Annotated in this window: 404 protein-coding genes, 2 tRNA genes, 4 pseudogenes and 1 riboswitch (2 of these 411 cut by a window edge); of the genes and pseudogenes, 151 read left to right on the top strand and 259 right to left on the bottom strand. The window is 67.3% G+C overall.

Annotated elements, in window-relative coordinates; translation table 11 throughout:
• A protein-coding gene (locus tag WS46_RS06990; RefSeq protein WP_059689916.1) for an isoaspartyl peptidase/L-asparaginase family protein crosses the window boundary here: on the bottom strand, positions 1-239 show its start. Its footprint begins 748 nt before the window's first position; the window shows 239 of its 987 coding nt (coding positions 1-239); it begins with the start codon at positions 237-239; its stop codon lies beyond the left edge, outside the window.
• Positions 236-1,192: a MurR/RpiR family transcriptional regulator gene (locus tag WS46_RS06985; RefSeq protein WP_059689915.1), complete on the bottom strand. Its 957-nt coding sequence runs from the start codon at positions 1,190-1,192 to the stop codon at positions 236-238. Before WS46_RS06985 ends, WS46_RS06990 begins: the two co-directional genes overlap by 4 nt.
• A 450-nt stretch (positions 1,193-1,642) precedes the next feature.
• On the opposite strand from WS46_RS06985, the gene WS46_RS06980 reads away from it, so the two are divergent.
• The 5 genes from WS46_RS06980 to WS46_RS06960 all read left to right on the top strand — a co-directional run bounded on the left by WS46_RS06980 (position 1,643) and on the right by WS46_RS06960 (position 9,346).
• A complete protein-coding gene (locus WS46_RS06980; RefSeq protein WP_059525059.1) occupies positions 1,643-2,914 on the top strand; it encodes an MFS transporter in 1,272 nt (423 codons plus the stop codon).
• 27 nt (positions 2,915-2,941) lie between these two features.
• On the top strand, positions 2,942-5,362 hold the full coding sequence (locus tag WS46_RS06975; RefSeq protein ID WP_059689914.1) for a glycoside hydrolase family 31 protein: 2,421 nt from the start codon (positions 2,942-2,944) through the stop codon (positions 5,360-5,362).
• 121 nt (positions 5,363-5,483) lie between these two features.
• Positions 5,484-6,671, top strand: coding sequence for a porin (locus tag WS46_RS06970; protein ID WP_059689913.1), 1,188 nt, complete (start codon positions 5,484-5,486; stop codon positions 6,669-6,671).
• A gap of 283 nt (positions 6,672-6,954) precedes the next feature.
• Positions 6,955-8,976 carry a BCCT family transporter gene (locus tag WS46_RS06965; protein ID WP_059525053.1) on the top strand — a complete coding sequence of 674 codons (2,022 nt, stop codon included), beginning with the start codon at positions 6,955-6,957 and terminating at the stop codon, positions 8,974-8,976.
• Positions 8,977-9,034: 58 nt separating this feature from the next.
• Positions 9,035-9,346: a hypothetical protein gene (locus tag WS46_RS06960; RefSeq protein WP_059689912.1), complete on the top strand. Its 312-nt coding sequence runs from the start codon at positions 9,035-9,037 to the stop codon at positions 9,344-9,346.
• A gap of 90 nt (positions 9,347-9,436) precedes the next feature.
• Here WS46_RS06960 and WS46_RS06955 read toward each other — a convergent pair whose 3' ends face one another.
• On the bottom strand, positions 9,437-10,285 hold the full coding sequence (locus tag WS46_RS06955) for a class I SAM-dependent methyltransferase (RefSeq protein ID WP_059689911.1): 849 nt from the start codon (positions 10,283-10,285) through the stop codon (positions 9,437-9,439).
• Positions 10,286-10,467: 182 nt separating this feature from the next.
• On the opposite strand from WS46_RS06955, the gene WS46_RS06950 reads away from it, so the two are divergent.
• The 3 genes from WS46_RS06950 (at position 10,468) to WS46_RS06940 (ending at position 13,804) form a co-directional block, all read left to right on the top strand.
• Positions 10,468-11,931: a metallophosphoesterase gene (locus WS46_RS06950; RefSeq protein ID WP_059689910.1), complete on the top strand. Its 1,464-nt coding sequence runs from the start codon at positions 10,468-10,470 to the stop codon at positions 11,929-11,931.
• 170 nt (positions 11,932-12,101) lie between these two features.
• The gene (locus WS46_RS06945; RefSeq protein ID WP_059690206.1) at positions 12,102-13,430 is read left to right on the top strand and encodes a cytochrome-c peroxidase; all 1,329 of its coding nucleotides are present in this window, start codon (positions 12,102-12,104) and stop codon (positions 13,428-13,430) included.
• A gap of 98 nt (positions 13,431-13,528) precedes the next feature.
• The gene (locus WS46_RS06940) at positions 13,529-13,804 is read left to right on the top strand and encodes a hypothetical protein (RefSeq protein ID WP_059525043.1); all 276 of its coding nucleotides are present in this window, start codon (positions 13,529-13,531) and stop codon (positions 13,802-13,804) included.
• Positions 13,805-13,999: 195 nt separating this feature from the next.
• Here the strand turns inward: WS46_RS06940 and WS46_RS06935 are convergent, their stop codons facing one another.
• The 8 genes from WS46_RS06935 to gtdA form a co-directional block, all read right to left on the bottom strand.
• The gene (locus tag WS46_RS06935; protein ID WP_059689909.1) at positions 14,000-14,422 is read right to left on the bottom strand and encodes a DUF6691 family protein; all 423 of its coding nucleotides are present in this window, start codon (positions 14,420-14,422) and stop codon (positions 14,000-14,002) included.
• A 1-nt stretch (position 14,423) separates the two neighbouring features.
• Complete coding sequence (locus tag WS46_RS06930; RefSeq protein ID WP_059689908.1) at positions 14,424-14,858, bottom strand: YeeE/YedE family protein; 435 nt, start codon at positions 14,856-14,858, stop codon at positions 14,424-14,426.
• Positions 14,848-15,198 (bottom strand): helix-turn-helix transcriptional regulator, encoded by a 351-nt coding sequence (locus WS46_RS06925; protein WP_059525037.1) that lies wholly within the window; start codon positions 15,196-15,198, stop codon positions 14,848-14,850. The genes WS46_RS06930 and WS46_RS06925 overlap by 11 nt, the downstream gene beginning before the upstream one ends.
• Before the next feature lie 119 nt (positions 15,199-15,317).
• Complete coding sequence (locus tag WS46_RS06920; protein WP_059689907.1) at positions 15,318-16,679, bottom strand: aromatic acid/H+ symport family MFS transporter; 1,362 nt, start codon at positions 16,677-16,679, stop codon at positions 15,318-15,320.
• A gap of 76 nt (positions 16,680-16,755) precedes the next feature.
• The gene (locus WS46_RS06915; RefSeq protein ID WP_059689906.1) at positions 16,756-17,964 is read right to left on the bottom strand and encodes a 3-hydroxybenzoate 6-monooxygenase; all 1,209 of its coding nucleotides are present in this window, start codon (positions 17,962-17,964) and stop codon (positions 16,756-16,758) included.
• Between the two features lie 19 nt (positions 17,965-17,983).
• Entirely contained in the window at positions 17,984-18,625 is a 642-nt protein-coding gene (gene maiA / locus WS46_RS06910) for a maleylacetoacetate isomerase (RefSeq protein WP_059689905.1), read from the bottom strand.
• Between the two features lie 34 nt (positions 18,626-18,659).
• Positions 18,660-19,358 carry a fumarylacetoacetate hydrolase family protein gene (locus tag WS46_RS06905; protein ID WP_059689904.1) on the bottom strand — a complete coding sequence of 233 codons (699 nt, stop codon included), beginning with the start codon at positions 19,356-19,358 and terminating at the stop codon, positions 18,660-18,662.
• 99 nt (positions 19,359-19,457) lie between these two features.
• Entirely contained in the window at positions 19,458-20,504 is a 1,047-nt protein-coding gene (gene gtdA / locus WS46_RS06900) for a gentisate 1,2-dioxygenase (RefSeq protein ID WP_059689903.1), read from the bottom strand.
• 164 nt (positions 20,505-20,668) lie between these two features.
• Here gtdA and WS46_RS06895 point away from each other — a divergent pair, with 164 nt between their 5' ends.
• The gene (locus WS46_RS06895; RefSeq protein ID WP_059689902.1) at positions 20,669-21,613 is read left to right on the top strand and encodes a LysR substrate-binding domain-containing protein; all 945 of its coding nucleotides are present in this window, start codon (positions 20,669-20,671) and stop codon (positions 21,611-21,613) included.
• 46 nt (positions 21,614-21,659) lie between these two features.
• On the opposite strand, the gene WS46_RS06890 is transcribed toward WS46_RS06895, so the two are convergent.
• From WS46_RS06890 to WS46_RS06875, 4 genes are read right to left on the bottom strand one after another with little or no spacing between them, the layout of a single operon-like run.
• Entirely contained in the window at positions 21,660-22,928 is a 1,269-nt protein-coding gene (locus WS46_RS06890) for an FAD/NAD(P)-binding oxidoreductase (protein ID WP_059689901.1), read from the bottom strand.
• Positions 22,925-23,158, bottom strand: coding sequence for a 2Fe-2S iron-sulfur cluster-binding protein (locus WS46_RS06885; RefSeq protein ID WP_059689900.1), 234 nt, complete (start codon positions 23,156-23,158; stop codon positions 22,925-22,927). The genes WS46_RS06890 and WS46_RS06885 overlap by 4 nt, the downstream gene beginning before the upstream one ends.
• On the bottom strand, positions 23,155-24,282 hold the full coding sequence (locus WS46_RS06880; protein ID WP_059689899.1) for an FAD-binding oxidoreductase: 1,128 nt from the start codon (positions 24,280-24,282) through the stop codon (positions 23,155-23,157). The genes WS46_RS06885 and WS46_RS06880 overlap by 4 nt, the downstream gene beginning before the upstream one ends.
• Positions 24,279-25,211: a 4-hydroxyproline epimerase gene (locus WS46_RS06875; RefSeq protein WP_059689898.1), complete on the bottom strand. Its 933-nt coding sequence runs from the start codon at positions 25,209-25,211 to the stop codon at positions 24,279-24,281. The genes WS46_RS06880 and WS46_RS06875 overlap by 4 nt, the downstream gene beginning before the upstream one ends.
• 605 nt (positions 25,212-25,816) lie before the next feature.
• Between WS46_RS06875 and WS46_RS06865 the strand changes: the two genes are divergently transcribed.
• The 4 genes from WS46_RS06865 (at position 25,817) to ilvD (ending at position 32,247) form a co-directional block, all read left to right on the top strand.
• Complete coding sequence (locus WS46_RS06865) at positions 25,817-27,442, top strand: APC family permease (RefSeq protein ID WP_059689897.1); 1,626 nt, start codon at positions 25,817-25,819, stop codon at positions 27,440-27,442.
• A 71-nt stretch (positions 27,443-27,513) separates the two neighbouring features.
• The gene (locus tag WS46_RS06860) at positions 27,514-29,106 is read left to right on the top strand and encodes an aldehyde dehydrogenase (NADP(+)) (RefSeq protein WP_059689896.1); all 1,593 of its coding nucleotides are present in this window, start codon (positions 27,514-27,516) and stop codon (positions 29,104-29,106) included.
• Complete coding sequence (locus WS46_RS06855) at positions 29,099-30,121, top strand: Ldh family oxidoreductase (protein ID WP_059690205.1); 1,023 nt, start codon at positions 29,099-29,101, stop codon at positions 30,119-30,121. The genes WS46_RS06860 and WS46_RS06855 overlap by 8 nt, the downstream gene beginning before the upstream one ends.
• Positions 30,122-30,387: 266 nt before the next feature.
• Positions 30,388-32,247, top strand: a complete 1,860-nt coding sequence (gene ilvD / locus WS46_RS06850; RefSeq protein ID WP_059689895.1) for a dihydroxy-acid dehydratase — start codon at positions 30,388-30,390, stop codon at positions 32,245-32,247.
• A 116-nt stretch (positions 32,248-32,363) separates the two neighbouring features.
• Here ilvD and WS46_RS06845 read toward each other — a convergent pair whose 3' ends face one another.
• A complete protein-coding gene (locus tag WS46_RS06845; RefSeq protein ID WP_059689894.1) occupies positions 32,364-33,185 on the bottom strand; it encodes an SH3 domain-containing protein in 822 nt (273 codons plus the stop codon).
• A 33-nt stretch (positions 33,186-33,218) separates the two neighbouring features.
• Positions 33,219-33,644 (bottom strand): hypothetical protein, encoded by a 426-nt coding sequence (locus WS46_RS06840; protein ID WP_059689893.1) that lies wholly within the window; start codon positions 33,642-33,644, stop codon positions 33,219-33,221.
• Positions 33,645-33,953: 309 nt separating this feature from the next.
• On the opposite strand from WS46_RS06840, the gene WS46_RS06835 reads away from it, so the two are divergent.
• Together WS46_RS06835 and WS46_RS06830 are read left to right on the top strand one after the other, a co-directional pair.
• Positions 33,954-35,504 (top strand): sigma-70 family RNA polymerase sigma factor, encoded by a 1,551-nt coding sequence (locus tag WS46_RS06835; RefSeq protein ID WP_059689892.1) that lies wholly within the window; start codon positions 33,954-33,956, stop codon positions 35,502-35,504.
• Positions 35,505-35,690: 186 nt separating this feature from the next.
• Positions 35,691-36,569, top strand: a complete 879-nt coding sequence (locus WS46_RS06830) for a helix-hairpin-helix domain-containing protein (RefSeq protein WP_059689891.1) — start codon at positions 35,691-35,693, stop codon at positions 36,567-36,569.
• An 87-nt stretch (positions 36,570-36,656) separates the two neighbouring features.
• Here WS46_RS06830 and WS46_RS06825 read toward each other — a convergent pair whose 3' ends face one another.
• The 3 genes and pseudogenes from WS46_RS06825 to WS46_RS06815 all read right to left on the bottom strand — a co-directional run bounded on the left by WS46_RS06825 (position 36,657) and on the right by WS46_RS06815 (position 38,848).
• Positions 36,657-37,082: a helix-turn-helix domain-containing protein gene (locus tag WS46_RS06825; RefSeq protein WP_059689890.1), complete on the bottom strand. Its 426-nt coding sequence runs from the start codon at positions 37,080-37,082 to the stop codon at positions 36,657-36,659.
• 111 nt (positions 37,083-37,193) lie between these two features.
• Positions 37,194-37,337: pseudogene (locus WS46_RS06820) on the bottom strand (MarR family transcriptional regulator); the annotation flags it as partial.
• The gene (locus WS46_RS06815; RefSeq protein WP_059689889.1) at positions 37,334-38,848 is read right to left on the bottom strand and encodes an acetyl-CoA hydrolase/transferase family protein; all 1,515 of its coding nucleotides are present in this window, start codon (positions 38,846-38,848) and stop codon (positions 37,334-37,336) included. The pseudogene WS46_RS06820 and the gene WS46_RS06815, both read right to left, overlap by 4 nt.
• Before the next feature lie 644 nt (positions 38,849-39,492).
• Here WS46_RS06815 and WS46_RS06810 point away from each other — a divergent pair.
• From WS46_RS06810 to WS46_RS06780, 7 genes are read left to right on the top strand one after another with little or no spacing between them, the layout of a single operon-like run.
• On the top strand, positions 39,493-40,173 hold the full coding sequence (locus WS46_RS06810) for a CDP-alcohol phosphatidyltransferase family protein (protein WP_059524997.1): 681 nt from the start codon (positions 39,493-39,495) through the stop codon (positions 40,171-40,173).
• Positions 40,170-40,979 (top strand): 2OG-Fe(II) oxygenase, encoded by an 810-nt coding sequence (locus WS46_RS06805; protein WP_059689888.1) that lies wholly within the window; start codon positions 40,170-40,172, stop codon positions 40,977-40,979. Before WS46_RS06810 ends, WS46_RS06805 begins: the two co-directional genes overlap by 4 nt.
• Positions 40,976-41,977, top strand: a complete 1,002-nt coding sequence (locus tag WS46_RS06800; protein WP_059524993.1) for a TIGR00374 family protein — start codon at positions 40,976-40,978, stop codon at positions 41,975-41,977. Before WS46_RS06805 ends, WS46_RS06800 begins: the two co-directional genes overlap by 4 nt.
• Before the next feature lie 36 nt (positions 41,978-42,013).
• Positions 42,014-42,781, top strand: a complete 768-nt coding sequence (locus WS46_RS06795; RefSeq protein ID WP_059689887.1) for an NTP transferase domain-containing protein — start codon at positions 42,014-42,016, stop codon at positions 42,779-42,781.
• Positions 42,778-44,466, top strand: a complete 1,689-nt coding sequence (aepX, locus tag WS46_RS06790) for a phosphoenolpyruvate mutase (RefSeq protein WP_059524989.1) — start codon at positions 42,778-42,780, stop codon at positions 44,464-44,466. The genes WS46_RS06795 and aepX overlap by 4 nt, the downstream gene beginning before the upstream one ends.
• Positions 44,463-45,644, top strand: a complete 1,182-nt coding sequence (aepY, locus tag WS46_RS06785; RefSeq protein WP_059689886.1) for a phosphonopyruvate decarboxylase — start codon at positions 44,463-44,465, stop codon at positions 45,642-45,644. Before aepX ends, aepY begins: the two co-directional genes overlap by 4 nt.
• Positions 45,644-46,708, top strand: coding sequence for a 2-aminoethylphosphonate aminotransferase (locus WS46_RS06780; RefSeq protein ID WP_059689885.1), 1,065 nt, complete (start codon positions 45,644-45,646; stop codon positions 46,706-46,708). The genes aepY and WS46_RS06780 overlap by 1 nt, the downstream gene beginning before the upstream one ends.
• 121 nt (positions 46,709-46,829) lie before the next feature.
• Here the strand turns inward: WS46_RS06780 and WS46_RS06775 are convergent, their stop codons facing one another.
• Together WS46_RS06775 and WS46_RS06770 are read right to left on the bottom strand one after the other, a co-directional pair.
• Positions 46,830-48,422 (bottom strand): EAL domain-containing protein, encoded by a 1,593-nt coding sequence (locus WS46_RS06775; protein ID WP_059689884.1) that lies wholly within the window; start codon positions 48,420-48,422, stop codon positions 46,830-46,832.
• A gap of 396 nt (positions 48,423-48,818) precedes the next feature.
• Entirely contained in the window at positions 48,819-49,970 is a 1,152-nt protein-coding gene (locus WS46_RS06770) for an acyltransferase (protein ID WP_059689883.1), read from the bottom strand.
• Positions 49,971-50,005: 35 nt separating this feature from the next.
• Here WS46_RS06770 and WS46_RS35105 point away from each other — a divergent pair, with 35 nt between their 5' ends.
• Entirely contained in the window at positions 50,006-50,173 is a 168-nt protein-coding gene (locus WS46_RS35105; RefSeq protein WP_156443087.1) for a hypothetical protein, read from the top strand.
• A gap of 152 nt (positions 50,174-50,325) precedes the next feature.
• Entirely contained in the window at positions 50,326-51,258 is a 933-nt protein-coding gene (pip, locus tag WS46_RS06765; RefSeq protein ID WP_059689882.1) for a prolyl aminopeptidase, read from the top strand.
• A gap of 58 nt (positions 51,259-51,316) precedes the next feature.
• On the opposite strand, the gene WS46_RS06760 is transcribed toward pip, so the two are convergent.
• The 7 genes from WS46_RS06760 to WS46_RS06730 all read right to left on the bottom strand — a co-directional run bounded on the left by WS46_RS06760 (position 51,317) and on the right by WS46_RS06730 (position 62,567).
• Entirely contained in the window at positions 51,317-51,589 is a 273-nt protein-coding gene (locus tag WS46_RS06760) for a hypothetical protein (RefSeq protein ID WP_059525674.1), read from the bottom strand.
• A 189-nt stretch (positions 51,590-51,778) separates the two neighbouring features.
• Positions 51,779-52,837, bottom strand: coding sequence for a transglutaminase family protein (locus WS46_RS06755; RefSeq protein WP_059689881.1), 1,059 nt, complete (start codon positions 52,835-52,837; stop codon positions 51,779-51,781).
• Positions 52,831-55,437 carry a circularly permuted type 2 ATP-grasp protein gene (locus tag WS46_RS06750; protein ID WP_059690204.1) on the bottom strand — a complete coding sequence of 869 codons (2,607 nt, stop codon included), beginning with the start codon at positions 55,435-55,437 and terminating at the stop codon, positions 52,831-52,833. Before WS46_RS06750 ends, WS46_RS06755 begins: the two co-directional genes overlap by 7 nt.
• Before the next feature lie 203 nt (positions 55,438-55,640).
• The gene (locus WS46_RS06745) at positions 55,641-59,069 is read right to left on the bottom strand and encodes a DUF2126 domain-containing protein (protein WP_059689880.1); all 3,429 of its coding nucleotides are present in this window, start codon (positions 59,067-59,069) and stop codon (positions 55,641-55,643) included.
• Positions 59,070-59,162: 93 nt separating this feature from the next.
• Positions 59,163-60,137: a transglutaminase family protein gene (locus tag WS46_RS06740; RefSeq protein ID WP_059689879.1), complete on the bottom strand. Its 975-nt coding sequence runs from the start codon at positions 60,135-60,137 to the stop codon at positions 59,163-59,165.
• Positions 60,138-60,145: 8 nt separating this feature from the next.
• Entirely contained in the window at positions 60,146-61,087 is a 942-nt protein-coding gene (locus tag WS46_RS06735) for an alpha-E domain-containing protein (RefSeq protein WP_059524971.1), read from the bottom strand.
• 64 nt (positions 61,088-61,151) lie between these two features.
• Positions 61,152-62,567 carry a circularly permuted type 2 ATP-grasp protein gene (locus WS46_RS06730; RefSeq protein WP_059450610.1) on the bottom strand — a complete coding sequence of 472 codons (1,416 nt, stop codon included), beginning with the start codon at positions 62,565-62,567 and terminating at the stop codon, positions 61,152-61,154.
• Between the two features lie 797 nt (positions 62,568-63,364).
• Between WS46_RS06730 and WS46_RS06725 the strand changes: the two genes are divergently transcribed.
• A complete protein-coding gene (locus WS46_RS06725) occupies positions 63,365-64,360 on the top strand; it encodes a LysR substrate-binding domain-containing protein (RefSeq protein WP_059689878.1) in 996 nt (331 codons plus the stop codon).
• A 16-nt stretch (positions 64,361-64,376) separates the two neighbouring features.
• On the opposite strand, the gene WS46_RS35100 is transcribed toward WS46_RS06725, so the two are convergent.
• Positions 64,377-64,604, bottom strand: coding sequence for a hypothetical protein (locus WS46_RS35100; RefSeq protein ID WP_156443085.1), 228 nt, complete (start codon positions 64,602-64,604; stop codon positions 64,377-64,379).
• A 405-nt stretch (positions 64,605-65,009) separates the two neighbouring features.
• Here WS46_RS35100 and WS46_RS06720 point away from each other — a divergent pair, with 405 nt between their 5' ends.
• The 9 genes from WS46_RS06720 (at position 65,010) to WS46_RS06680 (ending at position 77,251) form a co-directional block, all read left to right on the top strand.
• Positions 65,010-65,432 carry a hypothetical protein gene (locus WS46_RS06720; RefSeq protein WP_059525671.1) on the top strand — a complete coding sequence of 141 codons (423 nt, stop codon included), beginning with the start codon at positions 65,010-65,012 and terminating at the stop codon, positions 65,430-65,432.
• A 75-nt stretch (positions 65,433-65,507) separates the two neighbouring features.
• On the top strand, positions 65,508-66,266 hold the full coding sequence (locus WS46_RS06715) for a hypothetical protein (RefSeq protein ID WP_059689877.1): 759 nt from the start codon (positions 65,508-65,510) through the stop codon (positions 66,264-66,266).
• Between the two features lie 103 nt (positions 66,267-66,369).
• Positions 66,370-69,165 (top strand): poly-beta-1,6 N-acetyl-D-glucosamine export porin PgaA, encoded by a 2,796-nt coding sequence (gene pgaA / locus WS46_RS06710; protein WP_059689876.1) that lies wholly within the window; start codon positions 66,370-66,372, stop codon positions 69,163-69,165.
• A gap of 15 nt (positions 69,166-69,180) precedes the next feature.
• Positions 69,181-71,274: a poly-beta-1,6-N-acetyl-D-glucosamine N-deacetylase PgaB gene (pgaB, locus tag WS46_RS06705; RefSeq protein ID WP_059524962.1), complete on the top strand. Its 2,094-nt coding sequence runs from the start codon at positions 69,181-69,183 to the stop codon at positions 71,272-71,274.
• Positions 71,271-72,542, top strand: coding sequence for a poly-beta-1,6-N-acetyl-D-glucosamine synthase (pgaC, locus tag WS46_RS06700; protein ID WP_059689875.1), 1,272 nt, complete (start codon positions 71,271-71,273; stop codon positions 72,540-72,542). Before pgaB ends, pgaC begins: the two co-directional genes overlap by 4 nt.
• On the top strand, positions 72,520-73,008 hold the full coding sequence (locus WS46_RS06695) for a hypothetical protein (RefSeq protein WP_059524958.1): 489 nt from the start codon (positions 72,520-72,522) through the stop codon (positions 73,006-73,008). Before pgaC ends, WS46_RS06695 begins: the two co-directional genes overlap by 23 nt.
• Positions 73,009-73,126: 118 nt before the next feature.
• A complete protein-coding gene (gene glmS, locus WS46_RS06690; protein ID WP_059524957.1) occupies positions 73,127-74,950 on the top strand; it encodes a glutamine--fructose-6-phosphate transaminase (isomerizing) in 1,824 nt (607 codons plus the stop codon).
• Positions 74,950-76,248 carry a hypothetical protein gene (locus WS46_RS06685; protein ID WP_082725282.1) on the top strand — a complete coding sequence of 433 codons (1,299 nt, stop codon included), beginning with the start codon at positions 74,950-74,952 and terminating at the stop codon, positions 76,246-76,248. Before glmS (WS46_RS06690) ends, WS46_RS06685 begins: the two co-directional genes overlap by 1 nt.
• Before the next feature lie 166 nt (positions 76,249-76,414).
• Complete coding sequence (locus WS46_RS06680; RefSeq protein WP_059689874.1) at positions 76,415-77,251, top strand: cytochrome c; 837 nt, start codon at positions 76,415-76,417, stop codon at positions 77,249-77,251.
• A gap of 21 nt (positions 77,252-77,272) precedes the next feature.
• On the opposite strand, the gene WS46_RS06675 is transcribed toward WS46_RS06680, so the two are convergent.
• From WS46_RS06675 to WS46_RS06665, 3 genes are read right to left on the bottom strand one after another with little or no spacing between them, the layout of a single operon-like run.
• The gene (locus WS46_RS06675) at positions 77,273-78,529 is read right to left on the bottom strand and encodes a Zn-dependent hydrolase (RefSeq protein WP_059689873.1); all 1,257 of its coding nucleotides are present in this window, start codon (positions 78,527-78,529) and stop codon (positions 77,273-77,275) included.
• Positions 78,522-79,061 carry an L-2-amino-thiazoline-4-carboxylic acid hydrolase gene (locus WS46_RS06670; protein ID WP_059690202.1) on the bottom strand — a complete coding sequence of 180 codons (540 nt, stop codon included), beginning with the start codon at positions 79,059-79,061 and terminating at the stop codon, positions 78,522-78,524. The genes WS46_RS06675 and WS46_RS06670 overlap by 8 nt, the downstream gene beginning before the upstream one ends.
• A gap of 17 nt (positions 79,062-79,078) precedes the next feature.
• Entirely contained in the window at positions 79,079-80,245 is a 1,167-nt protein-coding gene (locus WS46_RS06665; protein WP_059689872.1) for a branched-chain amino acid ABC transporter substrate-binding protein, read from the bottom strand.
• 177 nt (positions 80,246-80,422) lie between these two features.
• Between WS46_RS06665 and WS46_RS06660 the strand changes: the two genes are divergently transcribed.
• Positions 80,423-81,316, top strand: coding sequence for a LysR substrate-binding domain-containing protein (locus tag WS46_RS06660; RefSeq protein ID WP_059689871.1), 894 nt, complete (start codon positions 80,423-80,425; stop codon positions 81,314-81,316).
• A 21-nt stretch (positions 81,317-81,337) separates the two neighbouring features.
• Here WS46_RS06660 and WS46_RS06655 read toward each other — a convergent pair whose 3' ends face one another.
• The 3 genes from WS46_RS06655 to WS46_RS06645 are packed head-to-tail and all read right to left on the bottom strand — an operon-like array spanning position 81,338 to position 84,317.
• Positions 81,338-82,039: an aspartate/glutamate racemase family protein gene (locus WS46_RS06655; RefSeq protein WP_059689870.1), complete on the bottom strand. Its 702-nt coding sequence runs from the start codon at positions 82,037-82,039 to the stop codon at positions 81,338-81,340.
• A 15-nt stretch (positions 82,040-82,054) separates the two neighbouring features.
• A complete protein-coding gene (locus tag WS46_RS06650) occupies positions 82,055-83,359 on the bottom strand; it encodes a dicarboxylate/amino acid:cation symporter (RefSeq protein ID WP_059689869.1) in 1,305 nt (434 codons plus the stop codon).
• Between the two features lies 1 nt (position 83,360).
• Entirely contained in the window at positions 83,361-84,317 is a 957-nt protein-coding gene (locus tag WS46_RS06645; RefSeq protein WP_059689868.1) for an ABC transporter substrate-binding protein, read from the bottom strand.
• Positions 84,318-84,638: 321 nt separating this feature from the next.
• Between WS46_RS06645 and ahpC the strand changes: the two genes are divergently transcribed.
• Both ahpC and ahpF read left to right on the top strand, forming a co-directional pair.
• Positions 84,639-85,202: an alkyl hydroperoxide reductase subunit C gene (ahpC, locus tag WS46_RS06640; protein ID WP_059689867.1), complete on the top strand. Its 564-nt coding sequence runs from the start codon at positions 84,639-84,641 to the stop codon at positions 85,200-85,202.
• Between the two features lie 125 nt (positions 85,203-85,327).
• Positions 85,328-86,926 (top strand): alkyl hydroperoxide reductase subunit F, encoded by a 1,599-nt coding sequence (ahpF, locus tag WS46_RS06635; protein WP_059689866.1) that lies wholly within the window; start codon positions 85,328-85,330, stop codon positions 86,924-86,926.
• Positions 86,927-87,040: 114 nt separating this feature from the next.
• Here the strand turns inward: ahpF and WS46_RS06630 are convergent, their stop codons facing one another.
• The 8 genes from WS46_RS06630 to WS46_RS06595 all read right to left on the bottom strand — a co-directional run bounded on the left by WS46_RS06630 (position 87,041) and on the right by WS46_RS06595 (position 97,315).
• Complete coding sequence (locus tag WS46_RS06630; RefSeq protein ID WP_059689865.1) at positions 87,041-87,853, bottom strand: hypothetical protein; 813 nt, start codon at positions 87,851-87,853, stop codon at positions 87,041-87,043.
• Between the two features lie 329 nt (positions 87,854-88,182).
• The gene (locus WS46_RS06625) at positions 88,183-88,737 is read right to left on the bottom strand and encodes a carboxymuconolactone decarboxylase family protein (protein ID WP_059689864.1); all 555 of its coding nucleotides are present in this window, start codon (positions 88,735-88,737) and stop codon (positions 88,183-88,185) included.
• Between the two features lie 25 nt (positions 88,738-88,762).
• A complete protein-coding gene (locus tag WS46_RS06620; RefSeq protein WP_059689863.1) occupies positions 88,763-90,097 on the bottom strand; it encodes an aspartate aminotransferase family protein in 1,335 nt (444 codons plus the stop codon).
• A 15-nt stretch (positions 90,098-90,112) separates the two neighbouring features.
• Positions 90,113-91,162, bottom strand: coding sequence for a C45 family peptidase (locus tag WS46_RS06615; protein WP_059689862.1), 1,050 nt, complete (start codon positions 91,160-91,162; stop codon positions 90,113-90,115).
• A gap of 20 nt (positions 91,163-91,182) precedes the next feature.
• A complete protein-coding gene (gene glnQ, locus WS46_RS06610; RefSeq protein WP_059524930.1) occupies positions 91,183-91,911 on the bottom strand; it encodes a glutamine ABC transporter ATP-binding protein GlnQ in 729 nt (242 codons plus the stop codon).
• Entirely contained in the window at positions 91,908-92,615 is a 708-nt protein-coding gene (glnP, locus tag WS46_RS06605) for a glutamine ABC transporter permease GlnP (protein WP_175912039.1), read from the bottom strand. Before glnP ends, glnQ begins: the two co-directional genes overlap by 4 nt.
• A gap of 15 nt (positions 92,616-92,630) precedes the next feature.
• The gene (gene glnH / locus WS46_RS06600) at positions 92,631-93,383 is read right to left on the bottom strand and encodes a glutamine ABC transporter substrate-binding protein GlnH (protein WP_059689861.1); all 753 of its coding nucleotides are present in this window, start codon (positions 93,381-93,383) and stop codon (positions 92,631-92,633) included.
• 389 nt (positions 93,384-93,772) lie between these two features.
• Positions 93,773-97,315 carry an ABC transporter ATP-binding protein gene (locus tag WS46_RS06595; RefSeq protein ID WP_059689855.1) on the bottom strand — a complete coding sequence of 1,181 codons (3,543 nt, stop codon included), beginning with the start codon at positions 97,313-97,315 and terminating at the stop codon, positions 93,773-93,775.
• A 120-nt stretch (positions 97,316-97,435) separates the two neighbouring features.
• On the opposite strand from WS46_RS06595, the gene WS46_RS06590 reads away from it, so the two are divergent.
• On the top strand, positions 97,436-98,389 hold the full coding sequence (locus WS46_RS06590; protein WP_059689854.1) for a LysR family transcriptional regulator: 954 nt from the start codon (positions 97,436-97,438) through the stop codon (positions 98,387-98,389).
• Between the two features lie 48 nt (positions 98,390-98,437).
• Here WS46_RS06590 and WS46_RS06585 read toward each other — a convergent pair whose 3' ends face one another.
• Complete coding sequence (locus WS46_RS06585; RefSeq protein WP_059524922.1) at positions 98,438-98,809, bottom strand: MAPEG family protein; 372 nt, start codon at positions 98,807-98,809, stop codon at positions 98,438-98,440.
• Between the two features lie 303 nt (positions 98,810-99,112).
• On the opposite strand from WS46_RS06585, the gene alr reads away from it, so the two are divergent.
• Complete coding sequence (alr, locus tag WS46_RS06580) at positions 99,113-100,234, top strand: alanine racemase (protein WP_059689852.1); 1,122 nt, start codon at positions 99,113-99,115, stop codon at positions 100,232-100,234.
• An 88-nt stretch (positions 100,235-100,322) separates the two neighbouring features.
• On the opposite strand, the gene WS46_RS06575 is transcribed toward alr, so the two are convergent.
• The 6 genes from WS46_RS06575 to WS46_RS06550 all read right to left on the bottom strand — a co-directional run bounded on the left by WS46_RS06575 (position 100,323) and on the right by WS46_RS06550 (position 106,462).
• Positions 100,323-101,117 carry an enoyl-CoA hydratase gene (locus tag WS46_RS06575; protein WP_059690201.1) on the bottom strand — a complete coding sequence of 265 codons (795 nt, stop codon included), beginning with the start codon at positions 101,115-101,117 and terminating at the stop codon, positions 100,323-100,325.
• Positions 101,118-101,359: 242 nt separating this feature from the next.
• Positions 101,360-101,725 (bottom strand): response regulator, encoded by a 366-nt coding sequence (locus tag WS46_RS06570; protein WP_006765703.1) that lies wholly within the window; start codon positions 101,723-101,725, stop codon positions 101,360-101,362.
• A 36-nt stretch (positions 101,726-101,761) separates the two neighbouring features.
• Entirely contained in the window at positions 101,762-102,721 is a 960-nt protein-coding gene (locus WS46_RS06565; protein ID WP_059524919.1) for a chemotaxis protein CheX, read from the bottom strand.
• 26 nt (positions 102,722-102,747) lie between these two features.
• Positions 102,748-103,332, bottom strand: coding sequence for a hypothetical protein (locus tag WS46_RS06560; protein WP_059689850.1), 585 nt, complete (start codon positions 103,330-103,332; stop codon positions 102,748-102,750).
• Entirely contained in the window at positions 103,329-104,069 is a 741-nt protein-coding gene (locus WS46_RS06555; RefSeq protein ID WP_082725281.1) for a methyl-accepting chemotaxis protein, read from the bottom strand. The genes WS46_RS06560 and WS46_RS06555 overlap by 4 nt, the downstream gene beginning before the upstream one ends.
• Before the next feature lie 2 nt (positions 104,070-104,071).
• Positions 104,072-106,462 carry an ATP-binding protein gene (locus WS46_RS06550; protein WP_059689848.1) on the bottom strand — a complete coding sequence of 797 codons (2,391 nt, stop codon included), beginning with the start codon at positions 106,460-106,462 and terminating at the stop codon, positions 104,072-104,074.
• Positions 106,463-106,558: 96 nt separating this feature from the next.
• Here WS46_RS06550 and WS46_RS33525 point away from each other — a divergent pair, with 96 nt between their 5' ends.
• Both WS46_RS33525 and WS46_RS06545 read left to right on the top strand, forming a co-directional pair.
• A complete protein-coding gene (locus WS46_RS33525) occupies positions 106,559-106,954 on the top strand; it encodes a hypothetical protein (protein WP_179949130.1) in 396 nt (131 codons plus the stop codon).
• On the top strand, positions 106,951-107,640 hold the full coding sequence (locus tag WS46_RS06545; protein WP_059689846.1) for an alpha/beta hydrolase: 690 nt from the start codon (positions 106,951-106,953) through the stop codon (positions 107,638-107,640). Before WS46_RS33525 ends, WS46_RS06545 begins: the two co-directional genes overlap by 4 nt.
• Before the next feature lie 33 nt (positions 107,641-107,673).
• On the opposite strand, the gene WS46_RS06540 is transcribed toward WS46_RS06545, so the two are convergent.
• Both WS46_RS06540 and aspA read right to left on the bottom strand, forming a co-directional pair.
• Positions 107,674-109,173 carry an amino acid permease gene (locus tag WS46_RS06540; RefSeq protein WP_059524912.1) on the bottom strand — a complete coding sequence of 500 codons (1,500 nt, stop codon included), beginning with the start codon at positions 109,171-109,173 and terminating at the stop codon, positions 107,674-107,676.
• A gap of 103 nt (positions 109,174-109,276) precedes the next feature.
• On the bottom strand, positions 109,277-110,683 hold the full coding sequence (gene aspA, locus WS46_RS06535) for an aspartate ammonia-lyase (RefSeq protein ID WP_059524910.1): 1,407 nt from the start codon (positions 110,681-110,683) through the stop codon (positions 109,277-109,279).
• A gap of 154 nt (positions 110,684-110,837) precedes the next feature.
• Between aspA and WS46_RS06530 the strand changes: the two genes are divergently transcribed.
• Positions 110,838-111,812: a LysR family transcriptional regulator gene (locus WS46_RS06530; protein ID WP_059689844.1), complete on the top strand. Its 975-nt coding sequence runs from the start codon at positions 110,838-110,840 to the stop codon at positions 111,810-111,812.
• An 81-nt stretch (positions 111,813-111,893) separates the two neighbouring features.
• Here WS46_RS06530 and WS46_RS06525 read toward each other — a convergent pair whose 3' ends face one another.
• From WS46_RS06525 to WS46_RS06510, 4 genes are all read right to left on the bottom strand, one after another.
• The gene (locus WS46_RS06525; RefSeq protein WP_059689843.1) at positions 111,894-112,958 is read right to left on the bottom strand and encodes an asparaginase; all 1,065 of its coding nucleotides are present in this window, start codon (positions 112,956-112,958) and stop codon (positions 111,894-111,896) included.
• Positions 112,959-113,215: 257 nt separating this feature from the next.
• A complete protein-coding gene (locus tag WS46_RS06520) occupies positions 113,216-114,238 on the bottom strand; it encodes a DUF2891 domain-containing protein (RefSeq protein ID WP_059689841.1) in 1,023 nt (340 codons plus the stop codon).
• Positions 114,239-114,248: 10 nt separating this feature from the next.
• Positions 114,249-115,199, bottom strand: a complete 951-nt coding sequence (locus WS46_RS06515; protein WP_059689839.1) for a DUF979 domain-containing protein — start codon at positions 115,197-115,199, stop codon at positions 114,249-114,251.
• Entirely contained in the window at positions 115,196-115,885 is a 690-nt protein-coding gene (locus WS46_RS06510; protein WP_059689837.1) for a DUF969 domain-containing protein, read from the bottom strand. Before WS46_RS06510 ends, WS46_RS06515 begins: the two co-directional genes overlap by 4 nt.
• 345 nt (positions 115,886-116,230) lie before the next feature.
• On the opposite strand from WS46_RS06510, the gene WS46_RS06505 reads away from it, so the two are divergent.
• The 3 genes from WS46_RS06505 (at position 116,231) to WS46_RS06495 (ending at position 119,018) form a co-directional block, all read left to right on the top strand.
• Positions 116,231-116,455, top strand: coding sequence for a hypothetical protein (locus WS46_RS06505; protein WP_039357299.1), 225 nt, complete (start codon positions 116,231-116,233; stop codon positions 116,453-116,455).
• 393 nt (positions 116,456-116,848) lie between these two features.
• Positions 116,849-117,853 (top strand): chemotaxis response regulator protein-glutamate methylesterase, encoded by a 1,005-nt coding sequence (locus WS46_RS06500; protein WP_059689834.1) that lies wholly within the window; start codon positions 116,849-116,851, stop codon positions 117,851-117,853.
• A 55-nt stretch (positions 117,854-117,908) separates the two neighbouring features.
• The gene (locus WS46_RS06495) at positions 117,909-119,018 is read left to right on the top strand and encodes a diguanylate cyclase domain-containing protein (RefSeq protein WP_059689832.1); all 1,110 of its coding nucleotides are present in this window, start codon (positions 117,909-117,911) and stop codon (positions 119,016-119,018) included.
• 4 nt (positions 119,019-119,022) lie between these two features.
• Here WS46_RS06495 and WS46_RS06490 read toward each other — a convergent pair whose 3' ends face one another.
• The gene (locus WS46_RS06490) at positions 119,023-121,275 is read right to left on the bottom strand and encodes a bifunctional diguanylate cyclase/phosphodiesterase (RefSeq protein ID WP_059689830.1); all 2,253 of its coding nucleotides are present in this window, start codon (positions 121,273-121,275) and stop codon (positions 119,023-119,025) included.
• Positions 121,276-121,732: 457 nt separating this feature from the next.
• Between WS46_RS06490 and WS46_RS06485 the strand changes: the two genes are divergently transcribed.
• The gene (locus WS46_RS06485; protein ID WP_059689827.1) at positions 121,733-122,455 is read left to right on the top strand and encodes a haloacid dehalogenase type II; all 723 of its coding nucleotides are present in this window, start codon (positions 121,733-121,735) and stop codon (positions 122,453-122,455) included.
• Between the two features lie 123 nt (positions 122,456-122,578).
• On the opposite strand, the gene WS46_RS06480 is transcribed toward WS46_RS06485, so the two are convergent.
• Positions 122,579-123,532, bottom strand: coding sequence for a LysR family transcriptional regulator (locus WS46_RS06480; RefSeq protein ID WP_059524887.1), 954 nt, complete (start codon positions 123,530-123,532; stop codon positions 122,579-122,581).
• 156 nt (positions 123,533-123,688) lie between these two features.
• On the opposite strand from WS46_RS06480, the gene WS46_RS06475 reads away from it, so the two are divergent.
• The 3 genes from WS46_RS06475 (at position 123,689) to mmsB (ending at position 127,759) form a co-directional block, all read left to right on the top strand.
• Positions 123,689-125,008 carry an MFS transporter gene (locus tag WS46_RS06475; RefSeq protein ID WP_059689826.1) on the top strand — a complete coding sequence of 440 codons (1,320 nt, stop codon included), beginning with the start codon at positions 123,689-123,691 and terminating at the stop codon, positions 125,006-125,008.
• A 122-nt stretch (positions 125,009-125,130) separates the two neighbouring features.
• Positions 125,131-126,657: a CoA-acylating methylmalonate-semialdehyde dehydrogenase gene (locus tag WS46_RS06470; protein WP_059524883.1), complete on the top strand. Its 1,527-nt coding sequence runs from the start codon at positions 125,131-125,133 to the stop codon at positions 126,655-126,657.
• Positions 126,658-126,868: 211 nt separating this feature from the next.
• The gene (gene mmsB / locus WS46_RS06465) at positions 126,869-127,759 is read left to right on the top strand and encodes a 3-hydroxyisobutyrate dehydrogenase (RefSeq protein ID WP_059689824.1); all 891 of its coding nucleotides are present in this window, start codon (positions 126,869-126,871) and stop codon (positions 127,757-127,759) included.
• 89 nt (positions 127,760-127,848) lie between these two features.
• On the opposite strand, the gene WS46_RS06460 is transcribed toward mmsB, so the two are convergent.
• Complete coding sequence (locus tag WS46_RS06460; RefSeq protein ID WP_059524879.1) at positions 127,849-128,181, bottom strand: hypothetical protein; 333 nt, start codon at positions 128,179-128,181, stop codon at positions 127,849-127,851.
• A 350-nt stretch (positions 128,182-128,531) separates the two neighbouring features.
• On the opposite strand from WS46_RS06460, the gene WS46_RS06455 reads away from it, so the two are divergent.
• Positions 128,532-129,296: a DUF4397 domain-containing protein gene (locus tag WS46_RS06455; RefSeq protein WP_059524878.1), complete on the top strand. Its 765-nt coding sequence runs from the start codon at positions 128,532-128,534 to the stop codon at positions 129,294-129,296.
• Between the two features lie 51 nt (positions 129,297-129,347).
• On the opposite strand, the gene WS46_RS06450 is transcribed toward WS46_RS06455, so the two are convergent.
• Together WS46_RS06450 and WS46_RS06445 are read right to left on the bottom strand one after the other, a co-directional pair.
• Complete coding sequence (locus tag WS46_RS06450; RefSeq protein ID WP_059689821.1) at positions 129,348-129,896, bottom strand: DUF3005 domain-containing protein; 549 nt, start codon at positions 129,894-129,896, stop codon at positions 129,348-129,350.
• A gap of 194 nt (positions 129,897-130,090) precedes the next feature.
• Positions 130,091-130,345, bottom strand: coding sequence for a hypothetical protein (locus tag WS46_RS06445; protein WP_059524876.1), 255 nt, complete (start codon positions 130,343-130,345; stop codon positions 130,091-130,093).
• 236 nt (positions 130,346-130,581) lie between these two features.
• Here WS46_RS06445 and WS46_RS06440 point away from each other — a divergent pair, with 236 nt between their 5' ends.
• From WS46_RS06440 to WS46_RS06430, 3 genes are read left to right on the top strand one after another with little or no spacing between them, the layout of a single operon-like run.
• The gene (locus tag WS46_RS06440) at positions 130,582-132,114 is read left to right on the top strand and encodes an NCS1 family nucleobase:cation symporter-1 (RefSeq protein WP_082721904.1); all 1,533 of its coding nucleotides are present in this window, start codon (positions 130,582-130,584) and stop codon (positions 132,112-132,114) included.
• A gap of 22 nt (positions 132,115-132,136) precedes the next feature.
• The gene (locus WS46_RS06435) at positions 132,137-132,865 is read left to right on the top strand and encodes an aspartate/glutamate racemase family protein (protein ID WP_059689818.1); all 729 of its coding nucleotides are present in this window, start codon (positions 132,137-132,139) and stop codon (positions 132,863-132,865) included.
• A gap of 24 nt (positions 132,866-132,889) precedes the next feature.
• Positions 132,890-134,068 carry a LysR family transcriptional regulator gene (locus tag WS46_RS06430; RefSeq protein WP_059524872.1) on the top strand — a complete coding sequence of 393 codons (1,179 nt, stop codon included), beginning with the start codon at positions 132,890-132,892 and terminating at the stop codon, positions 134,066-134,068.
• A gap of 63 nt (positions 134,069-134,131) precedes the next feature.
• On the opposite strand, the gene WS46_RS06425 is transcribed toward WS46_RS06430, so the two are convergent.
• A complete protein-coding gene (locus WS46_RS06425; protein ID WP_059689816.1) occupies positions 134,132-135,700 on the bottom strand; it encodes an MFS transporter in 1,569 nt (522 codons plus the stop codon).
• Between the two features lie 101 nt (positions 135,701-135,801).
• Here WS46_RS06425 and WS46_RS06420 point away from each other — a divergent pair, with 101 nt between their 5' ends.
• Both WS46_RS06420 and WS46_RS06415 read left to right on the top strand, forming a co-directional pair.
• A complete protein-coding gene (locus tag WS46_RS06420; protein ID WP_059524865.1) occupies positions 135,802-136,680 on the top strand; it encodes a LysR family transcriptional regulator in 879 nt (292 codons plus the stop codon).
• 211 nt (positions 136,681-136,891) lie between these two features.
• Positions 136,892-137,881: an ABC transporter substrate-binding protein gene (locus tag WS46_RS06415; protein WP_059690199.1), complete on the top strand. Its 990-nt coding sequence runs from the start codon at positions 136,892-136,894 to the stop codon at positions 137,879-137,881.
• A gap of 16 nt (positions 137,882-137,897) precedes the next feature.
• Here WS46_RS06415 and WS46_RS35095 read toward each other — a convergent pair whose 3' ends face one another.
• Positions 137,898-138,038 carry a hypothetical protein gene (locus WS46_RS35095; protein ID WP_156443084.1) on the bottom strand — a complete coding sequence of 47 codons (141 nt, stop codon included), beginning with the start codon at positions 138,036-138,038 and terminating at the stop codon, positions 137,898-137,900.
• 265 nt (positions 138,039-138,303) lie between these two features.
• On the opposite strand from WS46_RS35095, the gene WS46_RS06410 reads away from it, so the two are divergent.
• Both WS46_RS06410 and WS46_RS06405 read left to right on the top strand, forming a co-directional pair.
• Positions 138,304-139,380, top strand: coding sequence for a glycosyltransferase family 2 protein (locus tag WS46_RS06410; RefSeq protein WP_059524863.1), 1,077 nt, complete (start codon positions 138,304-138,306; stop codon positions 139,378-139,380).
• A 16-nt stretch (positions 139,381-139,396) separates the two neighbouring features.
• On the top strand, positions 139,397-140,659 hold the full coding sequence (locus tag WS46_RS06405) for a glycosyltransferase family 87 protein (RefSeq protein WP_059689814.1): 1,263 nt from the start codon (positions 139,397-139,399) through the stop codon (positions 140,657-140,659).
• Here WS46_RS06405 and WS46_RS06400 read toward each other — a convergent pair.
• From WS46_RS06400 to WS46_RS06345, 12 genes are all read right to left on the bottom strand, one after another.
• A complete protein-coding gene (locus tag WS46_RS06400) occupies positions 140,623-141,663 on the bottom strand; it encodes a TadG family pilus assembly protein (RefSeq protein WP_059689812.1) in 1,041 nt (346 codons plus the stop codon). The genes WS46_RS06405 and WS46_RS06400 overlap by 37 nt on opposite strands.
• Positions 141,656-142,084, bottom strand: coding sequence for a TadE/TadG family type IV pilus assembly protein (locus WS46_RS06395; RefSeq protein ID WP_059689811.1), 429 nt, complete (start codon positions 142,082-142,084; stop codon positions 141,656-141,658). Before WS46_RS06395 ends, WS46_RS06400 begins: the two co-directional genes overlap by 8 nt.
• A complete protein-coding gene (locus tag WS46_RS06390; protein WP_059524856.1) occupies positions 142,081-142,938 on the bottom strand; it encodes a lipopolysaccharide assembly protein LapB in 858 nt (285 codons plus the stop codon). Before WS46_RS06390 ends, WS46_RS06395 begins: the two co-directional genes overlap by 4 nt.
• Complete coding sequence (locus WS46_RS06385) at positions 142,935-143,879, bottom strand: type II secretion system F family protein (protein WP_059689809.1); 945 nt, start codon at positions 143,877-143,879, stop codon at positions 142,935-142,937. Before WS46_RS06385 ends, WS46_RS06390 begins: the two co-directional genes overlap by 4 nt.
• Positions 143,876-144,853, bottom strand: coding sequence for a type II secretion system F family protein (locus WS46_RS06380; protein WP_059689807.1), 978 nt, complete (start codon positions 144,851-144,853; stop codon positions 143,876-143,878). The genes WS46_RS06385 and WS46_RS06380 overlap by 4 nt, the downstream gene beginning before the upstream one ends.
• Positions 144,850-146,295 carry a CpaF family protein gene (locus WS46_RS06375; RefSeq protein ID WP_373558355.1) on the bottom strand — a complete coding sequence of 482 codons (1,446 nt, stop codon included), beginning with the start codon at positions 146,293-146,295 and terminating at the stop codon, positions 144,850-144,852. Before WS46_RS06375 ends, WS46_RS06380 begins: the two co-directional genes overlap by 4 nt.
• Positions 146,277-147,500: an AAA family ATPase gene (locus tag WS46_RS06370; RefSeq protein ID WP_059690198.1), complete on the bottom strand. Its 1,224-nt coding sequence runs from the start codon at positions 147,498-147,500 to the stop codon at positions 146,277-146,279. Before WS46_RS06370 ends, WS46_RS06375 begins: the two co-directional genes overlap by 19 nt.
• A gap of 22 nt (positions 147,501-147,522) precedes the next feature.
• Entirely contained in the window at positions 147,523-147,906 is a 384-nt protein-coding gene (locus tag WS46_RS06365) for a CpaD family pilus assembly lipoprotein (RefSeq protein WP_059524851.1), read from the bottom strand.
• A 12-nt stretch (positions 147,907-147,918) separates the two neighbouring features.
• Positions 147,919-149,301, bottom strand: coding sequence for a type II and III secretion system protein family protein (locus WS46_RS06360; protein ID WP_059689805.1), 1,383 nt, complete (start codon positions 149,299-149,301; stop codon positions 147,919-147,921).
• Positions 149,302-149,355: 54 nt separating this feature from the next.
• Entirely contained in the window at positions 149,356-150,396 is a 1,041-nt protein-coding gene (cpaB, locus tag WS46_RS06355) for a Flp pilus assembly protein CpaB (protein WP_059689803.1), read from the bottom strand.
• Between the two features lie 19 nt (positions 150,397-150,415).
• Positions 150,416-150,895 carry a prepilin peptidase gene (locus tag WS46_RS06350; RefSeq protein ID WP_059689800.1) on the bottom strand — a complete coding sequence of 160 codons (480 nt, stop codon included), beginning with the start codon at positions 150,893-150,895 and terminating at the stop codon, positions 150,416-150,418.
• Between the two features lie 88 nt (positions 150,896-150,983).
• Positions 150,984-151,166, bottom strand: coding sequence for a Flp family type IVb pilin (locus WS46_RS06345; protein ID WP_044843866.1), 183 nt, complete (start codon positions 151,164-151,166; stop codon positions 150,984-150,986).
• A gap of 761 nt (positions 151,167-151,927) precedes the next feature.
• On the opposite strand from WS46_RS06345, the gene WS46_RS06340 reads away from it, so the two are divergent.
• The 6 genes from WS46_RS06340 to WS46_RS06315 all read left to right on the top strand — a co-directional run bounded on the left by WS46_RS06340 (position 151,928) and on the right by WS46_RS06315 (position 157,853).
• Positions 151,928-153,010 (top strand): ABC transporter substrate-binding protein, encoded by a 1,083-nt coding sequence (locus tag WS46_RS06340; protein ID WP_059689798.1) that lies wholly within the window; start codon positions 151,928-151,930, stop codon positions 153,008-153,010.
• A 15-nt stretch (positions 153,011-153,025) separates the two neighbouring features.
• Positions 153,026-153,865: an ABC transporter permease gene (locus WS46_RS06335; RefSeq protein WP_059689795.1), complete on the top strand. Its 840-nt coding sequence runs from the start codon at positions 153,026-153,028 to the stop codon at positions 153,863-153,865.
• 22 nt (positions 153,866-153,887) lie between these two features.
• Positions 153,888-154,712, top strand: coding sequence for an ABC transporter permease (locus tag WS46_RS06330; protein WP_059690196.1), 825 nt, complete (start codon positions 153,888-153,890; stop codon positions 154,710-154,712).
• Between the two features lie 35 nt (positions 154,713-154,747).
• Positions 154,748-155,605 carry an ABC transporter ATP-binding protein gene (locus WS46_RS06325; RefSeq protein ID WP_059689792.1) on the top strand — a complete coding sequence of 286 codons (858 nt, stop codon included), beginning with the start codon at positions 154,748-154,750 and terminating at the stop codon, positions 155,603-155,605.
• Between the two features lie 163 nt (positions 155,606-155,768).
• A complete protein-coding gene (locus WS46_RS06320; protein WP_059524839.1) occupies positions 155,769-156,725 on the top strand; it encodes a TauD/TfdA family dioxygenase in 957 nt (318 codons plus the stop codon).
• Positions 156,726-156,905: 180 nt separating this feature from the next.
• Entirely contained in the window at positions 156,906-157,853 is a 948-nt protein-coding gene (locus WS46_RS06315) for a TauD/TfdA family dioxygenase (RefSeq protein ID WP_059689790.1), read from the top strand.
• Between the two features lie 43 nt (positions 157,854-157,896).
• Here the strand turns inward: WS46_RS06315 and WS46_RS06310 are convergent, their stop codons facing one another.
• Positions 157,897-159,558 (bottom strand): ABC transporter substrate-binding protein, encoded by a 1,662-nt coding sequence (locus tag WS46_RS06310; protein ID WP_082725264.1) that lies wholly within the window; start codon positions 159,556-159,558, stop codon positions 157,897-157,899.
• A 359-nt stretch (positions 159,559-159,917) separates the two neighbouring features.
• Between WS46_RS06310 and WS46_RS06305 the strand changes: the two genes are divergently transcribed.
• Both WS46_RS06305 and WS46_RS06300 read left to right on the top strand, forming a co-directional pair.
• The gene (locus WS46_RS06305) at positions 159,918-160,325 is read left to right on the top strand and encodes a DUF427 domain-containing protein (protein WP_059689788.1); all 408 of its coding nucleotides are present in this window, start codon (positions 159,918-159,920) and stop codon (positions 160,323-160,325) included.
• A 209-nt stretch (positions 160,326-160,534) separates the two neighbouring features.
• Positions 160,535-161,527, top strand: a complete 993-nt coding sequence (locus tag WS46_RS06300) for a sulfonate ABC transporter substrate-binding protein (RefSeq protein WP_059689786.1) — start codon at positions 160,535-160,537, stop codon at positions 161,525-161,527.
• 20 nt (positions 161,528-161,547) lie between these two features.
• On the opposite strand, the gene WS46_RS06295 is transcribed toward WS46_RS06300, so the two are convergent.
• The 4 genes from WS46_RS06295 to WS46_RS06280 all read right to left on the bottom strand — a co-directional run bounded on the left by WS46_RS06295 (position 161,548) and on the right by WS46_RS06280 (position 164,671).
• On the bottom strand, positions 161,548-162,132 hold the full coding sequence (locus WS46_RS06295; protein ID WP_059689784.1) for a putative glycolipid-binding domain-containing protein: 585 nt from the start codon (positions 162,130-162,132) through the stop codon (positions 161,548-161,550).
• 157 nt (positions 162,133-162,289) lie between these two features.
• Positions 162,290-163,447 (bottom strand): iron-containing alcohol dehydrogenase, encoded by a 1,158-nt coding sequence (locus WS46_RS06290; protein ID WP_059689782.1) that lies wholly within the window; start codon positions 163,445-163,447, stop codon positions 162,290-162,292.
• Positions 163,444-163,779, bottom strand: coding sequence for a putative quinol monooxygenase (locus tag WS46_RS06285; protein ID WP_059690194.1), 336 nt, complete (start codon positions 163,777-163,779; stop codon positions 163,444-163,446). The genes WS46_RS06290 and WS46_RS06285 overlap by 4 nt, the downstream gene beginning before the upstream one ends.
• Before the next feature lie 175 nt (positions 163,780-163,954).
• Complete coding sequence (locus tag WS46_RS06280) at positions 163,955-164,671, bottom strand: SDR family oxidoreductase (RefSeq protein ID WP_059689779.1); 717 nt, start codon at positions 164,669-164,671, stop codon at positions 163,955-163,957.
• Between the two features lie 133 nt (positions 164,672-164,804).
• Here WS46_RS06280 and WS46_RS06275 point away from each other — a divergent pair, with 133 nt between their 5' ends.
• The 4 genes from WS46_RS06275 (at position 164,805) to WS46_RS06260 (ending at position 168,135) form a co-directional block, all read left to right on the top strand.
• On the top strand, positions 164,805-165,800 hold the full coding sequence (locus WS46_RS06275; RefSeq protein WP_059690193.1) for a LysR family transcriptional regulator: 996 nt from the start codon (positions 164,805-164,807) through the stop codon (positions 165,798-165,800).
• A gap of 36 nt (positions 165,801-165,836) precedes the next feature.
• Positions 165,837-167,225: a nucleobase:cation symporter-2 family protein gene (locus WS46_RS06270; protein ID WP_059689777.1), complete on the top strand. Its 1,389-nt coding sequence runs from the start codon at positions 165,837-165,839 to the stop codon at positions 167,223-167,225.
• 98 nt (positions 167,226-167,323) lie between these two features.
• Positions 167,324-167,746 carry an NUDIX hydrolase gene (locus WS46_RS06265; protein ID WP_059689774.1) on the top strand — a complete coding sequence of 141 codons (423 nt, stop codon included), beginning with the start codon at positions 167,324-167,326 and terminating at the stop codon, positions 167,744-167,746.
• Positions 167,747-167,832: 86 nt separating this feature from the next.
• Entirely contained in the window at positions 167,833-168,135 is a 303-nt protein-coding gene (locus tag WS46_RS06260) for a hypothetical protein (protein WP_059689772.1), read from the top strand.
• A 50-nt stretch (positions 168,136-168,185) separates the two neighbouring features.
• Here the strand turns inward: WS46_RS06260 and WS46_RS06255 are convergent, their stop codons facing one another.
• Positions 168,186-168,398 (bottom strand): hypothetical protein, encoded by a 213-nt coding sequence (locus WS46_RS06255; protein WP_059524815.1) that lies wholly within the window; start codon positions 168,396-168,398, stop codon positions 168,186-168,188.
• Positions 168,399-168,762: 364 nt separating this feature from the next.
• On the opposite strand from WS46_RS06255, the gene WS46_RS06250 reads away from it, so the two are divergent.
• Positions 168,763-169,923, top strand: coding sequence for a DUF4382 domain-containing protein (locus WS46_RS06250; RefSeq protein WP_059689769.1), 1,161 nt, complete (start codon positions 168,763-168,765; stop codon positions 169,921-169,923).
• A 524-nt stretch (positions 169,924-170,447) separates the two neighbouring features.
• Here WS46_RS06250 and WS46_RS06245 read toward each other — a convergent pair.
• Positions 170,448-171,026, bottom strand: coding sequence for a DUF4337 domain-containing protein (locus tag WS46_RS06245; protein WP_059524805.1), 579 nt, complete (start codon positions 171,024-171,026; stop codon positions 170,448-170,450).
• Positions 171,027-171,494: 468 nt separating this feature from the next.
• Between WS46_RS06245 and WS46_RS33515 the strand changes: the two are divergent.
• A pseudogene (locus WS46_RS33515) lies at positions 171,495-171,680 on the top strand (transposase domain-containing protein); the annotation flags it as partial.
• Between the two features lie 68 nt (positions 171,681-171,748).
• Here WS46_RS33515 and WS46_RS36850 read toward each other — a convergent pair.
• Entirely contained in the window at positions 171,749-172,048 is a 300-nt protein-coding gene (locus WS46_RS36850) for a DUF3955 domain-containing protein (RefSeq protein WP_082725263.1), read from the bottom strand.
• Between the two features lie 436 nt (positions 172,049-172,484).
• Between WS46_RS36850 and WS46_RS06240 the strand changes: the two genes are divergently transcribed.
• Positions 172,485-172,907 carry a lysozyme inhibitor LprI family protein gene (locus tag WS46_RS06240; RefSeq protein WP_059689766.1) on the top strand — a complete coding sequence of 141 codons (423 nt, stop codon included), beginning with the start codon at positions 172,485-172,487 and terminating at the stop codon, positions 172,905-172,907.
• A 207-nt stretch (positions 172,908-173,114) separates the two neighbouring features.
• On the opposite strand, the gene WS46_RS06235 is transcribed toward WS46_RS06240, so the two are convergent.
• From WS46_RS06235 to WS46_RS06225, 3 genes and pseudogenes are all read right to left on the bottom strand, one after another.
• Positions 173,115-173,597 (bottom strand): transposase, encoded by a 483-nt coding sequence (locus tag WS46_RS06235; protein ID WP_059690192.1) that lies wholly within the window; start codon positions 173,595-173,597, stop codon positions 173,115-173,117.
• Positions 173,598-173,666: 69 nt separating this feature from the next.
• Positions 173,667-174,266: pseudogene (locus tag WS46_RS06230) on the bottom strand (helix-turn-helix domain-containing protein); the annotation flags it as partial.
• A 392-nt stretch (positions 174,267-174,658) separates the two neighbouring features.
• The gene (locus WS46_RS06225; protein WP_373558356.1) at positions 174,659-176,179 is read right to left on the bottom strand and encodes a catalase; all 1,521 of its coding nucleotides are present in this window, start codon (positions 176,177-176,179) and stop codon (positions 174,659-174,661) included.
• Between the two features lie 365 nt (positions 176,180-176,544).
• Here WS46_RS06225 and WS46_RS35085 point away from each other — a divergent pair, with 365 nt between their 5' ends.
• The 4 genes from WS46_RS35085 (at position 176,545) to WS46_RS06215 (ending at position 180,064) form a co-directional block, all read left to right on the top strand.
• Positions 176,545-176,802 (top strand): hypothetical protein, encoded by a 258-nt coding sequence (locus WS46_RS35085; RefSeq protein WP_156443083.1) that lies wholly within the window; start codon positions 176,545-176,547, stop codon positions 176,800-176,802.
• A gap of 119 nt (positions 176,803-176,921) precedes the next feature.
• The gene (locus WS46_RS35080) at positions 176,922-177,836 is read left to right on the top strand and encodes a hypothetical protein (protein WP_156443082.1); all 915 of its coding nucleotides are present in this window, start codon (positions 176,922-176,924) and stop codon (positions 177,834-177,836) included.
• 229 nt (positions 177,837-178,065) lie between these two features.
• A complete protein-coding gene (locus tag WS46_RS35075) occupies positions 178,066-178,347 on the top strand; it encodes a hypothetical protein (RefSeq protein WP_156443081.1) in 282 nt (93 codons plus the stop codon).
• A 307-nt stretch (positions 178,348-178,654) separates the two neighbouring features.
• On the top strand, positions 178,655-180,064 hold the full coding sequence (locus WS46_RS06215) for an amino acid permease (protein WP_059689759.1): 1,410 nt from the start codon (positions 178,655-178,657) through the stop codon (positions 180,062-180,064).
• 127 nt (positions 180,065-180,191) lie between these two features.
• On the opposite strand, the gene WS46_RS06210 is transcribed toward WS46_RS06215, so the two are convergent.
• From WS46_RS06210 to fdnG, 21 genes and pseudogenes are all read right to left on the bottom strand, one after another.
• The gene (locus tag WS46_RS06210; RefSeq protein WP_059689757.1) at positions 180,192-180,581 is read right to left on the bottom strand and encodes a hypothetical protein; all 390 of its coding nucleotides are present in this window, start codon (positions 180,579-180,581) and stop codon (positions 180,192-180,194) included.
• Between the two features lie 176 nt (positions 180,582-180,757).
• Positions 180,758-181,510, bottom strand: coding sequence for a carbonic anhydrase (locus WS46_RS06205; protein WP_059689755.1), 753 nt, complete (start codon positions 181,508-181,510; stop codon positions 180,758-180,760).
• Positions 181,511-181,635: 125 nt separating this feature from the next.
• Positions 181,636-181,875: a hypothetical protein gene (locus WS46_RS35070; protein WP_156443080.1), complete on the bottom strand. Its 240-nt coding sequence runs from the start codon at positions 181,873-181,875 to the stop codon at positions 181,636-181,638.
• Positions 181,876-181,907: 32 nt separating this feature from the next.
• On the bottom strand, positions 181,908-182,501 hold the full coding sequence (locus tag WS46_RS06200; protein WP_059689752.1) for an SCO family protein: 594 nt from the start codon (positions 182,499-182,501) through the stop codon (positions 181,908-181,910).
• A gap of 1 nt (position 182,502) precedes the next feature.
• Complete coding sequence (locus tag WS46_RS06195) at positions 182,503-182,988, bottom strand: hypothetical protein (protein ID WP_059689750.1); 486 nt, start codon at positions 182,986-182,988, stop codon at positions 182,503-182,505.
• 5 nt (positions 182,989-182,993) lie between these two features.
• Positions 182,994-185,393, bottom strand: a complete 2,400-nt coding sequence (locus WS46_RS06190; protein ID WP_059689748.1) for an RICIN domain-containing protein — start codon at positions 185,391-185,393, stop codon at positions 182,994-182,996.
• A gap of 384 nt (positions 185,394-185,777) precedes the next feature.
• Positions 185,778-187,607: a HAMP domain-containing sensor histidine kinase gene (locus tag WS46_RS06185; RefSeq protein WP_179949129.1), complete on the bottom strand. Its 1,830-nt coding sequence runs from the start codon at positions 187,605-187,607 to the stop codon at positions 185,778-185,780.
• A 332-nt stretch (positions 187,608-187,939) separates the two neighbouring features.
• On the bottom strand, positions 187,940-188,275 hold the full coding sequence (locus WS46_RS06180) for an H-NS family nucleoid-associated regulatory protein (protein WP_059689743.1): 336 nt from the start codon (positions 188,273-188,275) through the stop codon (positions 187,940-187,942).
• On the bottom strand, positions 188,250-189,818 hold the full coding sequence (locus WS46_RS06175; protein WP_059689741.1) for a glycosyltransferase family 9 protein: 1,569 nt from the start codon (positions 189,816-189,818) through the stop codon (positions 188,250-188,252). The genes WS46_RS06180 and WS46_RS06175 overlap by 26 nt, the downstream gene beginning before the upstream one ends.
• A 1-nt stretch (position 189,819) precedes the next feature.
• Positions 189,820-190,533 (bottom strand): OmpA family protein, encoded by a 714-nt coding sequence (locus WS46_RS06170; protein WP_059689739.1) that lies wholly within the window; start codon positions 190,531-190,533, stop codon positions 189,820-189,822.
• 71 nt (positions 190,534-190,604) lie between these two features.
• Positions 190,605-193,040: pseudogene (locus tag WS46_RS35065) on the bottom strand (YadA-like family protein); the annotation flags it as partial.
• A gap of 262 nt (positions 193,041-193,302) precedes the next feature.
• The gene (locus WS46_RS06160) at positions 193,303-194,001 is read right to left on the bottom strand and encodes a response regulator transcription factor (RefSeq protein WP_059689734.1); all 699 of its coding nucleotides are present in this window, start codon (positions 193,999-194,001) and stop codon (positions 193,303-193,305) included.
• 503 nt (positions 194,002-194,504) lie between these two features.
• On the bottom strand, positions 194,505-195,062 hold the full coding sequence (locus WS46_RS06155) for a response regulator transcription factor (RefSeq protein WP_257129936.1): 558 nt from the start codon (positions 195,060-195,062) through the stop codon (positions 194,505-194,507).
• Positions 195,063-195,560: 498 nt separating this feature from the next.
• The gene (locus WS46_RS06150) at positions 195,561-196,520 is read right to left on the bottom strand and encodes a LysR family transcriptional regulator (RefSeq protein WP_059689729.1); all 960 of its coding nucleotides are present in this window, start codon (positions 196,518-196,520) and stop codon (positions 195,561-195,563) included.
• A gap of 354 nt (positions 196,521-196,874) precedes the next feature.
• Positions 196,875-196,970 (bottom strand) — tRNA-Sec (locus WS46_RS06145).
• A gap of 30 nt (positions 196,971-197,000) precedes the next feature.
• Complete coding sequence (gene selB / locus WS46_RS06140; protein ID WP_059689726.1) at positions 197,001-198,926, bottom strand: selenocysteine-specific translation elongation factor; 1,926 nt, start codon at positions 198,924-198,926, stop codon at positions 197,001-197,003.
• Positions 198,923-200,362: an L-seryl-tRNA(Sec) selenium transferase gene (gene selA / locus WS46_RS06135; protein ID WP_059689724.1), complete on the bottom strand. Its 1,440-nt coding sequence runs from the start codon at positions 200,360-200,362 to the stop codon at positions 198,923-198,925. Before selA ends, selB begins: the two co-directional genes overlap by 4 nt.
• Positions 200,363-200,419: 57 nt before the next feature.
• Positions 200,420-201,355, bottom strand: a complete 936-nt coding sequence (gene fdhE / locus WS46_RS06130; protein WP_179949127.1) for a formate dehydrogenase accessory protein FdhE — start codon at positions 201,353-201,355, stop codon at positions 200,420-200,422.
• Between the two features lie 109 nt (positions 201,356-201,464).
• Positions 201,465-202,091, bottom strand: coding sequence for a formate dehydrogenase subunit gamma (locus tag WS46_RS06125; RefSeq protein WP_059524797.1), 627 nt, complete (start codon positions 202,089-202,091; stop codon positions 201,465-201,467).
• On the bottom strand, positions 202,088-203,002 hold the full coding sequence (gene fdxH / locus WS46_RS06120) for a formate dehydrogenase subunit beta (RefSeq protein ID WP_059524795.1): 915 nt from the start codon (positions 203,000-203,002) through the stop codon (positions 202,088-202,090). Before fdxH ends, WS46_RS06125 begins: the two co-directional genes overlap by 4 nt.
• Positions 203,003-203,012: 10 nt before the next feature.
• Positions 203,013-206,084 carry a formate dehydrogenase-N subunit alpha gene (gene fdnG / locus WS46_RS06115; RefSeq protein ID WP_156437126.1) on the bottom strand — a complete coding sequence of 1,024 codons (3,072 nt, stop codon included), beginning with the start codon at positions 206,082-206,084 and terminating at the stop codon, positions 203,013-203,015.
• Positions 206,085-206,225: 141 nt separating this feature from the next.
• Between fdnG and WS46_RS06105 the strand changes: the two genes are divergently transcribed.
• The 3 genes from WS46_RS06105 to WS46_RS06095 all read left to right on the top strand — a co-directional run bounded on the left by WS46_RS06105 (position 206,226) and on the right by WS46_RS06095 (position 209,672).
• A complete protein-coding gene (locus WS46_RS06105) occupies positions 206,226-207,146 on the top strand; it encodes a YihY/virulence factor BrkB family protein (protein WP_059524789.1) in 921 nt (306 codons plus the stop codon).
• Between the two features lie 427 nt (positions 207,147-207,573).
• Positions 207,574-208,731 carry a porin gene (locus WS46_RS06100; RefSeq protein ID WP_059689719.1) on the top strand — a complete coding sequence of 386 codons (1,158 nt, stop codon included), beginning with the start codon at positions 207,574-207,576 and terminating at the stop codon, positions 208,729-208,731.
• Positions 208,732-209,198: 467 nt separating this feature from the next.
• Complete coding sequence (locus WS46_RS06095) at positions 209,199-209,672, top strand: VOC family protein (protein ID WP_059689716.1); 474 nt, start codon at positions 209,199-209,201, stop codon at positions 209,670-209,672.
• Between the two features lie 137 nt (positions 209,673-209,809).
• Here the strand turns inward: WS46_RS06095 and WS46_RS06090 are convergent, their stop codons facing one another.
• Positions 209,810-210,610 carry an AadA family aminoglycoside 3''-O-nucleotidyltransferase gene (locus WS46_RS06090; RefSeq protein ID WP_059690191.1) on the bottom strand — a complete coding sequence of 267 codons (801 nt, stop codon included), beginning with the start codon at positions 210,608-210,610 and terminating at the stop codon, positions 209,810-209,812.
• 259 nt (positions 210,611-210,869) lie between these two features.
• A complete protein-coding gene (locus WS46_RS06085) occupies positions 210,870-211,319 on the bottom strand; it encodes an HU family DNA-binding protein (protein WP_011548077.1) in 450 nt (149 codons plus the stop codon).
• A 268-nt stretch (positions 211,320-211,587) separates the two neighbouring features.
• Here WS46_RS06085 and WS46_RS06080 point away from each other — a divergent pair, with 268 nt between their 5' ends.
• Positions 211,588-212,706, top strand: a complete 1,119-nt coding sequence (locus WS46_RS06080) for an acyltransferase (RefSeq protein WP_059689715.1) — start codon at positions 211,588-211,590, stop codon at positions 212,704-212,706.
• Positions 212,707-213,024: 318 nt separating this feature from the next.
• On the opposite strand, the gene galU is transcribed toward WS46_RS06080, so the two are convergent.
• Positions 213,025-213,912: a UTP--glucose-1-phosphate uridylyltransferase GalU gene (galU, locus tag WS46_RS06075; RefSeq protein ID WP_034179975.1), complete on the bottom strand. Its 888-nt coding sequence runs from the start codon at positions 213,910-213,912 to the stop codon at positions 213,025-213,027.
• A gap of 228 nt (positions 213,913-214,140) precedes the next feature.
• Positions 214,141-214,284, bottom strand: a complete 144-nt coding sequence (locus WS46_RS35950; RefSeq protein WP_006479318.1) for a hypothetical protein — start codon at positions 214,282-214,284, stop codon at positions 214,141-214,143.
• Positions 214,285-214,497: 213 nt separating this feature from the next.
• On the opposite strand from WS46_RS35950, the gene WS46_RS06065 reads away from it, so the two are divergent.
• Positions 214,498-215,673: an acyltransferase gene (locus WS46_RS06065; protein ID WP_059524779.1), complete on the top strand. Its 1,176-nt coding sequence runs from the start codon at positions 214,498-214,500 to the stop codon at positions 215,671-215,673.
• 207 nt (positions 215,674-215,880) lie between these two features.
• Here the strand turns inward: WS46_RS06065 and WS46_RS06060 are convergent, their stop codons facing one another.
• From WS46_RS06060 to WS46_RS06050, 3 genes are read right to left on the bottom strand one after another with little or no spacing between them, the layout of a single operon-like run.
• Positions 215,881-218,346: a glycosyltransferase family 4 protein gene (locus tag WS46_RS06060; protein ID WP_059689713.1), complete on the bottom strand. Its 2,466-nt coding sequence runs from the start codon at positions 218,344-218,346 to the stop codon at positions 215,881-215,883.
• Entirely contained in the window at positions 218,343-219,809 is a 1,467-nt protein-coding gene (locus tag WS46_RS06055) for a flippase (RefSeq protein WP_059689711.1), read from the bottom strand. Before WS46_RS06055 ends, WS46_RS06060 begins: the two co-directional genes overlap by 4 nt.
• Before the next feature lie 43 nt (positions 219,810-219,852).
• Positions 219,853-222,045, bottom strand: a complete 2,193-nt coding sequence (locus tag WS46_RS06050; RefSeq protein WP_059689709.1) for a hypothetical protein — start codon at positions 222,043-222,045, stop codon at positions 219,853-219,855.
• Between the two features lie 492 nt (positions 222,046-222,537).
• Between WS46_RS06050 and WS46_RS06045 the strand changes: the two genes are divergently transcribed.
• From WS46_RS06045 to WS46_RS06035, 3 genes are read left to right on the top strand one after another with little or no spacing between them, the layout of a single operon-like run.
• Positions 222,538-223,602 (top strand): acyltransferase, encoded by a 1,065-nt coding sequence (locus tag WS46_RS06045; RefSeq protein WP_059689707.1) that lies wholly within the window; start codon positions 222,538-222,540, stop codon positions 223,600-223,602.
• A 35-nt stretch (positions 223,603-223,637) separates the two neighbouring features.
• Positions 223,638-224,684 carry a GDP-mannose 4,6-dehydratase gene (gene gmd, locus WS46_RS06040; RefSeq protein ID WP_059524769.1) on the top strand — a complete coding sequence of 349 codons (1,047 nt, stop codon included), beginning with the start codon at positions 223,638-223,640 and terminating at the stop codon, positions 224,682-224,684.
• Positions 224,671-225,645, top strand: a complete 975-nt coding sequence (locus WS46_RS06035; RefSeq protein WP_059689705.1) for an NAD-dependent epimerase/dehydratase family protein — start codon at positions 224,671-224,673, stop codon at positions 225,643-225,645. Before gmd ends, WS46_RS06035 begins: the two co-directional genes overlap by 14 nt.
• 97 nt (positions 225,646-225,742) lie before the next feature.
• On the opposite strand, the gene WS46_RS06030 is transcribed toward WS46_RS06035, so the two are convergent.
• From WS46_RS06030 to leuC, 18 genes are all read right to left on the bottom strand, one after another.
• Positions 225,743-226,933: an O-succinylhomoserine sulfhydrylase gene (locus WS46_RS06030; protein WP_059690190.1), complete on the bottom strand. Its 1,191-nt coding sequence runs from the start codon at positions 226,931-226,933 to the stop codon at positions 225,743-225,745.
• A gap of 258 nt (positions 226,934-227,191) precedes the next feature.
• Positions 227,192-228,724: an amidophosphoribosyltransferase gene (gene purF / locus WS46_RS06025; RefSeq protein ID WP_059524765.1), complete on the bottom strand. Its 1,533-nt coding sequence runs from the start codon at positions 228,722-228,724 to the stop codon at positions 227,192-227,194.
• A 51-nt stretch (positions 228,725-228,775) separates the two neighbouring features.
• Positions 228,776-229,270: a CvpA family protein gene (locus tag WS46_RS06020; RefSeq protein ID WP_059524763.1), complete on the bottom strand. Its 495-nt coding sequence runs from the start codon at positions 229,268-229,270 to the stop codon at positions 228,776-228,778.
• 6 nt (positions 229,271-229,276) lie between these two features.
• Positions 229,277-230,113: an SPOR domain-containing protein gene (locus WS46_RS06015; protein WP_059689703.1), complete on the bottom strand. Its 837-nt coding sequence runs from the start codon at positions 230,111-230,113 to the stop codon at positions 229,277-229,279.
• 29 nt (positions 230,114-230,142) lie between these two features.
• Positions 230,143-231,453 carry a bifunctional tetrahydrofolate synthase/dihydrofolate synthase gene (gene folC, locus WS46_RS06010; protein WP_059689702.1) on the bottom strand — a complete coding sequence of 437 codons (1,311 nt, stop codon included), beginning with the start codon at positions 231,451-231,453 and terminating at the stop codon, positions 230,143-230,145.
• A 100-nt stretch (positions 231,454-231,553) separates the two neighbouring features.
• Positions 231,554-232,426 (bottom strand): acetyl-CoA carboxylase, carboxyltransferase subunit beta, encoded by an 873-nt coding sequence (accD, locus tag WS46_RS06005; protein WP_044843820.1) that lies wholly within the window; start codon positions 232,424-232,426, stop codon positions 231,554-231,556.
• A 64-nt stretch (positions 232,427-232,490) separates the two neighbouring features.
• Positions 232,491-233,309, bottom strand: a complete 819-nt coding sequence (gene trpA, locus WS46_RS06000; RefSeq protein WP_059524757.1) for a tryptophan synthase subunit alpha — start codon at positions 233,307-233,309, stop codon at positions 232,491-232,493.
• 41 nt (positions 233,310-233,350) lie between these two features.
• Positions 233,351-234,202, bottom strand: coding sequence for a site-specific DNA-methyltransferase (locus WS46_RS05995; protein ID WP_059524755.1), 852 nt, complete (start codon positions 234,200-234,202; stop codon positions 233,351-233,353).
• Positions 234,203-234,211: 9 nt separating this feature from the next.
• Positions 234,212-235,405, bottom strand: a complete 1,194-nt coding sequence (trpB, locus tag WS46_RS05990; RefSeq protein ID WP_059524753.1) for a tryptophan synthase subunit beta — start codon at positions 235,403-235,405, stop codon at positions 234,212-234,214.
• A 55-nt stretch (positions 235,406-235,460) separates the two neighbouring features.
• Positions 235,461-236,162, bottom strand: a complete 702-nt coding sequence (locus WS46_RS05985; RefSeq protein WP_059689700.1) for a phosphoribosylanthranilate isomerase — start codon at positions 236,160-236,162, stop codon at positions 235,461-235,463.
• A complete protein-coding gene (truA, locus tag WS46_RS05980) occupies positions 236,159-236,971 on the bottom strand; it encodes a tRNA pseudouridine(38-40) synthase TruA (RefSeq protein ID WP_059466417.1) in 813 nt (270 codons plus the stop codon). Before truA ends, WS46_RS05985 begins: the two co-directional genes overlap by 4 nt.
• Positions 236,971-238,998: a FimV/HubP family polar landmark protein gene (locus tag WS46_RS05975; protein WP_059689697.1), complete on the bottom strand. Its 2,028-nt coding sequence runs from the start codon at positions 238,996-238,998 to the stop codon at positions 236,971-236,973. Before WS46_RS05975 ends, truA begins: the two co-directional genes overlap by 1 nt.
• 509 nt (positions 238,999-239,507) lie before the next feature.
• Positions 239,508-240,629 carry an aspartate-semialdehyde dehydrogenase gene (asd, locus tag WS46_RS05970; protein ID WP_059466419.1) on the bottom strand — a complete coding sequence of 374 codons (1,122 nt, stop codon included), beginning with the start codon at positions 240,627-240,629 and terminating at the stop codon, positions 239,508-239,510.
• Between the two features lie 82 nt (positions 240,630-240,711).
• Positions 240,712-240,831: a hypothetical protein gene (locus WS46_RS36365; protein WP_039319027.1), complete on the bottom strand. Its 120-nt coding sequence runs from the start codon at positions 240,829-240,831 to the stop codon at positions 240,712-240,714.
• A gap of 118 nt (positions 240,832-240,949) precedes the next feature.
• Complete coding sequence (gene leuB, locus WS46_RS05960; protein WP_059524744.1) at positions 240,950-242,017, bottom strand: 3-isopropylmalate dehydrogenase; 1,068 nt, start codon at positions 242,015-242,017, stop codon at positions 240,950-240,952.
• 75 nt (positions 242,018-242,092) lie between these two features.
• Positions 242,093-242,743 carry a 3-isopropylmalate dehydratase small subunit gene (leuD, locus tag WS46_RS05955; protein WP_059524742.1) on the bottom strand — a complete coding sequence of 217 codons (651 nt, stop codon included), beginning with the start codon at positions 242,741-242,743 and terminating at the stop codon, positions 242,093-242,095.
• Positions 242,744-242,808: 65 nt separating this feature from the next.
• The gene (locus WS46_RS05950; RefSeq protein WP_059450800.1) at positions 242,809-242,955 is read right to left on the bottom strand and encodes an entericidin A/B family lipoprotein; all 147 of its coding nucleotides are present in this window, start codon (positions 242,953-242,955) and stop codon (positions 242,809-242,811) included.
• 3 nt (positions 242,956-242,958) lie between these two features.
• Positions 242,959-244,368 (bottom strand): 3-isopropylmalate dehydratase large subunit, encoded by a 1,410-nt coding sequence (gene leuC / locus WS46_RS05945; protein ID WP_057923944.1) that lies wholly within the window; start codon positions 244,366-244,368, stop codon positions 242,959-242,961.
• Between the two features lie 274 nt (positions 244,369-244,642).
• Between leuC and WS46_RS05940 the strand changes: the two genes are divergently transcribed.
• Together WS46_RS05940 and WS46_RS05935 are read left to right on the top strand one after the other, a co-directional pair.
• Positions 244,643-244,975 (top strand): cupin domain-containing protein, encoded by a 333-nt coding sequence (locus WS46_RS05940; RefSeq protein WP_059689694.1) that lies wholly within the window; start codon positions 244,643-244,645, stop codon positions 244,973-244,975.
• 127 nt (positions 244,976-245,102) lie between these two features.
• On the top strand, positions 245,103-245,828 hold the full coding sequence (locus WS46_RS05935; protein ID WP_059690189.1) for a glutathione S-transferase: 726 nt from the start codon (positions 245,103-245,105) through the stop codon (positions 245,826-245,828).
• A gap of 14 nt (positions 245,829-245,842) precedes the next feature.
• Here WS46_RS05935 and WS46_RS05930 read toward each other — a convergent pair whose 3' ends face one another.
• The 5 genes from WS46_RS05930 to WS46_RS05910 all read right to left on the bottom strand — a co-directional run bounded on the left by WS46_RS05930 (position 245,843) and on the right by WS46_RS05910 (position 251,332).
• Positions 245,843-247,540, bottom strand: a complete 1,698-nt coding sequence (locus tag WS46_RS05930; RefSeq protein WP_059524738.1) for an NAD(P)/FAD-dependent oxidoreductase — start codon at positions 247,538-247,540, stop codon at positions 245,843-245,845.
• A 39-nt stretch (positions 247,541-247,579) separates the two neighbouring features.
• Positions 247,580-248,062 (bottom strand): aromatic-ring-hydroxylating dioxygenase subunit beta, encoded by a 483-nt coding sequence (locus WS46_RS05925; protein WP_059524736.1) that lies wholly within the window; start codon positions 248,060-248,062, stop codon positions 247,580-247,582.
• The gene (locus WS46_RS05920) at positions 248,040-249,386 is read right to left on the bottom strand and encodes an aromatic ring-hydroxylating dioxygenase subunit alpha (protein WP_059689691.1); all 1,347 of its coding nucleotides are present in this window, start codon (positions 249,384-249,386) and stop codon (positions 248,040-248,042) included. Before WS46_RS05920 ends, WS46_RS05925 begins: the two co-directional genes overlap by 23 nt.
• Before the next feature lie 156 nt (positions 249,387-249,542).
• On the bottom strand, positions 249,543-249,941 hold the full coding sequence (locus WS46_RS05915) for a hypothetical protein (RefSeq protein WP_059689689.1): 399 nt from the start codon (positions 249,939-249,941) through the stop codon (positions 249,543-249,545).
• A gap of 8 nt (positions 249,942-249,949) precedes the next feature.
• Positions 249,950-251,332 carry an MFS transporter gene (locus tag WS46_RS05910; protein WP_059689686.1) on the bottom strand — a complete coding sequence of 461 codons (1,383 nt, stop codon included), beginning with the start codon at positions 251,330-251,332 and terminating at the stop codon, positions 249,950-249,952.
• Positions 251,333-251,470: 138 nt separating this feature from the next.
• Between WS46_RS05910 and WS46_RS05905 the strand changes: the two genes are divergently transcribed.
• The gene (locus WS46_RS05905; RefSeq protein ID WP_059689684.1) at positions 251,471-252,376 is read left to right on the top strand and encodes a LysR family transcriptional regulator; all 906 of its coding nucleotides are present in this window, start codon (positions 251,471-251,473) and stop codon (positions 252,374-252,376) included.
• Positions 252,377-252,408: 32 nt separating this feature from the next.
• Here WS46_RS05905 and iaaH read toward each other — a convergent pair whose 3' ends face one another.
• The 6 genes from iaaH to WS46_RS05875 form a co-directional block, all read right to left on the bottom strand.
• Complete coding sequence (gene iaaH / locus WS46_RS05900) at positions 252,409-253,830, bottom strand: indoleacetamide hydrolase (RefSeq protein WP_059689682.1); 1,422 nt, start codon at positions 253,828-253,830, stop codon at positions 252,409-252,411.
• A 107-nt stretch (positions 253,831-253,937) separates the two neighbouring features.
• Complete coding sequence (locus WS46_RS05895; RefSeq protein ID WP_059689679.1) at positions 253,938-255,470, bottom strand: amino acid permease; 1,533 nt, start codon at positions 255,468-255,470, stop codon at positions 253,938-253,940.
• A 139-nt stretch (positions 255,471-255,609) separates the two neighbouring features.
• A complete protein-coding gene (locus tag WS46_RS05890) occupies positions 255,610-256,074 on the bottom strand; it encodes an Lrp/AsnC family transcriptional regulator (RefSeq protein WP_059524722.1) in 465 nt (154 codons plus the stop codon).
• A 101-nt stretch (positions 256,075-256,175) separates the two neighbouring features.
• Entirely contained in the window at positions 256,176-256,934 is a 759-nt protein-coding gene (locus WS46_RS05885; protein WP_059690188.1) for a dimethylarginine dimethylaminohydrolase family protein, read from the bottom strand.
• Between the two features lie 231 nt (positions 256,935-257,165).
• Positions 257,166-258,419, bottom strand: a complete 1,254-nt coding sequence (locus WS46_RS05880) for a DUF1479 domain-containing protein (RefSeq protein WP_059689675.1) — start codon at positions 258,417-258,419, stop codon at positions 257,166-257,168.
• A gap of 112 nt (positions 258,420-258,531) precedes the next feature.
• A complete protein-coding gene (locus WS46_RS05875) occupies positions 258,532-258,921 on the bottom strand; it encodes a VOC family protein (protein ID WP_059689672.1) in 390 nt (129 codons plus the stop codon).
• 71 nt (positions 258,922-258,992) lie between these two features.
• On the opposite strand from WS46_RS05875, the gene WS46_RS05870 reads away from it, so the two are divergent.
• Positions 258,993-259,961 carry an AraC family transcriptional regulator gene (locus WS46_RS05870; protein ID WP_059525641.1) on the top strand — a complete coding sequence of 323 codons (969 nt, stop codon included), beginning with the start codon at positions 258,993-258,995 and terminating at the stop codon, positions 259,959-259,961.
• Between the two features lie 90 nt (positions 259,962-260,051).
• Here the strand turns inward: WS46_RS05870 and gltA are convergent, their stop codons facing one another.
• The 7 genes from gltA to WS46_RS05835 form a co-directional block, all read right to left on the bottom strand.
• Entirely contained in the window at positions 260,052-261,353 is a 1,302-nt protein-coding gene (gene gltA / locus WS46_RS05865; RefSeq protein ID WP_011881720.1) for a citrate synthase, read from the bottom strand.
• A 53-nt stretch (positions 261,354-261,406) separates the two neighbouring features.
• Positions 261,407-261,679, bottom strand: coding sequence for a succinate dehydrogenase assembly factor 2 (locus WS46_RS05860; RefSeq protein ID WP_059450790.1), 273 nt, complete (start codon positions 261,677-261,679; stop codon positions 261,407-261,409).
• A gap of 8 nt (positions 261,680-261,687) precedes the next feature.
• Positions 261,688-262,389: a succinate dehydrogenase iron-sulfur subunit gene (locus tag WS46_RS05855; RefSeq protein WP_059524716.1), complete on the bottom strand. Its 702-nt coding sequence runs from the start codon at positions 262,387-262,389 to the stop codon at positions 261,688-261,690.
• Between the two features lie 21 nt (positions 262,390-262,410).
• Positions 262,411-264,186 carry a succinate dehydrogenase flavoprotein subunit gene (gene sdhA / locus WS46_RS05850; protein ID WP_059524714.1) on the bottom strand — a complete coding sequence of 592 codons (1,776 nt, stop codon included), beginning with the start codon at positions 264,184-264,186 and terminating at the stop codon, positions 262,411-262,413.
• A 3-nt stretch (positions 264,187-264,189) separates the two neighbouring features.
• Complete coding sequence (sdhD, locus tag WS46_RS05845) at positions 264,190-264,558, bottom strand: succinate dehydrogenase, hydrophobic membrane anchor protein (RefSeq protein WP_006399546.1); 369 nt, start codon at positions 264,556-264,558, stop codon at positions 264,190-264,192.
• A 4-nt stretch (positions 264,559-264,562) separates the two neighbouring features.
• A complete protein-coding gene (gene sdhC / locus WS46_RS05840; RefSeq protein ID WP_059601793.1) occupies positions 264,563-264,979 on the bottom strand; it encodes a succinate dehydrogenase, cytochrome b556 subunit in 417 nt (138 codons plus the stop codon).
• Positions 264,980-265,149: 170 nt separating this feature from the next.
• Positions 265,150-265,974 carry a GntR family transcriptional regulator gene (locus WS46_RS05835; protein WP_082721900.1) on the bottom strand — a complete coding sequence of 275 codons (825 nt, stop codon included), beginning with the start codon at positions 265,972-265,974 and terminating at the stop codon, positions 265,150-265,152.
• Positions 265,975-266,261: 287 nt separating this feature from the next.
• On the opposite strand from WS46_RS05835, the gene WS46_RS05830 reads away from it, so the two are divergent.
• The 5 genes from WS46_RS05830 (at position 266,262) to acnA (ending at position 273,417) form a co-directional block, all read left to right on the top strand.
• Positions 266,262-267,248, top strand: a complete 987-nt coding sequence (locus tag WS46_RS05830; RefSeq protein WP_044843799.1) for a malate dehydrogenase — start codon at positions 266,262-266,264, stop codon at positions 267,246-267,248.
• A gap of 184 nt (positions 267,249-267,432) precedes the next feature.
• Positions 267,433-268,437 (top strand): CoA ester lyase, encoded by a 1,005-nt coding sequence (locus WS46_RS05825; RefSeq protein WP_059689669.1) that lies wholly within the window; start codon positions 267,433-267,435, stop codon positions 268,435-268,437.
• 223 nt (positions 268,438-268,660) lie between these two features.
• Positions 268,661-269,170 carry a hypothetical protein gene (locus tag WS46_RS05820; protein WP_059524708.1) on the top strand — a complete coding sequence of 170 codons (510 nt, stop codon included), beginning with the start codon at positions 268,661-268,663 and terminating at the stop codon, positions 269,168-269,170.
• Between the two features lie 32 nt (positions 269,171-269,202).
• Positions 269,203-270,654 carry a bifunctional 2-methylcitrate dehydratase/aconitate hydratase gene (locus WS46_RS05815; protein WP_059689668.1) on the top strand — a complete coding sequence of 484 codons (1,452 nt, stop codon included), beginning with the start codon at positions 269,203-269,205 and terminating at the stop codon, positions 270,652-270,654.
• Between the two features lie 45 nt (positions 270,655-270,699).
• Positions 270,700-273,417: an aconitate hydratase AcnA gene (gene acnA / locus WS46_RS05810; RefSeq protein WP_059524704.1), complete on the top strand. Its 2,718-nt coding sequence runs from the start codon at positions 270,700-270,702 to the stop codon at positions 273,415-273,417.
• Between the two features lie 120 nt (positions 273,418-273,537).
• Here acnA and WS46_RS05805 read toward each other — a convergent pair whose 3' ends face one another.
• The 3 genes from WS46_RS05805 to WS46_RS05795 are packed head-to-tail and all read right to left on the bottom strand — an operon-like array spanning position 273,538 to position 274,714.
• A complete protein-coding gene (locus tag WS46_RS05805) occupies positions 273,538-273,966 on the bottom strand; it encodes a DUF1801 domain-containing protein (protein ID WP_059689666.1) in 429 nt (142 codons plus the stop codon).
• Positions 273,963-274,394, bottom strand: a complete 432-nt coding sequence (locus tag WS46_RS05800) for an SRPBCC domain-containing protein (RefSeq protein ID WP_059689664.1) — start codon at positions 274,392-274,394, stop codon at positions 273,963-273,965. Before WS46_RS05800 ends, WS46_RS05805 begins: the two co-directional genes overlap by 4 nt.
• Positions 274,391-274,714, bottom strand: coding sequence for a helix-turn-helix transcriptional regulator (locus WS46_RS05795; protein ID WP_059524698.1), 324 nt, complete (start codon positions 274,712-274,714; stop codon positions 274,391-274,393). The genes WS46_RS05800 and WS46_RS05795 overlap by 4 nt, the downstream gene beginning before the upstream one ends.
• 700 nt (positions 274,715-275,414) lie before the next feature.
• On the opposite strand from WS46_RS05795, the gene WS46_RS05790 reads away from it, so the two are divergent.
• Positions 275,415-277,154, top strand: a complete 1,740-nt coding sequence (locus WS46_RS05790) for a protease pro-enzyme activation domain-containing protein (protein ID WP_059689662.1) — start codon at positions 275,415-275,417, stop codon at positions 277,152-277,154.
• Between the two features lie 82 nt (positions 277,155-277,236).
• Here WS46_RS05790 and WS46_RS05785 read toward each other — a convergent pair whose 3' ends face one another.
• The 5 genes from WS46_RS05785 to WS46_RS05765 all read right to left on the bottom strand — a co-directional run bounded on the left by WS46_RS05785 (position 277,237) and on the right by WS46_RS05765 (position 283,355).
• A complete protein-coding gene (locus WS46_RS05785; protein ID WP_063888579.1) occupies positions 277,237-278,664 on the bottom strand; it encodes an MFS transporter in 1,428 nt (475 codons plus the stop codon).
• Positions 278,665-278,905: 241 nt separating this feature from the next.
• Positions 278,906-279,742 carry an ABC transporter permease gene (locus WS46_RS05780; RefSeq protein WP_059525632.1) on the bottom strand — a complete coding sequence of 279 codons (837 nt, stop codon included), beginning with the start codon at positions 279,740-279,742 and terminating at the stop codon, positions 278,906-278,908.
• A gap of 37 nt (positions 279,743-279,779) precedes the next feature.
• Positions 279,780-281,036, bottom strand: a complete 1,257-nt coding sequence (locus tag WS46_RS05775; protein ID WP_059525635.1) for an ABC transporter permease — start codon at positions 281,034-281,036, stop codon at positions 279,780-279,782.
• Positions 281,037-281,138: 102 nt separating this feature from the next.
• On the bottom strand, positions 281,139-282,185 hold the full coding sequence (locus tag WS46_RS05770; protein ID WP_059689660.1) for an ABC transporter substrate-binding protein: 1,047 nt from the start codon (positions 282,183-282,185) through the stop codon (positions 281,139-281,141).
• A gap of 78 nt (positions 282,186-282,263) precedes the next feature.
• Positions 282,264-283,355, bottom strand: coding sequence for an ABC transporter ATP-binding protein (locus WS46_RS05765; protein WP_059524691.1), 1,092 nt, complete (start codon positions 283,353-283,355; stop codon positions 282,264-282,266).
• A gap of 107 nt (positions 283,356-283,462) precedes the next feature.
• Between WS46_RS05765 and WS46_RS05760 the strand changes: the two genes are divergently transcribed.
• Positions 283,463-284,986: a PLP-dependent aminotransferase family protein gene (locus WS46_RS05760; protein ID WP_059524690.1), complete on the top strand. Its 1,524-nt coding sequence runs from the start codon at positions 283,463-283,465 to the stop codon at positions 284,984-284,986.
• Between the two features lie 9 nt (positions 284,987-284,995).
• Here the strand turns inward: WS46_RS05760 and WS46_RS05755 are convergent, their stop codons facing one another.
• The 5 genes from WS46_RS05755 to WS46_RS05735 all read right to left on the bottom strand — a co-directional run bounded on the left by WS46_RS05755 (position 284,996) and on the right by WS46_RS05735 (position 290,642).
• On the bottom strand, positions 284,996-286,030 hold the full coding sequence (locus tag WS46_RS05755; protein ID WP_059689658.1) for a lipase secretion chaperone: 1,035 nt from the start codon (positions 286,028-286,030) through the stop codon (positions 284,996-284,998).
• A 3-nt stretch (positions 286,031-286,033) separates the two neighbouring features.
• Positions 286,034-287,128, bottom strand: a complete 1,095-nt coding sequence (locus WS46_RS05750; RefSeq protein WP_059689656.1) for a triacylglycerol lipase — start codon at positions 287,126-287,128, stop codon at positions 286,034-286,036.
• A gap of 236 nt (positions 287,129-287,364) precedes the next feature.
• The gene (locus tag WS46_RS05745) at positions 287,365-289,497 is read right to left on the bottom strand and encodes a TonB-dependent copper receptor (protein WP_059689654.1); all 2,133 of its coding nucleotides are present in this window, start codon (positions 289,495-289,497) and stop codon (positions 287,365-287,367) included.
• A gap of 83 nt (positions 289,498-289,580) precedes the next feature.
• Complete coding sequence (locus WS46_RS05740) at positions 289,581-289,949, bottom strand: DUF2946 domain-containing protein (RefSeq protein WP_059689652.1); 369 nt, start codon at positions 289,947-289,949, stop codon at positions 289,581-289,583.
• A gap of 156 nt (positions 289,950-290,105) precedes the next feature.
• Positions 290,106-290,642 (bottom strand): cytochrome b, encoded by a 537-nt coding sequence (locus WS46_RS05735; RefSeq protein WP_059689650.1) that lies wholly within the window; start codon positions 290,640-290,642, stop codon positions 290,106-290,108.
• Positions 290,643-290,876: 234 nt separating this feature from the next.
• Between WS46_RS05735 and WS46_RS05730 the strand changes: the two genes are divergently transcribed.
• Positions 290,877-291,515 (top strand): Pr6Pr family membrane protein, encoded by a 639-nt coding sequence (locus tag WS46_RS05730; protein WP_059525630.1) that lies wholly within the window; start codon positions 290,877-290,879, stop codon positions 291,513-291,515.
• A gap of 48 nt (positions 291,516-291,563) precedes the next feature.
• Here WS46_RS05730 and WS46_RS05725 read toward each other — a convergent pair whose 3' ends face one another.
• Positions 291,564-292,298: a peptidoglycan DD-metalloendopeptidase family protein gene (locus WS46_RS05725; RefSeq protein WP_059524678.1), complete on the bottom strand. Its 735-nt coding sequence runs from the start codon at positions 292,296-292,298 to the stop codon at positions 291,564-291,566.
• Between the two features lie 427 nt (positions 292,299-292,725).
• Between WS46_RS05725 and WS46_RS05720 the strand changes: the two genes are divergently transcribed.
• Entirely contained in the window at positions 292,726-293,046 is a 321-nt protein-coding gene (locus WS46_RS05720) for a hypothetical protein (RefSeq protein ID WP_006760526.1), read from the top strand.
• Between the two features lie 115 nt (positions 293,047-293,161).
• Here the strand turns inward: WS46_RS05720 and WS46_RS05715 are convergent, their stop codons facing one another.
• From WS46_RS05715 to WS46_RS05700, 4 genes are all read right to left on the bottom strand, one after another.
• On the bottom strand, positions 293,162-293,506 hold the full coding sequence (locus tag WS46_RS05715) for a DUF4148 domain-containing protein (protein WP_059689648.1): 345 nt from the start codon (positions 293,504-293,506) through the stop codon (positions 293,162-293,164).
• Positions 293,507-293,706: 200 nt separating this feature from the next.
• Entirely contained in the window at positions 293,707-295,119 is a 1,413-nt protein-coding gene (gene gndA, locus WS46_RS05710) for an NADP-dependent phosphogluconate dehydrogenase (RefSeq protein WP_059689646.1), read from the bottom strand.
• Positions 295,120-295,216: 97 nt separating this feature from the next.
• Positions 295,217-295,858, bottom strand: coding sequence for a DUF938 domain-containing protein (locus WS46_RS05705; protein WP_059689644.1), 642 nt, complete (start codon positions 295,856-295,858; stop codon positions 295,217-295,219).
• Complete coding sequence (locus tag WS46_RS05700; protein WP_059689642.1) at positions 295,855-296,751, bottom strand: NAD-dependent protein deacetylase; 897 nt, start codon at positions 296,749-296,751, stop codon at positions 295,855-295,857. Before WS46_RS05700 ends, WS46_RS05705 begins: the two co-directional genes overlap by 4 nt.
• 1,147 nt (positions 296,752-297,898) lie before the next feature.
• Between WS46_RS05700 and WS46_RS05695 the strand changes: the two genes are divergently transcribed.
• Together WS46_RS05695 and WS46_RS05690 are read left to right on the top strand one after the other, a co-directional pair.
• Positions 297,899-298,858: an LLM class oxidoreductase gene (locus WS46_RS05695; protein WP_059690187.1), complete on the top strand. Its 960-nt coding sequence runs from the start codon at positions 297,899-297,901 to the stop codon at positions 298,856-298,858.
• A gap of 287 nt (positions 298,859-299,145) precedes the next feature.
• A complete protein-coding gene (locus WS46_RS05690; protein ID WP_059689639.1) occupies positions 299,146-301,593 on the top strand; it encodes a mechanosensitive ion channel family protein in 2,448 nt (815 codons plus the stop codon).
• 369 nt (positions 301,594-301,962) lie between these two features.
• Here WS46_RS05690 and WS46_RS35060 read toward each other — a convergent pair whose 3' ends face one another.
• Positions 301,963-302,124 carry a hypothetical protein gene (locus WS46_RS35060; RefSeq protein ID WP_156437121.1) on the bottom strand — a complete coding sequence of 54 codons (162 nt, stop codon included), beginning with the start codon at positions 302,122-302,124 and terminating at the stop codon, positions 301,963-301,965.
• Between the two features lie 327 nt (positions 302,125-302,451).
• On the opposite strand from WS46_RS35060, the gene WS46_RS05685 reads away from it, so the two are divergent.
• The gene (locus WS46_RS05685; RefSeq protein ID WP_059689636.1) at positions 302,452-304,287 is read left to right on the top strand and encodes a protease pro-enzyme activation domain-containing protein; all 1,836 of its coding nucleotides are present in this window, start codon (positions 302,452-302,454) and stop codon (positions 304,285-304,287) included.
• 142 nt (positions 304,288-304,429) lie between these two features.
• On the opposite strand, the gene WS46_RS05680 is transcribed toward WS46_RS05685, so the two are convergent.
• The 7 genes from WS46_RS05680 to WS46_RS05650 form a co-directional block, all read right to left on the bottom strand.
• Positions 304,430-305,980: a phospholipase D family protein gene (locus tag WS46_RS05680; RefSeq protein ID WP_059689634.1), complete on the bottom strand. Its 1,551-nt coding sequence runs from the start codon at positions 305,978-305,980 to the stop codon at positions 304,430-304,432.
• A gap of 312 nt (positions 305,981-306,292) precedes the next feature.
• Positions 306,293-306,371: transfer RNA gene (locus tag WS46_RS05675), tRNA-Ile, on the bottom strand.
• 138 nt (positions 306,372-306,509) lie between these two features.
• Complete coding sequence (gene rpoD, locus WS46_RS05670; RefSeq protein WP_082721897.1) at positions 306,510-308,927, bottom strand: RNA polymerase sigma factor RpoD; 2,418 nt, start codon at positions 308,925-308,927, stop codon at positions 306,510-306,512.
• An 88-nt stretch (positions 308,928-309,015) separates the two neighbouring features.
• Positions 309,016-310,893, bottom strand: a complete 1,878-nt coding sequence (dnaG, locus tag WS46_RS05665; RefSeq protein ID WP_059689632.1) for a DNA primase — start codon at positions 310,891-310,893, stop codon at positions 309,016-309,018.
• A gap of 72 nt (positions 310,894-310,965) precedes the next feature.
• Complete coding sequence (locus WS46_RS05660) at positions 310,966-311,412, bottom strand: GatB/YqeY domain-containing protein (RefSeq protein ID WP_059524656.1); 447 nt, start codon at positions 311,410-311,412, stop codon at positions 310,966-310,968.
• A gap of 185 nt (positions 311,413-311,597) precedes the next feature.
• Positions 311,598-311,810, bottom strand: a complete 213-nt coding sequence (rpsU, locus tag WS46_RS05655) for a 30S ribosomal protein S21 (RefSeq protein WP_006479415.1) — start codon at positions 311,808-311,810, stop codon at positions 311,598-311,600.
• 106 nt (positions 311,811-311,916) lie between these two features.
• On the bottom strand, positions 311,917-313,137 hold the full coding sequence (locus WS46_RS05650) for an NAD(P)/FAD-dependent oxidoreductase (protein ID WP_059689630.1): 1,221 nt from the start codon (positions 313,135-313,137) through the stop codon (positions 311,917-311,919).
• 130 nt (positions 313,138-313,267) lie between these two features.
• Here WS46_RS05650 and tsaD point away from each other — a divergent pair, with 130 nt between their 5' ends.
• Positions 313,268-314,308: a tRNA (adenosine(37)-N6)-threonylcarbamoyltransferase complex transferase subunit TsaD gene (gene tsaD, locus WS46_RS05645; RefSeq protein ID WP_059531475.1), complete on the top strand. Its 1,041-nt coding sequence runs from the start codon at positions 313,268-313,270 to the stop codon at positions 314,306-314,308.
• Between the two features lie 92 nt (positions 314,309-314,400).
• Here tsaD and folE2 read toward each other — a convergent pair whose 3' ends face one another.
• The 4 genes from folE2 to WS46_RS05625 form a co-directional block, all read right to left on the bottom strand.
• Positions 314,401-315,210 (bottom strand): GTP cyclohydrolase FolE2, encoded by an 810-nt coding sequence (gene folE2 / locus WS46_RS05640; protein WP_059690186.1) that lies wholly within the window; start codon positions 315,208-315,210, stop codon positions 314,401-314,403.
• Between the two features lie 154 nt (positions 315,211-315,364).
• Positions 315,365-317,269 carry a 1-deoxy-D-xylulose-5-phosphate synthase gene (gene dxs / locus WS46_RS05635; protein ID WP_059531480.1) on the bottom strand — a complete coding sequence of 635 codons (1,905 nt, stop codon included), beginning with the start codon at positions 317,267-317,269 and terminating at the stop codon, positions 315,365-315,367.
• A gap of 80 nt (positions 317,270-317,349) precedes the next feature.
• Entirely contained in the window at positions 317,350-318,234 is an 885-nt protein-coding gene (locus tag WS46_RS05630) for a polyprenyl synthetase family protein (protein WP_059531483.1), read from the bottom strand.
• Positions 318,231-318,524, bottom strand: coding sequence for an exodeoxyribonuclease VII small subunit (locus WS46_RS05625; RefSeq protein WP_006479428.1), 294 nt, complete (start codon positions 318,522-318,524; stop codon positions 318,231-318,233). The genes WS46_RS05630 and WS46_RS05625 overlap by 4 nt, the downstream gene beginning before the upstream one ends.
• A 271-nt stretch (positions 318,525-318,795) precedes the next feature.
• Between WS46_RS05625 and WS46_RS05620 the strand changes: the two genes are divergently transcribed.
• Complete coding sequence (locus WS46_RS05620) at positions 318,796-319,902, top strand: aromatic ring-hydroxylating dioxygenase subunit alpha (protein ID WP_059689628.1); 1,107 nt, start codon at positions 318,796-318,798, stop codon at positions 319,900-319,902.
• A gap of 115 nt (positions 319,903-320,017) precedes the next feature.
• Positions 320,018-320,887 (top strand): sulfurtransferase, encoded by an 870-nt coding sequence (locus WS46_RS05615; protein WP_059689625.1) that lies wholly within the window; start codon positions 320,018-320,020, stop codon positions 320,885-320,887.
• 52 nt (positions 320,888-320,939) lie between these two features.
• Here the strand turns inward: WS46_RS05615 and WS46_RS05610 are convergent, their stop codons facing one another.
• From WS46_RS05610 to polA, 3 genes are all read right to left on the bottom strand, one after another.
• On the bottom strand, positions 320,940-321,815 hold the full coding sequence (locus tag WS46_RS05610; protein ID WP_059689622.1) for a dienelactone hydrolase family protein: 876 nt from the start codon (positions 321,813-321,815) through the stop codon (positions 320,940-320,942).
• Positions 321,816-322,157: 342 nt separating this feature from the next.
• Positions 322,158-323,492 carry an NAD(P)/FAD-dependent oxidoreductase gene (locus WS46_RS05605; protein WP_059531493.1) on the bottom strand — a complete coding sequence of 445 codons (1,335 nt, stop codon included), beginning with the start codon at positions 323,490-323,492 and terminating at the stop codon, positions 322,158-322,160.
• Positions 323,493-323,771: 279 nt separating this feature from the next.
• The gene (polA, locus tag WS46_RS05600; protein WP_059689619.1) at positions 323,772-326,525 is read right to left on the bottom strand and encodes a DNA polymerase I; all 2,754 of its coding nucleotides are present in this window, start codon (positions 326,523-326,525) and stop codon (positions 323,772-323,774) included.
• 1 nt (position 326,526) lies between these two features.
• Here polA and WS46_RS05595 point away from each other — a divergent pair, with 1 nt between their 5' ends.
• Together WS46_RS05595 and WS46_RS05590 are read left to right on the top strand one after the other, a co-directional pair.
• Positions 326,527-327,285: a TIGR00730 family Rossman fold protein gene (locus WS46_RS05595; RefSeq protein ID WP_059531499.1), complete on the top strand. Its 759-nt coding sequence runs from the start codon at positions 326,527-326,529 to the stop codon at positions 327,283-327,285.
• A 389-nt stretch (positions 327,286-327,674) separates the two neighbouring features.
• On the top strand, positions 327,675-327,965 hold the full coding sequence (locus WS46_RS05590) for a hypothetical protein (RefSeq protein WP_059531502.1): 291 nt from the start codon (positions 327,675-327,677) through the stop codon (positions 327,963-327,965).
• 119 nt (positions 327,966-328,084) lie between these two features.
• Here the strand turns inward: WS46_RS05590 and WS46_RS05585 are convergent, their stop codons facing one another.
• Positions 328,085-329,611 (bottom strand): AMP nucleosidase, encoded by a 1,527-nt coding sequence (locus WS46_RS05585; protein WP_059690185.1) that lies wholly within the window; start codon positions 329,609-329,611, stop codon positions 328,085-328,087.
• 140 nt (positions 329,612-329,751) lie between these two features.
• Here WS46_RS05585 and WS46_RS05580 point away from each other — a divergent pair, with 140 nt between their 5' ends.
• From WS46_RS05580 to WS46_RS05560, 5 genes are all read left to right on the top strand, one after another.
• A complete protein-coding gene (locus tag WS46_RS05580; RefSeq protein ID WP_059689617.1) occupies positions 329,752-330,141 on the top strand; it encodes a hypothetical protein in 390 nt (129 codons plus the stop codon).
• Between the two features lie 107 nt (positions 330,142-330,248).
• Positions 330,249-331,247, top strand: coding sequence for a homoserine kinase (locus tag WS46_RS05575; RefSeq protein WP_059531505.1), 999 nt, complete (start codon positions 330,249-330,251; stop codon positions 331,245-331,247).
• Positions 331,238-332,047, top strand: a complete 810-nt coding sequence (locus tag WS46_RS05570) for a BPSS1780 family membrane protein (protein ID WP_059689614.1) — start codon at positions 331,238-331,240, stop codon at positions 332,045-332,047. Before WS46_RS05575 ends, WS46_RS05570 begins: the two co-directional genes overlap by 10 nt.
• 150 nt (positions 332,048-332,197) lie before the next feature.
• Complete coding sequence (locus WS46_RS05565) at positions 332,198-332,650, top strand: MarR family winged helix-turn-helix transcriptional regulator (protein ID WP_059531509.1); 453 nt, start codon at positions 332,198-332,200, stop codon at positions 332,648-332,650.
• Positions 332,651-332,806: 156 nt separating this feature from the next.
• Positions 332,807-333,226, top strand: coding sequence for an organic hydroperoxide resistance protein (locus tag WS46_RS05560; protein ID WP_031399791.1), 420 nt, complete (start codon positions 332,807-332,809; stop codon positions 333,224-333,226).
• Positions 333,227-333,344: 118 nt separating this feature from the next.
• Here WS46_RS05560 and WS46_RS33475 read toward each other — a convergent pair whose 3' ends face one another.
• A complete protein-coding gene (locus WS46_RS33475) occupies positions 333,345-333,521 on the bottom strand; it encodes a DUF3563 family protein (protein WP_006753395.1) in 177 nt (58 codons plus the stop codon).
• Positions 333,522-333,602: 81 nt separating this feature from the next.
• On the bottom strand, positions 333,603-334,712 hold the full coding sequence (locus tag WS46_RS05555; RefSeq protein WP_059689613.1) for a PHB depolymerase family esterase: 1,110 nt from the start codon (positions 334,710-334,712) through the stop codon (positions 333,603-333,605).
• 249 nt (positions 334,713-334,961) lie between these two features.
• On the opposite strand from WS46_RS05555, the gene WS46_RS05550 reads away from it, so the two are divergent.
• From WS46_RS05550 to WS46_RS05535, 4 genes are all read left to right on the top strand, one after another.
• On the top strand, positions 334,962-335,660 hold the full coding sequence (locus WS46_RS05550) for a phosphatase PAP2 family protein (protein WP_059531515.1): 699 nt from the start codon (positions 334,962-334,964) through the stop codon (positions 335,658-335,660).
• Between the two features lie 140 nt (positions 335,661-335,800).
• Positions 335,801-336,598, top strand: a complete 798-nt coding sequence (gene modA, locus WS46_RS05545; protein WP_059689611.1) for a molybdate ABC transporter substrate-binding protein — start codon at positions 335,801-335,803, stop codon at positions 336,596-336,598.
• Between the two features lie 10 nt (positions 336,599-336,608).
• A complete protein-coding gene (gene modB, locus WS46_RS05540) occupies positions 336,609-337,286 on the top strand; it encodes a molybdate ABC transporter permease subunit (protein ID WP_059532377.1) in 678 nt (225 codons plus the stop codon).
• A 106-nt stretch (positions 337,287-337,392) separates the two neighbouring features.
• Complete coding sequence (locus WS46_RS05535) at positions 337,393-338,094, top strand: sulfate/molybdate ABC transporter ATP-binding protein (protein ID WP_059689609.1); 702 nt, start codon at positions 337,393-337,395, stop codon at positions 338,092-338,094.
• A 173-nt stretch (positions 338,095-338,267) separates the two neighbouring features.
• On the opposite strand, the gene WS46_RS05530 is transcribed toward WS46_RS05535, so the two are convergent.
• The 3 genes from WS46_RS05530 to WS46_RS05520 all read right to left on the bottom strand — a co-directional run bounded on the left by WS46_RS05530 (position 338,268) and on the right by WS46_RS05520 (position 341,313).
• Positions 338,268-339,113 (bottom strand): TOBE domain-containing protein, encoded by an 846-nt coding sequence (locus WS46_RS05530; protein WP_059689607.1) that lies wholly within the window; start codon positions 339,111-339,113, stop codon positions 338,268-338,270.
• 48 nt (positions 339,114-339,161) lie between these two features.
• A complete protein-coding gene (locus WS46_RS05525; RefSeq protein ID WP_059689605.1) occupies positions 339,162-340,790 on the bottom strand; it encodes a CHAD domain-containing protein in 1,629 nt (542 codons plus the stop codon).
• A 139-nt stretch (positions 340,791-340,929) separates the two neighbouring features.
• A complete protein-coding gene (locus tag WS46_RS05520; protein ID WP_059689604.1) occupies positions 340,930-341,313 on the bottom strand; it encodes a tautomerase family protein in 384 nt (127 codons plus the stop codon).
• Between the two features lie 108 nt (positions 341,314-341,421).
• Here WS46_RS05520 and WS46_RS05515 point away from each other — a divergent pair, with 108 nt between their 5' ends.
• From WS46_RS05515 to WS46_RS05495, 5 genes are all read left to right on the top strand, one after another.
• Entirely contained in the window at positions 341,422-342,279 is an 858-nt protein-coding gene (locus tag WS46_RS05515; protein ID WP_059689601.1) for a LysR family transcriptional regulator, read from the top strand.
• A gap of 41 nt (positions 342,280-342,320) precedes the next feature.
• Positions 342,321-343,244 carry a DMT family transporter gene (locus WS46_RS05510; RefSeq protein WP_059689599.1) on the top strand — a complete coding sequence of 308 codons (924 nt, stop codon included), beginning with the start codon at positions 342,321-342,323 and terminating at the stop codon, positions 343,242-343,244.
• A 66-nt stretch (positions 343,245-343,310) separates the two neighbouring features.
• Entirely contained in the window at positions 343,311-344,090 is a 780-nt protein-coding gene (locus tag WS46_RS05505) for a sensor histidine kinase KdpD (protein ID WP_059689597.1), read from the top strand.
• Positions 344,091-344,165: 75 nt separating this feature from the next.
• Positions 344,166-345,506 carry a hemolysin family protein gene (locus WS46_RS05500; RefSeq protein WP_059689595.1) on the top strand — a complete coding sequence of 447 codons (1,341 nt, stop codon included), beginning with the start codon at positions 344,166-344,168 and terminating at the stop codon, positions 345,504-345,506.
• Between the two features lie 28 nt (positions 345,507-345,534).
• The gene (locus WS46_RS05495; RefSeq protein ID WP_059689593.1) at positions 345,535-346,119 is read left to right on the top strand and encodes a thiamine phosphate synthase; all 585 of its coding nucleotides are present in this window, start codon (positions 345,535-345,537) and stop codon (positions 346,117-346,119) included.
• 37 nt (positions 346,120-346,156) lie between these two features.
• Here WS46_RS05495 and WS46_RS05490 read toward each other — a convergent pair whose 3' ends face one another.
• Positions 346,157-347,806, bottom strand: coding sequence for a DUF3459 domain-containing protein (locus WS46_RS05490; RefSeq protein ID WP_059690184.1), 1,650 nt, complete (start codon positions 347,804-347,806; stop codon positions 346,157-346,159).
• Between the two features lie 303 nt (positions 347,807-348,109).
• Between WS46_RS05490 and WS46_RS05485 the strand changes: the two genes are divergently transcribed.
• Positions 348,110-348,820, top strand: coding sequence for a class I SAM-dependent methyltransferase (locus tag WS46_RS05485; protein WP_059689592.1), 711 nt, complete (start codon positions 348,110-348,112; stop codon positions 348,818-348,820).
• 54 nt (positions 348,821-348,874) lie between these two features.
• On the opposite strand, the gene WS46_RS05480 is transcribed toward WS46_RS05485, so the two are convergent.
• Positions 348,875-349,528, bottom strand: coding sequence for a DUF1345 domain-containing protein (locus tag WS46_RS05480; RefSeq protein ID WP_059531549.1), 654 nt, complete (start codon positions 349,526-349,528; stop codon positions 348,875-348,877).
• A 136-nt stretch (positions 349,529-349,664) separates the two neighbouring features.
• On the opposite strand from WS46_RS05480, the gene WS46_RS05475 reads away from it, so the two are divergent.
• Positions 349,665-350,390, top strand: a complete 726-nt coding sequence (locus tag WS46_RS05475) for a metallophosphoesterase (RefSeq protein WP_059531552.1) — start codon at positions 349,665-349,667, stop codon at positions 350,388-350,390.
• Between the two features lie 88 nt (positions 350,391-350,478).
• Here WS46_RS05475 and WS46_RS05470 read toward each other — a convergent pair whose 3' ends face one another.
• Together WS46_RS05470 and WS46_RS05465 are read right to left on the bottom strand one after the other, a co-directional pair.
• Positions 350,479-351,177 (bottom strand): RES family NAD+ phosphorylase, encoded by a 699-nt coding sequence (locus tag WS46_RS05470; protein WP_059689544.1) that lies wholly within the window; start codon positions 351,175-351,177, stop codon positions 350,479-350,481.
• Positions 351,178-351,179: 2 nt separating this feature from the next.
• The gene (locus WS46_RS05465) at positions 351,180-351,599 is read right to left on the bottom strand and encodes an MbcA/ParS/Xre antitoxin family protein (protein WP_059531557.1); all 420 of its coding nucleotides are present in this window, start codon (positions 351,597-351,599) and stop codon (positions 351,180-351,182) included.
• Positions 351,600-351,832: 233 nt separating this feature from the next.
• Here WS46_RS05465 and WS46_RS05460 point away from each other — a divergent pair, with 233 nt between their 5' ends.
• Positions 351,833-352,615, top strand: coding sequence for an ABC transporter substrate-binding protein (locus tag WS46_RS05460; protein ID WP_059689542.1), 783 nt, complete (start codon positions 351,833-351,835; stop codon positions 352,613-352,615).
• A gap of 978 nt (positions 352,616-353,593) precedes the next feature.
• Here the strand turns inward: WS46_RS05460 and WS46_RS05455 are convergent.
• Both WS46_RS05455 and WS46_RS05450 read right to left on the bottom strand, forming a co-directional pair.
• On the bottom strand, positions 353,594-355,066 hold the full coding sequence (locus WS46_RS05455) for a sigma-54 dependent transcriptional regulator (protein WP_059531561.1): 1,473 nt from the start codon (positions 355,064-355,066) through the stop codon (positions 353,594-353,596).
• Between the two features lie 438 nt (positions 355,067-355,504).
• Positions 355,505-356,422, bottom strand: coding sequence for a metal-dependent hydrolase (locus WS46_RS05450; RefSeq protein ID WP_059690183.1), 918 nt, complete (start codon positions 356,420-356,422; stop codon positions 355,505-355,507).
• A 582-nt stretch (positions 356,423-357,004) separates the two neighbouring features.
• Here WS46_RS05450 and WS46_RS05445 point away from each other — a divergent pair.
• Positions 357,005-357,346, top strand: a complete 342-nt coding sequence (locus WS46_RS05445) for an FKBP-type peptidyl-prolyl cis-trans isomerase (RefSeq protein WP_059531564.1) — start codon at positions 357,005-357,007, stop codon at positions 357,344-357,346.
• A gap of 26 nt (positions 357,347-357,372) precedes the next feature.
• Complete coding sequence (locus tag WS46_RS05440; protein ID WP_059531567.1) at positions 357,373-358,140, top strand: AraC family transcriptional regulator; 768 nt, start codon at positions 357,373-357,375, stop codon at positions 358,138-358,140.
• Between the two features lie 4 nt (positions 358,141-358,144).
• On the opposite strand, the gene WS46_RS05435 is transcribed toward WS46_RS05440, so the two are convergent.
• Positions 358,145-358,615 (bottom strand): helix-turn-helix domain-containing protein, encoded by a 471-nt coding sequence (locus WS46_RS05435; protein ID WP_059532386.1) that lies wholly within the window; start codon positions 358,613-358,615, stop codon positions 358,145-358,147.
• Positions 358,616-358,771: 156 nt separating this feature from the next.
• On the opposite strand from WS46_RS05435, the gene WS46_RS05430 reads away from it, so the two are divergent.
• Complete coding sequence (locus WS46_RS05430; protein ID WP_059689540.1) at positions 358,772-360,004, top strand: MFS transporter; 1,233 nt, start codon at positions 358,772-358,774, stop codon at positions 360,002-360,004.
• Positions 360,005-360,149: 145 nt separating this feature from the next.
• On the opposite strand, the gene WS46_RS05425 is transcribed toward WS46_RS05430, so the two are convergent.
• From WS46_RS05425 to WS46_RS05380, 10 genes are all read right to left on the bottom strand, one after another.
• Positions 360,150-361,316, bottom strand: a complete 1,167-nt coding sequence (locus WS46_RS05425; protein ID WP_059689537.1) for a glycosyltransferase family 4 protein — start codon at positions 361,314-361,316, stop codon at positions 360,150-360,152.
• A complete protein-coding gene (locus tag WS46_RS05420; RefSeq protein ID WP_059689535.1) occupies positions 361,316-362,500 on the bottom strand; it encodes a glycosyltransferase family 4 protein in 1,185 nt (394 codons plus the stop codon). Before WS46_RS05420 ends, WS46_RS05425 begins: the two co-directional genes overlap by 1 nt.
• On the bottom strand, positions 362,497-363,963 hold the full coding sequence (locus WS46_RS05415) for an O-antigen ligase (RefSeq protein WP_059531583.1): 1,467 nt from the start codon (positions 363,961-363,963) through the stop codon (positions 362,497-362,499). The genes WS46_RS05420 and WS46_RS05415 overlap by 4 nt, the downstream gene beginning before the upstream one ends.
• A 10-nt stretch (positions 363,964-363,973) precedes the next feature.
• Positions 363,974-365,110, bottom strand: coding sequence for a glycosyltransferase family 4 protein (locus WS46_RS05410; protein ID WP_059689532.1), 1,137 nt, complete (start codon positions 365,108-365,110; stop codon positions 363,974-363,976).
• Positions 365,111-365,237: 127 nt separating this feature from the next.
• On the bottom strand, positions 365,238-366,197 hold the full coding sequence (locus WS46_RS05405; RefSeq protein WP_059689530.1) for a glycosyltransferase family 2 protein: 960 nt from the start codon (positions 366,195-366,197) through the stop codon (positions 365,238-365,240).
• 62 nt (positions 366,198-366,259) lie between these two features.
• Positions 366,260-368,485, bottom strand: coding sequence for a polysaccharide biosynthesis tyrosine autokinase (locus WS46_RS05400; RefSeq protein WP_059531592.1), 2,226 nt, complete (start codon positions 368,483-368,485; stop codon positions 366,260-366,262).
• 50 nt (positions 368,486-368,535) lie between these two features.
• A complete protein-coding gene (locus WS46_RS05395; RefSeq protein ID WP_059531595.1) occupies positions 368,536-369,714 on the bottom strand; it encodes a polysaccharide biosynthesis/export family protein in 1,179 nt (392 codons plus the stop codon).
• Positions 369,708-370,151, bottom strand: coding sequence for a low molecular weight protein-tyrosine-phosphatase (locus tag WS46_RS05390; RefSeq protein ID WP_059531598.1), 444 nt, complete (start codon positions 370,149-370,151; stop codon positions 369,708-369,710). The genes WS46_RS05395 and WS46_RS05390 overlap by 7 nt, the downstream gene beginning before the upstream one ends.
• A gap of 40 nt (positions 370,152-370,191) precedes the next feature.
• Positions 370,192-371,607 carry a UDP-glucose/GDP-mannose dehydrogenase family protein gene (locus WS46_RS05385; protein WP_059531601.1) on the bottom strand — a complete coding sequence of 472 codons (1,416 nt, stop codon included), beginning with the start codon at positions 371,605-371,607 and terminating at the stop codon, positions 370,192-370,194.
• 71 nt (positions 371,608-371,678) lie between these two features.
• On the bottom strand, positions 371,679-373,052 hold the full coding sequence (locus tag WS46_RS05380; protein WP_059532388.1) for an undecaprenyl-phosphate glucose phosphotransferase: 1,374 nt from the start codon (positions 373,050-373,052) through the stop codon (positions 371,679-371,681).
• 427 nt (positions 373,053-373,479) lie between these two features.
• On the opposite strand from WS46_RS05380, the gene WS46_RS05375 reads away from it, so the two are divergent.
• A complete protein-coding gene (locus WS46_RS05375; protein WP_059689528.1) occupies positions 373,480-375,006 on the top strand; it encodes a mannose-1-phosphate guanylyltransferase/mannose-6-phosphate isomerase in 1,527 nt (508 codons plus the stop codon).
• Positions 375,007-375,126: 120 nt separating this feature from the next.
• Here WS46_RS05375 and WS46_RS05370 read toward each other — a convergent pair whose 3' ends face one another.
• The 8 genes from WS46_RS05370 to WS46_RS05335 all read right to left on the bottom strand — a co-directional run bounded on the left by WS46_RS05370 (position 375,127) and on the right by WS46_RS05335 (position 382,207).
• Positions 375,127-376,068, bottom strand: a complete 942-nt coding sequence (locus WS46_RS05370; RefSeq protein ID WP_059689526.1) for a transposase — start codon at positions 376,066-376,068, stop codon at positions 375,127-375,129.
• A gap of 723 nt (positions 376,069-376,791) precedes the next feature.
• Positions 376,792-377,373 (bottom strand): DUF3501 family protein, encoded by a 582-nt coding sequence (locus WS46_RS05365; RefSeq protein WP_059689524.1) that lies wholly within the window; start codon positions 377,371-377,373, stop codon positions 376,792-376,794.
• A gap of 44 nt (positions 377,374-377,417) precedes the next feature.
• Positions 377,418-378,755 (bottom strand): heterodisulfide reductase-related iron-sulfur binding cluster, encoded by a 1,338-nt coding sequence (locus WS46_RS05360; RefSeq protein ID WP_059690182.1) that lies wholly within the window; start codon positions 378,753-378,755, stop codon positions 377,418-377,420.
• A 123-nt stretch (positions 378,756-378,878) separates the two neighbouring features.
• A complete protein-coding gene (locus tag WS46_RS05355; RefSeq protein ID WP_059466550.1) occupies positions 378,879-379,301 on the bottom strand; it encodes a rubrerythrin family protein in 423 nt (140 codons plus the stop codon).
• Between the two features lie 290 nt (positions 379,302-379,591).
• Positions 379,592-380,860: an RNA polymerase sigma factor gene (locus WS46_RS05350; protein WP_059689522.1), complete on the bottom strand. Its 1,269-nt coding sequence runs from the start codon at positions 380,858-380,860 to the stop codon at positions 379,592-379,594.
• The gene (locus WS46_RS05345) at positions 380,857-381,273 is read right to left on the bottom strand and encodes a VOC family protein (RefSeq protein WP_059531616.1); all 417 of its coding nucleotides are present in this window, start codon (positions 381,271-381,273) and stop codon (positions 380,857-380,859) included. Before WS46_RS05345 ends, WS46_RS05350 begins: the two co-directional genes overlap by 4 nt.
• A 35-nt stretch (positions 381,274-381,308) precedes the next feature.
• Positions 381,309-381,728 (bottom strand): YciI family protein, encoded by a 420-nt coding sequence (locus WS46_RS05340; protein WP_059689520.1) that lies wholly within the window; start codon positions 381,726-381,728, stop codon positions 381,309-381,311.
• A gap of 125 nt (positions 381,729-381,853) precedes the next feature.
• On the bottom strand, positions 381,854-382,207 hold the full coding sequence (locus WS46_RS05335) for a YciI family protein (protein ID WP_059689518.1): 354 nt from the start codon (positions 382,205-382,207) through the stop codon (positions 381,854-381,856).
• 788 nt (positions 382,208-382,995) lie between these two features.
• Here WS46_RS05335 and WS46_RS05330 point away from each other — a divergent pair.
• From WS46_RS05330 to WS46_RS05320, 3 genes are all read left to right on the top strand, one after another.
• Complete coding sequence (locus WS46_RS05330; protein WP_059531622.1) at positions 382,996-383,382, top strand: YqjD family protein; 387 nt, start codon at positions 382,996-382,998, stop codon at positions 383,380-383,382.
• A gap of 64 nt (positions 383,383-383,446) precedes the next feature.
• Entirely contained in the window at positions 383,447-384,031 is a 585-nt protein-coding gene (locus tag WS46_RS05325) for a YSC84-related protein (protein ID WP_059531625.1), read from the top strand.
• Between the two features lie 231 nt (positions 384,032-384,262).
• Positions 384,263-385,315 (top strand): AI-2E family transporter, encoded by a 1,053-nt coding sequence (locus tag WS46_RS05320; protein WP_059531628.1) that lies wholly within the window; start codon positions 384,263-384,265, stop codon positions 385,313-385,315.
• Between the two features lie 9 nt (positions 385,316-385,324).
• Here the strand turns inward: WS46_RS05320 and WS46_RS05315 are convergent, their stop codons facing one another.
• From WS46_RS05315 to WS46_RS05285, 6 genes are all read right to left on the bottom strand, one after another.
• Positions 385,325-385,828 carry a thioesterase gene (locus tag WS46_RS05315; protein ID WP_156443076.1) on the bottom strand — a complete coding sequence of 168 codons (504 nt, stop codon included), beginning with the start codon at positions 385,826-385,828 and terminating at the stop codon, positions 385,325-385,327.
• A gap of 166 nt (positions 385,829-385,994) precedes the next feature.
• Positions 385,995-387,011, bottom strand: coding sequence for an NADP-dependent oxidoreductase (locus WS46_RS05310; protein WP_059689517.1), 1,017 nt, complete (start codon positions 387,009-387,011; stop codon positions 385,995-385,997).
• A gap of 34 nt (positions 387,012-387,045) precedes the next feature.
• The gene (locus WS46_RS05305) at positions 387,046-387,834 is read right to left on the bottom strand and encodes an SDR family oxidoreductase (protein WP_059689516.1); all 789 of its coding nucleotides are present in this window, start codon (positions 387,832-387,834) and stop codon (positions 387,046-387,048) included.
• 422 nt (positions 387,835-388,256) lie between these two features.
• Complete coding sequence (locus tag WS46_RS05295; RefSeq protein WP_059689514.1) at positions 388,257-388,847, bottom strand: phosphatase PAP2 family protein; 591 nt, start codon at positions 388,845-388,847, stop codon at positions 388,257-388,259.
• A gap of 79 nt (positions 388,848-388,926) precedes the next feature.
• Entirely contained in the window at positions 388,927-390,243 is a 1,317-nt protein-coding gene (locus WS46_RS05290; protein ID WP_059689513.1) for an Nramp family divalent metal transporter, read from the bottom strand.
• The gene (locus WS46_RS05285; RefSeq protein WP_059689512.1) at positions 390,192-391,253 is read right to left on the bottom strand and encodes a helix-turn-helix domain-containing protein; all 1,062 of its coding nucleotides are present in this window, start codon (positions 391,251-391,253) and stop codon (positions 390,192-390,194) included. The genes WS46_RS05290 and WS46_RS05285 overlap by 52 nt, the downstream gene beginning before the upstream one ends.
• Before the next feature lie 467 nt (positions 391,254-391,720).
• On the opposite strand from WS46_RS05285, the gene WS46_RS05280 reads away from it, so the two are divergent.
• Both WS46_RS05280 and WS46_RS05275 read left to right on the top strand, forming a co-directional pair.
• On the top strand, positions 391,721-392,641 hold the full coding sequence (locus WS46_RS05280) for a LysR family transcriptional regulator (protein ID WP_059689511.1): 921 nt from the start codon (positions 391,721-391,723) through the stop codon (positions 392,639-392,641).
• A 118-nt stretch (positions 392,642-392,759) separates the two neighbouring features.
• On the top strand, positions 392,760-393,161 hold the full coding sequence (locus WS46_RS05275) for an OsmC family protein (RefSeq protein WP_059466564.1): 402 nt from the start codon (positions 392,760-392,762) through the stop codon (positions 393,159-393,161).
• Positions 393,162-393,261: 100 nt separating this feature from the next.
• Here the strand turns inward: WS46_RS05275 and WS46_RS05270 are convergent, their stop codons facing one another.
• Positions 393,262-394,143 (bottom strand): Dyp-type peroxidase, encoded by an 882-nt coding sequence (locus WS46_RS05270; RefSeq protein ID WP_059531647.1) that lies wholly within the window; start codon positions 394,141-394,143, stop codon positions 393,262-393,264.
• A gap of 486 nt (positions 394,144-394,629) precedes the next feature.
• Here WS46_RS05270 and WS46_RS05265 point away from each other — a divergent pair, with 486 nt between their 5' ends.
• On the top strand, positions 394,630-396,492 hold the full coding sequence (locus WS46_RS05265; protein WP_059689510.1) for an ABC transporter ATP-binding protein: 1,863 nt from the start codon (positions 394,630-394,632) through the stop codon (positions 396,490-396,492).
• A 115-nt stretch (positions 396,493-396,607) separates the two neighbouring features.
• Positions 396,608-397,321 (top strand): riboflavin synthase, encoded by a 714-nt coding sequence (locus WS46_RS05260; RefSeq protein WP_059531652.1) that lies wholly within the window; start codon positions 396,608-396,610, stop codon positions 397,319-397,321.
• An 88-nt stretch (positions 397,322-397,409) separates the two neighbouring features.
• Here WS46_RS05260 and WS46_RS05255 read toward each other — a convergent pair whose 3' ends face one another.
• From WS46_RS05255 to WS46_RS05205, 12 genes are all read right to left on the bottom strand, one after another.
• Positions 397,410-398,651, bottom strand: coding sequence for a voltage-gated chloride channel family protein (locus WS46_RS05255; RefSeq protein ID WP_059689509.1), 1,242 nt, complete (start codon positions 398,649-398,651; stop codon positions 397,410-397,412).
• A gap of 79 nt (positions 398,652-398,730) precedes the next feature.
• Positions 398,731-398,833, bottom strand: a riboswitch (Fluoride riboswitch).
• A gap of 57 nt (positions 398,834-398,890) precedes the next feature.
• Positions 398,891-399,910 (bottom strand): chemotaxis response regulator protein-glutamate methylesterase, encoded by a 1,020-nt coding sequence (locus WS46_RS05250; protein ID WP_059689508.1) that lies wholly within the window; start codon positions 399,908-399,910, stop codon positions 398,891-398,893.
• Complete coding sequence (locus tag WS46_RS05245; RefSeq protein WP_059689507.1) at positions 399,907-402,228, bottom strand: hybrid sensor histidine kinase/response regulator; 2,322 nt, start codon at positions 402,226-402,228, stop codon at positions 399,907-399,909. Before WS46_RS05245 ends, WS46_RS05250 begins: the two co-directional genes overlap by 4 nt.
• Positions 402,225-402,929, bottom strand: coding sequence for a chemotaxis protein CheW (locus tag WS46_RS05240; protein WP_059689506.1), 705 nt, complete (start codon positions 402,927-402,929; stop codon positions 402,225-402,227). The genes WS46_RS05245 and WS46_RS05240 overlap by 4 nt, the downstream gene beginning before the upstream one ends.
• 45 nt (positions 402,930-402,974) lie before the next feature.
• On the bottom strand, positions 402,975-404,399 hold the full coding sequence (locus tag WS46_RS05235) for a protein-glutamate O-methyltransferase CheR (RefSeq protein WP_059689505.1): 1,425 nt from the start codon (positions 404,397-404,399) through the stop codon (positions 402,975-402,977).
• Positions 404,396-404,908 (bottom strand): chemotaxis protein CheW, encoded by a 513-nt coding sequence (locus tag WS46_RS05230; RefSeq protein ID WP_059689504.1) that lies wholly within the window; start codon positions 404,906-404,908, stop codon positions 404,396-404,398. The genes WS46_RS05235 and WS46_RS05230 overlap by 4 nt, the downstream gene beginning before the upstream one ends.
• Positions 404,905-406,581, bottom strand: coding sequence for a methyl-accepting chemotaxis protein (locus WS46_RS05225; RefSeq protein ID WP_059689503.1), 1,677 nt, complete (start codon positions 406,579-406,581; stop codon positions 404,905-404,907). The genes WS46_RS05230 and WS46_RS05225 overlap by 4 nt, the downstream gene beginning before the upstream one ends.
• A gap of 123 nt (positions 406,582-406,704) precedes the next feature.
• Positions 406,705-407,838: a hybrid sensor histidine kinase/response regulator gene (locus WS46_RS05220; protein ID WP_059689502.1), complete on the bottom strand. Its 1,134-nt coding sequence runs from the start codon at positions 407,836-407,838 to the stop codon at positions 406,705-406,707.
• Between the two features lie 256 nt (positions 407,839-408,094).
• Positions 408,095-408,310, bottom strand: coding sequence for a hypothetical protein (locus WS46_RS35050; RefSeq protein WP_156443075.1), 216 nt, complete (start codon positions 408,308-408,310; stop codon positions 408,095-408,097).
• Between the two features lie 33 nt (positions 408,311-408,343).
• The gene (locus tag WS46_RS05215; RefSeq protein ID WP_059531680.1) at positions 408,344-409,927 is read right to left on the bottom strand and encodes a Na+/H+ antiporter; all 1,584 of its coding nucleotides are present in this window, start codon (positions 409,925-409,927) and stop codon (positions 408,344-408,346) included.
• A 248-nt stretch (positions 409,928-410,175) separates the two neighbouring features.
• The gene (locus tag WS46_RS05210; RefSeq protein WP_059689501.1) at positions 410,176-411,609 is read right to left on the bottom strand and encodes an aldehyde dehydrogenase family protein; all 1,434 of its coding nucleotides are present in this window, start codon (positions 411,607-411,609) and stop codon (positions 410,176-410,178) included.
• Between the two features lie 28 nt (positions 411,610-411,637).
• A complete protein-coding gene (locus WS46_RS05205; RefSeq protein WP_059689500.1) occupies positions 411,638-413,278 on the bottom strand; it encodes an acetolactate synthase large subunit in 1,641 nt (546 codons plus the stop codon).
• Between the two features lie 377 nt (positions 413,279-413,655).
• Here WS46_RS05205 and WS46_RS05200 point away from each other — a divergent pair, with 377 nt between their 5' ends.
• Together WS46_RS05200 and WS46_RS05195 are read left to right on the top strand one after the other, a co-directional pair.
• On the top strand, positions 413,656-413,973 hold the full coding sequence (locus WS46_RS05200) for a type II toxin-antitoxin system RelE/ParE family toxin (protein WP_107938181.1): 318 nt from the start codon (positions 413,656-413,658) through the stop codon (positions 413,971-413,973).
• 3 nt (positions 413,974-413,976) lie between these two features.
• Positions 413,977-414,276 (top strand): addiction module antidote protein, encoded by a 300-nt coding sequence (locus WS46_RS05195; protein ID WP_006750245.1) that lies wholly within the window; start codon positions 413,977-413,979, stop codon positions 414,274-414,276.
• Between the two features lie 48 nt (positions 414,277-414,324).
• Here WS46_RS05195 and WS46_RS05190 read toward each other — a convergent pair whose 3' ends face one another.
• From WS46_RS05190 to andAc, 5 genes are all read right to left on the bottom strand, one after another.
• The gene (locus WS46_RS05190; protein ID WP_059689499.1) at positions 414,325-415,611 is read right to left on the bottom strand and encodes a DUF445 domain-containing protein; all 1,287 of its coding nucleotides are present in this window, start codon (positions 415,609-415,611) and stop codon (positions 414,325-414,327) included.
• A gap of 164 nt (positions 415,612-415,775) precedes the next feature.
• On the bottom strand, positions 415,776-416,996 hold the full coding sequence (gene andAa, locus WS46_RS05185; RefSeq protein WP_059689498.1) for an anthranilate 1,2-dioxygenase system ferredoxin--NAD(+) reductase: 1,221 nt from the start codon (positions 416,994-416,996) through the stop codon (positions 415,776-415,778).
• Positions 416,986-417,312 carry an anthranilate 1,2-dioxygenase ferredoxin subunit AndAb gene (gene andAb, locus WS46_RS05180; protein ID WP_039344765.1) on the bottom strand — a complete coding sequence of 109 codons (327 nt, stop codon included), beginning with the start codon at positions 417,310-417,312 and terminating at the stop codon, positions 416,986-416,988. Before andAb ends, andAa begins: the two co-directional genes overlap by 11 nt.
• A gap of 16 nt (positions 417,313-417,328) precedes the next feature.
• Positions 417,329-417,814 carry an anthranilate 1,2-dioxygenase small subunit AndAd gene (gene andAd / locus WS46_RS05175; protein WP_059531699.1) on the bottom strand — a complete coding sequence of 162 codons (486 nt, stop codon included), beginning with the start codon at positions 417,812-417,814 and terminating at the stop codon, positions 417,329-417,331.
• Between the two features lie 17 nt (positions 417,815-417,831).
• The gene (andAc, locus tag WS46_RS05170) at positions 417,832-419,103 is read right to left on the bottom strand and encodes an anthranilate 1,2-dioxygenase large subunit AndAc (protein ID WP_059448779.1); all 1,272 of its coding nucleotides are present in this window, start codon (positions 419,101-419,103) and stop codon (positions 417,832-417,834) included.
• A gap of 212 nt (positions 419,104-419,315) precedes the next feature.
• Here andAc and andR point away from each other — a divergent pair, with 212 nt between their 5' ends.
• On the top strand, positions 419,316-420,272 hold the full coding sequence (gene andR / locus WS46_RS05165) for an anthranilate 1,2-dioxygenase regulatory protein AndR (protein WP_059531702.1): 957 nt from the start codon (positions 419,316-419,318) through the stop codon (positions 420,270-420,272).
• A gap of 175 nt (positions 420,273-420,447) precedes the next feature.
• Here andR and WS46_RS05160 read toward each other — a convergent pair whose 3' ends face one another.
• Positions 420,448-421,338: a LysR family transcriptional regulator gene (locus WS46_RS05160; protein ID WP_059531705.1), complete on the bottom strand. Its 891-nt coding sequence runs from the start codon at positions 421,336-421,338 to the stop codon at positions 420,448-420,450.
• Between the two features lie 91 nt (positions 421,339-421,429).
• Between WS46_RS05160 and WS46_RS05155 the strand changes: the two genes are divergently transcribed.
• Genes WS46_RS05155 through catC form a run of 3 tightly spaced genes read left to right on the top strand, consistent with a single transcriptional unit; the run spans position 421,430 to position 423,833 of the window.
• A complete protein-coding gene (locus tag WS46_RS05155; protein WP_059689497.1) occupies positions 421,430-422,563 on the top strand; it encodes a muconate/chloromuconate family cycloisomerase in 1,134 nt (377 codons plus the stop codon).
• Between the two features lie 36 nt (positions 422,564-422,599).
• Positions 422,600-423,502: a catechol 1,2-dioxygenase gene (gene catA, locus WS46_RS05150; protein ID WP_059531711.1), complete on the top strand. Its 903-nt coding sequence runs from the start codon at positions 422,600-422,602 to the stop codon at positions 423,500-423,502.
• A 40-nt stretch (positions 423,503-423,542) separates the two neighbouring features.
• Positions 423,543-423,833 carry a muconolactone Delta-isomerase gene (gene catC, locus WS46_RS05145; RefSeq protein ID WP_050017398.1) on the top strand — a complete coding sequence of 97 codons (291 nt, stop codon included), beginning with the start codon at positions 423,543-423,545 and terminating at the stop codon, positions 423,831-423,833.
• Between the two features lie 139 nt (positions 423,834-423,972).
• On the opposite strand, the gene WS46_RS05140 is transcribed toward catC, so the two are convergent.
• Positions 423,973-424,758, bottom strand: coding sequence for an NAD(P)H-dependent oxidoreductase (locus tag WS46_RS05140; RefSeq protein WP_059531714.1), 786 nt, complete (start codon positions 424,756-424,758; stop codon positions 423,973-423,975).
• A gap of 86 nt (positions 424,759-424,844) precedes the next feature.
• Here WS46_RS05140 and WS46_RS05135 point away from each other — a divergent pair, with 86 nt between their 5' ends.
• Complete coding sequence (locus tag WS46_RS05135) at positions 424,845-425,738, top strand: LysR family transcriptional regulator (protein ID WP_059531717.1); 894 nt, start codon at positions 424,845-424,847, stop codon at positions 425,736-425,738.
• A gap of 186 nt (positions 425,739-425,924) precedes the next feature.
• Complete coding sequence (locus WS46_RS05130; protein ID WP_059531720.1) at positions 425,925-426,329, top strand: DUF2471 family protein; 405 nt, start codon at positions 425,925-425,927, stop codon at positions 426,327-426,329.
• Between the two features lie 125 nt (positions 426,330-426,454).
• Here the strand turns inward: WS46_RS05130 and WS46_RS05125 are convergent, their stop codons facing one another.
• Complete coding sequence (locus tag WS46_RS05125; RefSeq protein WP_059689496.1) at positions 426,455-428,488, bottom strand: NADPH-dependent 2,4-dienoyl-CoA reductase; 2,034 nt, start codon at positions 428,486-428,488, stop codon at positions 426,455-426,457.
• A 76-nt stretch (positions 428,489-428,564) separates the two neighbouring features.
• Between WS46_RS05125 and WS46_RS05120 the strand changes: the two genes are divergently transcribed.
• Positions 428,565-429,647 carry an AraC family transcriptional regulator gene (locus WS46_RS05120; RefSeq protein WP_059531726.1) on the top strand — a complete coding sequence of 361 codons (1,083 nt, stop codon included), beginning with the start codon at positions 428,565-428,567 and terminating at the stop codon, positions 429,645-429,647.
• A gap of 124 nt (positions 429,648-429,771) precedes the next feature.
• Here the strand turns inward: WS46_RS05120 and WS46_RS05115 are convergent, their stop codons facing one another.
• From WS46_RS05115 to WS46_RS05105, 3 genes are all read right to left on the bottom strand, one after another.
• Complete coding sequence (locus WS46_RS05115) at positions 429,772-430,221, bottom strand: aconitase X swivel domain-containing protein (RefSeq protein WP_059689495.1); 450 nt, start codon at positions 430,219-430,221, stop codon at positions 429,772-429,774.
• Positions 430,214-431,461, bottom strand: coding sequence for an aconitase X (locus WS46_RS05110; RefSeq protein WP_059689494.1), 1,248 nt, complete (start codon positions 431,459-431,461; stop codon positions 430,214-430,216). The genes WS46_RS05115 and WS46_RS05110 overlap by 8 nt, the downstream gene beginning before the upstream one ends.
• Before the next feature lie 67 nt (positions 431,462-431,528).
• A complete protein-coding gene (locus WS46_RS05105; RefSeq protein ID WP_059689493.1) occupies positions 431,529-431,957 on the bottom strand; it encodes a MarR family winged helix-turn-helix transcriptional regulator in 429 nt (142 codons plus the stop codon).
• Positions 431,958-432,067: 110 nt separating this feature from the next.
• Between WS46_RS05105 and WS46_RS05100 the strand changes: the two genes are divergently transcribed.
• From WS46_RS05100 to WS46_RS05080, 5 genes are all read left to right on the top strand, one after another.
• Positions 432,068-432,988 (top strand): LysR family transcriptional regulator, encoded by a 921-nt coding sequence (locus tag WS46_RS05100; RefSeq protein WP_059531738.1) that lies wholly within the window; start codon positions 432,068-432,070, stop codon positions 432,986-432,988.
• A gap of 107 nt (positions 432,989-433,095) precedes the next feature.
• Entirely contained in the window at positions 433,096-433,527 is a 432-nt protein-coding gene (locus WS46_RS05095; RefSeq protein WP_059531741.1) for a MarR family winged helix-turn-helix transcriptional regulator, read from the top strand.
• A 64-nt stretch (positions 433,528-433,591) separates the two neighbouring features.
• A complete protein-coding gene (locus WS46_RS05090; RefSeq protein ID WP_059689492.1) occupies positions 433,592-434,683 on the top strand; it encodes an HlyD family secretion protein in 1,092 nt (363 codons plus the stop codon).
• 13 nt (positions 434,684-434,696) lie between these two features.
• Positions 434,697-436,271, top strand: a complete 1,575-nt coding sequence (locus WS46_RS05085; protein ID WP_059689491.1) for a DHA2 family efflux MFS transporter permease subunit — start codon at positions 434,697-434,699, stop codon at positions 436,269-436,271.
• A 16-nt stretch (positions 436,272-436,287) separates the two neighbouring features.
• Positions 436,288-437,730, top strand: a complete 1,443-nt coding sequence (locus WS46_RS05080) for an efflux transporter outer membrane subunit (protein ID WP_059689490.1) — start codon at positions 436,288-436,290, stop codon at positions 437,728-437,730.
• Between the two features lie 63 nt (positions 437,731-437,793).
• Here WS46_RS05080 and WS46_RS05075 read toward each other — a convergent pair whose 3' ends face one another.
• The 5 genes from WS46_RS05075 to WS46_RS33455 form a co-directional block, all read right to left on the bottom strand.
• On the bottom strand, positions 437,794-438,204 hold the full coding sequence (locus WS46_RS05075; protein ID WP_059532397.1) for a TIGR02594 family protein: 411 nt from the start codon (positions 438,202-438,204) through the stop codon (positions 437,794-437,796).
• Between the two features lie 391 nt (positions 438,205-438,595).
• Positions 438,596-441,043: a heavy metal translocating P-type ATPase gene (locus tag WS46_RS05070; RefSeq protein WP_059689489.1), complete on the bottom strand. Its 2,448-nt coding sequence runs from the start codon at positions 441,041-441,043 to the stop codon at positions 438,596-438,598.
• A 219-nt stretch (positions 441,044-441,262) separates the two neighbouring features.
• Positions 441,263-441,529: a DUF5676 family membrane protein gene (locus tag WS46_RS05065; protein WP_059689488.1), complete on the bottom strand. Its 267-nt coding sequence runs from the start codon at positions 441,527-441,529 to the stop codon at positions 441,263-441,265.
• Positions 441,530-441,601: 72 nt separating this feature from the next.
• Positions 441,602-442,258, bottom strand: coding sequence for an isoprenylcysteine carboxylmethyltransferase family protein (locus WS46_RS05060; RefSeq protein WP_059689487.1), 657 nt, complete (start codon positions 442,256-442,258; stop codon positions 441,602-441,604).
• Complete coding sequence (locus WS46_RS33455; protein WP_082721894.1) at positions 442,242-442,496, bottom strand: DUF2933 domain-containing protein; 255 nt, start codon at positions 442,494-442,496, stop codon at positions 442,242-442,244. The genes WS46_RS05060 and WS46_RS33455 overlap by 17 nt, the downstream gene beginning before the upstream one ends.
• 487 nt (positions 442,497-442,983) lie before the next feature.
• Here WS46_RS33455 and WS46_RS05055 point away from each other — a divergent pair, with 487 nt between their 5' ends.
• The 3 genes from WS46_RS05055 to WS46_RS05045 are packed head-to-tail and all read left to right on the top strand — an operon-like array spanning position 442,984 to position 444,997.
• Complete coding sequence (locus WS46_RS05055; RefSeq protein WP_059689486.1) at positions 442,984-443,646, top strand: LemA family protein; 663 nt, start codon at positions 442,984-442,986, stop codon at positions 443,644-443,646.
• A 17-nt stretch (positions 443,647-443,663) separates the two neighbouring features.
• Positions 443,664-444,497 carry a YgcG family protein gene (locus tag WS46_RS05050; RefSeq protein WP_082725261.1) on the top strand — a complete coding sequence of 278 codons (834 nt, stop codon included), beginning with the start codon at positions 443,664-443,666 and terminating at the stop codon, positions 444,495-444,497.
• 2 nt (positions 444,498-444,499) lie between these two features.
• Positions 444,500-444,997, top strand: coding sequence for a TPM domain-containing protein (locus WS46_RS05045; RefSeq protein ID WP_059689484.1), 498 nt, complete (start codon positions 444,500-444,502; stop codon positions 444,995-444,997).
• A 158-nt stretch (positions 444,998-445,155) separates the two neighbouring features.
• Here WS46_RS05045 and glmS (WS46_RS05040) read toward each other — a convergent pair whose 3' ends face one another.
• From glmS (WS46_RS05040) to WS46_RS05010, 7 genes are all read right to left on the bottom strand, one after another.
• A complete protein-coding gene (gene glmS, locus WS46_RS05040) occupies positions 445,156-446,973 on the bottom strand; it encodes a glutamine--fructose-6-phosphate transaminase (isomerizing) (protein WP_059531768.1) in 1,818 nt (605 codons plus the stop codon).
• A 47-nt stretch (positions 446,974-447,020) separates the two neighbouring features.
• Positions 447,021-448,109: a hypothetical protein gene (locus WS46_RS05035; RefSeq protein ID WP_059689483.1), complete on the bottom strand. Its 1,089-nt coding sequence runs from the start codon at positions 448,107-448,109 to the stop codon at positions 447,021-447,023.
• 92 nt (positions 448,110-448,201) lie between these two features.
• Positions 448,202-450,355 (bottom strand): hypothetical protein, encoded by a 2,154-nt coding sequence (locus tag WS46_RS05030; RefSeq protein ID WP_059689482.1) that lies wholly within the window; start codon positions 450,353-450,355, stop codon positions 448,202-448,204.
• 297 nt (positions 450,356-450,652) lie between these two features.
• The gene (locus tag WS46_RS05025) at positions 450,653-451,423 is read right to left on the bottom strand and encodes a hypothetical protein (protein WP_059689481.1); all 771 of its coding nucleotides are present in this window, start codon (positions 451,421-451,423) and stop codon (positions 450,653-450,655) included.
• A gap of 14 nt (positions 451,424-451,437) precedes the next feature.
• Positions 451,438-452,451 (bottom strand): YaiO family outer membrane beta-barrel protein, encoded by a 1,014-nt coding sequence (locus WS46_RS05020; RefSeq protein WP_059689480.1) that lies wholly within the window; start codon positions 452,449-452,451, stop codon positions 451,438-451,440.
• Positions 452,452-452,462: 11 nt separating this feature from the next.
• Entirely contained in the window at positions 452,463-453,458 is a 996-nt protein-coding gene (locus WS46_RS05015; protein ID WP_059689479.1) for a polymer-forming cytoskeletal protein, read from the bottom strand.
• A 3-nt stretch (positions 453,459-453,461) separates the two neighbouring features.
• On the bottom strand, positions 453,462-454,997 hold the full coding sequence (locus WS46_RS05010) for a glycosyltransferase family 2 protein (RefSeq protein WP_059690180.1): 1,536 nt from the start codon (positions 454,995-454,997) through the stop codon (positions 453,462-453,464).
• 1,243 nt (positions 454,998-456,240) lie between these two features.
• On the opposite strand from WS46_RS05010, the gene wecB reads away from it, so the two are divergent.
• On the top strand, positions 456,241-457,458 hold the full coding sequence (wecB, locus tag WS46_RS05005; protein WP_059531786.1) for a non-hydrolyzing UDP-N-acetylglucosamine 2-epimerase: 1,218 nt from the start codon (positions 456,241-456,243) through the stop codon (positions 457,456-457,458).
• Positions 457,459-457,496: 38 nt separating this feature from the next.
• Here wecB and WS46_RS05000 read toward each other — a convergent pair whose 3' ends face one another.
• Positions 457,497-458,285 carry a hypothetical protein gene (locus WS46_RS05000; RefSeq protein ID WP_059689478.1) on the bottom strand — a complete coding sequence of 263 codons (789 nt, stop codon included), beginning with the start codon at positions 458,283-458,285 and terminating at the stop codon, positions 457,497-457,499.
• A 101-nt stretch (positions 458,286-458,386) separates the two neighbouring features.
• On the bottom strand, positions 458,387-458,466 hold the final stretch of the coding sequence (locus tag WS46_RS04995) for a methyl-accepting chemotaxis protein (protein WP_059689477.1). It continues 1,783 nt past the right edge of the window; 80 of the gene's 1,863 nt are visible here — the last part of the coding sequence; the start codon falls outside the window, past its right edge; it ends in the stop codon at positions 458,387-458,389.

Here is a 458,466-nt window from a genome sequence, read left to right as displayed (position 1 = left end):
TTGCCTTCGGCCGTATAGACGGCGCCGCGCCCCGCGTTGAACAGCGGACAGTCTTCGAGCAGCCGCACCGCGACGGTGACGGCGTCGAGCGCGCTGCCGCCATCGGCGAGCACGTGTTGCGCAGCTTGCAGGATCGCGGTGAGTTCGGCGCGGTATTGGCGTTCGGTGTCGGTGTCCATCGCATCGCGCAGGATCGTGCCTGCACCGCCGTGAATCGCGACGATCGCGGGTGAAGTCATGATTTTTTCGGACCGGAGGAAGAAGGGTTGGCGGCCGGCAGCGCCGCTTGCGGGTGGATCAGCCACGGCAACAGGAATTCGGTCATTTCGGCGGCAGACTTCGCGGAGCGGTGCGTGCGCAGCGCGACCGCGTCGATCAGCGCCTCGATCATCGTCAGCACGGCCGCTTCCGACGTGGCCGCGAAACGCCGTTCGGCCTTGACGTACAGATTCAGCGACGCGATCGGCGCAAGCGGCGAGCCTGGCCCGTCGGAGATGCCGAGCACGCGCGCGCCGCGCGCGGCCGCGCGGCGCGCCAGCTCGATCGTGTCCTTGACGTAGCGCGGAAACGCGAGCGCGATCACGAGATCGCGCGAGTCGGCCGTGTACAGGCGCCGCGCCGCATGCGACGGGCCGCCGAGCAGCGCGAGCGACTGCACGTTGTCGTGACACACCGACAATCCGTGTTCCATCAGCCCGGTCAGAAAGGCGCTCGAACCGGCGCCGAGGATCAGCACGCGCCGTGCGCCGACGATCGCCTCGACGGCCGCCTCGACGTCGGCCGCATCCAGTTGCGCACGCGTGTTCTCGATGTTCGCGACGGCCTGATCGAACACCGCGTCGATCCACGCGGCGCCGCGCACGCCCTGCTCGTGCTCCTGTTCCTGCTCCTGCGCGGAACGCAGCCGCTCGACAGGGCCGAGCGTGGCCTCGAAGCCGCGCACGAGCGCCGCGCGCATCGCCGGATAGCCGTCGAAGCCAAGCGCCTTCGCGAAGCGGTTCGCGGTGGCGATCGACGCATTCACGGCCTGCGCCAGCTCGTCGATCCGCATCGTCGCCGCGCGAAACGGATTCGCGAGCACGAATTCGCCCATCCGGCGGTGGATCGGCGTCATTCGCGGCATGGCCGAGGCGATGCGCTCCGCGATCGCGGATTCGTCGTGACTGGCATCGTGCGGAACGAGAGGCGTCATGCGAATGGTTTTGCAAGGTGGATGAAAATCAATTTACACAATCTGCCGACAGGAAAAAAATAAATTTTCATCAGGGTTGTCACGCCCCCGGCCGGGCCCGCCTGATGCAGTCGGTCGAGCGACGGCCGCTCGGCCTCGTCGAGCAGACATCCGGCGCCACTCGTCGCGCAATGCACCGGGGGCCCTGTCCGCGGACATATCGGGAATACCCCGAGGATGTTCGTTCGAATGCAGATTCACGTTGACCGGATTCGAATTCGAACATAGGATGCTCGAAAATGATCAGTCGTCCGATAACATTGACCTTCAACAGCAGCGAAATGTTCGATTGAACGCGGTGATTCCGATAAAAATCAGGTGAATCGGTCGCCCTTCAAGATCGGACATCGTACAAACATGACCCGCAAAAGACGCCCCCGCCGGGCGACTTGCATGGCTCAGGAGACAGCAGTGAAAACAGTCAAGGCGTTGCGCTGGTGGATCATCGTGCTGGTATGTCTCGGCACGATCCTCAACTACCTCGCACGAAATTCCCTCGCGGTGCTCGCACCGGAACTGAAGCAGGTGTTCGCGATCTCGACGCAGCAGTATTCGTATATCGTCGGGGCGTTCCAGATCGGCTACACGATCATGCAGCCGGTATGCGGGTTCATCGTCGACCTGATCGGCCTGCGGCTCGGATTCGCGCTGTTCGCGATGCTGTGGTCGGTGGTCGGCGTCGCGCACGGCTTCGCGTCGGGCTGGCTGTCGCTCGGCATCCTGCGCGGCTTGCTCGGGCTGTTCGAGGCCGCCGCGATCCCGTCGGGGATGAAGGCCGTCGCCGAATGGTTTCCCGATCGCGAGAAATCCGTCGCGGTCGGCTACTTCAACGCGGGCACGTCGCTCGGCGCCGCGATCGCGCCGCCGCTCGTCGTGTTCCTGTCGATGCGCTTCGGCTGGCAATCCGCGTTCATGGTCACCGGTGCGCTCGGCTTCGTGTGGGCCGCGCTCTGGTACACGCAGTACCGGTCGCCGTCCGATCATCCGCGCATCACGTCGCAGGAGCGCACGCTGATCCGCGACGGCCAGGCCACGATGCCGGCCGCGTCGAAGCGCCGGATTCGCGACGTCGTCACCGCGCGGCGCTTCTGGGCGATCGCGCTGCCGCGCTTCTTCGCGGAACCCGCATGGCAGACCTTCAGCTTCTGGATTCCGCTGTACCTCGCCACCGAACGCCACATGCCGCTCACGCAGATCGCCGTGTTCGCGTGGATGCCGTTTCTCGCGGCCGACGCCGGCGGCATCGCGGGCGGCTACCTGTCGCCCTACCTCGCGAACCGGTTCAAACTGCCGCTCGTGTGGTCCCGCGTCGCCGGCGTCGCGCTCGGCGCGGTGCTGATGCTGGGGCCGGCGATGATCGGGCTCGTGTCGTCGCCGTACACGGCCATCGGCCTGTTCTGCGTCGGCGGCTTCGCGCACCAGATGATCTCCGCGCTCGTCAACACGCTGTCGGCCGACGTGTTCGATCCCGAGGAAGTCGGCACCGCCAGCGGCTTCGCGGGCATGGCCGCGTGGATCGGCGGGCTCGGCTTCTCGCTGCTGGTCGGCGCGCTCGCCGACAAGATCGGCTACGCACCGCTGTTCGCGTGCCTCGGCCTGTTCGACATCATCGGCGTGACGCTGCTCGCGGTGCTGATCCGCGGGCAGTCGAAGCAGGAACGCCTGCTCGCGCAGCACGCCTGACCTCCGTCTTCACCAGGAATCGCCTTCATGACTTCGCTTCTTCATCCGCCCGTGTTCCGCGTCGCCGACCGGCAGGCGAACCGCGTGCTGCTCGCGTCCGACGCGGGCGCGACCCTCGAGATCTTCGTGCTCGAGGATGACATCGTGCGCGTGCGCGTGCTGCCCGACGCGACGGCGCGCACCCCGCGCACCTGGACGATCGCACCGGGCCTCGACGACGTGCCGCTCGACGGGCGCGACCGCCTCGACCTGAGCGGCTTCGCGCTGCCGGCCTACGACTTCGTCGAAGACGACGGCAGCGTGCGCATCGAAACCGCGCAGATCCGCCTCGACGTGAAACTGCATGGCGGCCATTGCACGTGGTCGATGCGCGGCGCGGACGACGCGTGGCGCGTCGTGCTCGCCGACCGCGCGACGCAGGCGTACAACTTCGGCTGGTGGGACGATCGCGCCTATCACTACGTCGCACGCGAGCGCGGCGACAAGGTGTTCGGTCTCGGCGAGCGCGCGGGCGACCTCGACCGCACCGGCGCGCGCTTCGAGATGCGCAACATCGACGCGATGGGTTACAGCGCGAAGCACACGGACCCGCTCTACAAGCACATTCCGTTCTACGTCACGTGGTCGCCCGGCGCGTGCCAGGGCTTCGGGCTGTTCTACGACACGCTGTCGGATTGCGCGTTCGACATGGGCCGCGAACTCGACAACTACCACGGGCTCTACCGCTACTTCGTCGCCGAGCACGGCGATCTCGACTACTACTTCATCGCGTCGCCCGACACGCCGCTCGCGGCTGCCCGGCGCTTCACGTGGCTCACCGGACGCCCGGCGCGCACGCCGAAATGGGGGCTCGGCTATTCGGGCTCGACGATGAGCTACACCGACGCACCGGACGCGCAGCGGCAGATGAACCAGTTCGTCGAGCAGTGCGAATCACACGATATCCTGTGCGACTCGTTCCACCTGTCGTCGGGCTATACGTCGATCGGCGCGAAGCGCTACGTGTTCAACTGGAACCGCGAGAAGTTTCCCGACGCGAAGGGTTTCGTGAAGCACTACCGCGACCACGGCATCCGCCTGTGCGCGAACATCAAGCCGTGCCTGCTGCGCGACCACCCGGCGTTCGACGACGCCGCGCGGCGCGGGCTGCTGATCCGCTCGGCATCCGGCGAGCCGGCATGGGTGCAGTTCTGGGACGAGGTCGGCGCGTATCTCGACTTCACGCAACCGGACGCGTACCGCTGGTGGCGCGAGCAGGTCACGTCGGCGCTGCTCGACTACGGAATCGAGTCGACGTGGAACGACAACAACGAATACGAGATCTGGTCGCCCGACGCGATCGCGCACGGCTTCGGCCAGCCGTTTCCCGCGCGCGAGGCGAAGGTGCTGCAGACGATGCTGATGATGCGCGCGTCGCGCGAAGCCCAGCGCGCGCATGCGCCGGCGCAGCGGCCGTTCCTCGTGTCGCGCTCCGGCGGCGCCGGCATGCAGCGTTACGTGCAGACCTGGTCCGGCGACAACTACACGTCGTGGGAAACGCTGCGCTACAACCTCAAGATGGGCCTCGGGCTCGCGTTGTCGGGCGTGTCGAACATCGGTCACGACATCGGCGGCTTCTCCGGCCCCGCGCCGTCGCCCGAGCTGCTGCTGCGCTGGGTGCAGTTCGGCATCTTCATGCCGCGCTTCAGCATCCATTCGTGGAACGACGACGGCACCGTCAACGAACCGTGGATGTATCCGGAAATCACCACGCGGATCGCGTCGCTGATCAAGCAGCGCTACCGGCTGCTGCCTTACCTCTATCACCTGCTGTGGCTGTCGACCACGCGCTACGAGCCCGTGCTGCGGCCGACCTTCGGCGATTTCCCCGGCGACCCGCGCTGCTACGACGAATGCGACGACATGATGCTCGGCGACGCGCTGCTGGTCGCGCCGGTCGTCGAGCCGGGCCGCACGGAGCGCACGGTCTACCTGCCGTCGAGCGCGCGCTGGGTGTGCTGCGCGAGCGCGCAGTCGTTCGACGGCGGCGCGAACGTGACGCTGCCCGCGCCGCTCGACACGCCGGTGATGTTGTTGCGTGAAGGCCGCGTGCTGCCGCTGAACGTCGCCGAGCAACGGTTCGGCGCACGCGCGGACACGCGCGGCTTCCTCGTCGCGCCGCGCATCGAGGACGGCGTTGCGTACGGCGAATGCGTCGAGGACGACGGCGAAACGGAAGCGTGGCGCGACGGCGAATACGGTCTGTGGCGCATCGAGACCGGACGCACGGCGTCGGGCGAACTCGGCGTGTCGGTCCGCTGGGATGGCCGCATGAACCGCCCCGCCGAGCGCGTGGAGATCCTGCTGCCGGCATTGCTGCAAGGTGCGCTTGCCGTGCGCGGTGCGCGCGTCGAACGCGATGCGCGGGATGGCGCATGGCGTCGCGTCGTCGTGGCACTCGACGACTGACCGCGCAAGCGCGGGAAAACGCCGAACCCTCGGATCGGGCGGGCCGCGCACACGGCCCGCCCTCCACCAAAGAGGAGGCCGATCAGCCTCCCGCCCCCTTGAAGAGACTTGGAGATCGTCAATGAAAGCATCGCATCACTACTCTGCAATCCTGATTTTATCGGCCGCGTCGCTCGGCGCTTCCGCCGCCCATGCGCAGAGCAGCGTGACGCTGTACGGCGTGGTCGACGATTCGCTCGCGTACGTGAACAACCAGCAAGGCCACTCGAACGTGTACATGCGCGACGGCAACCTGTATGCGTCGAAGTTCGGGCTGCGCGGCGACGAGGATCTCGGCGGCGGCACGCACGCGATCTTCGACCTGCAATCCGGTTTCAACCTGAACACCGGTGCGCAGGCCGCCGCCGGCACGATCTTCAATCGCCAGGCGTTTGTCGGGCTGCGCAACGATCATTACGGCACGATGACGGCCGGCCGCCAGTACACGCCGTACTTCCTGCTGGTCGGCCCGTACGCGGCAAGCAGTTGGCTGACCGGCGCAACGGGCGCGCATCCGGGCGACATCGACGGGCTCGACACGACGATCCGCGTCAACAACTCCGTCACCTATACGTCGCCGACCTTGTCCGGGCTGACCGCGAGCGCGATGTATGCGTTCGGCGGCATCGCCGGCGCGACCGGCAAGGGCAACACGTTCAGCGCCGCGCTGCGCTATGCGAACGGGCCGGTCGGCATCGCGGCCGGTTACCTGCGCATCAACAGCTCGGGTTCGTCGGCGGGCTTCCTGAATCCTGCGACCGCCGCGTCGGGCAGCTTCGCGGTGTCCGTGCTGAACCAGGGCTACCTGACCGCGAAGGCCGTCGAGCAGGTCGCGGCGGCCGGCAACTACACGCTCGGCAACCTGACGATGGGCCTCAACTACTCGAACGTGAAGTATCTGCCCGGCAACGGCTCCGCGTTCACGGACACGGCCGTGTTCAACACCTACGGCGCGCTCGCCGCGTATCGCTTCACGCCGACGTTTTCGGTGGCCGGCGCGTTCGCGTACACGCTCGCGTCGAAGGCGAACGGCGTGTCGGACGCGGCCCGTTACCAGCAGTATTCGCTGAAGGAGTCGTACAGCCTGTCGAAGCGCACGACGCTGTATGCGCTGCAGGCGTACACGCATTCGAGCGGACGGACGCTCGGCGCGCTGGGTGCCGGCCATATCGTCGACGCGGCGCCGATCGTCGGCGATTCGCAGCAGCTCACGCCGTCGACGACGCACGGCCAGTTCGTCGGCATGGCCGGGATCGCCGTGACGTTCTGAACCCGTACGGCCGCGCCTCCGTTGCTTGCGCCCCGGACGATCCGGCATCGTCCGGGGCGCCGGTTTGACGTTCGTGATCCACCTCTTTCGCACGCAACGCGCAGCGTGCGGGTTTTCGCGATCGCCCCGATACCTTACAATTCGTCAGGTTTTCCCTGCTGCATATCCCTTCTTGCAGTCCTGACACCGCGGTACACTCGACGCACGCCGTATCAGGGTCCGACGCGCGACACGCGCGCCGGGCGGCGTCGCGCCTCGTTGCGCCCACAACTGGATGCCAGCCATGCCAGATTCCCGTTCCTCGCCCCGCACGACATTCAAGCCGCAGGTCGTGCTGCCCGCGCTCGCGGTCATCGGTGCACTGCTCGTCGTGTGCGCGCTGCACCCGACCGAAGCAGGCGCGCTCTTCTCCTCCGGCCAGCAATGGGTCGTCGCGCGCTTCGACTGGTTCTACGTGCTCGCCGTCACCACGTTCCTCGTGTTTCTCGTGCTGATCGCGGCGAGCGACTTCGGCAACATCCGGCTCGGCCCCGACGACGCCGAGCCCGAGTTCAGCTTCCTGTCGTGGACGGCCATGCTGTTCGCTGCGGGCATGGGCATCGGCCTCATGTACTTCGGCGTCGGCGAGCCGATGCAGCACTTCCTGAAGCCGCCGACCGTGGACCCCGGCACGCCGGCCGCCGCGCGCGAGGCGATGCTGATGACCTTCTTCCACTGGGGCTTCCATGCGTGGGCGATCTACGGGCTGATGGGGCTCGTGCTCGCATACTTCGGATTCCGCTACAACCTGCCGCTGACGCTGCGCTCCGGGCTGTATCCGGTGCTGCGCGAGCGCGTGAACGGCTGGATCGGCCACACGGTCGACGCGTTCGCGCTGGTCGGCACGGTCGCGGGCATCGCGACGACACTCGGCTACGGCGTGATGCAGTTGAGCGCGGGCCTGCATACGGTCGCCGGCTGGGATACGAGCGGCAACGCGTTCCGCATCGGGCTCGTCGTGATCGTCGTGATCCTGGCCGGCGCATCGGCCGCGAGCGGTCTCGACAAGGGCGTGCGGCGGCTGTCCGAGCTGAACCTGCTGCTGGCGTTCCTGTTGCTCGCGTTCGTGGTCGTCGCGGGCCCGACGTCGTTCCTGCTGCGCGCGCTCGGCGACAACATCGGCCAATACCTGTCGAATCTCGTCGACCTGTCGTTCCGCACCTATGCGTACGCGCCACCGCGCGAGGAAGGCTGGTTCGGCGGCTGGACGATCCTCTACTGGGCATGGTGGGTGTCGTGGTCGCCGTTTGTCGGCATGTTCATCGCGCGCATCTCGCGCGGCCGCACGATCCGCCAGTTCGTGATCGGCGTGTTGCTCGTGCCGACCGCATTCAACCTCGTGTGGATGACCGTGTTCGGCAACAGCGCGATCTGGCTCGACACGCACGGCGCGGCCGGCGCGCTCGCGCAGACGGCCGGCAGTGTCGATGCGTTGCTGTTCCGCTTCTTCGATTTCCTGCCGCTTCCGCAGTTGCTGTCGATCGTCGCGATCGTGCTGATCGCGGTGTTCTTCGTCACGTCCGCCGATTCCGGCGCATTCGTGATCGACCAGATCGCGACGCGCGGCGCCGCGCATTCGCCGGTCTGGCAGCGGCTGTTCTGGGCTGCGCTGCTGGGTGTGACGGCGGCCGTGCTGCTGGTCGCGGGCGGGCTCGGCGCGCTGCAGGCGATGACGTTGATCGCCGCATTGCCGGTCGCCTTGATCATGCTCGCGCTGTGTTACGGGCTGTGGCGCGGGCTCGCGGCCGATCGTGCGCACTATTCGCAGGACGTCGCGCCCGCGACGAGCTTCTGGACCGGCCAGCACTGGCGCCATCGGCTGACGCATATCCTGCGGCAGACGACCGAGTCCGACGCGCGCCAGTTCGTCGCGGAAACCGTCGAGCCCGCGCTGCGCAAAGTCGCCGACGAACTGCGCTCGGGCGGCGTCGACGCACACGTGCAGCGCGACAGCGACGATGCGGTGCGGCTGACCGTGCCGACCGCGGAACACCGCGATTTCGTCTACGGCGCGCGCGTGACGGCGAAATCCGCGGCGGCCTTCCTGGTACGCGAAGCGGCCGAGCCGGAAGCCGAGCGTCCACACGTGTACGGCATCGTCACGTTCTTCGAGGACGGCCGGCTCGGCTACGACGTCGAATATCTGCGCGGCGACGAACTGATCGCCGATGTCCTGCGTCAATACGAACGCTACGTCTCGCTCGCGGCCGACCAGCGTACGCATCTGCTGAGCCGCGCGCCGGGACACGCAACGGAGGCCGAATGAACCCGACCGCTGCGCTCCTCTCGTCGAGCCGACGCGCGGCGCCCGACGGAGCCGTGCCATGAGCGGCCTCCTGAACGATCGCACCGGCGACTTCATCGCGCTCGCGACGCTCGTGGTGCTTTACCTCGGCGGCGTCGGCCTTGCGCTTTGGCGGATCCGCACCGCCGCCGCGCGCGGCAAGGCTTACTGGATCGTCTGCATCGCGCTGCTCGCCGGCGGCGCGATCGCGATCACCGCCAACCTGTCGCCCATGCCGAACAGCGGCGAGATGCCGCCCGGTTTCGCACTCGGCGTCGAGGCGGTGCTGCTGGGGCTCGCGCTCGTGGCGGCAGGCTGCGCGTGGCTGATGTTGCGGGCGAGGCGCGACTGATACCCGCCTTTTGCACGGCGCCGCAGCCCTGTCACGCATGAACGGCAGCACACATGCCGAACAACGGGCTGCCGCCGTTTTCCTGATGCATCATGCGGACGGCGCCCGCGCGGTGACGAGCCAGCACGCCGCGTCGAAGCGCACGTCTTCGCCCTCCACGTAGCGCTCGAACGCAGGGCGAACCGTATCGATCACGCGCCGGCGCGTCGCGTCGTCCACCTGACGAAGCGCGAGCCCGACCGGTCCGAGTCGCGCGATGTAGTCGTCCAGCGCGGACGCCGGCAACGCGCACGCGATATCGATCGGCTCGATCGCGATGTCGGCCCAGCCGCTGTCCGACAAGACCGACGCGATCCGTTGCCGGTCGCCGAACGCGAATTGTCCCGGTGCCCCCGGCTGCCGCGCCGGCAGGGCCGGCAGTAATGGCGCCGCGACACGCTCGGCCGTCGTCATGAACGGATTGTCGGCGGCGCCGCGCCATGCGACGAATCGCAAACGCGCGTTCGGGCGCGCCGCGTGCCGCAGGTTCGCGAAGGCCTGCACCGGATCGTCGAAGAACATCACGCCGAAGCGCGACACGATCAGGTCGAACTTTCCCGGCACGAACGCATGCGTCTGCGCATCGGCATGCACGAAGTCGGCGTCAACGCCCTCGCGTTCGGCGCGCGCCCGTGCGGCGGCAAGCATCTGCGCCGAAATATCCAGGCCCGTACAGCGCGCGTGCGCGCCAAGGCGCCGCGCGATCGCGAGCGTCACCGCGCCGGTGCCGCAGCCGACGTCGAGCACGCTGCTCGCGGACGCCGCCACCGCCCCATCCTCGAGCAATGCCTCGAACGGCTCGAACATCCGGTCGAGCGAGCGCTGCGCGTCGACCCATGCCAGCCCCGACGGGCCGTTCCACAGCGCAGACTGCGCTTCGTTTGTCCGGTTTCCTTCCATCGTCGATTCTCCTTTTGTCCGCATCGTTGACCGTGATCCGGACTATGCTGCTTCAAGCCGGCTTGAGGTCAAGCCCGCGAACGCGGCACGACTCGCGCGCCGTGTCGGCCGTCGCACCCCTGGCCTTCACATTTCTTACATTCGCGTTCCGTATCGTTGACGGCTTTCCTACGGTGCCTCCCATGCGACGACTCCTCTCCCGCGCGCTGTTCGTGCGCTGCGCTCCGCTTGTTGCCCTCGCGGCGCTGTCCGCGTGTTCGAATCACATCGATACGCCCGCCGACCCGGCCAGTGCCGCGATCAACGTTCAGGCGGCGTGGGTCGAGATCGGCGATGCGAACCAGGCGATCGCGCGCGTGGTCACGAACTATAGCCCTGCGTCCGCGAGCGATCCGCTTTGTCCGCAGTTGTCCGTCGACGGCAAGCTGTCGCGCATGACGCTGCGCGCCGGTGCCGCGACCGTCGCGCAACGGCCGACGGCGAGCGCCCCGGCCGACTCGAAACCGTCGAGCTTCCCGGTGTCGGTCTGCGAAGCGACGCTGCCGGCCGATGCCCAGACGGCGAGCGTCGCGGGCCGCGCGCTGCCGCTGCCGAGGGCGCAGCCGCAGCGCATCGCGATCATTGCCGACACCGGCTGCCGGATGAAGAAGGCCGACAACGCATGGCAGGCGTGCAACGACGCGACGGTCTGGCCGTTCGACACGATCGCGGCGAGCGTCGCGAAGCTGTCGCCGGACCTCGTGCTGCACGTCGGCGACTATCACTACCGCGAAAACGCGTGCCCGCCCGACATCGCCGGCTGCAAGGACAGCCCGTGGGGCTACGGCTGGGATGCGTGGCAGGCCGATCTGTTCCGCCCGGCCGCGCCGCTGTTCGCGAAGGCGCCGTGGGTCGTCGTGCGCGGCAACCACGAGGAATGCGCGCGGGCCGGCCAGGGCTGGTACCGCTTCCTCGATCCGCACCCGTATTCGGCGGCCCGTTCGTGCGACGATCCGGCCAACGACGACGACGCGAACTACTCGGACCCCTACGCGGTGTCGCTCGGCGGCGGCACGCAAGTGATCGTGTTCGACACCGCGAAGGTCGGCCGCAATCCGCTGAAGACGACCGACGCGCAGTTCCGCATCTACCAGAAGCAGTTCCAGACGGTCGCGGCGCTCGCGTCGAAAGCCGGCATGTCGACGACGATCTTCACGAACCACCATCCGATCCTCGCGTTCGCGCCGATCGCCGGCAGCACGCCCGCGCCGGGCAACCTCGCGCTGCAGTCGGTGATGGCGAGCCTGAACGCGCAGGCGTACTACCCGCCCGGCATCCACGTCGCGCTGCACGGGCACGTGCACGACTTCCAGGCGATCAACTTCTCGTCCGGGCATCCGGCGACGATCGTGTCCGGGAATGGCGGCGACAACCTCGACGTCGCGCTGCCCGATCCGTTCCCGGCCGGCCTGACGCCCGCGCCGGGCGCCGTGATCGAGCGGCTGTCACACAACAACAGCTTCGGTTTCCTGATCATGGAGCGACGCGCGGCGCCGGCGACGGGCTGGGTGTTCCATGCATATTCGGCGGCAGGCAAGCTGCTCGCGTCGTGCGACCAGTCGGGCAACACGCTCGCATGCGACAAGACGGGGTTCATCGCGCCGTGAGTGACGCAGTTCGATCGAGTGACGATTTGATGGATTCGACGGGCCGCCGGCGACGGATGGCCGGCTCGCGGAGGCGGACGGTTTCGTCGGTGACCGCTGTCGAGCGTCGGGTTTCCGGTTGGGTTCCGGCCGCCGGCTGCGGACGGACGGTACGCGTACTTGCCGCCGCCCTGCTCGCCGGCACGGCGTTCGCGGCCCATGCCGCGCCGTCCGAGACGATGCTGCTCCCCGGCGCGCCGCCGTCGCGCGTCGTCGGCACGATCGGCAACGGCACGCCGCAGGTGACCGACAAGGTCGACGCGGCGGCCGCCCGTTTCGCGCCGGACCCGACGCTCGTCGCGCTGGGCCGCCGGATCTTCTTCGATCCGCGACTGTCCGAGCCGCGCGGCATGTCGTGCGCGGGCTGCCACGATCCGGGGCGCGCGTTCGCGCCGACATTGTCCGCCGCTTCGCTCGCGGGGCCGGGCGTGCCGGAAGGCAGCCGCCACGGGCGTTTCAGCCTGCGCAACGCGCCGTCGCTGCTCTACGTGCGCTACGTGCCGCGCCGCCACTTCTATCAGGACGACGACGCCCCCGCGCCGTCGCCGTTCGGCGGCCTCTTCAGCGACGGCCGCGCGGACACGCTCGCCGAACAGATCCGCGGGCCGCTGTTCGATCCGAACGAGATGAATAACCGATCGCCGGCCGCGCTGCTACGCAAGGTCGACCGCACCGAACTGGCGGACGATCTCGCCGCGCGCTTCGGCGCATCGGTGCGGCGCGACCCCGAGCAACTGGTGCGCGCGCTGGGCTCGGCCGTCGAGGCCTATCTGCAGAGCGACGACATGGCGCCGTTCACGTCGCGCTTCGACGCGTATCTGCGCACGCGCAAGCCGCTCGCGCCGGCCGAGATGCACGGCCTGACGCTGTTCCGCAATCCCGACAAGGGCAACTGCATGAGTTGCCATACGCTGTCGGAGACGTCGAGCCGGCCGGAGCGCTCGCTCTTCACCGATTTCGGCTACGACGCGATCGCGGTGCCGCGCAACCGCGCGCTGCCCGCGAACCGCGATCCGCGCCATTTCGACAACGGCCTGTGCGACACGGCCACACGGCTGCGCTGGCCCGAGCCGACGCAATGGTGCGGCTACCTGCGCACGCCGGGGCTGCGCAACGTCGCGGTCAAGCAGACGTTCATGCACAACGGCGTGTTCACGACGCTGCGCGACGCGGTCGCGTTCTACAACACGCGCTCGACCGACCCCGGCCACTGGTATCACGGCGCCAGGACCTTCGACGACGTGCCGGCCGCGTATCGCGGCAACATCAACGTCAATTCAACGCCGATGAACCGCCGGCCGGGCACGCCGCCCGCGCTGACCGACGCGGAAATCGACGACATCGTCGCGTTCCTCGGCACGCTGACCGACGCGCGCTACGCGAATCTCGTCCCGCCCGCCGCGCCTGACGCCCGGATGACCGGATCGCCGGGCGCCCGCCCACCTGCGCCGGTGCGCTGAACCCTGGCCGAACGGCCAGGCGCATGCGCGCCCGCTTGCGGCCGCCTCATATACTGGTTATATTTACAGTACTGTATTTATGAACAGTGAGGTGCGCGATGGAACATCTGGTCCGTATCGTCAACGACACCGATCGCCAAGTGCTGGCATGGCTGCGTGCGCAGGTCGGCGACGCCCGCGTCGAGCGCGCGGCGCGCCAGCTCGGGCATACACGCAAGCCCTTCCCGTCGGCGGTATGCCGGTATCTGGGCATGAGCGCGCCGGCCACGCTGCGCCGGGCCGAGCGGCCGCGTGCCGCACGCGACTTCTCGGTCGGCGATCGCTACCTGTCGCTGATCCGTCAGCATCTCGCCGCGCATGCGGTCAGCCGATGAAATCGCCGAAATCGTATCGTCGGCGCATCGCCGCGCGGCGGCCGTCCGGGGTGAACGCGGCGTGCCGGCCGGAAAATGGCGCGCGATCGCATCGATCGTCACATCGCGCTGCACGCGCAGTTGCTCGCGAAACCGGTGCAGGTGGCGATCGAACGCGCCCGAGCCGACAACTTCGGCCGCAGCAACGTCACCCAGCTACCGCCCCGTCCGCGCGCGCTCGATCCACTCGAACAACGCCATCCCGATCAGCATCGCGACGACGAACGCGATGCCCTTGGCCGACCCGAGTCCGATCGACACGATCGCCGGCCCCGGGCAGAACCCGGCAAGCCCCCAGCCGATGCCGAACACGGCGCTCCCTGCGACGAGGCGCACGGTAATCGTCCGCACGGCCGGCCACTGGATCGGCAGGCCGAGCAACGACCGCGTCCGACGCTTCGCCCAGGCGAACGCGAACACGGCAACGCCGATCGCGCCGGCCATCACGAACGCGAGCGACGGGTCCCAGCGGCCTGCCAGGTCGAGAAAGCCGAGCACCTTCTGCGGGTTGGCCATCCCCGACACGATGAGGCCGGCGCCGAACAGCAGCCCCGCAAGAAACGCGAATCCTGCCTGCATGTCAGCCTCCGATCACGTGCCGTCGCACGAATACGGTCGCAAAACCCGCGACCATGAACACCGTCGTCGCGACGATCGATCGCGCCGCACCGCGCGACAGCCCGCAAACGCCGTGACCGCTCGTGCATCCGCCCGCATAGCGCGTTCCGATCCCGACCAGCAGGCCGGCCACCAGCAACTCGCCCCAGCCCGCATCGACCTGCGGTGCCGCGGCGACACCGGCGATACGCATCATCAGCGGCGCGGCAATCAGCCCGGCGACGAATGCGGCGCGCCAGTCGCGCTCGGCGGCACCGGCCGTGAACAAGCCGCCGACGATGCCGCTGATCCCGGCGATCCGCCCGTTGAACGCAACAAGCCACGCGGCCGCCAGCCCGATCAGCACACCGCCTGCCAGCGACAGCCACGGCGTGAAATGAAGCACATCAAGCTGCATGGCGGGTCCCCTTTGCGGCCGTGCCGCAGAACTGTTCGTACAGCACGCCCATCACCGCGATCACGGCCGGGCTGTCGAGCGAATAGTGGATGTTCTTGCCTTCACGGCGCGTTCGGACCAATGCGTTGTCCCGCAACACGCCGAGCTGCTGCGACAGCGTCGGCTGGCGGATATCCAGCCGTGCCTCGAGATCGCTCACGCAGCGTTCGCCCTGCGACAGCTCGCAGAGCAGCAGCAACCGGTCGGGATTGGACAGCACCTTGAGCAGCGCGCATGCCGATTCGGCGGCGGCGCGCATCTGGTCGGGCTCGGGCAGCCCGGTGGAAGGGTCGGCGTTCATGAGGGGGACGATAAACGATTAAGGAATCTACATTATATATATTCATATAATGCAGATTCCTGCTTTCGTTCGGTGCCGTCGGAAGGCGGCTCCATCGGCAATGGTCGCCCCTGCCTCCGCTACGCCTGCTCGCCGGCAATCGCCTCGGCCGCCACCGCGCGCTTCGCGCCGGCCCGCACCGCGCCAAGCACCAGCACCGCGCCCCCTGCAATTACGCACGGCGCCGCGACGAATGCGAACGCGGTCGACAACGGCAGTCCCATCGCGAGCATCGCGCCGCCCGCCATCGAGCCGACGACGGACCCGCCGCGGCCGATCCCGTTCGCCCAGCTCACGCCCGTGGTTCGGCATTCGGTCGGATAGAACGCGGCCGACAGCGCGTTCGCGCCGACCTGCGAGCCGGACACGCAGAAGCCGGCCGCGAACACGGCCAGTGCCGCGCCCGCCGGCGACGCGGCCAGCACCCCGATCGCCGCGACGAACACGCCCGCCGCCGCATAGCTGCACGCGAGCACGCGATGCGGATCGAACCGGTCCATCAGCCAGCCGAGCACGATCGCGCCGAGCGTGCCGCCGACCTGGAACATCGCGGTCACGCGCGCGGCCGTCTGCAGCGTCGCGCCGGTCGTGCGCAACAACGTCGGCAGCCAGCTCGACAGCAGGTAGATGACGAGCAGGCTCATGAAGAACGTCAGCCACAGCAGCAGCGTGCCGCGCAGCAGGTCGGCAGCGAACAGGCGGCCGAGCGGCGACCCGGCCGGCTTGCCGCGCGGCGCGACGAACGACGCGTGCGCGAAATCCGGGTCCGGTGCGATGCGCGCGAGCATCGCCGCGATCCGCTCGCGCGATGCGCCGGTGTTGACGAGGTAGCGCACCGATTCCGGCAGTCGCCACGCCAGCACCGGCAGGAGCAGCAGCGGCGCGGCACCGCCGACGACGAGCACCGCGCGCCAGCCGTCGCGTTCGATCAGCGACGCGGCCGCGAGCCCGCCGAGCGCCGAGCCGATCGTGAAGCCGCAGAACATCGTCGTGACGAGCAGCGAGCGCCGCCGCGCGGGGCAATACTCGGACGTCAGCGTGATCGCGTTCGGCATCGCGCCGCCGAGCCCGAGGCCCGTCACGAAGCGCCACGCGATCAGTTCGGTCAAGCCGCCCGCAGTCGCCGACGCCGCACTCGCGATGCCGAAGCACGCGACACAGGCGAGCAGCAAGCGCTTGCGGCCGAACCGGTCGCCGAACGGCCCGAACACGAGCGCGCCGGCCATCAGCCCGGCGAGCCCCGCGCCGAAGACCGGCGCGAGCTGCGCGGGCGACAGCCCCCATTCCGCGCGAATGACGGGAGCGATGAATCCGATCGATGCCGTGTCGAAACCGTCGATCGCGACGATCAGGAAGCACAGCACGACGATCGCGGCCTGAAACGGCGCAACGCGATGCCGGTCGATCCATGCGCTGACGTCGATGGACAGCGTATCGGCCATGATGATGTCTCCTCCATGAAGGCGGTCGCGCGCGATGTCGTTGGAACGCGCGCCGCCGGATCCGGGCTGAAGCGCGTCAGGCGACGGTCTTCAGGCAATCCTCCGCGCGCCAGCCGTGCAGCCAGTCGAGCGCGTCGTAGAACTGCGCCCGCGTGCGTCCGACCCACAGCGCGTTGCGCACCTGCCGCTCGACGCCCTTCGCGTGATAGATCCGCCCCATCTCGCGCGCCGAATACAGCACGCGCGCGGTGCGCGGAATCCGCACGCGTTCGTACAGCGCGAACGCAGCCTCGAAGTCACCGTCGGTCCGCGCGACGGCCGCGCCGAGCGTCACCGCATCCTCGAGCGCCTGGCACGCGCCCTGCGCGAGGTATTGCGTCATCGGATGGGCGGCGTCGCCGAGCACCGTCGCGCGGCCCGCGCTCCAGCGCTCGACCGGGTCGCGATCGGCGGTCGCCCAGCGCTTCCACGACGTCGGCCGGTCGAGCATCTGTTTCGGCAGCGGATGGATGCCGTCGAAGTACGACAGCACTTCCTCCTTGCTGCCGTCGCGCACGCCCCAGGTTTCCTGCTCGCGGCTGTGAAACGTGACGACGAGGTTGTATTGCCGTCCGCCGCGCAGCGGATAGTGGACGAGATGGCAATGCGGGCCGGCCCACACGACCGGCGCATTGATCTGCAGGTTCTTCGGCATGTTGTCGACGTCGACGACCGCGCGGTACACGACGTGCCCCGTCACGCGATGCGCATCGCCGATCAGCGCCTGCCGGATCGCCGACTTCACGCCGTCGCAGCCGATTACCGCGTCCGCGCGATAACGTTCGCCATGCTGATCGATCACGGTCACGCCGTTGCCGTCCTGCTCGAACCCGCACACTTGCGTGCTGGTCCGGAATTCGATCAGCGGATGATCCTTGACCGCCTCGTAGATCGACAGATGGATGTCCGCGCGATGGATCACCGCATACGGGTTGCCGAAGCGTTCGCGATATGCGGCGCCCGTATCGATGCACGCGACTTCCCGCGCATCGACCGCATCCATCAGCTGCAGCCGGTCGGTGAACACCGCGCGGCCGCGCGCGGCCTCGCCGACGCCCAGCGCGTCGAGCGCATTGAACGCGTTCGCGGCGAGCTGGATGCCCGCGCCGATCTCGCCGATTTGCGCGGCCTGTTCGAGCAGCTTCACGCGAATGCCCTGGCGCGCGAGCGCCAGCGCCGTCGCGAGCCCGCCGATGCCGCCGCCGATCACGAGTACGCGTCGGCCTGTATTGTTTGTCTCGCCCATGTCCGTCTCCTCCATCGTGTTACGCGACGTAGTCCGGTTGCCGCTGCGGCTGCGCCGCCTCGAACGCCGGCTCGCGTCGCGCGTGTTCATGAACCGCGAGGCTGCGCGGATATGCGCTCAGGTCGCAATCCATCCGCAGCGCGTTCGCGACCTGCGGCACGAGGCACACGTCGGCGAGCGTCGGCGCCTCGCCGAAACACCACGGGCCCGCGTCCGCGCGCGCGAGCAGGCGCTCGACGCCGGCCATGCCTTCCGCGATCCAGTGCCGGTACCACGCACTCTTCTGCTGCGGCGTGACCCGCAGTTCGCTGTCGAGGTAGCGCAGCACGCGCAGGTTGTTGACCGGATGGATGTCGCACGCGATCAGCGTCGCGAGTTCCAGCACGCGTGCGCGCTGCCGCGGTTCCAGCGGAATCAGCCGCGGCGCCGGATGAATCTGGTCGAGGTAATCGATGATCGCGAGCGACTGGCCGAGACGGAAATCGCCATCGACCAGCGCCGGCACCGACGCCGACGGATTCACCCGCGCGACGTAGCCGGCCTCGCGGTGTTCGCCCGTGCGGATGTTCACGGGCAGCGTGTCGAACGGCAGCCCTTTCAGCGCGAGCGCGATGCGTACCCGATAGGATGTCGAACTGTTGAAGAAGCTATGCAGTTGCACGATGTGACCTTTCGAGGAAATCGAGGAACGCGCGTCAGACCACGCGCACGGCCAGTTCGCCGAGACGCTCGACGCCGACCTTCATCACGTCGCCCTTGACCACCGCGCCGACACCTTCCGGCGTGCCGGTGAAGATCACGTCGCCGGGTTCGAGGCGGAAGTACTTCGACAGGTCGGCCACCGTTTCCGCGACCGACCAGATCAGGTGCGACACGTCGCTCTTCTGCTTCGTCGCGCCGTTGACGGTCAGCCACAGGCCGGCCTGCTCGACATGACCGACCTCGCTCGCCGGATGCACGGGGCCGATCGGCGCGGAACGGTCGAACGCCTTGCCGATTTCCCACGGCCGGCCCATCTCGCGCATCTTCATCTGCAAGTCGCGGCGCGTCATGTCGAGTCCGACGGCATAACCCCACACGTGCTCGAGCGCGCGCTCGAGCGGAATGTCGGAACCGCCCTTGCCGATCACCGCGACGAGTTCGGCTTCGTAGTGATAGTTCTGCGTCTGCGACGGATACGCCAGATCGAGCGTTTCGCTGTAGGCGACCGGCACGATCGAGTCGGCCGGCTTGCAGAAGAAGAACGGCGGTTCGCGATCGGGATCGAAGCCCATCTCGCGCGCATGGGCCGCGTAGTTGCGGCCGACGCAGTACACGCGACGAACCGCGAAGCGGGCGTCGCTGCCGGCGACGGGGAGCGCCACCGGCGCTTCGGGCGGGAAAACGTAAGTCATGAACGGCTCCAGCGTAGGCATGAAGGAAGGAACGCGCGCCGCGTCGGCGGCGCACTGGACGAATCGGGGAAATCGGGAAAATCGGGCCAACCGGCGGCGTCAGTCGCGCGCTTCGCGCAGCAGGTTCAGCGCGGACAGCACCGGCCGGTCGGAATAGCTGAACAGCACGCTGTCGGACGACGCCGACAGCCGGACCGGCGCCCACGACGGCGCGACGAAGATGTCATGCGGCTCGAATGCGAACGCGTCGCCGCCGATGTGCGCGGTGCCGCTGCCTTCGACGACGCAGTAGATCGTCGCGTCGGTGCTGCGATACGTGCGGCCGTCGAAGCCGGCCGGCAGGAACTGCATGAAGGTGGCGATCGTCGGCATCGGCCAGCCACCCGTCGCGGGATTCACGTAGCGCAGCTTCACGCCGTCCCACGCGTCGAGCTCGCCGTTGCGGTACAGCGCGTCGAGCGCCTCGCGGGTGCGTTCGTATGGATAGCTGAACACCGGCGACGTCGGATCGCTCGCGCGATGGCGCACCGGTACCATGTTGTGGCCGAAGCGCGCGAAGCTGTCGCCTTCCGCGCGGCTGACGGGCTGCTCGGCTTCCGGATAGTTCTCCGCGAAGCCCGCGTCGAGGTACCCGACGAGCGGGATGTCGAGCCCGTCGAGCCACACGACCGGCTCGCCGCCGTCTTCCGCCGACGGGTTGCCATGGTCGTGCCACGCCCACGACGGCGTGATGATGAAGTCGCCCGGATGCATCGTCGCGCGCTCGCCGTTCACCGCGGTCCACGCACCCTTGCCCTCGACGATGAAGCGCAATGCCGACTGCGTATGCCGATGGCTCGGCGCGATCTCGCCGGGCAGGATCAGTTGCAGGCCCGCGTACAGGCTCGGCGTCATGCTCGACTTGCCGGGCAGCCCCGGGTTCTCCAGCACCAGCACGCGGCGCACGGCTTCTTCCGCGCTGATCACGCCGCCGGCCTGCATCACCAGGTCGCGCACCTGCGCGTACTTCCAGATCGCGGCCTGCGCGGCCGGCTGCGGCGCTTTCGGCACGAGGTTGTGCAGCGACTCCCACAACGGCGCGAGGCGCTGTTCGGCGATCCGTGCGTAGTAGTCGGCGCGCGACGTGTCCGGGTGTCGGCTGGTCATGATGTCTCCTTGGGGCGGCCGATCGCGGTCGGCGCTGTGTCGGGTCGGGGACCGCGTGCTTCAGTCCGTTAGCGCATTTATATTCGACGCAGACATACCCGGTAAAATGGCGAAATCATCTAATCCATATTATTTCGGATATACCTTCCGACACGGAGCACGCGATGGACTGGACCTACCGGCTGCGATTGCGGCACCTCCAGGTGCTGCTGAGCCTGGCCAGCACAGGCAACCTGAGCCAGTCGGCGACGGCGCTGGCGACCACCCAGCCCGCGCTGTCGAAGTGGCTGAAGGAACTGGAAGAGGATGTCGGGCTGCCGCTGTTCGAGCGGCACGCGCGCGGCCTGCGGCCGACGGCCTACGGCGATGCGCTGATCGAGCACGCGCGCCGTGTGGAGGCGCAGCTCGACGTCGCTCGCGACGACATGGCCGCGCTGCGCGAAGGCGGCAGCGGCCTGGTCACGATCGGCACGTCGGGCGTCGCGGCGGCCGATACCGTGCCGCTCGCCGTGTCGCAGTTGCTGAAGCGGATGCCGCGCGCACAGGTGCGACTCACCGAGAGCACGATGAATCAGCTGATGCCGCAACTCGCGCGCGGCGAACTCGACATCGTCGTCGGCCGCTCGGGCTCCGCGTCTGTCGATCCGCACCTGCATGCCGAAGCGCTGTACGTCGATCCGGTGGTGTTCGTCGCGCGGCCCGATCATCCGCTCGTCGGCGCTGCCTCCGTCGGCTGGGACGAGGTGCTGGCCCACTCGTGGATCGTCTGGCCGTCAGGCACACCCGTGCACAATGCGCTGCAGGTCGCGTTGACGGCCGCCGGCCGCGTGCAGCCGCCGCATTGCGTCGAATCGAATTCGTCGATCCTGAACCTCACGCTGCTGAACAACACCGATCTGCTGGGCGTCGCCTCGCATCGTGCCGCGCGGCGCTTCGAGCAATTGAACGCGATCCGCATCCTGCCGATGCGGCTCGAGGGCCAGGGCGCGGTGTCGATGTACTGGCATCCGGACAGCGCGAATCGCGCGGCCGTGGCCGCCGCGATCGAGTGCCTGCGTGCCTGTGCGGCGCCGCAGGTGGGCGGATGGGAGAAAGTGAAGACGGAATGAACGGCAAGGCGGCCCGCTGCGAACCGGGCCGCCTCGCCCTGGCGCGTCAGGCGCCGTCGCAGGACGCCGTGTCGTCCAGCATCAGCGTGCCGACCCGCGCGGGCACGAGCGGCGTGCGCGGCGCCGGCGGCGTCCAGCCGAACAGCACCTGCGCGGCCGCACCGCACACGCGGCCCTGGCATGCCCCCATCCCGCAGCGCGTCTGCAGCTTCGCGGCCGTCCAGCCGGGCGCCGGCGCGACCGCGTCGAAGCGCACATCCTCACAACGGCACAGCAGCGTATCGGGCCGCGCGAGCCGGCGGATCGGCTCGCGGATCGCGAAGCGTTCGCGCACCGCGTCCGCGAATGCCTGCCAGCGCGCGCGCTGCGCAATCAGCCCGGCCAGCGGCGCCGTCTGCCCGGTGGCCGCGCAGCCGGCAATCTCGCCTTCGACCATCGCCAGTTCGCTGCCGCCGACACCCGTGCACTCGCCCGCCGCGAAACAGCCGTCGCGGCTCGTGCGCTGGTGCGCGTCGACCACGACCGCGCCGTTCTCGATCCGGCAGCCGAGATGGCTCGGCAGCACGGTGTTCGGCACGAGGCCGAAGCCGCATGCGAGCCGGTCGCAGTCGACCTCGAATTCACGCTCGCCCTGCCGGATCCGCACGCGTTCGAGCCGCTTGTCGCCGAACGCTTCGACGACGTGTGCGCCGGGCCGATAAGCCGCTGTGACGAGTTTCGCGGCCTGCGCGAGTTTCGACGGCCAGCGCCACAGCCCCGCGCCGAAACCGGCAACATCGCTCCACGCGGCCTGTTCGAGCACGTGCGACACTTGCGCGCCGGCCTGCCGGGCCGTCGCCGCGCTCGCGAGCAGCAGCGGGCCGCTGCCGGCGATCACGGTGCGCTGCCCGCGCACGTCGAGACCATACTTGATCAGCGCCTGCAGACCGCCCGCGCCGGTGACGCCCGGCAGCGTCCAGCCGGGAAACGGCAGCAGCAGCTCGCGCGCGCCGCAGCACACGATCAGCGTGCGGAATTCCAGCAGGAACCCGCGCTCGTCGTCCTCCAGCAGCAACGTGCCCGGCTGCGTCTCGGCGACGATGCGCGTGGCCGCCAGATGCGTGACGTTCGGCCGACGCAGCACGGCAAGGCGTTCCGCCGCGGCCGGCACCGGCGTCGCGGCCGCCGCCTGGCGCCAGATCTGCCCGCCCGCGCGCGGGTTGTCGTCGACGATCGCGATCGTCGCGCCGCTTCGTGCGGCGGCCCGCGCGGCCGACAATCCGGCCGGGCCCGCGCCGACGATGGCGACGTCGACGCTCAGTCGTTCCTGTTTCATCGCGTGCGCTCCACCCGCATCCCCTCGCGGCACAGCGTCTGGCAAGCCAGACGACGGCGGCCGTCGATCGTCATCCTGCACTCCTGGCAGATGCCCATACCGCAAAACGGCGCGCGCGCCGCACCCGTGCACGACACGCGCGTCGTGTCGTCGCCGCTCGCCGCGACGGCGGCCGCGACGGTCGCGCCGTCGGCCACCGTCAGCGCGCGGCCGTCCAGATGAATGATCATGTCAGCGCTCCGGCTACGGGGGACGTCGTCAGAAAACGTCCCGGCAAATACGGTTCGATGTCGATGGGCGGCCGTTCGCCGGTCATCAGCGCGGCGACGAGCCGCGCACTGCCCGGCGCGGTCGTCACGCCGAGCCCTTCGTGCCCGACCGCGAGCCATACGCCCGGCCGCGCCGGATGCTCGCCGAGCAGCGGCAGACCGTCGGGGCTCGCGGAACGGAAGCCCGTCCATGCGCGAATTCCGTTCAGGTCGGCCAGATCCGGCAGGTAGCCGGCCGCGCGGCGCAGCATGCGCGCGAGGACCGGCGGCTCGACGCGCGCGTCCTCGGTGTCGAACTGGCGCGACGAGCCGATCAGCAGCTGGCCGGTGGGCCGCGGCTGCACGTTGAACGCGACCGACGTGCCGTCGCTCGCGTGCGCGCTCGCCGCATAGCCGAGCTCGACGAGCTGGTGCGACACCTGGCCCGGGTAACGATCGGTGATCAGCAGGTGGCCCTTCTTCGGGCGCAATGGCAATTCAGGCAACAGCGTGCGCGCGGCGACGCCGTTCGCGACGACCACGCGCTCCGCACGCAGCGTGTCGCCGCTCGCGAGCGTCACGCTCGGACCGTCGACCGCCACCGCGCGATCGCGCCGCAACGTGATGCCCGGCGCGCGCTGCAACAGCCAGCTCGCGGCGACGGGCGCATAGAGAATCGCGTCGCCGGGGATCTTCAGCGCGCCGCCGAGGCCCGCGCGCAGCATCGGCTCCAGCCGCGCGAGCGTCGCCGCGTCGATCAGCTCGCCCGCCACGCCGTGCGCGGCGAGCGTCGCCTGCTTGGTGCGCGCGAGGTCCATTTCGTGCGCGTCGGCCGCGAGCCACAGCGTGCCGCAGTTGCGGTACGCGCAGCCGTCCGGCATCTCGCCGGCGAGCGCGCGCCACAATTCGATCGAGTAATGGCTCAGCGCGAGCTCCGCCGCGTTGTCGTCCATCGCGACGAGGTGCCCCATGCCGGCGCCGGTCGCGCCGCCGCTCGCGTCGTCGACGACGAGCACGCGCAGCCCGCGCTGCGCGAGTTCATGCGCGCACGCCGCGCCGACGATGCCGGCGCCGATCACGACGACGTCGGTCCGGGTCTCGCTCACGACACGATGCCCCAGCCGAACGGGTCGTCTTCCTCGATCAGCAGCGTCGCTTCCGCGCTCAGGTGCGCGCTGCCGCGAATCGTCGGCACGATGCCGCCGTCGGCCTGCGCGTAGCTCGCCTGGAACACGCTGCCGATCACGCTCGCCTGACGCCACACGACGCCCGGTTCGAGCTTGCCGTCGGCCGCGAGGCACGCGAGCTTCGCGCTCGTGCCGGTGCCGCACGGGGACCGGTCGTACGCATGGCCCGGGCACAGCACGAAGCTGCGACTGTCGTGCTCGGGATCGTCCGCGAACAGTTCGATATGGTCGATCTCGCCGCCGTTCGCGCCGGTGATGCCCGCGCGTTCGAGCCCGGCACGCACCGCGGACGCATAGGCGGTCAGCGCCGCCACGTTGTCGCCGGCCACGCGCTGGCCGTGATCGCTGATCAGGAAGAACCAGTTGCCGCCCCACGCGATGTCGCCCTTGACGGGGCCGTAACCGGGCACATCGACGTCGACGGCCTTCGCATGGCGGTACGCGAGCACGTTGCGCACGCTGACCGACAGGTCGTCGTGCAGCGTCGCCTCGACGGTGCCGACCGGCGTTTCGATCCGGTGCACGCCCGGCTCGATGCGGCCCATGTGATGCAGCGTGCGCACCACGCCGATCGTGCCATGGCCGCACATGCCGAGGTAACCGCTGTTGTTGAAGAAGATCACGCCGGCCGCCGCCTCCGGCGACACGGGTTCGCACAGCAGCGCGCCGACCAGCACGTCGCTGCCGCGCGGCTCGAGAATGCACGCGGTGCGATAGCGATCGTGCTCGCGCGCGAGCACGTCGCGGCGCTCGGCCATCGTGCCGTTGCCGAGCGAGGGAAAACCGGACACGACGAGCCGCGTGGGTTCGCCGCCCGTGTGCGAATCGATGATCTGGATGCGCTTCATCATGAGCCGTTCGAAGTGGGGAAAGGAGCATAGCTTCCTCCGTCGCGCGTCCGTCCGCTTGTGGCTTTTCGATGAGGACGGCGACGAAATCGGCATAGTGCGGAACGCGTTTCGCGGCCCTTGCGGCCACTGTGCCGATTTCGTCATTTTGCTCCGCGATACGGCTCAAGCGTGATGGGTGTTTGCACGGCGATACTGGTTGCACGTCGACGCGCCTGTCGTCGACCGATACGAAGCAGGAGATTGCAGTGAGCCGAAACGCCATCCAGCGGACCGGAGTTTTCCCCGCCCTCAGCCACCGGTTCGTACCGGACGCTTCCATCGCTTTCGACGCCGCGCACCGCGCCGAACGGAACCGCGCGAACCGCTGACCGGTTTCCCCCCGGCGGTGCGGCGGCCTCCCCCCGTCGCATCGCCACTTCCGTGTCCGGCATGGCCGGCACGGGCCCGTTCACCGCGGCGCCTGCCCGCGCCGCACTCGAGCGGGCCCCGGCCCTCGCGGTCGTTCGAACCGGTCGCACGCCGGCCGGCAGGTGTTGCGCCGCTGCTCCGTCGGAGCGCGGCGCAGGCCGCACCTGCCCCGATATTTCCCAGGAGACAAACCCATGCCAGGTCAAGGCAACACACACCCGTCCGTCCCGCTTTCCCGTTCCGTGCCCGCCGACGGCGGTCACGGCAAGTTCAAGAAGCAGCTGTCGCTGACCGACCTGACGTTCATCGGCCTCGGTGCGATCTTCGGTTCGGGGTGGCTGTTCGCCGCGAGTCACGTGTCGACGATCGCCGGCCCGGCCGGCATCTTCTCGTGGCTGCTCGGCGGCTTCGCGGTGCTGCTGCTCGGCATCGTCTACTGCGAGCTCGGCGCCGCGCTGCCGCGCGCGGGCGGCGTGGTCCGCTACCCGGTGTTCTCGCACGGCCCGTTGCTCGGCTACCTGATGGGCTTCATCACGCTGATCGCGTTCTCGAGCCTGATCGCGATCGAAGTGGTCGCCGCGCGCCAGTACGCGGCCGCATGGTTTCCCGGTCTCACCAAGGCCGGATCGAGCGACCCGACGACGATCGGCTGGCTCGTGCAGGCCGCGCTGCTGTGCTTCTTCTTTTACCTGAACTATTCGAGCGTGAAGACGTTCGCGAAGGCGAACAACATCATCAGCATCTTCAAGTTCATCGTGCCGCTGTCGGTGATCGCGGTGCTGTTCACGTTCTTCAAGCCCGCCAACCTCACCGCGCACGGTTTCGCGCCGTTCGGCATGCCGGGCATCGAGATGGCCGTGTCGGCCGGCGGCATCATCTTCGCGTACCTCGGCCTCACGCCGATCGTGTCGGTCGCGAGCGAAGTGCGCAATCCGCAGCGCACGATCCCGATCGCGCTGATCCTGTCGATCCTGCTGTCCACGCTGATTTACGTGCTGCTGCAGCTCGCGTTCATCGGCAGCATCCCGACCGACATGCTGGCCGCCGGCTGGCACGACGTCAGCAAGGCCTTCTCGCTGCCGTACCGCGACATCGCGCTCGCGCTCGGCGTGGGCTGGCTCGCGGTGATGGTGGTCGCCGACGCGATGATCTCGCCGAGCGGCTGCGGCAACATCTACATGAACGCGACGCCGCGCGTCGTCTACGGCTGGGCGAAGACGGGCACGTTCTTCAAGGTGTTCACGCGCGTCGACGAGGCATCGGGCATCCCGCGCGCGGGCCTGTGGCTCACGTTCGGCCTCGCGATCTTCTGGACCATGCCGTTCCCGTCGTGGGAAGCGCTGATCAACATCGTGTCGGCCGCGCTGGTGCTGAGCTATGCGGTCGCGCCCGTGTCGGTCGCCGCGCTGCGCCGCACCGCGCCCGACCTGCCGCGGCCGTTCCGCGCGGTGGCGTTCGGCATCACCGGCCCCGCGTCGTTCGTGATCGCCGCGCTGATCGTCTACTGGTCGGGCTGGGGCACGGTGTCCTGGCTGCTCGGCCTGCAGATCGTCATGTTCGTGATCTATCTCGCGTGCCGCCGCTGGGTGCCGACCGCGCACCTGAGCCTCGCCGAGCAGGTGCGTTCGTCCGCGTGGCTGATCGCGTTCTACTCGGCCATGATCGTGCTGTCCTACTTCGGCGGCTTCGGCGGCACGGGCCAGCTCGCGCATCCGTACGACACGGTCGTCGTCGCGGCCGTCGCGCTCGTCATCTACTACTGGGGCGCCAATACCGGCATCCGCTCCGACAAGCTGCAGCTCGACGACGACGAAGACTGACGCACCCGCTTTCCCCTTTTCACTCCGGCCGGGCGCACCACGCCCGGCCCCGCATTTTCCGAGGAAAACCCATGCAACTCACAGGTCAGCTCCTGATCGGCCAGTCGGCCATCGCCGGACAGAACGGCACCCTTCACGCGATCGCCGCCGCGACCGGCGAACCGCTCGAACCCGCATTCGGCGGCGCGAGCCTGCACGACCTGGAGACGGCCTGCGCGCTCGCCGACGAAGCCTTCGACACGTATCGCGAGACGAGCCCCGAGCAACGTGCGGCGTTTCTCGATGCGATCGGCCGCAACATCCTGGCGCTCGGCGACGACCTGATCGAGCGCTGCGTCACCGAAACGGGCCTGCCGCGCGCACGCATCGAAGGCGAACGCGGCCGCACGGTCGGCCAGCTCGCGCTGTTCGCGTCGCTCGTGCGCGACGGCGGTTACGTCGATGCGCGCATCGATCCGGCCCGCCCGGACCGCAAGCCGCTGCCGCGCGTCGACCTGCGCCTGCGCAACGTCGCGATCGGGCCGGTCGCCGTATTCGGCGCGTCGAACTTCCCGCTCGCGTTCTCGGTCGCGGGCGGCGATACCGCGTCGGCACTCGCCGCCGGCTGCCCGGTGATCGTCAAGGCGCACTCCGCGCATCCGGGCACGTCCGAGCTCGTCGGCCGCGCGATCCAGCAGGCCGTGCGCGAGTGCGGGCTGCCGGCCGGCGTGTTCTCGCTGCTGTTCGACGCGTCGCGCGAAATCGGCCAGGCGCTCGTCGCCGATCCGCGCATCAAGGCCGTCGGCTTCACCGGCTCGCGCCGCGGCGGCGTCGCGCTGATGAACATCGCGGCCGCGCGCCACGAGCCGATTCCGGTCTATGCGGAAATGAGCTCGATCAACCCGGTGCTGCTGTTCCCGGCCGCGCTCGACGCGCGCCACGACGCGATCGCGCCGCAGTTCGTCGCATCGCTCGCCCTCGGCGCCGGCCAGTTCTGCACCAACCCGGGCCTCGTGCTCGCCGTCGACGGCCCCGCGCTGCGCGCGTTCGAAGCCGCGGCGGCCACCGCCGTGCAGGCGACCGCCGCGCAGACGATGCTGACGCCGCACATCCACGCGAGCTATGCGCAAGGCGTGGCCACCCTGCGCGCGCACGACGCGGTCGAACTGCTGGCGCAAGGCGTGGAAGGCGGTCGCTTCCAGGCGCGCGCGGCGCTGTTCGCGACCTCGGCGGATGCATTCATCGCCCATCCCGAACTGCGTGACGAAGTGTTCGGTCCGGCATCGCTGATCGTGCGCTGCCCGGATGCCGACACGCTGCACCGCGTGCTGAAGTCGCTCGAAGGCCAATTGACGATCGCCGCGCATCTTGCCGACGGCGACGCCGCGCTGTTCGCCGCGCTGCGCCCGACGCTCGAGCGCAAGGCCGGCCGTATTCTCGTCAACGGCTTCGGCACGGGCGTCGAGGTCGGTCATGCGATGGTGCACGGCGGTCCGTTCCCGGCCACGTCCGACACGCGCACGACGTCGGTCGGCGCACGCGCGATCGAGCGTTTCCTGCGCCCCGTGTCGTACCAGGACGTGCCGGACGCGCTGCTGCCCGACGCCATCCGCAACAGCAACCCGCTGAATGTGCCGCAACGCATCGACGGCGTGCCGGCGTCCCGGGAAGCGCGCGATGTCTGAGCCGCTCGCCGAAGTCGTCCTGTCGCTCGATGAGGTCCATGCGCTCGCGCTGCGGGTGCTGACGCACCACGGGCTGTCCGATGCGCACGCGCGGGCGATCGCGGGTGTGATCACGCAGGGCCAGCGCGACGAGTGCCACTCGCACGGCGTGTATCGGCTGCTCGTGTGCGTGCGCTCGCTGAAGAAGGGCAAGGTCGACCCGCAAGCCGTGCCGACGCTGCGCCGGCTGTCGTCGTCGATCGTCGCGGTCGACGCCCATCGCGGCTTCTCGCTGCTGAGCTTCGAGACCGGCCTGCCGGTGCTCGTCGAGATGGCGAAGCAGCACGGGATCGCCGCGATGGCGATCAACCACTGCTACCACTTTTCGGCGCTGTGGCCCGAGGTCGAGGCGATCGCCGCCGAAGGGCTGGTCGGCATCGCGATGAACCCGAGCCACAGCTGGGTCGCGCCGGAAGGCGGCCGCGAGCCGGTGTTCGGCACGAACCCGATCGCGTTCGCGTGGCCGCGCCCGGACGGCGTGCCGTTCGTGTTCGATTTCGCGACGAGCGCGATCGCGCGCGGCGACATCGAGCTGCACGCGAAACAGGGCAAGGCGATCCCGCCGCACTGGGCGATCGACGCCGACGGCCAGCCGACCACCGATCCGAAGGCCGCGCTGCAGGGCGCGATGCGCACGTTCGGCGGGCACAAGGGCTCGGCGCTCGCGGCGATGGTCGAACTGCTCGGCGGCGCGCTGATCGGCGACATGACGAGCCAGGAGTCGATGGACTTCGACGAAGGTGTCGGCGCGACGCCGTGCCACGGCGAGCTCGTGATCGCATTCGACCCGAAGGTGTTCCTCGGCGACGATCTCGACGCGGGCCTCGCGCGCGCCGAGCGGATGTTCGCGTCGATCACCGGGCAAGGCGCGCGGCTGCCGTCGCAGCGGCGCTTCGACGCCCGCGCGCGCAGCATCGCGCACGGCGTGCGGATTCCGAAGGCGCTGTACGACGAAATCCTGACGCTGCTCGACTGACGCGCGATCGCCAGGCGCGGCTTCATCGCCGGCAGGACGGGCGATGAAGCCGCCGTCCGGTTCGACCGGCGTGTCCCGCGCCCGCATCCAGGCGTCCAATCCGGCGCCCGCTCGCCCGCGCCCGCGGGCGGCCGCATGCCCGGCGGCTGTGGGATAATCGACGGGTTTGCCCAGGGCGCAGCTCAAGAGGTTGTTCGCACGGGCGCGCGAGAGGCCTCCATTCCCGTGCCTCCACCCTTTTTCGCGATAATTCTTCAGCCATCACCATGCCCACATACCGTTCCAAAACCTCCACCGCCGGCCGCAACATGGCAGGTGCGCGCTCGCTGTGGCGCGCCACCGGCATGAAAGACGACGATTTCTCGAAGCCGATCATCGCGGTCGTCAACTCGTTCACGCAGTTCGTGCCCGGGCACGTGCACCTGAAGGATCTCGGCCAGCTCGTCGCGCGCGAGATCGAGGCCGCCGGCGGCGTCGCGAAGGAATTCAACACGATCGCGGTCGACGACGGCATCGCGATGGGCCATGACGGCATGCTCTATTCGCTGCCGAGCCGCGACATCATCGCCGACTCGGTGGAGTACATGGTGAACGCGCACTGCGCGGACGCGATGGTGTGCATCTCGAACTGCGACAAGATCACGCCGGGGATGCTGATGGCCGCGATGCGCCTCAACATTCCGGTGATCTTCGTGTCGGGCGGCCCGATGGAAGCCGGCAAGACGCGCCTCGCGAACCCGCTCACCAAGACCGTCGAACTGAAGAAGCTCGACCTCGTCGACGCGATGGTGATCGCGGCCGACCAGTCGTATTCGGATGCCGACGTCGCCGAAGTCGAGCGCTCGGCCTGCCCGACCTGCGGTTCGTGCTCGGGCATGTTCACCGCGAACTCGATGAACTGCCTGACCGAGGCGCTCGGCCTGTCGCTGCCCGGCAACGGCACGGTCGTCGCGACGCACGCGGATCGCGAGCAGCTGTTCAAGCGCGCCGGCCGCCGCATCGTCGAGCTGACCCGCCAGCACTACGAGCAGGACGACATGCGCGTGCTGCCGCGCTCGGTCGGCTTCAAGGCGTTCGAGAACGCGATGACGCTCGACATCGCGATGGGCGGTTCGACCAACACGATCCTGCACCTGCTGGCGATCGCGCAGGAAGCCGGCATCGACTTCACGATGAAGGACATCGATCGCCTGTCGCGCATCGTGCCGCAGCTGTGCAAGGTCGCGCCGAACACGAACAAGTACCACATCGAGGACGTGCACCGCGCGGGCGGCATCATGGCGATCCTCGGCGAGCTCGACCGCGCCGGCAAGCTGCACACCGACGTGCCGACCGTGCACGCGCCGACGCTGAAGGATGCGCTCGACCAGTGGGACATCGTCCGCACGGACGACGAAGCGGTCCGCACGTTCTACCTGGCCGGCCCGGCCGGGATCCCGACGCAGGTCGCGTTCAGCCAGGACACGCGCTGGCCGAGCCTCGACCTCGACCGCGCCGAAGGCTGCATCCGCTCGTACGAGCATGCATTCTCGAAGGAAGGCGGCCTGGCCGTGCTGACCGGCAACATCGCGCTCGACGGCTGCGTGGTGAAGACGGCCGGCGTCGACGAAAGCATCCTCGTGTTCGAGGGTTCGGCGCACGTGACCGAATCGCAGGACGAAGCGGTCGAGAACATCCTGAACGACAAGGTCAAGGCCGGCGACGTGGTGATCGTGCGCTACGAAGGCCCGAAGGGCGGCCCCGGCATGCAGGAAATGCTGTACCCGACGAGCTACATCAAGTCGAAGGGCCTCGGCAAGGCATGCGCGCTGCTGACGGACGGCCGCTTCTCGGGCGGCACGTCGGGCCTGTCGATCGGTCACTGCTCGCCGGAAGCGGCAGCGGGCGGCGCAATCGGCCTCGTGCGCGACGGCGACCGGATCCGCATCGACATCCCGAATCGCACGATCGACGTGCTGGTGTCGGATGAGGAACTCGCGCGTCGCCGCGAAGAGCAGAACGCGAAGGGCTGGAAGCCGGCGCAACCGCGCCCGCGCAAGGTGTCCGCGGCGCTGAAGGCCTATGCGAAGCTGGTGATGTCGGCCGACAAGGGCGCCGTGCGCGACCTGTCGCTGCTCGACGACTGACACCGGGCGACGGGCCGCGCGAACGGCCCGCCTGCGTGATTCGGAAGCCGCTCCTCGGAGCGGCTTTTTTTCGTCCGGCGCCGGCCCGAAGCCGCGGCACCGGCGCCGTCAGCCGATCAATGACGGAACTCGTCGGTGCCCCATCCGCCTCCACCGCCGCCGTGGTTCCCACCACCGCGGTTCCCGCCGGTGTTTCCACCGCCTTGCGGCCGTGCGCCGTAACCGCCGCCGCCCTGATACGTCGGCGGCGCCATCATCCGGGCCGCGCCACCGCTCGGTGCGGGCGGCTGCGCCGGCGGCTGCGGCTGCGGCTGCGGCTGCGGCTGACGGGCGCCGGGCATCGGCGCAGGCGCGGGTGCGGCCTGTTGTGGCGCCGGCGCGCGGTTCGGGCCGTTCCAGCCACCGCGCGTCGCCGACGGCCGTGCATCATGCCGCTCGGGCGCCCCACCGCCCGGCGCGCGCTGATTCGGGCCGCCCGGCTGCGGGTGTCCGTAAGCGGGCGGCATCCCGCCGGGGCCGATGCGCGGCTCGGCACGACGCTCCCAGCGGTCGCGATCGTGAAACCACGGCCTATGGCGGTAGTAGCGGTCCCAGTACGCGCCGATCGCGAAGCCGGTCACCGGCACGCCGATGATCGCGCCGTATTCGAGCAACGGCACGTAATTGCCTTGATACGGATAGTCGAGCTGCTCCGCGTCGATCCAGCCGCGCACGCCCGGCAGCGCGACGTCGCACCACGAGTAGTCGCTCAGGCAGCCGAACACGTCCAGCGCGGTGCCGGGCGGAACCTGCGCGACGACCGGATAATCGGGCGCCGGCCCCGCATAGATTTCGGCCGGCGAGTTCGTGTAGGCGCTGCTTTGCGCGTCGGCGATGCCCGGCACCGCGGCAATGCCGAACAGGACGACGCACAAACTTCGGATGATCGTGTTGCTCATGATGCTCTCCCGCGCGGTGCCACCGCGCGTCGGTCAGTGTCGATGCCCCCCGCCCCCATGCCCGCCGCCCCAGTGACCGCCGCCCCATGGACGGTGCCAGTATCCGCCCCGGTAGCCGCCGCCCCAATGCCCCCAGAAACCGAGGCCGATCGTGACGGGCGGCCCATACCAGCCCGGGTAGTACGCGGGATAGTAGGCAGGGTAAGGCACATAGGCCGGCGCGACATATACCGGGGCCGGTACGTAAGCGTAATCGTCTGCCGGCGGCGGCACCGCGGGCGTCGACGGCGCGACCGGTGCGGCGGTTGCCGGTGCCACCGGGATCTCTCGCTGCGACACCGTGGCAGGCACGGGTGCGTAATACGGCGCATAGCCGTATGGGCCGGTGTAATAACAGCCGCTCAGCGCGAACATGGCCAGCGCCATGACGGCAGGCCGCGCGGCGGGAATCGGGTTCATTCGAGGCTCCGCAGGGAATCGGTGCGTCGCCGCGTGGCGCGCGCCTGACTCTAGCTTACGTCCCCCGCATATTTCTGCGGGTTTGATCCGTTACTTTTTGTTTCGCGGCAACAAGAACGGGGCGCGACCGCGCGGGCATGCCGCATGCGCGCGCGTCAGCCACGCCGGCGTTGAAGTTGGCGCAAATGCCCTCAAGTTGAATATCGAATCAGGCTGGCCGGCGCGGACGGGTGTTCGCGGCCCCCGGGGGCCTGAAACCCGCGGACTTCGGCCCGCCCAGACAGGAGCGCGGCTCGCGCCGCCATCGACATGACTACGCCACGCCCCACGCTTCGGGCGGACACGCCCCTCGATCCGATCATCCAGCTGCTGGCGCTCGCCGGCGAACAGGGTTATCTGACGCACGCCGACCTCGTCGACGCGCTGCCGCCGGAAAGCGACAGCCCCGACGCGCTGGACGTCGTGCGCGCCGCGCTCGCGGACATCGGCATCGCCGTGCTCGACGAGCCCGTCGCGCCGGCGCCGTTCACGGGCGCGGCACCGGTCGACGTCGATCGCGACGCCCTCGACGAGGGCCGCGCGCTGCTTGGCGATCTCGCGCGCGGCACCGGCGCATCGACCGATCCGCTCGCCCTCTACATGCGGCGCATCCATGCGGTGCCGCTGCTCAAGCGCGAGGACGAAATCGTGCTTGCCCGCGAGATCGAAACGGGCCGCCATCAGATCCTGCACGCGCTCGCCGGCTGTCCGGCGGCCGTCGAGGCGCTGCTCGCGCGCCATGCCGCAACGCGTGCAACCGCCGCGGCCACCGACGAAGGCGACGACGGCGATGACGCACCGGCGCCTGCGCGCTACGACACGCTTCAAGGCGCGGTTGCGGCCGTGCGCGACGCATTGCACGCGCAGGGCTGCCGCTCGGCCGAGTATCGCGACGCGCGCAACCGCCTGGCCGCGCTGCTCGGTTCGCTCGCATGGGTTGCACCGGCCGTCGACGAAGCGAGCCGCGTCGTGCGCGCGCTCGCCACTTCCCCGGTCGAAGCCGGAGCGGACGCCACCGCGGGCGCCGATGCCGCGTGCTTCGATCCGGTCGCGCGGCGCGCGCTCGGCGCCGCGCTGAGCGACGGCCAGCAAAAAGTGCGCGACGGTACGCGCGCGATGCTCGAGGCGAACCTGCGCCTCGTGCTGTCGATCGCGCGCAAGTACATGAACCGCGGTGTCGACCTGCCCGATCTCGTGCAGGACGGCTGCCTCGGCCTGATGCGCGCGATCGAGAAGTTCGAATACCGGCGCGGCTTCAAGTTCTCGACCTACGCGACCTGGTGGATCCGGCAGGCGGTCGCGCGCGCGGTGGCCGACCGCTCGCGCACGATCCGCGTGCCCGTGCACGTCGGCGACCAGTACCAGCGCGTGCAGCGCCATGCGCTGCGCTTTCGCCAGCGCACGGGCCGCCGCGCGACGCCGGCCGAACTCGCGGCCGAGACCGGGCTCGCCGAGGACAAGCTGCGCGCCGTGCTCGCGCTGCCTGCCGAGCCGCTGTCGCTCGACACGCCGCTGCCCGACGCGGATACCGGCCTCGTCGACCTGCTCGAGGACCAGGCATCGGCGAGCCCGTTCGAGCGTCTGGCCGACACGCGCATGCGCGAATGCGTGACGTCGCTGCTGCGCTCGGTCACGCCGGCCGAGGCCGACGTGCTGCGCCGGCGGTTCGGCCTCGGCGGCGCCGAGCCCGACACCTACGATGCGATCGCGCAGGACGCAGGAATGTCGCGCGAACGCGTGCGGCAGATCGAGAAGCGCGCGCTCGCCACGCTGCGCATGGCCGCGGAGGCCGAGGGCGCGCAGTCGTTCCTCGACGCGTAACGGGTCGCGCGCTCGTGCTGCACGCCGGCACGAACGCGCGCGGGACCGGTCCCGCCCGTGCAACGTTTGCCGTTGACGCACATCAATTTTTGCTCGTCGCTTGCCGTGACAATGTGCTGAAATAAGAGGTGGGCCGGGGCGTTGCGCGCCGTGTCCATTCCGTTTGCACATCTCCGGGCTCCGCACATGCAAACGACCATCGGCCAAACACACGAGGAAAACCGGCAGATCGCGGCCTGCCTGCGCGAGGCCGCGCAGTTGCTTGCCGACCAGGGCGCGAATCCTTATCGGGTTGCCGCCTACCGGGCATCGGCCGATACGATCGAGTCGCTCGAAGACGGTATCCGCAAGCGGTTCGACGCGGGCGGCGTCGATGCGCTCGACGCACTGCCGGAAGTCGGCACCGGCGTCGCAGAGGCGATCGCCGAACTGCTGGTGACCGGACGCTGGCGGCTGCTCGACCGGCTGCGCGGCGACGCGGAGCGCGCGTCCGCATTCGAAGCCGTGCCGGGCATCGGCCACGCGCTCGCGCTGCGGATTCACGACCAATTGCACATCGATACGCTCGAGGATCTCGAACGCGCGGCCCGTAGCGGCCAGCTCGAAGCGATTCCGGGCGTCGGCCCGCGGCGCGCGGCCGGCATCCGCGCGGCGCTCGACGACGTGCTGAGCCGGCGCCGGCGCTGGCAAGGCCACGCGCGCGACGCCAGCCTCGGCACCGAGCCGCCCGTCGAACTGCTGCTGTACATCGACCGCCTGTACCGCAACAAGGCCGCCGCCGGCATCCTGCCCACGCTCGTGTCGCGCCGGCTGAACGCTGACGTGAGCATTCAGCCGCCCGTGATGCACATGACGAAAGGCGGCTGGCATTTCACCGCGCTGTGCCCGTATCCCGTGCGCCCGCAAGAGTCGGGGCGCACCGCGGACTGGGTCGCGCTCTACTTCTATGATGCGTTGCAATGCGAGAACCAGCGGACCGTCGTCACCGAAACGCTCGGGTCGCTCGTCGGCAAGCGCATCGTGCGCGGACGCGAGATGGAATGCCGCGTGTATTACGCGGGATGAGGCGCTCGGCACGCCAGCCGTGGCGGTACGGCCGCCTCGTGACGCGCTCGAGCGGCCACGCTCCGGCAAACCGGACCGCCTGACCGCTTACGCGCCTTCCGTCTTCGTGCGGCGCGCCGGATGCCGATGCGCCGCGATGCGCAGCAGCTTGCGGAACGACGGACACTCGAGATGACTCGGCGCCGGGCAGACGGCCGCGTGCCGCAACGCGTCGCGCACCGCGCCGAGACGGCGGATCGTACGGTCGAGCTCGTCGGCCTTGTCGTCGAGCTTCGCGCGATCGATCGCGGGCCGGCCGTCCGCGCCGAACATCGCGAGGATGTCGTCCAGCGAAAAGCCGGCCTCACGGCCGAGCGCGATCAGCGCAAGACGCTCCAGCACCGACTCGTCGTACTGGCGCCGCAGCCCGTGACGGCCGTTCGCCACGATCAATCCCTTTTCCTCGTAGTAGCGCAGCGTCGACGCGGGCAGGCCCGAGCGGCGCGCGACTTCGGCGATGTCCAGACGGCTCATGCTCGATCTCAAGTGAACTTGAAGTCGCAAGATAGCCGCTCGACTCCTTCGATACAAGCCTGGACCGCCATGAACCGCCGGCGCCGGGTCGTCGGGCGCCGCGCACCGCGTTCATTCGCCGCCGCTGTCGATCAGGTTGTGGCGCACGCGCCCGAGCAGACGCACGAGCGTGTCGCGCTCGTCGCGCGTGAAACCGCGCAACCCGTCGTCGGTGACCGTGTCGCCCACCTCCAGCATCTGCGGAAAGATGGTCAGGCCTTCATCGTCCCGGTGCGCACGTAGCGCTCGTGCCACGACAGCGCCTCTGCGAGCAGGTGCGGCGTGTGCTTGCCGAAGCTCTCGCGCGACGCGCGCTCGAAGTAGTCGTCGAGCATCGGCCGGTAGTCGGGATGCGCGCAGGTCGCGATGATCTTGCGCGCACGCTGCTTCGGCGACAGGCCGCGCAGGTCGGCGAGCCCCTGCTCGGTGACGACCACCGCGACGTCGTGCTCGGTATGGTCGACGTGGCTCGCCATCGGCACGATCCGCGAGATCGCGCCGCCCTTCGCGGTGCTGGCCGACATGAAGCACGACAGGTAGCCGTTGCGCGCGAAGTCGCCCGAGCCGCCGATGCCGTTCTGGATCTTCGTGCCCATCACGTGCGTCGAGTTCACGTTGCCGTAGATGTCGGCCTCGATCATCCCGTTCATCGCGATGCAGCCGAGGCGGCGCACGAGTTCCGGGTGGTTGCTGATCTCCTGCGGACGCAGCAGGATCTTTTCGCGGAAAATCGCGATCTCGTCGGCGAAACGCTGCACGGCGGCCGGGCTCAGCGACAGCGCCGTGGCCGACGCGAAGCTCAGCGTGCCGTCGTCGAGCAGGTCGAGCATGCCGTCCTGGATCACTTCGGTGTAAGCAGTCAGGTTCGAGAAGCCGGCCGAGCTCAGTTCCGCGAGCACCGCGTTCGTGATGTTGCCGACGCCCGACTGCAGCGGCAGCAGGTTTTCCGGCAGGCGGCCGCGCTTCACTTCATGGCGCAGGAAGTCGATCAGTTGCAGCGCGATCTGCTTCGACGTGGCGTCCGGCGCGGAAAACGCGTTGCTGCGATCCGGCGCGTCGGTCTCGACGATCGCGACGATCTTCTCCGCCGGGCAGCGCAGGTACGGCTCGCCGATCCGGTCGTCGCTTTTCGTCAGCGGAATCGGCTTGCGGTGCGGCGGCAGCGCGGTGCCGTAATAGACGTCGTGCATCCCGTCGAGACCGAGCGGCTGGCGCGCATTGACTTCGAGGATCACGTGCTTCGCCTGCTCGAGCCACGTCTTGTTGTTGCCGATCGACGCGGACGGAATCAGCAGCCCGTCCTCGCGGATGCCCGCGACTTCGACGATCGCGACGTCGAGCTCGCCATACAGCCCGAACCATGCGTATTGCGCGACGTGGCTCAGGTGGACGTCCTGGTAGTCGACTTCACCGGCGTTGATCTTGTCGCGCAGCGTCGGGTCGGACTGGTACGGCAGGCGCATCGAGATGCCATCGGTGCGGGCGAGCGCGCCGTCGAGTTCCGGCGCGGTCGACGCGCCCGTCAGCACGTTGATCCGGAAGTCCTCGCCGCGCGCGTGGGCCGCGTCGATGTGGGCGGCGAGCGCGGCGGGCACGGCCTTCGGATAGCCGGATCCGGTGAAGCCGCTCATGGCGACGGTCATGCCGGGGCGGATCAGCGCGGCGGCTTCGTCGGCGGTGCGGACGAGCGAACGCAGGGCGGGAGCGAGGATGCGTGAAGAAGACATGGCTGTATATCTGACGCTTTGGTCTGTCGTTGACGTCGCGGGGGGTGTCTCCTGAGCGACGCGAAGCCCTTGGGGCCGCGAGGGGCGGCCCGGCACCACGGGCACGGTCGGAGTATCGCAGAGGCCATTGCCGCGAAATGTCCGCTGGATGCAAAAGATACTTGCTGAATGCACCGGGTATCGAACGACGGTTCTGTGACAGCCCGCGGCGGCCGCAAGCGCATGCATTCGAAAGGTGCGCGAAAGCGGACCGCCAGTTTTCCGCGCGAAAATTTACGAACGGCTGAACGCGAATCGACCGATATCTTTCCGGATTAACCGCATCGACGCGAAGAATCCGCATGCGATGGCCAATCGGCGATCGCCGCGGCCGATTGTCGCCCGCCGCGGCGGTTGCGGGCCTGATGCACGTCAACGCATCGACGCGCGCGAATCGCCGCCAGACCCGCGTGCAAGGCCCGTCCGCCCTTGACAGCGGCGTGAGGCGAACCACACTGGATCAGACAGGGTCCGCCTGCGCGAACGCCGTTTCGCGCATCCGGTTTGCAATCGGCCGATGCCCGGAATGCGCGGTAACACTCCCGTATGTCAGGACATTGGTCGAAGAAAAAGCAACAAATTACAATTCCGTATATATTTCGCCGATGGACCAAAGAAAAACCGCTACACGCTCCGAACCGCCCCTGCCGCGCACCTGGGATGCTCGGCTCGCGCGCTCGCTCGTCCGACCGCTGATCGACACGCCCGTTACCCCGAATCACCTCACCACCCTTCGTCTGCTGATCGGCCTCGCCGGCGCCTGGTGCCTTGCGCACGGCGGCTTCGGCTGGAGCAACGCGGGCGCATTCCTGATCGTGCTGTCGAACTTCGTCGATCACACCGACGGCGAACTCGCGCGCATCAGCGGCAAGTCCAGCAAGATCGGTCACTTTTACGACCTCGCGGCCGACGCGCTCGTGACGGTCGCGCTGTTCGTCAGCATGGGCGTCGGCATCGTCGCCCAGGGCGGGCAGATGGCCGCATCGCCGGTGCTGCTCGGCGCGGTGGCCGGCGCGGCCGTCGCGCTGATCTTCTTCCTGCGCATGCGGATCGAATCGATCGCCGGCAAGGCCGGCACCAAGCAGGCGTTCGCCGGCGGCTTCGAGACGGAAGACGTGCTCTACCTGCTGCCGATCGTGACGCTCGTCGACGGCGTCCAGCCGTTCCTGCTCGCGGCGTCGATCGGCGCCCCGCTGTTCGCCGCGTGGGTCGTGATCGACTGGTGGCGCATCGTTCGGCGAAGCGGCGCCCCTCAGAATTCAACCGAAATCCAGGCTTCCAAATGACTCCTAGCACGCGCGACGACTCCGTGCTGAGCCCGGCACGCCCCGCGCCTGCGCGCGCGGCAGCGGCCGATCCCGATCGCACCGTGGCCGACTGCGTCGGCCGTCTCGACCTCGACCGCCTGCGCGGCGACTACACGCGCCAGGGGTCGTTCCTGTACCTCGACGCCTTTCTGCCGGCCGACGCGCACGCGAAGCTCGCGGCCGCCGCGCGCGCGATGCAGGCCGGCCTGAACCGCAATTACCTGCCCGGCCACAAGCAGGGCGGCAGCGTGAGCCGGCACACGATCGACGAACAGGCGCCGTACATCGCCGAGCTGTACCGGTCGAAGGCGCTGATCGGCTTCCTCGAGAAGATCACCGGCGACAAGCTGATGCTGTCGCCGGACGACGATCCGCACGCGTACGCGCTGTACTACTACACGAAGCCGGGCGACCACATCGGCTGGCATTACGACACGTCGTACTACGACGGCCGCCGCTACACGCTGCTGATCGGCGTGATCGACGATTCGTCGTGCCGGCTCGACTACGAGCTGCATACGCGCAATCCGGACGTGCCCGACGCGCCGGGCTCCGTGCAGATCGCCGACGGCGGCATCGTGCTGTTCGACGGCGACAAGCTGCGCCATCGCGTCACGCCGCTCGGCCAGAACGAGACGCGCGTGTCGCTCACTTTTGAATACGTGACCAACCCCGGCATGCGACCGTGGAAGCGCTTCATCTCGAACATGAAGGACGCGGTCGCGTATTTCGGTTTCCGCCAGGTGTTCAAGCAGCTGGCCACGCGACGGTCGACCGGGTCATGACACGCGCCGGCCTGATCCTGCTGTCCCTCGGAACGGCACTGTTCGTCGCCCTGCTCGCGTGGCAGGGCGTCGGCGCGGTCGCGTCGACGTTTCTCGCGGCCGGCTGGGGCCTCGCGCTCGTCGCCGCATTCCACGTCGTACCGCTCGTGATCGACGCGCTGGCGATCTCGGCGATGTTCCGCCGCGGCCAGCCTGGTGCCGAGCTCGGCAACGCGCTGCGCGCGCGCTGGGTCGGCGAATCGGTGAACAGCCTGCTGCCCGCCGGGCAGATCGGCGGCCCGGTGCTGATGGTGCGCCACCTCGCGCAGCGCGGCACGCGGATGGCCGATGCCGCCGCCGCGGTCACCGTCAGCACGACGATGCAGGCGCTCGCGCAGATGGCGTTCGCGCTGATCGGCATCGCCACGTTCAGCCTGTATGCGACGCACGAGTCCGTCGCTCACCTGCGCACGCCGGCGCTGATCGCCACCGGCGTGCTCGGCGCCCTCGCCGTCGCGTTCTACGTGGCGCAGCGGCGCGGGCTGTTCGGCCGCGGGCTGCGTCTCGCGTCGAAGCTGCTCGGCCCGCGCGACTGGTCGTCGCTGGCGACGCGCGCGGACGCGATCGACGACGCCGTCGGCGCGCTGTACCGCGATCGCGCGAAGGTCGCGAAGACTTTCGCGTTGAGCCTCGCCGGCTGGATCGTCGGCACCGCCGAAGTGTGGCTCGCGCTGCACTTCCTCGGGCACCCGGTCAGCTGGCTCGACGCGCTGCTGCTCGAGAGCGTCGGCCAGGCGATTCGCGGTGCGGCATTCGCGATCCCGGGTTCGCTCGGCGCACAGGAAGGCGGTTACCTGCTGCTCGCCCCGCTGGTCGGCCTGCCGCCCGACGCGGCGCTCGCGCTGTCGCTCGCGAAGCGCGCGCGCGAACTCGCGCTCGGCCTGCCCGGCCTGCTCTATCTGCATTTCAGTGAAAGAAACTGGCAGCGGCGCCGCGCGCCGCAGCCCATCGCCGACTGATCGTTCAGATCCGCCGGCTTTTTGGTTGGAGAACCCATGCGAGCCATCATTCTTGCGGCAGGCCTCGGCTTGCGCCTGCAACAACCGCCCGAGGCGCAATTCCCGAAGTGCCTGCTGCGCTTCGACGACGTGTCGCTGCTCGAGCGCCATCTGCGCGTGCTCGACGCCGCCGGCGTCGATGAAATCGTGCTCGGGCTCGGCTTCCAGGCCGGGAAGGTCGAGCAGGAACTCGAGCGCCTCGGCCGCAGCGCCGCGATCGTGGTGAACGAGCGCTACGACCTCGGCAGCGTGCTGACCGTGCACACCGTCGCCGATGCGATGACGCGCGGCGGCGACGTGCTGCTGATGGACGCGGACGTGCTGTACGACGAGAACATCCTGCACGCGCTGGTCGCCGATCCGGACAAGTCGGTGGACCGCCTGCTGATCGATCGCGACTTCGAGGCCGGCGACGAGCCCGTCAAGCTGTGCCTGAAGAACGGCGTGCCGGTCGAGCTGCGCAAGCAGCTCGCGGTCGACCTCGAATACGACACGATCGGCGAGTCGGTCGGCTTCTTCCGCTTCACCGAAGGCACCGCGCGCCGCCTCGCGACGATCGTCGCGGGCTACGTCGACAGCGGCCGCGCGAACATGCCGCACGAGGAAGCCGTGCGCGACCTGCTGCTCGAAGGCGGCCATTCGTTCGACGTCGCCGACGTCACGGGCTCGCCGTGGATCGAGATCGACTTCCCGAACGACGTCGCACGCGCCACGCAAGAAATTCTTCCCCTGATTCAACGCACGACTGCAGGAGCCGCACGATGAACGCACGCGAACCCAACTTCTCCGAATCGCGCAGCGCACGCCTGCGCCGCATGCTCGTCAGCAGCGACCTCGAATTCCTGATGGAAGCGCACAACGGCCTGTCGGCACGGATCGTCCGCGAAGCCGGCTTCAAGGGCATCTGGGCATCGGGCCTCGCGATCTCCGCGCAGTTCGGCGTGCGCGACAACAACGAGGCGAGCTGGACCCAGGTCGTCGACGTGCTCGAGTTCATGGCCGACGCGAGCGACCTGCCGATCCTGCTCGACGGCGACACCGGCTACGGCAACTTCAACAACGTGCGCCGCCTCGTGAAGAAGCTCGAGCAGCGCGGCATCGCCGGCGTGTGCATCGAGGACAAGCAGTTCCCGAAGACGAACAGCTTCATCGACGGCGAGCGCCAGCCGCTCGCCGAGATCGACGAGTTCTGCGGCAAGATCAAGGCCGGCAAGGATTCGCAGAGCGATCCCGACTTCTCGATCGTCGCGCGCGTCGAGGCGCTGATCGCGGGCTGGGGGATGGACGAGGCGCTGCGCCGCGCGAACGCGTATGCGGAAGCCGGCGCCGACGCGATCCTGATTCACAGCAAGCTGTCGCGCCCGGACGAGATCCTGCAGTTCGCGCGCGAATGGAGCGGCCGCGCGCCGCTCGTGATCGTGCCGACCAAGTACTACAGCACGCCGACCGACGTGTTCCGCCAGGCCGGCATCAGCACCGTGATCTGGGCGAACCACCTGATCCGTGCGTCGGCATCGGCGATGCAGTCCGTCGCACGCGAAATCCACGAAAACCAGACGCTGATCAACGTCGAGGACCGCGTCGCGTCGGTCAACGAAATCTTCCGCCTGCAGGACGCCGACGAATACTCGGCGGCCGAGCGCATCTACCTGTCGTCGTCGTCGCGCGCGTCGAACGCGGCGATCGTGCTCGCCGCGAGCCGCGGCAAGGGGCTGGAGGCCGTCACCGAAGACAAGCCCAAGGTCATGCTGCCGGTCGCCGGCAAGCCGCTCTTGCGCTGGCTCGTCGACGGCTTCAAGAAGCATGGCGTGAACGACATCACCGTGGTCGGCGGCTATCGCGCCGACGCGATCGACACGTCGGGCATCAAGCTCGTCGTCAACGAGCGCCATGCACAGACGGGCGAACTCACGTCGCTCGCATGTGCGGCCGAACGCCTGACCGGCGACACCGTGATCTCGTACGGCGACCTGCTGTTCCGCAGCTACATCCTGCGCGACCTGGCGGAGAGCGAGGCCGAATTCAGCGTCGTCGTCGATTCGTCGCTCACGGAGACCAACCAAAGCGTGCGCGACTTCGCGCTCTGCTCGGCCGCGGACGATCGCGGCCTGTTCGGCCAGAAGACGTATCTGCAACGTGTATCGAGCGACGTCGCCGCCGCCGGCACGCCGCACGGCCGCTGGATCGGTCTGCTGAACGTGCGCGGCGCAGGCGTCGATCGCCTGAAGGCGATGCTCGCGACGCTGCAGGCGCGCCCCGATTTCGACACGCTCGACATCCCGTCCCTGCTCAACGAACTGATCGCCGCCGGCGAGAAGATCGAGGTGCAGTACGTGCACGGCCACTGGCGCGGCGTCAACGATCTCGAAGACTTCCGCCGCGCGGGCGACTTCGCGCACGGCCAGACGCCGCTGTCGGAGCCGGGCGCCGGCAACGGGGGCGCGCAATGATCGAAGCGGCCCAGTTCGTCGAGGCCGCGCGCGAACGCGGCTTCGACTGGTACGCGGGCGTACCCTGCTCGTACCTGACGCCGTTCATCAACTACGTGCTGCAGGACCCGACGCTGCATTACCTGTCGGCCGCGAACGAAGGCGACGCGGTCGCGCTGATCGCCGGCGCCACGCTCGGCGGCAAGCGCGGGATCGCGATGATGCAGAACTCGGGGCTCGGCAACGCGGTGAGCCCGCTCACGTCGCTGACCTGGACGTTCCGGCTGCCGCAGCTGCTGATCGTCACGTGGCGCGGCCAGCCGGGCGTGGCCGACGAGCCGCAGCATGCGCTGATGGGGCCGATCACGCCCGCGATGCTCGACACGATGGAGATCCCGTGGGAGACGTTCCCGACCGACCCCGAACAGGTCGGCCCGGCACTCGACCGCGCGATCGCGCACATGGACGCAACGGGCCGCCCGTACGCGCTCGTGATGCAGAAAGGCAGCGTCGCGCCGTATGAACTGAAGGCGAACCCGGCGGCGGCGCCGCGCGCGCACGTCGCCGCGCGGTCGGCAGCACGCGCCGAAGCGCCCGCCGCGTGGCCGACCCGCCACGACGCGCTGCAGCGCGTGATCGCGCACACGCCGGTCGATTCGACCGTCGTGCTCGCGTCGACCGGCTTCTGCGGCCGCGAACTCTATGCCATCGACGACCGCCCGAACCAGCTGTACATGGTCGGCTCGATGGGCTGCGTGACGCCGCTCGCGCTGGGTCTCGCGCTCGCGCGCCCCGACCTGCGCGTGGTGGCCGTCGACGGCGACGGCGCCGCGCTGATGCGGATGGGCGTGTTCGCGACACTCGGCACCTACGGTCCGTCCAACCTCACGCACGTGCTGCTCGACAACGGCGCGCACGAATCGACCGGCGGTCAGGCGACCGTGTCGCGGCACGTGTCGTTCGCGGGCGTCGCGGCCGCATGCGGCTACGCATCGGCCGTCGAAGGCGATACGCTCGACGTGCTCGATGCGACGCTCGCGACGCAAGCCGACGGTGCGCAGTTCGTGCGCGTGGCGATCCGCACGGGCGTGCCCGACGGCCTGCCCCGCCCGACCGTCACGCCGGTCGAGGTCAAGACCCGCCTGATGCGGCATATCGGCGCCGCACAGGCTGAAGCCCATGCCGAAGGAGCTCATTGATGCTGCTGCTGAATCCCGGCCCGGTAACGCTGACCGAACGCGTGCGCCGCAGCCTGCTGCAACCCGACCTGTGCCATCGCGAAAGCGAATTCTTCGATCTGCAGGATGAAGCGCGTGCGCGCCTCGTCGCTGCGTACGAACTCGATCCGGCCGAATGGGCCGCCGTGCTGATGACGGGCTCGGGCACCGCCGCCGTCGAAAGCATGATCGCGGCGCTCGTGCCGCAGGACGGCAAGCTGCTCGTGATCGAGAACGGCGTGTACGGCGAGCGCATCACGCAGATCGCGACGCAGTACGGCATCGCGCACGACGTGCTGAAGCACGAATGGATGCAGGCGCCCGATCTCGCGAAGATTGCCGAGCGTCTCGACGCGGGCGGTTATTCGCACGTCGCGGTGATTCATCACGAAACGACGACCGGCCGGCTGAACGACCTCGGCGCGATCGCCGACGTGTGCCGCGCGCGCGGCGTGAAAATGCTCGTCGACGGCGTCAGCAGCTTCGGCGCCGAAGCGATCGACTTCGCCGGCGGCGTGATCGACGCGGTCGCCGCGACCGCGAACAAGTGCCTGCACGGCGTGCCGGGCGCGGCGTTCGTGATCGTGCGCCGCGGCGCGCTTGCGAAGGCCGCGAGCCGCACGTATTACCTCGATCTCGGCCGTCTCGCGAAGCTTCAGGACCAGCGCAATACGCCGTTCACGCCGTCCGTGCACGCGTATTACGCGCTCGTCGAGGCGCTGCGCGAGTTCGACGAAGCCGGTGGCTGGCGTGCGCGCCATGCGCACTACAAGGCGCTCGCGGATCAGGCGCAGGCCGGCCTCGCCGCGCGCGGGATGCCGCTCGTGCTGGCCGAAGGCGCATCGTCGGTCGTGCTGCGCGCGTACCGGCTGCCGCAGGGCGTCACGTACGAGACGCTGCACGACGGCCTGAAGGCGCGCGGCTTCGTGATCTACGCGGGGCAAGGCGGGTTGTCGAAGGAACTGTTCCGCATCTCGACGATGGGCGCGATCGAAGCGGCTGATGTCGATCGACTGCTGGAGGAGTTCACGGCGCTGACGCGTTAAGCGTCGGCCTCGCTCTCCAACCCAAGGCCCGCGAGGGCCTTTTTTGTTCCTCGCAGATTTTCACGCGTATCGCTTATCGACGCCCGCGCGCAGCGAAACAAACGACGGATGCCATCGAATGCTACGCCGCCGTCAACCTGGCGGTCTCCTGCGACGTTTCGCGTGCCAGCAGCCATGCCATCAGCTCTACGACAGGCATGGCCTTCGCGAAGTACCAGCCTTGTCCGTACTGCACGCCCTTGCCTCGAAGATATTCGACCTGTGTGTCCGATTCGACACCCTCGGCAACGACTTCCAGACCCAGCTCGTGAGCCATCGAGATGATGTGCGGTGCGACGATGCTCGATGCAGTGTCCCTTGCGACCGTGTCGATGAACGACTTGTCGATCTTGAGAATATCGACCTGGAAAGTCTGCAGGTAGGAAAGACTCGAATAGCCCGTGCCGAAATCGTCGATATAGACGGGGTGTCCGGCCGCCCTGAATGCCGCGATGACGTCGCGGGTTTCGTCCGCATTCATGAAGCTGCGCTCGGTGGCTTCGATCCGTATCTGGGACGGGTCAATGCCGGTGCCGTCGAGCACGCGCGCGAGAACCTTGAGGAACCGATCGCTTCGCAAGTCGTCGCTGCTCACGTTGATCGACACATAAAATGCCCGGTGCGTGCGCAGCAGAGGCGCCATGTCGGCAATGATCTTGTCGAGCACGAGATCGGTCAACGGCTGGATCAGATGATTTTCCTCGGCAACCGCCACGAAGATCTCCGGCGACACGGGTCGCCCGTTCAATTCCCATCTGACGAGCGCCTCGACCCCGGCGCAACGGCCGTCTACAAGATTGACGATCGGCTGGTAGACGACTTGCATCTTCTTGCGACTGATCGCCCACTCCAGGGTTGCCGGAAAGGAGAGCTGGCGCGACACGCGTTTGAACGCCAGCCATCCGCTCGCAGCGCCCAGCGCAACGCCGATGGAAAGCCACGTCGCAAGCAGTTTCGGCCAGTCGCCGACAAGACTGCTCTTCGGCGATTTGACGACCATCGCGAGCGGGCCGGTCGCGGACTTCGCGACCGCGTAATACCATCGGTCGTTCTCGAGCTTGCCGCCGAGCTTCCATGCGTTGAGCATTTCATCCTTGTCGGCGCCATAGGAGAGCGCGAACAGCGTGCCGGTGTCGGTATTGACCGCCGCGATCGGGCGCCTCGCCGGATCGATCAGATCGACGTATGACTTTGGATCGATCAAGACGTAATGGCCGTTGCGAGCCAACTGGATGTCCTCGCGCACGTCGCTCAGCGGGCTCTTGCGCCTGAACCAGACCGAATATCCGTCCGCACTGCGCCAATCGGCCGGCGGCAGCGTCAAATGCAGCGCGCGCACATCGCCCATCAAGGGCGAGCAGAGATATTGTCCGTCGGCGTAGGTGCCCGCATCCTGCACATAGCCGTAATTGAAAATCACGCGCGCCGCGTGCGACAGGTTGGCGGCGGAACAGGATGCCCCCGGAACACGCTCGAGGTCCGCAAGGGCAGTAACGGCCTGATACGTGACCAACTCCGCGCGCAAGAGCGCCTTGGCTGCGAAGTCGCGCAGATCGTTCTGATCCCGTCGCTCGACGTCCTCATCGGCAACGTAAATGCTCGTCAGCACGGGGGCGATGGTCGCAACGCAGCCCAATACGATCGAGGCAGATACAAGCGTAAGCCGTTTGATCATCCATCAGCTCCGATGATCGATTGTCACCACGGTCGCAAAGCCGGTCAGGCAGAGGCTACATCGTCAGAGCATTACCGCATATCAACCGAACAATAGAATCTTGTCCGATTTTATTCAAATGGATAAATGAGTCGCCAGAGTTCAGGCGACGCCGGAGCCCGGCAGATGCTTGCAAGCGGATGCCGGAACAGGTCGAATGACCGCGGCGGACGTGAGGTCGAATGGCGGTTCGTAGCCGAACAGCGACGGTCTGCCTCGCGTTTCCGGGAGGTTCGCAACGTCACCATTTCGCGTCGCGACGGCAAGTCGGACGGAATCGACCCTGCGCGTCCTGTATTTTCCCGAGGCGCTGAAGCGTTTCAGCCTGGTAGACAGGCGGGGCCCGTCACGCGTGCCCTACTCCACCACCTTCGGCCCGATCGCATCGGTCGGCACCGGCATCCGCAGCGCATCGTCGCGCATGCGTCGCGCCTCGCGCGCGGCGTAGCGATCCTTCAACCGCAGGAACGGCTTCTCGACGAGGAAATAGCTCGCCGTCGCGGCCAGCAGCGCCCACACGATCCCGAGCGGGAACGCGTGCGGAACCGCCAGCTCCGGATTCGCGAACGGCTGCTGCCACAGATACAGGCTGAACGAGATCGTGCCGACGAACACGACCGGCGCGGCGCGCAGCCACCGCGCGCACCAGAACTCGCTGCGGAAATTCAGCACGACGATCACGATCGCGATCAACGCGGCCTCGAGCGTCACGCCGTAGGTTGCGTTCCAGAAGCCACCGAGCCGATGCTCGGCAACGGGCATCCCGAACAGCACGATGATGACGAGCGCCGTCACGATGCGCGTCTCGCCGCGCCACGAGCGGATCCATGCTTCGAGCCGTTCGCGGTTGAGCGCCGCGTAGCAGCCGATCAGGATCGGATCGACGCCCGTATGCAGCATCATCCCGAGTTGCCCGCGCAGCGCCGGCGCGACGAAATACGTGAGCGCGCGCACCAGCGGCACGGCCAGGATCAGCGCGGCCAGCCAGCGCGTGCCGCGACGGCGTGCGCCGTACGCGAACAGCAGCGGCCAGAACCAGTAGAACTGCTCCTCGAGCGCGAGCGACCAGAAATGGCCGAGATACCACGCGCCGGCCGGATGCAGCGTGTTGTCGCCGGTCAGCCCGAACCACGCCGAGTAATTCCACAGATGCAGCGCCGCATACAGCCACTGCCGGCGATCGACGTCGAGCCAGCCGGCGATGGCGAGCACGCCGACGGTCGCGAGATACACGTAGCAGGCCGGCCAGATCCGCAACGCGCGGCGCACGTAGAACGACGTCAGCGCGATCCCGCCGGTGCGCGCGAATTCCGCGCGCAGCACGTTGGTGATCAGGAAGCCGCTGAGGACGAAGAAGATCAGCACGCCGAGCCGGCCGTCGGCGATCAGCCGCAGCGGCGCGAACCAGCCCGTGTAGCCGCCCGGCAGCACGTGCTCCGCATGGCCGACGACGACCATCGTGACCGCGACGGCGCGCAACCCGGTCAGCTGCTTGACGCGATGGTTCATCGGCTCGTTTCCCGTTGGCACGGTGGAGGAACGGTATGAAGGCCGGCGCCCGCGACCGGCTCGCCGATATGTCGCCGGGATTTTGTCTGAAAAATATCGGAACGAAATTGCTTCAAAAAATTTCGGTGCGCCTGTCGGCCGAAATGACCGCGCCGCACGCCCGGTGCCGACAGCCGCACGGCGGGCGGAATGAATGGGCATAATGACAAGCCTTGTCCGGCGGCGGCCGGTCCGATGCAGACACAACGAATTTTGCGGCGCCGCAATATCCGCGATATCGGCGCCGCGGCATTCCGATCGCACACCGGCCCGTGCCTCGTCCGCCCTCCTGCCGACCCTCACCCGGAGCCTGCCTGTGTACCCACCGATCGAACCCTACGCCCATGGCCACCTCGACACCGGCGACGGCCACCGCATCTACTGGGAGCGCTGCGGCAACCCGTCCGGCAAGCCGGCGGTGTTCCTGCACGGCGGTCCGGGTGCGGGCTGCAGCCCCGACCATCGCCGCCTGTTCGATCCCGAGCGCTACGACATCCTGCTGTTCGACCAGCGCGGCTGCGGGCGTTCGACGCCCCACGCGAGCCTCGACAACAACACGACCCGGGACCTGGTGGCCGACATCGAGCGGCTGCGCGAGATGGTGGGCGCGGAACAATGGCTCGTGTTCGGCGGCTCGTGGGGCAGCGCGCTTGGCCTCGCGTACGCGGAAACGCACCCGCGGCGCGTGAGCGCGCTCGTCGTGCGCGGCATCTTCACGATGCGCCGCGCGGAGTTGCTGTGGTACTACCAGGAAGGCGCGTCGTGGCTGTTCCCGGACCTGTGGGAGGAATTCCTCGCACCGATCCCGGAAGCCGAGCGCGGCGACCTGATGGCCGCATACCATCGCCGACTGACGGGCGACGACGAAGCCGCGAAGCTCGAAGCCGCGCGCGCATGGAGCATCTGGGAAGGCCGCACGATCACGCTGCTGCCCGATCCGGCGCTGGCCGCGCACTTCGCGGACGGCCACTACGCGCTCGCGTTCGCGCGCATCGAAAACCACTACTTCGTGAACCGCGGTTTCGTCGACGAAGGCCAGTTGCTGCGCGACGCGCATCGCCTCGCCGGCATTCCGGGCGTGATCGTGCAAGGCCGCTACGACATCGCGACGCCCGCGCGCACCGCGTGGGACCTCGCGAAGGCATGGCCCGACGCGACGTTCGAGATCGTGCCGGACGCCGGGCATGCGTACAACGAACCGGGGATCCTGAAGGCACTGCTCGCCGCGACGGACCGGTTCGCCGCGTAAGCCGCAACGCCAGGCGGCGCGTTGCAGCCGGCCATGCCGGCCTGCACGCGCCGCCCGCTCAAAGCGCGGCTTCGACGATCGTCCGGCCGCTGATCGCGCGCTCGACGAGCTGTTCGTCGCCGACCTTGCGGATCGCATCGTCGAGCAATCCTTCGGGCTGCTCGGTCGCGACCTTCAGCAGGCCCGACAGGCCGCGCGCATCGAGCACCACGAGCGTCTCCATCGAATCCGCGCGGCTCACGAGCACGCGACGGAATGCGGGGCCCGCGCCGAAGCTCGCGCAGAGCGCGATCGTCTCGTTACCGAGCGGGTAGTCGAAGTTCTTGATCATGTCTGCCGCCGTTGCAATGAAATGGCCACGCGCGACGGCGCGGCGCCGTGACGTCGACGCACCCGTGCGTGCCGCCGGCGCCGGACCCGGGTCCGGTCCGTTCGTCGGCATCACCATGCTAGGCGGGCAGAATTAACGAAGACTTAAACGGCCGACGCGTGCGGCGCCGGCGCGATCATGCCGCGTGACTTACGGCGTATCGAGCGGCTCGACCGTCACGCCGACCTTCAGCTCCTGATCCGCGCCGCCGCCGCGGATCACGCCGCGCAGCGGCGTCACGTCCGCGTAGTCGCGGCCGATCGACAGCATCACGTAGTCGTCGCCCGGTGCGCGGTCGTTGGTCGGATCGAGCTGCAGCCAGCCGCCGTCTTCGGGCCATGCCGGGTCGTAGACGTCGACCCATGCATGCGACGCGTCCGCGCCGATCAGCCGCGGCTGTCCGGGCGGCGGCTGCGTCAGCAGATAGCCGCTCACGTAGCGCGCGGCGAGCCCGAGCGAGCGCAGCGCGCCGATCATCACGTGCGCGAAATCCTGGCAGACGCCCTTGCGCAATCGCAACGCATCGAGCGCCGTCGTCGTGATGTCGGTGCTGTTCGGCGTGTACGCGAAGTCGGCGTGAATCCGCCGCATCAGGTCCCACGCGGCCTGCACGAGCGGCCGCCGCGGCGTGAAGCTGGCGGCCGCATACGCGGCCAGTTCGGGATCGCACGCCACGTGCGGCGACGCGAACACGAACTCGCTCGCCGCGTCGTACGGCTGCCCGGCACGAAACCGCAAGCGGTCGCGCACGGCTTCCCATGCCGTTGCATGTTCGGCGTCGGGATGCGCGATCGCGGGCGGCGGCGCGCCGCGTGCGCCCTGCGACCACACGGGCGGGCTCACGCGCACCGTGCTGCGGCTGCGCACGAGCAGCGCGTCGTGAGGCTGGTTCAGCGCGAACGATGCGCGCGCGTTGCCGAATGCGTCGATCTCGGTGCAGACCGCTTCCGGCGCGGGCTCGATGTCGAGCGCGAACGACAGCACCTGCTGGCGCGGCGTCGCGAGCGGTTGGAGCCGCGCCTGGTGCTGGGCGGATTCGACGCGGGCGGCGTAGCGGTATTCGGTGTCGTGCGTGACGCGCAGCACGCGGCCGGCCGCGACGGCCGCCGGCGTTGCGGGTGCGGCGGGCGTGGCAGGCGTGGCAGCCTCCTTCGCGCTGCCGGAACCGGCCGCGGGCGGCGTCTTCGCCGCGTGTTTCGTCGTCACCATAGCGTCCTGCCCGCCTCGCGCACGTGGCTGAAATAGCGCTCGCCGATCCGGTTCGACAGCTCCCACACGGCCTTCACGGTCGTGTCGAGCGCATCGAGCAGCGTGTCGTGCCGGCCGTCGTCGCCGGTTTCGCACAGCTCGTGCAGCGACCACGCGGGCACGTCCGGAATCGTCTCGGCCAGCTCGGACAGCGCATAGCCCTCGCTGCGCTCGACCTTCGTCAGCCGGCCGCGCAACGCCTGCACGACCCAGCCGAGCGAGCGTGGGTTGTCGGTGTCGAGCACCACGAGCGACAGCAGCGGCGCGACGTCGAAGCCGCGCTGGAACCGCGAGCGGAACGTGATCGTGCTGTCGAACAGTTCCAGCACGAGTTCGAAGCCGTCCTGCCGATGCACCGCGCCATCGTCGAACGCGAACTTCAGCACGCTGCACAGGAAGTCCAGCCGGTCGATCTGCCGGCCGATCGACAGCAGCCGCCAGCCGTCGTCGCGCGTCATGTTGTCGGTCTGCGCGCCGGTGATCGCGCCGAGCAGCAGCCCCAGCCGCTCGAGCAGCTGCAGCGCCTCGTTGCCGATCTGCTCCTCGGCTTCCGGATGATCGGCGCTGTCGGCGAACAGTTGCGTCGCGTCGTCGATCAGCCGCCACTGATCGCTCGACAGCCGCTCGCGGATCGCGGCGGCGGCCGCGCGCATCCCGAACAGGCACGACGCGATGCCCGACGTACGGTCCGCGCCGCGCGTCAGCGACGTCGCGAGCGCGTGCTGGAACGCGCGCGGCGCATCGACGGCATTCGGTGCGTCGGGCGCGATCAGCCCGGTGTCGCGGCACAGCGTGTCGATCAATTCCAGATGCGCGGGACTGTCGACGTCGTCCTCGCCGCGCAGCCGCTCCAGCGCGGCGCGCGCGAGACGCATCAGGTTGGTCGCGCGCTCGGTGTAGCGGCCGAGCCAGAACAGGTTCTCGGCCGCGCGGCTCGCGATCGCGCGCGGGCGCTCGACCAGATCGTCGGGGCCGAGACGGGTTTGCAGCAGCGTCGTCGAATCGACGATGCCTTCGGTCATCACCCACGTATCGACGGTGCTGCCGCCGCGCGGCATCGGCGCGTTGAACAGCGTATCGCGCGTGCCGACCCGCGACAGCCCGCCCGGCAGGAGCCGCCAGCGTTGCGCGCCATCGGCCAGCGCGAACACGCGCAGCAGCAGCGGCTTCGGCACGATGCGCGCGCCGCCGGAGCCGTCGGGCGCGTCGGGTCCCGGCCAGGTCGGCGCCTGCGACAGCGGCAGGTCGGCCTGCACCGTGTAATGCTCGGGCCGGGCCAGGATTCGCGCACGCCATTCGGTCAGCTGCGCCGGCGTGAGCCGCGCGCCGATCACCGGGTCGAACGCGCCGCCGGCCTGCGCGTCGGGCGGATACGACGGCTTCACGATGCAGCGCGCGAGCTGCGCCAGCGCGTCGTCGCATGCCGCCGCCTCGCCGCACCACCACGAATGCACGGCGGGCAACGTCAGCGTTTCGCCGAGCAGCCCTTCCGCGAGGCGCGGCATGAAACCGAGCATGCCCGGAGATTCGAGGAAGCCGGAGCCCGGCGCATTCGCGAGCAGCACGTTGCCGGCGCGCACGGCCTGCAGCAGCCCCGGCACGCCGAGCAGCGAATCGGGCCGCAGTTCGAGCGGATCGAGCCAGGCGTCGTCGACGCGCCGCAGGATGCCGTGCACGGGTTCGAGCCCGCGCAGCGTCTTCAGGAATACACGATTGTCGCGCGCGGTCAGGTCGCCGCCCTCGACGAGCGTGAGGCCGAGGTAGCGCGCGAGATACGCGTGCTCGAAGTACGTCGCGCTGTGCGGCCCCGGCGTCAACAGCACGATCCGCGAGTTCCTGGCGGCCGGGCTGAGCGCCTGCATGCTCTGCAGCAGCGACCGGTACGCGGACGCGAGCCGCTGTACGCGCAGCCCGCGGAAGCCGCGCGGAAAGAGCCGCGACACGATCAGCCGGTTCTCGAGCAGATAGCCGAGCCCGGACGGGCCCTGCGTGTGCTGCGCGACGATCCGCCATTGCCCGTCGGGGCCGCGCGCGAGGTCGAACGCGACGACGTGCAGCCACGTATCGCCCGGCACGCGTGCGCCGCGCATCGCGCGCAGGTAGCCCGGATGCCCGGTCACGAGCGCGGGCGGCAGCAGCCCGCGCTGCAGGATCGTCTGCGGCCCGTACAGGTCGGCCATCGTCGCGTTGAGCAGCCGCACGCGTTGCAGCACGCCGCGCTCGATCGCGACCCAGTCCTCGGGCGTGACGATCAGCGGCAGCAGGTCGAGCGACCACGGGCCGGCCGCGCCGTCGCCCGCGCGTTGTTCGTGGAGCTGGTAGAACAGGCCGTTCTCGCGCATGCGGCGCTGCAGCGCGTCGGCGCGGCGGTCGAGGTCGGCCACGCCGTCGCTGCCGATCGACGTGAAGAAGCTGCGCCATGCAGGCGCGAGCAGCGGCGCGGTGAGGCCGGCGGCGCTGCCGCGCAGTTCGTCGTAGCGGCCGGCCGCGGCCGGCGCCGCGAGCGCGGCGGCCAGTTCCGCGGCATCCGGCTGCGCGCCGGTATCGAAGAGCGTGGGCATCGCGTCGGCGTCGGCGAGATCGTCGGAGTGAATGGGCGGCACGGTCGATATCGTTCCGTCGTCAGGGGGCGGACGCACCCGCGCGCCGCCGCACCGGCGGCCGGGCACGGCGGGCGGCCGCGTTCTGCCCGCATCCTAGCACTCCGGCCGGCGCGCCGGGAGGTCGCGAACCGCGCATCGTCGTCCGTGCTTTCATCCGAGGATCAAGGCCGTCGCAGGTCGAGCGTGAACGGGAATTCGCGGCTCGGCGCGGCGGCCGACACGTCCATCCGCCCCGGCGTGTGCCCCATCGCGACGAAGCGCGCGAGCCGCCGGCTCTCGGCCTCGTACGCATTGACCGGGAACGTCGCGTAGTTGCGCCCGCCCGGATGCGCGACGTGATACCGGCAGCCACCGAGCGAGCGTTGCAGCCACGTGTCGACGATGTCGAACGTGAGCGGCGCATGCACGCCGATGGTCGGATGCAGCGCCGACGGCGGCGCCCATGCCTTGTAGCGCACGCCCGCGACGTATTCGCCGACGGTGCCGGTCGGCTGCAGCGGCAGCGCGCGGCCGTTGACGGTCACGACGTGCCGGTTGTCGTTCAGACCGGTCACGCGCACTTCGAGCCGTTCGACCGACGAATCGACGTAGCGCACCGTGCCGCCGGTCGCACCCTCCTCGCCCATCACGTGCCACGGCTCCAGCGCGCCGCGCAGCGACAGCTGCATCCCGTTCACCGCGATCTGGCCGAACAGCGGGAAGCGGAATTCGAAGTGCGGCGCGAACCACGCCGCATCGAACGCGAAACCGGCGTCGCGCAGCTCGGCCAGCACGTCGTCGAAATCCATCTTCAGGAACGCCGGCAGCATGAAGCGATCGTGCAGCGCGGTGCCCCAGCGCGTGAGCGGCGTCGTGTACGGCGCGGTCCAGAAACGCGCGACCAGCGCGCGCAGCAGCAGTTGCTGCACGATGCTCATCCGCGCATGCGGCGGCATCTCGAACGCGCGCAGTTCGAGCAGGCCGAGCCGCCCGGTCGACGAATCGGGCGAATACAGCTTGTCGATGCAGAATTCGCTGCGGTGCGTGTTGCCGGTCACGTCGATCAGCAGGTTGCGCAGCACGCGGTCGACGAGCCACGGCGGCATGTCCTGCCCGTACAGCAGCTTGTTGCGCTGGATTTCCGCGAATGCGATGTCGAGCTCGTAGACCTGGTCGTTGCGCGCCTCGTCGACGCGCGGCGCCTGGCTCGTCGGACCGATGAACAGCCCCGAGAACAGGTACGACAGCGACGGATGGTTGTGCCAGTACGCGATCAGGCTCGCGAGCAGGTCCGGGCGGCGCAGGAACGGGCTGTCGGCCGGCGTCGCGCCGCCGAGCACGAAGTGGTTGCCGCCGCCCGTGCCGACGTGCCGGCCGTCGACCATGAACTTCTCGCTGGACAGGCGCGACTGCCAGGCCGCGTCGTACAGGAATTCGGTCTGGCCGACGAGTTCGTCGAAGCTCTTCGCCGGATGGATGTTCACCTCGATCACGCCGGGATCGGGCGTGACCTGCAGCAGCTTGAGCCGTGCGTCGCGCGGCGGCGGATAGCCTTCGAGCACGAGCTTCACGTCGAGCGCGTGCGCGGTCAGCTCGATCGCGGCGAGCAGGTCGAGATAATCTTCGAGCGCGGCGAGCGGCGGCATGAACAGATACAGGATGCCGTTGCGCACTTCGGCGCACAGCGCGGTACGCGTGATCCATGCGGCCGATTCGAAGCGCTCGGGGCGGCGCTGCGCGTCCGCCGTGCCATGCGCGTGCCGCCCGTCGGCGGCCGTGCCGTCGCCGCGCCATTGCATGACCGTTTGCACGGGTGCTTCGCGATGCGCGCCGGCCAGGTAGCGCGGCGCGTCGGCCGTGCCCGCGTGACGCGCACGGAACGCGGCAGCGTCCGGCAGCGCGGCGCGCGGCGCGAACGGATCGCGTTCGACGAGGTACGGATAGTCGGCGCCGGCGACCCACGGCAGCGAATCGAGCGGCAGCCGATAGCCCATCGGCGAATCGCCGGGCACGAGGTACATCCGCTCGTCGCGGAAGAACCACGGGCCCGTCTGCCAGCGCGGGCCATCGAGGCCGGGCTGGCCCGCCACGTCGTCCGCGCGTTTGATCGGCAGCACGTAGCCGACCACGCTGTCGAGCTGCTGGTCGAACACCTTGCGCAGCCGCGCGCGTTCGAGCTCGTCGTCGAGGCGCGAATCGAACGGATCGACGTTGACGGGCAGCCGGCGCTCGCGCCACAGGTAGTACCAGACGTCCTCGTAGCCGGGCCGCACGAATTCGTCGGTCAGGCCGAGGCGCGCGGCCAGCGCGTCGATGAAGCGCTTCGCGTCGTCGGTCGTGCACGCGGACGGCTCGCGCTCGTCGGCGAACAACGACGGATCGTGCCACACGGGCTGGCCGTCGGCGCGCCAGAAGATCGACAGCGCCCAGCGCGGCAACTGTTCGCCCGGATACCACTTGCCCTGCCCGAAATGCAGGAAGCCGCCTTCGCCGTATTCGGCGCGCAGCCGCTGCACGAGTTCGGTCGCGTAGCCGCGCTTGGTCGGGCCGAGCGCATCGGTGTTCCACTCCGCGCCGTCGCGATCGTCGATCGACACGAAGGTCGGCTCGCCGCCCTGGGTGAGCCGCACGTCACCGGCCGTCAGCGCGCCGTCGACCTGCGCGCCGAGCGTGCGCACGGCGTCCCACTGCGACTCGGTATACGGCTTCGTCACGCGCGGCGATTCGTACACGCGCGTCACCGCCATCTCGTGTTCGAACGCGACTTCGCACTCGTCGATCAGCCCTTCGACCGGCGCGGCGCTGGTCGGCTGCGGCGTGCACGCGAGCGGGATGTGCCCTTCGCCGGCAAGCAGGCCCGAGGTCGGATCGAAGCCGATCCAGCCCGCGCCCGGCAGATAGACTTCGCACCACGCGTGCAGGTCGGTGAAGTCGACCGACGTGCCGCTCGGGCCGTCGAGCGCCTTCACGTCGGGCGTAAGCTGGATCAGATAGCCGGACACGAAGCGCGCGGCGATGCCGAGGTGCCGGCACAGCTGCACGAGCAGCCATGCGCTGTCGCGGCACGACCCGGACGCGAGCTCGAGCGTCTGCTCGGGCGTCTGCACGCCAGGCTCCATCCGCACGAGATAGCCGATGTCGTGCTGCAGCTGCTGGTTCAGCGCGACGAGGAAGTTCACGGTGCCGGCCGGCGTGCGGTCGACGCTGTCGAGATACGCGCGGAACAGCGGCGCCGCGCTCGTCTGCGGATCGCACGCGAGGTACGGCGCGAGTTCGGTCTTCAGCGCATCGTCATAGTTGAACGGATAGTGCTCCGCGCTCGCTTCCAGAAAGAAGTCGAACGGGTTGTACACCGACATCTCGGCGACCAGGTCGATCGTGATCTCGAAGTGTTCGGTGCGTTCCGGAAACACGAGCCGCGCGAGATAGTTCGAGAACGGGTCCTGCTGCCAGTTGATGAAGTGCTGCGCGGGCTCGACCGTCATCGAATACGCGACGATCGGCGTCCGGCAGTGCGGCGCGGGCCGCAGCCGCACGATCTGCGGGCCGAGGTTGACAGGCCGGTCGTAGCGGTAGCGGGTGGTGTGATGCAGCGCGACGTGGATGGGCATGGGAGAGCCGCTCGGTTCGGGTTGGGCCGGCCGCGCGCGCCGCGTCGCCGTCGCTGCGGCGGCACGGCACGGCGGATTCGGCAAAGGGGTGCGTCAGACCAGTTCCGGCGACTGCACGACGCTGATCTCGATGCCGACGATGCTCGCGCCGAGTCCCGTCACCGGCTGCGCGTCGCGCGCGTCGAGGCCGACGGCGATGCGCACGTAGCGCTCGTCCGGGCAGCGGTTCATGAACGGATCGAAGCCGACCCAGCCGAGCCCTTCGACGTAGGCCTCCGCCCACGCATGACCGGCCGGCTGCTGCATCAGCGCGGCGGCCTGCGGCTGCGCGCCGAGCGCCGCCTGCGGCAAGCCCTGCGACTGCGCCGCGTGCGATGCGCCGAGCGCCTGCTGCATGCCGTCGCCGCTCTGCAGCGCGAGCGCCTCCTCTTCCTCGTCGTCCGCCGCGCTCTGCTTCGCGTCGGCGATGCGCTGCATCGCGCTGTCGGCGAGCACGTAGCCGGAGATATAGCGCGCGGGCACCTTCAGCGCGCGCGCGGCCGCGATGAACGCATGCGCATGGTCGCGGCTCGTGCCCTCGCCGCTTTGCAGCGCGGTTTCGGCATCGACCGGCGCGTCGGCCAGGTTCGGCGCGTACGCGATGCGGCCATGCACTTCCGTCATCAGCCAGTGCAGCGCGTCGAGGCTGTGCGGCTCGATCGGCAGCGCCTGCGTGAGTTCGCGCACGGTGTCGCCGGCCTTCGTGAGCGCGGTCTCGCGCTCGAAGATCCACGGCGGCGCATAGCCCTCGGGGTTGCCGAGAATGCCGGCGCGGTCCTGCGTCTCGACGACGCCGGCCGCGACCACGACGATCTCGTTCTTCGCGCCGCGGTCGTGGCGCACGAGGTCGATCCGGTTGCCGAGCCCGTCCGTGTAGGACAGCGCCGGCTCGACGCCTTCGATCGTGACCTGCCACGCGCGCACCGTCTGCCCGGGCCCCGATTGCGGGCGCAGCCGCAGCCGTTGCAACGCGTAGGTGGCTTGATCGTCGAACTGATAACGCGAGATGTGTCGGATGGCGAGTCGCATGGCAAGTCTCAGTCGAAGTTGTAAGCCTGGGCGATATCGATCCCGAGGCTGTTGTTGCGGCCGATGAAGTCGGTCAGGAACTCGTGCAGGCCGCTCTTGAAGATGCGCTCGACCGAGGTGTCGGACAGCATCTGCAGAATCTTCGTGGCCGTGTCGTGACACGGGTGTGTCACGCCGTAATCCTTCGCGAGCATGTTCAGGCTCGACACCACGCGCCCGTAGCAATAGCGCAGCGAACGCGGCATGCGGCCGTTCAGGATCAGGTAATCGGCGATGTTCATCGGCTTGTACTGCACGTCGTACACCCAGCGATACGAGCGGTGCGCGGCCACGCAGCGCAGGATCGTCTCCCACTGGTAGTTGTCGAGGATCGTGCCGACGTGCGACACCGACGGCAGCAGCAGGTGGTATTTCACGTCGATAATCCGCGCGGTGTTGTCGGCGCGCTCGACGAACGCGCCGATCTGCGCGAAATCGAAGATCTCGTTGCGCAGCATCGTGCTGTAGAAGCTGCCGAGGATCAGCGCGGTTTCACGCTTCACTTCGTCGAGCACCGCCGGCAGCCCGCTCTCAGGCACCGGCTGCGCGAGCGCGTGGCGCAGCGCGAGCCATGCGCCGTTCACGCTCTCCCACGCCTCGCGGGTGAGCGCCGTGCGCACCATCCGCGCGTTCGAGCGCGCGTTCTCGATGCACGACAGCACGCTCGACGGGTTGTCGCGGTCGCGCAGCAGGTAGTCGGTCACGGTGTCGGCGGCATATGCGTCGTACTTCTGACGATAGCCGTCGTCCGCGCCCGAGCTGACCAGCACCGACGACCATTCGGCCGGCGCGTCGGACGTGCGCGTGAGCGCCATCCGCAGCCCGGCATCCACGATGCGCGCGATGTTCTCCGCGCGCTCGATATAGCGGTACATCCAGTAGAGACCGCTTGCAGTTCGTCCCAGAAGCATCTCGTGTCCACTCCGTCTTCGTTCGGTTCGCGCGCCGGCTGCGGCGCGCGCGGTCGTGCCCGGCTCAGTCGGCCAGCACCCAGGTGTCCTTGGTGCCGCCGCCCTGGCTCGAGTTGACGACGAGCGATCCCTCCTGCAGCGCAACGCGCGTGAGCCCGCCCGGCGTGATGCGGATCCGGTCCGACACCAGCACGAACGGCCGCAGGTCGACGTGGCGCGGCGCGAGGCCGGCTTCGGTCAGGATCGGCGTCGTGGACAACGCCAGCGTGGGTTGCGCGATGTAGTTCGCGGGACGCGCGCGCAGCTTCGCGGCGAACGCTTCGAGTTCGGCCTTCGATGCGCACGGACCGACCAGCATCCCGTAGCCGCCGGAGCCGTGCACTTCCTTCACGACCAGTTCGTCGAGATGGTCGAGCACGTATTTCAGGCTGTCGGCCTCGCCGCAGCGCCAGGTCGGCACGTTCTCCAGCAGCGCCTTGCGGCCCGTGTAGAACTCGACGATCTCCGGCATGTACGAGTAGATCGCCTTGTCGTCGGCGATGCCGGTGCCGGGCGCGTTCGCGATCGTGATGTTGCCGGCGCGGTAGACGTCCATGATCCCGGCCACGCCGAGCACCGAATCGGGCCGGAACGTGAGCGGATCGAGGAACGCGTCGTCGACGCGGCGGTACAGCACGTCGATCGGCCGGAAGCCTTCGGTGGTGCGCATCGCGACGCGGCCGTCGACCACCTGCAGATCGCTGCCCTCGACGAGGTGCACGCCCATCTGGTCGGCGAGGAACGAATGTTCGTAGTACGCGGAATTGTGGATGCCGGGCGTGAGCACGGCGATGGTCGGGTTGTCGGCGTTGCCGCCCGGCGGGCACACGGCCGCGAGCGACTGCCGCAGCATCTGCGGATAGGTCTCGACCGGGCGCACCTTGACTTGCTGGAACAGCTCGGGGAAGAGCTGCATCATCGTCTCGCGGTTTTCCAGCATGTACGACACGCCCGACGGCGTGCGCGCGTTGTCCTCCAGCACGTAGAACTCGTTCTCGCCGGTGCGCACGATGTCGACGCCGATGATGTGCGTGTAAACGTTCCCGGGCGGCCGGAAATCGATCATCTCCGGGATGAACGCCTCGTTGTGCGCGATCAGGTGCTTCGGCACGATGCCGGCCCGCACGATCTCCTGGCGGTGATAGATGTCGTCGAGGAACGCGTTGAGCGCCATCACGCGCTGCTCGATGCCGAGCGACAGCCGGCTCCATTCCGCGCCCGAGATGATCCGCGGCACGATATCGAACGGAATCAGCCGCTCGGCGGCCTGCGCGTCGCCGTACACGGCGAACGTGATGCCCGTCCTGCGGAACACGCCTTCCGCGTCGTGGGCCTTCTGGGCGAGGCTCGCGGGGTTCTGCGTGTCGAGCCACTGCTTGAGGCGCGCGTAAGGCGCCCTCACCATGTCGCCGGATTGCAGCATTTCATCGAATGGCTTCATCGATCTTTTCTCCATCGATCGTTTTCCCCGGCATTGCGCATGCCGGACCGGCGTACTGACTGCCTTGCAAGGAACGTGCCTTGCGATATTCCCTCAGGTTCCCCCTTTTTGTCGCACGGCCGGCACGCCCCCGCGGCACGCCGCACCACGATGGTGCGATGCGCTCGACGCAGGACGCGCCAGAGGCGTGCCGTGCCCGCGCACGGCCTCCGCTGCACCGCGCCTGTCGAACATAGTTCCCCCGCGTGTCACGACTGTGCAATCTGCACTGCACCAATCCTTCCCCTGGCGGCGCGCCTCCGCGACTCTCGGCGCCGCCAGCCGGCAGCGGCGCCGCGCCTGCGTCGGCGCGGCTTCCCCCGTCGCCGTGCGGTCGCCCGCGCCCCGCCACCTTCCCGCCCGATCTTGCCGCATCGCAGCGAACCGCGACGCGGCATCGGCGAGCCATTGCGGCGGCCCGCCCTGCACCGCGACGGGGATTGCGCCACATCCTTCGGTTGCCCGGGCGGAATAGCGGAAAGGCGAGCCGGCGCGCGCGGGTGCGCGGCCGGCCCTGGGGGGAAGTACCGTCTGCGGCAAGTCGGGCAGTTCGACGCGGTGAACTAACCGGTTAGCCGGGTCCGGCACCTCAACCGTATGTAGCCGTAATCCCGCCGACAACGCCCATGCATATTTCGACTAACACCAATCGAAAAAAAACATCGGCTCCGATGCGCGAGGCGCGGTACGCTACCAAACCGGTTCAGTGAAACGGCGCCGCCGCCTTCCGGCGCCGACTATAAAAAGCGAAGATCAACATGGAAGCAAAGTGGCTGGAAGATTTCCTGAGCCTTGCGGATACCAAGAGTTTTTCCCGGGCCGCGCGTCATCGGCACCTCACGCAGTCGGCATTCAGCAGACGAATCGCCGCGCTCGAAACATGGATGGACGCGAAGCTGGTCGACCGCAGCATCAACCCGATCGCGCTGACGCCGGCCGGGCAGATGTTCCGCGGGCTGGCCGCGGACATCCTGCGCAGCATGTATGCGGCACGCAACCTCGTGAACGGCTACGACCAGTTCGCGGCAAGCGACCAGGTCGTGCGCTTCGCGGTCGCGCATACGCTCGTGTTCACGCTGTTCCCCGAATGGCTCAAGCAGTTGAACGGCGAAGTCGGCCACGTGACCGCGCGCGTGAACGCGGTGAACGTGCCCGAAGGCGTGCAGCAACTCGTCGAAGGTGAATGCGATCTGCTGCTCGGCTATCACCATCCGCAATTGCCGATCGTGCTCGATCCGAACCACTTCCCGTTCGTCACGCTCGGCGTCGAGCGGATCCTGCCGGTGTCGACGCCCGATGCGCGCGGCAAGCCGGTATTCGAACTGCCCGGCACGCCGGACGCGCCGCTGCCGCTCCTCGCGTATTCGTCGGGCGCGTTCCTCGGGAACGTCGTCGAGATGCTGCTGCTGAACGCGTCCGAATCGTATGCGCTGCATCGGTGCTTCGAGACGCACATGTCCGAGGCGTTGAAAGGAATGGTCGTGGCCGGGCACGGCATCGGCTGGCTGCCCGAAAGCTGCGTGGCGAAAGAACTCGCGGATGGTTCGCTCGTTCGTGCGGGCTCGGCGGACTGGATCACCGAGCTCGAGATTCGCCTGTACCGGTCGGCCCGCAAGCGCGGGCTCGCGGCCGAGCAGTTGTGGACCTACATCATGAACCGCCCGCGCGTCGCGGCCGACGGCACGCGTGCGGCCGAGCCGTCGATCGAGCCGGCGGTGCGCATCGCGCGCCGCAGCGCCGGCGGCAGCCGGTAACACCCTCCACCGCCCCTCATCGCCCGATTTGCCGGAGCGCCGCGCGGATACAATCCGCGCGGCGCTCCGGTATTTCATGTTCGCCGTCGCGAAGCATTTTTTGATCCCGTTTCGTCTTCAATATGCGTTCCGCACGCTCGATCAATTCCACGATACCGCCAAACGTTTGCGAATCCGAATGAATTGTCGACTTGGATGACGGAAATACCCTGTTACACAACATATCAAAAGTTTCGATTTTCATGTAACGACAATCTTGCCAAAAACGTCATACCAGCCCTTTCGATTTAGCTGACCTGTGCTTCATGATTCATCGTGATTTGCCGATGACAGAGGCAAGTCTTCCTTTTATCAGTCGTTATTTTTCGGCACAAAGTTCGGTACCACTTACGTCGGAAAATTTCGAAATGGTCATCGCTACCGGCGAGCAAATTTCATGTTCGGCAATATCGACTTTGTTCAGTGCTGATCCATTTCGTCGAATGAGTACCAATCCTATTTAAATAAGACATTTAAAGCATGCCCCATTCGGGCCACACGCGATTGTTTGTTCAAAACCCATCGTGTATCAATAGCATGTCGCAAAAAGAACGTCGCCCATTTCAAATCGGAATAAATGCGCTGTCAGCGATTTCGGATGGAGGTTGCAATGTCTTCCTCGTTTGAACAGCATGCTCGCCCGCTCCTCGGCATCGTCGTATCCGCACTCTGCATCAATGCCGCGGCACAGACCCAGCCCCCGGCACCCTCGTCCGACGCCGAGGCCGGGCGATACATGATTTCGTACATCTGCGGTGATGCGCGAATCGACGGTACGGCGCCGCTTCCCCCCGATGGTCGCCCTTACAACCTCGGCGTGTCGTTCGTATCAGGCGCGAACGGGCAACCGCTGTCGAACGTGCAGGTGCGGCTGCGACGGCATGGCCGCGTGCTCGTCGAATTCAAGGCAACGGGACCGCGCTGTCTGTTCAGCGTGCCCGATGCAAGTTACCGGGTCGAGGGCACCTATCAGGGCTCGACCCAATTCGCGGTCGTCGAAACGGGCGCACTCACCACGCAGTTGCGGTGGTGAGCGTCGGTTGAATCCGCGTGGCGATGGCACGTGCTCGCGTCGTGCATCGCAATCCGTCGAATCGAGGAGAACTGAATGACTCGTGCAGAACGACCGGACGGCTCGCCCGTCCGTCAGTCGAAGCCCGCCTGGGGCCCCGGAAAGAGTGCGGCACTCAGCATCATTGCGTTTGCCGCGATCTTCGGCGGTTTCGCGTACGTCCAGCGGGACGCGGGAGTCGGCCATGCAACCGTGACGCACGACATCGCCGGCATGATCCGCAGCGCCGTCGGAAAGTATCGCAACGCCATTGCGGCCGCGACGGCCGACGCCTCCGGCGCGGCATCGACCGTCGCGCAGGCCGAGCCGGTTACGCCTTCCGTGCCGGGAACGCCGTATGCGTCGGCAACATCTGCCGTGTCGGCCACGGCGGCGCCGGCCGCGTCGCCACGCACGACTGCCCGCGCCGCCGCGAAACACCCGCACCCCGCGCATGTGCCGCCCACGACGCTCGCGGCCAACGCGCTCGCCGCATCGGCCGGCGATCGCGCGGCGCGGCCCGGCGACACGCACCGCACGTCACGTTCGCAGGCGCTCGCAAGCACGAAAAAACACACCGACCCCGCGCCGCGTCGTCAACCGCAATCGTATCTCGCCGACTCGCCGCACATGGAGGCCACCAGCGTCACGCGCGACGAACTGGAAGGCGCGCGCGCACTGGCCCGGGCGCGCTGGTGCGCACGGATCGACGAATGGAATTGCGTGGAGCAGAACGCGAGCCGCGCGCTCGCCATCGACCCGAAAAACAGCGAATCGCGCGCGCTGCTTGGACAAGCGATCCGCAACCGCCTGTGAAGCGGCCGGATGCCGCCGGGCCTCGCTGCCGGCGGCACGACGACCGGCGGCGCGCGTCGTCGGGCGTGCAACCGATGTGATCGTTTCAGAGTGAGGAGACATCGTGGCTAACAATCGTAGGCAACAATGCACCACCGCCGCTCCGCCCAACCGGCGGATCCTCCTGCATGCGCCATTGCTGTTGCTGCTCATCGCGTCCGGCTCCTGTCTTGCCGCCGAAGGCGACGCGGCCCAGAGCGGCGCGAGCGAAATCGCCGGGACGCGCGGCGCGACGGATGCGCTGCCGCCCGACATGCAACCGACGGCGGCGTCGCTGGGAATCGCCCAGGGTCGGAACGCCCTGCCCCCGCAGGCGCCGACGCCGATCGCGCAGGCATCGGATGCGTCGATGCAGCTCGCGCAGGCGTCGGACCCGCAACCGCAGGCGATGCCGACCACGGTCGTGGTGGACCCGGACGTCGCCCAGCCGAGCGAACCGGCGCCGGGCGCGCCGATCCAGATCGCCCAGGCGACCGATACCGCGCCACCGAGTACGCCGCCACCGATCGAGCCGACGTCGAGCGCCCCGATGCAGCCGGCCCAGGCATCCGACACCGCGCCGTCAAATATGCCGGCACCCGTCGCGCAGGCATCGGACGCGCCGATCGGCGTCGCACAGGCCGCGAACCCGCAGCCGCCCGACACGCCGGCGCAAACTACCGCGACAACGTCCGACACACCTGCGTCCAGTTCGCCCGCGCCGGTCGCGCACACACCGGAGCCGCCGCCGCAACCCGCGCAGGCCCCAACCACCGCGCCCTCGACCGCGCCGACGCAAACCGCGCAGGCCTCCGGCACCCCGATGCCGGGCTCGCCCGCGCCCGTCACCCAGACACCGGGCTCGCCGCCCCCGTCCTCCGTGACGCCGAATTCACAGACGCCCGGCGCCCAGTTGCCCGGCGAGCAGACGCAACGGTCGCAAGGCCCCGACGTCGAAGCGCCGAATGCCCAGATGCCGAATCTGCGTACCGCCGACGTCGCGACGGTGCGCAACGACGTGTTCGGTCTCGCGGCGAGCGGCGGCGCGATCCAGGCGCTCGAGGAAGCGAAGGCACGGCCCGATGCGTTCTCCGCCGTCGACGTCGCGCAGCTGGAGGAACTGGCGATTCGCCAGCAGGTGCGCGGCGGACGTGACAAATCGCGCTCGATGACGAGTTCCGACCGCTTCGACGGCCTCGACAGCGCGCTGCACGCCGCGGACGACCTCGACAAGCGGATGCCGGCCACGCCCGAATATTCGCCGGTCAGGACGGCGCTCGCGGGCGACCGCACCGTCGCCTACGCGGCGCGCGGCGACATGACGAAGGCCGTCGCGACGTTCGAGACGATTCCGTCCGACGCGGAGATCTCGATCGACGCGCTGGCGGCCGTCGGCGACGCCTACCTCTACCTGAGCGAACCGGCCAAGGCGAACGGCGTGTACCAGCGCGCGCTGAAGCAGGCGACCGCCGCGCCGACGGACCGCGCGACCCGCGGCTTCCAGTACGGTGCTCGCACGCGTGCGATCGAACTGCGCGAAGGGCTGTTCTGGTCGTACGTCGACCAGGGACGCGCGGCGGACGCGAAGCAGGTGCTCGACGACATCGGCAAGTCGCTGCCGCCGGCCAAGGAAGTGCGCAACTACGGTCCGGAAGAAAGCGACTTTCTGCGTTACTACCGGCTGCGCGCGCAATACCTGATTTATACGGGCCGCGTCGACGAAGGGATCGCCGCGCTCGAGCAGCTCGAGCAACAGGTGCCGTTCAATGCGGAGGTCCGTGCCGCGCATGCCGACGCGGTGTCGGGCCAGGCGCATCCGCGCCAGGCGATCGCGATGTATCGCGCTTCGCTGACCGACCACCCGGACAGCGTCGAAATGCTCGCGGGCCTCGGCCGCGCGGCGCTCGTGGCGGACGACTACGCGACCGCGAAGTACGTCGACCAGACCGTGGACAACGTATTTCCGGACAGCGGCGCCGTGCGCGGTTTCAAGCGCGACTACAAGGCATACCGCAGCCCCGTGTTCACGACCGACCTGAGTTTCGAGCACGGCAACAGCGCGCTGGCCGACAACAGCTTCACGTCGGACAGTTATGTGTACTCCCAACCATTCGGCGACAACTGGCGCGTCTTCTCGCACACGTTCTTCGGCCATGCGCAGACCGACTCCGGCAGCGTCAGCCGCACGCGCACGGGTGTCGGCGGCGACTACCGGCACGGGCCGCTCACCGTGCAGGGCGAAGTCACCCGCTCGTTCGGCGCGGACGGCCGGACCGGCGGCCGCGGATCGATCGCATACGCGCTGAACGACTACTGGACGGTCAGCGCCGGGCTCGACACCAACGACAACTCGCTGCCGTGGAAGGCGTATGCCGCGCACATCTGGGGCCGCTCCGCGAACGTCTCGGTCGTATATCGGCAGAACGATCGTCGCGAGGTCAAGCTGAACTACGGCGTGAGCCGGTACAGCGATTCGAACCTGCACCAGGAAATCACGGCAATCGCCACGCAGCGCGTGTACACGTCCGCCAATCAGCTCGTCAACGTATCGCTGGACCTCGGCACCGACAGCAACACGCGCCACGACGCGCCCTACTTCAGCCCGAGCCGCGATTACGCGGCCGCGGCGACCGTCATGCACCAGCTGACGCTGTGGAAGAAGGGCGACATGTCGCTGCAGCAGCGCGTATCGGTGTCGGGCGGCGTGTACAACGAGCGCGGCTTCGGCACCAGCCCGCTGTGGAGCGCACGCCTCGAGCACGCGTGGACGTTCAAGCACGACATCACGCTGAGCTACGGCGTCGAGGTCAGCAGCCATGCGTACGACGGCCAGCGCGAGCGCTCCGAAACCGGCTTCCTGTCGGTCAACCTGCCGTTCTAGCAAGGAGATCGCGCAATGCAAACCAGACGGACCTTCATGTGCGGATGCCTCGGCACGTTCGCCGCCTGTTCGCTGTTCCCGGGCGTGTCGAACGCCCGGATGATCGACCTGCTGCCGCCGTCCGATCCGGCCGACGGCAAGACGTTCCGCGTGATCTGCCTGCACGACGTGCGCGACAACCTGATGGCGTCGTTCTCCTCCCCGTCGGCGATGGTCGACCCGTTCGCGGTCGATACCGGCACGCTGACCGCGATCTTCTCGTGGCTGCAGACCAACAACTACCACACCATCACGGTCAAGCAGATCGAGGAATCGCGGCACGGCGGCAAGCCGCTGCCGCCGCGCGCGGTGCTCCTCACGTTCGACGACGGCTACCGCAGCCACTACACGAAGGTGCTGCCGCTGCTCGAGCGCTTCAAGTATCCGGCCGTGATGGGCATCGTCACGGCGTGGATCGATGCGCCGCCGAATGCGCCGATCCGCATCAGCGACAAGATCCAGGTGCCGCGCGACTACTTCATGTCGTGGGAGGAGGTGCAGAAGGTTGGTCAATCTCACCTCGTCGAACTCGGCTGCCACACCCACAACCTCCATCACGGCGCGGTCGCGAATCCGCAAGGCAACGAATTGCCGGCGACCACGTCGCACCTCTACCTGCAGAACGAGAAGCGCTATGAAACCGACGCCGAATTCGAAGCGCGCGTGCACGACGACCTTCAGACATGCGTGCGGCAGATCCGCGAACGCACCGGCATCGTCGCACGCTCGATGGTGTGGCCATACGGCGCGGAAAACCAGCCCGTGCGCAAGATATCGACGTCGCTCGGCATGGACATCCAGTTCAGCCTCGACGCCGGCCCGAATACGCCGGACGTGCCGCTGGACCGGCTGAGGCGGATCCTGATGATGTACGACGTCGACATCGGCGGGTTCGAGCGCTCGATGCGCGAGCCGGCATCCAACCGCGGCGACGTCGACGTGCCCGAGCGCATCGTGCAGGTCGATCTCGATCAGGTCTACGACCCCGATCCCGCGCGGCAGGAAGCGAATCTCGGCAAGCTGATCGAGCGCATCTACCGGATGCAGCCGAAATCGGTGTACCTGCAGGCCTATGCCGACCCGAAGGGCACGGGCGTGGCCGAAGCCGTGTATTTCCCGAACCGGCACCTGCCGATGCGCGCCGACCTGTTCTCGCGCGCCGCGTGGCAGCTCAACACGCGCTCCAACGTGCAGGTCTACGCATGGATGCCGGTGCTTGCGTTCCGGCCGCCGCCGGACAAGCATCAGGGCCTCGAGGCCGTCAGTGCATACGGCGGCGCGCCGGCCCGCGAGAACGGCACGCGCGTGTTCCGGCTGAGCCCGTTCGATCCGGAAGCGCGGCTGATGATCCAGCAGGTCTACGAGGATCTCAGCAAGCACGCGTCGTTCAGCGGCATCCTGTTCAGCGACGACGCCGTGCTCGACGACTACGAGGATGCGGGCCGACATGCGCTACGAACCTATTCGCAGTGGGGGCTGCCGGCCGACGTCGGCAAGATCCGCGAGAACCCCGACCTGATGAAGCGCTGGACGCGCCAGAAGTCGCGCTACCTGATCGACCTGACCCGCCAGCTCGAGCAGATCGTGCTCGCGCACCAGAACGTGGGCGACGTGCTGACCGCGCGGAACATCTTCGCGATGCCGGTGCTCAAGCCCGAGTCCGAAGCGTGGTACGCGCAGAACTACGACGATTTCCTTGCCACCTACGACTACGTCGCGCTGATGGCGATGCCGTACATGGAACAGGCGAAGGACCCCGAGGGCTGGCTCGACCAGCTCGTGCGCACCGTCCGTACGAAGCAGCGCGGGCTGCAGCGCACCGTGTTCGAACTGCAGTCGTACGACTGGCACGCGCACAAGGACGTGCCGGCCCGCACGCTGCTCGCTCAGATGCGGCGGCTGCGCAGCGAGGGCGCGGTGAATTTCGGCTATTACCCGGACAACTTCCTGAACGGCCAGCCGGAGCTCGACGCGATGCGCGACGTGATGTCGCTGAAGTCGCGGCTCGATCCGACCTCGATCAACGCGCTGATGCAGATGCAGCATGCGCAGGGAACCAAGACGCCATGACCACCCACAGCATCATCCAGCGCCTTCAGGATTTCGTCTTCTACTATCCGTTCTTCATGTCGTATCTGTGGATGATCGGTGGCGTCGTCCATTACTTCCTGCTCGAGGAAGGCCGCGAGCTGTCGACGCGCACGATCGCGGCGAGCGGAATCCCGAAGATCTCGATCGTCGTGCCGTGCTTCAACGAGGCGGCGAACGCGCGCGGCGTGATCCGCCACCTGAACGCGATGGACTACCCGAACTACGACATCATCGCGGTCAACGACGGCAGCAAGGACCGCACCGGCGAGATCCTCAACGAGCTGGCCGTCGAGATCCCGCGGCTGCTCGTGATCCATCACGCGCGCAACGAAGGCAAGGCGGTCGGGCTCACCACCGCGGCCGCGGTATCGAACGCGGAATACCTGCTCTGCATCGACGGCGACGCGCTGCTCGCGCACGACGCGATCGGCTGGATGCTCGAGCATTTCCTGACCGATCCGGGCGTCGGCGCGGTCACGGGCAACCCGCGCATCCGCACGCGCACGTCGCTGCTGGGGCGCATGCAGGTCGGCGAATTCTCGTCGATCGTCGGGCTGATCAAGCGCACGCAGCAGGTGTACGGCCGCATCTTCACGGTATCGGGCGTGATCACGATGTTCCGCAAGACCGCGCTCGCCGATGTCGGCTACTGGAGCTCGGACATGCTGACCGAGGACATCGACATCAGCTGGAAGCTGCAGTGCCGCGACTGGCGCGTCGTGTACGAGCCGCACGCGCTCAGCTGGATCCTGATGCCCGAGACGCTGAAGGGGCTCTACCGGCAGCGGCTGCGCTGGGCGAAGGGCGGCATCCAGGTGCTGCTCAAGTACGCGGGCACGCTCGCGCGACCGACGCAGATGATGATGTGGCCGCTGTTCGTCGAGTACCTGATCGGCATCGCGTGGGCCTATTCGATGTCGTTCATCCTGCTGCTCGCGCTGATCGACGTCGTCTACCCGCTTCCGCAGACCTGGCACGTATCCGTGGTGCCGCACTGGCACGGGATGCTGCTGGTCGCGACCTGCATCCTGCAGCTGATCATCGGCAGCATGATCGATCGTCGTTACGACGAAAAACTCCTGATGTATTTCCTTGACACCGTCTGGTACCCCGTCGCGTTCTGGTTGATCAGCATGGTCACCACCGTCGTCGCCCTGCCCGCCGTCGTATTGCGGGGCCGTGGCAAGCGCGCCGTTTGGGTCAGTCCCGACCGAGGCATTCAACATGAAGAACGCACCGATTATTGACCTTTCCCTGCGCGCCCCGCGCGAACTGATCGCCGAACGCGGCGGCATCGTCGGGCCCGTGCTCGTCGCGTGGTTCCGCCTCGTGCGGCCCGCGCTGGTCGGAGGTGTGTGGGCATCGATCTGCATCTATACGTACCGCTACCTGCTGCCGTTCAACCAGGCCGAGATGCCGATCGAGCAGATCGTGTTCTACGTGACGAGCATCGCGCTGATCGCCGGCACGATCGTCACGTGGCTGATCGCGGGACGTGTCGTGCACCCCCTCGCGTACCGGTTGCGCGTCTCGAAGATGCTGCGGCGCTCGGCCAGCGTGAAGATGCGCTCGCTGCCGCCGACCGCGCTCGCGGGCGCCCGCCGGCGCGGCGCGCGGCGCACGTCGCGCATCCTCGTCGCGTCGCACGATGCGAACGGCTCGATCTCGGGCATCGAATGGATCGCGCACGCGGGACCGCAGCCCCGCGAATAGGTCACCGGAGACGTGCCGCGCCGGACGCGACGCATGCCGCGCGACGCGACACCGCTCCCGGATTCGCGCCGTCGCGTGTCGCGCGCCGGCCTGCAACTTCCTGTAGACGAGGTGAATCATGTGCGGAATCGTCGGAGCAAGCGGCCTGAACAATCAGGTGCCGCAACTGGTCAATGCACTGAGCCGGCTCGAGTATCGCGGTTACGACTCGTGCGGCATCGCCGTGCTGCGTGACGGCCGCCTGCGCAGCGAACGCACGCTGCGACGCGTGGCGGACCTGCAGGACCGCGTGCTGACGCTCGGCCTCGAAGCGCAGACGTGCATCGCGCACACGCGCTGGGCGACGCACGGCGCGCCGTCGGAAATGAACGCGCACCCGATCATGTCGGGCGACACGATCGCGGTCGTGCACAACGGGATCATCGAAAACCACGATGCGTTGCGCGCCGAACTGCGGGAGCGCGGCTACACGTTTCGCGGCGAGACCGACACCGAGGTGATCGCGCATCTGATCCACAGCATGTATCGCGACGACCTGTTCGATGCCGTCACCCGCGCGGTCAAGCGGCTGCACGGCGCGTACGCGATCGCCGTGCTGAGCGCGCGCGAGCCGCAGCGGCTCGTCGCCGCGCGCGCGGGCTCGCCGCTCGTGATCGGCATCGGCGCGGACCAGAACTACCTCGCGTCCGACTGCGCGGCGCTCGGCGACCTGACCGACCGCTTCGTCTACCTGGAAGACGGCGACGTCGCGCTGATCACGCCGGAACGGATCGACGTGGTGGACGCGATCGGGAGCGAGGCACAGCGTCCGCTATGCCTGGTCAAGGCACGCGACGACGACGCCGCGCTCGGCCCGTATCAGCACTTCATGCAGAAGGAAATCTTCGAGCAACCGAAGGCGATCGCCGCCACGATCGACGGTGTCGACACGATCTCGCCCGCGCTGTTCGGCGGCAGCGACAGCACGCGCGCGCTGCTGTCGAAGACCCGGAGCGTGCTGCTGCTCGGCTGCGGCACCAGCTACTACGCGGGCCTGACCGCGAAATACTGGCTCGAGGGCATCGCGGGCATTCCGGCGCAGGTCGAGATCGCGAGCGAATACCGCTACCGCGACACCGTGCCCGATCCGCGCACGCTGGTCGTCGGTATTTCGCAGTCCGGCGAAACTGCCGACACCATCGGCGCGATCGAGCGCGCGCGCGCGATGGGCCAGGATATGTCGATGGCGATCTGCAACGTGGCGACCAGCTCGATCGCGCGCGGCGCGCCACTCAGCTTCCTGACGCGAGCCGGCATCGAGCTCGGCGTCGCATCGACCAAGGCGTTCACGACGCAGCTCGTCGCGCTGTTCGTGCTGACGCTGACGCTCGCGCAGCAACGCGGCCGGCTCGATGCGGCGCATGTCGCGATGCACCTGAAGAAACTGCACGAACTGCCGGATCGCATCGCTCATGCACTCGCGCTGGAAACGCAGATCATGGGCTGGGCCGCGAAGTTCGCGCGCACCGAGAACGCGCTGTTCCTCGGGCGCGGCATTCACTACCCGATCGCGCTGGAAGGCGCGCTGAAGCTGAAGGAAGTGTCGTACATCCATGCGGAGGGCTATCCGGCCGGCGAACTGAAGCATGGCCCGCTCGCACTCGTCACGAGCGCGATGCCGGTCGTCACGATCGCGCCGGACGACCGCCTGTTTCAGAAGCTGAAGTCCAACATGGCCGAAGTGCGCGCACGCGGCGGGCGGCTGTACGTGCTCGCGGGCCATCATCTCGAGATCGACGCCGACCGCGACACGCACCTGATCCGCGTACGCGAATCCGGGGACGCGCTGTCGCCGATCGTCAATGTGATCCCGTTGCAGCTGCTCGCGTATCACGTCGGGTGCGCGCGCGGCGCCGACGTCGACAAGCCGCGCAACCTCGCGAAATCCGTCACCGTCGAATGATGCGACGGCCGGTCGCGACGCCGATCGCCACCGTGCGCGCCCATGCGGGCGCGCGCGCCGCCGCGTGGCGTGTCGCGACCGTGCTCTGCGGCGCGTGTTGCGCCATCGCGGCACCGTCGCACACGTTCGCCGGCCCACCGGTCGTGCACACCGTCACCGTGCAGGCGCCCGCGTCGCCGCAGGACAGCGGCGACCCGCGGCGCTTCATGCACGGAATCGGCGTGGCCGACGCCGGCGACGGCCGGCGCTGGGTGTTCTTCAGCAGCTCGGGCATCGCGCCGCGCGGCGCGCTGCGCAACGGCAACTGGCCGCACGACGTGTACGTCGGCGAATGGCTGCCGGGCAAGCCGCGTCTGCTGCGCGTCCGTACGTTCATCAGCCGTCCGGAAGCTCAGGAGCCCGTATCGATCGCGCAGAATCCGCGCGGCGACATCTTCGTCACGTTCGAGGACGGCTGGAACACGCCGCAGGAGGTCAGCCAGCGCTACGGCGTCTATCGGCGCGACCTGAAGCCGATCAAGCCCTACCCGAACGACGTCGAGGCGGGCGGTCACTCCGGGCATGTCGCCGCGGTGGGCGAACGCTTCGTCGTGTTCTATTCCGCCGACTGGATCGACGGCGGCGGCGTCGACAACCTCGGCACCGGCAACGGCGTCTACGTGAAAACCTACGATGCCGACGGACGCGTGCTGAATCACGTGCCGGTCGCGCCGCACCGCCGCGAATGGTGGCCCGTGGTCGCCGGCTCGCCGCACCGCGCGCTGCTCGTCTGGCAGAAATACATCGAAGGCAGCACGGATGCGACGCTCGAATACGCGATGTTCGATCCGGTCACGGCAAAACTCGACAAGCTCGGGCCGCTGAGCGACGCGATCCAGTACTACGTGTATTCGTCCGCGTACGTGCCGGCGATCGACCGCTTCGTCGTGGTCACGACGACGGCGGACAACCGCGGTGTCGCGATGCTGATCGACCCGGACGGCCATCGCCTCGCGACGCTCGACTGCCTGCCGGCGTCGGTGCGGGAATCCGGGATCGGCGTCGACGGCACGCATGCGTATGTGCCGACGCGCGACGGGCGGCTGCTGACGCTGGCGCTTTCGGCAACCGGCATGTCGGTGAGCGGCGCGCAGCGCTCGCCGATTCCGTGGGGCTCGACCGGCATCGCCGGGTTCGCGGCACGCGGCGGCACGATGCATTTCGTGTCGCTGACGCCGTCCGGGACGCGCGAAGCCGATTTCGACACGGCACGGGAAGCGCCTTTACCGAAGACCGACGCGCAGTGTCCGACACATTGACGGCGACGCGAACGGGACCGGACCGACACCGTCGCCCCGTGTAATTGCGCCGATCCCCCATCGAATTCGCCAGCGACGCCCGTACCGGCTAGACTGTCGCCCGATTCCATCCATCGGCCGCGCGCTCGCCTTTCTGCCGCCGCCGGAACGCCCCCACGGAGAACGAATGCTGAAGCGCCGGTGGTTTTCGCTGTTGCTGGTGACGGTGTGTCTGATCGCGACGCGCGCGTCCGCGCAGGGCTCGCTCGAACTCGAGACCGACGGCACGCCTCGCGTGCTGACGCGCCAGGCGCTGCTCGCGCGCGCCGACGCGACGGACATCCACGTGCCGCGCGACATCGCGTACGGCCGGCCGATGACGTTCCGCGCGGTGCCGTTCGCCGCCCTGCTCGGCGACACGCCGCTGCCGGCGGACGGCGTGCTCGAAACGCGCGCGGCCGACGGTTTCGCCGCGCAACTGCCGCTGGATCTCGCGCGCCGCCGTGCGCCGGCCGGCGCCGTCGCGTGGCTCGCGATCGAGGACCCCGCGCATCCGTGGCCGAAGCTGCCGGGCAAGCAGGTCAGCGCCGGGCCGTTCTATCTCGTGTGGCTCGGGCCGGATGCATCGTCGGTGCGCGGCGAGCAATGGCCGTATCAGATCGTGCGCATCACGATCGAATCGTCGCCGCTCGCGCGCTGGCCATCGCTCGCCGTCGATCCCGCGCTGCCGGCGAACGATCCGGCCCGCGCGGGCCAGCGCCTGTTCGTCACGCAGTGCCTCGCGTGCCATCGCCTCGACGGCGCGGGCAGCAGCCAGGCCGGCCCCGACCTGAACGCGCCGATGAATCCGGTCGACTACTTCCAGCCCGCCGCGCTGCGCCGCTACATCCGCAATCCGGCATCGGTGCGCGACTGGCCGGGCCGCTTGATGCCGGCATTCCCGCCCGATCAACTGAGCGACCGGGAGCTCGACCAGATCGTCGCCTACCTCGCGTTCATGGCGCGGCGCAAGGCGGGCAAGTAAGCCACGCCCGTCACGCGCGCATCACGCGCCCGGTTCCTGCGCGCTTTGCAGCACCGCGCGCAGCAGCACGTCGGCACCCGCCGCCGACCATTCCGGCGTGATCGCCTCGGCCTCGTTGTGGCTCAGCCCGTCGACGCACGGCACGAAGATCATGCCCGTCGGCGCAACGCGCGCGATGTAGCACGCGTCGTGACCCGCACCGGAAACGATGTCCATGTGCGGCAGCCCGAGCGCCTGCGCCGCATCGCGCACCGCGTCGATGCAGCGCGGTGCGAACGGCACCGGCGGGTACGTGAAGATCTGCTCGATCCGCGCACCGAGGCCGGCGTCGGTCGCGACGCGGGCCAGTTCCGCACGCAGCGCCGCGTCGAGCTCGTCGAGCACCGCATCGTCAGGATGGCGAAACTCGACCGTGAAGAAGCAGCCGCCCGGCACCGTGTTGCGCGAATTCGGCCGCGCCTCGATCATCCCGACCGTCGCGCGCGCGTGCGGCGCATGGCGACGGCCGAGCGCATCGACGAATTCGATCATCCGCGCGGCGCCCACCAGCGTGTCGCGCCGGAATTCCATCGGCGTGGTGCCCGCGTGCGCGTCGACGCCCGTCAGCGTTACCTCGTACCAGCGCTGCCCCTGCCCGGTGGTCACGACGCCGATCGTCTTGCCCGCGCGTTCGAGAATCGCGCCCTGTTCGATATGCAGTTCGTAGGCGGCATGCACCGGATAGCCGCCGACAGGCTCGGCGCCCGCGTAGCCGATCCGCGCGAGTTCCTCGCCGATCGTCCTGCCCGCGCCATCCGTTCGCGACAGACCGTATTCGAGCGGATAGACGCCCGCGAACACCCCGGCCGAGATCATCGCCGGCGCAAAGCGCGAACCTTCCTCGTTGGTCCAGATCACGACGTCGATCGGACGCTCGGTCTCGATGCCCGCATCGTTCAGCGCACGCACGACCTCGAGGCCGCCGAGCACGCCGTAGATGCCGTCGTAGCGGCCGCCGGTCGGCTGCGAATCGGCGTGCGAGCCCGTCATCACCGGCGCGGCATCGGGATGGCGGCCCGCGCGGCGCGCGAACACGTTGCCCATCCGGTCCACCCGCACCGTGCAGCCGGCATCGCGCGCCCACTGCACGAACAGGTCGCGCGACTCGCGGTCGAGGTCGGTCAGCGCGAGACGGCAGACGCCGCCTTTCGGCGTCGCACCGATCTGCGCCATCCGTTCGAGCGACGCCCACAACCGCGCGCCGTCGACGCGCGGCGCGCCCGCGAGATCGTCACGCATTGCCGGCCTCCGGCGCGTCGTCGCGCGGTGTCGTGCGCAACGCATAGCGGAAATCGCAGCGCTTGCCGCCCTGCATGATCGTGCTCGTGCGCGTCAGCGCGATGCGCGGATCGTAACCCTCGATGAAATAGCTGTCGCGCGCGCAGCTCAGCAGGTGGCCGATCTCGCCGAGCCCCATCGCGTGATACATCTCGGCGTAGCTGCAGCGATGCACGTCGTAGTCGTAGTGCGCGTCGTCCGCGCGATGCACCTCGACGTCGAGCGCATCGTCCTTCTCCCACAGCACCTGCAGCGCGATGAACGATTTCACGCTCGTGCCGTCGGGCTCCTGCGCCGCGAACGTGCGGCCCGCGTCGACGGCCGCACCGCGCACGGCTTCCGCGATCACGGCCTGCGCGCGCTCGGCGCCGAATTCGCGCTTCATGATCTCGTAGATCGGCTTGATGATTTCCGCTTCGATGCGGCGCCGCGCGAGGATGCCGAGGCGCGTGTCCTCGGGTGCCGCCGTGGATGCATGTGTCGTGTCGGTCATGGGATTCGTCTCCGTCGTCATTTCGTTGCCGGGTGCGCGCCGCCGAGCACGTCGACGACGGTCCACTTGCCGCCGCGCACCTGGTAGATCGTGAATGCCGGGTCCTTCAGATTGCCTTCGGCGTCGAACGCGACCCGGCCGGTCACGCCGGGCCGGTCGATCGCGCGCACGGCCGCGACCAGCTTCGCCGGCTGCGTCGTGCCGGCCTTCTGCGCGGCCGCGATCAGCGTGGCCGCCGCGTCGTACGCGAACGGCGCGTGCAGTTCGATCGGCGCGTGAAAGCGTGCGCGGTACTGCGTGTCGAACGCCTTGCCGCCCGGCATCCGGTCGAGCGGCAGGCCCGGTTCGAGCGCCGTCACGCCGTCGCCGTCCTTGCCCGCGAGCGACAGGAAGGTCTGGCTCACGAAGCCGCCGGCGCCGAGCAGCGGCGCGTTCACGCCGAGCTGGCGCATCCGGCGCGCGATCGGCGCGGCCTGCGCGTCGAGCCCGCCGAAGAACACGAGATCCGCGCGCTTGCCCTTGATCGCGGTCAGCACGCCGCTGAAGTCGGTCGTCTTGTCGTTCACGTACTGGCGATCGACGATCGTGCCGCCGTTCGCCTGCACGCCCTTGATGAACTGGTCGGCCAGCCCCGCGCCGAACGACGTGCGATCGTCGATCACCGCGATGCGCTGGGCCTTCAGCGTCTTCACCGCATAGGCGCCGGTGAAGTTGCCGCCCGCATCGTCGTGACCCATGATGCGGAACGCCGTCGCGTAGCCCTGCTGCGTGTACGGGTGGCCGGTGGACGCCGGCGCGATCTGCGGAATGCCGGCATCTCGATAGACGCGCGACGCCGGCACGCTGCAGCCCGTGTTCCAGTGACCGACGACGCCGATCACGTGCTGGTCGACGAGCTGCTGCGCGACCGCGACGGCCGTGCGCGGATCGGATTGATCGTCGGCCGCGACGAGCTTGTAGACGACCGGCTTGCCGCCGATGCTCGGATGCGTCGCGTTCGCGTCGTCGATCGCGAGTTGCGCGCCGTTCTGCAGGTCCTTGCCGATCCGCGCGGACGGGCCGGTGAGCGGCGCGGCGAGACCGATCAGGATCGTCTGCGGCGCGGACTGCGCGAAGGCGGGAACGGCGGCGATCAGCGTGGCCGCGGAGAATGCGAGGCTGGCGGGAAGAAAAGCGATTTTCATGTGCGGGGATCGGGGACTCGAATCAAAATATGAAAAATATTAAATATTCGGCTCCAACACCCCAAATACTCAATTGTTGGATGCTTATGCCATTCCCGACACAATAACGTAATCGCCTGTAAATACGGGATATTTTCATGTTGTCGCTTACCCTGATTTTTCGATAAAATTCGACACATGAAAAATATCGAACAATTGCCGCACGATCCGCCGCTGCGCGCCGTCCGCGCGTTCGAGGCATTCGCGCGTCTCGGCTCGGTCACCGCGGCGGCGCACGAGCTCGACATCACGCCGTCCGCGGTCAGCCACCAGCTGCAGCTGCTCGAAGCGTTCATCCAGACGCCGCTGACCGTGCGCGAAGGCCGGCTGCTCGCGCTTACCGACGAGGGGCGCGACTATTACCGCTCGATCAGCGCCGCGTTCTCGGTGCTGCGCAGCGCGACGCGCTTCGTGCGCGACCGGTCGTCGCTGCGGCAAATCACGATCAGCCTGATTCCGCTGCTCGGCATCGGCTGGTTCATTCCGCGGCTGCACGCGTTCCTCGCCGACAACACCGATGTCGACGTGACCGTGCTGTATGCGCATCACCGCAACTATCGAAGCGACGCGTCCGACCTGTCGATCCGCTTCGGCACCGGCGACTGGCCCGGCTACCGCTGCGAGCGGCTGCTGCCGGGCGCGATGGTGCCGATGTGCAGCCCGTCGTTCCTGAAGCGCCACGGGCCGTTCCGCACGCCGGCCGATCTCGCGCGGGCGCCGCTCGTGCACGACGAGGATCGCAGCACCTGGGTCAACTGGCTGCAAGGCGCCGGCGTGCGGCACGTGTCGCACGCGGTGGGGCCGATGTTCGAGGACGGGCAACTGACGCTGAGCGCGGCGCGCGCGGATCTCGGCGCGGCGCTGCTGCGCGCGCCGCTGGTCGAGCGCGAACTGGCGAGCGGCGAACTCGTGAAGCTGTTCGACCATGCGCTCGACGACGGGCGCGACTACTACCTGTGCACGCGCGAGGATACGGACATGCCGGACGGCGCGAGGCGGCTGGTGGAATGGCTCCGGCGGATGGCTGCATAAGCGCGCGGGCCCGCCGTTGCGTCACACCGCCCGCCCCCATCCGCGCGCGACCGCATGGGCGACCGTCCCGCGCGCCAGCTCCTGCGTGCTGTCGATCAACGCGAACGGTGCATCGCGCAACGCGCGCGCCGCGATCGGAATTTCCGTGCAGCCCATCACCGCCACACCCACGTCCCGTCGTGCCAGCGTCGCGAGCGCGCGCGTCAGGCGCCGCACCGACGCGTCGATCTTCCCCGCCTTGACCGCCGCGATGCACGCGGCGATGTCGCGCTGCGCGGCCACGCCCGGCATCACCGGCTCGAAACCGCGTGCACGCAGCGCCGCCTGGTAGAAGCCCGACACCAGCGTGCCGCCCGTGGCGAGCACCGCGACGCGACGCACGCCAGCCGGTAACGCGGCCACCGACGCATCGACGATATGCAAGATCGGCGCCGCGCTGCGTTCGCGCAGCGGCGCATACCAGTGATGCGCCGAATTGCACGGAATCGCGATCACGTCCACGCCGCAGCGGTTCAGCAGCGCGATGCCATCGAGCAGCGCCGGCAGCGGATCGGTCCCGCCATCGATAATCGCGCGCGAGCGATCGGGCGTTCGCGTCAGGTTCGCGACAATCATCGGCAGGTGCTCCTGGTCGCAGCGCGCGCGTGTCAGGCAAATCACGCGATGCATGAAGTCGACCGTGGCCAGCGGCCCCATTCCGCCCAGTACGCCGACGAGTGCCATGACGCTTCTCCTCCTTCACGCGCGCGGCGGCCGCACGCAGATCGCGGATACGACGGCCGAGTTGCCGATCACCAGCAACAGCGTCCGCAATATTTCGCAGAACGGATCGATCGCCGCGAACAGCACGAACGCGGCCTCGAACGGCAGGTGCAGTGCCGCGCACACCATGCCGGCGAGCGATACAGTCACGACGCCCGACGTGCCGGTCGACGCGAATCCGGCCAGCACCGATGCGACCAGCACGACGCAAAGCTCGCCGGGGCCGAGCGACCGTTCGTAGAGTTGCGCGACGAACAGCGTCGCGCTCGCGTAATAAACCATCGGCCCGACGCGCAGCAGCGACACGGCAAGCGGAACGACCAGTTCGACGCGCGCACGGACAAAGCCGAAGCCGTCGGCCAGGCACTCGATCATGCTCGGCATGCAGGCCACGCTGCTGCGCGTGGCGAGCGCCATCGCGAACGGCGTGCGCAACCCGGCGAGCGTCTCGGCCAGCGTCGCGCCCGAGCGTTTCCAGATCACGACGATCGCGGCCGCGATCAGCACGAGCGCGACGACGGCGAACGCGGCGACGAAGCGGACCATCGCCTCGAGCGGCCCGAACCCCGACGTGCCGATCTGCGCGGCGCCGCCGCAGAACAGCACGATCGGCGTCGGATACGCGAGCCAGTGCATGATTTTCTGACACGTGAAATACACGGTCTCCAGCGTCTGGCTCAGCGCCGCCGAGATGCTCGCCGGCACGCGTCCCGACGCAAAGCCGAAGAACAGCGAGAACACCAGCGCCTTCAGCGTGTCGCCGCTCGCGAGCGCCGCGAAGAAGTTGCCGGGCACCAGCGCGATCAGCATGTCGGCAAGGCCCGACGATTTCTCCGCGGGATCGGTGCCGTACAGCGTCATCACGGTGTCGCTCGCCGCGCCGTCGCTGCCGACCAGCGCGCCGAAGGCCTTCAGCGTCGCGTTCGACAGATGCTCGCCCGGCCGCATCGCGACCAGCACGACCGCGCCGACCGCCACGACGAACACCGACGCGCAGCCGAAGGTCGCGATCACGCGCATCACGAGATCCGACGCGCTGCCGTCGCGCAGCAGCCGCTGCAGGCTGAAGATCACGGCGGCCGTCATGAACGGCAGCGCCGTCATCTTCAGCAGGCCGACGTACACTTGGCCCACATAGTCGAACTTCGGCGCGGCGGCCGGCCACAGCACGCCCGCCACGATCCCGAGCGCGAGGCTGCCAAAGACCGTCAACGGATGGATCGCGAACGCATGCAGCCGCTCGATGCGAGGCATGATCCTGATGTTCTCGTTCATGTTCATGTCAGCGACCCATCGCATCGAGCAAGGATTTCACGTCGAGCCGCTTGTTGCGCTCGGCCAGGAACTGATTGACGAACGCGAGCAACGTCGGCGTGGACACCGGCACGCCGACGGCAAGCGCGTCGGTGAGGTCGTCGAAGGTCGCGACGCGCAAGCGGATCGGCGCGGTCGGGTCGTCCTGCATCACCAGCTTGATCGCGAGTTCGTCGCGATACACGGCCGTGACCGCGCCGGCGTTCAGCGCGTCGAGCGTCGCCGGCCAGCTCGGATACGTGCGCACCCGCGCGGCCGGGAAGTCGTTGCGCACATATTCCGCATAGGCCGACCCCGCGACGACGCCGATCGTGCCGCGGTAATCGCGCACGACTTCCGGCAGCGCGCGCCCTTTCGCGAGTTCCGCGAAGCTGACGCGGTTGATCAGCAGCGCGCGTCGCAGGTTGATGTACGGCGTGCTGAAGCGGATCACCTGCGCACGCGGCAACGTGCGCGACAGCTTGCTGATCGCGACGTCGGCCTGCCCGGTCGCGAGCAGGTGAACGACATCGTCGAACGTGCGCGCATCGCGGTCGAACTGCACGGACACGCCGAGCTTTTTCGCGAGTTCGTCGGCGAGATCGATGTCGACACCTGCCAATGCGCCGTTGCGCGACATGAAGAACGGCGGCTGATCGACGCCGAGCACCGCGACGACGAGCGCGCCGCGCGAGACGATGCGGGCGAACTCGGGCGCGAGCAGCCGGCCGTCGGGCATCTGCACGAGGCCGGTCGACGTGGTGGCGGGTGTCGCCGTCGCGGCCGGCGCGGACGCATCGACGGCGAGCGCCGGCGCGGCACACGAGAGGGCCACGAATACGCAGGCCACACCGCGCAGGAGCCGATGCAGGCGTCGCCACATGGGGACAATCTCGCGGAACCACGCGAGCAGCGCACACAGGGCGCGTCCGGAAAAGAGGTTCATGGCGGCAGTGGGACGAAGCGTGTCTGACGACCGCGCAGCCGTTCGTACCGAACGGGCGCCGGGCTCTTGCGCGGGGTGCGTCGCCGTCGCCCGGCGCCACGCCCTCCCGCACGCCCAATGTGTCAGAAGCGCCGGTCGGCCGAAATCCGTCGGAAGGCCCGGCCCGGACGGCACGGGCCAACCGGACGGCCCGTCGCGACGGGGGCCGGAAGCAGATAGAAATTCCCGATGCCGCGGATTGAAACAAGCAATTTCACAAACCTGGGGTGAACCCGGATACTGGCAACACTTCATCAACACCCAAGCAAAGGAACTCGCAAGATGCCGATCATCAACACCCAAATCAAACCGTTCAAGGCAACCGCATACCACAACGGCGATTTCGTGCCCCTGTCCGAAGAGAACTTCAAGGGCAAGTGGTCCGTCGTCGTGTTCTACCCGGCCGACTTCACGTTCGTCTGCCCGACCGAGCTGGGCGACCTCGCCGACCGCTACGCGGAATTCCAGAAGCTGGGTGTCGAGATTTACGGCGTGTCGACCGATACGCACTTCACGCACAAGGCATGGCACGACACGTCGGACACGATCGGCAAGATCAAGTACCCGATGATCGGCGACCCGACGCTCACGCTGTCGCGCAACTTCGACGTGCTGATCGAGGAAGAAGGGATGGCGCTGCGCGGCACGTTCGTGATCAACCCGGAAGGCGAGATCAAGCTGTGCGAAATCCACGATAACGGCATCGGCCGCGACGCAGGCGAACTGCTGCGCAAGGTGCAGGCCGCGCAATACATCGCGGCACACCCGGGTGAAGTGTGCCCGGCCAAGTGGACGCCGGGTGCGGAAACGCTGACCCCGTCGCTCGACCTGATCGGCAAGATCTGACGTTCGCGCCGCGCGCCTCGCACGAGGCGCGCGCGTCACGCGAATGCGGGCCGCCTCGTGCGGCCCGCGCCCTTCTCCGGCACGACGTGCCCGACCATAATTATCAATACGGAATCCGAAACGCCATGCTCGACGCCAATCTCAAGAACCAACTGAAAGCGTACCTCGAAAAGATCACGCGCCCGATCGAACTCGTCGCGTCGCTCGACGACAGCGCGAAATCGCAGGAACTGCTTGCGCTGCTGAACGAGATTGCGTCGCTGACGTCGCGCGTGACCGTAACCGAACGCCGCGACGATGCCGAGCGCAAGCCGTCGTTCTCGATCGGCGAACCCGGCAAGCCGGCCGGCATCCGCTTCGCCGGCATCCCGATGGGCCATGAATTCACGTCGCTCGTGCTCGCGTTGCTGCAGACGGGCGGCCATCCGCTCAAGCTCGACGACGACGTGATCGAACAGATCCGCGCGCTCGACGGCGATTACGCGTTCGAGACGTATTTCTCGCTGTCGTGCCAGAACTGCCCGGAAGTCGTGCAAGCGCTGAACGTGATGTCGCTGATCAACCCGCGCATCCGCCACGTCGCGATCGACGGCGCATTGTTCCAGAGCGAAGTCGAAGCACGCCAGATCATGGCCGTGCCGACGATGTTCCTGAATGGCGAATCGTTCGGCCAGGGCCGCAGCAGCGTGAAGGAAATCCTCGCGAAGCTCGACACGGGCGCCAGCGCCCGCGCCGCGAAGTCGCTCGAGAACAAGCCGGTGTTCGACACGCTGATCGTCGGCGGCGGCCCGGCCGGTGCGGCCGCCGCGATCTATTCGGCGCGCAAGGGCATCGCGACGGGCGTCGTCGCCGAGCGTTTCGGCGGCCAGGTGCTCGACACGATGGCGATCGAGAACTTCGTGTCGGTGCAGGAAACGGAAGGACCGAAGTTCGCCGCGGCGCTCGAGCAGCACGTGAAGCAGTACGACGTCGACATCATGGACGTGCAGCGCGCCGACGCGCTGATTCCGGGCGACGTGCACCAGATCCGCCTCGCGAATGGCGCCGTGCTGAAGGCGAAGACGATCATTCTCGCGACCGGCGCGCGCTGGCGCGAAATCAACGTACCGGGCGAGCGCGAATACCGCAACCGCGGTGTCGCATACTGCCCGCACTGCGACGGCCCGCTGTTCAAGGGCAAGCGCGTCGCGGTGGTCGGCGGCGGCAACTCGGGCGTCGAGGCCGCGATCGACCTGGCCGGCATCGTGAAGGAAGTCACGCTGATCGAATACGGCGCGCAACTGCGCGCGGACGAAGTGTTGCAGCGCAAGCTGCGCAGCCTGCCGAACGTGACGATCGTCACGCAGGCGCAGACGACCGAGCTGACCGGCGACGGCAGCAAGCTGAACGGGCTCGTCTACAAGGATCTGCGTTCGGGTGAAACGAAGCGGGTCGATCTCGAAGGCGTGTTCGTGCAGATCGGCCTCGTGCCCAACACCGAATGGCTGAAGGGCACGATCGAACTGTCGAAGCACGGCGAGATCGTCGTCGATGCGCGCGGTGCGACGTCGGTGCCGGGCGTGTTTGCCGCCGGCGACGTGACGACGGTGCCGTTCAAGCAGATCGTGATCGCGGTGGGCGAAGGCGCGAAGGCATCGCTCGGCGCGTTCGATCACCTGATCCGGCAAGACGCGACGCCCGCTACCGCCGACGCCCCGCAGGCCGAAGAAGCGATCGCCGCGTAACGCGCGACGCACCACACAGGTTCGTGTCTCTTGGCCCCGCATGCCCTGGTCGGCGTGCGGGGCCCTTTTTCATCCTGCATCGAGCGACGCTGCGCGAGCGCGGCCGCTCCGTTCTCACTGAGCCACGCCGGGCCCCGCGTTCGCCGGTGTGGCTGCCTTGAAGCTGCTCGACTGCTTGACGAGCTGGTCGGTCATCGCGGCAGCGACCGGATTCGCGCCCGTCGTCGCGTGCTGCCGATCGGCGCTCGGCGTCGCCACGTATTGCGGCGGCGGCAACGACGGATCGAGCTTTGCCGATTCCCGCACGAGTGCAGCGGTTTCAGGCGTTTCGGATTTCATCGCGGGGGGCGCAGCCGCGTGGCGCTCGAGCCCGTCGCGCTTGCGCGCCGCGCGCTGGGTCGGCTGCTCCGCCTGCTGACTCGGCCGAGCCGCCTGCGTCGCCTGGGCCGGCGGCGTCGATTGCACGGGTTGCGCCGCTTGTACCGGCGCTTTTACGGGCGGAGCGGGCTGGGCTTTCGGCGGGGTCGCAACCTCCGGCTCGACCGTCACGACATGGACGGTCGGCGGTGGCGCACTCGGTTTCGCCGGTGGCGCCGGCGCGGCGACGACCGGCGCGACGGCAGCGGATGCCGGCGCCGCGCTCGTACGCGCAGGAGCCGCGGATGGCGGCCGTACGGCCGCTGGTTGCGGCACGGCCTCATCTATATGCTTGGAAGGGATGGCGACCGCCGCAGGCGGCGCGATCGTGCCTTGTGCGGTGTGGCCGTCGTTCGCTGCCGTCACGGCGGCAGCAGGGGCCGCGGCGTCGCCGATGCCGGCCTCCGCGATCGCGCGGTGGTCCGCACGCAGGAGCATCACGTAGCCGGTGCCGGCCGCGGCAACCAGCAGGCCGCCGGCGATCATCAATGTCTTACGGGTACTAGTCATGCTTGCTCACCGATCTTATCGACGTGAACAAGCCATCATACGCGTGCGATCGCGGCTGATCCCGCACGAATACAATTGGTTTCATTGATGTCGACCCCAGAGCGGCGCGGCCTTGCAAGACCGCCTCGCCCTATCGTCAGACGGTTCGACACCGCCCCCAGCGATATTGCATCGGACGATCGAAGTCGCGGAAGGTCGGCCATTCGCGCTGCACCACCGCGAGCCAGGGAACGTACCGCGTGTCGAGAAACGGCGCCACACCTTGCCGCGCCGGCGCGTATGAACGACATACGCAATGAACGCGATCGACACAATCCGGCATGCGGCAATTATTCCGGAAACGGCAAATCCGTTTGTCCGTCCGCGCGCATGGCGAACGTGTTGAGCGTCATCGCCACGAGCGCGTAATAGCCGAGCAGCGCGACGAGGTTCACGACGGTCTCGTGGCCGAAACGCGCCTGCGCGCGCGCGAACGTCGCGTCGCTCACGCGCCGCGTATCGTACAGCTCGGTCGCGAACGCATGGATCAGCGCATCGTCGTCCGATTCGAACGCCGGCTCGACGCCGCGGCGGATCGCGTCGGCCGTCGCGGCCGGCACACCGGCATCGAGCGCGATCGGATGATGGATGTGCCACTCGGCCTGCGAGCGCCAGCGCGCGGCCGTCACGAGAATCGCGAGCTCCGACAGTCGCAGCGGTAGACCCGTGCGATAGCGGCAGAACGCGCCGAGCCGCTGCGCGTGCTGCGCGAGCTCGGGACTCGCGATCCAGCCGAGGAACGGCCCGTTCAGGTTGCCGCGCGGGCCGCTGAGAATGTCGGCGAGCACGGCCTTCTGCTCGTCGGTGGCCGATGCGGGATCGAAGGGAGGCAGTCTGTCCGTCATGGTGAGGATTCGATGAGATAAAGGTTCACGCGCCGGCCGATGCGAGCGCCGCATCGATCGCGCCGGACAGCCGTTCGACGATCGTGTCGATCTGCTGCGCAGTGCAGACGAACGGCGGTGCGATCAGGATGTGATCGCCGTGCACGCCGTCGATCGTGCCGCCCATCGGATACACCATCAGGCCGCGCTGCATCGCCTCGCGCTTGACCGCCGCATGCAGCTTCAGCGCGGGATCGAACGTCGCCTTGCTGTCGCGATCGCGCACGAGCTCGACGCCGACGAACAGCCCGCGGCCGCGCACGTCGCCGACATGCGGATGCGCGCCGTAATGCTCGCGCAGCGACGCGCGCAGTTGCTCGCCGCGCGCCTTCACGTTGTCGAGCAGCTTCTCTTCGGCGATCACGCGCTGCACTTCGAGCGCGGCCGCACAGGCCGTTGCATGACCGAGATACGTGTGGCCATGCTGGAAGAAACCCGAGCCGTCGACGATCGTGCGATAGATGCGATCGCTCACCAGCGTCGCGCCGATCGGCTGGTACCCTGCGCCGAGCCCCTTCGCGATCGTCAGCAGGTCGGGGGCGACGCCATCTTCGTCGCACGCGAACAGGTAACCGGTGCGCCCCATCCCCGACATGATTTCGTCGAGGATCAACAGAACGCCGTACTTGTCGCACACCGCGCGAATCTTCTTCAGGTAGCTACGCACCGGCGGCACCGCGCCGGCCGTCGCGCCGACCACCGTTTCCGCGACGAATGCCGCGACGTTTTCCGCGCCGAGCTCGACGATCGTCCGCTCCAGCTCGTCGGCCAGGCGCTGTGCATAGGCTTCGTCGGTTTCACCGGCCTGCTGGTCGCGATACGCGTAGCACGGGCTCACGTGATGCGCTTCGATCAGCAGCGGCAGGAACGGCTCGCGCCGCCATGCGTTGCCGCCGATCGCGAGCGCGCCGAGCGTGTTGCCGTGATAGCTCTGGCGACGTGCGATGAAATGGCGACGCTGCGGCTCGCCCTTCTCGACGAAATACTGACGCGCGAGCTTCAATGCGGCTTCGATCGCCTCGGATCCGCCCGACACGAAATACACGTGTTCGAGACCGGCCGGCGCGGCCTCGACGAGCCGGTCGGCGAGTTCTTCCGCCACGTCCGTCGTGAAGAACGACGTATGCGCGTACGGCAGTTGCTGCACCTGCCGCTTGATCGCATCGATCACGCGCTGGTTGCTGTGGCCGAGGCACGACACGGCCGCGCCGCCGCACGCGTCGATGTAGCGTTTGCCGGTCGAATCGATGATCTCGATGCCGTCGCCTGCAACGGCGACGGGCAAGGTGGCGCGTGGAGCGCGATGAAAAACGGTCGTCATGCGTTGCCTCATGGATCAGGACGCGCTGCGCGCGTGCGCGGACGGCACGATGCGCGTCGCGAAGCGCTGCGTGCCGTGCTGGTGAATGGTGAAGTCGATCGCGGTGTCGCGAATCGCGAACACGGCGGTCGCCAACGTGTTTTCGTCATCGGGGTCGGCCGGATCGTCGCGATAGATCGGCAGTCCTTCCGGTGCGCGGTCGCCGAGCACGCGCAGCAACGCGGCTTCGTCGATCGCGTCGATGCCCGGCGTCAGCGCATCGACACGCCGCTGACGATCGCCGGACGATTGCGTGACGATCTGCGCTTCCCCCTCGCATCCCGGATGCACGAGATGATTCGCGTGACCGGCAAGACGCGCGACTTCGACGACCGAGCAGCGCGCGACGCTCGCCTCGATGCTCAGGAGCCGCGGATCGCCGGTCGCGCCGAGCGTGTGGTGAAAGCCGCTCGCGCGCGCATGCGTGCGCAGCACGTCGGCGGCCGCATCGAGCGATGTGGCGTCGAGCACGGCGCGCGCGAGGATCATCCGCGGCACGCCGAGCGCCGGCGTGCGGATCCGCAGGTTGTTGATCGCCTGCGCGATGCCCGCGCGGTTCGCGGCGAACGTATGCCCGGGCAGCGAGCCCGGGTAGTAGAAACTGATGAAGCCCGGCTTGCCTTGCGGCTGCACGTCGACCAGCAGGCAGCGCTCGCGCAGGTACGGATCGCCGTCCTCGTTGTGCGCGATCCAGCGCGTGCCGTGCGCATCGCGCCCGGCGAGCGTCGTGCAGCCGTCCGGCGCGCGATGGATCAGTTCGCCGCGGCAGTTCCACAGAAAGATGTCCTCGGCCGGCCAGCCGACGCCTGCCGCGATCCCGTCCAGTTCCGCGACGAGATCGGGGTACGCGGCCAGCGCGGCCTGTCGCAGCGCGGCGACGAACGGATGGCCGCGCCAGCGGCGCACGGCCTGCCATGCGCTGCTCTGCTGCATGTACGCATCGAACACGGGGCGGGCAAGCTCGCCGAGGCGCACGCCGATGTCGAACGGCGTGCCGGCGATGACGGGAGATGGGGAAAGCGGCATGTCGGTTGATTCGGTTTCGTTCAGGACACGTGTTTCAGGAATTCCTTCAGGCGCGGTGTCGGCGGGCGGTCGATCAGGTCGACCGGATGGCCGTCCTCGGCGATGCCGCCCTGATCCATGAACAGCAACCGCGTGCCGACCCGCTTCGCGAAGCCGATCTCGTGCGTGACGACGATCATCGTCATCCCTTCGGTCGCAAGATCCTGCATCACTTTCAGCACCTCGTGGCGCAATTCCGGATCGAGCGCCGACGTCGGCTCGTCGAACAGCATCAGCCGCGGCCGGATCGCGAGCGCGCGTGCGATCGCGACGCGCTGCTGCTGGCCGCCCGACAGCTCCGACGGATAATGATTCGCGCGCGATTCGAGGCCGACCTTGTCGAGCAGCGCCATCGCCTGGTCGCGCGCGTCGGCGCGCGACGCGCCGCGTACCTGGGTCGGCCCGAACATCACGTTCTCGAGCGCGGTCATCTGCGGAAACAGGTTGAACTGCTGGAACACCATGCCCGCTTCGAGCCGGATGTTGCGGATCGTCGATGCGTTGCCGCGCACGCTCTGGCCGTCGACCAGCAGCTCGCCGCTCGTGATTTTCTCAAGCGCGTTGATACAGCGCAACATCGTCGACTTGCCCGAGCCCGACGGACCGATCACGACGACCACCTCGCCCGCATCGATCTTCAGGTCGATATGCTTCAGCACCGGCACATGGCCGAAGCTCTTCGACACGTTCTGGAATTCGATCATGCTCATAAGATGCGCATCCTCTTTTCGACGAGCCGAAGCGTCAGCGTCATCGCGCCGGTCAGCATCAGGTAGATGACGGCCACCGCGGTCCAGATCTCGACCGCCTGGAAATTGCCGGCAATGATTTCCTGCCCCTTGCGCGTCAATTCGCCGACGCCGATCACGATGAACAGCGACGTGTCCTTGAGGCTCACGATGCACTGGTTGCCGAGCGGCGGAATCAGGCGCCGGAACGCGAGCGGCCCGACCACCTTCAGCAGCACGCGCGGCATCGACAGGCCCATCGCGAGCCCCGCTTCCGTCAGCCCCTTCGGGATCGACAGCAGCGCGCCGCGCACCACTTCCGCGAGATACGCGCCCGAATTCACCGTGATCGCGATGATCGCGGCCGTCAGGCCGTCGATCCGGATATGCGCGAGCAGCGGCAACGCGAAATACAGGAACATCACCTGCACGACGATCGGCGTGCCGCGGATCAGTTCAATATAAACCTGTGCGAGCACGTTCATCGCCTTCGGTCCGTATGCGCGGAACATGCCCGCGATCATCCCGACGACGAATCCGCCCACCAGCCCGAAAAATGCGATGAACACCGTCAACCGGACCCCGTCCATCAGGTCCGGCAACGCCGCCCAGATCGCCGACCAATCGAAATTCACCTGTCGCTCCCCGTCCGATTCAAGACCGGCGCGGCCGCCCGGCCGCGCCATGCTGTGCCGTCACGCTCACATCTTCGGCGGCTCGGCGCCGAACCACTTCTTGTAGATCTGCGCGTAGCGGCCGTCGGCCTTGATCTTCACGAGCGACGCGTTGACCTTCGGCACGAGCGCGCTGCCCTTCGGGAAGCCGATCCCGTACTTGTCGCCGCTGACCGGCTGGCCCGCGACCTTCACCTTGCCCTTGCCTTCGTTGTTCACGAAGAACAGCACGTTCGGCGTGTCGTGCATCGCCGCGTCGACGCGGCCGGCCTCGAGCGCGAGATATGCCTGGTCGATGTTCGGGAACTGGCGGATCTCCTTCGGCTTCAGGTGCGCCTTGATCCAGTCGATCGTCGCGGTGCCCGTCTTCGCGGCGATCACCTTGCCGTTCAGGTCGTCGATCGACTTGATCGTCGTGTTGTCCGTCTGCACCATCGCCGCGAGGCCGCTGTCGTAGTACGGCGCGGAGAAGTCGATCGCCTTCTTCCGCTCTTCCTTGATGGTCATCCCCGACAGCGCGACGTCGATGTTCTGCGTCTGCAGCGCCGGGATCAGGCCCGCGAAATCCATCGGCTGGATCGTGTATTTCCAGCCCTGGTCCTTCGCGATCTCCGCCCACAGGTCGAGATCGAAGCCGACGTACTTGTCGCCCTGCTTGAACTCGAACGGCATGAACGACGTATCGGTCCCGACGACGAGCGTCCTGGTATCCGCGTGCGCGATGCTGGCGCCGAGCGCGGCGACCACCGCGACGGCTTTCAGGAAGGAACGGCGACTCATGACTTTTCTCCGCATGGTTGAGCGATGTAACCGGCCGCCTGGCCGGGGAACGACGACATCAAGCCGCACCGCAACATGCGATGTTGAATTAGATCTTAGTGCAACAAGTGTTGTCAACACGGATACTACGACAACAAAAAAATACTCAACAGGAAAATGAATCGAGACAAACCCGAGCCGCACGGGCGGGATTGATCAGAGGAAAGGCGTGCGTGGATGGGCGCATGGCGTGGAAGCGCAGAACGCCCGGCAATTCGGCGCGACCGGAGGGCCCGTTGCGCGCCGACGCCGCGGCGATCGTGATGCCGGCCACACCGCCGGCGCGGCTCAACGAACGGCGTGTACCGCGAGCGACAACGCCGTTCGGCAGGGCCTCGAAGCGCGGTCGGTCACGCCGCCACCCCGCTCGCCTGATGCGAGACCAGCCGCGCATACGCGCCCTGTCGCGCGATCAGCGCCGCATGCGTGCCCGCCTCGATGATCCTGCCGTGCTCGATCACGAGGATCGTGTCCGCGTTGCGGACGGTCGACAACCGGTGCGCGATGATGATCGACGTCCGCTGCGCCATCAGGTCCTCCAGCGCCGCGCGGATCTGCTGCTCGCTGATCGTGTCGAGATGCGAAGTCGCTTCATCGAGGATCAGCACCGGCGCATCCTTCAGGAACGCGCGCGCGATCGCGACGCGCTGGCGCTGCCCGCCGGACAACTGCACGCCACGCTCGCCGACCCGCGTCGCGAGCCCGTCCGGCAGCCGCGCGACGAAATCGCCGAGCGCCGCCTGATCGATCGCGCGCTGCACGTCCTCGTCCGATGCATCGTTCGCGGCAAGCCGGATGTTCGCTTCGAGCGTGTCGTTGAACAGATAGGTGTCCTGCGCGACGAGTGCGATGTGCCGGCGCAGATCGTCGAGCCTCAGGTCGCGCAAATCGGTGCCGCCGAGCGTCACGCGCCCGTGTTGCGGATCCCAGAAGCGCAGCAGCAGGCTCGCGACGGTCGACTTGCCGGCGCCCGATGCACCCACCAGCGCGACCGTGCTGCCGGGCGGCACCTCGAAGCTCACGCGATCGATCGCCGGCACCCCGCGTCCCGGGTACGTGAAACCCGCTTCCTCGAACCGCACGGTCGCGTTGCCGGACAGCGCGTGCGTGCCGTCGACGACCGTCACCGGCTCCTTCTCGAGCGCGCGCAGGCGCCGCGTCGACGCGATCGTGTCGGCCAGCTGCCGCGCGACCTGGCCGATCTCCGCCACCGGCATGAACGCGGCCACCGCGACCAGCACCAGCAGCGGCAACGATTCGTGCGCGAACCAGCCACGCGCGCACAGCAGCGCGCCGAGCGCAGCGACGGCCAGCCCGCCGAGCCCGCTCGCGACTTCGAGCGCGGCGCTCTGCGACGACAGGTCGTCGAGCAGCTTCGCGCGCTGCTGCCCGTACGCGTCGGCTTCCGCGACGAACGCGGCACGCCGCCGCGCGAGCGCCTGGAACGCGGTCAGTTCCGCCAGCCCCTGGATCGTTTCGGTCAGATGCGCGCCGAGCTGGCCGAGCGCCTCGCGGGCACCGGTGCCGAGCCGGTCGACGTCGCGCCGCGCCAGCACGGGCGCCAGTCCGGCCCACAGCAGGAACGGCAGCAACGCCAGCGCGAGCGGCCATGCGACCGACGCGAGCAGCGCCAGCACGCCGGCCGGCACCAGCACCGCGACGAACGCCGGGGCGAGCGTATGCGCGTAGAAGTATTCGACGGTCTCGACGTCCTGCGTCGCGAGCGCGACCAGGTCGCCGGAACGGCGGCGCAGCAACCCGGCCGGCGCGAGCCGTTCGAGCGTCGCGAACAGCGCGATGCGCATCTCGGCGAGCAGCCGGTACGCCATGTCGTGCGCGAGCCACGATTCGAGCCAGTGCAGCACGGCCGCGACCGGCGCGACGACGAGCAGCGCCACGACGAGCGCGCCGTTCGCGTGTCCGGTCGACACGCCGCCGACCACCAGCGCACCGATCACGCCGACGCCGATGAACGCGAGCACGCGACCGATTCCGAACAGCACGGTCAGCACGACCTTGCCCTTCCACGGACTGACGAAACGCAGCAGCGCGCGCAACGTTTCGGGCCAGCCGATGGTCGCCGCATCGTCGTTCAGCGGCCTGACCTGCGGGCCCGACGCGGCGCGTGCGCCCGCGCCGCCGGCGGTCGCGGCCATGCCGACGGCTTCGGCGGCAGCCTCCAGCTGCGGCCCCATCAGCCGGCGATACGGGCCATCGCGCGCGATCAGTGCCGCATGCGTGCCCTCGTCGACCACCCGCCCGTGGTCGAGCACCAGAATCCGATCGGCGCCGATCACGCTGGACAGCCGGTGCGCGAGCACGAGCGTCGTGCGCCCGCGCGTGAGCCGGTCGAGCGCCTGCTGAATCAGCGCCTCGTTCTCGGCATCGACCGACGACAGCGCCTCGTCGAGCAGCAGGATCGGCGCGTCGCGCAACAGCGCACGCGCGATCGCGATCCGCTGGCGCTGACCGCCCGACAGCATCAGCCCGCGTTCGCCGATGCGCGTCGCATAGCCGTCGGGCAACGCCGAGATGAAATCGTGCGCGTTGGCGGCGCGCGCGGCCGCGATCATGTCCGCGTCGCTCGCATCGGGACGGCCGAGCCGCAGGTTGTCGGCGACGCTGCCGTCGAACAGCGTCGCGTCCTGTGCGACCACCGCAATCATCTCGCGCACCTGATCGGCGTCGAGCGTGCGCACGTCGTGGCCGCCGATGCGGATTGTGCCGCCCTGCGCATCGTGCTGGCGCAGCAGCAGGCGCACGATGGTCGACTTGCCGGCACCGCTCGGGCCGACGATCGCGACCGTCTCGCCTTCGCGCACCGTGAAGCCCAGCGACGCATGCGCGTCCGCGCGACGCCCCGGATACGCGAAGCTGACGCCGTCGAACACGATCTCCGGCCGCACGTGCGGCACGCGCGATGCGACTGCGGGCGGTGCGTCGCCGCCCGCGTCGAGCAGCGCGTGAATCGCGTTCGCCGCCGACTGGCCGATCATCCCCTGGTGCAGCACGCCGCGCAGGTCGCGCAGCGGCCGGAAGATTTCGCTGCCGGCCATCAGCACGATCAGCAGCGCCTCGAGACTCATGTCGCCATGGCGCACGCGCCATGCGCCGACCGCGATCGCCGCCGCCGCGCCGAGGCCGGTGCCGAGATCGGTGAAGAGCCGCGTCAGCAGCCCGAGCGCGAGCACCCAGAACGTGCTGTCGGACAGCGCGCGCGCCTTGGCCGCCAGCTTCGCGCCGAACGCACCGCTTTGCCCGAACGCCTTCAGCGTCGGCAAGCCCTGTACCGCGTCGAGAAACTCCTCGCCGAACGCCTTGAACGCGGCCGAGCGTGCGAGCGCCGCGCGCCGATCGGCGCGATGCACGAATTGCGGCAGCGCGAGCGTGACGAGCGCCGCGACCAGCAGGATCGCGGCCGTCGGCACGTCCCACCACGCGAGCACCGCGAAGATCATGACCGGCGCGCACGCGGCGATCACGAGCTGCGGCAGGTAGACGCCGAAGAAGGTCTGCAGTTGCTCGACGCCGTCGACGACGGCCAGCATCACGCCGCCCGTGCGCTCGCCGCTGAACCAGGCGGGGCCGAGCGCGGCGATCCGGTCGAACAGCCGCGCGCGCAGCGCGGACTGCACGCGCCCGGCCGTGTGCTGCGCGAGCACCGTGCGGCGATGATCGAGCCATGCGCGCAGCAGCACGCAAGCCGCCGTTGCGGCGACGGTTTCCGCAATATCGCGCGCCGGCGCGCCGGCAAAAACGAGCGCCAGCACGCGGCCGAGAAACACGAAACGCAGGATGCCGACACTCATCGCGAGCAGCCCGAGCGCAACCGCGGCGGCAACCCGCCAGCGCATTTCGGCCATCATCGCCCATAGTCGTCGGTCGAAATACATGAAGCCCTCCGGTCGGTTTTTTGGTTGTGATTCGATTGACCGGACCAAGGCTACCCGCGCACCCGACGCGCGGCAAAAGATGATTTTTCAACGGGTGTTGAGTCAACTACAATACCCCGCATGTCGCACCTTCCTCCCCTCAGCGCGCTGCGTGCTTTCGAGGCGGCCGTCCGCCTTGGCGGGTTCGCGCGCGCGGCGGCCGAGCTGAACGTGTCGACGAGCGCCGTCAGTCACCAGATCCGCGCGCTCGAGGCATCGCTGGGTGCCCGCCTGCTCGAACGCAGCACCGGGCTCGGCGGCATCGGCCTCACGCAAGCGGGCGCCCGCCTGCTGCCGGCCGTCAGCGACGCGCTGTCGAAGCTGACCGACGCCTGCGACGAGATTCGCGGCACCACCGCGCAACGCCTGACGGTGTCCGCCAACGCGCCGTTTTCGTCGATGTGGCTCGCGCGCCGCCTCGCGGAGTTCTCGTCGCTGCATCCCGAAACGCCGCTGCATGCCGTCGTGGTCGAGGACGAACCGGATTTCGCGCGCAGCGGCGTCGATCTCGCGATCGTGCACGTGCCCGCGCACCGGCTGCGCGACGACGATGACGTGTTGATGCGCGAAACCGTGTTTCCGGTCTGCAGTCCCGAACTGTATCCGCATGCATCGGGCTATGTATGCCGCTCGCGGCTGCTGCAGGAGATGCACGAGGACAGCCCCGAAATCGACTGGCGGAACTGGGCCGTGCACTTCGGCTTGCCGGACGACTTCGAAACGAAGATCGTCCGCTACAGCAGTTTCAGTCAGGTGATCGGCGCGGCGCTGGGCGGCGCGGGCATCGCGCTCGGGCGCGTGCCGCTGATCGAGCCCGAACTGCGCAGCGGCCGCCTGGTGCCGCTGGTGCCGGGCCTCGCACGCGATGCGTCATGGCGCTTCGTGCTGCGCCGCAATCCGTCGGCGCGGCATCGGCTGCTCGATCCGTTGATCGCGTTCCTGCGCCGCGAAGCCGATGCACCACCGTTCCAGCTCGCGAAGATCGTTGCGCTCGCATCCAACGACAGTCACGCGCGCGGCGCGGGCGGTGCGTAGCGAACCCGCGCGCCAGGCCCGCGCCGGGGCCGCCCGCTCATCCTCTCGTCACGGCGCGGCAAAGAACAACGCGACGACGCAGGCCATCCCCGCGAACCACACGAGCGAGCGCAGCGACGCCCAGTTCAGCAGGTACGTCAGCACATAGACGACGCGAAGCGCGACGAACCCCATCGCGAGTTGATCGACGTGATGCGCGTTCGCGCCGTTGTGCCATGCGACGACCAGTGCGGCCGTAAACAGCGCCAGCGCTTCCCACGCATTCTGGTGCGCGGCCTGCGCCCGCGCGCGCCAGCCTTCGAGCCTTGCCAGATACTCGCGCGGCGCGCGGTTGTCGTAGCCCTTGCGGGCCTTGGCCAGAAACGTCATCGGGAACGGCAACAGCGCCACGATGAACAGGCAGATCTGGGACGTCGTCATCAAAGTCTCCTCCTTTATGATTACATTGATCAATGACACGGTCGCGCAGAGCTTAGCATTGCACCGGGCGGTTCGCGCACCGGTTTTCTAGACGGGAGACTCGGCAAAACCGCCTGCCGAAGGCAGTGACGGCATGGATCCGGCACCAAAAATTCCACCAAATCGCCGACAAATACGTTAATTAAAACTGGTCGAACACCAATAAGATAGCGCTCAACACTGGCTTGGCGTGTTGCCGCGCCAGCCTGCTCACCCGCGCCGCGCCGCCGCGTGCGCCGAACGACTTTCGACCCGAGCCCGCTCATGCCCCGTCCCATCGTCGCCCATATCCGTCCCGACGCCGTCCGCCACAACCTCGATTTCATCCGCCGCACCGCCGCGCAATCGCGCGTATGGGCCGTGGTCAAGGCCAACGCATACGGTCACGGGATCGAGCGGATCTATCCGGGCCTCGCGGCCGCCGACGGCATCGCGCTGCTCGATCTCGACGAAGCCGTGCGCGTGCGGGAGCTCGGCTGGGACAAGCCGGTGCTGCTGCTCGAAGGGATCTTCGAGCCGGACGACGTCGAACTGGCCGATCGACATCGGCTGACGGTGGCCGTGCACTGCGACGCGCAGCTCGATCTGCTGATCGCCGCGAAGCCCCGACAGCCGATCGACATCCAGCTGAAGATGAACTCCGGGATGAACCGGCTCGGCTACCGGCCCGACGCATTCCGCGCCGCGTGGGAACGCGCGGCGGCCGCGCCGTCGATCGGCAAGATCACGCTGATGATGCATTTCGCGAATGCCGACGAAGGCGAAGTCGACTGGCAGCTCGATCGATTCGATGCGGCCACGGCCGGAATTCCGGGCGAGCGCTCGGCATCGAATTCGGCGGCCGTGCTGTGGCATCCGCGCGCGCATCGCGACTGGGTGCGGCCGGGCACGATCCTGTATGGCGCGTCGCCGACCGGCGCGTCGCGGCACATCGCCGACACGCCGCTGATGGCCGCGATGACGCTGACGAGCAAGATCATCGGCGTGCAGACGCTCGCGCCGGAGGAAACGGTCGGTTATGGCCGTCGCTTCACGGCGGACCGGCCGATGCGGATCGGCGTCGTCGCGTGCGGCTACGCGGACGGCTATCCGCGCCACGCGCCCACCGGCACGCCGATCGCGGTGGATGGCGTGATGACGCGCGTCGTCGGCCGCGTGTCGATGGACATGCTGACCGTCGACCTGACGCCGTGCCCGAACGCGGGCATCGGTTCGAGCGTCGAGCTGTGGGGCGATCGGGTGAAGGTCGACGACGTCGCGGAAGCCAGCGGCACGATCGGCTACGAGCTGATGTGCGCACTCGCGCGCCGCGTGCCGGTCGTGACCGTGCCGCCCGGCGCGTCGACGATGCAGCCGGCGCTGCGCACGGGCAGCTACGGGCGTTGATGCCCGGCGCGGATGCGGCGGCACGCTCGCTGTCGCCGCGCATCCGGATCAGCGCGCTGGCGCGGGCAATGCGCACGCGCGGGCCGCGCTACGAACGCCACACCGGCTTGCGTTTCTCCAGGAACGCGTCGATTCCCTCGCCGGCGTCCTCTTCCATCATGTTGCGCGCCATCACGTCGCCCGCAAACGCGTACGCGTCGTCGAGCGGCAGTTCGCGCTGCCGGTAGAACATCTGCTTGCCGTAGCGCACCGCCGCCGGGCTCTTCGCGACGATCTCCGCGACCTTGCGCGCGACGGCCGCGTCGAGCGCATCCTCGGGCACGGCCTCGTTGACGAGCCCCCAGGCAGCCGCCGTCGCCGCATCGACGAAACGCCCGGTGACGAGCATGTCGAACGCGCGCTTCGCCGACACGTTGCGGCTCAATGCGACGGCAGGCGTCGAACAGAACAGCCCGACGTTGATTCCGGATACCGCGAAGCGCGCGGTGTCCGCTGCGACGGCGAGATCGCACGCGGCGACGAGCTGGCAGCCGGCCGCCGTCGCGATGCCGTGCACGCGTGCGATCACCGGCACCGGCAACGCGCGCATCGCGAGCATCACGCGGCTGCATTGCGCGAACAGCGTGCGGTAGTAATCGAGTTCGGGTTTGGCGCGCATCTGCCGCAGGTCGTGGCCCGCGCAGAACGCCTTGCCCTCGGCGGCGAGCACGACGCAGCGCACGTGCGGATCGGCGGCCAGCGAATCGAACGCGTCCTGCAGGCTCGCCAGCATCGCCTCCGACAACGCGTTGAACTGTTGCGGCCGGTTCAGCCGCAGCGTGACGACGCCGTCGCGCACGTCGCGCAGCAGGATCGGCTCGGGTGTTTCGTGACGGGATTCCATGATGCTCCGCTCGACGGGGTTCGATCGGGCGCGAATCTGCAGCACCGGCAGCACGGGCGGCACGCGCCCGGATTCGCGATCGACATGATCACGAATCGTCCTCCACATTGCGCGCGGCGTCCAGCGGGGCCGACCGGCCGGCCGGCGAAGCCGGCTTGCACGCCCGCCGCACCGTGAAGCGAAGGCCACCCAGGCTGCCCATCGATCGCCGCTCGACGGCGATGCATCCCCCGCGTGCGCGCTCAGCCCGCGAGCTTCTTCAGCGCGTCGAGCACCGCGTCGCCCTTGAACGGCTTCACGATCCAGCCCTTCACGCCGGCGGCCTTGCCGCGCTCCTTCATCGCCGGGCTGCTTTCGGTCGTCAGCATCACGACGTTGACCGACGTATTCGCCAGCTCGCCGCGGATCTTCTCGACCATCGTCAGGCCGTCCATGTTCGGCATGTTCACGTCGCTGATCACGAGGCGCACGCCGGGCGTCGCCTTGAGCTTCGCGAGCCCGTCCTTGCCGTCCACCGCCGTCGCGACGTCGAGCCCGTGATTGCGCAGGAACCCCGCGACCTCGTCACGCACCGTGCCCGAATCGTCGACCACCAGAATCTTTGCCATGCCGTATTCCCCTTTCCTTGTTGCTGACTTCAACATTCAAAACAGTTCGAGTTCGCCCGACTCGACCATCGGCCCCACGTCCTGCACGGACTCGCGGAAATCCTCCGGCGACCAGCTCAGGCTGAACACGAAACGCTGGTCGAGCCGCACCGATCGTCCCGACTCGGGGTCGGTCATCCGGTACTTGAAACACAGCTGCGGACAGTCGCCGCCGAACGAAATGAACTTCTGCTTGTGATTGACGACGAGCGGCACCTGCACCGGATGGCGCGCGAGTGCCTCCGCGTCGCCGAGATAGCGGTTCTTGAACGCGCCCCACACGAGGTTGGTCAACTCGCCGAGCACGTTGTTCACGTCGCGGAAATCGGGTGCGCGGCCGTCGTCGCGCGTGCCGCCGATCATGTCGAGCAGCGGCTGCTCGCTCGTCTGCAGCAGCATGTAGCCGCGGCACCACGCGCTTTCCAGCGCGATCAGGCTGAACACCTCGCCGAAGATGATCTGGTCGCGCACGATGCACGGCGTGTCGCGCTCGATCGCGAGGCCCGGAAACAGGCTGTCGAGCCGCGCCTCGGTGATCTCCGCGATGCCGCGCACGAGCGCGTTCGGGTAGTCGCGACCGAACAGGTATTCGTCGATCGCGCGCTTGAGCGGCGTCAGGTCGTCGGCGACGTAGGCCGCGCACGCGACGCGCGCGAGCGCATCGGGCAGCCCGTCGCGCGACGCATTCGACGCGCGGCGCAGGATGATCGGCAGCTCGGGCCGCAGCGCATCGATCTGCGTCGCGATGATCGCGCTTTCGTCCGGCGAGCCGCCGTAGTCTTCGGCGAGCAGGATCGCGCCGAGATCGATGTTCGAGCGCAGCACCTTCAGCAGCCGGTTGCGCCGCACGGTCAGGCCGACCAGGTTGTGCTCGTCGCAGAAGCGCTTGATCGTCGCCGCATGCGCGCGGCTGTCGTCGAGCACGAGCACCTTGCTGACGGGTTGGTCTACGGTCATCTCGCGGAGTCCTTCCTCACAATCGGTCAAAACAGTTCGAGCTCGCCGCCCGTGTCCACGCTCGCCGCTTCCGGCACGTGGAAATCGACCGGCGCGTTCGCGCACACGCACAGCGTCGCGCCGATCCGCACGTCGCCGTCGAGCGTCACGTCGTACGCGGCCACGTGGTCTGGATGCAACGCCGGCAGGTAGTCGACGCTCGCGCCGTTCAACAGGTAAGGCGTCGACATCCCGAGATCGGGGAACGGCGCGGTCAGCGCCTGGTTGATCGCGCCGCAGCACAGGTTCGCGACTTCCATGAACGCCTCGGGCAGCGGCCGCTGCGCGCTCGCGCCGGGCGTCGTCGCGGCGAAATGACGACGCGTCGGTTCGTCGTCGCGAAAGCGCAGCGCGAGCAGCAGCCGGAAATGCAGTGCCGAGATCGTCAGCACTGCGACGTGTTCGGTAACCTTCGGCGTCGCGCACGATTTCGCGCGTGACGGATCGTGCGACGCGTCGTGCGCATCGCCGTCGGCCGGCCTGATTTCGCACGCGCCGCCGGACGCGAGCCGCGTGCGCGCCGCATCGAAGAAGATCCGCTCGAAACCGGCCCGGGCCTGCGCGGTGATCACGCCGCCGCTCCCTCGAGCCGCGCATGCAGTTGCCCGGCCAGCGACTCGACCGTCGCGAGCGCGGCCGTGATCATCTTGCCGCCGGCCTGGATGTCCTGGAACGTCGCGGCCGTCACGAGATCGTTGCGATTCAGGCTGTCGCGATAGCTGTTCGACAGTTGCTGCGAGCGCGCGGCGAGCCCGCGCACCTCGCTCGCGACGATCGAGAAGCCCCGCCCGGCCGTGCCCGCGCGCGCGGCCTCGATCGACGCGTTCAGCGACACGATCGACACGTGCGCGACGATCGCCGACAGCTCCTGGTTCTTCGTGCGCATGTCCTGGTTCTGCGTGGTCAGCGAGATCATCTGCTCGTGCCAGCGTTCGAACGTGCCGGCCAGCCCGCGCAGCCGCGCGGCTTCGTCGGCGAGCTTCGTCGCATGCTGCGACAGCGCGGCGCGCTCGGCCGCGAGCGCCTGCAGCGCGTCGCGCTGCTCGCCGGTGCCGGCCGCCTCGCGCGCGAGCGCCTCCTCGAGCGCCGCTTCGCGGCGCGCCCACGCCTGTGCCGCTTCGGCATGTGCGGCAACGGCTTCATCGGCCCGTGCATCGGCCGCGCCGAGCGCGGCGCGCAACGCCCCGGCTTCGCGCGTCAGCGCGGCAACGAGCCGCGCTCGCGCGATGCGACACACGATCGCGGCCACCGCCGCGACCACCAGGCCGCCCGCCAGCGCGGCGCCGATCGGGATCATCCACGCTTGCACGATCACTCCGTCACGTCGACGTTCGCGATGCCGGCGCCGGTCGGTTGCCCGGCGTCGCGGGCCGCGCCGTCCGCCGCGAATCGCGCCGGCAGCGACACGATCGTCTCGAACGCGCGATACGACGCGCCGACGCGATCGTCGGTGAAGCGCAGCGCGATGTCGCCGCCGTCGCGCTTCAGGAAGTTGCGCACCGCGTCCATCCCGACGCCGCGCCCCGATACTTCGGTCACCGCGCGCGCGGTCGAGAAGCCCGGGCGAAAGATCAGTTCGGCCACCGCTTCGTCGGTCAGCGCGGCTTCGTTGCCGGCGTCGATCCAGCCGCGCTCGCGCGCGATCCCGCGAATCCGGTCGAGCGCGAGGCCGCGGCCGTCGTCGCCGAGCACGAAGCGCAACGCATCGTCCTCCACGTCGACCGCGATGTCGATCTTGCCGGCCGGCGCCTTGCCGGCCGCGCGACGCTCCTCCGACGTTTCGATCCCGTGGTCGATCGCGTTGCGCAACAGGTGCATGAACACGTTCTTCAGCGTCGCGCCGATCTCGCTGCGCACGCGATGGCCGTTACTGTCGATATGCACGACGGGTGCCGGCTTGCCGAGTTCGGCCGCGAGCGACGGCAGCGATTCGATCACGCCGCCCAGCGCATCGCCGATGCCCTGCGTGCCGAACTGGCTCAGCAGGCGGCGCACCGAATCGCGCGCCGCGCGCCAGTCGCTTGCGTTCGCCGGATCGGCGCCGTCGAGCATGCGCAGGCTCTCGCTGATATGCGCGCGCTCGACCATCAGGTAGTCGGCGCCGCCGTGCTGCGCCGCCTCGCCATGCCGGCCGAGCGTGACCGCGTTGATCGTCGCGTAGTGGTCGACTGCTTCGCGCACGCGGGCCAGGTCGTCCATCAGCGCATCGCGATTCCACTCGGGGCCGCCGTCCGCGCGGCGCAGCGATTCGTACGCCTGCTCCGCTTCGTGCACGATGTTGGTCAGATGCTGCAGGCTGTACGTGCGCGCGTTGCCCTTGATCGTGTGCATGTTGCGGAACAGCGCCGCGACGATCGAATGATCGGCGCGTTCGTGCTGGCGGATCATCCGCTCGTTCTCGCTGAGGAAGCCCTTCGCGCTGTGCACGAAGTCGTGGAACTTGTCCTGGCTGATCGACAGGATCTCGCCGATCATCTCGAGGCGGCGCTGCTGCTCGCCGGCCTGCGCGGTCAGCTCGCGAATCTCGGTCACGTCGCGCACGCACAGCATCAGGCGCACGACCGTGTCGGTCTCGTCGGTGATCGCCGACCAGCTCAGGTCGAGCCATTTCTCGCGGCCGTCCGGCATCCGCTTCGCGACTTCGTTGACGAGCAGGTGTTCGTTGAACGCGAAGTTCATGCTGTCCTCGCCGAGGCACGCATGCACGGCCGCGTCGACCTGCGAGCGCGCGTCGGAGCCGATGCTCGAATCGTCGAATACGAGCGCCATCAGGTCGCGTCCGGCGATGTCGCCGGTCTCGAAGATGGTCTCGAGGTAAGCCGAATACTCCGCATGCACGACGCCGCCGTCGACGACCGTCAGGATCCCTTGCTGCATGTTCTGCAGCATCGCCTGGATGTCGGCCGTCTTCTGCTTCAGTTGCGCGGCGTTCTCCTGGATCTTCTCGATCATCCCGTTGAACGCGACGATCGAATGACCGATCTCGTCCATCCGACCCACCGGCACGCGGCGCGTGAAGTCCTGGCTCGTGGCGATCTCGCTCATCGCCGTCTGCATCCCGATCAGCGGGCGCGTGATCTGGCGATACAGCACGAAGCCGAGCGCGGTCAGCAGCACCACCACCGTGCCCGCCACGCCCGCGATCGCGGTGGCCGTCGTCGCGAGCATGCCGTTCAGCGCGCGGATCGCATCGTCCTTCTGGCGGTTCTTCTCGACGCGCAGCGTGTCGACGATGCCCTCGAGTTCGTCGCGATACTGCGCGACGTTCGCGAACAGGTACGCCTGCGCCATCTCGGGCTTGCCGTCGGTCTTCATCTTCACGGTGTCGTCGATCGCGGCGAAGTAGTTCGCGGCGCTGTCCTTCGCCTGCTCGACGAGGCCTTCCTGCGCGCGGCCGACCGCCGATTTCGCCTGGGCGTCGAGCGCCGCGCGCAGCGCACCCTGCTTCGCCTTCAGCTCGTCGCGCGCCTGCGCGGCGGTGTTCGCGTCGGGCGCGTACACCAGCGTCATCGTCGCGATCTGGATGTTCTTCACGTCGGCGACGAGATCCGCCGACGCGAGCGCGCTCGGCACGATTCCCTGGGTAACCTGACGCACCTCGGACGCGCTCTTGCGCGTCTGGTACACGGCGTACACGCCAATCGCGGACAGCGCGAAAAACGTCAGGACGACTAGCAGCGTAATGCGATGACGGATGGTCATGAGTACAGCTCCCCGCAGCGATCCGGCTTCGATCGCCCTTTTGTCTATTGAAAGAATGTGAGCGCCGAATTATCGGGGATGGTGTATGACTGTCCGATGACTGAAAATCAATCGGTCGTTGAGAAAATCGCAATGATCAATTGCGGCGAGAAAATCCTAAAGTTTTTCTCGAATCGGCCGTTAACCTCTGGCCTGAGCGGCCCGGCGGGCGTTCCCGGCGGCCTCGATAAATCGAATCCGGATATTCATTCTTTTATTTGCGATCCGGTAATTCAATCCGGCCGAATACCGGTAAAACGTTTGCGCATTATCCGCGAATCGAATCGGGCATGCACCTTCTGCCGCGCGGCCGGATTCGCCGCGCCGGCCGACATGGCGAATGGCCGACGATTCATTCCGATCAGGAAACAATCAATCGCCGTCCGGCGATTCACCTTCCCTTCCGCGCGTTCTAGACTGTCGGATCACTTCCCCACCGGACCCTTGCAATGACCGACGTCCTGCCGCTGACCACCGACTCCGAATCCGGCCTCCACTACCGGCTGCGCCCGGCCGCGGGCCGCCCCGTGGGCCGCCTGTTGCTGCTGCACGGCGTCGGCGGCAACGAAACCAATCTGCTGAATCTGGCCGGCACGATCGACCCGCGCATCGAAATCGCGTTCGTGCGCGGCCCGCTGACGTTCGGCCCCGGCCAGCACGCGTGGTTTCCGGTGCGCTTCGGCCCGAACGGCCCGGAAATCGATGCGGCCCGCGCGGAGGCGAGCCGTGTGCAGCTGATCGCGCTGCTGCGCGCGTTGCGCGCCCGGGGCACCGACGACGAACACGCCGCCCCGCCCACCGTGATCGCCGGCTTCAGCCAGGGCGGCATCATGAGCGCGAGCGTCGCGCTCACGTCACCGGCCGATGTCGTCGCGTTCGCGGTGCTGTGCGGGCGCATCCTGCCGGAGATCGATCCGCTGATCGCGCCGCGCGACGCATTGAGCGCACTGCACGCGCTGGTGATGCACGGCCGCTTCGACGACAAGCTGCCGGTCGCGTGGGCCGAAACCGCCGACGCGAAGCTGACGGCGCTCGGCGTCGCGCACGACACGCGCCTCTACGACGCCGGCCACGAACTCACGGCGGAGATGGCCGGCGACTTCGGCCGCTGGGTCGCTGCGCGCACCGGATCGAACTGAGCGCACGGGCGGTCGGCCCGCCCGTGCGTATCGTCAGACGTTGCTCGCCGGATCGGCGCCGATCGGCGCGGCGGCCGCGGCGGACGCCTCTCGCGCGGCACCGCGCTTCGCGAGCTTCCAGCCCACCACGAGCGCGAGCACGACGACCGGGATCATCCCGACGGTCCACGTGCCGCCCGGGTAATCGAAGGCCATCATCACCAGCACGCTGACCAGGAACCCGAGCGTGAGCCACGACGTGAACGGCGCGCCGGGCATCCGGAACGACACGGGGCTCAACTCGCCGCGATTGACCGCGCGGCGGAACAGGATCTGGCACATCACGATGAAGCCCCAGGTCGTGATGATCCCGAGCGACGCCATGTTCAGCACGATCTCGAACGCCTGCGCCGGAACGATGTAGTTCAGCGGCACGCCGATCGCATTGACCGCGACCGTGACGAGGATCCCGCCGTACGGCACGCCGCGCGCGTTCATCCGCGACACGAAGCGCGGCGCCGAGCCACCCATCGCCAGCGAACGCAGCACGCGCCCGGTCGAATAGAGGCCGGAATTCAGGCTCGACAGCGCGGCGGTCAGCACCACGACGTTCATCACCGTGCCGACGTACGGCACGCCGAGCTTGCCGAAGAACGTGACGAACGGGCTTTCGTGCGCGCTGTACGCGGTCCACGGCAGCAGCATCGTCAACAGCACGACCGAGCCGACGTAGAAGAGCGCGATGCGCCACATCACGCTGTTGATCGCCTTCGGCAGCACCTTGCGCGCATCGGCGGTCTCGCCCGCGGCGACGCCGACGAGCTCGATGCTCGCATACGCGAACACGACGCCCTGCACGATCAGCACGGCCGGCAGGATCCCGTGCGGGAAGATTCCGCCGTGATCCGCGATCAGGTGCAGCCCCGGCATCTGCCCGGCGACCGGATGGCCGCTCGCGAGAAACACGGCGCCGACGGCGAGGAACAGCGCGAGCGTCCCGACCTTGACGATCGAGAACCAGAACTCCATCTCGCCGAACACCTTCACGCCGATCATGTTCATCACCGACACGATCCCCAGCGCGCCGAGCGCGAACACCCACTGCGGCACGTCCGTGAACACCGCCCAGTACTTCATGTAGATCGCGACCGCGGTGATGTCGACGATGCCGGTGGTGGCCCAGTTCAGGTAGTACATCCAGCCCGCGACGAACGACGCGCGCTCGCCCATGAACTCCCGTGCGTACGATACGAACGAGCCGCTGGTCGGCCGATGCATCACGAGCTCGCCGAGCGCGCGCATGATCAGGAATGCGAATACGCCGCACACGAGATACACGACCGCCAGCGCGGGGCCCGCGCTCTGCAGGCGGCCGCCCGCGCCGAGAAAGAGGCCGGTGCCGATCGCTCCGCCCATCGCGATCATCTGCACGTGGCGCGGCTTCAACTGTTTCTCATAGCCGGATTCGTGCGACGCGAACATCGCGTCTCGGTCGGCATGACGGGGATCCGCGCCGCCGGCCGTGTCGGCCGCGCGCTCGCTGGCGTGCTTCATGGTGTGTCTCCGTTTCTTGATGTGTCGCGCCCGTCGACGGGGCGCTGCGGGAACGGCCGCGCACGGGCGTCCGGCGGCATGCGCCGGCGCCGCGCGGCCGGAATCAGTACGCGCGCGGGCGGATCAGCGCTTCGGGCTGCAGCGCTTCGTCCAGTTGTGCGGCGGTCATCAACTGGCGATCGAGCACGACTTCGCGGATCGACTTGCCGCTCGCGTGGGCCTCGGCGGCCACGGCCGTCGCGCGCTTGTAGCCGATGTACGGGTTCAGCGCGGTCGCGAGCGCGACCGACCGCTCCATCGTTTCGCGCAAGCGCTCGGGGTTCGCGGTGATTCCGCTCACGCAGCGGTCCGCGAGCGTCGTGCAGGCCGCCGTCAGGTGGCCGAAGCTGCGGAACAGCGCGCTCGCGATCACCGGCTCGAACGCGTTGAGCTGAAGCTGGCCGGCCTCGGCGGCGAACGTCACCGTGAGGTCGTTGCCGAATACTTCGAATGCGACCTGGTTCACGACTTCCGGAATCACCGGGTTCACCTTGCCCGGCATGATCGACGAGCCGGCCTGCACCGGCGGCAGGTTGATCTCGCCGAAGCCGGCGCGCGGGCCGCTCGACAGCAGCCGCAGGTCGTTGCAGATCTTCGACAGCTTGACCGCGATCCGCTTCAGCACGCCGGAAACCTGCACGAACGCGCCGCAGTCCTGCGTCGCTTCGATCAGGTTCGGCGCGGTGCTCAGGTCCAGGCCGGTGATGCGCCGCAGCGCGGCCAGCGCCTTCTGCGCGTACTCCGGATGCGCGGTGATGCCGGTGCCGATCGCGGTTGCGCCGAGATTGATCTCGCGCATCAGCAAGCCGGCTTCCTGCAGGCGCGCGATGTCTTCCGTCACCATCACAGCGTAGGTCGAGAATTCCTGGCCGAGCGTCATCGGCACGGCGTCCTGCAGTTGCGTGCGGCCGAGCTTCAACAGATCCGAGAACGCGTCGGCCTTCTCCGCGAACGCATCGCGCAGGCGCGCCATTGCGTCGAGCAGATGCTCGACCGCGAAGCAGGTCGCGATCCGGATCGCGGTCGGATAGACGTCGTTCGTGCTCTGCGCGAGATTGACGTGCTCGTTGGGATGGAGGTATTCGTACTGCCCGCGTGCATGCCCCATGATTTCGAGCGCGCGGTTGCAGATCACCTCGTTGGCGTTCATGTTGGTCGACGTGCCGGCCCCGCCCTGGATGATGTCGACCACGAACTGATCGTGCAGCCGGCCCTCGCGGATCTCGACACAGGCGGCGGCGATCGCGTCGCGATACGCGTCCGGCAGCAGCCCGAGCTCGCAGTTCGCATCGGCAGCGGCTTCCTTCACCGCCGCGAGCGCCATGACGAGGTACGGCAGCGACGCGATCGTGCGCCCCGAAATGTCGAAGTTCTCCTTCGCGCGCAGTGTATGGACGCCGTAGTACGCCGAATCCGGAATGCTTCGTTTCCCTAAAAGATCCGCCTCGACGCGGAAGCCGCTTTCCGTCATGGTGCCCCTCCTGAATTGTCTCTGCCGACGCGGGAAACCGGCTGCGTTCACCGCTTCCCCGTACGACGGGATCGCATTCTATGCCTTTGCATAAAGAACCTCGCTTCTGTATTATCGAAAGCGGTTTTGCGTGGGATGCAACAGCGAGAGACGAATGAAAACAACGGCGAGAGACACCGGCATCGATCACCTCGGCGCGATGCGCGCGTTCGTGCGGGTCGTCGAAATGGGAAGCTTTTCCGCGGTCGCGAAGGAGATGCGCGTGTCGACGTCGACGGTCGCGCGCAAGATCACGGCGATCGAGGACGCCCTCGGCGTCGCGCTGTTGCATCGCTCGACGCACAGCGTGACGCTGACCGAGGCCGGCCACATCTACCTGGAACGCGCGGTCACGCTGATCGCCGATCTCGACGACACGCTGCGCGTCGTCGCCGAGCTCAATTCGCAGCCGAGCGGCCCGCTGAAGCTCACCGCGCCGGTCGCGTTCGGCCGCCGCCATCTCGCGCCGCTGATCGCGCCGTTTCTCGCGCGCTATCCGACGATCCAGCTCGACGTGCGGCTCACCGACAACCACAACGACCTCGTCGCCGGCGGCTTCGACCTCGACATTCACGAAGGCGAGAACTACCTGGACAACCTGGTCGTGCACCGGCTGTCACGCAACGACAGCATCCTGTGCGCGACGCCCGGCTACCTCGACCGCTGCGGGCGCCCCGCGACGCCGGACGACCTGCGGCATCACAACTGCCTGCGCTACGTGCATCCGGAGGGCGATCCGCGCTGGGAGCTCGTGCGCGGCGATGCACGGCACAGCGTGCTGCCGGCCGGCAACCTCGTCACCGACCATTCGGAACTGCTGCTGGACGCGACCTGCGCGGGCCTCGGCATCGCCGAATTCGAGATCTGGCTGGTGCGCGACCTGCTCGCGAGCGGCCGGCTCGAAGCCGTGCTGCCGCGCTACCGGCTGCAGAACAAGCTCACGGGCGACTACATCTACATCGCGTATCTGGCGAACCGGCGCAGCTCGGCAAAGTTGCGTGTGCTGAAGGACTTCCTCGCGGAGCATCTCGCGCACATCGGCGAGCTGTCGGAAGTCGAGCTGACGAAGATTCGCGACGCGGGCGCGTAGCGGCGGCCGTCGCGCCGGCCGGCAAGCCGGCGCCGACGCCGCATGCACCTTCGGCACGCGGCATCGGCACGACAGCCGCCGTCAGGCCGGCTGCAATTCGAACGGGAACGTCGCGTGCCCGATCTCGACGCCCTGCGTGTTCAGCATCCGCGGCCGGTGGAACGCGGCGAGCCGCGCGCGCTGCGCGTCCGTGCCGATCCGCAGCCGTTCGAGCAGTTCGCTGACCATCATGTACAGCACGTCGATGTTGCCGTCCTCGATCTTCACCGAGAGGCCGAGCGCGCCGTCGGCGCCGAGTTCCCGCGTGCGCGCCGATGCGCGTACGCCGATCCCGTAGCACGCGTCCGCGCCGAGCTTGCCGACGACCTGCCCGTCGAAGGCCTCCATCAGCACCGTGCAGTAGCGCCCTTCTCCGGCGACCAGCTCGGGATGGGCCGTCATCGCATGATGAATGCGCGCCAGCGCGCGCACGCGATCGGTCGTCGCCGCGCCGCCGGCTTCAACCGTATCCGCACCGTCTGCCAGCGATGCATAAAGACGCGCGAGGCGGTCGAGCGGGAACGCCGGCGTCGGCAGGTTGCAGCCGTCGATCGCCCAGTCGACCGCGTCGTCGGGCAGGCCGCACGCATCGGCGACCACGTGCTTCACGCGCATCTGCATCGGATGCGCCGGCAGATGGTAGTCGGCGATCGCGGCGCCGATCGCCCGCGCGCCGGCCAGCATCCCGACGTGCTTGCCCGAGCAGTTGCTGCACACGCCGGTCGGCGTGTAGTCGCGCTTGATCCACGACCGGTACACCGCGTCCGACAGCGGCGCATGGCCGCCGCACCGCAAATCCGACTCCTGCGCGTCGACTTTCGCCAGCATCGCCCGCGTGCGCGCGATGTGCCGCTCCTCGCTGCTGTGCGATGCGCACATCAGCGCGATGTCCGCTTCGTCGAAACCGAAACGCTCCGGCGCGCCCGTCTCGATCACGGACAACGCCTGGGCCGGCTTCGCCGCCGAGCGCGCGAGCGTCATCCGGAACGGATCGCCGAGCCGGAACAGCAGCTTGCCGCCGGCATCCACCACCGCCACATCGGCGACGTGCGTGTTCTCGATCGCATTGCCGCGGTACGTCACGACCGCTGCGCGTTGGGTGTCCATCTGTGCTGTCTCCTTCGTCGGGGCCTGATATGCCGGGGCCCGTGCAACCGGTACGGCAGTGTATCGACTCTGCCGCCGGGTCGAGCCGGGCGCCCCGTGGAAAGCGGTATTGCGCCGGACGCAAAGCCGTCACGCCCGCCGGGCTCGAACGCGGGCCTCGGCGGCGGCGTCGCTCCCATCGCCGCGACGAACCAGGATCTCGCGCCCGAGCGCTAGCGCAACATCGAGCTCGGCTTCGCAGGTACCCGACGCCGCGACTACGCGTCCAGCGCCAGCAGCGCGAACGTCGCGAGCCAGTGCTCGCCCATGTAGTCGCCGGCCACGTGCGCGAGCGCGCTCGCGAGGTGCCGGTCGGCCGCATCGCGCAGCTTCGCGCGCCGCGCATCGCCTTCCGGCAGCGCGCCGGCGAGCGAGCGCTGGCACCACGCGCGGCTCAGATTCAATCCGTCCAGATGCGCGATCTTGCCGTCGCTGCGGTCGCTGACCGTCGCCGGCTCGAACAGCGTCGCCGGCTCGCCGCGCGCGAGATCGGGCAGGAAACGCGCGAACCAGCCGTCGAATTCGGCGGCCGGCAGCACGCGGCGCATCAGCTCCGCCTCCATCAGCGCGGGCGACAGGAACTCGTCGCCCGACGGCTCCCACGCCTGGCACGCGACATCGTTCAGGTGCCAGCGTTTCGCCGTATCGACGATCAGCGCCGCGAGCCCGTCGCGCTGCGTCGCGCGCGCGAAGTCGAGCGCGAGCGCCAGCGCGAACGCGGTGTTGAAGTGCGTGCCGACCCGCAGCGGATAGGTGGCTTTCGGCAGGAAGGTCTCGAAACGCGCGACGAACAGGTCGGCGAGCGGCGCGAGCGTCTTCGCCCAGCGCGCGGCCTGCGGCATCACGCCCTTCAGCGCGAGCCGCTCCAGCTGCGCGGACAGCGCCAGCAGCCACGCCCATCCGTAAGGCCGCTCGAAGCCGCCGTTGTGCGGCAGCGCCAGATACGCGCGTTCGCCGGCGACGTTCGCGTCGGTGAAGTGCGCGTCGACGACGGCGATGATCCGCTCGGCCTCCGGCAGCGCCGGATAGCGTTCGAGCACGCTCAGCACGAGCCAGTAGCCGTGCACGCACGAATGCCAGTCGTAGCTGCCGTAGAAGATCGGATGCAGCGCGCGCGGCCCCTGCACGTCGTGCGGGCCTTCGAGCGAATGCGTGAGCTTGTTCGGATATTCGCGGGTCAGGTGCGCGAGCGCGAGCGACGCGAATTTCGATGCGAGTTCGGGAGTCAGCCGGTCGGTCATGGGCACCTCGTCAGAAGCGGAATACGAACGCGTACATCAGCAGCGTGTTGACGGCCAGCAGCAGCACGGCGGTCGGCCACTGCGCCTTGATCACGCCGTTCTTGTCCTTCAGTTCGAGCAGCGCGGCCGGCACGATGTTGAAGTTCGCGGCCATCGGCGTCATCAGCGTACCGCAGAAGCCGCTCAGCATCCCGATCGCGCCGAGGATCGCCGGGTTGCCGTGAAATTGATGGACGATCAGCGGCAGGCCGATGCCGGCCGTCATCACGGGGAACGCGGCGAACCCGTTGCCCATGATCATCGTGAACAGCGCCATGCCGACCGTATAGGCGGCGACGACCGCGAACGGCGAATCGATCGGCACCCACTCCCTCACGAGCCCCGACACCACGCCGCCGACGCCGGCGACCGCGAACAGCGCGCCGAGCGCCGCGAGCATCTGCGGCAGGATCGCGGCCCAGCCGACCGCGTCCATCGTGTGACGCGCCTCCTTCAGCGCGTGAACGGGCGAATCGCGCAGCATCGCGAGCGCGACGGCGAACGCGACGAGCGTGCCGAGCACGAGCGAGATCAACGTCACGCTCTTCGGATCGACGAACGGCACCCGTTTCAGCGCGAACGTGCCGATCAGCGTGACGACGGGAATCAGCAATGCCGGCAGGAACAGCCGGTTGCCGAAGCGCAGCGCCTTCGCGTCGCGCCGCGCGCCCGCCGCTTCGCTGGATTCGTCCGACTTGCCGCGTCCGAGCTTGCCCGAGCCCGCGATCAGCGCGAGCGCGATCGCGAGGCAGCCCGTCACGAAGTGCGGCAGCCGCGCGCCGAACAGGAACGTGAGCGCGTAGATCGCCCAGAACGCGAAGTTGACGACGCGGCGCGGGTTCGTGCGGTCCGTCAGGTTGAAGCACGCGAACGCGCCGAACATCAGGCCGGCGAGCGTGTACAGCGGTTCGAGGCCGATCATCGCGCGCCCTCCCGCCCGAATGCGCCGAAGCTGCGCGACAGCCGGTGATCGAGCAGCGCGAGCCGCGTGCAGTGGATCAGCAGCGCGGCGATCGCCGTCGGGATCGCCCAGACCGACAGGTGCAGCGGCTCGACCACGATCCCGTTCTGTTCGAGAAAGCCCTTGATCAGCAGGATCGACTGGATCGCGATGAAGATGTCCTCGCCGAAGAACACGGCGACATTGTCGGCGGCCGACGCATGCGCGCGGATCTGCTGGCGCACGGATTCAGGCAGGTCGCCGAGCCGGCTGACGGCCGCGGCCTCGGCCATCGGCGCGATCAGCGGCCGCACCATCTGCGCGTGGCCGCCGAGCGACGTGAGGCCGAGCGCGGCCGTCACCTGGCGCAGCACGAAATACAGCATCAGCACGCGGCCGGTGGTCGCCGCGTGCACGCGCGAGATCATCCGCTTCGCCTGCTCCTTGAGGCCGTTGCGTTCGAGCAGCGCGATCACCGGCAGCGTCAGCCAGATCAACCCCATGTAGCGGTTGTCGGTGAACGCCTTGCCGAATGCGCTGACGATGTCGACGAGATTCATCCCGCCCGCCAGCCCCGTCGCGAGGCCCGCGATCGTCACCACCAGCAGCGCGTTGAAGCGCAGCGCGAAACCGATCACGACGATCGGCACCCCAATCAGCACCAGCATTGCCCCTCCTTGCGATGGATTCGCGGCGCCGTGAAGGCGCGCCGCCCGCCCGGTTTCGACCGGGTTCAGGCGGCAAAATCTAACACGAGACTTTATCGATAAAAAGTCGACAATTTGAAGCTTCGGGTAAACGTTGAAACCGATGCCACGTTGCGCCGGCCGTGTGTCCGCCGTGTTTCGGCGGAACGATTCGCGGCCGGCGGCGGCGCCGGGCGGCGGCAACGCGCGCGCGGCAACGCACGATTCCGGCCGGCGTGCCGTGGACGGCCCGCGCCCCGCCGCGCATGGCGGAGCGCCGGTGCGCCGACTACACTGGAAGGCATCGCAACGTTCGGGAGAGCCGCCATGATCGACGTATTCCAGACCATCGGCAGCCGCGCGTTCTCCGCTCATCTGGCGAAGGACGGGATGGTGACGCTGATGGAACAACGCCACGAAGTCGACCGCGTGACGCTCGCGACCGCCTATGCCGCGCTCGTCGAGGAATCGGAGCAGGAAGCCGATCTGCTCGACGCAACGGTCGAAGGGATGATGCGCGCGCTGATCCAGGGGTACGCCCGCAGCCATTGAACGACTGGACGCGCTCCGCGCGCGGTGTGCCGGCCCGCGCGGCCGGCTCGCCGGTGCCTGCGCGTGCGCCCGTGCCGGGCGCCGCGCTTCGCGCCGTCACGAACGCGTCGACGACGGATTGCCGCGCTGCCGCATGATCCTGCACATCGCTGTCCGTCTTCCCGGGCGGCAAAAAATGCCGTCTCCCCATAGAGGAAAGGGTCGGAATCGACGCAATGCGCAATTTTTTCGATTGCCGCCGCTCGCGCCGCATGACAGCATTCGGGGCGTCGCCAGTCGAAAAGAATTTCGTGCCATCCGCCCGCCGATGCCGTTCGGCGGCGCCGGCCCGGCACTGCCTTTCATGAACCCGGCCCATATCCAACACTACGAACCGACCGGAGTATCCCGCTTGTGAACATCGGCATCGTCAACGACCTCCCGCTTGCCGTCGAGGCGATGCGCCGCGCGCTCGCGCACCGGCCCGAGCATCGCGTGCTGTGGGTCGCGACCGACGGCGCGCAAGCCGTCGAAATGTGCGCCGCGCAACCGCCCGACGTCGTGCTGATGGACCTGGTCATGCCGAAGTTCGACGGCATCGAGGCGACGCGGCGGATCATGCGCTCCAGCCGCCCGTGCGCGATCCTGATCGTGACGAGCTGCATCGGCGCAAACGCATGGCGCGTGTTCGAAGCGATGGGCGCCGGCGCGCTCGACGCGGTCGACACGCCACGCCTCGGCGAAGGCGCGGGCGGCGACACCGCGCGGCTGCTGCTCGCGAAGATCGACCAGATCGGCCGGCTGCTCGACGCGCCCGGCGGCGTCCGCGCGGCCGGCACGGCCTCGCGCGCGAGCGGCGGCCCGCTGATCGCGATCGGCGCGTCCGCCGGCGGCCCCGGCGCGCTCGCGTCGATCCTTGGCAGCCTGCCGGCCGACTTCAGCGCGCCGATCGTGATCGTCCAGCACGTCGATCGCGCGTTCGCGGAAGGCATGGCGCAATGGCTCGACGGCCAGACGCCGCTGACCGTGCGCGTCGCGAACGAAGGCGACCGCCCTCAGCCCGGCGTCGCGCTGCTCGCGGCGACCGACGATCACCTGCGCGTCACGCGCACCGGCACGCTCGAATACACGCGCGAACCGGCCGCCACGCCGTACCGGCCGTCGGTCGACGTATTCTTCAACAGCCTGACCGAGCACTGGCCGGGACGCGTGATCGGCGTGCTGCTGACCGGCATGGGACGCGACGGCGCGATCGGCCTGAAGGCACTGCGGATGAAGGGCTGTCATACGATCGCGCAGGACGAGGCGACCAGCGCCGTCTACGGCATGCCGAAGGCGGCCGCGACGCTCGGCGCCGCGCGCGCGATCCTGCCGCTCGAGCGCATCGCGGGCGAGCTGGTGGCGCTCGCGCGAATCTGAACCCGATGAAACCCTGTCACACCCATCGCTACCATGGCGCAACCCTGCATCGATCATGACTAGCGACCTCACCCGCCCGCCCGGCGGGCTGCATGCGGCGTTCGACGCCGCGCACGCGGCGCCCACGCCGCACGCCGACGCGCCCGCGATGGTCCTGCTGGTCGACGACCAGACGATCGTCGCGGAAGCCATCCGACGCGCGCTCGTCGACGAGGACGGCGTCGACTTCCACTACTGCCCGCGCTCGGACGACGCGCTGGCGACCGCGATCGAGACGCGGCCGACCGTGATCCTGCAGGATCTCGTGATGCCCGGCACCGACGGGCTGAGCCTCGTGAAGGCGTACCGTGCGAATGCGGCGACGCGCGACGTGCCGATCATCGTGCTGTCGACGCAGGAAGAGCCGGTGATCAAGAGCGCCGCGTTCGCGGCCGGCGCGAACGACTACCTCGTGAAATTGCCGGACCGCATCGAGCTGATCGCGCGGATCCGCTATCACTCGCGCTCGTACATGAGCCTGCTGCAGCGGGACGAGGCCTATCGCGCGCTGCGGCAATCGCAGCAGCAACTGCTGGAGGCCAATCTCGAACTGCGGCGCCTCACGCATTCGGACGGCCTGACCGGGCTGTCGAACCGCCGCTATCTCGACGAATATCTGGCCGCCGAATGGCGGCGCGGCACGCGCGAGCGCAGCGAGCTGTCGCTGCTGATGATCGACGTCGACAACTTCAAGCTGTACAACGACACGTACGGCCACGTGTCGGGCGACGGCGTGCTCAAGCAGGTCGCGGCCACCATCGAACGCTGTCTCGGGCAATCCGGCGATCTCGCCGCGCGCTTCGGCGGCGAGGAGTTCGCGGTCGTGATGCCGGCCACGTCGCCGGGCGCCGCGCGGCTGCTCGGCGAGAAGATCCGCCTCGCGGTCGAGTCGTTGCGGCTCGAGCACGCGCACTCGTCGACGGGGCGCTACGTGACGATCAGCATCGGCGGCGCGAGCATCGTGCCGGCCGCCGGCCTGCCGACGACGTCGCTGATCGAGGCCGCCGATCGCGCGCTGTACCGCGCGAAGCACGACGGCAAGAATCGCGTCGAGATCGATGCGCCGCCCGCACCGCCGGCGCCCGCGGCCCCGCCTGTGTCGCCGGACGGCGGCGGTCTCGCGTGAACGCCTAGACGGCGACGAGCCGGCGCGCGTAGTCGGCCGGGTCGAGCGGCCGGCCGAACAGGTAACCCTGCTGCATGTCGCAGCCGATCTGCTGCAGGAACCACGACTGCGCCTCGGTCTCGACGCCTTCCGCGGTGACCTTCATCCCGAGCGAATGCGCCATCGCGACGACGGCCTGCGTGATCGCGACCGAGTCGCGATGATCGGGCACGCCCGACACGAACGAACGGTCGACCTTCAGGTTGTGCAGCGGAAAACGCTTCAGGTACGCGAGCGACGAATAACCGGTGCCGAAGTCGTCGACCGAGATCCGCACGTTCATGTCCGTGAGCGCTTCGAGCATCGGCAGCACGGTGTCCGTGTCGTTCATCAGCAGTCCTTCGGTAATTTCCAGTTCGAGCGCCCCCGGATCGAGCCGCGTCTGTTCGAGGCAGCGGTCGACCGACTCGACGAGCCCCTCGTGGAACTGCCGCGGCGACAGGTTGACCGCCAGCATCAGGTCGGGGGCGATCGTGCGGCGCCATTCGGCGGCTTGCCGGCAGGCCGTTTCGAGCACCCACTGGCCGATCGCGACGATGAGCCCGGTATCTTCCGCGACCGGGATGAATTCCGCCGGCGACATCGGCCCGAGCTCGGGGCTCGTCCAGCGCAGCAGCGCTTCGGCGCCGACCGTGCGGCCGCTGCGCGCGTCGACGACCGGCTGATAGGCGAGCCGCAGCGCATCCGAGGCGATCGCGCGCCGCAGCGACTGCTCGATCGCGAAGCGGCGCTGCAGGCGCAGGTTCAACTGCGCGGTGAAGAACGTGAAGTGGTTGCGGCCGCGCTGCTTCGCGTCGTACATCGCGGAGTCGGCGTTGCGCATCAGCGTGACCGCATCGTCGCCGTCGCGCGGCGCGACGCTGATCCCGATCGACACGCCGAGCCAGTACTCGTTGTTCGCGATCGCGAACGGCTTCGCGATCGTGTCGATCACCTCGCGCGCGAGCACGGCGAGCGCGTCGGGATCGTCGCAGTCGTCGACGAGGATCACGAACTCGTCGCCGCCGACGCGCGTGAGCGCGTGGCGCCCGCCCGCGCACGCCGCGAGGCGCGCCGCGACGCTGCGCAACAGCGCGTCGCCGGCGTCGTGCCCGGCCGTGTCGTTGACCTTCTTGAAGCCGACGAGATCGATGAACAGGACCGCGACACGCGCGGGCCCGGCCGCCGCATCGCGCGCGCCGAACAGCTCGCGCATCCGGTCGGAGAGCCAGCGCCGGTTGTAGAGGCCCGTCAGCGCGTCGCGCGTCGCCAGGTAGCGCAGCTGCTGCTGTGCTTCACGCACGGGGCCGATGTCGTGAAACGACACCAGCACGGATTCGGGTTGCGTCTCGCCCGGCTTCACGATCGGCACCGCGTTGCCGCGCACCCAGATGACGTCGCCGTCGGCGAGCCCGAAGCCGACCGAGTAGTCGAGCTGCGGCGTGGCCGTGGTCAGCGCGCGCCGGCTCGGCCAGTCGTCGGGCGCGATCGGCGTGCCGTCCTCGTACAGCTTGTACAGGATCACCGTCGACAGCCGGCGGCCGACGAGGTCGCCCTTCGCGCGCATCATCCGGTTCGCGCTCGGATTGCTCGCGACCACCACGCCGTCGGGCGACACGACGAGAATCCCTTCGTTCAGGCTGTTGACGACCAGGCGGTGATGTTCCTCGCTGCGCACGAGCTGCCGCGCGATCCAGTCCTGGTGCACCGCGAGGCCGACGCTGTTGCCGATGTCGCGCAACAGGTCGGTTTCCGCATCGGTGGGCCGCCGCGGCGTCCGGTGGTAGACCGCGAACGCGCCGAGCACGTTGCCGGCTTCGTCCAGAAACGGCACCGACCAGCACGCGCGCAGGCCGAACGGCAACGCGAACGAACGAAAATCGGCCCACAGCGGATCGGTTTCGATGTCGTCGACGGCGACCATCCGGCGCTCGTACATCGCCGTGCCACACGAGCCCGCGGCGGGCCCGATCGACGCCCCGTCGATCGCCGCGCTGTACTGCGCGGGAAGCGACGGCGCGGCGCCGACGCGCACGTGCACGCCGTCCGCGTCGAGCAGCAGGATCGTGCACGAGGCGCCGTCGCCGAGCAGCGCCTCGGCGCGCCGGCAAACCTCGACGAGCAGTTCCGGCAGCGGTGTGTTGCGCGTGATCAGCCTCAGCACGCTCTGCTCGGATGCGAGCACTTCGGCTGCGAGGCCGAGGCTGTAGCGAGAACTTTGCGGTTCGGTATTCGACATGAATCCTGCCGTCAGTTCGACCGGGTCTGATGCGCCCGATTCGTTAGCGATGCTTCGTGCCGTTTTCCGCACCGGGATGACGTCGTGCCCCCGGTGCGTCCCCATTCGGGTGCGCCCCTGATGCGCACCAAAATACATTTAATACCAATCCGTGCAGCCCTGCGCGTCCCTGCGCATCAGGGGTTACGCGTGGTCGCGGCCGGCCTGTCGCCGGAACCCGATTCGTCTGATTACGCCGCCGTCAGTCCTTGCGGATATGTTCGGCGAGGAAGTCGATCAGCAGCCGCACGCACACACGCGTTGCGTGACTTGACCCGCCCGCGCCGGTCGGCCCGGGCGGGCGACGACACGGCCAGCCACGTTCGCGGATACGTGCTTCAATGTCGTTCGAACCGGCGTCGCGCGTTGTTACCACGCCGCGCATCGCGCCTCCCTCGACCGACCTTCACGGAATCCCATGACGAACCCTGCCGACATCAAGGCGCTCGTTTTCGACGTGTTCGGAACGATCGTCGACTGGAGAAACGGCGTCGCGCGCGAAGCCGCCACGTTCCTGGCGCGCCATGCGCCGGATCGCGATCCGTTCGAATTCGCCGATACATGGCGTCGCGAATATGCGCCGTCGATGGAGGAAATCCGCAGCGGGCGCAGGCGCTACGTGCGGCTCGACGTGCTGCATCGGGAGAACCTCGTGCGCACGCTCGACCGCTACGGGATCGACGGCGTGCCCGACGCGGAGATCGACGCGCTCAACCTCGCGTGGCACCGGCTCGATCCATGGCCCGATTCCGTCGCGGCGCTGCAGCGGCTGAAACAGCGCTACATCATCGCGCCGCTGTCGAACGGCAACATCCGGCTGATGGTCGACGTCGCGAAACACGGCGGCCTGCCGTGGGACGCGATTCTCGGCGCCGAAGTCGCGCACGCGTACAAGCCGTCGCCGAAGGTCTACACCGAAGCGGTCGAGATTCTCGGCGTCGAGCCGGCCGAGGTTTGCCTGGTCGCCGCGCACAACGGCGATCTGGCCGCCGCGCGGCAACTGGGGCTCGCGACCGCGTTCGTGCTGCGGCCGACCGAACACGGGCCGAACCAGACGTCGGATCTGAAAGCCGACGGCGCGTGGGATTTCGACGTCAAGAACCTGCACGAACTCGCGGACCGGCTCGGCTGTCCGGATTGACGCACGGCCGCGTGCCCGGAAGGCGATCACGATATGAACGCACGGGTCGTCACCGCGGCCCGGTTGCGTTCGTCCTCGTCGCCGATCGACACGGGACGGATCGCCCGTGACGCACCGCCGCGCTCAATCGCCGACGAATCGCAACTGCTCCGACTCCCCCATCAGCAATGCCCGGTTCGCGTCCGCCGCCGCGCGCAGGTAATCCCATAGCGCCGTCACGCGGCGCAGCTTGCGCAGGTCCTCGCGACACGTCAGCCAGAAGCACCGCGTGACCACCACGTCGTCCGGCAGCACCGGCACCAGCGCCGGCTGCGTGGCCGCCATGAAGCACGGCAGGATCGCGAGCGCGCCGCCCTGCAGCGCCGCGAACACCTGTGCGATCACGCTCGTCGTGCGCAATCCGGCGGTCGCGCCGGGCACCGCGCGCTCCAGATACAGCAGCTCGCTGCTGAACGCGAGATCGTCGACGTAGCTGATGAACGCATGCCGCGCGAGATCGTCGGTGCACGTGATCGGCGCGTGGCTCGCCAGATAGTCGCGCGTCGCATAGAGCCGCAACTGGTAATCGCACAGCTTCGTGACCACGTAAGGCCCGCGTTCGGGCCGCTCGAGCGTGATCGCCAGATCGGCCTCGCGCTTCGGCAGGTTGACGAAATGCGGGACCGGCAGCAGATCGACCGTCACGTGCGGATGCGCGACGCGAAACCGCGCAAGCTGCGGCGCGAGGAAAAAGCAGCCGAACCCTTCGGTCGACCCGATCCGCACGTGGCCCGACAGCGCCTCGCCGGTATTGGCGACCTGGTCGCACGCGGACTGTACGGTCGTCTCCATCGCGTCCGCGTACGCGACGAGCCGCTGCCCCTCGGCCGTCAGCGTGAAGCCGCCGGAGCGCGACTTGTCGAACAGCAGCGTGCCCATCGCGGCCTCGAGCGCGCGAATGCGCCGCGCGACGGTCGTGTAGTCGACGCCGAGCCGCTTCGCCGCCCCGCTCGCGCGCTGCGTGCGGGCGACTTCGAGGAAGAAGCGCAGGTCGTCCCAGTTCAGGTTGCCGGAAACCGGCTCGGTGGCATGTCGCATCGGCGGGAAAAAGGGCAGGAGTCTCCGGGCCGGCCGTCGATATGCATAAATGCACATCCAACCGGTTTTCTTGTCGGTACATCGTGGATCCGCGCATAACTATACTCGACCGTGACCTGCGGACCATGAGCCGCGGGCAATAAATACGGAGACACCATGCAGACGCGATCCACCCTCGATGAGCATGCCGCCGTCGCGACGCCGGCCCCCGCCCGCACCGCGAGGCACTACCTGCTGGCCGGCTGGGCCAGCATGGCCGGCACCACGATCGAGTGGTACGACTTCTTCCTCTACGGCACCGCCGCCGCGCTCGTGTTCAACCGCATCTTCTTCCCGTCGCTGGACCCCGTCGTCGGCACGCTCGCCGCGTTCGGCACGTTCGCGGTCGGCTTCATCGGGCGGCCGATGGGCGGCATCGTGTTCGGCCACTTCGGCGACCGCATCGGCCGCAAGTCGATGCTGATGATCACGCTGCTGCTGATGGGCGTGCCGAGCATGATCATCGGGCTGATCCCGTCGTACGACCGCATCGGCTACTGGGCCGCGGCCCTGCTGATCGCGATGCGCTTCCTGCAGGGGATGGCGGTCGGCGGCGAATGGGGCGGCGCGGTGCTGATGGCCGTCGAGCACGCGCCGAAGGGCCGCAAGGGGCTGTTCGGCAGCCTGCCGCAGACGGGTGTCGGGCTCGGGCTGATCCTGTCGTCGGTCGCGATGGCGGCGGTGGCCGCGCTGCCCGAAGCCGACATGCTGTCGTGGGGCTGGCGCGTGCCGTTCCTCGCGAGCATCGCGCTCGTCGGCCTCGGCTGGTTCATCCGCGCGAAGGTGCCCGAGTCGCCGGACTTCGAGAAGATGCAGCGCCAGGGCAAGGCCGAGAAGTCGCCGGTGACGGCCGCGCTGCGCCGCCATCCGCGCGAGGTGCTGACGATCGTCGGCGCGCGCGCCGCCGAGAACACGTGGTTCTACATGGTCGTCACGTTCGCGCTCGCCTATGCAACGCAGCAGCTGCATCTGCCGAAGGCCGACATGCTGCACGCGATCACGGCCGGCGCGGCGCTGTCGCTCGTCACGATGCCGCTGTGCGGGCATCTGAGCGACCGCATCGGCCAGCGCCGGATGTTCGCGATCGGCCTCGTGCTGATGTGCGCGTTCGCCGCGCCGTTCTTCATGATGCTCGGCACGCAGCAGACGTCGACCGCATGGTGGGCGATCGTGCTCGGCCTCGGCGTCGTGTTCCCGGTTCTTTATGCACCGGAGTCGCTGCTGTTCGCGCAGCAGTTCCCGGCGGAGATCCGCTACAGCGGCATCTCGCTGTCGGTGCAGCTCGCCGGCGTGATCGGCGGCGGCTTCGCGCCGATGATCGCGACGTCGCTGCTCAAGGCCGGCGGCGGCCAGCCGCACTACGTGATCGCGTACCTCGTCGGCTTCGGCGTGTTCGCGCTCGCGTGCACCGCACTGATGCGTCCGGCACGGACGTAACGCATCGACGCACGCCGGCCCGTCCTTACCCGGTTTCCATTCGACCTGCCGTCCGCCGTGGCCGAACGCGCGACGGACGCAGGGCACCCATTTTCCTCGCACCACCGTTTCCGGAGAGTTCCATGAACGCCGCAGTTCCCCAGACCACCCTCGCCCTGCCCACCGCCAAGCTGCTGATCGACGGCGCGTTCGTCGATTCGCAAAGCGCCGAATGGGGCGACATCGTCAACCCCGCGACGCAGGAAGCGATCGGCCGCGTGCCGTACGCGACGCTCGACGAGGTCGATGCCGCGATCGCGTCCGCGCAGCGCGCGTTCCAGACCTGGAAGACGACGCCGATCGGCGCGCGGCTGCGCATCATGCTGAAGTTCCAGGATCTGGTGCGCCGCAATCTCGAACGGATCGCGCACACGCTGACGGCCGAGCAAGGCAAGACGCTGCCCGATGCGCAGGGCGACATCTTCCGCGGCCTCGAAGTGGTCGAGCACGCATGCTCGATCGGCACGCTGCAGCAGGGCGAGTTCGCGGAGAACGTCGCGGGCGGCGTCGACACCTACACGCTGCGCCAGCCGATCGGCGTGTGCGCGGGCATCACGCCGTTCAACTTCCCCGGCATGATCCCGCTGTGGATGTTCCCGATGGCGATCGTGTGCGGCAACACGTTCGTGCTGAAACCGTCCGAGCAGGACCCGCTGTCGACGATGCAGCTCGTCGAGCTCGCGATCGAGGCCGGCGTGCCGAAGGGCGTGCTGAACGTCGTGCACGGCGGCAAGACGGTGGTCGACCGCCTCTGCACGCACCCGGACATCAAGGCGATCTCGTTCGTCGGCTCGACGCGCGTCGGCACGCACGTGTACAACCTCGGCAGCCAGCACGGCAAGCGCGTGCAGTCGATGATGGGCGCGAAGAATCACGCGGTCGTGCTGCCGGATGCGCATCGCGAGCAGTCGATCAACGCGCTGGTCGGCGCGGGCTTCGGCGCGGCCGGCCAGCGCTGCATGGCGACGTCGGTCGTCGTGCTGGTCGGCAAGGCGCGCGACTGGCTGCCCGATCTGGTCGAGAAGGCGAAGGCGCTGAAGGTCAACGCCGGTGCGGAAGCCGGCACGGACGTCGGCCCGGTCGTGTCGAAGGCGGCGAAGGCGCGCATCCTGTCGCTGATCGACGCGGGCGTGAAGGAAGGCGCGACGCTGCTGCTCGACGGCCGCGACGTGAAGGTGCCCGGCTACGAGCACGGCAACTTCGTCGGCCCGACGATCTTCTCGGGCGTGACGACCGACATGTCGATCTACACGGAAGAAATCTTCGGGCCGGTGGTGGTCGTGCTCGAAGCCGACACGCTCGACGACGCGATCGCGCTCGTCAACGCGAACCCGATGGGCAACGGCGTCGGCCTCTTCACGCAGAGCGGCGCGGCCGCGCGCAAGTTCCAGAGCGAAATCGACGTCGGCCAGGTCGGCATCAACATCCCGATCCCGGTGCCGGTCCCCTACTTCAGCTTCACGGGCTCGCGCGGCTCGAAGCTCGGCGATCTCGGCCCGTACGGCAAGCAGGTCGTGCAGTTCTACACGCAGACGAAGACGGTCACCGCGCGCTGGTTCGACGACGATGCGACGGCCGGCGGCGTGAACACGACGATCGCGTTGCGCTGAGCGCGAAGCATGGGACCGGGCTAAGCGCTGAAGCGCCAAGTTCGGTCGACCGCGAAGCATGGGACCGGTCTAAGCGCTAAAGCGCCAAGTCCAGTCGACCGCGAAGCATGGGACCGGACCAAGCGCTGAAGCGCCAAGTTCGGTCGACCGCGAAGCATGGGACCGGACTAAGCGCTGAAGCGCTAAGTCCGGTCGACACAGGAGCCTGTACATGGAAATTGCATTCATCGGACTCGGCAACATGGGCGGCCCCATGGCCGCCAACCTGCTCAAGGCCGGCCACACGCTGACGGTATTCGACCTCGATGCGAACGCGGTCGACGCCGCCGTGCATGCGGGCGCGACGGCGGCCGCGTCGCCGCGTGACGCGGCCGCCCGCGCGTCGCTGGTGATCACGATGCTGCCGGCCGCGCAGCACGTGCGCGCGGTTTATCTCGGCGACGACGGCGTGCTGGCCGGCGCGCGCGCCGGCGCGACGTTCGTCGACTGCAGCACGATCGATCCGGACACCGTGCGCGCACTGGCCGACGCCGCCGCGCAGCGCGACTTCCCGCTCGCCGATGCGCCGGTGTCGGGCGGCACCGGCGGCGCGCAGGCCGGCACGCTGACCTTCATGGTCGGCGCGGAAGGCGCGCTGTTCGAGCGCATCCGCCCGGCGCTGCTCGACATGGGGAAGAACGTCGTGCATTGCGGCGGCACGGGCACCGGGCAGATCGCGAAGATCTGCAACAACCTGCTGCTCGGGATCTCGATGATGGGCGTGTCGGAAGCAATGGCGCTCGGCGCCGCGCTCGGCATCGATCCGGCCGTGCTGGCCGGCATCATCAACACGTCGACCGGCCGCTGCTGGAGCTCGGACGCGTATAACCCGTACCCGGGCGTGAACGACGCGGCGCCCGCCGCGCGCGGCTACTCGGGCGGTTTCGCCGCGAACCTGATGCTGAAGGATCTCGGGCTCGCGACCGAAGCCGCGCGCAGCGCACGGCAGCCGGTATGGATGGGTGCGCTCGCGCAGCAGCTATATCAGTCGATGAGCCAGCAGGGGCTCGGCACGCTCGACTTCTCCGCGTGCGTGAAGCTGTACGAGGCACAGCCCGCGTAACGCGGCCGATGGACGTGCGTCGACCCGCGATGCCCGTCAACGGCATCGCGGGTCGATTCACTTCCGGAGCAGCGCGGGCGACGCGGCGCTTATCCGCGCGGGTTCGACGCCGTCTCGAAGGTCGGATGGCACTCGAACGCGAGTTCCGAGCGCGCGTCGACGCGGCGGCCGCCGGTCACCGACTCCTGCTTCAGGCTCGCGCGCATGCCGCGCTGCGTGCAGTAGTTGGTCGCTTCGTTGACGGCTTTTTCATGGGCGTCGGCCCACGTCGTCGACACGCCGAGCGTGCGCGTCGTCACGGTGAAGACGTTCGGGTTCGACGTCGTGGTCACGTCGGAGGCGGTCGAACACGCGGCGAGCAAGCATGCAGCGGCCGCGATGGTCAACCCTCGGAGGGATCGAAAAGGTACTGGGATGGACATGGGGGGCAAGCGCACGTCGATTCGACGGCATTGAGCAACATAGGCGACAGTATGCCTGCCCGATTGCCGGAGATCATGCCCTTTTCGGTGAACACATTGTTTCGAATGGTTAAACGATGGGTGTCCGCGGCAAGATTTACGGGGCCGCGACGCGCCCGGCGTTGCCGCCGCACCTCCGCCACACGGGCGCCCGCGCCGATTCCGTCGCGTGGGCACATCGCTTGCGACATCCATGCGCCCGCCGCCCCGGCGGACGGCAATTCCTTCCTTCAATCCGGCGCTGCGTACCGCGCGATGCCTCGCGCGGCGACACCGCATCGCAATCAGGTTCCCTGAATGAGAGGACGACAATGAAATCCATTCGAACAATAGCAGCCCTGTGCTCGGTCGTTTCCATGCTCGCGGCATGCGGCGGAGACGGCAACGACGTCGGCACCGAACTCGGCATCTCGAAACCGCAGGCGCGCTTCATCAACGCGGTGCCGGCCGGCCCGAATCTCGATTACTACCTGAATGCGAAGGTCGACGCGTCGGGTGTCGCGTACAAGGGCGTCACCCGCTATCACGACATCGACTCGGGCACGCAGACCGTCAGCTACGACGTATCGGGAACGACCACGACCGTCGCGTCGCAGTCGTTCGGCGCGGCGAACGGCCATCACTACACCACGATCGCGTTGCCGAGCACGTCGTCGGCGATTTCGGTGATCGACGACCCGTTCGACAAGAAGCTGCTGTCCGACAAGGCGCGCGTGCGCAGCTTCAACGCGTCGCCGAACGCGCAGAACGTCGACGTGTACGTCGTGCCTCCCGGCACCGACATCAACGCGCAAAGCCCGACGCTGGCGGGCGCCGCGTATCAGAACGCCGTGCCGGCATCCGGGCAGGATTCGGTCTACCTGAACGGCGGCAGCTACCAGGTGATCGTCACGACGGCCGGCAGCAAGTCGCCGATCCTGAAGACCGCACCCGTGAGCATCAACAACAACGCCGACTGGCTGCTGGTGACGATTCCGTCGGGCGGCATCGGCGACGTGACGCCGAACGACGTCCACGTGCTCGTCGCGCAAGGCAACGATGCGGACACGTCCGCGCAGGAACTCGGCCCGCAGTGACGGCCGTCGGCGGACCGCCGGCCGGCGGTCCGCCTCGCGTCCATCGATACGTCAGTCGGTCCGCTCGAGGCGGATCACGTGCTCGGCCCGCGTGCCGTCGCCGTGCTCGACATCGACGTCGCCGACATGGCGGACGCGCCAGCCCGGCCGCGTCGCGATTTGCGGCATGTTGCCGCCCGGGCGGCTCTCGATCCCGCCGAGCCCTTCGTCGGGCGTGTCGACCGCGTCGTCGAGCGACGCGTTCGAATAAATCACGTTGTCGTGCCATTCGGTCGCGCCTGCACGGGCCTCCAGGCCCTTGCCGTCGACGTCGACCGTGTTGTCCGTCATCGCCATGTTGGCGTTGTCGAGCGTGACGATCCGGCCGGCCGCGCGACGCACGGGGTCGCCGCTGTCGACCGCATGCGCGTCGACGTCGATCGGCGGCAGGCCGGTCGGCGTTTTCGCCGCGACCGCCTCCGGCGTCAGCGGATGCTTCGCGACTTCGGCAGCCTGGGTCGCCGCATCCGGCATGTCGCCGGCCGCCGGCGTCTTCACCGGGCTCTTCCTGATCTGTTCCCGCTGCTGTTCCGGGGTTGGGTTCGATTCCGCGTTCTGCATCGCACCTCCTGTTCCCGACGGCGCGCGCCGGCATGACGCGGCCGGCGCCGCTCCGGGAATCGCTACAACGGTCCTTGCAAATCTTTCACGCGCAGCGCGCTGCCCGCGCACGTCCCGCGACGCACGCGCCGAGCGGCATGGCGTGACGGCGGCGCACGGGCGATCCGCCCGCGCACGCCGCCCGCTCCCGCCGATCAACCGCCGCTTGCGCCCGTCGGCGCGGATGCCGCGCCCGGCATGCTCGCCGCGCCGCCGGCCGTGCCGCTGCCCGGCATGCCCGAGGGTGCGGTGGACGGCGCCGGCGCCATGCCGCCGGTAGCGCTCGTGTCCGAACTCGCGCCGGTGCCGGTGTCGCTCTTTTTCTGACAACCCGCACCCGCCGCCAGACCGGCGATCAGGATGCCGGCGAAGACGGCCCGCGATACGTGACGAATGGAATATCGCTGCATGACACCTCCGCTGATGTCGATGTGGATGGAGCTCTTCAATACGCAATTCGCGTGCCGCGCAGCCGATCCATCCCCATTCATTTTTCAAATGACGCCCAGCCGAATATTTAATTTCCCATCGCCGCGCCCGCCGCCCATACTCGCGAACAAATCCGAGACATAACGTCCACGGCGGCCGGCCCGCGCTGCGTGCACACGCTGCCGGTTCGCGCCCCGCACATGGAAGGAGACAAGGCGTGCAACTGGAAGCCATCCACCGCGCGGGCATCGTGCCCGGCGCGCACGACGCACTGCATCGAACCGATACGGCCGCGCGCGATCCCGCGTTGAGCCCGCGGCTGCACAACGCCGACCTCGCGCCGACCAAGGCCGAGGGCCGCACCTGGGGCCGCTACAGCATCTTTGCGCTCTGGACCAACGACGTGCACAACATCGCGAACTACTCGTTCGCGATCGGCCTGTTCGCGCTCGGCCTGTCGGGCTGGCAGATGCTCGCGTCGCTCGCGATCGGCGCCGTGCTCGTGTATTGCTTCATGAACCTCACCGGCTACATGGGCCAGAAGACCGGCGTGCCGTTCCCGGTGATCAGCCGGATGAGCTTCGGCATCTACGGCGCGCTCTTGCCCGCGATGATTCGCGCGGTGATCGCCATCGCATGGTTCGGAATCCAGACCTATCTCGCATCGGTCGTGCTGCGCGTGCTGCTCACCGCGATCTGGCCGGGCCTCGCCGCCTTCGACCACGATGCGATCCTCGGGCTGTCGACGCTCGGCTGGATCACGTTCGTCGCGATCTGGCTGGTTCAGATCGGCATCCTGACTTACGGCATGGAGATGGTCCGCAAGTACGAGGGGCTCGCCGGCCCGGTCATTCTCGTCACGACGCTGTCGCTCGCCGCGTGGATGTTCAGCCGCACCGGCGGCCATCTCGCGATGTCGATCGGCAAGCCGATGACCGGCCTGAAGATGTGGACCGAGGTGTTCGCGGGCGGCTCGCTGTGGCTCGCGATCTACGGCACGCTGGTGCTCAACTTCTGCGATTTCGCGCGCTCGTCGCCGAGTGCGAAGACGGTGCGGGTCGGCAACTTCTGGGGCCTGCCGGTGAACATCGTGGTGTTCGCGGCGATCAGCTTCGTGCTCGCGGGCGCGCAGTTCAAGCTGAACGGCCAGATCATCCACAGCCCGACGGAAATCATCGCCACGGTGCCGAACAAGCTGTTCCTCGTGCTCGGCTGCCTCGCGTTCCTGATCGTGACGGTCGCGGTGAACATCATGGCGAACTTCGTCGCACCGGCCTTCGTGCTGACGAGCCTCGCGCCGCACCGCCTGACGTTCCGCCGCGCGGGCCTGATCAGCGCGACGGTCGCGGTGCTGATCCTGCCGTGGAACCTGTACAACAGCCCGATCGTGATCGTCTACTTCCTGTCCGGCCTCGGCGCGCTGCTCGGCCCGCTGTACGGCATCATCACCGTCGACTACTGGCTCGTGCGCAAGCAGCGCGTGAACGTACCGGATCTCTATACCGAAGCGCCGACCGGCGCCTATTTCCATACGCGCGGCGTGAACCGCAAGGCGCTCGCGGCCCTGGTGCCGTCCGCGCTGATCTCGATCGCGCTCGCCGTCGTGCCGGCCTTCGGCGCGATGACGCCGTTCTCCTGGCTGCTCGGCGCGGCCGTCGCGGGCGGCGTGTACTGGCTGACGGCCGATCGCAAACGGCAATACGAGGAGCGCTCGGGCGAACACATCGCGGTCGCCTGCGCCCGACACTGAACACAGCATACGGAGTGCACCGATGAGAATCCTGGTAGTCAACGTCAACACGACCGAATCGATCACCGACGCCATCGCCGCGCAGGCGCGCGCCGCCGCGTCGCCCGGCACGGAGATCGTCGGGCTGACGCCGCGCTTCGGCGCGGAGTCGGTCGAGGGCAACTTCGAAAGCTACCTCGCGGCGATCGCCGTGATGGACCGCGTGTTGCGCTACGACGAGCCGTACGACGCGGTGATCCAGGCCGGCTACGGCGAACACGGCCGCGAAGGGCTGCAGGAACTGCTGACGGTGCCCGTCGTCGACATCACCGAAGCGGCCGCGAGCGTCGCGATGCTGCTCGGCCACCGCTATTCGGTCGTCACGACGCTCGACCGCACGGTGCCGCTGATCGAGGATCGCCTGAAGCTCGCCGGGCTCGATGCGCGCTGCGCATCGGTGCGCGCGAGCGGCCTCGCGGTGCTCGAACTCGAGGAGAACCCGGCCCGCGCGATCGAGTCGATCGTCGACCAGGCCGCGCGCGCGGTGAAGGACGATCACGCGGAAGTGATCTGCCTCGGCTGCGGCGGGATGGCCGGCCTCGACCGGCAGATCGAGGAATGCACGGGCGTGCCGGTCGTCGACGGCGTGTCGGCCGCGGTCGCGCTTGCCGAATCGCTGGTGCGCCTGAAGCTGAAGACGTCGAAGGTCCGCACGTATGCGCCGCCGCGTCCGAAGCGGATCGTCGGCTGGCCGGGCACCTTCGCCAAATGACGGGCCGCGCGAACGCGTAGCGACATGCGGGACGCACCGGAGCCGAACGGCGTTGCCCTCGACGCGTCCGACGCAACGGGCGCGCTCGACGTGCTGGACGCGCGGCTGATGCGCATCCTGCTCGTGCTGCTCACCGAGCGCACCGTGTCGCGCGCGGCCGTGCGGCTGAACATGTCGCAGCCGGCGACGAGCGCCGCGCTCAAGCGCCTGCGCACGCTGCTCGGCGATCCGCTGCTGGTGCGCAGCCGCTACGGGATGGTGCCGACCGAATTCGGCGCGCGGCTGATCGAGCCGCTGCGCAACGCGCTGCGCGTGATCGACTTCATCCGCATCCAGCAGCCGACCTTCGACGCGCGCACGTCGGTGCGCACTTACCGGATCGGCTGCCCCGACTACCTGAACGTGCTGTTCGTGCCGAAGCTCGTCGCGCTGTTCCGCGAACGCGCACCGAACGCGCAGCTCGTGTTTCATCCGCTCGGCGACGGCTTCGACGACGAACGGGCACTCGCCGACGGCGAGCTCGACGTCGTGATCGACAACCGCCCTGCCCGCTCGTCGCGGTTCCGGCAGGACGACCTGTTCGACGATCGCGTCGTATGCCTGATGCGCGCGACGCATCCGCTCGCGCGGCGCGGCGCGATGACGGCCGCCGACTTCGCGCAGGCGCCGCAACTGTGCCCGACGCCGTCGTGGCTCGAAGCGTCCGGCGCGATCGACCGGCAGCTCGAACGCGTCGGCTTGCAACGGCGGATCGTCGTCACGCTGCCGCACTTCGAACTCGCCGCGCATGCGCTGGTGCGCTCCGATCTGATCCTGACCACCACGTACCGGCTCGCGCGCCACTACGCGAAGCTGCTGCCGCTCGGCACGGTCGCGCTGCCGGCCGAGCCGCCCGACATCGTGTACCGGATGACGTGGAACGAATCGGGATCGTGCGTGGACGGTGTGCGCTGGCTGCGCGGGCTGATCGCCGAGGCGACGCGCGGCTGGCTCGATGCGGAGGCCGCACGGCCGGCCGTTGCGGCGGTCGCCGCGAACGCGAATGCGGATGCGGACGCGCGAACGAACGCGCCGATCATCGATGCCCCGCCCGAGCCGACGCGGCGCACACGCCGCCGGCAGGCGACGCACTGCGGTGCATCGCAGCGACCGCACGTCGCGCGCGCTGCGCGCATCCATCGCCTCGCGATGAAATCGCGCTGAACCGCGGGCTCGACGACGCCGCGTCGGCGTGTGCAACGGGCGGTGCACGCATCGCGGAACGCGTCACGCATCGCGCATCGGTTGCGCAAGCAACGTGTATGCAATGGCGGCGACAGCCAGCGCGAGCACGCCGCTCACCGTCAGCGCGGCGGCGAATCCGCTCGCGAAGGCCGCGGGCGCCGCGTCGGCGAGCGTGCGCGCGGCCGACGGCGGCACGTGCGCCAGCGCCTGCCCGAGATCGCCGGCCAGCAGGCTCGACATGAATGGCGCATCGACGAACGCGCGCACGTCCGCCACGGCGGACAACATCCGGTCGAGTCGCGCGTGCGTGCTGGCGGCCAGCACCGCGCCGAGCACGCCGACGGCCGTCACGATCGCCGAGAAGCGGGTGGTCGTGCTGATGCCCGACGCCATTCCGGTCCGGTTCGGCGGCACGCACGCCATGATGGCCTTCTGCGTGTCGCCGTTCATGATGCCGGCACCGCAGCCCGTCACGAACATCCCGAGCGCGACGAGCCGGTAGTCGCCGCTGGCGGTCAGCGCCGCGGTCGCGAGATTGCCCGCGCCGATCAGTGCGAGTCCGCCCGCCAGCACGCCGCCGGACGACACACGCGACGCGAGCATGCCGCCGAGCGACGGTCCCGCGATCATCGCGAACGCGAACGGCAACATCCCGAGCCCCGCGTCGATCGCCGACATTCCGAACGCGTTCTGCAGGTACAGCGGCAGGAACGTCATCATCACCTGCGCGCACGCCGCGTAGCCGAACATCGCGAGCACGGCGCCGACGAAGCGCGGCTGGCGGAACAGCGCGAGATCGATCATCGGCCGCGCCTGCCAGCGCTCCGCGCCGATGAACGCGGCCAGCAGCGCGCCGGCGAGCGCGAACCGGCCGAGCGTCGCGGCCGACAGCCAGCCGTGCGACGGCGCGCCGATCAGCGCCGCGATCGCGCACGCGAGCGCCGTGCCGAACAGCAGGCTGCCCGCGGCGTCGACCCGTTTCGCATGCGGATCGCGCGACTCGTCGATCGCCACGCGCGCGCCGACCGCGAGCAGCGCGCACACCGGCAAGTTCAGCAGGAACACCCAGCGCCAGCCGATCCACTGCGTGATCGCGCCGCCGACCAGCGGCGCGACGGCCGTCGCGATCCCCATGCACATTCCCCAGATCGCCCACGCGCGGGCGCGTTCGCGCCCGTCCGGAAAGCGGTTCGCGATCACCGCGAGCGCGGCTGTCAGCAAGAGCGCGGCCCCGCCCCCCTTCACCGCGCGCGCGGCGATCAGCCAGCCGGCCGACGGCGCGATCCCGCACCCGAGCGACGCGAGCGCAAAGAGCGCGAGCCCCGCGCCGAGCATGCGTTTGCGCCCGAAGCGATCCGCGAGCCCGCCGGCCGGCAGCAGGCATGCGGCGAACGCGGTCATGTAGGCGCTCACGACCCACTCGATGTCGGCGAAACTCGCATGAAAGCTGCGCGCGACACTCGGCAGCGACACGGCGACGACGTTCGTGTCGAGCACGATCAGCGAGCACGTCGCCGAGGCGACCGCGAGCGTCGCGGCGGCCGGCAGGCGGGCATGCGCATGCGCGGCGGCGGGCGCGCCCGCGCGCGGGGCGGGAGAAGACTGGGACATCGACGGGCTCCGAAGCAAGAGGAACGAGCCGTATGCTAGGCTGGCCCCGTATTGCCTGTCATTGACATACCCATGCAGTTTCATTGACGAAAATCGCAATCATGAATCCGCTCGAATTCCGTCACGTGCGCGCGTTCCTGGCCGTCGCGCAGCACCTGCATTTCGCCCGCGCGGCCGATGCGCTCGACATGGCGCCGCCCGCGCTCACGCGGCAGATCCAGGAAGCCGAGCGGGTGCTCGGCGTGCGGCTGTTCCAGCGCTCGCGCCGCGCGGTCACGCTGACGGCGGCCGGCGAGGCGTTTCTCGCCGAGGCGAGCGCCGCGTTCGAGCATCTGCAGCGCGGGCGCGAACTCGCGACGCTCGCCGAGCGCGGCGAGCTCGGTCGCCTCGAGATCGGCTATGTGTCGTCGGCCGTCTATTCGGGCACGCTGCAGCGCACGGTCGGCGCGTTCCGCGCCGCGCATCCGCGTATCGAGCTGAACCTGCGCGAGGTGCCGATGGACGACGTCGCGAAGCAGCTCGACACGGGCCGGCTCGACCTCGCATACGTGCGCCCGCCGTTGCCGCTGCCGGGCGGGCTGCGGATCGTCACGCTGCAACGCGACGTGTTCGTCGCGGCGGTGCCGGCCGATTCGCGTTACGCGGCGATGACCGCCGTGCGCGCCGCCGATCTCGCCGACGCACGCTTCGCGGTGCCGGAACAGGAACGCGGCACGCTCGAAGTCGCACGCCGCGGCCGCTTCGCGCCGGTGATCGCGGCGCGGCCGGGCGGGTTGCTCGCGGTGCTCGCGTGCGTGTCGGTGAACGGCTGGGTCGCCGTGATCCCGGACGCGCTCGCCGGCTGCGTGTCGTTGCCGGGCGTCGTGTACCGGCCGATCGCCGGCAAGCCGATCATGTCCGAACTCGCGCTCGCGCATCGGCGCTTCGAAAAGGCGCCCGCGGTGCGCGCCTTCCTGCGCACCGTTCCGGCCGCTGGCTAGGGCCTGTTCGCGCCAGCAACGGACTGGCGCCGCCCCGCCGCCGTCGAGCATGCGTCGAGGGCGGCCGCGGCGTTGGCTTCTCCACACCGCCACTCCCCACCCTCGCGTGAATAAGCATTTCGCGATTCGATGTTTGCCGGCGCGAAACCGATTCCGTAATCTGCCCGGCAGCCGCGCGGCTTGCGCGCGGATCACCGAGGACCTGCCGCCGATGACTTCGCCCCCCGCCCCGGCCCGCCGCCGCGCCCTGCTGCGCGTGGCCGCCCTGGCCGCCGCACCGCTGGCCGGCGCCGCCGCATTGCCCGTGCGCGCGGCCGGCCCCGACCTGTCGAACGTCACGCTGGTGCTCGGCGACCAGGCCGGCGGCCTGCGCGCGCTGGCCGAAGCCGCGCGCGTGCTCGACGGCGTGCCGTACCGGTTTCGCTGGGCGAATTTCCAGGGCGCGGCACCGTTGTTCGAAGCGCAGCGCGCGGGCGCGATCGATCTCGCGCCGGCCGGCGACCTGCCCGTGTTGACGGCCGCGCTCGGCGATCCGGCGCTGCGGATCGTCGCGACGCGCGTCGGCTCGCCGACGTCGCTCGGCATCGTCGTGCAGCCCGATTCGCCGGTGCGCACCGTCGCCGACCTGAAGGGGCGCACTGTCGTCGTGTCGTCGGCGCGCGGCAGCATCTCGCAATACCAGCTGTATGGCGCGCTGCGCGAACACGGCCTCGCACCGGGCGACGTCGACGTGCGCTTCGTGCTGCCGGTCGATGCGTTCGCCGCATTCGAGGCGAAGCAGATCGGCATCTGGGCGACCTTCGATCCGTATTACGGACACGTGGTGCGGCGCGGTGCGCGCATCGTGCGCGACGGCAGCGGGATCAATTCGGGGCTCGCGTTCCTCACGTCGCCCGTCGACACGCTCGACGATCGGTCCAAGCGCGCGGCGCTGTCGGACGTGCTCGCGCGCCTGACCCGCGCCGGCCAGTGGGCCTTGTCGCACCCTGTCGATTACGCGGCCGTCTATGCGTCGCTCACGCGCCTGCCGCGCGATGCGGCCGCCGACATCGTCCGCCGCGCGGCGCTCGCGCAGCGAGGCGTCACCGGCGCGGACATCGACGTGCTGCAACGGGTCGCCGACCGTGCCGCCGCGGACGCGATCCTGCCGAAGCGCGTCGACGTCGCGTCGATCGCGATACGCAACCTGTCGGCCGCCTGATCGGTTTCGCGCGCGCTCAGCGCGGTTTCGACACCGGCGTGCCGCCCGGTTCGCGAATGACCGTGCACCGTGCTGCGTCGACGCGCGGCACGCCGAGGTCTTCCGCCATCGCCCCCCAGAAATCGAGCGGCGCACCGGCCAGATCCTGAACCTGCATCGCGCCCTCCAGCGGTCTTGAAAACGCCATCCTGGCGCCGCCGTCCGATGTTTTCCCCAGCAAACCGGCCAGGCGTGCAAATCCACCGATACGTGTTACGAATCGGCGATTCCTGCCTACAATGAACGCAATGCCTGTCGTCCGGTACGCGGTGGACGAACAGGCCGGAACCGACTTCACGCCGAACCGGGCCGGGCCCGCTCGGCGAACGACGACCGGAACCATACGGTGCAGCGCAGGCCGGATCTCTCGGGGGAACCGCAGCATGTCCACGCACGCCAGGAAGCCGCTGATATCGCTCGTCGTGCCGTTTCACGACGAAGAGGAAACGATCGACGCATTCTTTGCAGAAACGCTGCCCGTTCTCGAGTCGGTCGCCGGGGTGCGCTTCGAGATCGTCTGCATCAACGACGGCAGCCGCGACCGCACGCTCGACCGGCTGGTCGCGGTCGCCGCACGCGACCCGCGCGTGCACGTCGTGGATCTCACGCGCCGCTTCGGCAAGGAAGCGGCGCTCACCGCGGGCCTCGACGAGGCCGCCGGCGCCGCGGTGATCCTGATCGACGCCGACCTGCAGGACCCGCCCGCGCTGATTCCCGCGATGATCGAACACTGGCGCGGCGGCGCCGAAGTCGTCGCCGCGAAACGCACCGACCGGATGTGCGATCCGTACCTGCAGCGCGCGGCGGCGGCACTTTACTATCGCGTGCACAATGCGCTGTCCGAAGTCGAAATGCCGGAAAACGTCGGCGATTTCCGCCTGATGGATCGCGAGGTCGTCGATGCGCTGCGCGCGCTGCCGGAGCGGCGGCGGTTCATGAAGGGGCTGTTCGCGTGGGTCGGCTTTCGCACCGCGATCGTCGAATACACGCGCGCGCCGCGCAGCGGCGGCCGCTCGAAGTTCTCCGGATGGCGCCGCTGGAACTTCGCGCTCGAGGGCATCACGAGCTTCAGCACCGTGCCGCTGCGCGTGTGGACTTACGTCGGCCTCACGTTCGCGATGCTGTCGCTCGTGTACGGCGCGTTCATCGTGGTGCGAACGCTGCTGTTCGGCAATCCGGTGCATGGCTACCCGTCGCTGATTTCCGTCGTGCTGTTCGTCGGCGGCATCCAGTTGATCGGTATCGGCGTGATCGGCGAATACCTCGGCCGGATCTATCACGAGTCCAAGCAGCGCCCCGTCTATCTCGTGAGGCGACGCTATCGTGCCGAGCGCGATGCCGCCGGGCAGCCGGCATCGAAGCTGCTGCAGTTCCCGCTGAAGCGCGCGAACGCCGCGCGCCGCCGGACGGCGCTGCCGGCGGCAACCGGCGTCGCCGCTCGCAAGGCGTCGTTCAAGTAGAACCGGGCGGCCGCAATTGGACATTCCCCGGCAATCGCTACGCTCGGCGGAGCGCCCGGTCGTCGCGTGGCTCACACCGCGACGCGTCATCCTGTACAGCACGCTGATGCTGGCGTTGTCCGCGCTGTTCGTCGCGATCTGGATATCCGTCGTGCGTCATGCGCACGGCAGCGTCCTGTCGCGCGCCGGCGCCGACTTCTCGGTGTTCTGGTCAGCGTCGTACGTCATGCTGCACGGCTCGCCCTCGCAGGCATACGATTTCTCGGCATTCTCGCGGCTGACGGCCGAACTGTTCCCGAATCTTCGTCGCGACGCCTTCGCCCCGTGGCTGTACCCGCCCACGTATCTGCTGCTCGTAACGCCGCTGGCGCTGCTTCCGTTCGCGCTCGGTTATCCGCTGTTCGTCGCGTTCGGCGTCGCCGTGCTCGGCCTCGCCGCGTGGCGCGTGGCGCGTCTCGGCGCGATTCCCGGCGCATGGCGCGCCGGCATCGTTGCGCTGCCCGTCGCGCCGTGCGTGTTCGTCACCGGGGCGCTCGGGCAAAACGCGTTCCTGACCGCATCGTGCGCGGCGCTGGCCGTCCACTGGGCCGAGCGGCGGCCGATGTGGGCGGGCCTTTGCATCGGACTGCTGTCCGTCAAGCCGCAGATGGCGCTGCTGTTCCCGTTCGTGCTGGTGGCGACACGCGCATGGCACACGATCGCGTGGGCTGCGCTCGCCACCGGCACGTTCGTCGCGCTGGGCGTCCTGGTCTGCGGCATCGAGTCGTTGCGCCTGTTCGCCGCCGGCACGGACCTCGTACGCTCGATCGTCCTCGAACACGGCGTCGTGTTCTGGCTCGCGTCGCCGACGCCGTTCGCGGCGTTCCGCCTCTCGGGCGTGCCGCTCGGCGCCGCGTATGCGGCACATGCGGGTATTGCCGCGATCGCGATCGCGGCCGCCTGCATTGCCTGGACGCAGTCGCGCGATACCCGCGTGCGCGCCGCCGTGCTGACGGTCGCGACGCTCGTGGCCACCCCGTACCTGTGGCACTACGAACTCACATGGCTCGCCATCGCGATCGCCTGCATGCTGTCGATCGGCTGGCGCGACGGCTGGCTGCGCGGCGAACAGACCGCGATCGCGCTGATGTGGGCACTGCCGATCGTCGAATACCTGAACCCATGGCTCCAGTGGCCGCAGATCGGCCCGGCCGTGACGCTCTTCGCGCTGCTCGTGCTGCTGCGCCGCGCGCGCCACGACGCTCACAGCGCGAGCCGCGGCGGCACGTATACGCCGTAGTACGGCCCGACGCCCGTCGCGACGCCGGTCATCTTCACGCCGGCGACGAAGTGCCCCTGGATGTACTTGTACGTCCCGCCGAGCGACACGTCGATGTGGAACGCCGCGAACGCGACGATCGGCACGTAGGTGCTGCTCGCCGTCTGCGTGACGACCGGCAGCACGACCGTCGTGCCGACCGGCACCGACGTGTAGAGCGTGGCCTTCACGCCGGTCGCGAGATAGATGCTGTCGCCGATGTTGAGCGTCGTCGGGTTGCCGGTCACCATCAGGCCGCCCATCGTCGTCGTGTCGGTCGCGGTCGACTGGAACGACGTCCACTGGCCGCCCATGCACAGCGCGCCGTAGGTCTGGCCGTTCGTGATCGAGAATTCGTACGGCAGGCCGGTCAATGGATTGATCAGCGGCTGGTTGGTCGCCGCGTTCCAGTACTGGTTGTACACGCACTGGTCGATCGCGATCGGAAAGAGCCCGCCCGCCGCGACTCCGCCAGGCGCGGCGAGCACCGCGATCGCGGTCGCGCTGCCGGACGCGCCGGGAATGCCGAGCAGCCCGCCGAGCAGCAGCGGAATCGACCCGCCGTTCACGCCCGGCGCGCGCGACACGGTCACCTGCACTGCAGGCACATCGTAAGAGCCGGGCGTGATGGTGGTCGGCTGCATCGACGCGGGGCTGCGCGTCACGTTCCAGTAGCCGGTCGTCACCGTGCCGGTCGCCAGCGGTGCGCCTGCCGCCGCGTTCTGCGCGATCACGCCGTTCGCCGCGGGCGCGGCCTGCGACCAGTTCAGCGCGCCGCCGGTCGGCGACATCATCGCGTCGGCCCCTGCGAGCGCAGCCGCGTCGGCGGCGTTCTGCAGCTGGTTGCGCACCGTGGCCACCCACGCGATGTCGATCGCCAGCGCGCCGAACGACAGCAGCGGAATCAGGAACATCAGGAAGAACAGCGCGACGGAACCGCGCTCGCGCACGGCGCCGATCCCTGGCGCGTCGGCGGCGTCATTCATAGAGCATCACCGAGCTGGCCGAGATCGTCACCGGGCCGGTCAGCGCGCTGAATGCCGAACCCAGCACCAGCCCCGAATACGTGTACGTCACCGTGACCGTCAGCGCGGTGCCCGCCGTCGTGCCGTTCGCCTGCGTCACGGTCACGGTCGGTGTCGTCGCGGCGCCGCCGGTGATCAGGCTGTTCTGCATGTAGCTCGATGCGACGCTGGCGATCTGCGTCGTGGTCAGCATCGGCACGCGCAACACGACGCCGGCGCGCGCGGCCTCGCGGCTCGCGTTCGTGATGACGGCCTTGTCGCATAGCAGCAGGCTGGTGTCGATGATACCGATCAGCACCATCAACAGGAACGGCAGCATCAGCACGAATTCGAGCGACACGACGCCGCGCGCGCGGCGCGCGCCCATCGCCCCGCGTGTCATTTTTCGGCCTCCGCGGCGGGCGGCACGGCACGCGGCTCGAGCGCGGCGCCCGTCGACGGCCGCGCCGCGGCGGACGCCGGGCGCGACGCGAGCTGCGCGCGCACCGCCTGGTAGACGCGCAGATTGTCAGCCACCGCCGACGCGGGCAGATCCGCGGACAGCAACTTCTTCGCCGAATCGGTGTTGCCGAGCACGCCATACGCGAACGCGAGATTCTGGCGCGCCTGCCACGGCGCGTCGGGCAGCCCGGCCACGTCGAGCAATACGTTCACGCCCTCGCGTGGCCGGTTGCCCAGCACGAGCGACAGCCCGAGGTCGACACGCAGCCCCTGCGCATCCGGATGCGCGCGCAGCGCATCCCGGTACACGGCCTGCGCGTCCTCGTGACGGCCCTGCAGATCGAGCACCGTGCCGAGCCCTTCGGCCGCGAGCGGAAGATTCGGCTGCGCGGCGAGCAGGTCGCGGTAGCGCCGTGCGGCCTCGTCGAGCCGACGCTGCCGCAACGCAACCCGCGCAAGCCCGATCTGCGGCCCGAGTTCGGCGGGCGCCTGCTGCCGTGCCTGCTCATAAAGAATTCGCGCGCGCTCCAGATCGCCCGCGCGGTAGTTGACGTCGCCGAGCCCGAGCCGCGCCGGGAGCGAATCGGGATGCCGGGCAAGCACCTTCTCGTACAGCGTCGATGCGAGATCGACGTTGCCGCCGGCCAGCGCGCTGTCGGCAATGCGCAATTCGGCCTGCGGATCGTCGCTCTTGTGCGACAGCGCCGGCCGCGTCTGGATACCCGGCGCGCAGCCGCCGGCCAGCACCGGCAACACGGCCGCGAACGCGAGCGCACGGAGGACGGATCGTGTCATTTGAATACCTCGAGCAGGCGGATCGCCGCCGGGCCCGCCGCGATCAGGCCGACCGTCGGCAGGATGAACAGCATCATCGGCAGCGTGATCTTCGGCGCGAGCTTCGCGGCCTGTTCCTCGAGCGCGACGATCTGCTCGGTCCGCTCGCTGCGCGATAGCGTCCGCAGCGCCTGCGTGATCGGCGTGCCGAATCGCTGCGATTGCGTGAGCGTCGTGGCAAGCGAACGCGCCGACGCGAAGTCGACGCGTATCGAAAAGTGCGCAAGGGCTTCGGCCACGTTGCCGCTCAGCGTCAGCTCGTCCGCGCACACCTTCAGCTCGTCGGCGAGCGGCGGGCAGATCCGCTCGAGTTCGCGCGCGACACGCCGCACGCCCGATGCGAGGCTGTTGCCGGCCATCGTGCAGATCACGAGCAGGTCGAGCGCATCCGGAAAGCACGCGGAGATGATGCGCCGACGCCGCCGGATCATCGCGCCGAGCACGTATTCAGGCACGATCACGCCGATCACGAACGCGGCGACCATCGCCAGCGCGCGGATCACGAAGTATTCGCCGAAGCGCGGAATGTACGGGCTGAACACGATCGCGACGCCCGCGAACAGCACGCCGCAACTCAGCTTGATGCCGATCATCGACGACACCGCACGCCGCTCGCGAAAACCCGCGCGCGTGAGCTGCAGCCCGAGCTTCGCGCGCTGCATCGGGTCGAGCACGGGCAGCCGCTCGCCGAGCTGCGCGAGCCGCCGCGTCAGGTCCTGACGCACCTCGCCCGGCTGCAGCCGCCCCGACGCCAGCGACAGCGGGCGCTGCCCGGCCGCCTGCTGCACTCGCTCCGCGATCCGCCGGCGCGTGCCGCCGCCGGGCGGCGCGAGCGCCGCCGCGACGCACGCGAGCAGCAACAACAGTTCGAGGCCGCGGGCGGCCAGCATCGACATCGTCATCGCGCGGTATCCAGTTTCGAGATCTTGCGGATCATAAGCAGTCCGATTGTCAGCAGCGCCGCGGCGATCGTCAGCATCACGCGTCCGGGATGCGTGTCGAACAGCAGCATCACGTATGCGCGGTTCACGAGAAACAGCGCACCGATCATCACGAACGGCACCGCCGAAATGATCTTCGTCGTGATCCGCCCTTCGGCGGTCAACGCGCGCGTCTTCAGGCGGATGTCGCGGCGCGTGCGAATGATGCTCGACAGCTCGTCGAGCGTCTCGCCGAGGCTGCCGCCCGTCTCGCGCTGCAGCAGCAGGTAGACGGTGAAGAACGAGAAGTCCGCGATCATCAGCCGGTCCGCCGCGAGCGTCAGCACGTCCTTCAGATCCGCGCCGACGCGCAGGCTGTCGCCCATCGTGCGAAACGTCGAGCGCACCGGCTCCGCCGCGCTGTCGCCCACCGTGCTGATCGCCTGCGTGACCGGAATGCCCGCGCGCACCGCCCGCACGATCAGGTCGATCGCGTCCGGGAACGCTTCGAGAAAGCGCAGCCGGAACCGCTCGACCAGCGCGCGGTAACTGGCGCGCATCGCCACGAGCGGCAACCCGACGTAGATCAGCGGATGAAGTACGCTCGGCAGCGCGACGAGCTCCACCACGGCGATCGCGGCGATCGCGCCGGCGAGCGTGCCGGCGACGACGATCCGCATCCCGCGTTCGCCGCCGACCGCGCGCACGCGCGTCACGTAACGCTGCAGCCACGCGCGCGCGCGGCTTTGCCGGCGCGGCAGGTTGAACAGCGCGATGCCGGGCGTCGCGGCCGCACCGGCCTCCCGGCCCGCCAGCGACGGCGCAAGGTGCCGCATCCGCGCGCGAATCCGCTGCTCCGGCGTGTGGCGCGCACGATCGAGCAGCGCGGACAGCGCGAGGCCCACCGCGAGGATCACGACGAATGCGCCGAGCGCGAACAGGTCCGCGGCATTCATTGCCGGAATACCTCGGACAGCGCGTCCTCGACGCCGTAATACGCGGCGCGCGGCGCGAACGCCGGCCGCAGCGACGACGCCTCGAACACGCCCTTCACCACGTCCCGCGTCGTGTCGCCTTCCTGGCGGAACGCGAAGAGATCCTGCGTGATCACCACCTCGCCCTCCATCCCGACGATCTCGGTGATCCGGGTCACGCGGCGCACGCCGTCGCGCATTCGCTCGACTTGCACGAACAGGTGCACGGCGCTCGCGATCTGGCGCCGGATCGACAGCAGCTGCAGGTTCGCGTTCGCCATCATGACCATGCTTTCGAGCCGGCTGATCGCGTCGCGCGGCGAGTTCGCATGGATCGTCGTCATCGAGCCGTCGTGCCCCGTATTCATCGCCTGCAGCACGTCGAACGCCTCCGCGCCGCGGATTTCGCCGAGGATGATGCGGTCGGGCCGCATCCGCAGCGCATTGCGCACGAGGTCGCGCTGCGAAATCCCGCCGAGCCCTTCCGTATTCTCCGGCCGCGTCTCGAGACTCACGACGTGCGGCTGCAGCAGTTGCAGCTCGGCCGCGTCCTCGATCGTCACGATTCGTTCGTGCTCCTCGATATGTTGCGACAGCGCGTTGAGCAGCGTCGTCTTGCCCGAACCCGTACCGCCCGAGATCACGATATTCAGCCGGCACGCGCACGCGATCTTCAGCACCTGAAGCATCCCGTGCGAGATGTTGCCCTGATGCGCCATGCGCGCGAGCGTGATGTCGCGCTTCGCGAACTTGCGGATGGAGATCGACGCGCCGCGCATCGCGATCGGCGGCAGGACCACGTTCACGCGGCTGCCGTCGGCGAGACGCGCGTCGACCATCGGGCTGCTTTCGTCGACGCGACGCCCCACCGCCGCCGCGATCCGCTGCGCGACGCTCGTCACGTGCGCGTTGTCGCGAAACTTCAGCGGCGTGAGTTCGAGCCGGCCCGCGCGCTCGACGTACACCTGATCGGGACCATTCACGAGAATGTCGGAGACGGTGTCGTCGGCGAGCAGCGGCTCGATCGGCCCGACGCCGAACATGTCGTTCAGGATCGCATCGACGATCAGCACCTGCTCGCCCGTCGTGATCTTCAGACGTTCGCGCTCGACGGTGTGCGCGGCCACCTGTTCGATGCCCGCACGCACTTCGTCGCGCGTCTTCATCAGCGCCGCCGACATGTTCATCGACGAAAACACCGCGGTGCGAATCGCATCGAACTTGCCGGAGCGAATGAGCGCCTCCTGGGTATCGGCCGACGCCAGCGCGCGCGCGGACGCGGACGCGGGCGCCGGGCTCACGGCCGGACCCGCGCCGGGGCCCGGCCCGTGCCCGCCGTCGCGCGGCGCGGCGGGCGCCCCTGCGGGCGCGGGGTCCGGCGTCGACTGCTTGCGGGTACCGAACGTCACGATCCCTTCCTCCATTTGACGAAGCGCGCGTACCACGGCTCGGCGACGGCCATCGATTCGCCGGTGATGCCGTTCGCGAGCAGCCGGATCTCGTCCAGGAAACCGTGACGTTTCGCGCGCTCGATCGGTTCGCCGAGGTTCTCGGCGACCGCGAGCGGCTGCGGCTCGTGCGGCAGCTCGCGCAGCCTCACGCCGCCGAATGCGTCCTCGAAGTCGGTCTGCGCGACGCGCCCCTTGACCGGTTCGAGCGGGTTGTTCAGCATCATCGACAGCAGCCGCTCGCCGGGCAACTCCTTCACGAAGCGCGCAAGCCGCGCGGCTTCGTATGCGGCGTGCACCGAACGGTCGGCGACGATATAGACGAGATCGGACACCGCCAGCGCGTCCTCGAACAGCTTGCCGACGCGGGTGCCCACGTCGAACAGCACGTAGTGGAAGCGGTCCTTGAGCATGTCGACGAGCAACGCGACCGCATCGTCGCGCAACGACGCTTCCTCGCCGTACGCCAGTTCGGCCGACAGCACGTGCAGGCGGTCGCCCTTCGTGACGAACATGCGGTCGAACAACGCGTCGTCGGGGCGCTGCTCCATGTTCAGCAATTCGATCAGCCCGTTGTTGCTCGACAGCCCGAACATCGAGTTCGCGCCGCCGCCATGCAGGTTGAGGTCAACGTACGCGACGCGGCGGCGCTTCTCGCCCGCCAGGCAGCGCGCGAGACTCACCGCGATCGTGGTCGTGCCCACCCCGCCGCGCGCGCCGACGAAAGCGACGATCTTGCCGGTGCGCGCCTGCACGACCGATTCCGTCGCGGTCAGCGCGCGCCGCATCAACTCGACGGTCAGCGGCTTCACGATGTAGTCCTGCACGCCGATGCCGAGCAGGTTGCGGAACAGCCCGACGTCGTTCTGCGTGCCGATCGCGATGACCCTCACCGACGGGTCGCACACGTCGGCGAGCCGCATCAGGTCCGATACCGGCAGCACCGAATCCGACACGTCGACGATCAGCTGGCGCGGCGAGCGTTCATGCTGCTGCAACAGCCGGATCGCGTCGTCGCAGTTGCCCGGCTGCACATGGGCGCGCGTGATCGACAGATCCTGCGCGACGCGCCGGATCACGTCCTCGCTGCCGGCGTCTGACACGACCGCGACGAGGTCCGCCGCTCCGGCTGCGGCGGCGTGCTTGGCATTCTGGCGGTCGAGGACGTTCATGGGCGGCATCGCGCTTCGCATCGGGAGTGGGTCAATGGCCGGGCGAGCCGGTCGTCGTCAACGTCTTGCCGGGTGCGGGCTGCTTCACGCGATCCTCGACGTAGCGGCGCACGGCGTCGGCCGCGACTTGCGCGTCCGCGCCGCCATACGGCACGGGCGCGACGAGATCCTCCGGGCGCGCGAGCATCGTCGCGAGATTCGTGTAGGTCGCGCAGCCGAACGGCACGCCGGGCCGCCCGAACCCGGCATCGACGAGATGCGACGGCTGCATCAGCTTCGCGCAGTCGGGCGGTACCGCGTGCACGCCGTCGAAGCCGATCGCGCGCGCATCGGGCAGGTTGATCGGCGGCGGCGCCGACAGGCAACCCGCCAGCGCCGGCGGCAACAGGACGGAGACGATGGTTCGAATTCGCATGCGCTCCTCCGGTCAGTACACGAAGCCCGCGGCGCCGACGAGGCGCGGCGTGTCGCCCGACAGCATGTCGATCCCGAGATTGCGCTGGATCGCGAACTCGAGGTCGCTGCTCGGCCGCGCGACGGTGTCGAGCGCCTGCTCGAGCTGGCCGGGGCCGGTCGGCTGCACGATGTACGGCGTCACGATCACGACGACCTCGGTCTTGTTGTCCTGGAAGTTCTTCGACGAAAACAGCCGGCCGATGATCGGCAGCCGGCCGAGCCCCGGGATCTGCGACACGGTATCGGCCGTCTGGCTCTGCAGCAGGCCGCCGATCGCGAAGCTCTGCCCGCTCGACAGCTCGACCGTCGTCTCGACGCGCCGCACCGAAAGCCCCGGCACCGTGACGCCGCCGGTCGTCACGCTGTTGCTCGAATCGACCTCGCTCACCTCCGGCCGCACCTTCAGGCTGATCCGGTTGTCGGCGAGCACGGTCGGCGTGAAGTCGAGCGACACGCCGAACGGCTTGAACTCGACCGTGATCGCGCCGGTCGTGGTGCCGGCCTGCGCGACCGGAATCGGAATTTCGCCGCCGGCGAGGAAGCTCGCGGTCTGCCCGGACATCGCTGTGAGATTCGGCTCCGCGAGCATCGTGATCAGGCCTTCCTGGTCGAGCGCATCGAGCACGACGTCGATCGACCAGCGCCCCGCGTGGAAACCGCCGAGTATCGAGTACGCGCCGGTCGGCGACAGATTGAACAGCTTGGTCGTCGGATCGAACAGCGTGCGTCCGTTGAACAGCCCGCCGACGAAATTGCCGGCCGCGCCGAGCGAGCTCCAATTGATGCCGAGCTGCTGCGTGACGTTGCGGCTCACCTCGGTCACGCGCACGCGCAGGTTCACCTGGATCGGGCGCGACAGCGTGAGCCGGTTGACGATCTTTTCCTTGTCGTTGAGATACGGCGTGAGCGACTGCATCACGGCGTCCGCGTCGGCTGCGCTCGGCACCTTGCCCGACACCATCAGCGAGCCCGGCGCGCCGGACACCGACAGCTTCAATTGCGGAAAGCGGCTGTCGAGCACCGCCTGCAGCGACGCGGTATCGACCTGCACGATCACCGTCCGGCGCAGGATCGGCCGATGGTTCGCGCCGAGCGCGATCAGCGTGGTGGTGCCCGCCTTCTTCCCGAACACGAACACGGTGCGCGGCGACGGCACCTGGATGTCCGCGATGCTCGGGTCCGCGACGAACATCGCGGTCGCGGGTTCGGACAGCGACAGCATCTCGCCCTTGCCGGTCGCGATCGACAACGCCGCGCCGGCGTCCGCCGCCTGCGCGCGCGGCGCGAGCACGACGCCCGGCGCGACGATGCAGGCCAGGCACCAGAAAGCGATCCAACGAACCATGCGCACCATGCGTCTTCCCGTCAAATGCCGGCCGCCGGGCGGCCGGCCCGAATCGTCATGCCGTCACTGCGGCACGGCCGCGCGCGGCGCTTGCGCCGTCGCGTCCGCGGCGACGTTGCCGCCCGCGGGCGCAGCCGGCGCAACCGGCATGCCTGGCGTGCCTGGCATAGCCGGCCACCCGGACGGCAGCGGCGGCAAGCCCGGCGTGCCGATGCCGCCGCCGCGCGACCCGTCGTCGACCGACGAGCCGCGATAGATCACGACCGTGTTGCCCTGCACCGCCGGCCGCGTGCCGCCGTCCGTTCTCCCGGACGGCGCCCGCGCCGCGTCACGGGCCGCGCGCGACACGTCGCCGGCCCACACCGGCGGCGTATCGGGCTCCTGTTCGCCGCCGCCCGCCGCCTGGCGGCGATCGCTCGTCGCGAAGCTGCGCAACGCCAGCGACAGCGAGCCGAGGCGCGTCGCGACGAGCACGACCTGGGCGGTGCGCGGCGCGACCTCGAGCGTGACCGTGCGCGCGCGGACCGGCGCGTCCGGCGCGCTCGCGGGTGTCTTCGCACGCTGGAATTCCGAGCCGACCGCGAGCACGCGCGCGCGCCGCACGACCGTCTCCGCTTCGAACGTGCCGGGCGTCGTCGCGGACCCGCCGATCTCCTGCGTGAGCACCACGTCGACGAAGTCGCCCGGCTGGATCAGCCCCGCGTTGCCCGACACGTCGTCGACCGGCACCGAGATCGCGCGCATGCCGGGCTGCAGCGCGGCCGCGAGAAAATCCGGCGCGCCGGCCGCAATCACGTTGTCCGCGCGGATCGGCGCACCGGCGTCGACACGATTGCGCAGCAGCGCGCCCTTCAGGTCCGCGCCCGGTTGCGACTCGACGAACGCACCGGCCGGCACCTGCGTGCGCGGCATGCGCTTCCACGCGAGATCGTTGTCGCGCAGCAGCAGCCCTTCGGGCAGGTCCGCCGCCGCGACGCGCACGCTCACCTCGGCCGCCTCGCCGGGCGCGGAAGGCGTCGACGCGGAGACGTACAGCTGACGCAGGATGAAGGCGCCGATCGCGGCAGCGATGATCAGCACGGCCATTCTCAGGGGTTTGGGCATGGCGGCGTGCGTCCCCCGGCTAGGCAAGCGAAACCGCGTGAGGAAACGGCGCCCAGACGGCCAGCATGCCGCCGAGCGCGAGCGCGATGCCGTACGGCACGCCTCGCGGCGCGATCGCACGTGCCGGCGCGGTGTGACGCCGCCATGCAACGGCCGCGAGCGCGGCGACGCCGTACAGGGCGCCGCTCGCGGCGACGAGCGTCAGCACCGGGAACGCGAGCGTCGGGCCGGCCCACAGGAACACCGCCGCCGCCAGCTTCACGTCGCCGCCGCCCACCCAGCCCGCGTGACGCAAGCCGGCGAACAGCAGCAGCATCGCCGCGGCGGTCGCCACGTGACCAGCGAGTTGCGCGAGCCCGTCGCGCGCGAGTGCCGCCGCGATCAAATACAGCATCGCGAACGCCAGCACGGCGCGATTGGACAAGCGCCGCTCGCGCAGGTCCTGGGTCGCGAGCGACACCAGCACGAGCGTCGCCGCCGACTGTGCGAGAAAGAGCATCGGAGAGCCGTCCGTCGGCGCGCCCCGGCTGGATACGTCGTACCGCTGCGGATCCGTGTGTCCGCCGACGGCGCGCGGGTTCAGGAGATCAGATCAACGCCGTGACCTTGTTGATCAGCGCGGTGAACACGGCCGGCAAGCCGCCGGACGTGCTGCTGAGAATCACCCCGACCGCCGCCAGCGCGACCACGACGATACCGGCCAGAACCGCATATTCGAGCGAGCTGACACCACGTTCATCGCGCAGCAAGGTCTTGACGTATTGCAGCATGACAACCTCCGTGTGGCGGGGTCGGTGATCGACCGTTGAATGTAATGACGCGGTGTTGCACGGGGTGGTGCGCACGGCGTTCGCTCATTCTTGACCCATGCGGCGGCCCCGGCATCGGACCGTGCGCATTCCCCGGAATCCATTCGATCGCTGCAACGCGTGGCGTGCGGCGACGGCATTCCCCGCTACATTCGCGCGTTTGTGGCGAGCCGCATTGACACGATGCGGATTACGCCAATTCGTCTAGGGTATAGACAATTTTTTGGGCGAATTCAAATGATTTGGCGTCGGAATGCATTTATGCGCGGAGCGCTTCAGCGATGAAATACGCGCACGTCATTTACCGCTTTTCCATCGAGGCGCGGCAGGCCGGTCATGGCTCGAAGTAAGAATGTTAATGCCCGGCCGCATCATTGCCGCCAGCGTTCAATTCGATGGTTTTTTATTCAGTTTTTCGATATGCCGCGCGCTTCGCATTGACGAATTCAGAACACACTCTCGCGTGCGTTGCCCGGCAATCCTTTCGTGCATGCCAGCGCGATCCGGAAAATATTGCACGCCGTCGATTGGCTGCGGGATCGGTGCTCGGCGCTCGGCGCTCGCGCGATTCGACATTTTCAATTGGCGCCACGCGTGATTTGCCAACCGGAAACGCGGCGATAAGCATAGTTCAAATCGTTGCTTGTCCCGCGCCGGCGGCGTCCTCCAGAATGGTTCGACGCCCTCCGGCCCGATTTCCACTCCTCGCCATCCGACGCGCCATGATCGACCGATTCCCGTCTCCCCTGCGCCTGCTGCGATCGTTGCTGATCGCGTCCCTCGTCGCGTTCCCCGCGGTCGCCGCGCACGCCGACAAGCCCGCCACCATCCGCATCGGCGTCGCCCAGCAGGGCGCCGGCGATCCGCCGACCTTCGGCGGGTCGAGCGCGGCCACCGCGCAATTGCAGCAACTGGTCGAAAAGGAGTTCGCGACCGACGGCATCAAGGTGCAGTGGCTGTTCTTCAAGGGCGCCGGCCCGGCCGTCAACGAGGCGATCGCCAACAAGGCGCTCGACTTTGCCTACCAGGGCGACCTGCCGGCGGTGCTCGCACGCTCGAACGGAATCAGGACGCGCCTGCTGCTCGCCGCGAGCGTGCGCTCGGGCGTGAAGATCGCGGTGCCGCCGGACTCCGCGATCCGCTCGATCGCCGACCTGAAGGACCGCCGCGTGTCGATCTTCCGCGGCACGAACCTGCAGCTCGTCGCCGACAATGCGCTCGCGAAGAACGGCCTCGGCGAACGCGACCTGCGCGTGATCAACCTCGATTCGGCGAGTTCGCTCGCCGCGCTCGCGTCGAAGGGTATCGACGCATCGGTCGGCGACTATCAGTTGTACAAACTGCGCGACGCGGGCCTTGCGAAGATCATCTACGAATCGCAGAACGACGGCCCGCAGTTTACGCGTCAGACCCACCTGCTCGTGCTCGACGACTTCGAGCGCGCGCATCCGGACATCGTGCAGCGTGTCGTCGACGCGCTGGTCAAGGGCGCGCAATGGTCGTCCGATGAAGCGAACCGCGACGCGTTGTTCAAGCTGTGGGCGAAAAGCGGCGTGCCTTATACGTCGTGGCAGGCCGACTTTGCGAACCAGCGCCTGAAGGACCGCCTGTCGCCGCTGATCGATCCGTTCCTCGTCGCGCGCTACAAGGCCGTCGCGCAGGACGCGCTGAAGCTGAAACTGATCCGCCAGCCGGTCGACGTCGACGGCTGGTTCGAACCGAAGTATCTCGACAACGCGTTGCGCGCGCAGCACCTCGAGCACTACTGGCCGCGCTACGACGCGTCCGGCAAGCCCCTCTCCTGACCCGGACCGGCCCCGATGAGCGACACCGCGATCCCGATTCCGTCGTCCGACCCGCCTGCGCTCGCGGCGCAGTCCCGCGCGGCGGCCGTGAAGCGCGTGGCGTGGCGGCTCGCGCCGTGGGCGCTGCCCGCACTGCTGTTCGCGCTGTGGACGGTCGGCAGCGCGCGCGGCTGGATCGCGCCGCAGATCCTGCCGCCGCCCGAACAGGTCGCCGACTCGCTCGCGGAACTCGCCGCCAGCGGCGATCTCGCGCGCCATACGCTGATCAGCCTGCAGCGCGTGCTGGTCGGCTTCGCGGCCGGCACGCTGCTCGGTTTCGCGACCGGTGCGGCGCTCGGCCTGTCGCGCACGCTGGAAGCCTACGTGCTACCCGGCTTCAACGCGCTCGTGCAGATTCCCGTGCTCGGCTGGCTGCCGTTCCTGCTGCTGCTCGTCGGCGTCGGCGAGCCGCTGAAGTACCTGCTGATCGCGCATGCGGCACTCGTCCCCGTGACGATGAGCACGCTGCAGGGTTTCCGCCAGACGCCGCCTGCGCTCGATGAAGTCGCGCGCGTGTTCGGCTATACGCGCCGCCAGCGCATCGCCCACGTCGTGCTGCCCGCCGCGATCCCGACGCTCGCGACCGGTGTACGACTCGCCTTCACGAAATCCTGGCTCGCGCTCGTCGTCGTCGAACTCGTCGCGTCGTCCGAAGGGCTCGGCTACCTGATCGTGTACGGGCGCCAGCTGTTCCAGCTCGATCTCGTGATGGCGGCGGTGATCGTCGTCGGCGCGGTCGGCCTCGCAATCAACCGGCTGCTCGACGCGCTCGAAGCACGGCTGCGCCGTGGCGTGCCGTCCGCGTTCCGCGGCTGAACCCGATCCAAGGATGCCGCTCATGCCGCCTGCCGCCACGTCGATACCCGACGCCTCGTCGCCCGCCGTCTCGACCGCCCGGCGCTTCCCCGTGCCCGACTGGCGCGGTTTCGTCCTGCCACTCGGCGCGCTCGCGCTCTGGTGGGCCGTCTCGTCCGCGCATCTCGTCAAAAGCGGGCTGCTGGTCGGCCCCACCGACGTGCTGCACACGGCGTGGACCCAGACGACCAGCGGTGCGCTGGCGCGCGCGCTGTCGGCTTCGCTCGCGCGCGAAGCGTGCGGCTTCGCGATCGGCGCGACCGGCGGCCTGCTGCTCGGCGCCGCGCTCGGCCTGTCGCGCATCGCTGCGCGGGTGGTCGGCCCGAGCTTCGACACGTTCAAGCAGATCTCGCTGTTCGCGTGGATTCCGCTGATTTCCGTCTGGTTCGGCCTCGGCGACGCCGCCAAGGTCGTGTTCCTGTCACTCGCCGCGCTTCTGCCGGTCGCCACGCATACGTGCGACGGCATTCATGCGGTGCCGCGCGCGTATGTCGACGTGACCCGCGCGCTGCGCTATTCGCGGCTTCAGCTGGTGCGTTACGTGCTCCTGCCCGCCGCGCTGCCGTCGATCTTCACCGGGCTGTATCTCGGCCTCATCTACTCGTGGCTCGCGACGCTCGGCGCCGAGTACCTGCTCGTCGCGGGCAGCGGGATCGGCAACACGCTGATCGACGGCAGCGAGCAGTTCCGGATGGACCTCGTGCTGTTCGGAATCATCGTCGTCGGCGTGACAGGCTGGGCGCTGAACGCGATCGCGCGTGCGGTCGAACGCAAGGTGCTGGCCCGGCGCGGCGACCTGCGCCGCTGATCGCCCTCCTTCTTCCTGTCGCTTCCTGCTCCGCCATGACGAACCTCGTTTCCGATTCGCTCGATATCCTCCACGTGAGCAAACGCTATGCGCAACGCGGCGCGACGCTCGCCGTGCTCGACGACGTGTCGCTGCACGTGCGTGCCGGCGAATTCGTCACGATCGTCGGCGCGAGCGGCTGCGGCAAGTCGACGTTGCTGCGGCTGATCGCCGGGCTCGACACCGACTACGCGGGCGAAATCCGCGCCGGGGACGAACCCGTGCGCGACACGTCGCTGCAGCGCGGGATCGTGTTCCAGGATCACCGGCTGTTCCCGTGGCTGACGGTCGCGCAGAACGTCGAGGCCGCGCTGCGCAATGCGCCGCTCGACGCTGCGAGCAAGCGACGCGCAGTGGCCGAGCATATCGCGCTCGTCGGGCTGAACGGCTTCGAGCATGCGTACCCGAACCAGCTGTCGGGCGGGATGGCGCAGCGCGTCGCGATCGCACGCGGCCTCGTCAACCGGCCGCGCGTGCTGCTGCTCGACGAGCCGTTCGGCGCACTCGATGCACAGACGCGCGCGCGAATGCAGAACGAGCTGCTACGCATCTGGGAGCAGGAACGCATCACGATGGTGCTCGTCACGCACGACGTCGACGAAGCCGTCTACCTCGGCGATCGCGTCGTCATGATGGCACCGCGCCCCGGGCGCATCGAGCGCATCGTCGACGTCGCGCTGCCGCGGCCGCGCCGACGCGATTCGCCGGAATTCGCGCGGCTGCGCGACACGGTGCTCGCCGATTTCGACGATCGTGCACCGCCGGGTGGCGGCGATGGCGGCGATGGCGGCCGGGCGAAGCGTGTCGATGCGCCCGATGCGCACCGGATCGGCGAATGGCGGCTCGCGTGGTGACACGGTCGCGCCGCATGACCCGACACCGTGCCCGAATTGCTCAGCATGACGACACATATCGATCATCGCGGCGCGCGCTAAGGATGTGACGATTCATCGGTTCCGGTTCCGCGCGGTCCCTGCTTGAATGGAGACTCGACCGATCCGATCCAGGAGACTCCCGATGTCCGAAGTCCAGCACGCCGCTCACCCGTCATCGCATGCTTCGCACGCCGCCGCGCCGCGCACGGCCGCCGTCCCGCTTCAGGTTCGCCAGGTCGCCGGCCGGATCGGCGCCGAGATCGCCGGGGTCCGGCTGTCGGGCACGCTCGACGACGCGACGTTCGACGCAATCCAGGCCGCGCTGCTGCGCCACAAGGTGCTGTTCTTCCGCAACCAGGGCCATCTCGACGACACGGCGCAGGAAGCCTTCGCGCGCCGCTTCGGCGAGATCGTCGCGCATCCGACCGTGCCGTCCGTCGACGGCAGCGCGCACCTGCTCGAACTCGATTCCGCGCACGGCGCGCGCGCCAATTCGTGGCACACCGACGTGACCTTCGTCGACGCGTATCCGAAGGTGTCGATCCTGCGCGCGGTCGTGATCCCGCCGTTCGGCGGCGACACGGTGTGGGCCAACACGGCCGCCGCGTACACGCATCTGCCCGAATCGCTGCGCGCGCTCGCCGACACGCTGTCGGCAGTGCATACGAACGCTTACGACTACGCGTCGACGCACGTGCATGCCGACGACACGCAACTGAAGCGCTACCGCGAAGTGTTCACGTCGACCGTCTACGAAACCGAACACCCGGTCGTGCGCGTGCATCCGGAGACCGGCGAACGCACGCTCGTGCTCGGGCACTTCGTGCAGAAGATCAAGGGGCTGTCGTCGCAGGATTCCGCGCATCTGCTGCAGGTGCTGCACGAACACGTGACGCGCCTCGAGAACACCGTGCGCTGGAACTGGCAGCAAGGCGACGTCGCGATCTGGGACAACCGCGCGACGCAGCACTATGCGATCAACGATTACGGCGATGCGCACCGCGTCGTGCGTCGCGCGACCGTTCACGGCGACGTGCCGGTCGGCGTCGACGGCCGCCGCAGCGTCGTGCTGAAGGGGCCCGGCGCGACGCTGCAATGACGTTCGCCGCGCGCGGCGGCGACTTCGGCCACCGCCGCGCCGGCCACCTTTCCGCATTCCCGCATTCCCGCATTGCCGACCGGAGGATCCGACCATGACGTTCCCGCCACCGGGCCGACGCTTGCATGCGCAACGATGTCGCCGGCCGTCCACCCCGTTCACTTCCGCCAGGAGCGTCGCATGAGCGCCCTACCCGAACCCGCCGCCCAGCCGGTCGACGTGATCCCGCTGTCCGCCCACATCGGCGCGGAGATTCGCGGCATCGACCTCACCCAGCCGTTGACCACGCCGCAGATCGCCGCGATTCGCGCCGCGCTGCTGAAATGGCGCGTGATCTTCTTCCGCGAGCAGTTCCTCACGCACGAGCAGCATGTCGCGTTCTCCGCGCAGTTCGGCGAGCCGACCGTCGGCCATCCGGTGTTCGGGCACGTCGACGGTCACCCGGCCGTCTATTCGATCGCGAAGCATCGCAAGGCGACGCGCTTCGAAGGCGAGCCGGTGCGCCGGCCGTGGACGGGCTGGCACACCGACGTGACGGCCGCGGTCAATCCGCCGTGGGCGTCGATCCTGCGCGGCGTGACGATTCCGCCGTACGGCGGCGACACGCACTGGACCAACCTCGTGCGCGCGTACGAGGCGCTGTCGGCGCCGCTGCGCGGCTTCGTCGACGGCTTGCGCGGCATCCACCGCTTCACGCCGCCGGCCGGTGCGCGCGCGACCGGCGCATTCGATGAAGCCGTCGAGCGCCGACCGCTCGTGACCGAGCATCCGCTGGTGCGCGTGCACCCGGAGACCGGCGAACGTGCGTTGTACGTGAGCCCGAGTTTCCTGAAGTCGACCGTCGGGCTGACGCCGCGCGAAAGCCAGGCGTTGCTCGAACTGCTGTGGGAGCACGTGACGCGGCCGGAATTCACGATCCGCTTCAAGTGGGAGCCACGCAGCATCGCGTTCTGGGACAACCGCGCGACCGCGCATCTCGCGCCGGTCGACATCTTCGATCTCGACTTCGATCGCCAGCTCTATCGCACGACGCTCGTCGGCGACGTGCCGGTCGGCCCCGACGGCCGGCCATCCGTCGCGCTCGAAGGCTCGCCGGTCGAAGCGGCGGCCGCGGTCGCACTGAACTGACCGTCGCGTCGACGGCCGGCGCACGCGCGCCGGCCTGCCTTCCTCAATCCAGCGAGACGCCGTCGAACCGGTGCCCGCCGAGCGGCGAGAACGTCACCCCGTGCACGCGCTTCGAGAGCGGCAGCGACACGATCGATGTCGCGATCGGCGTGAACGGCACCTGACTCTTGAATACGACCTGGGCCTGCTCGTAAAGCGACGTGCGTTTCGCGACGTCCGCGTTCGTGCGCGCCGCATCGACGAGCCGCTCGAAATCCGCGTTGCACCACTTCGCGAGGTTGCTGCCGTGCACGGCGTCGCAGCCGAGCAACGTGCCGAGCCAGTTGTCGGGATCGCCGTTGTCGCCCGACCAGCCGTACAGGATCGCGTCGTGCTGCCCGTCGTGTTTCGCGCGGCGGTTGTACTCGCCCCACTCGTAGCTGACGATCTTCGCGCGCACGCCGATCCTCGCCCAGTCCTGCTGGATCAGTTGCGCCATCAGCTGTGCGTTCGGGTTGTACGGGCGCTGCACCGGCATCGCCCACAACGTCAGGTCGAAACCGTTCGGGAATCCTGCTTGCGCGAGCAGCGCCTTCGCCGCGGCCGGATCGCGCGGCGCGTCCTTCAGGCGCGGGTTGTACGACCATTGCGCGGGCGGCATCGGGTTCGTCGCGATCGTCGCGTCGCCGTTGAACACGGTCTTGATGATCGCCGCCTTGTCGATCGCGATGTCGAGCGCGCGCCGCACGTCGACGCGATCGAGCGGCGGATGCTGCGTGTTGTACGCGACGAAGCCGACGTTGAAGCCCGTCCCCGAAAACAGCGTCAGCTTCGGATCGCGCCGCACCGTCTCGAGATCGGCCGGCCGCGGAAACACCGACACCTGGCACTCGCCGGCCGTGAGCTTCTGCAGGCGCACGGCCGGATCGGGCGTGATCGCGAACACGAGATGCGCGAGCTTCACGTCGTCCGGCTTCCAGTAGTCGGGGTTCGCGTCGTAACGGATCGTCGCGTCCTTCTGGTACGCGCGCAGCTGGAACGGCCCCGTGCCGACCGGGAACTGGTTGATGTCCGCCTCGCGATGGCTCGCCGTCAACTGCGCCGCGTATTCGGCCGACAGGATCGACGCGAACGCCATCGCGAGATTGCGCACGAACACGACGTCGGGCGACTTCAGCACGAAGCGCACCGTGTCGTCGTCGACTTTCTCGATGCGCTCGATGTTGCGGTCGAATCCGAGATCGCTGAAGTACGGGAAGCTGACCGGATAGGCCTTGCGGAACGGATCGTCGGGGTCGAGCATCCGGCGGAACGTGAACACGACGTCGTCCGCCTGGAATGGCCGCGTCGGCTTGAACCGCGCGGTCGTCTGGAACTTCACGCCGCGCCGCAGGTGAAACGTGTAGACGCGCTGGTCGGACGACACGTCCCAGCTCGTCGCGAGCGACGGCGCGAGATCGAGCGTGCCGCGCTTGAACTGCACGAGCCCGTTGTAGATCGTGTACGTGCTCGCGTCGAAATCGGTGCTGGTCGTGTGCTGGCCGGGGTCGAAACCGGCCGGGCTGCCTTCGCTGCAGAACACGAGCGTCTTGCCGGCCGGCGCCGCGAACGCGTGCGTGACCGCGCCGGCGAGCAGCAGCGACGCGGCCATGCCGCGCAGCGCTGCAACGGCAACGGATGCGGGCCGCGCGCGATGCGCCGAGAACGAAACGAATGGAATCTTCATGGTGGCGGTCGAGAAAGGACTTCATGCGAATGACGACCGCCGATCTTCGCGCGCCGCCCGCCGATCGCTTACCAATTAATTCCGCGTTGCTTATCGCGGCGGATGCATCGCGCTGCCGCTGCATGAAAATCTCCGCGCGAGCGTCGGGCATGCAGGCGAATTCCGGCTGCCACGCGCCGCCGCTCCGCGCCATGCGGCGACGCCGTTCGCGCCCCGCCTTCCGGCCCCCTGCAGATTCTCCGGAATTGGCGCATCGTATCGGTTGGTCAACGCCGGCACCGGCGCGCGAGCATTCGCCCGCGCGCACGTTGCGGCGCGGCGCGCCTGCCGGCGCGCTGCCCCTTCCTGGAGGACCCACGATGTCGATCAGCCCCGATACGCCCTCTCGTCCCGTGAAGTCGCCGGGCCCCGATCATCCGATCACGATCGAACCGCATCCGTCCCGCGTGGTGGTCAAGGTGGCCGGCAAGGTCGTCGCCGATACGCGCCACGCGCTGGCGCTGCGCGAGGCCAGCTATCCGGCCGTGCTGTACGTTCCGCGCGAGGACGCCGACATGGCGCTGCTGCAACGCACCGACCATGCGACGTACTGCCCGTACAAGGGCGATTGCGCGTATTACTCGATTCCCGCCGGCGGCAAACGCGCGACCAACGCGGTATGGACGTACGAGCATCCGAACCCGGCCGTCGAATCGATTCGCGCGCACCTCGCGTTTTACCCGGATCGCGTCGACTCGATCGAGGAAAGCCCGCTCGGCACCGATTGAGTGCGGCGGCGCCTGCCGGTCCGTCGTTCACGTATCGTCCGGCAGGTGATTTGCATATGCGGATTCATTGGTTGGCCGCCGATTCGCGCGGCCGTATCGTCGTGCATCCGGCGCGGGCCGGCCGCGCGCAGCTTGCGCATCCGGCTGCGTCCCGTGCCGATCGCGCCGCAAGCGCGCGCGACCCGTGAACCCGCCCGCAGGACGCCTCGATGAACGACGAATCACACGCAGACCTTGAAACGACCCCGGCAAATCCGCGCCGCCGCCAGTGGCTGCACGGCGCGGCCGCCGGACTGGCCGGGCTCGCGCTCGGCCCGCTCGCGGGCATGCCCGCACTGGCGCAGGGCAGCGAGAAGCGGCTGCGCGTCGGCTTCCAGAAATACGGCAACTTCGTCGTGCTCAAGGCGCGTGGCACGCTCGAGAAGCGGCTCGCGAGCCAGGGCGTGACGGTCCAGTGGCTCGAGTTTCCGGCCGGCCCGCAATTGCTCGAGGGGCTGAACGCGGGCGCGATCGACGTCGGCACGGTCGGCGAGACGCCGCCGATCTTCGCGCAGGCCGCGGGCGTCGATTTCGTCTATCTCGGCAACGAACCGCCCGCGCCGCACGGCGAGGCGATCGTCGTACTGCCCGATTCGCCGATCCGCACCGTCGCGCAGTTGCGCGGCAAGAAGGTCGCGTTCAACAAGGGTTCGAACGTCCACTATCTGCTCGTGAAGGCGCTGGAACATGCGGGCCTCACGTATGCCGACATCCAGCCGATCTATTTGACGCCCGCCGACGCGCGCGCCGCATTCGTGCAGCGCAGCGTCGACGCGTGGGTGATCTGGGATCCGTATCTGGCGGCCGCCGAACGGCAGCTCGGCGCACGCGTGATCGCGAACGGCGACGGGCTCGTGCGCAACACGCAGTACTACCTCGCCGCGCGCAAATATGCCGCCGCGCAGCCGCAGGTGCTGCGCACGCTGCTCGACGAAGTCGACGCGGTCGATCGCTGGGGACGCGACCACGTTCCGGAAGTCGCCGCGCAACTGTCGCCGCTCGTCGGCCTCGACGCGCCGACGCTCGAAGTCGCGCTCAAGCGCGCAGGCTACGGCGTGCAGCCCGTCACCGATGCGACGCTCGCGTATCAGCAGAGCATCGCCGACGCGTTCAGCGCGCTGAAGCTGATTCCCGGCAAGGTGACGGTCGCCAACGCACGCTGACGCGCCGTCGCTGCGCCGCGTTACGGCGAACGCGTCGCGCCGATGCGCCGCCACTCGTCGTAATCGGTGACGAGGCCCGCATCGTCGACCGCGATATCGGCCGCATACGTGCCGCTCTCGTAGCGGTAAACGTGCTCCGCCGTGCGCGCATAGCGCTGCTCGCCGCGCACGATCTCGAACGCCGGAAAACGCAGCCAGGCCGTGTGAATGACGGCCGACGCGCCGACCGCCAGCCCGAGACGCCGGATCGGCAGCGTATTGGTCGACGGACTGAAGCCGAGATCGATGTCGGTCGCGCCCGCGAGGGCCGGCGCGTCGACGCCGTCGATCGTCCAGCGCCCCGCGTCGCGTTCGATTGCGAGCCGCCGTGGCGGCGCTGCGCCGAGCCAGTACGTCACGTGCGCCGATCGCGTCAGCCAGTCGGCCCCGCACGCGATCGCATAGTCGACGCGAAACGGCGTGCCGTCGATCGCGCCCGCTACCGCGCCCGACAGGTCGATGGCCGCATGCGTCTCGACGAGCCGGCACCATTCGGCCGCCTGCCAGGTCTGCGTGTTCTGCCACGCGACGCACCGCGTGCGCGCCGCTTCGTCCCGTTGCGTCATGTCGTCTCCCGTCGGTTGCATGGGCCTTTGATCCAGACGGTCACGGCGACGCGCCACCGACGCCCGATGTTCGACACGATCCTGGCCGGCGGCGGCATCGGCGTCGTGCAGGCACCGGCCTGCGGCAATGCGCTCGCGTACGGCACGCGCGCCGCGATCACCACGCCTGCCGATAGATCGCCAGCGCGTCGGCCTCCGTGACTTCGCGCGGATTGTTCACGAGCAGGCGCGTCTGCAGCATCGCGTCCGACGCCATCCTCGGCAAGTCGCCCTCGCCGACGCCGACCTCGCGCAGCGCGCGCGGAATGCCCGTCGCGACGATCAGGCGATCGATCTCGTCGATCAACGCCTGCGTTCTCGCTTCGTCGCTACCCGTCGCCGACGGCGCGACGATCGCCGCGAGTTCGGCATACAGCGGCGCGGCAGCCGGCGCGTTGAAGCGCAGCACATGCGGCAGCACGAGCGCGTTCGACAACCCGTGCGGCACGTGGAAAATGCCGCCGACCGGATAGGCCAGCGCATGCACGGCCGCGACCGGCGCGTTCGCGAATGCCTGGCCGGCGAACATCGCGCCGACCAGCATCGCTTCGCGCGCGTGGCGATCGCCGCCGTCGTCGCATGCCTTCAGCAGGTTGCGCGACAGCAGCGTCAGCGCCTGCACGGCCAGCATGTCGGACACCGGATTCTTGAGCCGCGACGACGTATACGCCTCGATCGCATGCACCATCGCGTCGATGCCGGTCGCGGCCGTGGCCGCGCGCGGCAGCCCGAGTGTCAGCTCGGCGTCGAGGATCGCGACGTCCGCGAACAGGTGCGGCGACACGACGCCCATCTTGCGCGCCTCGCCGACCGTGACGATCGACACGGCCGTCACTTCGGAGCCGGTGCCGGCCGTCGTCGGCATCTGCACGAGCGGCAGCCGCGACGTCGCAACCTTGTCGACGCCGTACATGTCGGCCAGCGCCTGCCGCCCCGGCGCGAGCACCGCGATCAGCTTCGCGACGTCCATCGACGAACCGCCGCCGAGGCCGAGCACGATTTCCGCATCGGCCGCCACCGCCCGCGCGGTCGCTTCGAGCACGACGTGCTCGGGCGGATCGGCGATCACGTCGTCGATCACGGTCACCTGCCAGCCGTGCGCGGCGAGGCTCTCCAGCGCGGGCGCGAGCACGCCGCTGCGATGCAGGAACGCGTCGGTGACGACGCACAGCCGCGCGAGCGCCGGAAAGCGTTCGCGCAACAGCGCGCCGAGCCGGCGAGCGGCGCCGAATTCGACGATCTGCGTCGGAACGGTACGGAATTGAAACGGGTTCATCGGGTGCCTCCCGGTGGCGTCGCCGTGCCGGTATCCGGCTGCACCATGTAGCGCGTCACGTCGCGGCGATCGAGCAACGGAAAGATCGCACCGACACCGATCCGCTGGAAATGCGGCGTTTCCCGATGCACGTCGAGGCCGTCGGCCTCGCGATAGCGCTCGAGGATCACGATGTGGTCGGGATCGACCGGCGACCGGAAGTATTCATAGTCGAGGTTTTTCGGCTCGGTGCGCGTGGCCGGCGCGAGTTCGGCCAGCAGTTCGATCACGCGGTCGCCGTTGCCGGGTTTCGCGAAGAAATGCGCGATGACCTGCAGGTAAGGTTCGTTCATGCTGCGCTCCGTATTCGCCAGCGGCCCGTCATGCGGGCCGTCATTCCACCATGCGCGATTGCGCGCCGAAAGTGGCAGTCGGCGGCCCGACGCGGCGCCGACGCCCCGACGTCGCATTGTATTGAATCGGCGCCGCGTGCGCAGCGCATCGTCACGCGCCCCGCCGCGCCGGCCGCTACCACGGCACGGTGCGCCCCTGGTAATCGAGGTATTCGAGCCCCGCGCGCCGTTGCTTCCCGATCAACACGTTCACGAGGCTCGGCACGCTTTCGTCGATCGTCAATCGCGCATCGGGCCCGCCGAGTTCCGTGCGGACCCAGCCCGGCGCCATCAGCACCATCGCGCGCGGCGTGCCGGCCTGGCGCGCCGCGAAACTGCGCATGAACTGGTTCAGCGCGGCCTTGCTGCCGCGGTAGACCTCGCGCATGCCGCTCACGTTGTTCGCGACGCTTCCCTGCCCCGACGACATCGCGCCGATCAGGCCATCCGGGGTCACAAGATCCTGCAGCGCCTCGATCACGCGCATCGGCGCCAGCGCATTCGTGATCATCACGCGCACGAATTCGTCGGTCGTGACGTCGCCGATCGTTTCGTTCGGGTCGTTGGTCGTGCCGGCGTTCACGAACAGCATGTCGAAGCGCCGTCCCGACAAGCGCGCACGCAGCGCGGCCAGTTGTTCCGGCGCGCAGATGTCGAGCGTCTCGATCTCGAGCCGTCCGTCGAAGCGGTCGGCGAGCGCGTGCAGCTGCGTGCGCGCCGATGCCGCGCGCACGGTTCCGGTGACGTGCCAGCCCTTGTCCAGGAATTGTTCCGCCATCGCGAGCCCGAGGCCGCGCGAGGCCGCGACGAGCAGGATCGAAGGTGTCCTGGGGGGCGATACGGTCGATTGCATGGATTTCACCTTTGCCGGAGTTCGTCATCCGGCCACTATAGGCGCGCACCATCGCATGCACCAGACGCACCGAACTCAATCGATAGTTGCATCGAACGCCCTGTCACGCCGTGCGATGTCGTATGCTGCCCGGATGGAAGACATCGACCTGAACCTCGTCGCCGCGCTCGACGTGCTGCTGACCGAAGGGAGCGTGACCGGCGCCGCGCGCCGGCTCGGACTGAGCACTTCCGCGATGAGCCGCACGCTCACGCGGCTGCGCACCGCCACGGGCGATCCACTGCTCGTGCGTGCCGGACGCCGGCTCGTGCCGACGCCGCACGCATCGGCATTGCGCGATCGCGTGCATGCCATCGCGAGCGATGCGCGTGCCGTGCTTCGTCCGGCCTCGGCCGACGTCGACATGGCCACGCTGTCGTCCACGTTCACCATCCGGGCGGCCGCGTCGTTCATGGACATGCTCGCCGGCCCGGTGGTCGCCGCGATCGGCGACATCGCACCCGGCGTGCGCGTGCGTTTCGTCGCCAGGCTCGACCGCGATCCGGGGCCGCTGCGCGACGGCACGGTCGACCTGGAAATCGGCAAGCGCGGCGACGACGCGCCCGAGCTGCACACGCGCGAGCTCTTTCACGACGGACACGTCGCGGTGGCGCGCGCCGGGCATCCGCTGTTCGCGGCGGCCAGGATCACGCCTGCGCGCTACGCGGCCTGCCGTCACGTGATCGCATCGCAGCTCGGCGACTTCGGCGGGCCGGCGAACGATCCGGCAGACACGCTCGCGCCCGCTCACATCGTGCAGGTCGTGGTGCCCGGCTACCCCGATGCGATGCGCGTCGCGGCCGGCACCGACCTGATCGCGCTCGTGCCGCGCTCGAGCCTCGGCAACGCATTCACGCCGGGGCTCGTGGACGCGCTGGGGCTGCGCAGCTTCGCGATACCGGTCCGGCTGCCCGAGATCCTGATCTCCGCGCTCTGGCATCCGCGGATGCAGCGCGACCCCGTGCATCGCCGTCTGCGCGAGGCCGTCATCGACGTGTGCAAACGCGCGTATCCGACGGCCCGCGCGCCCCGCGCACCGAAGCGCGGCCATCGCAACGCGCCCGACGGCGCCGGCGGGCCCTTCGGCTAAAATGCCGCACTTTCCATCCTGTCCGGCCCGCTCGCCATGCAACCCGCCTCCCCCGCCCGATCCGCCTCCCACGGCGCCGACGACGCAGATTCGTCGCGCGACCTCGTCTATGGCCCCAATGACCGGCCCGCGCCGATGGTCGCCTTCGTCGCGGCACTCCAGCACCTGCTGGCGATCATCGTGCCGATCGTCACGCCCGGCCTGCTGATCTGCCAGGCGCTCGGCGTATCGAGCCGCGATACGACCCTCATCGTGTCGATGTCGCTGGTGATTTCCGGTATCGCGACCTTCGTGCAGTGCAAGCGCTTCGGTCCGCTCGGCGCCGGCCTCCTGATCGTGCAGGGCACCAGCTTCAACTTCGTCGGCCCGCTGATCGCCGGCGGCAGCGTGATGGTCAAGCAGGGCACGCCGGTCGAGACCGTGATGGCCGCGATCTTCGGCGTCGTGATCGCCGGTTCGTTCGTCGAGATGGGCGTGTCGCGCATCCTGCCGTTCGTGAAGCGCCTGATCACGCCGCTCGTCACCGGCATCGTCGTGCTGCTGATCGGCCTCACGCTGATCAAGGTCGGCCTCATCAGCATGGGCGGCGGCTACGGCGCGATGGCCAACGGCACGTTCGCGAGCGCCCAGAACCTGACGCTGTCGTGCCTCGTGCTCGGCACGATCATCCTGCTGAACCGCGTGCCGATCGTATGGGTGCGCAGCACCGCGCTCGTGATCGCGCTCGCGATCGGCTATGCCGCGGCCGCGGTGCTCGGCCGCCTCGACTTCACGGGCGTGCATCAGGCCGCGCTGTTCCAGGTCCCGACGCCGCTGCACTTCGGCATCGGTTTCTCGTGGTCGCTGTTCGTGCCGATGCTGATCATCTACCTCGTCACATCGCTCGAGGCGATCGGCGACGTCACCGCCACCAGCAAGATCTCGAAGGAGCCGGTCGAGGGGCCGGTGTGGATGCAGCGGATCAAGGGCGGCGTGCTCGTGAACGGCGCGAACTCGCTGCTGGCCGGCGTGTTCAACACGTTCCCGAGCTCCGTGTTCGCGCAGAACAACGGCGTGATCCAGATTACCGGCGTCGCCAGCCGCTACGTCGGCATCTGGATCGCGGGCATGCTCGTGGTGCTCGGCCTGTTCCCGGTCGTCGCGGGCGCGCTGCAGGCCGTGCCGGAGCCCGTGCTCGGCGGTGCGGCGATGGTGATGTTCGGCGCGGTGGCCGCATCGGGCATCAACATCCTGTCCGGCATCCAGCTCGATCGCCGCGCGCTGCTGATCATCGCGGTGTCGCTCGCGCTCGGCCTCGGCGTGTCGCAAGTGCCGGACATCCTGAACAGCCTGCCGCATGCGTTGAAGAACGTGCTGGAATCGGGCGTCGCGACGGGCGGCATCTGCGCGCTCGTGATGAACTGGTTCTTGCCGGAACAGAAGTAACGCTACGGACTCCATGACGACGCGGCCCGACCGACGGGCCGCGTCGCGCTCGGCGGCTCCGGCTTGGCCGGGCGCCCGAGTCTCGCTAGAATCGGGGCATGTCTCAAGCCCCCGTCTCCACGAATGCGCCGGAAGCCAGTGCGGTCCTCGTCAAGGAACGCGCGACCGTCGTCTGCTACCGCGAACAACAGGTCTTGCTCGTTGCGCGCGTTTCGTCGCGCTGGGCGCTGCCCGGCGGCACGATCAAGCGCAGCGAAACGCCGCTCGAGGCCGCACATCGGGAACTGCTGGAGGAAACCGGCATCGTCGGCCAGAGCCTCGTCTACTCGATGCAGTTCACCGGGCTCGCGAAGGTGCACCACGTGTTCTTCGCGGAAGTCGGCCCGGAGCACAACGCCCAGGCGAGCAACGAGATCGAGAAGTGCAAGTGGTTTCGCATCGACAACGTCGATGCGCTGCGCGCGAGCATCCCGACGAAGCGCATCGTCGAGCTCGTCTACCGGCACGAAATCCTCAAGTAAGTAGACACCCCACCCCCGCCGGCTCGCACGAGCCGATATCATGCGCCCACGGTCCGTCGTCGCGTTCCCTTCCGAGCGAGCTGCAGATGAACAGTGCGTACATCTACCGCGGATACACCATCGATGTCCGCTGCGAATTCCGGCTCGACGAACCGCGCGACCACGCGCCGCCACCCGCCACGCTTCGGTTCGGGTTCGTGGCGGTCGTGCAGGTCCGCGCGGCCGGCATCGCGCCCCGCCTGCTGGCGCCGGTCCGGCTCGGCGACGATGGCGGCCGCCTGTTCGACGACACCCTCGACGCGCTGCGCGCCGGCCGGGCGGCCGGCGAAATCATCGTCGACGACCTGCTGGTCGATTCCGGCTCCACCGACGGGCGCGCGCATTCCTGAGCCAGCAATTGGCCCGGAGCGTTCTGCGCGGGTCGACGGTGCCCCGACGCTCAGTTCAGGCGTTTTCGTCGTAGTTCGTGTGTCGAATAGACGACGAGGAAGATCCCCAGCATCGCGACGCCGGATGCCATGAAGTCGTTTGCGGTTCCCATGCTGTTCAGCGATTTCGGGAAAATGCCGAGACTCAGTCCCGCGGCAGCCAGGAGCACGCCTGCCGCCACACCCCATACCGGTCCGGTGGTCTTTTCGATTGTGTTTTTCATACAGCACCCGTCTTCAGTCGTTACCTGAACGGGGGCGGCGCATGTCGCTCGCGACCACCGTTCGAGCTTCGACTATAGCGGCGAAATAATCAGGGCGGATTCAGTGCTTTCACCGATCAAGTTTTCGCCGATCGCGAAATGGGCCGTGTTCCGGCGACACTCGTTCTCGCCGATCGGTTCGGAGCATGATTCATTCCCCGCGCGCCGCAATACGTGCCACGGGTCGCGAATACCGGTGGAGAAGCGCCTCCCCTTACGCTCCGACGCAGAATTTACGGTTCGTTTCAAAGCTGTCCACACTGTGGGCATTCCCCGACACTATGCTTCGTTGCATCCACAATAATTTCCTGGAGGGGGCAAAACAATGAACCATTCATTCTGGAAGGCCGCACTATGTGCGGCAGCGGTGCCGTTCGCGCTTGCAGCGTGCGGCGGCGGCGACGATGGCGGCAGCCCGCAAACCGGCACGCTGCATGTCGCGATGACCGATGCGCCTTCATGCGGCTTCGATCATGTCTTCATCACCGTCTCACAGGTTCGCGTCAATGCGAACGGGAATGCTTCCGACAACGACGCCGGCTGGTCGACGATCACGCTGGCCACACCGCAGAGGATCGACCTGCTGTCGCTGACCAACGGCGTGCTCGCCGATATCGGTCAGACGGCGCTGCCGGCAGGTCAGTATCAACAGGTCCGTCTGGTTCTCGCGCAGAACCAGGGCAACACCCTCGCGAACTCGGTCGTCCCGACGGGCGGCACGGAACAGGCGCTCGCGACGCCAAGCGCGACGCAAAGCGGCTACAAGATCATCCAGCCTTTCACGGTTCAACCGAACACGCTCGTCGACCTCGTGCTCGACTTCAACGCGTGCAAGTCGATCGTCCAACGGGGCAACGGCACGTATGCGCTGAAGCCGGTCGTCACCGCGATCCCGACCGTCGTGAGCGGTGCGATCTCCGGTTACGTCGCATCGGCCGAAGCCGGCGCGACCGTGTATGCGGAACAAGGCGGCAAGGTGGTCCGCGGCACGGTTGCCGACGGTACCGGGAAGTTCGTGCTGTCGCCGCTGATCCAGAGCTCGACGCAAGGCAACTACGATGTGGTGGTCGTGCAGAACAACTTCGCGTCTGGCATCGTGCGCTCGGTTCCGGTCGTCGTGAATACGACCACGGCGGTGTCGACGTCGAACGCGCCGATCGCGCTGCCGGCATCGACGATGAGCACGGTCAGCGGCACGGTGACGGCAAGCGCCGACGCGTTCGTGCGTGCATTGCAGACCATCGATGCAAAAGCGTACGAGATCACGTCGATCAACGCGAACATGGATACGGGAGCGTACGCGCTCAATGTACCCACGGCCGCGCCGATCGTCGGCACTTACTCGGGATCGCTGCCGGTCGCGCTGGCTGCATCGCCGGGCGCCGCGGCACAATATACGATCGAGGCGGACGCAGCGTCAGGCGCAACGCAATCGACGAACGTCAACGCAACGACCAGCCAGTCGAACGTCAATTTCAGTTTCTGACGCGTCGACAGCATCATCGAAAGGGCCGCACGGCCCTTTCATCAATAAACGGGAGAACGAAGTGAAGAAAGGGGTTATCGCATTGCTCGCGGCGGCGAGCGTGGTCGGCGCGCTCAGCGGGTGCGTCGCATACGTTCCGGGTCCGCCGGTGGTCGTCGCACCGCAAGGCGGGCCGGGGAACGGGTTCTGCCCGCCCGGACAGGCAAAGAAAGGCAATTGCTGATTGGACGAGGCCCGCGTACGCGGGCCTTTTTTCATGGCCGCTGCAAGACAGACATGGCGGTGGGAATGGCGGAAGGCAGCCGACTACAGTCACCGCTCGCACCGAACCGCCAGGTAAGCCCCCCTTAATTCGGCGGAAATCGTAGGTCGCGCGTGCGCCGAGACCTCTAGCTACGCGCTCTACGGCAGGAACTCCCTAGAACCCTGTCGCGTGCCGATCCTCCGCGATCACCCCTGATGCGCGCGTGACCTCACGCATACACGAGCGCAACACGACTGGACCGTGACGGCATCGCTGTCAATCAAACCCCAAAGAAGGCCAAACCCGCGATCACGATGCCAATCGCGGCCACGCCGATCGACAGACCTTGCATCCATGACCGTCGCGTGAGGATCGTGATCGCCGCCAGTGCGATCGAGATCTGGATGATGGTCGTCGCCTGCGACCATCGATGGTGTCGGTGCATCCGCTCCTCACTCGCCACGTTGTTCTTCTCGACTTCCTTTTCCAGCGCCTCGGCACGTACCCGGATCGGCTCCTTGTCGGCGCGGTATCTCGCGGCATCCGTCTCGAACCGCTTTCGCTGCTGCGACGTCTCCGGGCTCAACGCCGCACCGAGTTCGGCGAGGTTCTGCTTGTTGCCCTTCGCCTGATAGTAGGCCCACTGGTTCGCAGCCTCGGTTTTCCGGATCGCGGCGTCATTCTTGTAGAGCAACGCAAGGCTCTCGTCGGCACCGCTCTGATAGGCAGATATCGCGCCGAAGCAGGCAAGCACGGCCGTCAGCACCGCGATGCGCGACGTACCGTGATCGCCATCGTGAGCCGCGTGATGTTCCACCGCGTGGTCGTGAGGACCATGAACTTCGTATTCTTCAGACATCCTTGGCACCCGCGTGATACGCGTTCTGTCGGGATAATGCGGCGATTATCCGGCATGAGGGCGATTTCGGGCAACGCCCTGGGCACCGAACGCGTGTGCGTCACGCCGATATGGACCAGCCCGCAGAACAATACGTAGACGTAGGTCAGGAGATGTTGCAAGCGCGCATGGATCATGCGTCGCTCGGTCGAAGCCAAGAATCCATCGTTGCAGCCTCGTTCGACACTCGCGCGATTCACACGCCGGATAACTGCCCGGCTCGCGGAAGCCGTCAAGAAGATCGGCCAATCGTAGAGCGCCGACACGATACGGGCAGAAAAACCGCCCCAGTTACGAAACAAGGCGCTCCCGATGGAGCGCCCGGATCGCCAAAAACCCTTGTGGCGGAAGCCAGCCGACTACAACCATCGCTCGCGCAGACCCGCCAGGTAAGACTCCCACATCTGCAGATAGCCTTCTACTCATAACTCTGATACGGTTGCTGGCGCGCAGGCCAGTGCTAACCTGTACTCCCTCGTCGAGACGTGCGAGGCGAACGGCGTCGAGCCGTATCGCTATCTGGTCTGGCTGTTCACCAGGTTGCCGCTCGCTGCAACCGCCAACGACTACGCCGATCTCATGCCGTGGAGAATGCCTCCCGCCCTCAACCTCTGACGGGCGTCGTTAAAAGACCGCATACAGTCAACCGACGTTGAACATCTGTTGATCGCCGAACAATCGCTTCAATTGGTACTCTTCGATTGGCGACGAAATAACATAATGGCTCCGCGTACCAGGCTACCGATTACGCCGATCCCCACCATCAGCCATCCCGCTGGCAACAATGCGAATGGCTCATGCAAAACACCTTGCGCATCTACTTCCGATCCAATTGCAGCGAACGCTATCCAACATGCGAATCCAGCGAAAATGAAGCATGCACAGACCGTCCAATATCGACGGTGATCAGCCTCTCTTACAGCCACGACAATCGTCGCAACGAGGGCAAGCGCTGAAACAACAAGTAATACGAACTGAATCATAGGTCTACCGGTTAGGCCTCGATACGGCACATTCTACATACATGAGAGACGTGATTCACGGATCGCGTAGTGTGTTAAGCATATGGCAAGCACCTTATCCCAATTCTGAACCTTTCTTGATTCTCGTTCTTTCGCATTCATCTCGAACGGACTCTCCATCCTAGGGTTCGAGAAGCAAAGGAACAGCCAACCGGCTTAGGCCACTAGCGTCATCAGTGTCGGTCGGAACTATCCATGCGCGCATCGCTCTCAGAGAAGCAATGGCGGTTACCCAGAGCGGCCCGAAGACGAGGTGCGGCTGTTGCCATTCGGCCACGAGCACATCAACATGCTCGGGCGCTATTCGTTCGCGGTGCCGGATGCCGTCGCGCGCGGCGAACTGCGGCCGCGAAGAATCGTGACGTAGGTAGGGTTTTTCAATAACCAGGAAAGAAAAATGAAGATCTATGCAATCCATCATGTTGCGGCAGGGCTCGTATTCGCTGCTATGTGTACTCAGCCATCCATGGCTGCTGAGTCCGCTGAGGCCCTTTACAAGCAGTGCGAAGCGAAACAAACGACTGCTGAGCAACGCGAATGCTATCCGGTAGCGGCAAAGCAATCGGAAATCGAACTTGTCGCAGCCGAGAAAAAGGCGCGCGCTGAAATGGTTGATCTGGAAAACGAAAGCGAAGGCAGTCGGTCGTTGCATCCTGTTATGGCCTTCGACAAGGCCGAGCGCGCATACCGGGCATTTCGAACTGCCGAAAGCAATCGCGTGTTGGCCTCCTACGGTTCCGGAAATGGCGGCGGCCTTGCCTCACACCAAGCAACCATCGAGATGAATCTCGCGCGGATCAAGTTGTTGAATGGACAATGAACCGTTGCCCCCAGCGCTCGCGCATGCGAGTCCGAAGGGCGCGGATCGTGAACCGCCTCGACAAGAAACCTTGGCTGACGACTGCGAACGGGAGTCATCAGCGCTATGACCCTGCCTCGATTCCACGTACAGTAAGAAGTTTGATAATTTTGAGGCTAGCCCACAAAACTGTCCCATTTGGAAGTGGAAAATTCCGGCATGACGTTGTCATCGAGACCAGGAGGTCATGCCGTGAAGAAGAGCAAGTTCGACACCGTTGGATAGACGCACATGCAACGCGAGCGTCATCGATGCTGAGGGTGGTGTGGGCGATGTCAACGACGGCGCCGAAACGACCGGCACGAACGCAGATGGTGGCGCCGTGACGAAGATGCGCTTGAGCGAACCTGGGAGATCGATAGCCACACCATCGATCACCTCAACGGCGGAGGGCAATTCGCGCCCGTCAGCGCCGTTATCTTGCGACGCAGGCACGAGGCCTTTCTCGCGCTCCAGCAGATACTTCGAAATCCACTTGCGCAGCAGGTTGGCGTTGATCGCGTCCTTCTGCTCCAGGCGAGCCACCGACACGCCCGGGCGTAACGCCGCCTCGACCAATGCTCGTTTGCCCTTCTCGTCGTAGCGGCGACGGCCGTCGCTGTTTTGACGAACTACTCTCGACTCAGAGTCTTTGTCAGCATAGGTGTCCACCTCCAATAGGTGGACACCTATGCTCCTCGCTCAGAGCGCCGTTGGGTAGACGCCGATGATGGATCGCTTACGTTCGAAGAAGGCTCGAGCCGTTTCGCGTGAACGCCCGGGGCCGACCCAGAGCACTTGCCGACCAATCGAATCGACTACCACTGTGGCGTAGCGATGGTCCTTATGCAGCGCGAACTCGTCCATTGCCAGATAGCTGATCGTCGACCAGTCCGGCTCGGCCACACGTGCTCGCAAGCGCATCTTGTCGATCGATTTGACCGTGTGCCAACCTAGATCGTAGAAAGCCGCCATCGCTTGCACGCTGGCCGCTTGCAGCAACTTCTCGCAGGCCTTCGCGAATCGCTCCGTCACTCGCTGGTAGCGGCCCAGCCACGCCAACCTCTCCAACCGCGGACCGCCGCAGCGTTCGCACCAGGCTCGGCGACGCGGAACGTGCAGCACCACCCGGTATTCGAACAGCGGCAGATCGCGCACTCGGCGAACCGTCGTCTTGTGGATTTGCCGGCAGCGTGCCCCGCATTGCTCGCAGTACATGACCTTGCTGACCGGCTTCAGATACAGCGACAGCGTGCGCTCTTCTCCTTGCGGCCATTCCACCCGCTCCAGCCGATAGCCGGTCCAGCAGCCCAGTGCCTGAAGTGCCTTTCGATCGAGCAATTGCTTCCTCCGACATCCTTAGAATCAGGTGTCAGATTATGCAATCGCTCGAAAACCCTCCACGGTTTCCTGCGATGAACCTTTCTTTGAATCGAAAAATGTGGTCGATGGCTCAGGATGCCGGTCGCGAAAATCGGCGATGGCAACCTGCCCGTGAGTTCGGAGTTCGCCAATCCCGCTGCTGGATCTTGCGCTCGAACCCGTTCCGGATGAAATTTCACCGAAGTGCACGGAAGTCACGAGGATGATGCACCCCTGCATGCGTTCACGGACAGTGGCTCATGCAACGACACGCAGGATCACGTATTCGCCCCCTCGTGAAGTAGTCGATCGGCATCGGCTCCGATGCCGGCAGCGTATCGCCCTTCAACAACACGCTGCCCGCCCTGCGGTCAGTCCTTCAGTTTGGCTGCGAGCATCGCGACACGTGACGGGTCCGCCTTGACAGCCAGCGCAATGCGCCGGCCATAGTCCGGGTCGGCTTTCTGGAAGTACGAAAGCATCGTGTACTTGACCTGGTCGTCCTTCACTTGTCCAAGATCACCGGCCAGGTTGCTGATCAGATTCGTCTTCTGCTGCGACGACAGCGCTCGATAAAAGGACCCGGCCTGGACGAAATTCTGCGTTCTGGCGATGCCCTTTTGCTGGGTGGTGCCCGCAACCGGCAACTCGCTGGAGCGATACTGCGGATCTGCCGACACGGAGGCGTGATCGCTCGGCTCGTAGTTCACACTTCCCTTTCGCGAACCACTGTTCATCGCGCCATCCTGGTTGTTGTTGACGACATCGACTCGCGGACGATTGATCGGCAGTTGCAAACCATTGGTGCCGACGCGATGCAGCTGCGTATCCGCGTAAGCGAACAATCGACCTTGCAGCAATCGGTCCTCCGAGGGCTCGATACCCGGAATCAGATGGGATGGAGCCAGCGCGACCTGTTCGGTTTCCTCGAAGACATTGGCCGGGTTGCGGTTCAACGTCATCGATCCGATCCTTACCTCGGGCACGTCAGGCCAGATCTTGGTCGCATCGAGCGGATCGAAATCGAACTGCGCGAGCTGCTCCGGCGTCAGCACCTGAATGTAAAGATCCCACTTCGGATAATTGCCTGCCTTGATCGCCTCCTGCAGGTCGCGCGTCATGTGATTGAAGTCCTTCCCCTGAACCTGCTCGGCCTCCTTCGCCGTCAGGTTGCGCTCGCCTTGAAGGCTCTTCCAGTGAAATTTGACGTAGTGGATTTCACCTCTGTCGTTGACGAACTTGTAAGCGTGCACGCTATTGCCATCCATCTCGCGGTATGACGCGGGCGTACCGCCATCCGTATAAACGCGCGTGAGCATGTGCGTCGCTTCAGGCTGATGCGAGAAGAAGTCGAAGAAGCGGTTCGGATCCTGAATGTTGGTGTCGGGCGCCGGCTTCAGGGAATGCACCATGTCCGGGAACTTGATCGCATCGCGGATGAAGAATACCGGCACGTTGTTGCCGACCAGATCCCAGTTGCCCTGGGTCGTAAAGAAGCGTGTCGCGAAGCCACGCGGATCGCGTAACGTTTCCGGCGACGTACCGCCATGGATCACGCTCGAAAAGCGTACGAACACCGGCGTCTCGCGGCCCGGTGCAAACACCTTTGCCCGGGTGAGCGCCGAAATATCGCGCGTGGCGACGAACGTACCGTAGGCGCCGGTGCCCCGCGCGTGTACGACACGCTCCGGAATGCGCTCGCGATCGAAGCGCTGGAGTTTCTCGATCAGCGTTACATCCTGCAACAGCACCGGGCCGGCCGGACCGGCCGTTTGCGAGTTCTGGTTGTCGCCTACCGGCGCGCCATTGTCGCGCGTGAGCGTCGTCGCGTGTGCCGCCACGGACACAACGACAGCCAGTGAAACCGCCGTATGTCTAAAAATCCTGTTCATCCTGATCATGTGCTTCTCCTTTTCACTTTAAATGAGGATGTCATTTAATTATGAACACCTAACTTTATAAATTTTATTTTCCCTATAGGATCGATATAGAAATTCAACGACCCTCTTTCATTGCGAACGCCGTCGTGCCTGATTCGGCCATGAGAGGTTGCCGTGTCCGGTTGGAAGCGCGGATCGACGGACCTGATAGCACCGCCTTACTGCGATTCGGCGTGACATTTGTTCATTTTTTCTCACGAACTCGATCGTAGAATGGCCGCGACGCATTCGCAAAGCATGCTGTCGTACAGCATAGGTCGCGTTCCTTGCATGCCAACTCGCCCAAACTGACGCTCCGGTCCGGACTTGGAGAAATCATGGTTGACGAAACGAGCCGGAAAATTTGTGATTTCATCAGAGTCGCGTCAGGCCGCGACATCGGTGTAACACTGCTCCAGATTGCGCAAGGCACCGCGCTGAATCTCGACGAAGTCTGCAACCGGATCCACCACCTCGTCATCGGCGGCTATCTTCGCCGCCTGTACGTTCGTCCGGCTGCGTATCAATGGGCCGGTAGGCCGCTGCCCTCGCGGCCTGCCTCACCGACATGCGTCGATCGGTCCGATGACGCGTGAATCGAGACACTCACACGCGGGTGTGACGACAGGTCGGCAGTCACGCAAGCCATCCGGATGACGGCGCGATCGCGCATCGCCAACAAGATGCCCGAAAACAGGAAACGGAGCGTACTGCAATGAATCAATCCACCGCCAAATCGGCACGCTACCGATTCCTTTCTCGTCATCTTCCCCAGGTGGCCCTACTGACCGCGACCGCATCGATTCTGGCGGCCTGCGGCCGAAGATCCGACCCGGCGCAAGCCATGCCACCGTCGTCCACCGTACCGGTTACATTGACCATCGGAACGCCGATCGCCGGCGCGGCGACGCTGTCGAGCGCCGTTGCAGGCCTGAGTTTCGAAAAAGGCCTGCTATCCAAGGGGGTGTTCTCCGGCAGTAATACCGCGTTGATCGCGCTGTTCAAGGAACTCGGCCCGAGCGTGCTTCGCATCGGCGGAAACAGTGCCGACAAGACCATCTGGGATGAAGGCGGCGATATCAACAGCCACGGGCTGACAGCCGGCTATACGGCCCCGTCCGACGTCGGCCGTCTTGCGGATTTCCCGCGCGCCACGGGCTGGAAGGTGATCTACGGTATCAATTTCACCGCCGAAACACCGGCGCAGATGAGCCGCGAAGCCGCATATGTCTCGAGCAAGTTCGGCGAAAGTCTGGCCGGATTCGAACTGGGCAACGAACCTGACTTGTATTCGAGAAACGGGCATCGTTCGTCAAGCTATACATTCGGCGATTTCCTGTCCGAATCGAACGCCGATGCGAATGCAATCCAGAGCGCCGTGATCACGCCGGCGTTTACCGGACCCGCGCCGACCTGCAACTACAAGGGATACACACTCCCTTTCGCCGCAGCCGCAGGCAACCGGGCTCACATTTTCTCCCAGCGCACTACAGGAATTCCAGCTGCCCGGACAGCACGACCGGTTATGCGCCGAGCATTGGCTACATGTTGTCGGCAAACCCCGGCTTGCCCGGCGAATTGCAGTCGCTGGCAGCCGCGGCATCATCGAACGGAATCGCAGGCGACGTGAGGATCGCCGAGTCCAACACCTTCTACAGGTGCCAAGGCAGCGCCATGAGCGGCGCGTCGGGCGTCAGCAATGCGTTCGCCAGTGCGTTCTGGGCGATGGATTTCCTGTTCCAGAATGTCAGAACGGGATCTCGGGGGTCAACTATCACTCCGGCGCTACTGCCTATTATTCAACGATACAAACCACATCGAGCTCTGTCAGTTCCGTCCAACCGGAATACTACGGAATCTTGCTTTTTTCGCAGGCAGCCGGCACGCCGGCGGAGACGCTGATCGGCATGCAACTGAGCGTGAATGTGCAACCTCAGCCGCAGATCAGGACTTATGACGTTCTCGCCCTGGATGGTTCGCATCGCATTCTCAACGAGTCGGATCGCGATGCCGATGTCACCTTTCTCCGGATTGCATCTCGATATGCAATCCAAATTAAACGAACGCATCGCATGCCACCCCGCAAATCAGGAAAGAATATCGAAATCTCGATAAATACGGGAACATCTACTGTCCGGTAGTCGATAGCATGGCGGAAGCACCGATTGATCGCGACCGCAGCTCTCATCGTGTGAGTGTCGCGAGCAATCTTCGATGGCATCGGCGTTTCCCGAATACGGGAACCACGGTTACATCGATCGGGAGACACCGTGTAGGCAGAGGTCATGTCACATCCGACCTCATCGAGGCGAGCGCGTCCAGAACAGAAGCGGGTACGTTGCGTCAGGCCGGTGGCAGTGACCCGGCCGCGCGATCGAATCTGCATTCCGCCGACGCCTGCCCCGACACGCGATATCCAAAAAGCTTTCCCCATCAGGAGACACATGCATGAGTGACACGACGCGGCCCGGCTTGCACCGGGGACTCAATCAGCGGCAAATGCGCCTGCTCGCGCTCGGCGCGGCCATCGGTGTGGGGCTGTTTCTTGGCTCCGCGAACGCAATCAGGATGGCCGGCCCAGGCATCATCGTCGCGTATGTGATCGGCGGCGCGGTGATTTTCCTGATCATGCGTGCCCTGGGCGAAATGGCTGTCGATCAACCGGTCGCGGGTTCGTTCAGCCGTTATGCGCACAACTACCTCGGGCCACTCGCGGGTTACCTGACAGGCTGGAACTACTGGTTCCTCTGGATCGTCACGTGCATCGCCGAAATTACCGCCGTCGGCATCTACATGGGCATCTGGTTTCCCGACGTACCACGCTGGATCTGGGCACTGACCGCACTGGCGGCGATGGGTTCGGTCAATCTGCTTACGGTCAAGGCGTACGGCGAGTTCGAATTCTGGTTCGCGCTGATCAAGGTCGTCACGATCATTGTAATGATCGTGGCCGGTATCGCAATCATCGTTTTCGGTCTCGGTAATCATGGGGTGCCGGTCGGCATCAGCAATCTGTGGACTCATGGGGGGTTTTTCCCGAACGGCGCACATGGCGTACTGATGTCGATGCAGATGGTGATGTTCGCGTACCTCGGTGTCGAGATGATCGGACTGACGGCTGGCGAAGCTCAGAATCCGCAGAAAACGATTCCGGCCGCAATCAACTCCGTGTTCTGGCGCATCCTGCTGTTCTACGGCGGCGCGCTGTTCGTCATTCTCTCGATTTATCCGTGGAACGAGATCGGAACCCAGGGCAGCCCGTTCGTCATGACGTTCGAGCGTCTCGGCATCAAGACCGCCGCCGGCATCATCAATTTCGTCGTGCTGACAGCAGCGCTGTCGTCCTGTAACGGCGGCATATTCAGTACCGGGCGAATGCTCTATAACCTGGCGCAACAGGGGCATGCACCGCGAGCATTCGGCCGCTCGAGTGCAGGTGGCGTACCCGTTCGCGCGATCGTCGTATCGATGGGCGCGCTGCTCGTGGGCGTACTACTCAACTATCTGGTGCCCGAGAAAGTGTTCGTCTGGGTTACGTCGGTCTCGACGTTCTGCGCAATCTGGACATGGGCCGTCATCCTGGTTACACAGCTGAAGTTTCGCGCCGGTCTGTCTCCGAACGAGCAGACACGTCTTCGGTTCCGGATGCCGTTCTGGCCGTATGGTTCATGGCTCGCCCTCGTATTCCTCGCGTTCGTCACGGTGCTGATGGTCGTGTTTCCGGACACGCGGGTCGCGTTGTATGTCGGGCCCGCATGGCTGATGCTGCTCGTCGTCTTGTATCGGGTATTCAGGGTGGGGGAAAGCGCCGACTCGATGACGCCGGTAGCGGGAGCCTCCGCGAAGTCCATGAACTGACCGAACACGCTGGTGCGCGCCATGACAGCGGTGCGCATCGGCTCCGGCATCGATCCGCTGCGCAAGCATGGATCGAAGGGCGCGGCGCGCGTATTCCGGGTTACGCGGCAAACGCCCCCATTGCAAGTCAGTCGCCACCGTTCGGATGCCATTGCCTCAGGATGGCAGCAAGCACGACGATCTCTCCATCCGCCAGGAAATTGTCTGCCGTCACGATAGCGGAACATATCCGCAGCACCTTTCGACGCAGCCATGGATCGTCGATCTCGTCGACGATCGCGGCCCGCGTTGCCGCATCGATGCCACCGATCGACGCCGGATACGACGCGACACTCCGGTCCTCAAAGAAAGTTCGGACGATCCCGTGAAATTCCGCCGGGGTCAGCCCGAGATCTTCCGCAGCGGCAAGCCGTTCGAGCATCCGGTCTTCGGCGCTGCAACTGTGTCCATCGGCCCCAAGCACCAGAGCGACGATCCGTGCCGCGGCTTGAGGACTGTTTCGTGGGTAACTACGCATCGTTTGCGCATCCGTCAGAAAGTGGGGAAACGAGGCGATCGTTGTCGGGCCAGCCGAAACAACGACGCCTTCGGGAATTGCGACGAGACGTGACAGGAAGACGCGGCACCGGTATAGCTTCCAGGTGCGGCCTTTACGGATGTTTTACGCCGCTTCCGACATGTGGAGTCAACCGCTCAGGACAGAAATTCGACCTTTCCACTATTCAGCCGGTAAACACCACCCGCGATTTTCAGCCTGCCAGCTTCTTCGGCAGACTTGACAATGTCCGATCGGGCACGAAGATTGTCCATGCTATCAAGGACGTTCTGCGCAATCGCGGCATCGAGAAGATCCGCTGCGCTCGCCCTGACCTTGATCACTGACGGCAAGATCGCGCTCGCGAGCGCCTGGATCCGGCCGGGAAACGTTGCGCCTTTCGTTTCCATCCTGACTGCTGCATCCACCGCGCCACACTTGTCGTGGCCGAGAACCACGATCACGGGCACGTTCAATACGGCAACGGCATATTCGAGGCTTCCGAGCATGTCGGTGCTCACGAAATTTCCGGCCACCCGAGTGACGAACAGGTCTCCCCTCGCGCTGTCGAACGCGTACTCCGGAGCGACGCGCGAATCCGCGCAGCTCAGTATCGCCGCATAGGGATTCTGCCCGCCATTGAGCGCCTCGCGTTCGTGCGCGAAATCGTGACGACGCATAACGCCCGACACGTATCTCGCATTCCCTTCGATCAGGCGCTTGATCGATTCGTCCGGCGACAAGGTGTTCTGCGGTTTTGGCACCTCCGTCTCCGCGCCCGCCGCGATCGCCGATCTGGCGGACAGCGTGCCACCCAACACGGCGGCAAATGCTGCTGCGCCGGTCTTGCGGAGAAACGAGCGACGGTGCTCACCGCCCATCTCCTCTCGGCATGTCTTCGAATCACACATCAGATATGCTCCAACACCATTCTTCGTTACAAATCGCCGAGCACCGACGGTCGTCGTTTACTCTTGGCGCTCCACCCCACCCCTTGCGCGCGACCGCTTCGTCACTCGCGATCCGCCTTGGCATCTTATTTCCAGCCATCCGGCATCGGTTGCCGTTCGTCGCCGGAGAACGAATCGCTTCGCGTACCGTTTCCGGTCGGCACTTCGTTGGGATCCGGCACCGATACGGGCGGGCTCAGTTCCCCCCGAACACGTGCACTCGATTCGGATAAGGAATTATTTTCATCGCGAATGATGTAGTGCGTCACTGCAATGGCAATCACGGCTACCGCGGCCGCCAGCAGGACGATTTGAAGCCTTTTCATATGAATGCCATGGGCAATGAAGAACCGGATTTTCAGTGCGACGCGAAATATCGCAACGCGCCATAAACCGATGAAGGTGTCGGAAGTGGGCCGGATTTCCATACCAGATCCGTCGAACGGTTCGATACGAATACCTGGCCGACATGGCTATCCGCCGTGTTCCGCTGGTCGAAGTAAAGACGTTTGAGCGACTCTATGCCCGGGCTTCCCGGAACGACGGCCAACCAGCCGGGCTTCGCATCGAATCGCGCCAGCCAAGCGGACAGCGCCACCGGCGTGTCGTTGGCAGGATCGATGCTGATCGACAGCAGCTGCGTGTCGGCGATCGGCGACTTCGCCAGCGACGATTGCAGCGACTGGAAAATTGCCCCCTGAAGCGGGCACGTGGAACTACAGCCGGTAAAAATGAACTGGATCGCCGTCAGTTTTCCCCGAAGCAGATCGCGAAGCCGCCCTCTCGCACCATTCGCGAGCAATATTTCGGTATCCGGAACGGGATCGGCGGGCTCGATCGGCCCCCACGGATTGTGGGGAATCTCGCGTGGTTCGGCAGCAAACGCAGGCAGGCAAAAATAGGCGGCGCTCGCAAGGAGGAAGCCGCGCCGCGACAGGTCCAACATGTTCATGTCAACGTGTTTCCGTCGTCAAATAGTTCCAGAGATCGCCGCATTGCTGGTCGCTTGCATCGAAGCGCGGCATGGTGGACTTCAATGTCACATAGGCCGGATCGACCCCGGTGCGCAACGTCTCGCAGAACGTCTCCCGGGAATAGACAGAGGGCGGCCCGCCTCTGCGCTGCTGCGGTACGCGCAGTGTCGATGCATCGAGCAGCGGCGCGAGCGCGCCCCTTTGCGGGGACGACACATGGCAATTGATGCACCGACTCGCGGTCGGCGGGAGAATTTCCGCATGCCCGTCGAGCCGGCCGCGCATCGCGTTGCCGCCGTCGAACAGGCGGGCGCCCCGCTCGACGCTCGCGTCGAGCGGCGCGTCCGGCGACCCAACAGCCAGGCTGCCCTGCAAGGTCAGCCCGACGATAAGCACGCGCGCCAATCGACGGCGGGCTGGTTCGGTCGAACCCGCGACCCGATTCACGCACGTGTCCTTGCTCATTGCGCTCAGGCACCGATCTGGATGATCTTCGCGACACTCGGCACGCCGCTCGCATTCATCGCGAACAGCATGTAGTTCCCGGGAATAGCGACGCCGGAATCCGACGGAATCGAAAGCGAATACGTATAGTCGCCGCTCGCTGACGTCTGTTGCGCGACAAGCGGAATACGGCGCTGATCCGTATTGACCGAGTGCGTACTGGATGACATGCGCACCAACGCGAAGCTGCGAATCGGCATGTCGGCCGAGACCGCGATCGTCGCCCCGTAAGCCGCGCTCGCAGGTGACGTCTTGATCGCCGGGCGCGTCGCATTGCTGCCGTCCGCGTTCAGCAGATACGGCGGCGTCAGGATCTGCACGTTGGGATGATTGGTATTGCAACTGCTTCCGCAGAGCCCGCCGCCGGACGACATGACGCGACCGTCGGGAAGCAGAAGCGCCTCGCTGTGGTAATTGCGCGGCACACTCATCGGTGCAAGACGCGTGAACGCCTCTGTCGTCGGATCCCAGAGCTCGGGCACCAGCACCGACTGATCGTCCGTGAAAGGAACCGGGACAGCCTGACCGCCAATCACGACGACTTGGCCGTTCGGCAGCACAACGCTGTTGACGAACCCCCGGCTATACGCCAGCGGCTGAACTTTTCGCACAACAGGAACCGCCGAGGGGCCAGCCGAAATATCGATGACGTAAGCGCCGGCTTTCGCCACACCGCCATCGTAGGCCGGTGCGCCGCCCAACGTAAGCAGCTTGCCGATGTCGTACATCACGGCGTTACCATTGATCGAGAATCCATCATCACCGCGCTGGCCAACAGGGACGACCTGGCCGGCCCCTTTCGTGTCGATCCAGCGCAACGTCGCGTCCGGGCCGGCGTAGAAGACCCAGCGGTTCTGCGCCGCCACCAGCCACATATGGTTGTCGCCGCGATAGGCGCCGGCAGGATCCGGGCCGATGATGTCCGGAACGTTCGACAGGATCGACCACCCACCGCCAGGTGTCCAGACTTCGCCGTACTTGTCGCCAAGGGTGAAATTGGGCGTAGCGATATTCCACGAACCACCGAGGGTAAAGACCGATCCGTCGGACAGGGTCGCGCTTGCTTCGTAACCCCGCGGGATGTTCATCAGATCGGACTTGCCCCAGGTATGCGTAACCGGATCGTAGATACTGGTCTTCCTGCTGGAGACCCCACCGTTGACAAATACCTTGCCACTCGGAAGCAGGCCGAGACCCGGACAGAACATGTTGTGCGCCACGCTCGTCAGCACTGCGTCCGATGCCTTTTGCGCAATCGGATCGAAAACGGTCGTTTGGGTATTGCCATCGACACCACCAGTGCCGCCGGCGTAGTCGGGCAAGTCCGCCGACCACATCAGAATTTTTCCGTCCGGCAAGTGCGCGGCAGCCGTCGGCACGAGCGGCAGCGTGATCGGACCACCCCACGACGACGGCAGCGTTCGATTGACGCGCCACATGGTGTTCGACCCGCCCCCTCCATTGCACGGAGACTGGATCAGGTTGGCCTGCGCTGCAGTAGACGCATTCTGGACGACGATGCATTGCCCGCTGCTCGCGGAAACGAATTGCCAGTACCCATTCGAATAGGCGTTCGTTCCATTGACTGCGCTGGCGGCACGAATCGTCCACAACTGGTTCGTTCCGCTATCGCACCGTTGACCTTCGATTGCCGCACCCGCACTCTGAGATGCGCCCCGCACACCGAGACAAAGATCCTTCGCGTTCAAGCGGATCTTGTAGCCATTGACCGTCGGACGAATCCGCCATTGCTGGCTCGCGACATTGCTGCAGGCGTTCTGTGTCGCTTGCACGCCCACATCGCCCGAATCGACGCAAAGGTTGCTGTTCATGCCAATCAGCGAACCGGTCACTTCCGGTGGTGCCGATACGTGCAGGATCTGCGATTCGCTGCTGCTGCAACGATCCTGGATCACATGGGACGCGCTATCGACGCTTACGCAAAGCGCGTCGTGAACGGACACGAGCTTGTGTCCGGTGCCGGACGGCGTGACATCCCACTGCTGATTCGAGCCGTTGTTGCACGGATACTGCACGAGCCGTTCGCCCGGGCTAGTTGATGCATTCAGAATCGTTAGGCATTGCTGACTGTTCTTGGCAACGATTTGGAAATGCTGATCGCTCTTGACCAGCGACCATTGCTGGCTGGCCAGGTTCATGCATTCACCGGCGTCGACGTTTGCGAGCGCTGAAACGGACCCGCCGCCGACGCCGACACACAGCCGGCTGCCGTTGACCGTCACCGAGATCACGCCGTATGGCGTCGATTGCGCTGCCGCCTGAGCATGAACGAACTGAACGGTAAAGAACAGCAGTCCAAATACCAAACATCTAAATTTCAAAATCCCCTTCCGCATCTCACCCATAGCACCCCCTCCCACCCATCAATGATTTTCATCAGAAAAATCGGATACGTGCTGCATCACCGCAGCAAAATATGACGAAAGCGAAGTTTTCGATTAAGCGGGCACCACGAGCCCTCATTACTCATCTTTTAATTTCGCTCATGCGCCGACGCACGTCCACATACTCCAGGCTGCCGGATTAGAGTCTATTGTCGAGAATTCTTTTAAATATGATTTTTTCTGAATGACCACCATCGATACACAAATCATGTGAAAACAAGGCACTCGCAATGAAATTGAATCTTTATCTCACGACAAGGGAGATAATCATCGATCTTTTCGGTTCGCTGGATCACACAAGTCGCATCTCGACGAATGCGGCCGTTGGCAGGCATTGGTGGCCGGTCAGGCGACTCGGGACGCGCATTCCGCAGCATCGGATGCGGGTAGCGTAACGAGAAATTCCGAGCCGACATCGAGGGAACTGGTGACCTTGACCGTACCACCGAGTTGGGTCACGGCGATACGAACGTAAGCCAGTCCGAGGCCGGTGCCCGCCACGCTCGCCTCGGATGCGGCCGGAGACCGGTAGAACGGACGAAACAGTTTCGACAAGTCATCGCTGGCGATACCAGTTCCCCAGTCGCGCACCGAAACGGTCCAATAGTCATCGCGGCCGCCGAGGGTAACGTGCACGTCGCCGCCGGTGAAGCTGAACTTGATCGCGTTATGAATCAGGTTGCTGAAGATCCGGAAGACCATCAGCCTCGCGCCACTCACCCATGCATCCGCGACCGGTGAATCGAACAGGACCTTGACGTCCCTGCATCGCGCGCATGCCCATGAGTCGTCGACGACTTCCGTCAACACGTCGACGATATTCACGGGCTGGAACTCGTGAGACTCGATCCGGCTTTGCAGGCGTGCAAACTGCAGATACTCGTCGACCAGAGATAGCGCGTGGCGGGCTTGACGCGCAATGTACCTTCGCACGTTCATGCTGGACGCGATGCTCGATTCAACGCCATGACCCGATCCCTCCGTCATCGTGATGATCGCGGCGATCGGCGCGCGTATGTCGTGCGAAATGAAGTTCAACGCATCCTGACGCTCTCGCTCGAGGAGAATATTCTCCGCCTCTGAGGCTCTGAGTCTTTGGGGCCCATTACGCAGTCGCACGATGTCGTCGTTCTCGCCACGCGCGCCCCCGGCTGTCGGTCCGAAGGCAGCCGACACTTCCTCGACCGGTTCGATCACCTTGCGGCGAAATGTACGAATGAGCACGATTTCCAGCGCGAACGCCAGAACCGAAAATCCTGTCACCCAGCCCAACGACAGCCGTGCATGATCGATACTTGCATCGATACGTTGCGCCGCAAGCTGTAGCTCCGTATCGCGCAACGCCACGATCGGGTTCATCGCCGGTACGTACTCGTTCGTGAATTCCTCCATGGTCATCGGGTACGGTTCGCCTGCCCTGCTTGCGTCGCGGATCCGCGCGGCCAATTTCCAGGCCCGGTCCAGATAGGCATGCCGCAGAGCATCCATGCCTGCCTCCAGCTCGGGATCGGTCGTGCCGTCGGTCGCATGCATCTTGAGCAGGTCGTAAAGCTCCAGGATGCGGCCCACATCACGCTCCATCGCCGCTTCCTGGCGCTGCGTCAACGGTGCGTCATGCACCACGGCAGGTGCCAGATCGGAGCCGAGTCGACCGGCATATTCCCGGAGTTCCGTCAGCAAGCGTGCACCCGCAATCTGATACGAAATCTCTGGCACGCGCATGAGCAACGGCGTCTGCATCCTGGAAAGCATCGGTTGCAGGATATCGACCAATCCGAACATCTGCCGCAGCGCGTCGCTCATTTCCGGTGCGCGGCGCATCGAGGCCGGTAACGCAGTCAATGCGTCGACGCGACGTCTGGCAACCGCCAGGCGCGTATCGAGTTCGATGACCGTCGACCGGTCGAGATCGTTGGCAGGTAGTGCGGTCACGAGCGCCGAAATCGCCGCGTCGGTCCTTTGCCGGGCCTCGACGAGCGCATGCGCCGCGTGATCGCGACGATGCGGTGCCGCACCGAGAACACTGTTCACCGGACCGCGTTCGCGCGAGACCATTTCCGTGACCACCAGTGCCCGTCGATATGTCGCCAGCAAATCGACGGACGAGTACTTGTCGGAAAGAATGTTCCACGCCTGAGCGATCGCGATCAGCGATGCGCTGAGGGTGATGAGCACGACCCCCGATGCGAGAATCCAGAATTGTCGACCGATACGCATGACTGATTGTGCCTAACAATGATCGATTTGCATCCGTTGCACCGGATGCCGACACGCTCGATCAGGATGAAGCGCCGTCAGGCGATCGAGTTACCGAGCAGCAATGGCGGAAAATAATAAGCGTAATGGCGCGTTGCTCCAGCAGTGGATGATTTCGTGAAGTTGAGTACGGCGTGCGGCCGCCGCGACCAGCCGCAGCCCCGGATCCGTCACGGCCGAGGCGCGAACGACCGGGTCGCGCGAAAACAGCACGCCCGCCTGGAAATCTCGTCCGTCTCGTCCGGCCCCGACTACTTGGCGTCTTGCCTGTCAGCGCCCGAATCGTCCGTATCCGGATGCGCCGCACTGCCAATCCGATAGGCATCCAGATCCCGTCCGACAAGCCATTTCGGCACCCTCCCGCGCCCGGCCCACGTCTGCCCCGTCTGCGGGTCCCAGTACTTCGCCCTCGCCTTGCGTACCGGCGACGTATGCTCGATGTCGTTCAGGTCGCTGATGAGGATTCCGTATTGGGACATCAATTGCACGACCTGCACGATTGCCGCGGCTTTCGCCTTCCGGCTCAATGCTTCGATCTCGGCCTGTATCTCGAGCAACCTCTCAGTCAACTGCGGATCCGTGTTCACCGCGTTCCTCCTCCATTACAGGTTGACGCGGATGGCGATTCAACACATCGGCTGCCCGATCCACGACCGAGCGCCAGTCACCTTGCGTCGTCTGGCGCAACAGCGTCATCGACCGATACCAGCTGCATCGGTCGCCCTCATAGCCGAACCGCCAGTCGCAATGGCGCATCAGCAATACATAGGTTGGTTTTCCCAATGCGGCGGACAGATGAGCGACCGATGTATCGACCGTCACGACGGCATCGAGATTCGCGACGAGCGCCGCCGTGTCCGAGAAATCCCGCAATGCGTGGCTGAAATCGATCAGATCGAGGTTCGGCGCGCCCGCGGCCTGTTCTCCGAGTTCGGCATTGTGCAAGCTGACGAACTGGACGTCCCGGCATTGCGCAAGAGGCTCGAGCATCGGCAACGGAATGCTCTTCCGGCTGGCCCGGCGCGCCGCGGAGGGCACCGACTTTGCCGGATTCGAGCCCCACGTCACACCGACCCTCATCGTGTGAGCCGATTGCGGCGCGAGCGCGCGAAGCCGCGTGCCGAACCATTCGACTTTCTCCGGATTCGCCAGCAGGTACGGCGCACCTTCGCCGAACGATGCGGCGGTCGGACGCAGCCAGCGCGCGAGGCTGCCGATCGGCGACTGATAGTCGATCAGCCCCAGGTCGCCGATTGCCGCGGGCGCCACCCCGACGCGATGGGCACGTACGGTAACGGACGGAAACGAACGCTGAAACAACGTCACGAGTGACGGCGCGCAGGCGAGCACGACGTGACGCGCGCTCCGGGCCAGCTCGGCGATCATCGATGCGAACATGATCTCGTCGCCGAGCCCCTGCTCGCCATGCACGAGAATGGTCTTGCCGTCGAGTGCTTCTCCACGCCAAAGCGGCATCTGGAACGGATGGCGAGAGACGTTGATCAGGTGTCCGATCTCGAAACGCATGTCGTAATCCGGCCATCCTTGTGTGCAGCCCGTCGTCCCCAGCAGGAAATGTGCTCGCTCCCACTGCGTCAACCGCGTGTCGGCGCCCTCCATCATCGCGAGATCGAAGTACATCGACGCCTCGTCGAACCGCCGCAAATGCGCGCAAACGACGGCCATCCGGTGGTGCATCGACGGATATCGATGCCCTGCTGCTTCCAATGTATCGAAACAGCGCGCCGCCTCTTCGAAGTGATCGTTCAATCGAAGGTATTCGCCATAGTTCCACAATGCATCCGGGTGATCCGGCTGCAGCCGCAGGCAGTTTCGATAGCTCAATGCCGCACGCTCGCGCGCGCCCGTTCGTTCGAGGGCGACGGCGAGGTTGTAATGTAGATTCGCATCGTCCGGTATCCGGATGCATGCTCGTTCGAGATACAGAAGCCCTAACGCATAGTCACCGCGCACGCATGCGACGATGCCGAAGAGCTTCAACGCCCGCGCGTCTTCCGGTGCAACCGCGAGCGCCTCCGCAGCAAATAGTCCGGCCTCGTCCGGACGGCCGGCATTGAGCAGTTGCTCGGCACGCGCGATCCAGCCGCAAGCATCGAAGGCCGGTTTCATGTCACACTCCGCTTGCGCCGGTTACGGAAACCTCGACGCGGCGATTCGGTGCCAGGCAGGCGATCAGCGCCTTCCGGTCGCCTTGCCGGCACTCGACGAGCGGATCGCTCGCGCCACGGCCTTCGGTATGGATGTCGTTCGCAGGCACGCCGGCAGCAGCCAGATAGTCGCCGACCGTTTTCGCTCGTGCTTCGGACAACTTCTGATTGTGGTCGCTGCCGCCAAGACGGTCGGTATACCCGACGATCGACACGGCGCTGACGTGCTGATCCTTCAACGCCGATGCGAGCTGCGACAGCTTCTGCCTACCATGCGGGGTCATCGATGCTTCGTCGGCACGGTCGAATGCGAACATCGCGTCGGCACTCAGGCGGATCGGAGCGGGCGCCGCCGCCACCGGGGCCGGCACCGGCACCGGCTGCTGCGCAACCGGCTGCTCCGGCTCGCCGCACTGGAACACCAGCGTGCGGACATCGTCGTCGTGACGGAGCGGCCCGACGCCCTGCAGAACGTGTACCTTCTGGTCGCCGCAGATTTCCTGGGCCTTGTCGCGGCAAACGCCGGCGCCCTCGAAAAGACCGTGACATTCTACTTTGTAGGATTTCGCTCCCGCGTTGTCCGATACGACATATGCGTTGAATCGCGGCCCCGTTGCGCTGGTGCACGCGCCGAGCAGAAGTGCTGCCGAGACGCCGATGAAAGTTGCTTTGTACATGACTTGTATCCCCTAGTGTGTCGAGACGAGGCGCATCGACGACGCGCCCCTTGGTATCGAATGAACGTCGATTACCACTGCATCGAGGCGCCGACACCCGCCGTCGTCCCGCCGCTGCTCATGCCAACGCCGGCACGGAACTTGATGTTCTCGGTAATGCGCGCCGTCGCACCGATCGCCACCGCCTGGTACCCGCGATAGGTACCGCCACCGACACCCACCGCAATGGTCTTGTCCTTGTCGACTTCGGGAATCATCGTCAGCGCAGTCGCGGCGGCGATGCCGCCGTATGCGTTACGCGCGAGGTTGTTGACGTCCTGGCGAATCCCGCCGAGTTGCTGGTTGAAATTGTCGGTCGTCTGATTGATCGCGTCGTTCAACTGCGATACGTTGACGCCGTCGGTACCGTTCACCCCCTTCGCGACGTTGACGATACGACGCTCGTTACCCGCGGAGCCGATCGACACCACGTTATCCTGACCACCGTCGCTCGACCCGTTACCGAGCGCGACGCTGTTGCGGCCGCTCGACTGGGCACCCGATCCGATCGCAGTCGAATCGACCCCGGTCGCAACCGGCGCGGTGTAGGTCGTCGGATTACCAGTCACCCACTTGTCACCGCCCGTCGTCGACGGCGGCACCGCCTGAATCTGTTTAACCGTCTGATTGGTCTGGTTGAGCGTCTGGTTGGTCTTGTCCAGGTTCTGTTGAACCTGGTCGATCGAATTCGTCAGATCGTTCTTCAGGTTGTACAACTGACTTCCGTTGACCGCATCGAGGCTATTCGGTCCGACGACGCCGGGAGCGAGATTATGTATGCCGACCGGCAGGCCGCCCGGGTTCAGCGTGACGCTGTTGTAATTGATCGTGCCGTCCGGGTTGATGTCGTAATTGACCGCGTTGTCGTGCACCCACTTGAGCTGGCGGACGTTGACCGCGTCGGTATCCTGCGTGCCGCCCGCTACATTCGTGATCTGGCGCTCCGCCCCGGGTGCACCGACCGACACGGCGCCGGCGGTCGAACTCACGGCCACGTTCGAGAACAGTTCCGTTGCGCCGTTCAAGCCCGCACGATCGGCAACCGCACCGCTACCCAGCGCGACACCGCCGTTCGCGGACGCGTTGGCTGTATCGCCGAACGCGATCGACCCTGCACCGGAAGCCACCGACGTATTGCCGATCGCGACCGAACCCTGGCCTGTCGCCGAGTTCTGGTTGCCGAGGCCGACGGCGCCCTGGCCGGTTGCCGTATTGTTCGCGCCAAGCGCGACCGCGCCGGTGCCGGTCGCGACGTTGGGATCGCCGATCGCGACAGCGCCGTTTCCGCTGGCCGTGTTGGCGGTGCCGATCGATACGGCCTGACCGCCGGTGGCCGTGGACGTGTTGCCGATCGCGACGGCGCTGGCCGAATTGGCCACGGCGCTCGTGCCGACCGCAATCGCGTCATCGGCTGTTGCCGCAGCGGCATTGCCTATGCTGATCGTGCGGCTGGCGGTCACGTTGTTGCCTGCCGACGTGCCGAACGCGATGTTGTTGTCGCCCGTCACGTTTTGTCCGGCCTGATGCCCCATGGCCTGGTTACTACTCCCTGTCACATTGCTGCCGGTACCGACCGTCGTATCGCCAGGGTCGGTACTTCCGAAGGCCAGATTGCCCCCACCGCTGACGTTCTGACCTGCCTTGAAGCCATTTGCCTGATTGCTGCTGCCCGATACGCCGCTACCGGCCTGGAAGCCGCTCGACTGGTTGTAATTGCCGGTCACATTGTTGCCTGCACTCTCCCCCGTCGCCTGGTTATCAACACCGGAAACGGCATTGCCAGCCAGAGTGCCTTGCGAGAGATTACGGTGGCCCACGACGTTGAAACCCGCGTGGTATCCACTGGCCTGGTTGTCCGAGCCGGTTACGTTGTAGCCGGCCATATTGCCGCTCGCCTGGTTGTCGTCACCCGTCACGCTCGTTCCGGCAAAGTCGCCGATCGCGAGGTTGCGGACACCGCTCACGTTGTTGCCTGTCCGGTCGCCAATCGCGAGATTGCCCAGACCGCTGACGTTCTGTCCCGCCTGAGAGCCGATCGCATTATTATTCGATCCGGTCACATTGCTGCCCGCGTTGCTACCGAGCGCCGTGTTGTAGTCTCCGGTCACGTTGTTGCCCGCCGACGTCCCGATTGCATAATTCGCGCCGGGGCTTTGGGTACCGTTACTTGCAGGCGCGCTCACGTTCTGTCCGGCACCGGTACCGATGGCGATAAAGTCGGTTGTCGCATTGCCCGTGGGGATTCCGCCCACCTTGCCGCCATTCGTGTCCGGCACCCCAGAAAAGCCTGATGCCTGCCCGTATGCCGCACCGCACGCAGCGACACCAAGCGCAAATGCAAGTGCGCTTGCGCGAGCAATGACACGCGCCTTCCGCTCGGACTTCTGCGAACACCCCTTCCCCGCTGCCGATGTCGTTTCCGGCGCGACTACCCACTCGCCCCGCGACTCGCTCCACCTCACCCGATATGTCTTGTTCATTTCATCCTCACCAAGTCGATTCAAAAACATCAAATTGCAGTGAGGAATTTATTTTTTACGGACAACATCAAATCTGAACTTTCCTATCCGGATTCTTTAAACATTGAAAATCAAACCCATTAAGTTATTAATTAAATTTACAAGTAAAACGTTTGCGGAAGAGAATTCGATATATCACGATCTCTTTTAGAGCCCCCCCCAAAAAAACGCATCGCCTCCGGTTGATCTGGGCGAATACCAATCGGATTGCTTATTCTGTCGCGCAGCTCAACTCGTCCAGCCGGTATCCGTGTGTATAGATCGAACGAAGCAGTGCGCCGTTGCTCCGCGACAGATTGAGCTTCTGCCGGATTCGGTAGATATGCGTGTCCAGCGTGCGGGAACTCTCGTCCCCGACTGAACGCCCCCACACTCGACCGATCATCGTTTCGCGCGATACGACCTGTCCGACATTCCGCGCCAGCAACTCGATAATTTCGTATTCCTTGGGTGACAACGAAACCCGTTCGCTGCCTAGATAGATTTCGCGCTGCACCGTCTCAACCCGGTATGCACCGAACGTGATCGTGGTCAGGTTTTCCCTGATTTCGATGGTCCTGCGATGAAGTGCCTTGATGCGCGCCACCAGTTCCCGCTCGCGCGGCGGCTTGACGAGATAGTCGTCGGCGCCTGCTTCCAGCGCTTCGACGAGATCCGATTCGAGAATGGCGTTCGTCAGCACCAGCACCGGCAGCGCCACGTAGCGTTCGCGCAGCCATGCAATCACTTCGAGCCCATCGATATCCGGCAACCGGAGATCGAGCACGACAACGTCCGGCGCCGCACGCTGGATCTCCCTCAATGCACGCGTGCCTTCCGGTATCACCTGCACGCACCACCCGGCCCGCTCCAGCATCGCTTGATAACACCGCGCCTGGTCCTCGTCATCCTCGATCAAATAAATAATCACTGTCTGCCTCGACTGCTACCGAAATGGCTGTACATGCGCAAATATCCGCGCCGCACATGATTCGCGCGCTGTCGAGAACCGGCTTGTGCAGAGGGCAACCCCACGGTGCAGGATGACTCGACGGATACACCGCGCGTCATTCGTCGCCTGGACACGGAACTTGATTGATGGCGGCTCGACTGGCATCCGGCTGCGGTACGCCGAATCAGCCAGAACGCAAGGCCGGTGGTCGACCTCTCGGGCCTGAAGTCTGCTTGTCGCGGGTCGTGTCCGCAGACTCGCGCATTCACATCTTTCGCACACTTCTTTATGGATTTTCAAAGTACTTCTTGTCTCAATTTTCGACAATATTTCCGGGCCAATTTCACAACAATTCTGAATATTTCATCTCGCGCAAGGTTCGGCACGCAACCTGAACCCTGCTGCCACAATCGGTCCGATCATGAAACCCTCCCACCGCATCGAGGGTTCGCAGCCCGCCTGGCCTTCGCCACGCGCCGCCTTTAGCTCGCAATCCGACCGTCGACACGATCATGCGCGTCGACATGTGTGCGTCTCGATGGCTCGCGACTCACATACTCGAGCCTGTATCCGAGCGTGTAGGCCGAGCGCAGCACGAGCCCGGACAACGCGTGCAACCGCAATTTTCGCCTGATCCGGTAGATATGCATGTCCAGCGATCGCGATACCGCCTCGTCGATGGGGCGGCCCCAGACAAGGGTCGCGATCGTTTCGCGCTGAATCACCACACCGATATCCTGAACCAGCAATTCGACGATCTGATATTCGATCGGTATTAGCCGTACCAGGTTGCCGGCCGCCATGACTTCTTTCATCTGGACGTCGATGATCAGATGTCCGATTTCAATGACGGCGGGCGCCGGACGGCGATGTCGTCGGATCTGTGCCGCGATCCGCGCGACGAATTCATCTTCCGACACGGGCTTGCGGACGAAATCGTCGGCGCCCGCGCGCAACGCGGCCACCACGTCGTGCTCGAGCACGGCACCGCCCAGAACAACCACGGGAAGATCCGGAAAACGGGTCCTGATCCAGACCAGGACTTCGAGCCGTCGATATCAGGCAAGCGCCGCTCAAGCACGACGATGGTCGGCAGGCTTTTTGTCAGCCTGCGCATCGCCGCGCCGCCCCGATTGATAGTGTTCGACCCTGTATCCTGCCCGCGCGAGCGGCCCGTCAATCATGCGTGCCTGCCGTTCGTCGCCGTCGAGGAACAAGACTCCGTGTATATTGCACATACCCTGACCGATTCGATGCCCGAGCAATGCCGCATGTATCGACTCTCGGCACCGTCTTTATGGTTTTTAATAATGGGTCGTCGATACTTCCGCTCCGGTTCCTGTTCCCGGCGGCAAATCGGCATTCGCTCGATCGACGCGTCCGATGACTTGCAGCGCATTCTCGGGGCGGTCAGCAGGCCTTGTAAATTGACATATTCGACTGGATCAATTCGCCCTGGGCATGAATGCGCGCCCCGCCCCTTCAATTGCCCGGCGCTTACGCCTGCAACAGCGCGCGATGCAACGCCGCGGCCAAACTCATGACGTGCAAGGCGACTTGCCTGCACCGACGACATCGGAGGCCAATTGGACCCCATCAACGAAGTCGATCGTCGGCAGCACTTCGGTCAGGATCTCCAGGAATCTGGCTGCCGCCGGCAACAACGACACCTCGCGGCGGGTGAAAACATAGACGTCGCGCTGGAGCACCGGCGATTCGATGAGCCGATAAGGCAGTCCGAGCGCGCCCGGATGCGAGGCCGCCAGCGCCGAAATGACGCATGCACCGATCCCGTCTCGCACGAGCGCAAGCTGCATATCCAGGCTCGTGACAGTGACCCTGCGCGCCATGCGCTCCCAAAGGAGCGGCGCGTATTGCCTCAATGCGGCAGCGATGCTCGAATCGTCGGCATCTCGCAGAATCGCCAGCTCGCTCAGGTCCTTGAGGGTCAGCGGCACCGGAACGTTGGTCAGGCCAGCGGGGTAAACGACGCCGAGCCGGGCTGTCAACAGCAATCTCGCGTTCAGCACACTGCCCGCCATGCCGATATAGGAGCCGATACCGACATCGACTTCGCCCGATTCGATCCGCCGGATCACGCCGCCGCTGGTATCGTCGATCAAGCTGACGTGAATGCCGGGCTCTCTTGCATGAAGCGCCTGAATCACGCGCGGCATCACGGTGGAGCCGAACGCAAGCCCGCTTGCGACATGCACCGTGCCGCTGCACCCGCGCACCTGTTCGTTGATCCCCTTCAGTGCGAGTTCAAGGTCGTTGAGTATCCGAACAGCGTCAACGAAAAAGGAGGCACCGTAAGAAGTCAATGAGAGGCGGCGCGTGTTCCGTTCGAGTACATCGACGCCCAACATCGCTTCGAATTCGCGAATCGTCTTGGTCAGCGTGGATTGCGTCAGGCACAGCTCGGTGGCCGCGGCGGTAAAACTGCCCTGTCTCGCGACTGCCACAAAGGCACGCAAATGTCGAAGTGAAACGTTCAATCGGCATTCTCCGTAAGCGACTTCGCCCGGTAACGCTGTCGGTGCGGCTGGGTCGACGGCCGCGATTCGCGGCGGCTCGGTCGAACTTCGGCGATCTAATGCGGGGTACTGCCGTCGCTCGGACCGGCGAGTCACCCGTTGAATCGCTCGCTTGCCTCGGCACGAAAGCAAACGAACGCCAGCCACCAGGTGCGCGACATCGGTGGGCTCGGCGGTGGTGTCGGATCGGTATCGATCGCACTTTGCGACATAACGCTATTGCGAGGCGCACCTACGCGACAATTCACGCAAACCCTTGCCGGGCGGCCCGCGGCACGTTTACGGAAGCCGCCGGAATGCGCGGGAAGCCAAGACTGGCGGAAGGCAGCCAGAGTCGAACTGACCCGGGAGTGTCTGACACCCCCAACCGGGTTTGAAGCCCGGCCGTACCACCGGATACGAATGCCTTCCGTGGGAAAAAACCAAAAGAACAACGAGCGCCTACGCCTGTACACCCATCCAACCGCTGTCAGGCCGCAGGAAGTGAAGATCGCGGTGGAAGCGAGTATACCCAACCCGATCGAAGAATTCGAGAATCTGGATCGCCCGCTTGCGGCCGAGCCCGGTCGCGTCGCGGAACGTCGCCGCATCGAGCCCGCCGCCGCGCGTCGGCGCGAGATTGGCAACCAGCCCGGCCAGTTCGCGCACGACATCCGCGTGATAGAACAGGTCGCGCACGACCTGATGCACGTCGCCGCGCCGCGCGAGCTTGCGCAGCAGCGTGCGCACGGCATCCTCGGCCGCCCCCGTGTCGCGCGCCAGATCGCGGACCCACGGCGGATCGAAGCGCCCCGCATGAATCAGCGGCAGCAGTTGCTGCGCCAGCGCTTCCTCGCGCGCATCGAAACTCACCGCATGCGCCGGCAGATGCAGCCACGGCCCGCTTCGCGCGACCTCCCCGCCATCCACCAGCGCATCGACCAACGCGCGCCACAGCACGTCGCCGACGAGCGGCGCCGCCATCCGTCGCAGGCGCGCCGCATCGAGCCCCTGCTCGTCCGGCACGCGCTCGTGATACGCGCGCAGCGTGTCGAGCGCCCGCGCCTGCAGCGCATGCCAGTGCGCGCGCGCGATCACCGTGCCGTCGTTCGACGCACGCTCGCGCTGACCGATCGCCAGGGCGTCGTCCGGCAACGCGAGCGCGTCGGGCGCGAAGCCCGTCAGGTGCGTGAGCATCGTGCGTGCGATACCGAGCGGCGCCTGCGCAAGCAGCGCATCGAGCCGCCCTTCGTCGAGCCATGCCGCGAGTGCGTCGAGCCATGCGCGACGCGCGGGCGTGCGGCGCTTGCGCGCGGGACCGAACGGGTCGAGCACGCGGCCGCCGCCGACGGTGCGCGTCGCCTGCGGATTGCGGACGATGAAGCGGTCGCCCGGCAGCGCGAACACGGGTTCGTCGAACACCAGTTGCACGCGCATCTTTTGGCCGGCCGCGAGCGTATCGCCGTCGAGCAGCGCGACGTGCGCGACGCGATGCAGCGTGCCGAGATGCACGTGCAGCGGCGCCCAGTGCGTCAGCGTGAGCCCCGCATCGGCCAGCAGCGTCAGGTCGACGTCGAGACGCAGCGACGTCGCGACGAGCCGCGCGTCCGCGACGGTATCGCCACGCTCGACGTCCGCCTTGTCGACGCCGGCCAGGTTCAGCGCGCAGCGCTCGCCCGCGCGGCCCGCGCCGACCGGCCGGTTCTGCGCATGGATGCTGCGCACGCGCGCGGCGGCGCCGGTGCGCACGACCGCGAGCGTGTCGCCGGTCGCCACGCGGCCCGCGAACGCGGTACCCGTCACGACGGTGCCCTGCCCGGCGAGCGTGAACACGCGATCGACCGCGAGCCGGAACAGGCCGTCGTCGCGACGAGCGCGCCACGCGAGCGCCGCATCGGCGAGATGACGCTTCAATGCGGCGACGCCCGGATCGTCCTCGCGCGTCGCGCAGGTTTCGAAGATCGGTGCGCGATCGAGCGTCGTGCCGTGCAGCCACGCGGCGATTTCGTCGCGCACCGCCGACAGGCGTGCGGTGTCGACCCGATCGCACTTCGTCAGCGCGACCGCGCCATGCGTGACGCCGAGCAGTTGCAGGATCGCGAGATGCTCGCGGGTCTGCGGCATCACGCCGTCGTCGGCGGCGATCACGAGCAGCGCGAAGTCGATTCCGCACGCGCCGGCCGCCATCGTATGAATCAGCTTCTCGTGGCCCGGCACGTCGATCAGGCCGAGCACGTCGCCGTTCTCGAGCGGCGTATATGCATAGCCGAGTTCGATCGAAATGCCGCGCGCCTTCTCTTCCTTCAAGCGGTCGGTATCGACGCCCGTCAGCGCGCGCACCAGCGTGGTCTTGCCGTGGTCGATGTGCCCCGCGGTACCGACGATCATGCAGCCGGCCCCGCGACCTGCACGCATTGCGCGACGAATGCCGCTTCGTCTGCCGCTTCGAGGCAACGCAGGTCGAGCCGCAGCGCGTTGTCGGCGATGCGGCCGATCACCGGACGCGGCCATTCGCGCAGTTTCTTCTCGAGTTGCGCGAGCGCGCGGCCGCCGCGCTTGCCGTCCGGCGTGCGCACGACGAGCCCGGCGCTCGGCAACTGATCGATCGGCAGCGCACCGCTGCCGATCTGGCTGAACATCGGCTCGACCGTCACGTCGAAACCGCTGCCGAGCGCGGCCTGCAACGCGGGGCGCACGCGCTCGGCGGCCTCGGCGATATCGCGCTGCGGCCGCGTCAGCAAGCGCAACGTGGTGAGCCGCTCGCGCAGGAATTCCGGCGCGCGGTAGAGCCGCAGCACGGGTTCGAGCGCGGCGAGCGTCAGCTTGCCGACGCGCAGCGCACGCTTGAGCGGATGTTTCTTGATCTTCGCGACGAGCGCGCGATCGCCGACGATCAGGCCGGCCTGCGGCCCACCGAGCAGCTTGTCGCCGCTGAACGTGACCACGTTCGCGCCGGCGGCGACGGTTTCCTGCACGGTCGTTTCGTGCGGCAGGCCCCACTGCGTCAGGTCGGCGAGCGTGCCGCTGCCGAGATCGACGGCAACCGGCAGCCCGCGCTCGCGTGCGAGCGGCGCGAGTTCGGCCAGCGTCACTTCCTTCGTGAAGCCGCTGATCGCATAGTTGCTGCAGTGCACTTTCATCAGAATCGCCGTGCGCGGGCCGATCGCATCCGCGTAGTCGCGCAGATGGGTGCGGTTGGTCGTGCCAACCTCGCGCAGCTTCGCGCCCGCGCGGCTCATGATGTCGGGAATGCGAAATGCACCGCCGATCTCGACCAGCTCGCCGCGCGACACGATCACTTCGCGTTTCGGTGCAAGCGCGGACAGCGTCAGCAACACGGCCGCGGCATTGTTGTTGACGACGGTCGCGGCTTCCGCGCCGGTCAGTTCGCACAGCAGATCGTCGATCAGGTCATCGCGATCGCCGCGGCGGCCGGTGGCGAGATCGAATTCGAGGTTGACGGGCTGGGTAAGCGCGTCGACCACCGCACGCACCGCGTCGTCGGGCAACAACGCGCGCCCGAGATTGGTATGCAGCACGGTGCCCGTCAGGTTGAACACCGGGCGCACGGTGCCCGCGTTCTGTGCGGCCAGCGTGCGGGCGACGGCCGCGGCGATGCGCGGCTCGTCGAGCGGCTCGGCCGCCGACGGATCCTGCTGAGCGGCGGTGCGCCAGCGTTCGAGTTCGGCACGCACCGCGTTCAGCACGCGGGTGCGGCCATGGTCGGCGAGCAGCGGTTGCAGCGGTGCCGACGACAGCACGCGCTCTACCGACGGCACGCGCGCGAGGACGGCATTCAATTCATTCAAACCCGGTTCGGTCACGTAATGGTGGCTCCATTTCCATGCGCGGCAGGGCAGCCGACACCGGCTGCCCTGCCGTCACTCCGCTTCGCGCGACATGTCCGGCCACAGCAGCGGGTTCGGCGAACTGCGCTGGTAGCCGGCTTCGTTCATCAGCAGATCGAGCGTGAGGCTCGCGAGATCGTCCGCCAGCGGCTCGAACTCGTAGTCCTTCTCCTGGTAGCCGATCTTGCGATAGGTCTTGCATTCGTCGCACGACTCGGCCTTGACGGCTTCGCTGCCGCCCTCGATCCCGTGGTAGGCGATGCCCTTGGTCGAGTCGCAGTGCGAACATTTCGTGCGCACCATGTGCCACTCGGTCGTGCACAGCCCGCACTGAAGGAAGCGGTAGCCCTGGAACTGGCCGCCGACGCGCACGACGCTCGCGACCGGATGCGAGCCGCACACGGGGCACAGCCCCGGCTGGTCGAGATATGGGACGTCGGCCGGTGCGACGCGGCTCGCGAGATCGGTCCAGACGACCTGCAACGCGGCCATCAGGAACGGCGCGGTGGCCGGATCGACTTCGGCGAAGCGCAGTGCGAGGATCGCGTCGGCCTGTGCGTCGAGTTCGGCGGGCGCCATCAGGCGCAGCCGGTCGAGCAGCTTCGCGAGCGACGGATTGACGAGCCCGGCGCTTTCGACGCGGTCGAGCAGTTCGTACAGCACGGCCCGCCACTGCGGGTTGCGCTCGCCGTCGAGCGCCGGCACGAGCGGCATCGAATGCTGCTGCGCACGCGCGATCGCTTCGGGCGACGGCATCGGCAGGTTCAGCGCCTGCAGCGTCGCGTGCTGCGCATCGGCGACGGTCGCCATCAGCCGCAGGTAGCCGCTGATCGGGTTCAGGTCGGCGAGCTTGCGCAGCCGTGCGGCACGCGCGGCAAACACGGTGTCGCGCTCCGGCAGGCGAAAGCGCGGAATGGCCGAATGATCGAGCGTCGAGATCTCGGTCGGTTCGAGAATGCGTTGTGTCACGAAAATGTCATCCAAAAAAACAAGCGCCGACGGATCGGCGCTCTTCAGGCAGTCCCGGCGGCAGGCGGGGCGGCGCGCCGCAATCGGCGTACCGCCCCGCTCCGGTGCGTTATTTCACGCTTTCACGGAACCACTTCGGGTGATGCTTGCGGGCCCAGCCCAGCGTGACGGTGCCGCGCACCATCGCCCCGATCGAGCCCTTCACCCACAACGCCGCGTAAATGTGCACGATGATGCTCGCGATCAGCACGAAGGCCGCCACGGCATGCACGACGGCCGCCGCGCGGATCATCCCGATCGGGAAGTAGAACGAGAAGTAGCGTCGCCAGATCACGATCCCCGACAGCAGGAGCAACAGCAGGCACGCCACCAACGTGAAGAATAGCAGCTTCTGTCCGGCGTTATAGCGCCCGACGGGCGGCAGCTTGTCTTCCTGGTTGGTCAGCACGTCGTCGATCTGCTTCAGCCATTGCCGGTCATCCGCGTCGAGCACGTTGTGGTGCCAGAAGCGCACCACGAGAATCGCGAACGACACGAACATCACGAGACCGACGAACGGATGCAGGATCCGCGTCCACTGGCCGCCGCCGAACAGCGCGGTGAGCCAGAACATCGACGGATGGAACAGCGCGAGCCCGGACAGCGCGAGCAGCACGAACGTGATCGCGGTGATCCAGTGGTTCGTGCGCTCGTTCGGCGTGTAGCGGACGATCAGGTTGGGGTCGTCGTGCTTCATTTTGCGTCCTCCTTGATGCGTCGCGCCTCGTCGCGGGCGGCGGCTTCCTCGTCCTCGCTGACCTCGTTCGGACCGACCCGGGTGTAGTGGAAGAACCCGGCCAGCGCGGTCAGCGCGAGCCCGGCGACCGCGAGCGGCTTCGCGATGCCCTTCCACAGCTTCACCATCGGGCTGATCGACGGATTGTCGGGCAGCCCGTGGTACAGCGACGGCTTGTCCGCGTGGTGCAGCACGTACATCACGTGCGTGCCGCCGACGCCCTGCGGGTCGTACAGCCCCGCATGCTCGAAGCCGCGCTCCTTCAGGTCCTCGATCCGCTCGGCCGCGTGCTGCTTCATGTCCTCCTTGGTGCCGAACACGATCGCGCCCGTCGGGCAGGTCTTCACGCAGGCCGGTTCCTGGCCGACCGCGACACGGTCGGAACAGAGCGTGCACTTGTATGCGCGATGATCCTTCTTCGAGATCCGCGGAACGTTGAACGGGCAGCCGGTCACGCAATAGCCGCAACCGATGCAGTTTTCCTCGTGGAAATCGACGATCCCGTTGTTGTACTGCACGATCGCGCCCGGCGACGGGCACGCCTTCAGGCAGCCCGGATCCTCGCAATGCATGCAGCCGTCCTTGCGGATCAGCCACTCGAGGTCGCCTGCCGGGTTCTCGTATTCGGAGAACCGCATCACCGTCCACGAGTGCTCGGACAGGTCGGACGGGTTGTCGTACACGCCGACGTTGGTGCCGACTTCGTCGCGCAGGTCGTTCCACTCCATGCATGCCGTCTGGCATGCCTTGCAGCCGATGCACTTCGATACGTCGATCAGCTTCGCGACGCTCCCGGTCACCGGTTCGCGCACCGTGGGCGGTGGCGTCGTGGTGGCCGAGACGCGCTTGATATCCAGCGATTGCAATGCCATCTCTTCCCCCTTACGCCTTTTCGACCTTCACCAGGAACGACTTGAATTCCGGTGTGTACGAGTTGCCGTCGCCTACGGACGGAGTCAGGGTATTGGCGAGATAGCCGGGCTTCGTCAGACCCTTGAAGCCCCAGTGCAACGGGACGCCGACCGTCTGGACCTTCTTGCCCTCGATCGTCAGCGGCTTGATCCGCTTCGTGACGAGCGCGACCGCGACGATGTAGCCGCGCTTGGACGACACCTTCACGCGATCGCCATGCGCGACGCCGACTTCCTTCGCGAGATCTTCGCCGATCTCGACGAATTGCTCGGGCTGGATGATCGCGTTCAGCCGCGCATGCTTGGTCCAGTAGTGGAAATGCTCGGTCAGCCGGTAAGTCGTCGCGACGTGCGGGAACTCCGACACCTTGCCGAACGACGCGCGGTCGTCCGGGAACACGCGGGCGGCCGGGTTATTCAGCGCCTGCGGGTTGTCGGGGTGCAGCGGGTTCGCCGCGAGCGGCGTCTCGAACGGCTCGTAGTGCTCGGGGAACGGACCTTCGTTCATCCCCGCGCGGGCGAAGAAGCGCGCGACGCCTTCCGGGTTCATGATGAACGGACCCATCCCGTTCTCGGGCGATTCGTCGGCCTTGAAGTCCGGCACGTCGGCGCCCTTCCACGCGCTGCCGTTCCAGCCGATCAGCTTGCGGGTCGGGTCGAACGGCTTGCCGCTCACGTCGCACGACGCGCGGTTGTACAGGATCCGCCGGTTGGCCGGCCAGGCCCACGCCCAGTTCAGCGTCTGGCCGATGCCGGTCGGGTCCGAGTTGTCGCGCCGCCCCATCTGGTTGCCGGCCTGCGTCCAGGCACCGCAGAAGATCCAGCAGCCGCTCGCGGTCGTGCCGTCGTCCTTCAGCTGCGCGAACGCGGCGAGCTGCTCGCCCTTCTTCACGAGCGTCTTGGCCGGATCCTTCGGGTCGGGCAAGTCGGCGAGCGCACGGCCGTTGAACTCCATCGCGAGCTCTTCGGGCGTCGGGCTTTCCGGGTTCGCGTACGGCCAGGTCAGGTTCACGATCGGATCCGGATACTTGCCGCCGTCCGTCTGGTACATCTTGCGCATGCGCAGGAACAGCCCCGACATGATCTCGAGGTCGCTGCGCGCCTGGCCCGGCGGCTCCGCGCCCTTCCAGTGCCATTGCAGCACGCGGCTCGAACTGACGAGCGAACCGTTTTCCTCCGCGAAGCACGTGGTCGGCAGACGAAACACCTCGGTCTGGATCTTCGACGCATCGACGTCGTTGTAGTCGCCGTGATGCTTCCAGAACTCGGACGTCTCGGTTGCGAGCGGATCCATGATCACGAGCCACTTCAGCTTCGCGAGGCCTGCCGCCGTCTTCACCTTCGACGGCGCCGCCGCGAGCGGGTTGAAGCCCTGGCAGATGTAGCCGTTCATCTTGCCGGCATTCATCAGCTCGATCGCCTGCAGCAGGTCATACTGCTTGTCCAGCTTCGGCAGGTAGTCGTAGGCCCAGTTGTTCTCGGCGGTCGCCGCATCGCCCCACCACGACTTCATGAAGCTGACGTGGAAGGCCTTGTAGTTCTTCCAGTAGCTCAGCTGGTTCGGTCGCAGCGGCAGCTGCGTGCGCTTCTTGATGTAGCCGTCGAAATCCTGCTCGGCCTGCATCGGCAGCGTCATGTAGCCCGGCAGCAGGTTCGACATCAGCCCGAGGTCGGTCAACCCCTGGATGTTCGAGTGGCCGCGCAGCGCGTTCATGCCGCCGCCGGCGATGCCGATGTTGCCGAGCAGCAGCTGAACCATCGCGCCGGTGCGGATGATCTGCGCGCCGATCGAATGGTGGGTCCAGCCGAGCGCGTACAGCACCGTGCCGGCGCGGCCGGGAACGGCCGTCGTCGCGAGCATTTCGCACACCTTCAGGAATTTCTCCTTCGGCGTGCCGCACGTCTGCTGGACCATGTCCGGCGTATAGCGCGCGTAGTGCTGCTTCAGCAGGTTGTACACGCAGCGCGGATGCTGCAGCGTCGGGTCGACCTTCACGAAGCCGTCGTCGCCGCGTTCGTAGTCCCAGCTCGATTTGTCCGGGTACGCGTGCTTCTCCGCATCGTAGCCGGAATAGATGCCGTCGTTGAACGCGAAATCCTCGCGCACGATGAACGAGAAGTCCGTGTAGTTCTTTACGTACTCATGCTGGATCTTGTCGTTCGTCAGCAGATAGTTGATCACACCGCCCAGGAAGACGATGTCGGTGCCGGTGCGGATCGGCGCGTAGTAATCGGCCACCGAGGCCGTACGCGTGAAGCGCGGGTCGACGACGATCAGCCGCGCCTTGCGGTGCGCCTTCGCCTCCGTTACCCACTTGAAACCGCACGGATGGGCCTCGGCTGCATTGCCGCCCATCACGAGAATCACGTCCGCGTTCTTGATGTCGACCCAATGGTTCGTCATCGCTCCACGGCCAAACGTCGGGGCAAGACCTGCCACCGTCGGGCCATGTCAGACACGCGCCTGATTGTCGAATGCGAGCATCCCCAGACTACGGATAGTCTTGTGGGTCAGGTAGCCGACTTCGTTGCTACCCGCCGACGCGGCCAGCATGCCGGTGGTCAGCCAGCGGTTGACCTTCGCGCCGTCTTCGGCCGTCTCGACGAAGTTCGCGTCGCGGTCCGCTTTCATCAGCTTCGCGATCCGGTCGAGCGCGTCGTTCCACGAGATCGGTTCCCACTTGTCCGAGCCGGGCGCGCGGTATTCGGGATGCGTCAGGCGGTTCGGGCTGTGGATGAAATCGATCAGGCTCGCGCCCTTCGGGCACAGCGTGCCGCGATTGACGGGGTGGTCGGGATCGCCTTCGATATGGATGATGCTCGGCTGTGCGTTCTTCGCGCCGTCACCGAGGCTATACATCAGGATGCCGCAACCCACCGAGCAATAAGGGCAGGTGTTGCGCGTTTCGACTGTGCGCGCCAGCTTGTACTGTCGGACCTCGGCGAGCGCTTCCGTCGGAGAAAAGCCCATCAGGGCAAGACTCGATCCGGCAAGCGACGTGGCCGTCACCTTCAGGAACTGGCGCCGGGACATTTGTAGCATGATGGTCTCGGCGTTTTTGTGGGGTGAGGTGAAACTGAAAGGAATTATAGACAGTTCAGGCAACTATGATCGAATCCTCGGATCAATACGGATTTGTCTGATCCCCCGTTGTCCTCGCGTACAACGCCCAACCGAACCGTCATGAAACGACCGATCACGTCCGAAGCCACCCGTCTCGCGCAACAACAGGCCAACTGGGCGCTCAACGCGTTCAAGCGCTTCTCGTCCGACCGCTGCTCGGCGATGGCCGCGAGCATCGCGTTCTTCTCCGCGTTCTCGCTCGCGCCGACGCTCGTGATGGTGATCGCCGTGGCCGGCTGGTTCTACGGCGACGACGCCGCACGCGGCCAGGTGTTCGAGCAGGCGCATCAGTTGATCGGCGACGACGCGGCGGCCAGCATCCAGACGATCGTGCAGAACGCGCATCGCGCCGGCGAGCGCGGCGGAATCGCGACGCTGATCTCGTTCGCCGCGCTCGCGGTCGGCGCGTCGGCGACGTTCGCGTCGCTGAACACCGCGCTGAGCGTGATCTGGCCAAGCACGGAAAGCCGCTGGTCGAGCATGCTCGGGCTCGTGCGCGTGCGGCTGGTTTCGTTCGGGCTCGTGCTCGGCGTCGCGTTCCTGTTGATCGTGTCGCTGGTGCTCGATACCGCGATCACGTTCGTCGGCACCTGGCTGCTCGGCGATTCGCCGTACGTCGTGATCACCAATCTGCTGCAGTTCTTCGTCGGCATCGCGGTGCTCGCGGGCGCGTTCGCCGCGCTGATGAAGTTCCTGCCCGATGCGCGCGTCGCATGGCGCGACGCGACGATCGGCGGGATCGTGTCCGCGATCCTGTTCTCGGGCGGCAAGAAGCTGTTCGCGCTGTACCTCGCGCGCGCGGGCACGGCCAGCGCGTTCGGCGCGGCCGGATCGTTCGCGGTCCTGCTGATGTGGCTGTACTTCTCGGCGGCCGTGCTGCTGCTCGGCGCGGAATTCGCGGCCGCGCGCGGCGATGCGCATCGCCGCACCGGCAACACTGCGGCCGCGGCCGCGCCGACCGATCGCGCAAGCGGCGACTGATTCCCCACGTATTGCTTCCCGCGGTCGCGCCGCGCGCGTCGTATCGCCGCCCTACGCGACCGCCTCCCTTTCCGCAACCACCCCGCCCGCCACGCATTCGCGCACGTTGACGCGATCTTTGCGTCGGCAGGCGATGCGCGCTGCAACGGCAAACGTTTGCATGCCTCGATTTCCGCGTACGAACCGGCGAAATCCGCCCTTCTCCTGCCGAACGCATCAACAGTTGCAACAATCGCAGCGCACCAAATGTCAACTATTTCAAAAAGAGGAACAGTCGTTGATGTCCTTGATATATATGGATTTTTTTCGGCTGTTACCTTTTCGAGACACTTTATTTTTTAAGCTTTCTTGCACGTATGGCACTGAGCTATTCTCCAATCCGCAACAAATAACGAATGACGATTCATTTGCGTGGAGATACTCAACGATGAAGAAACTCGCACTCTCGACCCTCTCGCTCGCCCTGCTGGGCGCCGCTGGCGCTGCTCACGCTCAGTCGAGCGTCACGCTGTACGGCGTGATCGATACGTCGATCGCATGGGTTCACGGCAACAACGGCCAGGCCAACAACTCGTGGCAAATGCTGTCGGGCAACCTGCAAGGCAGCCGTTGGGGCCTGAAAGGCGCTGAAGACCTCGGCGGTGGCCTGAAGGCGATCTTCCAGTTGGAAAACGGTTTTGATCCGGGCACCGGCCACCTGAACCAGGGCGGTCGCATGTTCGGTCGTCAGGCATACGTCGGCCTCGAGAGCGCCCAGTACGGTACGCTGACGCTCGGCCGCCAGTATGACCCGCTGGTCGACCTGGTCCAGGCAGTCACGGCTGACAACTACTTCGGCAGCGTGATGGCAACGCCGGGCGACGTCGACAACAACGACAACTCGCTGCGCGTCAGCAACGCAATCAAGTACACGTCGCCGGTCTGGGCAGGCTTCCAGGTCGAAGGCATGTACGCTCTCGGCGGCGTTGCAGGCAAGACGGGTTCGGGCCAGACGTGGTCGGTCGCGGCTGCCTACAACAACGGCCCGGTCGGCGTTGCAGCAGGCTACTTCTACGCAGCCAACCCGTCGCCGACGACGGCTGTCGGCCGCGCAGGCTGGGGTTCGACGACGTCCGACGCGATCTTCGACGGCCCGATCAACTCGGGTTACGCAACGGCGAAGTCGATCGCCATCGCGCAAGTCGCAGGCCAGTATGCCCTCGGCCCGGTGACGTTCGGCCTCGGCTACAGCAACGCACAGTACAAGCCGGACGCATTCTCGGGCTTCGGCTCGACCGAAAAGTACAACACGGGCCGCGCGTTCGTGACGTACCAGGTCACGCCGCCGCTGCTGCTGGGCCTCGGCTACTCGTACACGAAGGCTAGCGGCGACACGTCGGCCAAGTACCACCAAGTCGGTGTCGGCGCGGACTACTCGCTGTCGAAGCGCACGGACGTCTACCTGGTTGGCGCATACCAGCACGCAAGCGGCACGCAGCTCGTCGACGGCGTGCAGCAAAGCGCGCAAGCGTCGATCGCTTCGTACGGCTTCGCTGGCAAGAGCTCGGCCGAGCTGGTCGCGGTCGGCATTCGCCACAAGTTCTAAGAAGTACGTTTCCGGTGTGCATGGCGTCTCCGACGCCATGTCGCCGAACTGCAAAACCAGTCACCGGTTTCGGCCGTGGCTGGTTTTTTTTCGTCCGTTGCCGGCGGCGCCGTGGCGGGCGATGGTCGTGGTCGACACTTGGGTACGGCAACCGGCCGGGAGCGGCTCCTGGACCGCCTGTCGCGCGCTGGAAGCCTGTCCTGAGGCATCCGGACACCCCTTTCTGTCCGACGGCCGCATACCGCCGGTCAGGCGCATGCCGCCACGCGAACCTCGCCATATCCCCTGACGCGCGACGACGGAATCCGCCATCGCAACGGACGCTTGCGCGCCCACCCTGCCGATTTCGATACAGCGAGGCGAAGCACTATGCTTCGAATTGTCGATTTCGACGGCCTTCATCCGTCGTATCGATGGCGGCACGCGGATTGCCCCATCCCTCACCGACACCCGACAGGAGACGCTCCATGACGATTCAGAAGATCACGCCGTTCCTCTGGTATGCGACGGAAGCCGAAGAAGCCGCGGCCTTCTACGCGGGCATTTTCCCGAACTCGCGCGTCGTGCGCGTCACGGCGATACCCGGCACCAGCGGCACCCGGATGGTCGAATTCGAGCTGTTCGGCCAGCCGTTCATCGCGATGAGCCACCCGCGCACCGAGACGTTCAACCACGCGATCTCGCTGATGATCAGTTGCGCCGACCAGGCGGAACTCGACCGCTACTGGAGCGCGCTGCTCGACAACGGCGGCACGGCCGACGGCTGCGGCTGGCTGCGTGACCGCTTCGGCGTCTCATGGCAGATCGTGCCCGACGCGCTGATCCCGATGATGGCCGACCGTGACGAGGTCAAGGCGGCGCGCGTGGCCGCGGCCATGATGCAGATGACGAAGTTCGACGTCGCCGCGCTGAAGGCCGCCTACGCCGGCACGGCGGGCTGACGAAGCACCGGCGCCGCAGCCTCCTTCGCGCGGGCATCGGCACGCCCGCGGCGCGCGCGATACGCGCCTGACCGCGGCCGTCGACGGGATTGCATCGCGCCGCGACGCAATCGCGGGCAGCGGCCGTTCGCGCGCGGCTACGCCGACAACATGGCTTCGACGATCCGTCGCACGTAACGCACGAATGCAGCGACCGGTTGGCCCGACAACAGCGCATCGGCACCGTCGCCGTCACCGCGCAGATAGACGGTACGCGCGGCCGACAGAACGGGGCGGTACGTGTCGGGCAGGCGCTCCAGCGCCCACGCCGCGGCGACATCCTTCGGCGCGATCCTGCCGGTCGCGGCGCTGTACCAGATGCGCGCGAGCGCGAGCACGACGTTGCATTCGTCGCCGCGCCAGTCGGGCTCGGCATTCCACTGCGCAACCGTGGCGAGGAGCGCGGCGACGAAATCGCGTGCGGGCACCGCGTCGAACCACGCGGCCGCGCGCGGCCCGCGCAGCGCAACGTCGTGCTGCCGCACCTTCGTCAACAGAATGGCCAGATCGTGATCGACGCATGCCGGCTCGACGATGCCCGCGCGCAGATCGCGGCGCAGCCATTCGCCGAACTGCAGTTCGCGCCGGGCGGGATGACGCCACGGCACCACGTCGCCGCGCACGACCACGGTTACTTCCAGCGCGCGCATGAGCGCCTCGCTCCGCGGCGGCGCAGACACGTCGAGCAAGTCGAGCATCAGCGCGCGCCGCACCGCTTCGCCCGGCGATGCGACAACCGTCACCAGCAGGTCGATGTCGCTGCGCGGTTTCAGCCCGCCGTCGAGCGCCGAACCGAACAGATGCATCGCCTGCAGCGTCGCGCCGAGATGCCGTTCGATCGCGGCGCACGCGACCGTCACCTGCTCGGCGATCTCGGCGGGAACGATCGTCGCGTTCATCGCGCAAACCCCGCGCGACGCACGCGCAACGCGCGGCGATGCAGCGCCGCGCGCCGGCACGAACACGACGATCCGGCCATCCGCGCAAGCGGCCCGCCACACCGGATGCGCGTCACGTCATGCCGTATCCGCGCCGTGCGATACCGACGCGGCCGTTCGATTTGCGCGGCGCAATAAAAATCCCCGTACGCTTTCGCGTACGGGGATCGTCGGACATCGCAACGGCCGCCGACATGCATTCGGCGACCGTTACGCGGCATTACGCAGCCGCGTCCTTCAGCTTCTTCAGCGCACGTGCCTTCACGCGCACGCTGGCCGGCTTTGCCGGGAACCAGCGCTCTTCGCCCGTGAACGGATCCTTGCCGAAGCGCTTCTTCTTCGCCGGCACGACTTGCGCCGTGATCTTCAGCAGACCCGGCAGCGTGAACTCGCCTGCGCCCTTCTTGTGAACCGAGCCCAGCACGACGTTCTCGAGTGCGACGAGCACTGCCTTGACCGCCTTCACTTCGACAGCTGCGCGCTCAGCGATGTGCGTTGCGAGCGATGCCTTCGTGAACTTGTCCTTCAGCGGCGTCGGAGCAGCCGGTGCTGCCTTCGCGACAGCCTTCTTGGCCACTACTTTCTTCGCGGGCGCAGCCTTTTTGGCAGCCACTTTCTTGGTGGCCGGTGCGGCAGCCTTCTTGGCCACCTTTTTTGCGGAAGTCGCCATGTTTCTCCTACCAGGTGTGGTCGTTGGATACACGAAGCGTGCAACGCGCGCGCTTCAACGCCGGATTCTACAAGCGCCTTGACGCTTCGTGGAGTACTTTTATGCGTTTTCGCGGGGTTTCCCGCAGGTTTTGTTGCGCGCGACCGACTTCGACGCCGCTCCAGCATCGAAAAACGCCTTCACGTATACGTCCAAACGCGTCCGATCGCGAATTACGTTCGATATTTGCGCACCTATACTGACCTCGCTCAGTGCCCCGGATGCCTTCATGCGCGAAGTCAGATACGTCAAAGGACTCGACGGCCTGCGAGCCATCGCCGTCATCCTCGTTTTCCTGTCCCACAAGGGCCACGTCCTCGCCGTCGACGTGGGCAAGCTCGGTGTGTGGACGTTCTTCTTCATCAGCGGATTCCTGATCGTCGGCGAACTGCATCGCAATCGTCAGGCGATCGAGTGCGGCGCGATGACGCGCCGTCATGCGCTGGCGCTGTTTCTCGCGAAGCGCGCGCTGCGGATCTTTCCCGTCTATTACCTGCTGCTCGCCGCGCTCGCGATCGCGCACGCGCTGTTCTACCAGCGCGGCGTCGATCTCGGGCTCGCTTGGCACGCCACGTTCCTGTCGAATTACTGGATCGGCGTCGTCAAGGACGGCTGGCCGGGCTCCACGTCGCACTTCTGGAGCCTCGCGGTTGAGCAGCAGTTCTATCTGATTGCGCCGCTCACGCTGCTCGCGGTGCCGGCCGCGCGCCACGTCGTGCTCGGCGTCGCGGCCATCGCGCTGTGCGCGCTCACGCATCTCGCGCTCTACGCGGTCGATGCATCGCCGGTGCTGATCTACGCGTTTTCCCCGTGGAATTTCGCGCTGATCGCGCTGGGCGGCGTCGGCGCGATGGCGCTCGCCGATCGCGGCCAGGACGTCGTCCGCCGCATTCCGCCCGGCTGGCTCGGCGCCGCCGGCGTCGTGTTCTTCCTCGCGCTGCCCGCGTTCACGATGCTGCCGGACGTCGTCACGGGGCTCGCGGATCTCGGCCTGTCCGCGTCGCTCGGCGCGCTGATGCTGTGGATCGTCACCGAACCCGACCATCCGGCCGTGGCACTGCTCGACTGGGCGCCGCTCGTCTATCTCGGCACGATCAGCTACGGCTTCTACCTGTTCCACAACCTGATCCCGGCACGTTTCGGGGAGATGCCCGCGCTGTTCGCGCACGCGCCGGTGCCCGGAATCGTCCGGGACGTGCTGCCCGAACTGCTGCAGTTCGCGCTTGCCGTGCTGCTCGCACATCTGTCGTGGCGCTATCTGGAACGGCGCCTGCTCGACTTCAAGAAGCCGATCGCCGCGATGCTGGCCCGGTACTTCGTCGCGCGGCCGAGCACGTCGCCGCGCTGAGCGCGATACCGGCGCGGACGCGACGCAGCCTGTACGCAACCGTCGCTCATCAGCGCGCAAGCGGCGGGCGCGCCGGCACCGGTTTCATCGCCGCGGCATCCGGCGCATCGCTCAACGCGCGCTCGAACCGGCATCACCGTCCGGCGGCATACCAGAATCGTCGCGCACACACCTGCTCGAACCCGCCCGACATCCGCATCGCCGGTCACCCGCCGCCGCACGCCTGCACTTCGTCCACACGCAAAAAAGCCCCGACGCACGAAGCAGCCGGGGCCAACGGAACAACCACCACCTGAAACAACGGAGCAGCGCGGCTGCTTATGCGACAGCAGCCAGCGCGGGCAGACAGGTACGCAGGTACGCCTCGAATTCGCGGCTCACTTCCGGATGCTGGAGCGCGAGCTCGACGGTCGCCTTGAGATAGCCGATCTTGCTGCCGCAATCGAAACGCGTGCCGTAGTAGCGATACGCGAGCACCTGCTCGTTCGCGAGCAGCGTCTGGACCGCGTCGGTCAGCTGCAGCTCGCCGCCGGCGCCCGGCTTGAGCTTGCGCAGGTGATCGAAGATCGTCGGCATGAACACGTAGCGGCCGACCACGCCGAGGTTCGACGGCGCGTCTTCCGGCGCCGGCTTCTCGATGATGCCCGACAGCTTGATGATGTCCTCTTCCCACTCGCGGCCTTCGACGACGCCGTACGAGCGGCTGTCCTCGCGCGGAATCGTCTCGACGCCGATCACCGAGCTGTGATAGTGGTCGAACACGTCGACGAGCTGCTTGAGCACCGGCTGTTCGCCGTGCAGCAGGTCGTCGGCGAGAATCACCGCGAACGGCTCGCCGTGCACGAGCTTTTCCGCGCACAGCACCGCGTGGCCGAGACCGAGCGCTTCCGGCTGGCGCACGTAGAAGCAGTTCACGTGGCTCGGCTTGATGCCGCGCACGAGTTCGAGCAGCTTTTCCTTGCCGCGCGCCTCGAGTTCGGCCTCGATCTCGTACGACTTGTCGAAGTGATCCTCGATCGCGCGCTTGCTGCGCCCGGTCACGAAGATCATCTCGGTGATACCGGCGTTGATCGCTTCCTCGACCGCGTACTGGATCAGCGGCTTGTCGACGACGGGCAGCATCTCCTTCGGGCTCGCCTTCGTTGCCGGGAGGAACCGCGTGCCGAGACCGGCGACGGGGAACACGGCCTTGGTGACTTTCAACATGTTCGCATCCTGATTGCGTTGACTGCGCCGCGTCGCTGGGCGACCCGGCGCGATTGTTTTTCGAACGGCATATCGAGAACCGGCGGCACGGCCAATTCCACTCCGCTCATTTTCGATATGGACCTATTGCCCATGTTTCCGGAAAATAGATAATCCGCGAATCCGGTCGATATTGCCGAACCCGGCGCCGACACATAAACAAATTACCGATTTTCCGGATACAAATTCTTACGATTCGAATTCCTCGATATACGGGACGCCGCCCCGCTCGAGGCCCGGGCGAATCGGCTCGTTCTTCAGCGCCTCGCGGTACGCCGACAGCACGGCCATGACCAGCAGTACTGCCGCGCTCGCGATCCAATGCATGTCCATCTTGCCGCTCCTTGCATCAATCAACTGGAGCTTCAAGCTATCAGAAAAAAATCGGCAAATAATTGTGGCGGCGGCGAAACCGCTTTCAGACCGGAATAAAACCACCATCTGAAACACCGTCATTTCCCGGCGAGATTTTTTTATTCATTCGATCGAATTCTTGCGCATTACGATTGGACCATCCCCTTCATCCGTCGCAAGGAATCGAATCGCATGCAAGCTTTCAGCGGATCGTCTTTGACTGCGCCGCCCGTCGCCGACCACAAGGAACACGTGATCGACGCGATGCGCGGGTTCGCGGCGCTGCTCGTCGCCTATTTCCACTGTCGCCAGGTCGTCTGGGTCGGCATGCAGAGCTTCCATCACGCTTACGGTCATGCGCTGAACCCGAGCGTGATCGCCGGCTACCTGACCTTCCCGTTCGCGTGGGGCTCCGCCGGCGTGCCGATCTTCTTCGTGATCAGCGGCTACTGCATCCACCGCAACGCGGCGCTCAAGCTCGCGGCCAACCCCGCGTACCGGCTCGACGCGCCGAACTTCTGGGCGCGCCGCTTCGCGCGCATCTACCCGGTGCTGCTCGCCGCGCTGCTGTTCACGCTCGCGATGGACGCGGTCAGCCTGCAGATCGCGCCGGTCAGCCACAAGATCCGCGACGTCGGCCTCACCGCGTTCCTCGTGAACCTGTTCTCGCTGCAGGGTGTCGCCGGCTACACGTACGGGTCGAACGGCGCGCTGTGGACGCTGTCGCTCGAAGTGCAGTTCTATGCGATCTACCCGCTGCTGTTCGCGCTGCGCCGTCGCATCGGCATGCCGGCCATCGTGGCGGCCGTCGCGCTCGTCAACGTCGCGTCGGCGTGGCTGCTCGAACGGCACGACCTGCAGTTCTTCACGTCGTACTGGCTGTCCTGGACGGTCGGCGCGTGGATCGCCGACGTGCGCGCGCAGCCGGCGCGCGGCACGGCCGCCGTGCCGTCGCGCGCGTGGTATCTCGCGGCCGCCGCGCTGCTGGCCGCGGGCTGCGGCGCGTTCCATTTCGGCCAGTACGGCGCGTTCCAACTGTGGGCGGCCGGCTTCGCGTGCTTCCTGTACCGCGCGCTCGCCTGCCCGCCGCGCCCGACGCCGCTGTTGCGCGTGCTCGGCTGGTTCGGCGACTTCAGCTACTCGCTGTACCTGATCCATCTGCCGCTGTTCGTCTGCCTCGGCTCGGTGCTGTTCCACTCCGAACTGCAACTGTCGATCTGGCCGTCGATCGCGTTCATGGCCGCCGCGATTCCGGTCGCCTACGTGTTCTACCGGCTGTTCGAACGCCCCGCGATGATGTGGTCGGCCAGCCTGAAGCCGACGCGCGCCGCCCGCGTCGTCGCACCGGCGCCCGAACGGGCTGTCTGATTGCGCCGTTACGGCGCTCCCGGCCCCCGCGCGACCTCAGGTCGCCCGGGGGTATTTTCATGGGCGTGACGCGGCGTCACGCGCCGCCTGGGCGGCTGCACTGCCGCCGCATCGCCCGCCCAAAAAAGCAGAACCCTCATGCAGCACACCGCCGCATGAGGGCCCGTTTCCCGGCGCATGGCGTCGATTCGCGCCGACGCGCCGCGCCTACCGCTTCTGCGCCTTCGCGGCCTTCGCCGTATCCGCGAGGATCTTCTCGACCCGTTCCACATAGGTCGCGGTGCCGAACCGGCGTACCGCGGTCGCCCGCCCGCTCGCGACGAGCCGCTCGCGCAGCGCGGCGTCGTGCTGCAGCCTGCCCAGTGCGTCGGCCAGCGCGGTCGCGTTGCCCGGCTCGCACAGCAGCCCGTTTTCGCCGTCCTCGATGATCTCGACGACTCCGCCCGCGCGGGCCGCAACCACCGGCCGCCGTGCGAGCATCCCCTCGACGATCACGCGCCCGAACGGCTCCGGCGTGATCGACGTATGCGCGACCACGTCGACCGCCTTCATGCACGCGGCCACGTCGCGCTGGAAGCCGAGGAAGTGCACGCGATCGTCCATCCCGTGACGCGCGACGATCTCGTGCAGCTGCGCCGCGTATTCGTCCTCGCCGAACAGCGGCGCGCCGACCAGCACCACGTGCATGTCCGGATGGCGAGCCGCGGCCTCCAGCAGCAGGTGCTGCCCCTTCCAGTGCGCGAGGCGGCTGAACGAGCCGACCAGCCATGCCTGCTCGGGCAGCCCGAAGCGCGCGCGCAGCGCGGCCTGGCTGGCCGTGTCCAGCGCGTCGAACGGTTCCGCCGAAATGCCGTTGAACACCACGTCGACGTGCTGCGGCGTGAAGCCCGTCAGCGCACGGAACGCCTGCGCGGACGCGTCGGAGTTCGCGATCACGCGCGTGACGCCGAACCGCGCGCAGTACTTGATCGCCATCAGTTGCTTGCTGCCGAAATGGTCGCCGCTGACGATGTCGCGCAGGTGCCAGACCACCGGCTTGCGCGCGAGCCGCCCGGCCAGCGCCGCGACCACCATCGCGCGCTGCGTGTTCGCGTAGATCACCTCGGCGCGGCGTGCGCGCCGCGCGACGTCCCGCACGAGCGTGTAAAGCTGCTTCAACGCGCCTGCCGACACGCCGCCCTGCTTGCGCACGCCGGCGAGCGCGCCCTGGTCGAGCACGTCGACGCGCGCGCCGATCTCGTCGAGCGCCGCGCGGAACGGGCCATCGTCGAACAGCACCACGTCGGCGTTCGCGCGCATGTGCTTCATGATCTCCAGCAGCGACAGCTCCGCGCCGCCGAGCACGCCGCTCTGGTCCAGCACGAGCGTCGCCGGGCCGCGCGCGGGCGGCATCGGCGCAACGGCCGTGCCGCGCTGCGCGGTCGAGCCCGGCAGCGCCGCCTCGACGTAGTCGAGGAAGCGCCGCCGGAACGTGTCGGCGGAGAAGCGCTCCGCATTCGCGCGGCACGCGTGCGGCGTGAAGCGCTGCGGCGCGCGCTCGAAATCGTCGACCGCCGCGACGATCGCGTGCGGCGTCTGTTCGTCGAAGAACAGCCCGGTCGGATTCGCGTGCGCGCGCGGTTCGAGCACCGTCTCGAGCGCACCGCCCTTGCCGTAAGCGATCACGGGCGTGCCGCACGCCTGCGCCTCGACCACCGAGATCCCGAAATCCTCCTCGGCCGCGAACACGAACGCCTTCGCGCGCCGCATCCGGTCGTGCAGCACCGCGAACGGTTGATAACCCATGATCTCGACGTTCGGGCCGGCCTTCGCGCGGATCTTCTGCATCTCGGGGCCGTCGCCGATCACCACGAGCTTGCGCTCCGGCGTGCGCGAGAACGCTTCGACGATCAGGTCGATCTTCTTGTACGGCACCATCCGCGACGCGGTCAGGTAGAAATCGTCCTTCGCCTCGTTCAGCGAGAAGCCGTCGACGTCGACCGGCGGGAAGATCACCGCCGCGTCGCGGTGATACACCTTGCGGATGCGTCGCGCGATGAACGCGGAGTTCGCGACGAAGCCGTCGACCGCGTTCGCGGTGCGCGTGTCCCAGTTGCGGATGTAATGCAGGATCATCCGCGCGAGCAGCGACTTCGGCCCGTGCGTGAGGTTCGACTGTTCCAGATACTGGTGCTGCAGGTCCCACGCGTAGCGGATCGGCGAATGCACGTAGCTGATGTGCATCTGGTCCGGCCCGGTCAGCACGCCCTTCGCGACCGCATGGCTGCTGGAGATCACGAGATCGTAGTCCGACACGTCGAGCTGCTCGATCGCGAGCGGCATCAGCGGCAGGTAGCTGCGGTACTTGGTGCGCGCGAACGGCAGTTTCTGGATGAACGAGGTCGTCACCCGCTTGCCGCGCACGAACGCGCGATCGTCGAGAAAATCGACGAGGCTGAACAGGTCCGCGTCGGGAAAGCACGCGACGATCTGCTCGAGCACGCGCTCGGCGCCGGCGTACGTGACGAGCCAGTCGTGGACGATCGCCACGCGCAGCGGGCGCGACGCATCGCGTGCGCCCGCCTGCCCGGCCGGTTCGGTCCGTCGCAGCGCGGCGGTGTCGCCGGCTTCGGCCACGGCGGCATCGGCCGTGGCGAGGTTCAGGATGGCGTGTTCCGCCAGATCGCGATTCATACGGTTTTCCTCGCATTGAGACGGACGAACAGGTCGCGCACCAGCGCGCGCAGGGCCGGCGTCATCGTGAGCGACCACGCAAGGTTCAGCACCAGCACGACCGCGCAGAGGCCGATCGACTCGCCGAGCCCCGACCACGCCTGCGCGAGAAACAGGCTCGCGAGCAGGAAGGCGAGATGCGCGAGCATGTCGAGCACGATCGCGCGCATCCGGATCGCCGACAGGTAAAGCAGCACGCCGTAATCGACCAGCGCGCGGGTCGCGACGACCACCGCCGCGCCGATCAGCCCGAAGTGATGAATGCCGAACCACAGGCCGCCGACGAAGAACGGCATCTCGACGAGCCCGGCGAACGCCGCCCGGGCCGGATTGACCTGCGACTGGATCAGGATTCGCGTGACGCTCGCCTGGCCGACGAGCCAGACGCTGATCACCAGCACGCGCCCGACCGGCGCCGAATGCGCGGCGAGATCGGCGCCGACCCACAACGTGAGGAACGGTGCGAGCGCGAAGATCGCGACGATGCCGACCGGCGTGAACACGCCGTTCAGGAATTCGAGCGACTGGCGCGCGAGCGTGTCGGCATGGTCGCGGCCGACCGCCGACAGGCGCGGAAACAGCGTGCGCACCAGCGCGTTCGGCAGCATGTTCAGCCGCGTGACGAGGTTCTGCGGAACCGTGTAATAGGTGACGAACTTCGCGCCCATGCCGGCGCCGAGCATCACGCGGTCGAGCGTGTCGGCGATCATGCTCGTCGTGCTCGCGATCAGCATCCAGCCGCCGAAGTTGAACAGCCCTTTCGCGGTGCCCCACTGCGGCGGGTCGATGCGCCGGATGCCGAGCACCTTGATGCTTGCGTGACCGAGCATCACCGCCGCGATGAGCCGCGCGAGGACGGCCGCGGCCAGCACCGTCTGCAGGTTCGGCGCGATCCACCATGCGGCGCCGAGCGGCAGCAGCTGGAACAGGAACGTGCCGATCGTCTGGTTCGTGTTGAACACGCCGAACCGTTCGGCCCCGTTGATCGCGCCGGCGAACACCCACGACACGTTCGCGAGCGGAATCGCGAGCGCGAGCCACGGCAACGCGAGATACACCTCGTGCTGCATCGCCGCCGACACCTTCGTGAAATATGCGGTGTAGACGAACGCGCCGAAATAGATCAGCAGGCCGCCGACGATGCCGGTGCCGAGGTTCAGCCAGAACGCGCTCCAGAAGACCCGCGCGCTTTCGTCCGCATTGCCGCTCGCGAGCGCCTTCGAGATGTGGTTCTGCGCGGCCATGCTCATCCCGAGATCGAGGATCCCGAAATAACCGATCAGCGTCCACACGAGGCTGACGACGCCGTAGCGTTCGACGCCCAGCGCGTGGATGTACGCGGGCACCGTCACCAGCGACACGAAAGTCGGCAGGATCAGCCCGATGAAGTTGATCGAAACGTTCTTGAGTATGCCTTTGTCCATGCTTCTGCCTTGTGTGACGCCAACGACGACGGCGCGCCGCCCGTCACGGTTTCCAGCGATACATCAGCACCTTGCCGCGCGCGTCTTCCTCGACGAACACCAGGTATTCGCCGTTCTCGCGCCGGAACGCGCTGATGCCGAACGGCACGTCGACCCAGCCCGACGCCTTGCCGACCTCCGCGCCCGGGCTCATCACGCCGACTTCCTTGCCGGTTTCCTTGTCGTACACGTGGATCTTGCCGACCGGCTCCACCGTGAAGATGTAGCGGCCTTCGACCGTGATGCCGATCAGGTCGAGGATCGGCTTCGCGTCGAGCTGCCACGGCAGCGCGACCGTGTAGCGCACCACCGGCGAGCCGGTCGACCACTTGTCGAAGCGCACCAGCACGCGGCCGACTTCCTTGTTGATGCCCGGCTGCGGCGGCGCATCGGCCGTGTAGCCCGTCACGTACAGCGTGTCCGTCTGCGGCTCGTAGATCGCGCGGCGCAGTTGCGTGAACGGCTGCGGCATCGGATAGGTCGTGACCTTGTCGTACGAGTAGATCGGGTTGCCGGCCTTGTCGACGCCGCCGTAGGCGAAGCGATGAATTCCGCGCACGTCGCTCGTGCGCCAGATGTCACCCTTCGTGTCGACCCACCAGCCCCAGCCGCCCGCCTTTGCCTTGCCGGTCGTGTTGGTCGTGAATTCGTCCTCGTCGAGCCGGCCGTTTCCGTTCGCGTCGCGCCAGATCCAGTCGCCGCCCGGCGGCTTGTTCGGCACCTTGTCGACCGGCCGCGCGCGGCCCGCGATCAGGCCCGACGGAATCGCGACCTCGCCGTCGCGCTTCGCGTCGAAGCGGTAGATCTTCAGGTGGTCGGCGTACATGTCGGTCAGGTACAGGAACGTGCGGCCGTCGACGCGCCGCGCGAACGGCATGCCGGGATACTGGTCCGTGTGGAACACGGGATCGTCCGGATACTTGAAGCGGTTCGACAGGAAGCCGGCGTATTTCCAGTCCTGGCCGGGCGGCTTCGACAAATCGAGCTCGAAGCGCTTGTTGCCCGTGTACACACTGTTCGGCCGCGCCGGGTCGAGCCACGCGCCGTCGACGAACAGCAGCCCCTGCACCTGCCAGCGCAGCTTGCCGTCCGGCGTATAGCTCTCGAGCACCGCGCCGAGCCCCGCGCCGATCGTGTCGTGACGCGGCCCGATGCCGTTCATCGACACATACACGTTGCCCGCGCGATCGACGCCCACGCCCGTCAGCCCGTTGAAGCGCTGCGGCCCCGGACGGCCCGGCACCGGGCCCGCGAAGATTCCGCCTCGCTCGCCGAGCGTGCCCGACGGCGCATAGCCCTTGCCGCCTTTCGAGAAGATCAGCACCTGCTGCCGAGGCCCGTTGTCCGCGACCAGTACGCGCCCTTTCGCGTCGACCGCCACGTCCACCGCCTCGGTGCCGTCGGGCAGCGCGGGCGCGTCGTCGAGCTTGCGGCCGTCCGCGCGCACGTGCACGAGGTGCGCGGGCCCGCCGATCGTATCGGTGAGCAGCCACAGCGTGCCGTCGCCGGCGAGCGCGATGCGGCCCGGCTCGTGCGCGCTCCAGGTGGCCTTCTTCTGCATCGTCTCGGCGTCGTAGACGTCCACCGCGTCATGCGACGGATTCGTCGAGAACAGCGTCTTGTCGTCGGCCGCGAGGCCGCCTACTTCCGCCTTCGCCTCGCCCACTTCCGACCGGGCCGGGGCCGGCACCTCGTTGACCATCATGAAGCTGGCGGCCATGCGCGCGCGGCCGGCATCGGCGCGCCCGCCCGGCGCGACCTGCGGCGCGGCGCGGAACGGCGCCGGCTGCTTCATGTCGCCGATCGTGCGGCGCGAAATGCCGAACCACTGCTTGCCCTTGTCCGGCCAGATGCCGGGCGACTGCAGATGGCCGCGCTCGTTGCCGACGCCGATCGCGACGTACGCATACTTGCCGTTCACCGCGACCGCGTTGCCGCCGAGGTTGCCCCAGCCGTGCGTGCCGCCGGCGAAGCCGAGCATCTTCCCGTCCTGGTAGACGCTCGCCTCGGCGCCGCTCTCGTCCCACGGCGCGTTCGTATACACCTTGCCGTCGGGCGTCACCGCGATCGCGCGAATGTCGATCTGCGTCCAGCTGCCGTCGCCATAGCCGAACGTGTTGCCGATCCACGACGTGGTCGCGGGCAACACGGTTTCAGCCGTTGCGGCGCTCGCGGACAGCGCCGCGCATACCGTCATGCCAACCAGAATCAGACGTCGCAATGCGCTCTCCAGACTCGATGCGGAAGCGACCGGCGGCGCGGCATGCTGCCTGCACGCGATGCCCTGTCGCTAAATAGGTTTCAAACGTCGCGATGCAGGTTACAAGCAAAAATAATCACAAGAAATTTGGAAATATTTGGGGATGTTTCCACCTGAAATATCGAGCCGGAACAGCGATAAATTGGCCCGGCAAAGCGGAAATATCGACCGCCTTCACGCGACAATCCGTAGAAAATTCCGCCCCGGCCCGCCCGCCGGGGCGCGTAGCCTGCAAACCTTTCATGTCGCGATTGAAACGACCGGCATTCGAATCTTTTCAGCCGGATAAATGACATGCGTTTTTTTGCCGATTTCTTTTCCCTAGAATCGATTTCGATTCAATATTTCATTTAAACGCATGCATTACGTTCACGCATCGGATGCGCGGCGCGCCACGGCATCGGCCGCGCGTCGCGAAGGAGCGGCGCGATGACGGGCATCTCGCGCACCGCCGACCTCGCCCCGCCGCAACACGGCCGCATCGTGCAGCTCGACGGGCTGCGCGCGATCGCCGTCGGCGCCGTGTTCCTGCAACATGCGCTGAAGGCGCCGCTATGGATGGGCGTCGACCTGTTCTTCGTGCTGAGCGGCCTGCTGATCACCGGCATCCTGCTCGATCGCAAGGCGCGCGGACAGTCGTACTTCAGCCACTTCTACGCGCGCCGCGTGCGCCGGATCCTGCCGCCATACGTGCTGCTGCTGGTCGTGTCGACGCTGCTGTTCGGTGCGAGCTGGCTGCCGCACTGGCCGTGGTTCGCGTTCTTCTCGACCAACATCGGGCTGTCGCTCGGCAGCATCGGTCACGACAGCCTGAACGTGCTGTGGTCGCTCGCCGTCGAGGAGCAGTTCTACATCTTCTGGCCGTTCGTCGTGCTGTGGTGTTCGGAGCGTGCGCTGCTGTGGATCGCCGCAGCGCTGATCGTCGCGGCGCCCGTGCTGCGCGCGATCGCGACGCCGTGGTTCGATTCGTTCTGGCCGATCTATTACCTGACGCCGTTCCGGATGGACCTGCTCGCCGCGGGTGCGCTGCTCGCGATCGTGCTGCGCCGCGACCGGCGCGCGCTGGAGCCGTTCTATCCGCTCGCGATCCTCGGCGCGCTCGTGGCGCTCGCGATCCTCGGCTGGCTGCACCTGTCGTTCCCGCGTTTCCGCGCGGCGAACACGCCGCTGTCGAACGCCGCGCTCTACAGCGTCTCGCTGCTGCTGTGCACGTCGATCGTCGTGATCGCGCTGCGCGGACGCGGCCTCGTCCAGCGCGTGCTGACGAACCCGCTGCTCGTGTACGTCGGCACCGTCAGCTACACGGTGTACCTGATTCACCTGAGCGTGCTGTACGCGCTGTGGCCGCTGCACCTGAACCGCTTCGTCACGGCCGCGCTCGCCCTCGCCATCACGCTCGCGTACGCCACCGTGAGCTGGTACGGCTTCGAGCGGCGCCTGACGCGCGGCCCCGCACGCGCCACGGTGCCCGCCGCCGCGCGCACGACCGCCTGAATTTCTCAATCCATCGATTCGACCAGGACATTGCCATGAGCCAAACTCGCAAGAAGGCCATCATCACGGGGATCACCGGGCAGGACGGCGCCTACCTGACCAAGCTGCTGCTCGACAAGGGCTACGAGGTCACGGGCACTTACCGCCGCACCAGCTCGGTGAACTTCTGGCGCATCGCCGAGCTCGGCGTCGACACGCACCCGAACCTGTCGCTCGTCGAGCACGACCTGACGGATGCCGGCTCCAGCCTGCGGCTGCTCGAACGCACGCAGCCCGACGAGCTGTACAACCTGGCCGCGCAGAGCTTCGTCGGCGTGTCGTTCGATCAGCCGGCCACGACCGCCGAGGTTACCGGCATCGGCCCGCTGAACCTGCTCGAGGCGATCCGCGTGGTGAGCCCGAAGACGCGCTTCTACCAGGCATCGACGTCCGAGATGTTCGGCAAGGTGCAGGCGATTCCGCAGACGGAAACGACCGCGTTCTACCCGCGCAGCCCGTACGGCGTCGCGAAGCTGTACGCGCACTGGATGACCGTGAACTACCGCGAGTCCTACGACCTGTTCGGCTGCAGCGGCATCCTGTTCAACCACGAATCGCCGCTGCGCGGCCGCGAGTTCGTCACGCGCAAGATCACCGACACCGTCGCGAAGATCAAGCTCGGCAAGGCGACCAAACTCGAACTCGGCAACCTCGACGCCAAGCGCGACTGGGGCTTCGCGCTCGAATACGTCGAAGGGATGTGGCGGATGCTGCAGGTCGACGAGCCCGACACCTACGTGCTCGCGACCAACCGCACCGAGACCGTGCGCGACTTCGTGCAGATGGCGTTCGCGGCCGCCGGCTACCAGATCGAATGGACCGGCAAGGGCGAACAGGAACGCGGTCTCGACGCATCGAACGGCAACGTGCTCGTCGAAGTGAATCCGAAGTTCTACCGCCCTGCCGAAGTCGACCTGCTGATCGGCTGCGCGGACAAGGCCAAATCCAAGCTCGGCTGGGCGCCGGAAACGACGCTCGAGCAGCTTTGCCAGATGATGGTGGAAGCGGACCTGACGCGGAATCGTCACCATGACACGTACTGATGCCGGACGCGCGTCGCGCCGTGCGTTCGTCACGGGCCTGACGGGCTTCACCGGCCGCTACATGGCGCAGCGCCTCGAGGCGGCCGGCTACGACGTGTGGGGCACCGTGGCGCCCGGCGCGGCGCGGCCGGACGATCCGGCGTTCGCGAACTGCACGCTGCTGCCGGTCGACCTGCTCGACGCGCACGCGATGCGCGCGGCGGCCGCCGATGCGCGACCCGATGCGGTCGTGCATCTGGCTGCGCGTGCGCACGTCGCGCAGGACGAGCCGTCGCAGACTTACGCGGTCAACATCGTCGGCACGCGCAACCTGCTGGCCGCGCTCGCGGGCCTCGACCGCCGTCCGTCGGCGGTGCTGCTCGCCAGCAGCGCGAACATCTACGGCAATTCGACGGCCGGCGTGCTCGACGAAACCGTCGCACCCGCCCCTGCAAACGACTATGCGGTCAGCAAGCTCGCGATGGAATACGCGGCGAAGCTGTGGGCCGACCGCCTGCCGATCGTGATCGCGCGGCCGTTCAACTACACCGGCGTCGGCCAGGACGAGGCGTATCTGCTGCCGAAACTCGTGTCGCACTATGCGCGCAATGCGCCGCGCATCTCGCTCGGCAATCTCGACGTGAGCCGCGATTTCTCCGACGTGCGCGACGTGACGGCCGCCTATCTGAAGCTGCTCGAAGCCGCGCCGGCCGGCGAGACGTTCAACGTCTGCTCGGAGCGCGCGTATTCGCTGAAGGAAGTGCTGGCGATGCTGTCGCGGATCGCGGGCTACGTGATCGACGTGACGATCGATCCGCGTTTCGTGCGGCACAACGAGGTGAAGCGACTGAGCGGGTCGCGCGACAAGCTGCGGCGCACGGTGGGCGAGCTGCCCGTGACGCCGCTCGACGACACGCTGCGCTGGATGATGGAAGCGATGCGCGACGTGCCGCGGCCCGCGCAGGCCGGGCACGCCGGCTGATTCAGTCGACGCATGCGGCGGCAGGCCAAAAGAAAACGGGCCGCTCGATCCGATCGAGCGGCCCATCTCATGTCGGCCCTGAAACCTGCCGCCGCGCTCAGCCCTCGAGGCCGCGCGCGAGATCGTTGCGCAGGTCGCCCGCGTTTTCCAGACCGACCGCGAGGCGGATCAGCCCTTCGGTGATCCCCGCGGCCGCACGCGCTTCCGGCGTGACGCGAGCATGCGTCGTCGTCGCCGGATGCGTGATCGTCGTGCGCGTGTCGCCGAGGTTGCCGGTGATCGAGATCAGCTTGGTACCGTCGATCACGCGCCATGCATTCGCGCGCTGCTGCTCCGGCGTGTCGCCCTTCAGCTCGAACGACACGATCGCGCCGCCCGCCTTCTGCTGGCGCTTCGCGAGTTCGTGCTGCGGATGCGATTCGAGCCCCGGATAGAACACGCGCGCGACGGCCGGATGCGAATCGAGCCAGCGCGCGATTTCGAGCGCGTTCGCCGACTGCTTCTCGACGCGCAACGACAGCGTCTCCATCCCCTTCAGCAGCACCCACGCGTTGAACGCCGACAGCGTCGGCCCCGCGCTGCGCACGAACGGGAACACCTTGCCCATGATGAATTCCTTCGAGCCGACCAGCGCGCCGCCGAGCACGCGGCCCTGCCCGTCGAGGAACTTCGTCGCCGAATGCATCACGACGTCCGCGCCGAGCTTCAGCGGCTGCTGCAGCACCGGGCTGCAGAAACAGTTGTCGACGACGAACAGCGCGTTCGCGGCCTTCGCGATCTTGCCGATCGCCTCGATGTCGGCGAGTTCGGTCAGCGGGTTCGACGGCGTTTCGAGGAAGAACATCTTCGTCTCGGGCCGCACCGCTTCCTGCCATGCGTCCAGGTCGGTGGGATCGACGAAGGTCGTCGTGATGCCGAACTTGCTGAAGATCTGCGAGAACATCCCGAGCGTCGAGCCGAACAGGCTGCGCGAGCTGACGAGGTGATCGCCCGCCTGCAGCGCGGACATCACGACCGACATGATCGCGGCCATGCCCGACGCCGTCGCGATGCAGGCCTCGCCGCCTTCGAGCGCGGCGAGACGATCCTGGAACATGGTGACGGTCGGGTTCGTGAAGCGGGAATAAGTGAAATAGTCTTCCGAATTCGCGAAGCGCTCGGCCGCCTCGGCCGCGCTCGTGAAGCAGAAGCTCGACGTGAGGAACAGCGCTTCCGAATGCTCGTTGAAGTTGCTGCGCAGCGTGCCCGCGCGCACGGCGAGCGTGTCGAAGTTGAGGGAGTCGTCCATGTTCCGTTTTCCGTATTCGAGGGTCGCGCCGCGGGTCATGCATCGGGCGCGCACCCAGCCACAAAATCAGGCCAAAACAAAAAGCCCGCTATGCGTCGGCATCAGCGGGCTTCGGTGCGGTACGACAGCGATCGACTCGGGCCGGCTGTCGCCGGCCTTCGCTTTAGCTGTTTTGGGAAGTCGCCCCGCGTCCGCAAGCTGAATCAAATCGACGCAAGGCCACATCCTATCACGCTTCGTCGGAAGCGCGCGCCGGCATCACTCGACCGACAGTTGCAGGTTCATCTGCGAACGCGCGGTATCGCCGGCCGTGTCGCGATCGGCCTGCGACGCCGGTGCGAGACGCGCGCGCTCGATCGCATCGAGATACTCGGGCGTCACGGCGCCGGTGATGTAGTTGCCGTCGAAGCACGACGCCTCGAAGCGCTCGAGCTTCGGGTTGATGTCGCGCACCGCGCGGCGCAGGTCGTCGACGTCCTGATAGATCAGGTAGTCGGCGCCGATGATCTTCGCGACTTCATCGTCGGTGCGGCCGTGGGCGACCAGCTCGCCGCGCGTCGGCATGTCGATGCCGTACACGTTCGGGAACTTCACGGGCGGTGCCGCCGACGCGAAGATCACCGACTTCGCGCCCGCATCGCGCGCCATCTGCACGATCTCGTGCGAGGTCGTGCCGCGCACGATCGAATCGTCGACGATCAGCACGTTCTTGTCCTTGAACTCGATGCTCATCGCATTGAGCTTCTGGCGCACCGACTTCTTGCGCACGGCCTGGCCCGGCATGATGAAGGTGCGGCCGACGTAGCGGTTCTTGAAGAAGCCTTCGCGATACTCGACGCCGAGCTTCGCGGCGACCTGCATCGCGGCCGGACGCGACGAATCGGGAATCGGCATCACGACGTCGATCGGCACGTTCGGCAGCTCGCGCTTGATCTTCTCGGCGAGGTAATCGCCCATGCGCAGGCGCACGTTGTAGACGGGCACGCCGTCGAGGCACGAATCCGGACGCGCGAGATACACGTATTCGAACATGCACGGATTCAGCGTCGGGTGCTCCGCGCACTGCTGGCTGTGGAAGTTGCCGGCCTTGTCGATGAAGATCGCTTCGCCCGGCTGCACGTCGCGCACGAATTCGAAGCCGATGCCTTCGACCGCCACCGACTCCGACGCGACCATCCACTCGGTGCCGTGTTCGGTCTCGAGCTTGCCGATGCAGAGCGGGCGGATGCCGAACGGGTCGCGGAACGCGAGCAGGCCGTAGCCGGCGATCAGCGACACGATCGCGTACGAGCCCTGCAGGCGGCGATGCACGCCCGCGACCGCCTTGAACACTGCGGCCGGATCGAGCTCGAGGCCCGTCGTCGACAGCTGCAGCTCGTGCGCGAACACGTTGAGCAGCACTTCGCTGTCGGAATTGGTGTTGATGTGCCGGCGGTCGATCCGGAACATCTCGTCCTTCAGCTGTTCCCAGTTCGTCAGGTTGCCGTTGTGCGCGAGGATGATCCCGAACGGCGCGTTCACGTAGAACGGCTGCGCCTCGGCTTCGCTCGACGCCGAGCCGGCCGTCGGATAACGGACCTGGCCGATGCCGAAGGTGCCGGGCAGGCTGCGCATGTTGCGCGTGCGGAACACGTCGCGCACCATGCCGTTCGCCTTGTACATGTGGAAATTGCTGCCGTCCGCCGTCGCGATGCCCGCTGCGTCCTGACCGCGATGCTGCAGCAGCAGCAGGCTGTCATAGATCAGCTGATTGACCGGGGATTGGGAGATAACACCTACGATGCCGCACATGGCATGTCCTTCAAGATGACAAAATCGGTTCCGTCCTGCCCGGCCGCGTCGTCACACGCGCACATACTGGGCCATGCCGTCGGGCAGGAGCTGCTTCAGCTCGTGCACGCCCTGTTCGGCGAAAGGACGCAATAGCGCATTGCGCCAGAAATCCTGTTTGGGCAATTCGGTCAGCCCGGCCGCCGCGACCAGCAGCACCACCAGCACGCAGCCGCGGACGAGCCCGAACATCATGCCCAGCGAGCGATCGACTCCGCCGAGGCCCGTCGCCTGCGCGATCCGCGACAACAGCGCGTTCGCGACACCCGCGACGAACACCACGCCGATCACGATCAGCGCGAACGCCAGCACCCACTGTGTCAGCGCGCCGCCCGGCCAGTTCGCCGGGATATACGGCACGACCAGTCCGACATAGCGGGCCGCGATCGCAATCGCCGCGATCCAGCCGATCAGCCCGAAAATCTCCGAGACGAAACCGCGCCATGCGCCACGCAGCGCAGACAACGCGATCACCGCCAATACAGCGTAGTCGAAAGCCGTCAGCATCGCACGTTACTGCGTCAGTCCGGCTTCGCGCACCTTCGCGATCGCGGCGGACGCCGCCGCGCGATCCGCGAACGGGCCGGCACGCAGCAGTGTAGCCGTGCTGCCATCCGCCTGCTTGCGACGTTCGACATATGCGGGCACACCCGCCGATTTCAACTTGGTGGCCCACGAACGGGCCGTTGCGTCGTCCTTGAACGAACCGAGCTGCACCGCGAAGCGCGCACCGGCCGGCGACGCCGGCGACGATGCGTCGCCGCTGTCGGCCGCGGCATCGGCATTCGCGACCGTCGCGGGCGCCGGTTTCGGCGCGGCCGGCTTCGGTGCGGGTGCGGCCGTGGCCGGCTTCGCAGCGGGCTTCGGCGGCGTCACACTCGCCGTGGTCGTCGGGGTCGTGGTATCGGGCTTCGCGGCCGGCTTGGCCGCGGGCGCGGGCACGGCCGCCACGGCGACATCGGATGCCGGCGGTTCGTCGTGCGCGACGCCCGCCTGCACGTCGGACGCATCGTCGTCGCGCGGTGCCACCGCCTGATGCGCGGGCCGGTTCGGGATGTCGATCGCGATGTCGTCCGTCACCGGCTTCGGGTGCGAATCGAGCACCATCGGCAGCACGATCACCGCGGCGACGACGAGCGCGATCGCGCCGACGAGACGCCGGCGGGCGCGTTGCTTTTCTGGAAGGGTCGGATCGAGGAGCAGTGCGTCCGATTCCGGACGCTCGGTGCGGCGCGTGCGTCGCTCGACGCGTTCAGTGCGCTCCGTGCGCACGTTCCGGGAGGCCCCGGTACGACCGCCGCGCCGCGGGGGCGCGTCGTCGTCTTTCTTGCCGAACGAGAAAATTCCCATGAATGGCTGAGTCCGAAACTGCCCGTCAGTCAGTGTTGCTGCGATTTCCGGTAGGCCATCACACCTGCCACCGTATGGAAACTGCCGAAAACCACGATTCTATCATTCTCGGATGCTCTTTTTAGTGCATCGCGAAACGCTTCGGCGGGCGACGCGAACCGCGTCACGCTCGAATCGGCCCCCTCCTCCACGCCGGCCTTGCGCAGCGCGGCTTCGAGCTGCTCCGCGCTCGCCGCGCGCGGCAGCGGCAGGTCGGTCACGCACCAGTGGTCGATCTCGCCCTTCAGATGCTGCAACACGCCGTCGATGTCCTTGTCGTGCATCGCGCCGAACACCGCGTACGTGTACGGGAAGAAGCCCATGTTGCCGAGATTCTGCTCGAGCACGGCCGCCGCATGCGGATTGTGCGCGACGTCCAGCACGATCGCCGGCTTGCCGGGCAGCACCTGGAAGCGCCCCGGCAGTTCGACGTTGGCGAGCCCGAGCCGGATGTCCTGCGCGGACACCGGCAGCACCGGGCGCAGCGCCTCGAGCGCGGCCAGCGCGGCCGATGCATTGATCAGCTGATTCGCACCGCGCAGCGCCGGATACGCGAGCGCCGGATAGCGTTTCTCGCGGCCGAGGTAGCTCCATTGCTGGCGCTCGGCGCCCGGCTGCGCTTCGTAGCGGAAATCGCGGCCGACCAGCCACAGGTCGGCGCCGATCGCTTCGGCATGCTCGACCAGCGTGTTCGGCACTGCGGGATCGCCGCAGATCGCCGGCTTGCCCGCGCGGAAGATCCCCGCTTTCTCGAATGCGATCTTCTCGCGCGTGTCGCCGAGGTATTCGGTGTGGTCGATGTCGATGCTCGTGACGATCGCGCAATCGGTATCGATGATGTTGACCGCATCGAGCCGGCCGCCGAGGCCGACTTCGAGGATCACCGCGTCGAGCCCGCGCGACGCGAACAGGTGCAGGATCGCGAGCGTCGTGAATTCGAAGTACGTGAGCGACACCGGCTCGGGCAGCGACGTGCGCGCCGCCTCGACGGCTTCGAAGTGCGGCAGCAGCTCGCCGTCGCTCACCTGCTGGCCATTCACGCGCGCGCGCTCGCCGAATTCGAGCAGGTGCGGCGACGTGTGGCAACCGACCTTGTAGCCCGCATGAACGAGGATCGCCTCGAGGAACGCGCAGGTCGAACCCTTGCCGTTCGTGCCGCCGACCGTGATCACGGGGCACGCGAATTCGAGCTGCAACGCCGCCTTGACCTGCCCGATGCGGGTGAGGCCCATGTCGATGCCGACCGGGTGCGCGCGTTCGAGATGCGAAAGCCACGCGTCGAGAGTGGGAAAAGTGCTCATCGGATCAAATCTGAATCGGTACCGCCACTACGCCAAAAAACGAAACGCGCCGCCCGGCGGTTCAGCCGGGCGACGCGCGCAGTTCACAACGCCGCGCCAATCAGGCCAGCGCGTCGGCCGGCTGTCGCTGCAGCAGCGCGAGCAATTGCGCGATCTCGTCGCGCATCTTGCGGCGGTCGACGATCATGTCGATCGCGCCGGTCTTCAGCAGGAATTCCGCGCGCTGGAAGCCTTCCGGCAGTTTCTCGCGAACCGTCTGCTCGATCACGCGCGGGCCGGCGAAGCCGATCAGCGCCTTCGGCTCGGCGATCACGACGTCGCCGAGGAACGCGAAGCTCGCCGACACACCGCCCATCGTCGGGTCGGTCAGCACCGAGATGAACGGCAGCTTGGCTTCGGCCAGCTTGGTCAGCATCGCGGTGGTCTTGGCCATCTGCATCAGCGACAGCAGGCTTTCCTGCATCCGCGCGCCGCCCGACGCCGTGAAGCAGATGAACGGCACCTGCTGCTCCAGCGCATTCTGCGCGCCGCGCGCGAAACGCTCGCCGACGACCGAGCCCATCGAGCCGCCCATGAACGAGAATTCGAAGCAGGCCGCGACGACGGGCAGCGTGTGGATCGCGCCGCCCATCACGACCATCGCGTCGGTCTCGCCCGTTTCGTCCATCGCTTCCTTCAGACGATCGGGATACTTGCGGCTGTCCTTGAACTTCAGCGAGTCGACCGGCACGATTTCCTGGCCGATTTCATAGCGGCCTTCCGGATCGAGCAGCCCGTCGAGACGCTCGCGCGCACCGATGCGCATGTGGTGATCGCACTTCGGGCACACGTGCAGGTTCGCGTCCACGTCGTTGCGGTACAGCACGGCCTCGCAGGACGGGCACTTGACCCACAGGCCTTCCGGAATGCCCTTGCGGCTTTTCGGGTCGGTCTGCTTGATCTTCGGCGGCAACAGTTTGTCGAGCCAGCTCATCGTATGGTTTCCTGTTCCGTGGCGGGGCGGGCCGACCGGCCCGTTCCCGCTTCCTGTGTTGTGTTTATCGCGCCGTCTTGCCGGCGCCGTCCAGGGCGGCGCGCAGCTCGGCGATGAAAGTCTTCAGCGCGGCGGCGGCGCCTTCCGGCGCGGCGCTCTCGAGCAGCTGCACCAGGCGGCTGCCGATCACGACGGCGTCCGACACTTCGGCCACCGCGCGCGCCGTTTCGGCGTCGCGGATGCCGAAGCCGACACCCACCGGAACCGGCACGCGCGACTTGATGGCCGGGATTTTACCCGCAATGCTCGAAACATCCAGATTTCCGGCGCCGGTCACGCCCTTGAGCGACACGTAGTACACGTAGCCGCTCGCGATCTTGCCCACGTCGGCGATGCGTTCGTCGGTCGACGTCGGCGCGAGCAGGAAGATCGGATCGATCTGCACGGCACGCATTTTCTCGGCGAACACGCCCGCTTCCTCGGGCGGATAGTCGACGACGAGCACGCCGTCGACGCCGGCCGCCTGCGCTTCCGTCGCGAACGTGTCGACACCCATACGCTCGATCGGGTTCGCATAACCCATCAGCACGACGGGGGTTTTCCGGTCGGTCTCGCGGAAGCGCTTCACGTCGGCGAGCACGCTCTTCAGCGTGACGCCGCGCGCGAGCGCGCGCTCCGACGAGCGCTGGATCACCGGGCCGTCGGCCATCGGGTCCGAGAACGGCACGCCGAGCTCGATGACGTCGGCGCCGCCTTCGGCGAGCGCGTGCATGAATTCGACGGTCTTCGCGGGGTCGGGATCGCCGGCCGTGATGAACGGGATCAGGCCCTTGCGGCCTTGTTCGGCGAGTGCGGCGAAGGTCTGCTGGATACGGGAGGACATGGCAATTTTCCTTGATGCGATCGGCACTGCGGCGGCGCGACTCACGCGCACGCCGGCGTGGCGAGCGCGTTCACGCGCTCGTGCGCGATCGCGCAATAACTTTCGTTGATCTCGTAGCCGACGAAGTCGCGCCCCTGCCGTGCGCAGGCCACCGCGGTCGTGCCGCTGCCCATGAACGGATCGAGCACGCGGCCGCCCGGCGGGCAGCTTGCGAGCACCATCCGCTCGATGATTTCCAGCGGCTTCTGGGTCGGATGATCGACGCGCTCCGCGTGCTGCCGGTGCAGGCGCGAGACCGACCAGACGTCCTTCGGGTTGTAGCCCATCTCCAGCCACTTGCTGCCTTCGAACAGCTTGCGCGAGCGGGCCTTCTTCGTGTCGGCGTCGTACGGGATGCGGACCGGATCGAGATCGAAGTAATACGCCTTGGAAACCGCGAAAAAGCCGATGTTGTCGTGCACCGACGTGAAACGGCGCGTCGTGCCGCCCATGCTCGGCACGCGCCGGTCCCAGATGATCTCGTTGACCATCGTGAGCTTCGTCTTCAGGAAGCTGAAGATTTCCGGCGCGTACTGCCACGTGCAGAAGATGTACATCGACCCGCTCGGCTTGAGCTTCGGGATCGCGAGTTCGAGCCACTCGCGCGTCCACGCGAGAAAGTCGTCGCCCGAGCGCTTGTCCGAGTCGTTGCCGTAGTCCTTGCCGAGCCCGTACGGCGGATCGGCGACGATCAGGTCGATCGACGCATCCGGCAGGCGCGCGGCTTCGGACATGAAATCGCGGTTGTGCAGCTCGATCCCGGACGGCAGCGCGCACGGCACGGCGACTGCGGACTGCACCGCCTCCGCTTCGCTCGCGGCGCCGCCGCCCGGTTGTTCGATCAGGTCACGCATCGGTCGGGGTCAGAGCGCGATGCCCGATCGCTCGGCGACCGTGTGCATGTCCTTGTCGCCGCGGCCCGACAGGTTGACGAGCAGGATCTTGTCCTTCGGCAACGTCGGCGCGAGCTTCACGCCATACGCGATCGCGTGGCTCGACTCGAGCGCGGGAATGATCCCCTCGATCCGGCAGCAGTCGTGGAACGCCTTCAGCGCCTCTTCGTCGGTGATCGGCACGTACTGCGCGCGGCCGCTGTCCTTCAGCCATGCGTGCTCGGGACCGACGCCCGGATAGTCGAGCCCGGCCGACACCGAATGCGTCTCGATGATCTGGCCGTTGTCGTCCTGCAGCAGGTACGTGCGGTTGCCGTGCAGCACGCCGGGGCTGCCGGCGATCAGCGACGCCGCGTGACGGCCGGTGTCGAGGCCGTCGCCGGCCGCTTCGACGCCGATCAGCTGCACCGACGTGTCGTCGATGTACGGATAGAAGATGCCCATCGCGTTCGAGCCGCCGCCGACGCACGCAATCACCGCGTCCGGCTGCCGGCCGGCGAGTTCCGGCATCTGCACCTTGCACTCGTCGCCGATCACGCGCTGGAAGTCGCGCACCATCGCCGGATACGGGTGCGGGCCCGCGACCGTGCCGATGATGTAGAACGTGCTTTCGATGTTCGTGACCCAGTCGCGCATCGCTTCGTTCAGCGCGTCCTTCAACGTGCGCGAACCCGATTCGACCGGCACGACCGTCGCGCCGAGCAGCTTCATCCGGTAGACGTTCGCGGCCTGGCGGCGCACGTCCTCGGCGCCCATGTAGACGATGCACTCCATCCCGAAGCGCGCGCAGATCGTCGCGGTCGCGACGCCGTGCTGGCCGGCGCCGGTTTCGGCGATCACGCGCTTCTTGCCCATCCGCTTCGCGAGCAGCGCCTGGCCGATGACGTTGTTGATCTTGTGCGCGCCGGTGTGGTTCAGGTCCTCGCGCTTCAGGTAGATCTGCGCGCCGCCGAGCATCTCGCTCCAGCGCTGCGCGTGATAGATCGGCGACGGACGACCGACGAAATACTTCAGTTCGCGCTCGTATTCGGCGACGAAATCGGGGTCATTGCGGAATTTTTCGTACGCCGTGCGCAGTTCGTCCAGCGCGTGAATCAGCGTTTCAGCGACGAACACGCCGCCATACGGGCCGAAGTGGCCGTGATCATCAGGAAGGTTGTACATGGTGTCACTCTCGATCGGTCGGCGCGCCCCGCTGTCGGGGCCGCACCGGCTTGCATCACCCGGCGTCCGCTTCGCGCACCGCGCGTACGAACGCCGCCATCCGGGCGTGATCCTTCACGCCCTTCGCGCCGTCCACTTCGATGCCGCTCGAGACATCGACAGCAAACGGGCGCAACTGGCGGATCGCATCACCGACGTTTTGCGCGTTCAAGCCACCACTCAAAACGGCCCGATGCGCGAGCTCTGCGGGAATAAGTGACCAATCGAAGACCTTGCCGCTACCGCCGTAATCCGGCACCAGGGTGTCGAACAGGAGGCCGCGCGCTTTCGAATAATGAAGAGCCGATTCTACCAAATCGGCCGGCTGCGTCGAGGGGCCGACGCGCACCGCGCGCAACCACGGCAGACGTGCCGCGCGGCCGAGGGCGTCGCACTGCTCGGGCGTCTCGTCGCCGTGGAATTGCAGCACCGTGAGCGGCACGTCGCGCACGACCGCCTCGATCTCGGCTTCGGTCGCGTTCACGAACAGCCCGACCACCGACACGAACGGCGGTGCGAGGCGTGCAAGCTCGGCCGCCTGCGCGATCGACACCGCGCGCGGGCTCTTCGGATAGAACACGAGGCCGATCGCGTCGGCGCCGAGCGCGGCGGCGTGCAGCACGTCCTCGGGGCGCGACAGGCCGCACAGCTTGATGCGCGTGCGCGGCGCGAGGCCGGCCGCGGCGGGAGTCGGAGAAGACACGGCGTGATCCGTCATGGTTGTGGGTCCAGGTCGGCCCAGACGCTGCTCCACGGCACGCTGCCGAGCTGCGCGGGCGGGACGGCGAATTCCGCCGGGTAGCCGACATGGGCGAGGTACAGCCCGTCGGCCATGAACGTGGGCGCGGCGAGATTGCGGTCGCGCCCGGCCAGCACGTCGGCGAGCCAGTCCGCCGGATAGCGGCCGCGTCCGACCGCGACGAGGCAGCCCATCAGGTTGCGCACCATGTGGTGAAGGAACGCGTTCGCGCGGAAGCGGAAATGAATGAAGTGGCCCGCACGCCGCACGTCGATCTGGTACAGGTGTTTGACCGGCGTCTTCGACTGGCATTCCGACGACCGGAACGACGAGAAGTCGTGCTCGCCAATCAGGTGCGCGGCGGCGACGCGCATTGCGTCGTCGTCGAGCGGCGTGTGGATCCAGCCGGCCCGGCCGGCCAGCATCGGCGAGCGCACGGGGTGCACGTACAGCGCGTAGTAGTAGGTGCGTTCGAACGCCGAGAAACGCGCATGGAACGTGTCCGGCATCGGCTTCGCCCACTGCACGGAAACGGTCGGCGGCAGGAACGCGTTGGTGCCGCGCACCCACGAGAAATCCGCGCGGTCGAGGTCCGTGTCGAAGTGCACGACCTGCCCGAGCCCGTGCACGCCCGTGTCGGTCCGTCCCGCGACCGTCGTGTGCAGCGGCACGCACGCGAATTCGCCGAGCGCGCGCTCGAGCGCGTCCTGCACGGTCTTGCCGTGCGGCTGCGCCTGCCAGCCGCAGAACGCGGCGCCGTCGTACTGAATCCCCAGCGCGATCCGCATCACGCCTCTTCCGCGAGTTTCGCGAGCAGCGCGCGCGCATCGTCGCGCGTCGCGGCGTCGTTCGCGTCGACGACTTCCTGCAGCAGCGTGCGCGCGCCGGACAGGTCGCCCAGCTCGACATACTCGGACGCGAGATCCAGCTTGTTGCGTGCGATGCGCGCGAGCTCTTCCGGTGTCAGCGCGGGCAGCACGGCGCCCGGCGCGGACGGCAGGTCGAGATCGAAATCCAGCTTCAACGCGCCGAACTGCGCGCCGCCGAGCGGCGGCAGCGACGACGGCGCGGACGCGCCACCCGCGGGCGGCGCGGGCGTTGACGCATCCGGATCCCAGTCGAACTCGTCGTCCTGGTCGGCCGGGTGCTCCGGCAACGGATCGTTCGCACCAACGGGCGGGTGTGACGCGGACTGACCGTTAGTTGCGACTTGCTCGCTTTCGGCTTGCCCCTCCCGAGCGGCCGGCTCTTCCGCCGTACGCGGCGGCAGCGGCATGTCGAGGCTGTTCAGCGCGCTGATCGCGTTCTGCATCAGCGCCGCGTGCTGATCGTCGTTCGTCGCCGGCGCGGCGGGCTTCGCGTCGTGTGGTGCCGGCTCTGCGGCGGGCGTCAACGCGGCGGGCGCGGCCGGCGCTTCCTTTTGATCGTCTTGCGACGGCGTTGCCGCTTCCGGTGACGAAGGCACGTCGAGATCGCGCGTTTCAGCCACCTCCGCCGCTACCGCAGCGGCCGAAACGAGATTCACGTCGGCGGCTGCGTCGCGTGCGACCGGTGTCTCGGGAAGAATCGGCGGCACGGGTTCGACTGGCGACGATGATGCGCCGGCATCCGAAGCAGCCGCCCCGCCGGATTCCGCGGCGACCGCCTCGGCGCGCCGCGCTTTCCGGCGCTTGCGCCATGCGAAGCCGGCTGCGAGAACGACCACCGCCGCGCCAGCCGCCGCGGCCGGGCGCCAGTCGATCTGTTCGGAATCGCGCGCGAGCGGCGTCGCCGTCACGGGCGCGGCCGGCTGCACGGGCGCCGATGCCGGCTGCGCCGCACTGGCGGCCTCGCCGGACGCCGCCTCGCTCGCGGCGGGCGACGACGCGGCAGCAGATGCGCCGTCATTCGCGGCGGGACGCGGGGCAGCAGGCGCCGGCGCGGGTGCAACGTTGTTCGTCGCGGCCGGCTTGCCGATTCCGTGTTTCTGCAGCTCCATCAGCACGCGATTCTTCAGCGCGAGCAGTTGCTGCAGGCTCGACGGCCGCGGCTGCGACGCGCCCGCGACGGGTGCCGCCGCGGATGGTTCGTGCATGCCTTGAGCCTGGCCGCCTTGCGCGGGCTGGATGGCGGCTTCGCTCGCGGACGACGGAGTCGCGGACTGAATCGCGCCGCTCCACACATGCGGCCCGCTTGCACCGGCCGCAGGCGCGGCCGGCTGAACGGGCTCGACCGTCGATGCGCCATGCGTGGCGGACGCGCCGGTCGAAGCCGATGCCCCTGCCGCGACTGCCGCCGCCGCGACACTTGCGCCGCTGACGGGTACCGCATGTGCAGCCGGCGCCGTTTGCACGGCCGACCCCGGATGCGGCGCGGACGCGCCATGCTGCGTCGCCACAGCCGCAGTCGCGGCCGCACCCGACGCGGCGGCCACCGCGGACGCGGCCGATGCACCTGACGCACCTGACGCACCGGCCGCCGCGAGCGCCGCGCCCGTCGCGTCGAGCGCCGGCACCGTCAGCGTCGCGCCGACTTTCAGGCGGCTCGGATCGCGCTTCATGAATGCCTGCGGGTTGGCGTCGAAAAGCGCGCGTCCGGCGCGCGCGAGCACGCCTGGATCGTGCGACTGCGTGGCCGCCTTCGCGAGATCGTTCAGCGACTGGCCCGGCTGGACCGTCACGGTGAGCGGCGCGGGGCCGCCTGCGGCGGAAGCCGGCAGTTCGACGGTGCCGGCCGCCCAGGCCGACGCGGCCGCGCCGAGCGCCAGGATCGCCAGCGCGCCGCGCACGGCGCGCGACAGACGGGACTGACGCGGAAACAAGGAAATTCGGGACATCGTAGGCTCTATCGCCGCGCGCGGGCGCGGCTCGGATTCGCGTAGGGAAGCGTCAATAAAGTCGCCGCAGAAATGCAAAAGCGTCGCGCAGAACGCGACGCTTTCGGCGACTCTGCGCGTCGTAACCGCATAGTTTACTTCACGCGATCAGGTTCCGGCCGAATTCGTCGCCGGCGGATGCGGCCGCCCATGCCGATGCATCGGCGCAACCGCTATTCGCACCGCGCCGCCGGCGCGCGGATCGCGCGCCGGCCATGCCGATCCTCACCATCAATCGTGCACGGCAGTTTTATCAAAAAGAGGGCATCAATCGATGACGATTGTTGCGGCCGCATCGCTCCGGGAATGAATTCATGCCCGTATCGTTCGCGTCGCGCCCCTCTCGCAAGCATCTCGGGTTTTCGCCCGCATGCCGCCGCGCCAACCAATAAAAAACGCCTGCCGCCCCGCGAAGGGCAGGCAGGCGTTTCGCGTCGCGCGCCGACGGGGCGCGCAGCGCGGCCCGATCCTTACTTGTCGAGCAGGATGCGCAGCATGCGGCGCAGCGGCTCGGCCGCGCCCCACAGCAGCTGATCGCCGACCGTGAACGCCGACAGGTATTCGCCGCCCATCGCAAGCTTGCGCAGGCGACCGACCGGCACCGTCAGCGTGCCGGTGATCTTCGCCGGCGACAGGTCGCGCATCGACGCTTCGCGCTCGTTCGGCACGACCTTCACCCAGTCGTTCGCCGACGCGAGGATGCCGTTGATTTCGTCCAGCGGGACGTCCTTCTTCAGCTTGATCGTGAGCGCCTGCGAATGGCAGCGCATCGCGCCGATCCGCACGCACAGACCGTCGACCGGGATCGAACCCGGCTCGCCCATGGCCGGCTTGCCGAGGATCTTGTTGGTTTCCGCGCCGCCCTTCCACTCTTCCTTCGACATCCCGTTGCCGAGATCCTTGTCGATCCACGGAATCAGCGAACCCGCGAGCGGCACGCCGAACTGGCTCGTCGGCATTGCATCGCTGTTCATCGTCGCGAGCACGCGGCGGTCGATGTCGAGAATCGCGGAAGCCGGATCGGCGAGCTGTTCCTGCACCGAACCGTGCAGCGCGCCCATCTGCGACAGCAGTTCACGCATGTTCTGCGCGCCCGCGCCCGATGCGGCCTGGTAGGTCATCGCCGTCATCCAGTCGACGAGGTTCTCGCGGAACAGGCCGCCGAGCGCCATCAGCATCAGGCTGACCGTGCAGTTGCCGCCGACGAAGTTCTTCGTGCCCTTGACGAGCGCGTCCTTGATCACGTCGAGGTTGACCGGATCGAGGATGATGACCGCGTCGTCCTGCATCCGCAGCGACGAGGCCGCGTCGATCCAGTAGCCGTTCCAGCCGGCCGCGCGCAGCTTCGGAAACACGTCGTTCGTGTAGTCGCCGCCCTGGCACGTGATGATCACGTCGCACTTCTTCAGCTCGTCGACGTTGGTCGCGTCCTTGAGCGTAGTCTCGTTTTTCGCGAACGACGGCGCCTTGCCGCCCGTGTTGCTGGTGCTGAAAAACACCGGTTCGATCAGGTCGAAATCACCTTCTTCCTGCATGCGTTGCATCAGCACGCTGCCGACCATGCCGCGCCAACCTACGAGACCTACGTTCATGACTAACCCTTTGAATGGAGCTTCCCCGCCATTTCCGCCCCCGGCGTGACCGCGCGGGGAAACAGGCGGGCACGACGGACGATCAGCGTTTAATGATCGTTTTCGTGGTAATGGTTTTCGTGATGACGATGGCGCGCGTACCCGCACGGGCAGTGTTGCCGTGGAGTTTCAGGACCGGGGAGATCAGGGAAATCAGCGCCATCGTTCGAGTCTACACAAAGCCGGTTGGCCGCACAACGGCCAACCACGCGCGAACGGGCCGATTTCGCGGCCCGTTCGCGCCCTTTCTACAATTCACCGCTGCTGCATTGCCGTGCGCGTTACAGCGCGGCGACCACCGCGTCGCCCATCGCCGCCGTGCCGACCTGCTTGCAGCCCGGCGTCGCGATGTCGCCCGTGCGATAGCCTTGTTCGAGCACCGTTTTCACCGCGCGCTCGATGCGATCGGCCTGCTCCGCGCGATTCAGCGAGTAGCGCAGCAGCATCGCGGCCGACAGGATCGTCGCCAGCGGGTTCGCGATGCCCTTGCCCGCGATGTCCGGCGCCGAACCGTGCGACGGCTCGTACAGGCCCTTGTTGTTCTTGTCGAGCGACGCCGACGGCAGCATGCCGATCGAGCCCGTCAGCATCGACGCTTCATCCGACAGGATGTCGCCGAACATGTTGCCGGTCACGATCACGTCGAACTGCTTCGGCGCCTTCGCGAGCTGCATCGCCGCGTTGTCGACGTACATGTGCGACAACTCGACGTCCGCGTATTCCTTCGACACGTCGATCATGATGTCGCGCCAGAATTGCGACGTTTCGAGCACGTTCGACTTGTCGACCGACAGCAGCTTCTTCGCACGCTTGCGCGCAGCCTGGAACGCGACGTGCGCGATGCGGCGCACTTCCGGTTCCGAATAGCGCATCGTGTCGAAACCCTCGCGCTCGCCGGCGAACGGGCCGTCGGGAGCGGCACGCACGCCGCGCGGCTGGCCGAAGTAGATGTCGCCGTTCAGCTCGCGCACGATCAGGATGTCGAGGCCCGCGACCAGCTCCGGCTTCAGCGGCGACGCGTCGACGAGTTGCGGATAGCAGATCGCCGGGCGGAAGTTCGCGAACAATTCGAGATGCTTGCGCAGCCCGAGGATCGCCTGCTCGGGGCGCAGCGCGCGCTCGAGCGAGTCGTACTTCCAGTCGCCGACCGCGCCGAACAGGATCGCATCGGCTTCCTTCGCGAGTTTCAGCGTCGCGTCCGGCAGCGGATGACCGCTCGCCTCGTAGCCCGCGCCGCCAACCGGCGCCTGTTCGAGTTCGAACTTCTCGTCGAGGGCGTTCAGCACCTTGACCGCTTCGTTGACGATTTCCGGACCGATGCCGTCGCCGGGCAGCACTGCAATCTTCATGCGTTATTCCTGACTGGGTAGGTGTGAGTGGCAGGTCGGCGAACGCGCGTCATGCGCGCCCGCCCGGAGGCAATCTCAGCCGACCAGCTTGTTGTTGAGCCACGGCTGCTTCGCGAGCCGCTCGGCTTCGAACTGGCGGATCTTGTCCGCGTGACGCAGCGTCAGGCCGATGTCGTCGAAACCGTTCAGCAGGCAGTACTTGCGGAACGCGGTGATGTCGAACGCATACTCGCGGCCGTCGCCCGTGCGCACGACCTGCGCGTCGAGGTCGATCGTCAGCTGATAGCCGTTGAACGCGTACGTGTCGTTGAACAGGTGATCGACCTGCTGCTCGGTCAGCACGATCGGCAGCAGCCCGTTCTTGTAGCAGTTGTTGAAGAAGATGTCGGCGAAGCTCGGCGCGATGATCGCGCGGAAGCCGTACTGCTGCAGCGCCCACGGCGCGTGCTCGCGCGAGCTGCCGCAGCCGAAGTTCTTGCGTGCGAGCAGCACCGATGCGCCCTGGTAGCGCGGCTGGTTCAGCACGAAGTCCGGGTTCAGCGGGCGCTTCGAGTTGTCCTGGCCCGGCTCGCCGTGATCGAGGTAACGCCATTCGTCGAACGCGTTCGGACCGAAGCCCGTGCGCTTGATCGACTTCAGGAACTGCTTCGGGATGATCGCGTCGGTGTCGACGTTCTCGCGATCGAGCGGCGCCACGACGCCGGTATGCACATTGAATTTTTCCATGATCCGTCTATTCGGTTGAAGGGCCGGCATTCAGCCGGCGCACATCGACAAATTCTCGGCGGATGTCACTCCGCGGCGCGCTGCAGCGCGTTGCCGGCGGCATTGACGTCCTGGCCGAAGCCTCGGACGGTATTGCAGCCCGCAAGGCCGAAGCCCAGCCCCGCGAGCGCCAGCGCGGCAACCAGCCGCGCGATGAGCTTCGATGCCGTCACGCGTTACCCCAGCTTGCGAATGTCGACGAAATGGCCTTCGATCGCCGCCGCCGCCGCCATCGCGGGGCTCACCAGGTGCGTGCGACCGCCCGCGCCCTGCCGGCCTTCGAAGTTGCGGTTCGACGTCGATGCGCAGCGCTCGCCCGGATCGAGCCGGTCGGCGTTCATCGCGAGGCACATCGAGCAGCCCGGCTCGCGCCATTCGAAGCCCGCGTCCGTGAACACCTTGTCGAGGCCTTCGCGCTCGGCCTGCGCCTTCACGAGGCCCGAGCCCGGCACGACCATCGCCAGGCGCACGTTCGATGCGATGCGGCGATTCAGCTTCTTCACGACGTACGCGGCCGCGCGGATGTCCTCGATGCGCGCGTTCGTGCACGAACCGATGAAGATCTTGTCGACCTTGATCGACTCGATCGGCGTGTTCGGCTCGAGCGCCATGTAGGCCAGCGCGCGTTCCATCGCGTCGCGCTTGACCGGATCCTTCTCGCGCTCGGGATCGGGCACGCGACCGTCGATCGACGTGACCATTTCCGGCGACGTGCCCCACGTGACCTGCGGGACGATCTCGGCCGCGTTCAGCTCGACGACGCGGTCGAACTGCGCGCCTTCGTCGGACTTGAATTCGCGCCAGTATTCGACGGCCTGGTCCCATTCCGCGCCGGTCGGCACGAACGGACGGCCCTTCAGGTAATCGATCGTCGTGTCGTCGACGGCGACCATGCCCGCGCGCGCGCCGGCTTCGATCGCCATGTTGCAGACGGTCATCCGGCCTTCCATCGTCAGCGCGCGGATCGTCGAGCCGCCGAATTCGATCGCGTAGCCCGTGCCGCCGGCCGTGCCGATCTTGCCGATGATCGCGAGCACGATGTCCTTCGCGGTACAGCCGCGCGGCAGGGCGCCCTCGACCTTCACGAGCATGTTCTTGCTCTTTTTCTGCAGCAAGGTTTGCGTCGCGAGCACGTGCTCGACTTCCGACGTGCCGATGCCGTGCGCGAGCGCGCCGAACGCGCCGTGCGTCGACGTATGCGAATCGCCGCAGACGATCGTCATGCCCGGCAGCGTCGCGCCCTGCTCCGGCCCGATGATGTGCACGATGCCCTGGCGCACGTCGTTCATCTTGAACTGCGTGATGCCGAACGCGTCGCAGTTCGCGTCGAGCGTGTCGACCTGCAGCTTCGAGACCGGATCGGCAATGCCGTGGCTGCGATCCGTGGTCGGGACGTTGTGGTCCGACACGGCCAGGTTCGCGCTGATGCGCCACACCGGGCGGTGCGCGACGTTCAGCCCTTCGAATGCCTGCGGGCTCGTGACTTCGTGCAGCAGCTGACGGTCGATGTAGAGCAATGCCGTGCCGTCGTCCTCGGTGTGGACGACGTGGGTATTCCACAGTTTGTCGTAGAGAGTCTGTGCCATGGGTATGCGGGGTCGTTGTGACTACAAGCCTTGCGGATGCGGTCGATTATGCCACGCAGAACGCGCCACGGCGCAGGCCCGGCGCGAAAAAACCCATTAAAAACAGTGGTTTGGCTGGTAGTGCCAATACCTGTATCGGCATTACCAGCCAAACGGCAGCATCGGACACCGCGACGCCCCGCGCTCGCGATGTTCGCCTCGAGGCGGATTCCGGCATACGATGGGGCGACGTATGTCCGCATGTCCCCACGGTCCGGAACCGGAGCCCACGACGATGAAGCTCGGCATCAACGAATCGCTCGCCCGCCTCGACGATGAAGGCACGCCGTTCACGACGCTGTTTCGCCACGGCACGCTCGACGTCGAGCTGTACCGGCCGCGCGGCGAGGACCTGCAGACGCCGCATACGCGCGACGAGGTCTACGTAATTGCCACCGGCACGTCCCGTTTCGTCGTCGACGGACGCGAATGCGACGTCGCGACGGGCGACGTGGTGTTCGTCCCCGCATTCGCGTCGCACCGTTTCGTCGGCTTCTCCGACGACTTCTCGACCTGGGTGTTCTTCTACGGCCCCGAAGGCGGCGAGCGCGACGCGCGCGATGCATGACGCGCGCCAAGCACCGCGCGTCCCGCACGATCTCCTAGACTGTCTATTCGCAACGGGCGGCGCGGCCGCCCTCCCCGCCATCACGATGCGCGCATCGCCCGGCGCATCGACCGGACAGGAGCACGGCATGCGTTACGAACTCTATTACTGGCCCGAGATCCAGGGCCGCGGCGAATACGTGCGGCTCGCGCTCGAGGCGGCCGAGGCCGACTATGTCGACGTCGCGCGCGAATCGGGGCGCGGCATGGGCGTATCGGCAATGATGCGGCTGATGGACAGCACGAAGACCGAATGCGTGCCGTTCGCACCGCCGTTCCTGAAGGCCGGCGACGTGCTCGTCGGACAGACCGCGAACATCCTGCTGTTTCTCGGCGCGCGGCTCGGGCTCGCGCCCGCCGACGAAGCCGGACGGCTGTGGGTGCATCAGCTCCAGCTGACCGTCGCCGATTTCGTCACCGAGATCCACGACACGCATCACCCGATCGGCAGCGGCCTGTACTACGAGGACCAGAAGGCCGAGGCCGCCGAGCGCGCGGCCGATTTCCTCGCGCACCGCCTGCCGAAGTTCCTCGGCTACTTCGATCGCGTGCTGGAGCAGAATCCGCACAAAGGCGGCTATATCGCCGGCAGCGCGCTCAGTTATGCGGACCTGTCGATGTTTCAGCTGATCGAAGGGCTGCGCTACGCGTTCCCGAAGGCGATGAAGCGCGCGGAGCGCAAGGTCGCGGGGCTCGTCGGCCTGCACGACCGCGTTGCACGGCATCCGCCCGTCGCGCGCTATCTGGAGTCGGCGCGCCGCATCCCGTTCAACGACATGGGGATCTTCCGGCACTATCCGGAGCTGGACAAGTAGCGCCGCACGCCGCGTCAGTCGCCGTAGCGATAGCGGCTGCGCATCGCGTCGAGCGGATTGCCGTCGGCGAGCGTCCCGCCGAGACTGCGGATCACCGCGCTCGCCGCGTTGATCGCCGTCTGCACCGCGCCCTCGATCCAGCCGCCCGTGAACGAGCAGCAGCAGCCGGCCAGATAGATGCCACGATCCGACGACGGATCGGCGGCCGTCTGGAACTGATAGAACAACGCCTGCGAGTGGATGTCCTCGCCCGGATAGTTCAGCTTGAATGCGCCGAGCGCGTAGCGGTCCGACAACCAGTCGTGGCTCGTGACATTGCGCGCGTAATCGTCGTCGAGCGGACGCAGGTGCGCGGCGAACGCCGGCGACACGATGCCGATCTCGGCCACGAGACGCTTGAACCGCTCGACCTTGTCGGTGAGCGACAGGATCTTGTGCGAATCGTCCTCCCACGTGTAGCTGATCAGCACGACGCCGTGTGCGTCGGGATCGTCGGGCGCGTAGTCGAGGCAGTAGATGCCGCGCGCCAGCGTGTCCGTCTGGATGTTGTGCGGCAGCCCGTGCTTGAGCCAGAACTTGTCGCGGGTCAGCACGAACAGCTTCGACGAGCTGACCATGTGCGTCTCGTTGATCGCGCGAACGACGTTCGGCGCGAACAGGTTCGCGATGCCGGTGATGCCCATGCCGACCTGCATCGCGCGCGTCGTGGTCGCGACGATCACGCGGTCGAATATCCGCGTCGACCCGTCGTCGAGCGTGAGCGCAAAGGTCTCGTCCGGCTGCTTCGCCACGTGCCGCACGGCCGCGTGGACGATGCAATCGCGCACTCGCGCACCGTCCCCGCCATCGTCGAGCAGCCCCTGCGCGAGCGCGAAGATGCCGGCCGGGATCAACCGCTGGTCGACTTCGAGCTCGTTGACCACGATCCGCAGGATTTCGAGGAACGAGGCGCGATAGACCGGCTGGAAACCGCCCGAGCCGATGCCGAGCGTGCCGAACAGGCGCAGGTCCTCGCCCTTGCGCCAGCGCGCGCCGCCCGGCGGCGTCGCGCCCGTGAAGATCTTGACGATCGCCGAGTAGAACGACTCGTCGCCGAAGCGGTCGATGTACTGCTGCCAGCCATGCCGCGCATCGTCGTAGCGGTGCGCGCGCAGCAGCGCCGTCAGTTCGGCCGGTGCGGGCAGCTGCGTGCCGTCGTCGAGCCGCACGCCGTCGCGAATGAACGCGCGCCAGCCGCGGTCGACGCGGTCGAACAGCGCGGGAGGCGCATCGCCCGCGGGCCAGCGGTACGCATGGCCCTGGTAGTGGATTTCGGTGTCGACGATGCCCGGATCGGGAAACGCGGATGCGCTGTCGACGCCGAACCGCTCGAGATAGTGGTAAAGCGCGGCCTGCGACGGCGGGAAACGCATCGCGCCCATTTCGGCGAGCAGGTGCGGATGGTCCGGATTGATCGACTGCGACAGCAGGCGCCCGCCCACGCGCGCGCGGTTCGCCTCGAACACGACGACCTGCCGTGCCCCCGCGCGCAGCAGCTCGCAGGCGGCGACCAGACCGCCGACGCCCGCGCCGACGATCGCGATCCGCGCGTCGCGTGCGCGCTGCGCCGGCAGCGTGCCGAGATGCCCGCCGGTGCGGGACAGGAAGGCGCCGTAGTCGTACAGCGTGTCGATGTACGGCAACGTGCGCGGCAGGAATTCAGGAGCGTTCATGTGGTCGGGAACGAAAAGGGACATGCTGACCGCACGCGATCAGACAGGCAGATGGATGCTGCCGAGCGGCGCGTCGGCATTGACGAGATCGACACGCTTCACGCGGATGCGCAACGTGTCGTCGCATACCGCGAGTTCATGCGTGTACCAGCCGGCGAACAGCGTCTGCTCGTCGCGTCGCGTTTCGACGTAATGAAACGGCGTGCGCAGCACATAGGCGCCGCGTTCGTGGTCGGCCCGATCGACGTGCGGCTGCTGGAGCAGATGATGACCGCGACTCGCCGGCTGCTGCGAGAACGTCCGGCGCCCGGCCAGCCGCTCGATGCGGATGCGCAGCAGGAGCCGGTCCTCGTCCATCAGCGCGCCGTGCAGCCCGGTGTCGGGCTGGTCCGGCGACAGCGGCATCCAGTAGCGCGCGTCGTCCGCATAAAGCGCGAGCCATTCCTCGTAGCGCCGCTCGTCGAGCAGGCGTGCCTCGCGATACACGAACGCGACGAGCTCATCGTGCGGAAATACGCGCATCGGCGGCCTCCTGCGTCGATACCGGCGCGATGTACTGGAGCCATGCGCGGAACTGGTTGCGGATCTGCTGTTCGCTGGTGCCGTTCGTCTCCGACGTCGGCTGCGCGAACTCCTCGGGCTCGAACAGCCGCCCGACATGCACCCAGTCGCGCGCCTGCGTGGCGAGGCCGCGCTGCGCGCGTTCGTACATTTCGAGATCGTCGTGCGCGACGATCGACGTCGGCGCGTTGATGAGGCGGTTGTAGGCGAGCGTGCGCTCGAACAGCGAATCGGGCGCGCCGACGAGACGAAACGACCACGACTCCACCAGCGTGCGGTCGACCGCCAGCGGCTTGAACACGCGCAGGATCTGGATCGGCCCTTTCACCATCGCATTCGGAAACAGCACCGTGTTGTGACGCACCTCGCCGAGAATCCGCGCGGCGCGCGCTTCGCCGTAGGCCGCGGTCATCTTCTCGTGATAGCCGGGAATCGGCGTGTAGCGCGCGTGAATCGAATCGGCGGTGCCGGTGTGACCATGTCCGTTGGGCCACACGCGCAACCCCATCTGCTCGAAGAACGCGTGCGGCTGGATGAACGGCTCCAGCAGCTCGACCGCCATCGGCTTCGCCTGCTGCGTGCCGTCGCGCTCCCATACGCGCACGGCCGTGCCGGCCGACGACTCGTGCGCGACCATCGGATGGCAGGTGTCGGTCTGATTCTCGACCAGCATCTTCCAGTTGCAGCCGTGCACGTAGCGGAACACGCCGCCCGCGACTTCCACGCGCCCTTCGGGCGAACGATCGACGAGGTTGTCGAGCGACGACAGCGCATCGCCGAAGTACGCATGGAAATCGACGCCGGACCGACTCAGTCGGCAGAACACGAAACCGCGATGCTCATGGGTCGCGCCGACCGCCTGCATGCCCTTGCTCGCCTCGCACGTCTCGAAGCCCGTGTTTTCGTAGCCGCGCCGCAGCGGAATCGCGTAGAGGCTGCCGTCGGTCCGGTACGACCAGGCGTGGTACGGGCAGCGGAAGAATGTGCCCGTGTTGCCGGCGGCATCCGTCACCAACTGCGTGCCCTTGTGCGAACAGCGGTTGTGCAGCACCCGCACCGAACCGTCGACGTGGCGCACCATCACGACCGGCTCGGCGCCGATCGTCGTCGTCACGTAGTCGCCCGTGGCCGGAATCTGGCTGACATGGCCGACATAGACCCACGTGTTCCAGAACAGATGGCGCATCTCCAGCTCGAAGATGCGCGGCGACAGATAGAGGTCCTTGTGCACCTCGGTATCGCGCACGAGCGAAGCCACCGCATCGGTGAACAATGGCGCCGTCATGCGCGCCCCCGACTGCGGACGCGATGCGGCCGCGCGTCCTCGCGACGCGCGATGTCGATTGCTTTTATTGTCATCTCTCAGGTTTCTGGTTGGTATGCCGCTCGGAGGAGCATGTGCCTGCCGCCGCGCGGCGGCGTCAGGCGTTGCGGGTAACGCTCAGCCCGTCACCGGCGTCTCGTGCAGCCGCAGCCAGCCGATGCGGCCATCGGCGTCGCGCTCGAACACGACGGTCGAACGGCGCACGGTTCGCCGCCCTGCCGCGTCGGTCTGCGTCTCGCGATAGGCGATCGTCGAGCCGCCCTGCCACGTGCTCACTTCCTGCAGTTCGTCGATCGCGATCCGCAGGCCGGGCCGCGCGCCGAAGCCGCGCGAGAACAGGATGTCGATATCCGCGTAGTCGAGCGCATGCCCGTGCAGCGAGATCATCGAGAAGTCCCGCGAAAAGCGCGCGAGCAGCGGCGCGAGCCCGTCGCGCGCCGCGCTGCCGGACAACCATTGCTCGATGTCGACGTGTGCGTCGACCACTTCCTGGAAAAACGGGTTTGACGAATTCATCTCGAAACTCACGAACGTTGAGAAGCCGCACGCCCGGCGGGCGCACGGTGCGCGGCGAGGCGCGCGACGAACGGCAGCGGCAGCAGCGTCGCCAGCGCAGCCAGGCCGAAACATTGCTGGTACGGCAGCCGCCCGTCGTCCCCGTGCATCGACAGCAGGAAATTCAACGCGCTGCCCAGCACCGCGACGCCGAGACAGAAGCTCAGTTGCCGATTGATGTTCCACAGCGCGCTTGCGTCGCCCATTCGCGTGGCGGGGACATCGAGAAACGCCGCGCTTTGCGACGTGCTCGTGCACATGCTGGCGCCGAGCCCCATCGCGACGAACGCGAGCACGCGCCCGGCCTCGAAACCGGCAAGCGGGGTCGCGAGTAACACGATCCCGAACGCGTCGATCGCGATCCCGCACATGAACAGCGGCTTCGGCCCCCACTTCGGGAAACAGCGGCGCGTCGTCGCGATCGCGGCGAACGACGCGAACGCCCACGGCACCATCAGCGCGCCCGTATGCGTCGCACTGAGCCCGAGCGCGTTCTGCAGATACAGCGCGGCGACGAGGTTCACGCCGGTAAACACGCCCGGCACGCACAGGTAGACGATCAGCCCGATCCGCAGCAGCGGCTGCGCAACCAGGCGCAGGTCGAGCAGCGGCGCGGCAGCTCTGCGTGCGTGCGCGACATACGCACCACCGGCGACGAGCGCGATCGCGAGCGGAACGAACGCGTCGCGGCCCGCGCCCGGCTGTCCCGCGAACGTCAGGCCGAGCAGCAGCGCAACGAGCGCCGCGGCGCTCAGCCCGAGGCCGCGCACGTCGAGCGCCGGCGGGCTGCCGTCCGGTTCGTCGGCCGGCAGCCACGCGAACGCGAGCACGCTCGTGACCGCGGCGAGCGGCAGCATTCCGAAGAAGATCGCCCGCCACGACACGCGATCCACGACCACGCCGCCCAGCGCCGGCGACAGCGCCGGCACGAGCAGCGCGACCATCATCACGATCGACGTCAGATGCGCCCGCGCATCGGGCGGATACGCACGATAGGCCATCGTCTGCCCGACCGGGATCAGCAATCCGCCGCCGAGCCCCTGGATCAGCCGCCATGCCAGCAGTGCGCCGATCGACGCCGACAGGCCGACGCCGAGGCTGCCGAGCGCGAACAGCAGCAGCGACGCGATCAGCAGCCGGCGCTCGCCGAAGCGGCGCGCGAGCCACGTACCGAGCGGGATCACGACCGTCAGCCCGAGCACGTACGCGTTGCCGATCCACGCCAGCTGCGCGACCGACGCGTGCAGCTCGCGCTGGATCGTCGGATAGGCGGCGTTGATGACGAACATGTTGGCGAGGTCGATCGCGAACCCGAGCAGGTAGACGGCGGCGATTTTCGAGCGATCGGTCATGGCGGCGGAAGACGAACGAAACGCCGCAGTGTAAGGTTCGCCGCGCACGTCGATAAGCCCGGCCGGACGGCAGGACTGGTCGAAAAATTTTGACAATCAGGGCACCATGTCGGTTTTCCGTCTCGGATCCGACACGCCATGGTGAGTCTCGATCGTTTCGCCGTCTTCCGCGCCGTCGTGGAAGCAGGGTCGTTTACGGCCGCCGCCGCCCAGCTGAACCAGGCCCGGGCCGCGGTGAGCTTCAACATCAAGCAGCTGGAAGCCGAGCTCGGCGTCACCCTGCTCACGCGCACCACGCGGCGCGTCGAGCTGACCGACGCGGGCGAGCGCTTCCATGCGCGCTGCCTGCGCGTGCTGGAGGAAGCCGAAAGCGCGATCGAGGACGCGCGCAGCGAGCATGGCGGGATGCACGGCGTGCTGCGCGTGACGTCGACCGTCGAGTACGGGACGATGGTCGTCGCCCCCGCGCTGCACACGTTCATGCAGCGGCATCCCGCGCTGCGCGTGCGGCTCGAAACGCATGCGTCGCAGGTCGATCTCGTGCGCGAGCGCGTCGGCGTGGCGATCCGGCTCGGCCGCCTCGAACAGTTCCAGGATCTGCCGTACCGCGGCGCGTGCCTCGCGACGTACGAAGTGCGGCCCGTGATCGCGCCATCACTGCTCGCCGCGGCCGGCCTGTCGCACATCGAGTCGCCGGACACGCTCGCCCGGCTGCCGCAGCTCGGCCATACGCGGCTCGAGCGCATCGCCACGTGGCCGCTCGCCGATCGCGACGGCAACCCGCACGCGTTCCGGCCCGGTGCCAAGCCGCGCGTCGTGGTCGACAACGCGTCGGTCCTGCGCGTGCTCGCGCGGCAAGGCAGCGGTGTCGCGCTGCTGCCCGAATGGCTCGTGCGCGACGATCTCGCGAGCGGCGCGCTGGTCGATGCGCTCCCCGGCTACCGGTTTCCGCCGCAGGCCGTCTATGCGCTGTACCCGTCGACCCCGCATGTGCCGCAGAAAGTACGTGCATGGGTCGACTTCATGAAGGCATATCTCGCCTGAACCCGGCGTGATCGCGGCAGGCGCGCGGCGACTCACGCGCGCGCCGCATCGTCCCGCAGCAGCGCGTCGATCTGCCGGGCGATCGCGAGCAGACGGCGATCGCCGCCCCATGGCCCTTCCAGCATCAGCCCGACCGGCAGCGCCGTTTGCGGGGAACGTCCGGCCGGGATCGAGACGGACGGCACGCCGGCGAGCGTCGCCGGCGAAGTCTGGCGTGCGACACGCGCGAACAGCGCGGCATCCTGCGCGGCGGTCATCGCGGCCGTGTCGTCGAGCGACGGCGGCTCGCCCGGCACCGTGGGCATCGCGATGCAGTCGACCGGCGTACCGAACGCGTCGTCGTACCAGCGCACGAGACGCCGACGGCACGCGATCGCGTCCGCATACGCCTGCGCATCGACCGGCGCGGACACGAACGACCGGAAGATCGCGCGCACGTCGTCGCTCGCGATCCGCTCGACGAACGTGTCGAACGGGATGCCGAGCCGTTCCGCCGCGAAGCGGCGCCAGTATTGGTTCGCCTCGTATCCGACGAGCGGAAAGCCGCATGCTTCGCTGGCCTCGTGCAGCGGAATCGCCGGCAACGGCACGAGCGTCGCGCCGGCCGCCGCGAACGACGCGAGCGCACGCTCGATGCAGGTCGCGACGCCCGGATCGAGCGTGTCGAAGTACGGTGCACCCGGCACGCCGATACGCAACTGCGGCCATTCGGGTGCGGTCGCGATGCTGTCGTCGCGCGTCAGCACCGCGTCGAGCAGCAGCAGATCGTCGATGCCATGTCCGATCGGCCCCACCGTGTCGCGCGTGGGCGACAGCGACAGCACGCCGTGCGCCGAATAGCGCTGCGCGGACGGCCGCAATCCGTAGACGCCGCAGAATGCGGCCGGAATCCGCACCGAGCCGCCCGTGTCGGTACCGAGACCGAACGGGATACCGGCCGCGACGGCCGCCGCCGTGCCGCCGCTCGACCCGCCGGCGATACGCCGCGGATCCTGCGGATTGCCGACCGCGCCGAAGTGCCGGTTGCCGCTCGTGATGCCGAACGCAAGCTCGTGCATGTTCGCCTTGCCGAGCGGCACCGCGCCGGCGTCAAGCAGGCGCCGCACGGTCAGCGCGTCCGAGGCCGCCCGATAGCCGTTCACCGCCGGGCTCGCGCCGAGCGTCGGCATCCCGGCGGTATCGAGGTTGTCCTTGATCACGAACGGCACGCCGGCAAGCGGTAACACGTCGCCCTGGGCGACGCGCGCATCGACGTGCTCGGCCGTGCGGCGCGCGAGTTCGCCATCGACGTGCACCATCGCGTTGAGCGGCGCGATCGATGCGAGACGCGCGAGCGCGTCGTCGGCCAGATCGACAGCGCGGCGTTCGGCCGTGCGCACGGCATCGGCAAGCTCGCGCACGCTGGCGGCGGAAACGAATGAAGAGGAAGAAACGCGGTTCGGCTGTATTGTCATGTTGTGTGCTGGACGCGGAATCGATCGGGAAACGCGCGACGTGCCGGAGGCCCTGTCCGGCACGCTGCGCGAACGCGATGGTATCCCGGCCCGCGGCCGCATGCACGCTACGCGCCGCGCGACGACCGCTCGCGCGTTTCCCCCGCGTCGCCGACCGGGCGCGTCAGCCACGGCCCGATCTCCATCTCCTCGTACCGCACGAGCCGGCTCTTGCGCGCGCGACGATACGCCCACCAGATCGCGACGAACAGCGGGATCCACACATAGATCGACAGCACTTCCATCCAGTCGATGCGAGCGGCGAAGAACGCCTGGTAATCCTGCCCGAGCGAGATCACGATGCAGACCGCGATCGCGAACAACGGCCCGAACGGGAACCACTTCGCGCGATACGGCAGCTGATCGAGCCGGTAGCCCTGCTTCAGAAAGCCCTTGCGGAACCGGTAGTGGCAGACCGCGATGCCGAGCCACGCGATGAAACCGGTGATGCCGACCGTATTGAGCAACCACAGATAGATGCGCTGGTTGTTGGTCAGCGACGTGAGGAAGCACAGGCCGCCCACTGCCATCGTCGCGTAAAGCGCGTTGCGCGGCACGCCGCCCGGCGACAGCGTCGCGAACATCGCGGGCGCACGGCCCTCCGCCGCGAGGTTGTACAGCATCCGCGTGGCCGCATACGTGCCGGAGTTGCCGGCCGACAGCACGGCCGTCAGGATCACGAGGTTCATCGCGCCCGCGGCGAGCGGAAAGCCCGCATGGCTGAACACGAGCGTAAACGGGCTCACGCCGATGTCGGTCACGTCGCTCTTCAGCAGGTTCGGGTCGGTGTACGGCACCAGCAGGCCGATCACGAAGATCGCGAGCACGTAGAACAGCATGATCCGCCAGAAGATCTGCTTCACTGCGCGCGGGATCGTCTTGCGCGGGTTTTCCGATTCGCCGGCCGTGATCCCGACCAGCTCGGTGCCGAGAAACGAGAAGCCCGCGATCAGCGCGACGCTCATCATCGCGTGCACGCCGCCGACGAACGGCGCATCGCCGGTCCTGAAGTTGCGCCAGCCGACCGGGTGCCCGTTGCCGAGCAGGCCCGCCGCGATCAGCAACCCCGCCGCGATGAACGCGATCACGGTGACGACCTTGATCAGCGAGAACCAGTATTCGGATTCGCCGAAGCCGCGCACCGACAGCGTGTTCAGCAGGAAGATCAGCACCAGGAAGCCCGCGCCCCACCACACGCCCGGCACGGCTGGAAACCAGTAGCGCATCACGATCTGCCCGGCGACGAGTTCGATCGCGATCGTCACCGCCCAGCTGTACCAGTAGGTCCAGCCGAGCGCGACACCGAAGCCTTCGTCGACGTACTTCTCGCCGTAGATCGCGAACGAGCCCGACACCGGCATCAGCGCGGCCATCTCGCCGAGCCCGGTGACGACGAAGTAGACCATCAGCCCGATCGCGACATACGCGGCGATCGCGCCGCCCGGCCCCGCCTGCGCGACCGATGCGCCCGACGCGACGAACAGCCCCGTGCCGATCGAGCCGCCGATCGCGATCATCGCGATGTGGCGGCTCTGCAGCCGGCGCTTCAGCGCCGTTCCGGACGGCGCGGCCGTCTCCACTGCCGCTTGCATAGCATCCATAGTGTTCACCCTGATTGGATTCGGGCCGATCCAATTGATTCGGAATACCAATCGATCGGCCCGGTTATTCGCGTCGAAGAACGGTCCCGTTCGCCGGGCCGCGCGTCCGATGCCGGCGGCCCGGACGCGCACGGCCGCGTCAGACGACGCTGCGCTTGATCGCCTGCAGCTCGGCCGTCGTCACGATCTTCTCGATCCGGAACCGCTGACTTTCCAGCCACATGTTCGCGATCCGCCGGTATTCGTCGAGATCCTCGCACGCGAGCCGCACGAGAAAATCGAACGTGCCGCTGACGAGCCAGCAGTCGAGCACCGCCGGGTTGTTCCGCATCTCGTCCTCGAACGGCGCCTGCGAACGCCCGTGGTCGGCCAGCACGATCTGCGCGATCACGACGATCGGCTTGGTCGCGCGAGGCGCCTTGATCACCGCGCGATAGCCTTCGATCACGCCGAGCGCCTCGAGCCGCTCCACGCGTGCCTGGCATGGGCGCGGCGTGAGGTTCACGAGCTCCGACAGCTTCCGGTACGAAATCCGTCCGTCGGTGCGCAGGATATCGAGGATCCGGAGGTCGATCTTGTCGAGCTGCATCTTCTTGTCGGTCATCCGCGTTCGCTCCGGTCGGGTGGTGGCTGGCGCGCGGAGCGTCTCCTCCAGTTCCGCGCGGGGGCCACATTATCCGGCCGAAGCGGCGGCGCGCCAATCGGCTAGAAGCGCAGCGACAGGCAGGTCAGGCCGCCGTCCATCTTGCGGAACTCGCTCGTGTCGATCACGTGCAGCGGCAGCCCGAGCGCGCCGATCGCATCGTGCACGCGCGGGTAGCCGGCCGGTGTGATCAGCGTGCCGTTCACGCGCAGCGTATTGCCCGCGTATTCATCGGCGGCCGAGATGGCGATCCGGCGATAGTCGGCGAACGCCGGATGCGCGGCCAGCGCCTCGGTCACGAGCAGCGTGTCGTCGCCGAGCGCGTTGACCACCGATTTCAGATGCAGGCCCGCGCCGACCGGCACCGCGACGACCGAATAGCCGTAGCGCGACACCAGCGACTCGAACGCGGCGATGCCCTCGGCATCGGTACGGCTCGTCAGGCCGATGTAGAAGCGCTTGCCGACGAGCATCACGTCGCCGCCGTCGAGGCGGCCCGCCTGCATCGGCAGCAGGTCGCGATGCGCACCGAGCGCCGCTTCGATATGCGCCGTCTCGCCGCGCCGCGCGGGTGCGCCGGGGCGCGTGATCACCGCGAATTCGGGCGTGACGACCGCGACGTCCTCGACGAAGTGCGAATCGGGAAACGCGTCCAGCGGCGGCAGTTCGGTCAGTTCGACACCGAGGCCGCGCAGCGCGTCGCAGTATGCGTGGAACTGCGTGAGCGTCTTGTCGTAGTCGGGCGCGCCGAGCGCGGCGGTGGTGAGACCCGCGCCGCACGACGGCGCGGGACGGCGAACGATCGCTTGCGTGAATTGCATCGACTCCTCCATGGTCACGCTGCCCCGTGCGGCGCACCGGGCAGCTGCGTTGTGTCCGGACCATTATCGGAAGCCAAATTGCGCAATTCGCGTCGAATTCGGGCGCGCCCGCAGCCGATCGCGTCGAATTGCGTGCGTGACGCAGCGGATTCGGCAGACGGCTGGCGTGCGCGGCGTGAACGCACCGTACGCGGGTGCCGGAGCGACCGACGCGTCCGTGCGCTGCATCCGTCATGCGGCGACAGGCGCGAACCCCATTTGCGCACGCCCCAGCGCCGTCAGATCGCCCTCGCCGCCGCGTCCGTCGAAATCGACCTCGAAATGATCGGCCGGGAAATCGGGCGGGCTGTCGCCGCGCAGGAACGCGAGCCGCTGGCGCTGGAGGTACGCATCGTTCTTCGCACAACCGGGCGCGGCCGCGATGTACATCACGTTGCTGTCGCCGCTGCCGCGATGCGCATCCTCGACCGCATGCACGACGTCGCCATGCCAGAACACCGCATCGCCCGGCTCCATGTGCGGGATCGGCACCAGCGCGTCGAGCAGCAGCGCATGCCATTCGGGCAGGACCGACAGCGCGCGCCCCGGACGCGCGCCGCACAGGTCGTCGTCGGCGACGTCGTCCTGCAGCGCACGCAGCACGACGTACGCCATCGCGTTCGCAACCGGGATCAGTTGCAGCGTGCCGTCGCCGGGCCCTTGCGGCGTCAGCGCGGTCCAGCCCTGGAACGTGCGGAACATCGAGCACACGGCCGGCGACGGAATCTCCTCGACGTCCGAGCGGAACGCCGCGTCGAACGGATCGTAATCGTGCCAGTGGCCGGCCAGCACGTGGCGGTAGACCTGCCGGAAATTCGCGCCGAGCCAGCGTTCGACCGAGCCGCCGTCGACGTGCGGCGACAGCCCGAGCGATGTCGAGCCCGGTGGCCGGCGGCGGATCCGGTCCGCGTAGGCCGGCACCTGGTCGGGATCGAAATGCGTGCGCGCGCCGTCCGCATGACGCCACAGCCGGTTCAGGAACACGCGTGCCCGCGTGAGGGCCGGCGACTGGCGCGCCGCCACCTGCGGCTTCGACCAGTAGACGCCGTAAATCTGCGGCTTGCCCGACGCGAGGTTGCCGAAGTAACGGTCCTCGGCGCGCGCATGCAGCCGCTCGGCGAAGCGGTTCGCGTCCAGATAGGCGCCGATCTCGTCGTTCCAGTCGCGCGCCTGCTGCGCGTCGAACACACCGCGGATCACCGCCGCGCCATGCGCACGGATCGCGGCGATCGCCCGCGGATCGACGGTATCGTTCGCGATATCCGCGAATCGCAGCACCGGGATCACGTCGCGGCCTTGCGCGTGCGCGCGGCGGATCGCGTCGACCTGCCGCGCGATATCGCCCTCCAGCTCGCGGAACGTGGCCGCGTAACCGGGCAGATCGGCGCGCAGCGCCCGTTTCGCCGTGCGGATCGCGGCCGGCAGATCGTCAATCGTCAGGTGCATCGTCGTCTCCTCGCTGAATCGTATGTCGTGTCGAGCATTCAGCGTACGGCCGACGCGGCGGCGTCATCGACACTATCCGGTCAACTATCGATACAATCCTGACAACCACCCGCTACTCGGGACGATGGCAGACCACGCACAGCTTGTTGCCGTCCGGGTCGCGGAAATACGCGCCGTAGTAGTCGGCGTGATAGTGCGGCCGCAGCCCCGGCGGCCCGTCGCAGGTGCCGCCGTGCTGCAGCGCGAGCGCATGACAGCGGTCGACCCGCACGCGCGTCGGCACGTCGAACGCGATCGTATGGCCGTTGCCCGGTTCGGGCGCGCGGCCGTCGAGGGGCGGGCCGAAGAAGAACAGCGGCCGGTCGGCATCGGCCGGCATCCAGCCCGACCAGCCGTCCGGCTCGCTGAACTTCAGACGCAGCCCGAGTTCCGCGAACAGCGGCGCGTAGAAGTCGTACGCGCGCGCGGTATCGCTGACGCCCACGCAAACATGTGAAAACATGGCATCGCTCCGTCGTGACGATCGATCACGATCATGCCACGGCGCGCTGCCCCGCTCGACCGGAGGTCGCGATGAAGCCGCAATACGAGCATGTGACGTTCGCCCCCGGCTGTTCGATTCGCGTGTATCACCGTCAACTCGCGCACATTCCGTTCGAATGGCATCGACATCCCGAGTACGAACTGACGCTGACGCTGAACAGCCGAGGCCGGCGCTTCGTCGGCGATCATGTCGCCCGTTACGGGGACGACGACCTGGTGCTCGTCCCGCCCAACCTGCCGCACACGTGGTCGTCGAATGCGCGCATCGATCGTGATGCGCCGGAAGTCGCGCTCGTCGTCTGGTTCGACGGCGACTGGGCACGGCGCATGGCCGACTGCTGCCCCGAATACGCGCCGCTGCGCTCGCTGCTGCGTCGCGCGGCGCCCGGTCTCGCGTTCGACGCCGAGACGGCCCGAGCGATGCGCGCACGCTTGCCGCAGTTGCTCGACTCATCGCCGCGCGTCCGCCTCGCGGCCGCACTCGACACGCTCGCCGATCTCGCTGAAGCCGGCGGCGAACCGCTCGCCACCGCCCAGGCCTACGGCCGGCCCGACGCCGCCGCGTCATCGGCCGACTCGGCCGCGCCCGAAGCCGAACGCCTCGACCGCGTGCTCGACGCGATCGACCGGCGCTTCCATGAGCCGCTGCGCATCGACGCGCTCGCCGCCGTCGCGCACATGTCCGAACGCACGCTGCAGCGGCTGTTCGTGCGGCACCTCGGCGAAAGTGTCGGCCGCTACGTGCAGCGGCTGCGGCTCGCGCATGCGTGCCGCCACCTGGTCGGCACCGACTGGCCGATCGCGACGGTCGCCGCGCGCTGCGGCATTCCGAATGCCGCGAACTTCAACCGCCAGTTCCTCGCCGCGCGCGGGATGACGCCCGGCGCATACCGGCAGTTCTTCGCGCGGCATGGCCACGCGCCCGACGCCGGCGCGCCGCCACCGCTCGACACGCGGCCGCCGTCGCTGGAACGCCATGCCGTTCGGCCGCGCAAATGAAAACACCCCGGCGGGATGACCCACCGGGGTGTCGGGGCGTTGCGATTGCCGGACGCGAGCGGCCTTGCGGCCGTTCGCGCCGCGCACGACTCAACGTGCGTTGAGCGGCTTCGCTTCGCGCGGCGTGTCGCCGATGAACAGCTGACGCGGACGGCCGATCTTCTGTTCCGGATCCGCGATCATTTCGTTCCACTGTGCGATCCAGCCGACCGTGCGTGCCATCGCGAAGATACACGTGAACATCGACGTCGGGATGCCCAGCGCGCGCTGAACGATACCCGAGTAGAAGTCGACGTTCGGGTACAGCTTGCGCGACACGAAGTATTCGTCTTCCAGCGCGATCTTCTCGAGCTGCATCGCGAGCTTGAACAGCGGGTCGTCGTGCAGGCCGAGTTCGTTCAGCACTTCGTAGCACGTTTCGCGCATCAGCTTCGCACGCGGGTCGTAGTTCTTGTACACGCGGTGACCGAAGCCCATCAGCTTCACGCCCGAATTCTTGTCCTTCACCTGCTTGATGAATTCGGGGATGTTGTCCGGCGAACCGATCTGCTCGAGCATGTTCAGCGCGGCTTCGTTCGCACCGCCGTGCGCCGGGCCCCACAGACATGCGATACCGGCTGCGATACACGCGAACGGGTTCGCGCCCGACGAGCCGGCCAGACGAACCGTCGACGTCGAAGCGTTCTGCTCGTGGTCGGCGTGCAGGATCAGGATACGGTCGAGTGCGCGGACGAGCACGTCGTTGACCTTGTACTCTTCGCACGGGTTCGAGAACATCATGTGCATGAAGTTCGCGCTGTACGACAGCGAGTTCTTCGGATACACGAACGGCTGACCGATGCTGTACTTGTATGCCATCGCGACGAGCGTCGGCAGCTTCGCGATCATGCGGATCGCCGACACTTCGCGGTGACGCGGGTCGTTGATGTCGAGCGAGTCGTGGTAGAACGCGGACAGCGCGCCGACTGCGGCGACCAGGATCGCCATCGGGTGCGCGTCGCGGCGGAAGCCACGGAAGAAGAAGTGCATCTGCTCGTGCACCATCGTGTGCTTCGTGACGGTGTCGACGAATTCCTTCTTCTGCGCCGCGTTCGGCAGTTCGCCCTTCAGCAGCAGGTAGCAGGACTCGAGGAAGTCGGCGTTCTGCGCGAGGTTGTCGATCGGATAACCGCGGTACAGGAGTTCGCCCTTGTCGCCGTCGATGTACGTAATCGCCGAATTACACGAAGCCGTCGACATGAAGCCCGGGTCGTAAGTGAACTTGCCGGTCTGGCCGTACAGCTTGCGGATGTCGATCACGTCCGGGCCCATCGTACCCTTGTAGATCGGCATTTCGACGCTCGGCGAATTGTCGCTGAACGATAGCGTGGCTTTAACATCAGACGGAGTCATGGCACATCCTCAATCGAAATAAAGAAACGGGATTCGATAACGGGCGTAACGCGTTACACGTTGCGCAGCATCTCCAACAGCCGGTGAACGTCCGGGCTGTCTAGGTCGCCCTCTGGTTCCTTGCGCGCGAGGAGCAAGTCCATCAGGTCGTTGTCGCTCAGATCGAGCAGGCGCGACAACGCGCCTACGTCTGCATCGGTGAGGTCATGCTCGTATCTGCTGAAGAAACGCTCGAATACGATGTCGTTTTCCAGCAGACCCCGCCGCGCGCGCCAGCGGAGGCGCGCGCGACGGTGCGGGTCGGATTGATGCGAATCGTCGCTCATCACAAACTTCAAACCGCGCGACGAACCATCAGTTCCTTGATCTTGCCGATCGCCTTCGTCGGGTTAAGGCCCTTCGGGCAAACGTCGACGCAGTTCATGATCGTGTGGCAACGGAACAGACGGTACGGGTCTTCCAGGTTGTCGAGACGCTCGCCGGTGGCGGTGTCGCGGCTATCGGCGATGAAGCGGTAAGCCTGCAGCAGGCCGGCCGGGCCGACGAACTTGTCCGGGTTCCACCAGAAGCTCGGGCACGACGTCGAGCAGCTCGCGCACAGAATGCACTCGTACACGCCGTCGAGCTCGTCGCGTTCTTCCGGCGACTGGAGACGTTCCTTCTCCGGCGGCGGCGCGTCGTTGATCAGGTACGGCTTGATCGAGTGATACTGGTTGAAGAAGTGCGTCATGTCGACGATCAGGTCGCGCACGACGGGCAGGCCCGGCAGCGGGCGCAGCACGATCTTCTGCGGCAGCTCGTTCAGGTTCGTCAGGCACGCCAGACCGTTCTTGCCGTTGATGTTCATCGCGTCGGAACCGCACACGCCTTCACGGCACGAGCGGCGGAACGACAGCGTCTCGTCCACGGCCTTCAGCTTGACCAGTGCGTCGAGCAGCATGCGCTCATGCTGGATCTCGAGCTCGTACGTCTGCATGCGCGGCGCCGCGTCCTTGTCCGGATCGTAGCGGTAGACTTCAAAAATGCGTTTTGCCATTTCGGATTCCTTTGACTCGGCTTAGAACGTGCGCGGCTTCGGCGGCACGGAGTCGACCGTCAGCGGCTTCATTTGAACCGGCTTGTAGTCGAGGCGATCGCCTTCGCTGTACCACAGCGTGTGGCGCAGCCAGTTGTCGTCGTCGCGATGTTCGTAATCGCTGTGTGCGTGCGCGCCGCGGCTTTCCTTGCGCGCTTCCGCCGACACCATCGTCGCGCGGGCGACTTCGATCAGGTTCTCCAGCTCGAGCGCTTCGACGCGCGCGGTGTTGAACACCTTCGACTTGTCCTTCAGGTGAATGTTTTCCACGCGTGCCTTCAGGCCGGCCATCTGGTCGACGCCTTCCTTCAGCAGTGCCGACGTGCGGAACACGCCTGCGTGCTTCTGCATCGTCGCGCGGATGTCGTTGGCGACGTCCTGCGTGTACTCGCCCGAGGTCGACTTGTCGAGCTTGTTCAGACGTGCCAGCGAGAATTCGCCTGCATCGGCCGGCAGCGGCTTGTGTTCCTTCTGGTTCTTCACGTGCTCGACGATGTGGTTGCCGGCCGCACGGCCGAACACCACGAGGTCCAGCAGCGAGTTCGTGCCGAGGCGGTTCGCGCCGTGCACGGACACGCACGAGCACTCGCCCACTGCGTAGAAGCCGTTGACCGGATCCTTGTGGCCGCGCGACGTGCCGACGACCTGACCATGGATGTTGGTCGGGATGCCGCCCATCTGGTAGTGAATCGTCGGGACGACCGGGATCGGTTCCTTGATCGCATCGACGTTCGCGAACTTCAGCGCGATTTCGCGGATCGACGGCAGACGCTTCATGATCGTCTCGGCGCCGATGTGCGACAGGTCGAGCAGCACGTGGTCCTTGTTCGGACCGACGCCGCGGCCTTCCTTGATTTCCTGGTCCATCGAACGCGACACGAAGTCACGCGGCGCCAGATCCTTCAGCGTCGGTGCGTAGCGTTCCATGAAGCGCTCGCCGTTCGCGTTGCGCAGGATGCCGCCTTCGCCGCGCACGCCTTCGGTGATCAGCACGCCCGCGCCGGCCACGCCGGTCGGGTGGAACTGCCAGAACTCCATGTCCTGCAGCGCGATGCCCGAGCGCGCAGCCATGCCGAGGCCGTCGCCGGTGTTGATGAACGCGTTGGTCGACGCCGCGAAGATCCGGCCTGCACCGCCCGTCGCGAACAGCGTCGTCTTGCCTTCCATGATGTAGACGTCGCCCGTCTCCATCTCGAGGGCCGTCACGCCGAGCACGTCGCCGTCCGCGTCGCGGATCAGGTCGAGCGCCATCCATTCGACGAAGAATTGCGTCTTCGCTTCGACGTTCTGCTGGTACAGCGTGTGCAGCAGCGCGTGACCGGTACGGTCGGCGGCCGCGCAAGCGCGCTGGACCGGCTTCTCGCCGTAGTTCGCGGTATGGCCGCCGAACGGACGCTGGTAGATCGTGCCGTCCGCGTTACGGTCGAACGGCATGCCGAAGTGTTCCAGTTCGTACACGACGTTCGGTGCTTCGCGGCACATGAACTCGATCGCGTCCTGGTCGCCGAGCCAGTCGGAACCCTTGATCGTGTCGTAGAAGTGGAAGTGCCAGTTGTCTTCGCTCATGTTGCCGAGCGACGCGCCGATGCCGCCCTGTGCGGCCACCGTGTGCGAACGGGTCGGGAACACCTTCGACAGCACGCCGACCGACAGGCCCGCGCGCGACAGTTGCAGCGCTGCGCGCAAGCCCGAGCCGCCCGCGCCGACGATCACCACGTCGAACTTGCGGCGCGGCAGGGAAGTTTTGATTGCAGCCATTCTTTACACTCTCCAGAGAATCTGCGCGGCGTAGCCCGCACATGCGAGCAGCCAGACGATGGTCAGCGATTGCAGCAGCAGGCGCACACCGACGGGCTTCACGTAGTCCATCCAGATGTCGCGCACGCCGACCCATGCGTGGTAGAAGAGGGAAAGCAGCGTCACGAAGGTCGCGAGCTTCATCCATTGCGCGGAGAAGATCGATGCCCAGCCTTCGTACGAGAAGTCATGCGCGCCGAAGAACAGGACGAGCAGAATGACCGTGTAGACCGCCATGATCGTGGCGGTGACGCGCTGCGCGAGCCAGTCGCGCAGGCCGTAGTGAGCGCCGACGACGAGGCGCTTCGAGCCGATTCGGTTATTGGCTGCCATTTTCTTAGAATGCTCCGAACAGTTTGAGTGCCATGGCGATCGTCAGGGCGATCGAGACGACAAAGACGACGACGGCCGTCCGCTTGCCGCCTTCCTTCGAGACGGCGTCGTGATTGACGTCCATCAGCAGGTGGCGAATGCCGGCGCAGAAATGGTGGAGGAACGCCCAGGACAACGCGAGGACGATCAGCTTGACGACGATGTTGGAGAGGAAAGCCTTGAAGACTTCGAAGCTGAGCTCGGAGGTGAGGCTCTGATCGAAGAGGAACAGCAGGAACGGCAGGAACAGGAACAGCAGCGCGCCGCTGACTCGATGGAGGATCGACAATATCGCCGCCAAGGGCATGCGATATTTCATCGTGATATCGCCGAATCCGATGTTCCGGTATTCCGGCCTCGGCTTTCTTACTGCGTCAGTCATGCTAGACCCCTACTATGTTGTCACACTAATCCGCGATTTTAGCGCCTTTTTATATCGCGCTGCAGCGAAAGTCTGCTCTGGATCATTACGCGAACGGGAATAAAGGCGGCCCGAAACGTGCTACGCGAACATGGGAAGCGCGCACGCACGCTGCTTGTGCCGATACGTCGTCAGCTCAAGTCATTCTGATAGTAATACCCGGTTGTGACATACCAGCCGCGTCGCACTTCCACCGGCCGGTCTCCGTATGTATAGGACACACGCTCCACCGACAGCAAAGGAAAACCCGCCGGCACGTGCAGCAGGTCGGCCACCGCCGGCTCCGCCGCCACCGCGCGGATCTTCTCCGTCGCGCGGATCATCCGCGTGCCGAACTCCGTCTCGAACATCGCGTAGAGCGGCCCCTTGTACTCGCTCAGCCGCTCGAACGTGAGCCCGCGGAACATCGCGCCCGGCAGCCAGATCTCGTCCAGCACCGTCACTTCGTTCTCGAACTCCAGCAGGCGGCGCACCTGCACGACCGGGTCGGCCGGCTTCAGGTCGAGCTGCCGCGCGATCTCGGCCGGCGCGCGCAGGCGCCGGCATTCGAGCAGGCGGCTCACGTGCGGATGCTCGGCACCGTCGTCGGCCAGCAGTCGCAGAAAGCGGAACTGCGCGCGATCCTCGTTGTGCGTTGCAACAAAAGTGCCCTTGCCCTGCCGCCGGACCACCAGGTTTTCGGCGGCCAGTTCGTCGATCGCCTTGCGAACGGTGCCCTGGCTGACCTTGTAACGGGCCGCGAGCTCCACTTCGCTCGGGATGATCTCGCCCGGCTTCCACTCGCCGGATTCCAGGCTTTGCGTGATCAATGACTTGATCTGCTGGTATAACGGACTGAAGGTCGGCGACGGCGAAGCGGCAGGCGCCGGCACGGAATCGGCCGCGCCCGGCTGCCCTGGGCCGCCTGCGCCGGTCGGATTCGCGTTGTTCGCCTGGTTCGATGTCATGGCGCGCATTTCATCACAAACCGCGCTTTTCCGTCCACTCAAATTCCGCAAAACATCTGTCTTATATAAGACATATGATACCGTTGACTTTGGGCCCGCCGGCTCCTACACTCCGGGGCGAGCAAGGGTTCGCGGGTGCAAAACGCGTCCCCGGCTACGTGCCACGGCCGTCTCCAGGTTCACCGCGTCTGCCTTTCGCGAGTCCTCCGCCCTGCTTCAATGCAACGCTACGCGTAACGCGCATAGAATGGCGTTTTGCCTAGCGTCCACCGCTTCACCCGTCCTGGAGATTTTCAATGGCTAAGCCCGCAAAGCGCGTTGCCGTCACCGGCGCCGCAGGTCAAATCGCTTACTCCCTGCTGTTCCGCATCGCGAACGGCGACCTGCTCGGCAAGGACCAGCCGGTCATCCTGCAACTGCTCGACCTCCCGCAAGCCCAAGCCGCCGTCAAAGGCGTCGTGATGGAACTCGACGATTGCGCGTTCCCGCTGCTCGCGGGCGTCGTGATCACCGACGATCCGAAGGTTGCATTCAAGGATGCGGACGTCGCGCTGCTGGTCGGTGCGCGTCCGCGCTCGAAGGGCATGGAGCGCAAGGACCTGCTGTCGGCGAACGCCGAGATCTTCACGGTCCAGGGCGCCGCGCTGAACGAAGTCGCGAGCCGCGACGTGAAGGTGCTGGTCGTCGGCAACCCGGCGAACACCAACGCGTACATCGCGATGAAGTCGGCGCCGGATCTGCCGAAGAAGAACTTCACGGCAATGCTGCGCCTCGACCACAACCGCGCGCTGTCGCAGCTCGCGGCGAAGTCGGGCAAGCCGGTCGCATCGATCGAGAAGCTCGCCGTGTGGGGCAACCACTCGCCGACGATGTACCCCGACTTCCGCTTCGCGACCGTCGAAGGCGAGTCGCTGCTGAAGCTGATCAACGACGACGTGTGGAACCGCGACACGTTCATCCCGACCGTCGGCAAGCGCGGCGCGGCGATCATCGAAGCGCGCGGCCTGTCGTCGGCAGCGTCGGCGGCGAACGCGGCGATCGACCACGTGCGTGACTGGGTCCTCGGCACGAACGGCAAGTGGGTCACGATGGGCATCCCGTCGGACGGCTCGTACGGCATCCCCGAAGACATCATCTACGGCGTGCCCGTCACGTGCGAAAACGGCGAGTACAAGCGCGTCGAAGGCCTCGAAATCGACGCATTCTCGCGCGAGAAGATGGACGGCACGCTGGCCGAACTGCTCGAAGAGCGCGACGGCGTCGCTCACCTGCTGAAGAACTAAGCAGACTGCACGGCCGGGCCGCCTCCGGGCGGTCCGGTCACGGCACGGGCGGCGGGCCGGCAGCCGGCCCCGCCGCCCGATCCGATCCGGGCACGTTTTGCCGCTCCAGGCGCCCCGCGCGCCGGCCCAGAACGCGCCCGAATCCGATTTTCTCCACGTTGCCCGCCTCCTTGACGTAGAAGAGATGTCCGCGCTCACTCCTGCACAAGTGCTGTACGACGGGGCGTCCCCGCCCGCGATCCTGCCCTGCTGCGATCACTACGCGGGCAGCGAGAAGCTGATGCGCAAGTCGCTCGCGCTCCAGGCCGAACTCGGCCCCGTGTTCGACATCACGCTCGACTGCGAGGACGGCGCGGCCGTCGGCCAGGAAGCCGCGCACGCGCAGCTCGTCGCCGAATTTCTCGGCAGCGCCGAAAACCGCTTCGGGCGTGTCGGCGTCCGCATCCACGACTTTTCCCATCCCCACTGGCGCGACGACGTGCGCATCGTGCTGCGCGCCGCGCGCGCGCCGGCCTACGTCACGCTGCCGAAGATCGCGAGCGCCGCGGACGCGGCCGAGATGGTCGCGTTCATCGAAGGCACGCGCCGCGAGCTGGGCCTCGCGCAGCCGATCCCGGTCGACGTGCTGGTCGAGACGCACGGCGCGCTCGCGCAGGCGGCCGCCCTCGCCGCGCTGCCGCTGGTCGGCACGCTCAGCTTCGGGCTGATGGACTTCGTGTCCGCGCATCACGGCGCGATTCCCGATGCGGCGATGCGCTCGCCCGGCCAGTTCGACCACCCGCTCGTGCGCCGTGCAAAGCTGGAAATCGCCGCCGCCTGCCACGCGCATGGCAAGACGCCGTCGCACAACGTGACGACGGAGGTACGTGACATGGCCGTCGTCGCCGGCGACGCGCGTCGCGCACGCGACGAATTCGCGTTCACGCGGATGTGGAGCATCCATCCCGCGCAGATCCGCCCGATCGTCGACGCATTCGCGCCGCGCACCGATGAAGTCGCGTTGGCCGCCGAGATCCTGCTGGCCGCGCAGGCCGCCGACTGGGGCCCGACGCGCCACGGCGATACACTGCACGACCGCGCGAGCTACCGCTATTACTGGTCGGTGCTGCGCCGCGCACGGGCGACCGGCCAGCCGGTGCCGGCCGAAGCCGCGCCGCTGTTCGGCCCGGCCGCCGGAGACGCGCGGTGAGCGCGCGCCGACACACGCATTTCATCGAATCACCGGAGCGTGAACCCGCGACAGGTTTGCGAAACGACAAAAAACGTAACGGAGCCCGAAAACCTGAAATATGCGCGGCCAAATAGGTGAAAATAGCGGCCGCTGCGCGCTTCCGGGGCGCGTGCAGTTTCAAACCGGCCGACGGTGTCTGCCGCCGGCCCTTGTCAACTGATTATCGAAAGGTTCTGACTCCATGAAGAAACTCCTGATCGCTACCGCCATCGGCGCGTTGTCCGCCACGATGCTGGTGTCGGCTCCGAGCGCGTTCGCCCAGGATACGGCGACGACCGCGAAGAAGACGGCCAAGCGCCCGGCGCCGGCCAAGCGCATCGTTCCGCGCAGCAAGAAGGCGCAGGCGCGTGCCGCGGCCAAGGTCGATCCGGTACCGGACGGCGCAGCCAAGTGGGCGTGCAAGGACGGCCTGTCGTTCGACCTCGCCGGCGACATGAAGCGTGACCAGGTCGTCACGGTTCACTGGGCGAAGAAGAACTACAAGCTGCCGCGTCAGGCCACGACGACGGGCGCCGACACGTTCTACGATCCGGCCGCGGGCTTCAAGCTGGTCGTGATCCCGAGCAAGGCGATGCTGTTCAGCGATGCCAACGGCGGCGAGCGTCTCGCCGACGAATGCGTGACGCCGGAAATGGCGCAAGGCACGCCGGCTCCGACGCAATCGAACGAACTGAAGCCGGCAACGAACTAAGCGCCCGCGTCTTCACGCTCCCAGGCCCCTCGATGTCCGCCTCGGTCTCCAACGTCCGCCCCGCTCCGGATACGGTACTCGTCGATATCGTCGACTACGTGCTGAACACCGGAATCGACAGCGCGCTCGCGCTGGAGACGGCGCGTCATTGCCTGATCGACACGCTCGGATGCGGACTCGAGGCGCTGTCCTACCCGGCCTGCACCAAGCTGCTCGGCCCCGTCGTGCCCGGCACGATCGTGCCGAACGGCGCGAAGGTGCCCGGCACGTCCTTCCAGCTCGATCCCGTCCAGGCCGCTTTCGACATCGGCGCGATGATCCGCTGGCTGGACTTCAACGACACCTGGCTCGCCGCCGAATGGGGTCATCCGTCCGACAATCTCGGCGGAATCCTGGCGACGGCCGACTGGCTGTCCCGCACGGCCGTCGCGGCCGGCAGGAAGCCGCTTTCCATGCGCGACGTGCTCGTCGCGATGATCCAGGCCCACGAGATCCAGGGCTGCCTCGCACTCGAGAATTCGTTCAACGCGGTCGGTCTCGACCACGTGCTGCTCGTCAAGGTTGCGTCGACGGCCGTCGTCGGCCGCCTGCTCGGCCTCACGCGCGACGAGCTGATCAACGCGGTATCCAACGCATTCGTCGACGGCCAGGCGCTGCGCACGTACCGCCACGCGCCGAACACCGGTTCGCGAAAGTCGTGGGCGGCCGGCGACGCGACGTCCCGCGCGGTGCGCCTCGCGCTGATCGCGAAAACGGGTGAAATGGGCTACCCGTCGGCGCTCACCGCGAAAACCTGGGGCTTCTACGACGTGCTGTTCGGCGGGCAGCCGTTCCGCTTCCAGCGCCCGTACGGCACGTACGTGATGGAGAACGTGCTGTTCAAGATCGCGTTCCCCGCCGAATTCCACGCGCAGACGGCCGCCGAGGCCGCGCTCCAACTGCACGCGCAGCTCGCCGCGGCGGGCCGCAACACCGACAAGATCAGCCGGATCACGATCCGCACGCACGCGGCCGCGATCCGCATCATCGACAAGCAGGGGCCGCTCGCCAATCCGGCCGACCGCGACCACTGCATCCAGTACATGGTTGCCGTGCCGCTGCTGTTCGGCCGGCTGACCGCGGCCGATTACGAAGACGCGGTCGCCGCCGATCCGCGCATCGACGCGCTGCGCGCGAAAACCGTGTGCGTCGAGGATCCGCAGTTCACGAAGGATTACCATGACCCGGCCAAACGATCGATCGCGAATGCGCTGACGATCGAATTCGCGGACGGGTCGAAGCTTGCCGAAGTGGCGGTCGAATACCCGATCGGCCATCAGCGACGCCGTGCGGACGGCATCCCGCTCCTGGTCGAGAAGTTCAGGACCAACCTCGCCCGCCGTTTCCCGGCAAAGCAGCAACAAGCGATTCTCGACGTGTCGCTGGACCAGGCAAAGCTCGAAGCGATGCCGGTCGATGAGTACGTCGACTTGTATGTGATTTAGCACCAGGACTCTTTGTTTCCTAGCCTTAAACCCAGGAAAATCACCATGGCCCACAATCTCCACAAGACCCTCAAGGAATTCGACAGCGGTTCCGGCAAAGGCAAGTTCTACTCGCTGCCGCAGCTCGGCAAGGAACTGAAGACGAAGATCGAACGCCTCCCGGTGTCGATCCGTATCGTGCTCGAGTCCGTGCTGCGCAACTACGACGGCAAGAAGATCACCGAAGAACACATCGAGCAGCTCGCGAACTGGAAGCCGACCGCCAAGCGCGTCGACGAGATTCCGTTCGTGGTGTCGCGCGTCGTGCTGCAGGACTTCACGGGCGTGCCGCTGCTCGCCGACATCGCGGCCATGCGCGGTGTGGCAGAGCGTTCGGGCAAGAACCCGAAGAAGATCGAGCCACTGGTCCCGGTCGATCTCGTCGTCGACCACTCGGTCCAGATCGACTACTTCCGCCAGAAGGACGCGCTCGACCTGAACATGAAGCTGGAATTCCAGCGCAACAACGAGCGCTACCAGTTCATGAAGTGGGGCATGCAGGCGTTCGACACGTTCAAGGTCGTGCCGCCGGGCGTCGGCATCGTCCACCAGGTGAACCTCGAGTATCTCGCGCGCGGCGTCCACAAGAAGGCGGACGGCGGCGACACCGTGTACTACCCGGACACGCTCGTCGGCACGGACAGCCACACGACGATGATCAACGGCATCGGCGTGGTCGGCTGGGGCGTGGGCGGCATCGAGGCGGAAGCCGGCATGCTCGGCCAGCCGGTGTACTTCCTGACGCCGGACGTCGTCGGCGTCGAGCTGAAGGGCAAGCTGCGCGAAGGCGTGACGGCCACCGACCTGGTGCTGACGATCACCGAAATGCTGCGCAAGGAGAAGGTCGTCGGCAAGTTCGTCGAGTTCTTCGGCGAAGGCACGAAGTCGCTGTCGCTGCCGGACCGCGCGACGATCGGCAACATGGCGCCGGAATACGGCGCGACGATGGGCTTCTTCCCGGTCGACGAAAAGACGATCGACTACTTCGAAGGCACGGGCCGCACGAAGGCGGAAATCGCCGCGTTCGAAAACTACTTCAAGGCCCAGAAGCTGTTCGGCATTCCGAAGGCCGGCGACATCGACTACACGAAGACGGTGACGCTCGACCTGGCAACGGTCGCCCCGTCGCTGGCCGGCCCGAAGCGCCCGCAGGACCGCATCGAGATCGGCAACGTCAAGTCGACGTTCACCGACCTGTTCTCGAAGCCGGTCGCGGAAAACGGCTTCGCGAAGAAGGCGGACGACCTGAACGCGCAATACACGACGAGCAACGGCGTCGACGTGAAGAACGGCGACGTGCTGATCGCCGCGATCACGTCGTGCACGAACACGTCGAACCCGAGCGTGCTGCTGGCCGCCGGCCTGCTCGCGAAGAAGGCCGTCGAAGCCGGCCTGACCGTCGCGCCGCACATCAAGACGTCGCTCGCGCCGGGATCGCGCATCGTCACCGAATACCTGACGAAGACGGGCCTGCTGCCCTACCTCGCGAAGCTCGGCTTCGAAGTCGCCGCCTACGGCTGCACGACCTGTATCGGCAACGCGGGCGATCTGACGCCGGAACTGAACGAAGCGATCACGAAGAACGACATCGTCGCGGCTGCGGTGCTGTCGGGCAACCGTAACTTCGAAGCGCGCATCCACCCGAACATCCGCGCGAACTTCCTCGCGTCGCCGCCGCTGGTCGTCGCCTACGCGATCGCCGGCAACATCACGCGCGACCTGATGACCGAGCCGGTCGGCAAGGGCAAGGACGGCTACGACATCTACCTCGGCGACATCTGGCCGACCAGCGATGAAATCCACGCGCTGCTCAAGTTCGCGCTCGACCCGAAGAAGTTCGAGGACAACTACTCGAAGCTGACCAAGAAGGGCGACCTCTGGAGCAAGATCGAGGGCGAAACGGGCCAGGTCTACGACTGGCCGAAGTCGACCTACATCGCCGAGCCGCCGTTCTTCGGCAACGACTTCTCGATGGAGCCGGCCGCGTCGATCCCGACGGTCAAGGGCGCGCGCGCACTGGGCATCTTCGGTGACTCGGTCACGACCGATCACATCAGCCCGGCAGGCTCGATCAAGGAAGACTCGCCGGCAGGCAAGTGGCTGAAGGAGAACGGCGTGCAGAAGGCCGACTTCAACAGCTACGGCTCGCGCCGCGGCAACCACGACGTGATGATGCGCGGCACGTTCGCGAACGTGCGGATCAAGAACCTGATGATCCCGGCGAAGGCGGACGGCACGCGCGTCGAAGGCGGCCTGACGATCCACCAGCCGAGCGGCGAACAGCAGTCGATCTACGACGCGGCCATGCAGTACGTCGCGGCCGACACGCCGACCGTCGTGTTCGCAGGCGAAGAGTACGGCACGGGCTCGTCGCGCGACTGGGCCGCGAAGGGCACGCAACTGCTCGGCGTGAAGGCCGTGATCGCACGCAGCTTCGAGCGGATCCACCGTTCGAACCTGGTCGGCATGGGCGTGCTGCCGCTGCAGTTCAAGGGCGCGGACAGCGTCCAGTCGCTCGGCATCACCGGTGAAGAGACGTACGACATCGAAGGCCTCGGCGACGACTTCAAGCCGCAGCAGGACGTCACGCTCGTGATCCACCGCAAGAACGGCGAAGCGACCCGCGTGCCGGTGCTGCTGCGCATCGATACGCCGATCGAAGTCGACTACTACAAGCACGGCGGTATCCTGCCGTTCGTGCTGCGCTCGCTGCTCGCAGCGTAAGCGTCCTGCTTTTGCAGGTGCCGCAGCCGCCTCGCGGCGGTTGCGGCCGATTTGGATGCCCGACCTCGTGTCGGGCTTTTTTTTATGCGCGCGCGGCGGGAGCGCGATATCGGCGGTACGTCATGCGGCCTTGTCGCCGCGTGCCTTGGCCCCCGCCCGCACGTTCTTCTTCAGGTGCGCGCGGTTGTAGTCGATCGCCGCGCGAACGAGGCGCTTCAGCGCGCGCTTGTCGAGCGTGTCGCCTTCGAGGAAATCGATCGCGCGCCGCGCATTGCCGTCGAGGCCGGCATTGAACAGCCCGTCGGGATCGGGCAGGTGCGCGCCGTGCATGAACGTGAGCTTCACCTTGCCCTTGTGCGCGTTCGCGACCGCGATCATTCCGTCGCACGACCACACCGGGCTGCCCATCCATTTCCATTCCTCGACGATGCCGTCTTCGGCGGCACGGATCGTCTCGCGCAGTTCGGCGAAGGTCTTGCCTCGCCAGTCGGCGATTCCCGCGATCAGCGCGTCGATGCGTGCCGACGGCTCCAGGTCCGGCGCGCTCATGCCCCGGCCTCCGGTTCTCCATCTGGCCGCGCCAGCACCTGTTCGAGCGACTCGAAGAATCGCACCCACCCGTGCTGCGCCCCGCGATACGCCTGTTCCTGATCCGCGCGGAAGCCGGCCTGCTCCATGCGCAGCAGCGTGCCGCCCGCCGTCGGCGTGAGCGTCCACGTGACGACACTTTCCAGGCCATACGCGGCCCATGTATAGGACAGCACGCGCTGCGGCTCGATCGTCAGCACCGTGCAGTCGACCGAACCCCAGTCCGCGCGGAAGCTGAACGCACGGCCCGCAACGGGCTCGAAGTCGCTCTGCATCAGCCACGCCTCGATCAGGTGCGGTTGCGTGAGCGCACGCCAGATCCTCTCCGGCGGATGCGACAGTTCCCGTTCGACGACGACGGTACGCGTTTCGGTAGTGGCCTGGTTCATTGATCCATCCTTTTGAGCAGATCTTCGAGAGCGTCGAACCGGTTCTGCCAGAAGCCGGCCATCTGGCTGGTCCAGTCGATCAACGGCGTCAGCGCCTGCGGCTGCGCGCTGTAGTGCGTCTGCCGGCCTTCGTGACGATCGCTCACGAGCCCGGCCTGCTTCAGTACGCCCAGATGCTTCGATACCGCCGGCTGCGACACGCCTGCATGGGCCGTGAGCGCGGCGACCGTCAACTCGCCCTCCTCGCACAGCCGCTCGAAGAGCGCGCGGCGCGTCGGATCGGCCAGTGTTCTGAAAAGCAGGTCGTGAGCGTCGTGCATGTCCGAATCAATAACCCGATGGTTATGGATCGAAGCATAGCCGGCGAACGATACGCGTCAAGGCGGAATTTCGCGCGTGACGTCGTTCGATCCCGCAGTGTGCTCATTCGCCGGCGCGGGCCGAGCGGCAACGGAACCGCTGGCGACGGACATCCGGCGCGCGCCGAATCGGCGCCATCGTTCGCATTCGAGCATTTCCTCTAATCCGCTCGCCCGACCCGCGAACCGAAAGCACGCTGCAAGACTCGGCATCGCGCTGTTCCACAGTTCGGGAAACGCTCGCGATCGACCGGCCCCGTTTCTGTGCATCCGCGCATCGCGGCGGCGTCGCGTTGGCGTCATGGCGACGCTTGACCACATAGTGCAACGCGCGACGCGCCGACGCCCCATCACACGCAATGCGCTTTCGCGGCGATTCGCTCCGCAATCGCGCGCATTCCGATACCGCAACGAACGAGTCGTGCGTGCAAACGTCGTCGATCGCAGCGCGATCGCGTCGCGAACCGGTTCCCTTCGGCGGCACCGATGCCGCGGGCGTCGACGCCGCCGCGCATGCGCGCGAACACGCCGATGTCAGAACTGACAGCTATGGAAACTGGCAGCTACCTGAACGGCACCGACGCCCTACGCTCGTCACCGCTCGCGGCCCCACAAGGGCCGGGGGCTCCAGCAACGTCGTCTCTCCTAAAAAGGACTCCCGATGAAAAGGAACGCCTGGTTTGCCCTCCCCCTTCCGTCGCCCCGCCGCCTCGCGTGCGCGTGGCCGCTCGTGCTCGCCGCCGGCGCGGCGCATGCGACGACGGACTGGGTCGACACCCACACGAAGGCCTTTCTGACCGGCCCGCAACTGATGGCGCGCAGCGCGGCGCCGTCGCTCGAACTCGCGGCCGGCGAGACGACCGACGTCGTCGTCAGCCTGAAGCTGCGCAACGCCGCGCAGCTCAAGCAGCTCGCGCACGACGTGAACCGGCCCGGCAACGCGCATTACCGGCAGTACCTGACGCACGAGCAGTTCCTCGCCAGCTACGCACCAACCGACGCGCAGGTGAAGTCGGTCGTCGACTATCTGCGCAAGAGCGGCTTCGTGAACATCGAAGTGGCGCCGAACCGGCTGCTGGTGTCCGCGCGCGGCACGGCCGGCACGGTAAAGACCGCGTTCAACACGTCGCTCGTGCATTTCCAGTACGCGGGCCGCTCGGGCTTCGCGAACGCGTCGACCGCGCAGGTGCCGCGCGCGCTCGGCGACGTCGTCGGCTCGGTGCTCGGGTTGCAGAACGTCGCGCGCGCACGGCCGATGCTGCGCATCGGCAACGTCGCGAAGCCGCAGGCACTCGCGGCCGGCACGGCCACCGGCCACTATCCGAAGGAATTCCCCGGCCTCTACAACGCGACCGGCGTGCCGACCGCGGCCGGCGTGACCGTCGGCATCATCACGATCGGCGGCGTGTCGCAGACGCTGCAGGACCTGAAGCAGTTCACGTCGAGCAACGGTTACGGCACGGTCACGACCCAGACCGTCAAGACCAACGGCACCGGCACGAGCGGCAGCTACAGCGACGACCAGGACGGCCAGGGCGAATGGGATCTCGACAGCCAGTCGATCGTCGGCTCGGCCGGCGGCCAGGTCGGCAAGCTGGTGTTCTACATGGCGGACCTGAACGCCGCCGGCAACACGGGGCTCACGCAGGCATTCAACCGCGCGGTGTCGGACAACACCGCGAAGGTGATCAACGTGTCGCTCGGCTGGTGCGAAACCGACGCGAACGCGGACGGCACGATCGACGCCGAGGAACAGATCTTCACGACGGCTGCCGCGCAGGGCCAGACGTTCTCGGTATCGTCGGGCGACGAAGGCGTCTACGAGTGCAACAACCGCGGCTATCCGGACGGCGCGAACTACACGGTGTCGTGGCCGGCCGCGTCGCCGCACGTGCTCGCGATCGGCGGCACGACGTTGTACACCACGTCGGCGGGTGCATTCTCGAATGAAACGGTGTGGAACGAAGGCCTCGACGGGAACGGCAAGCTGTGGGCCACGGGCGGCGGCGTCAGCACGGTCCTGCCGGCGCCGGCGTGGCAGTCGGGCAGCAATCGTCAGTTGCCCGATGTATCGTTCGACGCCGCGCAAAGCACGGGCGCATACATCTACAACTACGGCCAGCTGCAGCAGATCGGCGGCACGAGCCTCGCCGCGCCGATCTTCACCGGTTTCTGGGCGCGTCTGCTCGCGGCGAACGGCACGGGCCTCGGCTTCCCGGCCGGCAAGTTCTATGCGGACGTTCCGTCGAACCCGTCGCTCGTGCGCTATGACGTCGTGTCGGGAAACAACGGCTATCAGGGGTACGGCTACCAGGCAGGCACCGGCTGGGATCTGACGACCGGCTTCGGCAGCCTGAACATCGCGAACCTCAACAAGCTGATCCAGACGGGCGGCTTCTGAGCGTGATGCGAAGGCCGGCGCGCGGCGGTCGTTCGCCGCGCGCCGGCCGTGAAACTCGCGGGCAGCGGGCGCGTACGGAACGCTACTCCGTCGCCGGCTCCTTCGCCGGCGTCGCCGCGACCGATGCGACCGGCGCGCCGGCCCGATGCGACGGTGCGAAGAGCCGCAGCCCGCTCGCGACGCTCGCGGCGCCGGCAAAGCCCGCACCGAGCATCAGCGCGAGCGTCGGCCCATGACGCCCGGCGATCCCGAACGACAGCGCGACGAGCGCCGCGCCGGTCGCCTGCCCGATCAGCCGCGCGGTCGCGATGATGCCGCTCGCGCCGCCGCTGCGCTCGGGCGGCGCGCTCGACATCAACGCCTTCAGGTTCGGCGACTGGAAGAAACCGAAGCCCGCGCCGCACAGCATCATCCGCCAGCCGATGTCGACGACGTTCGGCGCCGCCGGCAGCGCGGCAAGCGACACCATCCCCGCGCTCAGCAGCGCGAGCCCGATCGCCCCGAGCAATCCGGGCGGATAGCGATCCGAAAGCCGGCCCGCGATCGGCGCGGCGAGCGCGACGATCGCCGACCATGGCGTCATCAGGAAGCCCGTCTCCACCGCGTCGCGATGCAGGACGGTTTCGAAGTAGAACGGCAGCGACACGAACGCGAGCCCCTGCGCGGCGAACGCGCACACGGCCGTCAGCGCGGACAGCGTGAACACCGGCCGGCGGAACAGGTCGACCGGCAACATCGGCGCCGGGTGCCCGGCCTGGCGGCGGATCAACAGCGCCCCGAACGCGAGCGCGACCGCGGCAGCCGCGAACACGACGGACAGCGGCCCGCGCTGCGCGAATTCGCCGAGCGCGAAGATCAGCGATGCGAACGTGATCACGTTGAACAGCGCGGCGAGCGGATCGAACGCATGCTTGCCGCGCGCCGTCTGCGGCAGCGACGGAATCGCCACGGCAAGCGCGAGCACGCCGAGCGGCACGTTCACCGCGAATAGCCACGGCCAGGCGGCCACCGACAGGATCAGCGACGCGATCGTCGGCCCCACGGCGAACGACACGCCGACGACCAGTGCGTTGAAGCCGACGCCGCGCCCGAGCCGGTGCGCGGGAAACAGGTTGCGGATCAGCGCGACGTTCACGCTCATGATCGCGCTCGCGCCGAAGCCCTGCACGATCCGCGCCGCCGTCAGCTGCGGCAGCGTCGCCGCGAGCGAGCAGCCGAGCGACGCGAGCGTGAACACCGCGAGGCCCGCGACATACACGCGCTTGTGACCGACGATGTCGCCGAGCGACGCGAACGGCAGCAGCGTCGCGACCATCGCGAGCTGGTAGGCGTTGATGATCCACACCGACGCGGCCGGCGACGCGTGCAGGTCGGTGGCGATCGCGGGCAGCGCGGTGTTCGCGATTGCCGTGTCGAGCGTCGCGAGCGCGACGGCCAGCAGCACGGCGGACATCGCGCGCCAGTTGACGGCCGGCTCCCGGGCGCCGGCAGGGGATGCGAATTCGGACAAGATGAGGCTCGGCTGACGAGCGACGCGCGGCGTCGCGGATTGAGCGGCGCGGCACCGGGCGTCCCTGCTGCACGAACGGAACGCGCGGCACCGCGAGCCGTATTGTTGCAGAGCCGCATCGAACGTGCAGGCGACCGCGTCGTCAGTCAGCGAAACGAAAGCTTCGGTGCACCGCGTCGAGTGCGCGGCATCGTTGAAAACGCAACGATCGACGGCGCGCCGGACGCTGCGCTTCCGGCCGTCACGACACCGCGCGTCGCGCGTTGCGTCCGCGCAGCCATTCGAGCGCGAGCAGCAGGCTCGTCGAGAAGATGATCAGGATCGTCGCGAGCGCGGCGATCGTCGGGCTGATGTTCTCGCGAATGCCGGTGAACATCTGGCGCGGCAGCGTCGTCTGATCCGCGCCCGCGAGGAACAGCGTGACGACGACTTCGTCGAACGACGTCGCGAACGCGAACAACGCACCCGACATCACGCCCGGCGCGATCACCGGCAGCGTCACGCGGAAGAACGTCGTGACGGGATTCGCGCCGAGCGACAGGCTCGCGCGCACCAGATTCTGGTTGAAGCCCTGCAGCGTCGCGGCCACCGTCGTCACGACGAACGGCACGCCGAGCGCCGCGTGCGCGGCGATCAGCCCCGTGTAGGTATTCGCGAGCCCGAGCGGCGCGAAGAACAGATACATGCCGACGCCGACCACGACTACGGGCACGATCATCGGCGACAGCAGCACGGCCATCAGGAGCCCCTTGCCGCGGAAGTCCGCCTTCGTGAGGCCGATCGCGGCGAGCGTGCCGAGCACGGTCGCGACGACGGTCGCCGACGGCGCGACGATGAAGCTGTTCTTCGCGGCCATCCGCCACTCGTCCGACGCGATCAGGTTCTCGTACCAGCGCATCGAGAAGCCCGGGATCGGATAGACGAGGAACGTGCTCGACGAAAACGACAGCGGCACGATGGCGAGCACCGGCAGGATCAGGTACAGCAGCGTCAGCACGACGAGCACGCGCAGCGCGACGTACCACGCGCGCTCGACGAACGACATGTGCGGCGCGAACAGCGGCCTGGCGAGTTTCATGGTCGGCATCCCCTTCCCGTTTCGTTGTGCGCGGCGCTCAGCCGAGGCTCACGTTGGTGCGCGTGAAGCGCCCATATACCGCATACAGCACCAGCGTCGCCGCGAGCAGCAGCCCGCCGAGCGCGCACGCCATGCCCCAGTTGATCGTCACGTTCGTGAAGTACGCGACGTAGTAGCTGACCATCTGGTCGTTCGGCCCGCCGAGCAGCGCGGGCGTGATGTAGTAGCCGATCGCCAGGATGAACACGAGCAGCGCGCCGGCGCCGACGCCCGGATAGGTCTGCGGCACGTACACACGCCAGAACGCGGCGAACGGATGGCTGCCGAGCGACACGGCCGCGCGCTGGTAGGTCGGCGGGATCGACTTCATCACGCTGTAGAGCGGCAGGATCATGAACGGCAGCAGGATGTGCGTCATCGAGATGTACACGCCGACGCGGTTGAACAGCAGCGTCAGCGGATGCGAGATCAGCCCGCTGCCGATCAGCGCCGTATTGATGAGCCCTTCGCTCTGCAGCAGCACGATCCACGCGGCGACGCGCACCAGCACCGAGGTCCAGAACGGAATCAGCACGAGGATCATCACGAGGTTCGCGCGGCGCTCCGACAGCGTCGAGATCCAGTACGCGAGCGGGTAGCCGAGCAGCAGCGCGAACAGCGTAACGGCGACGCCGATCACGAACGTGCGGCCGAAGATCGCGAGATAGATCGACTGATCGGGATCGGCCTGCACGATCCGGCCGAAGCCGTCCTGCTTGTGGTCGAGCGCGGCGAGCAGGTAGAACGGCGACATCTGGCTGCCGTTCTTCGCGATCGACTGCCAGTACGCAACGTCGCCCCAGCGCGAATCGAGATCGATCAGTTTCGCGCGCGTTTGCGCGGGCGTCAGCGCCGCGTCGTTGTCGCCTTTCAGCGGCATCGCGCGCGCCGTCTTCGCGACGAGCGAGCGGTAGCCGGGAATCTCGGTGTTCAGGCGCCGCGCGAGTGCGCCCATCGCCTCGCTGTCGGCGACCTTCGTCATGTCGGCCGCGAGCGCGGCATACGCGGCGTCGGCCGGTGGCGCCTTGCGGTCCCAGCCCGACAGCGCGGCGATCGTGTTCGGCAGCGCGGTCGCGATCTCGGGGTTCTGCACCGCGCGCGTGAGCAGCGTGCCGATCGGCACGACGAAGATGAGCAGCAGGAAGATCGCGAGCGGCGCGATCAGCAGCAGCGCCATCGTGCGCTTGCGGGCCTCGGCGGCCTTCAGCTCGCGCTTGAGCGCGGCCGTCGACGGCGAGGAAGGAGCGATCGTCATCGTGTTCAACGGTTCTCTCCGGCCGGGCTCGATCCGGCGGAATGCCGCGCGACGCAGTCGATGCGCCGCGCGGCAGGTTGCATCAGGACACCTGAGTAGCGGTTACTTCGTCGCCCACGCGGCGAAGCGCTGCTCGAGCTCGTCGCTGTGGTCGGTCCAGAAGCCGATGTCCTCCAGCACCGCGTTCTTGCCGTTGGCCGGCGAGTTCGGCAGGTTCGCGAGCGTCTTCGCGTCGAGCGACTTGATCGCCGCGATGTTCGTCGGGCCGTACGCGATGTGCTGCGCATACCCTTGCTGCGGCTTCGGCGTCAGCGTGTACGCGATGTACTGCTCGGCCAGCGCCTTGTTCGGCGAGCCCTTCGGAATCGCCCAGTAGTCGAGGTCGTAGATGCTGCCGTTCCACACGACCTTCAGGTTCTTGCCTTCCTTCTGCGCGGCATCGATACGGCCGTTGTACGCGGTCGACATCACGACGTCGCCGGCCACCAGGAACTGCGGCGGCTGCGCGCCCGCTTCCCACCACTGGATGTACGGCTTCAGCTCGTCGAGCTTCTTGAACGCGCGGTCCTGGCCGGCCTTCGTGCCGAGCACCTTGTACACGTCCTTCGTCGCGACGCCGTCGGCCATCAGCGCGAACTCGAGGTTGTAGCGCGCGCCCTTGCGCATGCCGCGCTTGCCGGGGAATTTCTTCACGTTCCAGAAATCGGCCCAGCCGGTCGGCGCGGTCTTCAGCTTGTCCGCGTTGTACGACAGCGCGGTCGACCACACGAAGAAGCCGACGCCGCACACCTGCGGCGATTCGGGAATCAGGTCGGACTTCTTCGCGATCTTCGACCAGTCGAGCTTTTCGTACAGCCCTTCGTCGCAGCCGCGGTTCAGGTCGCCCGATTCGACTTCGACCACGTCCCAGTTGACGTGCTTCGCCTCGACCATCGCCTTCACTTTCGCCTGCTCGCCGTTGTACTCGACGGCCGTGACCTTGTTGCCGGTCGCCTTCTCGAACGGCTGGTTGAATGCGGCCTTCTGTGCGTCGCCGTTCGCGCCGCCGAAGTTGACGACCGTGAGTTCGGCCGCCGTGGCCGATGCGCCGACGACGGCGAGCGCCAGTGCGAGCGCGGTGCGACGCGCGGTAGTGCTTGCTCCGTTCATGATGGTTCCTCTCCTCTCGTGGTGGAAGTGGGCAGTTGTAGTTGACGACGTGCTGCGATAAAGCGGGAAAACCCTGCGTCAGGCGAATACGCGCAGATGCTCGGGCGCGAATGCGAGCGATACCGGCGCGCCGGGCGAGAACGCGTCGAGCGCGCCCGTGCCGAGCGGCACCTTCACGAAGCATTCGTCCTGGCCCGGCAGCGCGCAGCGCATGCGCACGTGATCGCCGAAATAGATGAGACTGCGCGCCTCGCCGGTCACGCGGTTGGCGGTGCCGTTCGCGTGACCGTTCGCGAGGCTCATGCGTTCGGGCCGGATGCATGCGACGGCCGGCGCGCCTTCGGCCGCGTCGCCGATGCGGCGACCGACGAGCTGCGTGCCGTCGTCGAGGCGGAATTCGCAGAATTCGCCGTCGACGCGCGCGATGGTGCCGCGCAGCCGGTTGCTGTCGCCGATGAAGTTCGCGACGAATTCGTTGCACGGCGATTCGTACAGGCGGTCGACGGTATCGAGCTGCTGCACGATGCCCTTGTCGAACACCGCGACGCGATCGGACATCGTCAACGCCTCGCCCTGGTCGTGCGTCACGTAGACGAAGGTCACGCCGAGCTTCTCGTGCAGCGCCTTCAGTTCGTACTGCATGTGTTCGCGCAACTGCTTGTCGAGCGCGCCGAGCGGCTCGTCCATCAGCACGAGCTTGGGCTCGAACACGAGCGCCCGCGCGAGCGCGATGCGCTGCTGCTGGCCGCCCGACAACTGCGCCGGATAGCGTTTCGCGAAACGCTCCATCTGCACCATCTTCAGCGCATGCGCGACGCGCTCCGCGCGCTCGGCCGGCGGCAGCTTGCGCACCGACAGCGGATACGCGACGTTCTGCTCGACCGTCAGGTGCGGAAACAGCGCGTAGTTCTGGAACACCATGCCGATGTTGCGCTTGTGCGGCGGCACGGTGTTCAGCAGTTCGCCGTCGAGGCGGATCTCGCCGCCCGTCGGAAACTCGAAGCCCGCCAGCATCATCAGGCAGGTGGTCTTGCCCGAGCCGGACGGCCCGAGCAGCGTCAGGAATTCCCCTCGGTGGATGTCGAGGTCGAGCGATTTGACGACCAGCGTCTCGCCGTCATAGGTCTTCCGCACGCCGCGAAAGCTGACGATCACATCATCGGACTTCATCGTGGCTGTCCCCTTGCTGCGCGACAAACGTTTTTGAGATGAACCCACTATACGGTGCGTACGGTTCTACAATAGGGAACCATTTCAATATTCCTAGTAGGACCACTTTGGATACCGTGATCCTGGCCGACTGGCTCTCCGCCCGTCTCGACCGCAGTTCGTCCGAGCCGATGTATCGGCAGTTGCTGCAACTGATGCAGCAAGCGATTCTGACCGGGGAATTAGGGCCAGGGACAAAACTGCCCAGTTCGCGCACCCTCGCGGCAGACCTGTCGATCGCGCGCAATACCGTGCTGCACGTGTACGACCAGTTGACGGCCGAAGGCTATGTGCTGACGACGACCGGGAGCGGCACCTATGTGGCCGACACGCGCCCGGACGCGGCCGCGATCCGCGTGCCGGGCGCCGCGCCGCCGCCGTCCGACGCCGGTGCGGCGGCGCAGCAGGACGCACAAGGCGACCTGTCGATGCGCGGGCGGCAGTTGATCGAGCATGCGGGCGTGTCGCGGCGCCAGTGGGGTGCGTTCATGCCGGGCGTGCCGGACGTGTCGGAATTCCCGAGCCGCACATGGAGCCGCCTGCAGGCTCGCCTGTGGAAAGAAGCGAATCCCGAGTTGCTGACCTATTCGCCGGGCGGCGGCTACCGGCCGCTGCGCCGTGCGCTCGCCGACTACCTGCGCGTCGCGCGCTCGGTTAAATGCTCGCCGGACCAGGTGATCATCACGACCGGCATCCACCAGTCGATCGACCTCGCGGTGCGGTTGCTGTCCGACATCGGCGATCGCGCGTGGGTCGAGGAGCCGTGCTACTGGGGCGTGCGCAGCGTGCTGCAGGCGACCGGCCTCGCGCTCACGCCGGTACCGGTCGACCAGGAAGGCATCGATCCGAGCGCGAGCGACATGCAGCATCCGCCGCGGCTCGTGCTCGTCACGCCGTCGCACCAGTATCCGCTCGGTATGGTGATGAGTCTCGCACGGCGTCGGATGCTGCTCGAGTACGCGCGCCAGCACCGCTGCTGGATCATCGAGGACGACTACGACAGCGAATTCCGCTACGGCAGCCGCCCGCTCGCGTCGCTGCAGGGCCTCGACGACGGCGGCCGCGTGATCTACGTCGGCAGCCTCGGCAAGATGCTGTTCCCGGGCCTGCGGATGGGCTACATGGTCGTGCCGGAGCATCTTGTCGACACGTTCCGCACCGGGTTGTCGGAACTGTATCGCGAGGGCCAGCTGATGCAGCAGGCCGTGCTCGCCGAATTCATCATGGACGGGCACCTGACTTCACACGTCAGGCGAATGCGCACGCTGTACGGCGAGCGCCGGCAATTGCTGATCGATGCGATCCATGCGCGCTTCGGCGACGCGCTGCCCGTGATGGGCGACGAGGCCGGCCTGCATCTGGTGCTCGGCCTGCCCGACACGTGCGACGATCGCGCGGTCACGCAAAGCGCATTCGACGCGGGTGTGATCGTGCGTCCGCTGACCAGCTACTACAGCAACCTCGACACCGCGCGGCGCGGGCTGCTGCTCGGCTATGCGTGCGTCGCGCACGAAGGCATCGGCCCCGCGTTCGACACGCTCGCGGCAACCATCGAACAGCATCTGCCGCGGCACTTCACGCGCGCGGCATGACCGTGTGCGTCACTGCGCGGCAACCGTGCCGCGGTCGAGCGACGCCGCGCGCATCGCTTCGCCGGGCTTCGTGAACATGCGCTGCCGCAGCGCGGCGATCTGCGCGTCGCGATCCTGCGGCGACAATCCGGCCGCGCCGATCTGCGCACGCTGCGCCGCATAGTCGGCGTAGCGGCTCTGCCACGATGCGTCGTCCTCCTGCATCTGCGCGACGCGCGCGGCGGCTTCCGGGCCAAGTGTCTGCGTCAATTGCGCGCGCATTGCGTCCGGCGTCGCCCCGCTCTTCTGCAACTGCGCGATCTGGTCGATCGCGGCCTGCTGCCGGTCGGCCTTCTGCCGTGCCGCGCGTTCGTCGGCGGGCATCTGCTGCGCGAGCGCTGCGAGCCGCTCCGCCTTCTGTGCATCCGTCAGCGTGCGGTCCTGCGCAATCTTCAGCCGCGCGAGATCGTAGCGCTGCCGCCACTGCTCCGAGCCGAAGAACGGCTGGCTCCAGTCGCCGAGCGCGCGCGACGCGATCGACGCGCGCCGATCGAGCGCGAGCTGCAGCGCACCGAGATCGGACTTGTCGACCGCGCCCGCCTCAGGCAGCTTCGCCAGCGCGTCGAGATACGCGCGATATCGATGCCAGACGTCGAGCGCCTCGGGTTGCGCCGCCGTGCCGTCGAGCTGTGCGGCGATCTCGCGCACGACGAGTGCGTCGAGCGCGGCCGCGTTCAGGTCGCTGCGCGCGGTCAGGCAGTAGTCGAAGAAATCGCGCACCGCGCGCGACTTCGCGAGATGGCCGCCGGCATCGAGCGGCAGCCTCGGCGCACTGGAACCGGCGAGCGGCGGCGGCAGGCCCGCGCTCGCGGGCAATGCGGCCTGCGGCGGTGCGGCGCGCTTACCGCCGAGCACTGCCGCATCGGCCGCCGCATGCGTCGCGTCGGCGCCGCGATGCGACGCCGTGCCGCCCCAGATCGCGACGCCGGCGATCGCCGCCAACCCCACCGCGCCATAGACCGCTACGCGCCGCGCCAGCGGCGCGCGTCCTTCACGTGCCGTCATCGATCATGCGCCCGCGAGCTTCAGCCGGTTCGCATGCGTGCGGATCACCGCGACCGGATCTTCCGCATTCGCGCCGCGCACGCCGAGCAACTGGTTGATCTCGTCGAGATGGTTCCACTTGTAGCTCGTGCTCAGCACCTTCCCGTAAAGCGCACTGCACTTCGACACGAGCCCGTCGTTCTGGCCCGAGGCGCGATTGATCATCACCGTGCCCGTGCCGAACAACGCAAGCGTCGACAGGTCCAGCGCGTTCGCCGGGTCGATCAACGGAATCGTGCTGGTGTCCGTCGCGCCCGTCACGCCGAACGCGGAGACGGTCGGCTGGATCGCCGTGCCGGCCCACGAATACAGCAGGTGCGTATTGCCACCGACGGTTTCCGTCGGCGCACCCGTCTGGCAGCTGCCCGGCGCGCCGAGGCCCGCGCTCGGGTAATTCTGGTTGTACGTGGCGGCCTGGGAAGTCGTCAGCGTCTTCAGTGCGGCGAGCGCGTCCTGATTGGCGTTGTTGCTGCTGCTCGTCAGGATACCGAACACATTGGCGAACGCCGCGATCACCGACGACGACAATCCGGTCGGATCGTAGGCAAGCACGCCCTGCACGAAGTCGGCGAACTCCGAGCCGCGATGCGGCGTGCCGATCGTCGTCACCGACGCGACGAGATCGGGCGCGACGGCCGCGACGTAGCGCGAGGTCAGACCGCCTTGGCTGTGACCGACGAGATTGACCTTGGTCGCCCCCGTCGCGGCGAGTACCGTCTTCACGTAAGCGAGCAGTTGTTCGCCGCGCCCGTTCGGCCCGTCGTCGCTCTGGAACCCCGACAGGTTCGCGACGTAGACGGTCGCGCCATGCTGCTGCAGGTCCTCCTGGATGCCGTACCAGTACTCGAGCACGCCCGCGTACTTGTCGGTGCCGGTGAGCCCGTGCACGAGGATGATCGGATAACGCGTCGCCGCGTAGTCGTCCGCCGGCGCGGTTGCCGCCATCGCCTCGTGCGTCGTCGCGAGCGTCATCAGCGCGGTCGTCCCCGCGAACGGCGCGACGCTCATCGCGCAAGCCACTGCCCCTGCCACCCCCCTGGAACGCATCGATCTGGCCATGTATGTTCTCCTGATTATTGTGTTGCCGGTGCGAATGAGATCGGATCGACGCGCACGGCGGGTCGCGAACGGGACGGTCGCGGGCAACGTGTGCGTCGAGTACAGGAGTGAATCACGAGTCGCGAACGTTTGCGCCCTGACTAGATACGGTTCTCTAATCGGTTGACGCGCCCCGCCCATTCGGGCGGGGCTGCGTTCACGCGTGCGCATGCTGCATCGCACACGCGCGCCGCGCGTTACAGCTTCGCGCTCACACGCACCCATGCCGTGCGCCCCGGCTCCATCACCGGCGCGTTCGCCGGATAGCCGAAGCCCGCATTGCCGGCGAGGTTCAGATGCTCGGTGTAGGCCTTGTTCAGCACGTTGTCGATGCCGACCGAGATCTGCACCTTCTTGCTGACGTTGTACTGCGCATGCAACGACAGCACGCCGAAGCCGGCGCTCGGACCGAAGTCCTTGCCCACCACGTTGCCTTCGTTCAGGGCATAGCGATGCTGCGGCGCAACGACCCGCCACAGGCCGCCGGCCGACCATGCGCCGCGCGTGTATTCGAGACCGAAGCGCGCCTCGAGCGGCGGCATCTGCGGCAGCGGATCGCCGCTCGTCGCGTTGCGCCCCCACGCATACGCGAGCGACGTCTCGACGCGCAGCGGTGCGACCGGCCGCCACGACACGCCGGCTTCGCCGCCCATGATCTGCGCGTTGACGTTGGTCGCCTGCGTGGTCGGCCCCATCATCCCTGCCGCGTAGTTGAACAGGATGTAGTCCTGCACATAGCCCGCGTAGGCCGACACCCACGCATCGAACCGGTCGCTCTTGTACTGCGCGCCGATGTCAAGCTGCGTAGTCTTCTCCGGCTGCACCGCCGAGAACGCGTTGATCGAACCGGCCGGCCCGCGCTTCGCGGAGAACAGTTCCCAGTAGTCCGGATAGCGTTCCGCGTGACCGATCCCCGCGTACCACGTGACCGGCAGCGCGGCGAGATCGCGCTCGTACCGCACGAAGCCGCTCGGCAGCACGCGCGCGCGATCGTCGTCGAAGGTCGGGTTCGGCTTGCTCGACATCATCCCGCGCGTCGTCGCACGCTTGTCGCGCGCGCTCGCGTAGTCGACCCGCGCGCCGCCGATCACGCGCGACGCATCGCTCGCATACCACGTCAGCTCGCCGAACGCGCCGGCATTCCACATCGTCGCCTGCGCATCCCACGGCTGGTCGCCGTAGTTCTGTCGCCCCATCGCCGAGCGCGAATCGAGCCGGTTCGACTGCGCATCGACGCCGGTCACGAGCTTGAAGTCGTCGCCGAATCGGAACGTCGCGGCCGCCCGCGCACCGAGCGTGCGGCGCCGCACCTCGGATGCCATTCGCATCGGCATGCTGCTGGTCGGATCGGGTTGCCGCAGCGTGTAGTTGTCCATCACGTGGTCGGCTTCGTTGTAGTACACGCGCGCTTCGATCCGGTCGAGCACGTCGCCGAGATGCCGCTTGTCGAACGACAGGCCGAACGTCTCGCGACGGAAATGCGCGCCGTCCATCCCGCGCCCCGCGTAGCGCGCATAACCGTCACCGGTGCCCGCCGTCAGTTCGACGCGCGTGTGATCGTCGGGCGTCCAGCCCAGCGCCGCGTCCGCGTTCCACTTGTCCCATTGCGACGGCACGGTGTTGCCGTTGCCGTCCTCGTAGTCCTGCGCATGCGCATGGTTCGCGATCACGCGGCCGTAGACGTCCGGCGTGCCGGCCGTCACGTCGACGTTCTGATCGTTGCGGCCGAACGATCCGCCGACCACGCTGCCGTCGAAGCGCATGCCGGGCCGCTCGAAGCGCGGCGTCACGCGTTCGAACAGCACGGTGCCGGCCGATGCGCCGGGGCCGTACAGCACCGTCTGCGGGCCCTTCACGACGGTGACCTTGTCATAGCTTTCCGGCGCGATATACGAGGTCGGCGCATCCATCCGGTTCGGGCACGCGCCGAGCGTCGGCATCCCGTTCGCGAGGATGTTCAACCGCGACCCGAACATCCCGCGCAGCACGGGGTCGCCGTTGGTCCCGCCGCTACGGATCGACGTGAAGCCGGGAATCGTCTTCAGGTAGTCCGCACCGTCGCTCGCCGGCAGCGGCTGGCGCGGCGTCTTCGGATCCGTGACGACGACGAGCGGCGTCGTCAACGGCGACGCCACGACTTCGACGGGCGGCAGCAGCACGGCCGCGTCGTCCGTCGGCGCACCGGCGGCCTGCGCGGATTCGGTCGCGGCCGCGGCGGCGGTCATCGCGCCGACGGCCAGCGCGGGAACGGTGAGTTTCAGCATGCGCGGCACGCGCCGCGCACGGGAATGGCGCGCCGCCCTCGGCGCGCGCAAGGAAAGAATGGTCATGATCGAAAGCCCGAGTGACGCCCTCCACGCGGCCTCGACGGACCGCACGGATATCGGCGATGAATGGAACGGAAGACAGCGCGTCAGGCGCGCTCGGGCGGTGCGCGTGGGTACGCGCGCGGATAGCGGTCGGCGCGTGCCGCGACCGCATGCGGCGCGGCGGCGGAAACGGCATCAGGGGGGACGAAGGCGAACGATGCGGCGGCCGCGCCGCCGATCGCGGGACTGTGCGCGAAGAAGCCGCAATAGCCGCACGCATCGAGATGCAGTGCATGGTCGTGCGCGCGGCCCGCATCGGGCGCGCGGTGTGCGCCATGCTCTGCACTGCAGACGATTGAGTCAGGAGTGGCCGCCTGCGCGATGCGCCACTGCGACACCAGCGGCGCCGCGATCGCGAGCCAGATCGCGAACACGCCGAGCCAGGCGGTCAGGTGACGATGTCGGTGCAGCATGCGCGGCGATGCGTAAGCGGAATGTAAAAGCAGCCGAGATGTTACAGAATGTTCGCCGCGATGGCCAGTCGCGCATCGCGGTAAACGGACCGGGGGCGCATGGTTGTCGATACAACCATGCGCCCCCGGCTGCTGCGCGGCTTCAGCGCGCGGCCATCACGGTGCCATGCGTCGCAGCACGTCGTCGCGCCGGATGAAGTGATGATAAAGCGCGGCCAGCGCATGCAGGCCGATCACGAAGTAGAACGCGTTACCGATCAGTTCGTGCGCTTCCTTGATCGTCGGCCGCAGCGCCTTGTCCGGTCCGAACAGCGTGAACGACACGCCGATCCAGTCGAGCGACACGGGCTTGCCGCCCATGTTGATCAGCATGATGCCGAGCAGCGGCTGCGCGATGATGAATACATACAGCGCGAAATGCGCGAGCTTCGACAGCCACTTGAGCAGCGTCGTCTGTGGAATAGCGTCCGGCACGCGGCTGATCATGCGCCACAGCACGCGCAGCACCGACAGCACGAGCACGAAGGTACCGGCCAGCAAGTGCACGTTCATCCAGAACACGCGACTGTCGCTGCCTTTCGGGCCGCGAATCTCGATGGCCAGGTAGGCCAGCGCCACCAGCAGGAAGATGGCCCAGTGGAAGAAGATCGCGGGTGAGCTGTAACGCGTCTGTTTCGCGAGGATGTTTTTCATGCTGTGTCTCGTAATTTCTCGTGTGGTATGCGGGGCCGCCACATGCCGCGGTTGACGGCAGCCCCCGGCGGCTGCCCCGATTGTAGCCTCACGCGCGACCGGCGTTGTCCGGCCGGATCAAATATCCGAGGAATTCGCTCGGCCCGTCCACTGGCCCGCCATATGGAAAGTCCGAATCGCGCGCGCCAGCGGCTGTGGCACGATGAAGCTTTGGTGCGACGTTGCGCGGGCATCATGAGCAAAGCGTTCTTCGTTGCGGCCTACCGGCTGATCGCCGCGTTGCTCGCGGTGTCGACCACGCTGCACAGCGTCGCCGGCTACTGGGGCATGCCTGCCTTCCATCTCGGCAACTACTTCAGCTACTTCACACAACTGAGCAGCCTCTATGCCGCGGCCATGCTGGTCGTGGGGCTGTCGCGTGTCACGCGTCCCGGCTCGGCGCGCTACGAATCGATGCGCGGCGCCGCCGTGCTCTACGTGCTGATCACTGCGATCGTCTACGAATTGCTGCTCGCGCGGCTCGATGCGTTGCGCCACGTCACGCCGGCCCTCAACAACTGGGTCCTGCACCGGATCGTGCCGCTCGTGGTGCTGTGCGACTGGCTGTACGTGGAACCGCGCTCGCCGATCGCGTGGCGCAGCGCGCTCGCGTGGCTCGGCTTTCCGGTCGTCTATCTCGGCTATACGCTCGTGCGCGGCGCGCTGGAGAACTGGTATCCCTATCCGTTCGTCGATCCGCGGCCGCACGGGTACGTGCCGGTCGCGATCCAGTGTTCGCTCATCGCGCTCGGCGCAGCGGGACTCGCGCTGGGCATTCGCTGGCTCGGCAATCATGCGAGGCAGTCCGGCACCGCGGAGCTCAAGGAAGGGTGAAGACGGGAACGTGTGCGCCGCGCGGCGCACACGCCGTGACGCAGCGCGTCAGCCGCCGTTGCGCGGCAGGAAGTTCATCGGATCGACGACCTTGCCGTTCTGCCGGACTTCGAAGTCGAACGTCGCGCGACCGCTCGCGTCGGTGCCCATTTCGGCGACCGGCTGGCCCGCGCGCACCGCGTCGCCTTCGTTGACGAGCAGCTTGCCGTTGTGCCCGTAGGCCGTGATGAGGCCGTTGTCGTGCTTCAGGATCACCAGCGGGCCGTATGCCTTGACGCCGGACCCGGCGTAGACCACGCGCCCGTTTGCCGCCGCCCGCACCGAACGGTCGGGCCCGGTCGCGGCGATCACGATGCCGCGCGTCTTGCCGGCCAGGAACGGCGCGGCGACCATGCCCGTGGCCGGCCAGGCCAGCGAGCCCGGTTGCGCGGCCGCGGCGGGCGCCTGCCCGAGCGAGGTCGCGGCAGGCGGCGGCGCGACGCGCAGCACCTGGCCGGGCGACACGGCGTCATTCGGCGACATGTGGTTCCAGCTGGCCACGTCCTGCACGCGCTGCCCGTAGGCGGCGGCGACGCCGGCAAGCGTGTCGCCCGGGTTCACGCGGTAATAGCCGGCGATCACGCCCGGCGTGGCGACCGACGCCGGCGTCGACGGTCGTACCGGCTGCCAGCTGTCGGTCCACGGCGTCATCGTACAGCCCGTCAGCGCGGCAGCCGCGGCGACGAGCGCCGCCTGCGGCAACCAGCGCGCCAGCGCATCGTGGATCGGAATCGTTTTTCTCAAGGGTCCTCCCGGATTTGCGTCGTTGCGCCGCCCACCGCCCTCCGGCGTGCGACGCACGATGTCCGGCCAGAGGCCGGACCAACCAGTATCCGACCGCTCTCGCGGCCGTCAGTTTCCACAGCGGGACGTCGGCGCGAACGGGCTCACCGGCCCCTTTTTCGCGCCATTTTCGCGTCGTCCCGGGCGTCAAAGATACCATCTGTCGTGGTCAGGACCGCGACAGGCGCCCGATCCGGCAACAATCTTGCGGTCTCGCAGACGCGTGTCGGCGGGCCGCGAGCCGCATCGCGCAGGGCGTCCGAAGCGGCGTCAGGCCGCCGTTCCGCAACCGCCGGCCGTGTCTCGCCGACAACCTCCACCCCGCCTCCGGCCGCCTCCTATACTCGGAGGTGCACCGCACGACCCCGCGATAACGAGGAGAAAAACCATGAACAATGCGACGTTTCTGTCCGTGCAGCTCAACGCCGAGGATTTCGCCGGTTCCAGCGGCCTCGTCGAATTGCTCAACCGGCACCTGCTGTTCGCGACGGACGTCGCTGAAGCGGCGGACGCACTCGTCCAGCTGGCGAGCGTCGCACACCTGAGCGGCGCCACGCGGCACAGCGTCGAGTTGCCGGTACTTGCGATCGAGCGGCTGCGCGACGCGCTCGACACGCTGAGCGGCTACGACGAGGCCTGGCTGCAGGCGCTGGAGCCGGCCGACGCGCTGTTCCGGGACATCGGCCGCGGGCCGCGGCCGCTGCATTGACACGGCGGGCGCAGCCAATGAAAACAGCCCGTCGTTCCGTGATGCGGAACGACGGGCTGCGGGTACTGCGCGGGGTCACATCAGGCCGCACATGCGACCCGGCGATCGATGCCGATTAACGACCCTTGTAGACCGGTGCGCCATCCGACACGCGCTTGACCTGCCAGCCGGTCTTGGCGGCCGCCGGAGCGCCCGATTCCTGCTGGCCGGCCGGTTGCGCGCCGTAGCCGCTCGTATCGGCAGCGGCCACGTTTTGTTGCGGGTTCACGCGGGCTTCGGCTGCCTGGATGCCTGCCGGGTAGTCGGTACGGTCGCTGCCCAGCTTGTAGCCGGCCTGTTGCAGCTGGGCCAGTTCGGCCTTCACCTGCGCACGGGTGACGGGGGCGTTCTGTTGGGCGAACGAGACGGCGGGAACGGCGAGGACAGCAGCAGCAGCGAACGTTGCGATCAGCGATTTCATGATTACCTCCGGGATTTTTTTGCTCCGCCGCACACACCATGTCTGCAGCGATGGAACAAAGTTTAGTCCCGAGATCACCTAGGGAAAACCATGAAAGAACGAAAACACTGTTTCCTCGAAGCCAACAATTCCGGCATCCGGGAACGAAAAACCCTACTCAAAGAATAGAATTTCGCAACAATGCCATCCTCGCCCGCCGGTTACGACCAGTTCGCGTGGAAGCTGCCCGGCTTGTCGGTACGCTCGAACGTATGCGCGCCGAAGAAGTCGCGCTGCGCCTGCACAAGGTTCGCCGGCAGCCGCTCGGAACGGTAGCTGTCGAAGTACGCGACCGCCGACGCGAACGCCGGCACCGGCACGCCTGCCTTCACCGCGGCCACCACGACGTCGCGCAGCGCCGTCTGGTAATTCGCGGCGATGTCCTTGAAGTACGGGTCGAGCAGCAGGTTCGCGAGCGCGGGATCCTTCGCGTACGCGTCCGTGATCTTCTGCAGGAAGCGCGCGCGGATGATGCAGCCCGCGCGGAAGATCTTCGCGATCGTCCCGAGATCGAGGTTCCAGCCATACTCTTCGGACGCCGTGCGCAGTTGCGCGAAGCCCTGCGCGTACGAGATCACCTTGCTCAGGTACAGCGCGCGGCGCACCGCTTCGACGAACGCGGCGCGATCGCCGTCGAACGGCGCGGCGGCCGGGCCCGACAGGATCTTGCTGGCCGCGACGCGCTCGGTCTTCAGCGACGACAGCACGCGCGCGAACACCGACTCGGTGATCAGCGGCAGCGGCACACCCAGATCCAGCGCGTTCTGGCTCGTCCACTTGCCGGTGCCCTTCTGCGCGGCGCGATCGAGGATCACGTCGACGAGGTGCTGGCCGGTTTCTTCGTCCTTCTTGCCGAAGATCTTCGAGGTGATCTCGATCAGGTAGCTGTCGAGCTCGCCCTGGTTCCACTCGGTGTACACCGCGCCGAGTTCGTCGTTGGTCAGGCCCGCGACGTCCTTCAGCACGGCATAGCTTTCGGCGATCAGCTGCATGTCGCCGTATTCGATGCCGTTGTGGACCATCTTCACGTAGTGGCCCGCACCGTCCGGCCCCATGTATGCGACACACGGCTCGCCGTCCGACGGCGCCTTCGCGGCGATCTGCTTGAGGATCGGCTCGACCAGGTCGTACGCGTCGCGCTGGCCGCCGGGCATGATCGACGGGCCGCGCAGCGCGCCCTCTTCGCCGCCCGACACGCCGGTGCCGATGAAATGCAGGCCCGATTGCGCGAGTTCCTGGTTGCGGCGGATCGTGTCCGTGAAATGCGTATTCCCGCCGTCGATCAGCACGTCGCCCTTCTCGAGCAGCGGCTTGAGCGATGCGATCGTCGCATCGGTCGCTTCGCCGGCCTTCACCATCATCAGGATCCGGCGCGGCGTCTCGAGCGACGCGACGAACTCTTCGAGCGTATAGGTCGGTACCAGATTACGGCCGGGGAATTCGGCGGTCAGTTCGTCGGTTTTCTCGCGGCTGCGGTTGTACACCGACACCGCGTAACCGCGGCTCTCGATATTGAGTGCGAGATTGCGGCCCATCACCGCGAGCCCGATCACACCGATTGCTTGTTTGCCCATTAGTCAATTCTCCGGAAAAAACAGGGCGCGACCCGAACCGGGCCGCGCGCACAGGCGAAAGGATAGTGGAAACCCGGCTGCGATGCGCGCTTGCGTGTCATTGCTCCGCGTGCGGCAGACGCCGGAACACGACGCTCAGATTGTTCGCCGGCATCTCGACGACCTCGATGCAGTCGAGCCCGCGGTCGAGGCCGAGCGCGACGACTGCCTCGAGATCGCGCACGCCCCACGAGGGGTCGCGGCTGCGCAACTGCTGGTCGAACGCTTCGTTGGACGGCGCTGTGTGCCGGCCTTCGCGGCGATACGGGCCGTACAGGAACAGCACGCCGCCCGGACGCAGCACGCGCGACGCGCCGGCGAACAGTGCGTCGGTGCAGGCCCACGGCGAGATGTGGATCATGTTGATGCAGACGATCGCGTCGAATGCCGCGGCCGGCCACGACGCGTCGCGCACGTCGAACGCCAGCGGCTCGGCCAGGTTCGCGAGGCCGGCATGCGCGACCCACGCGGCGATCGAGCGGCGCGCGTGCGCGTCGGGATCGCTCGGCTGCCAGCGCAGCGCCGGCAGCGCCCGCGCGAAATGGACCGCATGCTGCCCGGTGCCGCTCGCGATCTCGAGCACGTCGCCGCTGGCCGGCAGCACGCGACGCAGCACCTCGAGGATCGGCTCGCGATTGCGCTCGGCCGCCGGCGCCGACAGCCGCGCGGACGGATCGGGCGAAGACGTCGGCCCGGTCACGATGCGTGCTCCGGCGCGTCGCCGGCGACGCCCAGCCGCGCGTTCAGCGCGTCGAGCGCGGGCGCGCAACGCGCCTCGACCTTCAGCGTCAGCATCGGATCGGCGCGCGTATGACCGAGGTTCAGCGCGGCAACGGGCTTGCTCTGCGCCTGGGCCCACACGCAGAACCGGTAGCCGGAATACACCATCAGCGACGAGCCGACGACGAGCAGCGCATCGGCCGCATCGAGCGCCTGCGACGCCAGCGCGACGCGTTCGCGCGGCACGTTCTCGCCGAAGAACACCACCGCCGGCTTCAACAACCCGCCGCAGGCCGGGCAGGCCGGAATGCGGAACGTGTCGAGCGCGGCCCATTCGAGGTGCGCGTCACCGTCGGCGGCGGGTTCCGCCTGCGCACCGAGCAGCTCGGGATTGTCCGTTTCGAGCAAGGTCTGGATCGTCGCGCGCGCGTGATGCGCGCCGCAATCGAGGCATGTGACGCCGTTGATGCCGCCGTGCAGTTCGATCACGTCGCCGCTGCCGGCACGCTGGTGCAGCCCGTCGACGTTCTGCGTGACGAGGCGCTCGATCCGGCCGGTGCCGCCGAGCCGCGCGAGCGCGACGTGCGAGCGGTTCGGCTGCGCACGGCCCACCACGGGCCAGCCGATCATGCTGCGCGCCCAGTAGCGGCGGCGCGCGGTGTCGGAACCGAGGAATTCGTGGAGCTGGATCGGCGGCGAGCGCATCCATTGACCGTTGCGGTCGCGATAGCCGGGAATGCCGGAATCCGTGCTGATGCCCGCACCGGTCAGCACGAGCAGCCGCGGATGGCGCTCGACGAACGCGTGCAGCGCATCGAGCGCGCCCGGATCGATGCTGGCGGACGAGGGGGTGGGCAAGGCGATGTCGTTCATGTTGGCGGCGCGTGATCGGGCGCGGCGGCAAATCGTGCGGCCAGCGCGCCAGCACATGATACAGAACGCCGCGCGATCGGGCCGGCGATCCGCGCGACACCGGCGCGGCAAAAAAAGACGCCCATCGACCACATGGCGATGGGCGCTCCAACAATTGATCCATCGGGGTAGTGGATCAACTGACAGCACAATGTCGTCAGATCCACCGCGGCGCGGCCGGCGGACCTTTCCCCTGGACTACACCTTCGATTTCCTGATGTCGGGCGGATCGCCGCGCGGCACCGCGTGCGGGAGGCACACGCATGCGTCGCGCTCGGCACGCATGCGTTTCGCGCGCCGGCATGACGATCCGGAACTCATGATTGCCCATCTGCGTGCACGGGCGGTTCATCCCCGACGGCCGACCGGCACCGGTCGGCCTCGTGCGTCATGCATGCACGTCGTCGTTCGGAACGAACCCGAATCGTTCGGATGGAACGAAAGGCCGCACGCTCATGTCACCGCGATCAGCGGCGAAGCGAATTCACGGGCAGGTCGGCGATTCATGTTTGCAACACGACACGTTGCGATTCGGTCTGTTCTCATTCTCTTGTCCCCGTCTTCGATGCGTCCGACCCACTGAAGCGATGGCCGGCCCTCTACCGTGCCGGCGATCGCGCTCACGGCGCACACAGACATGCAAGGAGCGCACCATGCTTCGCGGCGCAAGGCCGCGCGGCCGGTGAAGTGACCCCGATGCAGATCGTGCGGCGACAGAAATACGTGAACGTTTCGAAAGTGAAACGACGGGAAGCGGCGTGCGCGACGGGCGGATGGACGCGACGCCGATGTTGCAGGAATGTGACGTGTGCGCCGGCGAGGTGTTTGCACGTGAGCGACGCCGACGATCTGCTTACAATCGCCCGCTCCCGACCGCGCAGGTCGGACATGCGTGCGTCCCGGCTGCCGACGCGCCCCGAGCGTCGTCCGTAGTGCGTCCGTGCAGATTGACTGCCGGTTGACCGAAGGCACCGATCATGCCGGAACCGCCGATGCCGCCGATGCCGCCGCGCATCGCTCGCGGCGCGTCGCAAGCGTCGCGCAAACACGTTAGCATGCGAACACCGTACGGCGCGCGCCCGCTTCGCCCCGTCTTCAAGGAATGGACATGCCCCTGCCCGCCTCCGGCCGCGCCGACGTCGCGCAACGCGTCTTCTCGGCCGAGCGGCTATCGATCGGCCTGACGCTGCCGCTACTGCGCGGCGGCCGGACCGTCGCCGATTTCAACGAGCAGCTCGAACTCGCGGCGCTGGCCGATTCGCTCGGCTTTCGCGCACTGTGGATTCGCGACGTTCCGCTGAACAGCGCCGACTATCCCGACCCGGTCGGGCACCTCGATCCGTGGGTGCTGCTCGGCGCGCTCGCGTCGCGCACGCGCCGGATCGTGCTCGCCAGCGGCGCGATCGTGCTGCCGCTGCGACATCCGCTGCATATCGCGAAGGGCGCGCTGTCGGTCGCGACGCTGTCCGGCGGACGCTTCGTCCTCGGCCTCGGTTCCGGCGACCGGCCGCCCGAATATGCGGCGTTCGGCGTCGATGCGGAAACGCGGCGCGACCGGTATCGCCGGCATTGGGACATCGTCGCGGCCGCGCTCGGCGTGCCGTCCCGCGTGCTGCCCGACGAAACACCGCCCGACGCGCCCGACTTCACGCTGCTGCCGCGCGGCGACGCCGCGGTGCCGATGCTCACGGTCGGCTCGGGCGGACAGAGCGTCGACTGGATCGCACGGAACGCGATCGGCTGGATGACGTACCACCGCGATCCGGACACGCAGCGTTCTCGTTATTCGATGTGGCGCGCGGCCGTCGACCGGCTCGCGCAGCCGGGTTTTCGTGCGTTCGGCGTGTCGATGCGGCTCGATCTCGATGCGAATCGCGATGCGCCGGCCCGCGCGCTGCCGCTCGGCTACGCGACCGGACGGAACGCGTTGATCGGCATCTTGCGGGACATGCGCGCAGCCGGCACGCACCACGTCACGCTGAATCCCGGCTCCGACCGGCCCGTGCGCGAGGTCATCGAGGAAATCGCCGAGCACGTGCTGCCGATCTTTCACGACGAGCAGGGTTGATTCATCAGGATTCCCGAGTTCGCTGCAGGTAGCCGCACTCGTGGATTGCACCGAATCGATGTGCCCGGGAGCACGTTTCGTTCCTGGCTTGATCGTCACAAGAGTCGACGTGCGCGAACAAGGGCTCGCGAACACCGCCGGCACGCGAAACAAGCCGCGCCGCCTGCTGTATGCCCGATTCGAATATTCGTCGACGGAACTATTCGGGTCCGTTCGCGATCATGTTAACTTCCGTCCATCGTCCAGACCGGCGGGCCACATTTCGATGTGCGCCCGCATGCCAACCCATGCGACATTTCCTGCTCGGCTGGCTGCTCGCCGCCGTCGTATCGATCGCTCACGCGGCTACCCCTGCACCAGCCGCCGCGTCGGCCGCCTCCGGCGCGGCGCCGACACTGACGCCGCAACAGGCGCAGCGCGCCCTCTCCGTCCTGCAAAATCCGCGCGAGCGCGAACAGGTCGAAACGACGTTGCGCGCGATCGCGGCCGTCGGCGTGCTGAGCACGCCCGTGCTTCCGGCGAGCGCCGCGGCACCGGCCAGCGCGGCATCGGCCGCCACCGCCGCGCTCACGACGAACGGGCTCGCGTCGATGCTCGTCCGGCAGGGAGCACGCTGGGCCGGCGAAATCGGCGGCGCGCTGAACGAATCGCTGCGCTCGCTGCTCGATGTCGGCTCCGTCGGCAACTGGTGGCACGAGCGGCTGGTGCGCGCCGACGAACGCGCGGACCTCACGCGCGCGATCCTGGTCATCCTCGCCGTGCTCGTGCCCGCGTTCGTCGTCGAATGGTTCGCGAAGCGGCTGCTGCGGCGCGCGCTGGCCGCCCTGGGCACGCGTCGGGCCGAATCGTCGCGTCGGGCCGAGCCCGAACCCGCCGAGGCGGACGATTCCAGGGCGTCAGCGCCGGCCGACGCCAGCGCCAGCGCCGAAGGCACCGCCGCGCCCGATACCTCGTCGCAAGGCCGCGGCCATGCACGGCGCCACACCACGCTGCTGCGCCGGATGCCGCGCGCGCTGGTCAGCCTCGCGCTGCGCGTGGTGCCGCTGCTGGTGTTCGTCGGCGTCGCGAGCCTGACGATGTCGGTGCTCGACGGCGCCGGCACGCCAACCGAAACCGCACTCGAATCGCTGATCGACATCTACGTGATCTGCCGTCTCGTGACGATCGTCAGCCGGCTGTTCTTCCAGCCCGATGCGCGGCAATTGCGGCTGCTGCACGTCAGCGACGCATGGGCCGCGATCGCGCAGCGCTCGATCGCGCGGATCGTGATCGTCGTCGGCGTCTGCACGGCCGCGGTCGAGATCGCCGCGAGCTTCGGCCTCAGCGACGCCGGTCACGTCGCGCTGCTGAAAGCCGTCGCGCTCGTCGGCCACTTGATGATCTCGGCGCTGATTCTCCGGTGCCGCCAGCCGGTCGCCGCCCGCATCCGCGCGGCCGGCGACGATCGGCCGGCCTTCGCGATGATCGGCAACGCGCTCGCCGACGCGTGGGCGCCCGTGTCGGTGTTCGTCGTGATGGCGCTGTGGTTCGTGTGGGCGCTCGACGTCCACAACGGCTACCGCGTGCTGATCGCGCTCGGCGGCCGCTCGATCGCCGCGATGATCGGCATGCGGATCGTGTCGATCGTCGTGTTCGGTGCGCTCGCGCGACTGTTCCAGCGCCGCGACGACGATCGCACGCTGGTCCACGTGCACGCATACCGCTATTACCCGTTGGTGCGCCAGATCGTGTCGGCGGCGATCGCCGTCGTGACCGTCGTGCTGCTGCTGCAGATCTGGGGCGTGCCGATCTTCCACGCGTTCCAGACCGGCACGATCGGCCATCGGCTCGCGTCGGCGCTGATCACGATCGCGATCGCGGCCGTCGTCGCGCTGATCGTGTGGGAAGCCGCGAACATCGCGATCGAGCGCCGCCTGCAGCAGTGGACGCGCGAGGGCAACCTCGTGCGCGCGGCGCGGTTGCGCACGCTGCTGCCGATGCTGCGTTCGCTGCTGTTCATCATGATCGCGCTCGTCGTCGTGCTGACGGGCCTCAGCGAAATCGGCGTGAACATCGGGCCGCTGCTCGCCGGCGCCAGCATCTTCGGCGTCGCGCTCGGCTTCGGCTCGCAGAAGCTCGTGCAGGATTTCATCACCGGGATCTTTCTGCTGATGGAGAACGCGATGCAGGTGGGCGACTGGGTCACGCTCGCCGGCGTGTCCGGCACGGTCGAATACCTGTCGATCCGCACGGTGCGACTGCGCGCGGGCGACGGGTCGCTGTATACGATCCCGTTCAGCTCGGTGACGACCGTCAACAACACGAATCGCGGGCTCGGCAACGCAGCCGTCAAGGTCAGCATCGCATACGGGCAGGACATCGATCGGGCGATCGCGACGCTGAAGGAGATCGGCGCCGCGTTGCGCGACGATCCGACTTACAAGGACGGCATCCTGTCGGATTTCAGCTACTGGGGCATCGACCAGGTCGACGGCGCGACGATTGCGCTGGCCGGACAAATCCAGTGCAAGGACTCGGCACGCTGGGGCGTGCAGCGCGAATTCAACCGGCGTATCGCGGTGCTGTTTCATGAACGCGGAATCCGGATCGCGAATCCGCAGCGCAGCCTCGTCGCGTATGACGACGGTTCGCGGCCCGTGGCGCCCGGGAGCGACGAGAACGGCGCCCCTACCGCCGGCACGCCGGCCGCCGAGCAACCGCCACCGCCCGCTTCACCAGACCGCAAGCCGGACTGATCGTGCGGATGCCGCTGGCTCGGCCACCGCGTATCGTGCCGTGCCTGTGCCATCGAACGGCCGTTGGCCGCGCTCAACGCGCGGCGGTTTTCATCGCGCGCTGAACGCGCTTCGCCGCGTTCGCCAGCGCCGCCCACTTCGCGTCGGCCGCCCGCTCACCAACTTCACGGTCACAACTATCCCAATCGGAGACGGGCGCGGGAGATTCGAATGATTTCTCGAATACCGTTCGTTCATTACGAATCGAATCGCGAATTATTCTGCATAAATATCTGAAATTGCATCCGGTTTCGGGTTCGAAAATTACAAAATACCCCGTGACTTTTCAAGAGTATTTCAGCCTAACCCATTTAACTTTGTTTCATATCATCAGAAAAAGTTTGACACCGAACTTTCGTTCTTGATACCGTCCGATGCAAGCAATCCGACGAATTGCAAACCACGCAATCGTTCCCGCTCGACGCATCTCGTTTCCGCCGCACCGAAGTTCTCGCCGCCGACCGTCGCTTCTTCCGTTGGCGCATGCAACATCCCGATGCACTCATTGGGCAGCCGCCATCCGGCAGCAGTCCGAAGGACCGAACAAGATGAGCAGGACACCGAAGCTGTTGCTCTAGCCATCCCGCCTGCATCAGGCTTGCTGGCGCGGCCGGTCCTCATCGCGGCCTAGCGCCTTCGTCACCGAGCTTTCCAGCATTTCGCCCCCGGAGGATCACCACCCGTCCGGGTCGGGCGAAAGGCCCCGTCGCGTCCGCGCCATCCGCGCGAGCGCGGCGGATATCGGCGGCGCACGATCCGCGCCGCTGTCGACCGTTGTTGTTCGTGCAGTTCGATGTTCAACCGGAGGGGTAATTCAAAATGAATCAGGTTGCAAACAAGAAACAAAAGCACATCCGCATCGTCAAGCTCGCCTTCGCCGCCGCAGCAGCCGCTTCGTTCGGCATGACGGCCGTCCATGCCGCACCGGCCGCCGGCTGGACGGAAACGCGCACCAAGGGATTCCTGCCGCTCGTCCAGCAAGGTGAAAGCAGCAGTACCGCCGGTGCGCCGGCGGCCAGCACCGCCGCCGCTGCCGCCGCTGCCACCGAGATGGCGCCCGGCGAATCGGTCGACATCGTGCTCGGGCTGAACCTGCGCAACGAGGCGCAACTCGACCAATACCTGCACGACCTGCATACGCCCGGCTCGCCGCACTACAAGCAGTTCCTCACGTCGGCGCAGTTCGCCGCGCAATACGCGCCGACCGACCAGCAGGTCGCCGCCGTCGTCGCGCACCTGCGCCAGGCCGGCTTCGTCAACATCGTGGTCGCGCCGAACCGCCTGCTCGTGTCCGCGTCGGGCACCGCGGCAACGGTCAAATCGGCGTTCCGCACGACACTCAAGCGCTTCACGCGCAACGGCCGCAACGTCTATGCGAACACCGATGCCGCGCAGGTGCCGAACGCAATCTCCGGCATCGTCGGCGCCGTGCTGGGCCTGCAGAACGTCGAGCTCATGCATACCGGCGCGGGCAGCAAGCCGCAAGGCAACACCAGCAACCTGACGATTCCGGCTGGCGCATCCGCGGTGCCGCACTACCCGACGGAATTCTCGTCGCTCTACGGCGGCGACGGCACGCCGACGGCCTCGCAAACCACCGTCGGCATCATCTCCGAAGGCGATCTGTCGCAGACGGTCAGCGACCTCAACACGTTCGCCGCCAACAACGGCCTCGGCACGATCAGCAGCAGCGTCGTGCCGACGGGCCCGTCAGGCAGTTCGTACACCGATACATCCGGCACCGTCGAATGGAACCTCGACAGCCAGTCGATCGTCGGTGCAGCCGGCGGCAGCGTGAAGCAGGTCGTGTTCTACGTGGCGCCGTCGATGACGCTCACCGCGATCACCGCCGCGTACAACAAGGCGGTGAGCGACAACGTCGCGAAGGTCATCAACGTGTCGCTCGGCGTGTGCGAATCGTCCGCGTACAGCACCGGCTCGCAGGCGACCGACGACACCATCTTCAAGCAGGCCGTCGCGCAAGGCCAGACCTTCTCCGTATCGGCCGGCGACCACGGCGCGTACGAATGCGCGAGCGGCACGCCGTCGCGCTCGACCTACACGGTGAGCGAGCCCGCGACGTCGCCGTACGTGATCGCGGTGGGCGGCACGACGCTGTTCACCAACACGTCGACCAACGCATACAACAGCGAAATCGTGTGGAACGATCCGAGCTGGCAGCCGGGCACCGTATGGTCGACGGGCGGCGGCTACAGCAAGTACGAAGCCGCGCCGTCGTGGCAATCGTCGAGCCTCACCGGGTCGACCAAGCGCGCATTGCCGGACGTCGGCTTCGACGCCGACCTGCGCACCGGCGCGATCCTCGTGGTGAACGGCCAGACGTCCGACACGCTGTGGGGCTCCGGCTACCTGAACAACGAAGGCGGCACGAGCCTCGCCGCGCCGATCTTCACCGGCATCTGGGCGCGGCTGCAATCGGCCAACAACAACGCGCTCGGCTTCCCGGCGTCGAGCATCTACAAATACTTCCCGAGCAATGCGGCGCTGGTGCACGACGTGACGTCCGGCAACAACGGCAGCGGCACGTACGGCTACAAGGCGAAGGCTGGCTGGGACGCGACGACGGGCTTCGGCAGCGTGAACATCTCGAAGCTGAACACGTTCATCCAGAGCACGTCGGATTTCGCGCGCTGATCGATCGTGCAATGAGCGGTGCGGTTCCGGGTGCGGGTCGTTTTACGCGCCTGGAGCCGTATCTGCGCCGCTGCGCGCGGCGCCTCCAGATCGACGCTGCGCGTCGGCACACGCCGCCCGCGGTCGTCGCGGGCCAGCGAAATCACAGCTGCGATTCGATCGGAAACAAGCCGAGAAACCACACTTCCATGCGCCGCGCCGCCGACACTTCCGGTTCGTGATCGAGCTCGGTCACCGTCCCGTCCGCGTCGGTCTGAATCCACTTGAGCCGCTCCTTCCCGGCCGGATCGGTCCTCGATTCGACTCGCCATGCGATTCGATCGAGCCGCGGCTCCAGGTCCGTCGCAACCTCCGATGCAATTGCAGGGCTTTCGCAGTAAACGCCGATCTCGGTATTGAGGTTCAGCGAGCGCGGATCGAGATTCATCGAACCGATGAAGATGCTCTTGCGATCGAACACATAGGTCTTCGCATGCAGCGAAGCACGCGACGAGCCGATGATGACCTGCTTCGCGATGCTCTTGTCGCCGGACGGTCGCCGTTCGTAAAGCCGCACGCCGGCTTCCAGCAGCGCACTCCGATAGCGCCGGTAGCCGGCATGCACGGCCGCGACGTCGGTCGATGCGAGCGAGTTGGTCAGGATCGTCACGCGCACGCCGCGTGCCGTGAGCGCGTGCAGCCGTTCGATCATGTCCTTGCCCGGCACGAAGTACGGCGACACGATCAGCAGCTCCTGCTCCGGCCGCAACGCGAGTGCGCGCAGTTGCGGCATCAGGTGTCCGTCGCTGTCCTTCGGCGAGCGTGAGATCTTCGCCGGATCGTCGTACAGGACCGTCGCCTGCCCCCAGGACAACTCGGTGCCCTGCCCGTGCACGATCTGGTCGAGCCTGTGTCGCGCCTCGAGCACGTACGGATTGTCCTCCATCGCGCGCAAGTAATCGCGCAACCGTTCGCGCTCCCGGTCGAGACCGCCCGGCGCCGCGTCGTGTCCGACCAGCGCATCGATCGGATACGCATACGGCGAATTCCAGAACGTATCGAATTCGGTCGAGATGTCGTTCACGACGGGGCCGTGCACGACCACATCGAGATCGCCGAACTCCAGCATCGACGACGCGCCGAAATACTCGTCGCCGATGTTGCGACCGCCGACGATCGCCGCCTGATTGTCCGCGATCATCGCCTTGTTGTGCATGCGCCGGTTGACGCGCGAGAACTCGAGCACCGTGCCGATCTTCTTGAAGTGGCGTGTGGCGACCGGATTGAAGAGCCGGATCTCGATGTTCGGATGCGAACTGATCTCGAGCAGCTTGCGATCGTCCGCGTTCGTCCCGAGATCGTCGAGCAATGCACGCACGCGAACCCCGCGATCGGCCGCACGGATGATCGCGTCCGCGAGTTCGTGTCCGGTCAGGTCGTCGTGCCAGATGTAGTACTGAAGGTCCAGCGAGCGGTCCGCGCGATCGGCGAGCAGCACGCGCGCGTCGAGTGCATCGACGGGATCGCGCAACAGGTGAAACGCGTCCTGCCCCGGATGGGCGGCGGCCTGCTGGCGGAACGCGATGCCGAGGCGCGTGGTTTCGGTATCGGTGAATGCGTGCGTTGGTGCGCGACCGGCCTGCGGCGGCAGGCTGGCGCACGCGGCAAGCATCAGCAACGACAGAATCGCACTCCACGAACGCAACATGATCATGATGGCCGCCCCACTGTCGGGCGAAGTCTGTTTGTGTTTGTTCTGGCCGCCGGGCGGAACGCAGCGCTGGCCTGCGGTTCGCGCGCGCGACGATTCTCGATCGTGCGCGCCGACCGCGCTACAGCATACTTCGATTGATATCGGGACGGCACGCTCCGCGCGTTTCCCCGGTGGCGGCGATGCGACACGCGACGCCGGCGTGAACGCATTCAACACGCTCGACACATTCAGGCAGCGCGCAAAAGAAAAACCCGCGAGGCCTTGCGGCGTCGCGGGTTTCGAGACTTCCCCGGATAACCTGGGAAGCGAATCTGGTGGGCCCCCCGGGAGTCGAACCCGGCACCAACGAATTATGAGTTCGCTGCTCTAACCAAGCATGAGCTAGGGGCCCAGACGAGAAGCAACGTGTGCTACACGCCACGCCGGCAACGAAGCCGGGCCGGCATTGTAACAACAAAGACGCCAAAGAGGACAAACGCCACCGGCATCACGCGGATGCCGGCGGCGTTCGCAAGTAAGACGCTGGAAATCAGTTCCCTTCGAGGAACGACTTCAGCTTGTCAGAACGGCTCGGGTGACGCAGCTTGCGCAGCGCCTTGGCCTCGATCTGACGGATCCGCTCGCGGGTGACGTCGAACTGCTTGCCGACTTCCTCGAGCGTGTGATCGGTGCTCATCTCGATACCGAAACGCATCCGCAACACCTTCGCCTCACGCGGCGTCAGCGAATCGAGCACGTCCTTCACGACGTCGCGCATGCTTGCATGCAGCGCGGCATCCGCCGGCGCGACCGTGTTGTTGTCCTCGATGAAGTCGCCGAGATGGGAATCGTCGTCGTCGCCGATCGGCGTTTCCATCGAGATCGGCTCCTTCGCGATCTTCATGATCTTGCGGATCTTGTCTTCCGGCATCTCCATCTTCTCGGCGAGCGTTGCCGGATCCGGCTCGAGACCGGTTTCCTGCAGGATCTGCCGCGAGATGCGGTTCATCTTGTTGATCGTTTCGATCATGTGAACCGGAATACGGATCGTGCGCGCCTGGTCCGCGATCGAACGCGTGATGGCCTGGCGGATCCACCACGTCGCGTAGGTCGAGAACTTGTAGCCGCGACGGTATTCGAACTTGTCCACCGCCTTCATCAGGCCAATGTTGCCTTCCTGGATCAGGTCGAGGAATTGCAGGCCGCGGTTCGTGTACTTCTTCGCGATCGAGATCACGAGACGCAGGTTCGCCTCGGTCATTTCACGCTTCGCCTGACGCGCCTTCAGTTCGCCGGCCGCCATCTGGCGGTTGGTTTCCTTCAGATCCTTCAGCGGCAGCACGACGCGCGCCTGCAGATCGATCAGACGCTGCTGCTGTTCGCGGATCGCCGGAACGTTACGCGAAAGGACCGCGCTGTACGGATGGCCTTCGGCCGTGATCTTCTCGGCCCAGTCGAGATCCGTCTCGCTGCCCGGGAAGCGCGCGATGAATTCCGAACGCGGCATGCCGCACTTGTCGACGACGATGTGCAGGATCTGACGCTCGACCTGACGCACTTCGTCCACTTGCGCACGCAGCGTGTCGCACAGACGCTCGACGGTACGCGCGGTGAAGCGGATCGTCATCAGTTCGGTCTGGATCGTTTCCTGCGCCTTCAGGTAGGACTTCGACTTGTAGCCTTCCTTCTCGAACGCGCGGCGCATCTTGTCGAACCACTCGCTGATCTGCGAGAACTTGTCGAGCGATGCACGCTTGAGGGCTTCGAGTTGAGCGGCGTTGGCCGACGCCTGAGCGGCACCGTCATCCTCCTCCTCTTCCTCTTCTTCCTCTTCCTCTTCGGCTTCCTCGTCCTCGTTCTCGATGGCTTCGGCTTCCTTCGCGGAGAAACCGTCCGTATCGGCGGAGTCCGAAGCATTCGGATCGAGCAGGCCGTCGACGAGTTCGTCGACGCGGATCTCTTCGTTCGCGACGCGCTCGGCCATCGCGAGGATGTCGGCGATCGTCGTCGGGCACGCGGAAATCGCCATCACCATGTGGCGCAGGCCGTCCTCGATCCGCTTCGCGATCTCGATTTCGCCTTCGCGCGTGAGCAGCTCGACCGTGCCCATCTCGCGCATGTACATCCGGACCGGATCGGTCGTGCGACCGAATTCCGAATCGACGGTCGACAGCGCGACTTCCGCTTCTTCCTCGACTTCATCGTCCGACGACGCGGCCGGCGCGTTGTCGTTCAGGAGCAGCGTTTCCGCGTCCGGAGCCTGCTCGTAAACCGCCACGCCCATGTCGTTGAACGTGCCGATGATGCCTTCGAGGGCTTCAGTTTCGGTGAAGTTGTCCGGCAGGTGGTCGTTGATTTCGGCATACGTGAGGAAGCCGCGCTCCTTGCCGAGCTTGATCAGCGCGCGCAGCTTCACGCGGCGCTCTTCGAGCTCCTCGGCCGTGCCGGGCGTGCTCGTCGCGAACGCTTCCTTCAGCAGCGCCTTTTCCTTGGCGCGACGATCGCGCACCTTGGATTTGCCCGGGGCAGCCGCGGCTGCGGGCTGCTCGTCGCTCTGATTTGCGTCGTCATCGACGGATACTTCGTTCAGCTTTTTGGTCATGGAGTTCGCCGTACCGGCTATATCGACTCGCGGCTGCTGGACGACAGCCGGTTGAACCGTGGGTGCATGAGTAGTACGTACTGCCGTTTCGTCCGCGGCGGCAGTCGTGTCCCTTGCGCTTTTCGCACTTGCCCGCTTCGCCGCCGGCTTGGCCGGCCCGGAGTCGGGTCTGGCGGCAGCCCGTGTTCTGGCTGCCGGCGCCGGCGCAGCCTGAGCAGTGCCGGCCGCGGTTTTCTTTCCCGCAGGGGCTGACGTGGCTGAAGACGTTGTCCTGGTGGAAGAAGCAGACTTGGCCGCTGTGACCTTCGTGGTCGGCTCCGTCGAGCCCTTGCCTGTTGCTTTCTTTCCGCCTGTCGTCTTTGCCATCGCGATTCTCGCCTCTGCTTGGAAAACAAACCGCTGGAAACCTTATATTATAGCACGCTGGGGCGCCCTCTCTTGGCGCCCCGGCCGCCTACAGCCCGAGCCGACGCTTCATGTCGGTTCGCTGCTGGTTCAATTCCGTCAATTCCGCCAGTTCCTCGGGTGTGAAGGTGGATTGCCGCGCAAGCCGGTCGAGCCGGTCGCAGCAGGCGTCATAGCGCATCTTGAGCACCGCGGCCTGCAGCTCCTCCCCCGCGATCCGTTCCTGTTCACGCTGCCGCTCGGGCACCGTCTCGTCTTCCGGATTCTGTAACAGCAAATCGCGGACGTTTTCATCATAGTCCAGAATTTCGCGGAAGATTTCCTCGTAAGTCGCGCCGTTCGAGGACGTCCGCAGAACATCCGACAGCAGCCGGAACTCCGCGCCGTCGCCCAGCGCACGCGCATGCTCGACGACTTCGGCGAACAGCTCGCCGATCCGCGGCAGCGCGCGCAGGGTCGCAAGCTGTTCGTCGTCGAGCTGCGACGCGATCCGCGGATGCATCACGAGCGTACGCAACGCGCGCTTTTCGCTGTCGGTCACACGCCGCCGTTCGCTGCGCGCGGGCGCCTGGCGCGCCGGTGCCGCGATGCGCGCATCGACGTCCGACAGCCCCGCGACTTCCTCGAACGGGATATCGAGCCGGTCGGCGAACATGTGCATGATCTGCGCGCGCAACGCGTTCGCCGGCAGCGCCTGCAGCAGCGGCTTCGCGTCGAACAGCGCCTTCGCTCGACCTTCCGGCTGATCGAGCGCCTTGCCGGCAATTGCTTCGTTCAACAGAAATTGTGACAGCGGCATCGCGCGCTCGACCTGCTCGGAAAACGCTTCCGCGCCGAATTCGCGTACGTAGCTGTCCGGATCGTGCTCGGACGGCAGGAAAAGGAATCGGATCGTCCGGTTGTCCGCCGCATGCGGCAGGCACGCCTCGAGCGCGCGGCGCGCCGCACGCCGGCCGGCCGAGTCGCCGTCGAAGCTGAAAATGACCGTGTCGGTCTGGCGCAGCAACTTCTGCACGTGAATCGGCGTGCATGCCGTGCCGAGCGTCGCGACCGCGTTCGGGAAGCCGAGCTGCGCGAGCGCGACGACGTCCATGTAGCCTTCGACAACCAGCACGTACTTGCGCTCGCGGATCGCGAGACGCGCCTCGAACAGCCCGTACAGCTCACTGCCCTTGTTGAACAGCGGCGTTTCGGGCGAATTCAGATACTTCGGCTCGCCGCTGCCGAGCACGCGGCCGCCGAACCCGATCACCTGCCCCTTCACGTTGCGGATCGGGAACATGATTCGCTCGCGGAACCGGTCGTAGCGGCGCGCGACGCCCTGTGCATCGGTTTTCTCGCTGACGATCACGAGGCCCGATTCGACGAGCGAGTCGTCGCGGTAGTCCGGGAACGCGGTTTCGAGGTTTTGCCAGCCGTCCGGCGCATAACCGAGCCCGAAGCGCGCGGCGATCTCGCCGGTCAGGCCCCGGTTCTTCAGATACTGGATCGCGACCGTCGCGCCGCGCAACTGCTTGCGGTAGTAGTCGCACGCGGCGGACATCACGTCGGACAGCGCGGTCGCGACCGATTTCGACACGGGCGCCGGATAGTCGCCGCCACCTGCACCGCCCCCGCCACCCCCGCGCATCGACGGTTCGTGCGGCACGGTCAGCCCGACCGATTGCGCAAGCTCCTGCACGGCTTCCGGGAACGTGAGCCCCGCATGTTCCATCAGGAAACCGATCGCCGTGCCGTGCGCGCCGCAGCCGAAGCAATGATAGAACTGCTTGGTCGGGCTGACGGTAAACGACGGGCTCTTCTCGTTGTGGAACGGGCACAACCCCATGAAGTTGGCGCCGCCCTTCTTGAGCTGCACGTACCGGCCCACCACGTCGACGATATCGACGCGGTTCAGCAAATCCTGCAGGAACGAATGCGGAATCACCGTGGGATCGAGCGAAAAAAAGACAATACGACGCCCCGGCGCACGCGAATGCAGTGCGCCGGGAAGCGGGTTTTACTTCGACAGCGCGGCCTTGACCTGCGCGGAAACGGCCGTCATGTCGGCGCGGCCGGCGAGCTTGCCCTTCAGCACGCCCATCACCTTGCCCATGTCCTGCGGGCCAGCCGCGCCCGTTGCCGCGACCGCGGCCTGGACTTCGGCAGCCACTTCGGCGTCCGACAGCTGCGCGGGCATGTATGCGCCCAGCACGGTCAGTTCGGCCTGTTCCTTCGCGACGAGATCGTCGCGGCCGGCGGCTTCGAACTGGCTGATCGAGTCCTTGCGCTGCTTGATCATCTTGTCGATCACCGCGGTGATGCCCGCGTCGTCGAGGGTGACCCGATCGTCGACCTCGCGCTGCTTGATCGCGGCCATCAGCAGGCGAATCGTCGCCAGACGCTCGCTTTCCTTCGCGCGCATCGCGGCCTTCATGTCTTCGCTGATCTGCTCTTTCAAACTCATCTTGCACCCGGGATGGAAACGTGACTTCGACACCCGCGAACGGGCGTCAACACAAAAACCCGCTTGGGACTAAGTCTCAAGCGGGTTGCTCGAATCCGGCATCGGCGACTCGCGGCCCCGGATCGAGGCCGATCGTGCGGAGGTCGCCGGTGCGCCGCTCAGTGAATCGTGCGGCGCTCAATCGTTCAGTACAGCTTCTTCGGCAGCGTCTGGCTGCGGATTCGCTTGTAATGACGCTTCACCGCGGCAGCCTTCTTGCGCTTGCGCTCGGCGGTCGGCTTCTCGTAGAACTCCCGCGCACGAAGCTCGGTCAGCAGACCGTTCTTCTCGATCGTGCGCTTGAAGCGGCGCATGGCGACTTCGAACGGCTCGTTTTCTTTAACGCGAATGATCGTCATGATCCGACACGAATAAAGGTTTGCAGGGAAGATTTACGAGTATAGCAGAGCGTCAGGCAAAGACATAAGGGCCGGGTCCCGTCAATGGCGGGCCCGCGCAGCCGTGTCAGGCGCCCCGCGCAAACTCCGCCGCCGCCTGCCCGGCCGCCGTGCCGGATGCCCACGCCCACTGGAAGTTGTAGCCGCCGAGCCAGCCCGTCACGTCCACCGCCTCGCCGACGAAGAACAGCCCCGGCACCCGCGCGCTCATCATCGTCGCCGACGACAGTTCGCGCGTATCGACGCCGCCCTTCGTCACTTCGGCCTTCTTGTAGCCCTCGGTGCCGTTAGGCGTCAGCGTCCAGCCGGACAGCGCTTCGCCGATCTGTCGCAGTGTCTTGTCGGGCAGGTCCGCGAGCCGCGCATCGGCCGCGACACGGTGCGTGTCGAGCCAGACGTGAGCGAGGCGCGACGGCACCCAGTCCGCGAGCAGCGAGCCGATCTGGCGCTTCGACGTGCGCTTCGCGTCGAGCAGGTCGGCCACCGCGTCGCGCTGCGGCAGCAGGTCGATGCGGATCGGATCGCCGGACTGCCAGTAGCTGGAAATCTGCAGGATGCCGGGGCCCGACAGGCCTCGATGGGTCAGCAACAGGTCCTCGACGAATTCGCCGCCGCGCTTCTTGTCGCCGGTCGACACGCGCACTTCGAGCGACACGCCGGACAGCGCCGCGAACGGCTCCCAGTCCTGCTGCGCGAAGGTGAGCGGCACGAGCGCGGGCCGCGTATCGACGAGCTTGTGGCCGAACTGCTTCGCGAGCCGGTAGCCGAAGTCGGTCGCACCGATCTTCGGGATCGACAGGCCGCCGGTGGCAACGATCAGCGCGCGTGCGCGGATCGGCCCCGCCTGCTGCGTGTCGAGCGTGAAGCCATCGGCCGACGCGTGGCGCACCGCGTCGACGACCACCGGCCGGCGCCAGGCAATGCCGCCCGCGTCGCATTCGTGCTTCAGCATGTCGATGACCGCGTCGCTGCCGTGATCGCAAAAGAGCTGCCCCTTGTGCTTTTCGTGCCAGGTGACGTGATGGCGCTTGAGCAGCCCGAGGAAGTCGCGCGGCGTGTAGCGTGCAAGCGCCGAGCGCGCGAAATGCGGATTCGACGACAGGTAATTGTCGGGGCCCGCGTAGAGATTCGTGAAGTTGCAGCGGCCGCCGCCCGAGATGCGGATTTTCTCGGCGAGCCGCGGCGCGTGGTCGATCAGCACCACGCGGCGGCCGAGTTGCCCGGCGACCGCGGCGCTCATCATCCCGGCGGCGCCCGCGCCGATCACGGCGATATCATAAGTTTCCATGGCGCGGATTGTACCTGCCCGGCCGCGCACCCGGGCCGCACCCCAGCGGCGGCAGGCCCTCGCCTGCTATAATTTGCGGTTACGTTTACCTTCCTGCGGCGCGCTCGACGCAGCTCGCCCCGCCTCTACCATGCTCGTTCTCGGCATCGAAAGCTCCTGCGACGAAACCGGCCTCGCGCTCTACGACACGCAGCGCGGCCTGCTCGCGCACGCGCTTCATTCGCAGATCGCGATGCACCGCGAATACGGCGGCGTCGTGCCCGAGCTCGCATCGCGCGACCACATCCGCCGCGCGCTGCCGCTGCTGGAGGAAGTCATGGCGCAAAGCGGCACGCACCGCGAGGACATCGACGCGATCGCATTCACGCAAGGCCCCGGCCTCGCCGGCGCGCTGCTGGTCGGCGCGAGTATCGCGAACGCGCTCGCGCTGGCATGGAACAAGCCGACCGTCGGCATCCATCACCTCGAAGGCCATCTGCTGTCCCCGCTGCTCGTCGACGAGCCGCCGCCGTTTCCGTTCATCGCGCTGCTGGTGTCGGGCGGCCACACGCAGCTGATGCGCGTGACCGATGTCGGCGTGTACGAGACGCTCGGCGAGACGCTCGACGACGCGGCCGGCGAAGCCTTCGACAAAACGGCGAAGCTGATCGGCCTCGGCTACCCGGGCGGCCCGGAAGTGTCGAAGCTTGCGGAAACGGGCACGCCGGGCGCCGTCGTGCTGCCGCGCCCGATGCTCCATTCGGGCGATCTCGACTTCAGCTTCAGCGGCCTGAAGACGGCCGTGCTCACGCAGATGAAGAAGTTCGAGGCGGCAAAACTCGAAGGCGAAGCGCTCGAACGCGCGAAGGCCGATCTCGCGCGCGGCTTCGTCGACGCGGCCGTCGACGTGCTCGTCGCGAAGTCGCTCGCTGCACTCAAGAAGACGAAGCTCAAGCGCCTCGTCGTCGCGGGCGGCGTCGGCGCGAACCGCCAGTTGCGCGCGGCGCTGTCGGCCGCCGCGGCCAAGCGCGGCTTCGACGTGCACTATCCGGATCTCGCACTCTGCACCGACAACGGCGCGATGATCGCGCTCGCCGGCGCGTTGCGGCTCGGCCGCTGGCCCGAGCAGGCGAACGCCGACTACGCGTTCACGGTGAAACCGCGCTGGGATCTCGCGTCGCTCGCACGCTGATTCGCACGACGCACCGGCACGTTTCGGAATACGCCAGCCAAAACACAAAGGCCGCTCGATCGAGCGGCCTTTTCCGTTGCAGCGGCACAACGTTACGCGGCGTGCCGCTTGTCGCGCTCGATCAGCGCATACGCGCTGTGATTGTGGATCGACTCGAAGTTCTCGGCTTCGAGCACGTAGGCGACCACGCGCTCGTCCGCATCGAGACGCTGCGCGACGTCGCGCACCAGATCCTCGACGAACTTCGGGTTTTCGTACGCACGCTCCGTGACGAACTTCTCGTCCGGACGCTTCAGCAAGCCCCACAGTTCGCACGACGCCTCTTCTTCCGCGATGCGGATCAGCGCCTCGACCGGCAGGTCGGCCGCGAGCTCGGCGTCGATCGTCACGTGCGAGCGCTGGTTGTGCGCGCCGTACTGCGAAATCTTCTTCGAGCACGGGCACAGGCTCGTCACCGGCACGAGCACCTTCAGGAACAGGCGCGCTTCGCCGTTGCGGCTTTCGCCCGCGAGCGTCACTTCATAGTCGAGCAGGCTCTGCACGCCCGACACCGGCGCCGTCTTGTTCACGAAGTACGGGAACGTGACCTCGATGCGGCCGGCCTCGGCTTCCAGCTTCTCGAGCATCGACGCGAGCATCGCGCGGAAGCGCTCGGCGGTCAGCGGCGCGCGATTCTCCTCGAGCAGCGCGACGAAGCGCGACATGTGCGTGCCCTTCTGATCGGCAGGCAGGCGCACGTCGAGATTCCAGACGCCGACGGTCGGCTGCACGTCGCCGCTCTCGGTGCACACCGTCAACGGATGCCGGACCGCCTTCACGCCCACGCGCTGAATCGGAATCTGGCGGGTATCCACCGTGCTCTGCACGTCGGGCATCACGAAGGCGGGATTCATCTGGTTCATCTTGTTCAATCCTTGTAAGCCGCGCGTCCGACGACGCGCACGCCGCGTCATGCGGCAGCCGGAAAAGCAACATGGGCCCGCAGGCCCATGTTTTCCGCATCAATGTAGACCGGTTGCGCCAGTCGCACCGACGCCGCCCGCAGGCGGCGCCAGCTTATGCGACGCGCTTCGCCTGACCGGCGACATCGGCCGCCGGGCTCAGGAAGCGTTCGCGAATCGACTTCGCGATGCCCGCGCCGTCGAGGCCGCATTGCGACAGCAGCTTCGCGGGATCGCCGTGATCGATGAACTGGTCAGGGAGGCCCAATTGTATTACGGGTCGGATAACCCCACTGTCCATCAGGGCTTCGACGCAGGCCGAGCCCGCACCGCCCATCACGCAGCCTTCCTCGACCGTGACGAGGTAGTCGTGCGTCTCGGCGAGTTCACGCACGAGCGCCGCATCGACGGGCTTCACGAAGCGCATGTTCGCGACCGTTGCATCGAGTTCCTCGCCCGCCACGAGCGACGGCGCAACCATCGTGCCGAACGCGAGAATCGCGACGCGCTTGCCTTCCGGCTGCGACGTGCGGCGACGCACTTCGCCCTTGCCGAGCGGGATTTCGGTGAATTCCTTCACCGTCGCCACGCCCGTGCCCGCGCCGCGCGGATAGCGCACCGCGGTCGGGTTCGGCTGCTGAAGCGCCGTGTGCAGCATCTGGCGGCACTCGTTCTCGTCGGACGCTGCCATGATCGTCATGTTCGGAATGCAGCGCATGAACGCGAGATCGTACGCGCCCGCGTGCGTCGCACCGTCCGCGCCGACGAGGCCCGCGCGGTCGATCGCGAACACGACCGGCAGGTTCTGCAGCGCGACGTCGTGGATCAACTGATCGTACGCACGCTGCAGGAACGTCGAGTAGATCGCGACGACGGGCTTCAGCCCTTCGGTCGCGAGGCCGCCCGCGAACGTCACCGCGTGCTGCTCGGCGATGCCGACGTCGTAATAGCGATCCTTGAAGCGCTTCTCGAACTCGACCATGCCCGAGCCTTCGCGCATCGCGGGCGTGATGCCGACGACGCGCGAATCGCGCTCGGCTTCATCGCACAGCCATTCGCCGAACACCTGCGTGTACGTCTTCTTCGCGGGCGTGGTCGACGGCTTGATGCCTTCTGCCGGGTTGAACTTGCCGGGGCCGTGGTAGAGCACGGGATCGGCTTCGGCGAGCTTGTAGCCCTGGCCTTTCTTCGTCACCACGTGCAGGAATTGCGGGCCGCGCAATTCGCGGATGTTCTGCAGCGTCGGGATCAGCGAATCGAGATCGTGACCGTCGATCGGGCCGATGTAGTTGAAGCCGAACTCTTCGAACAACGTGGCCGGCACGACCATGCCCTTCGCGTGCTCCTCGAGCTTGCGCGCGAGTTCGAGCACCGGCGGCGCGACGCTCAGCACGCGCTCGACGCCCGCGCGCGCGGCCGCGTAAAAGCGGCCCGACATCAGGCGGGCGAGATGGCGGTTCAGCGCGCCGACCGGCGGCGAAATCGACATGTCGTTGTCGTTGAGGATCACGAGCAGCTTCGCATCCTCCGACACGCCCGCGTTGTTCATCGCCTCGAACGCCATGCCGGCCGTCATCGCGCCGTCGCCGATCACCGCGATCGAGAAGCGGTCGTCGCCGTTCAGCTGGCTGCCGATCGCCATCCCGAGCGCCGCCGAGATCGACGTGCTCGAGTGCGCGGTGCCGAACGTGTCGTATTCGGACTCGCTGCGGCGCGGGAAACCCGAGATGCCGTCGTACTGGCGCAGCGAATGCATCTGGTCGCGGCGGCCCGTCAGGATCTTGTGCGGGTAGGTCTGATGACCCACGTCCCAGACGATCCGGTCGTTCGGCGTGTTGAACACGTAGTGCAACGCGATCGTCAGCTCGACCGTCCCGAGGTTGGACGACAGATGGCCGCCCGTCTTCGACACGCTGTCGAGCACGAACGCGCGCAGTTCATCCGCGAGCGGTTGGAGTTGGCGACGATCGAGGCGGCGCAGATCCGCCGGGTCGTCGATGGTTTTCAGCAAGTCGTACATCGTCGTTCCATTGTAGGAAATCAAACGCGCCCGCATTCTATTGCACGCACCGTAGCGTGTGCGCAGCGGCGGGCTTCGCGTCAGCTGACCCGGTTCACCACCAGGTCGGCAAGTTCGGCGAGACGCTGTGCGCGTGCGCCGAACGGTTTCAGCGCATCGTGCGCTTCGGCGCGCAGCTGGGCCGCGAGCTCACGCGATGCGTCGAGGCCGAGGATCGATACGTACGTCGGCTTGTCGTTCGCCGCATCCTTGCCGGCCGTCTTGCCGAGCGTCGCCGAATCGGTCGTGACGTCGAGAATGTCGTCGACGACCTGGAAGGCCAGACCCACGGCTCCCGCGTAAACGTCGAGCGCGGCCATCGCTTCCGCCGACGGCGTCTCGCCTGCCAGCGCGCCCATCCGCACGGCGGCACGCAGCAGCGCGCCCGTCTTCATCCGGTGCATCGTCTCGAGCTGTTCGCGCGTCAGCTTGAGGCCGACGCTCGCCAGGTCGATCGCTTGGCCGCCGGCCATGCCGATCGAGCCGCTCGCCAGCGCCAGCTCGCGCACGAGCGCAGCCTGCTGCACCGGAGTCAGTGCCGCGGCGTCGGTCAGCGCGACGAATGCCTGCGACTGCAGCGCATCGCCGACCAGCAGCGCCGTCGGCTCGTCGTACTGCACGTGCACGGTCGGCTTGCCGCGTCGCAGCGCGTCGTCGTCCATACACGGCATGTCGTCGTGCACGAGCGAGTAAACGTGGATCATCTCCAGCGCCGCCGCCGCTGCGTTGCGCGCCGCTTCGGTCGCGCCGGTCAGTTCGCCTGCTGCATGGCACAGCAGCGGGCGAACGCGCTTGCCACCGCCGAGGACCGCGTAGCGCATCGCTTCGTGAAGTTGCGTGGGCACTACATTATCAGCCGGCAAATAGTGGCCGAGTGCGTCCTCGACACGGTCGAGCACGGACCGCATCCATTGTTCGAATGTCATAGATCGTCGTCTTCGCCGTCCGTGGCGGCCGTTCCGGACGAAAGCGGCTTCAGCGTCGCGCCGTCGAGCACGCGAACCTGCTGCTCCACTTTCTCGAGCTGCTGTTGGCAAAACGCAACGAGGGTCGCACCGCGGCGATACGCCGCCAGTGAATCCTCGAGGCTCAACGCGCCGCCTTCCATCCGGGCAACCAGCGTCTCGAGTTCCGCGAGCGCCATCTCATAATTGTCCGGCAACGGTTCGGTGCCATTGCCGGGCGGCGTGGCGCCTGGGGATGCGGTTTTCGCCATGGACGAGGGTGTCAAATTTCAAAACAAGTCGGACATTCTACGGCAAAAGAGAATTCTCCGATCTGCCGACGTGGGCAGCCCGGCACATCTTCCGGCCCCATCTTCGACACACGGGGTGCGCACTCGGATTGCCTGCCGACAAAAAATTGACACAAATCAGGCACTTAATCCTAGCCTTGCGAGGCGAACCGGGTATAATTCCGCGTTTCCCTAAATCGATTTTTCGATGGTTGGGTTGTTCACTGCTTTCACGCTAACACCGGGAGTGGGAATGTCCAATCTGAGCGATGCGCTTCAGTTGAAGTCGGCTCACAGCCAGCTTCCAGTCACTGCATATTTCGATGAGGCGCTCCTTGAGCGCGAGATCGAAACCCTCTTCAAGAAAGGACCTCGTTACGTCGGGCACGAATTGATGGTGCCCGAGGCGGGGGATTATTTTGCGCTGCCGTCCGAGAAGGAAGGCCGCGTGCTGGTCCGCAACCCGGCGAACCAGATCGAACTGCTGTCGAACGTGTGCCGCCACCGGCAGGCGATCATGCTGAACGGGCGCGGCCACACACAGAACATCGTGTGTCCGCTGCACCGCTGGACATACGATCTGGAAGGCCAGCTGCTCGGCGCGCCGCACTTCCCCGACAAGCCGTGCCTGAACCTCGGCAAGAGCCCGCTGCAGAACTGGCAGGGGTTGCTGTTCGAGGCCGAAGGCCGCAACGTCGCGCGCGATCTCGCGAACCTCGGCACGAAGCATCACTTCGACTTCTCCGAGTATCACTTCGATCACGTCGAAGTGCACGAGTGCGACTACAACTGGAAGACGTTCATCGAGGTCTACCTCGAGGATTATCACGTCGTTCCGTTCCACCCGGGCCTCGGCAGCTTCGTGTCGTGCGACGATCTCAAATGGGAGTTCGGCGACTGGTACAGCGTGCAGACGGTCGGCGTGCACAACGCCCTCGCGAAACCGGGCAGCGCGACCTACCAGAAGTGGCACGAACAGGTGCTCAAGTTCCGCAACGGCGTGCCGCCGGAGTTCGGCGCGATCTGGATGGTCTACTACCCGGGCCTGATGATCGAGTGGTATCCGCACGTGCTCGTCGTGTCGTGGCTGATTCCGCGCGGCCCGCAGAAGACGACCAACATCGTCGAGTTCTATTACCCCGAGGAAATCGCACTGTTCGAGCGCGAGTTCGTCGAGGCCGAGCGCGCCGCCTATATGGAGACGGCCGTCGAGGACGACGAAATCGCGATGCGGATGGACGCAGGCCGCCGCGCACTGATGGCGCGCGGCGAATCGCAGGTGGGTCCGTACCAGAGCCCGATGGAAGACGGCATGCAGCACTTCCACGAGTTCCTGCGCCGCCACCTCGGCGACATCTGACCGCGCGCGGCGCGCCGGCGCCGCATGGCATTCGGCATATGAAAAGACGGGTTTCGGCCCGTCTTTTTTTGTTTAGACTTGGAGTATCAGGCCGTTTGCACTCCAGGGAGCCGTCATGCCACATACCCACTACACCACGCTCATCTCCGCAGCCAATCTCGCCGAGCGGCTGGCCGCGGCACCGGGCAGCGTCGCCGTGTTCGACTGCCGCTTCGACCTCGTCGATCCGGGCGCAGGCGAAGCCGCCTATGCGACCGGCCATATTCCCGGCGCGCAGTATCTCCATCTCGACCGCGACCTGTCCGGCCGCAAGACCGGCACCAACGGCCGCCATCCGCTGCCGACCCGCGACGCATTCGCGACGCTGATCGCCAGCCGCGGCGTCAAGCAGGGCCAGCAGGTCATCGCCTATGACGCACAAGGTGGCGCCTATGCGGCGCGGCTATGGTGGCTGCTGCGCTGGCTCGGGCACGATTCCGTCGCGGTGCTCGACGGCGGCCTGCAGGCATGGGAAGCGGCCGGCCAGCCGCTGACCGCCGACGTGCCGCACCCGGCCGCCGGCGACTTCCGCGCAACGACCCCGCTCGAATCGACGGTCGATGCGGCGGCCGTGCTCGCGAACGTGACGTCGGCCAAGCGCGTCGTGATCGATGCGCGTGCACCGGATCGCTATCGCGGCGAAAACGAAACGATCGATCGTGTCGGCGGCCACATTCCCGGCGCACGCAACCGGTTCTTCAAGGACAACCTGGCCGCCGACGGCCGCTTCAAGACCGGTCATGAGCTGCGCGAGACGTTCACCACGCTGCTCGCCGGCACCGAACCAAACAGCGTGATTCTGCAATGCGGGTCCGGCGTGACCGCATGCCACAACGCGCTCGCGCTCGAAATCGCGGGGTTGCATGGCGCGTCGTTGTATCCGGGCTCGTGGAGCGAATGGAGCGCCGATTCGTCGCGACCGATCGCGACCGGCCCGAACCCATAAGCATCTGCGTGGCGCGACGACAAGGCGGCGGCATCCGCCGCCGCTTCTTCGCTTACATCACGCCGTACTTGTGGAACCACTCAATCGCGCGCTTCCAGCCGTCCTCGGCATCGCCCTTCACGTAACTCGGCCGATAATCGGCGAAGAACGCGTGACCCGCATCCGGATACACGACGATCTCCGATTGGCGCGCGAGCTTCGAGTCGCTCGTCTGGATCGCCTTGCGCATGTCCGCGAGCGATGCCTGCGTGATGTTCGTGTCCTTCTCGCCGTACAGCCCGAGCACGGGCACCTTCAGCAACGACGCATGATCGACCGGATTGAACGGCGTCATCTCGTCGGTCGTGCCCTCGACGAACCCGTACCATGCGACAGCCGCACGCACGTGCGGATTGTGCTCCGCGTACAGCCACGCCTGGCGGCCGCCCCAGCAGAACCCCGTCACGCCGAGACGCGACAGGTCGCCGCCGTTCTTGCCGGCCCATGCGACGGTCGCATCGAGATCCTCGGTGACCTGCCGGTCGGGCACCTTGCTGATGATGTTGTCGAACAGTTCCTTCATCGTCGGATACTTCGATGCATTGCCCTGACGCGCGAACAGGTCGGGCGCGATCGCCAGATAGCCGAGCTTCGCGAAGCGACGGCAGACGTCGGCGATATGCGCATGCACGCCGAAGATCTCGTGGATCACGATGACGACCGGCAGGTTCGTCTTGTCGACCGGCTGCGCGCGATACGCAGGGATGCTCGCGTCGCCCGAGCGGATCTCGATGGTGTCGACGTCCAGCCCGCTGCTGTCGGTCGTGATGGTCTGCGCCGACACGGGCAGCACAGCCGCCGCGAAGGTGCCGCCCAGCGCGGCCTGCATGAACTTGCGGCGCGAGAACGGAACGTGGGGAACCAGGCTGTCGACTTCGGGTTTCAACATGAATGCACTCCTCGATTGGGCGCCGCCGTCACGGCCAGGGACTCGACCCGGCACCACGCCGGCGGACGGCGCGGATGTCGCGGCGGTGGCACCCCGCCGCAAGCGGAAACCCGGACAAGATGCCCAATAATCCGTTGTCGCGTCAACTGTCAGATGTGTAAGACTCGATTACGACGATGCAATGCCGTAGCACCCGACGGTATCGATAACCGCGGCAACCCGGCCCGGCAAGTCCATGCGCGGCACGATGCGGCGAGCGCCGGCGCGCGCGAATCCGCGGTCAACCGCACCTGAAACGACAACGGGCAGGAATCCCTGCCCGTCGGTGCACGAACCGCGCGGTCAGTGCAGCTTGACGCGCGGCAGCGTCGTGCGGCGTAGCCAGTGCGCGAACGTATCGAGCACCATGCGCGGATAGCCGTGCAGCGCCGCGATGTGCAGACGATACAGCGACATATACATGAAGCGTGCGAACAGCCCTTCGATCAGCATGTTGCCGCCGATCAGCCCGCCCATCAGGTTGCCGACTGCGCTGAAGTGACCGAGCGACACGAGCGAACCGAAATCGCGATACGTGAACTCGGGCAACTGACGTCCGTCGAGCCGGCAGCCGATCGCCTTCAGCAGAAAGCTCGCCTGCTGGTGCGCGGCCTGCGCGCGCGGCGGCACGTTGCGCTCGTTGCCGGGCCATACGCATGCCGCGCAATCGCCGAGTGCGAAGACGTTGTCGTCGGTGAAGGTCTGCAGTGTGCGGCGCACGTCGAGCTGGCCGAGCTTGTTGACCTGCAGGCCGTCAAGATTCGACAGCACGGACGGTGCCTTGATGCCGGCCGCCCAGACCGTGAGATCCGCGCGCACCGACTTGCCGCTCGCCGTATGCACGAAACCCGGCGCGACCTCGGTCACGCGCTCGGCAAGCATCAAACGCACGCCGAGCTTTTCCAGCAGTTCGGCCGTTGCGGTCGAGACGCGCTCCTGCAGCGCAGGCAGAATCCGCGGCCCCGATTCGATCAGCACGATGCCGACGTCGTGCTGCGGGTCGAGCTTGTGCAGCCCATAGACGGACAGCACCTGCGCGGTGTTGCGCAGTTCAGCGGACAGCTCGACGCCCGTCGCGCCGCCGCCGACGATCACCACCTGGATGCGCGGCTCGTCCGCCGCTCCCGGCGCGGGCTGCGCCGGCGCCTGGTGCTCGGCGCGCATGCACGCGGCGATCAGGCGCTTGCGGAAGCGCTCGGCCTCGCCGACCGTATCGAGCGCAATCGCGTTTTCAGCCGCGCCCTGCACGCCGAAGAAATGCGTCGTGCTGCCGATCGCGATCACGAGCGTGTCGTATTCCAGGTCGCGCGCAGGCAGCAGTTCCGCGCCGTCGCTGTCGTTGACGGGCGACAGCGTGATGCGCTTCGCCGCACGATCGAGCGCGGTCAGTTCGCCCTGCTGAAACTCGAAGCCATGCCAGCGTGCCTGGGCTGCGTATTCGAGTTCCTGCGTGAACGGGTCCATGCTGCCGGCCGCGACCTCGTGCAGCAATGGCTTCCAGATGTGGGTCGGATTGCGGTCGACGAGCGTGACGAGCGCACGCGCGGGACGATTGCCGCGCGCGCCGTAACGGTCGCCGAGCCGCGTCGCCAGTTCCAGGCCGCCCGCGCCTCCGCCTACGATGATGATCCGATGCATCCGATTCCCCCTTTGCGATTCGAAACTGCTGCCGCCGGACGATGCAGACGCGATGCGTTCGCGCCGCCCGTTGGATTAACCGGTTCGGACATCATCGATGTGCAGTTCGAAACACTTCGATGCGCCGACGCCGGAACGCGGGGCACGCTGCCCCCGCGACAATGACCTGACTGACATGCATTGTCCGGGAGCTTGCGCGTTGACCACAAGCAAACCATCTCGATATTCAGCATCCCTGCAACAATATGCCGCGGGACGCGGGAATCACGCGGGGGTGCGTCAGTGTGCCTCTTCCCAGTTCGCGCCGGCACCCACTTCAGCGACCAGCGGCACCTTCAGCTTCGCCACACCGCACATCATTTCCGGCAGTTTCTCGCGCACGAGCGACAGTTCGTCGTCGGGCACCTCGAGCACCAGTTCGTCGTGCACCTGCATGATCATCCGCGATGCGAGCTGGTCGCGCGTGAGCCAGTCGTCCACCGCGATCATCGACAGCTTGATCAGGTCGGCCGCCGTGCCCTGCATCGGTGCATTGATGGCCGCACGTTCAGCGGCCTGGCGGCGCGGGCCGTTGCCGCCGTTGATCTCCGGCAGCCACAGGCGGCGGCCGAAAACGGTTTCGACGTAGCCCTTTTCCTTCGCTGCCGCGCGCGTGTCCTCCATGTACTGCGCGACGCCCGGGTAGCGCGCGAAATAGCGGTCGATATACAGCTTCGCCGCATCGCGCGTGATGCCGAGGTTCGACGCGAGGCCGAACGCGCTCATCCCGTAGATCAGCCCGAAGTTGATCACCTTCGCGATCCGGCGCTGATCGGAGTTGACCTCCAGCGGCGTCACGCCGAACACCTCGGCGGCCGTTGCGCGGTGGATGTCCTCGCCCTGCGAGAACGCACGCAGCAGTGACGCGTCGCCGGAAATGTGCGCCATGATCCGCAGTTCGATCTGCGAATAGTCGGCCGACACGATGCAGTGACCCGGCGACGCGATGAACGCTTCGCGGATCCGCCGGCCCTCGGCCGTGCGCACCGGAATGTTCTGAAGATTGGGATCGTTCGACGCGAGGCGGCCCGTGACCGCGACGGCCTGCGCATAGTTCGTGTGCACGCGGCCCGTTGCGGGATTCACCATGCGCGGCAGCTTGTCGGTGTAGGTCGACTTCAGCTTCGACAGCCCGCGATGCTCGAGCAGCAGCTTCGGCAGCGGGTAATCCTCAGCCAGCTTCTGCAGCACTTCTTCGTCGGTCGACGGAGCGCCGCTCGGCGTCTTCTTCACGACCGGCAACTGCAGCTTCTCGAAGAAGATCTGCCCGATCTGCTTCGGCGAGCCGAGATTGAATTCGCCGCCGGCCAGTTCGTACGCTTGGCCCTCGAGTTCGATGAGCCGCGTCGCGATCTCGCTGCTTTGCGCCTGCAGGCGTGCGTCGTCGATCAGCACGCCGGTGCGCTCCATCTTGCGCAGCACGAGCGACACCGGCATCTCGATCTCGCGATACACGCGCTCGAGGCCCGGTTCGCGCGCAACTTGCGGATACAGCGCGTGATGAAGCTGCAGCGTGATGTCCGCATCTTCGGCTGCGTACGCCGCGGCCTGCTCGAGCGCCACTTCGTCGAAGCCGATCTGCTTCGCGCCCTTGCCGGCCACGTCTTCATACTTGATCGTCTTGACGCCCAGATGGCGCAGCGCGAGGCTGTCCATGTCGTGCGTGCGGTGCGATTCGAGCACGTACGATTCGAGCAGCGTGTCGTGCTCGATGCCATTCAGCGCGATGTCGTAGTTCGCGAGCACCTGCGCGTCGTACTTCAGATGCTGGCCCACCTTCTTGCGGTCGGCCGATTCGAGCCACGGCTTCAGGCGCGCGAGCACGTCGTCGATCGGCAACTGCTCGGGCAGGTCGGGGCCGCGGTGCGCGACCGGAAGATACGCGGCCTTGCCCGGCTCGACCGAGAACGACAGGCCGACGAGCCGCGCGGTCATCGGATCGAGCGAGGTGGTTTCGGTATCGAATGCGGTCAGTGCGGCCGCATCGATCTTCGCGAACCATGCGTCGAATTGTTCCCAGGTCTGGATCGTGTCGTATTCGCGGACGATGTCCGCCGCGACCACTTGCGCCGGCTCGCCTTCCGGCGCATCGGCGCCGCCGCCTTCGGCGGGCGCGCTGTCGACTTCGCGCAGCCACGTCTTGAAGCCGTAGCGCGCGAAGATGTCGCGCAGGAGGTCGCGTGCTTCGCCGTCGCTCTTCAGCGACGCTTCGATCGATTCGAGATGCGGTGCGAGATCGCAGGCCGTGTCGACGGTCACGAGCTTGCGGCCGAGCGGCAGGAAGTCGAGCGCGCGGCGCAGGTTGTCGCCGACCACGCCCTTGATCTCGCCCGCGTGTTCAATCACGCCGTCGAGGCTGTCGTATTGCGACAGCCATTTCACGGCCGTCTTCGGCCCGCACTTCTCGACGCCGGGCACGTTGTCGACGGTGTCGCCAATCAGCGCGAGGTAGTCGATGATCCGCTCGGGCGGCACGCCGAACTTCTCGATCACGCCGCCGCGATCGAGCGTCTCGTTGGTCATCGTGTTGACGAGCGTGACGTGATCGGTGACGAGCTGCGCGAGGTCCTTGTCGCCGGTCGACACGATCACGTTCATCCCGTGCCGCTCGGCTTCCCGCGCGAGCGTGCCGATCACGTCGTCGGCCTCGACGCCCTCGACCATCAGCAGCGGCCAGCCGAGCGCACGCACCGCGCCGTGAATCGGCTCGACCTGCAGTGCAAGATCGGGCGGCATCGACGGACGGTTTGCCTTATAGTCGGCATAAAGGTCGTCGCGGAACGTCTTGCCCTTTGCATCGAACACGCAAGCGCTATACTCTGCACTGACTTCCTTGCGCATACGGCGCAGCATGTTGATGATTCCGTAGAGCGCTCCGGTCGGCTCCCCGCCAGGGCCACGCAAATCAGGCATCGCATGGTAAGCCCGATACAGATAGCTCGAACCGTCAACCAATAGCAGGGTCTTACCTTCCAGATTTCGTTCTTCAGGCATTATGAACAAGAGAAAAGTGATTCCGAGTCTGCGTTCGCTCGCAGATCAAGAACGCGCGACGGCCAAGAAGGCGCGCGCATCGTGGCAGATGTTCACGATTATGGCAGAGTTTATCGAGGCGACCGAGTACCTGTCGGAGATCCGCCCGGCCGTCAGCATCTACGGTTCTGCCCGTCTCAAACCGGACACGCCGCACTACAAGCTGGCCGTGCAGATCGCGCGCAAGCTGTCCGACGCCGGCTTCGCGGTGATCTCCGGCGGCGGCCCCGGCATCATGGAAGCCGCGAACAAGGGTGCGCACGCCGGCAAGGCGCCGTCGGTCGGCCTGAACATCGAGTTGCCGCACGAGCAGGCGGGCAACCACTACCAGGACATCTCGCTGCGCTTCCGCCACTTCTTCACGCGCAAGGTCACGTTCGTGAAGAACTCCGACGCGGTGATCGTGATGCCGGGCGGCTTCGGCACGCTCGACGAGTTGTCCGAGGTGCTCACGCTGATCCAGACGAAGAAGTCGCGCCTCGTGCCGATCATTCTCGTGGGTAGCACGTTCTGGCAGGGGCTGCTGCAGTGGTTCCGCGACCAGCTGATTCCGATGGGCCTCATCAATCCGGAAGACATGAATCTGATGCAGGTGATCGACGATCCCGACCAGGTGCTCGACGCCGTGCTCGCGTTCTACGAGGACAGCGGCGAGGAAGAAGGTGCGGACGGCGAAGACCATCCGCCGCGGCCCGAAGAAGACCGCATGTTCTATCTGTAATTCGATCGGTGCGATGGCCTGCCTCACGGCCGGCATCCCGTCTCACGCGCGGCAGGCACGGCAATTCCGCCACCTGCCGCGCGTCATTTTGTAACGCCGTGTTAATCCCGCCGTGCAGCCGGGCGCCGCCGAATGTCAAATCCGGGCAGCCTGCATCGCGCAATGCGATCAACGCTTCCCATGCCCGGCCCGCCATTGTCAAATCGTGCAGCCCGTCATCGATCCGGCAAGCGTGCCTGACGTCAATCCACCGTAACAAACCCGTCTCGCCTTTTTCGCGCCGCGCCTGCACACTGCATCTCGTCGGCGTGGCGTCCCCCCGGTGGAACGATCCCCCTCGCGTCCATCGCGTCGCGCCGGCCTTTGACAACGACATCACGGAAAACAACATGAAACGCTCACTGATCGCCCTCGCCTTCGCCGGCCTCGGTCTTTCGCTGTCCGGCCTCGCCCATGCCGTCAACGTCGACGTCAACATCGGCACGCCCGCGCCGGTCGTCGTCGCGCCCGCGCCTGTCGTGGTCGCACCGGCGCCCGCGGTCGTGATCGGCTGGCACGGCGATCGCTACTGGGACGGCCGCCGCTACTGGGAGCGTCGTGAGTGGGAAGATCATGAGCGCCATCGCGGTCACGGCGGCTACCATTGCCCGCCGGGACACGCGAAGAAGGGCGAGTGCTGAGCGTCTAGGTGCGGGGCCGATCGGGCCCGCGCACTGCAGGACAAAGAACAAGGCCGCACGTGAACGAAAGTTCGCGTGCGGCCTTTGTCGTTACGCCCGCGGCTTGCGCGGCGTTCACCTCACTGAAACGCCACTTCCGCGAAGCTCCGCAGCTTGCGGCTATGAAGCTTGTCGAGCCCGTTCGTGCGCAGAATCTCCATCGCCTTCACGCCGATCTGCAGATGCTGGTCGACCTGGCCGCGATAGAACGTGTCGGCCATGCCCGGCAGCTTCAGCTCGCCGTGCAGCGGCTTGTCCGATACGCACAGCAGCGTGCCGTACGGCACGCGGAAACGGAAACCGTTGGCGGCGATCGTCGCGCTTTCCATGTCGAGCGCGATCGCGCGGCTCTGCGACAGCCGCTGCACGGGCTCGCGGTGATCGCGCAGTTCCCAGTTGCGGTTGTCGACGCTCGCGACCGTGCCCGTGCGCATCACGCGCTTCAGTTCGGCTCCCTCCAGACGCGTGACCTCGGCCACGCCGCGCTCGAGTGCGAGCTGCACTTCGGCGAGCGCCGGGATCGGCACCCACAGCGGCAGGTCCGCATCCAGCACGTGATCCTCGCGCACGTAACCGTGCGCGAGCACGTAGTCGCCGAGGCGCTGCGTGTTGCGCAGGCCCGCGCAGTGGCCGAGCATCACCCAGGCATGCGGACGCAGCACCGCGATGTGATCGGTGATCGTCTTCGCGTTCGACGGACCGACACCGATGTTGACCATCGTGATCCCGCTGCCGTCCGCGCGCTTCAAGTGATACGCGGGCATCTGCGGCAGCCGCGGCGGCGCGGCGCCCTCGGCCGGCTCGCTGCCGAGGTTCGCGTTGTACGTGATGACGTCGCCCGGCTCGACGAACGAACTGTACTGGCTGCGGTACGCGCGCACGTCCGGATCGGTGCTTTCCGTCATCATCGCGCGGCCGAGCTTCACGAACTCGTCGATGTAGAACTGATAGTTCGTGTAGAGCACGTAATTCTGGAAGTGCGTGGGCGACGTCGCCGTGTAGTGACGCAGCCGGTGCAGCGAGAAGTCGACGCGCGCGGCGGTGAACAGCGCGAGCGGATGCGGCTCGCCGGGTGCCGGCTCGAACGTGCCGTTGACGATGCGGTCGTCGAGGTACGACAGGTCGGGTGTGTCGAAGATGTCGCGCATCGCGAGCAGGCGGTCGCGATCGAGCTCGCCTTCGAGGTGGATGCCTTCGGGAAACGCGAAGTGAACCGGAATCGGCTGCGACGACACGCCGATCTCGATCTTCACATGGTGGTTCTTCGACAGCAGGCGCAGTTGCTCGCGATAGTAGTTCGCGAACAGGTCGGGACGCGTGACGGTCGTCTCGAACACGCCGGGGCCCGCGACGAAACCGTATGAACGGCGCGAATCGACGTGCGTGTTGACGTCGGTGCGAATCCGCACGAACGGATAGCACGCGCGCACGTGCTCGGTGATCGATTCATGGCGGCGATAACGCGCGAAGGCGTCGCGCAGGAAACCCGTATTGGTGTCGTAGATGGCCGACAGCCGCGCGACGGCGGCAACGGAATCGTCGAATGCTTCGACGGGCGGGCTCTCGGGCGTCAGCACCCGATGCCGGCGGCTCAAATCGTTCTTCATTTTCATCACCTCGTCTGATCGAACGACATTACCACGGAACCCGGTCACGCTCATGGCCGCCCGCTTGCACGCCGCTTGCACGCGAGGGCCGGGCCGCGCGCAGTATTTGCTAAAATCGGAAGGTTCACTGGAGACTCATCATGAAGCCGCTCATTCTCGTCGCCGCTGCCGCCGTGCTCGCTGGCACGTTTGCCGCCGCCGGCGGCACGCCCGACGCCGACGCGCAGGCCCGGGCCGAGGCCAACGAAGCCGCCGGCCTGCCCGATCTCCGCAAGATCAACCGGCCGGGCGCCGAAGTCACGTCGAAAGTCGACTTCGCCGACATTCGCCGCACGCCGAGCTTCCATGAAAAGAGCAAGAACGGCACCGAGGTCACCGAGTATCGCGATCGCGGCAAGCCGGTCGAGATCGACGTGAAGTCGAACTTCGGCACGCGCTACCAGATGAGCTCGACGCTCGACACGTCGCCGAAGCCGCACGACGCGGGCGTCCCGATCACGCGCCTGCCGTCGGTGAACCTCCGCTACTGATTTCCCCCCGCGCCGCGTCGGTCCCGACGCGGCGCGCCGGCTTTCCCTTCACCTCCTGTCGCGCCGCACGCCGCGCGCGTGCCGACAACTGACCAGACGCATCTCGCATGGCCGTTTTCACCGCTGTTTCCGACTCCGATCTCGCGCAATGGATGCGCCACTACGAACTGGGCGACGTGCTGGCGTTCCGCGGCATTCCGTCCGGCATCGAAAACAGCAACTTCTTCCTGACGACGACGCGCGGCGAATACGTCCTGACGATCTTCGAAAAGCTGACGGCCGAACAGTTGCCGTTCTACCTCGATCTGATGCGCCATCTGGCCAGCCACGGCGTGCCGGTGCCGGATCCGGTCCCGCGCGACGACGGTGCGCTGTTCGGCGAACTGCACGGCAAGCCGGCCGCGATCGTCACGAAGCTCGATGGTGCCGCCGAACTCGCACCGGGGGTCGAACACTGCATCGAGGTCGGGCAGATGCTCGCGCGCCTGCACCTCGCGGGGCGCGACTATGCGCGCCACCAGCCGAACCTGCGCAGCCTGCCGTGGTGGCAGGAAAACGTGCCGGCGATCGTCCCGTTCATTTCCGACGCGCAGCGCACGCTGCTCGAGGACGAACTCGCGCATCAGGCCGCGTTCTTCTCGTCGGACGACTACGCGGCGCTGCCGAGCGGCCCGTGCCACTGCGACCTGTTCCGCGACAACGTGCTGTTCGCGCACGCGGCGCCCGGCACCGGTCATGACGTCCGGCTCGGCGGCTTCTTCGATTTCTATTTCGCGGGCTGCGACAAATGGCTGTTCGACGTCGCGGTGACCGTCAACGACTGGTGCGTCGACCTCGCGACGGGCGTGCTCGACGTCGCGCGCGCGGATGCGCTGCTGCGCGCGTACCAGACGGTCCGGCCGTTCACGGCCGAGGAGCGCCGCCACTGGAGCGACATGCTGCGCGCGGGCGCGTACCGCTTCTGGGTGTCGCGCCTGTACGATTTCTACCTGCCGCGCGCGGCTGAAATGCTCAAACCGCACGACCCCGGTCATTTCGAACGCATCCTGCGTGAGCGTATCGCCCACACGCCCGCGCTTCCCGAGACCCATACCGCATGCAACTGATCGAAGTGCCCGCGAAAGCGGGCTATGTCTGGTTCCGTCAAGGCATCTGGCTGTTCCGCCGGAACCCGCTCGCGTTCATCACGCTGTTTTTCACGTACCTGCTGGCGATCACGCTGGTGTCGATGGTGCCGGTCATCGGCGCGGCGCTGCCGCTGCTGTTCATCCCCGGCATCGCCGTCGGCTTCATGGCCGCGTGCCGCGACACGGTGGCCGGCAAGCCGGTGATGCCGACGATCCTCATCGACGGGTTTCGCTCGTACGGCACCGTGACGACGCAGCGGCTGCTCGTGCTCGGCGTGGTCTACGTCGCGCTGATGGTGCTGGTGTTCGCCGCGTCGTCCGTCGTGGACGGCGGCGGGTTGCTCACCATGATGCTGGGCGCGACGAGCGAAACGAGTCCGACACCGGAAGCGCTTGCCGCGCAAGGCACGCTCGGCGCGCTGCTGCTGGCGACGCTGCTCTACGCGCCGGTCGCGATGCTGTTCTGGTTCGCGCCGGTGCTCACCGCATGGCACGACATCCCGCCCGCCAAGGCGCTGTTCTTCAGCATCGTCAGTTGCTGGCGCAATCGCGGCGCATTCGTGGTGTACGGGCTGCTGTGGTTCGGCGTCGCGCTCGGCACGTCGTTCGGCCTGTCGCTGCTGCTGCAGGCGCTCGGCGCCGGCGCCTACGTGCTGACGATCATGATGCCGGTGACGATCATCATCGTCACGATGATGTACTGCTCGTTCTACGCGACCTATCGCGGCTGTTTCGGCGTGCAGGAACCGGGAACCGCGACGCCCGCGTCGGGCCACTGACGCAGACTCGGCCGGCGCACGCCGCCGGCCGTCCATCTCCCCTGCCGGCCCCGGCGCCCCAACCTTCGCGCCGCCCCTGTTCAATCGAATCCGTTGCGCGCAAAATAATTTGCATGCAAATCGTTAGCGCGTCCGCCGCGCCCCCGAATCATGGACCGCCTGCCCCCGCTGCCCCAGACGCTCGACGAGCAACTGTGCTTCGCGCTCTATTCGACTTCCCATGCGATGACGAAGGCGTACAAGCCGCTGCTCGACAAGCTGTCGCTGACCTATCCCCAATATCTTGCAATGCTCGTGCTGTGGGAGCGCGACGACATCGCGGTGAAGGACATCGCCGCCCGCCTCGACCTTGACCCTGCTACCGTCACGCCGCTGCTGAAGCGGCTCGAGGCGCTCGGCTACGTCGAACGCGTGCGCAGCGCGACCGACGAGCGCGTCGTCAACGTGCGCCTGACCGCGGAAGGCCGTGCGCTGAAGCTCAAGGCGCGCTCGGTGCCCGCCGATCTCTTCTGCGCGATGCAGCAAACGCCCGAGTTCCTGGTCAGGCTGCGCGCGGATCTCCAGCAATTGCGCAACGCGCTGTCGGCCGCCAACGAAGGCTGACGGCACGTCGATCTCAAACAAGCCCGGCACTGCCCGGGCTTTTTCTTCAAAATTTCATTTGCACACAAATCATTTGTGTTCTATATTTCGTTCGTGGCCGGCGACACCCCGTCCGACCGGACCGCTTCCTACCACTCTTCCGACAGGAGCTGCACCATGAACATTCTGTACAAGACCAGCGCCACGAGCACGGGCGGCCGCGACGGCCGCGCGGTATCCGCCGACAACAAGCTGGAAGTGAAGCTGGCCGCGCCGCGCGAGCTCGGCGGTACGGGCGCGGAAGGCACGAACCCGGAGCAGCTGTTTGCCGCAGGTTACTCGGCTTGTTTCCTGAGCGCGATGAAGTTCGTCGCCGGCCAGAACAAGCAGGCGCTGCCGGCCGACACGCAAGTGACCGCGGAAGTGGGCATCGGCCCGAACGACGCCGGTGGCTTCGGGCTCGACATCGAACTGCGCGTGTCGCTGCCGGGGCTCGACAAGGCCGACGCACAGGCGCTGGTCGACAAGGCGCACCATGTGTGCCCGTATTCGAACGCGACCCGCAACAACGTGCCGGTGCGCCTGACGGTCGTCTGACGCAACGCGCGGCGCCGAATGCAAAAAGGGCGTGTGCGGCTGCTTGCCACACACGCCCCTTTGCGTGATTCGCCGGACCGGCTGGTGAGCCGGCCCGCGCTGCGCTGCGCTGCGCTGCTTAACGCGAGCCGAACGAGAACGGACGGTTCATCGCCGCTTCGCGATCGATCTTGCGCATGCGGAATTCGAGATCGTAGATGTCGGTTGCTTCGGACAGATACGCATCGGCGCGCTCTTTCGCGGCCTTTTCAGCGTTCTTGGTCAGCATCAGGAAGAGGTGGCTCAGCAGGTACATGGTCGATCTCGCAATCCAAAGGTTCTTTGACTAGGGTTTTCCCGAATTATAGGGAAAACCCTAGCCTTTGGCCAGCGTCGATCAGACGGTGCGTCGTTCGGTCGCCACAGTGCGCCGATTCTCTTCGAAAAAGGACCAGATCATCGCGCTCGCATCGGGGCCGACCGCCGCATGAAACGGCACCGCTTCGTCGCCGCCCGCCCATGCGTGTTCGAGCCCTTTCACGTGACAGAGCCGCACGATCGACTCGCCGTCGCGACGCACGTCGGTGATCTGCGCGCCTGCCTCGCGCGTTTCCACGCGCTCGCCGCCGCGCAGTGCGCCGCGGCTGTCCGCGAGCCCGTTCAGGCGCATGAACTGCACCATCAACTGGTCCGCATTCTTCGGTGCGACGACATGGTCCCGGTCGCCCTGCACGATCAGCACGGGCATGCCCGGATACGCGCCAGCATCGACCACCGTGTCGACCACCGCGGCCGGATTCTGCCGGAGGCCGCGCCGCATCACGTCCATCGCGCTGATTCCGGAATTCGCCTCGCCGAGCGCGGGGCCGGAGTGCAGCGCCACCGCCGCGAAGCGATCCGGGTGGTGCAGCGCGAGCAGTGCCGCCAGGCCCGCGCCGGCCGACAGCCCGGCGACGTAGACGCGAGATGCGTCGAAGCCGTGCTCGTCGACGAGCGCGTCGACGAGCGACGCGACCGCATCCGCCTCGCCGCGGCCCGCGCGGTCGGTGTCTTCGTACCAGTGCCAGCAGCCGTGCGAGTGCGCGCGGACCGACTGCTCCGGATACAGCACGGCGAAGCCGTACTTGTCGGCCAGCAGGTTCATCCGGGTGCCCTGCGCGAACTCGTCGACCGATTGCTGGCAACCGTGCAGCATCACGACGAGCGGTATCGCACCGCGCCGCCGGCCAGGCGGAACGTACAGCCCGTAGGCGAGCTGCTGGACCAGGCGGCCGAGCGCGGGCGCCATCGGGTGTTCGCCGCGCGTCCACTCGCCGGCCGCCCATGCAGCCGCGCGCGGCCGCACGCGCGACTCACGCGGCGGGGACAGATCGGTCGCGGCGGGCGACGCCGCAGCCTCGAGCGTATCGCGCGCGATACGCTGTGCATCGCGCGCCGCACGTTTGGCGGCCGGAGACAGCATACGTTTCATGCCGCCCAGCCATACCTTCGTCAGACTTTTGGTCATCGATCGGGCTCGCAGTCAGGAAAAATAGGGGGACAACACTCGGTGCATCGTTCGACTTTGTGCAATGCACCATAACATTGTTTCTGGGATTTTTCCTGCGCGCGGATAGTTCCGCCGCGCGGCAAAAAACGGGCCTCGAGCATACGCGGCGCTATACTGGGGTTTAGCCGCTTGTATCCGTTGTAGTCGTTCTTCCCGGCTCGCGCGTTGATTTAAGCATTCGTCCCGCCTCTGCTCGTTCCCCTCCCGATGTTCGACCTGCCCTCTCACCTGTGGATCATGATCACCGCGTTCGGTGGCGCCGGCCTGACCTTGCCGCTCGCGATCACGATCGCCGTGTGGCTCGCGCTCGGCTACTCGTGGCAGCGCGCGGCCGCGTGGCTCGGCGTGCTCGCCGTCGCGATCGGGGTCGTCGCGCTCACGAAGATCGCGTTCCTCGGCTGGGGCGTCGGCATCCGCGCATGGGACTTCACGGGATTCAGCGGCCACGCGATGCTGTCGACGTCGGTCTATCCCGTCGCGATCTTCCTCGCGCTGATCCGCACGCGCACGCCGGTGCGGATCGCCGGCATCGCGCTCGGGCTCGCGGCCGGCATCGCGGTCGGCGTGTCGCGCGTCGCGCTCGACGCGCATTCGCCGTCCGAATCGATCACCGGCTGCATCGTCGGCGCGATCGCCGCGCTGGCATTCATCGCCGGCTCGTGGCACGCGGTGCCGCACCGCTGGTCGGTGCCGGCGGTCGTCGTGAGCCTCGCGCTCGTCACCGTCGCGCTGCACGGCATCACGGTGCCGTCGCACCGCTGGGTCACCCGGGTCGCGCTGGAGCTGTCGGGGCACGAGCGGCCGTTCGTCCGTGCCCGCTGGAAAGCCAATCCCAACTACCGGCCGGCATCGCAGCCGTCGTCGCTGCACCGCACCGGGTCGCCGCCGCCGTTGATGCACGCGTGACGGGGCGCCCGAACATCCTTCCCGTCGCCTTCCAGATCTGAGGATTTCATGCGCGCCGGCGCATGAACGGTATGCCGAGCGTTATAACCCGCCCTATATTACGATTACGGTTTCAACCATTCCATTCAAACGACCCGACCATGCGCCCAACCGTCCGCCCGCTTCGCCGCACCCTGCTCCGCCTGCTGCCGCTCGCCGCGCTTGCCGCGGGCATCGCGTTCAGCGGGCCGGCTTCCGCTGCCGACGAGCTGGTCGTGTCGGCGGCCGCAAGCCTGACGAATGCGTTCAAGGCCGTCGGCGATGCTTATCAGAAGCAGCATCCGGACACCAAGGTGCTGTTCAACTTCGGCGCGTCGGACGTGCTGATGCAGCAGATCGCCAAGGGCGCGCCGGCCGACGTGTTCGCATCGGCCGACCAGAAGGCGATGGATCGTGCGATCAGCGAAAAAGTCGTCGTGCCGGGCACGCGCCGCGATTTCGCGGCGAACTCGCTCGTGCTGATCGTGCCAGCCGACAGCCACGCGGCCGCGCCGACGTCGCTGAACGACCTGACGGCGCCCGGCGTGAAGCGCATCGCGTACGGCGACCCGGCGTCGGTGCCGGTCGGCCGCTACACGGAAGGCGCGCTGCGCGCGGCAGGCGTGTGGGACGCCGTCAGCGCGAAGGGCGTGCTGGCCGCCAACGTGCGCCAGAGCCTCGATTACGTTGCGCGCGGCGAAGTCGACGCGGGCTTCGTGTTCGGCACCGACGCGGCGATCATGCCGGGCCGCGTGAAGGTCGCGCTGACGGTGCCGACGCAGACGGCCATCACCTATCCGATCGCGGTGGTCAAGGACAGCCGCCATGCCGCACAGGCGCAGTCGTTCATCGACTTCGTCGCGTCGCCGCAGGGCCAGGCCGTGCTGGCGACGTTCGGCTTCAAGCCCGCGGGCAAGTGAGCGCAGCATGATGCAGGACGCCTGGGTGCCGCTGCTGTTGTCGCTGAAGGTCGCCGGCTGGGCGACCGCGCTCGACATCGTGCTCGGCGTCACCGCCGCCTTCATGCTCGCGCGCTGGCGCTCGCCGATGCGCGACGTGGTCGATTCGCTGCTGACGCTGCCGCTCGTGCTGCCGCCGACGGTGCTCGGCTATTACCTGCTCGTGCTGCTCGGCCGACGCGGCGTGTTCGGCGCGTGGCTCGACACGCTCGGCATCGAACTCGTCTTCACGTGGCAGGGCGCGGTGATCGCATCGATGGTCGTCGCGTTTCCGCTGATCCTGAAATCGGCGCGCACGGCGTTCGAAAGCGTCGATCCGCATCTCGAGCGCGCGGCACGCACGCTCGGGCTCGGCGAAGCCGCAGTGTTCTTCCGCGTGACGCTGCCGCTCGCCACGCGCGGCATCCTGGCCGGCGCGCTGCTCGCCTTCGCGCGCGCACTTGGCGAATTCGGCGCGACGCTGATGATCGCCGGCAACCTGCCCGGCCGCACGCAGACGCTGTCGGTCGCGATCTATGCGGCGGTGCAGGCCGGCGACGACAACACGGCCAACTTCCTCGTGCTGGTGACATCGATCACCTGCGTGCTCGTGCTGCTCGCGACCGGCTGGCTCGTGCCGTCGCGCGCCGGGCGGAGCCAGCCGACATGACGCGCCGGCCGCCTTCGATTCGCCGCGCCTCACGGGTCGCGGCAAAACGCCTTCCCGTCGCGCAAGCGGCTTCCCGCGCGCGTGGCGCGGCACGACGGAGGCCCGCATGAGCGTTGCCGTCGACATCCGCAAGACCTACGTGAACGCGGAGCGCCGCTTCACGCTCGACGTGTCGTTTACGGCCGCCACGCAGCGGGTCGTGCTGTTCGGGCCGTCCGGCGCGGGCAAGAGCATGACGCTGCAGGCGATCGCCGGCCTGCTGTCGCCCGACGAAGGCACGATCGCGCTGAACGGCGAACCGCTGTTCGATTCCGCGCGCGGCATCGACGTGCCGACCCGTGCGCGCCGCGTCGCGTATCTGTTCCAGGACTATGCGCTGTTTCCGCACCTGAACGTGCGCCAGAACATCGCGTTCGGGCTCACGTCGGGCCTGCGCAACCCGCGTGCGAAGACGGTGCCGCCCGAAGTCGCGTACTGGCTGCAGGCATTCGAACTCGACACGCTCGCCGGGCAATTCCCGTCGCAGTTGTCGGGCGGACAGAAGCAGCGCGTCGCGCTTGCCCGCGCGCTCGTTGCGCAGCCGCGCATCCTGCTGCTCGACGAACCGTTCGCGGCGCTCGACGGCGCGATGCGCCAGCGCATGCGCCACGAACTCGCCGAACTGCAGGCGCGGCTCGATATCCCGATGGTGCTCATCACGCACGATCCCGACGACGTCGCCGCGTTCGGCGACCAGGTCGTGCAATTGAACGAAGGACGCGTGCAGGCCACCACGCCGCACGCCGAGTGGCCGACGCGCGTCACCTGATTGCGCGAATGTGGTGGCCCGAGCGGCCATGTTCGACCTGAGAGAAGCCGCATTGGCGGCACAAGCTGAAAACGGGATCGAAGCCGGCGCCTCGCGTACGTTGGGCGGCGCCGGTTTCGCCTCGTCCGCCCACGGTCATCGCCGGAAACGGCTCACACCGCCGTCGCGCGCGATCAGCCCGTCACCGCGAGAATCACGCTCGATGCCTTGAACAGCGCGATCGCACGCCGGCCGGCGTCGAGCTGCAACGCCCCGACGCTGTCGTTCGTGACCACGGCCGTGAGCGTCCCGCCGCCGTCGAGCGCCAGCGTCACCTCGCTGTTCACCGCGCCCGCCGCGACGGCGTCGACCGTCCCGCGCAACTGGTTGCGCGCGGATACCTTCAGAGACGCTTCGGCGCCGCCTTCGTCGTCAACCGCCAGCACGACCCACGACGCCTTCACGAGCGCGCACGCATCCGCGCCCGGCTGCAGGCCGAGCGTGTCGGCGCTTTCGTGCGTGAGCACCGCGACGATCACCTGCCCGCCGGGCAGCACGAGCGTCACCTCGTCGTTCACCGTGCCGCGCACGATCGATTCGACCTTCCCGAACAACTGGTTGCGCGCGCTCGTCTTCATCCCGATCCGGCCGATCAGCGCCCAGTCGACGTCGAAACCGGACACTGCCGCGCTCGCGGCGTCGATGAAGCGGCGATGCTCGCGCTCGATCGTGCGGAACGCGGCGATCAGCGAGGTCGCGCGCGGCGTCAGCGTCGTGCCGCCGCCGCCCTTGCCGCCCGTCGCGCGCGTCACGAGCGGCTCGCCGGCCAGGTTGTTCATCGTATCGATCGCATCCCACGCGGCCTTGTAGCTGAGCCCGACGGCCTTCGCCGCGCGCGTGATCGATCCGGTGTCGCCGATCGCCGCGAGCAGCGCGATGCGGGTGGCGCCGCCGAGCGTCTGCCCGCCCGCGCGCAGCCACAGTTCGCCGCCCAGTTCGAGCGGTCCGGCGGAAGAGGAAGGAGGCGACGCGTCGCTCATCGGTCTGTCTGAAGAAAACGGGGGGCCATTATAGTGAGCGCGCGAGGCTCAACGCGGCTTGCCATCCAGCTTCGGCGGACGCAGGCTCGCGAGCAGCGTCTCGGCATCCCTCGCCGCGCGTTGCTCGAGCGCGGCGCCGTAGCCGCGCACGAAACCCAGCTGGTAAGCGGGCGCCGCCAGTTGCTCGAGATGATGCAGCGCGACGATCGTGTCGTTCGCCTCGCCGAGCACGCTCTGCACGCGCGCGAGCGTCTTGACCGTCTCGTTGCGCGTGCGGCGCGAGGCCAGCGACGCGAAGAATTCGAGCGCATAGCGTAGCCGCTTCGCGTCGATCCGCACCTGATGCCGCGCGGCCGTGTCGAGCGACGTGAGCGACGGCGACGCATACAGGTGACCGAACAGCCGCCGCACGCGCTTGGTTGCATGCCGCCGCAGCGACGGTGTGTCGTCCGCGTCGGTCGGCGGCAGCGCGAGCCCGCACAGCCACTCGAGCCAGCCGAGCGTCAGTCGCGCATAGCGCGCCGAATGCAGCGCCTGGCGCAGTTCGACGCGCGCGGCCAGCGCCTGTACGCGCGCGGCGTCGAGCGTGCCGTCCCAGTCCGCGCTGCCGCCGTCGGCCGCGATCAGCGCGGGCAGGCTCTCGGTCGAGAACACGTCCCAGTCGCGCACCGTGCCGAGCAGGGCCGCAAGCCAGCGCAAGTCGACGCCGAACGTGTTCTGCCATTGATCGTCCGCGAAACGCGGAAAGAAGCGCATCAGCGTACGCAGCCGCCGCAGCGCGACGCGCATCTGATGCACGAATTCGGGATCGTCGCGGTCGAGCACGCCGCGCTCGTTGCCGAGCCATTGCGCGGCGATGTCGCCCGACAGCGCGAACAGCGCGGCCCGCTGCGTGCGGATGCCGGTGAGGTCGACGAGTTGCGCCTTGACCGGCCCGGCGACGGCAGGCTCGCCCGCGCACGCGCGATCGATCACGCTGGTCAGCTGCACGAACGCGGGCCATGCGCCGCTGAGCTCGCGCGCGGCGGCAAACAGCGCGCGCAGCGCGGCCGTGCGTGCGGCGGCGGTTTCCCAGTCGGGCGCCGCGAGGCGCAGCTCGACATGGCGGCGCGGCGGTTCGGTGCCGCCGTGCAGCGTGACGTCGTCGAGCGTCATCTCGACCACCACGCCGCTGTCGTCCGCCCAGCGCCCGCGCCGCCGCTCGCTGACGAGCCTCGGCCGCGCCGGCGCCGACGCTGCGGCGACCGCCGCTTCGTCAACGTGGCCGGGCACGACGCGGTCGCCCTCGCCCGCGGCCTCCGCCGATTCCGTCTCGGCAATCGGCCCGGACGCCGGCGCGGCCACGACGATGCCCGCATGCTCGGCATCGAACAACTCCCGCTCCACGACGCCAGGCGCGAATGCCTTCGTGCGTGACGCGACGACCCGCCGCCCCTGCGCGTTCGACTCGATCCACGTCCACCAGCATTCGCCGGGGTTCGGCTCGGCCTCCTCGACCTGGCACGGCTCGATCGTCACGCGCTCCTGGCCGCGCCGCATCCGCACCTGCGGACAGATCCGCCACGCCCGGACAAGTTCGGCGCCGAAGTCGCGCTGCTCGCCACGGGCGCGGCTTCCCGTCTTGACCGGCCAACCTTCCAGCGACAGGCACAACACGATTTCCAGCACACGCGACATGGAGGCTCCTGCACATGAAGAATCGCCGGCGCATCCTTCGCACCGGCGTCGCCCGTGAAGCAGCTTCCATAGTACACGCCGCGAAAACGCGCGTGAAACGATCTGGCCCTGTCGCGCCTGTCGTGTGTCAAACGACGTATCAGACGACGTATTGCGCGATGCCGTTGCCGAACGACCAGTCCTCCTTCAGCACTTCGACGAGACTGATGAATACGTCCTGCGGCCGCACGCCGGGCTGCCGCGCGAGGTTTTCGGCGATGGTCCGGTACAGCGCCTGCTTCTGCTCGAGCGTGCGCGTGTTGTTCGCTGTGATCTGGATCATCACGAGATCGTCGCTGCGTTCGATGTCGAGGTAATGGCGGCCGAACACGAAGTTCTCGGCCGAATGCTCGGTCACGACCATGAAGATGTCGTCCTCGGGCACGTTGAACGCGTGCATCAGCGCGCGATGCACGCCGTCGACAAGCGCCGCGCGGTAGGCGGCGGGTTTGCCTTCGCGCACTGCGATACGGGTGAACGGCATGGTCTGCTCCTTTCGGTGACGTTGAAAAGTGGAAACGCCACGCCAGATTAGGCGCGCAGAACTATAATGAACAGTCATCAATCCATATTTCATTCATTTTCATTTGAAATGAAAGTCCTCGACCTCGATGCGGTGCGCGCGTTCGTGCTGGTCGCCGATCTCGCGAGCTTCACGCGCGCCGCCGACGCGCTCGGCACCACGCAATCGGCCGTCAGCCTGAAGCTGAAACGGCTCGAAGCGCACCTCGGCAAGCCGCTGCTCGCGCGCACGCCGCGCGTCGTCAAGCTGGCCGCTGACGGCGAAAACTTCCTGCCGGCCGCCCGCGCGCTGCTCGACGCGCACGACCAGGCGCTCGGCGCGATTTCGGCCGGCACGCATCGCCTGTCGCTCGGCGTCAGCGAGCACGTTGCGGTGCCCGACCTGCCGGCCGTGCTGACGAGCCTGCACCGGCAGGATCCCGGGCTGTCGCTGGAAATGCATCTGGGAATGTCGGCGAGCCTGCTCGCGCAATACGACGAAAGGCGGCTCGACGCGGCGATCGTGCGGCACGAACCGGGCGAGGATCCCCCGCGCGACGACGGCACGCTGCTGTTCACCGAGCCGCTCGCGTGGCTCGCCGCGCCCGACTGGACGCCGCGCGCCGGCGAGCCGCTGCCGCTCGCGGTGCTGGCCGGGCCGTGCGGCGTGCGGGCCGCCGCGCTGCGCGCGCTCGAGCATGCCGGACGCCCGTGGCGCGAGCGCTTTACGGGCGGCGGCGTCGCGGCGGTCACGGCCGCCGCCGCGGCCGGGCTCGCGGTCTGTCCACTGGCCCGGCGCGTCGCGCCGCGCACGCTGGTCGACGTCGGCGCGAAATTCGGCTTGCCGCCGCTGCCGCACTCGCAGGTCGTGCTGTATTCGCGCGTGCGCGACGCCCGCGCGGCAGCCGCACTCCGAAGGTTTTCCGACAGCCTTGCAATCTCGGCGTAAACTGAGCGGTTTCGCCGTTCGCAATCTTCCGAAGAATTCCGATGAAGCCCGAAGCCCGCAAGCACCTCCGCGCCAACCTGCTGATGCTCGCCGCCGCCGCGATCTGGGGCTCGGCGTTCGTCGCGCAACGATTGAGCCTCGACGTGATCGGGCCGTTCCTGTTTACGGGGCTGCGTTTCCTGCTCGGCGCACTTGTTCTGATCCCGCTGCTGACGTTCAACGCGGGCTCGCGCGCGCAGCTCGCGGCGATTCGGCGCGAGCCGGCGCTCCTCGCGCCGGGCCTCGCGCTCGGCGGGCTGCTCGCCGTGTCGATCTCGCTTCAGCAGTTCGGCCTACAGTACACACGGGTCGCGAACGCGGGCTTCATCAGCTCGCTGTACGTCGTGATCGTGCCGCTGATGGGCGTGTTCGTCCGCCACCGGATCGGCGCCGGCACGTGGTTCGGCGCGCTGCTCGCGGCGATCGGCCTGTATTTCCTCAGCATCGACGAGCATTTCTCGGTGCTCTACGGCGACTGGTTCCAGCTCGTGGGCGCGGTGATCATCGCCGCGCACGTGATGACCGTCGGCCATTTCGCGAAGCGGCACGATCCGCTCGTGCTCGCGTTCCTGCAGTTCGTCGCGTGCGGCGCGCTGTGCCTCGCGGTCGGCCTCGTGATCGAGCCGGTCAGCGTCGCGATGCTGCGCAGCGCGCTGCCGACGCTGCTGTACGGCGGGCTGCTGTCGGTCGGCGTCGGCTATACGTTGCAGGTCGTCGCGCAGCGCGATGCGGCGCCCGCGCACGCGGCCGTGATCTTCAGCATGGAAGGCGTGTTCGCGGCCATCGCGGGCTGGGCCGCGCTCGGCGAGACGCTGACGCTGCGCGCGCTGGTCGGCTGCGCGCTGATGCTGGCCGGCCTGCTCGCATGCCAGTTGCTGCCGAACGGCGACGCCCGGAAAAAGGACGAGGACGCGCTGCCGGCGTGACACGCGCGATCCCTATAATGGCGGTTCGCGTGTTTTCATGCCAACCGCTTCCGACAGGCCAGCTCCGTGACGCCCCATCCCGTCGATCCCGCCGCCGACCTCCTGCGCGAACGCGCAGCGCACTATGCCGCCGAGGCCGCGCTGTTCCTGCGCGACCAGGCGCTGTCCACCGCATCGCACGACCTGCGCAGCCCGTTGAACGCGATGCACAGCTGGGCGTACGTGCTCGAGCGCCAGCTTGCCAGCGCCGACCCGAACCTGCAACGCGCGCTCGCGGGCATCCGCGCGGGGATCGACCAGCAGGTCGCGCTGATCGACGACGTGCTCGACGCGCCGCGCGCGGCAACGCGCACGCTCGCGATCGCCGTACAGCCGTTCGCGCTGCGCCCGTTGCTCGACGACACGCTCGCACTGGTGCGCTTCGCGCTCGCCGACGCCCGGCAGGTGACCGTCGACGCGACGCTGCCCGACGGCGAACCGTCGCTGAGCGCCGATCGCGAACGCATCGCTCAGGCGCTCTGGACGATGCTGACGACGACCGTCGAAACCAGCGCCGCCGGCAGTCGCGTGACCTTCACATGCACGCGCGACGGCGCGCGGTGCGTCGCGCACGTCACCTGCGACGTGAGCGCCGACGCCCTCGCCGATCCCGCGCTGCCGCACGCATTCGAACCGTTCGCCCGCAGCGAGATGCTGCGCGCGCGCGACGCGAAGCGCGTCGCCTGGGCGCTCGCGTTGTGCCAGCGTGTCGCGCTCGCGCACGGCGGCACCTTCACCCACACCCCGTTCGCCGACGGCTCCGCCGTCACCCTCTCGCTCTCCGTCCCCTGCGAGGCGCCGGTGTAATCGATCGGCGCCCGAATCATTACATTTCCCTTTCCGGCCCTATACTGATGGGCCTGTCATGACTGGAGCGATTCCTTGTTACAGATCTTCGCGCTCATCGGCGCGTTGTTCCTGGTGGCCCTGAACGGGTTTTTCGTCGCGGCCGAATTCGGCCTCGTCAAACTGCGCGCGACGCGCGTCAAGACACTTGCCCGCAAGCACGGCCTGCGCGGCCGCATCCTCGCCGTCGTGCACGGCCGGCTCGACGCGTATCTGTCCGCCTGCCAGCTCGGCATCACGCTCGCGTCGCTCGGCCTCGGCTGGGTCGGCGAGCCGGCGTTCGCGGAACTGATCGGCCCGCTGCTCGACCTGATCGGCGTGCAGTCCGAACGCATCGTGCACCTGATCTCGCTCGTGTTCGCGTTTTCGCTGATCTCGTTCCTGCACATCGTGGTCGGCGAGCTCGCACCGAAATCGATGGCGATCCGCCAGTCGGAAAAGGTCGGCCTGTGGGTCGCGCTGCCGCTCTACGCGTTCTACTGGGCGATGTATCCGGCGATCTGGGTGCTCAACAGCAGCGCGAACGCGGTGCTGAGGCTCGCGGGCCTGTCGGCCGATCACGGCGGCGACGCGCACTACTCGACCGACGAACTGAAGCTGATCCTGCGCAGCCGCCGCAGCGCGGGCAACGCGGCCCAGCCGGCCCGCGGCACGTACACCAACGACGAGTGGAACACGCTCGCGCATTCGCTCGATTTCTCATCGATGACGGTGTCGGACCTGATGCGGCCGGCACATGAAATGATCGGCCTGCGCCGCGACCTGCCGCTGCCCGACAACATGGAGATCGTCGCGCGGCACCGCTTCAGCCGCTATCCGCTGTTCGAGGATGCGTCGCGCGAACAGGTGAGCGGGCTGATCCACCTGAAGGACCTGCTGCTCGCGCGTCATGCCGGTGCGGCGCTCGAGGATCTGTCCGACTACGTGCGCCCGGTGCAGTACGTGAAGCCCGACATGCCCGCGCTGGAACTGTTCCGCCGCTTCCGCAAGGGCGCGCCGCACTTCGCGCTGGTCGGCAACAAGGGCGAGAAGCCGATCGGCTTCCTGACGCTCGACAACCTGCTCGGCGCGCTGGTCGGCCAGATCCACGACGAGTTCCGCCAGGGCGATGCGGACTGGAGCCGCCTCGACGACGGCACGCTGATGGGCAAGGGCAGCCTGCCCGTCGTGTCGCTCGAGCAGGCGCTCGGCATCGACATCGACGAAGGGCGCGCGGAATCGGTCGGCGGCCTCGTGATCCAGGCGCTCAGCGATTTGCCGACCGAAGGGCAGCGCGTGTCGTTCGATCGCTTCGACGTCGTCGTGAAGAAGATGAACGGGCCGCGCATCGTGCTGGTGCGCGTCTATCCGAAGATCGCGAAAGAGGCCGACGAATGATGGCCTCTCGCTGTCGTCGCCGCACGCGATGAGCCCGACGCTGCCGCGCTGCTGCGTGATCACGCCGGAGCCGGCGTCCGCGTCGGCCGCCGATTGCCGCGCATTCCTCGACAGGCTGTCGGCCGTGCTCGCACGCGGCGAGACGCTCGTGCAGTTGCGCGTGAAGTCGTTCGATGCGGACGCGTTCGCGCGGCTGGCCGCCGATGCGCTCGCGCGCTGCGACGCGGCCGGCGCGCAACTGATGCTCAACGGACCGATCGATGCGGCCGGCGTGATGCAGCTCGACGGCGCGGGCTGGCACCTCGACGGCGCCGCCCTGCGCGCCGTCGCGCAACGGCCGCTGCCGGCCGCGCGCCGCATGTCGGCCGCATGCCACGCGGCCGACGATCTCGTGCTGGCCGCGCGCGCGGGCGCGGATTTCGTCACGCTGTCGCCCGTGTTGCCGACACTGAGCCACCCCGGCGCACCGACGCTCGGCTGGACGCAATTCGCCGCGTTGGCCGCGCAGGCCGCGATGCCGGTCTATGCGCTCGGCGGCATGACGCGCGCGCATCTCGACGACGCGCGCCGCCACGGCGCGTACGGCGTCGCGGGCATTCGCGGCTTCTGGTAAGTGCGGCCGGGCGCGCCAGCGCCCGGCAATTCAAACATCACGCGCCCGGAACGGGACGCATTGCGCGCCGTGCGCTGTCGTCGAGGCGGCGCACGTCGTGCGTCAGCGCATAGCGGTTGACGTCACCCGTCAGCCACGCAACGAGCGAATACGGCGGCAACTCCCCTTCATCGACCCGGTCGCGCGCGCGTGCCGGCGTCTCGAACACGACCTGCCCGTTCGGCGCATCGAACGGCACCGCGTCGGGCGACAGGTTCAATGCGATCGTCAACGTCTCGTCATCGGCGAGCCACCATGATGCAAGCAGCGCATCGGCGTCGCCGTCACCGCTCGCCTTCAGCGCATGCGCGTCCTGCGGCCGGCAATCGGTCAACCGCGGCGCAATCAGCTTCGCGCGCACCGCGAGCGCCGACTGCACGAAATGCGCACGATCGACATCGCGCGCGGTTTCGTCGAAGATCAGCGGGATCTGCGGCGTGAGCAGCGACAGCGCAAGCGCCGCGAGGCCCGGCGTCTGCTCATGATCGCCATGCTCGCTCTCGTGCCAAGCGCCATCGGACAGCACCAGCGACGTGAGCGACAACCCTTCGGCGCATGGACCCTCGCCCGCCGTGGCCGGCTGGAATGCCGCGCCTGCCGCGGTCAGCGCGCGCGCGAGCGTGTGGATCGACTGGTGAGGCGAAATCCCTTCGTGCGCCGACACGTCGCGCCCCGTCAGCCGATGCAGCGCGCGTTCTCCGCAACCGTTCCACTGCGCATCGAAATGCGTGTCGGCCAGATGCACCGGATGACGCTCGCTGCCGAGCACGAGGTGGATCATCCGGTCGGCCGGCACGGCCGCACGCACGCGGTCGGCGATCTCGCGCAGCCACGACGTGCCGATCCGGTCGGCCTCGCGCAGCCGCAAGCCGTCGCAACGGTATTCGTCGATCCAGTACAGCGCGTTGTCGCAGAAGAAGTCGCACACCTCCGGATGATCGAGCGCGAGCGGCGGCACCTGCAGCGGATCGTCGCGCGTGTGGAAGAACGGCGCCGCGTAATGACGTAGCGCGTCGGTGCCGCTGCCGAAGCGCGCGTAGTCGAGTTCCAGCAGCACCGCGAGACCATAGCCGTGCGCATCGTCGATCAGCGCTTTCAGTCCGTCGGGGCCGCCCTCCGACGCGAGCGGCGCGAACGGCAGGCTGTCGTGCGGCGACGCGAGCAACTCCAGCGCGGTCACGCCGAGACGGGCAAGCTGAGGCAACCGGCGGCGCACGCCGTCGAAGCCGCCCACCGCGTGCGGACGAATCGCGTACAGCGCAATGTCTTCCCACGCACGTCCGCGCCAGAACGTGTTGCGCCACGTGAACGCGCGCGGATCGACGACCTCGCTCGGGCCGTTGAGCCCGTCGGGTTGCGAACGCGACGCGGGATCGGGAATCGACGTGACGTCGTCGAGCCGATAACGGTAACGCGCGCCCGCACCGCATTCGACGAACGCTTCGAACCAGTGCGGACCGGCCGCCGTCATCGGGACGAGCGTCGGACCTAGACCGGTATCGAGTTCGAGCTGGACATGCGTGCTGCCCGGCGCCCACACGCGGAAATGCGTGCGCGGCGACGTGCCGAGCGCGCCGCAGGGCTGCGCGCCGGACGGCAGGCAGTGAATGTAGTGCTGCGCATACGGATCGTGCGGACAATCTGACATCATGCGCTCCTCGTGCGTGCCGAGCGGCATGGCCGCGCGGTCGGCGCGGCGCATCGTGGCCCGGCATGCGACGGCCAGGCAGAGGGGGAGAAAAGTATGCGCCGGTTTCACGGCCGCGATGCATCGAATCCTCACATTTTTAAATGCGAATCGACCCCGCCAATGTTTGCGCGTATCGCGCGCCGAATCGGGTAGTCCGCATACCGGAATGTCCGCTCGCCTTGTTGCGCGGCCGGCCCGCGCTTACGCTCCGTGCGATGCGCGTGGGCACCCCCGTCCGCGCCCGAACCCGAGGAATCCGCCATGTCGCTCCCCGCCAGCGCCGCGAAGTTCGATCCGGCACGCGCGCACGAATACGCCGAACAATCCCGCATCGCGCTCGCCGGCTACGACGCGTGCCACGAGCTCGCCGCGTGCATGCTTGCGTCGGCGATCGATGTGCCGGAGGCGCGGCTCCTCATCGTGGGTGCGGGCGGCACCGGGCAGGAAATCTGCGTACCCGCGGCGCTGGAACCCGGCTGGCAGTTCACGGCCGTCGATCCGTCCGCGCCGATGCTCGCACTCGCGCGTGCCAACGTCGAAGCGGCGGGTTTCGCCGCCCGCACGCAATTCGTCGAGGCCGGCGTCGACGTGCTGCCCGATGCGCCCGCCTTCGACGGCGCGACGTTGATCGGCGTGCTGCATCACGTCCCCGGCGACGCGGCGAAGGCCGCGCTGCTGGACGCGATCGCGCGCCGCCTGAAGCCCGGCGCGCCGCTCGTGATCGCGGGCAACTATCGCCGCTACGCGGACCACCCTCGCCTGCTCGACGCGTGGCAGCAGCGCTGGCGGATGAAGGGCGCGACGCCCGACGCCGTGCGTGCGCAGCTTGCGAAAATCCTGCAGGGCGCCGACCCGCCGGCTGCCGAGGAAGCCGTGTTCGCGTTGCTGCACGATGCGGGCTTCGATGCGCCGCTGCGTTTTTTCTCGAGCCTGTTCTGGGGGGCGTGGATCGCGGTGCGGCGCGGCGCGTGACAACGCGCAACGCCGTGAAGCGGCGGTCTCCACGAGCCGCTCGAATTACCCGCGTCAGCTCAACAACCCTGCCGCGACGTTGATCGACAGCCCGAGCACGGCCATGTTGAAGTAGAACGACAGGATCGACTGCGCGAGCACCGCGCGCCGAGCGGAGCGGTTCGCGAGCGACACGTCGGCCGTCTGCGACGCGACCGCGAGCGTAAACGCGAAATAGAGGAAATCCCAGTAATCGGGCTCGGGGTTGCGGTCGGGGAACCGCAGTGCGCGATCGCTGCTCGGCGAGCCGTAATAGAGCCGCGCATAGTGCAGCGTGAAGATCGTCGGAATCAGGAACCATGCGCCGAACAGCGTCGCGCCCGTGACCGCGTAATGGCCGAGCCCGGCACGAAAGCCGACGTTCTTCGCGGTGGCGAGTTCGATCGCGATCGCGGCGACGCTCGCGACCGTCGCGATGCAGATGACCGTCAGCACGGTCGTCGCGTTCTCGTCCTCGCGGATCGCGATCTCGCGCACCTGATGATGATGCGCGGTGACCATGCGCACCCACATCAGCACGAGATACAGCCAGATCGTGCAATCCCAGCCGATCAGCGCGCGCGCGGTCGGCCTCAACTGCAACGGCAGCAGCACCGCGCACAGCACGCCCGCGGCGAGGGCGGCGACCATGCGCGGCCGATTGCGTAACACCTGCGGATAAAGCGTCATCGTACGATTCCGAAAGCGGATGGAAAGGGTTCGGCCGGCGTGCGAACGGCCCGCTGCGCCGCGCCGGGCGGTACCGCCCCGATTATCGCCATTCCTGCATGACGTTGCGATGGGCGTGAGCGCCTAAGATATCGGGATGACTCCCGTCCTCTGCCATCATCCCGCGAACGCGGCCGGCCGCGACTTCGTCGTCGGCGATCTGCACGGTTGCGTGGATGTGCTGCGCGCGCTGCTGCACGACATCGGCTTCGACCCGGCTCGCGACCGGCTGTTTTCGGTCGGCGATCTCGTCGATCGCGGCCCCGCCTCCGAAACCGCGCTCGAGCTGCTCGACCGCCCGTGGTGCCACGTGGTGCGCGGCAATCACGAAGAAGTGCTGAGCCTCGTGTCGCGCGGCAAGCTGTCGCCCGACGCGTGGCGCGGAATCGGCGGCGACTGGGGCGCCGATCTCCCGCCGGAAAGGCTGCACGCGCACGCGGCACGCGTCGACGCGCTGCCGCTCGTGCGCGTGATCGGCGACGGCCCCGCGCGCTTCAACGTGCTGCATGCGGAATTCTTCGGCCCGGACGCCGAACTCGACGCGGGCAGCTATTCGCCCGACGTGCGCGAGCGGCTGATCTGGGGGCGCGACCTGGTGCAGGGGCTCGCCGACCCGGCCCGGCAGGCCGGCCTGTCGCTGACCTGCACCGGCCACACGCCGGTGCGCGCGCCGCAGCGCATCGGCGCGCAATGGTTCATCGACACCGGCGCGTTCGCACCGTCCGGACGCCTGACGATCGTGGAGCCGCGCACGGGCGAGACGTGGTCGCTCACCCAGGCCGACGCGCGCGCACGTCACGCGGGCGACCTGCCGCTGCCTTGAGGCCTTCACGCCGATAACGGACCTGAGGCCCGCAGCGTTCATGGCGTGCCCCACCCGCACGCGTTTGCGTGCGCGAGCACCGCGCGAGCTAACCGACCTGGTTCAATTCGAACACCGCATCGATCGCGGAACCGTTCCAGTTGTATTCGAGATACGCCGCGTGATGGCAGTCGCGCAGCACCGTCGTGCGGAACGCCGCGAGACACTCGCCGCGCGGGTCGCGCACCGACGGATAGACGATCCCCGCGCCGCCCGCGCTGCGCACTGCACGGCCGAACGCCTGCCCGGCGCCGTAGTCGAGCGGATCGAGCAGCCCCGGGCTGCGCTGCGGCCACGTGCGCACGTCGGCGACGTCGCCCTGCGCGTACACCGTGTACAGCCGCATCTGCTGGCGCATCGGCGCCTCCTTCGTCGCGGCCAGGAACAGCCCGCTGTGATAGCGCGTCTCGGCGATCGCCGTATCGCGCGACCGCCCGCAGTAGAACACGCCGTAGCTGCCGTCGGAAAAGCGGCTGCCCTGCGGATTCAGGTGCGTGAACGCGGCCATGATCGGCCCCCAGCCCTGGCCGTAGCGGCGCTCGGCCGGCGGCACGAGTTCGAGCGTGCCGACTTCGTTGCGGATGCGGTCGTTGGTCAGCGATTCGAGCGCATACAGCGCGTCGAAATCCTCGGCGGACGCGACGCGGTCGAACAGATTGATGGCCGGAAAACGGGTGGGAATCACGCGATAGGCAGGTGCCCAGTCGACGACGGTCGTGGGCCAGTGTTGGACTGCTTCGATCGGCATCGTCACGCCCAGCCACCCCGCATCGCGTCGAGATATTGACGCACGGCAACCAGGTCGCCGACATTGCCGGCGAGCATGCGGTCGAGCGCGCGCTTGCCGCCGAACGGCGCGGCGTCGTTGGGCCGCTTGACCCAGGTGTCGGCCGCGGCCGGCTGCGGCAGCAGGATCTGCAGCGCCTTGTAGATGCCGAGCAGCAGCGATAGCCGCTCGAGCGTATCGCGCGGCAGGCGCGCCGATTCCGGCGCGGCCTTCCACTTGAAGAACGTCGAGCGGCCGGGCGACCCGAGCAGCACGATCTGTTCGTCGATCGTCAGCTCCCAGTCGCGCGCGATGTTGAAGAATGCGCGCAGGCCGGCCGCCGACATCTGCGCGACCGAGGCCTGCCGCGGGGCGGAATGCGGATCGAAGGCGGGCTGTGACATGATCGTTAGTCTCGAAACGAATTTACTAACAAGATTAGTCCATTTTCGTATTTTTGCAAGGGTCGCCCCCCACCGCGTCGGTATTCCGTCCGAAGGATCGATATTTTTTGTCCATTCTGGACTGCGATTTTATTTTCTGCGTTAATGACCGTGCGGACGGCGCACCGGGACGCGGTACGTCCCCGCAGCAACCGTGTCGCCCAGAACCGGATAGACCACGCCAAGGAACCACCATGAAGAGACTGATTGCCGCCGTTTCGATCGCCCTGCTCGCGGTATCGGCAGGCCCCGCCGTCGCGAAGGACTGGACCACGCTGCGCTTCGGCACCGACGCCAGCTACGCGCCGTTCGAATCGAAGGCGCCCGACGGCAAGCTCGTCGGTTTCGACATCGACCTCGGCAACGAGATCTGCACGCGGCTGAAGGCGAAGTGCGTGTGGCTCGAGAACGATTTCGACGGGATGATTCCCGCGCTGAAGGCGAAGAAGTTCGACGCTGTGCTGTCGTCGATGTCGATCACGCCGCAGCGCGCGGAACAGATCGGCTTCACGACGAAGATCTACAACCAGCCGACGCGGCTCGTCGTGAAGAAGGGCTCGCCGCTGCTGCCGACGGCCGAATCGCTGAAGGGCAAGTCGATCGGCGTCGAACAGGGCACGACGCAGGAAGCGTATGCGAAGGCCTACTGGGCGAAGCAGGGTGCGAACGTCGTGTCGTACCAGAATCAGGACGGCGTGTATGCGGACCTGACGTCGGGCCGCCTCGACGCCGCATTGCAGGACGAGGTGCAGGCCGCGATCGGGTTCCTGAAGTCGCCGCGCGGCGCGGGCTACCAGTTCGTCGGGCCCGAACTCGTCGACGAGAAGGTGCTCGGCATCGGCGCCGGCATCGGGCTGCGCAAGGAAGATACCGACCTGAAGGCGAAGATCGATCGCGCGATCCTCGACATGGTCAAGGACGGCACGTACAAGCGGCTCGCGTCGAAGTACTTCGACTTCGACATCTACGGCGGCTGAAGCGGTGCCGCGCGCGCACGGGTGCGATGCCCGTCGCGCGCGGCCTGACCGCCCCTCCCCTGCTCGCCGGACGGCGACGCCTCCCTGACGTTCGCCGTCGCGCCGGTTCGTCGTCCGTATCGCGCATCCGGACGCGGCACGTCATTTGCATTGCAAACGGATCGCCTGCGCTGGCGACCGCAGGCGCTCGACGTCGTCAATAAGCGAAGATCGGGCGCCGGGGGACCGGTGCCCGCGTGCACATCCCCATGCGGATCGGGTTGGCGAGCGAGAAAGCGCCGGCCCGGCGCGGATGACCGGGTATCAGCCGGATCCGCCTCGCACCGGGCGCGGAGAGATGGCCTGTCGACGCATGCCGGCCGGCAGCAAGATGCGCGGTCGACCGGCGATGGGTCGAATCACTGCGATCGCGGCCTGCCGGCCGCGGCGTGTGGCGATCGTTCGTCATTTTTCTACCCCGTATTCGATCCGTAGCTTGTACCGGCAACCGGACAATGCCGGCGCCCCGACGATCCGTCGACGACGGCCCATGCCGTTCGGAGCAGGGCTGTGCTGCCCGTCCGTCCGGTCATCCCCCGGACTGCGTCCTTGCCGGTCCTCGCATGGTTCGCTGCCGAACCGGCCGGACGCCACGTCGTCGACTTTCGCACCTCAAACGCCGCAAGGAGCGGGCCAGCTTCGTTCCGGGCCGGCCGCACAAGGCTTTCGTCGGACAAGCCCGCGGCCGGAACGGTCGGGGCAGGCAGGACGTTGCGAAACTGAAACATGGCGGGCGCAGGCGGGCGCGCCCGTGTGACGGCGACGCCTTGCCGGACAAGGCGCGCGGACGATCCGGAAAATTTTCCCGGCGCCGGCGGCACGCCGCCGCGGGCGTTTGCGGGGGCGATTTTGGCGGCCGCCGGCAGGAAACGTTTCACGCGCTTTACATGGCGCCGGCCGCCCGCGCACGGGACGACCGCGGACGCTTCCCGCCGCCGTTCAGCCGACTCGCTGATGGTCGGCGTCGTCCGGCGGCGCGCCGTCCTTTCCGCCGTTGTCGCCGTTGTTGTCGTGGTCGTTGAGCCCGTGCTCGATCATCATCCGGTAAAGCGTGACGCGCGAGATGCCGAGTTCGGCGGCGGCCTTGTTGATCCGGTGATCGTTGCGCAGCAACGCGTTTTCGATCGCGGTGCGCTCGGCGAGCGAACGCGCCTGCTCGAGCGTCACGGGCTCCGTTTCGCCCGGGACATCGAGCCCGAGATCGTGCGGCGTCAGCAGCCGGCTCTCGGCCATCACGATCGCGCGGCGCACCCGGTTGATCAGCTCGCGCACGTTGCCGGGCCACTCGTAGCGGCGCATCGCGTCGAGCGCGGCCGACGTGAAGCCGCTGATCTTGCGGCCGCTGTCGGCCTTGTATTTCTGCAGCACGTAATGCGCGAGGATGTCGATGTCCTTGCCGCGCGCGCGCAGCGGCGGCTCGTGAATGCGCAGCACGCAGAGCCGGTGATAGAGGTCCGCGCGGAAGCGTCCGGCTTCGACCGCGCCGTCGAGATCCACGTGCGTCGCCGAGATGATCCGCACGTCGACCGGAATCGACTCCTGGCCGCCGAGCCGCTCGATCTTCCCTTCCTGCAGGAAGCGCAGCAGGCTCGCCTGGCTTTCGACCGGCATGTCGCCGATTTCGTCGAGAAACAGCGTGCCGCCGTTCGCGGATTCGATCCGGCCCGCGCGCCGCTGGTTCGCCCCGGTGAATGCGCCGCGCTCGTACCCGAACAGCTCCGACTGCAGCAGGTGATGCGGAATCGCGCCGCAGTTGATCGCGACGAACGGCCCCTTGCCGCGCGCCGAGCGCTCGTGGATCGCGAGCGCCGTCAGCTCCTTGCCGGTGCCCGACTCGCCGGAGATGAACACGCTCGCGTCCGTTTTCGCGACCTTGCGGATCGTGCTGAACAGCTGCTGCATCGCTTCGCAGTTGCCGATCATCCCGTGCTCGCCGATCGACGCCGCGTACGCCGCGCCGTCGACGCGATCGAGCGCGGCCATCCCGCGCGCGTGGCCGAGCACGTGCGAAATCCATTCGTACGGCAACGGCAGCGTCACGTAATCGAAACAGTAGCTGCGGATCAGCTCGCGCACAGCAACGCCGATCGTGATGCCGGCCTGCGCGACGGAAATCCAGCCGATCGCCGGCTGGCTGAGGCACGCCTTCAGCGCGGGATAGTCGCGCGACGTGAAGCCCGAGAAATCGACGAGCCCGGCGGCGACGTTCACGCCGGACGTCATGTTCTGCGCGGCGCCGGCCGTCTTCGCGACGGAGATGTCCCAGCCGAGCTCGCGCAGTTGCGCCAGCAACGGCTCGTCCGGCGAACGCATGATCACGAACAGCTTGCGTCCGGCCTCGGGAGCGGTAACGGACACGAGCGGCATCTCGGACGCCGTCGTCCCGCTTGCGTCGGGTGACCTTGCAACCATCGTTGTTCCCCGCTTGGCGTTGGTATCGTGCGCCGGCTCGCCGCCGCATCCGAAGGACCTCGATCGAACCGACATATTGGCCGCATTTCCGTCCGAATAAAATCCCCCCGGGCAATAATCGCGCGCCGGGCGGATCCTTTCATGAACGGTATATCGGTGCCGCCGACGCGCGGCTAGATGGGTGATATCCCGGTGGCGCGGCGGGTGCGAAGCCACGGCCGCACGGGTAGCGGGCGCGCGAAGCCGCGCCGGTGCGGGCGCGCCGGTGCGACACGCGACGCCGGGCGCGAGGAATCGGACCGGCGGCAGGCGCCGGCGCGGCCGCGGCGGCCGTACCGGCGCCCGCTCGCGCAACCGTTTTCCGCTTGACGCCAGTCAATCGTCGGAAGAAGTGGGGTTGATGCACGAACGCAACACGTGCCGCGTGGCACGGCGGCGTCAGCGCCCCGATGCGAGCGGCGCGAGTGCGTTGGCGCGGCCGCGTCCGGCCGACGCGCCGTCGTGTTCGCCGTAGGCGGCGACGAGCGCGTCGACGCGCGCGAGGTGGTGGCGGTTGTCGTGGTCCCACGGATGGAAGCCCGGCCGGAAAAAGCTCAGCCATTCGCCCGCGATGCGCGGAAACAGCCCACGGCGCGGCCCGTACAGGAATGCAATCATGCGCAGCATGCCGCGCACGCGATGCCTGATGTCGCGATCGCGCGACAGCAGCGTCACGTGCATCAGGAACACGGTCGGCCAGAAGGTCAGCGTCGTCACCAGATACACGCCGACGCGGATCAGGTAGCGGCGCGGGCCCGGCTTCATCACGGCGTTCCACACGTCGTAGGACACGGCCTTGTGCTCGGTTTCCTCGAGCGCATGCCACAGCCACATCTGCCGGTAACCTTCGACCGAGCCGTCCAGGCGCGTCGGGTCGCGCAGGAGCCAGTCCGCGAGCATCGCCGTGTAGTGTTCGGCGGCGACCGTGTGCGCGAGCTGCACCGAATGCGGCAGCGTGCGCTTCACGAAGCCGAGCACCGTCCACACGCGCTTGTCGAGCTTGCGCGCGGGCAGGCGGTTGGCCTGCATCAGCTCGTTGTATTCGACGTGCTCGCGCGTATGCATCGCCTCCTGGCCAATGAAGCCGAGCACCTGCCGCTTGAGCACCGGGTCGTCGATCCGGTCGCGATAATTGCGCACCGAATCCATGAAAAAGCGTTCGCCGGCCGGAAACAGCAGCGACAGCGCATTGAAGAAGTGGGTCACGTGCGGGCCGAGCCCATGCCAGTCCTTCGCGCGTTCGACCGGCAGGTCGAAGCGCAGGTCGCGGCGCACCGGCATCACCTCGGCGGCGGTGGCGGAAGCGGCTGACTTCATGTTCGTCGTTCTCCTGGTTTTCGGGCGGCCCGGCAGCCGTCGCGGCCTTGTCGGCGCGGGTCCGGGCAGCGCGTCGCGCGACGCCGAAATCTTGACATCGATAACTGTAAAGATAGGCGCCGGCCGGCGCCGCGCGCAAGCCGCGCGGTAGACGCGCGCTTCCAAACAGGGCACGGTCGGCAGCGCGAAAAAAGCGACGTTCGAGTGGCGTTCGCGCGTGCCGCGATTCGAACGCGCATGCCGGTAAGGGACCGGCAGCCGGGCGGCGCGCGCACGCGCCGAAATCGGCACGAAAACGCCGCGCGACGGGCGTTTCACGGGATCGCGCGGTGGCGCTCGACGTGACGCCGAGCAGCCGGGTGGCGCCGATTCATACGCGCACCCCGTTTGCGCGGTGCAACCCCGTCGCTCCGGTTCGCGAAAAATTCAAACGCGCGTTCCATTGGCGTATCGGGCGGGTTCTGCGAAGACCGCCGCGACCGACCCGCGATCGGCACGCGGACGGGCGCTCGCCGCGTACGACGGCCCCCTGCCCGCTCGCCTACAATAGCGGTTTTACCCAACCCCTTTTCAGGAGAAGTCATGTCCGTCACCACGACCGCATCGGGCCTCAAAATCGAAGACCTGACCGAAGGCACCGGCGCGCAGGCGCAAGCCGGCCAGACCGTCAGCGTCCACTACACGGGCTGGCTGACCGACGGTCAGAAATTCGACTCGAGCAAGGACCGCAACGACCCGTTCGCGTTCGTGCTCGGCGGCGGCATGGTCATCAAGGGCTGGGACGAAGGCGTGCAGGGCATGAAGGTCGGCGGCGTGCGTCGCCTGACGATCCCGCCGCAACTCGGCTACGGCCCGCGCGGCGCAGGCGGCGTGATCCCCCCGAACGCGACGCTCGTGTTCGAAGTCGAACTGCTCGCCATCTGACGACCCCACCGGCCGACGTCCTTCCGATGGAACGCATCCCGTCTCCCGCCATCGCGCTGCGCCGTTACGACACGTGCGAAGCATCCGACGTGCACGACTTTCACCAGGTCGTGATCGGCGTCGACGGCGCGATGGTGATGGCGGTGGACGGCGTCGGCCAGCGCATCGACCGGCACGCGGCGTGGCTGATTCCGGCCGGCGCGCGCCACGATTACGCGGGCCTCGGCGACAATCGCCAGCTCGTGCTCGACTTGCCCGCCGCGTCGCTCGCGGTGCCGCGGCGGCTGTTCGACAGCGCGCGTGCCGTGTCGATCGACCCGGCGCTGACGTCGCTCGTCGCGCAGGTCGCGGCGGCGGCCGCGCAACTCGACGGGACGGCCGGCGACACGCGGCGCGCGCATCGCTTCCAGTGGCAGGCCGCCGCGCGACTGTGCGACGCGCTGCTCGACGATGCCGGCCTCGCCGCGCCCGCGGCGGGCCTGGATTTCGCGCGCATCGACCGCTGGCTGCGCGCGCGGCTCGCGGAACCGCTGCGCATCGCCGATCTCGCCGCGCACTGCGGTTACGGGATGCGCCGCTTTCATCAACTGTTCGTCGACGCGTTCGGCGAAACCCCGCATCGCTACCTGCAGCGGCTGCGGCTCGACGCCGCCGTCGTGCTGCTCGCGGACGGCCGCCATCCGCTCGTCGACATCGCCGGCATGGTCGGCTTCGCCGACCAGAGCACCTTCACGCACGCTTTCACGAAGCGCTTCGGCGTCGCGCCCGGGCGCTGGCGCGGCGAGCGGCACTGAGCGCTCACGCGCGCGTCCCGCCCCCCTCGTCGCCCACTTTCCGCACGACCGTCTCCGCCGCCTTCAGCGGCCGGCCGTCGTCGTGCCGAAGCGCGAGCTTGCGGATCGCGCGGCCGGTCTTGCGCTCGACCAGCACAGAATGCGGCTCGCCGCGCTCGAACAGGTTCGCCTCGCCCCACTGCCGCAACATCACGATCACCGGAAACAACCCCTCGCCCTTCTTCGTCAACGCGTATTCCTGATACGCGCTGCCGTCCGACGCGGGCACGACTTCGAACACGCCGGCGTCCACCAGCATCCTGAGCCGGTCCGACAGGATGTTGCTCGCGACGCCGAGGCTCGCACGGAAATCGCCGAACCGGCGCACGCCGTCGAACGCGTCGCGCACGATCAGCAACGCCCAGCGATCGCCGACGATATCGGTCGCCCGTGCCACCGGGCATGGTGAATCCGCGAGACTTTTCTGCCTGGCCATATTGCTCTCCGCTGTCGCGCCGGCGCCTTCGCGGGCCGCCGGCCGTCCGTGCGCGGGCCCGTCGCCCGCCGTCACACAGGTTGCATTTTAAAACCACTTTTCCTACACTCACACTGGTTTCAAATTGCAACTACTTAAGTGAGCGTGAGGCCCCCAATGGAATCGTCCTGTTCAGGAACGGTCGCGTCGAACGCGACGTCACGCACCGCTCGTCCGGTCGCCGTGTCACGCGTGCCGACGGCGCTCGTCGCGCTGCTGGCCGTGTGCTGCGCGGCGAGCGTCGCGAACGTGTACTACGCGCAGCCGCTGCTCGACTCGATCGCACACGACTTCGGCGTATCGCAGGCGGCGGTCGGCGGCGTCATCACCGCGACGCAGCTCGGCTGCGCGCTCGCGCTGCTGTTCGTCGTGCCGCTCGGCGACCTGCTGAATCGCAAACGCCTGATCGCCGTTCAACTTCTGCTGCTGACGGCGGCATGCATCGGCGTGGCCGCCTCGTCGACGCGCATCGCATTGCTGGCGGGCATGGTCGCGGTCGGGCTGCTCGGCACCGCGATGACGCAGGGGCTGATCGCCTGCTCGGCCGCGCTTGCGGGCGCCGATGAGCGCGGCCGCGTGGTCGGCGCGGCGCAGGGCGGCGTCGTGATCGGCCTGCTCGCCGCGCGCTCGCTTGCCGGTGTCGTCACGGATGTCGCCGGCTGGCGCGCGGTTTATCTGGTGTCGGGCGCGCTCGCGATCGCGATGCTGGTCGCGCTGGCGCGGCTGTTGCCCGATGCCCGCGCGCCGCGCGAGCGCATCGGCTACGCGGCGCTGCTCGGTTCGATGGTCATGCTGCTGCGCAACGAGCGCGTGCTGCGTGTGCGCGGGGCAATCGCACTGCTGATGTTCGCGGCGTTCAGCATCTTCTGGAGCGCGCTCGTGCTGCCGCTGAGCGCGCCGCCGCATGCGATGTCGCATACGCAGATCGGCGCATTCGGTCTGGTCGGCGCGCTGGGTGCGGCCGCCGCCGCGCGCGCGGGCCGGCTCGCGGATCGCGGCCTCGGCGAAGCCACGACCGGCGCCGCGCTCGCGCTGCTCTCGCTCTCGTGGCTGCCGCTCGCGTTCGCCGGTACGTCGATCGCGCTGCTGGTCGTCGGCATCGTGCTGCTCGACGTCGGCGGGCAGGCCGTCCACGTCGTGAACCAGAGCATGATCCTCGGCGCGCGGCCCGATGCGCATGCCCGCCTCGTCGGTTGCTACATGCTGTTCTATTCGGTCGGCAGCGGGCTCGGCGCGATTGCGTCGACGATGATGTATGCGCACGCCAGATGGATCGGCGTCTGCGGGCTCGGCGCGGCGGTCAGCGTGGTTGCATTCGCCGTCTGGGCCGTGACGCTCAGGCGTGCATGACGCGTGGCGACGTGTCGAGCACGGAGCGCGGCGTGCCTCGCACAGAACGAAAAAAAACCGGCTCGCCCGGTTCGGGCGGCCGGCATGCGGACCGGACGCATGCGCGTGCGCCGGCCCCACCGTCGCGGCGGCGTGCCGCGTTCGCTTACCCCGCCGCCCGGATCGCCTCTTCGTACACGCCGGCGACGCGTCGCGCGATCACCGCGTTGTCGAAATGGTCGCGCGCGTAGCGCTTGCACGCGGCCTCGTCCGGCAACGTGATCGCGCCCGACAGCGCGCCGCCGAGCCCTTCCGCGATCGCATCCGCGCCCGTCGACGGCAGCACGAGATCGCTGGACAACCCGGCCACCGCCTCCGGCAGCCCGCCGACCGGCGTCACCAGCACCGGCGTGCCGGACGCCAGCGATTCGACCGTGATCAGCCCGAAGCCTTCGAGCGCGACCGTCGGCACCACGCTGACCGTCGCCGCGCGGTACAGCGCCGCGAGATGATTGTCGGGCACGAACCCGAGCAGTTTCACGTTGTCCTGCAGCCCCGCGTCGTCGATGCGCTGCTGCAGTTCCTCGCCGATCTTGCCCTTGCCGGCGATCAGCAGCAGCACGTCCGGGTGACGGTGCTTGACGAGACCGATCGCGTCGATCAGGTCTTCCAGCCCCATGCGCCGCACGAGCCGGCGCACGGCCAGCACGATCGGCCGGTCCTGCGGCAGTTGCAGCTTGTGCCGCGCCTCGGCCGGCGTGAGCGGCGTATCGAACTGCGCGGTATCGACGCAGCCGGGAATCACGCGCACGCGCGACGGATCGATGCCGTAGCGGTTCGTCAGGATCTGGCCGAACGCCTGCGACAGCACGATCAGGCGCGACGAGCGCGTATAGACGGCCTGTTCGAGATAGCGCTTCGCGCGCTGCCCGAGCGACGCGGCGCCCTCGACCTGGCTTTCGTCGGCCCACGGCCCCTGGAAATGCGACACCTGCGGAATCCCGCGTGTCACGTCGAGGCCCGGAAACGTGTACAGCGCGAAGTGCGACGAAATCACGTCCGGCCGCTCGCTGCGGATCTCGTCGCGCAACGCGCGGCGCGCGGCGAGCATGCGGCGCGCGAGCGGCTGCGACGCGGGTCCGAAGCCCTGGATCGCGCCGCCCGTGTCGTCGGCGACCTTCGGCGAGCCGGCGACGAGCCCGCGCACCTCGACGCCCGCACCGGGCAGCGCGCCGACGAGCGAGTAGTACATCCGGTCGAGGCCGCCCGCGCGTTCGGGGAACCAGTGCATGCCGATCTGCAACGATTTGATCGGCCGGGAAGATTGGGACATTACGACTGCTCCTGCGTAACCGCATGCTCGACCCGCTCGAACGCGGACGGCTGCGAGGGTTGGCCGATGCGCCGGTAGAGCGCGACATACTGGGCGCCCATGTGGGCCCAGCCGAAACGGGTCATCAGTTCGCGGGCCGCGTCGCCCATCGCGCGGCAGGTCTCGCGCGACGCCGCGAGCGAGCCGATCGCCTGCGCGAGCGCGGCCGGATCGTCGGGGTCCTCCAGCACGATCCCGCAATCGCGCGTGATGATTTCCGCGCCGCCGGCGGTGCGCGCGGTGACGACCGGCAGCCCGGCCGCCATCGCCTCGAGCAGCGACAGGCTCATCGCTTCGTAGCGCGACGGAAACACGTATGCGTCGACCGAGCGCATCAGCGTCGGCATGTTCTTCACGAGACCGAGGAAATGCACGCGCGAATCGATGCCGAGCGCGCGCGCCTCGTCCGGATACGGGCTGCCGGGCAGATAACCGGCCACCGCGAGATGGACGTTCGCCGGCAGCTTCGTCAGCGCCTTCAGCACGGTGCCGAGGTTCTTGCGCGGCGTGCGCAGATCGCCGACGAACAGCAGCAGGAACGCATCGTCCGGCAGCTTGAACGCCGCGCGATCGGCCTGCGCGCCCGCGAACGCGCTGCCGTCGACGCCGTTGTAGATCACGCTGATCTTGCCGCTGTCGATGCCGAGCCCGGCGATCTCGTCGGCCACCTTCTGCGACACGGCCGTGATCGCGCGCGAACGCCGGTACGCCCAGCGCTCGAGCGCCGTATTCACGCGCGTGTAGACGTACTGGTACGCCGACCACAGCCCCTTCGTCAGCCCGAATGGGTAATACGGGCTCTTGAACCAGCCGCCGTGCACGAAGTGCGCGGTATTCACGTCGGCCTTGATCCACGAAATGAAACCGTTCACGTGCAGCACGTCGTACTCGCCGCGATGCGCGCGCAGCCACCACGCGCTCTTCAGCGCGAACACCTGCTGCTTGACGAGATTCGACGGCCAGAAGCCGCCGACCTTCACCGGTACCCAGCGCACGCGCGGGTCGGCCAGCAACTCGGGCGCGACATGCGACGCGACCAGCGTGACCTCGTAGCCTTCGGCCAGCGCCGCGCGCGCGATTTCGTAATTGACGCGGCCCTGCCCGTCGTTATGTCGCACGACGTGCGTGACGATCGCGATTCTCAATGGTCGCCTCCCCGTGAACGCGCGGCGGCCAGCAGGCGCTGTGCCTTCTGCCAGTGCGCCGCGGATAGTATTGAAAAAATGGCCGTGAACAGCAGCAGGCCGCCCGTGCCAATCAGCGAGTTCGTGAACACGAGCATCGCGAACACCGACAGGCACAGGCTCAGGCATGCGCCGACGAACTTGTCCTTGCGCAGCTTGAACGCCGCGCGCAGCGTGCGGGCGAGCAGCATCACGACGCCCGACAGGTACAGCAGCGTGCCGGGCCAGCCGAGCACGAACGGCACGTTCATCACGCCGCTGTCGAAGCTGCCGTACTTGCCGAGCTCGCCGCTGTCGCTCGACAGCTTGGTGGACGCGCCGGTCGCGCCCATCCCCTCGCCGGCGACGTCGGTGAACGCCGTTTGCGCGAAGGTCGCGTAGAACTTGTTGCGGTCGTCGTAGCTGCGATCGTCCTTCAGGTTCGTGATCGACTGCAGGCGCGCGCCGAGCCGGTCGGCCACCGGCCCGACGGTCAGCAGCGGCACGCACAGCCCGACCAGCACGACACCGCTGATCAGGATCCGCATCCGCACACGGTTGCTCGACTGCACGAGCTGGATCGCGAGCGCGATCACCCAGCCGCCCCAGGTCGAGCGCACGAGACACAGCGCGAACGACACGAAGCCGGCTGCGCCCGCGAACCAGCGGACCTTCTGCGGCGCCGCGAACACGAACACCAGCGCGCCCATGATCGCGAACGCGAACGGCCCCGACGAGTTCATCGTACTGAAGACGCGGACACCGTACGGCACCGGCTCGCCCTGCGAGCCCATGTCCGAGCCGATCATCCACAGCACGTCCCACTGCGGCATCACGAAGTACTGCACGACCCCGTACACGCCCATCACGAGCATGCCCCACATGAACGTGGACAACAGCACGTCGCGGTACTCGGGATAGTCGCGCGAGTTGACCATGATGTGAAAGCCGATCAGCACCGGGTACACCCAGTTCGCGAGGTCGTAGGTCGCGGCCATCACGCCGCTCGACACGATCCCGACCAGATACGCATACGTAAGCCCGAACAGCATCAGCAGCACGGGAATCCCGCGCCGCTGCGCGAGCACGCGGTAATGCCTGAGCAGCCCGAATCCGGCGATCATCGTCACCGCGAGCGGCGCGACCTGGATCAGGCTCGTCGGCGTGAACGCGCCCTTCGACCAGTCGGCGAGACGCCGCACTTCGGGGCTCAGGAACCACACCCACCACATGAAGCCGACGTAGCGCGCCGGGCTCTTGAAATACAGCCAGATGCCGACCGCGATCGCCAGCACCGGAAACGCGAGCGTCAGCACCTTGCCCTGGTGAATGGCGATCAGCGCGGCGGTAAACGTCCACAGCCCGGCCTGCCCGACCCAGTGCTTCGGTTCGGGCAACCGGCTGCGGCTGCGCGACGGTGCGCGTTCGGCGGCAATCGTACTCATCGATCCGCTCTCACCGCGACGACGGGCGCGAATCCGCGAGCGGCATCGCGAGACCGGCCGCCGCCGGCGTGCGACGCCGACGCAGCATGTCGCGCGTGATCCGCACGTGCTGTTCGGCGAACGCCTGCGTGGTCAGGTCGCGCTCGCGCAGGCACGCGGCCGCGGCACGTGCGCATTCGAGCGCGGCGACCGGATCGGCCACGAAGCGATCGGCGGCCTGGCGCATCGCCGCCGCATCGAACGCCGGCACGTAGGCGGCGGTGTCGTGCGGGAAGTAGTCGCTGAGCCCGCCGACGTCGGACACGATCATCGGCTTGCCGACCGCCGCCGCCTCGAGCATCACGGTGATGCCCGACGCGTGGAAGTTCGGCCGCAGCGGCACGACGATCACGTCGGCCCACGCGTACAGCTCGTGCTGCTTCGCGAGGCCCGAGGCCGAGCCGATCTTCACGTTCGGCGCATGCCACTCGCGCGGCACGCGGCGCCGCGTCGCGAGCCGCACGTCGTAGCGCTCGTCGCCGCCGAACGCGGCGAGAAACGTGCGCCAGTCGCGATCGCGGTCGTTGCCGATCGCCGCGATCCGCAGCGGCCGGTTCGGCTGCCACTGCCGCGGCTCCGTCGGCGGGAAGTCCTGCGTGTTCAGCCCGTAGTAGACGAACTCGGCTTCGCGCCCGAGAAAGCGGCGGCACAGCTCGGCGTTGTCGCGGGCGAGCGTCGTCAGCACGTCGGCGCGCGCGAGCAGCTTGCGGTACAGCCAGCGGCGCGGGCCGCCGAACGTGTTCCACTTGTCGAACAGCCACACGCTCTGCGCGAGCAGCAGCGGACGCTTGCCCTGTGCGCCGGCGAGCTTCAGGATCAGCGCGGCGGCGAGATGCTCCTGCTCGGTGTGCGTCCAGATCACGTCGGTGCTCAACAACGCGGCGCGATTGCGCCACGCATGCACGACGTCGAAGCCGAGCGCCGCCTTCAGCGCACGGCGCGCGAGGCTCGCGACGCGGTTCTCGCGCCGGTCCTGCGAATAGGTCAGCCGGAATTCGTCGGATTCCGCGTGGTGGTAGCCGTACAGGCAGCCGATGTTCTCGCCTTTCCGGTAAGTACGCGGATCGGCGCCGTAAAACAGGTGGACGTGAACCTTCGTGGAATTCATGCAAGCCTCCGCCGGACCGCCCCAAGGAGGCTGACCGTCCCCTTGGGGGACAGCGAACAAAGTGAGCGTTGGGGTCGTACCATTTCAAGCCCTCCGGGGATGGCCGCGCGTCGTGCGCGCAGCCCGTTCAAGACGTCACCGGCGGCATCGCCGCACGATGGGGGGCAAGGTGGGCGCGGCGCGCATCGCGTGCGCCGCGGCGCACCGCGCGCCAGTGCTCGCGCACGCGCTCGCGCCGCGCGGTATGCAGCGACAGCAGCACATGTGCGAAGCCCGGATAGACGCGCGTGCCGATCAGCGTCCACCACCACCACGCGATCTCGCGCCGCACCGGCGGCAGATGCTCGCGCAGGATCAAATGCAGGTTGTACGCGCCGTTGCTGATCGCATTGAGCGATGCGGCGTCGCGCCGGTCGTCGTCGAAACGCTCGGCCGGAAAATGATCGACCGCGATCGCCGGGTCGTAGACGAGCGTCCAGCCGTCACGCTGCACCTGCATGCTGAAACCCATGTCGTTGTGCACCTGCGCGCCGGCGCCGCGCAGCCGCGTGTCGAAGCGCAGACGTTCGATCGCGGCGCGGCGGTAGCTCATGTTCGCGCCCTTGAGCATGTCGACTTCGCGCGCGCCGCCGACGCCCAGATGATGGTTGCCGATGATCTTGCCGGACAGCGTGAGCTGACCGACGAGCTCGCGCGACTCGTCGAGCACGCGGCCCTTCTCGTGCACCCAGTCGCGGCCGCCGACCGCGCCCACGCGCGGGTCGGCCAGGAACACGGCCTCGATGCGCGCGAGCCAGTCGGCGCGCGGCGCCGCGTCGTCGTCGGTGATCGCGACGACGTCGCCGTTCGCCGAGTCGAGCCCCTTGTTCAGCGCGGCGACCTGCCCCGGCACGTCGACCGGCACGATCCGCAGCGGCAGCATGCCGCCGACCGACGGGTCGGCGAGGCGCTCGTGCGTGGCATCGTCCTCCGGGCGCGCGACGACGATCACCTCGTCGGGCAGCCGCTGCTGACGCTGCAGCGCCAGCAGGCAGCGCGCGAGGTCGGCGGGACGCCTGTAGGTCGGAACGAGCACGGAAATTTTCATCGAGGGTTCTCCAGTCGGCCGGGCCGGCGCTGCGCACGCCGGCCCGGTTTCGTGCAATGCCGTCAGGCGCTCAGGTATTCGTGGACGGCCGCATAGCCGCGGCCGTAGCCGCGCGCCTTCGGCGGCACGCCGTTGAAGATCCCGCCTTCCAGATCGACGCCCGCGGTACGCAGGCGCTTGATCGCGTCGGCGATCTCGCCTTCGGTATGCATGCCCGAGCGCAGCACCATGAAGGTCGCGCCGGCCATGCGGCCGATGATGGTCGCGTCGGTCACCGCCAGCACCGGCGGCGAGTCGATCAGCACGACGTCGTAGCGCTTGCCGAGCCCTTCGAGGTATTGCGGCAGGCGCGTCGACATCAGCAGCTCCGACGGGTTCGGCGGGCGCGTGCCGGCCGAGATGAACGACAGGCCCTGCACCGGCGTCTCGCGGATCGCCTCCTCGAGCGGCGACTGATCGCTCAGCAGTTCCGACAGGCCCGGCTGCGCGGTGAGGCCGAAGTAGCGGTCGAGCATGCCGCGGCGCATGTCGGCGTCGATCAGCAGCACGCGCTTGCCCGAATGCGCGAGCAGCACCGCGAGGTTGACCGTCAGGAAGCTCTTGCCGATGCCCGGCGTCGGACCGGTCAGCACGACCACGCGATTCTTCGCGTCCATCATCGCGAACTGCATCGCGGTGCGCAGGCTGCGCATGCTTTCGACGCTCAGGTCCTTCGGACGCAGGCTCGCGAGGATCGGCCGCGCGCGGCCGCCGCCCTTCTCGGCCATCGCGTCGAGCTTCACCTGCTCGGTGCTTTGCGGCACCAGCCCGTACAGCGGCAGGTTGAAGGTGCGCTCCACGCGGTCCGGATCCTCGATCCCCTGGAACAGGTTGCGGCGCAGAAACACGACGCCGGTACCGAGAATCAGCCCGAGGAACACCGCGGCCGACAGGATCAGCACCTTCTTCGGCTTGACCGGGTCGCCCGGGCGCAGCGCGGAATCGACGAGGTGGATGTTGCCGCCCGTGCCGGCCTTCTGCACCGACAGTTCCTGCACGCGGTTCAGCAGCAGCACGTAGATGTCCTCGGCGACCTTCGCGTCACGCTGGAGCTGGACGGCCTTCACTTCGGTCGCCGGCAGGCTGCGGAAGCGGTTGCTGAACTTGTCCTTCTCGCCCTGCAGCTCCGCGAGCTGCTGCTTCGCGGCGATCACCATCGGATGCGAATCGGTGAAGCGCTGCGCGAGCGACGCGAGTTGCAGGCGCTGAGCCGCGATCTGCTGCTCGTACTGCACGCTGCCTTCGAGGTAGACCTTCGCCTCGTCGCTCGCGTTGATCGAGCCGGACGTGCGCTGATACTGCGTCAGCGCGGCTTCCGCGCGCTCGAGGTCGGACTTCAGCCGCGGCTCCTCGCCCTTCAGGAAGTCGAGCATCTTGGTCGCTTCGGCCTGCTTCGCGATCACGTGCTGGTTCAGGTACGACTGCGCGAGCGCGTTCGCGATCGCGGCGGTCTGGTCCGGGTCCTTGCCTTCGAGCGAGATCTGCACGACGCCCGTCTGCTTGCCCTGCTCGGACACCTGGATGCCCGACTGGAAGCCGGTGATCGCGTCGAGATCGTTGTAGCGGACCACGGTGAACTGCGTGCCCGGACGCGCGACCAGCTTCTGCACGAGCAGCGTCACGCCGCCGCCCTGCTCCGATTCGCCGACACGGCCCGACAGCAGGCGGTTGCCGTTCGGTCCGACCAGCGTATACGTGCCGTTCGGGCCGGCCGTGAGCGTCATCTTCTTGCCTTCGAGCGCGGGCACGACGTTGATCGTGTCGACGTCGGCGACTTCGCCGCCCCATGCGTACGACCGCAGGCCGAACCACGCGCGCGACGGCTCGCCGGGCGTCGCGACGCGCGCGGACAGGCTGCCGAGCAGCGGAATCGTCTTCGGCACGACCGAGAAGTTCAGCTTGAACTGCTCGACGACCGGCGTGACGACGCCGCGGCTCTTGATGATCTCGATTTCCGCGTCGGTCTGCGCCTGCTGCGGGCCGCTGTTGATCGTCGCCCCCGTCTGCGTCTGCGTGAGCGCCTGCGACGTGTTGTCGTTGCTCTCGACCCGCACGTGCACGTCGGCCTGGTACACCGGTTTCGCGATGTAGCAGTAGAGGCCGGCGAGCGCGATGACGGTCACCGCGATGCCGAGCAGCAGCCAGATGTCGTCCATCAACACCTGGAGCAACTGGCCGAGGACGACGTCCTCTTCCTCGGTTTTCGCGGTCAGATCCGCGTAGGCGTGTTTTGCTTGCGTGTTCACCATTCGTTCCCGCTTGAGTGGTGCCGGGGCGGAGGCGCCGCCCCGGCGGGCTATCAGCGCGTGATTTGCCGCATGTAGAAGATCGTCTGGATCGTCGGCAGCACTTGCTGCAGCACACGGTTGAACTGCACCGAGCTGGCCGTGCTGACGTAGACGACGTCGAGCGGCTGGAGCGGGAAGCGGCTCGACAGCATCAGCGCGTCCGGCTGCGTCATGTCGAGACGGAACACTTCCGGCTTCGTCGGGTTGTCACGCATCCCGCGCATCACGTAGATCTTGCGCGGATTCGCATCGGTGTCGAGGATGCCGCCGCCGGCCGTCAACGCGTCGGCGATGGTCAGCCGGCCCTTGAGCATCGGCACCGTGACCGGCGTCTTGACCTCGCCCATGATGAACACGCGGCTGTCGCTGCGGTCCGGCACGTTGACGATGTCGCCCTGCTGCAGCATCACGTTCTGCTTCACTTCGCCGCGGTCGAGCACGCCGTTCGCATCGAGCGTGTAGAGCTTGCCGTCGCGCGTCAGGCGCACGCGCTGCAGGTCGGCCTCGGCGGTCGAGCCGCCCGAGCGCGAGATCGCGTCGACCAGCGTCAGCGGCACGTCGCTCATCGCGAGCGGGCCCGGCGTCTTCACCTCGCCCGTCACCTGCACCTTCTGGCTGCGGAACGACAGCACGCGCACGTCGAGCTGCGGATTCTTCACGTAGCGCGCGAGGCGCGTGGCCAGTTCGTCGCGCGTCTGCGCGATCGTCTTGCCCGCCACGTGGATGCGGCCGACGAACGGGAAGAAGATCGTGCCGTCGGCGGCCACGGTCTGGCCGTACGGATCGGCCTGGCCCGGCAGCGACGACGAATACGGCTGCTGCAACGCGCCCGCGATCGTCTGCGTCGTGTTGCCGCCGCTCGAGAATGACTGGCCCTGCGGCGTCGTCAGCTCGGGGTGGTCCCACACGGTGACGCCGAGAATGTCCTGCGGGCCGATGCGGTAAACGTATTGCGACGGATCGGTGTAGCGGCCCGGCGGCAGCGGGTGTTCGACCTGCTGCTTCTGCAGCTGATCCATCACCAGCTTCGCGTCGATGTAATGAACCGGATAGGTTTCGGTCTGGCCTTGCCGGCCTTCGTCCTTCAGGTTCGACGAGTCGAGATAGTTGCCGGGCGCGGTCGCGCACGCCGACAGGAATGTCGTCATCGCGACGGCGAGCGCCAGCGGGCGCATGGGACGTTTCAGCATAGTTTTTGCAGCCATCCTTGAACCAGACGTTCGATCAATGAGTAGCTCTCGCGATAGTCGGCCTCGGGGCCGCCATGCGGATCCGCGATCTCGGCGTCCTCCCACTTGCCCAGCAGGTGGACCTTGCCGCGCGCGAACGGATCGACCGATTCGACGGCCTTGATCTGTTCGCGCTCGCTGACGAGAATCAGGTCGGCGTCGCGCACGATCCGGCGCGACAGCCGCCGCGACCGGTGCGTCGTCGCATCGACACCGCGCTCGGCGAGCAGTTGCCGCATCACCGGATCGATGCCGTCGCCGTCGTTCGCACGCACGCCGGCGGAGTGGAACGTCACGCGCGGGCCGCCACGCGACGCCGCGTGCGACTTGAACAGCAGTTCCGCCGCCGGGCTGCGGCAGACGTTCGCGTGACAGACGATCAGGATGTTCCGGAACATGGCGTCTCGATTCGGGTTACGGGTAACGGCGACGCGCGGATTACGCGTTGGCGCGCGCGGCGCCCGGCACGCGGGCGGCGACGGCCTGGCGCGAGCCGGGGCGGCCGATCGGGTGGTATTCGATGCCCTGCTCGCTCATCGTCTCCGGCTCGTACAGGTTGCGGCCGTCGAAGATCACCGGCGATTTCCATTGACGGCCGAGCGCGACGAAATCCGGGCTCTTGAACGCCTTCCATTCGGTGACGATCACGAGCGCGTCGGCATCGCGCGCGGCCTGGGCCTCGTCGTCGACGAAGGTGAGACGCTCGAGCCAGCTCGGGTGATCCGCGAGATCGAGCGCGAGCACGCGGCGCGCTTCCTGCTGCGCGACCGGGTCGTACGCCGCGATGCGCGCGCCGCGCGACAGCAGCTCGGCGATCAGCTCGCGGCTCGGTGCCTCGCGCATGTCGTCGGTGTTCGGCTTGAACGCGAGACCCCAGATCGCGAACGTGCGGCCCGTCAGGTCCTCGCCGAAACGCGCGACGATCTTGTCGGCGAGCACGCGCTTTTGCGTCGCGTTGACCGACGACACGGCCTTCAGGATCTGCAGCGACTGGCCGTGCTCGTCGGCGGTGCGGATCAGCGCCTCGACGTCCTTCGGGAAGCACGAGCCGCCGTAGCCGCAGCCCGCATACAGGAAGTGATAGCCGATGCGCGGATCGGAACCGATCCCGCGGCGCACGGCCTCGATGTCGGCGCCGAAGCGGTCGGCCAGGTTCGCGAGCTCGTTCATGAACGAGATGCGCGTCGCGAGCATCGCGTTCGCCGCGTATTTCGTGAATTCGGCCGAGCGCACGTCCATGTACAGCGTGCGTTCGTGGTTGCGGTTGAACGGCGCGTAGAGCTTCTTCATCAGCTCGCGCGCGCGCTCGCCCGGCACGTCGTCGTCGCAGCCGATCACGATGCGGTCCGGCCGCGTGAAATCGTCGACCGCCGCGCCTTCCTTCAGGAATTCCGGATTCGACACGACCGAGAACATCGGGGCGTCGCCGCCGCGCTTCGAGAGTTCCTCGGCCACCGCCGCGCGCACGCGCTCGGCCGTGCCGACCGGCACCGTCGACTTGTCGACGATCACCTTGAAGCCTTTCATGTAGCGGCCGATGTTGCGCGCCGCCGCGAGCACGTATTGCAGGTCGGCCGAACCGTCCTCGTCGGGCGGCGTGCCGACCGCGATGAACTGCACGTCGCCGTGCGCGACCGCGGCCTCGATGTCGGTCGAGAAGCGCAGGCGGCCGGCCGCGCGGTTGCGCGCGATGACTTCCTTGAGGCCCGGCTCGTGGATCGGCACGCCGCCGTTGTTCAGGACGTCGATCTTCGCCTGATCGACGTCGAGACAGAACACGTCGTGCCCGATGTCGGCGAGACAGGCGCCGGTGACAAGACCTACGTAACCGCTGCCGATGATAGTCAGATTCATGATGTGTCGGACCTCGTGACCAATGATTCGAAATTCGTGAAACCGGAGTGTCTGCGCGGGATGAAACCGCGTCAGTACGCGTTGCTGCCGGTGAAGCCTTTCCAGAGCGTCAGCACGACGATCTTGATGTCGAGCCAGAACGACCAGTTCTGCATGTAGTACAGATCGAGCTTCACGCGTCCCATCATCTTCTCGATCTGGTCGGTCTCGCCGCGAAAGCCGTTGATCTGCGCCCAGCCGGTGATGCCCGGCTTGATCCGGTAGCGGAACATGTAGCCCTTCACCAGATCCTTGTAGATGTCGTCGTGCGCGAGCGCATGGGGCCGCGGGCCGACGACCGACATCTCGCCCTTCAGCACGTTGATGAACTGCGGCAGTTCGTCGAGGCTCGTGCGGCGCAGGAAGCGGCCGACCGGCGTCACGCGCGAGTCGTTCTTGGTCGCCTGCGTGACCTGTCCGGCGACTTCCTGATGCACCTTCATCGAGCGGAACTTGTAGATCTCGAACTCGTGGCCGTCGATGCCCTTGCGCTTCTGGCGGAAGAACACCGGCCCGCGCGACGTGAGCTTGATCAGGCACGCGATCAGCACCATCGCCGGCGCAAGCGCCGTGAGCGCGGCCAGCGCGAACAGCCGGTCGAACACGAACTTCGGCAGGATCCGCACGTCGGTGATCGGCGACGCCGCGAGGTTGATCGCCGGCACGCCGAGCACCTCGACCACTTCCTGGTTGAAGAACGACAGCGTGCGCACGTCCGGAATGAAACGGATATTCACGAAGTCGTGGCGGAACACCGTCACGATCTGGTGAATCCGGCGCTCCTCCGTGATCGGCAGCGTGAGCCACAGCTCGCTGATCGCGCGGCTGCGCACCAGCCACACCAGCGATTCGAACTGCCGCTCGATGCGCACGTCGTCGAGCGCGACTTCGCCCGGCACTTCGCTTTCGTCGTACACGCACACCGGGTTGAAGCCCGCTTCCGGACGCGCCCGCATCTGTGCGATCAGCCGCCGCGCCGCCGGCGTGCCGCCGACGATCGCCACCGCCTTCAGGTTGTAGCCGCCGCGGCGCAGCTGCCGGAGCACGACGTGCACGCAAGCCTTGGAGCCGGCAAGCAGCGCCATCGTCACGAGCGCCCAGTAGCCGAGCCACAGTCGCGACAGGTCGCCCGACTGGTGGAAGCTGAAGCTCATCAGGATGCCCGCGAGCTCGACCACCAGCCACGCGAACGCGACGCGCCCCACCAGCCCGACGAGGCGCTTGCCGCGCCACGACTGGTAAATGCCGATCGCCGGAAAGAACACGACGACCAGCAGGCAGTCGAACAGCACCGTCGTGCGCTGCAGGTCGTTGAGCCAGATGCTGCCGCCGTGCAGCGCGGCGGCGATCAATGCCCCCAACACGACCATCGCAATATCGATGACTCTCGCCAGCACGCTCAACATGTCCGCTTCCTCTTTGAACAGGCGTTTGCCGAACAGCTCCTCGTGCAGCCCGTGCCGCACCTTCGATTCAAACGTTGCATGACGCTATTGAAGCGACAAGAAAATCGCGCCTCAAGCGCTCAAGTATTTCGAAAAATAATCGGAAATTCTTGCCGCGCGATTCTTGAATTAAATCGGCACGTTTTCCCGAATCGGTCGTGAATCGGGATTTTTTCGAGAACTTTACGGACCCCGGCAACCCTTTGCAGGATGGGGACCCAGCCCGATTCATCGAATTATTTTTTATTTTTTTATTTGCATCGCGTGCGATAGGGGAAAAATTTCCATGACGCATGCTCGCCGAATACCGCGCATATCGCCCGGTTTTATTGTCGATTTACTTCATGCTACAAAACAGGCACTGACTTCAATCGAGGAGAGTGTCATCATGAATGCTCCGGCCGTGGCAGCCGATACGCGCCCTTCTTCTTCCGCCGCAACCGACGCCGCGACGCGTGTCGCGGTGCAGCCGGTGATCCTTGCCGGCGGTTCGGGCACGCGTCTGTGGCCGATGTCGCGCGAACACTATCCGAAACAGCTGATCGGCCTGCTCGGCGATCATTCGCTGCTGCAATCCACCGCGCTGCGGCTCGACGGCCTCGCGACCGGCCATCCGCTGAACGACGACGTGCTGATCGTGTGCGGCGAGGATCACCGCTTCACGACCGCCGAACAACTGCGCCTGACCGGCAAGCGTGCATCGATCATGCTCGAGCCGCTCGGCCGCGACACCGCGCCCGCGCTGACGCTCGCCGCGCTGCGGATCGTCGCCGGCGGCGGCGATGCCGTGATGACCGTGATGCCGGCCGACCACGCGGTGGCCGACCAGCCGCGCTTTCATGCGGCCGTCGCGGCCGGCGTGCACTGCGCGGCCCAGGGCAAGATCGCGACGATGGGCATCGTGCCGGGCCGCGCCGAAACGGGCTACGGCTACATCCGCGTCGGCGCGCCGCTCGGCGACGCCGCCACCGGCAACCTCGACGTGCGCCGTCTCGACCGCTTCGTCGAGAAGCCGCATCTCGAACTTGCGCAGCAGTACGTCGCATCCGGCGAATACTGGTGGAACAGCGGGATCTTCATCGTGCGCGCGTCGGTGTGGCTGAACGCGATCCGCCAGCTCGAACCCGAGATCCTCGCGGCCTGCGAGCAGGCCGTCGCACGCGGCAAGGACGACGGCGACTTCTTCCGCGTCGATCGCGACGCGTTCGCCGCGTCGCCGTCGAACTCGATCGACTACGCGGTGATGGAGCGGCTCGTGAACCTGCCGCAGCTGTGCGAAAGCGTCGTCGTGCCGCTCGACGCGGGTTGGTCGGACGTCGGTTCGTGGGACGCGATCTGGCAGATCCTGCCGAAGGACGAATCCGAGAACGTCGGCCGCGGCCACGTGCTGTTCGAAAACGCCGAATCGACCTTCGCGCATTCGGAAAGCCGGCTCGTCGCGTGTGTCGGCACGCACAATCTCGTCGTCGTCGAAACGCCCGATGCCGTGCTCGTCGCCGACAAGTCCCGCGTGCAGGACGTGAAGAAGATCGTCGGGCGCATCAAGGCCGAACGCGGCGCCGAAGCGACCGATCACCGCAAGGTCCATCGCCCGTGGGGGCATTACGACTCGGTCGACACGGGCGAGCGCTTCCAGGTGAAACGCATCGTCGTGAAGCCGGGCGCGCGACTGTCGCTGCAGATGCACCACCACCGCGCCGAACACTGGATCGTCGTGCGCGGCACCGCGCGCATCACGCGCGGCGACGAAACCTTCCTGCTGTCCGAAAACGAATCGACGTACATCCCGCTCGGCGTGTCGCACCGTCTCGAGAACCCGGGCAAGATGCCGCTCGAACTGATCGAAGTGCAGTCGGGCGCGTATCTCGGCGAGGACGACATCGTCCGCTTCGACGATACCTACGGACGCCAGTGACGCGATGTCCGCCGGGCGCGCCGTCTCGACGGTGCACCCGGCATCGCGGAAATGACGAACAAAAAAAACGCGCGGGCGTCGTGACGGACGACGACCCGCGCGTTTTCGTTCGGACGACGATCAACCTACGCGATACGCGTATTCTCGGCGGTCCGCTTGCACCGGGTCGTTGCGGCCCTCGGACAATGCGCCCGCACGACGCTCGGCGATGAAGCGCTTGATGTCCGACTCGGCACGCGCCAGCGCGGACAGGCCGGCCAGCACCTCGCTTTGCGGCGCACGCACCGGTTCGTCGCTCGCTCCATGGCGATCGATCCACTGACGCGCCCAGTCGAGCGCGTACTGCTCCGCTTCCTCCGCATCGGTGAAGCGCGGGCCGATCAGGCCCGAGCGCTCGACGCGCCGGTCGTCCTGCATGATCTCGGCCCACGCGCGGTACATCAGGTTCTGCACCGGCTGCGCGCTGCCGCTGATCGTATAGCCGCGGTATTCGTCGACTTGCGGCTCGGCCGCGGCGAAGCTCGCGGCGGACGGACGCCCGTGACGCAGCCCCGCGGGCTGCGCGCCCGGCACCGCGAACGACGCGCCGGACGATGCTTCGGCGGCGCCGCTCGGCATCGCGGTCAGCGAAGCGCCCTCGCCATCCCAAACGTTTGCCTGCGCGACCGGCAGTTGCCACGACTCGGGGTTCTGCCAGAACACGCCGCGCAGACGGTCGTTGTCGGGCACGGGCTCCGCACGGCATGCCGGTGCGACCGGCGCCGGCGGTGGCGGCACGTACGCGAACGTGCGCCCGCTGAACTGGGTCAGCACGTCAATCATCTGCAGCAGCGTGCCGTTCGCGAGCCACTCCTCGTAGCGGCGGCGGCACGTCGGCCCGGACGGATAGCGCCCGGGTAGTTTCGACCACGCTTCACCGGTCGTCAGGATCCAGAGAACCGCGTTGGCGACGACGCGCGGCTCGGCTCGCGGACGGCCTCGACGGTTCAGCCGAATGGGTTCATCGGCGATCAGCGCTGAAAGTCGAAACCACTCTTCATCGTTAAGCTCATCGAAGAACATAGTCGATTTCTCCACGCAGCCAGGCCGGGGCTGCGATTGTCGGCGCCGTCGTCACGCATCGCGTCACGGGGCGGCCCGGTTGCACATTATGGTTATCCGATCGTTGTGCATGCCGGTGCGACACCGCACTTTCACGGTGCCGCCATTCACGGCTATGGCGCACAAACTACGGTCTCACTCCAATGTGGGAATTTTTGTGCACGAAGCATACCATCCTCAGGGTTTATCTCAATATGACAATGACTTAATGTTACGCACTGAAACAACCTGCCATGGATGCGCAATCAATTTACGCTTGAATTTTTTTACGCGATCCTTATGCGAGATGCTGGGAAGCCCCGTCTGGCGGGGCTCTGCGAGGCCCGCCAGGCAGGCCTCCGGCGTTGTTCCGACCCTTACCCGCAACCCTCCCGGGAATCGCCGCCGAAAATCGGTAAATCAGGGAAAAATTCGTAACAAGATATTCACGGATCGGTAATTCGTTCAAATTGCATTCGACTGAATTTTCCCATCGCACAATCTTGTTATTGTTTCTCCGCGAGTAATGAAAGCGCTCTGAGGCCGATGCACATCGTTTCCCGGCATGCAAGCGTCGACGAGCCTGTTACATCTCGCCGTAGCGGACAGGCAACGGCGGCGGGCGCGACGATCGGGCGCCGCGTTTCGGGTCGGAACGATGTGGGGAATCCGCGCGATACGGGAAGCGGCGCCGGGCCGCGCGCGTCAGCGCAAGTCGCCGGCCAGCGACGCGGCGACGTCCGCGTCCACGCGTTGCGGCGGCATCGTATAGGCCGGGTGATCGCAGCCGATCGACAGCGTCGCGCCGCCCTTGAGCGCCGCGCGCATCGGCCCGTCCAGTTCGAAGCGCACGAAATGCACGGCCGAGGTCTTCTCCGCGTTGTCGCGATCGAGATCCTCGTCGGCGATCGCATAGACGTCGAGGTGCCCGTCGACGCGCAGGTACACGCGATCCTCGACGCCGATCAGCCGCGCGAGCGCCGCCCGCCGTTCGGCCTCGTGCTCGTATTCGATCTGCAACGTCGCCTTCAGGTTGGTGCCGTCGGGCACGAGCGGCAGATAGGCTTCCAGTTCGCCTTCGATGCCGGCCTCGTCGAAGATCTTCTCGATGTGCAGCATTTCCTGGATCTGGTAGCGGATCGTGGTCTCGTCCTCGAACAGGAGGCGCAGATGGTTGCCGAGCGCCACCGCGCGGCGGCGCTTGTACGCGACGAGCCGCGCGTGTTCGGCCTTGCGGATCTTCGCGTACGCTTCGAGCGTCAGCAGCGAGTCGCGGGTCAGCGTCATGGCGTGTCCTTGGATAGCGTCGATGTCTTCGTGGAGCGGCCGGTTCAGATGCCGTACGCGCGGCGCAGCAGCGTCAGCGGATGCGCGAGCGGCGCGGCGGGCAACCCTTTCTCGTCGATGCCCTGCACGATGTGATGGCCGGCGAGCGCGCAGTCCGACGACACGACGTCCGGCTTCGGCTCGGCCATCGCCTTGAACACCGGCGCACCGATCCGCATCGCGTCCGCATGAAAGGCCTTCTTCACGCCGAACGTGCCCGCATGCCCCGAGCAGCGCTCGACGACGTTCACGCGCGTATCGGGCACGAGCGACAGCGTGTCGGCCGTCTTGCGGCCGATGTTCTGCACGCGCGCGTGGCACGGCACGTGATACGACACGGTGCCGAGGCCCTGCTTGAAATCGGTCTTCAGCAAACCGTCGCGATGCCGCGCGATCACGTATTCGAACGGATCCCAGAATGCGTCGGCCACCGCGCGCACGGCGTCGTCGCCGGGAAACATCAGCGGCAGTTCGCTCTTGTACATCAGCACGCAGCTCGGGATCGCGCCGATCAGCGCGTAACCTTCGCGCGCATAACGCTCCAGCACCGGAATGTTCACGGCCTTCTTCGCGGCGACACCCGCGAGGTTGCCCTGCTCGAGGAGCGGCATCCCGCAGCACGCTTCGCGCGTGACGAGCTCGTACGGGATTTCGTTGTGCGCGAGGATCGCGAGCAGGTCGTGGCCGATGCCCGGCTCGTTGAAGTTCACGTAGCACGTCGCGTAAATCGCGACCTTGCTGGGCGTGCGTTCGCCGTCACGTACCGGCGGGCCGTCCGAGCGTTTCGCGGCACGCCGAAACTTGCGCGGCGCGAACTCCGGCAGCCATGCGTTGCGATCGACGCCGAGCGCCGCTTCGAGCGCGTGGCGCGCGGGCGGCGTGCGATTCACCGCGTTCACCGCCTGCGTGACGATCGGAATGCCCGCGAAATGGCCAAGCGCGTCGGTGTTCGACAGCACCTTGTCGCGCAGCGGCGCCTCCCCGCGCTTGTAGCGCGCCGCCTTGCCGCGCAGCATCAGGTGCGGGAAGTCGACGTTCCATGCGTGCGGCGGCACGTACGGGCATTTCGTCATGTAGCAGAGGTCGCACAGGTAGCACTGGTCGACGACCTTGCCGAACGCGTCCTTCGGCACTTCCTCGATGTCGCCCATCGGCGTGTCGTCGACGAGATCGAACAGCGCGGGAAACGCACCGCACAACGACACGCAGCGCCGGCACCCGGCGCAGATGTCGAACACGCGCGTCATTTCCGCATCGATCGCGGCCTGGTCGTAGAACGCTTCGGACTGCCAGTCGAGCGGATGCCGCGTCGGGGCTTCGAGACTGCCTTCCTTGTGTGGCATGGGGCGCTCCAGCGTGGCGCGCATGCGCGCGGACGCGCCGCCCGCGTGACGCGGGCAGCGATCAACGCACGGCCGGCCGCACGATGTCCGGCCGAGCCGTGCTGCCTTGCTGCCGGACTCGCGTCAGTCGACGAGTGCGTCGAGCGCCTTCGTATAGCGGTTGGCGTGGCTGCGCTCGGCCTTCGCGAGCGTCTCGAACCAGTTCGCGATTTCGTCGAAGCCTTCGTCGCGCGCCGTCTTCGCCATGCCCGGATACATGTCGGTGTATTCGTGCGTCTCGCCGGCGATCGCCGATTCGAGGTTCAGCCGCGACGAGCCGAACGGCAGCCCCGTCGCCGGATCGCCGACTGCTTCGAGGTATTCGAGGTGGCCGTGCGCGTGGCCCGTTTCGCCTTCGGCAGTCGAGCGGAACAGCGCGGCGACGTCGTTCTGGCCTTCGACGTCGGCCTTCGAAGCGAAATACAGATAGCGCCGGTTCGCTTGCGATTCGCCCGCGAATGCGGCCTTCAGATTCTCTTCGGTCTTGCTGCCCTTGAGTTGAGCCATTTGCGCCTCCGTTCGAGTCGGCGCGGCCGCGTGCGAAGCCGAGCCGATGATGTATGTGGGGAACGAAGCGCAGGCCGGACGCGCACGCTTCGTGCCTTTTAATCTAGGCGCTGGCGTTCGCATCCCCCAATAGGCTTTTTCAATCCGCGCGATAGCGGAGGGCGGGAATGAGGGACAGTTGACGGGCGGGGGCGGGATGGGTCGCGTCGTCGGGTGGGTCGGCGTTACGCTCGGGATTCGGCTTCGGGCTTCTGGTTTCGGGCGCGACGCCCGGTGCGCTTGCACCGGCGTCACGCATCCGTCGCGCGCTTCAACAACAATTCCCTTTCGCGTTCGTTGCGGGTCAACTCCGCCGCACGACGGAACTCGACCTTCGCTTCGTCGGCGCGGCCGAGCTTCGCGAGCAGGTCGCCGCGCACGCTCGGCAACCAGTGATAGCGGGCGAGCGCCGGATCGTCGCGCAGCACGTCGACGATTTCCAGTGCCGCGGCAGGCCCGAACGCCATCCCCACCGCCACCGCGCGATTCAGCTCGACGACCGGCGACGGCGCGACTTCGGCCAGCGCGTCGTAAAGCGCGACGATCTGCGCCCAGTCCGTTTCCGACGCATGCCGCGCGCGCGCATGGCACGCCGCCAGCGCGGCCTGCAGCGCATACGGGCCGCGCACGCCGCCGAGCTTCGTCGCCCGCTCGAGCGCGGCGAGGCCGCGCCGGATCAGCAGCGGATCCCAGCGGGAGCGATCCTGGTCGAGCAGCAGCACGGGCCGCCCCTGCGCATCGGTCCGCGCGTGCATGCGCGACGCCTGCAGTTCCATCAGCGCGACCAGCCCGAGCACCTCGCTTTCGTCCGGCATGAGTCCGGCGAGCACGCGGCCAAGTCGCAGCGCCTCGTCGCACAACGCCGGGCGCGTCCAGTCGTCGCCCGCGGTCGCCGCATGGCCTTCGTTGAACACCAGGTAGATCACTTCGAGCACCGACGCGAGCCGCACGGGCCGCGCATCGGCGGCTGGCACCTCGAACGGCACGCGCGCCGCCGCGAGCGTGCGCTTCGCGCGCACGATGCGCTGCGCGATCGTCGGCTCGGGCGACAGGAACGCGCGCGCGATCTCGCTCGTGGTCAACCCGCCGAGCAGCCGCAACGTCAGCGCGACGCGCGCATCGGTCGACAGCACCGGATGGCACGACGTGAAGATCAGCCGCAGCAGGTCGTCGCCGATATCGTCGTCGCTCGCATCGGCGAGCGCATCCGCGATGTCGGGGACGACGTGCGCTTCGAGCGCGTCCATTTCATGCCCGAGCTGGTCGCGCTTCGCCGCATGCAGCGACTCCTGCCGGACCCGATCGAGCGCGCGCCGCTTCACGGCCGTCATCAACCATGCGGCCGGGTTGTCGGGCACGCCGTCGACGGGCCAGTGCTCGAGCGCCGCGACGAGCGTGTCCTGCGCGAGTTCCTCGGCCACGCCGACGTCGCGCACCACGCGCGCGGCGCGGGCAATGATCTTCGGCGCCTCGATCCGCCAGACCGCTTCGATCGCACGGTGAGTCGCCTCACGCGTCACGACGCCTGCCCCTGGGTGGCAGCATCCAGCGGCATGGCCATCAGCTCCCATGCGTGGCCGTCCGGATCGTCGAAACCGTGGCCGTACATGTTCGGATACTCGCGCGGCGCTTGCGGCGCGGACCCGCCGGCCGCGAGCGCCTTCGCGACGATCTCGTCGACCTCGGCGCGGCTGTCGCACGACAGGCACGACAGCGCCTGCACCTGCGTCGCCGGATCGACGATGGTCTTGCCGGTGAAGGTCTGGAAAAACGGCCGCACGAGCAGCATCGCGAAAATTGTGTCGCTGATCTTGATGCAGGCGGCCTGATCGTTGGTATAGGCCGGTACGACTTCGAAGCCGAGTGCCTGGTAGAACGTCTTCGAGCGCGGCAGGTCGGCCACGGGCAGGTTGATGAAAACCATCTTGTGCATGACGGATGCTCCGGTGAGATTGGATTCGGGCAGATTCAGGCGTGGGTGCGGCCGACGTGGAGATCGCGGAACCGCTCGACCGCGTCGCTCGGTGTGAGGTCGTCGAGCTCGAACAGCGGCCGCACCTCGATCTCGCAGTCCATTTCGGCGCCGAACGGCGCGGGAAACCGGCGCGTCCATTCGAGCGCCTCGTCGCGCGAGCGCACCTGGATCAGCGTGTAGCCGGCAATCAGCTCCTTCGTCTCCGCGAACGGGCCGTCGACCACCGTGCCCTTGCCGCCGGTGTACCGCACGCGCCAGCCGCGCGCGCTCGGCCGCAAGCCGTTCGCGTCGAGCAGCACGCCGGCCTTGGCCAGCTCCTCGTGGTAGACCGTCATCGCCTCGACCAGCCGGTTGTCCGGCAACGCATCGGATTCGCTGACGGCGTTCGCCCGGATCATGATCATGAATCGCATCGCTCACTCCTTGTCATCGGTGAAAAGGGGCGTCCGCTCATCGGCGCCTTATCCGGACGACGGGCGGCAGACCGCCGGATCGACGTGCCGCGCGACGAATCAGGGTAAATACCGAGGCGCAGCCGTCACAGAAAGCACGGGCCGACCGCGCGCACTTCGACCGTGCACCATTGCGCGGCCGGGCACTGGCGCGCGATCTCGATCGCTTCCTCGCGCGTGTCGACGTCGACGATGAAGAAGCCGCCGACCATTTCCTTCGCCTCGGCGAACGGGCCGTCGACGAGGCGCGTCTCGCCTTCGCGCACCTGCACGCGCGTCGCGCGCTCGGAGCGCTCCAGCGACTCGACGCCGCGCAGCACGCCGCGCGCTTTCAGCGTCTCCGCGAAATCGACCATTCGCGCGTACAGCGCCTGCCCGTCTTCGAGCGTACGTTCGGCGCGCTGGCCGGTCGGTTCGACGATCAACAGCATGTAGGACATGGAAATCTCCTGTGGGGGCCGTGCGCGGACGCGTTCGGATCGCAGGCCGGAACGATGTGTCAGATGCGAAGCGTAGCAGCCCTGGCCGGCCCTGCCGTCATCGTTGGCCGTTCGGCACTGGCCTGATGGCCAATTCGATCACAACACGCGATTTTGCCGTCAGGATGCTTGCCCGACCCTTCGAATTTTCTTCCCGTGGAACGTTCCATGTCACGCCTGCCGCCGTTCATGCCCGCCGCGTCGTTTCGCCATTTTCGCCGCGCGCGTGGGCCGTGCATGCCTGACACACCGACGCCGCCGAGCCGATCGCGCTGCAATCCATGCCCGATTACAAAACCCCGGCGCAACGGGCCGCCTGTTACGCATCCGCTGCATATCGCTCGTCGGACCACGGTCCCGCCGTCATCGGCCTCGGGCTGGACGACGGCACCGCCTGAGGCCATCGCGGGCACAAACCCTGCTCCACGAAGAAATGGACGATTAGTGCAATTGCATCGGCACGGCACGTGCAATGGCACTATTTACCTGACGCATCGGGCGACGCCATATTTACCGGACTTTCACGTCGCGCAACGGCTCGCTACGTCGTTTCGCCCGAAGCGCGAAATTTTTTCAACCGCCGCCGCGCCCCGTCGCGCGGGGCTTCCCGGGAAACTTGCCGACGAATTGAAAATTTGTCTCGAAACTCAATTGGCTGATGTGAATCACATTGGTTGCTGGGATTCGTCTTATCTTCAAATGGGCCTGCAAATCCGGGCTGCAAACCAAATCGAAGGAGGATAAACATCATGGCGCTCACCGACTCGATCGAACACAAGCTGGACCGCGGCCTGTCCGATATCCGTCGCACCGGCCGGCGCGTGGGACGCTCGGCACGCTCGGCCGCCCGCGACCTGCATGCGGACGTGTCCGACGATCTGCGCGGGCTGGTCGATGAACTGGAAGACCTGCTGAAGAACGACGGCGACGGCGATATCGCCGCGCTGCGCAAGCGCGTGCAGTCGCGGCTCGACGAAGCGCGCAGCACGCTCGACTACGCGTCGGGCAGCGCGGCCGCCCGGCTGCGCGATTCGGCCGAGCGCGTGTCGCAAGCCGTGCACGACAACCCATGGCAGACCGCGGGCGTCGTCGCGGGCCTCGCGTTCGTCGCGGGCCTGCTGCTTGCCCGCCGTTGAACGGGGCTGCCCGCACCGCCGCCCGCCCCATCCGTTCTCAACCCGACAACGAAGGAGAAACGCCATGCAGAAGTCTCTCGCCCTGAAGGCCGCCGCCGCCGTCATGCTCGGCAGTCTCGCCCTTGCCGGTTGCACCACCACGCCCGACAAACCCGACAACGCATCGGCCAGCGCGTCGAAACGCGAATCGATCGACGCGAGCGTGAATGCGACGCTATCGCGCCTCTATTCGACGGTGCCAGGCTCGCGTGAACTCGTCGCGAAATCGCGCGGCGTGCTCGTGTTCCCGAACGTGCTGCAGGCCGGCTTCATCGTTGGCGGTCAGTCCGGCAACGGCGCGCTGCGTGTCGGCGGCAGCACCGTCGGCTACTACAACACGTCGTCGCTGTCGGTCGGCCTGCAGGCCGGCGCGCAATCGAAGGCGATCGTGTTCCTGTTCATGACGCAGGACGCGCTCGACTCGTTCCGCAAGTCCGAAGGCTGGTCGGCCGGCGCCGACGCCTCCGTCGCGGTCGTGAAGGTCGGCGCGAACGGTGCGGTCGATTCCAACACGGCCACCGCTCCGGTCGAGGTGCTGGTCCTGACCAACGCGGGCCTGATGGGCGACCTGTCGGTCAACGGCACCAAGGTCACCCGCCTCCACATCTGACGAGCCGGCACGGCCCCAGGGCCGATTTGCTTCCCGGCAACGCCGCGACCCCGGTCGCGGCGTTTTCGCGTGCGCCACGCGCAGCGGCTATGATGGCGGCACCTTTGCGGGCATACTGCCCATCGGGCCGCCCTGCGCGCGCTTCGCCGCGAACCCGTGACGTTCGCGAGCCGATCGCGCCCGAGGCAACGAAATTCAATCAAACCAGGCATCAATCTGCGCGAACCATCCATGGATAGCGGACACGATCACCAAAAATTCTTCTATTTCCTGCTGTTCGCGGTCACCGTCGGACTGTGCTGGATTCTCGCGCCGTTCTCCGGCGCCGTCTTCTGGGGCACCATTCTCGCGATCCTGTTCCAGCCGGTGCAGCGCTGGCTCGCCGCGCGCTTCGGCAAGCGGCGCAACCTGGCCGCGCTCGTGACGATGTCGCTGATCATCCTGATCGTGATCCTGCCGCTCGTGTTCGTCGCGGCGACGCTCGTGCAGGAAATCGCGTACGTGTACCAGGAACTCAAGAACGCGCAACCGAATTATTCGCAGTACTTCCATGACATCATTCACGCGCTGCCGACGTCGATCCAGAACCTGCTGCAGAAATACGGGCTGACCAACATCCCCGGCATCCAGAAGAAGCTGACCGACGGCGCCGCGCAGATCAGCCAGTTCGCGGCAACCCAGGCGCTCAGCATCGGACAGAACACGTTCCAGTTCGTCGTCAGCTTCGGCGTGATGCTGTACATGGTGTTCTTCCTGCTGCGCGACGGCGGCGAGATCGGCCGCCGCGTGCGCCGCGCGATGCCGCTCGACGAAGAGCACAAGAACCTGCTGCTCGCGAAGTTCACGACGGTGGTACGCGCAACCGTGAAGGGCAACATCGCGGTCGCGCTCGTGCAGGGCGCGCTCGGCGGCCTGATCTTCTGGATCCTCGGGATCGAGGGCGTCGTGCTGTGGGGCGCGCTGATGGCGTTCCTGTCGCTGCTGCCGGCGATCGGCGCGAGCCTCGTGTGGGTGCCCGCCGCGCTCTACTTCCTCGCGATCGGCGCGATCTGGAAATGCGTGATCCTCGTCGCGTTCTGCGTCGGCGTGATCGGCCTCGTCGACAACCTGCTGCGACCGATCCTCGTCGGCAAGGACACGAAGATGCCCGACTGGGTCGTGCTGATCTCGACGCTCGGCGGGATGGCGCTGTTCGGCATCAACGGCTTCGTGATCGGACCGCTCGTCGCCGCGCTGTTCATGGCGAGCTGGGACATCTACGCGCGCGCCGAACAAGGGGAATGACGCAACGCGTCACGGATGTCGAATCCTGATCACGACGGGCGCCACGGCGCCCGTTTCCATGTCCGGCCCCGCGACCGTCAGCTCGCCGCCATACGGGCCGACACGATGCGCGCGCCCCGCTTCCAGCGGCACGATCCGATCGTCGCGCGCATCGCGCCATGTCGCGCGAACCGCCGCTTCCGCGGGCCGCGAAAGCGGCTGGCCGTCCAGTTCCACGAGCGCCACATGCGCGCCGGGCAGGTGCCGGCCATGCGCATCGAACCGGAGTGTCGCCGCGGTCGCGCTGCTTGACGCACCGATCGACGGCGCGTCGAATCGCACGTCGTACAGATCGACGAGCGCGCCGGTGAATCGCACGATGCCATTCGCTTGCGCCTGCTCGGCCGCTGCCGCGCCCGATATCGCGAACGCGATGCCGAACCCGGTTGCGACGATCCGCAACCTTGTGCCGATGCGCCGCTTCGTTCGATCGCGCACCGCCGCCGGTGCCGCCTGCCCCGTCTTCGTTTGCATGTTTCGCCTCCCGTTTTGCCGCGCAAATGAAAAACGGCGGCGTGACGCGCATGTCACGCCGCCGTTTGCTGGCAATTACTTTAAGGAGAGCGGCCGGAACAATATATGGGACGAGTCTTAAATTGATGCCGGACGATGCAGACTCAACGCGCGCGCATGCCGCAGCTCATGCGTCCGGATCGACGCGCAGCACGAGTTTGCCGCGATGGTCGCCGTCGAACAGTCGATTCAGCACGTCGGGAGCGTTCTCGAGCCCGTCGGCGACGGTTTCCTCGGCCTTGAGCCGGCCGTCGCGCAGCCATCCGGCGAGCGTCTGCACCGCTTCGCGGCTCTTGCGGTAGTCGAGGATCAGGAAGCCGCGCATCGTGAGCCGCTTCGAGATCAGCACGCCGACGTCGTCCGCCGCGCGGCCGCTGTTGTAGTTCGAGATCACGCCGCACAGCGCGACGCGCCCGCCGATCACCATCCGCGACAGCACCGCGCGCATCACCTCGCCGCCGACGTTCTCGAAGTTCACGTGCACGCCGTCCGGTGTCGCTGCCTTCAGTTGCTCTCGGAAATCGTCGGCCTTGTAGTCGACGGCCGCGTCGAAGCCGAGCGTCTCGGTCAGGTAGCGGCACTTGTCCGCGCCGCCCGCGATCCCCACGACGCGCGCGCCGTGAATCTTGCCGATCTGGCCGGCGATCGAGCCGACCGACCCGGCCGCCGCCGACACGACGAGCGTCTCGCCGGGCTGCACCGGCGCGATGTCGGTCAGCCCGTAATACGCGGTCAGGCCGCTCATCCCGCACGCGCCGAGCAGCGTCGGCAGCGGCAGGCCCGACTGCGCGGGCAGCTTCACGAGCTGCGCGGCCTGGTCGGCCGGCACGACCGCATAGTCCTGCCAGCCGACCAGCCCCTGCACGAGATCGCCCTGCGCGAAACCCGCATGGCGCGACGCGACCACGCGCCCGATGCCGAGCGCGCGCATCACTTCGCCGATCGCGACGGGCGGCAGGTATTGCGGGACGTCGCTCATCCACACGCGGTTGGTCGGATCCATCGACAGATACAGCACGCGCACGAGCACTTCGCCGTCGGCGAGCGCCGGCACCGGCGTTTCGACGAGCGAAAAGTGTTCGCGGCCGACCCGCCCTTCCGGGCGCGTCTTCAGCAGCAGCTGGCGGTTCACGGGTGTCGACACGATGTTCTCCTCCGGTTGTTGTCGTCGATGTGCGTCAGACCGCGCACATGCCGCCGTCGATCACGAGTTCGGCGGCCGTCACGAAGCGGCTTTCGTCGGACGCGAGATAGACGGCCGCATGCGCGACGTCGTCCGGATCGCCGAGCCGGCGCAGCGGAATGCCGCGTGCGAGCTTGCGCGTCGCATCGCGTTCGCCGAGCGACTGGAACAGCGGCTCGACGATCCCCGTGCGAATGAACGCCGGGTGAATCGAGTTGCAGCGCACGTCGAGCTCGCGGCGCGCGCAGTCAATCGCGACCGACTTCGTCAGCGACGCGACCGCGGCCTTCGACGCGTTGTACGCGGTGAAATCCGGTTCGACCTTGAACGCGGCCACCGACGAGATGTTGATGATCGACGCCGGGTGACTCGCGCCCAGGTACGGCAGCGCATGCTTGCAGCCGAGCACGATGCTCTCGACGTTGATCGCCATCACGCGCCGCCATTCGTCGAGCTCGATCTGCGCGGGCGCGCCGATCGATCCGACGCCGGCATTGTTGACGAGCACCGACAACCCGCCCATCGCTTCGTTCGCCTGCGCGAGCAGCGCCTGCCAGCGCGCCTCGTCGCGCACGTCCTGCGTGGCCGCGAACGCGACCGGCGCCGCGTGTCCCGCATTGAGTTCGTGCGCGAACGCGTCGAGCACCGCCGCGTCGGCGATGTCGGTCAGGAACACGCGCGCGCCCTGCTCGACCATCCGGCGCGCGATCGCGCGGCCGAGGCCGCCGGCGGCGCCCGTGATGTACGCGCACTTGCCTGCGAGGCGCGGGGAAACGACTGTCATGGGACCTGCTCCTATCGTGAATCGTCGTGGCGGACCGGTGCCGCGACGGCGGTTGCCGCGCGCGGGCCGACGGCCGCGCGGTTTGCGCGAGTATAGCGAGCCGGCCGCACCGCGTCGGACAAATCGGGCAGGCCGCCGCTGCCGGCCACGATCGAACGAACGCCAGCGTACGCGATTGCCGCCGATCGATGAAATGAATATTCGTAATACCCGGTCATAGACCTGGCTCATGACCTTCGCCTCTCCGGGCGACGGGACGAACCTGTCCGGCGCGCCGGATCACCGCGAACATCGATTCAATGAACGCGCAACGCCGGACTTTGGTAACGACGAGGAAGGAATTGGATGTGACTCGGCGGGCCGCCGCCGCGGGCGACCACCTCGCCTGACACCGGGACACCGACGCCCGGGAAAAACGCCCTTCAGAACCCGTTGCCGGACGACGTGCGCACGAATGCACAGAACTGCGGGGAATGCGTATCGATCATCTGCTGGAACGGTGCGCGATTCCCGTACGCGATGCCGGACACGAGCAGCAGGCAGACGGCCGCGATGCGCGGCGAGAACGAGCGCTTGTGCGCCCGGTCGTAGGTCCGCAGGAACACCAGCGCGACCAGCGCGCCGAGCAGCCAGCCGACAATGACTTCGGGAATCGTGTGCGAATGGTCGAACACGCGCGCGACGGCCGTCACCGCGCCGACGGCGAGGCCCGCCGCCACGCCCGGCACCTTGCCCGCACGGAAGGCCTGCCACAGCATCGACAGCGCGACGGTCCACACGGACGTCGACAGCATCGTATGGCCGCTGATCACGCGGAAGTCGAACTGCGGGATCTCGACACCGCAGCCCGCATAGAGAATCTTGGTCGCCCCGACCAGGCTCATGCCGGCCGCGAGCAGCACGATCCAGCGCACCGCGAGCCGCCAGTCGGACAGCGCGAGCCAGACCGCGCAGGTCAGCGCGACCGGCAGGGTCAGCGCGGCGTCGCCGATGTTGCTGATTTCACTCCACATAACGGACGTCGAACGGCTGGAAAACGCGCAGTTTAACGCACGCGCGCCACGCGCCTGTTTCAGCCTGTGACAGGCTGTATCAGCCCGCGACACCCGTAATCAGCAGCAGGTTCGTGCCGGTGATGACGGCGAACAGCGTCCACGCGGCGACCTGCATCCTGCGGCCGATCGCATGCTCGCCCATCACGTCGCGATCGCTGACCGACCGGATCAGCGGCCACATCGCGAACGGCAGTTGCAGGCTCAGCAGCACCTGGCTCCAGACGAGCAGTCGCCCGACCGAGTTCTCGCCGAGCCACAGCACGCCGACCAGCGCAGGCGCCAGCGCGAGCCCGCGCGTGATCAGCCGGCGCTGGTAGCACGGAATCTTCGTGTGCAGGAAGCCGTCCATGATCACCTGGCCGGCGATCGTGCCGGTCAGCGTCGAGCTTTGCCCCGAAGCGAGCAGCGCGATGCCGAACAGCAGCGCGGCCGCGCCGCCCGCGATCGGCGTGATCAGCCGGTACGCCTGCTCGATGTCGGTCACGTCGTGCTGGCCGGTCGCATGGAACGCCGCGCCCGCGACGACCAGGATCGCCGCATTGACGAGCATCGCGACGAACAGCGACACGCAGGTGTCGATCCGCACCAGCGCGAGCGTGTCGCGGATCAGGCCGCGCGCGCCGCCGACGACATGGCGCGTCTGCACGACCGACGAATGCAGATACAGGTTGTGCGGCATGATCGTCGCGCCGACGATGCCGAGCGCGAGCACGATCGCGTCCTTGTGGTCATGGCCCGGATCGCCCGGCACGAGCCCCGAAGCGACCGCATGCCAGTCGGGCGGCGTGATCGCGACCTGCGCGACGAAGCAGAATGCCATCGTCGCGATCAACCCGAGCACGATCGCCTCGATCTGCCGGACGCCCTTGCCCTGCAGCCCGAGGACGATCACGGTGTCGAGCGCGGTGAGCACGATCCCCCACGCGAGCGGCACGCCGAGCAGCAGCTTGAACGCCAGCGCGCAGCCGAGCACTTCGGCGATGTCGCACGCGATGATCGACACCTCGGCGGTCACCCACTGCACGATGCGGCCGAAGCGGCCATAGCGGTCGTAGCTGGCCTGCGCGAGATCCTTGCCCGCGACGAGGCCGAGCCGCGCGGCGAGCATCTGCAGGAAGATCGCGGCGAGGCTCGAGAACGCGACGACCCACAGCAGCGAATAGCCGAACTGCGAGCCGGCCTGGATGTCGGTGGCCCAGTTGCCGGGATCCATGTAGCCGATCGCGACCAGCAGGCCCGGGCCGAAGAAGCGCTTGAGCTTCATCCAGCGCGACGCGCCGGCGTCGATCGTAATGCTGCCCTTTACTTCCGACGGGCAGAAGGGGGCTGTGGCGGTAGTGGGGAGCAAGGGCATGGAAACCGGGGATCGTGATCGCGACACGGTGATTTTACGGTTATCCGGCCCGTTTTCTCCCGCGCGTCGGCGCGCGCGCCCCGGCTCGCCCGCTCGCCGCCGGATTTCGCGGGCCGCGGCACGAGTTGCGGATCGGCCGCGCCGGCGCCGTTCGTCAGGATCCGCTCGCGCTCGGCGACGCGAAATTCGGTCGGCGACACCCGCAGGCGCTGGCGAAACAGCTTCGCCAGACGCTCCCCGCTGCCGAAGCCCGTGCGCCGCGCGACCTTGTCGGCCGGCAGCGTCGTGTGGATCAGCATGTGGCACGCGCGCTCGAGCCGCACGTGCTGCACGAACTCGGTCGGCGTCACGCCGATTTCCTTCTTGAAGCGCCGCAGGAAATTGCGCTCGCTCATCGCGGCCGTCTGCGCGACTTCCGCGATCGAAATGCGGTTCGCGCTCTGCGCGCGCAGCCGTTGCGCCGACATCCTGATCGACGGGCTCGCGCTCAGCTCGCGAAACGCCCACATCGACTGCGCATAGCGCTGCTCGACCGGCCGCATCAGGTTGCTGGCGATCTCCTGCGCGGCGCTGTCGCCGAGATCGGCGCGGAACATGTCGAGCACGGCCGAGAACACGTCGGCCTCGCCGGCCTGCAGTTCGACCGTGGCCGCCGTCCGGCGCGCGCGATCGGTTCGCGCGTGACTTCCATCCGTCTGCCGCTGCGACGCCGCGAGCGTCGACAGGTCCATCGCGTCGACGATCCATCGCGCATGCCGGCGGATGTCGCTGAGCCGACGCCGCAATGCATCGTTCCAGTTGACCGACGCGCGCTCACCATGAAGATGAAAGAACGCGAGCGCACGATGACCGTGCTCGTCGCCGAGCGGATCGGCGGCGATCTGCACGCCCGACGACGACTGCAGCAATCCCCCGCTTTCCGATACGTACTTCAACTGGTAATCCGCACTGAACGCGTGCAGGCGATTCGCCAGATTGAAGGCCTCGCCAAGGCGCGCGGCCTGCGCCAAGGAAAACCCCGTACTCAAATAGATTACGACCCACCTCTGATCTGCTGCTTCCACTGCCAAGCCCCCGGACTGTTTCGACTTCTTGTAATACCGTCGAACTGTCAGGCTTATATTTGGTTTGAACGCGTGCGACAGGGACGGCTATCTCGAAATATGAAGCGACGGCATCTTAGCCGAACGGGTCGTGTCTTTGGCATGAAATGGCTGACCGGGACAGTATGATGGCGGATTTCTACAGGCTGTCGCCGAACGCTGGTGCTACCGCATGGAAATGCGCCTGCCGACGGGCAGGCTCGCATCGTGCGCACGATCCGCATCGCGCGTCGGATGCACACGCTCGCGTATCGGGGCGATCGTCATCGACACGCATCGAACGGCATCGATCGTCTCTCTAACGCACGCACCCGCATGCCGTTGTTCGCGCATCCATTAGAATCGCCCCACCGTCCACCACGCCGACTTCGTCCGTGCCCGCCGATCATCGTCTCGACCTGAACCTGTTCCGCGTGCTCGACGCCGTCTACGTGCACGGCGGCATCGGCGCGGCCGCCCGTGCGCTGCACCTGACGCAGCCGGCCGTCACGCATGCGCTCAACCGGCTGCGCGCGCATTTCGACGACCCGCTGTTCGTCCGCCAGGGCAACCGCGTCGTGCCGACCGAGCGCACGCGCACGATCATCGCGGACGTGCAGCTTCACCTCGCCGGCCTGCAACGCGCCGCGCGCGACCCGTCGGCATTCGACCCGGCGACGCTCGACCTGAGCATCGCGGTCGGCATTCGCGACGTGCTCGAATCGATCGCGCTGCCGCAGATCGTCGCCGCGTTCGCCGACGAAGCGCCGGGCCTGCGATTCGTGAGCCGCCGCATCGCGGTGCACGACATCGAACGCGAACTCGCGTCGGGCAATCTCGATCTGGCCGTCGATCGACGCGTGCAGACCGGCCCGCGCATCGCGACCGAACATCTGCTCGACGATTCGCTCGTCGTCGCGATGCGGCACGATCATCCGTTGACCGGCGGTCCGCTGCGGCGCGGCGACTATTTCGCCGCACGGCATGTCGCGGTGTCGTCGCTCGGCGAACCGCAATCGCTCGACGTGCTGCTCGGCAACGACGGGCGCTTCCGTCACATCCAGCTCGTTTGCCAGCATTACTTCGCCGCCTGCCAGATCGCCGCGGCGGGCGACCTGCTGCTGACGCTGCCGCGCACGTATGCGCTGCGCATGGCGGCGCTGCTGCCGATCGCCGTGCAGCCGCTGCCGCTGCGGCTCAAGCCGTTTCCGCTGCTCGCGTACTGGCACGAGTCGCGCGAAACCGACCGCGCGCACCAGTGGGTGCGCGAACGCGTCGCCACGCTCGTGCGCCGGAGCGCCGGCGTCGCCGGCTGATTCTGGCGAGCCACGTCGACGCACGCAGCGCCCGCGATTTTCCTCGAGACGGTATGCTGACGGCTCGCACGCCGCGCGTCGTCGCGGCCGCCTCTTTCCCGCTTACCGGAGTCTTGCCATGCCGCTCATCCATGCTGCCGCCACCCTCGCCGCCGACGCGCCCGACTACGTCGTCCAGCTGCAGGCCGGCACGCACGCGCTGACGGGCGACGAAGCGCCGCGCGAAGGCGGACAGGGCCTCGGGCCGGCGCCGTTCGAGTTCGTGCTGGCCGGCCTCGCGCAATGCACGGCCGCGACGCTGCGCATGTACATGCAGCGCAAGACGTGGCCGGCCGTGCGCATCGACGTGCGCACCGAACTGCACGCCGATCGCGAAGGACAGCAATACGTGCGCCGCGTCGTGACGCTCGACGGCCCGCTTGACGATGCGCAGCGCCAGCGGCTCGCGGAAATCTGCGAGAAGACGCCGGTGACGCTGTTCATCAAGCGCGGCACGCGCATCGAAACGACGCTGAACTGACGGGCGGCGCAGCGCGCCGCACACGATCGCTCCGCAACAAGCAAAACGGGCGGGCCGCGCACGATGCGCGACCCGCCCGTTTGCGGATGTCGTCCGGCGGTCAGAGTCCGAGCGCGGACAGGTCCAGCTTGCCGTCCTTCACCGGCGGGCACCAGAAATACGCGCCCGTCAGCGGTCGCGTGAAACGGAACAGGCCGTCGACGATGCCGTCGTCCGCGCCGCTCATCCGGCGCATCTGCACGTCGAACGCGCGGAACGAACAGCCGAACGCGACGAAGTAGAGGCCCGCGCGACGCGCGTCGGACCACGGCGACGACCGGCGCAGCATGAACGCCTCCGGCTCGAAGCTCTCCTGCGCGGTGCGCTTCACGTGCGCGAACTCGGGCGCGTCGTCGAGTTCCTCGTTGTCCGAGCGGCGGCGGCCAACGATGTGATCCATGTCGCCGGACGCAATGCGCTCCATCTGGTCGAAGTCGTGCAGCCATTGCTGAACCGCGACGAAGCTCGAACCGTCGAGACCCGCGCCCTGCCCCGTGACGATCGCCGCGGCCAGCGCGTCGTCGCCGGTCGGGTTCTCGGTGCCGTCCTCGTAACCCGACAGGTCGCGATCGTTCGAATAGCGGAATCCGTCGACCGCGTCCTGCAGCGCGAACGCCGGCGCAAGCGCCCGCTCGATCGCCCGCGCACGCAGCACGAGCTCGCCGCGATCGTCGCCGCGCAGCCAGACCCAGATGTCGGCCGGCGTGATCGGCAGCGTGCGGTCGTTCACCGCGAACGCCGGATATTCGGTGAGGCCCGGGACCGGACGCCCGAGGTGTGCGGCCAGCGCGTGTCCGAAGCCCGCGACCGTGTCGCGCCCGTCAACGAGCTCGCGCAACGCCGTCAGCGCCGCTGCCACGTTGCCGTTGTTCGAAATCGTGAAAGTGAGGTATCGGGCCGCCGTGTCGATCGGAGCCAGGATGCCTTGCTGAACGTCGCTCATCGTTTCCTCAGGAATGTATCGGGGGTGAATCCGCGCGGCCTCGGCGGCCGGCGCGCAACGGCAAAGTGTAATCGATGCGGCCCGCCGACCCGTGCGGCACCGCACCGCGGAACCCGCGCGAAAAAGGGCCGAAACCCCGAATACTAACCGTATCGACGCTGCAACGCCGCATTCGTCAGACGTTGCGGCGACTCCGGCACTGCTGATAAAATCCCTTCACGTCTTTTCGGCGTCCTTTCAACCGTTCACTTCAGGGAGGTGCAGATGTTCCGAATGCCAGCAGCCTTCCCGAACGTGGTCCCACGGCGCGGCTGATCCAGCCCGTCGTCCGCGCCGGCTCCCGAGTGCTCCGCTAACTCGCCGGCCCGCGCATTTTTCCGACAGTCCGTTTCGTTTCGCCCGCGTCATCCGCGCGGCCGGGCTGTTGCGTTTTCGACGTTCTCCGAACCGGAAAGTCCCGTCGCGCGATGCGCCGGGCAACGATACATGACCAGAAAAACCACCCATCCGGGCGGCCAGGCATTCCAGGCCGTCTTCGGCTTCACGTTCCGCTACTGGCGCAAGCAGCCGGTGCGCATCGCGACGATCACGACCCTGGCGCTGCTCGGCGCGCTTGCCGACGTGCTCACGCCGCTGTTCGCCGGACGCCTCGTCGATGCGCTGTCGACCGGCCTGACCGACCGCGCCGCCGCGTGGCATTCGGCCATCGTCGCGTTCGGCACGCTGGCCGCGCTCGGCATCGGCGCGACGCTGTTGCGGCAGGGCGTCTACCTGAACATCATCACGCTCACGCTGAAGATGATGAGCGAGATCGCCGCCGCGTCGTTCCATCGCGTGCAGCGTTTCTCGACCGACTGGCACGCGAACAGCTTCGCGGGGTCGACCGTGCGCAAGATCACGCGCGGAATCTGGGCGCTCGACCTGTTGAACGACACCGTGCTGATCGCACTGCTGCCGTCGGTCACGATGCTCGTCGGGGCGACGGTGCTGCTCGGCACGCACTGGCCTGTCATGGGGCTCGTCGTCGGCGTGGGTTCGCTGCTGTACATCTCGGTGACGGTCGCCGTGTCGCTCGGCATCGTCGCGCCGGCCGCGCGGCTCGGCAACATGTGGGACACGCGCATGGGCGGCGCACTCGCCGACGCGGTGAGCTGCAACGCGGTCGTCAAGGCGTTCGGCGCGGAGACGCGCGAGGAAGCGCGGCTCGCGCGCGTGATCGGCAAGTGGCGCCAGCGCACGCGCCGCACGTGGGTACGCGGCACGCTCAACGGCGGGCTGCAGGGTGCGATGCTCGTCGCGATGCAGGCAGCGATGATCGGCGTCGCGCTGCGGCTGTGGGCCAACGACGAAGCGAGCGTCGGCGACATCGCGTTCTCGCTGACGATGTTCTTCATGCTGCAGGGCTACCTGCGCGACGTCGGCATGCACATCCGCAACCTGCAGCGTTCGGTCAACGACATGGAAGAGCTCGTCGCGCTTGAGCGCCAGCCGCTCGGCATCGACGATCGTCCCGGCGCGCCGGCGATCCGGATCGGGCACGGCGAGATCCGCTTCGAGCACGTGACGTTCCGCTACGGCAATCATCCGGTGCCGCTGTACGACGACTTCTCGATGCGCATCGCGCCCGGCGAGCGTGTCGGCCTCGTCGGCCATTCCGGGTCGGGCAAAACGACGTTCATCAAGCTGATCCAGCGTCTGTACGACGTGTCGGGCGGCCGCATCACGATCGACGGCCAGGATATCGCGCAGGTGCGGCAGGATTCGCTGCGCAGCCAGATCGCGATCGTCCAGCAGGAACCCGTGCTGTTCCACCGCACGCTGGCGGAGAACATCGCGTATGCGCGTCCCGACGCGAGCCGTGCGGAGATCGAGCGCGCCGCGCGTCTCGCCAGCGCGCACGACTTCATCGCCGCGCTGCCGGACGGCTATGACACGCTCGTCGGCGAGCGCGGGATCAAGCTGTCGGGCGGCGAACGCCAGCGCGTCGCGATCGCGCGCGCGTTCCTCGCGGATGCGCCGATCCTGATCCTCGACGAAGCGACGTCGAGCCTCGACAGCGAAAGCGAGGTGCTGATCCAGCAGGCGATGGAGCGGCTGATGGTCGGCCGCACGACGCTCGTCGTCGCGCACCGGCTGTCGACGGTGCGCTCGCTCGACCGACTGCTCGTGCTCGATCGCGGCAAGGTGATCGAGGAAGGCAACCACGACGCGCTGATCCGCATCGACGGCGGGATTTATCGCCGGCTGTTCGAGCGGCAGGCGCTGGAGCTGGCGAAGGGCCTGATCGATTCGCCGCGGCGCGCGGTCAGCGGCGATGCCGGCCCGCGGGGGGAGCCGGCGGAGGCTTGACGGCAACCCGGTCGGGGCCGGACGTGCGGCAACTGCCGCCGCGCGTCCGGCCCCGACGCCGCCCGCCGCGATCACTTATCATACCGGCCAGGCAATTTGCGACGAAAGGCGGATCATGTTTACAGGCATTGTTCAGGGTGTTGGCGTCATCAAGGCCATCAAGGATCACGGCGAACTGAGAACGTTCAGCATCGAATTCCCCGAGCGGTTCACCACCGACATCGAGATCGGCGCGAGCGTCTCGGTCGACGGCGTCTGCCTGACGGTGACGACCATCCACTCGCCGCTGCTGATCGACTTCGACGTGATGTTGCCGAGCCTGAGAATCACCACGCTGGCCGACCTCACGACCGGCGCCCGCGTCAACGTCGAACGGGCCGCGAAGGACGGTGCGGAAATCGGCGGGCATCCGCTGTCCGGTCACGTCGACTTCATGGGGACCATCCTGCAAATCGCATCGTCCGAGCACAACCGGATGATCCGCATCGGCGTGCCGGCCGATTTCAAACGTTATGTGTTCGCGAAAGGCTATATCGCGATCAACGGCTGCAGCCTCACCGTGTCGGACGTCGATCGCGACGCAGGCTGGTTCGACGTCTGGCTGATTCCCGAAACGCGACGCGCGACCACCTTCGACGCCAAAGGCGTCGACGACAAGGTCAATATCGAGATCGAGCGCAGCACCCAGGTCGTCGTGGATACGATCCGCGAGTCGGTCAAGGAAACGCTCGGGGAGCTGACCGGCGTCGTGACGGCCTTGCTCGCGGAGAAAGGCATCGACATCGAGGAACTGCTCGCGCGCAACGTCGCGAAACTGCCGAAGGCGTAACGGACGCCCCTCGCACCCGGTGATCGGCGCGATCACCGGGTCTCGGTTTCGGTCGACACACCGCGGTCGGCCGCCCCGCGCGCCGCCGTCACTCCGCCTCCACCCGCGCCCCCTTCCCCACCGCCACCCGCTGCGATCGATAAATCCCCGCGTGCCCCGAAAACAGATAGGCGACCACGCAGGCGACGATCGCATAGACGCCGACATCCGCGCCGAACAGTTCGATCGCCATGATCGTCGATGCGATCGGCGTGTTGGCCGCGCCCGCGAACACCGCGACGAAGCCGAGTCCCGCGAGCACCGGCACCGGCAGCGCGAGCACGTGGCCGAGCGCGTTGCCGAGCGTCGCGCCGATGTAGAACAGCGGCGTCACTTCGCCGCCCTTGAATCCCGACGCGAGCGTGACGACGGTAAACGCGAACTTGCCCGCAAAATCGTAAGCCGGCAGCGGCCCGTGAAACGCGGCCTCGATCGTCGGAATCCCGAGCCCGAGATACTGCGGCACGTTCAGCGCGGTGGCGGCGACCGCCACCAGCGCGCCGCCGAGCACCGGCTGCAGCGGCGCGTAGCGCACGACGCGGCGGAACCATGCGGTCAGCGCATGCGTCGCGAACGCGAACAGCCGGCCGACGACGCCGAACGCAACGCCCGCGACGACCGTCGCGGCCAGCCCCGTCGCCGACACGGCCGGCACGAACGGAATCGCATACACGGTGTGATGCACGCCCCACGCGCGGCACACGACGTCCGCGACGATCGCCGACGCGACGCAGGTCAGCAGCGCGTCGTATCGTACGCGGCCGATCGCGAGCACCTCGAGCCCGAACACGGCGCCCGCGAGCGGCGTGCCGAACACCGACGAGAAGCCGGCCGCGATGCCGCCCATCAGCAGCACGCGCCGATGCTCGCGATCGAGCCGGAACAGGTGCGTGACGCGATCGGCGAGCGCGCCGCCCATCTGCACGGCCGTGCCTTCGCGGCCCGCCGACCCGCCGAACAGGTGCGTGACGACGGTCGCGACGAGCACGAGCGGCGCCATCCGCTTCGGCACGAGCGCCTTCGGGTCGTGAATTTCGTCGATCAGCAGGTTGTTGCCGCGCGCGACCGACTGGCCGAACCGGTGGTAGACCCAGCCGGTCGCGAAACCGGCGGCCGGCAGTCCCCACAACAGCCACGGATGCGCGACGCGCGTGCCGGTCGCCCAGTCGAGCGCGATCAGGAACAACGCGGAAGCCGTGCCGGCCAGCGCGCCGAGCAGAGCGGAAAGCGCGAGCCAGCGGCACACGTAGCGCACGGTCGCGAAAAAATCGGCAGAAGTCGAGAAAAACATGATTTCCAGATTCGACGGGACATCAAAACCTGGGCGGCAGAATACCGCATGGACGGCCTGCGACCTCCTGACGACCCAGGAACACGCAGGCATCATCAGCCGGGCAACCGGCGGTTGAGGGCCGAACCGCGCGCGACGCGCCGGGATCGACCGCAGGGAGGCATGCCATCTCCGCAGGCGGCAATTGTACGCGACGCCGCGCGGCGCCTGCAACGCGGCCCCGCCGGGGCCGCGCGCCGTCAGTCGAGCGGCATGCGCGTCACGCGCGAGATCAGTTGCGGCGCGATCCGCTCGAGCGGCAGGATCGCCGACGCGGCGCCGATCGCCGCGGCCGCCTTCGGCATCCCGTAGACGGCGCTCGTCGCCTCGTCCTGCGCGATCGTGTAGCAACCCTTCGCGCGCATCGCCTTCAGCCCGAGCGCCCCGTCGCGCCCCATTCCGGTCAACAGCACGCCGAGCGCGTCGCCCTGCCAGCCGTCGGCGACGCTGTTGAAGAACACGTCGATCGACGGCCGGTACGGCGTCTCGGCCGGATGCCGCGTATAGCCGAGCACGCCGCGCGGCGACATGTACAAATGATCGTTGGTCGCCGCGAGCAGCACCTCGCCCGCCCGCGGCACGCTGCCCTCCCGCGCGACACGCACGGGCAGCCGCGTATAACCGTCGAGCCACTCCGCCATGCCGAGCGCGAACGCCTGGTCGACGTGCTGCACGATCACGAGCGCAGCCGGAAAATCCGCCGGCAGCGCGCGCAGCAGCGCGGTGAGCGCGGTCGGCCCGCCTGCCGACGCGCCGATCGCGATCAGCGTCGGCAGGCCGCGCGCGAGGGCCGGCCCGGGCGGCACGAGCGTCACGGTCCGGCTTTCGAGCAGCCGGCCGATCTGGTCGATCTTCGCGAGCAGCGGCTGCGGCCCCGCATCCGACGGCAGGCCGAGCGCGAGCGTCGGCGTGTCGACTGCGTCGAGCGCGCCGGCGCCCATCGCCTCGTAGACCGACGACGTGTTCGCGCTGACGCTTGCGGTCACGACCAGGATCGCGCACGGCGCGCGCGCCATGATCTGCCGCGTCGCGGCCACGCCGTCGAGCTTCGGCATCACGAGATCCATCAGCACGAGGTCGGGCGGATGCGCGACGCAGAAATCCACCGCCTCGTCGCCGTCGGTCGCCACCCACAGCACGCGATGATCGGTGCGCAGCGCGATCACGCGGCGCAGCGCCTCGACCGCGAGCGGCAAATCGTTGACGATGCCGATGTTCATCCGCGTGCATCCCCGATCAGGTCGTGCACCGCATCGAGCAGCGCCTCGTCGTGGAAACTGCTCTTCGCGAGGTAGTAGTCGGCGCCTGCGTCGAGCCCGCGCCGGCGATCCTCGTCGCGATCCTTGTACGACACGATCATCACCGGCACGCGCTTGAGCATCGGATCGCCCTTGATCAGCGTGACGAGTTCGATCCCGTCCATGCGCGGCATGTCGACGTCGGTGACGACCAGATCGAACGCGTCGCTGCGCACCGCGTTCCAGCCGTCCATCCCGTCGACCGCCACGGTCACGTCATAGCCGCGCTTTTCCAGCAGCTTGCGTTCGAGCTCGCGCACCGTCAGCGAATCGTCGACGACGAGCACGCGGCGGCGCCGGTCGGCGAGCGCGAGCTGCGGATCGCGCTTGAGCTTCGCGAGCTGTCCGCCGCGCACGAGCTTGTCGACGGAGCGGATCAGGTCCTCGACATCGACGATCAGCACCGGGTCGCCGTTCTCGAGCAACGCACCGGCCGCGATGTTCTGGATCTTGTTCAGGCGGCTGTCGAGCGGCTGCACGACGAGCATCCGTTCGCCGAGGAAGCGGTCCACGGCGACACCGTAGAGTTCGGGCTCGCCGCCGACGACCACGACCGCCGTGCTCGCGCGCGCGACGTTGGGTTCGCCCGCATCGAGCAGCTGATGCGCGCCGACGAGGCCCGCGCGCCGGCCGTCGAACGGAAAATGCGGCTGCCCTTCGAGCACGTCGATGTCGTCGTGCGACAGTTCGAGCGTGCGGCGCACGTGCGCGAGCGGGAACGCGTACGGCTCGCCGCCGACCTCGACCAGCAGGCTGCGGATCACCGACAGCGTGAGCGGCAGCTGCAGCACGAAGCGCATGCCCGCGCCGGGCTCGTTGAAGATGCGCACCGCGCCGCGCACGCCGCGCACCATTTCCTGCACGGCGTCGAGGCCGACGCCGCGCCCCGACACGTCGGTCACCGCGTCGCGCATCGAGAAGCCCGGCAGCAGCAGGAATTCGAGCAGTTCGGGATCGGACAGCCGCGCGGCCGTCTCGTCGTCGGTCAGGCGCTGGCGCACGACCGCCGCGCGCAATGCGTCCATGTCCACGCCCGGCCCGTCGTCGATCACGCTGACGAGCAGCGAGCCGGCGCTGTGGCGCGCCTCCAGCGTGACGCTCGCCTCGGCCGGCTTGCCGCGGGCGCGACGCGCGTCGGGCGCGTCGACGCCGTGATCGATCGCGTTGCGCAGCAGGTGGCCGAGCGGCGCGTCGAGCAGGTCGAGGATGTCGCGGTCGACCTGCGTGCCTTCGCCGACGATCGAGAAGCGCACCTGCTTGCCGAGCGAGCGCGCGAGATCGCGGACGATGCGCGGATACGCGCGCGTCGCGTCGCCGAACGGCCGCATCCGGCACTGCAGCGCCTCGTCGTACAGCTGCTCGGCGATGTGCGTGCTGCGCCGCTCGAAGCGGTCGAATTCGTCCATGCGCTCGGCGAGCGAGCGCTGCAGGTCGTTGAGCATGTGCCGCACTTCGTTCACCGACGCGAGCACGCCCGCGTCGAGGTCGTCGGCAAACTGTTCGTACAACAGATCGAGCGAACGGGCCGCATCGCGCTGCGCACGCTTCACGCGCAGCATCGACTCCGCGAACGGCTTGAGCCAGCGCGATTCGACGAGCGACTCGCCGGACAGGCTCAGCAGCCGGTTCAGCGTATCGGCCCGCACGCGGCGCATCGCGCCCGCGCCGGCCGCGCGGCCGGCCTGGACCGGATCGGGCACGGCCGCCGACACGGCGAGCGGCGGCACCGCGGCGCCGGCCCCCACGGATTCGTTCGCGGCGCCGTCATGCTCGCGATGCGGCACGACGGACGGCGGCGCCGTCGGCGGCGCGAAGGCCGAGGCCGAGGCCGAGACCGGCATCGCGTGCGCGCCGTCGGCGCCCGTCAGCGCCAGCGCGAACGCCTCGATCTCCGTCGACGACACGGGCTGCGCCTGCGGATCGGCGACGCGCACCAGCAGGTCGACGCCGGCGAGCAGCACGTCGACGTGCGTGGCCGTCAGCGCGATCGTGCCGGCCTGCGCGGCGACGAAGCATTCTTCCATGCGCCCCGCGATGTCGACGCCGAGCGGCACGCCGACGATGCGTGCGGCGCCCTTCAGCGAATGCGCGGCGCGCATGCACGCCTCGAGCGCGACGGAGTCGGGCTCGCCCGATTCGAGCGCGAGCAGGCGTTCGGACAGCGCCTGGGTCTGCGTGCGCGTTTCCTCGCGATACAGCTCGAGCAGGGACAGGTGACTCAGATCGTCATCGCCGCTCATCGCATGCTCCGTGTCACGGCGTCGAACAGCCGATCGTCGTCGAGCAGGCCCACCGACTTGCCGCGCCACGACAGCACGCCGCGCGACAGGCCGGCGCTCGCGCGCCCGACCGTCGCCGGCACGGGCACCCATTCGGATGCGCTGAAGCGCAACACGCCCTCGACTTCGTCGACAGGAAACACGACCGGCTCGCCCTGGTGCGCGGCGACCAGCAGCCGCGTGAAACGGCCGTCCGCGCCGCCGTTGCCGCCCTTGCCCGCGTCGAGGCCGAGCAGCGCGCCGATCGAGATCGCGATGCGCAGCGTGCCGCGAATGTTGACCACGCCGCGCACGGCCGAATGACGGCGATACGGCAGCGAATGGATCGGACGCGTGCCGGCGATCTCGCGCAGCACGCCGATCGGCAGCGCGAGCCATTCGTCGGCGACGCGAAACGCCAGCGCCGCCTGGCGCGTATCGTCGTCGCCATGCGCGCGGGTCGCGTCGAACGCGCTGATCCGCTGCGTGGCGTCGGCCATCTCGGCGACGCCGAGCGGGCGCTCGAGCAGCTTCGCCGCGTGATACGCGTAGACCGGACAGTTCAGGCAGCGCAGGCACTCGGCCAGCCGCTCGCACGAGCGGTCGCCGTGCGTGCCGATCCGGTTCCAGCAATCGTCGACGCCGAGCGTCGTGTCGTCAGTGGCAACGGCGTCGCGGTTCATTCTTTCCTCGGTCATCCCGATGTCGGCTCCCAACCCGTATTCCCGTTATCCGGCCGAGCGTCGCGCACGCTCGAGCAGCCATCGCGCGCCGGCGCCGTCGCCGCCGACGTCGAGCAAGGTCGCGAGATGCGTCAGCGCTTCGTGATGCGTCGGCCGCAGATACAGCGCCTTCCGGTAGAAGTCGCCCGCTTCCGCGACGCGCCCGCGCGCATCCGCGATCAGCCCGTTCAGGTAGAACGCGTCGGCGTGCGGCCCGGCGTGCGCGGAGAACTGCGCGAGCACGCGCTCTGCCTCGTCGAACGCGCCCGCGTTGGCCAGCGCCTGCGCTTCCTCGAGCGTCGGTGCGGCGCTGCCGCCGGCCGGTGTCGCCGGCTCGGGCGTGTCGGGCACGTTGGTCACGTTGGCCCCCCGGGCCGGCGAGTCGGCGTGCAGGTCGGCCCGCGGCTCGAGCGCCGTCGGGCGCTCGGCCGGCGCGAACGCGGCGCGCGACGGCGCGGCATCGCTCCACGTCGGCGGCACGACGGCCAGCAGCGGGCGCGTCGCGGCCGGCGGCGCCACCGTGAAGCGCTCGGCGCGACGGTGCGGCGCGATCGCGGACATCGGTGCCGCCTGGCCGTCCGCCGCAGCGCCGCCGCGCACGCGATGAAACGCGAACGCCAGCGGCACGCGCGCCGAGCGCATCCCGTGCCGCATCGCGACGCCCGTTTCGGCGGGACCGACGAACAGCATCCCGTCGTCGGCGAGCGAGTTTTCGAGCGAATCGATCACGCGATCCTGTGCGTCGCGGTCGAAATAGATCAGCACGTTGCGACAGAACACGAAGTCGTAGCGGATGCCCGTGTCGGGGCCCGGTTCGACCAGGTTCGCCTGGCGAAACTGCACGCACGCGCGCACGCGCTCGTCGAGCAGCCAGCCGTCGGCGACCGGCGTGAAGTAGCGGCCGCGGAACTCGGTCGACGTGCCGCGAAACGCATTGCGCCCGTAGCAGCCGAGCCGCGCCTGTTCGATCGCGCGCGCGCTCAGGTCGATCGCGTCGATCGTGAAGCTGGCCGGATCGAGCCCCGCGTCGAGCAGCGCCATCGCCGCCGAATACGGTTCCTCGCCGGTCGAGCACGGCGCGCTCAGCACGCGGATCACGCGCCCGGGCATCGCGGCAAGCCGCTCGGCCGCGAGCCGCGCGAGCGTGGCGAACGCCTCGCGATCGCGGAAGAACCACGTCTCCGGTACGACGAACAGTTCGATCAGCGCGCGCCGCTCGTCGGCCGACGCGTTGAGCTGCTGCCAGTAGGCGTCGAGCGCTTCCGGCGTGACGGGCGGCCGCGCCGCCGACGGCAGGCGCTCGCCGTCGCCCTGCAGCGCCTGCACGCGCTCCGTCAGCGCGCGGCTCAGGAAGTCGTTGCCGAGCGAATCGGGGTCGATGCCGGTCTCGCGCAGCAGCCAGCCGCGAAATCGCGAATCGGGTTCTTTCATGCGGACTCCCCTCCGTGGCCCGGCAGGCCGTCGGACAGATACAGGCGCGCGACGTCGTCGATCAGGTCGGACACCGAGACCTGCTGCACGATCCCGTCCGGCGTGTTCGCGACGCGCCCGAGCCAGCGCGTGCGCGCGGTCGACACGCCGCTGGCGCGGAACGCGGTGCGGTCGATCCGCAGCGTCTGCGTCGCGCGCTCGACGATCAGGCCGACCACGCGATCGCGGTCGGGCTGCCCGACGCGATAGCGCGCCATCACCAGCCGCGTCGACCGCAGCGCATGCGCGCGCCGCCCGAGCGCCAGCATCGGCACGTCGATCACGGGCACGGGCTGACCGCCGCGCATCAGCAGCCCGGCAATCCATTCGGGCGCGCCGGGCACGGCCTTGGCGGTCGCAAGCGGCAGCACCTCGTCGATGTCGGCCGCGTCGAGCGCATAGCGCTCGCCGTCGAGCTCGAACATCAGGAACAGCGCGTGCGCGCCGCCGTGCGACTCGGCGCGCGTCACGCGTCGACCTTGAAGCGCGACACGCTGGTGCGCAACTGGTTCGCGACGAGCGTCAGGTCGTCGATCGCCTGCGACGACTGGCGCAGCGATTCGGCCGTCTGCTGCGCGGCCTCCGACAGCTGCGACAGCGCCTGCGTGATCTGCTCGGCGCCGTTCGCCTGGGTCTGCATCCCTTCGTTGACCATCTGGAAGCGCGGCGCGAGCGTCTGCACCTCGGCGATGATCTGCGACAGCTGTCCGCCGACCTGCTGCACGTCGAGCATCCCGCGGCGCACTTCCTCCGAGAACTTGTCCATCCCCATCACGCCCGCCGACACGGCCGACTGGATCTCCTTCACCGTCTGCTCGATGTCGTACGTCGCCACCGCCGTCTGGTCGGCGAGGCGGCGGATCTCGGTCGCGACGACCGCGAAGCCGCGGCCGTATTCGCCGGCCTTCTCGGCCTCGATCGCCGCGTTCAGCGACAGCAGGTTGGTCTGGTCGGCCACCTTGGTGATCGTCGCGACGACCTGGTTGATGTTCAGCGCCTTCTCGTTGAGGATCGCGAGCTTCGCGTTCACCGAACCGGCCGCGTCCATCACGCTGCGCATCGTCTCGCCCATCCGCGTGAGGCCGCTCTGGCTCACGCCGGCGAGCGTCGCCGACTGCTCGGCCACGCCGGCCACCTCGTTCATCGTGCGCAGCAGGTCGCGCGACGTCGCGAAGATCTCGCGCGAGGTCGCGCCGATCTCGGTCGTGGTCGCCGCGGTCTCGTTCGCGGTCGCCTGCTGCTCGCGCGACGTCGCCGCGATTTCGGCGACCGACGTCGTCACCTGCAGCGACGATTGCTGCGCGCGCGCGACCAGCTCGGTCAGCTCGTCGGCCATTCGGTTGAAGCCCGTCTCGAGCGTGCCGAACTCGTCGCGGCGGCGCAGGTCGAGGCGGCGCGTCAGGTTGCCGGTGCGCATCACGTCGTGCACCTCGACGAGCCGCGCCATCGGCACGGTGACGGAACGGTACAGCCCGTAGCCCAGCCCCAGCGCGGACAGCAGCACGATCGCCAGCGCGGTCGCGAGGACGATCTCGGTGTCCTGCACGGATTCGCGGATCAATTTCGCGGACTGGTCGGCGAACTTGCGGTTTTCCTGCACCAGGATATTCGCGTTGCGCACGACCTCGGCCCACGCAGGCTGCACCTTCGCATAAGCGGCGACGGCCTCCTCGCGCGACGCGCGGCTCTTCTGCACCGCGTCGTTCAGCAGCGGCAGGTAGCGGTCGAAGGCGCCGCGAAACGCCGCGAAGCGCTGACGGTCGTCATCGCGGAACGTCGTGTTCTGATAGTCGACCGACAACGACTCGATCTCCTTGAGCGTCTCGCCGATCTTCGCGAAATCACGCTGCACGAGTTCGGGATCGGTGTCGACGAACGTCGCCTGCTGCAGCGTCGCGAACGATTCGTTGACCGCCCCGCGCAGCGACGCCGCCAGATACACGCCCGGCAGCGAATCGCGTTCGATGCTGACGGCCTCGGTGTTGATCGCACGCAGGCGCTCGTAGGACACGCCGGCCGTCACCAGCATCAGCACGAACAACACGCCGAAGCTGAACAGGATACGGTTGCCGAGCGTCAGCCGGGCGGCGCCGATCGTCGGATGCAGGCTTTCATTGGTCGCGCGAGGCGTCACGGTGGCCATGTTCGTTATGGGCTTTCTAAAATCAGCGTTGAAAAAAACCGCGCCCGCCCGCGCGCCGGACGGCGCGCCACGAGCGCATCGGGGTCTGCGGGCGGCGCGGCACCGGCCGGCCGCGCCGCGAAATCATCGCTCCGCTTGCGCCGGCAGCCGAAGCGCGACCATGAAGCCGCGCGCCGTATTGCGCATCAGGATCTGGCCGCGATGCCGCGCGGCCGTCGCGCGGACGAACGCAAGCCCGAGGCCGAAGCCGCTGCGCGCCGCGCCATGCGCGGATTCGAGCCGCACGAACGACTCGGTCGCGGCCGTGCGCTGCTCGGGCGCGATGCCGGAGCCGGCGTCCTCGACGCCGATCAGCCACGCACCGCCGTCGTCGCTCAGCGTGCAGTGCACGTCCGTGCCGGCCGGGCCGTACTTCAGCGCGTTGTCGATCAGGTTCGCGACCGCGCGCGTGAGCATCATGCGGTCGCCCATCGTCACGCACTCGGTGCCGGGCACGTGGGCAAATACCCGGCTGCCGAATCCGGCCGCCTTCTCCCACAGCTGGTCGACGGCGTCGAGCACGATCTCGTTGAGACTCAGGACCTCGTGCGCGCGGCGTTCCGACTGCGCGCGGGTCAGGTGGATGAAGCCGTCGGCGAGCGCGAGCGCGCGCCGTGCGTGGCCGGCAATGCGCTCCATGATCGGCGGCATGTCGCCGTGCTCGCTCCGGTAGACCTCGAGCAGCGCGAGGATCGACGTCTGCGGCGAACGCATGTCGTGCGACAGGAAATCCAGCGCTTCGTCGCGCTGGCGCGACATCAGGTACGAATTCGAGTGATAGCGGATGCGCGCGGTCAGCTCCATCGCGTCCGGGAGCTTCACGAGGTAGTCGTTCGCGCCGGCGATGAACGCCTCGCGCTTGACGATCGGCTCCTCCTTCGCCGACAGCACGATGATCGGCACGCGTGCGGTGTCGGTGTCCGCGCGCCACGCGCGAACAAGGTCGAGGCCGTCGATTTCCGGCATCACGAGATCCTGCAGGATGACCGTCGGCTTCACGTCGCGCGCGACCGCCATCGCCCGATGTGCGTCCGTGCACACATGCAGGTCGATATCGTGCTCGCTGCGCAATGCGCGGCGGATCACCTCGCCGACGAACGGCTGATCGTCGACGAGCAGAACCGATAGCCCCGACTCCAGACAATCCGGCGCATTTTCACCGCTGGATTCTTTCATAAATACCGTTTCAAACGCCAAATCTCCAATTGATTCTTTCATAGGAGTTGTTTATCCGACTTGGACGCCATCTTAAAACTGGCGGCGGAGAAATCCGCCAATTGTTGCCGATCTGGCCTGTCGGCATTGCCTCGCGGGGATCCGAGCGCCGAATTCACCCCGACGACGGTCGCATTACCTCCGCGCGCTTTCTCTCAATAAAGATAACCGGCTGATTCTAAATGAAATTAGAACACAGCATCTATCTCCTTCCGGTTTAGTTTTGCCAAATATGGTGAAAGAGCGGGATTCAGATAAATCAGATCATTTCCGGATGCGAAAGACGATAACGTTTGCGAAGCCGGCGCCGCGAGGTTTGCATGCGCTGCAAGGCCGTCGTGTCGAACGCTTTGGGGCCGGATTCCGATGCGGCGGAATCGGGAGAGATGGAAGGGGGAAAATCGTGCGCCGCGCCTGGATCGGCGCGACGCGAAGGCTCGCGGCACCGCGCGACGAACACGATCGGCGCGGCCACGCGGCCGCGCGTTCATGGCGCGCGCGCTGCCGGCTACCCGCGCGCGTGCTGCGCGGACACTTCCTGCAGGTCGAGATCGCGCTCGAGCATGTGCAGCATCTCGTCGTGGATGCGGCCCGAACGATGCAGACGCAACAATTCCGCACGCCCGGCCTTGATCGCGGCCAGCACGACGTCGTAGTGCGCGGTGCGTACCTCCGCCGGATAAGCAGGCTCGTTCTTCGCCCGCTCGGTCAGTTCCGCGCGATACGTGTATTGCTCCAGCAGGCGCGGGTGAATCACCTTGCCGCTCTCGTCGCGCACCAGCGGCTGGATCGCCGCGAGCTGCGCGGCCTCGATGTGCGCCCACGCCTGCGGCTCGGTCAGGTGATGCGCGGCGCGCTCCTCGCGCTGAGGCAGGCGCAGCAGCCGGATCAGCGGCCCGATCGTCGTGCCCTGCATGAGCACGGTGACGAGGATCACCGCGAACGACGCGACCAGGATCACGTCGCGGCCCGGCATCGCCTCCGGCAACGACAGCGCGATCGCCAGCGTCACGACCCCGCGCATCCCGGCCCAGCTCATGATCGTCGCGGCCTTCCAGTCGGGCGCGGCACCGCGCCGAATGATCCCGCGCACCGGCACCTTCAGCGCCTCGACCGCGTAGATCCAGACGAAGCGCGACACGATCACCGCCACCAGCACCGCGAGCACCGGCGGGACCATCGTCGCGAGCACCTGCTCGAAACCGCCGAGCCGGTGGATCGCGCCGCGCAGCGACAGTCCGATCAGCACGAACACCAGCGCTTCGAGCAGGAACACGATGACCTGCCAGAACGCGGTGCCGCGCGTGCGCACGGCCGCCGAGAACACCTCGTGCTGATGCCAGCCGACGATCATGCCGGCCGTGACCGTCGCGATCACGCCCGACACCTCGACCATCTCGCCCGCGATGTACGCGATCCAGCCGGCGATCACCGCGACGGTGATCACCAGATAGTCGTCGTCGAGCAGCTTCAGGAACCACACAACGAGCTTGCCGACCAGGAAGCCGACCACGACACCGCCGAGCCCGAGTTCCGCGAAGCGCACGACCGCGTGCTCGAGGCTGAACGCGCCCGTCAGCGCGGCGGCGACCGCGAAGCGGAACAGCACCAGGCCCGCCGCGTCGTTCAACAGGCTTTCCCCCTCGAGCAGCACCATCAGCCGGCGCGGCAGCGCGACGCGTTCGAGCACCGCCTTCGCGGCCACCGCATCGGGCGGCGACACGATCGCGCCGAGCGCGAAGCACGCGGCCCACGGCAGCGACGGCACGACCCAGTGCACGGCGAAACCGACCGCGAACGTCGTGAACACCACCGCGCCGATCGCGAGCATCATGATGCCGCCGACGTTGCGCTTGAACTCCTCCCACACCGAGAAATACGCACCGTCCATCAGCAGCGGCGGCAGGAACACGAGCAGCACGAGTTCCGGATCGAGGTTGATCGGCGGCAGGCCGGGAATGAACGCGATGCCGATGCCGCCGATCAGCAGCGCGGCCGCGGGCGGCAATCGCAACCGCTTGGCGATGTATTCGAGCGCGACGATCGCGAGGAATGACAACAGAATCAGCTTGAATGCCGAGACGGGGGACATGAATCGACCTCGTGAGGAATGAATGCGCACGCCAGCCGATGTCGTACCCCGGTTGGCCAATTCGCGCGATTACATCACGATGCGATGCAGGCAGTCGAGCGCGTTCGGCAAGCATGGCGCGCGGTGCCGCGACGATGACGCAATGGCGGGCATCGCCGCGCCCGTCGGCGTGCGCCGAGACGGAAACGGCACGCGTGCCGGCACGATCGCCCGCCCGCCCGCGTGCCGTCAGGCCGCCGCCCGTCGCGCTAGCGACGCCGCACGACCATCAGGCGCGGCTCGGTCATGTCCTCGATCGCGTAGCGGATCCCTTCGCGGCCGAGCCCCGAATCCTTCACGCCGCCATACGGCATGTTGTCGACGCGGAACGACGGCACGTCGTTGATCACGACACCGCCCACCTCCAGCTCGTCCCACGCGCGCTGCGCATGCGCGAGCGAATCGGTGAACACGCCGGCCTGCAGCCCGAAGTCGCTGTCGTTGACGCGCGCGAGCGCATCGTCGAAGCGCTCGAACTTTTCGAGGATCGCGACGGGACCGAATGCCTCCTTGCGGTACAGGTCCTGTTCGCGACCGACGTTTTCCAGCAACGTCGCCTCGAACATCGCGCCGTCGACCTTGCCGCCCGCGACGATCTTCGCGCCCGCCGCGACGGCCGCGTCCATCCAGCCGGACAGCCGGCGCGATTCGGATTCGGAAATCATCGGGCCGACGAACGTCGACGGATCCTTCGGATCGCCCATCTTCAGCGAACGCGTCTTCGCGATCAGCTTGTCGCGCAGCGCGTCGTACAGATCCGCATGCACGAGGATCCGCTGCACGCCGATACAGCTCTGGCCCGACTGGTAATACGCGCCGAACGCGAGACGCTCGACCACGTAGTCGAGCTGCTCGCGCTGGTCCGCGTCGACGATCGCCGCCGCGTTGCCGCCGAGCTCCAGCACGACCTTCTTCTTCCCGGCCTTCTCCTTGAGCGCCCAGCCCACGGCCGGCGAACCGGTGAACGACAGCAGCTTGAAGCGCTCGTCGGTCGTGAACAGGTCCGCGCCATCGCGATGTGCGGGCAGCACCGAGAATGCCCCCTTCGGCAGGTCGGTTTCGGCGAGCACCTCGCCGATGATCAGCGCGCCGATCGGCGTGCGGCTCGCGGGTTTCAGCACGAACGGACAGCCCGCGGCCAACGCGGGTGCGACCTTGTGCGCGGCGAGGTTCAGCGGGAAGTTGAACGGCGAGATGAACGAGCACGGGCCGATCGGCACGCGCCGCGTATAGCCGGTGTAGCCTTGCGCGCGTGCCGAGATCTCGAGGTTGATCACCTCGCCGTCGATGCGCACCGACTCCTCGGACGCGACGCGGAACGTATCGATCAGCCGCGTCACTTCGCCCTTCGAATCGTTGATCGGCTTGCCGGCCTCGATGCACAACGCCTCCGCCAGCTCGTCGAATCGCTCGCGAAAGCGCGCGACGCAGTGGTCGAGCACCGCCTGACGCTTGTACGCCGGCAACTCGCGCATCGGCTTCGCGGCGTCGACCGCCGCGCCGATGGCCGCATCGATCGCCTTCGCGTCGGCCAGCGCGACGCGGGTCGCGACCTTGCCGCTGAATTTGTCGGTCACTTCCAGATCGGTGTTCGCGTAGACGGCCTCGTTGGCCAGATAGTACGGATAGGTATCCTTCAGCATGGAACGCTCCTTCCGGTGAACTGCGGATTCAGAGTTGCGCCGACAGGCGCTTGATTTCGCGGTTGAGCACGCGTTCGTTGTCCGAATAGTCGATCGGTACGTCGATCACGTGCACGCCCGGCGTCGCGAAGCAGTCGCGCAGCAGCGGCTCGAGATCGTCGGCCGCTTCGACGCGATGCCCGTGCGCGCCGTAGCTCTGCGCATACGACACGAAATCGGGGTTCTTCAACGTCATCGCGAAATCGGGGAAGTTCATGTTCTCCTGCTTCCAGCGGATCATTCCGAACGCGTCGTCGCGCAGGATCATCACGACGATGTCGAGCTTCAGCCGCACGGCCGTTTCGAGTTCCTGCGAATTCATCATGAAGCCGCCGTCGCCGCACACGGCGATCACCTTGCGCTGCGGATGCACGATCTTCGTCGCGATCGCCGACGGCAGGCCCGCGCCCATCGACGCGAGCGCGTTGTCGAGCAGCAGCGAGTTCGGTTCATGCGCACGCCAGTAGCGCGCGAACCAGATCTTGTACATCCCGTTGTCGAGACAGACGATCCCGTCGGTCGGCAGCGCGTTGTACAGGTCGTTCACGATCCGCACCGGGTACATCGGGAAGCGCGGGTCGTGCTGGCCTTTCTGCAGGTGCGCGTCGAAGTGCTCCTTGATCATCGCGAAGCGCGTGAAATCCCAATGCGGCTGCGGCGCGATCGCCTCCTTCATCTGCCACACCGCGTTCGCGATGTCGCCGACCACCTCGATCTGCGGGAAGTAGACGGGATCGACCTGCGCGCCGAGGAAGTTCACGTGGATCACGGTCTTGTCGTCCGTGCGCATGAAGAACGGCGGCTTCTCGATCACGTCGTGGCCGACGTTGATGATGCAGTCCGCATGCTCGATCGCGCGGTGCACGAAGTCGCCGTCGGACAGCGTCGCGTTGCCGAGCCACAGCGGATGCGTTTCGTCGATCACGCCCTTGCCCATCTGGGTCGTGAAGAACGGGATGCCCGTCTTGTCGACGAATTCGAGCAGCATCTTGCAGGTCGTCTTGCGATTGCCGCCCGCGCCGATCATCAACAGCGGGTGGCGCGCGGCCTGGATCGCGTCGACCGCGTGCGCGACCGCCTTCTCCTCGGCCACCGGCCGCCGGCTGTAGCTGCGCGGAATCGGCTTGCCGTCGCCCTCCTCGTGCGCGATGTCCTCCGGCAGCTCGAGGTGCGCGGCGCCCGGGCGCTCCTCCTCCGCGCGACGGAACGCCTCGCGCACCGCCGACGGGATGTTGCCGATCGACACGATCTGTCGCGTGAACTTCGTGAGCGGCTGCATCATGCCGACGACGTCGACGATCTGGAAGTGCCCCTGCTTGCTGGACTTGATCGGTTTCTGCCCGGTGATCATCAGCATCGGCATGCCGCCGAGCTGCGCATACGCGGCAGCCGTCACGAAGTTGGTCGCGCCCGGCCCGAGCGTCGCGAGACACACGCCGGTGCGGCCCGTCAGCCGGCCGTAGGTGGCGGCCATGAATCCGGCCGCCTGCTCGTGCCGGGTCAGCACGAGCTTGATCTTCGATCGCCGCAGCGATTCGAGCAGATCGAGGTTTTCCTCGCCGGGGATGCCGAACACGTACTCGACGCCTTCGGCTTCCAGCGCCTTCACGAACAGATCCGATGCTTTCATGGGGGACTCTCGGTTGATGCCGCCTGCCCGGCTTACGAGCGCGCGACGTTCAGAACGCGCGCCGGCCTACGGCACGCGGACGCTTTACCTACTGGTGACCACGGCACTGCCCGCCGCGCAACGCACGGCGGCGCCTCCCTGTGCAGGAGGACAAACGGATCCGCCCGTGCGCGGCAAGCACGCACGGGCGGCAAGGACGTTTTTGATTGTAGACGGATTCGCGGAATTCCGACTTCGGCCGAATGGCCGGGTCCGGCCGCGCGAAAGGATCGGCCTGACGGCCAATTCGCCCTCAAACGGCGCGCGCGGCCCTATTGTTGGACGCACCCCGATTCCATTCACCGAACATGTGAACCATGGTTGACATACCGCGATCCATGTCCTACAGTGCGCCTACGTTCAGTATCCGGACTACCGACGTCTTCGACGCGTGGTTTGCCCGCCTGCAGGATCGCGTCGCCCGGCGGCGCATCCAGGCGCGCATCGACCGTCTGTCGATGGGCAACCCGGGCGACTGGAAATCCGCCGGCTCACCCGTCGTCGAAATGCGTGTCGACCACGGCCCCGGCTATCGCGTCTATTACGTCAGACGCGGAACGATATGGGTGATCCTGCTCTGCGGCGGCGACAAGTCGACGCAACAGGCGGACATCCGCGCCGCGCACGCGATGCTCGAGCGGCTCGACCTGGAGTGATCGATGGACAAGATCAAGACCCGGCCGTGGGATTCGGCCGAACACCTGAAAACCGACGACGACATGGCCGACTACTTCGAGGCCTGTCTGCAGGAAGCCGGCGACGACCCGGCCTTCATCGCGCATGCGCTCGGCGTGATCGCTCGCGCGCGCGGCATGTCGCAGGTCGCGCGCGATGCGGGCCTGTCGCGCGAAGGTCTGTACAAGGCGCTGTCGCACGACGGCAATCCGAGCTTCGGCACGATCCTGAAAGTGATCAAGGCCCTCGGCCTGCAACTGCACGGCGCGAAGGCACACGCTTGATTCAGCGGCATACGGCGGCGCGCCACGTGCGCGACGGCCGCGCCCGCATCAATGCAACCACTCGGCCGCCCAGCGCGGCACCAGCGAGACCAGATACAGCCCGAGCCCGATCAGCCCGCCGACCAGCGTGCCGTTGATGCGGATGTACTGCAGATCCTTGCCGATGTTCAACTCGATTTGCCGCGACATCTCGCGCGCATCCCAGTTGCGCACCGTATCGCGGATGTGACGCATCAGGAAATCCGCGAAATCCGGCGCCATCTCGTGCACGGCCTTCTCGACGTGCTCGTTCAGCGACGCGCGCAGCGCCGGGCTCTCCGCGAGCCGCGCGCCGAGCCAGCCGCCGAGCGTCGCGGCCTGCCGGTGCAGCGTCGAATCGGGCCGCGCGAGATCGGCTTTCAGCCATGCGCGCAACTGTTCCCACAGATCGCGTACATAGTCGTTGAACGCGTCGCCGTCGCGGATGTAGCGCTTGATCTCGTCGCCCTTCGCGATGAACATCGGGTCATGCTTCAGCCGCTCGGTGAGCCGCACGACCGTGCGGTCGAAGCGCTGCCGCAATTCGTGCTCCGGATCGGCCGCCACGCCCTCGAGCACGCGGCTCACCGCGCTCGCCAGCATGCGCGCGCCGTTCTCGCCGAACCACTGCGTCGGCATGATCTTCTCGACCTTCGGGTATTGCGTCTTCAGCCATTCGACGATGAAGCCCGCGATCACCTCGCGGTTCTCTTCCTTGTCGAGCACGTCGACCACCTGCGCGATCGCGTCGTCGAGCAACGCCTGGTGACGGCCGTCCTTCGTCAGCGTGTCGAGGATCGCGCCCACCGACTGCGACAGGTCGATCCGGTCGATCACCGCGCGGAACGCGTCGTGGACGAACGACTGGATCCGCGCATCGTCGGTCATGTCGAGCGCGAAGCTCATCAGCTTCGTCACGTAGCCGCCGAGCGCGTCGGTGTTCGCGGGCTCGCCGAGCCATGCGCCGAGTTTCCGTGCGGGATCGTGCTGGCGAATCTGCGCGACGAGTGCGTCGGGACCGAGGAATTTTTCGCGCACGAACACCGCGAGGTTGTCGGCGATCTTGTCCTTGTTCTTCGGGATGATTTCGGTGTGGCGCGACACGAACGGAATCGGCACGCGGCGGAACAGCGCGACGACCGCGAACCAGTCGGCGAGCGCGCCGACCATCGCGGCCTCTGCCACCGCCTTGAAACCGTCGACCCACGGGCCGCGCGGCAGCAGGATCGTCGTGACGAATACCGCGACCGCGGCCAGCAGCAGCCATAGCGCGCGGCGCTTGCTGCGTTTCAGTTCGAGGGCTTTGTCTGGCGTCATGGGCGACCGGTGAAACGGCAATGCCGCTAATATGCACCGATCGCCGGCCCGCGACAAACCCGCGCGCGTGGCGCGAGCCGGAAAGGTTGTCCGGGACAGGTTTCCCTCGACGTTTCCGCTACCCGACGCGAACACGGCCGGCCCGGCCGCGTTCGCGCACTGCCTCAGAGGAACGTCTTCAGGTTCACCGCCGGATCGGCGAGCTTCGCCGGATCGGGCACGGCGCCTGCCGCGATCAGGCGCCGCGATGCACCGATGTCGCGCCCCAGATTCGCCGCGGCCACCGCGGCGATCTTCCCGTCGTCGTCGAGCCCGAACACCGTGAACGGCCCGCTCGCGGGATCGCCACGCACGACGGTCGTTCGCTCGTCGCCGAACAGCCCGAGCATCTGCAGGTTGCAATCGTACTGATCGGACCACAGCCACGGCAGCTCGGCATATATTTCGTCCGCACCCAGCAGGTTCGCGGCCGCAACCGCCGGCTGATTCTCCGCGACCTGCCACGACTCGATCCGCACGTGACGCCCGAGCAGCGGATTGAAGTGCATCGTCACCTCGCCCGCCGCGAAGATCGCGCGATCGGCCGTCCGGCATCCCGCATCGACACGGATGCCGTTGTCGACCGCGAGGCCGGCCGCCTGCGCGAGTTCGACGTTGGGCACGACGCCGATGCCGATCACGACGACATCGGCCGGCACGTCGCCGCGATCGGTCTCGACGATCGCGCCGCCGCCCGGTGCGCGACGAATCGCGCGCGGCAGCGTGGCCATCTGGAAAATCACGCCGCGTGCGTCATGCAGTTGCCGCGCATACGCGCCGACGACTTCCGGCAACGCACGCTGCAGCAAGCGTTGAGCCGGGTCGATCACCGTCACGTCGCAACCGAGCTGGCGTGCCGCGGCCGCCACTTCGAGGCCGATGAAGCCGCCGCCGAGCACCGCCACGCGACGCCCCGGCGCGAGCTGCGCGCGCAACGCACGCGCGTCGGCAACGGTGCGCACGTAATGCGGGACGACGCCGTCGTCGACCGGCCCGCCGAACGCACGCACGCGCGAACCCGTCGCGAGCACGAGCCGGGCGTACGGCAACGTCGCGCCGTCGTCGAGCCGCACGCGCTGCGCATCGCGCTCGATCGCGTCGACGCGCGTGCCGAGCCGCAGCTCGATGCGCTGCGCGTCGTACCAGGCCGCATCGCGGATGAACGCGCGCTGCTCGCCGCCGTCGCCCAGCAGCGCGTCCTTCGACAGCGCGGGCCGATCGTACGGCAGCTCGCGCTCCGCGCCGATCATCACGATGCGCGCGTCGGCGTCGCGCGCGCGCAGCGCCTCGGCCGTGCGCCGCGCCGCGTGGCCGGCGCCGACGATCACGAACGGGTCAGCCGACATTGACTTCCACCTGACCGTCGACGATCCGGATCGGATACGTCCGTACGGGCTCGGTGATCGGCGCGCATTTCGGCGCACCGGTGCGAATGTCGATCAGCCCCTGGTGCAGCGGGCATTCGACGCAGCCGTCTTCCACATAGCCTTCGGACAGCCGCGCGTGACCATGCGAACAGAGGTCGTGCATCGCGAACAGTTCGTCGCCGATCCGGAACACCGCGATCGGCTTCTGGCCGGCGACGCGCGCGGCCGGTTCGTCTTCGGAGAATTCGTCGAATGCGCCCAGCGGATGCCATTCGGCGAGCGTTGCTTCGGTCATGTCGTTTCCTTCGCAGTCAGATCGGGGTGGCGAGCAGCGTCTGCACGCGCGACGTGTCGTAGATCACGCGCTTGGTCTTGTAGCGCAGCCCGTCGGGCGTGCGCACGACCGTGTCGTAGTACTTGCCGGCCTGGTACACGTTCGATTCGCCGTTGCTGCGCGTCTGCACGACCACGTAGTTGCTCTCGGTGTCGATCTCGCCGTCGCGCTCCGCGACGATCGTGAGGCCCGACGTCATGTGCCGGTACGTGTGCTCTTCGAAGATGTTCGCGTGCCGCAGCGACACCACGCGGTCGCGCAGCATCCGCTGGTTCGTGCAGTGGACGATCCCGACCGGCAGCCCGAGATCCGCGTTCTCCTTCGGCACGATTTCGTACGTGCAGTCCTCGGTGAACATTTCCGGCCAGTGTTCGAGCCGGTCGTTGTCGAGGTGGCCGATGTAGCGGTTCTGGAGCATGTAAATCTCGAACCACGTCTTCATGTCTTCCGTCAGGTTTTCCATCGTTCCGCGCTCCCGCTTCAATAGCCCATCAGCTTCTGGTACCCGACCCAGAACTTGCGGATCAGGCTTTCGGTGATCACCGTGTCCTGCTGGTCCGGGTTGCCGCGCGACATCTCGATCACCGACGTCGCATCCGCATCTCGCACCGTGCCGCGCTGCACCAGTTCGGTCGCCTCGGTGTCCTCCATCGAGATGTAGCCGGCCGGCCCGACCAGGTTCGCCTGCTTGATGCGCAGCGCGCGCAGTTCGGGCGTGTCGTCCGCGTAGCCGAAGAAGTGGAAGATCAGCTCGAAGTTGTCCGGCCCCTTCGGCAGGATCTGGCGCGCGACCAGCGTGTTGTGGATCTGCTGGATCACGAGTTGCGGAAAGATCGGCTGGATATGGTTCGTGCAGTCCTCGTCGTATTCCGACACGAGATCGAGGATCGATTCGTCTTCCAGATGAAAGCCCTCGTCGAACGAGCGGATGTTCTGCTGCTTGTACGCGGCCGACGTGTCGTCGCCCGTCTTCGTCACGGTGATGATGCTGTGCAGCCCGTGGTTCGCATCCGGAATCGAGCGCGCCTTCATCCCGACGCGGAAGATGTTGAAGGTCGTATGGAACAGGTGCAGCATGCTCGCGTGATACGGATCCTTCACGTTCTCCATGTACAGCTTCCAGTTCGACTTCGAATACTGGCGCGTGCAGCCGAGATACTCGATCGGCTTGTGGAAGATGCGGTCGATCCACGGACGCATCTGCTCGCCGAGATAGTCGGGCAGCGGCGCCACGTCATCGCTGAAGGTCGCGAACACGAGCCCGCGATAGCTGTCGACACGCAGCTTGCGCAGCCCGTGCTGCTTCGGGTCGAAGTCGGCCGGCATCCCGGTCATCCCCTTCTGGCCGCGCCGGAACGGCACGCCGAGCAGGTTGCCCTGGTTGTCGAAGCTCCACTGGTGGTACACGCACGTGTGCGAGCTCGCGTTGCCGCGCGACTTGCGGCACACCTGCGCGCCGCGGTGCGCGCAGCGGTTCACCCATGCGGACAGCGTGCCGTCCTCGGTGCGCGTGACGACGACCGGCGTGTCGCCGACGAACGTGCTCTTGAAGTCGCCGGCGTTCGGGATTTCCGCTTCCAGCGCGACGAAGTTCCAGGTCGGCCCGCGGAAGATGCGTTCCTGCTCGCGATCGTAGACCGCGCGCGAGCTGAACACCTTGTACGGCACGCGCGAGCCGTCGTCGTGCGGAAAGCGCACATCGGACGCGTCGTCGCGCGCGGCGAATACGACGGGCGATTCTGTCTGCTCCATGTCGGACTCCTTCTGGTTCCGTTTCGTTGATTGCATGGAGCCGATTTTTGAAAAGCTAATATTCGGCGTCTATCCGGAAAGTGCGATTGCGGCGGCGCAATATCCACTTTCGGCGGATTTCTGCGCTAGCATGGCGACACACGCGACCCGCGCACGATCGCGACCCATTCGTCGGATCGAAGCGCCCGTCGTTCATACCAAGGCCGATGCCCATGTCCCCAACGTCGTTCGAGCCGCTTGCGCTGCGTGCGCACCGGCTGTTCGAATCCCGCGATCTCGACGAGACGCGCGAGCGGATCTCGCGCGTGATGCAGCCGCATGCGCTGCTGCCGAGCGGCCGCGTGCAAGGCGCGTCGCATATGGATTTCGTGCGGCTCGGCGGGCTCGGGATCGGCACCATCGCGTTCGGCGACGCGATGCGCGTGCAGGTCGACGCCGTCGACGGCTATTACCTGCTCATGTTCTGCCTGTCCGGGCAGGCGGAAGTCCACGCGATGGGGCGCCGGCTCGGCGTCGACGGGCAGACCGGCGTGCTGTGCGCGCCCGGCGAGCGCTTCGACGCGGTGCTGTCCGCCGATTGCGAGCAGTTCGTGCTGCGCATCGATGCCGCGACCGTCGGCTCGCTGACCGGCGACCCGCGCGCGATGCTCGACCCCGTGCTGCACATCAGCGATGCCGCGCTCACCGCGTGGCGCCAGCAGTTGATGCTCGTCGCCCGCTCGCCCGCGCTGCTCGAACGGGCGAACGCGAACCCGCGCGTCGCGTCGCAGCTCGAGCATCTGCTGATCGATTTGCTGATCGAAGGCCACCCGCCGTCGGCACCGAGCGCCCGCCAGGATCCCGCGCCGGGCTTCGTGCGGCGCGCGCAGGAGTTCGTGAACGCGCACTACGCGCAACCGCTGCAGCTCGCCGACATCGTCCAGGCCGCCAACGTGCCGGAGCGGACGCTGCGCGACGCCTTCCTGCAGTTCCGCGGGATGAGCCCGATGCAATACCTGCGCGCGACGCGGCTCGAGCATGCGCGGGAGTTGCTGCGCGGGTCGGTGTCCGAGCGACGGATCGCCGATATCGCGCTCGATTGCGGGTTCACGCATCTCGGGCGATTCGCGATCGCGTACCGGGAGAAGTTCGGCGAATCGCCTTCGGAGACGCTCGACGGGAAGCGGTAGGCGGTAGGCGGGCGCGGGCTCCCCGCCTTGCCGATTGCCGACCGGCGCAGCTTGCCGGCTTGCTTGCCCGCCTGCATCAGCGGCATATGACATCTGCATCGCGATACCGGCTCCGTATTCGGCCTGGCCCGCCGAATTTGACCGTTAGTTGCGGTCAATACGGAAACGACCGTCGCTACGCCGCCGGCGCGATCATCTCCCGCGCGATCGCGCAGAACGCGGTCGTCGCGGCGCTTTCGCCGTGCAGCCGGCGGCTCATGATGATCGGCGACGTCGCCGTGGGCTCCGGCAGCCGCCGATAGACGACGCCCTTCACGCGCACGCCTTCCACGCTTTCCGGCACCAGCGACACGCCCACCTGCGCGGCGACGAGCCCGAGCGCCGTCTGCAGTTCGCGCACCTCGTGCACGGCCGCCGGCACGAGCGCGCCGTCGCGCAGCGCGGACAGTTGCTGGTCCGCGAAGCTCGGCCGCGGCGTGCTCGGATAGACGATCAGCGTCTCGTTCGCGATGTCCGCGAGCGTCAGCGGCCGGTCCGGATCGGCGAGCGGATGCCCGACCGGCAGCGCCGCGATGAGCTTTTCCTCGATCAGCGCCTCGCGCACGAGCTGGTCGTCGTCGAAACGCAGGCGGCCGAACCCGACGTCGATCCGCCCGCCCTTCAGCGCGCCGAGCTGCTCGAGCGTGAACATCTCGATCAGCGACAGCTCGACGCCCGGATGCGCCTCGCGAAACGCGCGGATCACGTCCGGCAGCGCGCCGTAGAGCGTCGACGGCACGAAGCCGATCACGATCCGCTCCGACAACTGCGCGAGCCGCCGCGTCAGCGGGCCGAGTTCGTCGGCCTGTTCGACGACGCGCGTCGCCTGCGCATAGAACACGCGGCCCGCGTCGGTCAGTTTCAGCGGCCGCGCGCCGCGCTCGAACAGCGGCAGCCCGACCTCGTCCTCGATCGCCTGAAGCTGGCGGCTCAACGGCGGCTGCGTCATGTGCAGCCGCTCCGCGGCCCGCGTGATGTTCATTTCCTCCGCGACGGCGATGAAGTACCGAAGCTGGCGCAATTCCATTTCATGCCTCGAAGGTATGGAAGTAGTCGGAAAGAGTGTTGGACGCCGCCGGGCGGGAATTCCTACCATGTGCACCAACAGGAGGAATCGCATGATAGCAACTACCGCCACCATCGAACGCATCGAGACGCTGCTCGTCGACGTGCCGACGATCAGGCCCCACAAGCTCTCGGTCGCCACGATGAATTGCCAGACCCTCGTGCTGGTCCGTGTTCGATGCACGGACGGTATCGAAGGCGTCGGCGAGGCGACGACGATCGGCGGTCTCGCGTATGGCGAGGAAAGCCCCGAGAGCATCAAGGTCAACATCGACACCTACTTCGCGCCGCTCCTGCAGGGCATGGACGCGACGCGCCCGGGCGCCGCGATGGCGCGTGCGCGCAAGCTGTTCCAGGGCAACCGGTTCGCGAAGTGCGCGATCGAGACCGCGCTGTTCGACGCGCAGGCGCGCCGCCTCGGCGTGCCGCTGTCCGAGCTGTTCGGCGGCCGCACCACCGATGCGGTCGATGTCGCGTGGACGCTCGCGAGCGGCGACACGCAGCGCGACATCGCGGAAGCCGAGGCGATGCTCGATGCGCGCCGCCATCGCGCATTCAAGCTGAAGATCGGATCGAACGCGGTCGACGACGACGTCGCGCACGTGATCGCGATCAAGCGCGCGCTCGGCGAGCGCGGCGACGTCCGCGTCGACGTGAACCAGGCATGGACCGAAACCGACGCGATCCGGGCCGGCGCACGACTCGCGGAGGCCGGCGTGAGCCTCGTCGAGCAGCCGATCGCCGCGACCAATCGCGCGGGGCTCAAACGCCTCACGCAGCTCGCGCAGATTCCGATCATGGCCGACGAGGCGCTGCACGGCCCCGTCGATGCGTTCGCACTCGCGCAGGACCGCGCGGCCGACGTGTTCGCGGTGAAGATCGCGCAATCGGGCGGCCTGCTCGGTGCGGCGAGCGTCGCATCGATCGCGTCGGCGGCCGGCATCGACCTGTACGGCGGCACGATGCTCGAAGGCGCGGCCGGCACGATGGCGTCCGCGCAACTGTTCAGCACGTTCGGCTCGCTGAAATGGGGCACCGAGCTGTTCGGCCCGCTGCTGCTCACGGAGGAAATCCTCATCGAGCCGCTGCGTTACCAGGATTTCAAGCTGCACCTGCCGGCGACGCCCGGCCTCGGCATCGCCTTCGACTGGGCCCGCATCGAACGGATGCGACGCAACGCCCGCTGATCCCGCATGACACGACAACCGAAACCGGAGACACAGATGAACAAGCAAGCCATCGACGCCCTGCTGAAAACTTTCGACGACGCCGCGGAAAAGCCCGGCAACCCGCGCGTGCGCGCGATCGTCAACCGGATCGTGAAGGACATCTGCTACACGATCGAGGACTTCGACGTGCAGCCGAGCGAGTTCTGGACCGCGCTCAACTACCTGAACGAAGCCGGCCGTGAATTCGGGCTGATCGCCGCGGGCCTCGGCCTCGAGCGCTTCCTCGACGTGCGGATGGACGAGGCCGAGGAAAAGGCCGGCTTCCACGGCGGCACGCCGCGCACGATCGAAGGGCCGCTGTACGTCGCGGGCGCGCCGGAATCGGTCGGCCATGCGCGTCTCGACGACGGCACCGATCCGGGCCAGACGCTGATCATGCGCGGTCAGGTGCTCGGTCAGGACGGCGCGCCGATCGCGAATGCGCTCGTCGAGGTGTGGCACGCGAACCATCTGGGCAACTATTCGTACTTCGACCAGTCGCAGCCGGCGTTCAACCTGCGCCGCTCGATCCGCACCGATGCCGAGGGCCGCTACAGCTTCCGCAGCGTGCTGCCGGTCGGCTACAGCGTGCCGCCGGGCAGCAAGACCGAGCAACTGCTCGACCAGCTCGGCCGTCACGGCCATCGTCCGGCGCACATCCACTTCTTCGTTTCCGCGGACGGATATCGTAAGCTGACGACGCAGATCAACATCGAAGGCGATCCGCACATCTGGGACGACTTCGCATTCGCGACCCGCGAGGGGCTGATCCCGAAGATCAAGCAGGCCGAGGGCGCGGAAGGCAAGCCGTATGGCGTCGACGGGCAGTTCGCGCTGATCGACTTCGATTTCTCGCTGCTCAAGGACAAGCAGGACGTGCCGGCGAGCGAAGTCGAGCGGGCGCGTGCACAGGCCTGAGCGGTCCCGTTCGACGAATCGACAACGCAAGGAGCGCAGGATGCTGTTTCATGTGGAAATGACCGTCCGTCTGCCGGCGGACATGGATCCGGTCAAGGCGGCCACGCTGAAGGCCGAAGAGAAGGCGATGTGCCAGCGGCTGATGAACGAAGGAACCTGGCGGCATCTGTGGCGGATCGCGGGGCAGTATGCGAACGTCAGTATTTTCGACGTCGAAAGCGTGCAGCAACTGCATGACGTGTTGAGTCAGCTGCCGCTGTTTCCGTATATGGAGATGGAAGTGCGGGCGCTGTGCCGGCATCCTTCTTCGGTGCGGGAGGATGATCGGTAAGCGAACGCGACGCGCGGCGCGACTGAACGGCCGCGAAGAGTACGACACGGGCGGCCGGCGATTTTCTCGCCGGTCGCCCGTGTCGCTTTGCAGCCGTCCCGTCCAGGTATCGCCCCGCATCACGACGATGCGGCGACGATCACCGCTCCTGCGCCAGATGCGCCGCGAACCCCACCGTCCCCGGCGCGATCTCCGCCTTCAGCGTCAGCGCCGGAATATCGTAATCGCCCGCGTTCTGCCGCCTGAACGGAATCGGCTGCGCGGTCCACAGTTCGTCGAGCCGCTTGCCGAGCGCAGCACGCGTTTCGTCGAAGCGTGCGTCGTCCATCCGGTGCGTCTGGTAGATCACGAACGGCGGCAGCACGTCGAAGCCGGGGTAATAGAGAATCCCGTGCTGGATCGGAAACAGCACGTCGTCGATCGGCCCGTTGATGCCGCGTGCGCTGTAATGCGACTCCCAGCCGCCCGTCGTGACGACGATCATCGCGCGCTTGCCCGCAAGCGACCCTTCGCCGTAACGGTCGCCCCAGTGCAGGTCGGAGTGTTCGCCGACGCCGTATGCAAAACCATACGCATACACGCGCTCGACCCAGCCCTTCATGATCGCCGGCATCGAAAACCACCACAGCGGGAACTGCAGGATCACCGCGTCGGCCCACTTCAATTTTTCCTGTTCGCGCGCGATGTCTTCACTTTGCGTGCCCGTCGCGAACGCGTGCTTCGAGTCGAGCGACGGATCGAAACGCGCGTCGGGCGTGCGATCGGTCACGTCGTTCGCGTCGAACGCGGCCTTCCAGTTCATCGCATACAGGTCCGTCACCTGCACGCTATGCCCCGCCGCTTCGAGCCGCTCGACGGCAAAGTCGCGCAGCGCGCCGTTCAGCGAACGCGGTTCCGGATGGGCATAAACGATCAGCACATTCATGTTCGTCACTCCGTTGATTGAATGACTGCAGGATGCCGTCGCCGAAGGTATATTTGAAATAAATTCCTGAAATTCTAGGTATAACCATGAACAATCTCAGACGACTGGATCTGAACCTGCTGGTCACGCTCGACGTGCTGCTCGCCGAGCACAACGTCACGCGTGCGGCCGAAAAACTGAACATGTCGCAGCCGTCGGTCAGCGTGCAGTTGCAGAAACTGCGCGATTTCTTCGGCGATCCGCTGTTGCTGCCCGGACCGCGCGGCATGCGGCCGACCGCGCGCGCAGAAACGCTGCGCGAGCCGCTGCGGGACGCGCTCGACGCGGTCGAACGCGCGGTGCTGACGGCCACGCCGTTCGATCCGGCAACCGCGACGAACACGTGGCGCGTGGCCGCCACCGACTACGGCGAATCGACGATCGTCCTGCCCGCGCTGAACACGCTGCGGTCGGCCGCCCCCGCGACGCGCGTCGCCGTCGTCGAGCTCGTGCCGCCGCGCATCGAGCAGGACGCGGAGCGAAACGGCATCGACCTGGCCTTCCACACGACGGAAGGTTCACCGGAAGGGATGCGGCGCCTGCCGCTGTTCGTCGAGCGCTACGTGCTCGTCGGCCGCGCCGGTCATCCGAAGCTGAAGCGGCGCCCGACGCTCGCGCAGTTCGGCGCGCTGGAACACGTGATCGTGTCGCCCGACGGCGGCGGCTTCTTCGGCGTGACCGATGAAACGCTCGCGAAAGCGGGCGCCGCGCGGCGTGTCGTGCTGTCCGTTCCGCATTTCCTGTTCGTGATGTCGGCCGTCGCCAGCACGGATCTCGTCGCGATGCTGCCCGAGCGTCTGGTGCGCGACGTGCCCGCGCTGCGCGTGGTGGAAGCGCCCGTTCACGTTCCCGGCTATGAAATGTCGATGTTGTGGCACGAGCGCGTGCACCGCGATCCCGCGCATCGGTGGTTGCGCGAGACGATCGCCGCGTCGGTGTAAGTCGTTCGCGAAAGCCGCTCGGCGCGCGCGTCGGTCACCGTCGCCGCCGCGCTCGACCCGGTGCCGGCAAACGGACATGCATTCAGGACTTGAAACCGCCTCGGACACTGTATATATTTACAGTGCTTTTGCACCATTTGACCCGAATTCCGTCACCCATGACGGACGGACTTTTGTGAGGCGACCATGTTCCAGTCATCCGCATTCGATCCCGAGCAACCCGGCTTCAACCCCGCCCACTTCGAACGCGCCGCGCAGCGGGCGGTCGTCGACCTGCAGCGTGTCGTCGGCGGCCCCGCCCAACGCGCGCTCGGCCTGCGACGCCGCACTCATCCGGCCGCCGTCCGCACGATGAGCTGGCAGGCGCTGCTGAACGTCGAGGAACTCGCGTTCTCGAATACCGGTTTCCTGAGCCGCAACGATCCGACGGTCGTCGACGCGTTCATCCGCCTGCGCGGCAGCCGGCTGGTCGCGGCGGATGTCGAAGAACCGGTCGACTGGCGTCGCGACGACGACGACCTGCCGGCCGTCTACCTGATCGTCAAGGCGATGCTGGAAGCGGAAGAGGAAGAGCGGGCCGAAGCGGCCTGACGCACGCCGGCCGGTCGCGAATGGTGTTCTGACGGAATCGCGTCGCCACGTTGCATGGCGACGCGGAAAGTCGCCAGCGCGCCGCGCGACGCACGCCGCCATTTCCCGACCCGGAACGACGCCCGTTACAGCCGCGCCGCGAGTCGCGATCCCTGATCGATCGCACGCTTCGCATCGAGCTCGGCCGCCAGTTCCGCGCCGCCGATCAGATGCACCGAGCGTCCGGCCGCCTGCAACGGCGCGAGCAGCGCGCGCTGCGGCTCCTGCCCCGTGCACAGCACGATCGTGTCGGCTTCGATCAGTTCATGATCGGTCCGCTGCTCGCCGTACGACACGTGCAGCCCGCGCGCATCGATCCGTTCGTAGTTCACGCCGCCGATCATCTTCACCTGCTTCATCTTCAGCGTCGCGCGGTGAATCCAGCCGGTCGTCTTGCCGAGCCCTTTGCCGAGCGGCGCGGCCTTGCGCTGCAGCAGCGTCACTTCGCGAGCCGGCGCCCCGACCTGCGCGCGCGTCACGCCGCCGCGCGTCGCGGCCGGATCGGTCACGCCCCACTCCGCTTTCCACTCTTCCAGATCGAGCGTCGGCGACTCGCCGCCCTGCACCAGATATTCGGCGACGTCGAAGCCGATGCCGCCGGCGCCGACCACCGCGACACGCCGGCCGACCGGCTGCCCGCCGGCCAGCACGTCGATGTAGCTGAGCACGTTCGGCCCGTCCTGGCCGGGAATCTTCGGGTCGCGCGGCGCCACGCCGGTCGCGAGCACGATTTCGTCGTAGCCGCCCTCGATCAGGTCGCTCGCATCGATGCGGCGGTTCAGGTGCAGGTTCACGCCGGTCAGCTCGACCTGACGGCCGAAATAACGCAGCGCTTCGTCGAACTCCTCCTTGCCCGGAATCCGCTTCGCCATGTTGAACTGGCCGCCGATCTCCGCCGCCGCGTCGAACAGATCGACGTGGTGGCCGCGCTGCGCGAGCACGGTCGAGCACGCGAGCCCGGCCGGCCCCGCGCCGACCACCGCGATGCGCTTCGGCTGCTGCACGCGCGTATAAATCAGCTCGGTCTCGTGGCATGCGCGCGGATTCAGCAGGCATGACGCGATCTGGTTCTTGAACGCGTGGTCGAGACACGCCTGGTTGCAACCGATGCAGGTGTTGATCTCGTCTGCCCGGCCCTGCGCGGCCTTGACGACAAACTCGGCATCCGCGAGCAGCGGGCGCGCCATCGACACCATGTCCGCGCAGCCGTCCGCGAGAATCTGCTCGGCCACCTCGGGCCGGTTGATCCGGTTGGTCGTCACGAGCGGGATGCCGACCTCGCCCTTCATCTTTTTCGTCACCCATGCGAACGCGCCGCGCGGCACCGACGTCGCGATCGTCGGCACGCGCGCCTCGTGCCAGCCGATCCCCGTATTGATGATGGTCGCGCCCGCGCGCTCGACGGCCTTCGCGAGCTGCACGGTCTCGCTCCAGTCGCTGCCGTCCGGAATCAGGTCGAGCATCGACAGCCGGTAGATCAGGATGAAGTCGCGCCCGACCGCCTCGCGCGTGCGCGCGACGATCTCGATCGGCAGCCGGATCCGGTTCTCGTACGAACCGCCCCACTGGTCGCCGCGCTTGTTCGTATGCATCGAGATGAACTGGTTGATCAGGTAGCCCTCGGAGCCCATGATCTCGACGCCGTCGTAGCCGGCCTCGCGCGCAAGCTGCGCGCAGCGGACGAACGCGCGGATCTGCCGCTCGACGCCGCGCGCGCTGAGTTCGTGCGGCGCGAACGGCGAGATCGGCGACTTGATCTTCGACGGCGCGACCGCGAACGGGTGGTAGCCGTAGCGGCCGGTATGCAGGATCTGCAGCGCGATCTTGCCGTCGTCCGCATGCACGGCGTCGGTGATCACGCGATGGCGCCGCGCGCCGGCCGACGTCATCAGCGTGCCGCCGAACGGCTTGGTCCAGCCGGCCACGTTCGGCGCGAAGCCGCCGGTCACGATCAGGCCGACGCCGCCGCGCGCGCGTTCGGCGAAATAGTCGGCGAGCCGCGGCAGCGTCTTGCGGCTGTCCTCGAGGCCCGTGTGCATCGAGCCCATCAGCACGCGATTCTTCAGCGTGGTGAAGCCGAGGTCGAGCGGCGCGAGCAGGTGGGGAAAGGAAGTCGTCATGGTGAGTCTGCCGATAAGCGATACGTGCCATCGTAGGCCGCGCGCCGCCTTGAACGTGAGGGGGCAAACAGCCATAATGCTTGTCATTTCCGGCCAAATCGACATGACCTCCCCGTCACGCAAGGACCACCTCGGGCTACGCCGGCCGACGATTCCGGTCGCCTACACGCGCCTGCTGCTGCAGGCGCTGGCCGCGCGCGGCGTCGATCCGGCCGCCGTGCGCGCGGGCACCGGGCTGCGCGATGCCGTATTGGCCGAACCGGACGCGCGCGTCGCGCCGTCGCAATGGGGCCGGCTCGTGCTCAACGCGATCGAGATCGGCGGCGATCCAGGCATCGGGCTCGCGTTCGGGCTGCTGCTGAAGCCGACCGTGCACGGCTTCCTCGGTTATGCGACGCTGACCGCGCGGGACATCCGTGAAGCACTGGTCGTCACGCAGCGCTACTTCCGGATGCGCAACCGCCAATATCGGCTGACCTACGCGGAGGACGACGACGGCGCGACGCTCGAACTGCACGGCGTGCAGGCGAGCCCGGTGCTGCAACATCACGTGATGTTCGAGTTCGTGCTGACGGGGCTCGCGCAGAACATCTCGCAGTGGTCCGGGCGCGCGTCGCCGCCGATCGCGCTGCGCTTCGCATGGCCGGAGCCCGATTACTTCGCACGCTATCGCGACCAGCTGCCGCCGGTCGAATTCGGCTGCGCGGCGAACGCGCTGTGGATCGCGCACGACGTGCTCGACTGGCCGCTGCCGCTCGCCGACGAAGTCGCGCACCGGCAAGCGCTCGTGCAGGTCGAGCGCGAGTATGCGCAGGTGCGTCAGGAGGAAGGCGATCTGGTCGAGCGCGTGCGCGCGGAACTGGCGCGAACCGCCGGCAACTATTCCAGTCCGGAGGCGCTCGCCGACGCGCTGCTCGTGTCGACGCGCACGTTGCGGCGCCGGCTCGAGGAAGCGGGGTCGAGCTATCGGCAACTGCTCGACGAAGCGCGCTTTCGCGATGCGAAGCTATTGCTGTCGGCGTCGGATCTCGACCTGAAGACGATCGCCGAGCGGCTGCAGTTCACCGACCCGGCGAATTTCACGCGCGCATTCCGGCGCTGGGCCGGGCAGACGCCGAGCGCCTATCGGGAAGCGGCCGCCGGAGCCACGCACGAATGACCGGAGAACGCGGGCGGCGCCACGCGCCCCGTTGATATTTCATCGTTCGGTCGAACGACGATCGGCCGCTTCGTGCAAGTGCGCCGCACACCCGCTCCCTCCGAGCCGGCGAGCGCGTGACGCGTCAGCCGCCGACGTCGATCCGCGCGCCGCCGTCGCCCTCGCCTGCGTCGATTCGCACGTCGCCCGTCGCGGCGACGATCGCGTCGTACACCGCATCGGTCACGCACACCACCGGCACCGCGATCGCATACAGCTCGGCGGCGACGATCGCGCCGATCGAGATGATCAGGTCGCGCTCCTTCAGCACGATCCCGACCGGCCCCGTGCCGTTGCGCACCGCTTCCGCGAGCACGCTGCTGCTCGAACTCGAGCCCTTCGCGTGCGGCATCACCATGATCCGGCCGGCCAGGCTCGCGCCCGCCTGCGGATGCCCGCGATCGACGATCCGCCCCGCGCCCGAGTCGTAGCCGCCCCAGAAGCTGAGCGGCTTGTCGAGCACGATCGTCGTCGCGCATGCGCTGCCCGGCACGAGCGTGTCGCCCGTCAGTTTCCGAATGCTTGCTTCAGTCATCGAATCGCACCTTTCCTTCGAACGCGGAACGCACGCACTCGCGCATGCTGCCGTACGCGACCGTGACGCCGATGTTCGCGGGCGCATACGACGCCCATTTCCCCGAGTTCGTCATCACCAGGCCCGACAGCTGTTTCATCACCGGCGTGATGTACGTGCAGGTGTCGACGACGATCTGGATGCCGCGCGCGTCGAACTTGCCGGCAAGCCCGAGCTCGCCCAGTTCCCACAGGATGAAGCGGCTCGTGTTCACGTAGAAATCGCACTTCGGCTTGCCGTCGAACTGGTCGAGCAGCGCGTCGAGCGTGCGGAATTCGGCCAGCGAGAAGTGTGGCGTGCCGAGCGCGACCGCGACGAGCGCATCGCCGGCCGCGCCGTGGTTCAGCGTGCGGCGGATCTCGTCGAGATCGGCCATCGCGACATCGACCGTTCGCTGCGCCGCCTGCCCGTGCAGCGCGGCGTCGAGCGTCGGCGCCTCGGGCGTGACGCCCACCGCATGGAACAGCGCGACCGCGCCGCTCGATGCGGCGGCCGCGCCGAGCGCCTTGAGTTCGTCCTCGGTGGTGTCCGCCGGCAGCCCGACGATCGCCGGCACGGTCGCGCCGGCAATCCGGCCGATCAGCAAGCCGAGCGCCGCGAAATAGATGTCGCGCGACGGCCGGTGGCCGAAGTCCGGCGCGTTGAACACGATCCGCGCCGCGCGATTCGATTCGACGTGCAGCCCCGCATACGGCGCGCGCCCGGTGATCGCGGCGGCCAGATCGAGAAAGTCGCCATAGCGGCTGGTGCGTGCGCCGAGCACCGAGTTGGCGAACACGATCGCATTGGATTCGGCCCACGCGATCTGCTCGCCCAGGCGCGGACGATTCTTCAGCTGATACGGCGCGCACGTGAAGCTCGACTCGCAGCCGAGCTGGAGATGCGCGTCCATCAGGCGTTGCGCATCGCGCTGGATCGTGCGGTCGCCGTGATACAGCTCGGGATGGATCAGGTCGAGCGACCCGACGTTCAGCGTGGTCGGCACCGCGACCTGCGCGCCGGTGTCGACGAAATATTCGACGAAGTCGAGGCTGGTCTGGCCGTGGTAAAGACAGCCGTCGATATGCGCGGACGTGATGTCGATCAGGCGCGGCGCCGACATGACCTCGGCCGTGCGCGCGACGATCCGCATCGCGCGCGCGACGCCGTCGCCGAATGCGCCGCGCAACATCGCGTCGTCGCGCTCGCTCAACTGCAGCATGGGGGGCTCCTCGTGTCTCGTCCGGTGGATCCGGATCGCTTTTGTAATACTACCGCGCGCGTCGCGCCTAGCGCTGCGCCGTCAGGCTGAACAGCTCGTCGCGCAGCGCCTTGGCGCGGCCGCGGCCGAACTGCGTCTCGAACTCGTCCTGCGCGGCCTGCCACGCGACTTTCGCCTGCGCGTAGGTGCGTTCGCCGAGCTTCGTCAGGCTGAGCGCATGCGCGCGCGCGTCATGCTCGGACGCGGCCGCGGCGACGAAGCCGTCGCGCTGCAACGGCTTCAGCGCGCGCAACAGCGTCGTGCGATCCATCACCAGCGTGTCGGCGAGTTCGCTCATCACCAGGCCGGGCCGGTGCGACAGGTTCACCATGATCGAGAACTGCGCGGGCGTGACCCCGACCGGGGCCAGATGCCGCTCGTAAAGTTGCGTGACGAAGCGCGCCGCCTGACGCAGCGCGAGGCAATTGCACGCGTGGGCCATCTGGATATCGTTCATGACGGGCAATTTATATGTGCATATGCATAAAGTCAATGTACACTCCGCCGTAACATGGCCGGGCCGGCCGCGTGCATCAGGCGCCCCGCCATCGCCTCGAGGAGACGGACATGGACTACATCGACAAGCTGCGGATTTTCCGGTCGGTGGTGGAAATGCGCAGCTTCACGCGCGCCGCCGACATGCACGGCCTCGCGCGGCCGGTCGTGTCGCGGGCGGTCGCGGATCTGGAGGCGCGCTTCGGCAGCCGCCTGCTGCACCGGACCACGCGCCAGGTCTCGCTGACCGAAACCGCCGAGCGCATCTACGAACGCTGCGCGGCCGTGCTCGACGAACTCGACTCGCTGGAAGCGCAGGCGCAGTCGCACACGCGCGAGCCCGAGGGGCTGCTGCGCCTCGTCGCCCACACGACGGCCGCGCTGAACCGGCTCGTGCCGCTGATCGCCGGCTTCAAGGCCGCGCATCCGAAGGTGCGCCTCGACGTCACGCTGACCGAGCGCCCGGTCGACCTCGTCGGCGAAGGCTACGACATCGGCATCGTCGTGCCGTACATGCTGACGAGCGAGACGACCATCGTGCGGCTGGTCGAACGCATTCCGGTGGTGATCGTCGCGACGCCCGCGTATCTGCGCACGCATCCGCGTCCCGAAACGCCGGCCGACCTCGCCGGTCACGCGTTCGTGCCGCTGTCGCCGTCGCTGCGCCGGCCCGCGCTGTCGTTCCGCGTCGACGGCGACACGCTGACCGTGCCGTTGAGCTTCGACATCTCGTCGAACAGCCCCGTCTTCAACCGCGAAATGGTGATGCACGACTTCGGCATCGGCGTCGTGCCGAAAACGCTCGTCGAAGCCGAGCTCGCGTCGGGCGCGCTCGTGCAGTTGCTCGACGGCGCCGACCTCGTCGACGCGTTCGTCGAAATCAAGCTCGCGTACGCGAATCGCGCGCTGCTGCCGGCGAAGGTCAAGGCGTTCATCGACTACACGGCCGCGTACTGCGACCGCGAAGGCGGGATTGTTCCGGCCGCCGCCTGATCCGGCACGAAAACGCGCCGTTCCACCGTCGATTGGTACAGCCACGGCACCAATCTGATCCTGGCTCGCCGCTCGCTTCAGGCCGCCGCGCCACCTAACATGTGCACATGCACAAGTCCACGCTTACCGATGACGATTGCTTCGCGGTCCGGCAAGCCGCCCGGCGGATCTCGCAGTTCTACGAGCGCTACCTGTCGCAGGCGGGCGTCACGCCGTCGCAGTACAGCATTCTCGCGCTGCTGCGGGAGCGCCCGGGCCTGACGATGGCGACGCTGTCGGCGGTACTGGTGATCGAACGCACGGCGCTGCTGCGCGCGCTCAAGCCGCTGATCGGCGCGACGCTGGTCGCGGGCCGGATCGAGCCGCGTTGCCGCCGCCAGACGTTCGCGCTGACCGCGCATGGCGAAACGAAGATCGCCGACGCGCAGGTGCACTGGCTCGCCGCGCAGGAGGCGTTCGAGCAGCGGTTCGGGTCGGCGCAAGCTGCCCGCCTCAGAGACGAATTGTTCCGGATCACGCACAACCTCCCGGAACGCTGACCCCTTCCCCGATCGGCGACGCGTCGTCGGTCGTTTCAATTAGTGCATATACATAGGTGAATCGATGGACACGACCCAAGCCGCTGCCTCCCGCGAGGCAGCCACAACCGACCGGCCGGCAAGGCAGCAGCGCCGCGTGCCGTGGATGCGGATCGCGGTGGCCGCCGTCGTCGTCGCGGTCGCGGCCGCGGCGCTCGACTGGCTGTTCGTGCTGCGCTTCCAGGAAAGCACCGACGATGCGTATGTCGGCGGCGACGTCACGGTGCTCGCGCCGAAGGTGAACGGTTTCGTCGACAAGATACTCGTGACCGACAACCAGCGCGTGAAGGCCGGCGACGTGCTCGTGCGGCTCGATGCGCGCGACTACGACGCGAAGCTCGCGCAGGCGACCGCCGAAGTCGACAGCGCGCGCGCCGCGGTGACCGAACTCGAGGCGAAGCAGCAGCTTCAATACGCGGTGATCGGCCAGCATGCGGCGGACAGGAATGCGTCGTCGGCCGAGCTCACGCGTGCGTCGTCCGATCGCGTGCGCTACCGCGAGCTCGTGAAATCCGATGCGGTGTCGAACCAGATCGTCGAACGCGCGGACGCCGATTATTCGAAGGCGGATGCGGCCGTCGCGCGCAGCGACGCCGCGCTGCTCGCATCGAAGCGGCAGCTCGACGTGCTCGGCGCGCAGCTCGCCGATGCGCGGGCCCGCGTGAACACGGCGCTCGCCGCGCAACGCGTCGCGGCGCTCAACGTCGAGTACACGACGATCCGCTCGCCGGTCGACGGTTACATCGGCAACCGCACGGGCCGCGTCGGGATGCTCGCGAACGTCGGCGTGCCGCTGCTGACGGTCGTGCCCGTGTCCGGGCTGTGGATCGACGCGAACTTCAAGGAAGACCAGCTGCGCAAGATGCGCGCGGGCGATCGCGTCGACGTCGCGCTCGATGCGTCGAGCACGCGCCTGCACGGCCGCGTCGACAGCCTGGCGCCCGCGACCGGTGCGACCTTCAGCGTGCTGCCGCCCGAGAACGCGACCGGCAACTTCACGAAGATCGTCCAGCGCGTGCCGGTGCGCGTGCATCTCGATCCGCAGCCGGGCATCGAGCATGTGCTGCGTCCCGGCCTCTCCGCGGTCGTGACCGTGCACACCGACCACACGAACTGAACGGGAGCCCGCGATGACCACCGCGTTTTCCGGCGACCCCGCGTCGCAACCGACGAAGCAGCGCGTCTTCGCGTTCGCGCTGATGTGCGTCGGCTTCTTCATGGCGACGCTCGACATCCAGATCGTCGCGTCGTCGCTGCGCGACATCGGCGGCGGCCTGTCCGCGAGCCAGGACGAGTTGTCCTGGGTGCAGACGGCCTACCTGATCGCCGAAATCATCGTGATCCCGATGTCGGGCTGGCTGTCGAGGGTGATGTCGACACGCTGGCTGTTCGTCGCGTCGGCCGTCGGCTTCACGATCACGAGCATGTTGTGCGGGCTCGCGTGGGACATCAACTCGATGATCCTGTTCCGCGGGCTGCAGGGCGCGCTCGGCGCCGCGATGATCCCGACCGTGTTCACGACCGCGTTCGTGCTGTTTCCGGGCAAGCAGCGGCTGATTGCGTCGACGACGATCGGCGCGCTCGCGTCGCTCGCGCCGGCGATCGGGCCGGTGATCGGCGGCTGGATCACCGATCAATGGTCGTGGCACTGGCTGTTCTACCTGAACCTCCTGCCGGGCATCGCGGTGGCCGCGCTGGTGCCGCGCTACGTGCATATCGACGCACCCGATCTCAGCCTCATCAAGCGCGGCGACTATCGCGGCATCGCGCTAATGTCGGGCTTCCTCGGCTGCCTCGAATACGTGCTGGAAGAAGGCCCGCGCAAGAACTGGTTCAGCGACGACGCGATCGTCATCTGCGCGTGGATCTCCGGCATCTGCGGCTTCCTGTTCATCGTGCACGCGCTGACCGCGGAAGATCCGATCGTCGATCTGCGCGCGCTCGCCGTGCGCAACTTCGGGATCGGCAGCCTGCTGTCGTTCGTGACGGGCATCGGGATCTTCGTGACCGTGTTCCTGACGCCGCTGTTTCTCGCGCAAGTGCGTGCGTTCAGTTCGCTGCAGATCGGCATCGCGCTGCTGTCGGTCGGTGTGTTCCAGCTGCTCGCGCTCTGCGCATATGCGTTCGCCACACGCTACTTCAGCATGCGCGCGCTGCTCGTGTTCGGGCTCGTCTGCTTCGGCCTCGGCTGCTACATGTATACGCCGATCACGCACGACTGGGGCTGGCGGGAACTGCTGCTGCCGCAGGCGCTGCGCGGCATCGGCCAGCAGTTCAGCGTGCCGCCGATCGTGACGATGGCACTGGGCTCGCTGCCGCAGTCGCGGCTGAAATCGGCGAGCGGCCTGTTCAACCTGATGCGCAACCTCGGCGGCGCGATCGGCATCGCGGTGAGCGCGACGATGCTCAACGACCGGCTCAACTTCCACTACCTGCGCCTGAACGAACACGTGAGCGCCGGCGAGCCGCAGGTCGCGTCGCTGCTCGATCGCCAGGCCGCGTACTGGACCTCGGTGGCCGGCAACACGCTCAACACCGCGCAGGCCGGCCTCGCGAACCTGCACCGCCTGATCTATCGCGAAGCGCTGACGCTCACCTACGCGGATGCGTACTACGCGCTGTCGCTGTGCTTCGTGGTCGCGCTGCTTGCCGTCGCGTTTTCCCGTCCCATCACCCTGAACGCGCCGCCGCCGGACGCGCACTGAAGCCAAGGTCGTCATCATGAAAAAGCTACTCGTCGCGCTGGCCGTCAGCGCCTTCGCCGCAGGGTGTGCGGTGCAGCCCGCGCAGCATCCCGCGCTGCACGATTCCGTTCAATCCCTCGCGCCCGCCGCGTGGGACACCGACGTGCCGCGCGCGGACATCGACGCCGCCGCGTGGTGGGCGCAGTTCAACGACCCCGTGCTCGACCGGCTGATCGCGACCGTGCTCGATGGCAACCTCGATCTGCAGGCCGCCGCCGAACGCGTGAAGCAGGCGCAGGCGCTGACCGTGCAGAAGCGCGCGGCGCTGCTGCCCGAACTCGACGCGACCGCGCGTGCGTCCGACGCGCGCCAGAACACGCCGCCGCCGCTCGGCTACGTGCGGCAGGCCGGCGCGGGACTCGCGCTGAGCTGGTCGCCGGACGTGTTCGGCGGCGAACGGCTCGACCTGCTGGCCGCGCAGGCCGAGCTGGTCGGGCAAAAGCACGCCGAAGACGCGATGCGGCTCGCGCTCGCGGCCGATGCGGCCTCGGCCTATGTGGATCTGCGCTGGGCGCAGCAGGAACTGAAGATCCTGCAGGACAACGCGGCGATCCGCCGGCATGCGCTCGAACTCACGCGCAAGCGGCAGGCGTTCGGGTTGTCGACGGAGCTCGACGTCACGCGCGCGCAGAACCAGCTCGATGCGCTCGAAGCGCGGATTCCGCCAACGCAGGCGCAGATCGCGCATCAGCTCAATCTGATCGCCGTGTATTCGGGCCGCACGCCCGAGTCGGTCGACCGGCTCGTGCTCGCGCAGGCCGGCGCGATTCCGGCGCCGCCTGCCGGGTCGCCCGCCACGCTGCCGTCGCAGGCGCTGCTGCGCCGGCCGGACGTGCTCACCGCGTACGCCCAGGTCGAGCGGCGCGCGGCGCAGGTCGGCGTCGCGAAGGCCGAGCGGTATCCGAAGTTCTCGCTGAACCTGACCGACGGGATTCTGGCCGCGTCGTATCTCGGGTTGCCGACGCTGACCGACAACCTGTTCAGCGCGGCGCTGAGCGCAACGAGCCCGATCTTCAACGCGGGGCGAATCACCGCCGACATCACGCAAAGCGAAAGCCGGATGCGCGAGTCGGAACTCGGGTTGCGGCAGACGATGCTGCAGGCGCTGCGGGAAGTCGAGGACGCGCGTGCGAACCTCGTCAGCAGCGATGAAGCGACGCGGCGCCTCGATAGCGCGCTGTCGGCGTCGGACAAGGCGCTCGGGCTGGCGAACCAGCTCTACAAGGGCGGCGCGACGGATTTTCTGGACGTGCTGTCGGCGCAGGAGGTGTATCTGCGGGATTCGGATGCGCTCAATCAGGTCAGGCGCGAGCATGCGCTGGCGGCGGTCGCGTTGTATCGGTCGCTCGGCGGCGGGTGGAGCCGGAACGATGCGGCGGGTGAAGCGCAGGCCGTGGCCGCCACCGCCGCGCAGGATTGACCGCGGCCGCCATGCGACGCCGGCGCCGTCGTCCGTGCACGGGAGGCCGGGCATGCGGTGCGGTCAGCCCGCGTCCGGCCACCGGTATCCGATCACCTCGCTCACCGGATACGCAAGCTCGCGCACTTCCTCCAGCTGATTGCCGCCGAACAGGTGCACACGCTCGTCGTCGTGACGCAGGTAGAACCCGACGTGCCCCTTCCAGCTCACGGGGTCGTCGCGCGTCAGGATCGCGATGCAGCCGTACACCGGACGCTCCAGCGGCCGCCCCCATTCGAGCCACGAACGCGCGAGCGCCGACCCCGTGCCGCGGATGCCCGCATGCGTCATGCACCAGTTGACGAACGACGAGCACCACGAAATCTTGTCGTCGTAGCCGACGAGATTCGTGTGGTTGTTGTATTCGACGATGCGCGGATTGATGCTGCCGGGCGGGAAGCGGCGAATGCCCAGCTCGGCCAGTGCGACGGCCATCCACGGCGGATGGCCGGCTGGCGGGTTGCCCTCGGGGTTCGATCGGATCACGACGGTCTCGATGGAATGCGGGTGGAATGTCGCTCGATCTTCGCATGAATGCGGCGGTATGGTGGTGTCGGTTCGGGCCGCCTCGGGTGAACCGGTCGAGCATTGGGGCTCCGCCGTTACAACTGATGCCGTCGTCTTTCCGGATTCCCGACACGGAAGAAAACAATCGGCCGGATTCTTTTGCCTTCGTGCGGAGAACCCTGACTCCGGTGCGAGCCGTTCCGCCAGATTTCGCACCACCCGTGGTTCTGGTCACGCCAGAGCCTTCCCGGCCGTCAATGACTCGTCTGGCCGGCCCCACGACGTCAAATCGTACGGACGTTTGCGTGCCGATCGCTGCTCAAATTCTGGCGTTACGCAACCTTAGCGCGTTCGAAATGACCGAAGCGGAGCTTAGACTCATTGCAAGTGCCGCAATCATCGGCGAGAGCAGCAAACCGGTGAATGGATAAAGTACCCCTGCCGCCAGCGGAACGCCAAGCGCGTTGTAGATGAACGCGAAGCCGAGATTCTGCTTCATGTTCGCAACGGTTGCCTCGGACAGCACTCGAGCACGCGCGATACCGCGCAAGTCGCCCTTGACGAGCGTCACCTGAGCGCTACTCATTGCCACATCCGTGCCTGTTCCCATGGCCACGCCGACATCGGCCTTGGCAAGCGCGGGGGCGTCGTTTATGCCGTCTCCAGCCATCGCGACGACATGCCGGGCTTGCTGAAGCCGTGATACCAGATTGAGCTTATCGGCAGGCTTCACCTCGCCATGGAATTCACCGATGCCGAGCTTTTCGGCCACCGCCTTCGCGGTGACCACACCATCACCGGTCGCCATTACGACTCGAATACCGTTCTCCCTCAATGTCGAAAGCGCTTCCGGCGTCGTCGCCTTTATCGGGTCGGCGACCGCCAGCAGTCCGGCCAAACCGCCATCGACAGCCAGGTACATGACGCTGGCGCCTTGCGCACGCAGGCCGTTCGCCTCCTTGGCCAGCGATTCGACGGATATGGCGTCAGCCTGCATCAGCGCGGTGTTGCCAAGCGCAAGTCTCCTGCCGGCGACCCTTCCTCTCACGCCGATACCCGTCGCAGATTCGAAATTTTCCGTGCGTTCCAAAGTCAACTTCTTCTCACGGGCTGCCGCAACGATGGCTGCTGCAAGCGGATGCTCGCTGCCCTGGTCGAGGCTCGCCGCCAGACGAAGCACTTCGTCGGCCGTGTATCCGGTTGTGCCCACGGCTTGCTCGAACGCTGGACGCCCCTCGGTCAGCGTCCCGGTCTTGTCGACGATGAGCACGTCGACCTTCCGAAAATTCTCAATCGCAGCCGCATCGCGAAAGAGGATCCCCGTTGTGGCTCCTTTTCCGCTCGCGACCATGATCGACATTGGCGTCGCGAGGCCCAGCGCGCAGGGACATGCAATGATGAGCACTGCCACCGCATTGATGAGACCGAACACCCAGCTGGGCTCGGGGCCAACGATGCCCCACACGAAGAACGTCAAAAGTGCGACGCTGACGACCCCGACGACAAACACGCCGGCCACCTTGTCAGCCATACGTTGCATGGGGGCGCGGGACCGCTGCGCCTGCGCGACCATCTGCACGATTTGCGACAGGACGGTTTGGGAGCCGACCTTTTCCGAGCGGATGACGAGACTGCCCGTCGCGTTCATCGTTGCGCCAATGACGTGGTCGCCAACACGCTTCGTGACGGGAATGGGCTCGCCGGTAATCATGGACTCGTCGAGCGAACTCGTGCCGTCCGTCACTACGCCATCCACAGGAACTTTTTCGCCCGGCCGAACGCGAAGCAGGTCTCCCACATGTACATTGGATAACTGAATATCTTCTTCGGCGCCATCCGGGTTGATGCGTCGCGCAGTCTTGGGTGCGAGCCCGAGGAGTGCCTTGATGGCGGCGGACGTTTGCGAGCGCGCCTTCAGTTCGAGCATCTGCCCGAGAAGCGTCAGCGAAATGATGACTGCCGCCGCCTCGAAATACACGCTGACTCGGCCGTGCGCGCTGTACGTTTCCGGAAACACGCCGGGGAAGATGGTCGCGATGACACTGTAGATGTAAGCGGCGCCTGTCCCAAGCCCGATGAGGGTCCACATGTTGGGGCTGCGGTTCATGAATGAGCGCACGCATCGCGCGAAAAACGGCAGGCCTGCCCACAGGACGACCGGCGTAGAGATAATGAACTCGACCCAGCTCTCGGTGTCGACGTCCATCGATCCGAAGCGATGGCCGAACATCGCAAGGACGAAGACCACGACGGTCAGTGGCAACGTCCACCAGAATCGGCGCTGGAAATCGACCAGTTCCGGGTTATCGCCTTCGTCAACGCCGGGCAGAATCGGTTCCAGGGTCATGCCGCACTTCGGACATTGTCCAGGATGGTCCTGGCGAATTTCCGGGTGCATCGGACACGTGTAGATGGTGCCCTCGGGCACGGCTTGTGACTGCTCGATGGTCGGGGGCTCAACGTACTTGGACGGCGCAGCCTGGAATTTCGTCAAGCAAGCCTGGCTGCAGAACGCGTACCACTTGCCATTGTGTTCGCCGTGGAAGCGGAACTTATCGGACACCGTCATTCCGCAGACGGGGTCGCGAAGCGAATCCGTGGAACGAACGTGCTCGGCCCGGCCCTCACGATGATGCGCATGCGCGTCGTGTCCGTGCCCGGCGGAAGGCGCGTGCTTGTCCGCCTCACGAGCGTGATGTTCGCCCGATGACACCTGCCCGGAAATCCGTTGATGATGAAGCTTGTCTTCGCCGGGTCGGCCGCTCATTTGACGCTCCCTTGTTCACCCGTTCCGCTTCCATTGAGGCTCGTCGCCCTGCGCATCAGAGGGCGCCACCGACGACGTGTCGGTATGTCGAGCGCTAGCACGGGAGCAACGATCATTCCGTGCTTTCCCGTTCAACCCGTTACCTCACTCTCCTGATTTCCGGAGACGAACACGGGCAACGTGTAGTCCGGGAGAGAGGTACGGGCGTACGGAATTGCGTCAGCCCGGTCCACTCAGGCGGTTGTGCAACCACGCGAAGAAGGCGCCAGCTGCAAAGAACCAGACCGCGAACACACCGGCCGGGTAGACGACGAACCACCACGACAGTGACTCCCCCGTCTGAAGGCGCCGAAAATCGAGTCCGTGAAAAAGCGTGTTCATGAAGTTCATGAACGGTTCAGGAAGTGCCATCCATACGAGCGTGCACAGGACATAGAAGAGCACAACCGTGGCTGAAAGCGTCACGCCAGTCTTGAAGGGCTTCATGGCAGCCTCCTCATCCCGGAAGATTGCGATTGAGTTCGGCAGCAGTGCCAGCTATCGGCGAGCCGCCTGAAATCAATGTATTTGGGCCGGGCGTTTTCCAAAAACGTTGGGTACGAAGCGCGGCGTATGTGCCGCGTATTCACGCCACGCCGCGCCGAACTGCGCCTCCGAATCGCGTTCCTCTTGTATCGCTAGTCGAACGTACATGAAAACCAGAATGGGAAACATTGCCAAGGTCACCAGCGTGGGCCATTGAAGCAGGAAACCCAGCATGATGACGACGAACCCGACGTACTGAGGATGTCGGATTTTCGCGTAGGGTCCGGTGGCGGCCAACTCCTTGCTACGCTGAGCTTCATACAGTACGTGCCACGCCGTGGACAGCAAGTAGAAACCGCCCAATATCAAGAAGAAGCTGAGAAGATGCGGAAGTCCGCCATGCGGGTCGCCGTGCCTGCCGGTCAGGGTCCACCACAGGTGTCCTGTATCGTGCGACAGCAGATTTGTTTGCGGAAAGCGCGTCTGCAACCAACCCGACAGCAAATAGATGGTGAGCGGAAACCCGTACATTTCCGCGAATAGCGCGACGATGAAGGCAGAGAATCCACCGAACGTTCGCCAGTCCCGCTTTGTCGCCGGCTTGAAGAAGCTGAACGCGAAGATGATGAAGACAAGTGAATTGATCGCTGCGAGGCTCCATAACCCGTAACCGTCATCGATGCTGGTCATGACCCTCTCCCGAATCAGGACGCCCCTCGGTCGATTTCGTTCCATGGTGCCCGTGCCCATGGTGCATGAACAGATGCATCAGCGGGCACGAGAGCAACAGCAGATAGGGCAACACCCCAAGGAAGTGGGCTCGGTGTTCCGAAAGCAGGAGAAACAGTGCTATTGCAGCGAACGCGACGAGTGCAATGGCCGACCGTGATTTCCAGAACGGCCGAGCACCATGTGAGTTGTCATTCACCGCTGCCTCCCATTTCGTACCGTCTCACTTTCCGGCCGGATGCTGCCGCGCAGTTTGCCTTGCTCGGCGCCTTTGCGGTCGCCGTATTGGGATGATGGCGATCGCGAGCTGCATTGTCGGTGGCCGCCGGCGGACCGGCGATTGCAGCGCCATGACCATGCCGAGCGCCGCAACTGCGATTGCCGGTTTTTCCGGCAATGCCATCGCGTTCTACGCGAGCATGGCTCCGGATAGCCGGTCGAGCCCTGAAACCACTCTATGCTGACGCCCCTTCGATGGCTTGACGTGGCTCAACGAATCACGAATCGAACGCTTCATACGTAGCACAGCCGTGGGGCGGACAAGCGACCGGGACGGGGTATCGCTCCGGGCACGCTCGACAATGCAGCATTGACATGAATCAACTCTGCGACCGCGCTGCCACTTACGATAAGCAGTGCACACGCGAGCGGCGGAATGCCGAGGAATATCGGACAGAGGCGCGTCCATGTCGACAAATCCTGCAGCAATCTCTGCGCGGCGCAGTCTGGCCCGCGCACTTCTGATAGCCGCAATGGCGGCGAGTCTGCTTGCTCTCTCCGGGTGCGGTTATAACGCCATCCAGAGCGAAGACGAGCAGGTAAAGGCCAGTTGGTCAGAAGTTCTAAATCAGTATCAACGGCGTGCCGACCTCGTTCCCAACCTCGTCAACACAGTGAAGGGGTACGCGAACCAGGAAAAGGAAGTGCTCGTCCGCGTGACAGAGGCCCGGGCACAAGTCGGCTCGATTCGCGCCACGCCCGAACTCATTGCCGACCCGCAGGCGTTCGCAAAGTTCGAAGCGGCGCAGGGACAGCTCACGTCGTCTCTGTCACGTCTGCTCGTGGTATCGGAGAACTATCCGCAATTGAAGTCGGACGCGAACTTCCGGGACCTGCAGGCGCAGCTCGAAGGCACGGAAAATCGTATCGCCGTAGCCCGCAACCGATACATTCGCTCCGTCCAGACGTACAACACGACGATACGTTCGTTCCCGAACAATTTGACTGCGAAGGCATTCGGCTATCTGGAGCGCCCGAACTTCTCGGTGAGCAACGAGGCCGAGATTTCCAAACCGCCTCGGGTCGACTTCGGCTCGACGCCGGCATCTGCAGGCAAGGCCTCCAATTGAACACGTTCCGACTGGCGATGGTCGTCGTCTTAGCCTTCTTTGTCCTGGGGGTAGCACACGCGCACGCGGACGCCGCCATCCCGCCACTGACGTCCAGAGTGACCGATGAGACCGGAACCCTGACCAGCGACCAGACGGCCAGCCTTGAGAAGACGTTGAGAGAGTTTGAGGCGAAACGAGGAACGCAGCTTTCAGTTCTCATTGTCCCGACCACGGAGCCCGAAACCATCGAACAGTATTCGATGCGAGTCGTCGAGCAATGGAAGCTTGGGCGCAAGAATGTCGACGACGGCGCGCTCCTGATCGTCGCCAAAAACGACCGGGCACTTCGAATCGAGGTCGGGTACGGCCTCGAAGGCGTGCTCACCGACGCAACGAGCAATCGCATCATCAACGAAGCGATAGTCCCGCGATTCCGAAACGGGGACTTCTACGGTGGCATCACCGCCGGCCTCGACGGCATCATGCGCGTCACCAGCGGCGAGCCGTTACCTCCGCCGCAGCGACCAGCTCGGGCCAGCGACGGCGCCGGACGGTTGCTTCCTGTTCTTTTCCTCCTGACGATCATGGCCGGCGGGCTGCTGCGCGCCATGTTCGGGCGTCTGCCAGGAGCCGTCGTTACCGGCGGCGTCGTTGGGGTACTCGCGTGGATTTTATCGCAGGCGCTTTTCGTCGCCATCGCGGCGGGAATGATGGCGCTGCTCTTCACATTGCTGGGTGGCGGGATGCGAGCCGCTGGCGGGCGCTTCATTGGCGGTAGCGACGCGCGTTTCGGTCGTGATTCGAATCGCGACATCTTTCGCGGAGGCGGTGGGGGCTTCGGCGGCGGTGGCGCATCGGGACGGTGGTGAGCATGGACCTGAAACGCCTCTTCCGGCATCTTTTCACGACCCACTGGCAGGTCAACAGCGTATTTTCACGGCGGGCGCTTGACGCTATCGACGAGGCTGTACGTACTAGTCATCGCGCACACGTGGGTCAAGTCAGGTTTGCTGTGGAGGGGGCGCTGCACATTGGCGCCTTGCTGAAGGGCACGACTGCGAGGGATCGTGCCATCGAGGTGTTCTCGGACCTCAGGGTTTGGGACACGGAGCACAACAACGGCATTCTCATCTATCTTCTTCTTGCGGACCGCGACGTCGAAATCGTTGCGGACCGAGGCATACACGCCAAGGTGGACAGCCGCGAATGGGAGGCGATTTGCCAGGCCATGGAGGCTCATTTCCGGCAAGGCGATTATCGGTCCGGTGTCCTGCGAGGTGTCGAGCAAGTGACCGAACTGTTGCAAAAACACTTTCCGGTTCACGGTCCGCAGCGCGATGACCTTTCGAGTTCGTCCATCGTGATATGAGCTCCGGAGCTTGAGAGCGATCCTCTCCGCGGGCGGCAAGCCGCCGATTCGTTACAGGAGGTCGTCTCGACGAGACCGCGGACGGTTACCTCGTCGGCAAAGCGAGCGTCAGCAAGAAAAGGGAGCTAAAAAAGCTTTAGCCCCCTTCGCACCTCCCGTTACTCCACCGTCACCGATTTCGCGAGGTTCCTCGGTTTGTCGATATCCGCGCCCCGCAGGCAAGCGGCGTGATACGCGAGCAGCTGAAGCGGCACGACGTGCAGGATCGGCGACAGCAGCCCGTAGTAGTCCGGCATGCGCAGCACCGACACGCCTTCGCCGTTGTCGATCCGCGTATCGGCATCGGCGAACACGTAAAGCTGTCCGCCCCGCGCCCGCACTTCCTGCATGTTCGACTTGAGCTTCTCGAGCAACGCGTCGTTCGGCGCAATCGTCGCGACCGGCATCGCGTGCGTCACGAGCGCAAGCGGCCCGTGTTTCAGTTCGCCGGCCGGATACGCTTCCGCGTGGATGTACGAAATCTCCTTCAGCTTCAGCGCGCCTTCGAGCGCGATCGGGTAATGCAGCCCGCGCCCGAGGAACAGCGCGTTCTCGTGCCGCGAGAATTCCGCGGCCCAGCGCTCGATCTGCTGTTCGAGCGCGAGCACGTCTTCGAGCGCGTTCGGCAGCCGTCGCAACTGGGTCGTATAACGCGCGAGCTGCGCATCGTCGACGTAGCCGCGCAGCCGGCCGAGCGTCACCGCGAGTATGAACAGCGCGACGAGCTGCGTCGTGAACGCCTTGGTCGACGCGACGCCGATTTCAGGGCCGGCGCGCGTCAGGAACCGCAAGCCGGTCTGACGCATCATCGCGCTCGTCGGCACGTTGCAGATCGCCAGCGTATCGATGTGGCCGAGCGCCTGCGCATACTTGAGCGCGGCGAGCGTATCGGCGGTCTCGCCGGATTGCGACACGCTGACCACCAGCGTATTCGGCAGCGCGAGCGCGTCGCTGTAACGGTATTCGCTCGCGATCTCGACCTGCGCGGGCAGGCGCGCGATCGTCTCGAGCCAGCGGCGCGCGGTGAGGCCGGAATAGTGACTCGTGCCGCACGCGAGAATCAGCACGTTGTCGATCTGTTCGAACGCGCGTGCGGCATCCGGGCCGAATATCGCCGGATCGAACAGCCCCGCATCGGGAATCGTCGCGGCGACGGCCTGCGGTTGCTCGAAAATTTCCTTCTGCATGAAATGCCGATACGGCCCGAGCTCGACCGCGGCCTGCGCCGACGAGACGGTCTGGATCGGGCGATCGACCGGTGTGCCGCCACGCTCGAGGATTCGCACGCCGCCCGGCGTCAATTCGACGATGTCGCCTTCCTCGAGAAAGATGAAGCGATCGGTGATGCCGGCGAGCGCGAGCGCGTCGGATGCGAGAAAACATTCGTCGTCCTTCAGGCCGACGACGAGCGGCGATCCGACCCGCGCGCCGATCAGCCGCTGCGGCTCATGCTTGCTGAACACCGCGATCGCGTATGCGCCGTGCAGTTGCGACGTCGCATCGCGCACGGCGGCGAGCAGATCGCCGCGATACTTGCTGTGAATCAGATGGGCGACGACCTCGGTGTCCGTCTGGCCATCGAACTGGTAGTGCTCGTCAGACAGTTGCCTGCGCAACGTTTCATGATTCTCGATGATGCCGTTGTGCACGAGCGCGATTTCGTCGCGCGAGAAGATCGGATGCGCATTGCAGGTTGCGGGCGCGCCATGCGTCGCCCATCGCGTATGCGCGATGCCGGTGCTGCCGGACAGCCCGGCGCTGCGCACGTGCGCGTCGAGATCGGCGACCCGCGACACACTGCGCTCTCGTCGCGCCTGGCCGTCGACGACGGTCGCCACGCCGCATGAATCGTAGCCGCGATATTCGAGGCGGCGCAAACCTTCAATCAGAATCGGAACGATGTTCCGTTGCGCGACCGCGCCGACGATGCCACACATGACACGTCTCCTTCCCTGTTTCCGTTCATCGACCGTGCGCCGTCGTGTCAGCGCGATCCGGTCACCGTTATCTCCGCCGTCGTGAACCCGCATTTGGCGGGCGCGAGCGGGTCGGCCATCCGGCTTTCGAATGCCAGATACAGCGCCTCCTCCAGTACGTTCCAGTGCGAGCCATGACGGTACGGGCCCGAGCGCGCATACCAGCAGGCGACGGTGCTCCAGTCGTTCATCTTGAATGCGACCAGCGCGATCAGCCCCCACGGAAAATCGGAGCCGGCCAGTTGCATCCAGGTCTTGCCGTACTTCTGCATCCACTGCGCATAGATCGTCTCGTTCGACTGGTCGGGCACCTGGATGCCGGACAGGATCGGGAAGATCTGCGCGACTTTCGCCGGATAGAAGCTCGTGTCGCTGATCTTCTGCGTGCTCGCGCGAAAGCCGGATTGCGTGCCGCGCCAGAACACCTTCACGATCGCCGACGACAGCCGGTCGGCACGCTGGCTCCACGGCCCTGCACGCGCGTAGTCGGCGCGGCGCACGTAATACGCGGCGAGCGCCTGGAACGCGCTGTGCACCTCGACGTTATCCATCAGCAGTGCGACATGAAGCGACGACGAGATCTGATAGACGCCGCTCGCCTTGTCGAGCAGCGTGTCCAGGTGCGCGCCCGCGCGGTTCAGGCTGAGTTCCCAGGCAGCCGGCATCCCGTCGGGAGGCGCAAAGCGCGCGAGCAGTTCGATCCAGGTCGCCATCATCGCGTCGTCCGCGTCGGCTTCCGCGCACGGGCCGACCTGTCCGCTCTTCACGCAGAAGCGGTCGAATCCGCCGTCCAGCCGCTGGCGCGGCAACACCCACGCGATCCACGCGAGTGCGGCCTGATGGGCATCCATATGGGTGTCGGCGGCGGCAAGCAGCGCCTTCGCCGCGAAATAAGGATCGATGCCGGCGCCGTTCAGGCGCACGGTGATCGCGCCGTCCGGGCGTTGATACAGCCCGTTCAGCTGAAGTTCGGCGGCGCCCGCGTGCAGCACGGAGCAGCACGCGGCGACGCAACAGGCAACGCGCCACGCATGGCACGGCCTGACAAGGGCCGCCACGCACGCGCGTGCGGCCGGGAAAAGCGCGGGCCGTTTCATGATCGGGGGCTCCTGCGCGGTAGTTCTGCGCAATTCGCGCCGGGCGCGGCGTTGGCCGCGTCGCGCGCCGGCGGGTGTATCGACGTTGCGGCTCAGTGCACCTTGGCGCTGGTGAACTGGAGACTGGTGCCGCTATTCGCGGTCACGAGCCAGTACGTCGAGTCGGTGATGCCCACGCTGCCGCTGCCTTGCGTGATGATCGGCAACGCATACGCAGCCTTCGGCAACAGCCACGTCATGTTCGTCAGGCTGGTCGGGTGGCTGGCGGAGAATGCCCAGCCGCTACCCGTGTCGGTGGCCGACCACGTGACGTTCAAGCGCGCCCGGTCGAAGACCGTGATATCGGTCATCGTGTACCACCGGAACTGCCCGGTCAGCTTCAGCAAATTGGCTTGCGAGAAGATCGAGGACAACGTCGACGTATAGGACGACGCGCCGAGCGGGTGCGCGTAGATCAGGCGGCTCGTGTGGTTCGCGACGACGAAGTTCATCAGCGCGGCGTACCAGTTGTTCACGTCGGTCGTCGGCACCGCGTACTGCTGGAACTCCTCGAACGTCGCGTACTTGCCGAACGGCATCACGGGGTAAGCCCACAGGCCCGGGTTCAGCAGCGCACCGTTGCGGTATGCGCGGGTCGGCGCCGAGCCGGTGTGGCCGGTGAAGTAGTACCCGTTGAAGCCATTGCTTTCGAGCCAGTTCACCGACCAGGTCGGCGTGTTGCCTTCCGGCGCCGCATACTCGATGTCGGGCAGGCCCGTCGCAGCCTGGACGGCCTGATGGTTCATCACGAGGTACTGCGTAAACGTGCTCGCGTTCGTCTCGCTCGCATTCGCCCCCCAGTAATCATGGATCCAGCCGCCGTGGCTGCCGACGCGATGCCCCCTGCTGATGAAGTATTTGAGGAGATACTGCGCCGTCGGGTTGTTGGCGAGATTGATGCCACCGCCGTCACCGAAGGTCGCTTCGTCGGGGCCGGCAGTGACCACGACGGAGAACGGTCCGTTGTTCCACACGCCGAGGCTCTTCAGGTAAAGCGCCGGCTGGATCTGGTCGCCCGCGCAGAAGTGCCAGTTGAACACGAGCCCGGCCTGCGCTTTCGGCAGCGGCGACAGCGACGGCAGGTTCAGCATCTGCGTGCCGAAATAATGCAGGTAGCCGTGAATCAGCATGCCGTCGGTCTGGCCGTCGAGGTAGGCCAGCGGCAGGTTGACGAACAGCACGCCGCCGTTGCCGTACGGGTTGTAGCCGGACACCAGCCCGAACGTCGGCGAGGTCAGGATCGTCGTGCCGGAATACGTGCCCTGCGTGACGAAGCTCGGATAGGTCAGGAAGCCGTATACGTAGCCGGAGATGCCTTCGAGCGTGTCGGTGGTGGTCGTCAGCGTGGACGCAAGCGTGTTTGCCGTCTTGCCGGTCGAGGTGCTCAGCAGCGAACCGGCACTATACGTCGTGGTCTTCTTCAGTTTGCCGGTCACGGTGCCGGTCAGCTTCGGGAGCGTCTGGCTCAGCACGCCGCTGCCCGTGGAGGGCGTCGTGTACTGGAACCACGCATTGTGGTTGTAGTTCGCGAGGCCGCCCGGGTTCGACGGGCTGGCCGCCAGGAACAGCGCGCTGCCGGACGTCGAGGCCGACGTCTTCGACGAGCCGGAGCTGCTCGTCGACGCGAACGAAGTCGTGGGGCTGGCGGCCGTGGTCGCCGAAGTCGTCGTCGTCCATGCCATCGACTTGCCGGGGGGCACTTGCAGCGTGCGCAGCCAACTGCTCATGCCGGTCACGTTGCCGAGGCCGATCATGTTGCCGCCGTATTGGTCATACAACACGTAGTCGACGCCGGCCATGTTGCTGAAACGAGACTTCGGGCTCACATAGAAGCCTGCCGAATTCAGTACGCCGAAATCATAGACGAGCATCACCTTGCCGCCGTTCAGCGCATAGTTCTGGATCGCCGTCACGAGCGCGTCGGCGGCCGTCGTATGCACCTGGTCCGGCAGGATCAGGCCCGGATACTGCGACAGCGACGAGCCGGCTGCCATGAACTGGCTGTCGGTCATGACGGTGATCTGCAACCCTTCTTCCTGCGCGGTATCGAGCCACGCGGACACGCGGGAATCAGGCAGCGTCAGCGTGTCGGGCACCAACAGGAGAAGCTGGTTGGTGGCCGCCCGAACGCCGCCCGGACTGAATGCGAACGCCAGCGCGAATAGCGCGAACAGTATCCGCAAGAACTTGCCTGACTTTGCCAACATGGTGTGCTCCTCGCTTAAGGAATGGGTGGCGCCACAGCAGCGATGAGCGTGCCGCCAGCTCGGCCCACCTTGCCCGGTAGATGTGTGCGGCTGCCCAGTTCGTCGAGCATCGAACGACGTCGGCCATCGGCGGCCGGCCCGTCTTCTCCGTTGGAAAAGAATCGATGCGACGCAGGGAGAGAAGCGAACAACGTGCCATTGACTCCGGAAGCCCTGTCGTGCTCGCTCCGTGCGTCGCGTGCCGTGCGGTGCGGCGAAAAACGCGGCCGAATCGTTTCATCACTGATACGGCGGCGTTTAGCACGAATCGTCGGACGGATTCGTCAGCGAGCCGGGCCAGCTCGCGCAGTAGGTATAGAGCGTGACGAGCAGGCCGATCAGCAGCGGGCCGCCGAGCAGGAAATAGCAGAACGGCAGGAACAGCAGCGAGCCATGATGGATGACGACCGCATGCAGCAGCATCACGAACGGCAGCGCGAACACGAAGTAGCCGACCACGAGAAGCGATGCGGCGATCTTCTGCAGCGGCGTGAAATCGAGCGGGTAGTAAAGCGCCGCCATCACCAGCGGAATCAGCGCGATCGCCGCGCCGTGCAGTACGAACATGTCACGCAGATGCAGCATCGGCACATATGGGAACGCGCCCGGTGCGAGCCAGAAATACGCGCAGATCAGCAGCTGAGTGAAGCTCGCGATACGTAACAGATATGCAACGGGCAACCAGTTCGCACGCCGGAAGAACGACGCGCCGAAGCCGATCGCGCACAGCACAGCGGTCACGGCAAGCTGCGTCCCGCTCGGCATTCGCGCGGCGAGATCGATCGACAGCAGCGGGACGCGCGGCGCATCGGGCGGGTAGCCGATCACGATCACGTGCAGTGCCGGATCGATCTCGTGCGCCCCCCACGCCATGACCGCGCGCCAGTAGCGCCACGCGAGCGGCAGGCCGAGCCACAGCAACGCATAGAGCGTCGGGGTCAGCAGCACGATCGACATCAGCCAGCGCTGTGGATGCGGGTGGATCCGCAGCGAACGGTCGACGGGAGGACGGACGGGATGCGTCTGCATGGCGCCCGTTCCCGTTACCAGCGATAGAACACGCTCAGCTCGCCGCCGATCCGTGAATAGTAAGGGTTATGGTAGTAGTCGAATTCGAGTTGCGTGCCCCACTTGCGCGTGAACCAGTAGCGCCATTTCGCGATCACTTCGTGACTGCGGAAATCGGCGATCTGCGAACCGGATCCGGTGACCTGATACGCCTCGCGGCCGAACCCGCCACGCAGCACGATCACGCTCTTCCCGACCTCGCCGTAGGTGACGGCGCCGTAGTATTGCGGCGCCTTCACCGACCCCGGCGAATCGACCGTGTAGTTCGTACCCGCCTCGAAGATCCACTTCGGCAGCGCATACCAGATCACGCCGGCGTGATACAGCTGATCCCGGTGGCCGCTGCGGTTCCATGCATAGCCGGCGCCCAGCGACACGATCAGCGACCGGTTGGACAACAGCTTGCGGTTGATCGAGAGGTCGACGCGCGCGCTCGGCAGGATCGTCCCGGACGTCGTGCCGGAAAAACCGATGCCACCGAACCAGTCCGGTCCCAGGTCCTGCACGTACGTCAGTGCGCCGAGCTGCGTGCTCTCGCCGAAGCGATGCAGCTGCGCCAGCTCGCCGAGTATCGTGCGGCCGCCGTCCTGATAGACGCCGCGCACGTGCACGCCGTACCAGTCGCCATACCCGTGCGTCAGGTGTGCGCTGGACACGCCGAGCGACATCTCGGCATGCCGCTCGCTCGGCGCCTGCACATGCGCGATCACGGCGTCGGGCAACGGCGGCCGGTTCGTATCGTCAGGCGAGAATTCGGCGAGCGACGTGCCGTCCGGCAGGCCGTCGGCGGACACGCGCACGAACGTGGGCGCGTCGAGCGTGCGCGGCACGATGACGGGCGCGGCGGCGGGCGACTGCGCGGGTGCCGGCGCGCCGGCGTCATCCGGCTGCGCCGCGAGCACCGGGAGCGGGCCGACGGCAACGCCGCACAGCACCGCCAGAGCGGCGACCGGTGCGCGCGAGCCGCGACGGCGGGAACGATCGGACATGGAGGCGCTCCTTAACGGGATGCGTGGAACCAGCCGCTGCGGCATGCGACGAGGTCGCCGTGCACGCATGCATGACCGACGACCGAAACGTCGCGCGCACAGGCGCTGACAGGATGACCGGCGACGCCGATGCGCGCGCCGGTCAGGCGCAGCAGGCCGCCGGCCGACACGACGCCGTCGATGCAGCTGCCGCTGGCGAGCAGTACGTCGTCCCGCGCGAACACCGAGCCGTGCAGCAACGCGTGGCGCTCGAGCTCGACGCGATGCGCCTTGACGCCGCCGCGCAGCACGCAGCCGTCGCCGAGCACCAGCGTGCCGTCCACGACGAGGTTCCCCTGCACGACCGTATGCGCGGGCAGACGCACGTCGCAGGGCAGCAGGTAGCGGCCGTGCACGTAGCGATGCGGCAGCGTCGAGAAGTGACGGGTCAGCGAGATCGCACGGCGCGGCGCGGCGGCCGTATCGTCGGTCGGCACCGTCGGTGCCTTGCCGAACACGATCGGCTCGCCGTACAGGCACGCGAAGCCGCCGGCGCCATGCAGGTATACCGTCCCGCCCACCACGACGCCGCGCAGCACCGCGCTGTCGACGTCGATATGCGGCGCGTGCGCGAGCATGCCGATCGTCGCGCCGGCACGAACGTCGATGCGCTGCTCGGCGAACGCATACGTGGCCCGCGCGCCGCCGTCGAGCGTGATCGCGCGATCCGCGTACAGCACGTCCTCGCAATGCTCGTCGTGCACGACGCGGATCTCGTCGTCATGCCGCACCAGGAGGCCGAGCGCGTGCCACGGCGGCATCGCGGATGCGTCGGCCGGCCGCGCACCGCCCGCGTGCGCGCGCAGCGCATCGCGCCAGCGCGCGGCGAGCAGCGCCTGGTCGACGAACGGCCCGTCGCCGATCGGCAGTGCCGCCACGTCGCTGCGCCGGATCAGCTCGTGCAGCAGCGGCAGGAACGGCAGGCTCAGCACGCCCGCCACCGGCACCATCACGTTGAAGGTCGTCATCGTTCACCGCCCCGGTTTCAGTTGCCGGCGAAAACGCTCGGTCTTGTCCCATTTCAGTTCGCGGCGCAACGCGGCGTCGAGCACGAGCCCCCAGAGCGCGGACACCACGGCCGCGATCGTCACGCAAAAACCGACCACGTTGACCGGCACGAGCCGCAGGCGCGTCGCGCGACCGTCGAGCCGCGCGGCGACGACGATCTCGAAGAACACGCCGAAGTTGCCGAAGGTGCTGAACGCGAACAGCGCGAACAGCGACACGAGCAGGCCGAGCGCCGTCGAGTTGACGCCATTGAGCAGATAAAGCGTGATCGCGGTGCCCCACGCGATCGCGAGCAGCGCGGGCATCAGGAACACGCCGAGCAGCAGCGCGCCGTCCAGCCGGCAGCGCCGCGAGATCAGCGGATTGCGCAACACCGGACCGAGATAGCGCAGCAGCGTCTGGTTGTGCCCCTTCGCCCAGCGCGTCAGCTGCCGCGCGCGCACGGCCCAACGCTCGGGCACTTCCTCGTAGCATTCGGCGTGATTCAGGTAGACCGTGCGCCAGTCGCTCAGCAGCAGGCGATAGGTCATGTCGGTATCCTCGGCGAGCATGTCGTCGCACCATCCGCCGACTGCATCGAGCGCGCCCTTGCGGATACCGCCGACCGTGCCGCCGTATTGCGGCACCAGGTTCAGGTTGTTGCGCGCCTGCTGGTTGACCTGATAACCGCCCGCGCGCTCGAGATCGAGCAGCCGCGCGAGCAGATTGCTGTCGGCGTTCTGCGGCACGACGCGGCCCATCACCGCGCCGACTTCCGGATCGAAGAACGGCGCGACGAGTTCCTTCAACAGCCCGGGACGCGGCAGATAGTCGGCATCGAACACCACCATGATGTCGCCGCGGATGAAGCGCAGCGCGTCCTTCAGCGCGGCCGCCTTGCCCGGCTTGCCGCTCTCGCGATGAAACGGCTTGATGAGCTCGGGCGCCAGCGCGCGCACCTCGTCGATCAGCGCGCGCGTGTTGTCGGTCGAACGGTCGTTGACCGGAATGATCGTCAGCCGGTCGTGCGGATAGGTCGTCGCGAGCAGCGCCATCAGGCAATCGACGACGACGGCTTCTTCGTTGTGCGCGGCGACGAACACCGTGAGCCGCGGCCATTCGCCGTGGGTCACCGCCCGATAAGGCGCGTGCTGCGGCTTGAACAGACGGTCGAGACTGAACACGTAATGCCGCGCCGCATAGACGCAGGTCAGTAGCGTGAACAGCCACAGGTAGGCGACACAGGGAATCAACAGCACGTCGGGATCGAACGTGACCTGCGCGGTACGGGCCGACGCCCGTCCGAGCAACGCGTCCGCGTCGGTGGACGCGCGCACCGCGAGCGGCGCGGCGCCGGCATAGGCGGCGCTGCGCTCCGCCGCGCCGGCTGCGGGCACGCCGATGCGCACCGCGTCGGCGAACGGCCGCAACGCGGTGTCGTGCACGATCTGCGAGCAGGCCAGCACGATCAACAGCAGGATGCCCTCGACGCAGAGCGACACCGTCCGACGGTTCTTCATGTCCTGCCCCCGTGCCGGCGACGGCGGCAGCCGAGCGCTTGCGCCCGGGCCGTGCATCGCGCGGATGTCAATGGGAAGCGGCCGCACGTTCGTCGCGCAAGCGCGGGCGTCTTCCGCGCCGGACGAACGTGTCCTGCCGCTTTCCGGATTCGTTGCTTTGGCGTCCCTGCCCGTCTGCTGTCGTTGGAACACGTCGGAACGCACCTGTCCGCCCAGAACAAGCAAGCGGCGAGCCATCGACCGCCGCGCCCCGTGCGGCAAGGACCCACGATCAGGCGGCGGGAGCGGCCGGGGCCGCGGCCGAGTGTTTTTGATTCACCGGCGAATCAGCTTTTGGCACGGCATGTGCGGTCGGCATCGCGATTCGTTCGCGTTGCGCGGCGAATCGTCTGTTCATCGCACGTATGTCGCCTCGCGCGCTTCGGCTTCGCAATGCGATCCGTCGCGAATCGCCATCGCACGGGCCATGACCGGAAGACGTCCGCGCCGACGCTGCCGCGCGCGCCGGAAGGCCGTCATGCGTGCACACTGGCCGTATTCCGGCCGCGCGTTACAGATACGCAACATTTCGCGCCTGTCGGCTCGAGCGGCGCGCGCGATGCGGCACGACGGGCAAATCATTTCTCCGTGACCCGATCCGGACAAGCGGCGACACGCCTTTCATTGCCCAGACAAAATTCGCATGTCGAAGCGATTCAATGCGCTTCGAACGATGGATGCCGTTCGAGCGGTAGTCGACGCTCGATCCACGCCGCCGTGCTTCGCATGACGCGACCGCAATGCTCGCGCGAATGGGCGCCCGCTTATCTGCATCGCACCCTTGCGCCGATCCGGCGTCCGTAGCAGTTGTGAAACGTTCCGTAACGAACCACGCGTGCCGCGTGAATCGGACCCGGACGCAGGGGCCGCTGGTTTGAATATTGCTGTATGGAAAGCGGGATCGCCTTCCCGGTGCGCCGGCGCGCAGCGACGCGAATCGTGTGACGGAAGGACGTGGCGATCGACACAATGAGGAACGCTAATGACGTGATTGACGAGATGCCAGGGGACGTCCGTAGTCCGACGATTGCGCGGCGGAGACCGCGCGGACAAGAACGGTGCGCTCGCCCCGCCGCGCCGCTGAATGTCGTGCGGCCGACGCCGGCCGGCGTCGGCCGCATACGGAACGGGACGAGTCGCCTGCAACCAGGTTTGGCGCCAGGTGCCGGGTCTTCCGGCGCGAAGATGCTCAACGAGGATAACGATGAAGAAGATCTTGCTTGTATTCGGGACTCGGCCGGAAGCCATCAAGATGGCGCCGCTCGTCCGCGCGCTGAAGTCGCGCAAGGATATCGACGCCCGCGTATGCGTGACCGCCCAGCATCGGGAGATGCTGGATCAGGTCCTCACGTTGTTCGACATCAAGCCAGACTACGATCTCAATCTGATGCGCCAGAGCCAGACGCTGACCGACGTGACGACCGGCATTCTCCAGGCGATCGGGATCGTCTTCGACGACTTCCGCCCCGACGTCGTCCTGGTGCACGGCGACACGACGACGACGCTGGCCGTCAGTCTCGCGGCGTTCTACCGCTATCTGCCGGTCGGGCACGTGGAGGCGGGCCTGCGCAGCGGCGATATCTGGTCGCCGTGGCCGGAGGAGCTGAATCGCCGCGTGACCGATGCGGTGTCGTCATGGCATTTCGCGCCGACCGGCCAGGCGCGCGACAACCTGTTCAGCGAAGGCGTGCCGGTTGGCGCGGTCGTGATGACGGGCAACACCGTGATCGATGCGCTGCACGACGTCAAACGCATGCTCGACCACGATACCGTGCTCAACGACAAGATCGCCGCGCACTTTCCCTTTCTCGATCCGTCCCGCCGCGTCGTGCTGATCACCGGCCATCGCCGCGAAAGCTTCGGCGAGCCGTTCCGGCATTTCTGCGAGGCGCTCTGCACGCTCGCGAACCGCTATCGCGATGCGCAGTTCGTCTATCCGCTACACCTGAATCCGAACGTGCGCGAGCCGGCGCGCGCGCTGCTCGGCAGCGTGCCGAACATTTACCTGATCGATCCCCAGGAATATCTTTCGTTCGTATTCCTGATGTCGCGCTCGCATTTCATCATCACCGATTCGGGCGGCATCCAGGAGGAAGGGCCCGCGCTCGGCAAGCCGGTGCTCGTCACGCGCGAGACGACCGAGCGGCCCGAGGCGATCCAGGCCGGCACCGCGCGGCTCGTCGGCACGGACCGGGAACGAATCGTCTGGGAGGCGTCGCGGCTGTTCGACAGCGAGAGCGCGTACGAGGAAATGGCGCGCGCGAGCAATCCGTATGGCGACGGCCATGCGAGCGAGCGGATCGTTCACGCGCTGATGCATTCGCCGGGGGCGACCGCCAGTGCGACGAGCTTTTCGCTGGGCGCCGCGGAGATGCCGTTCAACGCGCTCACGCTGGGGCTGCAGGCGTTGCGGTCGCCTTGAATCGGGTCGGCGGGCGACAGGCCGACGGCTACCGTCCGCTACCGGACCACGGCATCGGCCATCGATTGCGCCTGCGCGATCAGCCGCGGGTAGATCCGCTGCGACACCACCTGCGCGGCGAAACACGCCTGCCGCGCATCCTCGGGCACGCGCCCCGCGCTGCACGCCAGGATCGGACGCAGCGTCACGCTCCTCCACTGGATATAAACCCGTTCGCCCTGCCGGACCGACACGGCCAGCGTGTTCGGCCCGTCCGGCACGCCGTCCTGGCTTTCGCCCAGCAGCCACGCCTTCACCACGCCGTCGGCCGGCTGCCGCTTGACGGGCAACTCGGCGAAGCGAAACGCCGCGGCGTCGTCGCCGAATACGTCCGTGTAAAGTGTTTCATTGTCGAGAATCGCGGCCACGTCGTCCGTCGGCTTGATGCCCGCATCCGCCGTGCTCGCCCACGCCTTCAGCAGCGGAACCGTCGTCACGACGAGATTCGTCTTGCCGTCGGCCGACTTGAAGGCCAGCCCGTCCGGCCCCGGCGGCATCCCGTCGACGGGGCCGACGCTCTGCACCGTGCCCGCCGCCTTCGCGGCAAACCCTTTCGCCCGGACCGTGCCGACGAGCCTCGCGAGCCGCGCATTCACGTCGGCCGTGTACTGCTGGTCGACACGCGGTCGATCTTCCGTTCGCGCCGCCGCCACGGCCGCCGCGGCCTTCTTCCGATACGCAAGATACGAATCCGCCGGCGATGCGATCACCTTCGCCCCAACCGCGCCGAGCACCGCCGCGACCACCACCGCCCCTACCCCGATCTTCAGTCTTGAAATGCGCTTCATTTTTATGACGTTGACGAATCCCGCGCCGACCGCGAAAACGTCCGCCGCGATCCCGCAGCCGACGCCCCTCAGAAGCGCATCATTCTAACGTCGCGCGCGCTTCATTCATCCACCTTGAATGCCGATACCAGCTGCGTCAGTTCCGCCGCCTGCTGCTTCAGGCTTTCCGCTGCCGCCGCGC

Origin of the sequence: Burkholderia sp. RF4-BP95, assembly GCF_001521985.1 — a bacterium.
GTDB classification, from domain to species: domain Bacteria; phylum Pseudomonadota; class Gammaproteobacteria; order Burkholderiales; family Burkholderiaceae; genus Burkholderia; species Burkholderia diffusa.
This window is presented reverse-complemented; position numbering and strand designations above follow the sequence as displayed.

Coding starts and splice junctions, on each gene's coding strand:
- WS46_RS06985 (WP_059689915.1), bottom strand. CDS start 1,192: ATGACGCCTCTCGTTCCGCACGATGCCAGTCACGACGAATCCGCGATC.
- WS46_RS06975 (WP_059689914.1), top strand. CDS start 2,942: ATGACTTCGCTTCTTCATCCGCCCGTGTTCCGCGTCGCCGACCGGCAG.
- WS46_RS06970 (WP_059689913.1), top strand. CDS start 5,484: ATGAAAGCATCGCATCACTACTCTGCAATCCTGATTTTATCGGCCGCG.
- WS46_RS06965 (WP_059525053.1), top strand. CDS start 6,955: ATGCCAGATTCCCGTTCCTCGCCCCGCACGACATTCAAGCCGCAGGTC.
- WS46_RS06960 (WP_059689912.1), top strand. CDS start 9,035: ATGAGCGGCCTCCTGAACGATCGCACCGGCGACTTCATCGCGCTCGCG.
- WS46_RS06955 (WP_059689911.1), bottom strand. CDS start 10,285: ATGGAAGGAAACCGGACAAACGAAGCGCAGTCTGCGCTGTGGAACGGC.
- WS46_RS06950 (WP_059689910.1), top strand. CDS start 10,468: ATGCGACGACTCCTCTCCCGCGCGCTGTTCGTGCGCTGCGCTCCGCTT.
- WS46_RS06940 (WP_059525043.1), top strand. CDS start 13,529: ATGGAACATCTGGTCCGTATCGTCAACGACACCGATCGCCAAGTGCTG.
- WS46_RS06935 (WP_059689909.1), bottom strand. CDS start 14,422: ATGCAGGCAGGATTCGCGTTTCTTGCGGGGCTGCTGTTCGGCGCCGGC.
- WS46_RS06930 (WP_059689908.1), bottom strand. CDS start 14,858: ATGCAGCTTGATGTGCTTCATTTCACGCCGTGGCTGTCGCTGGCAGGC.
- WS46_RS06925 (WP_059525037.1), bottom strand. CDS start 15,198: ATGAACGCCGACCCTTCCACCGGGCTGCCCGAGCCCGACCAGATGCGC.
- WS46_RS06920 (WP_059689907.1), bottom strand. CDS start 16,679: ATGGCCGATACGCTGTCCATCGACGTCAGCGCATGGATCGACCGGCAT.
- WS46_RS06915 (WP_059689906.1), bottom strand. CDS start 17,964: ATGGGCGAGACAAACAATACAGGCCGACGCGTACTCGTGATCGGCGGC.
- WS46_RS06905 (WP_059689904.1), bottom strand. CDS start 19,358: ATGACTTACGTTTTCCCGCCCGAAGCGCCGGTGGCGCTCCCCGTCGCC.
- gtdA (WP_059689903.1), bottom strand. CDS start 20,504: ATGACCAGCCGACACCCGGACACGTCGCGCGCCGACTACTACGCACGG.
- WS46_RS06895 (WP_059689902.1), top strand. CDS start 20,669: ATGGACTGGACCTACCGGCTGCGATTGCGGCACCTCCAGGTGCTGCTG.
- WS46_RS06890 (WP_059689901.1), bottom strand. CDS start 22,928: ATGAAACAGGAACGACTGAGCGTCGACGTCGCCATCGTCGGCGCGGGC.
- WS46_RS06885 (WP_059689900.1), bottom strand. CDS start 23,158: ATGATCATTCATCTGGACGGCCGCGCGCTGACGGTGGCCGACGGCGCG.
- WS46_RS06875 (WP_059689898.1), bottom strand. CDS start 25,211: ATGAAGCGCATCCAGATCATCGATTCGCACACGGGCGGCGAACCCACG.
- WS46_RS06865 (WP_059689897.1), top strand. CDS start 25,817: ATGCCAGGTCAAGGCAACACACACCCGTCCGTCCCGCTTTCCCGTTCC.
- WS46_RS06860 (WP_059689896.1), top strand. CDS start 27,514: ATGCAACTCACAGGTCAGCTCCTGATCGGCCAGTCGGCCATCGCCGGA.
- WS46_RS06855 (WP_059690205.1), top strand. CDS start 29,099: ATGTCTGAGCCGCTCGCCGAAGTCGTCCTGTCGCTCGATGAGGTCCAT.
- ilvD (WP_059689895.1), top strand. CDS start 30,388: ATGCCCACATACCGTTCCAAAACCTCCACCGCCGGCCGCAACATGGCA.
- WS46_RS06845 (WP_059689894.1), bottom strand. CDS start 33,185: ATGAGCAACACGATCATCCGAAGTTTGTGCGTCGTCCTGTTCGGCATT.
- WS46_RS06840 (WP_059689893.1), bottom strand. CDS start 33,644: ATGAACCCGATTCCCGCCGCGCGGCCTGCCGTCATGGCGCTGGCCATG.
- WS46_RS06835 (WP_059689892.1), top strand. CDS start 33,954: ATGACTACGCCACGCCCCACGCTTCGGGCGGACACGCCCCTCGATCCG.
- WS46_RS06830 (WP_059689891.1), top strand. CDS start 35,691: ATGCAAACGACCATCGGCCAAACACACGAGGAAAACCGGCAGATCGCG.
- WS46_RS06825 (WP_059689890.1), bottom strand. CDS start 37,082: ATGAGCCGTCTGGACATCGCCGAAGTCGCGCGCCGCTCGGGCCTGCCC.
- WS46_RS06815 (WP_059689889.1), bottom strand. CDS start 38,848: ATGTCTTCTTCACGCATCCTCGCTCCCGCCCTGCGTTCGCTCGTCCGC.
- WS46_RS06810 (WP_059524997.1), top strand. CDS start 39,493: ATGGACCAAAGAAAAACCGCTACACGCTCCGAACCGCCCCTGCCGCGC.
- WS46_RS06805 (WP_059689888.1), top strand. CDS start 40,170: ATGACTCCTAGCACGCGCGACGACTCCGTGCTGAGCCCGGCACGCCCC.
- WS46_RS06800 (WP_059524993.1), top strand. CDS start 40,976: ATGACACGCGCCGGCCTGATCCTGCTGTCCCTCGGAACGGCACTGTTC.
- WS46_RS06795 (WP_059689887.1), top strand. CDS start 42,014: ATGCGAGCCATCATTCTTGCGGCAGGCCTCGGCTTGCGCCTGCAACAA.
- aepX (WP_059524989.1), top strand. CDS start 42,778: ATGAACGCACGCGAACCCAACTTCTCCGAATCGCGCAGCGCACGCCTG.
- aepY (WP_059689886.1), top strand. CDS start 44,463: ATGATCGAAGCGGCCCAGTTCGTCGAGGCCGCGCGCGAACGCGGCTTC.
- WS46_RS06780 (WP_059689885.1), top strand. CDS start 45,644: ATGCTGCTGCTGAATCCCGGCCCGGTAACGCTGACCGAACGCGTGCGC.
- WS46_RS06775 (WP_059689884.1), bottom strand. CDS start 48,422: ATGATCAAACGGCTTACGCTTGTATCTGCCTCGATCGTATTGGGCTGC.
- WS46_RS06770 (WP_059689883.1), bottom strand. CDS start 49,970: ATGAACCATCGCGTCAAGCAGCTGACCGGGTTGCGCGCCGTCGCGGTC.
- WS46_RS35105 (WP_156443087.1), top strand. CDS start 50,006: ATGAAGGCCGGCGCCCGCGACCGGCTCGCCGATATGTCGCCGGGATTT.
- WS46_RS06760 (WP_059525674.1), bottom strand. CDS start 51,589: ATGATCAAGAACTTCGACTACCCGCTCGGTAACGAGACGATCGCGCTC.
- WS46_RS06755 (WP_059689881.1), bottom strand. CDS start 52,837: ATGGTGACGACGAAACACGCGGCGAAGACGCCGCCCGCGGCCGGTTCC.
- WS46_RS06750 (WP_059690204.1), bottom strand. CDS start 55,437: ATGCCCACGCTCTTCGATACCGGCGCGCAGCCGGATGCCGCGGAACTG.
- WS46_RS06745 (WP_059689880.1), bottom strand. CDS start 59,069: ATGCCCATCCACGTCGCGCTGCATCACACCACCCGCTACCGCTACGAC.
- WS46_RS06740 (WP_059689879.1), bottom strand. CDS start 60,137: ATGCGACTCGCCATCCGACACATCTCGCGTTATCAGTTCGACGATCAA.
- WS46_RS06735 (WP_059524971.1), bottom strand. CDS start 61,087: ATGCTTCTGGGACGAACTGCAAGCGGTCTCTACTGGATGTACCGCTAT.
- WS46_RS06730 (WP_059450610.1), bottom strand. CDS start 62,567: ATGAAGCCATTCGATGAAATGCTGCAATCCGGCGACATGGTGAGGGCG.
- WS46_RS06725 (WP_059689878.1), top strand. CDS start 63,365: ATGGAAGCAAAGTGGCTGGAAGATTTCCTGAGCCTTGCGGATACCAAG.
- WS46_RS35100 (WP_156443085.1), bottom strand. CDS start 64,604: ATGAAAATCGAAACTTTTGATATGTTGTGTAACAGGGTATTTCCGTCA.
- WS46_RS06720 (WP_059525671.1), top strand. CDS start 65,010: ATGTCTTCCTCGTTTGAACAGCATGCTCGCCCGCTCCTCGGCATCGTC.
- WS46_RS06715 (WP_059689877.1), top strand. CDS start 65,508: ATGACTCGTGCAGAACGACCGGACGGCTCGCCCGTCCGTCAGTCGAAG.
- pgaB (WP_059524962.1), top strand. CDS start 69,181: ATGCAAACCAGACGGACCTTCATGTGCGGATGCCTCGGCACGTTCGCC.
- pgaC (WP_059689875.1), top strand. CDS start 71,271: ATGACCACCCACAGCATCATCCAGCGCCTTCAGGATTTCGTCTTCTAC.
- WS46_RS06695 (WP_059524958.1), top strand. CDS start 72,520: ATGAAGAACGCACCGATTATTGACCTTTCCCTGCGCGCCCCGCGCGAA.
- glmS (WP_059524957.1), top strand. CDS start 73,127: ATGTGCGGAATCGTCGGAGCAAGCGGCCTGAACAATCAGGTGCCGCAA.
- WS46_RS06685 (WP_082725282.1), top strand. CDS start 74,950: ATGCGACGGCCGGTCGCGACGCCGATCGCCACCGTGCGCGCCCATGCG.
- WS46_RS06680 (WP_059689874.1), top strand. CDS start 76,415: ATGCTGAAGCGCCGGTGGTTTTCGCTGTTGCTGGTGACGGTGTGTCTG.
- WS46_RS06675 (WP_059689873.1), bottom strand. CDS start 78,529: ATGCGTGACGATCTCGCGGGCGCGCCGCGCGTCGACGGCGCGCGGTTG.
- WS46_RS06670 (WP_059690202.1), bottom strand. CDS start 79,061: ATGACCGACACGACACATGCATCCACGGCGGCACCCGAGGACACGCGC.
- WS46_RS06665 (WP_059689872.1), bottom strand. CDS start 80,245: ATGAAAATCGCTTTTCTTCCCGCCAGCCTCGCATTCTCCGCGGCCACG.
- WS46_RS06660 (WP_059689871.1), top strand. CDS start 80,423: ATGAAAAATATCGAACAATTGCCGCACGATCCGCCGCTGCGCGCCGTC.
- WS46_RS06655 (WP_059689870.1), bottom strand. CDS start 82,039: ATGGCACTCGTCGGCGTACTGGGCGGAATGGGGCCGCTGGCCACGGTC.
- WS46_RS06650 (WP_059689869.1), bottom strand. CDS start 83,359: ATGAACATGAACGAGAACATCAGGATCATGCCTCGCATCGAGCGGCTG.
- WS46_RS06645 (WP_059689868.1), bottom strand. CDS start 84,317: ATGAACCTCTTTTCCGGACGCGCCCTGTGTGCGCTGCTCGCGTGGTTC.
- ahpC (WP_059689867.1), top strand. CDS start 84,639: ATGCCGATCATCAACACCCAAATCAAACCGTTCAAGGCAACCGCATAC.
- ahpF (WP_059689866.1), top strand. CDS start 85,328: ATGCTCGACGCCAATCTCAAGAACCAACTGAAAGCGTACCTCGAAAAG.
- WS46_RS06630 (WP_059689865.1), bottom strand. CDS start 87,853: ATGACTAGTACCCGTAAGACATTGATGATCGCCGGCGGCCTGCTGGTT.
- WS46_RS06625 (WP_059689864.1), bottom strand. CDS start 88,737: ATGACGGACAGACTGCCTCCCTTCGATCCCGCATCGGCCACCGACGAG.
- WS46_RS06620 (WP_059689863.1), bottom strand. CDS start 90,097: ATGACGACCGTTTTTCATCGCGCTCCACGCGCCACCTTGCCCGTCGCC.
- WS46_RS06615 (WP_059689862.1), bottom strand. CDS start 91,162: ATGCCGCTTTCCCCATCTCCCGTCATCGCCGGCACGCCGTTCGACATC.
- glnQ (WP_059524930.1), bottom strand. CDS start 91,911: ATGAGCATGATCGAATTCCAGAACGTGTCGAAGAGCTTCGGCCATGTG.
- glnP (WP_175912039.1), bottom strand. CDS start 92,615: ATGGCGCGGCCGGGCGGCCGCGCCGGTCTTGAATCGGACGGGGAGCGA.
- glnH (WP_059689861.1), bottom strand. CDS start 93,383: ATGAGTCGCCGTTCCTTCCTGAAAGCCGTCGCGGTGGTCGCCGCGCTC.
- WS46_RS06595 (WP_059689855.1), bottom strand. CDS start 97,315: ATGTATTTCGACCGACGACTATGGGCGATGATGGCCGAAATGCGCTGG.
- WS46_RS06590 (WP_059689854.1), top strand. CDS start 97,436: ATGTCGCACCTTCCTCCCCTCAGCGCGCTGCGTGCTTTCGAGGCGGCC.
- WS46_RS06585 (WP_059524922.1), bottom strand. CDS start 98,809: ATGACGACGTCCCAGATCTGCCTGTTCATCGTGGCGCTGTTGCCGTTC.
- alr (WP_059689852.1), top strand. CDS start 99,113: ATGCCCCGTCCCATCGTCGCCCATATCCGTCCCGACGCCGTCCGCCAC.
- WS46_RS06575 (WP_059690201.1), bottom strand. CDS start 101,117: ATGGAATCCCGTCACGAAACACCCGAGCCGATCCTGCTGCGCGACGTG.
- WS46_RS06570 (WP_006765703.1), bottom strand. CDS start 101,725: ATGGCAAAGATTCTGGTGGTCGACGATTCGGGCACGGTGCGTGACGAG.
- WS46_RS06565 (WP_059524919.1), bottom strand. CDS start 102,721: ATGACCGTAGACCAACCCGTCAGCAAGGTGCTCGTGCTCGACGACAGC.
- WS46_RS06550 (WP_059689848.1), bottom strand. CDS start 106,462: ATGACCATCCGTCATCGCATTACGCTGCTAGTCGTCCTGACGTTTTTC.
- WS46_RS33525 (WP_179949130.1), top strand. CDS start 106,559: ATGACTGAAAATCAATCGGTCGTTGAGAAAATCGCAATGATCAATTGC.
- WS46_RS06545 (WP_059689846.1), top strand. CDS start 106,951: ATGACCGACGTCCTGCCGCTGACCACCGACTCCGAATCCGGCCTCCAC.
- WS46_RS06540 (WP_059524912.1), bottom strand. CDS start 109,173: ATGAAGCACGCCAGCGAGCGCGCGGCCGACACGGCCGGCGGCGCGGAT.
- aspA (WP_059524910.1), bottom strand. CDS start 110,683: ATGACGGAAAGCGGCTTCCGCGTCGAGGCGGATCTTTTAGGGAAACGA.
- WS46_RS06530 (WP_059689844.1), top strand. CDS start 110,838: ATGAAAACAACGGCGAGAGACACCGGCATCGATCACCTCGGCGCGATG.
- WS46_RS06525 (WP_059689843.1), bottom strand. CDS start 112,958: ATGGACACCCAACGCGCAGCGGTCGTGACGTACCGCGGCAATGCGATC.
- WS46_RS06520 (WP_059689841.1), bottom strand. CDS start 114,238: ATGACCGACCGGCTGACTCCCGAACTCGCATCGAAATTCGCGTCGCTC.
- WS46_RS06515 (WP_059689839.1), bottom strand. CDS start 115,199: ATGATCGGCCTCGAACCGCTGTACACGCTCGCCGGCCTGATGTTCGGC.
- WS46_RS06510 (WP_059689837.1), bottom strand. CDS start 115,885: ATGCTGGTGCTGATTGGGGTGCCGATCGTCGTGATCGGTTTCGCGCTG.
- WS46_RS06505 (WP_039357299.1), top strand. CDS start 116,231: ATGATCGACGTATTCCAGACCATCGGCAGCCGCGCGTTCTCCGCTCAT.
- WS46_RS06495 (WP_059689832.1), top strand. CDS start 117,909: ATGACTAGCGACCTCACCCGCCCGCCCGGCGGGCTGCATGCGGCGTTC.
- WS46_RS06490 (WP_059689830.1), bottom strand. CDS start 121,275: ATGTCGAATACCGAACCGCAAAGTTCTCGCTACAGCCTCGGCCTCGCA.
- WS46_RS06485 (WP_059689827.1), top strand. CDS start 121,733: ATGACGAACCCTGCCGACATCAAGGCGCTCGTTTTCGACGTGTTCGGA.
- WS46_RS06480 (WP_059524887.1), bottom strand. CDS start 123,532: ATGCGACATGCCACCGAGCCGGTTTCCGGCAACCTGAACTGGGACGAC.
- WS46_RS06475 (WP_059689826.1), top strand. CDS start 123,689: ATGCAGACGCGATCCACCCTCGATGAGCATGCCGCCGTCGCGACGCCG.
- WS46_RS06470 (WP_059524883.1), top strand. CDS start 125,131: ATGAACGCCGCAGTTCCCCAGACCACCCTCGCCCTGCCCACCGCCAAG.
- mmsB (WP_059689824.1), top strand. CDS start 126,869: ATGGAAATTGCATTCATCGGACTCGGCAACATGGGCGGCCCCATGGCC.
- WS46_RS06460 (WP_059524879.1), bottom strand. CDS start 128,181: ATGTCCATCCCAGTACCTTTTCGATCCCTCCGAGGGTTGACCATCGCG.
- WS46_RS06455 (WP_059524878.1), top strand. CDS start 128,532: ATGAAATCCATTCGAACAATAGCAGCCCTGTGCTCGGTCGTTTCCATG.
- WS46_RS06450 (WP_059689821.1), bottom strand. CDS start 129,896: ATGCAGAACGCGGAATCGAACCCAACCCCGGAACAGCAGCGGGAACAG.
- WS46_RS06445 (WP_059524876.1), bottom strand. CDS start 130,345: ATGCAGCGATATTCCATTCGTCACGTATCGCGGGCCGTCTTCGCCGGC.
- WS46_RS06435 (WP_059689818.1), top strand. CDS start 132,137: ATGAGAATCCTGGTAGTCAACGTCAACACGACCGAATCGATCACCGAC.
- WS46_RS06430 (WP_059524872.1), top strand. CDS start 132,890: ATGCGGGACGCACCGGAGCCGAACGGCGTTGCCCTCGACGCGTCCGAC.
- WS46_RS06425 (WP_059689816.1), bottom strand. CDS start 135,700: ATGTCCCAGTCTTCTCCCGCCCCGCGCGCGGGCGCGCCCGCCGCCGCG.
- WS46_RS06420 (WP_059524865.1), top strand. CDS start 135,802: ATGAATCCGCTCGAATTCCGTCACGTGCGCGCGTTCCTGGCCGTCGCG.
- WS46_RS06415 (WP_059690199.1), top strand. CDS start 136,892: ATGACTTCGCCCCCCGCCCCGGCCCGCCGCCGCGCCCTGCTGCGCGTG.
- WS46_RS35095 (WP_156443084.1), bottom strand. CDS start 138,038: ATGCAGGTTCAGGATCTGGCCGGTGCGCCGCTCGATTTCTGGGGGGCG.
- WS46_RS06410 (WP_059524863.1), top strand. CDS start 138,304: ATGTCCACGCACGCCAGGAAGCCGCTGATATCGCTCGTCGTGCCGTTT.
- WS46_RS06400 (WP_059689812.1), bottom strand. CDS start 141,663: ATGAATGACGCCGCCGACGCGCCAGGGATCGGCGCCGTGCGCGAGCGC.
- WS46_RS06395 (WP_059689811.1), bottom strand. CDS start 142,084: ATGACACGCGGGGCGATGGGCGCGCGCCGCGCGCGCGGCGTCGTGTCG.
- WS46_RS06390 (WP_059524856.1), bottom strand. CDS start 142,938: ATGACACGATCCGTCCTCCGTGCGCTCGCGTTCGCGGCCGTGTTGCCG.
- WS46_RS06385 (WP_059689809.1), bottom strand. CDS start 143,879: ATGACGATGTCGATGCTGGCCGCCCGCGGCCTCGAACTGTTGTTGCTG.
- WS46_RS06380 (WP_059689807.1), bottom strand. CDS start 144,853: ATGAATGCCGCGGACCTGTTCGCGCTCGGCGCATTCGTCGTGATCCTC.
- WS46_RS06375 (WP_373558355.1), bottom strand. CDS start 146,295: ATGGAGGAAGGGATCGTGACGTTCGGTACCCGCAAGCAGTCGACGCCG.
- WS46_RS06370 (WP_059690198.1), bottom strand. CDS start 147,500: ATGCCGCCCATGAACGTCCTCGACCGCCAGAATGCCAAGCACGCCGCC.
- WS46_RS06365 (WP_059524851.1), bottom strand. CDS start 147,906: ATGCGAATTCGAACCATCGTCTCCGTCCTGTTGCCGCCGGCGCTGGCG.
- WS46_RS06360 (WP_059689805.1), bottom strand. CDS start 149,301: ATGGTGCGCATGGTTCGTTGGATCGCTTTCTGGTGCCTGGCCTGCATC.
- cpaB (WP_059689803.1), bottom strand. CDS start 150,396: ATGCCCAAACCCCTGAGAATGGCCGTGCTGATCATCGCTGCCGCGATC.
- WS46_RS06350 (WP_059689800.1), bottom strand. CDS start 150,895: ATGCTCTTTCTCGCACAGTCGGCGGCGACGCTCGTGCTGGTGTCGCTC.
- WS46_RS06345 (WP_044843866.1), bottom strand. CDS start 151,166: ATGCTGCAATACGTCAAGACCTTGCTGCGCGATGAACGTGGTGTCAGC.
- WS46_RS06340 (WP_059689798.1), top strand. CDS start 151,928: ATGATCGACCGATTCCCGTCTCCCCTGCGCCTGCTGCGATCGTTGCTG.
- WS46_RS06335 (WP_059689795.1), top strand. CDS start 153,026: ATGAGCGACACCGCGATCCCGATTCCGTCGTCCGACCCGCCTGCGCTC.
- WS46_RS06330 (WP_059690196.1), top strand. CDS start 153,888: ATGCCGCCTGCCGCCACGTCGATACCCGACGCCTCGTCGCCCGCCGTC.
- WS46_RS06325 (WP_059689792.1), top strand. CDS start 154,748: ATGACGAACCTCGTTTCCGATTCGCTCGATATCCTCCACGTGAGCAAA.
- WS46_RS06320 (WP_059524839.1), top strand. CDS start 155,769: ATGTCCGAAGTCCAGCACGCCGCTCACCCGTCATCGCATGCTTCGCAC.
- WS46_RS06315 (WP_059689790.1), top strand. CDS start 156,906: ATGAGCGCCCTACCCGAACCCGCCGCCCAGCCGGTCGACGTGATCCCG.
- WS46_RS06310 (WP_082725264.1), bottom strand. CDS start 159,558: ATGAAGATTCCATTCGTTTCGTTCTCGGCGCATCGCGCGCGGCCCGCA.
- WS46_RS06305 (WP_059689788.1), top strand. CDS start 159,918: ATGTCGATCAGCCCCGATACGCCCTCTCGTCCCGTGAAGTCGCCGGGC.
- WS46_RS06300 (WP_059689786.1), top strand. CDS start 160,535: ATGAACGACGAATCACACGCAGACCTTGAAACGACCCCGGCAAATCCG.
- WS46_RS06295 (WP_059689784.1), bottom strand. CDS start 162,132: ATGACGCAACGGGACGAAGCGGCGCGCACGCGGTGCGTCGCGTGGCAG.
- WS46_RS06290 (WP_059689782.1), bottom strand. CDS start 163,447: ATGAACCCGTTTCAATTCCGTACCGTTCCGACGCAGATCGTCGAATTC.
- WS46_RS06285 (WP_059690194.1), bottom strand. CDS start 163,779: ATGAACGAACCTTACCTGCAGGTCATCGCGCATTTCTTCGCGAAACCC.
- WS46_RS06280 (WP_059689779.1), bottom strand. CDS start 164,671: ATGCAATCGACCGTATCGCCCCCCAGGACACCTTCGATCCTGCTCGTC.
- WS46_RS06275 (WP_059690193.1), top strand. CDS start 164,805: ATGGAAGACATCGACCTGAACCTCGTCGCCGCGCTCGACGTGCTGCTG.
- WS46_RS06270 (WP_059689777.1), top strand. CDS start 165,837: ATGCAACCCGCCTCCCCCGCCCGATCCGCCTCCCACGGCGCCGACGAC.
- WS46_RS06265 (WP_059689774.1), top strand. CDS start 167,324: ATGTCTCAAGCCCCCGTCTCCACGAATGCGCCGGAAGCCAGTGCGGTC.
- WS46_RS06260 (WP_059689772.1), top strand. CDS start 167,833: ATGAACAGTGCGTACATCTACCGCGGATACACCATCGATGTCCGCTGC.
- WS46_RS06255 (WP_059524815.1), bottom strand. CDS start 168,398: ATGAAAAACACAATCGAAAAGACCACCGGACCGGTATGGGGTGTGGCG.
- WS46_RS06250 (WP_059689769.1), top strand. CDS start 168,763: ATGAACCATTCATTCTGGAAGGCCGCACTATGTGCGGCAGCGGTGCCG.
- WS46_RS06245 (WP_059524805.1), bottom strand. CDS start 171,026: ATGTCTGAAGAATACGAAGTTCATGGTCCTCACGACCACGCGGTGGAA.
- WS46_RS36850 (WP_082725263.1), bottom strand. CDS start 172,048: ATGATTCAGTTCGTATTACTTGTTGTTTCAGCGCTTGCCCTCGTTGCG.
- WS46_RS06240 (WP_059689766.1), top strand. CDS start 172,485: ATGAAGATCTATGCAATCCATCATGTTGCGGCAGGGCTCGTATTCGCT.
- WS46_RS06225 (WP_373558356.1), bottom strand. CDS start 176,179: ATGAACAGGATTTTTAGACATACGGCGGTTTCACTGGCTGTCGTTGTG.
- WS46_RS35085 (WP_156443083.1), top strand. CDS start 176,545: ATGGTTGACGAAACGAGCCGGAAAATTTGTGATTTCATCAGAGTCGCG.
- WS46_RS35080 (WP_156443082.1), top strand. CDS start 176,922: ATGAATCAATCCACCGCCAAATCGGCACGCTACCGATTCCTTTCTCGT.
- WS46_RS06215 (WP_059689759.1), top strand. CDS start 178,655: ATGAGTGACACGACGCGGCCCGGCTTGCACCGGGGACTCAATCAGCGG.
- WS46_RS06210 (WP_059689757.1), bottom strand. CDS start 180,581: ATGCGTAGTTACCCACGAAACAGTCCTCAAGCCGCGGCACGGATCGTC.
- WS46_RS06205 (WP_059689755.1), bottom strand. CDS start 181,510: ATGTGTGATTCGAAGACATGCCGAGAGGAGATGGGCGGTGAGCACCGT.
- WS46_RS35070 (WP_156443080.1), bottom strand. CDS start 181,875: ATGAAAAGGCTTCAAATCGTCCTGCTGGCGGCCGCGGTAGCCGTGATT.
- WS46_RS06200 (WP_059689752.1), bottom strand. CDS start 182,501: ATGAACATGTTGGACCTGTCGCGGCGCGGCTTCCTCCTTGCGAGCGCC.
- WS46_RS06195 (WP_059689750.1), bottom strand. CDS start 182,988: ATGAGCAAGGACACGTGCGTGAATCGGGTCGCGGGTTCGACCGAACCA.
- WS46_RS06190 (WP_059689748.1), bottom strand. CDS start 185,393: ATGGGTGAGATGCGGAAGGGGATTTTGAAATTTAGATGTTTGGTATTT.
- WS46_RS06175 (WP_059689741.1), bottom strand. CDS start 189,818: ATGAAACCGGCCTTCGATGCTTGCGGCTGGATCGCGCGTGCCGAGCAA.
- WS46_RS06170 (WP_059689739.1), bottom strand. CDS start 190,533: ATGTACAAAGCAACTTTCATCGGCGTCTCGGCAGCACTTCTGCTCGGC.
- selB (WP_059689726.1), bottom strand. CDS start 198,926: ATGATCGTCGGTACCGCGGGGCACATCGACCACGGCAAGACCACGCTG.
- WS46_RS06125 (WP_059524797.1), bottom strand. CDS start 202,091: ATGAAGCACGACGACCCCAACCTGATCGTCCGCTACACGCCGAACGAG.
- fdxH (WP_059524795.1), bottom strand. CDS start 203,002: ATGGCATTGCAATCGCTGGATATCAAGCGCGTCTCGGCCACCACGACG.
- WS46_RS06105 (WP_059524789.1), top strand. CDS start 206,226: ATGAAACGACCGATCACGTCCGAAGCCACCCGTCTCGCGCAACAACAG.
- WS46_RS06100 (WP_059689719.1), top strand. CDS start 207,574: ATGAAGAAACTCGCACTCTCGACCCTCTCGCTCGCCCTGCTGGGCGCC.
- WS46_RS06095 (WP_059689716.1), top strand. CDS start 209,199: ATGACGATTCAGAAGATCACGCCGTTCCTCTGGTATGCGACGGAAGCC.
- WS46_RS06090 (WP_059690191.1), bottom strand. CDS start 210,610: ATGAACGCGACGATCGTTCCCGCCGAGATCGCCGAGCAGGTGACGGTC.
- WS46_RS06085 (WP_011548077.1), bottom strand. CDS start 211,319: ATGGCGACTTCCGCAAAAAAGGTGGCCAAGAAGGCTGCCGCACCGGCC.
- WS46_RS06080 (WP_059689715.1), top strand. CDS start 211,588: ATGCGCGAAGTCAGATACGTCAAAGGACTCGACGGCCTGCGAGCCATC.
- galU (WP_034179975.1), bottom strand. CDS start 213,912: ATGTTGAAAGTCACCAAGGCCGTGTTCCCCGTCGCCGGTCTCGGCACG.
- WS46_RS35950 (WP_006479318.1), bottom strand. CDS start 214,284: ATGGACATGCATTGGATCGCGAGCGCGGCAGTACTGCTGGTCATGGCC.
- WS46_RS06065 (WP_059524779.1), top strand. CDS start 214,498: ATGCAAGCTTTCAGCGGATCGTCTTTGACTGCGCCGCCCGTCGCCGAC.
- WS46_RS06060 (WP_059689713.1), bottom strand. CDS start 218,346: ATGAATCGCGATCTGGCGGAACACGCCATCCTGAACCTCGCCACGGCC.
- WS46_RS06055 (WP_059689711.1), bottom strand. CDS start 219,809: ATGGACAAAGGCATACTCAAGAACGTTTCGATCAACTTCATCGGGCTG.
- WS46_RS06050 (WP_059689709.1), bottom strand. CDS start 222,045: ATGACGGTATGCGCGGCGCTGTCCGCGAGCGCCGCAACGGCTGAAACC.
- WS46_RS06045 (WP_059689707.1), top strand. CDS start 222,538: ATGACGGGCATCTCGCGCACCGCCGACCTCGCCCCGCCGCAACACGGC.
- gmd (WP_059524769.1), top strand. CDS start 223,638: ATGAGCCAAACTCGCAAGAAGGCCATCATCACGGGGATCACCGGGCAG.
- WS46_RS06035 (WP_059689705.1), top strand. CDS start 224,671: ATGACACGTACTGATGCCGGACGCGCGTCGCGCCGTGCGTTCGTCACG.
- WS46_RS06030 (WP_059690190.1), bottom strand. CDS start 226,933: ATGGACGACTCCCTCAACTTCGACACGCTCGCCGTGCGCGCGGGCACG.
- purF (WP_059524765.1), bottom strand. CDS start 228,724: ATGTGCGGCATCGTAGGTGTTATCTCCCAATCCCCGGTCAATCAGCTG.
- WS46_RS06020 (WP_059524763.1), bottom strand. CDS start 229,270: ATGCTGACGGCTTTCGACTACGCTGTATTGGCGGTGATCGCGTTGTCT.
- WS46_RS06015 (WP_059689703.1), bottom strand. CDS start 230,113: ATGGGAATTTTCTCGTTCGGCAAGAAAGACGACGACGCGCCCCCGCGG.
- folC (WP_059689702.1), bottom strand. CDS start 231,453: ATGAGCACTTTTCCCACTCTCGACGCGTGGCTTTCGCATCTCGAACGC.
- accD (WP_044843820.1), bottom strand. CDS start 232,426: ATGAGCTGGCTCGACAAACTGTTGCCGCCGAAGATCAAGCAGACCGAC.
- trpA (WP_059524757.1), bottom strand. CDS start 233,309: ATGTCCTCCCGTATCCAGCAGACCTTCGCCGCACTCGCCGAACAAGGC.
- WS46_RS05995 (WP_059524755.1), bottom strand. CDS start 234,202: ATGCGTGACCTGATCGAACAACCGGGCGGCGGCGCCGCGAGCGAAGCG.
- trpB (WP_059524753.1), bottom strand. CDS start 235,405: ATGTACAACCTTCCTGATGATCACGGCCACTTCGGCCCGTATGGCGGC.
- WS46_RS05985 (WP_059689700.1), bottom strand. CDS start 236,162: ATGACGGATCACGCCGTGTCTTCTCCGACTCCCGCCGCGGCCGGCCTC.
- truA (WP_059466417.1), bottom strand. CDS start 236,971: ATGCGGATCGCGCTGGGGATTCAGTACGACGGCGCCGCGTTCTGCGGC.
- WS46_RS05975 (WP_059689697.1), bottom strand. CDS start 238,998: ATGTCCCGAATTTCCTTGTTTCCGCGTCAGTCCCGTCTGTCGCGCGCC.
- asd (WP_059466419.1), bottom strand. CDS start 240,629: ATGAACGTAGGTCTCGTAGGTTGGCGCGGCATGGTCGGCAGCGTGCTG.
- WS46_RS36365 (WP_039319027.1), bottom strand. CDS start 240,831: ATGGCGCTGATTTCCCTGATCTCCCCGGTCCTGAAACTCCACGGCAAC.
- leuB (WP_059524744.1), bottom strand. CDS start 242,017: ATGAAGATTGCAGTGCTGCCCGGCGACGGCATCGGTCCGGAAATCGTC.
- leuD (WP_059524742.1), bottom strand. CDS start 242,743: ATGGAAAAATTCAATGTGCATACCGGCGTCGTGGCGCCGCTCGATCGC.
- leuC (WP_057923944.1), bottom strand. CDS start 244,368: ATGGCACAGACTCTCTACGACAAACTGTGGAATACCCACGTCGTCCAC.
- WS46_RS05940 (WP_059689694.1), top strand. CDS start 244,643: ATGAAGCTCGGCATCAACGAATCGCTCGCCCGCCTCGACGATGAAGGC.
- WS46_RS05935 (WP_059690189.1), top strand. CDS start 245,103: ATGCGTTACGAACTCTATTACTGGCCCGAGATCCAGGGCCGCGGCGAA.
- WS46_RS05930 (WP_059524738.1), bottom strand. CDS start 247,540: ATGAACGCTCCTGAATTCCTGCCGCGCACGTTGCCGTACATCGACACG.
- WS46_RS05925 (WP_059524736.1), bottom strand. CDS start 248,062: ATGCGCGTATTTCCGCACGATGAGCTCGTCGCGTTCGTGTATCGCGAG.
- WS46_RS05920 (WP_059689691.1), bottom strand. CDS start 249,386: ATGACGGCGCCATTGTTCACCGATGCGGTGGCTTCGCTCGTGCGCGAT.
- WS46_RS05915 (WP_059689689.1), bottom strand. CDS start 249,941: ATGAATTCGTCAAACCCGTTTTTCCAGGAAGTGGTCGACGCACACGTC.
- WS46_RS05910 (WP_059689686.1), bottom strand. CDS start 251,332: ATGACCGATCGCTCGAAAATCGCCGCCGTCTACCTGCTCGGGTTCGCG.
- WS46_RS05905 (WP_059689684.1), top strand. CDS start 251,471: ATGGTGAGTCTCGATCGTTTCGCCGTCTTCCGCGCCGTCGTGGAAGCA.
- iaaH (WP_059689682.1), bottom strand. CDS start 253,830: ATGACAATACAGCCGAACCGCGTTTCTTCCTCTTCATTCGTTTCCGCC.
- WS46_RS05895 (WP_059689679.1), bottom strand. CDS start 255,470: ATGGATGCTATGCAAGCGGCAGTGGAGACGGCCGCGCCGTCCGGAACG.
- WS46_RS05890 (WP_059524722.1), bottom strand. CDS start 256,074: ATGACCGACAAGAAGATGCAGCTCGACAAGATCGACCTCCGGATCCTC.
- WS46_RS05885 (WP_059690188.1), bottom strand. CDS start 256,934: ATGCAATTCACGCAAGCGATCGTTCGCCGTCCCGCGCCGTCGTGCGGC.
- WS46_RS05880 (WP_059689675.1), bottom strand. CDS start 258,419: ATGCACCTGACGATTGACGATCTGCCGGCCGCGATCCGCACGGCGAAA.
- WS46_RS05875 (WP_059689672.1), bottom strand. CDS start 258,921: ATGTTTTCACATGTTTGCGTGGGCGTCAGCGATACCGCGCGCGCGTAC.
- WS46_RS05870 (WP_059525641.1), top strand. CDS start 258,993: ATGAAGCCGCAATACGAGCATGTGACGTTCGCCCCCGGCTGTTCGATT.
- gltA (WP_011881720.1), bottom strand. CDS start 261,353: ATGACTCCGTCTGATGTTAAAGCCACGCTATCGTTCAGCGACAATTCG.
- WS46_RS05860 (WP_059450790.1), bottom strand. CDS start 261,679: ATGAGCGACGATTCGCATCAATCCGACCCGCACCGTCGCGCGCGCCTC.
- WS46_RS05855 (WP_059524716.1), bottom strand. CDS start 262,389: ATGGCAAAACGCATTTTTGAAGTCTACCGCTACGATCCGGACAAGGAC.
- sdhA (WP_059524714.1), bottom strand. CDS start 264,186: ATGGCTGCAATCAAAACTTCCCTGCCGCGCCGCAAGTTCGACGTGGTG.
- sdhD (WP_006399546.1), bottom strand. CDS start 264,558: ATGGCAGCCAATAACCGAATCGGCTCGAAGCGCCTCGTCGTCGGCGCT.
- sdhC (WP_059601793.1), bottom strand. CDS start 264,979: ATGACTGACGCAGTAAGAAAGCCGAGGCCGGAATACCGGAACATCGGA.
- WS46_RS05835 (WP_082721900.1), bottom strand. CDS start 265,974: ATGCGCGCCATGACATCGAACCAGGCGAACAACGCGAATCCGACCGGC.
- WS46_RS05830 (WP_044843799.1), top strand. CDS start 266,262: ATGGCTAAGCCCGCAAAGCGCGTTGCCGTCACCGGCGCCGCAGGTCAA.
- WS46_RS05825 (WP_059689669.1), top strand. CDS start 267,433: ATGTCCGCGCTCACTCCTGCACAAGTGCTGTACGACGGGGCGTCCCCG.
- WS46_RS05820 (WP_059524708.1), top strand. CDS start 268,661: ATGAAGAAACTCCTGATCGCTACCGCCATCGGCGCGTTGTCCGCCACG.
- WS46_RS05815 (WP_059689668.1), top strand. CDS start 269,203: ATGTCCGCCTCGGTCTCCAACGTCCGCCCCGCTCCGGATACGGTACTC.
- acnA (WP_059524704.1), top strand. CDS start 270,700: ATGGCCCACAATCTCCACAAGACCCTCAAGGAATTCGACAGCGGTTCC.
- WS46_RS05805 (WP_059689666.1), bottom strand. CDS start 273,966: ATGAGCGCGCCGGACCTGGAGCCGTCGGCACGCATCGACGCGCTGATC.
- WS46_RS05800 (WP_059689664.1), bottom strand. CDS start 274,394: ATGAACCAGGCCACTACCGAAACGCGTACCGTCGTCGTCGAACGGGAA.
- WS46_RS05795 (WP_059524698.1), bottom strand. CDS start 274,714: ATGCACGACGCTCACGACCTGCTTTTCAGAACACTGGCCGATCCGACG.
- WS46_RS05790 (WP_059689662.1), top strand. CDS start 275,415: ATGAAAAGGAACGCCTGGTTTGCCCTCCCCCTTCCGTCGCCCCGCCGC.
- WS46_RS05780 (WP_059525632.1), bottom strand. CDS start 279,742: ATGAAACTCGCCAGGCCGCTGTTCGCGCCGCACATGTCGTTCGTCGAG.
- WS46_RS05775 (WP_059525635.1), bottom strand. CDS start 281,036: ATGACGATCGCTCCTTCCTCGCCGTCGACGGCCGCGCTCAAGCGCGAG.
- WS46_RS05770 (WP_059689660.1), bottom strand. CDS start 282,185: ATGAACGGAGCAAGCACTACCGCGCGTCGCACCGCGCTCGCACTGGCG.
- WS46_RS05765 (WP_059524691.1), bottom strand. CDS start 283,355: ATGAAGTCCGATGATGTGATCGTCAGCTTTCGCGGCGTGCGGAAGACC.
- WS46_RS05755 (WP_059689658.1), bottom strand. CDS start 286,030: ATGACGGCACGTGAAGGACGCGCGCCGCTGGCGCGGCGCGTAGCGGTC.
- WS46_RS05750 (WP_059689656.1), bottom strand. CDS start 287,128: ATGGCCAGATCGATGCGTTCCAGGGGGGTGGCAGGGGCAGTGGCTTGC.
- WS46_RS05745 (WP_059689654.1), bottom strand. CDS start 289,497: ATGACCATTCTTTCCTTGCGCGCGCCGAGGGCGGCGCGCCATTCCCGT.
- WS46_RS05740 (WP_059689652.1), bottom strand. CDS start 289,949: ATGCTGCACCGACATCGTCACCTGACCGCCTGGCTCGGCGTGTTCGCG.
- WS46_RS05735 (WP_059689650.1), bottom strand. CDS start 290,642: ATGAAAAACATCCTCGCGAAACAGACGCGTTACAGCTCACCCGCGATC.
- WS46_RS05730 (WP_059525630.1), top strand. CDS start 290,877: ATGAGCAAAGCGTTCTTCGTTGCGGCCTACCGGCTGATCGCCGCGTTG.
- WS46_RS05720 (WP_006760526.1), top strand. CDS start 292,726: ATGAACAATGCGACGTTTCTGTCCGTGCAGCTCAACGCCGAGGATTTC.
- WS46_RS05715 (WP_059689648.1), bottom strand. CDS start 293,506: ATGAAATCGCTGATCGCAACGTTCGCTGCTGCTGCTGTCCTCGCCGTT.
- gndA (WP_059689646.1), bottom strand. CDS start 295,119: ATGGGCAAACAAGCAATCGGTGTGATCGGGCTCGCGGTGATGGGCCGC.
- WS46_RS05700 (WP_059689642.1), bottom strand. CDS start 296,751: ATGAACGACATCGCCTTGCCCACCCCCTCGTCCGCCAGCATCGATCCG.
- WS46_RS05695 (WP_059690187.1), top strand. CDS start 297,899: ATGCCCCTGCCCGCCTCCGGCCGCGCCGACGTCGCGCAACGCGTCTTC.
- WS46_RS05690 (WP_059689639.1), top strand. CDS start 299,146: ATGCGACATTTCCTGCTCGGCTGGCTGCTCGCCGCCGTCGTATCGATC.
- WS46_RS35060 (WP_156437121.1), bottom strand. CDS start 302,124: ATGTTGCATGCGCCAACGGAAGAAGCGACGGTCGGCGGCGAGAACTTC.
- WS46_RS05685 (WP_059689636.1), top strand. CDS start 302,452: ATGAATCAGGTTGCAAACAAGAAACAAAAGCACATCCGCATCGTCAAG.
- WS46_RS05680 (WP_059689634.1), bottom strand. CDS start 305,980: ATGATCATGTTGCGTTCGTGGAGTGCGATTCTGTCGTTGCTGATGCTT.
- rpoD (WP_082721897.1), bottom strand. CDS start 308,927: ATGGCAAAGACGACAGGCGGAAAGAAAGCAACAGGCAAGGGCTCGACG.
- WS46_RS05660 (WP_059524656.1), bottom strand. CDS start 311,412: ATGAGTTTGAAAGAGCAGATCAGCGAAGACATGAAGGCCGCGATGCGC.
- rpsU (WP_006479415.1), bottom strand. CDS start 311,810: ATGACGATCATTCGCGTTAAAGAAAACGAGCCGTTCGAAGTCGCCATG.
- WS46_RS05650 (WP_059689630.1), bottom strand. CDS start 313,137: ATGGAAACTTATGATATCGCCGTGATCGGCGCGGGCGCCGCCGGGATG.
- tsaD (WP_059531475.1), top strand. CDS start 313,268: ATGCTCGTTCTCGGCATCGAAAGCTCCTGCGACGAAACCGGCCTCGCG.
- folE2 (WP_059690186.1), bottom strand. CDS start 315,210: ATGAACCAGATGAATCCCGCCTTCGTGATGCCCGACGTGCAGAGCACG.
- dxs (WP_059531480.1), bottom strand. CDS start 317,269: ATGTACGACTTGCTGAAAACCATCGACGACCCGGCGGATCTGCGCCGC.
- WS46_RS05630 (WP_059531483.1), bottom strand. CDS start 318,234: ATGACATTCGAACAATGGATGCGGTCCGTGCTCGACCGTGTCGAGGAC.
- WS46_RS05625 (WP_006479428.1), bottom strand. CDS start 318,524: ATGGCGAAAACCGCATCCCCAGGCGCCACGCCGCCCGGCAATGGCACC.
- WS46_RS05620 (WP_059689628.1), top strand. CDS start 318,796: ATGTCCAATCTGAGCGATGCGCTTCAGTTGAAGTCGGCTCACAGCCAG.
- WS46_RS05615 (WP_059689625.1), top strand. CDS start 320,018: ATGCCACATACCCACTACACCACGCTCATCTCCGCAGCCAATCTCGCC.
- WS46_RS05610 (WP_059689622.1), bottom strand. CDS start 321,815: ATGTTGAAACCCGAAGTCGACAGCCTGGTTCCCCACGTTCCGTTCTCG.
- WS46_RS05605 (WP_059531493.1), bottom strand. CDS start 323,492: ATGCATCGGATCATCATCGTAGGCGGAGGCGCGGGCGGCCTGGAACTG.
- polA (WP_059689619.1), bottom strand. CDS start 326,525: ATGCCTGAAGAACGAAATCTGGAAGGTAAGACCCTGCTATTGGTTGAC.
- WS46_RS05595 (WP_059531499.1), top strand. CDS start 326,527: ATGAACAAGAGAAAAGTGATTCCGAGTCTGCGTTCGCTCGCAGATCAA.
- WS46_RS05590 (WP_059531502.1), top strand. CDS start 327,675: ATGAAACGCTCACTGATCGCCCTCGCCTTCGCCGGCCTCGGTCTTTCG.
- WS46_RS05585 (WP_059690185.1), bottom strand. CDS start 329,611: ATGAAGAACGATTTGAGCCGCCGGCATCGGGTGCTGACGCCCGAGAGC.
- WS46_RS05580 (WP_059689617.1), top strand. CDS start 329,752: ATGAAGCCGCTCATTCTCGTCGCCGCTGCCGCCGTGCTCGCTGGCACG.
- WS46_RS05575 (WP_059531505.1), top strand. CDS start 330,249: ATGGCCGTTTTCACCGCTGTTTCCGACTCCGATCTCGCGCAATGGATG.
- WS46_RS05570 (WP_059689614.1), top strand. CDS start 331,238: ATGCAACTGATCGAAGTGCCCGCGAAAGCGGGCTATGTCTGGTTCCGT.
- WS46_RS05565 (WP_059531509.1), top strand. CDS start 332,198: ATGGACCGCCTGCCCCCGCTGCCCCAGACGCTCGACGAGCAACTGTGC.
- WS46_RS05560 (WP_031399791.1), top strand. CDS start 332,807: ATGAACATTCTGTACAAGACCAGCGCCACGAGCACGGGCGGCCGCGAC.
- WS46_RS33475 (WP_006753395.1), bottom strand. CDS start 333,521: ATGTACCTGCTGAGCCACCTCTTCCTGATGCTGACCAAGAACGCTGAA.
- WS46_RS05555 (WP_059689613.1), bottom strand. CDS start 334,712: ATGACCAAAAGTCTGACGAAGGTATGGCTGGGCGGCATGAAACGTATG.
- WS46_RS05550 (WP_059531515.1), top strand. CDS start 334,962: ATGTTCGACCTGCCCTCTCACCTGTGGATCATGATCACCGCGTTCGGT.
- modA (WP_059689611.1), top strand. CDS start 335,801: ATGCGCCCAACCGTCCGCCCGCTTCGCCGCACCCTGCTCCGCCTGCTG.
- modB (WP_059532377.1), top strand. CDS start 336,609: ATGCAGGACGCCTGGGTGCCGCTGCTGTTGTCGCTGAAGGTCGCCGGC.
- WS46_RS05535 (WP_059689609.1), top strand. CDS start 337,393: ATGAGCGTTGCCGTCGACATCCGCAAGACCTACGTGAACGCGGAGCGC.
- WS46_RS05530 (WP_059689607.1), bottom strand. CDS start 339,113: ATGAGCGACGCGTCGCCTCCTTCCTCTTCCGCCGGACCGCTCGAACTG.
- WS46_RS05525 (WP_059689605.1), bottom strand. CDS start 340,790: ATGTCGCGTGTGCTGGAAATCGTGTTGTGCCTGTCGCTGGAAGGTTGG.
- WS46_RS05520 (WP_059689604.1), bottom strand. CDS start 341,313: ATGCCGTTCACCCGTATCGCAGTGCGCGAAGGCAAACCCGCCGCCTAC.
- WS46_RS05515 (WP_059689601.1), top strand. CDS start 341,422: ATGAAAGTCCTCGACCTCGATGCGGTGCGCGCGTTCGTGCTGGTCGCC.
- WS46_RS05510 (WP_059689599.1), top strand. CDS start 342,321: ATGAAGCCCGAAGCCCGCAAGCACCTCCGCGCCAACCTGCTGATGCTC.
- WS46_RS05495 (WP_059689593.1), top strand. CDS start 345,535: ATGAGCCCGACGCTGCCGCGCTGCTGCGTGATCACGCCGGAGCCGGCG.
- WS46_RS05490 (WP_059690184.1), bottom strand. CDS start 347,806: ATGTCAGATTGTCCGCACGATCCGTATGCGCAGCACTACATTCACTGC.
- WS46_RS05485 (WP_059689592.1), top strand. CDS start 348,110: ATGTCGCTCCCCGCCAGCGCCGCGAAGTTCGATCCGGCACGCGCGCAC.
- WS46_RS05480 (WP_059531549.1), bottom strand. CDS start 349,528: ATGACGCTTTATCCGCAGGTGTTACGCAATCGGCCGCGCATGGTCGCC.
- WS46_RS05475 (WP_059531552.1), top strand. CDS start 349,665: ATGACTCCCGTCCTCTGCCATCATCCCGCGAACGCGGCCGGCCGCGAC.
- WS46_RS05470 (WP_059689544.1), bottom strand. CDS start 351,177: ATGCCGATCGAAGCAGTCCAACACTGGCCCACGACCGTCGTCGACTGG.
- WS46_RS05465 (WP_059531557.1), bottom strand. CDS start 351,599: ATGTCACAGCCCGCCTTCGATCCGCATTCCGCCCCGCGGCAGGCCTCG.
- WS46_RS05460 (WP_059689542.1), top strand. CDS start 351,833: ATGAAGAGACTGATTGCCGCCGTTTCGATCGCCCTGCTCGCGGTATCG.
- WS46_RS05455 (WP_059531561.1), bottom strand. CDS start 355,066: ATGGTTGCAAGGTCACCCGACGCAAGCGGGACGACGGCGTCCGAGATG.
- WS46_RS05450 (WP_059690183.1), bottom strand. CDS start 356,422: ATGAAGTCAGCCGCTTCCGCCACCGCCGCCGAGGTGATGCCGGTGCGC.
- WS46_RS05445 (WP_059531564.1), top strand. CDS start 357,005: ATGTCCGTCACCACGACCGCATCGGGCCTCAAAATCGAAGACCTGACC.
- WS46_RS05440 (WP_059531567.1), top strand. CDS start 357,373: ATGGAACGCATCCCGTCTCCCGCCATCGCGCTGCGCCGTTACGACACG.
- WS46_RS05435 (WP_059532386.1), bottom strand. CDS start 358,615: ATGGCCAGGCAGAAAAGTCTCGCGGATTCACCATGCCCGGTGGCACGG.
- WS46_RS05430 (WP_059689540.1), top strand. CDS start 358,772: ATGGAATCGTCCTGTTCAGGAACGGTCGCGTCGAACGCGACGTCACGC.
- WS46_RS05425 (WP_059689537.1), bottom strand. CDS start 361,316: ATGTCCCAATCTTCCCGGCCGATCAAATCGTTGCAGATCGGCATGCAC.
- WS46_RS05415 (WP_059531583.1), bottom strand. CDS start 363,963: ATGAGTACGATTGCCGCCGAACGCGCACCGTCGCGCAGCCGCAGCCGG.
- WS46_RS05410 (WP_059689532.1), bottom strand. CDS start 365,110: ATGAATTCCACGAAGGTTCACGTCCACCTGTTTTACGGCGCCGATCCG.
- WS46_RS05405 (WP_059689530.1), bottom strand. CDS start 366,197: ATGAAAATTTCCGTGCTCGTTCCGACCTACAGGCGTCCCGCCGACCTC.
- WS46_RS05400 (WP_059531592.1), bottom strand. CDS start 368,485: ATGGTGAACACGCAAGCAAAACACGCCTACGCGGATCTGACCGCGAAA.
- WS46_RS05395 (WP_059531595.1), bottom strand. CDS start 369,714: ATGCTGAAACGTCCCATGCGCCCGCTGGCGCTCGCCGTCGCGATGACG.
- WS46_RS05390 (WP_059531598.1), bottom strand. CDS start 370,151: ATGTTCCGGAACATCCTGATCGTCTGTCACGCGAACGTCTGCCGCAGC.
- WS46_RS05385 (WP_059531601.1), bottom strand. CDS start 371,607: ATGAATCTGACTATCATCGGCAGCGGTTACGTAGGTCTTGTCACCGGC.
- WS46_RS05380 (WP_059532388.1), bottom strand. CDS start 373,052: ATGTTGAGCGTGCTGGCGAGAGTCATCGATATTGCGATGGTCGTGTTG.
- WS46_RS05375 (WP_059689528.1), top strand. CDS start 373,480: ATGAATGCTCCGGCCGTGGCAGCCGATACGCGCCCTTCTTCTTCCGCC.
- WS46_RS05370 (WP_059689526.1), bottom strand. CDS start 376,068: ATGTTCTTCGATGAGCTTAACGATGAAGAGTGGTTTCGACTTTCAGCG.
- WS46_RS05365 (WP_059689524.1), bottom strand. CDS start 377,373: ATGACGCTGACCCGCGACTCGCTGCTGACGCTCGAAGCGTACGCGAAG.
- WS46_RS05360 (WP_059690182.1), bottom strand. CDS start 378,755: ATGCCACACAAGGAAGGCAGTCTCGAAGCCCCGACGCGGCATCCGCTC.
- WS46_RS05355 (WP_059466550.1), bottom strand. CDS start 379,301: ATGGCTCAACTCAAGGGCAGCAAGACCGAAGAGAATCTGAAGGCCGCA.
- WS46_RS05345 (WP_059531616.1), bottom strand. CDS start 381,273: ATGCACAAGATGGTTTTCATCAACCTGCCCGTGGCCGACCTGCCGCGC.
- WS46_RS05340 (WP_059689520.1), bottom strand. CDS start 381,728: ATGCGATTCATGATCATGATCCGGGCGAACGCCGTCAGCGAATCCGAT.
- WS46_RS05335 (WP_059689518.1), bottom strand. CDS start 382,207: ATGTCCTACATGCTGTTGATCGTCGAACCGACCGGCCAGCGCGCCGAA.
- WS46_RS05330 (WP_059531622.1), top strand. CDS start 382,996: ATGGCGCTCACCGACTCGATCGAACACAAGCTGGACCGCGGCCTGTCC.
- WS46_RS05325 (WP_059531625.1), top strand. CDS start 383,447: ATGCAGAAGTCTCTCGCCCTGAAGGCCGCCGCCGCCGTCATGCTCGGC.
- WS46_RS05320 (WP_059531628.1), top strand. CDS start 384,263: ATGGATAGCGGACACGATCACCAAAAATTCTTCTATTTCCTGCTGTTC.
- WS46_RS05315 (WP_156443076.1), bottom strand. CDS start 385,828: ATGCAAACGAAGACGGGGCAGGCGGCACCGGCGGCGGTGCGCGATCGA.
- WS46_RS05305 (WP_059689516.1), bottom strand. CDS start 387,834: ATGACAGTCGTTTCCCCGCGCCTCGCAGGCAAGTGCGCGTACATCACG.
- WS46_RS05295 (WP_059689514.1), bottom strand. CDS start 388,847: ATGTGGAGTGAAATCAGCAACATCGGCGACGCCGCGCTGACCCTGCCG.
- WS46_RS05290 (WP_059689513.1), bottom strand. CDS start 390,243: ATGCCCTTGCTCCCCACTACCGCCACAGCCCCCTTCTGCCCGTCGGAA.
- WS46_RS05275 (WP_059466564.1), top strand. CDS start 392,760: ATGCCGCTCATCCATGCTGCCGCCACCCTCGCCGCCGACGCGCCCGAC.
- WS46_RS05270 (WP_059531647.1), bottom strand. CDS start 394,143: ATGAGCGACGTTCAGCAAGGCATCCTGGCTCCGATCGACACGGCGGCC.
- WS46_RS05265 (WP_059689510.1), top strand. CDS start 394,630: ATGACCAGAAAAACCACCCATCCGGGCGGCCAGGCATTCCAGGCCGTC.
- WS46_RS05260 (WP_059531652.1), top strand. CDS start 396,608: ATGTTTACAGGCATTGTTCAGGGTGTTGGCGTCATCAAGGCCATCAAG.
- WS46_RS05255 (WP_059689509.1), bottom strand. CDS start 398,651: ATGTTTTTCTCGACTTCTGCCGATTTTTTCGCGACCGTGCGCTACGTG.
- WS46_RS05250 (WP_059689508.1), bottom strand. CDS start 399,910: ATGAACATCGGCATCGTCAACGATTTGCCGCTCGCGGTCGAGGCGCTG.
- WS46_RS05245 (WP_059689507.1), bottom strand. CDS start 402,228: ATGAGCGGCGATGACGATCTGAGTCACCTGTCCCTGCTCGAGCTGTAT.
- WS46_RS05240 (WP_059689506.1), bottom strand. CDS start 402,929: ATGAACCGCGACGCCGTTGCCACTGACGACACGACGCTCGGCGTCGAC.
- WS46_RS05235 (WP_059689505.1), bottom strand. CDS start 404,399: ATGAAAGAACCCGATTCGCGATTTCGCGGCTGGCTGCTGCGCGAGACC.
- WS46_RS05225 (WP_059689503.1), bottom strand. CDS start 406,581: ATGGCCACCGTGACGCCTCGCGCGACCAATGAAAGCCTGCATCCGACG.
- WS46_RS05220 (WP_059689502.1), bottom strand. CDS start 407,838: ATGAAAGAATCAATTGGAGATTTGGCGTTTGAAACGGTATTTATGAAA.
- WS46_RS05215 (WP_059531680.1), bottom strand. CDS start 409,927: ATGTCCCCCGTCTCGGCATTCAAGCTGATTCTGTTGTCATTCCTCGCG.
- WS46_RS05210 (WP_059689501.1), bottom strand. CDS start 411,609: ATGCTGAAGGATACCTATCCGTACTATCTGGCCAACGAGGCCGTCTAC.
- WS46_RS05205 (WP_059689500.1), bottom strand. CDS start 413,278: ATGAAAGCATCGGATCTGTTCGTGAAGGCGCTGGAAGCCGAAGGCGTC.
- WS46_RS05200 (WP_107938181.1), top strand. CDS start 413,656: ATGTCCTACAGTGCGCCTACGTTCAGTATCCGGACTACCGACGTCTTC.
- WS46_RS05195 (WP_006750245.1), top strand. CDS start 413,977: ATGGACAAGATCAAGACCCGGCCGTGGGATTCGGCCGAACACCTGAAA.
- WS46_RS05190 (WP_059689499.1), bottom strand. CDS start 415,611: ATGACGCCAGACAAAGCCCTCGAACTGAAACGCAGCAAGCGCCGCGCG.
- andAa (WP_059689498.1), bottom strand. CDS start 416,996: ATGTCGGCTGACCCGTTCGTGATCGTCGGCGCCGGCCACGCGGCGCGG.
- andAb (WP_039344765.1), bottom strand. CDS start 417,312: ATGACCGAAGCAACGCTCGCCGAATGGCATCCGCTGGGCGCATTCGAC.
- andAd (WP_059531699.1), bottom strand. CDS start 417,814: ATGGAAAACCTGACGGAAGACATGAAGACGTGGTTCGAGATTTACATG.
- andAc (WP_059448779.1), bottom strand. CDS start 419,103: ATGGAGCAGACAGAATCGCCCGTCGTATTCGCCGCGCGCGACGACGCG.
- andR (WP_059531702.1), top strand. CDS start 419,316: ATGTCCCCAACGTCGTTCGAGCCGCTTGCGCTGCGTGCGCACCGGCTG.
- WS46_RS05160 (WP_059531705.1), bottom strand. CDS start 421,338: ATGGAATTGCGCCAGCTTCGGTACTTCATCGCCGTCGCGGAGGAAATG.
- WS46_RS05155 (WP_059689497.1), top strand. CDS start 421,430: ATGATAGCAACTACCGCCACCATCGAACGCATCGAGACGCTGCTCGTC.
- catA (WP_059531711.1), top strand. CDS start 422,600: ATGAACAAGCAAGCCATCGACGCCCTGCTGAAAACTTTCGACGACGCC.
- catC (WP_050017398.1), top strand. CDS start 423,543: ATGCTGTTTCATGTGGAAATGACCGTCCGTCTGCCGGCGGACATGGAT.
- WS46_RS05140 (WP_059531714.1), bottom strand. CDS start 424,758: ATGAATGTGCTGATCGTTTATGCCCATCCGGAACCGCGTTCGCTGAAC.
- WS46_RS05135 (WP_059531717.1), top strand. CDS start 424,845: ATGAACAATCTCAGACGACTGGATCTGAACCTGCTGGTCACGCTCGAC.
- WS46_RS05130 (WP_059531720.1), top strand. CDS start 425,925: ATGTTCCAGTCATCCGCATTCGATCCCGAGCAACCCGGCTTCAACCCC.
- WS46_RS05125 (WP_059689496.1), bottom strand. CDS start 428,488: ATGACGACTTCCTTTCCCCACCTGCTCGCGCCGCTCGACCTCGGCTTC.
- WS46_RS05120 (WP_059531726.1), top strand. CDS start 428,565: ATGCTTGTCATTTCCGGCCAAATCGACATGACCTCCCCGTCACGCAAG.
- WS46_RS05115 (WP_059689495.1), bottom strand. CDS start 430,221: ATGACTGAAGCAAGCATTCGGAAACTGACGGGCGACACGCTCGTGCCG.
- WS46_RS05110 (WP_059689494.1), bottom strand. CDS start 431,461: ATGCTGCAGTTGAGCGAGCGCGACGACGCGATGTTGCGCGGCGCATTC.
- WS46_RS05105 (WP_059689493.1), bottom strand. CDS start 431,957: ATGAACGATATCCAGATGGCCCACGCGTGCAATTGCCTCGCGCTGCGT.
- WS46_RS05100 (WP_059531738.1), top strand. CDS start 432,068: ATGGACTACATCGACAAGCTGCGGATTTTCCGGTCGGTGGTGGAAATG.
- WS46_RS05095 (WP_059531741.1), top strand. CDS start 433,096: ATGCACAAGTCCACGCTTACCGATGACGATTGCTTCGCGGTCCGGCAA.
- WS46_RS05090 (WP_059689492.1), top strand. CDS start 433,592: ATGGACACGACCCAAGCCGCTGCCTCCCGCGAGGCAGCCACAACCGAC.
- WS46_RS05085 (WP_059689491.1), top strand. CDS start 434,697: ATGACCACCGCGTTTTCCGGCGACCCCGCGTCGCAACCGACGAAGCAG.
- WS46_RS05080 (WP_059689490.1), top strand. CDS start 436,288: ATGAAAAAGCTACTCGTCGCGCTGGCCGTCAGCGCCTTCGCCGCAGGG.
- WS46_RS05075 (WP_059532397.1), bottom strand. CDS start 438,204: ATGGCCGTCGCACTGGCCGAGCTGGGCATTCGCCGCTTCCCGCCCGGC.
- WS46_RS05070 (WP_059689489.1), bottom strand. CDS start 441,043: ATGAGCGGCCGACCCGGCGAAGACAAGCTTCATCATCAACGGATTTCC.
- WS46_RS05065 (WP_059689488.1), bottom strand. CDS start 441,529: ATGAAGCCCTTCAAGACTGGCGTGACGCTTTCAGCCACGGTTGTGCTC.
- WS46_RS05060 (WP_059689487.1), bottom strand. CDS start 442,258: ATGACCAGCATCGATGACGGTTACGGGTTATGGAGCCTCGCAGCGATC.
- WS46_RS05055 (WP_059689486.1), top strand. CDS start 442,984: ATGTCGACAAATCCTGCAGCAATCTCTGCGCGGCGCAGTCTGGCCCGC.
- WS46_RS05050 (WP_082725261.1), top strand. CDS start 443,664: ATGGTCGTCGTCTTAGCCTTCTTTGTCCTGGGGGTAGCACACGCGCAC.
- WS46_RS05045 (WP_059689484.1), top strand. CDS start 444,500: ATGGACCTGAAACGCCTCTTCCGGCATCTTTTCACGACCCACTGGCAG.
- glmS (WP_059531768.1), bottom strand. CDS start 446,973: ATGTGTGGCATCGTCGGCGCGGTCGCGCAACGGAACATCGTTCCGATT.
- WS46_RS05035 (WP_059689483.1), bottom strand. CDS start 448,109: ATGAAACGGCCCGCGCTTTTCCCGGCCGCACGCGCGTGCGTGGCGGCC.
- WS46_RS05030 (WP_059689482.1), bottom strand. CDS start 450,355: ATGTTGGCAAAGTCAGGCAAGTTCTTGCGGATACTGTTCGCGCTATTC.
- WS46_RS05025 (WP_059689481.1), bottom strand. CDS start 451,423: ATGCAGACGCATCCCGTCCGTCCTCCCGTCGACCGTTCGCTGCGGATC.
- WS46_RS05020 (WP_059689480.1), bottom strand. CDS start 452,451: ATGTCCGATCGTTCCCGCCGTCGCGGCTCGCGCGCACCGGTCGCCGCT.
- WS46_RS05015 (WP_059689479.1), bottom strand. CDS start 453,458: ATGACGACCTTCAACGTGATGGTGCCGGTGGCGGGCGTGCTGAGCCTG.
- WS46_RS05010 (WP_059690180.1), bottom strand. CDS start 454,997: ATGAAGAACCGTCGGACGGTGTCGCTCTGCGTCGAGGGCATCCTGCTG.
- wecB (WP_059531786.1), top strand. CDS start 456,241: ATGAAGAAGATCTTGCTTGTATTCGGGACTCGGCCGGAAGCCATCAAG.
- WS46_RS05000 (WP_059689478.1), bottom strand. CDS start 458,285: ATGAAGCGCATTTCAAGACTGAAGATCGGGGTAGGGGCGGTGGTGGTC.